This is a genomic window from Acholeplasma oculi (assembly GCF_900166985.1).
GTDB lineage: Bacteria > Bacillota_I > Bacilli_A > Acholeplasmatales > Acholeplasmataceae > Acholeplasma > Acholeplasma oculi.
In genome coordinates this window covers 1-355998 of the sequence record NZ_FUZK01000002.1, presented here as the reverse complement: position 1 = coordinate 355998, position 355998 = coordinate 1, and the positions used below count along the sequence as shown (strand labels likewise).

Here is a 355998-nt window from a genome sequence, read left to right as displayed (position 1 = left end):
ATGGTATAATATATTAAATAAACCATTCAGTATAAAAGTTAAGGGGCGCTCTAATATGAAGAATTTCGATAACAATAACCATTCAGTATTCAAATTAAACTTTCACCTTATTTTGGTTATAAATTATCGAAGAGAAGTCCTTGATGAGAAGATATCGAATCGACTTAAAGAAATTTATATAAATATAGCAAAGACATATAACATCTCCTTACAAACTTGGAATCATGATGTGGACCATGTTCACATACTTTTTACGGCACACCCTAATAGTGAGATTTCAAAATTTATTAATGCCTATAAATCAGCATCTTCAAGGTTAATTAAAAAGGAATTTCCAAGTATTAAGAAATTTTTATGGAAAGAAGCTTTTTGGAGTAAAAGTTTTTTATTACTAACAACTGGTGGTGCACCTACTGAAGTTTTAAAACAGTACATTGAAACGCAGGGGGAAGACTGTGAAAAAAATGCATATAGCATATAAATTTAGGATATATCCAAACCCTGAACAACAAATCTTAATAACTAAAACACTAGGTGCTTGTCGTTTTATTTGGAATCAGATGTTATCAGATAAAATCGCTCACTATGAATCAACTAAAGAGATGTTATATAATACGCCAGCTCGTTATAAAGAGGCTTTTAGTTTCTTAAATGAAGTGGACTCATTGGCACTAGCTAATCGTCAACTTCATCTAGAACGTGCATTCAAGTCCTTCTTTTCAAAACAAACCAGTTTTCCTAACTTTCAAGCAAGAAAGAAAGATTATGGTTATACTACAAATATAGTGAATGGAAATATCAAAGTTTTAGATGGATTTATAAAATTACCTAAACTAGGCTTAGTTAAGTTAAAGAAACATCGACACATACCAGAAGACTATAAACTACGATCAGTGACGGTATCTAAAAGTAAAACAGGTAAATATTACATTTCAATCTTATTGGATTATGAAACAGTCATATCACCATGTGAAGTAAAAACTACTATAGGTCTTGATTTTGATATGACAAACTTTTATGTAGACAGTGAAGGTAATCGATATGCTTATCCGGAAAGTATCTTGTTGGACCAACAAAAACTTAGAAGGCTTCAGTCAAGCCTATCTAGAAGATACCAACCGAATAAGAAACAAAAAGATCAAAGTAAGAACTATTTTAAACAACAACATAAAGTAGCAATACTTCATGAGCGTATAACAAACAAACGTCTAGATTTTTTACATAAACTATCAGATTCGATAGCCAAGACATCAGATAGTGTAAGTATAGAAACGCTAGACCTTAAGCAGATGGCAACCAGTAACAAACATTACGCTAAACAGATTTCAAGATTTGGTTGGTATAAATTTATCACCTTACTTGAATACAAGTTAAACAGATTAGGTAAAACACTAGTTAAAATAGATAAGTGGTATCCATCGAGTAAAATGTGTAGTAGATGTGGTCACTTAAAAACAGAGTTAAAACTAAGTGAACGTATATATAGTTGTGAGCATTGTAGACAAAATATGGACCGAGACTATAATGCAGCAGTCAATATAAGAAATAAGGGTTTAGAACTACTTAAAGTTGAAAACTTAGCATAAGTTATTAGAACCGTAGGAACTACGGGGATAGCCTACTGAGACACTAAAGAATACTTTAGTTTGGGTAGGAAGCCCCCACTTCAACATAAAATGTTAAGTGGTGGGTAGTTCACTTTTATATAATGACATCGAAAGGTAGTTTGAAAATGACAACAGAAAGACAACAACAATTAAATATTTTAAAAGATAGATTTTTAATCCATATGTATAGACACCCATCGAGTAGTTGGGAAGAAATTGAAGAAAAACTTGTTAAGAATGAACAATTAATCGATACATTAATCTTAATGGAACAAACAGGTGGAGAACCCGATTTAGTTAAAACTCCAGATGGATCTTATATATACGTTGATCTTTCTAAAGAATCCCCTAAAGGTAGAAGAAGTCTTTGTTACGACAGAGAAGCACTCAACAGTAGAAAAGAACATAAACCCGTATCAAGTGTTATGGATATGGCATCTGAAATGGGTGTATGGGTTGTCGATGAGAAACTTTATTATTTTCTACAATCAATAGAATCACTAGATCTTAAAACATCTTCATGGTTATTAACACCTAAAGAATTTAGAGCATTAGGTGGAGCTTTAAATGCAGAAAAAAGATATGATAGAGTCTTCACGTTCCATAATGGAGCAGATAGTTATTATGCATCTAGAGGATTTAGAGCATATATTAAACTATAAATAAAAAGCTTTAAGCAAAGTTATTATGTACTTTCTGCTTAAAGCTTTTTTGTTTGATTATTTAGTTTTTTGACGAGCGTGTGGGAATAAAATCACATCTCTGATGTTTGGTGTATTGGTTAATAACATAACGATTCTATCAATACCAATTCCTATACCACCTGTTGGAGGCATACCATATTCAAGTGCTTCAACAAAATCTGTATCCATCTCATTGGCTTCATCATCACCCTTAGATTTTTGGTCTAATTGTGCTAAGAAACGAGATTTTTGATCAACAGGATCATTTAATTCTGTAAATGCGTTAGCATATTCAGAACCCATGATAAATAATTCAAAACGGTCTGTGAATCTAGGGTCATTTGGGTTTGCTTTCGCAAGCGGTGAGATTTCAACAGGATGACCAAATACAATGGTTGGTTGAATAATTGTTTTTTCAACAAATTCTTCAAAGAATGCCTCAATGATATGTCCAAGTGTGAAGTGTTTTTCTAGTTCCACATGATGTTTTTTAGCAAGCATTACTGCATCATCTAAACTCATAGGTTCAAAGAAATCAACACCTGTTTGTTCTTTAATTAAGTCAACCATGTGTGCACGTTTAAAGTTTTTAAGATGTACGGTGACATCCCCAAAAACAACATCATGAGTTCCCAGTACTTCAAAAGCAACAGAAGATAAACAGTCCTCAACCAAATCCATCATATCTGTTACATCGCCATAAGCCATATAAGCTTCAACTGTTGTAAATTCAGGATTATGTTTCGCATCAATACCTTCATTTCTAAAGAGTCTACCAATTTCATAAACACGTTCTAAACCACCAACGATTAATCGTTTTAATGGTAATTCGGTTGCAATTCTAAGATAGAAATCCATATCTAAGGCATTATGATGTGTAACAAAAGGTTTAGCAGCAGCACCACCTAAAATAGGATGTAGCACAGGTGTTTCAACTTCAATAAAATCATTGGAATCAAAATAGTGTTGGAAAGCACGAATGATTCTTGGTCTTAGTCTTGCTACACGACGAGCATCTTCATTTACAATTAAATCCACATAACGACGACGTCTAGATTCTTCCTTATCTTGAAGACCATGGAATTTATCCGGAAGTGGTGTAATTGCTTTAGTTAAATGGATGAATGCATCGGCTTTAACCGTTAATTCATCAGTTTTTGTTCTAAAGAGAACACCTTTAATACCAACGATATCACCTAAGTCTGAGTGTTTGAATAAATCAAACTGTTCCTCACCTACATGATCTAATCTAATATAAACTTGTATTCTACCGTCTCTGTCTTGTAGTTGAATAAAACCTGCTTTACCTTGTTGTCTTTTTAATACAATACGACCAGCAATACTTACAAATTGATTTAAGGATTCTAATTCATTATGTGTTTTATCACCAAACAAATTAAATATTTCTAGTGACTGATGGCTACGTTCATATCTAGAACCAAATGGGTCAATACCCTTTTCTTTTAATTCAAGGGCTTTTTGTAATCTAATTTTTTGTTGTTCATTTAAATCTTCAGGAAACATCTTTATTTCCTCCTTCGGTTTATGTTTATTATAATATATTTTCCATTAAAAAACGATCTTTATGATCGTTTTTCTTCTGATATGAATTCATACATTTCTTGATCTTTTATAGGTGTTAAGGATGTAATTTTAAAGGTAAGTATCTTAAGTCCTAGATGTAGTGTGATGGTATCACCGATTTTAACTGTTTTACCAGGCTTGGCGAGTAAGCCATTTATGAAGATGCGATCAGCATCTGCAACATCTTTAGCAACACTACGTCTTTTGATAATTCTAGATACTTTTAAGTATTTATCAATTCTCAAAAGTGTTATTCCTTTGGATTTAAGCTCTCTTCTTGGTTATCCCACCAAGAAAGCTTACCTGTGGATGTAATTTCTTCAATATCAGTTTTGGTTAATGTTTCAACTAAGATTAAGTATTTAGCGATATTATCTAGTAATTCTTTATTTTCAAGAATCACTTTCTTAGCAGTTTCATAACATTCTGTAATGATGTGTCTAACGGCCTTATCAATTTCAAGAGCAACTTGATCAGAGAAGTTCTTATCCTTTAAGTAATCTCTTCCTAAGAAAACATTCCCACGGTCAGACTCATATTGAATCGGACCTAATTCAGACATACCATATTCAGTAACCATACTACGTGCAAGTTGCGTTGCACGTTTGAAGTCATCATATGCACCGGTTGTAACGTCATCAAACATGATTTCTTCAGCAACACGACCGCCTAAAGCAGAAGTGATAATTGCCAATAATTCTTTTTTAGAATAGTTGAATTTTTCATCAACAGGTGTATATAAAGCATAACCACCTGCACGTCCTCTTGGAACGATTGTAACTTTTTGTACAACAGAAGCATTTCTTACTTTAATTCCAATAACTGCATGTCCAGCTTCATGGTATGCAACCATTTCTTTTTCTTTGGGTGAATATTTTCTTGATTTTTTAGCAGGTCCCATAGTGACACGGTCTGCTGCTTCATCAATATCTTGCATCGTAATGACTGTTCTATTTTCTCTTGCTGCTAATAATGCTGCTTCATTGAGTAAGTTTTCAATATCAGCTCCTGTAAACCCTGGGATACGCATTGAAATTTCACTAAATTTAATAGATGGGTCTAATTTTTTTGTACGTGCATGAACTTTAAGGATTGCTTCACGAGATTTTTGATCAGGAACTTGCATGGTGATTTGACGGTCAAATCTACCAGGTCTTAATAAAGCAGGGTCTAAAACGTCAGGACGGTTTGTAGCAGCAATAATGATAATACCTAAATTCGCTGCGAATCCATCCATTTCAACAAGTAATTGGTTTAATGTTTGTTCACGTTCATCGTTTCCACCACCTAAACCAGCACCACGTTGACGACCTACTGCATCGATTTCATCAATAAAGATAATACAAGGTGCATTTTCTTTAGCGACTCTAAATAAATCTCTTACACGAGAAGCACCAACCCCTACATAGAGTTCGACAAAGTCAGAACCACTAATTGAGAAGAAAGGAACTTCAGCCTCACCTGCAACAGCTTTTGCAAGCAGAGTTTTACCAGTACCAGGCTGCCCAACAAGCAAGACACCTTTTGGTACTCTAGCACCCATATCATTATATTTTCTAGGATTTTTTAAGAAGTCGATGAGTTCAGCCATTTCAACTTTTTCTTCATCAGCTCCAGCAACATCGCTAAATTTAACTTGTTTACCACGAGAGATTTTTGCTCTATTCTTTGTAAAGTCTTGAGCTCTATTGTTTTGAGAACTCATGGATCTAAACATAATAACTACAAATACAATAGGTAATGCAATAAATAAAATATTGATAAAGATTCCCCAGAAATCAAAGGTTACATGTGGTACAAAAGCCATCACTACAGGAGTTGTTGGATTTGCTGTATTATATGTTTCAACCACATTGTATAAATTATCTAAACGATCACCGTAAATAATAATTCTATAACTTCCGACTTTATCGGGTTGATTACCTTCTGTAAAGGTACCTGTTATTTGCCATAAATTAAAGTTGTCTCCACCGACATACTCGCCTCTAATTGTTGCAATATGTCCTTGTTCAATCGCTTGAATAAATCCAGGTTCATCAAATTCTTTCACACCAGGTTTTGTCATTTCAGTAAATAAGAAATACATACCAATAGCTAATAAGATGATAATAATGATGACCAGAAAATCAGGACGTATGGGTGATTTTTTAGGATTTTGTTGTTTGTTCATAATGTTTCCTTCCTATGTTATTTAATGTATACGCTAGGTTTTAAAACACCAACGTAAGGTAAGTTTCTATAAAACTCGTTATAATCTAGTCCGAATCCAACAACGAATCTCTTTGGAATAGTTATACCGATATAATCTGGAATGAGTTCAACTTTTCGTCCAGAAGGCTTATCAAGTAATGTAACAACTTTTACTGATCTTGCACCACGGTGTAATAATAAACTAGTAATGGTTTTAACGGTAGCACCTGTATCAACAATATCTTCAACAATAACACAGTCTCTATTCATGACACTACGTTCTAAATCATATTTAATCTTTACATCTCCAGAGGATTCAATACCACCATGATAACTGGATACTGCCATGAACTGAATCTCAATTGGAATCTCTACACGTTTTATTAATGCGGACATAAATGGTACACAACCATTGAGTAGTCCGATAAATAAAGGATTTTTATCTTTATAATCTTCGGATAATTGTTTCCCTAGTTTTAAACAAATTGCTTCAATTTGTGCTTCACTTACTAATACTTCATCGATATCTTGATGCATATATTAAGACTCCTTTATCGCTAAATATATTTTGTTATCATGACCCAGTGTTTGATTTTTATAGAGTCCAGGAATCCAAAGAATGGTTCCAGATTGGTCAACAACTAAAATGAGTTTATCTCTTTGTTGACGTGGGACTTTTAAATCAATCAAGAAACTTTTTAATTTTTTTCTACCATAATCAAAACTTAAGATATCTCCATCTTTTCTTGTTCTAATCAATAGTGGAAAATCTAATTTATTATAACATATTTCAATATGTTCCATAGGAATATCGGCTTTATTGTGGGAAATCGTGAGAGTTTTAGAATTTGTTGAACCAAGATTATTTTCTCTGTGTTTAATAAATACATCGTTATACGTTTTAAGTAGGTCATATTCTTTATCTAGTTTGATTTCTATATGTGGTTTTTTAGAAGATATTTGTTTGATAATATTATCAATTTTCTCAGTACTTTTATAGATGGAATAGGTCTCTAATAAATAGGAAATTACATCTTTCTTAACTGCTTCATGAAGCGAAATAAAGCAATCTAATTTAAAATTATTTTTACCATCTAGAAATGATAATGAGGATTTTCTAACATAATCGAAGGTTGTATATAATTGATCTGAGTATTTCTTAATTTGAGTTAAGAAATTTCTCTCCTCTTTGAGTTTCGGAATGATATGATGCCTAATTCGATTTCTTAAGTAATCATCCCCTTGATTACTAGAGTCCTCTAGAAAATCTACTTGATTGTCTGCTGCATAATTATAAATTTCTTCTTTGGAAACATGAAGAAGTGGTTTATAATAGTAAAAGCCATCCATCAAAAATACATCTCTCATACCAGAATATCCGAGTAGGTTTGATCCTCTCATTAATTTCATTAAAACAGTTTCCGCTAAATCATCTAAATGATGCGCAGTAACGATATGGTTTGTATGATGGTTTTTGGCAACCTCTTGTAAATGCTGATATCGGATCTGTCTTGCTTGTTCTTGAAAATTTCCATTTTTAATATTTAATTTGATATAATGATAAGAAACATCATGTAATTTACAAATTGATTGAATAAGTTCATGATCTAAATTTGAATCCATTCTCTTTTGATGATTGAAGTGAACAACAACAAAGTTGTAACCTCCCTTCATAAACAAATCTAAAAGAACCATGGAATCTATACCACCAGATATTGCAAGTATATATAATTTTTTTGGATCAAGTTTGATTTTTAAATTCATAAAATCCACACATTCATTCATAATAATGATATTATATCATGTAAAGGAAGAGATAATTATGCTAATATTAGGTTCACAATCCCCCAGAAGAAAAGAATTATTAGAAAGTGCTGGTCTTATTTTTAATACCGTTAAGCCTTTATTTGATGAGGATAGTCTTCCATATGAAGGTGACCCTTCTGAATATGTCAAAGAACTGGCTAAAGCGAAAGCTCATTCGCTTGTAAGTACATATCCAAAAGATGTTATTTTAACAGCAGACACAATTGTAGTTGTTGACCATGAAATATTAGGTAAACCTAAGGATGAAGAAGATGCATTCCGTATGTTAAGTCTTTTAAATGACAAGATGCATACTGTTTATACTGCTGTTTGTATTAAATATATGGATAAAGAAGAAGTGTTTTTAGAAGAAGCAGATGTTGAGTTTAATAAAATGAGTGAACTAGACATTAGAAGTTATATTCAAACAGGTGAGTCTTTAGATAAAGCAGGAGCATATGCGATTCAAGGAATAGGCTCTAAATTTATTAAGCATTACGAGGGAGATTTCCATACCATTATGGGGTTACCTTTAAAAGCATTATTAACGAGACTTAAAAACTATCCAATATAATAAAAGAGAAGAAAAAAACGAGTAATAAATCAACTCGTTTTTTTCTTCTTTTCAATCATTTCTTTTAACTCATCTTCTAAGAAAAGATGTTTCTTACCACAGTAATGACATACAATTTCAACTTGTTTATCTTCAATAAGGAGTTCTTCAAGTATTTCCACATTTAAATTAAATAAAGAGGATTTATATTTACTACGTCTACATCCACAGTAGTATTTAATCTCATGTTTTTCAAGTATCTTTTCAGTACCATCTGAAAGGATATTTATCATATCTTCTGGTAAATGATGATTTCTTAGAAGATCTGTAATAGATGGAATTTTAGATAATATGTTTTCCAACTTAGAAATAGTTGCATCACTTGCATGAGGTAATATTTGAATAATAAAACCACCCGATGCAATTACTTTTTTCCCATTAGAAACTAAAACGCCTAATCCAACAGAGGATGGGGTTTGTTCACTGGTTGCATAATAATACGTAAAATCTTCAGCGATTTCTCCGGATACTAAAGGAGCAGATGAGGTGAAGTAATGACCCTTCCAATCTTTAGTAACAAATAAATTTCCGTTACCAACTGCACCACCCACATTGAGTTTTCCTTTTTTAGGTCCTTCTTCATAAACCATATATACATTTGGATTTTCAATGGTTGATTTAACTTTACCTTGAAATGCCTCAACAGTCATTGGACCAATAGGACCATCACCATCGATTTTAAGTGTTAACCTTTCTCCATCTTTATACATTAAAGACATCATCGCAGATTGTGTTAAAAAACGACCCATTGCTGCAGACGCTGTTGGTAATGTTTGATGCAGTTTTCTTGATTTTTCTACTAATTTTGTAGATATGGATGCATAAATTCTAGCCTCGCCATCATAGCTAAGCGCAATAACTGTATAATCTTTCATAATAAACCTCAAAACATATTATAACCTATAAAGTATGATAAAATATCAAACGGTGATTAAAATGAGTTTTAAATTGGGAAATTATGAGATAACAAACAAATTAATATTAGCACCTATGGCTGGTGTATCCAATAGTCCATTTAGATTAATGGCAAGAGAATATGGTGCAGGTGTGGTTTATGCAGAAATGGTTTCTGATAAAGCCGTTTTTTTTCAGAATCCAAAAACACTTGAACTTTTATATATGACGGTTGAAGAAAAACCTGCTGCTCAGCAGATTTTTGGTAGTGATCTAAAAACGATGGTTGAAGCAGCAATGTTTATTGATAAAAACTCTAATTGTGATTTTATTGATATCAATATGGGATGTCCTGTACCAAAGGTTGCTATTGGTGCTCAAGCGGGTGCATCTTTAATGAAAGACCCACAAAAAATATATGATATTGTAAAAGCAATAAGAGAAAATATAACCAAACCAGTCACAGTAAAAATTAGAAGTGGTTGGGATAGCGATTCAGTCAATGCTGTTGAAGTCGCTAAAATGATTGAAAAAGCCGGGGCTTCTGCAATAACTGTGCATGCAAGAACAAGAGCACAAGGTTATTCTGGAGAACCAGATTTAGATGTCATTAAGGCAGTTAAAGAAGCAGTATCGATTCCTGTCATTGGAAATGGAAATATTATAGATGGAAAATCTGCAAAACATATGTTAGATTATACAGGTTGTGATGCAGTTATGATTGGCCGTGGTGCATTAGGTAACCCTTGGATTTTTAGAGAAATTAACGCATTTTTAAATGAAGAAGAAGCACCTAAAAGAACTTATGAAGAAGTTAAGGTTTTAATGATCAGACATTTTAAAGAATTATCAAGATTAAAAGGGGAACATACAGCTTGTTTAGAGATGCGTTCTCATGGACCATGGTATTTAAAGGGTTTTGAAGGAGCTAGCCAAGTTAGAGCTAAACTCTCTAAGGTTTTAACAGAAAAAGAATACTTAGATATATTAGATGAATATTTTGCAGATTTAAAAGGTGAAATTAATTTCTAAAATTAACTATGTTTCCATATGAATAGACAATTATAAAATTTCTAAAATATTTTACATTAATTTACTTGCAATCGTATAATTCATTTGGTATACTTGGAAGAAATGTAAGTCCTAAAGAAAACACTTTACGGTCTAAAATGGAAACACACCTTCTTTAATAGGACACGAGTAAGTGTCTTTTTTTTAGGAAAAATTACATTTAGGAGGAGAAATACAGATGAATAAGCATGGTGTTGTAGGCTACTTACCAGATGAGAAGCCAAGTTTAGGTAAAGCAATTGTATTTGCTTTACAGCAGTTTCTAGTTATGCTTCCTGCTACAGTCTTAGCAGCAATCATAATGAACGGATTCGGAATGGAAATATATTCTATTCCAGCAGCAATTCTAGCAAGTGGTGTCGCTACGATTAGTTTCTTACTAATCACGGGTTTTAAAATCCCATTATATTATGGTTCTTCATTTTCATATATTGGTGCAGTCGCTATTGTTGTTACATATGGCGTTAACAATCTTCATCAATCCAGTTCAGTTTTAGGGTCTGTTTTAATTGCCTCCGTCATCAGCGGATTCATGTCAATTGGAGCAGGCCTTTTAATTAGGTATTTTGGTAAAGATAAAATAGATAAGGTTTTACCTGGTCATATTACAGGAATGATCGCAATGATTATTGGGTTATCACTTGCAGGTAATGTGATGGGTGGTATCTTAAATGTTAATAATAATCAGGTTGATTGGTTAAGCGTCTTGGTTGCCTTAGTAACATTCTTAACAATATCTATTTTAACTGTTGTTTTAAAGAAAGGATTCATTTCTCAAATACCTATTTTGATTGGATTAGTTGTTGGTGTGACACTATCTTATCTACTATGGGTACCATCATTAGGTGCAACTTGGAGTTTTGAGAATTTAGGTACATATCTACAAGGTATAAATGATGCTCCAACAATTGGTATGTTAGATGTCATGCCTTGGGTTACAATACCTGCAGCACTTAATACACCTAATTTAATAGGTATCGCAATTATTGCAATCTTCCCGATTGCATTTGCAACCATTCCAGAATCTGCAGCGCATGTGAATCAAATTGATTTATATGTCAATAACCTTTCTAAAGATAAAGAAGGTAAAGACTATATGATAAGAGAGATGCTGGATGATAATTTAATTGGTGATGGTGTGGGTGATATTGTTGCAGTATTATTAGGTGGACCTGCAGGAACAAATTATGGTGAAAACGTGAGTGCATCTGCAGTAACTAAGAACTTCTCAAGTTATGTATTCTTTATTACAGGGATACTTGCAATACTCGTTGGATTATTACTAGAGATTTTAAAATTAGGAGATTTGAGTTTAATACTTACAAATCCAGTTGTTCAAGGTGTATCGTTATATCTCTTTGGTGCAATTGCTGTTCAAGGGATTGCATTAATGATTGAGAAAAAAGTTGATATATTTGATCCTAAAATTATAGCAGTCATGGCATTTATTGGTATTGTTGGATTAGGGGTTGCTTCAATTCCTGTTACAGAGAACTTTGTATTACCTGGAATTGGTGTTGCAGCTATTGGTGGTATCTTATTAAATCTCTTACTAAACGCATTTTCAAACATTAAAAAAGATTAAAATTTAACAAGTAAACGAATATAAAATAAAAACCCAACTTCCAAATGGTTTGAGCTCTAACCAATGGAAGTTGGGTTTATTTTATAAGTTTTAAGTTATAGAAGGTTAGCCATTAAAGCAAAATAGATAATGAATAAGATAGATGAACCATAAATGATTGGATGAACAGATTTAATTTCACCACGAATCAATTTAATTAATGAATACATGATAAATCCAAATGCAATACCATCTGCGATACTTGATGTAAATAACATACCTGCAATTGTAACAAAACAAGTGATTGCAGAAGTCATATCAGACCAATTAATTTCTTTTAATTGTTGTGCCATTAAAACCCCAACAAGTACAAGTGCACCTAGTGTAACTGCACTGTGTGTAAATAGATTAAATATAGGGAATAGTGCAAGAGATATTAAGAAGAGGATAGCAACAACAACAGAAGATAAACCTGTTTTAGCACCAGCTTCTACACCTGTTGTTGATTCAACATAAGATGTAATTTCAGGAGTACCTAATGTGGAAGATAATAATGTTCCAATAGAATCAGCAAGTAAAGCTTTATCTAAATTAGGAATGTTACCTTCACTGTCTTCTAATTTAGCACCACGACCTACTGCAACTAATGTACCTGCAGTATCGAAGATATCAACAAATAATAAAGCAAAGATTAAGAACACGCTGGAATAAAGTGGTTGATTGAATACGGTTTTAAATCCTTCAATTACACCGACAAAAGCAACATCTTTAATATCAGCAAATTGATCATAATTAAATGCTTCAAAATTAGGCATTCCAGCAACACCCATCACTTCACCTAAGAAAAGACCAATAAGTGCTGTAAAGACAATCGAGATAATAAATGAGAATTTAGAAATACCGTGTTTAAGTGAGTGTACAATAAATATGGATATTACTGAGAATAAACCTAGAAGAACAGTAGGACTTGTTAAATCACCTAAGGATAGTTGACCATTCCAAACAAATACGCCAGATAAGCGAAGACCTACAAAAGCAATAAAGAATCCAATGCCCACACTAATTGCAGCTTTTAAATCATTAGGGATTGCTTTAATAAGTGTACGTCTTAGTGGTGTTAAGGAAATCAGTAAGAATAACAATCCACCCATAAAACTTAATGCAAGTGCTTCTTGCCAAGTATAACCGTATTGTCCAATGATGACACCGACGAAGAATGCATTAACACCCATTCCTGGAGCTAAAGCAACTGGAAGATTGGCTAGTAAAGCCATAATTAATGTTGCTAAGAATGCTCCAACAACTGTAGCGAAGAAGACTCCACCATATGGAATACCTGCCTCACCTGACCATAACCCAGATGCAATTCCTGGATTAACTACTAAAATATAACTCATTGCCAAGAAGGTAACAATACCTCCAATAACTTCTCCACGCATCGTAGCGTTACGTTCTTCAAACTTGAAGAACTTCTTGATAAAATTCATGTATTTTCTCCTTTTTCTTTTTGTTTGAAAGGATGTCTGAAAAAATAAAAAAACCATTTGATCTTGCTCAAGGAACAAAGGGTTTCTATCTACACGACAACTTAAAAAAAGAAAAGTTGGTCATCGTAGTCACACAATTTACGGTGGTGTGGTAGAAACTCTGGCTACCATATTTAGCCAATTATACGACAAAACTATCAAACATCTATGAGTATATCATGCCTATTTTTTTTGTGCAACTGATTTTATAATTAATTTACATTCTTAGAGGTTAGAATGTATTTTTCAAATAAGTGTAAATCTTTAGGATTTAAAACAACACGGGTATAAATACCTTCGGATTGATAAGATGTTTCTAAAACAGTATGATTAGATTTTAATATTTGATATAGATTTCCTGAGTCAAATGGAAGTAGAAGCTTATAAATTCTCGCATCCTTATAAAGCATAGAATCGATCATTCGATATAAATCATCAATACCTTCACCTGTCTTACTAGAAATTTGGATGTAATCATCTTGTATCATAGGAGCAGGTAAACCTAAATCTTTTTTAGTAACAACCAATATTCTTGGAGTATCTTTACAACCTAAACCTTCTAATACTTGTTTGGTTAAAGATAACTGAAGAAGAGAAAATTGTTTACCATCAACCATATGAAGAATAAGATCCGCACTTGTAATATCAGATAAAGTAGATTCAAAAGATTTCACTAATTCAGGTGGAAGTTTTGAAATAAACCCAACAGTATCCGTTAAGATGAATGCTTGATGGTTATCTTTTTGAATACGTTTAGACTTTGTATCTAGAGTTGCAAAAAGCATATCTTTTTCAAAAACATCTGTTTTATCTTTACCATAGTGAGAAGCTAAATAATTCATCAAAGAAGATTTACCAGCATTGGTATAACCTACTAAAGCAACAATAGGGATATTATTTTTAACACGCTTTTGTCTACTAATCATACGTTCTTTTTTAATCACTTCTAATTCTTTAGTAAGTTGAATAATCTCATCATTTAATTTTCTTCTATCAAGTTCTAATTTGGTTTCACCAGGACCTTTTGCATTAAAAGAACCCCCACCTTGCCTAGATAAAGATTTACCCATACCAACAAGTCTAGGTAATAAATAAAGCTTTTGAGCAAGCGATACTTCAAGTATGGCTTGTCTGGTTTGAGCTCTTAAAGCAAATATTTGTAAAATAAGAAATGAACGGTCCAGTATCTGAACTTGCAATATTTCTTCTAAGTTTCTAATTTGACTGCTTGATAAGGTATCATCAAAAATAACCATATCTGCATTTAAAACATCAACCATACCTTTGATTTCTTGTACTTTACCACTACCAATATAGTATCTTGGATCAATACTTGATAAGGTTTGTATCACCTTATCAACAGTTTTAATTTCTAGTGCTTTTGCAAGTTCTTCTAATTCATCGATGGATGCTTTAGTAACATCATAAGGTGTTTGGTGATTCAAAGCGACCAAAATTGCACGGTCAATTTTTTGCATATAATTCACCCCAAGTTCGAATTGCATCAATCACTGGTTTCAAACTATAACCCAGTTCGGTTAAAGCATATTCCACTTTAGGTGGTACTTCAGGGTATACGGTTCTAGTTAATAATCCATTAGCTTCTAATTGTCTTAAATTTTGAGTCAGTACTTTTTGTGAGATGGTTTCAATATTTCTTTTTAATTCGGAAAAACGCATTTTACCATGCATTAAATCTCTTAAAATTAAAAACTTCCATTTTTCTCCAAATAAATTCACAGCTTTTTCTACAGAACAATTTTGCATCATAATTCCTCCCATAATAAGTATACATTGTATGCTTAGTTACAAATAGATACTAGAAAATTATAACATAATTGTGTGAGATTTCGCATTTAATATAAGTATATTATGTTATAATTTAAATAAACGAATGGTCTAAAGAAAGAGGGTAGATGAATAATGCCTGATTGGACAGCAAATCTCACGTGGTGGACCCTACTTGATTTTTATTTAATATTTATTGTATCGGTATTTGTACTTAAGTTTATACTCCATAATAAACGTATTTTATCTATGTTTATGTTTTATTTTGTTATCTTAGGCATTTTGTGGATAAGTACATTTCTTGATTTAAAATTAAGTTCATATATTTATCAACAAGCACCGATTGTTTTCTTAGTCTTTATATTTGTTGTTGGTGCACCTGATTTTAGATTGACATTAGAATCCCTTTGGAAAGAAACTGTTAAAAGCGGTATTGTCAACATGGGTAGTGAACGCACGAAAGCAGAAATTATTAAAGCAGCGATGTTTCTTTCTAAACAAAATATTGGTGGGTTAATCACCATTGAAAAACATAACAATTTAGATCAATATGCTCAAAGAGCGATTACGTTAAATTCAGAAGTATCACACGAACTCTTAATCAATGTGTTTACACCAAACACACCGATGCACGATGGTGCAGTTATTGTTAGAGGAGATAGGGTTGTTTGTGCGGGTGCATACTTTGTTTTATCAAGCAATGATAATTTTGAAAAGACAACAGGTTCTAGACACCGTGCAGCATTAGGTATTTCTGAAATCACAGATTCATTAACGATTGTAATTTCAGAAGAGACGGGTTCAATATCACTGGCAATTAACGGTGTCATGACAAAAATGAAAGATGAAAATACTTTAAATGAGTATTTATCACTCTTCATGAAGTAAGAGAGGCTAGTTATGAAAAATATTATGAAATTTTTTCTAGAACCCATTAGATTTTTAGGATCTAGAGGTGTATCTGATCGTATTGTTAAATTTTTTGACAGACATCCATGGTTAATCTATGTAGTTGCATTATTTATTTCACTAGGAGCAATCTTTATAATGTATGTTGCTCCAGTTTTAGGATTATAAGATGATAGAAGCTTTACTACAACATCCAATTTTTGGAGTTATTATTTCCATATTTATTATGATTTTAATCATTACAGAATCGATTCTTAAGGAAAGATTACTGAAGAATCGATTAACATTTTCCTTTGTGAATGTGGCTTTTTTTGTTTTATTAACATTCACATATGAAACTTTTATTTTGGCACATCAAGATTTTAAAGTTGCTTATGTGGTTTATACATATTTTAATTACTTTATATTTTTAGTTGCACTCTATCAAACATTTAGAAACGCAATTTTGAATGCGAGTCAGTATCAACTTTTTATTAAAGGTGTTAAAAATACAAAATGGAATGTTTATTATGTAGTTGACCATAAAGAACGTATTAAAGATATATCAATTTCATTACTAAGAGAACTGAACTTAGATAAACAAGAAGTTGTTGGTAAAAAGTTATTCCAAGTATTTAATTCTAAAATTAGATTTACTAAAATGAATGGTGAAGATATCAACGACAGAACCTTAGAAAAATATTATAATGATTACCGTAAAACAGTAAAACCAAGTGATACCGAAGATCAAGAACTTCATTTTCAAAATTTTAATGGGGAAACGGTTATTCTACATCTGAATATGCAACCACTCTATGTATTAGGTAAATATAGAGGAAGAATGTGTGTGGGTGAGAAAAAAACAGATGAGGCATTGATGCAAGTTGAAAGAGAACTTAAAAAAACCGATCATGAACTTGAATCCATACGTCATAAGTTTATAGCAACGCTTGAATTATCTGAAGATGGATTATTTTATATCGATTTAGACGAAAAAACAATTTGGTTAAATGACACCGTTAAAGATCAGTTGAAACTTCCAACAAATCTATTAGAAATGAATGAATACAGAAAACAAATTGAACCTAATGATTTAAAGAAATATTTATCAGTTGTTTCAGACTTAACACCGAATAAACCAAGTTATTCATTAAGTTACCGTTTAATGATTGATGGACAATATGTTTGGGTTAAAGAAAAGGGTAAACGCCTTTTTGAAGATCAAAAAACTTCTGTAATCATGGGTATTATGACACCATTACATAGTGCACACTTTAGAAAAACACATATTGAAGTCTTAGATGCATTAAAAGATGAAAACTACTTATTACCAGACTTAAAACAACTCATTAAAAATGGTAGACCGTTCCAACTGGCAATTATCAACCTAAAAAATATTCCCAAAGTTAATGAGTTACATGGTAGAGAAGTTGGAAATATGTTGATGGCTCAATATATAACGCGTTTAAAAACAAGTTTTCTAACTGAAAGCTCGGATATTTACCGATTATCCGGTCTAGAGTTTGCTATAACCATTACCGATGCAAGAAAGATGGCATCCTTAAGTCAAGGTATCAGAGCTCAAGAAAATTACTTAAATATGAGCATTGAATACGGAGCGATTACTGCTGAACTTGAAGTATTCATTGGAATTGCACAAATGTATGATGATGCGATTAATGCACAGGATTTATACCAAAATGCAGTCACAGCTTTAAAAACTGCACAATTACCACAGTATAGGGGGCAAGGGTGTTATTTTAAAGACATCAAATAATTATGAATAAAAGTGAACTAAGAAAACTAATAGTTGAGAAAAGAACAGGGATAAGTTCGAAACAAAAACTAGAATCAAAACAAAGAATCATTGAGCAAATAAAAGAAGATGAGCATTTTTTAAAAGCTGATTTTGTAGGGTTGTATTATCCTGCACATCAGGAGATGGATATCACAGAACTCATCATGCTATATCCAAATAAAGTCTTTGCTTACCCAAAAATTGTCAATGATAAAATAATGTACTTACAAATTGATAAAAACACAGAACTTAAATCCAGTTCATTTGGAGTTAAAGAACCCATCTATGGATTTGATATTACATCTAAACTGGAAGTTATTTTAGTACCTGCCCTTGGCATGACTCAAAATAACTACCGTCTAGGTTATGGAAAAGGTTATTTTGATAAATTTTTTAAAGTTTATCCAAATGCCTATAAAATTGGTATAATTTATGAAGGAGAAGAAGTGACATTTGAACCGACAAGTTTCGATGTGCCACTGGATAGCTACTTCAAAGGATAGGAGTCATGAATCATGATTATAGAAACAGAAGTTGGAAGTTTTGAAATTGTTAAAAACTACCGTGATGCATTTGATATAACGAAGTTTGTTGAAAGATATGTAGATGTTGCATTTGATCGCTATACCTATATCGTAGGGGATATGGCATCAGATATTTTAAGATTAAGAGGATTTAGTCAAGATCCTAAAGGTGTCAATGGATATAAAAAAATCCCTGATTATATCAATGAATCTTGTAACCATAATTGCCCATTTTATGTGTTAAAACGCATAAAAAAAGAACAAGTTAAAGTATAATAAATGTATCAATTTAAGGAGAACCTTGTAGAATGAGTATAGAAAATATGAAAGAACAAGTCAATCAAATCATTAAACGTGTTCGTCCATACATCCAAAGAGATGGTGGAGACATTGAACTCGTTGATATTGAAGATGGCATTGTATATGTAAAGATGGGTGGCGCTTGTGATGGATGTGCTGCAATTGATATTACCTTAAAACAAGGTATTGAAACAATGTTATTAGAAAATGTACCTGGTGTGATTGCTGTGGTGACTACGTAATATGTTAGGAATTCCAGAAGCCGTTATCGTGATTTCAATCGCTTCCATGATGATTGCTCAAGTGAGTAAGTTTTTTATTGATGCTTTAATTAATAAACGTGTAGATGAAAGTATCTTAATATCCACAGGTGGCATGCCTTCAAGTCATAGTGCACTTGTGACATCACTTTTTGTATCTATTGGATTATTTGATTATGAAACGACAGGTTCATTAAGTATTGGGTTTGCAATATCCCTTGTAGTAGCACTTGTTGTCATCCATGATTCTATGGGGATTAGGTACGAGGCAAGTAAACATGCAAGAGAGTTAAATCAAATTAAATTGAGATTAAACTTAATTGAAAATATTGATATTGAAGAAAAGAAATTAAAGGAAGCTTTAGGACATAAACCTAGAGAAGTACTTGTAGGTATCATCTTAGGTGCAATTTTAGGTATTATAGGATTTTATTTATTTAAATAAGGGATAAAGCATCTATAGGTGCTTTATTTTTATGAAAGGATTGAAACATATGCTTACAAAAAGACAATGGACAATATTTATATTTTTTATTATTGAACTTATATTTACCCTTTTTATGGTTGCATACTCAGGAGATTTAAGTTTCTTAACAGGAAATCTGGCAACCCTTTTATTTCTAGCTGCTCTTTATTTAGAAAAAAATGAGAGAAGTCGTACCATACTCTTGTTATCGGCAGTATGGATTATAGTTTATGGTGCAATTGGTGCTGCCAATATACTTGCAAGTATGTTTGCAGCAGGAGATAGTGCATTCTTAATTGATTTAGTGATATCTTTATCCATGCTTGCAGCAGTATTTATGTTTTCAACAAACTATTATCAATCTAATTTTAGATCTAAAGAAAGAAATTTAGGTATTTATGTATTGCTATTACCTTCGATTGCTATTGGGATATTTAATCTTGTAACATACTTTAATTTCATTTTTAGTCCCAATATATTAGTAGTGATCATGTTTATATTTGAAATGTTATCAGCATTAACATTACCACTTGCTATGCTTATATATACATGGATGCGCGAAAGAAGAATTGAATAATAAAAGAATTAACTTAATCTAAATCAAGAGATTAAGTTTTTGTTATGTATACGTTTACAGAAATGATATATTCTTTATATCATCAAGATTTAGTGATATAATGAAGTGAAAATTATTAGGGGTTCATAATATGGAAAAAATGGAACGCATTTTGTGCAAAGTGACCGGTATCCAACCCTATGGTGTCTTTGTGGAATACAACAATTATCAAGGATTAATTCACATTTCAGAAGTATCAGATCGATATGTGGCAGACTTAGACAAGCTCTTTAATATTGGAGACTTGGTTTATGCTGTCATTTTAGAGAAGGATGACAACTTAATGAAGTTACAACTTTCTTATAAAAAGGCATTAAAAATTCATGCCAATGTATTAAAAAGAGTCGATATTAAAATAGGATTTAGAACATTAGAAAATAAATTAGAAAATTGGATAAAGGAAAAATTGGAGGACTTAAATCATGATAAAAGTTCAAATTAAAGATGCAGAAAGATTTTTAGATCAAAAAGTTTCAACCCTACAAGGTAGAGTAGAAGATGTTCATGACATGATTAGAAATAAATCAGGTCTTGGTAATGATTTTTTAGGTTGGTTAGATTTACCGGTCTCTATAAATCAAGAAGAATTAGCTAGAATTAAAAAATTAAAAGAACAATATAAAGATTTAGATTGTTTAGTCGTCATTGGTATTGGCGGCTCCTATTTAGGAGCTAAAGCTGGACTTGAGTTCTTAAAGACACCGTTTAAGAAATCTAAACCAGAAATCATTTTTGCAGGACATCATTTATCTGCAAACTATTTAAAACATTTACTTAAATATTTAAATAAGAAAAATTATGCAATTAATGTTATTTCTAAATCAGGAACAACAACTGAACCGGCTGTTGCATTTAGATTGTTAAAACAACACATCGAAGAAAAATACGGAATAGATGAAGCGAGACGTCGTATTTTTGCAACTACAGATAAAGCACGCGGTTCTTTATATCAACTTGCAAAAAATGAAGGTTATGAAAGATTTGTAATTGAAGATACAGTAGGTGGAAGATTCTCTGTGTTAACTTCGGTTGGTTTATTACCGTTTGTTTTTGCAGGTATTGATGTCGATGGATTGCTAAATGGTGCAAAAGATGCCTATATGGATGCTCAAACACCGGATTTAAAGAAGAATCAAGCGTATTTATATGCAGCAACAAGATATTTATTAAGTCAATCTGGTAAAGATGTTGAATATTTGGTGAACTATGAACCAAGATTAACCTTCTTTGCTGAATGGTGGAAACAATTATTTGGTGAATCTGAAGGGAAGAATCACTTAGGATTATTGGTTGCATCTGCATCCTTTACAACGGATCTACATTCCTTAGGTCAACAAATACAAGATGGTAAACGTATCATTTTTGAAACTGTATTAAATGTTAAGAAAACAGATAAGTTAACAATTCCTTGGGACCAAAATAACTTAGATCAATTAAACTATATTGCAGATAAAGAAATTAGTTATGTTAATGAACAAGCAATGCTTGGAACTAAAGAAGCACACGTTGATGGACTTGTACCTAATATTGTCATTACAATCGGTAAACTCGATAGTTATCACTTTGGATATTTAGTATATTTCTTTGAAATTGCATGTGCAATGTCAGCATACCTATTAGGCGTCAACCCATTTGATCAACCAGGTGTTGAAGCTTATAAGAAAAACATGTTTAGATTATTAGGGAAAAAATGAAAACCTTTATTACAAATTCAAAAGAAGAAACAATTGAATTAGGCTACAGACTTATGGAAAAAATGCCAAAGGATATGAAAGTTATTTTATTAAATGGCGACTTATCCAGTGGAAAAACAACGTTTACAAAAGGTATAGCTAAAGCTTTAGGTATTAAACAAATTGTTAATAGTCCAACCTTTACAATCTTAAAAATCTATCAAGGAGATAAAACACTCTATCATTTAGATTTATACCGTATGCATGATGTGGGTACTGACTTTGATTTAGAAGAATATATCAACGATAGATCTGGAGTGGCAGTTATTGAATGGCCACACCAAGTAGATGAATTATTACCCCTTCGTTATGTAGAAGTCGATCTTACCTGGCTAGATGAAAATCAAAGAAAAATTGAGATTAAATCCATCGGTGATGATGGAAAGTGGGTATTAAGTTTATGAAATACTTATTAATGGATACATCCACCAATCAAATGGTGTTAATGTTACAAACTCCAAATGAAACCCTAGATAAAGAAACAAGAATTGGTAAATCTGACCATCAAGCATATATCATTCCTTTAATAGATACACTTTTAAAAAGAAATCAATTAGAGTTAAAAGATTTAGATGGTATTGTTGTTGGAATAGGGCCGGGTTCTTATACGGGTCTTAGAGTCGGTTTAATGACTGCAAAAATGCTATCTTATGCAACGGGCATTAAATTATATCAAATCAGTAGTTTAGCATTCTTATCTTCTGGATATGATGATGAGCGTCTTGTTTGGCATGATGCTAAAAACAATCAAGGTTTTTCTGGCTACTTTAAAGAAGCTAAGTTAACAAAGGAAGAACGTGTACGTGATTTAGATAAATTATCAACAGATGATTTAAACATATTACTTACAATTACACCTGAGACCATCCAAATTGATGGAACAAGAGTTATCCAACATATGAAAGAAGTTTTAGATGTTTATAATATCGTACCGAATTATTTAAGAAAAACCGAGGCGGAGCATAAACTTGATCAGACAAGCACAAGTAAGTGATCTAGAGCGTATTGTTGAACTAGAAACTAAAATCTTTAAAACTTCATTAGGGTATGCTTTTTTAAAACAAGAATTACTTGAAAATGAGTTTTCAAGAATTTTTGTTTATGAAAATCAACTGGGCATTCTTGGATACATTAGTTATAGAGTCATTGATCAAAATGCAGATATTCTAAACTTTTTAGTTGATGAAGAACATCAACATCAAGGTATTGGTAAAGAATTATTCTCATATATTCTTTTAGAACTTAAAGAAAACAATGTCAAATCTTTAGTACTTGAGGTACGTAAATCCAATATCATTGCACAAGACTTCTATAAGAAGTTTGGTGCTAAACATGTACATACATTAGAAAACTATTATTTAAACGAGGATGCATATATCATGCTACTGGAGGATTTTTAAAATGATTATATTATCTGTTGAAACATCTTGTGATGAAACAAGTGTTGCAATCACAAGAGACGGCAAAGATGTTTTATCCAATGCTGTCTTATCACAAATTAAGATACATGAACGATTTGGTGGTGTGGTTCCAGAAGTTGCATCCAGAGCTCATATCGAAAGCATACTTTATATGTTTGATGAGGCTATCCAACAAGCAAACATTCAAGTGAGTGATATTGATTTGGTTGCAGTGACGAAGGGACCCGGATTAATTGGTTCACTTCTTGTAGGTATTAATGCAGCAACAAGTTTTGCTTATGCAAATAAAATACCTATTATTGGTGTGAATCATTTGCTTGGACATATATATGCTGCACAAATTGAAGGCGATATGAAGTTTCCATTATTAACACTTTTAGTTAGTGGTGGACATACTGAACTTTTATTAGTAAAAGATCATTTGGAAATCGAATTATTAGGAACAACACTTGATGATGCAGTTGGTGAGGCATATGATAAAGTTGCTAGAATTTTAGGACTTCCTTATCCAGGAGGACCACTCGTGGATAAACTTGCACATACAGGTAAAGCAATATATAATTTACCTAAACCATTCTTAAAAAATGAACCGTATAACTTTTCATTTTCTGGATTAAAAAGCGCTGTACTCAATTTAGTCCACAATATGAAGCAAAAAGAAGTTCCTTTCTTAGTAGAAGATGTCTGTGCATCATTCCAAGAAGTTGTAACAGAAGTTTTAGTTGAAAAAACAAAGAATGCAGCAAATCTACTAGGTGTTAAGCAAATCATTGTTGCAGGTGGTGTTGCAGCAAATAAGGGTTTAAGATTTAAAATGTTTGAAAGACTACCTGATTTTGAAATCTTAATTCCGCATATTAGATATTGTACAGACCAAGCAGCAATGATTGGTATTGCTGCATATTATCAATATCAAAAAGATAAAGGTACAGGAGATTACTTTATTAAAGGTGATTCTAGTTTGAACTTTTATCGTTCATAATGTAAATTTATAACAAATCCTCCAATGAACACATATAATATGTGATATAGGAGGATTTTTATTATGTTTAAATTAATTAAAAGAATTATTAAAATTGTATCGCTTATTATCTTTTTAACACCGTTTATCCTGCTGGCAATTATGTATAAAGGATATAGTGCACCGGTAGAAGATTTTGAAAACAACGAAAACTTATCTTTTACAAGTATTGCTAATCAACAATTTGATGCCTTTTTGTCAGACCCAAATGCCGATAATTTTGAATTCACATTAACAAGTGAGGAAGCCAATGCAGCGCTTAAAGCCATTTATGCAGAAGGTAACCCTAATTTTGGTAAAACAGATGAAAATATTCCAATAAGCCAACGAAAATATGCTATTTTAATTGGTGAAAATAATGGTGGATTTAAAGGAGTTACATTAGATTTTAGCGAAAAAGGATTAACATTAGAAGCTGGAATTGAAGTGGGTTTTTCTAATATTTATTACCAAACAACTTTATTTTTAGATTTAGAAGTTTCAATTGAACAAGTAACTGTTGGTCAAACAGTTGAAAATCAGTACAAGTTAGTTATCAAGAATATTTCATTTGGTAACTTACCAATTCTTTGGATGTATGATTTTGCTAACTGGACAGTTGGACTCTTTTCCCAACAAGATTTAAATGATTTAATTAATACGGCTGTATCTGATTTTGGTAATTATGATTTAACAACCAAATCTATTTGGGTTACAACAACCGATCTTAAAGGATTACTTGCATCAAATGGTGAAAGTCAACCAATGTTAGATGCACTTTTAGGTTTTATTGATGAAGAGAATTTACTTCTATCAGGATTTGGTGATAATCAAGGTGGATTATCACTCGCATTAGGACAAATGCGTTCAACAAAAACTGCGTATCAAACTAGTTCAACAATTATGAATGAAAATGATTTAAATGCACTATTCCAAGGACAATTAACTTCATTATTAATTAGCTCTTTAAATGGGGATACTAATCTATATTATGATATGCATGAAGATGCATTTAACCAATTATTAGAGTATTATATTGGGGACTCCATGGATATGAATCAGTCCTTTGAGTTAGAAGATCAAGTTTATTTATTGGAAACAGAACCACTTTATGCAAGATATGTAGGCAATAAAGTTCATTTTACAATCATTATGAAACTTTTTAATGCAAATCAACCTGCAAACTTCTTTAAAACCGACTTTACGTTGATTGCAACACCTTCTATATCAGAGGATAAAAAAGATTTAATCTTTACCATCGATTCAATTGGTATTGGTGATGATATTGGATTATCGAATGATAAAGTTTTAATGATTCTAGCACTTGTTGGTGAAAATGAGATGATTGTTGGAAATCAAATCATACTAGAAGACTTTATGAATGAATTTGCAAGTCAAGGTGTTACAGTAAATGATGTTTATGTTCATAATCAATACTTAAGATTTGAAATCACACCGAGTGCTTCAAATCTAGCTATCTTAACGGATCTACAAAACCAAATTAATGGTGCTTTAGGAACAGTACTTGCAGACCCAGATTATGCGGATGTATTAGATGTATATAATGATTTCTTATTAGGAAATAGTGAACCAGATGATTTATTGGATGCAATTAATGGTTTATCTGTTGAAGAACAAGCAGATTTATATGATGCACTCTTCCAGTCATTAAATGGTGTAACAGGATTAGAAGGATTACTTCCATAAATATAGTTAAAGGGTGAAGCGATAAAGACTTCACCCTTTTTTATTGAATAGAATGCAATTTGTTGAGTAATCATATACAATATAAGATGTAAACAAGGAGGTTTTTATCTATGTTAGAATACAAATCCATCGTCATTGTCAAATACACAAGAAAATCAATTGAAGAAGCGATTGATCAAACCATTACAGACATGTTGAAACTAGGTTGGTCATTTGTACAAATGTCTACTTTAAATGCTGGTATTATATTACTTTTTTCAAGAGACAAGTTTAATTTATAATACATCAAATCAAGATCAACAAAAAATTTAAATCCATGAATTTTATAGTGTATGGATAACCATGTGAATTATTATTTTAGTATATCGTATGGTATAATTAATATAGTTTTTTAGTATGGTTAAATATGTATTAGGAAACCTATGGATAAATATAATTTACCCAAATCAAGATAAGAAAATTAGAAAACTTTTTAGATTAGAATGTGAGGCATATGATGGAAAACCAATCAAATTTTATTAAAACGATTATGGAAGAGGATCTTAAAAATGGTAAACATGATACCATAATTACAAGATTCCCGCCAGAACCCAATGGATATTTACATATTGGACATGCAAGAGCGATTATTACAAATTTTGAGCTTGCAAAAGCATTTGGAGGATATACCAATTTAAGGTATGATGATACCAATCCTTCTAAAGAAGATGAGGAATATGTAAGAAGTATTGAAAACGATGTGAGATGGTTAGGTTATAATCCTAAAGCCATCTATTTTGCATCTGATTATTTTGAAGAAATGTTTAATAGAGCCATTCTATTGATTAAAAAAGGATTGGCTTATGTAGATGATCAAACTGCAGAAGAAATATCAAAAACTAGAGGAGACGTTGTAACTCCTGGAATAGAATCACCTTATAGAAATCGTAGTGTAGAAGAAAACTTAGAACTCTTTTTAAATATGCAAAAAGGAGTATATGCTGAAGGTGAAAAAGTATTAAGAGCAAAAATTGATATGGCAAGTACAAACATGAATATGAGAGACCCAGTTTTATACAGAATCAGTTTTGCTTATCACCATAACACTCAAGATCGTTGGAAAGTTTACCCTATGTATGACTATGCACATCCTTTAGAGGATGCAATAGAAGGTATTACACATAGTTTATGTTCTTTAGAGTTTGAAGATCATAGACCTCTATATGATTGGGTTGTTAGAGAAACTGAAATGCCTTTAGTTCCTAGACAAATAGAGTTTGGACGCTTAGGTATTTCAAATACAGTAATGTCTAAAAGATTTTTAAAATATTTAGTAGACGAAGGATTAGTGGATGGTTGGGATGACCCTAGAATGCCAACTCTATCCGGACTTAGACGTAAAGGATATACTAAGGAAGCAATACGTGCATTTATCTTAGGTACAGGTCTTTCTAAGGTGAATAGCGAAGTAGACCCTGACATGTTAGAATCCTTTGTAAGAGACGATTTAAATAATCGTGCAAAACGCGCATTTGCTGTTATAGAGCCATTAAAGGTAACAATTACAAATTATCCTGAAGGAAAAATTGAATATTTTGAAGTTCCTTATCATCAAGATTTACCAGAATTAGGAAGTAGAAAAATTGCTTTTTCTAAACACATTTATATTGAAAACGAGGATTTTTTAGAAGAAAAACCCGATAAAAAATATAAGCGTTTGTCATTAGGAAATGAAGTTAGATTATTCCATACATATTTCATTAAAGCAAACGAAGTCGTTAAAGATTCAACAGGTAAAGTCATTGAGGTTCTAGCAACTTATGATGTAGCAACATTATCAGGAAGTGGATTTAATGAAAGAAAACCTGATGGTACAATTCATTTTGTTGAAGCATCAACTGCAATTCCTGCAACATTTAATTTCTTTGGTCCAATGCTAAAAGATGATACATCATTAGAACTTAAAGAACGTTTTAATAAAGATTCTATGACAATTAAAAAAGGATATATCGAACAAACACTTTTAAACACACCAAACGAAGAGAAGTATCAATTTATTAGAAATGGATTCTTCAATTGTTTCTATGACAAAAAAACTAATAACCACTATATATTTAATGAAATCGTTCCATTAAAACGTAGTTATAAATAAGGTTTATATGATGAATAAATGGTTGGAAAAATTAAATCCAAAACAATATCAAGCGGCCACGCATATTGATGGCCCGCTTTTTGTCATAGCCGGTGCAGGAACTGGAAAAACTAGAACACTCACAACAAGAGTTGCATACTTAATAGAAAATGCAGGGATTTCTCCTGAGAGTATTCTAGCGGTAACATTTACCAATAAGGCAGCTAAAGAAATGAGAGAGCGTATCATTGATATGGCTGGACCTTATGCATCAGGTTGTTGGATTTATACATTCCACTCCTTTGGTGTTCAAGTACTTAGAAAAGATATCGAAAGACTTGGGATGGGTTACACAAGAAACTTTAATATCATTGATGAAGATGATGTAAAGTCCTTTATAAGAGAAATTATTAAAAAATTAAATATGGATTCAAAACATTATAAAATCAATGATTTAAGAAATAAGATATCTAGATTCAAACATTTTAATGAAGATAGTTTTGATGATTATAACGAAAAAATGGTTTTTCAGTCTTATCAACAAGAACTATCTTTAAATAATTTATTAGATTTTGATGATTTACAACTCCTGACCTTTAAATTATTCAGTGAAGACCATGAAGTACTAGAAAGATACCAAGAAAGGTTTCAATATATCTTAGTAGATGAATTTCAAGATACGGACCACATCCAATATCAAATGATGAAGATGCTTGCAGGTAAGCATAAAAATTTATTTGTTGTAGGAGACCCGGATCAATCTATTTATGCATTTAGAGGTGCTAACTATGAGAATGCTAACCACTTTAATAAAGATTTTGGTGGTGAGTGTGTTCTGGATTTAAATTACAGGTCAACTGTTGAGATTCTTAAATTTGCCAATAGGTTGATTGCACAAAATCAACACAGACCGTTTAAGAAAAATCTAGAATCCAATTTAGGAAACGGTAAAGAGCCATTTATTTGGACTGCACCTACAGATTTTGCTGAAGCAACCATGATAGCAAACGAAATTATTAGATTGGTTAAAGAAGAAGGTATTCCTTATCAGGACATAGCTATTCTTTATAGAAATAATGCATTAAGTCGTCAATTTGAAGATACACTTATGAAATATAATATTCCATATGTGATGTATGGTGGTATATCTTTTTATCAACGTAGAGAAATTAAGGATATACTTGCATACATAAGACTCATCGTTAATCCAACGCTTGATTTTTATTTAAAAAGAATCATTAATGTTCCAAGAAGAAGTATTGGACCGACAACAATTAATAAGATTGAACTCATTTCTAAAGAAAAAAATATATCCATGATGGAAGCCATCGATTATCTTGATATAAATGGTAAAACCATGGAAAGTCTAAAGAACTTTAAGAGTCTTATCTTTGAAATGAAAGAAAGATTAGAATCGATGGAGACTTTAGAAGAAGTTGTTATGTATGTTGCCTATCAAACAGGTTACATCATGATGCTTGAAGAAGAAAAGGATGATATATCCGAAGAAAGAATCGATAATATTAAAGAATTAAAATCCGTATTTGTTATGGGAAATGAATTCTATGAAGGAACATTTATTGAGAAACTTCAACAACTGCTTGATCAAATTGCACTTTATACAGACTTAGATAAAGCGCAACAAAAAGATGCTGTTGTCTTATCAACATATCATCAAGTAAAGGGTTTAGAATTTGATTGTGTCTTTATGGCAGTAATGGAAGATCAAATATTTCCTTCTCCACAAGCATCCATGGACCCAAGAGATATGGAAGAAGAACGACGCATTGCCTATGTGGGTGTTACAAGAGCTAAGAGAAGATTATACTTAACACGAAGTGAAAAACGATTATTGTATGGTTCATTCATCTATCCTAGAGCCTCTCGATTCTTAAGAGAGATGCAACCAACAAAAGAAATATTAACTAAATTTAATAAAGAACAAACAGGAACACCCAATACGTCATTCTTAAAACCTGGAGATAAAGTCATGCACCAAATCTTTGGTAGCGGTATTGTTGTTTCTATTGAAGGTGAGATTGCAACAATTGCATTCTCATTACCTCACGGTATTAAGAAAATTTTAGAGAATCATCCAAGTATTAAAAAAGTATAAAACAAGAAACCTCCTATTATGATATGGGAGGTTTTTATATCAATGATATTAAATGACGAACAAAAAAATGCTGTATATACAGAAGAACCCTATGTGTTTTTGTTGGCAGGAGCCGGTAGTGGAAAAACCAGAGTAATTGTTGAGAGAATAAAATACTTGATTTCAAAAGGCGTAAGAAAAGAAGACATTTTATGCATTACATTTACTAAAAAGGCAGCCCTTGAAATGGAAGAAAGACTCATAGATACAAGTGTTTCTGTATATACATTTCATGGGTATTGTTATGAATTATTGGCTAAAAATAAGTCAATTAAACTCTTTGAATATAACAATGAATTTTTAGAAAATGACATACTCAAAATAGCAAACTATAAAAATAGTTTAGGAAAAGTTAAGAAGCCATCCATCTATGATAGATACCAAACATATTTAAAATCACGTGGATTAGTTGATTTTGATGACTTACTGATTGAGGCTTTAGATGAGGTAAAATATCATACATATCAGTATATATTTGTAGATGAATTTCAAGATACAAATCTCTTACAATTCAAACTCTTAGAAACTATGTTGCATCCTAATGTTAACTTTTTTGCAGTAGGAGACCCCGATCAATCTATCTATGGATTTAGAGGTGCAAGATATGAACTCATCACCTATTTATTAGAAAAGTATCAAGCTAAACTCTTAAATCTTGAAAAGAACTACCGCTCAACAAATGCCATATTAGATGTATCAAATCGACTGATTAAAAAGAATATAAATCGCATTAAAAAGACATTAAAAGGTGAAAAGACAATTGATGTTAAACCGATTATTTGGATAGGTTCAGTTGAATCTATTGAAGTTAAAATTGTTCAAACGATTAAAAAACACAAGTATTTTGATGCAGTTATTTTATATAGAAATCATTATCAAGCAGTTAGACTCAAACAAATTCTTAAAAGAAATTATCTATTCAATGTCAGATTGATGAGTTTTCATGAATCTAAAGGATTGGAGTTCGAAACAGTTTTTATAATTGGGATGGAATCACTTCCCTTTGATAAAGACCCGATGTATAAAAACGAAGAAGAGGAAAGAAGATTATTATTTGTAGGATTAACCAGGGCAAAAACAAATCTATTTATTGTTACAACAAGTAAAACACAGTGGATTAAAGATTTAAGGTTAGATGTATTATACATCTAAGAAAAACATTTTATGAGCTTAAAATCACCTATGAAACATGCGGTTGCGTGGTATAATTAAGGGTAGGTGAAAGTTATGAACGTATTAGATAAAATTTTAGAACTAAGAAAATTAATTAATGATGCTAATTATCAGTATCATACACTGGATAAACCGACAATGTCGGATTTTAAGTATGATCAATTGATGCATGAACTCATCGAGTTAGAAACCCAATATCCTGAATATGATGATGAAGGTTCACCAAGTAAAAAAGTTGGTGGTGTTGTACTGGATGGATTCAATAAATTTAAACACACAGTACCGATGATGAGTCTAGGAAATGTATTTAATTTTGATGAGTTAGCAAGTTTCGTTGACCGCATTGAAAAAGTTACAGATGAGGCAACTTTTTTAACTGAACTTAAAATTGATGGATTAGCAGTAACTTTAATTTATGAACAAGGGAAATTTAAAAAAGCTGCAACAAGAGGTAATGGACAGATTGGTGAAGATATTACCTTAAATGCAAAAACAATTAAATCACTACCTTTAGAACTAAAAGAACCCATCGATATTGAAGTTCGTGGTGAAATATATATGTCTCACCAAGCATTTAAAAAGAGTAATGAAGAGCGACTTGAAAAAGGTTTAGAGTTATTTGCAAATCCTAGAAATGCTGCTGCAGGAACGATTAGACAATTAGATACTAAAGTAACAGCTAAAAGAGATTTGAGTTTGTTTACATATGCAATTGTTAATGCACCATCCTACGTATCAACACAAAAAGAAGTATTAGAATTATTAAAAAAATTAGGGTTTCCAGTCAATCCAAATGACAAACAAGCAAGAGATATTCATGAACTTAAACAAAACATTGAAATCTATGATGATTTAAGAAAAACATTACCATATGATACAGATGGTGTTGTTATAAAGGTCAATGAACTACGTTTATACGACTTCATTGGTACAACAGCAAAAGCACCAAAATATGCAACTGCTTATAAATTTGAAGCAGAAAAACAACAAACAACAATTAATGATATTGTGTTTCAAGTTGGAAGAACGGGTGTCATCACACCTGTTGCAGAATTAGAACCTGTTTTTATATCAGGTTCTTTAGTCTCGAGAGCAACACTTCATAATGAGGATTATATAAAATCTAAAGATATCCGTGTTGGAGATACGGTTTGGGTACATAAAGCAGGAGAAATTATTCCAGAAGTTATTTCTGTTGATTTAGATAAAAGAACACATCAACAACCCTTTGAGATGATAAGTTTATGTCCAGTATGTGGTTCATTATTAGTAAGAAAAGAAGGGGAGGCAGATTATTACTGTCAAAACCCTGAATGTAGTGGAAAAAATATTTTTGCGCTTATACATTTTGCGAGTCGAGTAGCTATGGATATCGATACACTTGGGGAAAAAGTTGTTGAAACACTACATGATCAAACATTCCTACAAACCATACCTGATATTTATAAACTGAATCAATATAAATCATCCATTATGGAACTTCCTGGTTTTGGTGATAAAAAGGTTCAAAAGATATTAGACGCGATTGAAAAATCTAAACAACAACCACTCGACCGTTTATTATTTGGTCTAGGGATTAAACATGTTGGGGCTAAGGTTGCTAAAACATTACTCAAAGCATATCCTTCAATCGATCAACTCAAACAAGCAACATATGAAGATTTGATTCAAATACCAGATATTGGTCCTGAAATTGCACAGTCTGTTGAAAATTATTTTAGTCAACATAAACAACTTGAGATGCTTGATGAATTAAAATCCTTAGGACTTAATTTAACGTATCATCAAGATGAGGTTAAACCTCATGAGTTTAATGGTAAGATTTTTGTTATTACAGGTACGCTTCAAGGTTATTCAAGAGATCAAGCAAGTGCTTTAATAGAAAAATTAGGTGGTAAAGTTACAAGTTCTGTTTCTGCTAAAACCAATATTCTATTAGCAGGAAGTGATGCAGGTTCTAAGCTCAAAAAAGCCATAGAACTGGGTGTATATGTGATGAATGAAGAAGAATTCAAGGTGAAGACAGATGAATAATGACTGGATAAGAGTTAAAGGTGCAAGAGAAAACAATTTAAAAAATATCGATTTAGATATACCTAAAAATAAACTTGTTGTTATGACAGGTGTTTCTGGTAGCGGTAAATCGAGTTTAGCATTTGAAACAATATATCAAGAAGGTCAACGAAGATATATGGAGTCCCTTTCAAGTTATGCAAGACAGTTCTTAGGTAACTATGAAAAACCAGATGTAGATTCTATTGATGGGTTATCACCAAGTATTTCTATTGATCAAAGAACAACTTCTAATAATCCAAGATCAACCGTTGGAACAGTTACAGAAATTTATGATTATTTTAGATTACTTTATGCACGTGTAGGAACTCCTTATTGTCCAGGTTCTGATACTCCTGTAACCAAACAAACGATTGAAGAAATGACTGAACGTGTCATGCAAATCAAGGAAGGCTCTAAAGTCATTATCGTTGCACCTACAGTTGAAAGACAAAAGGGAACACACAAAGATAAACTACAACAATGGTTAAAAGATGGATTTACTAGAATTTGGGTAGATGGTAAAGTTGTTTTAATTGAAGAAATGGAAGAACTTGATAAAAACAAATTCCATGATATTGCTGTTGTTATTGACCGTGTGGTTATTAAAGATGACATTCGTTCAAGAGTATTTGATGCAATGGAATTAGCATCAAAATACGGTGAAGGAAAAACAAGAATTATTATTAATGACCATGAAGTTATTAATTTTAGTGAAAACTATTACTGTGAAGGTATTGATTTTACAATTCCTGAATTAGAGCCTAGATTATTTTCATTTAATACACCTATTGGTGCATGTAGTTATTGTAATGGTTTAGGATTAAAATTAGAAGTTGCTAAAGCTTTAGTCATTAATCCTGAAAAAGCAATTTTAGATGGTGGTATTTTACCTTACAAATATGCAGATGAAAATAATTTAAACGTTCAAGAAATCGAAACGGTTTGTGCACATTATGGTATTGACCCTTATCAACCAATCAGAGAAATTCCTGATGATAAGCTAGATATTATTTTATACGGTACAAAAGAAGAAATTCGCTTTAAATTGACATCTACCGGTGGTAGACACTATGATAAGACTCAAAAGTTTGAAGGTATTATTCCAAACTTAAATAGAAGATACTTAGAAACAACATCCGATTGGATAAGAAAATGGATTGAGACATTTATGTCTGAATCTACGTGTCCTAAATGTAAGGGACATCGTTTAAATGAGGCTGCATTATCTGTTAAAGTAAACAGCTTAAATATTAGCCAAATGATGGAAAAATCTATTGAGGATTTAGAAGTATTTATTACAAAACTAGAACTCAATACGGAGCAACAAAAAATAGCCAAACTCTTACTAGAAGAAATTGGACACAGACTTAATTTCTTAAACGATGTAGGATTAGGATATTTAAATCTTGCAAGAAGTGCAGGAACGCTTTCAGGTGGGGAAGCACAGCGTATCCGTTTAGCCACACAAATAGGTTCTAAGTTATCCGGTGTTTTATATGTTTTAGATGAACCAAGTATTGGTTTACATCAAAAGGATAATGAAAGACTGATTAACTCATTAAAGAAAATGAGAGACTTAGGAAATACCTTAATTGTTGTTGAACATGACCATGATACGATGTTAGAATCCGATTATTTAGTTGATATCGGACCAGGTGCTGGTATCCATGGTGGTTATGTGGTTGCAAGTGGTACACCTCAAGAGGTCATGGATAATAAGAAAAGTTTAACTGGTAAATATTTAACTGGAGAACTCGAAGTTCCAATTCCTAAAGAAAGAAGAGCAGGTGTCCAAAAAGACATCATGATCATTGGCGCTAGAGAAAACAATTTAAAAAATGTAACGGTTGCGATACCGTTAAATAAACTGACCCTAGTTACAGGTGTTTCAGGTAGTGGTAAATCTACATTAGTTAATGAAATTCTAATGAAAGGTTTACGTCAAAAACTCTATAGAACAAAAGAACTTGCAGGTACACATGATTTAATTCAAGACTATGGATATATTGATAAGATTATTGAAATATCTCAGTCACCAATCGGATATAATCCAAGAAGTAATCCCGCAACCTATACTGGAGTCTTTGATGATATAAGAGATGTATTTTCTATGACAAATGAAGCAAAGATGAGAGGATATAAAAAAGGTAGATTCTCATTTAACGTTCGAGGCGGACGTTGTGAACATTGTAATGGTGATGGTGTTAAAAAAATTAGTATGCACTTCTTACCAGATGTTTATGTTCCATGTGAAGTTTGTGGAGGTACAAGGTATAATCACGAAACACTTCAAATTAAATACAGAGGAAAAAATATTGCAGAAGTTCTTGATTTAACAATTGATGATGCTGTGGAATTTTTTGAGAACCATCCAAAGATTCATAAACAATTAAGTACCATTCAAGATGTAGGTCTTGGTTATATTAAGCTAGGACAATCCGCACCAACCCTTTCAGGTGGTGAGGCACAAAGAGTAAAACTTGCAAGTGAATTATACAAACGTATTACACCTAAAACATTATATATATTAGATGAACCAACAACAGGACTTCATACAGATGATGTTAAAAAGTTAGTTTCTGTTTTACATCAAATTGTAGACCAAGGTGCTACAATGGTTGTCATAGAACACAATCTTGATGTGATTAAGAATGCAGATTTCATTATTGACTTAGGTCCTGAAGGTGGAGAAAAAGGTGGATATATTGTTGGAAGTGGAACACCTGAAGAACTTGCAATGAATACGAAGAGTTATACAGGAAGATACTTAAAAGATATTCTTTTTAAGGAGAAGTCGTCATGAAACAAGATAATGATGATCAAAACTCAAATCAACCAAATGAAGAAAAAATAAAACAAATCATAAAGAAAGGTCCCTTTCTTTATGCATATATGTTAGGTGTTGTATTACACCGTGAATTTTCAAAACATATTTTAATTTTAACGATTACAAATTTTGCTGTAGCAACCATTTTGGTTGGACTTACTTCTAGGTTTTATCCGATTATAGGATTTCAAGATGTTGTATCCTTTATCATATTTTTCATATTATCAACGCTTGTAGAAATATTTATAAAACTTTCATTATTTCTACTGATTCATAGAATTCAACCTTATTTATTAATTGTTGTATTCTTTTTAGTCAATGTATCGGTATTCTTATTGGTTGACCTCATGATGCCTCAAGTATCGTTTCTGTTTGAGGCAACCAATATCTTATCCTTTACGGTATTATTTATGTTAATAAGATTATTATTTACAATGTATATTAGACGAGCACATTGGATACAAGGGGGTATTTAAAGATGGCTTATACAAGAACAATTTCTGTTAAGAAAATTGCTAAAGATATGGAACTGAATTTAATTGCTGGAGGTAAAGGAGAAGATAGAAGAGTCTCTGTTGAAATGCTAGCAAGACCAGGTGTAGAGTTCGCTGGATTCCTTGATTTTTATGATCCAGAGCGTATCTTATTAATTGGGTCTAAAGAAGCACACTTTTTAATGTTACTCGATGAAGATACACAAATCAAACGTGTCGATGCAGTTTTAAAATTATTACCACCCGCAGTTATATTTAGTGTGAATGTTGAAATACCTGAATATTTTAAAACACTATCCAATAAGTACGATGTGCCAATCTATCATTCTAATGAACGTACAACACCTATTAACTCCAAACTTTATGCGTATTTAAGAAGTGCACTTGCACCAAGAGAAACAATCCATGGAACACTATTAGATATTTATGGACTAGGAACTTTAATTATTGGTAAGTCTGGTGTAGGTAAATCAGAAACTGCATTAGAACTAATTAAAAGAAATCATATTTTAGTTGCGGATGACCGAGTCGATGTTTATGAAACAGCTCCAGGGATATTAATTGGTCAAGCACCTAAAATTATTGAGCGCTATTTAGAGATTAGAGGTATTGGTATTGTGGATGTTGTTCAAATGCTAGGTGCAGGCGCATTTAGAGAAAATAAAAAAATTAGACTTGTTATTGAACTTGAACATTGGGATCAATCTAAAAACTATGACCGACTTGGTCTTGAAACTGAAACATATGCAATCTTTGGCTCTAAGATTCCAAAGATGACAATTCCTGTATTACCTGGTAGAAATAATGCAACATTAGTAGAGTCTGCAGCCATGAATCAAAAGTTGAAATACTTAGGATATAATGCAGCAGAAGAATTGATTAAGAATGTTGCAACTAAAGCTGCATCTAAAGGAGATGACGACGATGAAAACTTTTAAGAAATATCAAAATTATTTTGTATACGGTGGAATGTTACTTACATTCTTAGTATTAGTATTAATTGCAACACGTGGTGCTGCACCTTATAGTAGTACAGCATTTAGATTGGGGTCCTTTGGTGTACAGTGGTATGCAGTCTTCATCTTAACTGGTATCGTATTTGGTGGTATCTTAGCATTTATTGAACTGAAACGATTTAATATGGATCCAAATATTATTTGGGATGGATTATTAATTTTTATTCCATCTGCACTTGCAGGTGCCAGACTTTGGTACGTGATCTTTAATTTAGACAGATACACAAATGATCCTTTACAAGCATTTGATTTAACAAGAGGTGGTTTAGGTATTCATGGAGCGATTATAGCTGTATTTTTAGGGTTAATTTTATATACGAAATATAAGAAAGTCAATTATTTTTTAATTCTTGATTTGGTAGCTCCGGGATTTTTAATCGGACAAACATTAGGTCGATGGGGTAATTTCATGAACCGTGAATTATATGGTCCTGAAGTTGCAAGTTTAGATTGGTTACCAGCATTCATTAAAGATAACATGGTCTTTGGAAATAAACTACATCACCCAACATTCTTATATGAAAGCATTTGGAATTTAATCGGTCTTATTTTAATTCTTGCATTTAGAAAACAAAAGTTTGTTAAAATTGGTGATATTGTTTCCTTTTACTTAGTTTGGTATGGTATTGGTAGAATTCCTAATGAGATTTTAAGAATGTCAAGCGGTGTTCCAGAACCATTAATGCTCTTTAATATTCCAGTAAGTATTGCAACATCCGTTGGATTAATCCTTGCAGGTCTTGCTATATTTATAGGTAAGCGTATATATGCTAAAGAGATGGGACCTTATAATCAAGCAAGTCTAAAAGCAGTCTTATTTGATTTAGATGGTACAGTAATTGATACCATTCAAATCATTTATAAAACACTTAGACAAACCTTTGCAGTCTATTTCCCGGAATTAAAATTAACAGAAAAAGAATTAAAACCATTTGTAGGACCTACATTAAACGAAAGCTTTGGTTGGTATGAAAAAGACCCAACCCGTATTTTAGAAATGATTGAAACATACCGAAACTTTAACCGTGAAAATCATGAAAAAGATGGTGTGAAGGCATTTCCACATGCTAAAGAATTATTCCAAATTTTAAAATCACACAACTACAAAATTGGAATTGTTTCAAGCAAACAAAATTACTTTGTAAAACTAGGTTTAAGTCAAAATGATTTATTAGAATATGTGGACTGTATTATTGGTAGTGATGACACACCTAAACATAAACCAGATCCACTTCCATTAAAACTCGCACTAGAAAAACTAGAAGTAAGTAAAGATAGAGCGTTTTATGTAGGAGATCACCCATTTGATATAGAAGCAGCAAAAGCACTTGGAATTCCATCCATTGGTGTTTCATATACAACGCATTTAGAAGCTTTACTTGCATCTAAACCAGATTATTTAGTGGATGATTTAGAAAAAATATTATATATACTTTGAGGTGATTTCATGATTTATGATGTATTAATTATTGGTTCAGGTCCAGCAGGCATGACAGCAGCAATCTATGCGAAACGTGCAAACTTAAATGTGATGATGTTTGAAAAAGGTGCTCCAGGCGGGCAAATTGTTAATACATTTGAAGTTGAAAACTATCCAGGATTTAAAAAACTTTCTGGATATGAACTGGCAACCAACATGTTTGAACATGTTCTTGAGTTAGGTGTACCTGTAACATTTGAAGAAGTTAAAAATGTTATTGATTTAGGAAAAATAAAAGAAGTACATACAGAAAATGGAATATATCAAACAAAAACAGTTTTAATAGCAACAGGTGTAGTTCCAAGAAGTTTAGGTGTACCGAATGAAGATAAATTTCAAGCTAATGGTATTTCATGGTGTGCAATATGTGATGGTCCTTTATATAAAGATAAAAAGGTTATTGTTGTGGGTGGCGGAAACAGTGCAGTTGAAGAATCCTTATTCTTAACCAATATTGCAACCCATATTACCGTTGTCCAAAATCTAGATCATTTAACAGCAGACCCAAAAGCTGTTGAACTCTTAAAGCAAGCAAAAAATGTGGATATTATTTATAATGCAGAAGTAAAAGAGTTTTTAGGAGACGCACAATTAGAAGGCGCTCGTATACAAACCAAAGAAGGATTTAAAGATATCCAAGCGGATGGTGTTTTTGAATATATCGGACTTGTACCTATTACAACGTTTGTTAGTGATTTAAACATTACCAATTCAATGGGTTATGTCGAAGTATCTGATACATTTGAAACTAAAGTTCCAGGAATCTTTTCTGCTGGAGACTGTAATGTAAAAAAGATTCGACAAATAGTAACTGCAGTTAGTGACGGTGCAATTGCAACACAAAACATTATTAAGTATTTAGAAAACCAACATGAATAAGAAGGGATTTGAAAAAATTTGAGTTTTGCTAAAATTGTTAAAGAAGAACTCTCACAACTTAATACAACCAATGAAGAACAATTAGCAGAGTTATCTGCTATGTTTGACCTTGCTTCTGAGTTAAGTATTTCAAACCATGAACAAACACTTTGGTTTAAATCAAATAATCCAACCGTTTCAAGACGTTTTTTAACAATGCTTAAAAGACAGTATAAAATTGAGAATACATTACTCACTAAAAAACAAGGTAACTTTAAAAAAGGATATCAAATTGCATTAGGCGTTAAAGAGTCTCTTGAACAGATTAAGTTTGAACATGGTATTTTTAATGAGGATGATCAATCGGATTTACTCACACAGAGTCCTGAAACTAAACTAGGTTATTTAAGAGGTGCATTCTTGACGTCTGGCTCAGTAAATGATCCAAAAACAGCAGAATATCACCTAGAAATATACGGAGATAATTCGGATGTTATTTTGAAAATACAACAGTTAATGAATCTGTTTGATTTAAACGCTAAAATAACAAAAAGAAGAAAAGGATTTATTGTATATTTAAAAGATGCATCCAATATAGAGGATTTCTTAAGACTTATAGGTGCAAGTGATACTGTATTTGAATATGAGGATATTCGTATTAAAAGAGATTTTAACAATTCGATTAATCGAATACTGAACTGTGAGATAGCTAACGAGAAAAAAACAATCGTTGCAGCCAATCAACAAATTAAAGATATTGAACTCATCTTAAAATATAGAGTACCACTTAATGAGAAACTTCAACAAGTTGTTGACTTAAGACTACAAAACCCAGATGCCTCCTTAAATGAGTTGATTGAAAACTTTGAGGCAACCTATCAAGAAACTATTACAAAATCTGGCTTAAATCATCGCTTTAAAAAATTAAGTGAAATTGCTTTAGGCTTAAAGGAAGGTAATGAATCATGATTAAATCTATTGGTAGTGATTTAGTTGAAGTTAATCGTATTAAGGATATTGGAATTGACCGTTTTAAAGATAGAGTTTTAAGTGAGGAAGAACTTAAAGAATATCTTTTAATTACACATGATAAAAGAAAATTATCTTATTTAGCAGGAAGGTTTGCTGCTAAAGAAGCATTATTCAAATGTTTTAAAAAAGGCAATAAAACTGCTAATTATAAGGATTTCTCGGTACTCAATGATAAGGACGGAGCACCCTATATTGTATCTAAATATACCGAACAATATGTGACACATATTACAATCACACATGAAGAACATTATGCAATTGCATTTGTTATATTAGAAACACTCGAATAGGTTGTAAAATTCATAGTTTTTCGCTATAATAAGAATGCTTAAAAAATTTACAAGGATGTGGAAAAAATGGCTCGTGTTAAAAAAGAAGTAGTAAAAAAGAAAGTTGAAGTTAAACCTGAGGTAGATACCAGAGGGATTAAAGAAGAATCTGAAAAAGGAGAATTATTTTTCAAGATTGTATTAATCGTTATGGCGGTTGCACTCTTTGGTGTAATTACATATTTCGTTGTGGATGCAATTATTGGAAACAATCAAACAGCACCATCTAAGCGTTATGAAGATAGTAACTATGTAACAGTTGCTGATGTCAATCGTATTAAAAATGGTGAGAACTTTGAAAACATTTCTCATAAGGGTTTAAGACATGCACTCGATAATTATGCATATGTTTATGTATTATATTATGCAGATGCTACAGAGGCATTAACAGATTCTCAAAAAGATCGTCAAAACTTAGCATTAGAAGTTGCAGATGATTTAGTAGGATTAGATACAGTTGAAACAAAAACATTTGATGGATTTGAATATTTTGTAATTACAGATGATATTGCAATATTCTTCTTAGATACATCAGATGCAGCAAATGCTGACTGGCAAGCATCTATCGATACATCAGCTGGACAAGCAGCAAATGCAAATGTTCCTTCATTATTAGAAGTGTTCAATGGTGAGGACTTAAACTTCTTTGGACCATGGAATGCAGCTGGTAAAAACAAGGCTACAATCGATAAACTAACTGAAGTACTTGAAGGATTAAATTAACAAATAAAAGGGAAAGTACTTTTTCCCTTTATTTATTCATGGAGGAGGAATTTTTATATGAATGAGCAATTAATACAAGATGTATCCAAAGATTTAAAACTACCGATATCTAAAGTAAAAGTTGTTTTAGAACTTTTAGCAGATGGAGCAACCATTCCCTTTATTGCAAGATACCGTAAAGAAATGACCGGTGGAATGGATGAAGAACAAATCTTTCAAATCAATCAAGCTTTTGAATATGCAAAGAATTTACAAAAACGTAAAGATGATGTGATTCGATTAATCGATGAAAAAGGATTATTAACGGATGAACTCAAAGAAGAAATTACAAAGGCAACCAAATTAGTTGAAGTTGAGGATTTATACCGTCCATTTAAAGAAAAGAAAAAAACAAAAGCAACAGATGCAATTGCAAAGGGTTTAGAGCCTCTTGCAAAATTCTTATTATCTTTCCCAAATAAAGATGTTGAAGAAGAAGCAAAGCTTTATGTAAAAGATGATGTTAAAGATGTAAAAGAAGCACTTGAAGGGGCAAAATATATTGTTGCAGAATGGATTAGTGATGATGCAACATACCGTAAATATTTAAGAGATTATCTCTTTAAGTATGGACTTATAATCACATCAGTTAAAAAAGATGGAAAAACTTTAGATGAAAAATCTGTATATGAAATCTATTATGATTATCAACAACCTATTTCAAAAATTAAACCACATCAAGTTTTAGCAATCAACCGTGCTGAATCTGAAAAGATCATTACAGTAAAACTTGATGGGACTAAAGAACAAATGGAAAACTACTTGAAAAAAGAAGTGATTAAAAAATCATCTCTTGCAGACAAGTATTTAGAAGATGCCATCATAGATTCCTTAAAGCGTCTTATTTTTCCTTCTATTGAACGTGAAATCCGTAGCGAATTATCAGATAAAGCAGAAGATCAAGCAATTGATGTCTTTGCAGATAATTTAAGTAAACTCCTATTACAACCCCCATTAAAAGGTAAAGTTATTTTAGGGGTAGACCCAGCATTTAGAACAGGTTGTAAATGGTGTGTTGTCGATTCAACCGGTATGGTATTAGAAAAAGGTGTTATTTATCCACACGAAAAACAATTAGGTTCTAAAGCAGATAAAGATTTAGTCTTTGAAGCTGAACTTAAAATTAAAGTTTTATATGTAAAATATAAATTTGAACTTGTAGCAATTGGAAATGGAACAGCATCAAGAGAAACTGAGAAGTTCATTGCAAACGTCATTAAAGAAAAGAATTTAGATGCTAAATACATCATCGTCAATGAAGCAGGTGCATCAGTTTATAGTGCAAGTGATGTCGCAAGAGAAGAATTCCCAGATTATAGTGTTGAAGAACGAAGTGCAGCATCCATTGCAAGACGTCTACAAGACCCACTTGCTGAACTTGTAAAAATTGATCCTAAATCGATTGGTGTGGGTCAATATCAACATGATGTAACACCTAAAAAATTAGATGATTCATTAAACTTTGTTGTTACACAAGTTGTTAACCAAGTTGGAGTGAATGCGAATACCGCATCTAAATCTTTATTAATGTATGTTTCAGGGTTGAGTAAGCAAGTTGCTGAAAACTTTGTTAATTATAGAAATGAAACAGGTGGATTTAAATCTAGAGAAGATATCTTAAAAGTTCCTAAATTAGGACCTAAAGCATATGAACAAGCTGTTGGATTCTTAAGAATTCCAGAGTCTGATGAAATACTAGACCATACATCCATTCACCCTGAGAGCTATGAACTCGCTAAAAAGGTCATGAAAAAACTATCCATTAATCCAGATGATATTGGTAAAGCTTCCATGAGATTATGGACAGATAATATCAATAGAGAAGAAACAGCTAAAGAACTAGGAACTGACAAATATACATTAGATTTAATTCTAGATGCATTTGTTGCACCGATGAGAGACCCAAGAGATGATTACCAACAACCGATATTAAAATCGGATGTATTATCAATTGAAGATCTGAAAATTGGAATGGAATTAGAAGGTACCGTACGAAATGTTACTGATTTTGGAGCGTTTGTTGATATTGGATTAAAGAACGATGGACTTGTTCATATTTCAAAATTATCAGATAAATTCATTAAACATCCTAAAGATGTTGTATCCGTAGGACAAATTGTGAAGGTATGGGTTTTAAACATCGATATACCTAAACAAAAAGTTGGATTAAGTATGATCAATACACTGAACTAAACGCATTTAAATGAGCAGTTCTAAATATTAAAAATATAATTGACTTTATGACTAAAATAAGTTAATATAATAAGGCATGAATAAATTCATGTCTTAAACGGAGTGATACTCAAGAGGTCGAAGAGGGCGCACTGCTAACGCGTTAGACGGGTAATACCGTGCGAGGGTTCAAATCCCTCTCGCTCCGCCATAATGGCCCGTTGGAGAAACGGTTAACTCACATGCCTTTCACGCATGCATTCATGGGTTCAAATCCCATACGGGTCACCAACTTTAAACAAAATGCTCTTCTCATATATGAGAAGAGTTTTTTATTTTTGTTAGGCTGAGAAGTTGATAGAACATCATGCTAAAATCGTTGTCTTTATTAGTTTATATTTATACCACTTATTTTGGCATTTCTGATATCTTTTTTGCCGTTTATATCTACACTCCTGTTTCATAAAACTTATGTGTAGATAAATTTTGGATGACTCTTGTTTTTGCGTGGTACACATGGTAAACGTGGTAAATTTTGTAATCTTAAAAAATAGGATTCTAATATTCATGGTGTAAATAAAGAGCAGTAGATGCAAAAAATAAGAATTCAAACTGTGTTAGAATATAAAGAAGGAGGATGACATCATCCATCATCTCATATAGAGAAATGTTTAATATTAAAAAAGAGATGTTATATAAAATATAATCATCGAAATAGAGGAGATTATAAAATGAAAAAGTTATTAGATCATCAAAAATTGACCTTGATTTATCAACCTGGATTTGGATCATGGACATATCATTTGGTTATACCAAAGACAGCAAGCATCAAAGGCACTTGGGGTTCTCTTAGAGTCATCGGAAAAATCGATGACTATATTCTACATGAGCATAATCTCGCACCAAGAAAAGATGAAGATAAAATTATCTCAATCAATAAAAAAATTAGATCAACAATCAATAAATCTGGTGGAGATTTGGTTACAGTCACGCTCTATTTGCTTGAATGGTTTGACACGGAAGAGGAAATCAGTAAAGTATTTGAAACCATCATGTTATGATGCATTTGGGTTAAGATAAAAAGTTAAAAGATAAGGGAAATTTAATCATATCCTCGGGAAAGTCTTCAGTTACGGGTTACAACTTTAAACAAAATGCTCTTCTCATTTATGAGAAGAGCATTTTATTTTAGTTTCTAGACTAATAGTTTTTTAAACTAACTAATTTAGGTCTCTATAAAAAGTAGTGTTATTATTTATGATGTTTGCTTGTTAAATCTCTAATATCAATATCAAATCGTTCTTTAAATAAATCTTTATATTTTGCAATCTTATTCTGATTATCTTCCATTGATAATAAAGAAATACATTTGAAAAGATATTCATTTCTTTTTTCTATATGGTTTAATTCATGAGAGGCTGCAGCTGCGAAATAATAAAGTGTGTCTAGTAAATAGAATGATCTCATTGCCATAGAATACTTGATACCTTCATTTGAGTAATAAAGCATCTTTTCATAGTTTTCTGTGATACTAAAATATCTAGCCAATTCTTTTAAAACTAATACAAGCACTCTGATATTATGACCACTTACAACTGTGACGTTATTATCGATATATGATGCTAATTTTTCTGCAATAACATGGATATCCTTAAAGGTATCAAAATGAAAGAAAGATATTAAAATCAAGAGCTCTGATGTAGTAAGGGCTCTTTTCTTCAACAAATTATCTAAATCAACTAACTTTTTTGTTTTATTAATCGTCACAAATTCACTATTAATCTTTGTGAAATAGTCAAACATGTTTTTTGAATGTTTAAATAATAAAAGATCATTATCAGAGATTAAATGACGTTCATCAATAGACATAAATAAATCGTTTGATTTATCACTATTATTACTAATGACCGCATTATATAAATCGTTAACAGCTTGTGTTTGCTTAACTTTCTCAGTTTCCAACTCCATAATGACGAATTCGGCATTAAATCCTAAGCGCTTTGCAAGTTTATCTAATATTAAATAAGAGAGTGTTGAATCTCCATTCATATAACGTCTATACTGGCGCATTGAAATAATATCAAATAAAAAATCCTCTTGCGAAATATTACGATATGATCTTAATTTATCTATAAAAAGTGCAATTTCTCTTGATTGGTCAAATTTTCTCATCCTAACACCTCAAAAAGTGACACATGTGCGCTACTCTTCTTTCTAATTTAACACGAAAATAGAAGAAAAACAAGGGAAGGAGAGTCAATACATGAAAAAACTGTTTATACTTTTATTTGTGTTATTGATTGGTGTGGCAACATTGAATAGCAAAAACGATCCATTAATTACCGAAAGATTTACAGAATTAATCAGTGATGTAGAATTTGATACTGAATTTAATGAAGAAGAGTTTGATTATACTGTTATTGTATCAAAAAAATATTCAGATGATGTTGGAATGTCTGAGTGGGTAGGTTAACGACTATCTACTAGTTTATAGATAATAGTTTAATAACCATTTTAAGTATAGTAGGTTTTAAGCTAAATCTTTCAGGATAAAAATCAACATTATTAATAAAAAGACATATATTATTATATACTTTGACAAATAAGTGACATTATAATAAAATGAATGTGTATTATAAAATAAAAAAGGAGAAAAAAATGAGAACAATCTTCGTAAGACTGACTTTAATTATGTTGATGATTAGTTTAGGAGTATTCATGGCACCTAAGAGTTTTGCAATCAATGATTTTGAAAGTGGGGTCCATGGTTTCACAGTGGATGCAGATGCTTATAATGTCAATTGGGAATCTAGACGTACCCAAAATACATATTATCAAGGTAATGTAACCACTACGGTTAATACCTACATAGGGATTGCTAGATCTAAATATGTAATATCAGATGGTAGAACTGTAGCAACAGTTATGGTAAAATCTATTGTCAATCCTAGAGCATTTTCTTATACAACAACTTTCTTATGGATTACAAATCATCATACAGGTTATGCAATTATGGATGAGCTTAGTTACACAGCTCAGCTGACTGGATTTGAGATGGTGGATGTTGATCCGAAAAATACTCCATCTACAAATACATACAATATTGGTGTAAATGCAGGATTAACGGCATCAACAGCAAATGGAGGAACATTTGGCGGTAGTCTTGGAATTTCTGCATCAACCACATTTACTGTAAGTGCATTAAAAATTACCAATCAATCTATTTCAGCAGATGGTCTAGGTAAAACGGTATTTGAATATGTAGATCCATTATGGAGATGGGAGTGGGAAAGATTAAGTTATGCCCACTATGAATCTACTCAAAGATCTGCGTATACTGTTTTCAAATCCTCGACAAGACAGTATAAAACATTTATCATCAATGTTAAAACAGATGCCATAAGTCAATCACCAAACTACTGGTCTGATTTTTTAGGATTTAAATCTTCCTCATCATATCACGCATCAATTCTCATATAAAGGAGATATAAAAATAAGAAAGCTACTTATCATTGCTATATTTAACTTAATATTAGTTTTAGGCGCCTGCACCACCACTATCAACAATAATGTTCAATCTTTAGTGGACAGTTTTAACTCTGCAGATCTTGATTTCCAACTATACTACATTGGAAAAAAAGAAGAAATGTTAGATTTAAAAGTTGAGTATTTAGATACTATAGAGGATATCCCCGAAATGAAAGAAAATAAGAATACATTTATTATCATAAATAATATAGACGGGAAAATAAGTGTTACGTTCAATCAATTATTAAATTTAAAAGAAAAAATAGAGAATAATTCATACCAATTTTATTATGTTGGTTTAGAGCAACTCGAACTTTTTCATAATGCGGGCTTATTTCAAAATGAGATCATGGATCCAAGTTCACTTTCCTTTGGCTATGTTAAAGAAGGTGAAAACTATATCAATGTTATGGGGACATGGGATACTACAGCAAATGAAATTAAGAATCAAAATGAACTATTGTTCTTAGAATTGTTTTTATATGAATTCAAATATACAATTAATCGAAATCAATGATAAAGATAAATAATCTTACTAAAGTATATAGAAGAGACCAAAAAGATACACTTGCATTAAATAATTTAACATATACTTTTGAAAAGAAAGGTATGACTTTTATTATTGGAAAAAGTGGAAGTGGTAAATCTACTCTACTTCATTTACTAGGTAATCTGTTAAAGCCAACATCGGGTTCAATCGAATATGATTTTGAATCAAAAGACATTATTCATAATGTTGGCTTTATTTTCCAAGATTACAACTTAATTAATGATTTAACAGTAAAAGAAAATTTAAAGATTGCATATGAACTAAAGAATATTCAATATTATGAAGATGAGATTATCAGGATTTTGAAGAAATTCGATATGCTTGATTTAATTGATAAAAATACTGGGTTACTTTCAGGTGGAGAAGCCCAAAGAGTCTCTATTATAAGAGCAATTCTAACAAAGCCAAAAATTATCTTGGCGGATGAACCAACGGGTAATCTCGATACAATAAACTCAAAACTTGTTAACGACCTCCTACAAGAAATCTCAAAGGATACGCTTGTTGCTTATGTCACACATGATTTGGAAGTTGCTAACATCTATGCAAATACAATTATTGAATTAAAGGACGGTAACATCCAGTCAATTAAACACCCTAATAAACTACAAAATATAGATGGGGAAAGTGAAGCACATATAATTCGTAAAAATGCATCACTTTTTCCACGCCTTTTTAAACTATCTAATAGGTTCACATTTAAGAAACCAGTTAGATTTGGTTTAAGTATTATGTCATTTGTTTTAAGTTCATTGTTATTACTTCTGACTATTTCATTGAATGATTACCATGAAAATAGTGTAATTAGCAACTACTTTAGTCAGTATAACATCAATGAATATGTCCTTTATGAGGTGAATTCATATCAGGATTTATTCAATCAAAAAAATGAAAGAAAAGCTTATAAGGGAAGTTATTTGAAATCTTATCTAGAAGACAAGTTCGAGGATGACTTACTTAATGGAATTAAGTTCAATCAATTAAATAGCACAATTCTTACGACTTTCAATACGACCTTTGTTGAATCTCGATATTTTGAATTGGTTAACTTAACAATTGAAGGTGAAGTTATATCTTTACCAAATGAAGTATTAGTCTCTGATTATTTAGCGTTATCTAACAATCTTTCAATTGGAGATACTCTAATGATTGCTGGTATCAATTATCTGATATCAGGTATTTATAAAACTGATTTTGTAGAAAATGATTACATCATCAAAAAAACAACTGGAAATTTAAATCCAATTGATCGTTATTCAGAAACATATCGTTACTTGAATGTGTTTGTGCTTCAAGATAATTTAACAGAAATTAAAAACAATGATCAATTTAGAGTGGATCATTTTCAATTAATGAGAGAACCAACTTTAAATCAATCATTGAATTCAAATATCACATTTAGCGCTAATATAGTAGAAGAAGATTTAATTTTTGGTAGACTACCAGAAACGAATAATGAAATTGTACTTGATTTACAATACGCGCAGTTTTTAAATATGTTTGATGGTGTAACAATTAGTAATCAGAATCTATATTTATATGACTACCATAAGACATCTTTTAACCACACTTATGCAGATATACTTGATTTAAACGGTTATTTCGAGTCTGGTTTAACGGTTGTTGGTATTAGAGATAACCCAGGTCAATCCGTCTATTTAAATCAAGAAATGTATCAAACAATCAAATCAGTATATTATGATCATTATTATTTTGATCAGATAATGCTGATTAAAGATAATTACTTATATGAGTCTAGTTTAAATGATTTAAGAACAACAATCAAAATAGAAGAACCAGTCGTTCAAACAATTTATATGTTCAAAGAAATGCTTAAAACAATAGAATTATTATTAATAAGTGTTGTAGTTGTATTAATGATCATATCAGTATCTCTATTGGTATCAACGCTACTTACAATATTCTATGAAGCAAAAAATGATTTAGCAATACTAAAGAGCTTAGGACTTACCAACGCTGGTGTTAAAACAATCTTTAGTATTCAAAGTATTACATTTTGGATTATTAAGTTATTCTTGCTAATTGTAGTTTACTATATATCAATCTATCTGATCAACATTTACTACAATAGTTTATTTGTCTTAAAATATTTTGAAATCTATTTATTTGATTTGAAATCCTTAAGTATAACATCATTGATTGTGTTTGCAGTTATTCTATTAAGTAATCAATATTTGATACATAAAATTACTAAATTTGAAGTTTTAGATATCCTTAAGTCTGATTACTAAACAGTAAAGAAGAACCCAAGAGTTATCGTCTGGTTCAACCGGATTTTTTAGATAACTCTTTATTAATATTATGATTTTTTAAATAGTATGTTTTTTTGGTTATGATAAAATTTTACAAAATAATCTCAAGTAGAAGTCTAAATAATTGTGAATAAGCAACTTTTTCTATATAATAACCACATATTTGTAGAAATTCAACTTAGGATGTGAACTTATGCAAAACTGGAAAAAACAAACCGCTCAATTCATGATTAGTCAAACTGTATCTTTACTTGGATCCATGTTGGTTATGTATGCCATACTATGGCATATCACTTTAAGTACGGATTCAGGACTGATGATGACACTTTATGTACTAGCAACATTTATACCTGCATTATTAGTTGCACCTTTTGCTGGTGTTTGGGCAGATAGACTCAATCGAAAGAACTTAATGATTTTTGCTGATCTTTTAATAGCGGTTGTTACATTAATAATAGCTATACTCTTTATATTGAATATAAGAGATTTGTGGATTGTATTTATCATATCGATTGTCAGATCGATTGGACAAACCATACACCAACCAGCAGTATCTGCTGTTTACCCAAGTATAGTTCCTAAAGACTATCTTTTAAAGGTTCAAGGGATCAATCAAGGTATTCAATCATCCTCAATGATTCTTATGCCGTTACTAGCAGGCTTATTACTGGTTATTCTACCTTTAGAATATATTTTATTTATTGATGTATTCACTGCAGGTATTGCTGTTTTAATGTTAATTTATTTTATCGAAATACCTGCACCTAAACAAGAATCAAGTGCATCTGCGATTAACTATTTTTTGGATATTAAGGCAGGATTTAATTATGCAAGAAAACATACATTCATTATAAGTATACTGATATTTAGTTTTATCTTTATGTTCTTAGTGGCTGCACCGTCATTTTTATCATATCTTCAAGTAGCTAGAGTTTTTGGTGCAGAAGCGTGGAGATTATCTTTATTAGAGGCTTTATTTGGAATTGGTATGTTATTAGGTTCTTTAGTCATCACTGCATGGGGTGGATTTAAAAATCGATTACATACATATTTTATATCCTTTATCTTTATAGGTATTGGAACAATGGGGTTAGGCATTCCATTTAACTTCTGGGTATATATTGGCTTTTGGGCATTTGTAGGTTTCTTTATATCTTTAGGTAGTCCTGTAATGGTTGCTTTAATACAGGAAAAAGTAGAACCTGATTTTATAGGCCGAATATTTTCTGTATTTGGATTAATTCAAACAGCGAGTCTACCTCTTGGTATGTTACTATTTGGTCCACTATCAGATGTATTTGATATTTCAAATATCATCTTAATGAGTGGTATCGGTATGGTCTTGATATCAGGTGTTGTACTCTTTAGAAAAAAACTCATGGTAAATGGATTAAAAGAAGTAACCGATAAAAATGATGAGTTAGAAGAAAATAATTTATAATTATTTATGGTTTCTATATGGGATTATGATATACTTTTATTGATATAAAATTGATATACAAGGGAATGATTTGAATGGTTATAAAATTTATAACAACAATTTATACAATCTTTTTATTAGTTTCGCCTATATTTTTATATAGTAAGCCGATTGATGACCTACCGATAGTTTTTAACGTCATAGAAGAATCAGTCAATTATAGTGGAACACTCAATCAAACAGTGATTGAATTAGAGTATGTTATAGATAACCAACATCATCACGGGATAAAAGCAGTTAAAATTTATTTTGATGCAACATATAATGATGTTCCTGTAGGGTCTTTCAATTTCGAATATAATGTAGATGTGATGCAGTTTGAGGTTGTAAATGGAGATATTAGATATGCAATCGGTCAAGCTAATTTTGATAGTATTGAAATTACTAAAATAGAAGTTGTTCAAAGAACATTTTTCGAATCCTATTTATCTGCCATACTCATGGGCTTCTTTTATATGGTTATCCTTCTGATTATGTGGATGTTTGTAGACCGTCATCAAGAACATTATATGTCAGATGTGATTGAGATATTTAAAACCTATTGGTGGGCTGCTTCCCTTATTCTCATTGGTATTCCACTTGTATTAAACGTTTTATCATATCTTGGACGATATCATGTGTTAGCAACACCTTATGGTTGGGTATTCTTTATATCCTGCATGATTAGTATGGTTTTTGTAATATTTATATTATGGCTTTATCATTACATAATGGGTAAGCGTATCATAAAATAGTATCTATCTTTATATAAAGGAAATAACTAAATGGAATTTAACGAACTCATAGGTAAAGGCAGAGTTTCAAAAATTTATAGAAAAGATGATAGAGCATTTAAAGTTTATCCAATGGATTATCCAATAGATTGGATAGAAAAAGAATATCATATTCTAAAAGCACTTCATGAAAAAACTAACCTATTCAAAGGTAATATAATTTTCCATAAAAATGATCATGTATTAGAAATACCTTATATTCAGGGACAAACACTCGCATCTAGAATGATCAAGGACCGTTATGTATTGGGTATTGAAGATATGATTGATGTTCAATCATCCATATATGATTTTCAACACATAGATTTAGATGATGCATTTGAAGTATTTAAAAATCAAATACATGCTTCAAGTCTCTCAAATGAATTAAAAGAAAAAGCAGAAAACTCACTTCAAAAAATAGCATATGAACAAGTACTGTGTCATTTCGATTTTCATTTAGAAAATATGATGTATGATGGAAAAACTTATCATATCATTGATTGGGTGAATGCAAAACTAGGGAATAAGGTGATGGATATAGCAAGAAGCTATATCATACTTAAAGAATATTTACCTAGAAAAGCAAATATTTACCTTAAAGGTATTTGCAAAAAAAATCAAATAGATATGAATCTTGTCAAAGAAGCAATACCCCTCATGGCGTTTCTAAGATTGATGGAAATCAATCATTCACCATTTGAGGATAAACTCATTGAAATGATTATGAATTAAGAAAAAAAGAGCTATATTTTTAGCTCTTTTCGTTTAATGGGATTCATTCATTATGGTTGGAAGGCACCGAATAATACTAACCAAGTCAATATGGTTTGTGCACCTGTACCGTCCAGATTTGGATAAATGAAAAAAGCAAACAGCATCATTAAGATGCCTTGAAACAAATGAACTGAACCCACAATCTTGTTGAAACGGATTAAACTTGGGAATGATAATTTATCATTCTTTACAACGGATGTATCCATGAATATATACTTAATTAATAATGCATATTGGAATATATATGTTGATGAAACATAAAATAAAAATTCAAGAATATGCAAAAAATACACAGAGAAATTATAATCTGTCACCATGCATAGATTAGATTATGATATGATAGTCTAAAGGATGGATAGTTGATGAAAGAAACAGATCTTTTTATACCATGTAAAAACTTATTAGAATCCATGGGGTTTAAAGTTAAAGGAGAGATTAATCATTTAGATCTTTTAGCGATTAAAGATGATTATTTAGTTGCAGTAGAACTTAAGACATCTATTTCATTGAAACTGATTTATCAAGCACTGGAAAGACAAAAGTTAGTACATAAAGTATATGTTGCACTCCCTTTTAAAAAGCTTAATTTAAGGAGTTCTAGTGTAAAGTCTTTTATGATGTTACTTAAGAGATTAGATATTGGACTTATCCGAGTTACATCATATGATGCAACTGTTTTAGTAGAGAGTGAAGGATTTGATTTAAATCAAAGCATCAAAAGAAATAAACCTAAAAGAGAAAAACTATTAAAAGAATTTAGTTTAAGAAAAGATGATACAACTTTAGGTGGAACAAAAGAAAAAAGAATGACACATTACAGAGAAAAAGTCATTCAAATTGCCAAGTATCTTTATGAATTTGGAGAAAAGAGTCCAAGAGAAATCATAATGTATACAGGAATAAAAGATGCGCCCTTGATACTTAGAAAAAATTATTATTTATGGTTTATCAATGTTAGAAGAGGTGTTTATGCAATTTCTTTGATAGGAATTAAAGAAATTGAACCTTACATGAAAAAGGAAATTGTTTATGAGGACTTATAAATTATGAAGAATCCATTCGTATTTGCCATTTTACGATTTTTAAAACATATTGGATATATAACGATTATTTATCTTATGATTTTTTCTTTGATTCGATTTGCTGATTTATACAATCATAATGAACTAAGTATTGATCAAATCATCCAATTCAGTGATTTATTCAATATCAACCGACCTATTCCGTTACTCGTGATGACCATCATACCGGTCGTTTTAATCACTCAAGTTGAGTCGTATGTATTGTTAAGAAATGAAGCAAATGAAAAGAAGTGATAGACACTTCTTTTTTTATGGCTTGATTACTGTTTTTAGATAGATAGAGTAATTGATGCTTGCATACCCACAACCATACTCAATTAACTCATTACCTTGATAGGTATGTGCCTTGACACAGATGGTTGCTGAATCTAGAGGGTTGGATAATATCTTTTGAATATCTTTAGGTGGTGTAATGACTTCTATAAGTCTTTTTGAGTTATCCATTTTAATATGATGTGTATCTTCTAAATATTTAAAAATGGCATTATGTTCAAAATCAAATTTAAGTGGTTGATCAAAGTATTTTGCATCATAATAAGCATCAAGTAAAATTATAGGCATTTCATTGGCTAAGTAGAGTTTTCTGACAAACAATACTTGTTTAAACATATTTAAATTCAGTTTGTTTTGTTGACTTTTAGATAGTATTTTATAGTCCATCACCTTCATTGAAACATCATAACCTGTATGTTTAATTGCATCATATAAGGATACAATGCCTCCGTAAAAGTCATGATACAAATGAATTCTATTGATGAAATATGTTTGATTCGTATAAATCAAATAGCCTTCTTGAATTAAGTCATTAAATGCTTGTTTAATTTCTTTAGAATCAATATGATTTTGTTTAGAAATGGATTCTATAGATTCTAGTTCAAGAACTTGGTTAAAGGATTGATGAGAAATAATTTCTTTCATTTGATCAATGATTTGTTTATGAATAGAATCCTTTTTTCTATGGTCAATATTGAGGTTTAAGTTAAAGAGTTTTTTGTTCATAATAGGACCTCAAACGAAATATATTTAGCTGGCATCAATGTTTCGACTTCAGCAATTTGTTCATGGTTTTTATTATAGACTTTCGTAACAATTTTATGTACAGGATCTTTTACTTTGATTTGAAGTAAAGATACATCCAGTAAATCAGCTGATTTAGGTGAAAATAGATTATCCATTACAATCTCCTCACTGTGATTTAAACGTATAAAAAAATCTCTAATATGGATATGCTCAGTTAATAAACTTTTAACTTGATCTAAATTGCTTTTATAAAACTTTATTTTTTGATGATAGATTGGAAATCCATTAAGTGTTGCATGTAGTTTAATCAATAAATGAGCATCTTTTTCTTTATTGGTATATAGCCAACGTCTAAAAAAAGAATCCGTAGAATCTAATAAATAATGTTTTTGATCATAAAAGGTTTTTAAAGGTATTGTTCGATAAGGTCTTAGACTTACAAATGTTCCTTTACCCTTTATAGAATGTATTAAATTTTTCTTTTGTAGGTCTTGATAGGCCATCCTAACAGCAATATCACTGATTTCAAAAAAAGAAGAGATTTCACTGACAGTGGGTAATTGATCCTGGTCTTTTAAGATTTTGTTATAAATTGCTTGTTCAATGCTGGTAACAATCTGTTGGACATAGGATTTACGTATGGATTTGTCTATTTGAATATAATACATGACACATCGCCTCAAATCTTTATATACTTATTATATGATAAAAATCTAATATTTTTAATAAGAAAATGGAACCTCTCTTTAAGAGGCTCCACTTTTTAGTGATTTTAATCTAGATTTACCAACAACACTATAAGGACCTGCAAATAAATCTATGATAAAATCATCTGTTTCTATATTAGGATATGTCATAGACATCAGTGTATATAAAAAGTAATTGGAGTTCGTCGTCACTAAATCTCCACCAAATGTAGCATAACTATTTTTTTCGGGTTAGTAGTTGTTTAATTTGGTCATGAATGGATGTATTTTCTAATCCTAGTGTTTGAATTAAGTGGTTTAATTTTTGAGTGTATTGGTTTAGGATTATTCTAGATTTATCTAAACCTAATAAAGAAACATAAGTCGGTTTATCTCTTAATTCATCCGATTTTGATTTACCGATTTCATCAGGTGTTAAGGTGTATTCTAAAATGTCATCTTGAATTTGAAAGATAAGACCAATATAGTAACCTAAGGACTCATATAGTGCAATATCTTTCTTAGCACCGATAACAGCAGCAGTCATTAAAGAAGCTTGAATTAAATTTGCTGTTTTGAGTTCATACATAAGATTTAGATCTTCGATAGAGATTTGTTTCTGCTCAGATTCAATATCTTTAATTTGTCCTAAAACCATACCTAAACTACCTGCTTTTTTTGCAAGTATTGAAATGATTTGAGTTTTCTCATCTCCGGTTAGGGCTTTAGTTTCTGTAACTAAATAGAAACTATCTGTAAGTAGTGCATCTCCTGCAAGAATAGCAGTACCTTCATCAAATGCGATATGTACAGTTGGTTTTCCACGGCGCATGGTGTCATTATCCATAGAAGGTAAGTCATCATGAATGAGTGAATAGGTATGAATAAGTTCTACAGCAACCAACGCATTTAAATAAGGTAGAGGGTTTATTCCAAGGGATTCAAGTAGTGTAATACCCAACATTGGTCTTACACGTTTTCCATTACCTAATAATGCATAAGATATGGCTTGTTTTAAGTTTCCATCTGGAATAGTCGATAAATAAGTTTTTAGCGTTTCTTCAATCATGGGCATATGTATGTTATTGAACAAAGAAATTTGTTCTGCTCCTTCATTTAGTGTCCTTATATGAATATTCTATCATAAAGAAAAAATATAGAGTTTAAAAAGAAATAAAGGATAGATGACCTATCCTTTAGCAATTGATGCGTTCATAAACATCTTTATATTTTTGTACAAATTGACTCAAATTATGAAGTCCTAAGTTTTTGATATCTTCTGTATCATAATGACGGTAACTATCTTCAATAATCATAATGAGTGCTAAGTATGCATCATATAAGTCTAATCGAATCTTTTCAGAGTCACTAAATGTTGTCTTTCCGTAACCTTCTAGTTCAAAAGGGTTTTTCATTCTAAATAGAGCTTCTTGAAGTGGGTCTCCATAAAAGGCTCTTTCAAAATCAATAAAACCAACTAATTTGTTACCTTCAACCATTATATTGGTATACCAACAATCAAAATGTATAAATGAAGGTGTTTTAACTTCATCTAAGACATCGCTTAAGTATTCAAATAGATTTCTAATTTTACAATAAGAAAAACCTAGATCACATTGATTCTTTTTACCATCTAATAATAAATGATCGAGCATTTTAAAGAATAACTCTTTCATGGTTGATGCTTGTAAATCCCTATGAAAAGGATATCCAAAGACATCACTTTTCAGAGAAGTATTCCATAGTTTTGTGTAATGTCCTGTAGCATTTAGTATATCTTTTAAGGTACTAGGATCCAAAGATGAATAGATTTTTTCTAAAGAAGTACCAACTAATTTTTCCATGATGTAATAAGGTGCACTGCAAAGAGTTAAGGAATCATCATATCCATAAATGGTAGGACAAGGAATACCTATAGATTTGGCTTTTTGCATAAAGAAAACTTCACTTTCCATCATGTTTTTTTCATAATGCATAACGGGTATGAGTGGATCAGGAGCAATCTTTATGATGACAAATTGATTGTTATCTAATTTGACTTCATAGATCGCATTAAACCAACCATCACTTAATTCTTTGATAGCATCTGAATCATTAGATATGTCTTGATGCATGATTTTTTGAATCATGTTTTGAATTGTTTTCTGATCTTGTTTATTTTTAGTTATGGATTCCATTTCATCACCTAACTCTATTATAGTTATTAATGGATGGATATACAACTCAAATCATAAAGTAATATCCATTGAATTGATCATAAAGATGGTATCATTTATGATAAGGATAGGTGATAGATTAAAATGAAATGGTTGATGTTTATCAAACTCTTTAAAGAAATATTTTCTAAAAAGAGATTACCTAATTTAGAATATATAGAAAAACAGGGATTACTGGCTGTAAAGATTGCTCAAACCTTCGCACTTAGGATTGATTTTTTGAGTGAGTCAACATGTACCCATTTAGCAAAACTTTACTCTAGAACAGAACCGGTTGAAGGGTTGGCATATCAAAATCTTTTAAAATCTTATGTCGATAAGGTATGGTTTGATCATTTTGAGTATATAGAAGAAAAACCTATAGGTAGTGCATCGGTTGGACAAGTTCATAGAGCCAAATTAAAAACAGGTGAAGAAGTTGTTATTAAATTTTTAAAGAAAGATTTTAAAAAGAAATTTATAAAAGATGTAAAATCACTGAGAAGATTTATAAAGTTCATTATATTCTTTTACCCAAAACTTCAAAAAGTTGCTGACCCTGTTGGTATTTTAGAACATATAGAAAACTATACGCTAGCAGAACTTGATTTAAGAAATGAAATAAAACATGGATATATTTTAAAAGATATACATGATAAGAATCAACATATTTTTGATTTAAGTCGATTGAAATTTCCAAAAATTTATGAAGATCTATCCAGTGAAAATGTGTTGGTTTCTGAGTATATAAAAGGAGATACTATTGATGATTTATTAAGTGAGAAGAAGATGATTCTTGCTGATATATTAGAAATATTTCATATACACGGGTTCTTCGTATTTTTAGTTGGAACATTCCACGGGGATTTACATCCTGGAAATATCATTAAGAAGGATAATGATTTTTACTTTATAGACACAGGAGCAATTTCTAAAGTTGGAGAAAAGATTCAAAAAGGATTATTTCAATTTATGGATAGGCTTGCATATTATGATTATGATGGATGTGCGCATGCCTTAAATCAAATGGCACTTACCGAGATATCGGGTAATAAGTTTGAAGCATTCCATCAAAAAATGTTGGAACTATACAAGGATTTTGATGATAAAACAGTTTCTGAAATTTCTCTTACCAAACGGATGATGGAAACTATTAAATTAGGCGTACACTCGGGTATGGTGTTTGAAAAAGGAATGTTTCCTATTATTAAGAGTATGATGTATCTGGATGGTATAGTATTAAAGGGAGCTCCCGATACAATACTTATGCAAGAAATGAGAAGATACTTAAATGAATTTCATGAAGCAAAAAAAGAGGTTATTCGATAAGAAAAAGTGGTATACCTAAAAAGGTACGCCACTTTTTCATATAGAGAGGGATGATTCATAACCGTTTAATCTACAATATTTAAACCACGGTATCTTGCAATATGCTTCACATCTTTATCACCACGTCCAGAAAGGTTTACAACAATCACCTGATCTTTTGGTAATGTTTTTGCAAGTTTAATAGCATGAGCAACAGCATGTGAGGATTCAATAGCTGGGATGATTCCTTCCATTAAAGTTAAGTACTCAAAAGCCTCTACAGCTTCCTCATCGGTTGCTGCAACATAAGTTACACGTTTGATTTCATCAAGGTATGCATGTTCAGGACCTACACCAGGATAATCCAGTCCTGCAGATATAGAATATACAGGAGAGATATCACCATTGTCTTCTAATAAAACTTTAGTCATCATACCATGGATAATACCCTTTTTACCAAGTGTCATGGTTGCCGCATGTTCTTTAGTGTGTAGTCCTTTTCCAGATGCTTCAACACCAATGAGTTTAACGGACTTATCAGGTATGAAATCATAGAATGCACCAATCGCATTAGACCCACCGCCCACACAGGCAATAACATAGTCTGGTAGTTTTCCTTCAGCAAGTTGCATTTGCTCTTTGATTTCTATTCCAATGACTTTTTGGAAATCTCTAACCATCATCGGATAAGGACTAGGTCCTACTGCAGAACCAATTAAATAGAATGTATCTTCTAATTCATTACTCCATGTAATGAGTGCACTATCAACCGCTTCTTTAAGCGTTTTTAAGCCATCTTGAACAGATATAACTTTAGCACCTAAAAGTTGCATCTTATAAACATTTAAAGCTTGTTTTTCAACATCAATAGCACCCATATGAATTTCACACTCCATATTAAGAAGTGCTGCTGCTGTTGCTGTTGCAACACCATGTTGGCCAGCACCTGTTTCTGCAATCAGTTTTTTCTTACCCATACGCTTGGCAAGAAGTGCTTGTCCTAACACATTATTAATCTTATGAGACCCTGTATGATTCAAGTCTTCACGTTTTAAATAAATCTTTGCCCCACCTAAATCTTCGGTTAAGTGTGATGCAAAATATAGATTGGAAGGTCTACCTGCATAATGATTTAAATAATACTTAAATTCTTCAATAAATAAAGGATCGTCCTTATATTTATTGTAGGCATCTTCAACCTCCTTGACTGCTTTTAAAATATGTGGTGGAAGAAATTGTCCTCCAAAATTACCAAACTCCATAATCTATTTCTCCTTTTTTTGTTTGAATTTTTAATATAAAAAAGCCCCTCACATAGAAAAATCTATGTAAGGGACGAGTTATCGTGGTGCCACCCTATGTTTAGAAATAAAAAAATTATTTCTCTTCATTTATTCAACATACGCTATCATTTAAGATATTAATATGTCTGCTCTTTAACGAAAGCTATCGTCTTTAACTACTTACCGTAGGTGTTTGCTAAAGCTTCTCCACAAGCCCATTCGTTCAACCTCATTATACTTACCTTTCACCATTTGTAAGTTCGCTTATCATAATGATTGGATGAATTATTATCCTTGTATCATTGAATTTATCCTATTATATACTATTAAAAATTAATTTACAACGATTTTAATTATTTTTTTGAATCGAGTATTTTTTTATAGCCACCCGTACCATATCGAATACATGTGGAGATACGACTTAAGGTCGTTGAACTAATACCTGTTTCTTCAATGATTTGTTCATAGGTTTTACCGTCTAATAAAAGTTTGGCTGATTTTATTCGTTGAGCCATAGCCTCAATTTCTTTGATTGTACACAAATCTTCAAAAAATGCATAAGCATCTTCCAAATTTTCTAATTTCAATATACTTTCAAATAGTTCATCATTTAAAGCGCTCTTTAACTTAGACATATCTACTACCTCACCATTTACAATGTATCAAATATTAAATCAATATCTATTATATCATTGATATCCTTATTAAGAATAATACTTGAATTTTTCATAAATAGCAATCTATCTGAAACGAGTTTAGCAAATCGAAGATCATGGGTTACAATTAAGATACCAATCCCTTCAGCTTTTAATTTTTTAATAATAGATACTAAATCATCAATAGATTTAACATCGAGTGCTGAAGTAGGTTCATCAAATAGAAGTATTTTAGGTTTTGTTGCTAGTGCTCTTGCGATTGCAATTCTTTGTTTTTGTCCACCAGATAAAGTGATTGGATAACTGTCTAATTTATCAGGTAATCCAACGAGTTCTAAAAGAGACTGGGTTTGAATCTTTAATTCATTTCTATCTTTTTTGTGGACAATACGTGGGGATAGTTCTAAGTTTTCTTTTACTGTTAAATGTTCAAACAATGCGAAATCTTGAAAGATAAAGCCAATGGATTGAAAGTATTGGTTTCTAATTTGTTTACTTGATTTTTGTAAGGAAACACCATCGATGAAAACCTCTCCCTTATCCGGTGTTTCCAACTGATTAATCAATTTTAATAAAGTACTTTTACCAGAACCTGAAGGACCTATGATACTTAAAACCTCTCCTTGGCTAAGTTCAATCGATACATCATTAACAGCTAAGTTATTTAGAAATGATTTTGTTAGACCTTTCGTTTTTAGTAACATAGTTTAAACCCCATAAAACGATAAACGTTTCTTTTCTATTTTTCTAAAGATAAAAACAATAATATAAGTAAAGAATAAATAAATAAGTGCTGCAACAAAATATGACTCCACTCTAAAATCTCTATTCACTAATTCTCTAGTATTTCTTAAAATATCAGAAATTGCTACTGCACTCACAAGTGCAGTATCCTTTACAAGTGTGATTAATTCGTTGACAACACTTGGCATTGTTTTGTGAAGCGTTTGAGGGATTATGATATGTCGGTATGTTTGATATGGATTTAAAGATAATGATTTTGAAGCATCATATTGAGATTTTTGAATTGAATTCATACCACCTCTAAATATTTCAATAAAATAAGCTGTGTAGTTGATGATGAATGTAAATATTGCTCCGTATATTTCATCAAATAAAAAGAAACTTCCAAAAAGTATCGGTATACCATATACAACAAAGAAGAGTTGAAGTAGTAAAGGAGTTCCTCTAATAACCCAAGTATATAGATCAATGAGTTTTTGGATTGGTTTAAAACTTAACTTTCTAAAAACAGCTAGTAGTAAACCTAGTGGAATGGATAAGAGTGTGAAAGAAAAGACTAGAAGGGTTGTCTTAGACCCTTCTAGTAGATAGTTTAATACATCTAAATAATAACTCATTATCCTCTAATAAATAGATTCACACCAAAGTATTTAATCGAAATAGGTTGAATCAATCCTTCCTCATATAACTCATCTAAAATAGCATCCACTCGGTCACGTAAAGATTCATCTCCCAATCTAAAACCAATTCCATACTGTTCACTACCAATAATCTCAGTACTGATTTGATATGTGTTACTTGTATCTTTCATCACAACATATCTTGCATAAATTTCATCTACAATCACAGCATCAACTAAACCAGCGTTTAATGCAAGTATAGCCTCTGATGATGTATTATATTTTTTAATTTCATTTGAAATATCTAAAATAGTTTCATTACCAGATACAGATATATCTGCAGAAGAACTGAGTTCAACACCAATATTTTTACCTTCTAAATCACTGATTTGATCAATTTCTGAACCGTCTTTTGAAATAATGATTAAGTTATTATCAAAATAAGGTTTAGAAAAAGTCATTTCTTGTTTTCTGCTATCTGTAATGGTTAAACCATTCCAAATAGCATCAATTCTTTTAGAGTCTAATTCCACATTTTTAGCATCCCAATCGATATATCTAAATTGAAGTTCAACACCCATACGTTCAAATACAAGTCTTGCAATTTCAATATCAAATCCAGCCGGGACTCCATCTTCTAAAAATCCCATTGGAGGAAAATCTGTATAACCTAAGATAAATGTACCTTTATCTTCAATATACTCTAAATCTGTTAAGGTGTTTCCACAAGCAGTCAGTGCGATGGAACTTAGTAAAACCGTGATGAATAAAAATATTTTTTTCATTTATAAAACCTCACTTTTAAATTAATTTTATGTCCATTATACTTTATTGCTTTAGTGTAGTAAAGTATAAAGTGAATAAAAACGTTTTCATAAAATTAAAAATAAAAATGTTTCAGCGATATCGTGTGCTCATTATTATGATATATTGAAGATATCATTAATAAATAAAGAGCTAAACGATTGAAAACTGTATTACTTTTTATAGATTTAAAAAGAGAGAACGTAAGATTTTATAAAGGAAGTGATCAATCAAATACAATATGAATATGTATAAATCACATAAAAAATAACAGTTTATAAAACAATAAGGAGAATATCATATGTTAAAAGCATCAAAAATATTAGGAACAATTAGTTTGTTGATTGCGTTATTCATGGTTTGGTTTACATCAGATTTAATCATTGCAGCTCAAACTGCAAATGATGGGTGGTTGTTTTTTGGATTTTTAATTATTGCAATCATGATTTCTATAGCAACTGCCATACTTTCTATACCATTTATTATTTTCTTGATTAAACTTAAATATCAACAAATGAAGTATTATTTTTATACACACATCGGATTAGTTTTAGTTTTAATCATAAGTATTACATTTGCTGTTTTAATGTTAAGATAAAATTTACTTAGATGAATACTTAAAAACCTTCTTAAACATGCCTTATTTATATAGATAAAGGCATTTAGAAGGTTTTTTATTTTTTATGGATTGTCTTTTAGTGTTTTAGTTTACAATCTATGTGAATTTATGATATCATGGCTGTTATATCAATTTTTGATGACAGGAAAGTGAGAACAGATGAAGAAACTAGGGGCTATATTTAATATACTTATATTAACACTATTATTAGTTGCTTGTGTAGGCACTATAGATAGTTACACCATTACGTTTGAAACAAATGGTGGTACACCAATTGAGGCAATTGAGGCAGATGCAAATTTCAATTTAGCATCTCTTGAAGCACTCACAACAACAAAAGAAGGATATGAATTTGATGGATGGTTCACAGACATCAGTTTAGATCCTGAATCTATTGTAGATGAAGCAATTACGGGTTCTATTACACTCTATGCAAAATGGAACATTATTAACTATACAATTACATATCATTTAGATGGTGGTTCAAACCACTTGGATAATCCAAGTAGTTATACTATTTTAGATGAGGTTGTTTTAAAAACACCTACTAAAGAAGGTTATACATTTAACGGGTGGTTAATTGATAATGATTCAAACAAAGCCATTACTCAAATTAACGTAGGTTCTAAAGGGAATCTATCTTTACATGCTACATGGGAAGCAACAACTGAAACAAGTTATGTGATTACATGGAAACAAGCAGATGGTACAACCATCAAAACAACACAAGTATTAGAAGGTGCATTACCTGTTTTTGACGGGGCTACACCAACTAAGGCATCCGATGATGCATTTGATTATGCATTTGCAGGATGGACTCCAGCAGTTGTTGCTGCAACTAAAGATCAAACCTATACAGCGACATTTACTGCAACTGCTAAGGGTAAAGCAGATTATAACCCTGCAGCTTTAAATGCAATCTTCGGTTTTGATATTTACGCTTTAATGCCTGGATTTAAAACAAATGACTCCTTATTAACCGATGTATCTGAAGATGGATACTTTATGGTATATGTTGATATCTTTGACTGGTCAGTAGAAGATTCTGATGCATACATGCTTTTATTAGATGAAGCATTAACTTATGATGATGCTGAAATGTCATGGATTATAGGGGATTACTTCCTATATGTATTTGAAGATGATGAAACTTATCCAGGAGAAGTCGTATATGGTATTGGTATTTATGGTTCTACAGAGGACCCTGTGGATCCAACCGATCCAACGGATCCAAAAGATCCATTTAATCCAGCAGAGTTAAATACTATCTTTGGATTTGACATTTATGCTTTAATGCCTAATTTTACAACGAACGATTCACTCATTTCAAATTTATCTGAAGGTGGATTATTTGAAGTTTATATCGATATTTTCGACTGGACAGAAGCAGATGCGAATGCATATATGGATCTTTTAGATGCTGCACTTTCATATGATGATGTAGAACAATCCTGGGTGATTGGAAACTATTATTTATATGTATTTGAAGATGCAGAAACTTATCCAGGCGAAGTGGTATATGGTATTGGTATCTACAATTTAGAAAATGGACCTGTAGACCCTGAAGAACCAGTTAATGGAATTTATTATAGTTTTAATGTTCAAAATACAACAACTTCATTACCAAGTAGTTATAAAGATACAATAGATACTGCTTTATTATTTACTAACAGTGCATCTAAAGCAATCATTACTGTAAGTCATGCAGCGAATGTTGCAACAGGACCAAGTGGTTTATCAGCAGGTATTGTGTTTGCAGCAAACGTTAGTGGTAATGCAAATCCAACGGTATATTTAGAAGTAGACACACTTGGAAATATAATTACTAACTTCTCATTCCAAATTGAGGCAAGAGATAGTTATACAAATACTTTAAAAGGTGCGAAGGTTCAAGTATATCAATCAGGTACTTGGGTAGATTTAGCAGGTGGAGATTTCTATACACAACTTTCAACTGATGTTGTAACCATTCAAATTCAAAATCTGAATGCAAGTCGTTTCAGATTATTATTCACAGGAACTGGGGCAACATCGAATAGTGGACAGTTTAAAATATCTGAAGTTACACTTTATCAAACAGCTTCTGTACCAACCTATGAACTATGGGAAGACATGGTTGCTGTATTAGAAACTAATTTAAATGATTTAGACTTAAATACGTATTTCCCATCATTTACAGGTCTATCACAAATGGTTCTGTCTAAAGTATCCAATAAAGAATATAAAATCACAGGTGTTTTAGAATCCAGTGATGCAAACCTACTTTCAAATTATTACCAAGCATTAGAAGCTGCAGGTTATGCAATCGATGCTGAACTATCTACATTACGTGGACAAACTGTTTATACATATGCTGTATCTGAAAGTTTAGCATATGGTGTTTATGCAGTGATGGATGGAAACTCTGTTACAATTCGAGTATTCCAATTTGACCCATCTGTAGAACCAGGTGCATTAGAAACACTAGATTTTCAACAATCCGTTAATGAATATGAAAAACAAAAATTTGGAATTTCAGGTTTACCTTCAGTTGGAACGTTTGATGTATTAGTTGTTCCAGTAGAAATTAGTGGTTCACCATTTGATTTAGGTTATGAACAAAAGCTAGATGCTGTATTTAATGGAACAGCTCAATCTACAGGATGGCAAAGTGTAAGTAGTTATTATACATTAAGCAGTTTTGGACGTTTAAATTTAAGCTTTGATATTGCACCTAAATTTGTTACATCTAATACTAGAAGCTACTATGAAAACTTAGGTCAAGGTGGCGATCAGCATGCAATTGTTGAGGCTTTAAACGGTTTAGACAGTCAAATTGATTATAGTAAATACGATTCTAACAATGATGGATATATTGATTCCGTGGTATTTATTTATTCTGTAGATTATGATTATGATCAAGACCCATGGTGGGCTTGGGTCTATTCAGCAAAATATGGAGAAGCTGACAGTATTGGTCAACTGGATGGTAAAAACTTTGAGTATTATTTCTGGGCAAGTTATTCATTCTTAGAAGATCCAATTCAAGGAAATTCTGGTCTTATTTATAATGCAGAAACATATATTCACGAATTAGGACACTTAATGGGGATGGTTGATTTCTATCCTTATGAAGGTAACAACGACTATGGTCCAATGGGTGGATTTGATATGATGGACTATAATGTAGGCGATCATGGACCATTTACAAAATTAGTCTTTGGCTGGTTAAAACCATTACTGGCTACAGCAGGTACATATGATGTAACTTTAGACAGTTATGCTCTAGATACAGATGGTGAACAAAGCGTATTACTGATCCCTTATAGTGGATCTAACTTAGAAGATGGTAATGCATTTGATGAGTATTTACTCATTATGTTCTATACACCAAAGGGTTTATATCAAGGACATTTAGGAACAAGTACTGTACCTACACTTCCAGGGGTTGTTATCTACCATGTAGATGGTAGAACAAGAAGTAATGCAACATTCTGGGGAGATTACTTCATCAATGATAATGAAGGCAGTTCAAACTTTATTAATCAAATTTTAGAAGCAGATAAAAACCAATCTATACCAGGAAGTGTGACATTTAGAGTATCAGATATGTTAACATCAGGAACAATTGATTTAAGTACTTATCAATGGAACCAAGGTGGAAACATCAATGTAAGTATTTCAATTCAATCTACATTTGATGCAAACAGTCAAAACGTAACACTATCAGTCACAGTTCAATAAAAGATTTTGAAAGACCTTTTATAAATGATAGATATCATTTAGGAAGGTCTTTTTTCTTTTAAGATAGGCTCATGCTATAATGAAAGTATATAACTAGTCTAAGAGGATAATTCATGTATATACCCAAATTGATTCGGCAATTGATTGACTTAAAAGAAGGTATTAAAGATGAAATTGGCATGTCAGGTTCAACTGTTTTTCTATACCCACATCATGTGTTAAAGATTAGAGAACATCATGATGGTACGTTAAAGAAAGAATATGATGTATTAAATTATCTTCAAGGTAAACTCAAAGTCCCTAAAGTCATAGCGTATCAGTGTTTAAAAAAATATGATTACTTACTTATATCCAGATTAGAAGGTGAAATACTGAGTCAATCTAAGTGGATGAATGAACCATTTCAATTCATTGATTTAATGGTTCAATCACTAAAAAAATTATGGGCGGTAGACATTTCTAATTTGAATATCTATAAAGGTATTCCGTATAAGTTAAAACTTGCCAGACACAATATTGATACCGATGATGTTGATACGACCCAAGCAGAAGAGGATACATATGGACCCAATGGATTTATAGATCCAGAGGATTTATACAAGTACTTAGAAAGAGAAAAACCTGATGAAGATAAAGTTTTTTCACATGGTGACTTAACGTTAGAAAACATGTTGGTCAATCATCAAGGAGAGATATCCTGGATAGATTTTGACAGAGGTGGTGTTGCCTGCAGGTATGTAGATATTGCACTATCAGTTCGAAATATATATCATCATTTGGGTTACGATACGAAGTATACGGATTATCTATTTGATCAATTAGGTATCGATCCAGATTGGCATAAAATTAAATATTACATCTTATTAGATGAATTAATGTAGAGGGATTATTTTGATAAAAGCAATTGTTTTTGATATGGACGGTACACTCATTGATAGTGATTCACTCGTCTTAGAAATATATAAAAGATTAACAGCATATGAAAAGCCACAAACACCTTTAGAAAGCATGGATATAGAATCTGTGTTTGCTTTATCATATCCTGAGGTTTTATTAAAACTTTATGGAAAAGTTGATCCAACACACTTAGATTTTATTCATGAAACACACAAGAATTTAAAACACAAACTATTAAGAAAATATCCTAGAGTAGACGAAGTCATGATCGCTTTAAAGAAAAGAGGATATTTTATAGGTGTCTTTACATCAGAATTAAGATCCATTGCAATCGATGAATTAACCATACTTGGGTTATATGATTTGATTGATCATTTAGTTGCATATGATGATGTCAAAAACCCTAAACCCAATCCAGACGGACTCTATGATATGATGAACTTTTTTAAGTGTAAAGCACATGAAATCATGATGGTCGGAGATCAATTAACAGATGTTTTTGCAGCAAAGAATTCTGATGTTGAAGTGATATTGATGGATCACTACAATAAAAAACCAATGCATATTAAAAAACATTTTGATCTAGTCATCAATGATCCAATGGAGTTACTTGACAAGATAGATAATTTAAATAAGTTATACTTAGAAATGCCTTTAAATAGAGATTTGAAGATGATACAGTTTACAGATCTTCACTTAATGAATGATGATAAAGATTTAAAAACGTTTCAACTTATTCATGATTTCGTTTTGGATGAAAAACCTGATTTTATTGTTTTTACAGGCGACCAAACCATGTCTAAAGATGCACCTTTTTTGTATCAAAAATTAGGTCAGTTTATGGATACTTTAAAAACACCTTTTACATTTGTTTTTGGGAACCATGATTTAGATGGTGGTAACACCTACGAGACATTGATTGAAGCTATTAAAGATGCTAAGTATTTAAAATTTGATCAAGGACCTAAGCATTTAGGATATTCTAACTTTTCGATTAAACTCATGGATAAAAATGAGGTTATAGGTAAACTTATTTTTATGGATAGTCATATAGAGGATACATATGTTATTAAAGATGTTAAAGCTTGGGGATATGGTTCTATTACTAAAGATCAAGTGGATTGGTATCGTTTAAAAACAAACCTGAAAAAACCACATTTGATTTTCTTTCATATTCCATTAAGAGATGTTTTAGAAGTGGATAAAAATGCATTAAATTATAAAGGTGTATATGAAGAAAACCCATGCGTACAAGGCATGGATTTTGGATTTTTTGAAGCTGTTATAAAACATGGTTTAGCAAAAGGTATTTTTGTGGGTCATGACCACTACAATGACTTTGAATTTACAAAAAATGGTGTGTTACTGGCATATGGTAGAGTCAGTGGTCATTATGAATATGGAGCAAAAGGTTTTAAAAAGGGTGCTAGATTTTTTTATTTAAATAAAGAAGGTCAAATGAAAACTGAAGTTAAGTTATGGTCAGAGGATATCTAATCGCATGATGTCATCCAGTGGATAACTAGACTTATCCATAAAACATAATGTTCGAGTGATCATATCCACATGTTTAACAACACCAAGTGTTTCTTTTAAATAACCATCATGATAATATGTAATCGATATTTCTAATGAGGATTCTAAAGCAATCCTTAATGTTTCATTCATGGATTCTAATTGATCTTCTGAAAGTGTGGGCTTATCTTTTTTACCCAAACGATATTTTAAATCTTGAATTAAGTCATGAAAACCTAGAAGACCATCAAATGGTAACCATTTAATGATACCTCTATCTATATAGGTATCTTTATCCATTGTGTCCACCTACCATTTGATTTCTTTTAACAATTGTCGAACCTTTCTCAAGAGAGGTTCCTCGGTTAATCGCATTCTTTCCGAATTTAGATTTAAGTGAATCGACAGTTTCTAAGAGATCCGTTTCTTTATCTAAATACTCTGCATCTTCAAATAAAGAATATTGATACATGTTGTATTCACTGAGTTGACTGATAGAGATTGAGCAACTTCTAATTGGAGATGTACCATCATAACATTGATTAAATATATTTAAGATTGTGTCTAAAACAATTTTATAAGCCTGAGTGGGTTGGTCTAAGGTGATTTGTTTAGAAAATCCTCCTCCTGTTTTTTTATCATACCCACAAGCTAAATGGATTGTTTTACCCATTTTTCTAGTGAGTCTAAGACGTCTTAATACTTCATCGGTCATCTCATATAAAATCGTATAGATATCAGGTGTATAGTAGTCACTAAATAGAATTTGAGACTGACCAACTGATTTATTAGATTTTCTTATTTGTTTCTTATCTTGTACTAAAGACATATCAATACCATGTGTGTGATACCATAGTTCCTCACCTAAAACACCAAACATTTTCTTAAGGCGAATTCTAGATGATTGTGCAATATCTCCAATTGTGTATAAACCCATTTGGTTGAGATGTTCTTGCATACGGCTACCGATACCCCACATTTTAGAAAGTGGGGTTACAGGCCAAAGATTTTTTTCAACATCAGGATATCGCCATTCAGCAATACCTTCCTTAGTTTTTTTAGCATCAATATCCATAGCCAGTTTAGCAAGTAGCATATTAGAACCAATTCCAGCAGAACTGTAAATATGTAGTGTTTCTCTGATGTCATCTGTGATTTTTTTAGCCAGTTCATAGGCGGTCATTTGATAAAGTTTTAAATAAGAAGTCACATCTAAAAATGCCTCATCAATTGAGTAAACATATAAGTCATCATCAGAAATGTACTTTAAATAAATTTCAATGATTTTAACGGAGTAATTCATATAGGTTTTTAATCTTGGTTTGGCGTAGATAATTTCTTTATCTGGATACTTTGGTAAGTCAAATATGCGTGTTCTAGAAGGAACACCCATATTTTTTAAATAAGGAGACACAGATAAACAAAGTGCGCCGTCACCACGGGACCTGTCTGCGACTACTAAAGCAGATGAAAAAGGATCCAGTCCACGGATGGCACACTCAACAGATGCATAGAATGCTTTTAAGTCGATGCAAATAATATCTTTATGTAGTTTATATTCATCCATCATGATGTCCCTCCTGGTTCTTATATTTTAATCATTTTTTATAAAAAATAAAGGAAAATAAATATGAAAATAACGGTGAAAATAAACGCATCATTGAAACGGCTTTAATAAGGGGAAATTCAAAAGCATTATCATTGGAGGTATTTAGATTTTTATAAATAGACTTATAAATTATTTGAATTATTAAACTATTTGACAACTCTATTAAAAATGAATATAATAAAAATAGTTTAACACGTCACTTTTAGACCTTATTGTTAAACATATCGACTTTATATGAGGGAGACGTATAAAGTAGCTTAAATTCTTTTTAAGTTGCCTCACCTCATAGAATCTATATGTTTTTCGGGTCTTTTTTATTTGTAGTACCTTTAAGAATCGATAGGATTATCTGGCTGTTTTTGTTGATATAGAATATTATTTGGAGGGTTTTAAAGTATGAAAAAAATGACATTGTTTTTGATAGCAGGTGTACTCATAACATTCTTGTTTGGATGTGGACAAAAGGATGAGATGATTTATGACATCTATTTTTATCGTATGCAAGATGGTTATGCAGAAATTTATGCATTAACTGATGAAGGGCAACAATTAAGTTTTATCGAGATTCCAACAGAGATTTATGGTTACCCAGTGAAAGTTGGCTCTTATTATGGATTTGGTATAGATCAAAATGCTGCCAGAATAAAAAGTGACAAGCTTGAGGTTGTCATTATTAAAAAAGGAATAAGCATATTAACTCACGCACTTGAGCAATGCAATAATTTAAAATATGTTGTTTTTTTAGATGATGAAATCATTAGTATGGAAGGTGGATTTATAGGTAATGGACAGATGATCGTCATTGATACGTTATATGATTGGTATCAAAGTCATCGTGGAGGTAATTTTAAAGCTGCTAAAGCGGCATTTTACATAGACGATCATCTTTATCATTTAAGTTATGACGATGATGAATATATAAGTGAACCACAACAACCAAGTAAGGAAGGCTTTGAATTTGTTGGGTGGTCAAAGACAGCTTTAGAAGATAATTTATTTGATTTCAGTAGATCATCAAGTAATATTAATTCTATAATACTTTATCCTGTATGGAGAGGAAAATAATGAAAAAATAATTCTTGGCTTTTTGATATTCCTGTCAGTATTTGTAGTAAGCATTACATATGCTTCAACTATTAATTCTTTTATTGGAACCTCCTTGTGTAGTTATTACTAACTTTTATTATAAGGTAAGTCTACTTTTTATTTAAAGTGTTATAAATGCCTATAAAAAAGATAGTGTTCTACCATCACCTAATTGATAGGCATATAGATTACACCATCTATTATATACATCTAAAATTAAAATGTAAAACTTAAGCAAACACTTCTATAATCAAATTATGGAGGTGTTTTTTGATAGAAAACACGTAAGATATCTATCAAAAACGGATAGAGGTAGGTACTTTAAGTGAAAGGATAGAAAGTATTTAAAGATATTAAGTACACGAGCAAACCAAGGATTTAATCTAAACATTCTATGTAATCAAATCAATATGTCGAGACTAAATGAAAGTATGCAGATATCAAATCCACCATGTAAAAACAATTTAAATATCACGTAAATAATTGAATTCATGATGAAATTAACTGAAGGATTTAGAGGTGCTTCTTTGTCTAGTCTAGTCCAAACATTCTCTTATTATTAAGATACATAATCTCAATTTTACTTAATTTTTCTATGTAAACAAAGTAATATATAGAATATGATATAATTTATCGTATGGAATACAAAAAAATTATACTTTTTTAAATCATTAAAAACATATATTTATATTGCTTTATGGTATTATGATATGGTAACAAAAATAGAACATAAAAGGAGCATGGTAAGTGGCTAAACTCGATCAAACAAAAACCCCATTTTTTGATAAAATTAGAGCATATGGAGTCTCAGGAACGACGGCTTTAGATGTTCCTGGTCATAAACTGGGTTCGATTGATAATGAATTTACAAGATATTTAGGACATAACGTTTTTTCTATGGATGCAAATGCACCAAGAGGGCTTGATAACTTATCAAAACCTAAAGGTGTCATTAAGGAAGCACAAGCACTAGCTGCAGATGCTTTTGGTGCGGATCATGCATACTTTTTAATTAATGGAACATCACAAGGTATTATAGCAATGATTATGACTGCAGTACGTGCAAAAGAAAAAATAATCATTCCAAGAAACGTACATAAATCAGCAATTAATGGATTAATTTTATCTGGAGCAATGCCTATTTTTATGAAGCCACATATGGATAGTGAATTAGGGATTGCTAATGGGATCATATTATCCGAACTTAGAGAAACAATTGAAGAACACCCAGATGCAAAAGCGGTTTTTGTTATTAACCCAACATATTTTGGTGTAACTTCTAATTTAAAAGAAATTGTTAAGTTAGCACATGAATATAATATGCTTGTTTTATGTGATGAAGCACATGGATCTCATTTTGGATTCCACGATAGTTTACCACTATCTGCAATGGAAGCTGGTGCAGATATGGCTGCATGTAGTATCCATAAAACAATTGGTTCGTTGACACAATCCTCTATGCTTATTACTAAAGGAAACAGAGTGGACCCTAATAGAGTTCAGTCTACCTTAAATGTACTTCAATCCACATCACCATCCTCATTATTAATGGCATCACTCGATACTGCCAGAAGTTATATGGCAGTCAATGGAAAAGAAAAACTTGATGAGTTAATAAAAATGGCAGATGAAACTAGAAAGAAAATTAATAAAATTAAAGGATTCAAAGCAATCACGAAAGAATATATTTGGAATCATAAAGGTTATGATTATGATGAAACAAAGATCATGGTTAAGGTATCTGACTTAGGATTAACTGGATTTGATGCTTACAATATATTAAGTCAAGAATCTAATATCCAAATGGAACTTGCAGAAACACATTTAATTCTTGCTGTACTATCTATTGGTACCACACAACAAGATTTAGATAAATTTGTTGAAGGATTAAAGAATTTAAAGAAACATAAAACAGATAAAGAAATTAGACATAAAATTAGATTTACATATCCAGATAGTTATACAAGACCTCGTGAGGCATATCATGCACCTAAAAAGTATGTTAAATTAGAAGATGCATTAAATGAGGTAGCTGCAGAAAATATTATGGTATATCCACCAGGTATACCACTGGTTATTCCTGGTGAAATTATTAATGCAGAAATTTTAGAGGATTTAGAGTTTTATACAGCGCAAGGTTCAACCATTCTTTCAGATACGGAAGATGGGTATATTAAAGTAGTAGATAAAGATAAATGGTATAAATACGAGGGTGACTTATGAAATTAAATAAAGTAGATTTATCGTTTCAATCATGTACAGCATCTTATGATGAGGCAGATGTTGTAATATTTTCAGTTCCTATGGATGCAACCACATCCTTTAGACCGGGTACACGTTTTGCAGGTAATGCAATCCGTGTAGACTCATTTGGTGTAGAGTGGTACTCACCTTATCAAGATGCAGATTTAAAAGATTTTAAAACTGTAGATACAGGAGATTTAGATTTACCAATTGGTGCAGTTGAAGATGCGCTTGATATTGTATATGAAGCAACAAAAACAATTATCAATGATGATAAACTACCAATGATGATTGGTGGAGAACATTTAGTAACATATCCAGTATTAAAAGCTTTAAAAGAAAAGTATGATAACTTACATGTAATTCATTTAGATGCACATACTGATCTTAGAGAATCATTTTTTGGACGTGAATTATCTCATGCAACATTTATGAGACAAGCGCATAAATTTTTAGGAGACCACCATATCTATCAATTCGGAATTCGAAGTGGTGATAAACATGAGTTTATGTGGGCTAAAGAACACATCTATCAAAGAAAATTTGACTTTGAAGGATTGGACCAAGCAGTCTTAGATTTAAAAGATAAACCAGTTTATATTACAATTGACTTAGATGTATTAGACCCATCAGTCTTTCCTGGTACAGGAACACCTGAGGCGGGTGGTATGCAATATAAAGATTTATTATGGGCATTTGAACAATTTGGAAAACTGAACCATATCGTAGGTGCTGATATTGTAGAGTTATCACCTTATTTGGATCCAAGTGGTGCATCCAATGCTGTAGCGGCTAAATCACTAAGAGAGTTAATTTTAATTCTACAAAAGAATCTGTTAAAGAGAAAATAATTATATATAAGATGAAAACAGTACGAGAATTCGTGCTGTTTTTTTTATAGATTAAAGGTTGATTAGAATATAAGAAGTGTTCTATAAACAATTATTTAAACAAATGTGTTACAATATAAATAGGTGATCATATGAAAAAAACTGATTTTATTAATGTCCGAATCGATACGGACACAAAACAACAAGCAGAAGAAATTTTAAAAAACTTTAACCTTAGAATTTCTGATGCAATCAATTTATTTTTAAGACAAGTCGTTTTAGAAGAAGGTATTCCATTTGATGTTAAGCTACCTCAATATGAAAAGGCATATAAAGAGTTAGAAAAAGCAGTAGCATACAATGCATTTGGTGGAGGAATCCCTAGTGATTATGCCAACCAAATATTAAAACTTTATGCAAAAAACTTAATTGATTTTGAAACTGCAGTTTTTGCTTTAAATAGGAAAATACGATGAAAGATCCATATTTTTATCCAAATACCAATGTCCATGTAAATATTCCTGGAATTCAAGATAAGCAATTATTAAAAACTTATACAGCAAATCAGTTCGGTTTGGCAATGCTAAACCTACAAAAAGATAAGTTTTTAATCAAAAGTGCATTTGATTTCTTAAAATTACACAAAATATTGTTTTCAAATGTCTTTTTTTGGGCAGGAGAAATAAGAACAGTTAACATGACAACATCTGAGTTTATGATTGCAGAGGGTATGGTTGAGTTTGCTGATCATAAAAGTATACATAAAGAACTAGAACAAGTAGATATAAAATATAAAAATCTAGCTTGGTCAACAATGTCTAAAAGAGAATTTATTGATAATCTAAGTAAATACATGGTAGATTTATGGGTCATCCATCCACTAAGAGAAGGAAATACCAGAACCTTAATTGTATTTATGGATTTGTTTGCAAGTCAATATGGATATGATGTGGATATCAATCGATTTAATACATCCAGTCATGATATGCGTAACACATTTGTGTGGGGAGCGATAGGGGAGTTCTTTAATTTGAAGGATATTCTAAATAAGATTTTAAATAAGAAGCCTCAAAATTAACTCAAATATCTTAAAAATACCAAATTTATGTGCATTTTATACATAAATGATTAACACCGTAAGTTTTAGAATGCCTTTTCCAACATGGGAAGGCTTTTTTATTATATAATGACAATATGTTTAAAACATATTTATAGGAGGAAATTATGATCGCAAAGAAATATGATGCTTCAAAAGACAAGCAATTTCAGATTTTAGATCAAAACGGTAAAGTGGTTAATGAAAAACTTGACCCAAATTTACCAAAGGAAACGTTATTAAAGATGTATAAGACTGCTGTTTTAGGTCGTAATGCAGATATCAAAGCATTACAATACCAAAGACAAGGTCGTATGTTGACTTATGCTCCAAACATGGGTCAAGAAGCAGCACAAATCGGTATGGCTGCAGCAATGGAACCACAAGATTGGAATTCTCCAATGTACCGTGAGTTAAATGCTCAATTATATCGTGGTGTGACATTAGAATCCGTATTCTTATATTGGTATGGTAATGAAAGAGGATCAATCCGCCCTGATGGAGTGAAAATCTTACCAACAAATATCATTATTGGTTCTCAATCTAATATTGCTGCTGGTTTAGCAATGGCTGCAAAGATTAAGAAAACAAACGAAGTTGCCGTATTTACAATCGGTGATGGTGGTACAGCGCACGGTGAATTCTATGAAGGATTAAACTTTGCTGCATCATTTAAAGCACCTATGGTTGCTGTCATTCAAAACAACCAATGGGCTATTTCTACACCTGTAAGAAAAGCATCTAACTCTGAATCACTTGCACAAAAAGGTGTTGCATTTGGTATTCCTTTTGTTCAAGTGGATGGTAACGATATGTTAGCAATGTATGTTGCAACTAAAGAAGCTATGGACAGAGCTAGAAAAGGTGATGGTCCTACTTTAATTGAGGCATATACTTATCGTATGGGACCTCATACAACTTCAGATGACCCATCTATTTATCGTACAAAAGAAGAAGAAAATGAATGGGCATTAAAAGATCCGATTGCTAGATTTAAGACATATTTATTAAATAAAGGCTATTGGACTGAAGAAGAAGATCAAAAATTAGTTGAAGATGTTTTAACAGAAATTAACGATACATTTAAAAAAGTTGAAAGTTATGGAGCAAATGTAGATTTAATTGAAATCTTTGAACATACATTCGCAGAAATGACACCTCAATTAAAAGAACAATACGAAGAACATAAGAAGTTCTTGGAAGGAGCTAAATAATATGGCAATCATTACTTTATTAGAAGCTATTAACCAAGCCCTAGACCAAGCAATGGAAAAAGATCAATCCATCGTCGTATTTGGTGAAGATGCTGGTTTTGAAGGTGGCGTTTTCCGTGTGACTGCAGGTTTACAAAAGAAATATGGAGAAACACGCGTATTTGACACTCCGATTGCAGAATCTGCAATCGTAGGTAGTGCAATTGGTATGGCAATGAATGGTTTAAAACCAGTTGCTGAAATTCAATTCGATGGTTTCATTTTCCCTGGATATACAGATTTAGTTACGCATGCTGCTCGTATGAGAAATAGATCCCGTGGACAATTTACTGTTCCTATGGTTTTACGTTTACCACATGGTGGTGGTATTCGTGCACTTGAACACCACTCTGAAGCATTAGAAGTATTATTCGCATCTATCCCAGGATTAAAAGTAGTAACACCTTCAACACCATATGATGCTAAAGGATTATTACTTGCTGCAATCAATGATCCAGATCCAGTAGTTTTCTTAGAACCTAAGAGAATTTATAGAGCTGGTAAACAAGAAGTTCCTGCAGAAATGTATGAAATTCCAATTGGTAAAGCAAAAGTTGTTAAACAAGGTACAGATATTACTGTTGTCGCTTGGGGTTCTATCGTTCGTGAAGTTGAAAAAGCTGTTAAATTAGTTGAAGCAGAAGGTATTTCTGTTGAAATTATTGACCTTAGAACAATTGCACCAGTCGATGAAGAAACGATTTTAAACTCTGTTAAAAAGACAGGTAGATTCATGGTTGTTACTGAAGCTGTTAAATCATACGGTCCAGCTGCTGAGTTAATCACTATGGTTAACGAAAAAGCATTCTTCTCATTAGAAGCTGCTCCTGTAAGATTTACAGGATTTGATATTACAGTTCCTCTTGCAAGAGGCGAACACTATCACTTCCCACAACCTGAGAAAATTGCAGCTTATTTAAGAAAATTAGCTAAAGCAAGACCGTAAGGAGGCCAATCATGTTTGAATTTAAATTTGCAGATATCGGTGAAGGTATTCACGAAGGGACCATTTTAAAATGGAACTTCAAAGTAGGGGATAAAGTTAAAGAAGGTGAAACTTTAGTTGTTGTTGAAACAGATAAAGTCAACGCTGAATTACCATCTCCAGTTGATGGAATTATTACATCTTTAGGTGCTAAAGAAGGTGAAGAAATTCATGTTGGACAAATCATTGTTACTATCGATGATGGTTCAGCACCTGCTAAAGTAGAAGCTCCTAAAGTTGAAGAAGTTAAAGCACCTGTTGCAAAAGAAGTGCCAAGCCAAGCACAAGCTTCAGGAAATGTATATGACTTTAAGTTTGCAGATATCGGTGAAGGTATTCATGAAGGAACTATTTTAAAATGGAACTTCAAAGAAGGCGATAAGGTCAATGAAGGTGAAACTTTAGTTGTTGTTGAAACAGATAAAGTCAATGCTGAATTACCTGCTCCTGAAACTGGTGTAATTTTAAAGATTGGTAAAAAAGAAGGAGAAGTTATTCATGTTGGTGAAACGGTTGTCCTAATCGGATTAAACGGCGCAACATTAACTGAGGCTCCTAAAGTAACTAAAGAACCACAATCAGAACCTAAAAAAGGTGCTGGTGTTGTTGGTGAAATTGAAGTATCTGATGAAATCATCGGTGGTTCTACAGAAGAAACATTAGTTGTTAAAACAGGTAAAGTATTAGCATCTCCAGTTGCAAGAAAACTTGCAAGTGATTTAGGTGTGGATATTGCAACTGTTAAAGGAACTGGTGAACAAGGTAGAGTCTTAAAAGATGATCTTGCAAACCTTGGACAAGCTAAACAAGAAGTTAAGGCTGAAGTTAAACAAGAAGTTAAAGTTGAAGCAAGTAAAGAAACAACAATGCCTGCAGCAGCTAAACCACAAGGTGATGTTGAAGTTGTTAAGATTTCAAGATTACGTAAAGCAGTTTCAAATGCAATGACACGTTCTAAATCTATTATTCCTGAAACAGTATTAATGGATGAAATCAATGTCAATGAACTTGTTAAATTTAGAAATGAAGCTAAAACATTAGCTGAATCTAAAGGTATTAAGTTAACTTACATGGCATTTATTGCTAAAGCAGTATTAATTGCATTAAAAGAATTCCCAACATTCAATGCATCATTTAATCATGATACAGATGAATTATATATTAAGAAATATATTAACTTAGGTATGGCTGTTGATACACCAGATGGATTAATTGTTCCAAACCTTAAAAATGCAGATAAATTATCCGTATTTGAATTAGCATCTGGTATTAGAAAACTTGCGGATGATACAATTGCAAGAAAAATTACATTAGATCAACAAACCAATGGTACATTTACAATCACAAACTTCGGTTCAGCTGGTATTGCATTTGGAACACCAGTTATCAATTACCCAGAATTAGCAATTCTTGGTATTGGTAAGATTGAAAAGAAACCATGGGTAATCGATGATGAAATCAAGATTGCTTACACATTACCATTATCACTTGCAGTAGACCATAGAATTATTGATGGCGCTGATGGTGGTAGATTCTTAATGAGAGTTAAAGAATTATTAAGTAACCCTACATTATTACTATTAAGCTAGGAAGGATGTTAACATGGCTAAAACGTATGATATAGTTGTTGTTGGTGGTGGACCGGGTGGCTATGTGGCTGCTATTAAAGGTGCACAACTAGGAGCAAAAGTTGCTTTAGTAGAAAAAGAAGTTGTAGGAGGAATCTGTTTAAACCACGGATGTATTCCTACAAAGACATTCTTAAAATCTGCTAAAGTATATAAAACATTACAACACGCAAATGATTATGGTGTGACAAATAGTGGCACAGTAGGATTTGATTGGGATAAAATATTATCTCGCAAAAACGGCGTTGTAAAGCAATTAACGAATGGTGTTGCATTCTTACTTAAGAAAAATGGTGTGGATGTTTATAATGGTTTTGGTGAAGTTAAATCTGCATCTGAAGTTGTTGTAAATGGTGAAACACTACAAACCAAAAACGTTATTATTGCAACAGGAGCAACAGCTGTTGTTCCACCAATTCCTGGTGTTAAAGAAGCATATGAAAAAGGAATTGTTGTAACATCTAGAGAATTATTAAATGTTAAAGACTACCCTAAATCTATTGTGATTGTTGGTGGTGGTGTTATTGGTGTTGAGTTTGCTACCGTATTTAATTCATTTGGTTCTAAAGTTACAATCATTGAAATGATGGATGGAATTTTACCAACAATGGATGATGATGTGCGTCAAGCTTATGCTAAAACATTAAAAAGAGATGGTATTGAAATACTTACCAAAGCTGAAGTTAAAAAGGTTAATGACCATAAGATTACGTATAGCTTTGAAGGTGTTGAAACAACCATTGAAAGTGATTTAATCTTAATGGCAGTTGGTACAAGAGCGAATTCTAAAGGTTTAGAACACTTAAACCTTGAAATGGACCGTGCAAACATTAAGACAAACGAATACCTACAAACCAATGTAAAAGGCATTTATGCAATTGGTGATGTGAATGGTAAATATATGCTCGCACACGTTGCAGAACACGAAGGTGTGGTTGCTGTTGAACACATTTTAGGTAAAGGTCATCAAAAAATGAATTATGATCAAATTCCTTCATGTATTTACGGTTCCCCTGAGATTGCTGCAATCGGATTAACTGAAAAAGAAGCTAAAGCTCGCGGTATTGATTATAAAGTTTCTAAAGTTCCTCTTGCTGCAATCGGTAAAGCACTTGCTGATGGTGAAAAAGAAGGATTTGCTAAATTAATTGTTGATAAGAAGTACTTAGAAGTTATTGGTGCACATATCTATGCATATAATGCAACAGAACTGATTTCTGAGTATAGTGTTGCAATGAAGGCGGAAGCAACTGCATATGAAATGGCACATGCAGTACATCCACATCCAACATTATCAGAATTAACATTAGAAGCTGCTCTTGGAGCAATCGATAAACCAATTCACGTTTAATTTTATAAGTTGAATGATTAGACACATATCTTAAAAGGGTATGTGTCTTTTTTAATATTTAAGATTAAAACGATGTGTAAATGTTGTTAGACAACATAATAGAAATTTCTAAGTAGACTTTTATTTAATTTCTAGTATAATGATTTGTGGAGGTTATTTTATATGAAATTATTTAGAAGAATATTATTACATATGTTTGGATTCTTATTGATGACGTTATCCGTTTCAATCATCATTAAAACCAAACAAGGGGCATTCCCTTATGATGCAATTAGTTATTATTTATCCATATTAATCGAGCATGATTTTTTTACAATTGGTGTATCCTCTATTATCTTTGGACTTATTTGGGTTATCTTAAACTTTATAGTCATTAAAGATGTTAAAGTATTTTGGTCTCTTATTATTGTTTTTGGATTCGGATATTTAATGGATCTATGGTTTGCATTTGTATTGGTACATTATAATGTAACCGAAATGTGGTTAAACGGGTTGGTTGCATTAGGAGCGTTATTCTTATTAGGCTTTAGTTTATCCATCATTATATCCAATAAGAGCTTACCACTTGCTCCATCTGAGGTATTTATGGTACATATCATAAAGTATACAAAAAAATCTTGGATTGCCAAGATTTATATTGAAATGACTTTAATTGTGATTGCATTGATACTGGCTACAATGGCTGGTAACTATGAACAAATTAGTTGGTTTACATTTGTATCTGTTGTTCTTGTTGGACCATTTATTACAATAAATCAAAAATTTGTTGGTAAATTTATTAAAGATTATTAATATGTAGTTAAGTAAAGAGCATCTGATAAACCTCAGGTGCTTTTTTTTGTAAGATAATAAGGTCTTTAGGAAAACATCTTTCTCCAACTAAGCTTGAAGATAGATTAAGTTCTAAACTGTTATGCTTAACAATAAAAGCTTCCTCTACATGACCATATGAAACAACAACTTTAATCTTGTAATCTCCTAAACTTTTTTCAATCACTGACCTTGGAGATTCACCATAATTCCAGTTATAAGATAAATACTTTTCATCTCTTAGTTTTTCTATTTGACGTAGATCTTTATCAGTCAGTTTTAAAGGTTCATCAGTTTGTCTTAAAGAATCTATTAAAAAGTCTTCGAAAGCTTCGATGGTCATTGGAACATAAGATGAAAGATTGGTTACTTGACTTCGATTGGATTTCACTGAAATACTGGATGTATGATTCTCTTTATCTTTTAAAGCATTTTTTAAATGCTCTAAATTTGCATTAAAAAGAAGTGTTCCATGATGAAGTAGCTTATCTTTAAAGACATACTGTGCGTTTCCACTAATTTTAAATGTATCCATCTTAATATCGGATTTTCCACTAAACTCTGCAGGAATAGATAAACTATGAAGTGCCAAAATAATCTTTTCAGTCATTAAAGCATAGTTATTAATCGCTCCTTTTTGTTTCGTAATAAACGTAAAATTAATATTACCTAAATCATGATAAACCGTACCACCACCGGAATTTCTTCTAATTAATGGAATTTGGTTTTTAACGATATAATCCAAATTTACTTCTTCAAATACATTTTGATTTCTTCCGATAATGATGGAAGGTTCATTTCTCCATATTAAAAAGATATCCTCATCTTGATGTATGTTTTTTAAGATATATTCTTCCCAAGCCAAATTAAAATAGGGGTTTGTAGAAATTGATTGTAAAGTTTTCATAAAATAATCTGCACCTCAAGTATATCTTAACACATTATTTAGATAAAAAATGATAGAATGAAAAAAGGGAAGGTCATATGAAAATACTATTAATCTATAATACTGCATCCGGTAAAGGTCATATTTTAAGAGACTTAGATAAAATACAATCATATATAGAACATAACGGTTGGAATCTAGATTTATACGAGGTTAAAGAGAAAAAAGAAATCGTATCAGATATTCAATCTAAAGAAGGAAAATATGATGTTTTTTTAATTGCTGGTGGTGATGGTACGATTCACTCTGTGGTAAATGGTATGATGAAAATGGATAGAAGTAAACGACCCAGATTATTATTTTTACCGTATGGTACAACGAACGATGTAGCAAGTATGATTAGCTTAGGAAAAAATGTATTTTATAATTTAGCACTTTTAAAAAGTAATCATATAGAAAAGATGGACATCTATAAGATTAATGAAGAATATTTTTTATATGCAGCTGCAATCGGTAAATTTTCTAATGTAAGTTATGAAATCAATCGTAAAAGATTAAAAGAAGTGGGTTCTTTAGGTTATTTAATGAATGCTAGACATGATTTATTTAATCATTATCATATGAAAATTAAAGTAACATCTAAAGATTTAACCATCGAAAGAAAATCGTTTTTAATGATTTTAGCAGCAGGTTCTAGAGTCGGTGGATTTAAACTAGATAAGTTTACAAAATCACCTAAACTCAATGATGGAATGATAGACCTTAGAATATTTACCAGAAACCATATGTTTTCTTGGACGAAGATGATTTGGTTCTATCTATTTAAAGGCAGACATTTCCATAATGATATTCATTTACACGCAAATGCATTTAAAATTGAGGTGACGCCAGATTACCCATGGAATGTAGATGGTGAAAAAGGACCACTTGGTAGTGTCAATGTATCTGTACATCGTCAAGAACTTGATGTTTATGTCAATCCAAAGAGTCAACATAAATTATTTTAAGAAAGGAAGTATTCAATGGAAAAGTTATTAGAAGTTAAAGATCTTTATAAAAGATTTGGAGATATTATTGCAGTCGATCATATATCTTTTTATGTTAAAAAGGGTGAACTATATGCCTTTTTAGGACAAAATGGTGCAGGTAAATCAACAACCATTAAAATGATTATTACACTACTTGAAAAGGGTATGGGTGAGGTTTTATTAAATGGAGAGAAGGATGAGGCTTATATTCGAAGTAAAATAGGTGTTGTCTTTCAAGAAAATGTATTAGATGATTTACTAACGGTTAAAGAAAATCTTTTATCGAGAGGTGCTTTATATATACCCAATAAAGATAAGGTAAATAAGAGATATCAAGAACTTGTAGATTACTTACAACTAGAACCGATTGAACATCAGTTATTTAAAACATTATCCGGTGGACAAAAAAGAAGAGTTGAAATTGCTAGAGCGTTATTCGCTAGTCCCGTTCTCTTAATTCTAGATGAACCTACAACAGGATTAGACCCTGAGACCAGACAAATGGTTTGGAAAGTGATTGAAAGATTAAGAGTTGAGGAAAATATTACTGTTTTTCTAACAACACATTATATGGAAGAAGCGAAAAACGCAGATCATATCGTTGTCATTCATAAAGGTAAAATTGTTGTTCATGGTTCCCCTTCTATTTTAAAAGAAAAATATTCTAAGGATTACTTTAAAGTGGTACCTAAAGATATCCATCAACTGGATACATATTTAAACAATTTTAATAGAACGTTTAAAAAAGTATCTGATCAATATTTAATTGAGATTTTGGATACAAAAGATACACTAGACTTGATTACAGATATTAAAGAAAACATCCAAACATTTGAAGTGGTTAAAGGCACACTGGATGATGTTTTCTTAAATGTTATAGGTGAACAACATGTATGAAACATTTGAATTAACTAAAAGAAATATTAAAGTATATTTAAGAGATAAAGCAGCAGTATTCTTTTCATTTCTATCAGTGATTATCTTATTGGGTTTATATATTCTTTTCTTAGGAAATAACTTTAAACCTAATCAGTTAGTAGGTATACTTACCGAACAAGAATTGAATTTCTTAGTATATTCTCAGTTACTTCCAGGTATTATGATTATTAATGCTGTATCTATTCCACTTGGAAATTTAGGGAATATCATTAATGACTTTGAATATAGAAAGTTAGATGGATTTTTAGTCGCACCCGTTAAGAGAGGTAAGGTGATTTTAAGTTATTATCTATCTTCTTTCTTAATTACAGTTGTTATTAGTATCTTTATGATTATTGTTGCCTATGTGGCTATTGGATTATATACAGGAATTTTCTTTGATATCGATGTGATATTACTTTCAATCCTTTATGTAACCTTGTTTGCATTTGTGTCCACTGCAATAATGATTTTTGTAACTTCATTTATAAAGTCAGTGAATGCATTTGGTGCATTCAGTGGTGTCTTTGGTACAGTGGTTGGATTTATATCAGGAATTTATATGCCACTTTTTATACTTCCTTCCTTTATTAAGGGGATTGCTAGTTTAGTGCCTTTTACACATATGACAATCATGTTAAAACAGGTCATGATGAAACAAGCATTTTTAATGCTTGATGTTAAGTTACAACCTTTAATGACAGAAGCTGAGTATCAATCATTCTTAACGAATTATCAAGAAGCGGTTGGGTATAGTTCCTTAGATATATTTGGACTGGATGTTCCATTTTGGTTAATTGCTATCGTTATGGGAATCATATCTGTGGTTTGCTTAGTGCTTTCTACTTATAGATTAAGTAATCGTATAGCTAAAAAATAATTGAAGATAACCTAGATAAATTAGAGATTTATTTTGAAATAAGTCTCTTTTTTTATCACTTTACATTAAATTTACATACACCTTACTTTAAATGGTTATTTTAAAGATTTTAAATCGTTATAATAGCGGTGAAGAAAATAAATAGACCCTAAGGAGATATCATGAAAAGAATAGTTGTTGTAACACTCTTATTATTTACTACACTCTTATTAGTTGCGTGTGGTCCAACACAAAGTGGATTTAATCAAGGTTCTAATATTACAGTCTATACAAGAGATACCACATCCGGTACACGTGCAGGATTTATGGAAGGTATTGGATTTAAAGATGCAACTGCAAATGATTCATTATTAGTACAAGGATTTGTTATCCAAGATAATACTCAAATATTTACTTCAATGCAAACCGATGTGTATGGAATTGGATATGTATCCTTATCCACACTGAATTCACAAGTTAAAGGATTAGACTTCGAAGGTGTTGCACCTACGGTTGCGAACGTATTAAATGATACTTACGGACTTAAAAGACCATTTATGTATATGACAAGAGCAGAAGGGGATTATCCATCTGAAACTGTTGAGGCATTAGTTAATGCATTTGTTGCATACTTAGGAACTACAGATGCATCAGATATAATTAATAATAGTGGTGCAATTGCCTTACCATCTACAGCAACCTGGGACGATATTAAAGCTGATCACCCGATTACCAATCAAGATAATTCAAGCGTAACTGTTAGATTTGGTGGATCGGATTCTATTCAAAAAGTAGCTGAGGCGTTAACCAATGCATTTAAACCTAAAGCCGGTAACTTTATTGCAGAACATGACCACACAGGATCAGGGGATGCATTTAAAAGAACCTGGGACCCAGCGATTAAAGATACATCTGTTGGTAAAGATGTAGGGTTCTCATCCAGATATTTTACAACGAGTGAAATCGCAGGTTCAAATGAAGACAATATTGGACAACTTGCATGGGATGCGATTGTTGCGATTGTACACAAAAACAATCCAGTTTCAAATGTGACAGCACAACATTTAAAAAATGTTTATAATGGAACATTTAAAACTTGGAATGACTTAATCACCGCACAAGCATAATCATTAATAAGAATTAAATAGGTGATTAAAATCTGAATAAAGGATGGGCATCATGGTTCTATTAGAGAACAATAAAGGTAAAAATAAAAACAAATTAATCGATAAATTAACTAGAGGCGTATTGTATGGATTTACAATCGCCTCCGCATCATTTATATTTATCATTGTAGGGGTTATTATCGTCAAAGGTATTAACCCTTTTATCAGTGATAATCAAGGCTTAGGAAATGTAGATATTTTCAGATTTATTACAGGAGATACATGGTTAACAGGGACTGCTTTTCAGTCTAATTTATATAGTGTAGGGTTTATTATTGTATCTACTTTATTGATTGCATTTCTATCACTTTCAATCTCACTTCCGATCGGTTTAATGACCGCTCTTTTTATTGCAAAGGTAGCACCTAAAAAAGTTAGTGAATTATTTAGAACGGTCATTGAGATGCTTGCATCCATACCATCCATTATTTTTGGATTGTTTGGAGCGAGCATCATTAGACCGTTTGTTTATAATTTATCTGAAATGCTTGGATATCAGTCAAAGGGTGGTAACTCGATGTTATCAACCATTTTAGTTTTAGCAATCATGACAATTCCTACAATTGCATCCATATCAGAGGTTGCAATTCGAAGTGTGGATAAAAGTATTATTGATGTATCCTTAGCACTAGGTGCAACAAAGAGTCAAACGAATTTTAAAGTTGTTTTAACCGCTGCTAAATCAGGAATTTTTGCATCTGCAATACTTGGTATTGGACGTGCATTAGGCGAAGCTACTGCTGTATCTTTAGTTGCGGGGGGTAGAAGAAGTGGATTTTCTTTTGATATTTTAGATACCACATCCACATTAACCTCTATTATGCTAGAAGGCATGAAAGAAACCACAGGGCTTGATTATGATATTAGGTTTTCTGTAGGTATTATTTTAATGATTATTATCTTAATAACCAATGCTATCTTAAACTTTATTAAAAGAAAGGTAGGTAATATGGATGTTAAGTAAAAAAGGTTTTCACTTTAAAGACTTTATAAGAACATTATTAACCTATGGTGGTGCATTCATTAGTTTTTCTGTATTAATGATTATTGTTGTTAATATCTTGATTCAAGGCATACCTTTATTAAACTTAGATTTAATTATGAATAATTATGAATCGGTAAGTTATGTAACTGAAGTTAAATCTGGTTTAACTCCTGGAAGTTATGTATTAGATCAAACACTTGGAAATGACGTATATTATTCAGAAAAATGGGGTATTGGATTTAGAGATGACAAGGACCTTTTAGGGAAAAATGTCATCTATATTGATTATATTCATGAAGACTCACCGCTAAGAACGATGATTAATAAAGGTGTAGGTCCAAGTGAGATTAATCTATCAGAAAAATATGTAGTGGTAAGAATTGCATTTCATGGATTACCAAGTGCATTATCAATTCATGGTTCAGAAAATATGGTTACCTTACTTGAACAAGCAGATACCATTAGAGAGTTTGAATTTCAAACACCTGGTGGTGGTATTAGAGGAAGTATTATTACAACACTTATTTTAATCGGTTTAACACTTGTTATTGCACTCCCTATTGGAATAGGCGCATCCATTTATTTAAATGAGTATGCAAAAAACAACTGGATTCAAAAACAGTTAAGAAGCTTCATTGAAACATTAACTGGTGTACCCTCTATTATTTATGGATTAATGGGATTGGCATTATTTGTTCCAATGACCATCTCATTAACAGGTGCTACAGGTGGTAACTTAATATCTGGTGCCTTAACACTTGCAGTTATTGTACTACCAGTCATTATTAGAACTACAGAAGAATCACTTAAAGTGGTTCCTATGGATTACAGAAATGCTTCCCTTGCACTCGGTGCTAATGAGACTCAAACCACATTTAAAGTGGTTTTACCGAATGCATTTCCTGGAATCCTAACCGCTACATTACTGGCAATTGGTAGAATCATAGGTGAGTCTGCAGCATTGGTATTTGCAATCGGTACAGCAATTAAAGATGAGGTGCATTTAACTGATAAGTCGACATCTCTTGCCGTTCATATTTGGACGATGATGACGGATGAACCTGCAAATATTGAATTATCTAATACGATTGCATTAATAATCTTAGGGATCGTCTTAATCTTAAATTTAACTGTGAAATTTATCTCAAAACGCTTTATTAAAAGATATGGAGTGAAACATTAATGAATACAGATAAAAAATTATTTGAAGTAGAACATTTAAATCTCTTATACGGAGAAACAAAGGCATTAAAAGATATTAATATAACAATCGGTGAAAAAGAGATTGTTGCATTAATAGGACCATCTGGATGTGGGAAATCTACATTTTTAAGAACGTTAAATCGCATGAATGATTTAATTGAAAATTGTAGAATTGAAGGTCAAGTGAAATATCACCATGAAAATATTTATCATAAAGATATTGATATTTATAAACTTAGAAAAAATGTAGGTATGGTTTTCCAAAAACCCAATCCATTTCCAATGAGCATCTATGACAATATTGCATATGGTCCTAGATGTCAAGGGATTAAAAAGCGTGAGGAATTAGATAGAATCGTTGAAGATTCTCTAAAAAAGGCAGCCTTATATGAGGAAGTGATGGATAGAATTCATGACTCTGCACTTGCATTATCTGGTGGCCAACAACAACGTCTTTGTATCGCAAGAGCACTTGCGATGAAGCCAGACGTTATATTGATGGATGAACCAACTTCTGCATTAGACCCGATTGCAACCTTAAAAATAGAAGAACTGATTTTAGAACTTAAAAAAGAATACACCATCGTGATTGTGACACATAACATGCAACAAGCAGCAAGAATTTCAGATAAAACAGCTTTTTTCTACTTAGGTGAATTAATCGAGTATAATGAAACTGAGAAGATATTTACAAACCCATCAAAACAACAAACAGAGGATTATGTAACTGGTAAATTCAGTTAACAAGGGAGGATATGTATATGTCAGCATTAAGAGCATCTTTATTAAAAGCAATCGAATCGTTAAAAGCTGAAGTTGTAACGATGGCGGATATGGTTTTAAATAATATTAATGAAGCTTTTCTAGCTTTTAAAACAAATAATGTTAAAAAGGCAGCAAGTTTGATAAAATTAGATGAGGAAGTAGATAAACTAGAAGAAGATATTTCTAAAAGTGCACTACGTTTAATTTGGAAAGAACAACCTTATGCACATGATCTTCGCATGGTTACAGGTATTTTAAAACTAATTACAGATTTAGAACGCATCGGAGACCATGCAGCAGATATTGCAGAACAAACATTGCATATTGGAGAATTAAAGAATCAAAGATTATTACCTAAAACAACCATGATGAGTGAGAGTGCTTATCAAATGGTGTTAAACGCGATTAATGCATTTGTTAAACAAGACTTAGCACTTGCTCAACAAGTGATTAAGGATGATGATATAGTAGACAATCAATTTGATGATGTTATGAAATCTGTGACAGAACAAATTAAAGGAGAAACAATTGTATCAGAATATGCGGTATCCGTTATTATGGTTGCTAAATATATGGAACGTATCGCTGACCATGCTGTAAACTTAGCAGAATGGACAATCTTTATTATTACTGGAGAACATAAATCAACACCATTATTTTAGGAGAAAAGACATGATTGTATATTTTTTAGAAGATGATCCACAGATTGGATATATCATAGAAAAAACGATTCAAAATGCTGGATATCAATATAAAGGTTTTGAAAGAGCAGAAGCATTGTTAAAGGCGATTGAACGCTTGACGCCTGATTTAATCATTATGGACATTATGTTACCCGATATGTCTGGTTTTGATTGTCTAGCGAAAATTAGAACCTTTTATAAAGAAACACCCATCATCATGTTATCTGCCTTAGGTAGTGAGATGGATAAGGTTAAAGCACTCGATATGGGTGCAGACGATTATATGACCAAACCTTTTGGAATTCTTGAGTTAACTTCAAGAATCCATGCACATTTAAGAAAATCAAGTGCTAAACGTATTATCCATAAAGGTAATCTATCGATACATAGAGATGAATTTAAATGTTATATTAATGATGAACTCATTAATTTAACATCCAAAGAATTTGAAATACTTTATTTACTCATGAAAAATGATGAGAAAATTGTCACCAAAGAACTCTTATTTAACGAAGTATGGCAAATGGATTTAAGCATAGAAACCAGAACACTTGATATGCATATTAAATCGCTTCGTCAAAAGATTTCTAATGCAGAACCTAAAATTAAAACCGTTCGTGGTGTAGGATATATTTTAAGTAGTGCATAAAAATCAAGGAGGATCATATGCCAAACCAAAAAAGAATGTTTATCAGATTCGCCTTATATATGGGACTGGATGTTACATTGTTTTTTTTGGTTTATCAGATGATGAGTCCTCGAATTGAAAATATATGGATATACTTTATATTCTTAACAGTAACATTGCTCTTAATTTATGCACTTTATTTAGAATACCAAAAACAACTCATAGATTTGATACAACCTCAAAGATTATTAAAAGAAAGAGATTATCAAATCCATATTTTAAAAAATGAATTGATTCAAAAGGATAAACAGATTCATTTAATAACCAGTTTCACAGGCCAAGGTATGTTGTTACTGAATGATAAAAAAGAAATACTTTTTATGAATGCTGTATTTAAAAAGATACTACAAGTCACAGATAGTGATTCTAAAAATTATGCCATATGGATTAGAAATCAACAAGTCAAAGATCAAATAGAAGAAACCTTTAAGACAAAAGAAAAAAGTATTTTAAATCATATACTATATAATAAAAATATTCAAGTTTCTGCTATACCCACAACGGATCATCAACAAATATATGTATTAGTTGTTTTAGACGATTTAACAGAAAAAATTCAGCTACAAAACATTAAAAGAGATTTCTTTAGTTATGCAGGTCATGAATTAAAAACACCAATTACGATATTAAAAGGATATGCAGAACTCATTAAGGAACAAGTCATTACTGGCAATGAAACAAAAGAAGTATCTGCTAAAATGGTTGATTTAGCAGATGATATGTCTTCCTTTGTGGATGATATGTTAATGCTTAGCAGGTTAGAAACATTTACAGAAACACCGCTTGAAAGTATTAGTTTTAAAGAAGTGATACTAGATACGATTCAAACACTAGAAGAACCCATTAAGAAAAAAGATATAAAAGTATATTTAGATTTAGAAGATGCATCCATAGAAGCAGATAAAAGAGATATTGAAAAGCTATTTAAAAATATTATTGAAAATGCAATTAAGTATAATAAAGAACAAGGTTCTATTTGGATTCAATTAAAGAAAAAGATGAATCAAACAGAAATAATCATTAAAGATAGTGGACTAGGGATTCCGAAAGATGAAATGGACCGAATATTTGAAAGATTTTATCGAGTAAATCAATTTAGAAGAATTCCAGGTACAGGACTAGGATTATCGATTGTAAAGCATATTGTCAATAAGTATCACGGAAATATATCGGTTGAGTCTGTTGAAAATGAGTTTACAAAATTTATAATCTTGTTGTAATGCATAGAAAATACCTTTATCTTATGATAAGATAATCATAAGGAAGGTATTTTTTTTATGGACATTACATCAAGCGTTTATGGGTTTATACAAGATATTGAGAAAAACCCGAGTCAAAGTTTAATTAGTTTAACCGTAGCAAACAAAGATAACATCTTATTTAATTTCAAAAAAGAACCTTATATTAAAAATGGTAAGCAATTAGTATTTTCTGTAACAAAGTCGTTTGTCTCACTAGCTATTGGAATGATCTATGATAAAGGACTCATCCAACTGGATGACTCCATTATGAAGTATTTGGGTGCTTATGCACCTAAAGATTTAGACTCTAAAATGAAGGATATAACCATTAGACACCTATTAACCATGACTTCAGGTGTGGTAGATGAAAACATTTATAAGATGATTGAATCGAATGATTTTAGAACGTATTATTTAAGTCAAACCGTCAAATATACACCTGGCACACATTATCATTATCACTCACTTTCAACACACATGTTAAGTGCAATATTCACAGAAGCAACAGGCGTTTTAGTTGAAGATTATTTAGAAGAGAATTTATTAAAACCAATAGGTATATATAATTTTAAGTTTGCAAGAGCAAACGAAGGTATAACATTTGGTGGGTATGGGTTAAGTATAGATGAAATTGGTTTAACAAAACTCGGACAACTCTTATTAAATCATGGAAATGTTAAAGGAGTTCAATATATCTCTAAAGCGTATTTAGATTTAGCAACCAGTCCACAAGCCATTAAACAAGATTATGTAGGAAACCCTGGAACAAAATCCATTGGGTTTCAATATGGATTTCAGTTCCATGTTTCCCCAAATCTAAGCTACCGTGCAGATGGTGCATTTGGACAGGTTGTTGTAATATATAAAGGATTAGCAATCATCACGACAATGCGTTATACAGATTATGAATATTTATATGAAATGATTTATAAGCATTTTAATGAAGAACCAGTTGTAAAAGCTAGCCCAGATGCGTTAGATCAGTATTTAAAAACTTTAACATTTAAAATTGATATGAAGGACTTTAAAGTACCTCTGAATCAGTCCTATACATTAAAGGACAATCCATTAAAGATTAAGGAAGTAGAGTTTAACCATCACGGTGTGATATTAACGTATCAGGATTTAAGAAAAAACGAATTTAATTATAACCAGAAACAAGATACATTTGGAAAGAGCTATGCACCTAAAGATTTTTATTTTACAGAACAACCTCATTTTGTAAATGCGAGTTGGGTGGAAAAGGATTTACTTAAACTGCAAGTACTTTATGTAGAAACGCCAATTATCTCAGATTATTACTTTAGGTTTATCGGTAACACCTTAGAACTTGAATATAAAACAAGCGGTAATTTCTTAGTTGGTGGATTTAAGGTTACAAGTATTTAAAATTAAATCTATAATGATGAGTCAGGAGAACATCTTGACTCTTAAATTTATGTTAAGGAGGTGAAATATATATGAATATTTGGAATGAACTATATAACCGTAAACACATCAAATTTTTAGGGTTATCCATATTGGTTTATGGAATAAATGTTTACATATCCATTCAAATGTATCAAAATAGATTTGAGGAAAGTATCAATGTTGTTTCATCTTTAATGGCGGCACTCGTATTATCGTCTATATTTTTAGGATACCAATCGATTAAACACTATATAAGAAAACCAGACAGCTTAAATTTAGCTGTTATGGCGATCGCATCAGTTATACCTACAGGTTTAGTATTTAGTATATACATGATCTTTAAATTTATGATTGAAGCGAGAATCATTATACCTTTATAGAGATTAGTATTTCTATATAAGAAAAGCAACCTAATAGGTGTAATAAAATATAACCTCATTAACTATGAACCATTAAAATCAGGTAGATAGCTAAGTAAGATAGAATAGAATTGATTTTATAAATAAAGAAGTTATTTTATAAAGAACAATCTATTTATAATAAATTTATAATTAACAAAAATTTATTATTTTAGATTAATATCCGATTTGTATGAAAACATCAAGCGGATGTTTGTAGAATATATGTATAAAAACACAGTTCAATGGCTTCAAACAAGTCGAAATTTAACGATGCATAAAAAGATGAAAGTTACCTAAAAACTTTCATCTTTTTCTTTCATTTAGGATGCACAAAGAATCAACAAAAACAAGTAAATTTTTTATGAAAATAACTGTAAGCATTTACATATTTATATGAGTTGCAAAACACTTGTACTTCGTATAGAATACAAATACTTCGAACATCAGGTATAGGATTTCATCAAATTTGGTTTTAATTTTTTTTGATGGATCACTATGCCCTAACATCGATTAGTAGTTCTAAACAATATGTGAAAGGGGTAAGAACCATGGTAGAAAAAATTAAAAAAAGAGATGGTAGAATCGTAAGATTTAATCCAGAAAAGATAAGTGAGGCGGTTGTTAAAGCATTTATTGCTTTAAATAAAGACTCTAAAAAAGCAGATGAGGTGACAAGCGAAGCATTAAGAGGAATTGATAAGCGTTTTAAAAATGAAATTCCTACCGTTGAAGATATTCAAGATGAGGTAGAACGTTCATTAATAAGACTGAATTATAGTGATGTAGCTAAAGCTTATATTTTATACCGTGAGGATAGAAATAAGGTTAGAGACCGCAATACCAGATTAATGAAAACTTTTCATGATATTGCCTTCTCGAAGTCTACAGAAAGCGATTTAAAGCGTGAAAATGCCAATATTAATGGGGATACTCCAATGGGAGCTATGCTTAAATATGGTAGTGAAGGTGCTAAAGAATTTAATAAAATGTTTGTCTTAAACCCAAGACATGCCAAAGCACACGATGAGGGTTTAATCCACATTCATGATTTAGATTTCTTAACACTTACAATGACTTGTTGTCAAATCGATTTAACAAAATTATTTACAGGTGGATTTCAAACAGGTCATGGTTCATTAAGAGAACCACAAGACATTAAAACCTATGCAGCACTTGCATGTATTGCAATACAGTCGAATCAAAATGATCAACATGGTGGACAATCCATTCCTAAGTTTGATTATGATATGGCCATCGGTGTTAGAAAAACATATGTTAGACACTTTAGAAATAACCTTCAAAAAGCTTTGGATATGTTTGATTTAAATGTATCAGCAGCAGACGTTTTAGATACAATCAAAAATGAAAATGGTTTTGTTCCTAAGTATTTAGATGATTCCTATAACACCTATCTTAAACCTTTTATAGAAGATGAAAATACTTTTAATAAAGTGTTAAGTTTTACAACAAAGGAAGCAACTAAAGAAACAGAACGTGATACCTATCAAGCAATGGAAAGCTTAATACATAACTTAAACACCATGCACTCAAGAGCTGGAGCTCAAGTACCATTTTCATCCATTAATTATGGAACGGATACGAGTGAAGAAGGTCGATTAGTTGTTAAATCTATTTTAGAAGCTACAAAGAAGGGATTAGGAAGTGGTGAAACACCGATATTCCCAATACAAATCTTTAAAGTTAAAAAAGGTGTTAACTTTAATCCAGGTGAGATTAACTATGATTTATTTAAACTTTCTATGGAAACATCCGCTAAAAGATTATTTCCAAACTTCTCATTCTTAGATGCTCCATTTAATTTACAGTATTATAAAGACGGACAAGTCGATACTGAAATAGCTTATATGGGATGTCGTACAAGAGTGATTGGTAATGTCTATGACCCAACAAGAGAAATTGTTACAGGTCGTGGTAATTTAAGTTTTACTAGTATCAATCTTCCAAGACTTGCGATACAGTCTAAGTCTAAGGAAGTATTCTTTAAATCATTAAGTGATACCATTGACTTAGTCTGTGAGCAATTACTTGAAAGATTTGATATCCAAAAGAAACAACATGTGTATAACTTTCCATTCTTAATGGGTCAAGGTGTTTGGATTGATAGTGATACATTAGATACACAAGATGAAATAGAAAAAGTGATCCAACATGGTTCACTTGCTATTGGATTTATCGGTCTTGCTGAAACACTTAAAACACTTATTGGTAAACACCATGGTGAAAGTGATGAGGCACAACAATTAGGTTTAGAAATTATTGGATTTATGAGAAAAAGAATTGATGATCTTGCAAACCAATATAAATTAAACTTCTCACTCATTGCAACCCCAGCAGAAGGATTATCAGGTCGATTTGTTGCAATGGATAGAAAACGATTTGGTGTAATTGAAGGTGTAACAGATCATGAGTTTTATACAAATTCATTCCATGTACCGGTATATTACCCAACACTTGCATTCCATAAGATTGATATAGAGGCTCCGTATCATGCATTAACCAATGGTGGTCATATATCCTATATTGAATTAGATGGAGACCCATCTAAGAATATTGATGCATTTGAAACCATTATTAAACATATGGCGGAAAAAGGTATTGGTTATGGTTCAATTAATCACTCCGTTGATTTTGATCCTAAATGTAAATATGTTGGAATTATTAATGATGAATGTCCAAAATGTGGACGTAAAGAAACAGCTGATGAACCATTTGACAGAATCAGAAGAATTACCGGCTACTTAGTGGGTACCTTAGATCGATTCAATAACGCTAAGAAGAAGGAAGTTGAAGAACGTGTTAAACACTTCCACTCCTAAACTTAGAGTGAATGATTTTATCCAAGATTCTATTGTCGATGGTTATGGTTTAAGATTTGTAGTTTTTACTCAAGGTTGTCCACTAAGATGTGTAGGGTGTCATAACCCAGGTACACATGATTTAGAAGGTGGACACTTAATAGAGTTATCAGAAATCCGTAAAGAGTGGAAAAAAAATCCACTCCTTACAGGAATTACAATTAGTGGTGGAGAACCATTTATTCAAAAAGATGCAGTATATGAACTTATAAAGCTTGCAAAAGCGGATGGGTTAGATGTTAATATCTATAGTGGGTTTACATATGATGCACTAAAGAAAAAAGAAGATACTACCATTGATTTAATATTAGAATCTGCAGACATATTAATTGATGGACCCTTCGTCATAGGTTTAAAAAATTTAAACCTATTATGGAGAGGCAGTGAAAATCAACGCGTTATTGATTTAAAAGAAACAAAACGTTTAGGTAGAGTTGTAGAGATTAAAGATTAGAAAGAGGGTTTAGGGATGCTTATTGTATATGATAGTTTAACAGGTCAAACAAAAAGGTTTGCATCCAACTTAGGATTTCCATCCGTTCACATTAAGTTATATGAATATACACATGATAAACCCATTCTTTTAGTTACAAGATCCATCAACTTTGGTGACATACCACAAACAACAAAAACGTTTCTAGATCAATATCACAATTTAGTCGTTGGTGTTGCTGTATCGGGTAATAAAAACTGGGGAGAAAATTTTGGTAAAGCAGGAGAGAAAATTGAAGCTCTTTACCAAATACCCTTAATACTTAAGTTTGAAGGGTCAGGATTTATCAGTGACCGTTTACTGGTTAAAGACTGGTTAATAAAAAAGATTGGAAAAGAGGAGTAAGAAATGGATCAAAAGAGAGATATCATCCCTGAGTGGATTGTTCTAAATAATCAAATTACAGATGAAAATGGTGATTTGAAAGACATTGATAAAGATAAACAAGCAGCAAAGAGTTATTTTCTAAATGAGGTGAACAGAAGAACTCAGTTCTTTCATTCACTCGAAGAAAAGTTAGAGTTTTTAGTAGAAAATAACTACTATGAAAAAGAGTTTTTAGATAAATACACCATGGAAGAAATTCAAACCATCTATGATATTGCATATGCTGCAAAATTTAGATTCCCTACCTATATGGGCGCATTTAAGTTTTATAATGACTATGCATTAAAATCCAGAGATGGTAAAAACTTTTTAGAACGCTATGAAGACAGATTAGCAATTAATGCCTTATACCATGCAAATGGTGATTTTGAGAAAGCTAGAACATTGATTCGTTCATTAATCTCTCAAGACTTTACACCCGCAACACCTACCTTATTAAATACAGGTAAGAAGATGCGTGGTGAGTTTGTTTCTTGTTTCTTATTGGAAGCAGGAGATTCTTTAAATGATATTTCAAGAATCTCAGAGTTTAGTATGCAACTTTCTAAAGTTGGTGGTGGGGTGAGTATTAACCTTTCAAACCTTCGTGCGAAGGGGGAAGCAATTAAAGGAATTCCTAACGTTTCTAAAGGGGTTGTAGGTGTTGCTAAACTTTTAGATAATAACTTTAGATATGCAGACCAAATGGGTCAAAGAACCGGTGCTGGAGCAGTTTATTTAAACGTATTCCATGCAGATATCGAAGATTTCTTATCCACTAAAAAATTAAATGCGGATGATGATATCCGTGTAAAAACTTTATCCATGGGTGTTGTTATACCGGATAAATTTATGGAACTAGCAAGAGAAAACAAAGATATGTGGTTATTCTATCCACATACCGTTTATCAAGAATATGGTATTGATTTTGCAGATGTATCTATTGACATGGATAAATGGTACGATGTATTATCAGATAATCCAAACGTACGTAAGAAAAAAGTGAATCCAAGAAAGATATTAGATATGATTGCTTCCTTACAAGGTGAATCTGGATATCCATATATTATGTTTAGTGATAATGTCAATAAAGCAAACCCACTAGACCGTCCTGTTAAGTTTTCAAATCTTTGTACAGAAATATTACAACCAACAATTACTTCTCATTATGGTGATTATGGTGCTAATAATGATGATGTTGGTATGGATATTTCTTGTAACTTAGCAAGTGGTCATATGGGAAATATGATGAAACATAATTCGATTAAAGAAACTGTATTTGCAGCTATGGATGTGATGAACTCTGTTTCAAATCAAACAGATATTAAACATGTTCCAGCGGTTGCAAAAGCGAACCGATTAAACCGAAGTGTTGGATTTGGTATTATGGGTCATCATGGATATATTGCTGAAAACTATATTTTATTCGGAAGCGAAGAAAATATAGAATTAGTGGATGTATTCTTTAATATCGTTAATTATTACTCCTTAGTACATTCCATGAATAAAGCGAAGGAAACAGGTGAGAAATTCTACCGTTTTGAACACTCTAAATATGCAGACGGCTCTTATTTTGATGGTAGAGGTCAAATTCTTCCTAAATCAGATAAGGTTAAAGAATTATTCAAAAATATTTATATACCAACCGATGATGATTGGTTACAATTAAAAGAAGATGTCATGACGTATGGTTTATATAACTCACACCGCTTAGCTGTTGCACCAAATGGTTCCATTGGTTATGTGATGTCAGCAACACCATCACTGACACCGATTAAGCAACTTGTTGAAGAAAGAACATACGGTAACTCTAAAACATATTATCCAATGCCTGCAGTCGATAAAGCAGCATTCATGTATGAAACTGCGTATCGTATGGATACTTATAAAGTCATTGATGTGATTGCAACCGCTCAAAAACATGTGGATCAAGGTATTTCATTTGAACTTTGTATTACATCAGATATTACAACCAGAGAACTTCAAAAATATTATTTATATGCACATTACCAAGGTATTAAGACACTTTATTACACACGTACTCAAAAGTTAAAAATTGAAGAATGTGAATCATGTGCGGTATAAGGTGGAAAAATGAAAAAAACAACAGATAAAAAAATAAAATTAGAACCCGTTTTAGATGTTTTATATAATGGGGCAAACTGGAATCAAAAAGAAGATGATTATACACAACACTTCTATGAACAAAACTTATCACAGTTTTGGAGACCAGAAGATATTAGTTTACAACCCGACTTAAACGTATGGCATGTGTTACCTGAGAAGGTACAACTAGCATACGCTAGAAATCTTTTAGTGTTAACATTCCTAGATACCCACCAAGGAGATATTGGGATGCCTGTGGTATCTAGATCATTAGATGATCATTTCCATCAAAGAAAAGCTGTGATTAACTTTATGGCAGCAATGGAAAATGCGGTTCATGCGAAAAGTTATTCTAATATCTTTATGACGTATATGTCTACACCAGATATTGATGATTTATTCTTATGGGGTGAGAAACACCCAAATCTTCAAAATATTATGAAATCCATTGTTGGATATTATAAAGAATTAGACCGATATAATTATTTAAAGAAGTTTATGGAAGATTCCAAAGAATTTAATGAAGTTGATTTTAATGTTGCACAGTGGAAAGCAATGGTTGCATCTGTTTTCTTAGAAACATGGTTATTCTATTCAGGGTTTTATTATCCACTCTTCTTCTATGGTCAAGGAAAACTGATGCAAGCAGGAGAAATCATTAACCTTATTTTAAGAGATGAATCGATTCATGGATTATATATTGGAAGACTCGCACAAGAAATCTATGAAACATTTGATAATGCACGTCAAGAAGCACTTCAAACATGGTTATATGAGTTTTTACTAGAGTTATACCATGAACAAAATGAATTAGTAGAAAGTATTTATGACGAAGTTGAGTTATCACATGATGTGAAAGTGTTTGTGAGATATAACGCGAATAAGGCATTAATGAATTTAGGGTTTGATCCATACTTTGAACAAGAAGAAGTGAATCCTGTTGTCTTAAATGGTTTAAATACAGAAACCAAAACAATGGATAACTTCTCTATGAAGGGCAATGGTTATCAAAAGATGAAAAGTGAAATGCTTAAAGATTCTGACTTTGAATTCAAACAAGAAAAGATTATTAAATTTGGAGGTAAAAAATGAGTGTCAAACTTTTAACTAAAAACGACTGTCCACAATGTGCACAGTTAAAAATGTTTTTAAAATTTGGATTAAGTAATAAATATGAATCCGATATTGAAATTGTTAATAAAGAAGACAATAAAGATTTATTTGAAAAGTTAACTGCAGAGTATGGTATTCTAACCCTTCCAGCATTCATTGGTGCAGATGAGGTTCTAACCAGAACTCAACCAACACCCGTTGTTGCCTTCCTTGAAAAACACGTCGGTAAAAAGTAAACCAATAAAAACTAAAGAAAGCATCTGTGCTTTCTTTTTTTATGGAGAAAAAGTTGTATATAAAAAGCACGTCATCTGTAATAAACCTTAGATGACGTGCAGATATATTTATTTATTTAAACCACTTCGCATGGCAGATAGTAATTCACCAGAGGTATCTGTTCCGTATTCCCAAAACATCATACCACCTAAGTTATTATCTAAGATATATTGAGCTTTTTCCTCAATGGATCTTAGATTATCAAAACTGACAAAGAGTGTACCGTCTTTACTAATCACATAAGGAACACCTGCTACTGTATCATAGACGACATCATATAATGGATTATTATAATATGATGAAACAATTTCAGGATAGAAGACACTTCCACCATTTGCCCAAGAAGAATACGTATTGGTTGTTGAGTTATAGGTTCTAATATGTTTAATACCGTAAAAGGCTACACCAATAATTAATTTAGAATTAGGAACACCGTATCCGTTAAATATATCAATCGATGCATCGATTGATACAGTTGCAGGTGTACGACCTGCATTAAATGTAGTATTATGAGCGCCAGTTCTTTGATATAAGGCGTTTTGATAACTAGCACCTGTGTTTGCCATACCATACGTCATGACATTGATAAAATCTAAATATTGATGGGATTGAGTTAAGTTATACATTGGAGGTTGCCACTGTCCACCAGTGATTGCTGTTGTAACTAAATGACGTGGGTTATTTGCTTTTACTTTTTCATAAACAACTTTCATTAAATTGGTATATCGAACTTGCTCACCAGATCTTGGTGTTTCCCAGTCGACATCAACACCATCAAAGCCGTAAGTGTTAATCACTTCAACAATATTTTCTGCTAAATTGTTGATTGCAGTTGCACTTTGTGCAATTGCACTCCAGGAAGATTCCGGAGCCAGAGAGAAGATAACCCAGTTTCCATATTCTTTAGATTTTGGGAAGATATAGGTTTCTATATTGGCAAGAGCTGCACTTCCTGTAATCGTTCCAAATGCATCTGCTTTTAAGAATGCTGTATTGATGATGTCAAGTGTTTCAAAGAATGCATCATTGACCATGTGGTAGTCTCTATAAATATAACTAGAGGCAATACCTAAACCTAAAACTTTTTTATGAGGAACAGTTACTTCAAATGTTCTTTGGAAAGGTGAACCTTTATCGGGTGTAATTTGTGCAGTTAATGTAACGGTTGTAGGTTCATAAGCGGTTTTAAACTCTCCTGTAGAACTAATCACATCAGGATGTGTTGTTGTCCAAGTGATATGGTATCCACTATATGCGAGTGGAAGTGTGATCGATTGATCCACAAAACTTGGAATTTTTTCTGTTAAGAATAAATCCAGTGCTTCTAGTGAATAACTTTCCCATCTCGCTTCTAGGATAATTGAGTCTGCTTCACTATGAATTTCTAAATCAGATAGTTTTTCGATCATATTTTCTCCTTGGAACCATCCTTTGAAATCAAAGTCCGTTTTTGTTGGAAGTGGTAATAGAGTAGAATCATTGGATTTATATCCTAAATCAATATCACTATATGTTTTTAAATAGGTTTTAAAGCTTAGGTTATCTGTATCTAAGATGTTTTCAGTATTAAATAGTATCGGTGTACCAACACCTTCTGTAAATAGGTTTTCTAAATAAGCATTACCTTCACTTAAAGTACTTTGATGGTGTAAGGCAATGATATAATCATAAGAAGGTAAGTCTAGGTGTTCAATCGATGCTCTATAGTTATCTGCATAAACAACAACATATGTATTTAGAGTCTCATTAAATTCTAAGAAGAGCTTATTGTACCATCTAAGACCTGTTGTAAGATTTGAAAATAATTGAAAATCTCTAATATCAGGGTCTGTATCATTAATATGTGGAATAGATGCTTCGTATTCAGGCTCTATTAAATCTAGAACATCTTTTTTAAATGTACCGCCATTTAAATTAAAGGATACATTTAAAACAGGTTTTGTCTCACTAGGTGTGCAAGCAAACAAAACAAGTGAAATGAGTAATGTAAATAGTATAAGGGAAATTTTTTTCATGTAAAAATCCTTTCAAGATTGAATTTCATTCATAGTTTATAACAGATTAAGCGTTTTCATACGAAATAAGTATTAAATTTTCACTAATGTAGGATTTTTTACATATATTAAAATAAAAAATCACTTGAATACCATAATTGATGAGGTATTCAAGTGATTCATGTTTATATTAAGGTTAATAAACTTTCTTTATGGAGTTGATAAACTATTTTAGAAAATTCAGTCCAAGGAATAGGAAGGAAATCAAATAACATTTTAAATTGCTCTTCAATATCAAGTTCAGTAACAGTTTCTTTTTTATAGATTGTCATTAAGATGTTATCGAGTGCATGTCTATAGGAATCTTTATCTGTACCACCTTTGATGAAGTCACATGGATCATAAGCTTCAAAGGCTTTTATAACCTCTTTTAAGAGGTTTTGATAGTGCGCACTATCAAATCCTAATAGAGGTACTAAAATGTCTCTTAAAGGTTCAATGGATGCCTTGGTGTGTATGGTAAAACTATTTAGGTTGTTGTTGGAAAATACATGCATAAATTCTTCTTGTTCGTTACCGAATTTATAATATTGGAATTTATCAACATCATGATAGGATAGTTTTTCTACTTGAATATGAAATCCTATTTTAAAGAGAAGAATAAGTTCTGTTTCATCCAGTAAGATAGTGAGTGGAACAGATTTGATTTTATGTCTAACTTTGATATTAGAATAACTTTCTAGTTTGTATAGATTTGGATAATTCTTATCAATAAAGGATTTAAAGAATCTTTTTTCTTTAGGAGAAAACTCAAGTTTTTTAGGTTTGATGTTACTTACTTTAGCGGTGAAGAATAAAACAATAAATAAGATAAGTCCAAAGAGTATGCCACCTAATAACCATAAACCAAAATCAAAAAGTGAGTAACCAAAATCCAAACCCATCGCTCCAAACATGATAAGACCCCAAGCTAAACCACCAATCATAGAACCGATAAATAATGATTTATTGGTTTGTTCTTTTGGTTTTAAGACATAACTTTTAAATAATGATAATTCGTTATCTGTATGGGAGTAAGTCATCGATAATACAACATTATTTTCCCATAGGATAACAGTAAGTGGTTGTTGGTGTTTAGTTGAGTCAACAGAGGGAATAGATAATTTATCTTCTACATTCTCTTTTATAGTATTAAAGAATGATGTAGCAGTATACGCTGATACATCTTTTTGATCGATGGTGATGTGCAATACATTTTTTAATACGATAAAGAATTTAATTTCTAGAGGTTGTTCTTTATAGTATTGGGTAATTGAAAGCATTCCTTGATGTATTTTTTTAGGTTTGATTTGTTTAGAAGATAAAATACTTAAGAGTTCTTTTTTAGTTAGGCTCGTTCGTTTGAATAAATCATATATAAATTGCATAGGGTTCTCCTTTATTATTTTTTAACAGGGATTCTAACATAATAGGTTTCTGTATCTTCATGGTGGATGTATCCACCATTAGCAAGCATTGTTTTAAAGGATGGGATATTAGATTTCAAACAAGAAAGATAGATTTCATCTCCTTCAAATGAAGGTATATTCTTTAATTTTTCTATCGCTAAACGTAATCCTTCTTTTGCATAACCTTTAGAACGGTGTGTTTTTAGTATAGCATAACCAATATGTCCTGCACCAATTCTTAAAATATCATTTAAATGATGTCTAACTTTAAATAAACCAATAATAGTCTCATCTTTCCATAAGAAGAAGTAAGTATCAGGAACATGAGTAGATTCTTTAACAATACCTTTGGATGCATCCATACGTTCAGGTATGACCGTATGGATGAAATGATTATAATTTATGGATTCATAAGCATTATAAAAGCCATTTTCAGTTTTAATGGTCGTTAGAAATTCATATTCTTTTAGACTGTCTTCTATGTTGAGTTCTTTTAAGTAGAGCATGGACTTGTATCCTTTAATTTGTTTGGTAAACTTATTGTATCAAAACTTATGTATATAAGGGATTAAATATATAAAAAAAGTTTGATATATGGATATCAAACTTAAGTAATGTTAATAAATGGCGGGGGCAGCAGGATTTGAACCCACACAAACGGTTTTGGAGACCTGTGGTACAAAATATAACAGTCGTAAGGCTGTTTTTATTTTTAAGGGGGATTTCAATGTCTGTTGATGTGGTGCTTAAGAAACTCAATACAGAAAGTAGCTATAAACGTATGGGGGATCATCGCAAGTTCAAATTTGTATTAGATCATTTAAACTCTACAGATGCAGTTATAAGCTTCTTCATTGAAGTATTAAAGTATAAACGTTATCAAGCAAACAAAATTGCTTATAACGTTGTGTATCACAAGAAGTATTATCAAAATCAAGTAAATAAACCTGGTCAAGTTAATTAATGATAGAAAGAGTCTATTTAGCATTTGACCAGGTGCCAAATAGACTCTTTGTGTTATTAAAGGTTTATCAGAGTGTTCCTCTCCTTCTATCTGATAAATACCATGAATTTACTGTATTATCCCTTATACAGTGGATTCAGGAAGTATTAGATCGATACGTCCATGTAATCTTATCTAATACTTCCTGAATCTAATAAAAAGATTACATGGAGGATTTAAAATGAAATATGAATTTAAAATCAATGGTGTTGCTGTAAGCTTACAAGATTTTTATATAGCAATACATGAAGAAATCGATGGCGATATCGGTTGGCATGAGTTACTAGATACTACTAGTATCGAAGTAAATGGTAACACTTATTCTATCGAAGTATCTAATGATAACAAAAGTGAAATAATCATAAACCTTGTTAGAAAGATTTGTTATGATGCGATGTCAAGTGATTATGGTTGGAGTCTTAACAGAATTAAAGAATCATTATCTAAGATTGGTTTTAAAACAATCGATTTGGAATGGATTAAGGATGATTATCCTCATGAGTTTTTGGTTACAACCACTTTAGAAAATGAGGGGTTTATTATAGAAATTAATTCTGATGAATACCTTAAAGAGTTAAATGATGCATCATGAAGAAATATCTTATAGAACGTAACAACAAATACTTTACTGCTTTCGGTAATGAATTCGATAAAAAAGGCAAATCTAGAATTAAACCTATTTATGGAACTATAGAAAATGCAGTTTACTTCAGTTCACTCACAGATGCACAAAATACAGCTATCAGAGTGAATGGGAAAGTAGTCGAATCATGAAAGAAATCATTTTTATGACATGGATGTTAAATATTGTTATAACTCTGATATCAATCGTATCACTCATCACTGTATCATTTACCATTACAAAACTCCTGGATGAACTCAACTTATGAACTATGATGTTGAAATGTTGATGCCAATCGTTGTTCAAATTGTTAAGCGTACATTTACAAATGATTTTATAATAGGAAAATTGAAGTATTGCAGACAAACAGTATCAGCAATACAAAATAATAAATACAGCATCAAACAAGCAAAATACTACATCGATGTCTTTCTTCCAATCTTAATCAAGCTTGAATTGATAAAGTTATAAAAGACAACGTTGTCGCCTGAAGGAGGGAAATAATATGACAATTTACGAACTATTTATTGGAGTTATTAAACTTGGTAAATCTAATGATCCGAATTTGATTATTCAAAAAAACAAGAAAATAATGAGCATCGATGTAACATCTGATGATAATGTTATATTTAATTTAAGTGATAATTCCACTGTCAAAATGAAAGTCAAAAAACTTGAACAAATCATTAAAGAACAAGAAAAAGGTAACTAGAAATGAGATGCCTGGTAAAGAATGATTTAGCACTTCATAAGATATTCGGAGTCGTTAAAGTCCTAGAAAATCAATCGATTGATAAATACTTTATAGCTTGTGAATTCATGATCGGAAATAGAGAAATAAAATGGTGTAAATTAGCAGTATCTGGATTAAAGAAGTTAGACAATTATTCAGAAGAAAGAGGGTTGCATCCATGAAAACTACAAGACCTGAAGCACTAGAGAAATTGTCATGGAAAGAAATATTAAAACTCCTGGTATCTAAAGAAGAATATGCACTCATGGAGAATGATGTAAAAAAGTTCATGTCATATAATCATAAGGTATCTCCTGGTATATTGAATGCAGTCATGATGAAAGCAATTATTACGGCCAAAAGAGTCCATGGAGAACATACAACCATTAATATCGAGTATTTAAGAATTACATTTGAATCGTTTGTTTTTAATAAACATAAATCAACTTATACGCATAAGAAAAAACAATTATCGAATGAGGATTATGATAGAAAGTACATGGTTAAAAATGTACATCAAGCTATAGCCAAATTAGATAAAGAAATGAACGATTTAAGACAAAAAGGAATTGTTACTTCAGTTAAACAAAATCCGGATTTTGTAGATACATATATCGAGGAATTAAAAGCACTCGAGGAAAAACATTACCAACAATCAAATAACAACTAAGGGGTTTAAAATTGAGCAATAAATATCTACTTAAGAAAATTGAATATGTTCATAAGCAAGATGAGGATGCCAACTCTATTTTTATTGCTATCAGATTAGCTCTATTGTTCTTTCAAAAAATGATTGGCAATCAAACAATTCAAGATTCGAATGAAAGACTGTGTGAGGTCTTAAAATGTAGTCTATCTGGATTGCATTATGCATTTAGAATTTTAGAGGCCAATGATATTCTTACAAGAACTTATGCCGATGAAAATAAGTTTACTCGTACACAATTTATATTTAACTTAGAGAAGTTTGTATCCTGGTTAAAACTCACTAAATATGATGATGAGTATATTAATGCACCTAAGCGTAGTTTAAAACGTGCTGTTATCAATCAAACATCCATATTCATAAAAGATGTTAGATCCAAAGTTGAACATGCTATTGCAGAGATTAAACGTAAAGAAAAGATTACAGATAGAAAAGTATTAGAGGATAAAGTCAAAAAGATTACATCTAAAGTTGAACGTGATTATGCACGTTATTTAAAGCATCTACAAACTCGTGCAACTAAACTTGCTAAGACTGAAGAAAGACGTCAAGAAAAGTCATATAAAGAGTCATTAATGAAGACTATTATTGAGATGTCGATGTCCTATGGCCACAAACCACCTGATAGCTTAAAAACTGCATAAAATGGAAATGAGAACTTAACCGTTCTCGTTTAGCGTTATTAGAAAATCGAAAAATAAGAACTAAGCCATGTAAAGAACTGTAGAAGTTCTTTTTTTTACGTTAAAAAGTCAATTAATTTATACCCACTTTTTTATCTATTGTTAATTTGTATCCCTCTATTTTTATTCCTTCGCACCATAGTATTGGCCTAGTATTAATCATAATAAGTAACTCTATTTAATATTGAGCAATCTATCGGTGGTGGCTCTCAGTGAAAAAATGTTTTCTATGCATCTGTAGATGAAGATAAAAGACATGGTCTAAAACATTTTTGGCCGCTTTATAAAAAAAGTCATTGTTAGTAACTACAAAAATAAAAATTGGTTAGACTTTTTTTTCGCCACCTGGCCATTTAAAAAACACGCTTAAAATACATGCTTACGCATGTTGACCATTGGTTTAGAAATAAACGATAAGTGGAGGATCTAAACATTGATTTGTTAGATTTTTAAAGAAAATACATTTTTTTACAGACAAAAGTTTACTAGCCAATTTGATTATTGTTGATTTTAACGATAGATTGTGATTGATAAGCATTGCTTATTAAATAAAATGGCTATATGCCAGGAAGGTTGTTTTTTATGAAAAAGATTTTTAGTTTTCTTTTAATGGTGTTTACTGCATCTGTTGGTTTATTTGCAGTTACTACACAAAATGTTTATGCGAATCCGGTCTATCCACTTTCAATCACTGGCCATGACCAATCGATCACGGATATTTACTTACAAGCTAATGGATCCACATATGATACATATAAAATCATGATTGATTCACAAGTCTATGATTTTAATGTTTATTTGGATGATTGGGCAACGAATTTTACGAATCCCAATGTTGGTTATGCGATTGAAATCAAAGCCAATACATCCAGTTTATCTCTACAAAGTCATCCAGGTACTAAATCTGTAATTATTAATCATACAGGGTCATCCTTTGAGATTTACTTTGACGGAGTTCGTTATCCTGGTGCAACAAATCAGATGCAATCATACATGGCCGATTGGGCGCAAGATTACTCTAGTGTCAACCCAATCTTAGATAATGCAATTCATTTTGCAATCGATGCACGACCAACCATTTCCGGGGAAGAGAATTTCGCAACTTCTGTGAACGATTTAAGACCACTCTCATTCTTCCAAGGGTTTTTATATGCATTTGATGAAACGGACGGCGATTTAACGGATTCTATCGTTGTGGTTACGGATAACTATACGGCCAACATGTCAGTTTTGGGAAGATATGAAGTTACATTTGCTGTGGAGGATTCTGCAGGTAATTTAACAGAACTTGTTGCATATATCAATGTCGTGGATATCACTGCACCGGTTATATCTGGTAATACGAATGTTGCTGAAGTAAGCTATACACAAACTTATAACATATCAACATTTAGATCGACTTTGACAATTACCGATAATTATCATAATCTTACAAACTCAAACATCGTTGTTGAAACTGATAACTACACATCAAATAAAACTGTACCAGGAACTTATAGTATTGTCTTTTCTGCAACTGATCCTTCAGGCAATAAAACAACATTTACAAAACAAGTAAAAGTTATTGATGATATTGCACCGGTCTTCTCAGGTACAACATTAATCACAAAACCAAGTAACTCGATTTTGACTGTAGCAAACATTCAATCTCAATTATCTGCAGTCGATGCAATCGAAGGAAATAAGACTGCTCAAATCACTGTTCAGTCGGACGGATTTACCGGAAATGGTAATCGTGTAGGGTCTTACGATATTGTGTTCCAGGTTCAGGACTCCAAGGGTAATAAATCTACACATACAGTTAGAGTGAATGTTGTTGATAATATCGCTCCAATTATCTACATCAAGGATAATGTATCAATCGTTTTAAAAGCAAACGAAGTTCTTACAAGAGAACAAATCATCCAAATCTTACAAGTAACTGAACAAATCCAAAGCGTCAATCAAACTACAGTATTCTCATTTGACATCGATGAGTATTCTGGTAATGAAAACACAGTTGGCTTATATATGATGAGTGTTCGTGTTAGTAATGTATCAGGGAACGAAAGTGTACATAACATGATGATTAACGTTGTTGAGGGAGATTCAGAAGATGATATCACAGTTGAAGAACCTCACTACGAGTGGTATGAACACGTTTGGAATTTCTTTGTTGCAACATTCAATTTCATTGTAAATATTTTCGTTTCAATTTGGAATTTCTTTGTTGGTATTTGGAATTGGGTTGTTGGTTTGTTTCAAGCTTCTGAAGAGGTAGCATTTGCTTACTTTGTCAGAAGATATTAGAAAATAGGAGGATTCTCCAATGCTTAAAAAAATATTTATTATGATGAGTTTAATAGTCAGTGCGTTTGCACTGACTATCAACTCTTCTTATGCAGTTTTGGTCGAAAAATCAGTTACATTTGATGTAATCAGCATTCATGAAGTTGGCGAAGAGCTTAGAAAGGTTGTTACTGTTGAGGAAAACATGTATGAGAAGTTAAGTGCTTATACCGGCTGGGATCAATCATTTAATAATCAAAATAATCCTTATCCATTAACTATCAAAAAAGGATCTCTTTCATATGAAGGAAGATTGTCACATAGATATCATTTAACATGGAATACATACATTTATACACTAGGAATTAAGTTTGATGAAGCTTGGTCTAGCATTGCTTTTTATCCAAATGATTTTACGATAGCTTCTACTAATCCTATTCATATTACGATTGGCCAGGGTCTTTTTTCTACGTCGAATCGTGGTATGAATTTTAACAATGTCATAGGGTCATACAGTCTTCATGGTTTGTTTGAATCGGAAATCATCGATGAAAATGGAACGAATGTTGATGATGTTTCGGAAATACCACTGACTTCAGGAACTTTGGCCAATGCATTTGATATATCCAAAGTTGGCTATGTTTACTTTGAATATGATGCAAATGATTTGTTTGATACATACATTGTTTTAAACGGAAATCAATATAATCTAGGGCAATTGAAATTACCAGGTGTTAAGGAATTAAATAGAGAACCAATCAGCCCAGGCATTTATTACTCGGAAAACGGTAAACAATATTTGTATTATGAGTTTGTGGATTCTACTTCTCAAGTACCAATTAATGACCAGGCATTATCATTCATTGATGATATAGATAATGTAAAAGGATTTAGACCTTTCGTGTCTATGAACTTAACCGACGGTACATATGTTTTTACGGATAAGCTTAAGCTATATGCAGCCTATCATGACGGTGGAAATGGTAAGGCATTTGCTGATGTTTTATTTCCAATGCAGCTTGATGATTTACTAGCTATTGAAATGGAGTACTCTTATCGATATCAGTACTATTGGGGATTAAACTACTCTCCATGGGCAACTAGGAAAATTGCACGTGTTAAAGATGAAGTTGTCGATATGGTCAATACATGGCAACATGTTACAAATTGGATGTTAAGTCCAGCACTTGGCATATATGATGCTATTTCTACATTATCAGGTTGGACATCAGGCGAAACAATAACCCCTGTTACTGACCTAAATAATACCTATAAAAACAAGTATCTGGAAACAATCAATCTAGCTCAATCCAGGAGGAATCATGATGCACTTACAATGGATCAGGTATTTACTCCAAACGTAAGCATGTATAGAGTGTATTTAGATACATTGGCCGAGTTTGGTTCTACAGGTTACCAGGTACATGATGACATCATCATTTTATCCGCAACATACAAGTATGAAGGAGATATCTATCATGTAGGTTATGAAGACATCGATGTCGTTACCGGTGGAGGATCTAGTGATGTCGTTACTGAACTCGAAAGACTTTTACAGATGTTTACCGACTTCCAAACATTCATTGCTTCGGTGGATTGGAATAATGCATTTACAATCATTATTGCTGTTGTTGTAGGTATTGTTGGTCTGATGTTATTAAACCCTCTCATATTGATTATTAAGCTTATATTTGGAGGAATTAGACTTGCCTTTCTGGGTGTGATAAACCTGATTAAGATTATCTTTAAAATACCAGGACAATTATTCAATTTATTAAAACTTTTATTCATACCTAAAAAGAAAAATAAATATAAAAGGAGTTATAGAAAATGATTACCGCACTTATTATTTATCTATTCACATTACCGGTTAGAATCCTCAAAGGATTACATAAAGCATTTAAAGCCTTATTTATCCCAGCGAAGAAACCAATTAAAAGAATTAAGAAATGATTATGAGTAGTCTAAAACATGATGATTTGCGTAAGAAACTAGCGCATCTTCCTGATAAGTTTTATATAAAGTTGGCGAAAATTCAAAAGTCAACTTTATTGTTTTGTAACAATGTATTAAGAGCCTGGCAAAATCTATTTTCAATTGAAAAAGGTAACCCAGGCTTTAAACGTGCTAGGTTTTTAGCTTATCCATGGAGTCGTATTATCTGGGTATGGATTTATAAAAAATCAAAGCAAAAAAACGTCGAACGTATCTTAACGGATTATGACGGTTTCCATGTTATAGGTGGAAATACTGGAGCAGGTAAATCAAGTTTAGCGTTTGAACTAGCTGAACGTGATCGAGTGTTATTAGGAAAACCCTGGTACTTTAATACAGAGATTGAAAAGAAACGTTTTAATGAGGATTTAAAAGCATATATCAAGTATCACAAGTTCATTCCATTTCACAAGGTTTGGAGTGGATTTAAGATGCATATGCAATTAAATAAGAAATATTATTCAGCATATTTGATTGATGAATTACATCGTATCTTTGATTATAGACAAAATATGACAATAGAGTATTTAGCATCTTTTGAACCCTTTAGAGATTATGCAGTAGTATCAAGGAAGCATATTGGCCGCATCATTGGTATAACGCAAATGGATAGATTAGATATTCAATTAATGTACCTGGTTAAATATTGGCATAAACCAAGAATCAACGTTGGCTTTGATGTACCTGATTGGATGTTTAAAACGGGACTATTTAGATTTAAACCACTGGGGTGGGATATTATTTCATACACAGTAGACACATCAGATCCATACAACATGTTAAAAGAATATTCAAAATGGTATCTACCAAATGAGTATGCTGATTTTGATTATTTTGACACCTATGCATTTTCAGATGCATATAATTATTTACCTATGGATCAACCAAAACTTTTGAAAGGAAATTAGTACATGACATACTTAGAAATATTCGATATAGTTTATAACATTGTTAAGTTCATCATTATTGTTTTAGGAGGATTGAGTTTTGCTTTTTTTATACTCATGACATGTTTGTATATTCCAAGTTTTTTCCAAAAAATAGTCAACTTAAAAAAAGCTGAAGATATTTTGGCACATAACATTGAGATTGTTGAAAAAGCAACATTCTTTGAAACATCTACAGAGTTTAACAAAATCATTGAAGAGCAAATGGATAAGATTAGATCTAATGCAGCTAAGATTAAATCACAAGATGCACAAATCGAGGCTCAAAAGAAAGAGATTGTTAAAAATGCACCCAAAAAATGAGATGTATAAAATATATACTTTAGTATATATATTTATATGACATCAAATGTGTGCAATATTAACATTTTTATTAAGATAATCATGCAATATAATGTAACGTGCATGGTTGGCCAACCTTTCATAAAATAAACTGAAAGGTATAAGAAAATGACAATAATCGAACTAACAAACAAACACTTAAATAAAATATCCTTGGAGTTATCAAAGGGGACATATGAACACTACAAATCACATTATCAGCATTTTATAAATTACTGTAAGGCAAATGATATTATAAAAGCTGAGGATATCACTGAAGAAAACTTATCCAGATATATCCGTGAAATGAAGAACAAATGTAGTAATAGAACGATTAATATGAGGATAGGGAATCTACAAAGATGTTTTAAGACTTTTGGGATAAGATTTGAGTACTTAGAAAGTTTACCTAAATTAAAACAACGATTGATTACATATGACTTTATAGATTTACCAGATATACGAAGAATGCGAAGTTATTTTTATGCTCTACCGGAGACCGAAGAAAACTTATTTCAAGTTGCAACATTTCTCATTTTAATGGAAACTGGATGTAGAAGAAGTGAGTTATTAAATATTCAAAAGAACAACATCGATTTCAAAAATAACATGATTATATTTACTACTACTAAAACGGATGAAGATAGAATGGTTCCATTTAAAGAAAAAACAGCTACCATACTTTGGAAGCTGTACAATCAAAAACATGATCATAAATTTTTACTACACAACCCATTAAAAAATAGGCCAATCAACAAAGATGATTTGGAATACATGATGAGGAAGTATAAGTCTATATTTGGTCTTAACAAATTACATGCACACATGTTTAGGCATTCATTTGCAACTCATTTCATTGAAGCCGGTGCAGATAGAAAAACGGTGCAATCTATGACCGGACATAGAGATGCAAAATCCTTAGATAGATATGTACACGTTAGAAGAGATTTTGTATTAAAAACATATCATGATAAGTTTATTCTTGACTAATATCGTAAAGCATTTTGTTTACTACGTCTTGGTCTACATGCTTACCAATTTCCTTGAATGCTCTATGAAATGCTTCTGGTTTTAAAGGTACATTTAGTGTAATTGCTGTAAGAATAGAACCCTGAATTTGTGAAATTAAAAATGAAATATCTCTTTTAGCACGTGGACTCAAACCAAGGAGAAGAATCAGATAGTTTAGTGATGCTTTAGGGATAGATTTGAATGTAGATACTAATATTTCTAAATCTAATTTATCTTGCTTTGTAGGTATTCTGTTAATTACTAAAGAGTAAATCTCTAAGTGTCTGAATGATTTTAGCATTGCACTATTGGGATTATCAAGTAAATCGTTATATAATTCACTAGCATATTTATATTTTTTAACTTTCATAATCTAATCATCCCATGTCATAGTTACAACTTCATAAACACCTCGAATGCCATAAAGATCATTAGGGGTACATTTGAAAATTTTACAAAGCTGAAGAATTTGCTTTGCGTTGGGTACTGATTTACCTGTTTCGAGTTTCCAATAGTTAGCCTGTGTTGTATTCATTAGTTTTGCAATATCTCTTTGGCTCATTTTAAGTGATTCACGGAAGACTTTGAGTCTTAATCCATTCATTAAATAAAACCTCCTTATTTGCTTCTGACAACCTACAATTATCAAAACTGTTGACAACTTAAGGTTATTGGACTATAATTCAATTATTATGACTACTCAAAGTCGTCTTAATTGATCAAAATTTAGCTGTTATATTTCAAACAGCTCTCGTTAATTAAATGGCGGGGGCAGCAGGATTTGAACCCACACAAACGGTTTTGGAGACCGGTGTGCTACCGTTGACACCATGCCCCCGTTTCGCCTTATTAGTATAACATATCTTTTAAGGCATTTCAATAAGAAAAAAAGCGATTATTCATCGCTTTTTGGTTCTACATCACTAAATATTTGAGGTTGTTTCGATTTAGGGTCAACTTTAGTATCTGGTGTATTGTTATTTGGTGTGTTTTTCTTGAAACTCTTCATGACTTTCTTATGGAAGAACCAGAAGTAAGGAATGACAATGATTAAGACAAAGTATAGACCATATACGATAAAGTAAAAGTATGTATAAGGACTAAAGTCTGCTGGATGATACGTTAAACTTAAGTTGAATGGATTGTTATCCTCTGTAGGATGTACACCATTTAATGTTTTAGATATATTATATGTATCTGGTGTTAAGTTTAATGTATTATGTGTGACTAAAGGACTTCCTGTATATGTTTCTGTACCATCAGTCATTCTGTAAATAAATGTAGGTTGTTCAACTTCAGCTTCATGTGCATAAACATCAATGGATAAGATATGATATTCATATAATCCACCCAGTGTGTTTTGTTCCTCTTTATAGAAGTATGGATTATATAAATATGTTGTAAGTGGAACACGTTGGTTCACAACAAACCCATCGGTTGTAGGATAAATATTTAAGAAGTTACCTTCAGTTAATGTAATTTTCTTTTTTTCTGGGTCATTTACATGATATGCAGTAATATCTAAACTGTAAAATGTAATATCATCAGAGAAAGATTCAAAGACAATATAGAAACCATCATAGTAAATATTGACGTTTGTATCCTTTAGTAAGCTTACAAAAGGATAGAAACCAATTTTTACTTGATACTTTTCTAATATATCTTCAGATGTTGTATCATAGTGCGTTAAATCAGTTGATGTTTTAATAGAGTCTTTTGAGTAATACGTGCCAATTGCTGCATTGAATCTATCTAAACCTTCAAAGACATCATAAGATTCATCGTTTCTTGCTGCTTCTAGGATGTATTGGCTTGCATATTCACTACGCATAATGCCTTCAACTCCCATTAATGTGAATTCAATAAAACCAAATATTAGTAAAACAAATACAAAGTATAGGATTCTTCCAAACCATTTCATAGACAAATACTTCCTTTCTTAATATATAATATCAAATATTATAAAAATATTTATACAATTGAATAAAAAACTTATTTTTCCGTTATTTTGAACTTTACAAAATAGAAATTGTTGGTATAATAATACTTGCGCAAAGTATGGCGGTCGTGGCGAAGTGGTTAACGCATCGGCTTGTGGCGCCGACACTCGGGGGTTCGATCCCCCTCGGCCGCCCCAATTTTGTGAAATAAATATTATGTAGGCCCATAGCCAAGCGGTAAGGCAAGGGACTTTGACTCCCTCATGCGCACGTTCAAATCGTGCTGGGCCTGCCATTTTTATTTAATAAGTAAATATATAAACACATGCGGGTGTGGCGAAATTGGCAGACGCACTAGACTTAGGATCTAGCGCTTTACGGCATGCAGGTTCAAGTCCTGTCACCCGCACCAAACTTATCTTTAATTGCTAATGGGCTATAGTTTCCCACGGTGTCCTATAAAGGGTATGTTACCGTTGGCGTTCACAATAGTTATCGGCAATAAAATATTGAAAGTTCAAGACTCATTATCGAAAGATGATGGGTCTTTTTCTTTAGTTTTGATGTGATTCCGAACTTCAAAAACACTTCAATTAGTTGAAGGTGATGTGATTCCGAATTAAACTTATTTATCAAAGAACAATATATAGTCAATATAATTTAAACTTCAATAGAAAATTCTATCAAATTATGGTATCATTTTAGTAAGTTTAAAACTTAGTGTAAGTGGGTGAAATGATGAATGAGCAATTACTTCATAATCTTATTATTCAAAATAGAGATATACAACAAACTCTACTTAATGTTTTAAATATAGACTCTAATTATGAGTTTGTAAGTGAAGATCAATATCCTAACGGTTTATATGCAGATTTTACTATAAAATCTGGTAACAAAGTTCGTGCAATATTAGAATTAAAAGGTTCAGATATTGGTGTCAATGATTTCGTTCGTGGGATAGGGCAGGTACTTCAATATCAACATTTTGCGAATCAAAAACTTTCGCTTAAATCTTATGAATATGAAGACACATCAGCAGTTTTAATGTTCCCATCATCAATCATAAGAAATCGGAATTTTAATATTGGTGTTTTTGAATATCCGAAAGGTAGCAAAGTCTTAGAGTTTAATGATATTAATTACAATATTAGAGAGATCACCAAAGAAGAATTATCAACATTAGCTAATGCTATAAACAATGATTTGGTTGCAATATCACAATATTACGTGAGAGATACGAGGTTATTTGAGCTTTATTTGTGTCTGAAATATTTGCAGATTAAGAAGATACAAGGATACACCAGTATAGATAGAAGAGAAACAGAAGAACAGTTCTTAAGAAGATTGAATACACCAAATAATAGAAATTGGCGTAATGTATTTATTTCGCTTTCCTCAATTAATCTAATCGATAGAAATAATCTTCCTACGACGACAGGTGCTAAATATGCCGATATGCCGTTTGAAGAGTTTGCATATGAAATGTATAGTTCGTACCTAAATCCATATCTTAATCTTATGCTGGATGTCTTAAAAGAATTTAATGACCTTGGAAGATGGATTGTTGCCACATATCCTCAAATCTCTGGTATCATATCTAGTAAATTTAGAGGAAAAAAGGTATTGTTTTTAACAGATTCAGATAATAGATATTTATCAAGCTGGCTAAATATTATGAGAGATGATTTTGGGTGTGTTCAATTTGAACCAAGAAGTAATAATAGAAAAATTATTTACGATCTTAGTGAGCTCTCTAAAACTGCTGTTACGAAGTATATCTCGCAAAATAGTATTGCCTATGAATACATAGAAAAATTTAATTTGTTGTTTTAGAAAGAGAAGGTTAATTAATGAAATATACAGTTTTGGAAACATTTGTTGGTGCGGGAGGAAGTCATTTAGGCTTTAAAAATAATGGATTTAAATCAGTTTTTGTTAATGATATTGATGATAATGCATTGAAAACATTATTGCATAATAATCATGATATTGAACGAACTGCTGTTGTCAGTAATGAAGATATTATGTTGTTAGATGGGGACAAAATTTTAAAAGAAACAGGATTGAAGCAAAAAGAAGCGGATGTTATGTTTGGTGGTATAGTTTGCAAAGGATTTTCTCTAGCTGGAGAAAGATCGCCAAATGACCCTAGGAATGTCTACTACCATTTTCAACTCCAGTTAGTTAACAAGATAAAGCCCAAAATTAGCGTTATTGAGAATGTGCCAGGGATTATCAATGCAAAAATACTCAAAGATGACACTCCACTTGATGTTAAAGAGAAGGTTGACATATTATGGAAAAAACTAGAAAATTTTAAAGGTTACAAAGCCAATGCTAGAAAAATTGGAGGTGTAACAGCTGAAATTGAAGAATTAGGTAGTTCACTAAGGAAAGATAAAGACAACCTTCTTAAGTTTCTCCATCAAAACAATTATCTAATTTCTGTTAAACAGGATATTTTGGATATTTATGAAAAAATGGGTTACAAGGTTTTCATGAAAGTATTAAACAGCGCATGGTACGGAGCTTCAACAAAGCGTGACAGAATTATCATAGTGGCTGTGAGAGGTGATGTTGGAATTGATTATATCTTTCCAGAACCACTATATAAAGAGGACAAGTATTTTAAAACTGTTGCTGATGCATTGAATTTAATCGATTACACAATTAAGGATATTGACAATCAACCAATGAAACACTCACCGAAAACAATTGAACGATTTAAATACGTATCCGAGGGTGAGAATCTCGCTAAAAAGATTGACCAACTTCCTGAAGAATTAAAAATTAGCAAGTTTTATTCTAGAGGTAGTACAATGCGCCTTGATTCAAAAAAATGTAGTCCTACATTGGTTCCTGGTCATAGTAATTTCCCAATTCATCCTTACTATGATAGAGTCATTACTGTAAGGGAAGCGGCAACGATAACTGGATTTCCAATTGATTATAAATTCTTTGGCAGTCATACAAAAAGATGTGAACAAGTTGGTAATGCTGTTCCACCCAGTTTATCTACTGCAATAGCAAAAGAATGTAAAAATTTATTAGATCGCTATTATGATTCAATTAAGTAAATAGGGCTACACTTTCCTACGGTGTCCTATAAAAGGTATGTTAAAGGACAACGGAACACTTTTAAGTGTTTTCAAAAAAAAGTGCATGTTTATTTGTTCTCTTATGGCACCACAAAATTTGATGTTGTCTAGACATCTTTTTTTTACATTTTAAGGTGAGTCATTGCTTAGATATGTGTTATAAGTAATATATAACTAATAACCAAGAAAATATCATGGTAAATAAAAACACCACCTAGATATAATCTAAGTGGTTAGTTGTATGTGATAGTAGCTAGGACTATCAACCCGTCGTTATGACTCAAATATATTTTACTTTATTAACTGAAAGATGTCAAATATAGAAAATTCAATACCGGATTTATCAATGTTTATTTATAATATTAAATCCGATATAATTAAATTACAGTTTGATTTATTTGAATAAAATAAGCGATTATATAAACAATCTTTGGGAGAATAAAAAATGAAAAAAGACAACTTATTATCAAAATCCGATATAAAATTCCTAGTGGAAAATAAGGATATAGTGATTGGCTCTTTTGGTATTGCTGCAATTATACTTGCAACTATGGACTACGGAATATTGTATTTAATATTAGGGGTATTGCTAACAATGATTTCCTTGGTGATGAGAGGGTATACGTTATACAAAACATACAAAAGAAATAAAAGAATTGAGCATACCAGAATGAAGTATAATTTTAAAAAAATAAATACTATGGATGGGTATCAATTTGAAAAATTTGTTGCAGATAGTTTAAAATTGATTGGTTATAGTACTGAATTAACAAAGAAATCTGGTGATTTCGGTATTGATGTAATCGCAAAAACCAAGAATAAAGTTATTGGGATTCAGGTTAAACACTATAAGAGTAAAGTTGGCTATGACGCTATAAAAGAAGTACATGCTGGTGGTAAGATTTTTAAGTGTAATGAGTATTGGGTTGTGATATCAAATAATCATGGTTTCACAAGGCAAGCAAAAATTGGTGCGGAAAAATTGAATATAAAACTCTTAGATATTGATGAATTTGCGTTAATGCTTGATATAAAATAATATTATTTAGTGATTGGTTAGACCCTCGATCATAAGTATATAAAAAAATATTGCATAAAAAATCATAAAATGGGGCAATGCATACAATTATATTGTTGAAGAGCTGAATCAAACTAGAATATAGAAGATATTTATGATGATTTTTTTAGAAGTGGACCGAAAGAAATTATTCGAATAGTTTGTTTTGTTATATGTTTCATACAAAAAAACTTATACTTTGACAGTTACACACAGTGTAAAATATTTTGTGTAAATGAAATCTAAATAGAAATAAAAAGGAATCTCACTTCTAGTATAATTGAGTTTGACTAGAACTAATAACTATAAGGAGATTCCCTATGAATGATTTTACCTCAAAACTCATAAATACGTTAATTCAAAATGGTAATATTACTGAACTTTTTAGAACTCATGTTGAGGAAGCTGTGAATAAGTTGCTGCTCATCGAGTTAACTGAATTCTTAGATTACGAGAAATACGATCGAACCGGATTTAATTCAGGTAACAGCCATAATGGCTATTATGAACGTCATATTAAGACAGAATATGGCGATTTAAACATTAAGGTACCAAGAGATAGAAATGGTGAATTTACGAGTCAAACGATATCTAACATCACTCAAGCGGTAGTTGAAGACTTAGGATTATTTAATCAAAGAAGATTAAACGAACGATATGCGGTTGTTTATCTAGATGCGACCTACTTAGCTGTAAGACGTGACACAGTCACCAAAGAAACTTTATATTTCGCGATTGGTATCACACCGGAAGGTTATAAAGAAATCCTTACCTAACGCCTTTTTCCTAATGAATCTGCTCATAACTGGGAAATTATTCTAAATGATTTGAAGGTTCAAGGAATGGATGCTTCATTACTCTTTGTTACCGACGGTTTATCTGGTATGAAAGATGCTATTAGTCGTGTGTTCCCAGATTCTCGACATCAGTCTTGTTGGGTGCACTTAGCTAGAAATGTGAGTCAAAGTGTACGTGTGAAAGATCGCCATGATGAAGGCATCACAGGGACTAACACCAAAAGAAGAGTTGAATTCAATAAGATGATTTTGGATGCGCTTGCTGGGCAGATTAATCTAAGTATTACCAAGTCCATCTCACGCTTTGCTCGTAATACCCTAGATACGATTTCCTATCTTAGAAAACTCAAAGATAAAGGTATTGAAGTCTATTTTAAAAAAGAGAACCTGTGGACATTAGATCCCAAAAGCGAACTCATCTTAACCATCATGGCATCCATTGCACAAGAAGAATCAAGATCGATTAGCCAAAATGTCACATAGGGTAAAAGAGTAAGTTTTCAAAAAGGAAAGGTATCCTTTTATAAATGGTTAAATAAGAGTACGCAATTCAGTGCAAATAAGAATCCCCAATTCTTAGCATAAAAAGCGTACTCTTTTTTGATACAATTGTCCTCATGAGAGGATGAATATACATGACAAAAATACTACTTGAACAAATAACTAACATAGAAGATATCACAATATTTAGTAAAGCATATCAGGAAGGATTGATTCAAATTAATATAACAAAAGTATCAAAACATTTAAATAAGGATAGAAAGACAGTGGAAAAATATCTGAAATTAAGATTTTATATGATGATACTTATCTGTTGATTTATGATGCTCATAGTAGTAGTATACAGATTTTGGAAAACCAGCTATTTCAAGTAGATCTTTTAATGCATATTTTCGCCTTAATTCTTTGACTGCTTGGTATTTTTGTTTATTCGTTCCTGTTTTTGAACTAAGGCGATAAGTTTTTTGTATATTCAAGTTCCATTTCTAGATGTTTGACTTTGAGTTCTAAATCCTGTTCTACCTCTTTAGATGGTGTATAGAACTTTCTAACTGGATTCCTACGATAATCTTTTGGTGTCTGATAAAACCGTTCCTTCCCATAAAGTCTATATTGATAAACCCATCTGGCCGGTAGTGTATCATTTAAACTACCCGATCTAAATATAGATTATATTTACGTGCAGCTTGGCTATAGGATAGTTCGTTTTCAATGATGTCTAAAACGACCTTTTATTTGAATGCTCCAATCCATATTCTATTATTTTTATTTTTATCATTCATCTGATACCTCCTGTAAATACTTGTATTATAACAAAGTACAACTTTTTGGTATCAGTTCAATCTAGCATAATTCGAACCATCTGCTTGTACTAGGATTCCGTAATCTAATCCTTTAACTGTTACTAAAATTGGTAACGTTGTCACATTTTTTATCAAAACGCTTGACATCTTAAAACATTACATATATTATATGTGTGAATGATAGCGTTTACTTTGATAAAAAAATAACAAAACGCTTAATATTTTATAATAATATGGCAACGTTGCCATATCGAATCATAAATACAAAAATAAGGGAAATCATAAATGGTTATACCTTAATTATTAAAGCAATAGTGGCAACGTTGCCACTAAAAATAAGAAAAGAAGAGGAAAATATGGCAAAACAGAAAATTTTTTATCAACCTGACGAAGGCTTTGTTGCAGATATCATCCCGTTTTATGAAGATGGGGAATTTAAACTATTCTATTTACATGATTATCGTGATAGAGAAAAACATGGTGAAGGTACACCGTGGTATTTAGTAACTACAAAAAACTTTACTTCATATAAAGAATTAGGTGAAGTTATACCTCGTGGAAGCATTGATGAACAAGATTTATATATCTTTACTGGTTCTGTATTTAAAAAAGATGATACTTATAATATTTTCTATACTGGTCATAATCCACACTTTGATGTTGAAGGCAAAAAAGTTCAAGCAATTATGCATGCAGTGAGTCATGATTTAGTACACTGGACAAAAATTAAAGAAGATACATTTTATTCTGAAGGTATTGATTTTGAATTACATGATTGGCGTGATCCATTCGTTTTTGAATTTAAAGGCGAATATAAAATGGCAATTACTGCAAGAACTAAAAATACCCATAAAACAAGATCAGGTGTAACTATTCTCTATAAATCAGATGACTTAGTTAAATGGACATTTGATGAAGTCATTTGGATGCCATCTGCATACTATGCGCATGAATGTCCTGATATTTTCAAAATTAATGGTAAATGGTATTTAATCTACTCTGAATTTACCGATCAATGCTTAACAAGATATGTCGTTTCAGATTCATTACATGGCCCATGGAAAGCTCTAAAGAATGATGCTTTTGATGGTCGTGCCTTCTATGCAGCTAAAAGTATAACAAATGATAAGAATGAACGATTCTTATTTGGGTGGAACCCTACCAAGCATGAAGAAAATGATAAAAACTTCTGGCATTGGGGAGGTAGCTTAGAAGTACATAAGATTGATGCCGATAAAGATGGTTCACTTAATGTAAGTTTACCTACATCAATTGAAAACATGTTTAAAACTGAACTTGAATACGATAAAGTTATTATTCAATCAAAAGATAAACTTAAATCATTTTTAGTTAAAGACGAAGTTGATGAATCATACATGCTTACCTTTAAATTTAAAACTGATGATGCATATCAAATTGGTGTAATGTTACGACACAGTCTTAAAGAAGATTTCGCATACGCATATTTCATGGATTATGCGAAAGATAAATTATCCTTTGATAACTTACCAGTTGAGGCTTGGAGTTTCAATAACTTTAGAAACGTATATAGAAATTATCGATTTAAAACAAATCACGAACATGAAGTGAAAATCATTGTAGAAAAAGATATTTGTATTTGTTATGTCGATAACAAAATTGCTTTATCTTCAAGAATGTATCAAAAAGGTGGAAGTGGTTTATCACTATTCATCAAACATGGTGATGTCGAATTTAAAAATGTTCAATATAAAAAATTGAAAAAGGAGAATGAAGTATGAAATTAATGAAAAGATTTTATCTGCTCACTATGCTTTTAACACTATCAACAATCTTACTTGCTTGTGGTGAAAATAGTTTATTCAATAGTGAGAAAACTTTTAAAATTATCTCTTCTTGGGAGAGAAACGGAATTGTTAATCACTTTAATGGAGGAACTAACATTGGTCCATTAAACTGGTTCTCAGTCGAAGGTCTTTATACTTACGTTAGATCAACAGATGAAATTGTTCCACAATTAGCATATGGTCCAATGGATCACATTAGTGACACAGAAACCATCATTAAGATTAAAGAAAATGCTAAATGGCACAATGGTGATGATTTTGTCGCTCAAGACGTTATTGCATACTATTATTTAAATCACACAATAGCTACTAACTATATGATGTCTATTGATAAGATTGACGATAAAACTGTAAAAATTGTTTGGAATCCAAACAGATTACCAGTTAATAGCGTTAAGGAATTATTAATTGCTCAAGATAGAAATGGCACAGTTCAATATAACGAATTTAAAACCTATGCAGACATAGCAATTAGAATCGTTAATGAAAGTCCATCAATTCCTGATGACTCAACAACTTGGGGAGCATTCAATAAATTCTCAACAGGATCTCAAATTGCTGAATTACAAGCAAACACAGCAGCATATAGAGCACATAATCCATCATGGTTTGTAGCAACAGGCCCATTCAAACTTCAAAAAGTTACACCTACTCAAATGATTATGGTTAAGAATAAACAACACTGGGCAGCTGACTTAGTTGAGTTTGATACAGTAGAAGTTTATTCATCGAGTGATTTAAATCAAACATACAACATGCTAGCAAACGGAACAATCCACTATCAAGATGGATTAGCACCAATTGATACTTTAAATGCAATCTTAAATCAAAATCAAAACTTAGTTCACTTAAAGATGTTTGACCCAGGTGCGATTGGTATTATCTTCAACTTAGAAAAAGATTATTGGACAGATAAAGTTAGAGAAGCTTTCCAATACATCTTTAATAGAGAAGAGATTAAAAATGCTGGTAACCCGTATGCGATTACATCATATAAATCAATTCTAGGTATGGCACCATCAGAAGCAGAAAGATGGACTGGAGATTATTACCAAGATGTTACTAACTATTCATTTAATCAACAAAAAGCGACACAATTATTAGAAGAAGCTGGTTGGACAAAAGTTAACAACAAGTGGCATAGAAATGGTGAGCCAATCAAACTTTATATGGGGGTTGACCAAAACCATCCAGGACAATCAGCATCAGCTGAGGCTGCACAAGCAGCACTTAATGGCTTTGGTATCGATACTGTATTAATTAAAACAGATGGTTCAAACCTTTATGCAAATGGTACTGCTGAAGATAGTTCTTATGATTTAGTTGTTCACTGGACTGACTTAAATATGAGTTTCTCATACCCAACCGGTTCATTAAAACAATTTGCTGATGTCTATAGTAGATATGCGCATATTCCAAGATTCCCAGCTGACATGATTGGTGATGATGGTCAAATTTCACCATTATCAAATCGTATTAACTTAGTCGTTGATGATCTTAAAAACCCTGGTGGTAAAATTCAATTCTCAGATGTTGTAGATATTTTATATTCACTTCCTGAAGATCGATTAGAAGATACTATTGGGTCACTTATTGTAGGTATTTCTAAGATGAACATTGGTGTTCAATTCTATCAAAACGTTACAGGTAGTTTCATTGATGTCAGTATGATTGACGGTGTTCCACTAGAGTCTTACTGGAGTGTTGACCGTAACGTAACTTATGTACCAGGTGTAAATACTGAGGAATTCTTCTTAGTTGCTAAAACAAATTTACACTATGCTAACTCAACAGTATTTGTTACAGGTATTTATAAACCAACAAAAGAAAAATAGGATGGAGTGAATTATGAATAATAATTCTAATCAGGCTAAAAAACCAATTCAAATAATGAATAAAATAGCCAACTTTTTATACAAATATCGATTTTTATTCGTTAAAGTAGGCGTTGCATTAATTACTGTATTTCTTGCAACCATACTGATTTTCTTTGTCTTGAGGTTAATTCCTGGGGATATTGTTCACAACTATGCACTCAATTTAGCTAGTCAGCGAAATATTCCTTATGAAGAAGCTAGAAGACTAGCAGTTATGATGTTAAATTATGATCCAAACGAAAATATCTTCCTACAATTTGCAAGATATTTCGGTGGAATCATGAGAGGCGAACTTGGACGAAGTTTGTATACTGAAGCAATAACTGCCAACCTTATTATTAAAAACCTACTCCCGTGGACATTATTTATTGCTTCAGTTTCACTCTTAATTAGTTTCTTAATCGGAACTAAGATGGGGGCTTCAATGGCAAGAAAAAGAGATGGTAAGAAACATAAAGTGTATTTCTCATTCATTGTTGTTTCGACATCTATACCAGATTATTTAATCGGGTTATTACTTGTTTCAATCTTTGCATATCGTTTTGGATTATTCCCACCTTCTGGGAACTACGATATTAAGTTTGATCCAGGCTTAAATATTGGCTTCATCTTAAGTGTCTTACATCATGCATTCTTACCCGTACTAGCATATGTCATATCTCAAATAGGTTCATGGGCAATGCTGATGAGAGGTAGTGCAATTGGTGTGTTAGGTGAAGACTATATCATGGCAGCCAGAGCCCGTGGGGTTTCTGAAAAAGTTATTGCTAAAAAATATTTACATAAAAATGCATTACTTCCTTTAATTACATCAATGGCAGTATCCTTTGGTATCTTATTCGGTGGTGCACCATTGATGGAAAGTATCTTTAACTATCCAGGGATTGGTTCAGAATTATCAGCAAGAATTGGTTCTAGAGATTTCTTTGTTGTACAAGGGATTCTCTTCTTCACCAGTGTCATGGTAATTATTGTTAATTTAATCGCTGATTCAATTTACTCATTTATTGACCCAAGAATTAGGAGGGATTCAGAATGACAAATCAAAATACACAAACTCCTAAATTCCCTGAATTTATGTCAAACCTCAAAAAGTTTTTATTAAGCATTTGGTCAAAAATCAAACAAATGCTCCAAAGTATTTATAGTAATAAACAAACAGCCATAGGCTTTACCATTCTTGCAGTATTTGTCTTACTGGCCATCTTTGGACCAATGATTTTCCCTTATGATCAAGCAACCAATTGGGAAAACAGATATGCACCAATATCATTTGAACATTGGTTAGGAACCGATGAACTTGGAAGAGATATATTTAGACAATTAATCTTTGGTGCAGGTAATGTATTATCAATTGCCTTACTCACAGCCATCTTTACAGTGTGTATTGGTGTGACACTGGGAATTATTTCCGGTTTTGCTGGTGGTACGGTAGATAAAATCATTCAAGGTATTACGAATTTATTCTTAACCATTCCAAGTTTCCCAATTCTCTTATTATTAGCACAGCTTATTACAATTGAAGATGCATTAACATTTGCTTTAGTATTAAGTATTTGGAATTGGGCTGGATTATGTCGTGCCATCAGAGCTCAAATCATGAGTTTAAAAGAACGTGATTTTATTCAAATATGTAAAGTCATGAATATGAGTCAAACCCATATTATTTTTAAAGAGTTACTACCTAATATTTATTCATATGTCATCGTTAACTTTGTTATGATTATGAAATCAGCAATTACAGGTAGTGTTGGGATTATGATGTTAGGTTTAGCAGCATTTGAACCTTCAAACTGGGGTGCAATGATTCATAGAGCCCGTGTACAAGGGTTAATTAATCCAGATGCTCTAGCATTCTTATTAAAACCATTAGTAGCAGTTGTTTTATTCCAAGTTGGTGCATTATTATTTGCCAATGGATTAGATGAACTCTTAAATCCTAGATTGAAGGTGAACTAACTATGAATGAAAACATCATTGAAATGAGAAATATTACAATTGAATATTTCATGAAGAAATATACACTTTGTGCAGTTGATAATGTTGACTTTGATATTAAAAGAGGAACAATCACTGCTCTAGTCGGAGAATCAGGCAGTGGTAAAACAACACTAGCTAATGCTATTCTTCAAAATATTAGTAGTCCTGGTAAACTTTCAAACGGTTCAGTTACAATGCACACTAAGGATGAAAGTATAAGAATCGATGAACTGGATTATCACGGTATTAAAGATTTTAGATGGTCAAAAGTATCGATGGTGTTCCAAGCATCTCAAAACACATTAAATCCAGTTATGACAATCTTTGATCAGTTCTATGAAACAGCAATCGAACATCAACCACACTTATCAAAAAGTGATGTCGAAAAAAGAACAATCGAAGTATTAAAATATGTCAAACTTGACTATGAAAGAGTATTAAATTCATATCCACATGAATTATCAGGTGGCATGAAACAAAGAGTAATGATCGCATTTAGTTTACTGTTAGAACCAGAACTCATCATTTTAGATGAACCAACAACAGCACTTGACGTTATTACTCAAGACTATATTTTCAAAATCTTAAGAAGAATTAATAAAGAATTAGGTATCACCATGTTACTAATGACCCATGATATTGCTATTGTCGCTAAATATGCAAATTATGTTGGTGTCATGTATAACGGTAAACTGGTGGAATACGGAACAACGTTTGATGTCTTTAAAAAGAGTCAACATGCATATACAAGAAGACTTATTGAGTCTACACCATCACTTATCGGTGATGTTAAAGACTTTAAAATTTATGATGAATTACCAATTGATTTAAGTAGACTAAAACCAAAAACTAAGTAGGTGCCAACAATGGAAGAATTAATGAGACTTGATGATATAAACATGATATTCACTAAAAAGATTGGTTTTATGAGTAAAAATAAAACCTTTCAAGCATTGAAAAATGTCAATTTAACAATTAACAAAGGTGAAATCATAGCTGTTGTTGGCGAGTCTGGCAGTGGTAAAACAACGATTGGACGTATTATTACAGGTTTAATTAAACCAACCAGTGGTGAACTTTATTATGAAGGTAAGAAATTTACCGGCATGATTAATAAAAAAGTTCACAACAGTAATATCCAGTTTATTCAACAAGATTCATATGCGGCCTTAAACCCAGTTAAAACAATTTATCAAAGTTTATACGCACCAATTAAAACATATAATAAACGAATGACAAAAGCTGAAATTGATGAAAAGATTGTAGATTTAATGGGACTAATAGGATTAATCCCAGTCGATCGATTCTTAGATAAATTTCCTCACCAATTATCAGGTGGGCAAAGACAACGTGTGTTAATGGCAAGAGCAATTTCACTAAATCCTAAAATCATTGTGGCAGATGAACCGGTAAGTATGATTGACGTTTCATTAAGATTATCAATTTTAAACTTAATGAATACTTTAAATAAAAAAATGGGTGTCACATTTATTTATATAACCCATGACTTAGCAACCGCCAGATTCATCGCTCAAGAAGGTAGAATCGTTGTTATGTATAAGGGTGAAGTTGTTGAAACTGGTAATATTGAAAGTATTTTAAAAAATCCGCAACATAATTACACAAAAGCATTAATTCGTGCAGTACCAATACCTGATCCAACACTCAATACATTTGATGATATTGAAATTGAAGGGGAATCTTATTGATGAACAGTTTAGTTCTTAGATTATCAATTGCATTTGGTTTACTATCTTTATTCTTTATTCTGTGGGTAGATATGTTTTCTGCTGAATGGTACATTTCAGTTTTTTCACTTCTTATTAATTTAACTTTATTAATCGTTTCATTTAAAAGAATCAAAGGAGAAATAAAAAAATGAGTCCATTTCAAATTGATTTAAAGAAATTAGTGAAGATAAATGATCTGCACCATGTACTAGAAACACCTATCGGTGATGTACATCCATATTATTATGATCAAAAACTTTATATGTTCTATCTGAAAACAAATGGAAAGTATTCATCAGCATTACTAAGAAGTAATGATTTATCAACATTTGAAAAAGTAGAGATTATAAATAATCCTAATAACCCATCAAATACTGAATATTTCGTACTAGCTATTACTAATTACAACGAGTTATTTTATACATTTTATGGTGCTGGTACATATATTGGTAGTTCTAAGAGTAAAGACTTAATTCATTGGGAAAAAGGTGATATTAATATTCCTATTAATGGATATCAATCATCTAGAGACCCATTTGTGTTCTTTAATAAGGATATAAATAAATATCAAATGATAGCAACCACTTATGTAAAACATGATGATGCTGTCATGGACTGTTTAATCTCTATAACAACATCCAAAACTGAACAGTTAGATGTTTGGGAAAAAACTAGTAAAGAACTCATTCGATATAAGGATGGTTATCATGGTGAACCAGAAGTTGCTCAGTTTATCAAATTTGATAACCGTTGGTACTTATTCGTAAGTTTGGCTAGAAGAACAGATCATCACGTCGGTGGCTTAACTTATTATATTGGTGAAGAAAATAAAGGTATTCTTGAACAAGACTGGCAAACAAAGACTGAGCATATGTTAGATGGAGAAGACTTATGCGCAGCTCAAGTTGAAGTCTTTAACAATCATAATTTAGTTTATGGTTGGATTCCACTACAACACAGTGGAAATCATTGGGGTGGTGCCTTAAGTATACCTAGAGAAATCTATGTTGGAACAGAAGGTAAGTTATATATTAAGAAATCACCACTGCTTAACAAATTTTCAGAAGTTAAAGTATTTGAAAAGAATAATTTTAATGAACCAACAAAAATCAATTTAAAAACGGATAAAACACACATCAACATCAAAAATCAATTAAGTGAATTAACAGTAAGATTCGAAAAATCAAAAGTTAAGTTAACAATTGATCAAAATGAACTAAAAATCATGCATGATGAAAAAGTGTTTTCTAAAACAAGGGTAGAAGACTTAACTGAAATCAACTTAGAAGTCATTATTCATGAAGATATCATTGAGTGTTTTCTAAATGACAAATACAGTTTGGCAGCAAGAATTGATTCACGATTAAAAGATGATCATTTAATCCTTAATGAATATCGTCAGATGTTTAAATTTATAGAATTATTGGAGTTAGAGTAAATGATAAAACTACAAAAAAGAGTTTACTTAGTATTTCTAATAGCTTTATATTCAATTTTATTGATTAGCTGTCAAGAAGAAGAATTTGAGGAATATATTCCGGAGGAAAAAGAATTGATTGATGTCGATTTTTCAAAAACTCAAAACTTTATGTATAGAAGAGATTCAAAAGGTGCAATCGCTGATATCATTCCGTACTATTACAATAATCAATTTTATTTGTTTTATCTATATGATCATCGCGGTGTATTACCTGGTGAAGGTGTACCTTGGAATTTATTAACAACAACAAACTTTGTAAACTATGAAGATTATGGTGAAGTATTATCACGTGGATCTTCAACAGATCCTGATCTTTATGTTTTTACAGGATCAGTCATTACTAAAGATGAAACACATCATATTTTCTATACTGGTCACAATCCTCACATTGGTAAACAAGCTATTATGCATGCAACAAGTACGGATTTAATCAATTGGGAAAAAGATCCAGAATTTACTTTCTATGCAGATACTAGATATTATCAAGATGTTGACTTTAGAGATCCATTTGTATTTTATAATCCAGATGATCAAATGTATTGGATGATTATCTCAGCCAAATACAAACAAGCATTAGGTTCAGCATCACTGGCATTATATAAATCTAGTGATTTAATGAATTGGACCATTGAACCTGAACCATTCTTTCAAACCAATCAAATTCATTTTATGGAATGCGCTGACTTGTTCAAAATCGGTGATTGGTGGTATTTAATTTATTCAGATTTTGCTGCAACTAGATATGTTAAATCAAAAAGTTTAAATGGCCCATGGATTACACCAGTCAATACTCAATTAGATGGTAGAGGGTACTATGCTGCCAAAAGTTTTGCGGATGATAAAAATAGATATTTATTTGGTTGGATTCCAACTAAATCAAATGGTGTTGATAATGGACAAGTTAACTGGGGTGGAAACTTAATGGTTCACAAGTTAACTCAAGATGAAAATGGGGATTTAAATGTCAGTATGACAGAAGGTGGATATTCTGCCTTCCAAGACTTAATTTATACCGGTGATGTCATCTCATTATCAAATAAAGACAATCGAAATGAAATTGAAATTATAGATCAAAGTTTACCTAGTAGTTATAGATTATCTGCCACGTTAGAAGTTAGTGGAAATAATGCTTCATTTGGTGTCTTACCTAAAGCAATTGATGAAACAGTTGATGCTTATGGTTATATTTTTGACCACCAAACAAATGGACTAAACTTTGGCTATGTCAATAAGTTCCAAACCAACTTTAGTTTCTTTAATGGCTTATTTAACACATTAGAACGTATAAGAGTAAAGAAGTATTACATTGATATATTGGTTGAAAACGAAACCTTAACACTATATGTTAACGACAAAATAGCACTGTCTGCTAGAATGTATGATTTAACGGGAGATAAAATTGGTTTCTTTGTAAGCAACGGCAACCTAACTGTTAGAGATTTTAAAGTTTATAGTTACGGTGCATCAAAATAAAACAAATTAAAAAGGAGGTGTGATATGAAAAAGTTTTTATCCTTAATCATTCTATTTATCTTAGGCATTATCGTTGTTGGTTGTGATGTTAAAGAAGATGAAGATAAAGAACCTGATCCAGGTGAAGTGCTTGATGATTACAGTGAATTATATGAAGAAGAGAAAACTGAAAAATATCCATTATTATCAGGTAAACAAACTTATAAAGCACATCATGGATATACATTAAATGAAGAACAAGGTTATAATCACTGGTTCTATCAAGTGCTAGTTGATGATGAATTTATTGATATGACTTATGATGCGACGAATGCATACTTTAGTTATGATGAAGCAGTTCTTGATCAAAACATTATGATGCCATATGTTGATCATAAAGTTGTTCGTAAGTTTGTCGCACCAATTCAAGGCAGAGTAACTGTATCAGGCAAATATTCAATGGCAGAAGTATCGGAGTTTGACGTTACAGTCTCACTTAAATTAAATGGTGAAACAATTGATATAACTAGTCTTTCTAGTGATTTAAAGGGGTCTGATCTTGAGGGATACTATCATCAAGATGTACTTGATTTAAATCAAGGAGATAGTCTATATTTTATTGTTGAAACAAAAGATGGCTCTGGTCAAATGGTTTCTTGGAACCCTACAGTCGATTATCTACAGCAAGCAGAAACCAGTCTTCATTTTAACCTTTACGGAGAAAATGTAGGGGATGTTCATCCATTTTATGAAAATGGTCAGATGTATATGTATTACTTAAAAACAGGTGGTTCATTTAAGACTCAGTTGTTATTAAGTAAAAATATGATTACATACGAACCAACACCAATTTATTTAGATGATTCAAATCCACCTGAGATTTCAAATTACTATGCTTTAGGTGTTTATAAAGATTATCATACTGGTTTTTATCGTTCATACTTTGGAATGCATAATGCTATGGGAAGTTCTAAGAGTACAGACTTAATTAACTGGTCAGGTGGTTACTCTAGAACAAGTGATTTCTTAACTGGATATAAAGCATACCATCCATATGAAACGTTCCCAGCGGGTGGAAGAGACCCATATGTATTCTATGACCCAGATATTGATAGATACCGATTACTAGCACTTTATTATCACACCAACAATGCATCACTCAAAGATAGTGCAATCGGTATGCTAACATCTAAAACAAATACGGGTGAAACTTGGGAATCAACAGCTTTTGAATTAAGACGTTATCCTAATGCACAAGCAGGTGAACCTGAAGTTCCACAAATGATGAAGATCGGTAGAAGATGGTATTTACTTGCAAGTGAATCAGGAATTACAACCCATCACGTAGGTGGACCAAGTTATTGGATAGGGGATTTAGATACGCCAATTGATCAACAAGATTGGAGTACTAAAGAAAAACACGTCTTAGATGGTGAAGATTTAGCTGCAGCTCAGTTTGTACAAATCAAAGACAAGTATTATTTATATGGCTGGTTACCACAAACATATAATCAAGGCAACTGGGGTGGATACATTAATATTGCCCATGAAGTATTCCAAAGAGCAGATGGTACTTTAGGCGTTAGACTTGATACCCATATGCAAAAGATTTTAAATAGAGGAAAGATTTACCAATATGAACCAGGGGCAGTTGGTATTCTTCAAGGAAGTTTTAATCAAAATGAAAACTCAATCGTATCAACAGGTTCTAACGTTAATGAACTACTATTTAGCGGTACATACCAAAGATCGCTTGTTGATGCGAAAATCAAGTTTGAATTAGGTGCTTCATATGCTGGAGTAGTTATCAAACAAAACAGTAAAACATACGAAGTTATTGTATCTAGAGAGAATGGTAGCACTTATATTTCGATTCAGAATTTAATGGATTTATATCATCCAATTAGCAGTAAGATTAGAATTGGGGACGATCAAATGGTCGATATAAATCTAAAACTTGTTATTGATAGATCAAATTTAGAATTATTTATTAATAATGAGGTTTCCTTAGTAGGAAGAACCTCATTAATTGGACCTAGTGTTGAATTAGGGTTAATCGCAAAAGGCTCAGGGGTAGAATTTAGTCAAGTTTATGTTTCAAAATTAGCTTCAACAGAAAATATATTTGATAAATAAAATAGGAGAAAGTAAGATATGAAAAAAATATTTAGTACACTTTTATCAGGGTTATTACTATTTGTCTTTGTAGTATTTAACATAAATAGTGTATATGCTGCGCCAGGTGATATTATTTTTGAAGAAAACTTCGATGATATTGCTGATGGTGTAGCCTTTGGCAACCCAGGTGTTGGCGGTGGGATGAAAGTCCAAAACGGAATTCTAAAAGGTGCATCAGCCGGTGGTTATGAAACCAACGATTTCCCAACTTTAACGTGGAATGAAAACTTTGAGTTCACAGTGGACTATAAATTCCCGAATGAAAGTACTGGTGGATTCATTGGTATTCAGTTTGTTGGTTTATTTGATAGTGGTAATACTGAATTTAACTTACAAAAAGCTGTTGGTGATTCAGGTTATGCAATCATTAAAAACGGTGATATGGGCATTAACATTTACAATAATACAGCAGATACAGGTGGTTTAGTACCTGGTGCTCTAGTGATGGAATACAATGTAACATATAGAGTTAGAGTGATTAAGCATCAAAACCAATTCGAGTTTTATATTAATGATGAACTAATCATTAAGACCGCTTTAGAAGGCGCTAAAACACCAACTAGTGCATTTTTCTTCCACTATGACACAGATGGATTTACACAAGTTGAAATTGACAACTTAGTCGTAAAAGAATCAGCACCAATTGAGGAAATTTATTACTTACCAGGTGAAACACTATTTGAAGCAGAGTTTACTGGCGCAGATGGTTTATATGGTGAAAAGGTAGGCGATGAAGGTTTAGTCGTTGAAAATAATGTATTAGTATCTAAATCAGCTAACTTGCAAATGAGTAAAGTAACTGATGAATCATTAAATATTAACAAACGTAGTTCATATAACTTTGATGTTGAATTTAAAGCTACATCGGTTGGAAGTTTTGGATTCGATCTTAAATTACCAGTTACAGAAGGTAGTTTAGATGGCATTTTATCATTTGAATTAGTAAGAGAAGCAGATGGTAAAGGCAAATTCTTAATTAAAGATGATGGTGCAATCATTTCAGACAGTTCAAATGTACAAAAAGGTGGAATTATTGCTAACCCAATTACATTAGATGCAGATGTTATTTATCAAGTTAAAGTCGTTCGTGACAATGAACAATTTGAAGTTTATGTTGATGATGTATTAAGAATTAAATTTGCTGCAAGAGTTTATCAAAACTATGAAGAATTGAGATTATTCGCAACTGCCGATGCAGTAGAAGTATCTGCATTTGATATTACATACGCAGCTAAAATTACAAATCGTATCATATTAGATGATGTCGTACTTCCTGATGGCATCTTAGTAGCAGAATCATTTAATACAGCAAAATTAGGAAATGAATTATATGAATTAAAAGATCCAAATGGTCCAAGATTAATGGTCGATACAGACACTACTTGGAAAGAACCATTTATCAAACGTTTATACCCACAAAATTATGTATCAGCTGAATTTGAATTAATCCCTCAAGACGGTTTATCAAGAGTCGGTTTCTACATGAACTTTACAACAAGAATTTATGTTGATGTTGTTTTAAGTGCAGACAAGACTTCATTTGTAACTAGAATTTCTAGAGATGGCGATGTGTTAGTTCACAACAATGAACCATTAAAAGGTGGAAAAGTAAATACACTTCCAATTCCAACTGAAACATTCAACTTAGGTTATTCTATTGATTTTGCAGATGGCCAAGCAGTTATTAAAGTTTATTTAAATGGATTACTAACAATTGAACATACATTAGCAGTTGAAATGACTGGAACTGATGTTGAATATCGTTTATTTACTGCGAATACTAAAGCTTATGTAGATAACTTATTAATTACAACCATTGAAAAGCGTGCGAATGTAGTAAGTGATTATCAATCAAATTACGATGCAATTGAAAATGAATCATTATACTTAGATTTCTCTGGTACACCAGGTCAACAACTTCCAAACTTTGCACATGAAGGTGATGGATTCGTGTTTGATGCATATGGTAAATCAATAAGATCAGCATCTACGAATAAATATAACGCATCATATACTGGTGCAGATGATCTTGCACAATTCACATACATCATTCAAATGCAAGATATGGGTACTTATAAAGATGGTACTGAACATATTGGTGGACTATCATTTAGAGTAACTAATGGCCAAGGTAGAAACGACTTAGAAATTAAAACAGATGCTGGTACTGGTGGCACAGTTGTAAACGTGTTCCACAGTAGTGGTGTTAAATTAATGGATTCAAAGAGTGCTGAATTAGGTGGTGGATTCAACCCTGATTTAGTAATTCTTCCAGGTACTAAATTCCAAGTAGCGATTTATGTTCAAACTGGTGGCTATATTACTGTTTATATTAACGAACATAAGATGATCCAAGGTTACTTAGGAAGTGATGTTGTTGGTGGATTCGGCTTTAGAAGCTGGAACTCAAATATGGAGTATGACAACCTGTTAATCGCTCCATTACAACAAAAATTCCCAGATGGTTCAGAAGTTACAGCACCTCCTGTAATTGAAATTCCATTAGAATCAATCAACTTAACTTCTAATACAAGTGAGATCACAACTGAAGAATCAGCAATTATTTCAGTTAACAGAAACCCATATAACGCGACATTTGAAACAGTTAAATGGTATGTTAACGATGTTATAGTTTCTGGTCAAAGTAACACTTCATTTACATTCTCATCAACCGAAGTAGGTACATACCAAATCAAAGCTGAAATGGATGGCATAATGAGTCCAGTTAGAACAATTACTGTTGTTGCAGTAGAGGTTGAACAACCAGAAACAGAAGACTCAAATAACTTAGTATTGATTATCTCAATCGTTTTAGGGGCGGTTGCTGTTGTTGGTTTAGGTGCATTTGTAACATTCAAATTTATTAAGTTTAAAAAGAAATAAAACATATTAACCATTAAGGGAAGGTCAAACTTCCCTTAATGTCCATCAGGAGAATTAGCTATGTATATTGGGATTGATTTAGGTACAAGCAGTTTAAAAGCGGTCTTAGTTAATGAAGGTAAAATCATCAGAACTGAATCGAATACTTATGAACCAGATATTCCAAAACCAACTTGGAGTGAGCAAGACCCTGAAGTCTGGTATCATGCAATGGTTGATGTTTTAACACGTCTAGTAAAGGGTTATGAAAAAGATATTGAATCTATTGGTATCTCTGGTCAAATGCACGGTTTAGTCATACTTGATGAAAATGACCAAGTCATTAGAAAAGCAATGCTTTGGAATGATCAAAGAACATTTGGTGAAGTGGATTTTTTAAATAGTATTGTAACTAAAGAAAAATTACTTAAAGAAACAGGTAATATTGCAGTTACTGGCTTAACACTACCAAAATTGTTATGGTTAAAGGAAAATGAAACACAAAATTTTAATCGAATCAACAAAATCATGTTACCTAAAGACTATTTAGTTTATAAACTTACAGGTAAATTTGTATCTGAGATGAGTGATCTAAGTGGTTCATTATTCTATGATTTAAAGAAACACAGTTATAGTAAAGATTTATTAACTATCGCCCATATAAATGAGGATCAATTACCAACTATATTAAAATCATATGAAGTAGCAGGTACTATCTTAAACAATATAAAAGAAACCATTGGCTTTATAAAAGATGTTAAAGTAATTGCTGGTGGTGGAGATCAAGCAATGGCTGCAGTTGGTGCTAATGTTATTAAAAATGGCGACTTAAATATCTCACTTGGAACAAGTGGGGTTGTACTTGCAGTAACTGATGAACCAAAAATTGACTACCAAACGTATCTACATGCCTTTTCTCATGTGAATGATAAATATATCCTAATGGGTGTAACATTATCAGCGGCTGGAGCTTTAGGTTGGTGGAAAAAGAATTTTTATCAAGATATGTCTTACGATGATATATTTAATGATATAATACATGCACCAATTGAAGATACAGTATATTTCTTACCATATTTAAGTGGTGAACGTAACCCAATTAATGATCCTTTTGCAAAAGCTACATTTGTGGGAATGTCACTCAATCATAAGAAGATGCATTTAAGTCGTGCATTAATTGAAGGTGTTACCTTTTCATTAAAATCTTGTTATGATAGAATTAAAGATTTAGAAATTGATATTAAACGAATTAGAGTCACCGGTGGTGGTTCTAAGAATGAAATTTGGTGTCAAATGATTGCAGATATTTTCAATGCTGAAGTGGAAATCCCAGACAATCCAGAAAGTGGAGCATTTGGAGCTGCCATTACAGCAATGATAGGTCTTAATGTGTACAAGAGTTTTGATGAGGCATGTGAAAAACTCATACCAACCCATAAAAAATACACACCAAATAAAGATAATGTTGAGTTGTATCATAAAAAATACATAAATTATCTAGAACTTTATCCAGCTTTAAAAGAATATTTTCAAATAATTTAGTTATCATTCGTAGGAGTATTAAAATGATAAATATAAAAGAAATTGCGAAAATCTGTAATGTCTCCCCATCTACAGTGAGCAGAGTAATTAGAAAGAAAGGTTATGTTTCTGAAAAGAATAGAACCCTAATCGAAGAAACAATTAAACAACACGGTTATGTTGCAGATGAAAGTGCAAGAATTTTAAGATATGAAAATAGTAATACCATTGGTATCATCATTTCTGACATCAATAACTTTTTCTATAGCTTAATTTTAGAAAAACTAGTTAAAGATTTTAGGGAACAAAATTATAAAGTTATTATTACTTATAGTTTTGAAAATCTAGATATTGAAAGAGAAAACTTTCTATCTTTAATGTCGTATCGTACTAAGGCAATCATTTTTATTCCAACCTCTGATCAAAACAGAGATATTGTTGATATTGCCTTAAAAAGAAATATCTTAGTTCTACAACTATTTAGAAAGCCATATGATGATATTGGTAGTTTAACTGTAGATGATGCCCATGGTGCTTTTTTAGCAACCAATCATTTAATTAATCAAGGGTGTCATAACATCTTCCTATTATCGGTTAATGTTAGACATACACCACACCGTTCAATCGGTTACATCAAAGCACACGAAGAACATAAAATTCGTTACAATGAACAAAATATTTATAGGTTCTCACCAAATGATTCAATTAAAGATGTCATTAAAGAAGAAATCATTAAGAAAAAACCAGATGGTATCATAGCAGGTACTAATACATTCGGTTTAAACACAATTAGTGCAATTTCTGAATTAGATGACTCATATAAACATATTAAAATCATTAGCTTCGATGATATTGATTGGTTTAAACTACTTAAGATTTCAACAGTTGCACAACCAATTGATGAGATCTATCATGCAATTTATGACTACATTGCAAAGAGACTTGATCATCATCAATTACCAAAAGAACATATAAAGATTATTCCAGAACTAATTATTCGATAACTACTTAAAAAATTCATAAGGTTGATAACCTCTTTTGGGGTTATCCAAGGTAAAAGCATGCAAAAAATCTTATTTTTTGATGATAATAGTTTAAGTATTAAAAAGAATTTTAAAAGAAAAGTAAAAAAGTTTAAGTTAATATCTAAAACACCTTATATTGATCCATCTAGTGAAGTTGTCAGCTTATCTTGGGCTTATCCTTCTGTTTTTTATATTAAAAAATTAAAAAAATATGTCGTATATTACCAAGGTTGGAGTGTTAATTATCAAAAGATGAATCATAACCTCCCTTTAATGGCAATGAGTGATGATGGCATCAATTTTTATGCGGTAGCAAGCGAATCATATTTCTCTTATCCTAACAAAATACTATTTAATCAAACATTACCTCAAGATTTAGATGACTTAAAATACAGTGAAAGTCAGTTTTTTGAACTAAAAAACGCATTCAAAGATTTTAAGTACATCTGTTTAGCTTTATATAAAAATAAGCACAATGAGCATATTGCTAAAACTTTTATTTCAGATGATGGACTAATTTTTAGATTAGATCCCAATTTAGTTTGGCATGAAGGGGTTGATGCACCAGATTATGCAATGTCTATTATCTATCATAAAAAATATAAGAAATATGCGATCTATAAAAGACCAGCACATACCGATAGAAGGATTGGTCTATCTTTTACAAAAGATTTTAAAAATTATACAAAACCATTGGTTGTTTTATCTACTGATGGATTAGACCAAGGACTTTCTGACATGTATAGTACTTACATGATGGAAAGTGAAGGTTTTGGCTATATTGGGTTTATTTCGGTTTATAACACACCGAACTCACTCGGTACATCAAGTTTACCTGGACATAAATTTAAAGGTGGTAATGTCGTACTACAACTTGCCTACAGTGAAGATGGTATCATTTTTAAAAGATCTTTAAGAGATGATTTATTGCCTAAAGAATCAAACATGATGTGTGGCTATTTATCCTATAAGATATCCTTAAAAGATGAAGACAGATACTATATCTCAGGAACTGATGAACCTCATGGTTATACGACACCTGGACATGGTAAAATTAGTGTCTTTTCGATGAGAAAAGACGGATTTATGAGTCTTGATACGAATAAGAATGGCTTGATCATCACTAAGCCTTTACTATATGAAGGTGGAGATCTTAAAGTTAATCTAAAAGCGGATTATGCATTCTTTAGTATTAAAGATGCATATGGTAAATTAATTCAAGGCTATAACTTTAAAGATTCAGTAAGGTTTAGTGGGGATGATGCATCACATGTTATTAAATTTAAGAGTAAAAAAATAAATGAGTTAAAAGGGCAAGTCTTAACACTTGCAGTTAGGTTAAGTAAGGGTAGTCTTTATAGTATTCAAGGAAACTTTAAAGTATTAACACCTCATGAAGCCGTTGATCAATTAAAAAAAGGTGATTTATGACAACTAAACAAAGAATTTTAGCATTTGAAGAACAAAAGAATATTTTATTAAATGATCCTTATCGTCCACTATATCATTTAGCTTTATTAAATCAGTATGGTTTACCAGGAGACCCTAATGGTGGGTTTTATGCAAATGGTAGATATCATATGATGTTTTTATATGAAGACATTGAGGTTGGATATAAATGGGCACATCTAAGTACAACTGATTTACTTCATTGGCGTCATCATAAAGATGCTATTGGACCAACAAAACATACCGGTGGCTGTTTTTCAGGTGGTGGCTTTGTTGAAAATGATAAAGCATATTTAACTTACTGGCAGTTACCAATAGGTTATAGTAACCACACTTCATTAAAAGGCACAGGTATTGGTATTGCTGAAGCATCCGGCCCAGTATTTGAAGACTTTGTTAAAAGAGATGATTTAATCATTGAAAGTGATGAATTTGGGTATATTGATTTTAAAAATGATCAAGGTGATTTGACAGAATCGATTGGTGCATCTGACCCAAGTAATATTTGGAAGCATAATGGTAAATACTATATTTTAACAGGTAATCTTCAAGTACTTGATAAGCATGGAAGAAACCCTGATTCCAAAGAAGAATATAAAGGGGATTTTGCTAGTTTATTTGAATCACACGATTTAATTCATTGGACATATAAACATAGATTTTACCAACGGGATCAAACAAATCAGTTTACCGAAGTATCAGAAGATAGTATGTGTGCATCTTTCTTACCACTGCCTAGTACTAGACTAGGTGGTAAACTATCTGATAAACATCTTTTACTATTCATTTCTCATAATTTTGGTTGTCAGTACTATGTTGGAACATATAAAGATGATCATTTTTATCCTGAACTTCATGGTAGACTCTCATCATATAATAGAGAGTTCTTTGCACCAGAGGCAATAATGGATCAAAATAATCGACAAATCTTCATGGCTTGGCTTGGTCTTAATTTAGAAACTGAAATAGAAAAAGGTTGGTCTGGTGTTTACAGTATTCCAAGAACTGTTTGGTACGAAAACGATGAATTTAAAATGGCACCGATTGATGAAATAAAGAGATTAAGATACCAGGCAACATCATTTAATAATGTATTAATTGATAAAGAAGGATTTAGACCAAAGATTAATTTAGATGCTGTTGAAATAGAATTTAACTTAATGAAAAACCTAAAAGTTATCTTATATAACAAAAAAGATGAAACTCAATATACATCTTTATATATAGATTACGATAAAGAAGAACTCATTATTGATTCTACTCATAGTAATTCTAAAGGTATCAAAAAAATAGATTTTATTCAGATTAAGACGGTTTCAATTTTTAAATCAAGATTATTTATCGATAAAGGCATTCTTGAATTATTTATTGGTGATAAATATGCAATAATGAAGAGACTTTATCTTGATTACGAGTCAGCAATAAAGTTTGAAAGCACTAGAGAAATCAAAATGAATAAGATAGTTGTTCATGATTTAATGCCAACTAATCCATTTTAATCATCACCTATCTATACCTCCTAAAAGTAAACACTGTATAGTATTGAAATGCAGCTTTATAAATAGGAGGTATTTTTTATGTTATTTTATGGAAGTTTACACATAATTTTCAATTGTCTTGCATTCTAAATGATCCAGTTGTATCTGATTCTTTAATCCACTTATAAATCGTAGGTGTTGCTACATCGTATTCCCTTGATAACTTTGAAACTTGTTTCCCGCTTTTATAAAGAGCTACAATTTGCTTCTTAAAATCATCGGTATACCTTGTTCCTTTAGACATTTAAAACCACTCGCTTTCTTGTTAGTTTGATTTTAACATGTCTATTCTAATTCTGTCTAACCTATTGTATCCTATCCAAATTATATACTGAAATATCATATGATATATTAAAAGATATGTTTATTGATCTTAATAAAGTATATGAATCAATAAAATATTATATAAAACACAGACGTAACAAAAATACCGCACATAATTCGATTGAGTACTACGTGAATTTTGATAATAACAAAGGTTATACAGCACAATTTAATGATAGAAATATAACACTTGAAAAAATTAGATTATTTACTATAGATTTGATAAATCTCATTAATCAAATAGGTGCATATGTGAGAGAAATCTTAAAAGATATTAAATATATTAAGGTGGACTCCACTATTAATCAAGACACACTAAAGTATACAAGACTATATCCATGATGTAATGTAAGAGACTATTTGAATATCATAAAAGATGACGATAAAGTATTTGAAGTATTTTTTTATGATTCTATACTTGAAGGAAAAAAGATTCATAAAGAAAATGTTAACGACGATGAAATTATTGAATTAGTTCATCAAGTACAATATTATGATCCTAAACTATCAATAAATAAGTACTTAATTAAGATTATACTAAGGGATAAAGATAAATATGATTAACTATTCTAATTATATAAATGCTTCACTGTACAAAAAAAGAAGGACGAAATATTGAAAAAGTAAGATGTTAGTAGACACTAAAAAAACTACTAACATCTTTTTTTGTATAGAATAATAAATAAAGGAGTGATTTAAATGGGAAGACCTAAAGGAGTTTTAAATAAAGCGCCATCAAGATATTGGAGCAAAGAAGCAAAATATGAGTACGTCCAACTCATTCTTACAGGACAATATAGCACCGAAGAATTAGGGAAGATAAATAATGTATCATCCGGTATGATAAGTACGTGGGTCAAGAGATTCAAAGAAGGCGGAATTGAAGCATTAGAAAATAAGCGTAAACCAGGCAATCCACTTTCTAAGTATATGAATAAAAAGGAGTTAACACCTCTTGAAGCCTTACAGTATGAAAATATGAAACTAAGAATTGAAAATGAACGCCTAAAAAAAGGATATACTACAGAGGAGGTGAAGGCTTATCAGGCAAAAAGAAAATCCAAGCAGAATACCAAATCATCAAAGACTTAAGTTTTGAACATAATATTGAATCATTATGTAGTTATATGGAAGTATCAAGATCTGGCTACTATAAATGGTTAAAAAGAAAAGATAGTTTAAACCAATATGAAGAAAAAAGAATATGGTTAAAGGATCAAATTCTTGATACTTATGTAAAACATAAAGTATGGGGATATAAAAATAGAGCCCAAGTCATTCGAAATGCAACAGGCGTGTACTTCTCAGACCTTTTATGTCACTTAATGTGTAAAGAGTTAGGTATTAAATCAAAAGCGAGACGTAAGCAATTAAGTGCCGGTAGTGAACACGAAGAATACCCGAATCAATTAGATACATTTAAAACAAAAAGACCCTTTGAAAAGGTCTGTACAGATACAACAATTCTTACACATAAAACAGGAAAATACGATTGGAATATCTATATTGATTTATATGATCACGCCATGATATCTTACGATTTAACCAAGTCACGCCATGGAGCAGATCCAGGAAATCATCATAGAGTAGCTAAAAGATTTTTAGAAGAAAAAGAAAAAAGAGGATATACAAACCTTGAGACGATTGTCCATTCTGATCAAGGAGTTATATATACCTCTAGAGCCTTCAACTCTATCTTCAATGATACCATAATTAGATCCATGTCGCGTATAGCAACTCCTACAGATAATCCAATTATAGAAGCACTTAATGGATGGATTAAGGATGAATTAAAATATGATTATGACTTTTTTCACTGTGAGAATCCAAAGAAAGTGATAAAACAATTTGTTGATTATTTTAACAATCACCGATTAGCTTATTCACTTAAATATAAAACCCCAACTCAGTTTAGAACTGAATCAGGGTTTAATTAATTTAATCTATCTACTAACTCTTGACTATTACAAAATTTTCTTCTTTTTTTGTAATATACACTTACATATCTATCAATTAAATAAAAGACATTTTAAAAACAATTGAATTCAAATCTAATAAAGAGTAATAACTACTCAAATCAAAATCCGACGTCTGATTAATTATAGGGGTATATATAGAATAATCTTTATTAATTAAAAGCATATCAATATCTAAATAAATCATAGTCATCTTAATATCTGAATGACCTAACATCTATAGGAACAAAGAACGAATTAAGAACCAAGAATTGATTAATGAACCAATTAAAAACTAGTATGGGTACTTTATAACTGCGATGGAAAGTGCTAGAAAAGAATTTTCCGAGAGAATAACAAGGGATAACTTTTAGTAATAGGTTTAATTTAAGAGTAAAAAATGATAAAATAGTTAAATGATAGCAAATGTGGTTGATACATAATTTGAAGAGGGGTATAGAATGAATAATTTATTAACTATTTTAGAAACAATATTATTTTCTGATGTGAAATATTTGGATGATAACGGAAGATTGTTGAAGGGGAAGCTTCAAGAAGATGCAATTAATCTTAATCCGGATTTGATTAGATTACTATTGTCAAATGATATTATCGTCAAGACTTTTTTCGTGAAAGTTGACAATGCTCTAATTTTTAATAGTTTGAAATTCTCGTGGGTAATTTCTAATCGTGAATTTCTTCCAGATAGTTATACTAGATTTAAAAACAGAATTGGATTAACTGATAAAAATAATAACTACTTATCTAATATCAACGATGTTGTATTGACGTTTCCATACAAAGATAATTTACTCGTAGGTGGTCAATCTAGTGAAGATGAGAAACGTAATGAGGTTTTTATCAACGAAACATTAATGCAGAATGATATTGATGTTCTTCTTGAACCAAAGGTTTTTACTAATGTCAACGAATATTATTCAAAGAAATCTAGTATTTTCGAAAAAAATATAATGCTAAAAGGGAATAATCTAATTGCTGTTTCAAGTTTATTAAAAACACATAAAAATTCCATTAAGTTCATTTACTTAGATCCACCATACAATACTGAAGGAGCAGCTAATACATTCTCATATAATAATAGTTTTAACCACTCAACATGGTTAGTCTTCATGAAAAATAGACTTGAAATTGCATATAAGTTACTAACTGATGATGGTGTCATTGCAATCGCAATAGATGATTTTGAATATGCACATCTAAAGGTTTTGTGTGATGAATTATTTACTCGTGAAAATTATGTAGGTACGATTATTGTCCAAAGTAATCCTCGAGGTAGAACAATAAATTCCAATTTTGCTACTTGCCATGAATATTGCCTTTATTATGCTAAAGATATAACTAAAGTTAATATCAACAACCTTGATTTAACAACAGAACAAGAAAATCTTTTTAACAATTCGGATCAATCTGGTAACTATCGATATTTACCATTTAGAAGAAGTGGCGGTACATCAACTCCTGAAGAAAGACCTAATTCTGAATTTACACTTTACTACTCAAAATCCGAAAATAACATTATTGCAATTGGAGGAAATAGAAAAGGTGGAATCGAATATGTCTATGAGCCGATGGAAATATTACAGTTGAACGAGGATGGTGAAATAGTAGAATTAAATCCAGAGTCATTCAATAATAATCCTGATATAGTCCCAATTTTACCAATTGATGTTAATGGAAGAAGAAGGGTTTGGAGATGGTCTGACAGGCTCAAAATATTAACAGCTGCACGTAATGGAGATTTCAAAGTACAAGCTGATGGACGTGGATATTATGTGCAATTGAAAGATAGAATTAAATCAGGGCGTAAACCAAAAACTATCTGGGATGATTCTAGATATGATGCTTCATCAAGTGGAACAATACTTTTAAAAAAAATGTTCGATGGGGAAAAACCATTTAGTTATCCTAAATCAATTTACACCATGATAGACACTTTAAAAATAATAACAAATGATGATGATATTATTTTGGATTTTTTTGGTGGATCAGGCACAACTGCTCATGCAGTATTAGAACTTAATAAGCTTGATGGTGGAAATAGAAGATTCATAATTGTTGAGCAAATGAACTATTTTGACACAGTTACTGTTCCTCGTGTGAGAAAAGTTTATGAACAACTGATTTCAGAAAAAGCTGAAGTAAATCCACTTTTAGTGATGGAACTAAAAAAATTGAATGGTTTTTATCTTGATAAAATTAATGAAAGCGATGATTCATCACTTGAACTTTTATTTAATGATATCATAAAGAATCCGTTTATTATTTCTAAACCTAATTCATCAGATGTTTCTATTAAAGACGACTTTACTAAAATGTCATTTTCAGACCAAAGGAAGTTACTCGTAGAAATACTCGATAAAAATATGCTATATGTTAATTATTCTGACATTGATGATGAAGAAATGAAAGTATCTAGTGTAGAAAAAAAATATACACGCAACTTTTATGGGGAAAAGTAAATATGAGTCAATATTTATTTGAAAAAATTAATTCAGCAATTGAAGTACTAGGTGAAGCAAAAACAGTACCAAATTACATATTAAATGGTATTTCTAGTAATATTAAATTACGAGATTATCAAAAACAGGCCTTGATTAACTACTTGACATTTGCAGAAAGCGGACTTTCAAAAAATAAGCAAAAATGGGCGTTGTTTCATATGGCAACAGGATCCGGTAAAACAGTCATTATGGCTTCCCTGATTCTTTATTACTTCGAGAAAGGATATCGTAACTTTCTGTTTTTCGTTAGAAATATTAATATTATAGATAAAACAATTGAAAATCTTACAAATACATTATCAAACAAATATTTATTTAATTCACCATTGGAAATAAATGGTATTATCGTCAATATTAAAAAAGTAGATAATTTTCAACATTCACATCCTGATTCAATAAACATTTGTTTTACATCAAATGCCGGTCTTCAGAATTCATTGTCTTTATTACCACAAGAAAATTCACTTTCAATTAATGACTTTGAAGATAACAAAGTGGTTTTAATTGCTGATGAATCTCACCATTTAAATGCCAGCACCAAAAATGGTCAGTTTCTATTTGAGGATGAGGAAGATAGATCTTGGGAATTTACCGTAATGAAAGCCTTTAGAGCCAACAAGGATAATGTGCTATTAGAGTTTACTGCAACCTGTGATTTAAGAAATCCTTTTGTTGAGAGTAAGTACAAAGATGTTGTGGTATTTGATTATCCACTTTCTAAATTTAGAGAAGACAAGTATTCTAAAGATATAATGTCGCTCCCATCTACTGATGATTTAATCACAAGAACCCTGATAGCGTTAATTATTAGTCAATATAGATACAAGTTATTTCAAGAAAATAAACATAATATAAAACCTGTTGTAATGCTAAAATCAAAAAGCATAAAGGAAAGTATTCAATTCTACGAAGAATATATCAAATTTATAACAAATGAGATATCAGTTTCGAGTTTAGAACTGGTTCGAGACTCAAATACAGATGTTGATATCATAAGACAAGCATTCGAATATTTTGCTTTGAAAAAAATCTCTTTAACCACCTTAGTCAATGAAATAAAACTAGATTTTTCTGAAGAGCACTGCATAACACTTAATTCAGCAAAAAATAAGATTTCAAAAGATGATGCTATTCTTTTAAATTCTTTAGAAGATGTAAACAATCCATACAGACTCATATTTGTCGTTGACATGCTAAATGAAGGATGGGACGTATTGAACTTATTTGATATTGTCAGATTATATAATGAACGACAAGGTGCTCATGGAAAAAGTGAGAAGGTATCCAAATATACGATAAGTGAAGCTCAACTGATTGGAAGAGGCGCACGTTATTTTCCGTTTAAAACAGAAGAATGGCAAGTTAAAGAAAAGAGAAAATTTGACAACAAGATAGATAATCCATTGAGAGTTTGTGAATTACTCATATATCATTGTATGACAGATAGTAAATATATTAATGAAATTAGAACAGCATTAAAGGAAATTGGATTAATTGCACCAACAGAACCCACGAAAATTGATTTAAAACTTAAGGAATCTTTTAAAAATGATAATTACTATAGAAGGGGTTTTGTTTTCTCTAACAAGAGAATTGAAAAATCACGAGAAGCAATACGTGAATTACCAAATAAATTAAGATTTTTACCAATTGAGTATAATGTTAATCATCATGCGAGTGGTTGGATTAACCTTTTTGGTAATGAATCAATAAAAACCATACAGTCTACTTCGAAAACATATCTTGTGAATGAAATTGATGAAAATATACTTTTTAAAGGTATTAGACAGTTTCCCCTCCTTAGATTTAGCTACTTAACAAGCAAATTCCCAAATGTCAAATCAACTAGAGAATTTTTACTTAACAAGAACTATTTGGGATTAATGAAAGTAAAATTTAACTTCCCATTAGGATATGAACTTACAAGTAAAGATTTATATTTAGGAATTACCAAGTTACTAGAGCATGTTTCAGATTTTATTTCAAAGATTGAAATTCAGTATGAGGGGTCTTTAGAATTCCATGCAGAACCTTTGCAAAAAATTATTAAGGACACAACTATATACAAGGAATTACCAAATGTTCCTAATGGCGGTGAAGGCTTTTCACAAAATCATATGTCTGTTCCGGATAAATATCGACTTGATTTATCAAAGTCTGATTGGTTTGTTTTTAATGATAATTTTGGAACAAGTGAAGAGAAGAGTTTTGTTAAGTATATGAGTAATATTATTAATGACTTCCATAAAAAATACGAAAAAGTATTCTTAATAAGAAATGAGCAACAACTTGCAATATATTCTTTTAATACAGGTGAAAGATTTGAGCCAGATTATCTTTTAGTACTTGGTGAGAACACTAATAGTGGTATGGTTTTCTACCAAATATTCGTTGAACCAAAAGGAGATCATTTATTACTGCAAGATGAATGGAAAGAAAATTTTCTTAGAGAAATATACAGCAAAAATATAGAACACTATGTTTTTTTAGATAATAGTAGATACAAAATCTGGGGATTACCTTTTTATAACGAGAATAATACACTTCAGCAATTTGAAGAAGCCTTAAAAAGTATTACAAACTAGATTGATAGAAAGAAGGATAACTATGGCAAAGGTTATTGATTTTAATAAAATTGAAGCAGTTGACTTATTCTGTGGAGTTGGTGGATTAACCCACGGTATTGAGAAAACGGGTATTAATGTATTGGCTGGAATCGATATAGATCCGACGTGTAAATATGCGTACGAAACAAACAATAATGCCAAATTTATTCTTTCGGATATTGCTGAATATAATAGTTCTGATTTATTAAAGTTATATACGAATGAATCTGTTCGATTGCTGATGGGATGTGCTCCATGTCAACCTTTTTCTAAACTGCAGAAAAACAATATAGACAAAAATATCGACTCAAAATGGGGTCTACTTTATTCGTTTTTAAACCATATTAAATCAACAAATCCGCACATTATATCAATGGAAAATGTTCCAGAACTAGAAAAAGAACAAGTCTTTTTAGATTTTAAGAATCAAATAATAGCGTTAGGCTATAAAGTCGACTATAAGGTTGTAGATTCATCAGAATATGGCGTCCCACAGCGAAGAAAAAGACTCTTATTTTTGGCGTCAATATTTGGGAGTATAGAATTACTTGAACCAAAACGCAAGGATAATAAGATTACCTTGCGAGATGCCATATCTAATCTCCCACCGATTAAAGCTGGCGAATCATGTGAGATAGACCCATTACACAAAGCTTCTTCACTAAGTAGTATTAATCTTAGAAGAATCCAAAATTCTGTACCTGGTGGTACTTGGAAAGACTGGCCAGAAGATTTACTCTTAGAGTGTTATAAGAAGAAAAGTGGACAATCTTTTACCTCAGTATATGGAAGAATGACATGGGATGATGTTAGTCCAACACTAACAACTCAATTTAATAGATATGGTACTGGAAGATATGGGCATCCTGAGCAAGATAGAGCCTTATCCCTTAGAGAAGGAGCTATACTTCAATCCTTTCCAAGAGATTATCAATTTGTTCAAAACAGCGATTATGTTATAGGTGATATTGCTAGACAAATTGGAAATGCGGTTCCAGTAAAACTGGGAGAAGTAATCGGATTGAGTGTTTTGCGACATATTCGATCATTGGAGGTAGTATGATGGATAAAGTTAAATTTCAAATTGCTCTAGGAGCAGTGAAACATTTTGGTAAAAATCTATATACATCAAATCCTCCAGCAATATCTGAACTTATAGCTAATTCATGGGATGCATATGCAAAAAAGTGTCAAATATTAATTAATGATAACACCATGTATCTGATGGATGATGGAATAGGGATGACAGATGAAGAATTAACAGAAAGATATGCAAAATCTGGATTTGAAAAAAATGAAAATGTGCGAAGACCGAAAGATATGAAGTTAAGACCTTTTATGGGGAAAAAAGGTATTGGTAAATTTTCTGCTTTTAGTTTAACAGATGAATATACAATTATAACTAAAAGCGAGTTTGATAAACAATGGAAAAAAATTACTCTGGCTTATGATATTTTGTATTCTGATAGAGTTGAGTATGAGGCGGATGTTGAGTTAATTGATGATCCTTCTTTGTGTTTATTTCAAACCATTCCGCCATTGGATGTACCAAAAACAAGCGGTACGATTATTATATTACCCAATTTGAAAAGACACATTAACAAAAATACTCAAAAATCACTTCAAGATTTACTCGCAAAAAGATTCTCATCAAGCTACTTTGATGGGCAATATGATTTTAAACTTTTCTTCAACTATGGTGAAATAACTGAGATTAAACTTAGAGAACATTTTTTTTACTCCAAAGTAGAGTATGTTTATTATTTTAATAAATCAAAAACTGATATAAAAGCTATGTTTCCATCAATCAAAGATGAGAATATAGTAGATAAGAGCAACGATTATTTTAAAAAACATGCAAGTGGTTGGATGGGTACTGTAGAAAAACCCACAGACTTAAAAACTGAAGATGAGACCACCGTTGCAGGAGTCTCAGTATATATTAATGGTAAAATTGCTGATGAAAACATTTTCAAACACCATGTTGATGGAAGAATTCCTAACGCATATTTAGTTGGAGAAATTGACCTAATATCTATCGATACTAAAGATGATCCTGTACTAAGTAGTAGAGAAGGATTGAACCATGAGCTTGAAGGAGTGAAAATACTTAAAGAAAATCTATCGAAAATTAGAAACGAAATTCTTGATAAGTGGAATACAATGAGATCAAGTCGAGATATAAGCAAACAAGACTATTTATCAAGAATGATGACCAATCCAATTTATAAAAATGCTTATGACAACTATAATGATAAAGAAAAATCTGCTTTTAAAAGATTAGCTCAAAAAGTATTTGATAAGCCTTCTGAAAAAGATGAAGATGATATTAAAGTTTTAACTCCAGCAATAATGCAAATAATCAACGATAAAGCCTTGAATAATGCTGCCATAGATTTGGGTATTTCTGAACAAGAAATTTTGGAATTGTTTGCGAAATTGTTCAATGTTGCTGAATTGAATCATGCTTTAAGAATAAGATCAAATGTAATGAATCGTTTAAATATCATACGTGAACTAGAGAAACACATCGCTAACGAAGAAGTAGAGAAAGTGTTTGAAATGCACTTAGCTAGTAATCCTTGGTTGATAAATCCATCATGGGAAATTAAAGGAACAAAAGTCTCTTCACAAGACAAATGGAAATATCTAGGTATAGATAACAGTGAAACGACAATATACACTGATTTAGTTGTGGAGACAGCACAAGATAGATTTCCAATTATAGTTGAGATAAAACGGTCAAAGAAAACTGCATATTCATGTCCAAATGTGAATGAAATTCGTGAACAATTAAATAAATATCGTGTGTATTTAAGTGATGAAATCAATAAAGTTGAAGGGTTGAATACTGACTTGTACACTTATCGTGCAATATTTATCTGTGGTAAATCTGAAAAAGCGAAACTTAAAACTTCTGATTTTAAGCAACTTCAAAGCGACAAAATCGAATTATTTACTTATGATGATTTACTCGTTCAAGCCAAAACAACGTATAGCATATTTGATGCAGAAGATTATTTATAGTAAAATTGCTATATTAAAAAAATCTTAGTTTGATAATAGGTGTGAATGGCAACGTTAATATGCCCTTTGTAGGACACCATATCCCCTTTATATACCTTTTGTAGGACAAAATAGGATTATGCCAATCACACGATAAAAAGCACAATGAACGGCAATAGAAAATACAATAGATTTGGTGAATAGATGAAAGAAAAATTAGCAAGGTTCGGTGTTGATTATGCATCGAAAATACTAGGATTATCAGAAATTGAAGTACACTTTAAACCGCAAAAATTCTTTAAATGTAATCAAACAAATGCTTCATTTCTATCTGATGGTTATTACATTGTAATTAGTACTGACTGGCTAGAAACCGCTAACGAGCTCGATATTTTGAAGTGTAGTTTTCACGAAACACGACACGCATATCAAAGAGCTTGTATAGATTATCCTGAAATTATTTATCATGACCCCAAGGTTGTTGAAATATGGCATAAAGATTTTGAAGACTATAAAAGACCGGGACATGATCATTATCTTAATCAAGAAATTGAAAAAGATGCAATTGCTTTTAGCGACAGACTAATAGAAGATATTATTGATAGGGCTAATAAGAAGGGTGACAATAATGGCAAATCCATCAATGGGTTTTGATTATGTCAAAAAGTGTTTTCAATATTCGATTCTTGAAAACTATAATCAAGAGATTAGTGATGAATTTATACTTCAGAGAGAATGGTATCGGAAAGAAGTTTTAAAGAGTGTTGAGTTTGGATACAATAGAAACAGATAATATACAGATGGTGCTTACTATCACTTCTCGGAGTGTGGGTGTGAGTTAAATGAGCTTATTCGCTACAGCCATCTGTTTTTTTTATTTATTCCCCCCCTATAAATGTGACAGTAGCTAGGGCAATCAACTTATCTTTACGACTCATATAAATCTTATGAAATAAATGATAAAATTGCAAATAAAAACCAAAATCAACTATTTGAATTTATTCTGATAGTATTTTGATAACATTAATAGGTATTGTTTCCTACCCAGGTAGAGTATGGATTCATTTAATAAGTTAGGTCATCAATTGATATTCTATTTTAAGATTTTATTAAAATAAGTATTATTTAATTAACACGGCCAATTTATACATAAATAAGACATGAAGGATTAAAAATCTGCAAGATGAAATAAAATAGGTATTAAGTTTGCACTTAAGAAGTTGAAATTTCCTTCAAAATTTATATAAATAAATTACAAAATGCTATAATAAGTTAGTGTTGCTTTTCATTTTTATAAGGGGGATCATAAAATTGATAGTATATTCTAATACAATATCCGGATTTAATCATGATGTAGATCAAGGAATAATTGCTGAAAAAGTACATAATGAACTAAACCAAAAAGGTTTTTATAATAGTATTAATGAAATACGATCTTGGGAAAATTCATTATTTTATATGAAAAATGTTTTATATAGCCCAAGTATAAATCAAGATTTGAATATAGCCATAGAATATAATATTCCTAACACTTCTAAAAGAGTGGACTTTTTGATTAGTGGATATACATATACTGAAAACCCTATTGTATTAATTATAGAATTAAAACAATGGGAGAAAGCTGAAAGAACAAGTAGAGAAGATATAGTAACTACATATTTAGGTGGGTCCAATAGAGCAGTTACACACCCTTCATACCAAGCATACTCTTATGCTAAAACGATAAGTAATTTTAATTCATATATTGGTGACAACAACATAGAAATTAAACCTTCAGCTTATTTACATAACTACAAAGAAGAGTATAGAAGCGAGTTAGAAAATGATTTATACACGCCTATTATAAAAAAAGCTCCAATTTTCTTAAAAAAGGATACGATAAAATTAAGAGAATTCATTTCATCAAATGTTAAAAAAAGTGATCAAGGAAAGTTACTTTATGAAATTGATCATGGTAAAATTAGACCTTCAAAAGCCCTACAAGATGCAATTTCATCAATGCTTTCAGGTAATGATGAATTCTATATGATAGATGAGCAAAAAGTGGTTTTTTCTACTGTAAAAACACTTGTAGAAAAAGCTATTATAAATGAAGAAAAATACACAATTTTGGTTGAAGGTGGACCTGGTACAGGTAAAAGTGTTGTAGCTATCAATCTACTTGCTGAATTTAGACATAAAATTGTGAACTATGTAACCAAGAATTCAGCGCCTAGGAGTGTATATTTTGATATATTAAGAAAAGATAAGTATAGTTTGAATTATATTAAGAATCTCTTTAAAGGTTCAGGCTCTTACTTTAACTCATCAAAAAATGAATATGATCTTTTGATTGTAGATGAGGCACATAGATTAAATGAAAAATCTGGGCTATTTGCTAATATGGGTGAAAACCAAATTAAAGAGATAATTAATGCTTCTAAAGTAAGTGTATTTTTTATTGATGAAGATCAAATTGTTACAACAAAAGATTTTGGATCAATTAATGAAATTAAAAAACAAGCTAAAGAATTAGGAAGTATGATTTTTTATGGTGAAGATTATAATTTAACTTCACAATTTAGATGTAATGGTAGTGATGGTTATTTAGCTTTTCTAGATGACCTTTTACAAATCAGAGATACAGCAAACTATGATGGATTCGACGGGGACTATGATATTAAATTGTATACAAGCCCTACTGAAATGAAAGAAGACCTTAAAAAACTTAATGAAATTAATAACAAATCAAGAATAGTCTCTGGATATACATTTGATTGGGTAAGTAAAAGTAATAACGATATAGATGTGTTTGATATTGAATTAAAAGATGATTTTAAAGCAAAATGGAATTTTAGTAATACTCAAACGTGGGCTATAGATAAAGATTCCTTCGATCAGGTAGGTTGTATCCACACCTCCCAAGGATTAGAGTTTGATTATGTAGGTGTAATTATTGGAAAAGATTTAGTATATCGTGATAATAAAGTGATTACGGATTATACTAAAAGAGCAAAAACGGATCAAAGTTTAAAGGGCATAAAGAAAAATAATAACTTTGTTTTAGCGGATAAGATAATAAGAAATACGTATAGAACATTAATGACTAGAGGACAAAAAGGTTGTTATATTTATTGTGAAGATGAGAATCTAAGTAAGTATATAGAGTTTCGACTAAATAAAGTACTCAAAAAAAATAATTGAATTTATGTGTTGTAGTATAACACCATAGTACAAACAAAAAATGATATAAAATTCTAGTAGAAATTTAGGCCCTTTAAAATAGTTGGTGTAAAATCCAAATAGGCCTTTAAAAAAGATGGTGTACTACCACCACCTAATTGAAAGGTGTTTTTTTACACCAACTATTTTAAATACCTATAATAAGATGCTGGAAAGCATCTTTTTTATCATGTGTGTATTAGAAGTAGATGAAAATACTGTTGATTTTGCAAAAGAATGCTTAATCAGAACTGAACTGATACCAAAAACCTGTACTTTGATACAATATAAGTGTATGCAGGAGGGATCACATGAAAGATAAAAAGAAAACAAATAGACTATAGAACGGAGAACTCAAATTAAAGGTCGTTTTAAACATCATTGAAAATGAACTCTCATACAGTCAAGCAGTTCGTAAATATGATATGTATTTATCTTCAGGGAGTCTAATATAAATGGTCAAATGGTTGAACACAGGATGGACAAAGTAATGTTTCAAGAATTTAATGCCCATCCAAAAGGAATCAAAACAACCGACTGTGTGGTTAGAGCAATCAGCACCGCATTTAACAAAGATTACATGGAGTGCAGACGAGAACTGAATCAAAAGAAGCGTGAATAGAATTTCACAAGTTACAAAGACACCGAGTTCTTATACGAGTATTTCGAAGGCAAGCCAAGATTGATATTCAAGGCAATCAAAGGTCAACCAAGAATCAAAGGTTCGGATTTCACTCTGCTTCACCCAACAGGAACATACACTCTTAAGATGTCAGGTCATGTGGCAGTATGTAAAGATTCATTCTTTACAATGATGGTTGAGAGCGGCACTGTTTATAGAGATGAAACGATATCATTCAAATTGAAAAATGGAAAAGAGATTAAAAGCTAAAAATAGTTATACTGTGATAAAAATAAAAAACCAATAGTGAAGCGCATGTTGTGAATATTAGTTAATAATGCTATAATTTTATAAAAGGAATAAAGTTCATCAAGATAATTAAAATATTAAGAAGAGGGGATACTTTTATGGTTTTTAAAAAAATATTTATTTTTATTGCATTTATTACACTGCCGGTATTGCTTACTGCCTGTACTGATGACAACAAAGATGGTATTACAATCACAGACATGGCTGGAATAGAAGTTGTTGTTCCTAAAAATGTAGAAAAAGTTGCTGCTGTTTCACCATCAACAGCAGATTTAATGATTGCCTTTGGTCTTGGAGACAAGATTGATGGAGTATACAAAACAGTAACAGATAATGAATGGGCAACTTTAATTTATCCGGACTCAGTGAATTTTTATAAATATGAGTATGATGAAAGTGCTGAATCATATTTTTCAAGGGGTGTAGATTTAATATTACTTCCTGACCCAACAACAGTTGAATCTCTAAGGAATAGTGGGTTAACAGTTCTAAATATAAGACAGTTTGCATCAGGTACATTTGATGACTATCTGTTTACATTTTCAGAAATATTAAGACAAATATTTCCAGAAGCATCAGATAAAATTGATGAATGGCAAAATAGAATGAATACTGCCATGGATGACATAGCAAGTGTATTAGAAGCACAGTCTAATCAACCTAGTTTATATTATATCTATGGTGATAAGTTAAACGGAAGAGGATCTCATCTTGCATATACAGATATGCCAAACTCTTTTGTGGCATCTCTTTTAAGAAAATTAAATGTTAAATTTGTCTCAGATAATTTTACAAGTAATCGTCCCTCTGAAGAAGAAGTATTAGATACAAATCCAGACATTATTTTAATCGGTGGTATATATCAAAAGTATTTATATAATACCTTAATCAATAATGATACATGGAATAAATTAGATGCTGTTGTCGATGGGAGAGTTTATAACATTCCTGTTGGATTTGCACCGTTTGAACAAAACTCAGTAGAGTCACCTATATTTATCTATGACCTTGCAAATAAAATTTATCCTGAACTATTTGATTATGATATAGCAGCAATTACTAAAGAAACTTTCGAGTATTGGTTCGATATAACACTGACAGATCAACAAATTGAATATTTATTAGACGGATTAAGCCCAATAGGACAATCGTTAGTAACAGTTGGTTAAAATGACAGTTAAAAATAAGACACATATTTACTTCATTGTTAGTTTTATGTTGTTGCTTGTACTCTTTTTATCAGCTGTAATGATTGGAAGATACAGTGTATCTGTTAGTAATTTTTTAAAGATTATTACAGGAAATGATAGTGTACCTGTTATAGATAAAAACATTATTATTAATTTAAGAATTCCAAGAACAATTGTCGCACTTTTAACAGGTATCGCACTTTCTATTTCGGGCTTAGTATATCAAGAGATTTTTAACAATAAGCTGGTCTCTCCAGATTTATTAGGTGTCTCCTCTGGGGCTAGTGTAGGTGCAGCATTTGCTATTGTTTTAGGATATACAGGATTAGTTATTAGTTTATTTTCATTTACATTAGGATTAATTACGATGTTTTTAACACTCATAGTAACAAAAATATTTAAGAGTTCATCCTCTGTGTACTTATTGTTGGCTGGTGTAATTATCGGTGGCTTTATGAGCTCTGCCACAGGACTTTTTAAGTATCTGGCATCATCAGATAGACAACTTTCAGAGATAACATTTTGGTTACTAGGATCTTTTTCCTCAGTTACATATGATAGTGTACTCATACTATTGCCTATAGTATTATTTGGCGTTATTACGCTATTCTTACTAAGATGGAAAATAAATATACTAGCACTTGGTCAAGAAGAAGCAACAAGTGTAGGGATTAACTATAAGGCTTTAAGGTTGGTAGTAATTATCTGTGCTACGCTATTAACTGCCGGAACGGTTGCTATTGCAGGTGTTATTGGATGGATCGGTTTAGTTATTCCTCATATTTCAAGAATTTTGGTAGGTAGAAATACAAAGAGAACCATACCACTAACAATTGTAATTGGTGCTTGTTTCATGATTATAGTAGATGTGATTTCAAGAAGTTTTACGAGTACTGAAATTCCACTAAGTGTTGTAACGGGGTTTTTGGGCACACCTTTGTTTCTAATAATACTTTATACAAAGCGAGGTATTATTAATGAGCGTGATTAAATTTGAAAACGTAACTTTTCAATATTCAAATTCCAGAGAAGTCTTAAAAGACATTAATTTTGAAGTAGAATCAAATTCCACTACCATTTTACTTGGGAAAAATGGTAGTGGTAAATCAACTTTATTAAAATTATTGATGTATTTTGAAAAACCGCAAGAAGGTACAATATTCTTAAACAATAAGTGTGTCAATGAATATTCTATATTGGAACGATCAAAAGAGATTGCTTATGTTAGTCAAGATGTATTTAATCAATTTGATTTTTCAGTAAAAGATTATTTACTTTTTGGTGTAACAAACACCTTATCTATGTTTCAATCACCAAATAAATCGCATGAAAAATTAGTTCAACAATTTGTTGAAAAGTTTGAAATACCCCATTTAATGAATAAGAGCATGGATAAAATTAGTGGTGGTGAAAAACAAATTGTAATGATCTGTAAAGCATTTATTCAAGGATCTAATGTTATTGTATTAGATGAACCATTAAGTGCACTAGATTTTATTAATCAAAATAAAGTCTTGAGATTATTGAAAGATATAAAGAACGAAAATAAGACCATTATTTTTACAACTCATAATCCAAATCACGCACTATATTTAGATGCCAATATATTGATGCTAGATGAACAAAAATTGGTTATCAACGGCAAAGCTAGGGAAGTATTAACAATAGAAAATTTGATAAATATTTATGGAGATATTATTGGTTTTAGTTCAGATCATCCCTATGAAGAGTTTAGTATAAAGCAATGAAGTATAAATTAATCATATCGGATTATGGTGAAACACTGGTACACAGTGGTGATAAAGTAAGTACTCAAAACGTCGAAGCAATTAGAATGTTCCAACAGCATGGTGGGTTATTTTCAATAGCTACAGGTAGAGAATGGCAATCAATAAAAAGAAAAATTCAAAAATCAGATCTAAATTCACTTCAAGAAATACTAATAACGTGTTGTTATGGATCAATGATTATATCTAGCATAAGTGAAAAGATTATATTCGATGCACCTTTAAACCTTGATTTAGTTAAGGATTTGGGGAACTTTTTATTAAAAAACAAGATTGAATACTCACTTGTAACTAAGGATAAAACGCTAATAGAAAAATCTATTGATATCTCAGAATATAAATGGAAAAAACCAAAAGACATATTGTTATTTGATAATTTAGAAGATTTAATTCAACACGTATTGAAAAATAATGAGAGAATATATAAGATTGACATATACTCCTTAAGTATGTCGGAAAAGGTTGCTAAATATATTAATGATAAATACATTGAGATATTTAAATACTACATAAATAAGCAGGGTTTTATGGAAATTGTGAGTTCGGATGCAGGAAAAGAGAAGGCCTACAATTTTATTAGAGATTATTATGAGTTAAAGGACAAAGAGGTCATCGTTGTAGGTGATGCACCAAATGATCTAGGATTGTTTAAATACGCTTTAAATAGGGTTGCAGTTAGTAATGCTATCGGTGTACTATCAGACCAGAGTACATATATAGTCGATAATGAAGGTTATATCGGAATAAGCAGACTGATCAGCAAGATATTGAATGATGTAGTAATCTGAACATATTGTGCGATTCAAAAGATAGTAGAAAAAGTGTAATAGTAATTAAAAAGGTGCTAAAAATCATACAGGGGTGCTAAAAAGTATCCCTGTAAGCTCTTTACCACACATAACACTAAATGGTTTGATACAAAAGCGATTCACTAATCGCCCTATGTATCAGGCTTTTTTTCGTGCAGATAGGGAGTTTTCCTATATTCCAAATCAATTGAATGAAATTAATAACCACTAAAGTGTAAGCGTAAATATAAGCACCTATAGTCCAAAAAACAAAAAATCACCTACATTCATGTGATTATTACTTAAGGGTCGATATCCGCCAGTGGTGGAGTTAGGCGGATTTAAAGCTTAGATAATATCTCTTTAGGTAGTTTATCAGAATAGGGTAACAAGTCAATTAAGTCAATTTCACCTAAATTGTCCAGTAAATACATCAAATACTTTTGAATATCCAAATGATTAATAAGCGCTGTTCTTATAACAGAAAAGATAGTTGTGGTGTATCTGGCACCTACATAAGAACCTGCCTTCATAAATACTTTTCTGTTGATGACAAAAGGTTTTATCGCATGTTCTGCAATATTATTAGATATTTCTAAATAAAGGTGATTAAAATATTCTAAGAGATCACTCCAAATACTACGTACATATTTGATTGCAGATTCAATTAAAGAAATAAGACTTAAGAATGTATCAATAATATAAAGCTTTAAAGCATTTATGATTGGGGTTTGGTCAATAAATCTACGGTTTAAAATATCAGATACTGGTACATCCGTTTCTTTATAAAGCGCTTCAAACTTAAATAATTGACAGATGAGTTCAACAATTTTAAAGGAAGTGGTATCTTTAATTTGGTCCTTGGGTATAGATTTTAAGATATATGTAAATTTACGTCTAGCATGAGCCCAGCACCTTTGAAGTTTAATATTGAGGATATCTTTTTTGTGAACTGATACCAAAAACCTGTACTTAATGTAAACTAGGATATATGGAAGTCAACGAAAAAGTAGACATAAAGTTAAGATGATTTGGAAATTATGTAAATCAAATATAAATAGTTAAATCATTAGCTGTCTTGATTAGAACTATTGATGAATATATCTACTGGGATAATCATGAAAGAATCAAACTTACTTTTGGTGGTTATTTGCCTGTCCAATATAGACTGATGAATCGATAAATGATACAATAACTACAAAGAACATAAAGTACAAGAAATGGTATCCATTCAGAAATGAGGTAAAAAAGTGGCTAATCATCATTATGTTCCAAGATTTATTTTAAGAAATTTTAATGAAAAAATTTCAATTTTCAATCTTAAAACAAAAGAACTTATATTTAATAAGAATCTCAGAAATGTATTTCAAGAAAATGATTTATATTCAGAGGATATTGAAAATATGTTTAATAGGGTTATTGAAAATGATGTTGCTATTGTTCTAAGAAACAAAATACTTGTAGACTCAAAGCATATTGAAATTACTCGCAAGGAACTTATTTTATTACGTAAATTTTTATTGCTTCAAATGTTTAGAACTAATATAGGATTATCTGGATTCACCAAAGATATGATAAATAAATATCGCCTAATAGCAAAAGAACCACCCATTCATTTTAACGAAATAATGGAAATATCAAACTTGAATGATAGAGATTATTGGCTAGCTACATTGAAGTGCATTATTGAGTGTGATAACTTAACAAATCTAAAAACTGTTAAAACTGCAACTGCAATTGCTGTATGTTTTGCAGAAGGATATAATTCTGGATATATGGGTATTTGGGATAGTTCAGAATGCGGAGAAGAATTTATCGTTATGGATCAAGGTATGACATCTGAACATGAAAAGTCAACACCTGATTATATGTATAAAGATGCGATGAAACGTGGTTATTTACTTGAAAAGTTAGAAAACAATCACCCCAATAAACATATCTATGCAAAAATGTTTATAGAAAACAACTTGTTTCATGAGAATTTTTATTTTCATTCAATTTCAAAAAATAGAATAATCGTATTAATTAACCCATTTTTCAGATTATATAACCCAAAAGATGCCGAAGTAAATAAATATAAATTTGAACCCCCTAATATTCGTCCAACAAATATATATGATTTAAGTATTACTGAAAACAATTCGGCAAGTTATAAAAATCAAGGGAATTATAGCCTTGATGATGTATTCAAATATAAAATCAAACAACTTTCTCTTAGAGATGCTATTTATGTTAACGCCTTAACTTTGGATCGAATACATAACATTGTAGGATTTTCCGAACTTAAAAATATTAGAAGATCTTTGATAACATACAACCACATTGGACAATATCGTCTTAAAAATTATGATGCACTAGTTGAAAACATTGAACAATTGGGATATAACAGTCACTTAACAAATGAATTAAAACTATATGCAAAAAGTTTCACAACACAAATTATTACGAGTGATGAGATATCTTACATTAAAAAATTTATAGAATTGATGGAAGGAAAGTAAGATTAATGTTATAATCATTTTGTAATCATAAACACCTATAACTGAGGTTGGAGGTGTAGATATGACGACAGATAAAAGATTCAAACATAATTTGCTTAAATTAATGGGAGTATATTCTCTAACCCAACAGCAACTCGCTGATGAATTAGAAATTGATATTCGAACCATTGGTTATTGGTTAGGTAAACGCTCTAGTATTCCAATGGTTACTACATTAATTAAGATAGCTAGTAGATTTGATACAACGATAGAAGCATTGCTCAATTAGTGCAATGCTTTTATATTTTATGAACAATTGTTCCTACAATCTTCAAGTGATTTAATATAAAATATAGGTAATACTGAATAATAATAGAAAGGAGAAAAAAATGGCTAAGGGCGGAAATAGTGCAAATAATGCTCGTTCAAATTCTATGAATCCAAACAACTCTGCTTATAGGAGTTCAGCGAACAATCATTCCAATCAACATAACCCAAACAATTCTTCACATCAAGCTAGAGTTGACAATAGAGCAAACCAAATGAATCCGAATAATTCAAAGACCAAAGGTAAATAATTATTTGGAATACTAGGCAGGTACGTAAACGTTTCTGCCTTTTATTATGGAGCAATACCGATGTTTTAATCGATTCAATAATTTACTATTTATGAAGCCATCATTAAGTAAACGGTATATTTTAAAGAGTAACCACTATACCTTACTCGGTAAACCTGAGTAAAAAGAAAAACCACCCAAAATGGATGGCTAGTCTTAAGTTAATGAACACATTCGGTAATTAGTTTTACGTTTTACAAATTCACGAGCATTAGCAATCGCTAGTGCTTTTTCATTTACTGTAAACGAATCAGTCAATGAATCGATTTCATAAAACTTAACTTGATATAAAGTTTCATTCCATCTACCATAAGTAGTACTACTTTCAATGAATGCTCTTTTTGATAGGTACCTGTTATGATAGTTTTTCATAAGTTTAAAGTTTGGATAAAATTCAGACATTTATAAGTTTCTCCTTGGCTTGTTTGTATTTAAACTTAATAACTTTGAATATGCAAGTCTTTCATAATCTTTAATTGGTAAGAATATAGAACTGATCTTAGGATTGGTTCTTTTTGTTTTTGTATGCTCTGAGCCAATCCATAGAAATTATTATAAATGTGATCTGGTAATGAACCTACTGCGTTAAGCAGTGCGAGAAATGGTCGTAGTTCCTCTATAGTCTTTAGAAACAAGGACTGATGATGAGAAAGGATAATTATCAAAAATGGGGGCTGCATGGTTTGTTTCTTATAAATACCATCAAGTAATTGATAAGAATCATAGGAATTGGAATAATGAAAAATACAGTGAACTATCAATAACATCAAGAATCAATAATTTTGATAGAACTAGCGAATATCATTATTTTTGGCTTACAAAAGTACTTGATATGCAACAATTAGATAAACATAAAAACTTTTGTGGCTTAGAATCATCAAAATAATTAAAATGGCAGCCACAATAATTGTTAAATTATTAGATAAAAAGTAACTATAAAGATGAACACAAAGAAAACTGAAATACCATTTGTAAAATAAATATAAATAAATATCTTGACATTGACGCAGCGTAAAGGTTTATAATAAAGCTGGTGGTGGTTAAATGGCATATAAAATAAGTGAACTAGCCAAGCTAGCAGGCATTAGTTCAAGAACATTAAGATATTATGATGAAATAGGTTTACTAAAGGCTATACGTATTAAGGATTCTAATTACCGTGTTTATACAGAAAAAGAAGTCAATAAGCTGCAGCATATCTTAATCCTTAAAACAATGGGGTTTGATTTAGAAAGCATAGAAATCATGTTAAAAGATATCAATGAATCTAAACGTTTGAAAATGTTAGAAAATCATTTAAACTCATTACATAGTAAAAAGAATCAAATAGAGACTATTATTCATAATGTAGAGACAACCATCCGATCAATGAAAGGAGAAGTCGCAATGAATGACAATGATAAGTTTGAAGGTTTAAAGGATCAAATGATTACTGAAAATGAAACGAACTATAAAGATGAAGTTATAAATCGCTGGGGTATTGATGCTTATGAAGCATCAAAGAAAGCATTTAAGAACTTTTCTAAGGGTGATTTTGATGAATTTAATAAATTAGCATCCAATCTTATAGAAATACTTATTGTATTAAAGAATGATTCATCTCATAAAGAACTAAGAAAAAAAGCTTTTGTTACCCACAAAGAATGGCTTACAATGGCATGGAATGGTAAATATGATAGTGAAGCACATTTTAATTTAGTAGATATGTATGTAAATGATCCACGCTTTAAAAAGTATTATGATCAACATGGAGTAGGACTTGCTGAATTACTTAAAGAAGTCGTACAAGAAGAAATCATTCTAAACATCAAACAAAAATAATGATACTGTTAACTAAATTTGAATAGATATTTAAATTAAAGGTTTATGCAGATACTATAAGAAGAACCGTCTTTTTGAAAGACGGTTCTTCTGTTATAACAATCTTGGACTAATTAAAAAGCTGTTCAAATACCTTTTCCACCTATTGTTTCTAATGTGCTAATTCTTTCCATACTTGTAATGATGGGTTTGGCACGTTTTATTAATGTTTGAGTAGACTCAAGTGTTAAAGATTCCTGATGTGCATTTTTATTACTCCATACTTCATAAACATAGACTGTATTGGGTTCATCTTTAGAAGTATTTACAAGATATATTTCACATTCTAAGAGATTCTTCATTGATGAAGCTGCCTCTAACAATATTTCAACCATAGTGTCACGTTTGCCTTCTTGTACTGTAAACTTGCCAAATAAACTGAACTTACTCATTTTAGTCTCCTTAATTTTTGAACTGTTGATTTCTTGTGCATCAGGTTCTTTTTAGTTATTGTACCATATATAGATACATGGGTTTTTAATCATGACTTACATACCAGTTTCTAAGGATCATTAAATAGTATATTTATAGTATATACTTAGGATAAAAGTAGTTTAAAAATAACCAGAAACTAATTATTTTGATTGATATTTCTCACATTATATACATTAATATAATAACTTTGGTTGACAAAAAAACATATTATATTATAATGTTGTTGCAATTAAATATAAATAGAGGTGCGATTTTTGAAGATTAGAGTGGGGAGCCGGTAGGCAATGAACCACTTGAAAGGCATAAGTCGCCGAATAAATAATTAAGACATTAATTATTTATGGGGTTATTGAGAATACCAATAACACTCCTACGAGAGTAGAGGAGCTATTATAATCTATATAATAATAAAACGCTCTTCTTGGCGTTTTTTTTTGTAAAAAAAATAGAAAGTGGTATGACATGAAAAAAATATTAACACTAATTATTATATTGATAATGAGTATCACATTATTTGCTTGTACGGAACAAACAAATAATGACTTAAGAGAGGACCTAGTTGTAGGTTTAGAGGCTGCTTATGCGCCATTTAACTGGACAGTAACAAACATTAGTGATTACTCATATCCAATTAGTAATCAACCAGGTTCACATGTGGATGGATATGATGTTCAGATGTCTAAAGCATTAGCAGACATTATGAACCGTAATCTTGTTATTAAAGCAATCGAATGGGACGGACTCATTCCTGCTTTAAATAGTGGAGAAATTGATGTGATTATCGCTGGAATGAGTCCAACGAGTGAACGTCAACTTCAAATCAATTTTAGTGATGAATATTATCGTTCTGAGATAGTGATGGTTGTTAAACAATCATCTATTTATGCGAATGCAACAAAATTATCTGATTTTAATGGATCGAGTGTGGTTGCTCAAAGAGGAACACTCTATGATGATTTAATCCCACAAATAGAAAATGTTGTGCATCAAATACCACTGGATGCATATAGCAATTTAGTGGCATCCGTGATAACCAATGTATCGGATGCATTTGTTGCTGAACTTCCAGTTGCTGAGTCTGTAGTCAAATCAAATCCTTCTTTAGCAATTGTTAAATTTGATGAGGGATTTGGATTTACATCTGCAGAAGAAGATATTACAGTATCTGTTGGTATGAGAAAAACAGATACGGATTTATTAAATGAAATTAATAGTGCACTGAGTCAAATTAGTGTAGAAACAAGAAATGAAATGATGTTACAAGCAGTCGATAGAAATAACGAATCAGATTTAAACCTTTTTGGTCTAATAATGAAGTATCTTTCTTTATTTGTACAAGGTGTTGGTATTACCTTATTATTAGCAATTGCAGGTACATTTGGTGGGTTTATGTTATCGTTAGTATTTGTTGCTGCAAGAACTCAAGTAGTAGATATAAAAAGAGATTCATTTATCAAAGTAATGATTAAACGTATCACTAATGGTTTAGCAACTGTTTATATTGTTTTATTTAGAGGAACACCAATGATTGTTCAAGCAATGATTTTTTACTATGGTGTAAAACTTATAACGAATCTGACTTGGTGGACGCCATTATCTGCTGGATTGATCATTGTCATATTAAATACATCCGCATATATTGCTGAAATACTACGTGGTAGTATGAATGCAATCGATAAAGGTCAAATGGAGGCAGCAAGATCACTCGGGTTTTCAAGAATAAAATCATTAATCTATATTGTTTATCCTCAAGCAATTAAAAATGCATTACCAGCTATAGGAAATGAGTTTATTGTTAATTTAAAAGATACAGCAGTATTAAGTGTTATTGGTGTACTGGACTTATTTAATGCAACCCGTCAAGTGGTAGGTGCAACTTATGATACTGTCACACCGTTTATCATTACAGCAATCATTTATTTAGTATTAACTGGAATAACTTCTATTGCTGTAAATCATTTAGAAAATCGTCAACGTGGAAAGGACATGAAACATGCGTAAAATATTAGAAGTTAAGAATTTATCCAAACACTTTGGCAATCATCATGTTTTAAAGGATATTAATCTAAAAATTAATGAAGGTGATGTTGTAACTATCATTGGTTCATCAGGTAGTGGTAAAACAACGCTACTTAGATGTTTAAATTTATTAAATGAACCGGATAGTGGTCAAATCATATTTAATGAAAATGACTTAATGGATCCTACAACCAATCTAGATGCTTTAAGAATGAAGATAGGTATGGTTTTCCAATCCTTTAATTTATTTAACAATAAAAATGTCATTGAAAACTGTACACTTGCACCCATCAAATTACTCAACATGACAAAAGAAGATGCCAATCTTTTAGCATTAAAATTCCTAGATAAAGTGGGCTTAAAAGATTTTGCATATAAGCGTATTGATACATTATCAGGTGGCCAAAAACAAAGGGTAGCAATTGCTAGAGCTTTATGTATGAATCCTTCGATTATGTTGTTTGATGAACCAACTTCTGCACTGGATCCTGAATTAACCGGTGAAGTATTACAAGTCATGAAGGATTTAGTCCATGAGGGTATGACAATGATTATTGTCACACACGAAATGCAGTTTGCTAAAGAAGTATCCAATCGAATCATTTTTATGGACCAAGGCTATATTGTAGAAGAAGGATCTCCTAAACAAATCTTTAATCAACCTAAAGAAGAACGTACAAAGAGCTTTTTAAAAAGATTTTAAAGGATTTATAATAGTTAGATAGTTATCTGATAAATGAATCCATTTTATTAGAATAACTGTTATAATTAAGTAAGATAAATGGAGGTTTCTTGTCATGATTAAATTGAATATGAATGATTTTAAACAACTTGCGGAAGAAGTATTTAAATGTGATTCACCTACAGGCTATACAGAAAACATTATTAGCTTAGTTAAAGGTTATGTGGATTCATATGGTTATACAACAAGAATTTTAAATAGTGGTGCCTTAGAGGTATCGATTAAAGGAATCGATTCATCTAAGGTTGTTGCAACTTCAGCACACTGTGATACATTAGGATTAATGGTAAGATCCATTAAACCTAATGGTAAATTAGCACTTACAACTTTAGGAGGACCTATTACCCCTACTTTAGATAGTGAGTATTGCACGATCTATACAAGAGATGGTAGGAAGTATACGGGTACGATCCTATCGACTTCTGCAGCTGTCCATGTCTATAAAGATGCAAATACAAAATCTAGAGAGATTGATGAATTAGAAGTTAGGCTAGATTTAGAAGTTCATTCTAAAGACGATGTATTAAAACTAGGAATTCAAAATGGTGATATTGTTGCTTATGATACAAAATATACTGTAACAGATACAGGCTTTTTAAAAACTAGATTTGTGGATGATAAAGCATCGGTTGTTATTTTATTGATGTTACTTAAATATGCATCTGAACACCAATTAAAATTCAAACATGATACATTAATTTATTTTGTAACCTATGAAGAAGTAGGACACGGTGCATCTATTGTAGATTCAAGAATTAGTGAATTTGTAACACTTGATATGGGATGTATTGGACTGGATTTAGCAGGTAGTGAATATGCAGTATCAATATGTGCAAAAGATTCTGGTGGACCTTATGATTATGAATTAACAACAAGACTCATCAATTTAGCAAAAGACAATAAACTAGATTATACTGTCGATATATTTCCATTTTACGGAAGTGACGTAGGTGCTGCAAGAAGAGCTGGTGTTGATATGAAAGGTGCATTAATTGGTAGTGGAGTCAGTGCATCTCACGGTATGGAAAGAACACATATCAAAGGTATTGAAAATACGTTGAAATTAATTTATTTATACTTAATGAAATAAAGTATTAAAAATACAAAAAAAAGATTACGCTCATCATTTAAGATGAGCGTATTTATATATTTAAGGCTATGATGTGCTTATCCATGTATAATAAAATTATAAAAAAATTGGAGTCGATGATAAATGATTAATCAAGAACTTAAAAAGTACATAGAAACAACAATTTTACCAAAATATCAAACACTAGATTTAGCACACAGTGGGAATCATGTGTATGATGTGATTGAAATTTCATTAGAAATTGCAAGAGATTATGATCTAAATTTAGACATGGTTTATACCATTGCAGCATTTCATGATGTCGGGTTAGTTGTTGAAAGAGAAAAACATCATATTATTGGAGGAGAGATGTTATTTCATGATGCATTTATTAACAAGTATTTTAATAATGAACAAATCATCATCATGAAAGAAGCAGTAGAAGATCACCGTGCAAGTTCTAAACATCCACCAAGATCCATTTATGGAAAGATTATTGCTGAAGCAGACCGTTCGGATTCGATGGATACAATTATTGAACGAACGATTCTGTTTAGATATAAAGAAAATGAGTCATTTGAGGCGATGTATCCAGATATATATAATCATATCGTAGAAAAATACGGTGAGCATGGATATCTTCAAGTTTGGCTAGAAACAAAACGTACAAAAAAGATGTTAGAAGATATTAGAAAATTATTATTAGATCCAAAAGAATTTAAATCCTATGTAAAAAGAAAGTATGACCTTATCTATAAGAATAAATAACTAAGATTCATATTGAACTCATTCGTATTGATAAGTTTCTTTAAACGATATGTTATAATACAAAAAGAAGAGGTGAAACCATGTACAAAAATAACTAATAACCTACTAAAAATACTTTTAGTGGGTAATAAACTCAATCATACACTAAAAGGAGAATAAGATGCTAAGCGTAAAGGAATTAGTTATTAGAAACCATCAACAAGACTTAGTCTTGATTGAAGGTTTATCTTTCACCGTAAACGATGAGGACAAGATTGCAATAATAGGCAGTGAAGGGAGTGGAAAATCCACTCTTTTAAGCACGATTTATGGTGAAGTATTAGATTATATTACAGTTACAGGTGAAATCATTCGACCAAAAGTGATTTCATATTTAAATCAAAACATTTTAAATCAATATGAATCACTTTCAGTTACAGTATTTTTGGAATTAAATATCCCAGAAGACTTATATCATTATCTAGATGTTATTTATAAACTATTTGTACAGTTTAATTTGAGCTATGATGCATTTAAAGATAGAAGTCTAAAGTCATTATCTGGTGGTGAAAGGGTTAAAATAGGACTCATTAAATGTTTAATGATTCGTCCGGATTTGTTATTACTTGATGAACCATCGAATGATTTGGATTTTGAGACAATTGAGTTTTTAGAATCCTTCATGAAGGATACAACAATCCCTTTATTATTTATATCTCATGATCAAAGATTATTAGAAAATGTTGCAACAGGGATCATTCATCTACAACAAGTTCATAAGAAAACAAAACCTAAAACTTATTTTATAAATGTTGATTATAAAACATATAAAGAAAAGTATTTAAGAAAGTTTGAAACTGACCTCATGGTAGCTAGAAAACAGAGAGCTGATTATAATAAGAAGATGGATAAGTTTAGACAGATTTATCAAAAGGTAGAACATCAACAAGACCAGGCAGTTAGAGACCCGGTATTAGGTAGATTACTAAAGAAAAAGATTAAGAGTTTAAAGAGTCAAGAAAAAAGATATCTTAAAGAAAAAGATTCATTTATAGATATACCTGAAAAAGAAGAGCCTATGTCAATTTATTTTGAGGATTTAGGTAAGTTTAATCCTAATAAATTAATCATGGATTTAGATATCATAGATTTTAGCTTACCCAATGGTGTACTGATACCGCATGTTAAACTAAAACTATCGGCAACAGATAAAGTAGTCATTACCGGTCATAACGGCGTAGGTAAAACAACTCTAATTAAACATATTTATGAAAAATTGATAAAAAGATCTGTTAAGGTTGGATATATCAGTCAAGACTATTTAGATTTCATGGATAAAGATAGAACAGTTTTAGACTATGTACTTAGTCATCAAAGTAAATATCAAGAATCTAAGATTAGACAAATACTTAGTACATTAGGGCTCAAAAGAGATGAGATGCTTTATAAGATTAAAGATATTAGCGAAGGAACAAAACTTAAAATTTTATTATTAGTTTTAGTATCTAATACATACGATGTATTGATACTGGATGAACCCACAAGAAATATATCACCTATAAATCAAGATGAAATCTATGAATTATTCCTAAACTTTCAAGGTGCTATACTTGCTGTATCTCATGACCGAGCATTTATAGAATCTGTCTTTGATGAAATCTATGTATTATCAAAAGATGGTTTATATTTAGCATCATAAAATATTTATGAAGAAATCGGTATAAAATAATCATGATAAGAAAGAAGGTATATCTATGTTAAGTTATAAAGTAATATTTCACATTGATGAAATGACTCCATGGAAATTACTATTAGGAAATGTTAGAAACTTATTAAATGGATTTATAGAAGAAACTATTGATGTGATTGTTTTAGCAAACAGTCAAGCTGTACATGGTTATTTGAATCAAGAAACAAACGATACATACATTATAGAAATGAAGGAGTTATCTTCAAATGGTGTATCTTTTGTTGCATGTAATAATTCATTAAAAGCAAATCAAATCAATAATGAGGATTTATTAGAGTTTGTAAAAATTGTACCTTCTGGTGTTGTATTTCTTGTTAAGAAACAAAGTGAAGGATATGCGTATATCAAACCTTAGGGTTATATTCTTATCTATTATAAAATTTACCACTTAAATTTTATAGATATGCTAGAATATATCTATAAAAGGATGTGTGGTTAATGAGAGTAGTAGCAACCAGATCAAGTGGCGTGGGTGTATTATATGTCATTACAGGTATTATAGGTTTATTATTTTTATTCTTTGGTAGCCATGAGATATATTATCTAATTATTGGGTTAGTCCTAACATTGATCAGTTTTTTTATAGTTATTGACTATTTTAGAACGCCAGGTATACCCATCATGATCAATGAGCAAAATGAACTCATTTTACATGATGGAATCATTATAAAACCTGATGAGATATTAGATGTTTCTTATAGAAAAGCAACTGCAAGAGGTTTACAATATCATTGGGGTAAGGTAACAATTAAAACTAAAAAAGAAACATATATTTATGGATATATCAATGATTGTGAAGATGTTTGTATGGATATAACCAAAATCATGTATCAACATAAAGATGTAAGTAAATTAGACTAATGAGCTAGATACAATTTGTATCTAGTTCTTTTATTAAAATGGATTAACAAATTAACACATAAAATCAAGATTATTTTATATAATCATTTATATGAACTAAGTTTTAAAGAAAGTCTTACAATTATGGGAAATAGGAGTCGATCAAATGAATCAAAATCTTAAGCCCAATAGTCCTTTAGTAAGATTAAAACATTCACTCTTTTTCATTTGGTTACAAGATTTAAACTGGTCTGGTAGTAAAAGGTTTATGAATACTTACTGTCTATTCCTTTAAATAGATATAAGGAATATCTCTTGTTTATAGCAGATGTACTTATAAAATATAACATTCATGATATAGAATGGTTATATTTTATGGTTCAGCATATTAAAAATAGAAAAGATATTTCTATAACTACTTTAGAGTTTGATCAGCTTATGCAAAGTATTGATAATGATTCAATAGAAACCGCTAAACATGTATATGATTTGGTTAAAAGATTTTAAATACTCAAAACAATTTAGAGTTTGTTAAGAATTAAGAAGTATTTGTATATATTAGAATAAAAAGATGTACTAACTATAAATCCAAATCACATTAACAAAGCATATTATATAAATCAATCATTTATCAATAGATAATAAAAATTAAATCAAGTTTATGATACAATTAAGAGAGATTAATAGAAACTATGAATATAGTTAAAACATAAACTGGCACATGGGGATATGCTATATTTATATTATCATTAAAATGTCTGGGGATAGATATAGTGGATAATATAGACTTAATTAATAGATTGATTAATATAACTGTCACACATAGGGAATATGGTGAAGGAACAATCATAGAGATTATAGATAATTTAGTAATTGTAAAATTTATGGACGATCAGTCTATACCTTTTTTATTTCCAGGAGCATTCTTAACAAAACATCTTACGTTTAAAAACCCCTCATACTTTTCTGAATTAAAACAAACAGAGGATAAAAATGTAATGAATCGGAGTGATAAAGGTTATATAAAATTTAAAGATTCATTAATATCTGACATGAAAAATAAAAAACTCGCCTTAAATACTTTTCTTTACGAATTGGACAATGAAGAATATTATAACCATTTACGACGAGATGCGATATCAATTATTTACAGTACTAAAGGAAATCCTAGGTATATCACACTAGATAAAAAATTAGTTGTGATTGCTTTTTTAGCAATGGTAGCATTTAAGTTTTATAACGGTAACTTTTGGGATCACGTAAGAGATGAACTAAAATCATTATATATTCAATATAATAATCAACAACAGTTAGAGAATGTTATTAGATTAATTATAAGCGATGAGTTTGATAACTATAGTAATCTTAAAATAACTAATGCGTTAGTTCATGCAGCAGTACCTTACAATTCTATCAAAAAATTCTTTTATTTTGTTTATGATATATACAGACTTAACTTTGGGTACAGATTGGATGGGTTGCCGCTAGATGAGATGGTTGAGATTACATTAAATGGAGTATCAAAATTATTAAAAAACACTCTAGATAATGACAATATTGATTTCAATATTTCTGAAAATGACAATGATCCCCAAAAAATCACTAAAAAAACATACACACTTATCAAATCAACAAAAATTGCCATTATAAACTATTCTAAGGAAATGGTCAATATTATTAGAATGATGCTCGAAATGATTAATGACTGGTATTATAATAATTTAACTGCAAATGAATATCCAGCACCATTTAAGATATCATTTGATGAATGGATTTTAGAGAACAAAGAAAGACTCGAACAACAAAGAAAATACACTACAAAAACTGAATATGTAACGAGACCGTTGTTTAAAATCAGAAAAGAAGACAAGATAGTACTTTTAGTATTACCAGTTATTATTCTTAAGAATATTGACAAAGAAAATCTCTTTAAAGTAGAAGTCATGATCAGTGATTCCGATGAAATTACTAAATTAGTATTCAATAAAGATTATAGAATATTAGAAAGAATAGGTTACTATAGCCTAGACATATTTAAAATAAAGATTAAAAAGCCCCTAAATGGAGTTAAATTGGAAATAAAAGTTGAAGATGAGATCATTTATACTTCGGGAGACAGTCTCAATAGAGATATAATGATTTTTGATCAAGAGGGTAATGAAAGATTTAATTATAAGGAATACCAAGGACTAACTTATATTATTTATAATAAAGCAACAAACTATAGTGGTAATATCACTAGAATGGAATTTTATAATGTTGCTGTACTAATGAGTCAAAAAGACGAATCATATCTAATTGGTAATCAGATAATTTGTCTTTCAAGTGTAATGAAGCCAGGTATTTATGGAGAAATCATAAACCAAGTTTTAGTTCATAGGAATGATCACGAGATAAAGTTATTTAAAAAAGTAACGTATTTTGTATTTGAGAGTGAACATCAATTAGATGAATTGGATTTTACTATAAATGACAGAAAAGTTTTAATCTCTAGCGACGATAAAATTATTCTAAAAAGAGGAATATATTTTAACTATAGAATAGCACTTAATTGGGATGAAAATGATAAAGGTGTAAAAACTATAAAGATTTATAATAACAATCGACAAGAGTTGAAAAGTGAAACATTTATTTTAGACCCATATTTTGATTTTCAAGTAATAAAATTTAATATGGAAGATATGTTATTAGAGTATAGAATGGATTCCTCATTAGTGTTAAACATTCAAAATAGAGAAAAATTGGATGTTTCAACTCATGATATGATACGAAAATGTTTTAGTTTGGGATTTGATAATATTATCTACAATATTGACCCTAAAATTGACAGATTTAAATTTGATACCTCCAGCGACTGGATATTATTTGATAGTACAGATTTTAAAAGCAATAAATTGATAATCTCATCTAATGTTAAGAAATGTGAAATACTCAACGCTAATAACAATATATTGTTTGAATCCTTACCATTGGTGAATAAAAATGGTAGTACAGAAATTGATATCTCATATTTTAGTCAATTAAGAAAAGGTAATGATTTTGTTAAGATTAAAGTCATATTTATGGACGATAGATTCAATGAGATGAAAGTATACTTAAGACCAACGGTTATTAGTTGTAACACGATGTCTTTAAACAGTCATGTATCAATTGATTTTAACATCATGGAATTCAAAAAAGACGCGCTTAAATTGATAATTAAAAAGCAAAATGAAATCATATATGATAAAACACTTACAGATACTTTAGTTAATATCAATCAAATTGAACCTTTTGAAAAACACTATATGTATGTAATTCAAAAAGAAAATTTATTTTTAGGTACTAATCATAGAGAACTATATAAACAAACTCTTGTCTACTATAACTATAATCATTTAGAATCTCATAGTTTTAATCTAAATGATATTATATTATGGAATCAGGATGTAGAGCAAAAAATTAATATCAGAAATCAATCTGTTAAATTCAATAAGAAAATTGAAAATATTAATATTGATGGAAATGATAATAATCTATATGAAATAACATGTTCATGGAAAAATGAACCTATAATTGCAAAAGTAGATTATGATGAAAACCTATATATATCATTTAAAATAGGTTTTAGTGAATTACAATCAATTGGAGCTTATATTCAAGATGAAACATCAGTTTACAATAATAAAAACTATTCAGACATTGATTATTATGATGATTTGGATATTGATTTAAACTTGGACAAATTCGTAAGGTTTCAAAAATTTCAAGAAATGAAAGTGAATTGTGATAAATCAGAAAAGTTGATGAAGATTCTTTATATGCTTGGCAAAGCATATATGCTGGGAGAAGGAGTAGAGAAAAGTCGTTCTATTGCATACTCACTCTGGGAGGAGTCCGCATCATTAGGAAATATTGAAGCTATGGTTTCACTTGCAAATAGCTATTACTCCGGATCAGGTATCAGTCAAAATGAAGAACTTAAGTATAAAAACATTGCATTAAAATTTTATGAATCTGCAGCAAAAATGGGACATCCAATAGCAAAGGAAAAAATGGAGTTGCTCCAAATAAAAATACCTGTGATTCTAGAGATAGATCCAAGAAAGGACTTCATAAAATGAGAAAAAACCCATTAGAACAATCGAAATATATCAAAGAAGAGTTTTCAAAATATGTAAAATCTACATTTATTCTCAATAATGAAAAATATAGTAACGATTTTAGTGAAGAGTTGGAAAATTCCGTTTTAACGAAGGGTCCATTTTTAAAGTTAGAATTACCGTTTCAAAAATCTTTTTCTCTTGAACAATTAATAAAGAACGGCACTATATCCTCACTATTCAAAAATATCATGGATATAAATCTTAACCAACAATTATACGAACACCAATATGAGTCCATCTTAAGAATAATTGAGAAAGATAATATTGTTGTAACTACAGGTACGGGTAGTGGGAAAACTGAATCCTTTCTCTACCCTATCTTAAATGAATTGTTTAAAAAAATACAAAAAGAAGGTAAACTACAAGGAATACAAGCAATTTTGTTATATCCTATGAATGCTTTAGTAAATGATCAGTTAGAAAGATTAAGAAAAATATTAAACAACATACCTCAGATAACTTTTGGATATTTTACAGGTGACACACCACCAACATATCGACGTGAAACATCAAAGGGGAATTACGTGGGTATTAATAGAGAACAATTTATAATTGAGAATTTTGATACAGATGAAATTAAACCACCAATTAACGAACTTCTAACTCGTGATGAAATTAGAAATAATCCACCTAATATTTTGATTACAAACTACTCAATGTTGGAATATTTGTTGGTTAGACCAAAAGATAGTGCAGTATTAAATCAAGACTCTTTGATGGATTGGTCATTTATGGTTTTAGATGAAGCACATACATATAGAGGAATTCTAGCAACAGAGGTTTCACACTTATTAAAGAGACTGCAAGTTTTTGCAATGAAAACACCTCAGTTTATTTTAACTAGTGCTACTTTAGGAAGCACTTTAAACGATAAGAAGAACATTGTAGATTTTGCTGAAAAACTGACTAGTTCAAAATTTTATGAGAAAGATATTATTTATTCCAAAAGAGTCTTTCCAACAATTTATGCTACAAAGTATCAAATTGATCCAAAACATTATTCTGATCTTTTGAACAGAATAAACGATAAAAAAAGTTATGATGATATTCTATCTCTATATAATGCTAATGATTTATTTGAATTATTATCAGCCGATAAAAATGTTCATTTCTTAAGTGGAATTCTAAAAAACACCAAAAGTTTTGAAGATGCTTTATTTGAACTTAAGGGATTTTCAAATTCACTAAACATAGAGAATTTCATTTCACTTATTACATTGATTACCCAAGCTAGAAGCAAGTCTGGATTGGGAATCTATGATATTAAGTATCATTTTTTTGTTCGAACATTGGAAGGGGCATTTGTATCATTAAATCCTGATGCTAAACTTAGAATAACTAATAGACAAAAAATTGATGATATGTGGGCATTTGAAATTGCAGTATGTAAAAATTGTAACGAGATGTATATAGTAGGTAAAGAACATGAGGGAAAACTATTTAGAAGTGAACTTGATCTATATGAAAATTATGAACATTTTGAAGATTTAAGGATTGAGTTTTATTTAATAAAGGCTGATGTTCTAGAAAAAATTGATGACCCGACAGATAACTTAATAGAATATCTAGTTTGTTCAAAATGCGGAAAAATTCACGAAGAAAGTCAACATTTACCATCTGAATGTAACTGTGGACAAGAATACAAAGTAAGACTATTAAAAATAAATAAAGATCAAAAAGAAGGGAAAACTAATTTAACAGAGTGTGTTATATGTGGAAAAACCTCTCACAAAACAGGAATTTTAAACTCATTTAGATTAGGTAAAGATCAGTCAACAGCATTATTATCTCAAATACTATTAAAGTCAATGGAAAATAGCGAAGAATCTGGATTAGATGAGAAACAAAAAGATAAGGTTAATATTTTTGAAAAACCCAAGTATAATTTGCCACATAATCATCACAATAAGCAATTTTTGGCATTTTCTGATAGTCGCCAACAAGCTAGCTTTTATGCATTATTTTTTCAAGAAACACAAAACAAATTCACGAGAAAAGCACTACTTCTCAAACATAGTATAACCGGTCCTATTAATCAAGTTATTTCAAAAATTGAACGCACCATTCATGATTATAATCTGTTTAAAGACAATGAAAAAATAAAAACAACAGAGACACAACAAGCTTACATAACAGTACTACTTGAACTATTTAAATCTGATGGGGTAAATAGTCTAGAAGGGTTGGGTCTATTAAGTTTTGAACCAATATTGGATAGTATTTTAGAACAAGTTTCAGAAGATAATTTGAAAGAATATCTTCCCAAGGTTAACATAAATCAGCTAAAAGATCTCTTATGCATATTCACAGATATCTTTAGGTCAACACCCGCAATTAAATATGATGAGTCGGGATTGACTCAAGAAGATAAAAAGGAATATCTAGAATACCGTAGATTCGATAATTATGTAAAGCTTAAACTTCCGAGAAAATATGAGGATTTGTCAGTAAAGAGTCTATTACCTAAAATAGAGAGTAACCCCAACAATTTAACTAGATATCTAAAAAAAGCATATAGCTTAAGTACGGATGAAGTGAATGACTATTCAGAAAAATTATGGAATTTATTATCACACGGACTTTTAATACAACAAGAAAACTCAGATGGTCGAAGCCAAATTGAACTATCGTCCTACAAAATCATTAATGGAAAAGATTCAACTTGGTATCAATGTAATAAATGTAAGACTTTAACCACTCATAATATAAACAATGTCTGCATAAAAGGTGACTGTTCAGGTACATTAAATGTATGCGATCCTGATGTTATATTAAAAGATAATTTTTACCGAAATGAATATCTTAGTAGAAAGATTAACAGTATTGTTGTTCAAGAACATACTGGTCAAATTACTCGTGAACAAGGGAGAAAATATCAAAAAGAATTTAAATCAAAACAAATAAATGTATTAAGTAGTTCAACAACTTTCGAGATGGGAGTTAATATTGGATCTCTTGATACAGTTCTAATGAGAAATGTTCCTCCAACAAACGCAAATTATGCACAGAGAGCAGGACGAGCTGGTAGAAGTGATGAATCTGTAGCGTTTGTATTAACATATGCAAACCATAATTCACATGACCAAATATATTTTAATGATCCTATTCCAATGATTGAAGGTAAAATAAACCCACCACATTTCAAACTTGATAACAAGAAGATAGTTATAAGACACATCATGGCGTATTGTATAGGTACTTTTTACAGAAGTGATAATTTCGAACAAAATTTAAGCACATTTATATCCGATTTGAATTTAATTTTTAAAGATTATCTAGATAAAAACAAAGAATATATAGAAGGTAAAATTAAAAACATATTAAATAATGAGATGTATGAATATTTCAAAAATTTTAGATGGTTTGAAGAAATATTCCAAGAAGATTCACTCATGAATAAATTTATTATAAAGGTAAAATCGGAGATAAGTATTTTAGAGGATGCCGAGGAAAGATCTAGAGCTGAAAAAAGGTATCTAGATGCAGGAGCATTTAAAAAACAACGAGAAGAACTGCTTGCTATGGGTATAGTTGATGCATTAGCTAAATATAATGTTATTCCTGGGTATGGATTTCCAATTAACGTTGTCCCACTAAAGGTTTTTGATAGAGCTAAGGAACAGTTTAACAAGAGTTTAGATTTAACAAGAGATTTATCGGTAGCCATATCAGAATATGCTCCTGATTCTGAGGTCGTTGTTGATAAGATTAAGTACACATCAAGATATATCATATTACCTAAAGAAGGAAGGCTCACAAAATATCATTATTATCGTTGTGAAAATAAAGATTGTGGAAAAACCCATGTTAGTTTACTAGTAACAGATGATTATCATTGTGAATTATGTGAATCCGAAACAAAGCATTTAAGTTTTATAGAACCTAATCTAGGGTTTATAAATGATGATAAAAATAAGGAAAGTTCCATGATAAAGCCTAAAAAAACATATTCATCTGAAATAACCTATCTTGGAACTATCGAACCCTATAATGCTGATTTAAACATTAACGATTTAGTATTAATTCAGCAAACTACTGATGATAGGCTTTTGATTATCAATGAGAATCCGTTTTTTTATTGTACTACATGCGGATATGCAAAGTTAGACAAAGAAAAAAGAGATTTATTCAGCTATGATTTAAGCCATAAAACATTTAAAGGTAAAGTGTGTCATAACACTAAGATTGAACAAACAAAACTTGGACATATCGTTAGTACTGATGTTATAAAGGTAAGGATTAATATGAATATGGACTTTGATACTGCCCTTTCTACATTAACAGCAATTACAAATGGTATTACCGCACATCTTCAAATTGATTTTAATGACATAAATGGAGTTTTAGTTAGAGATGGACTCGAAAAATATGCATTCGTTTTTTATGATACAACATATGGTGGGGCTGGAAACGTAAAACAACTACTTAATAAAGATGGACTAATAAGTATATTAGAAAGATCATTATTTTCGGTAAGCAATAATTGCTGTAATGAAGAGGTTTCTTGTACAAATTGTCTACGAAACTATAGAAATAGTAGATCTCATAAATTCTTAATCAGAAAGAAAGCCAAAGACGCACTTAGTTATATATTGAGTAATATTTAATAGATTTAATATTTAAAAGAGATGAAGGAAATACATTGTTATTTCCTTTTTTCTTAGATTAATGTTAAAATAGCCTTATGAATATCATTAAACACATGAAGGGGATCATAGTTTAAGTTTAATAAACAGATTTTTATTTCTATGATTAAGATATATAATGACATTTTATATAGACACAGAAGTCAGTCAAAACTTTAAGATTAAAGATATAGGCTGTCTTAATGATAAAGGTGAGTATATACATACAGCTAATCCAGATGAACTTTACCAGTTCATCAAAAAAGCTGATTTTTTTGTTGGACATAATATAGTTCAACATGACTTAGTGTATTTAAGAAGATTAAAATATGGAAAAATATTTCATGAAGATATGTCTATAGATACACTATTTCTATCTACATTACTGTTTCCTGAAAAACCGTATCATAAATTAGTTAAAGATGATAAATTAGAAACAGACACACTAAATAACCCACTCAATGATGCAATGAATTCAAAAAAATTATTTTTAGAAATCATTGAGGCATTTAACAATCTTGATGAGGATATGAAAGATATATTCTTTAATCTACTATCAGATAAAGAAGGATTTAAAGGCTTTTTCAAATACATCAAATTTAAGAGAAAAATTAGAAATCTTTATGATTTAATCATGTATAAATTTGAAGGTTTAATTTGTAAAAACTCAAACCTTCATCAATATATTAAAAAACATCCAATTGAACTTTCCTACGCATTAACACTTATAAAAACTAATAATGTTGAATCTTTGTTACCTGCTTGGGTATTAAAAAACTATGCATATGTCGAAGTTATATTAACAGAACTTAGAGGAACTCTTTGTTATCAAGGTTGCTCATACTGTGAACAAAAGATTAATCCAGTCATTGCACTTAATAAAATTTATGGGTATGAAAAATTTAGAACCTTTGATGGAGATAATTTGCAAGAAAATGCGGTAAGATCTGCATTAAAAGGTGAATCATTAATTGCTGTATTCCCAACGGGTGGAGGAAAATCATTAACCTTTCAATTACCAGCATTAATAAGTCGTGAAGCAACTAGAGGGTTAACTGTTGTTATATCACCTTTGCAATCACTTATGAAAGACCAAGTAGATAATCTAGAAGAAAAGAGTGTCACAGCTGCTGTGACAATTAATGGATTACTTGATCCAATACAGCGAGCAAACGCGATTAAAAGAGTAAGTGATGGATCGGCTGGTATTTTATATATTGCTCCAGAATCACTTCGTTCAAAAACTATTGAAAGCTTATTAATCAACCGACATGTTGTTAGAATAGTTATTGATGAAGCACACTGTTTTTCAACTTGGGGTCATGACTTTAGAGTGGACTATTTATATATAGGTGATTTTATAAAGAAAATCCAAGAAATAAAGAAACAGGAATATCCGATTCCGGTTTCTTGTTTTACTGCAACAGCTAAACAAAATGTCATCGAAGACATTGCTGAATATTTTAGAAAAAAACTGAATTTAGAAATGAAAATTTTTAAAACAGATAGTTCAAGAAAAAACCTTAAGTATAAAGTTATGGATGTTAAAGAAGAAGCACTTAGATATCCATTGATGCGTAGTATTGTAGAACAAGAAGACCGACCAACAATCATTTACGCATCTAGAAGAAAAACAGTTGAAACTTTATATCATAAGATGACTTCTGATAATTTTAATGTTTCTTATTTCCATGGTGGTATGGAAATCGATCAAAAGGTTAAAGAACAAGATAAATTTATGACAGGTCAAACAAAAATTATGATTGCTACATCTGCATTTGGTATGGGCGTAGATAAGTCTGATGTTGGTTGTGTAATCCACTATGAAATATCGGATTCACTTGAAAATTATGTACAAGAATCTGGTAGAGCAGGTCGTAATGAAAATATAAATGCCAATTGTTATGTTTTATACAATGAAGATGATTTGAATAAACATTTTGATATGCTGAACTCAAGTAAATTAAACATTAAAGAAATTCAGTCTATTTGGAAGGCTATTAAGGATTTAACTAAGTTAAGAGATAATGTTTCTCAGTCCGCATTAGAGATTGCTAAAATGGCTGGATGGGATGATAGCATTATGGATTTACAAACAAGAGTAACTACAGCAATTGCTGCTTTAGAAGATGCAGGATATCTAAAGAGAGGACAAAACTCTCCAAGATTATATGCAAACAGTATTATCGTAAATAGTGTTATAGAAGCAAATCAATTGATTGAACAATCCGGTCTATTCATTAATCAGGATTTAATTCATGCTAAACGTATTATGCAAATGCTAATTTCTAGTAAATATAGAAGTAAGGCTGGTAATGCAGAATCGGAAAGTAGAGTAGATTATATTTCTGATATTTTAGGAATAGATAAAAAGGATGTAATAAAAACCATAGGTTTATTAAGAGAAGCTAAAATACTTTCTGATGATAAAGATTTAAATTCACATATCAAATCAAATACAAAACCTACTCAAGCAGTAAAAACATTAGAAGATAATGTTAAACTCATGCGCTTTATTTTAAATCATGTGAGTCATGATGCAAAGATTTATAATATAAAAAATTTAAATGAACTCGCACATGATGCTGAACTCAATTGTACAACTAAAAGCCTTAGAGCCGCACTCAATTATTTAGAAATCTCAAAACTGATTATGGTATCAAAAGAAGGAAAAGATAGTTTAAAGATTTTACTTGAAGGCGATAGAGAAACGATTATAGAACACATAGATAGACTTTACCAAATATCTTCAGTCATTGTTTCTTATTTATTTAACAAATCATTTACGCCGAAAACTGATCAAAGTGAAAATCTTGTTTCGTTTTCTATTTTGGAACTTAAATATCACTATGAAAAAATACAAGGATTTTTAGATCAATCGATTGAACAAAAAGATATTGAACAAGCCATATTCTTCCTTCAAAAGATACATGCACTACATATTGAAGGTGGATTTATGGTTATTTACTCTCCGATTAATGTAGAAAGAGTAATTAAAGATAATTATAAGCAGTTTACAAAAACAGATTACAAGAAACTTGAAGATTTTTATAAGGGTAAGATGCATCAAATTCATATTGTAGGTGAATACGCATCCAAAATGCTTAAGGATTATGAAAGCGCATTGACATTTGTTAATGACTATTTCAAATTTGATTTTGAATATTTTTTAAATAAGTATTTTTCTGGTTCAAGAAGAAAAGAACTAGATCGTAATCTATCACCTAAAAAGTTTAAAGAACTATTTGGCACTCTCACGACTGAACAGTTAAGTGTTATTACAGAGAAACACCATAAGCGAATCGCTGTCGCTGCAGGACCTGGAAGTGGCAAGACAAAATTACTAGTTCACAAACTAGCATCGATTATCCATATGGAAGATGTCAGACAAGAACAATTATTAATGCTAACATTTTCTAGAGCTGCAGTGGTTGAGTTTAAGTCTAGATTATTAGATTTAATAGGACCACCTGCATATTATATAGATATAACTACCTTCCATTCGTTTGCTTTTGATTTGTTAGGCAAAGTTGGAGACTTAGAGAAAACAGATACTATCATAAAAGATGCAACCCAGTTAATTATTAATAATGAAGTTGATGCTTATAAAGTTACAAGAGCAGTTTTAGTCATAGATGAAGCACAAGATATGAATGAAGATGAGTTTAATCTCATTCAAGCATTGATTAACTACAATGAAAATCTAACAGTCATCGCAGTAGGAGATGATGATCAAAATATTTTTGAATTTAGAGGTTCTTCATCAGAATATTTTAGACAAATAGCCAAAGAAGAAAATGCATTTTATGAACTGACTGTGAATTTTAGAAGTAAGAATAATTTAGTTGAATTTGCAAATCAATTTGCTATGAAAATCCCAAATCGATTAAAATCAACTCCAATAAGATCCTTTACCGATAAAGATGGAACGATTAAGATTACTAGACAATTGAATCGTAATTATGTATCTTCAATAGTTAATGAGGTTATTCATTCTTCTTATCAAGGCACAACGTGTATATTAACAAAAACTAATGAACAAGCACTTGAAATTACAGGATTATTAAAAAAGCATAAGGTACAAGCATCACTTATTCAAAATAATGAAGATTTTAAATTGTTCCATTTATATGAACTTAATCATTTTTACCAGACATTAGTTAAGATGGATTCTGTAAATATTACAGATGTAAACTGGGAATCAGCGATGAATAAATTTAAGAATCAATTTACTCATAGTAAAAATTATGACTTATTGATAAGAATTCTAGAATCATTTAAAAAGACAAGTTCGAAAATTATCTATATTTCTGACTTTAAAGAATTTTTATATGAAGCCTCATTAAGTGACTATTATTTAGAGTCAAAAGTTATGGTATCAACATATCATAAAGCTAAAGGTAAAGAGTTTGATCATGTGATACTGCTTTATGATAATGAATATAGAAATATTCAAGATGGCGAATTAAAGGCACTCTATGTAGGTATCACTAGAGCTAAAACATCACTTTCTATCCATACTAACCATGCTGTATTTGATCAAATATCTACAAATAATATTCATAGAGTAATTGATGAAAGTCCTCATATAAGATCAGATAGGTTAGTTGTACAATCAGGACACAAAGGAATTAATTTAGGGTATTCTAAGTTTGTTCAAAAAAATATAGCGAATGCATTACCGGGAAATAAATTAGAACTTATTGATGAGAATATATTAACATTTAATGGTAGAAAAGTATTAAAGTTTTCTAACGCCACTCAAAATCAGATTAGTGATTTACTTGAAAAAGGATATAAGCTTACTGATGGTAGTATTGATCACATGGTGTACTGGTTTGATAGAACAGATGAATCATATAATTTAATTGTATTACCAGAACTCATATTTGATGATGTAGGTACATTGGAGAATGATGTCTATAAAAAAGTAGAAAATTCATGATATGTACTGCAGTACAAGTTGTTACTGGTTATTTTTAAGTAAATTATTGATAATGAATTACTTGACTTAATATCAGTAAATTGAATATATTGAAGGAGAAGTATATTATGCTTGTTAAAAATCTTTACAAAAAAATAGGTGAAGCTAAAAATTGGAATTATGATAAGTTTATTACCTATGGATATGAAAATGAATATTATATTCAAGTCAGACAAGAAGGGATGTTCAGAGTCATAGATATATTTTTTCAGCTCGAAGATGATACGCAAAAACTTCTACAATTAGATAAAGAAATACTAAAAAACAAAAAAGTGATTAAGATTTCGAACTTTCAAGTTAACAAGAATGGTATCATAATTTTTCCAAATGAGTTTTTTATTGTTCTTAACCTAAACAGACTCCAAAATATTTTAGATTTTGTAACTGTTAGATTAAAAGAATTAGATTTTAAACCATCTCTTGAATTTATTAATGATAACTAATCAATTGTAATTCAAATACTTACACCCATACATCTGATACTGTATGGGTGTTTTTCATCCATAAGCGAAAAAACGAAACACTTTTTTGAATTCATTATATAATATAGGTGTATCAGGGAGAGTAATTAAATCAAATTTAGTCAATATACTTACATTTTAATTAAATGTGCGTTTTTACATCTAGATATAAAATGGAAGTATAGAAAGCGAGAGCCTATGGATAAAATCCTAGAGTTTATAAGTACGTTTAGAGATCTTTTATTTAATACAATCATGGTTTTCAGTTTAGGGTTCATCTATTCTGCAACCAATCTAGGTTTTAATATATCTACTAAAATTGGTAAGATTTTAGTAGGTTTATTTATAGGTTTTATAACATTTATTATTATGTTATTTCCTTGGACTTTAGGTCAAGGATTAGTCTTTGATACCAGAACGATTGTAATGGCTGTAACAGGCTTATTCTTTGGTCCTTTAACGACATTTGTCTCTATGATTATTCCAACAATTTATAGAATATTTGTGGGTGGTTCAGGTGTGTATTCAGGTGTTGCTAATATACTATTTGCAGCAATGATGGGTTTATTATGGAATAAATATAGAAAATATCTACCTAAAATGAGTCATTATTTAGAATATTATATTTTTGGTATTTTAGTAAATATCATGTCTTTACTAGCATTTATCTTATTTATTGAATCTCCAAGTGGGTTACAAATTGCTACTCAAATGTGGATGCCATATTTATTAGTATTTCCATTTGCTATTATGTTACTTGCAAAAGTTATTGAAAACCAGAAACAAAGAATCATATCTAATGAAACTATACAACGTCAACAAATACTCATACAAGCATCCATTGATGCTACAAAGAAAATGGAAATATTTGCCTTAGATAAAGATTTAAACTATATTGCCTATAATAAGTTCCATGAACATAACATGAACAAATTCAATAATACTCAAATTGAAATGCATAAACCATTTTTAGATTATATTAAAAATCAGGAGACTAGAATCAGAATATCTAAAAGCCTAAATAGAGCAATAAATGGTGAAGCTTTTGATGTTGAGGTATTAGTCGAAGATCATGAAGAAAAATACTTATCAGAAAAATATGCACCTATATTTAATGAGATGAATGATATTATAGGTGTCACTGCATTCATACAAGATATAACAGATAGAAAAAAATATGAAGCATCGATTCTTTATTTAAGTTATAGAGACTCACTTACTACTTTATATAACAGAAGATATTTTATGGAAGAATTACCAAAACTGGATCATCCGGATTATCTACCATTATCTGTAATTGTTGCAGATATTAATGGATTAAAAATTATGAATGATGCCTTTGGGCATCAATCAGGAGATTTACTCCTTAAAAAAGCATCCATTCATTTCATTGATGTATTTAAAGATGAAAAGAAGATTATACGTATGGGTGGAGATGAGTTTACGATCCTTTTACCTAATACCTCTAATGAAGAAGCTAATTATCTATTAGAAAAAGTTAAATCTCAAATAGAACATGATACTGTTCAAGGTATGCATATATCTGTGTCCTTTGGTGTTGCTACTAAAGTCAAAGATGAAAATATGAATGATATCATTTCTAATGCAGAAAATAATATGTATGCTCAAAAACTATTTGAAGTATCCTCTCATAGAAATAAAACCATTAAAACAATTTTAAGTACACTACATGAGAAAAATCCTAGAGAGGAACAACACTCTAAACGTGTTTCCTTGATTTGTCAAAAAATAGGTATGGAACTTAAAATGTCTAAAGAACAATTAAGGCTCTTAGAAGCAATTAGTGAACTACATGATATCGGTAAGATTGCTATTGATGATGCCATCATCAATAAGCAAGGAAAACTCAATGAAGCTGAATGGGAAATAATTAAAAAACATCCAGAAATCGGATACCGTATATTATCAACTTCACCTGAATATTCAGAAATTGCACAAGATATCCTGTCTCATCATGAAAGATATGATGGATTAGGTTATCCTAGAGGATTAAAAGGAACTGAAATTCCTGTAAGAGCTAGAATCATTAGTATTGCAGATGCTTATGATGCCATGACTTCTCCAAGACCATACCGTGCACCTTTATCCAAAGCGGAAGCTGTAAATGAGATTAAGAAGTATTTAGGTAAACAATTTGACCCAGAACTAGGCGAACTTTTTATCAAGTTATTAGAATCAGAGGATTTCAACATCACGCAATAATCATAAGGTGATATCTGATGTTTATTCAGATATCACCTTTTTTCATATGCATTATAACTTTACACTATTTTTTTTATGAAATATAGTATAGTTAAATTAAGGGGTGAACTTATTATGAAATTTATGATTTATCTATTATCAGGATTATTAACCATTTCACTTATTATCGCATTACCAGTATCATTGATAGGTTCAATGAGTATTGGAGATTATCTTTATGTAGAGGACAAAAGTAATTATAAGGAAGTAGAAATACAAATTATTGAAATAGATGCATACAACTCTATTATTTCTGGTGAAGATGCATCTAATTATTATTATGAATACTTTTTATATGAAGATTTGAAAGATATTCTTACTGAAAAAGGTTTTTTCAATGAGGTATTTTATGGAGATTATATCACCGTTAAAAGTGTTCGAGTTGGACATGATATGATATCTGGTTGGATAGTTTCAGTTCGTAAAGGGTCTACGGTATATATAGAATTTGATGAGGGGTATAGACTCTTATTACGAAGATATGAAGATAATTACAATACTGCTTATCAAAGTATTTTAATTACTGGTTTTTCTATAGTCACTGAAATTAGTTTACTTATATATTTTATACTGGAAAATAAAAGGTTAGTAGTCTCATAAAATCAAGTATAATTGAAGTTAATACAATTAAAATGAGGGTTTTTCATGATGAATCTTTATAAAGAATATATTTATATGCTTGGACAAGCAATCATACATTTTCAATCGATTGAAAGAGATATCAAATATATGATTGCTGGTATGAAAAAAGGTAATATGAAAGATAATTTTAAAGAAGTTGATGAAACAATTAAGGGTTTAGGAATTGCAGTTAGAGAACTACAAGCAATTGACCATGAAAATAGTAATCACTATCTTTCATTAACTCAGTATAAATTATTAAGTCAATTAGCACGTAAAAGAAATTATTACTCACATGAGTCTGCACTTAACTTCTTATATATTAAGGATTCATTAGCATCTCTTGAATTTAAAAAAGAATATGAAAAACTTAAAAACGATTTAGAGTCTTTAAGTAGACTACAAAGAGAAATAGAAAATACTAGAATTACATTACTGATTCAAAAAAACAAAGTATAAAAAAATATAAAAAACACAGTAGGTAGCTTATGAAGATGAATCAACAAACCGTACTTGCATATAAAAATTTTGAGAAATTATCCAAAAATGTAATGGATTTAGCAAAAGAGATTATGCCAGATAAAATCATATACATTAATTTCTTAAACGATGAAGTACAAGTTACCATGCGTGTTTCAAAACATGATACGAAAATTAAACTCATCGAAGGAAAAACAATACCCGTTCATGAAGCAATTTGTAACTTAATTGACTATGAATCCGGAAAACCCTTAATCTATGAGGATATAAAATCCGTTGATTTTGATCCTTTAGTCCAAAAAACAGTTGATGATTTAAATATAGGTTCATATGTTGGAATACCGATTTCCTTTAAGGATGGTTTAAGATTTGGTACACTTTGTGCAGCACATCATGACCGTCAAACCTTTTCTAAAAAGGAAGTTAAGTTATTAAGCCAAATTGCGGAACTTTTTTCATATTACTTAGAATTAGAGAATTTGGCATTCAAAGATACACTCACCAATTTATATAATTCAAACTTTTTAAGAAATCATCATGATAAAATTGTTGCTAACGGAGGATTGGCAATTCTTTTAGATTTAGATGGATTCAAAAATGTTAATGATTCTCTAGGACATCTTAAAGGTAATGAAATACTAAAAGAAGTGGGTAACAAAATATTAAAAGAAATAGATTATTTTAAGGATAGTTATGCTGCAAGAATTGGTGGTGATGAATTTTTCATTTTCATTAAAGAAAAGTTAAGTGAAAATCAAATTCGTTTATTTTTGAATGATTTAATTCATTCACTCAATCATTATGATACAAATATTAATGAAACGATAGTAACAGTAAGTATCGGTGCATACTACTATGAGGTTGAACAATTCATAAATTATAAGAACTTAATTGAAAAGATTGATACACTCATGTATCAAGCAAAAAGATTAGGTAAGAACAAGTTTGTCTTAAACATAGAAAAATGAGGTTGATATAAATGAAAAAGAAATATTATGATTTACCAGCAGATAACTTAATCCTAGATATTCTACTGATTGTAAGTAAATACGAAACAAAGGAATTATCCTCACCACATTTAATCAAAAAACTAGAACTTAATGAAAAACAAATTGATTTCATTTTTAATCAAGATGAAGATGAAGCTTTTGAGGATGCACTTGCTATTAAAGATCAATTACTTAAACTGGAAGGTAAAAGTGTTCCAGCTAAAATAGATAAAGATTTAAAATTCATTAAGAAATCTGCAAATACACAATTTGCATCATCACTTATAATGATATTTTTACTTATTGTAGTTATCTTACTTTCAATCTTTGATACAGAAGGAAGAACTGAAGGGAACATCCAGATGTTTAGATTTCTAGGTATTCCTTTAATGGTTTTAGTTGCCTTATTTATTATGTCTAGAGATTTTCTATTTCAAATCATGTATCAAAGACTAAAAACGGATCTTAAAGAGCAAAGTCTTAAAGAAAGAACATTAAAAAATATTATAAAAATAAAACCACTCAAACAAAATCTGAATAGAGGCAGTGAGGTTGGGTTAATCATTTACCATAGGGAAGATGATGGTAAAGTGATTAAGTACTATTTGATTGAATCCGATCAAATATTATTTGGTACATTTCAAAAAGATGCTTATAAAGATAGAAATCTACAAATTCAGTATTATGAGAAATCAAAAATTATCACAAACACTAAATATAAAGAGATTATTAAAAGAGTTTGGAAATAAAATTAAGAGAGATCATATGAAAAGAGACTATAGAAAAGCACTACCAACCATATTTTTATTTTAGGCATTTGGATTTCTAATATTTTCATTGATATGATGGCATCCGCCATCATATTTTATTTATAAATATAAAAGCGTTTTCATGTATCACATGAATTGGTTATTCATCTATAATATAAGTAGATAAAGCGAGGATGAGTGTATGTCTATTATAGAAGTTAAAGGTGTAAGAAAAGTATTTAAAAAACCAGTCAGAGAACCTGGTTTAATTGGCATGTTTAAAACACTTTTTAGTTTTAAATATACCAAAGTTGAAGCAGTTAGAGATATTTCTTTTAGTTTAAATAAAGGGGAAATCGTAGGATACATTGGGGCTAACGGTGCAGGTAAGTCAACAACCATTAAAATGATGTGTGGTATTTTAACGCCTACAGAAGGTAAGATTACCATAGATGGTTTTGAACCTTATAACCCAAAAGAAAGAAAACATGTTTTAAATAAATTAGGTGTTGTCTTTGGTCAAAGAACTCAGCTTTGGTGGGATTTACCTTTAATTGAATCTTTAGTGATCTTAAAAGAGATTTACGATGTTACAGATAAAGATTATCAAGAACGCTATCAATTTCTAACTAAGGTTTTAGAACTTGATTCATTTATTAATCAACCTGTTCGAACACTTTCCTTAGGACAACGTATGAGAGCAGACCTAGCAGCAAGTCTCATCCATAATCCAAAAATTCTTTTTTTGGATGAACCAACCATTGGACTCGATGTTTTAGTAAAAGATAGAATGATTGAAGCGATTAAAGAAATCAATCAACGTTATGAAACAACGATTGTACTTACAACACATAATATGGAAGATATAACAGATCTTTGTAAGAGAGTGATCATTTTGGATGAAGGTGCTATCCTTTATGATGGTCCAATTAAATCGATTAAAACCAAGTTTGGTGATATGAGAAATATTAGTTTTTTAAGTAAAGATCAAGTGAACCTAGAGCATTTAAGAAATGTGCTAGGTACTTACGCTAAGATTGATGAAGTCGATGGTTATATTCATTTAACATTTGATTTATCCATGATTAGTGTCAATGAGGTATTGAAAACAATCTTAGATTTATACCGAATTGAAGATATTAAGATTGAAGAAAATTCATTAGAAAGTATTGTGAAAAAAATCTATGAGACTAAGCAAGTTTAAGAAGTATTTCGCATTTTCAAAGGCTGGTATCTTAGATGGGTTTGCATATAAGTTTAGTGCGTTAGGTTGGTTACAAGGAGATTTTGTATCCATCATTATATTATTTTACTTGTGGCAAGCAATCTTTCAAAACTCACCAACGGATACCATTAATGGTATGTCTTTTAAGGATATGATTACATACCTTATTTTTGCAAGAGTAGCATCTACCTTAATATTTTCCTCATCTTCGTTTTGGAATATAGGTTTTGATATCTATGAGGGAAATATTGCAATTAGTTTAATCAGACCCATTAACTATAGATACCGATTATTAGCATCTAGTTTTGGTAATTTCTTATCCACTTCGATATTGATGTTTATACCACTGTTTTTAATATCCTTGGTGATATTAAACCAAGGATTAGGTATAGAAATACCTGCATGGTATCATTTACTATTTTTCTTGGTGAGTGCTGTATTATCATTTATCATTGTGGATTCACTTAATTTCTTAATCGGTGAAATATCCATTTTCACCAATGCACTTTTTGGATTAATGATTATTAAAAACATAATATTAGCATTTTTTTCAGGTAGTTTACTTCCAAGTTCATTTTTCCCAGATTGGTTAAATAGTATCTTAAGATTTCTACCATTTCAAAGTATGGTAGAAAAACCTATTATGATATTAATGGGTAGAATGTCTTTAGAAGAAATAGGTTTTAGTTTACTTATTCAAGTGATGTGGGTATTTATATTAAGTGTATTATGTAATGCTTCTTTTAATGTCTTAAAGAAGCATGTAGTGAGTGTAGGTGGTTAAGATGCGTAAATATCTAAAACTATATCCATACTATGTATCTAGAAGTATTAAAGCAAGACTGGCATACCGTTTTGATGCCTTTATCGGTATCCTTGGATTCTTACTTGAAAATGCATTAACGTTTGCTACACTTTATCTAACCATATCAGCAATCCCGTCCCTAAATGGCTGGAATATTGATATGATGGGATTCCTATATGGATTTTACTTAATCCCTAAAGCATTAGATCATATTTTATCCGATCAGGTATGGCAACTGGCTAATGGTGGAATTACCAGAGGCATTCTAGATAAATATTTAATTCGACCAATTAATCCATTATTTCAACTTGTTGCTGAAATGATACAACTAGAAGGAATTGGAGAATTAATATTAGGAATTATTTTCTTATTTATATTTACACCTTCTTTAGGTGTAAATTGGAATATAGAAAATATATCTGCATTAGTTATTGTATCTGGATTTGCAATGATGTTCTTTTTCTCAATTAAACTTATATTTGGTTCATTATCTTTTTGGACAAAAAGAAGTATTGAAGTGATGACTATGATTTATGATTTTTCTAACTTTGCAAAATATCCTATTGATATATTTAATAAAGCAATCCGTTTTACATTAACATTTATATTACCTTTCTCAGTAGTTATCTATATGCCAATTGAGGCACTGTTACTAGATGGTGATATATGGCTTTCAACCTTATATGTTGTGATTGCTAGTTTAGGTATGTTTATACTTTCTTTATTTATTTGGACGAAGGGGTTAAAACGTTATGAAAGTGCTGGAAGTTGATAAAAAGTAAGCGTTTTTATCATTTTAATTGACAATTTCAAAAAAATTAAATACAATGTAAACAGTTTAATAATTTAAGCTAAATGCCCCCAAATTATTAAACATAGCTTATTTTATATGTGGGAGACATATAATATAGCGCCTTTTTTAAGGTTCTGTATGTGTCATCCATAGTATAGATAGTTATGTTTAGTGATTTGGGGGTTTTATTTATAGTAATTTGTAAAGCACAATTTATATTTAAAATTATCTTGATGCAGTTATGATATAAATAATAGACAGATTTTCGGTTAAAACTACCCAGCTAGATTTAAAGTGTTTTAAATAAGTTATTATGAGTATCCAGTACTATCTTAATGTAAACTTATGTAACGTGAATAAGATTTGGTGGCTATGAACACATTACATTATTTTCTAAATTAATATCAAAGATGTAATGTTATAAATATCAAAATATCCTTTGACTTAAGTAACAAATGATTAATATTTGCATATATATATATTTAAAGTTAAATAATCAATCTTAAAATGTCTGAACTAAGGGGTAATCAACAAATGAGAATCAATAATGTAGAGATTTCAAATTTTAGAATATTAAAGAGCATATCAACTAAAATGACCGAGATGATGTTATTAGTTGGAAAAAATAGTAGTGGAAAAACATCGTATTTCGAGATTTTTGATATCTTTTATGGCAATAAAAAATTTATATTATCTGATTTTTCAAAGGGGTTAATTTCTAAAACTATAATTAATTCAATATACAAGGATTTCAAAGACCTAAAAAACATGGATGAGGAGTCAATTAACAAGTTAATTCAGCGATTTCCAGTGATTGAACTTAAGTTAACTTTGGACTTATCGGATATAAAAGACTATTCAAAAATCAAGCCCTTGATATATGAGTTTCAGAATAATGAATCATTAATTTTGGTTTCAAGATACAAAATAAGTAACATAGTGAATTTTATTAAAAATTACGAAGAATATAAGCAAAAAATAGAGGAAAAATATAAAGGAGTTATTGATTTTTTCGACTATTTCATAGATGAATATGAAAATTATTATAAGGTCGAACATTATACTACTAAACTTGGAAAACACAGTAAATCTCCGTTAATTGATAATAAAATTATTGAAGATATTTTTAGGATTAATATCATTAAAGCAAGAAGGGATGTTGATGATGCAACTGATCAAAACAAACAAACCATTTCAGCATCTTTGTGGAAGTACTTCCAACTCACTAATAAATCAGAGGTGAAACATAAGCATCTTTTTGCGAATCAAACGAGTTAAATTAAATCAACGTTGGAATCAAAATATGAAGAAATATTTGATGACATAATTGAGACAATCCATAGTGATTTGTTTTTAAATGATCCCAGTTCAACATTAAAAGTTCAATCTGATATTGACATAGAAACTATGCTAAGGTCTAATGCAAAACTTAGATATATTATGGATGATATAGAATTATCAGAAGCGTATAACGGATTGGGTTTCAGTAATTTAATATTTATCTTTATTGAAATTTATTATTTCAACTCTTTAGTGTTGAAAGATAATAACCCACTAAATATTTTATTTATTGAAGAGCCAGAATCTCATCTACATCCACAAATGCAGCTTACATTTTATAAAAAGTTACAAAAGGTCTTAGATGATAGTAAAAATACTTACATAATATTTTCAACGCACTCATCGCACTTGTTAAGCATAAGTGATTTCAGTAACATTAATTACTTTTATAGAATAAAAGACAATGTATCGATTAAATCACTAGAAACATTTATTACAGAAAATCAAAATTTTGAAATATTCTTAAGAAAATATTTTAAACTTAATACAGCTGATTTATTCTTTGCTGATAAAGCTGTATTATATGAAGGAAGTGCTGAACGAATTTTATTTCCAGCTTTTATTGAAAAATATGATATGAAAAATAAATCAAATATTAGTAATCAACACATAGCATTATTTGAAGTTGGTGGTAGATATGCTCATGTATTCTATAAACTTTTAGAATACCTAAATCTTAAAACCTTAGTGATAGCGGATATTGATAGTATTAACGATAAAACAAGAGTAACTTGTAATATTATAGATGACATTAGCACATCCAAAAAGAGAATAAAGACATCAAATGGTGTTATCAAAAGCTGGTTTGAAATGATAGGTAAAGACTTGTATGTTCTAGATTTAATAACCAAATCCAAAGAGTCATTTATTTCGACTAATGGAGAAAAAAGTATGAAATTGACAACACAATTACCAAAAGAACCGAATTATCACTGTGGTAGAACACTTGAAGAAGAAATGATTATCAAAAATGCGATAAAAATAGTTGAGGATATCAATAAAAAAATAACTGATGAAAAATTTGATAATAAGTTTAAAATTATTAAAAACATTATTGATAAAAGTGAAAAAATTGATTCTAAATTTCTTATTGATAATGCCTTCAATATAGTTGAAAAAATTGATAAAATGGGATTTGCCTTAGAACTCATAGAGAACTTAGACATTTGGGATCTACCTGAGTATATTGAGGAGGGGCTAAAATGGTTGGAGAACTAGGTATTATAGGCCAAATCAAATCTTGTATCAACAATAAAAACAATTTTATAATTGATGCTGGTGCTGGATCAGGAAAAACATTTAGCCTAATTCAGACAATAGAAGCCATATTACAAGAACAGATTAACAATCATCAGAAAGTACTATGTGTCACATTCACAAATGTCGCGAAGAACGAAATAAACGATAGATTATCATTGAATACTGATAAAATTATTGTTAGTACTCTTCATGATTTCATATGGGACTTTATCAAACAATTTCAAATTAATCTTCAATTAGAAGTGGAAAATCTCGCTACAAAAAAAGTTCAAAGGATTAAAGATGAAATTCAAGAGGCACAAAGGAAAATTGATAATCCCACAAGAAATACAAATATAGATAAGCAAATGAGGATTATTGAGAATAATGAAAAAAGACTTCTTAAATATAAAGATATAGACTATAAGAATCTAGAAATTACTTACGACGTATACTCGGGTTATCACAAGGGCAAAATCTCTCATGATGATATTATATCGATAATGAGTAATTTTCTTGAAGATGAGTTTTTTTCAAAGCTTCTATTAAGTACTTACCCATATATATTAATCGATGAATATCAGGATACCGATTGGGATGTCATAAAAAAACTGTTATTAGCCACTAGTAAATTTAAAAAAGAATTTCCAACAATTGTTGGTATGTTTGGAGATAAAATGCAGATGATTTATGAAGATGTTGAATTTAATTTTGACTCACTCGACTTGGTCCAAATAAAAAAAGAGGATAACTATAGAACAGCTATTGAAATTGTTGAAGCTAACAATAAATTTCGAAATGATGGTTTGGTTCAAAATTGCAACAATCAGTACCCTAAAGTGATATTTGGAAACTTATTATTTGTTTATAATAGGAGTCAAGATTATAACCTCAACAAATTTATTAACGATGATGTTGCTTTTTCAACGTATAAAAGATTATATTTAGCAAATAAAAACATCGCTTATGAAATAGGATTCACAGAAATAAGTGATGTTTTTAACTCGGTATTCAATAAAGATGCGAATGATAAGTTATTTAAACTAAAAGATCAATTTATTTCATATGTAATCAATGGTATTGTTGACAAAATAGTTATGTTTGAAAATAAAAATTACTATGATTTAATTCAAAACATTAATTTTGTCAGCGTTGAATCTCTAAATGATCTATTGTCAAAATTGACGAATCTAATCACCATGAAGGATCAATCACTAATCAAATATATTGATTTTTTCATTAATAACAAGTTAATAGATTATAAAAGGTATGAGGAAATTATTTCAAGCTATGATGGTTTTGATAATGGTTTTATTTCTCGAATGAAAGATATAGATATAAATCAATACAAAAAACTATCATTACAAATAAACAATCAAACAACTCTAGATACTTTACACGGTGTTAAAGGAAATGAGTTTGATAATGTTATTGTTAATATTTTCGAAAATCAATCATGGAATAAATACGATTTTGATAATTTATTTTTATTTAAAAATATGACCGACAAACGAGTTATGAGAGCACGCAAATTATTATATGTTGCTTGTACGCGCGCAAAAAGTAACTTAATTGTTAACTATATTGCAGACGCAAATTCTAAAATAGATTTACCAAACCTTGAGATTTGTGTTAAAAAGCATTTTGGTCATAACATGATTTTTAAAACTATGGATTAAGAGTAAATTATGATAAGTATTTTTAGTTTGTGAAGAATTTATATTAAAAAATTTAGCAAGTTTTAATGATTAAGAATCCTAAGATAGAATAAATAGTTGGAGATTGATCTCAAGTTTCCAACAGTAAACATTTTTTAAAAAATTTGATTGATGAATCCGTTAGCAGTAAGTATCTCTATAGAAGTGATTGCGTAGGAAGTATTTATAATTTTATGAGGTGTAAATTGAAAAGTTATCAAGCATTAATAAATGTTAGTAATGCAATAGATGAGAATTTATCATCAGGGTTAGAGAGGGATAAACTTTCTACAAATATTCTAGCACAATTAAGAAATCTTATAGATGCTCTTTTCTTTATGCTTTATGAAAAAGAGCAAAATGTTTCATTAGAATATAATTGGAGTAATATCCCTAAAACTAGAGATTATTGTTATAGCAAATCTAAATACAAATTACTATATAAGTTTTATGACATGTTGCAAGTCTCTACTTCACACTATACATTAGATAACAATAACTCAGAACGTGTTATGCTTAAATATTTTGAGTATCTAGTTGAGATTAAGAATTTTACTAATACAAATTTAAATGTTGAGATTTTAAAAAATATTCAACTTTTTCCTATAAATCAAGATAAAACATTTGATGAATACTATCTAAATATATCAAGTAAAATATTAAGTTTGACAAAATCCAATTATTTCACGGATTTCAAAGATAGATTTTATGTTGAGAAAATTAAACCATTTTACGTTGATGGAAAAATTTTTTATGAAATTACACTTTCACCATGTAATGACAAAAGAAGTAAATTTGATCGAATGATTGTTTTTTCAAAATTCAAAATAGTAGACAATTATGCTGTCAAAATAGGATTAATTGACACAGATGTTTCGATATTAGGATTAAATATACCAATCAAGATTATTTCAAATTGGATGATATCTATTAGACCATGTGAAGTAAATAATCTTGCAAAAATCTTTAAGATGGATACAGCATTTAAATCTGAAACCAAAGAGTTTTATGAAACAATGAAATACCTAACAATGAATAATCTTAACTTATTTGATATTGTTACATTTTCTGACATAGAATACAAGAGGATTTTTGACGAACTACATGAAAATAAACGCGTAAGTGAAACTTTTTTCAGTTTATTGAATGAATGTAGAAAAATTGTTAAGAAAAATAAACCAGGTAGTAATATTATTAGATATTTTCTATATAGTTTGAAAAATAAAGTAATTAAAACACAATATCAAAGAAATGATAATACATACTTATCAAACTTGAAACTAGAGTATGGATGTATTCCTTTTGACAAAATGCCTTATTGCACTTCGTTGATTAACCATAATCCAAGATTATTTGATTTATTTGAGTGTATTCCAATTCAAGGTAGAGAGCATGAACTCATGGCTCGTAAGATTAAAAACAACACAGAACATGATGCAATGTTATACACTCCAATCGCTGATCTTGTAGATTTTGAAGATTTAAATACACTTATAGATAAATATAATAAGAGTCTATATTATAAGCACTTAGGTAGAAGACTTGAAATTGATAAAAAACAGATTTATATATCTGAATATGAAAAAAATACTATGATTATTTTAGATTTGATTTTTAATCTTACAAAAAAAGGAATAGATCAATATAAGAATACTGTAGATTTTTGGTTAAATGAGTATAATGAAATTGATGATAAGAATAAGATAGATATAATAAGAAAGATGTTCTCTACTTCTGAAGTTGCAGCAATATATGGGTCTGCAGGAACAGGTAAAACCACACTCCTAAATCATGTGGCAAACTTTTTCAAAGATAACAAAAAGCTATTTCTAGCAAATACAAATACAGCAGTAGATAATCTCAGAAAAAAAGTTAATGCATTAAATTGTTCATTTAGTACAATTGCTAAACATATATATAAACCACTCAATACGGATATACTGATTATTGATGAGTCTAGTACGGTTAGTAACTCCGATATGGTAAATATCTTGAAAAATACTAAATATAAACTCTTAATAGTTGTTGGTGATGTTTATCAGATTGAATCGATATCGTTTGGAAATTGGTTTGGATTGCTAAGAAAATTTATAAAAAACTCGAGTTATGAACTTAATCATCCATATAGAACTGAAGATAAAAATCTACGTATTCTCTGGGATTTAGTACGTAAGAATGAATATAATATAGTTGAACATTTATCCAAAAATCAGTATTGTAAGGATCTTGATACAAGTATATTTGATTATGACTCGAACGATGAAATTATTTTATGCTTAAATTATGATGGATTGTATGGAGTTAATAACATCAATAGACTTTTACAACTTAAAAACCCTAATAGTGCATATCAATGGGGGATTTGGACGTACAAAGTGAATGATCCAGTTATTTTTAACGAATCAGAAAGGTTCCCAAACGTCATATATAATAATCTAAAAGGAATAATAAGAAAGATCATTTTAAATAAAGATAATATTGACTTTGAGGTAGAAATTGATAGACCTCTAAATTCATTTAACCTCGATGAAGGTTTAGAACTCATTAGTTCGAAAGATGGGAAGTCAGTTATAAAGTTTAATGTTACAAAAGATACTGATTCAGATAATGATGACTCATTACTTGAGTCAATTATTCCTTTTCAAATTTCCTATGCAGTTTCTATACATAAAGCTCAGGGTCTTGATTACGATTCAGTCAAGTTGATTATTACTTCTGAAATTGAAGAAAACATTACTCATAATATATTTTATACTGCAATAACAAGAGCAAGAAAAAAATTAACTATTTATTGGTCGCCAGAAACACAAAATAATATTATTAATTCATTTAAACTTAAGAACATTGATAAAGAGTATGGTATTATATCTGAAAAGATGAATCTAAAAGATGGTATTATATAATTTCTTATCATTAAAATTGTAATTTTACACTTTTTATACTCATAGTATATAACTAGAACTTATGCAAAATTGTAACCTTATATTCACTTGCACATCATATACTTACTATTTCAGTATAGTGTCATTGAATTATAACCATTTATAATCAAGTATGACTATAAAGTGTAAAGATGAATAAAGCTTATTGAAAGAGGTGGGCGAATGTCTTCTAAAAATGAAAGTGATAAATTAATAAAAGTCATGTTAGAAAAAAGCCAGGAGGCGTTTTTACTTGCCATAGAAATTTATAATAAGCCTACAATCAAATATAAAGTTGAGGGTTTTACTTTCTTTATTTGTAATGCTTGGGAACTGATGTTAAAATCCTACATGCTTAAAAAAGGAATGCCAATAAACTATAATAAAAAGAGTATCAATAGAACTATTTCATTAACCGATGCGATAAAAAAGATAATGACTAACTCAAAAGATCCTATTAGAATAAATTTAGAAGCAGTTGTTGGTCTAAGGAATATGGCAAATCATTTGATTATTCCAGAATATGCTATAATGTTTAACGATATTTTCATGGCATGTGTATTGAACTATAATAACAAATTGTATCAGTACTTTGAGATAAGTATTAATGAAAAATTACCAACCAATTACATAACTATGTTTTTACCTTCTTCACAGGACACTATTCAAGTCATCAATAGGTATAGCAAAGAAGTCAAGGCTAAATATGAAGCAACTAAAAAATACATAAATCATATTTTGACTGAAACTAGTAGTAACAATATTGTGCCTAAAACTATGGCTATTTCATATCAATTAACGTTTAAGCAAGTTAAGAATATAGAAGAAGCAGATTTTAAAATATCCAAAACATCACCAAAAGAGGCCGAACTTAAAGTCGTTCACAAGGCTGTTGATTCAAGTATTACACATCCTTTATCTAATAAGCAAGTACTATTCCATGTCAATCAAGAACTTACAAAGTTGAATATTCAAATTACTCCTGTTAGTAATGGAGCAAAAACTCATTTTACAACCTTTACTTTTAATCTATATAATAAATATTATAAAATTAAAGACATACCTGAGTTTGCTTACAAACACAAATTAGGGGAAAATTGTTCATATACATACTCTTTAGAGTTGATTCAAAAAATAATATCTGACATTTGTAGTGACCCTGATATATTTAAGAAGATAAAAGAATCCATAAAATAAAAAAAGAACCAACCCTAGGAGCAAAGGAATTCTTGGCTTTCGCCTACTACCATTTGGTAACCCAGCTTTAACCCTTCACAAGTTAGTTCCATAATATTATACTACATAAATTACATTAAACAAGAATTTTTGATTTTTAAATTTTAAAACCAGTAAAGCCAATATTTCAAAAAGTGATATTTGACATAAGAATAAGGGGATAAATATGAAAGTAGCTGTATTGATTGATCTAGACAATATTAAAAATGAAAACTCATTAAGTAGAATTATCGTTGAACTTTCAAATAAAGGAGAATTACTATTTAAATATGGTTTTTATTCCAATTTTAACGATAAGAATATTAAAAGAATTCTTCAGCAGTATGGAATTATACCAGTAATGTTTCCTTCTTTTGTAGATAGTAAAAGTTGTTCAGATATTAGTTTAACTATTAAAGCGTTGGATTTACTATCAAATATAGAAGTTGATTGTTTTGCTATTGTTTCTAATGATTCAGACTTTATATCTTTGTCGAACAGATTGAGAGAAAGTAATAAAAAAACAATACTTGTAACTGATAAACAGTCTATAAATAAGGAAAAATATAATTATTTTGATGAAGGTATTGACATATTTGATTTACTAAATCCCAAGTCAAATATCGAAGAAATTCTAGTATCGAGCAAGGAATTATCTGTAGATGTAGGTGAAAAGAACGAGATAAACACAAATCAATCGGAAAAAATTGATATCGATAATTCAATAGTAGTTGATAATATAAAATATGTTGATTATAGTAGTGAATCTCCATTAATCAGAGATTTGTTGACCAAAATCCAAACTGCTTTTAATAATATTGCAATTGAGAATAACTTTGCACGTTTAAGTATGTTAGTTGAATATCTTAGTAAAAAAGGAAAAAAATTTGATCCTAGAGATTATGGACATACTTCTAAAAGAATCAAGGAGTTTTTCGAAAGAAAATTGAATCAATACTTTGACATAGAAACAAAGAATTCTACCACTTTCATCAAATTTAAAACGGAGGTGATGAGATAATGAAAGTAAGCAAGGAATTAGCCATGCAATTATGGAGAGATGTTTTCGGGTCGGATTTATGGGCAGTAGATTGCTTTGGTACATGGATATATAGAGATGATTATGGAGATATCCAATCCACTAGAATTAGACCAAATGGAAACGGACAAAGGTATAATTATGGATGGGATGTTGATCATATTTTTCCTATTGCAAGAAATGGTAAGGATGCAATGAATAATTATGAGCCTATGCATCATTATAATAATAAGCAAAAATCAGATAATTTAAACTTTAAGATTGGCGACATTCCATATCAAGTTGTTAAGTGTAATATTTGTGGTGGTCATGGTTTATATGGAAAAGGTATCATTAATCAACATACTGGGATTAGAGTTGACTGGAAGGGCGTTCAAAAACGTTATTATACATCTAATTGATTAACGATTATATACATCAACGAAGCCACATTCATTATTTGATTCTGATTCACTTGTAATATGAAAACTATTAGTTTTTGTATTGTATAGTATTTAGTGTAATTAATCCAAGTAAATTAAAAAAAATCAAAATTTAGAATCCTATAGTGTATAAAAAGGTAAAATAGACATACTTGAGATAATATATTGGGGAGATAATCATGAGTAGACCATATAATGAAAAAGATTTAAATAGACAGAGAATTCAAACATTACTTATAGTAGGACCGATACCTATTTTATCATTTATCATAGGTGCAATCTTTTTTAGAGAATCCGTTTTAGGATTAACACTATCCATAGTTGGTGCAATCTTCTTTTCATTACTCTATACCGCAATGTTAATTATCTATAAAAACAGATTAATCATCTTTAAAAAAGAGTCATCAGAGAATAAAAAGTAACGGTTTCTTGACAAAACAATTTATTCCCTCTAAAATATACACACCATAAAGAGAAGGCGAGAGACAAGCTCTATGACCCTTCAGCAACCTGCATAATGTAAGGTGCTAATGCTTGATAGATGGCTCTATATGAAATGCACGTATATATAACGCCATCGATTCGATGGCGTTTTCCTTTTTGGTAGAAAGAGGATATATGAAAAGTAATATCAAACTTGAAGAAGAAACATCATTCAAGAACTTAGTCTTAAGAGCTCAAACAGTTTTCAATACAAAGATTGATCTCTTTGAGTATTTAAAATCATTTAGTCTTTGGCTTAATAATCAAATAAACGATATAGATTCATCAACAATTCTAGTGGATAAATCTATATTAAAAACCCATTCAAAAGAGATTAATGAATCCATGACTCTAATTCTTCTAGATATAAATGAAGCACAAAAAACAGATGAACTTTCAATAAAATTGGGATATTTATCCAGTGCAAAATTTCACTTTTATCATATGAATAAGAGTTATTTAATGTATTTATCGTGTGATCGATTTCCAATAAGATTGTTTAGAGAGATTGATTTATACATAGAAAAAATCCTTAAAGATTGATTTAAATACTAAGAAAGACAGATTCGTGCATCTGTCTTTCTTATAAATAATTTTTATTATTTATGAAACATCAGGAAGAATCAAGTATTCATGAGGTATAATGAATATAAGTAACAAATCAACATACTTGTCAGATGAAAGGGGTAAACATATGGCAAAACTAAAGGTAAGTATCTTAAATCCAACAACACTTAGATTAGAAGAAAAAGGTGATGTTGGAGATACAATTGATTTACAAGAACTACAAAAGGTAGATAGTTCTTTTATTATGGATGCTATTAATTCAGGTAGAGATGAAGCTTATAATGCAAAACTACAATCTATCCTTAAAGAACAAGAACTATCCAAAAAAGTTGCTTTAGAAGAAAAAGAAAAGAACCTAAAAGAAGAAAACTACAAGTTATCACTTGAAAGAGAAAAACTAATAGCTGAAATTAGTAAATTTGAAGAAAAGTTAAAATCAGAAAAGAACTTAACTCAAACAACGTTAAAGTCTGATTTTGCTTTAGAAAAAGAAAGATTAGAATCTAAAGTTAAAGAACTAGAACAATCACTCTTGAAACAAAAAGAACTTATTGTCTTACAAACAGAACAAAAGAAAGATGCTGAATTATCTAAAAGAATTGATGAATATAAAGAAATGGTTCTTCAAAAAGAAAAACAAATTCAGCAACTAGAATCTAAACTGAGTGGTGAAGAAGATAGAAAGAAAGCATTAGTCTATGAGATAGAAGGAAAAACAACTCAAAGCATTAATGAGAAAGAACAAGCCATTTTAAAACTTAAAATGGAACTGGATCAAGCAAAACATCAAAAAGAAATCATTGAAAAAACAATTAAAGAAGATTATGAACGTCAACTTAAACAAAAACAAGAACTTGTTGACTATTATAGAGATTTTAAAGCCAAAGCATCTACTAAGATGTTAGGTGAAACACTTGAACAACACTGTGAGATAGAATTTAACAAACTTAGAGCAACCGCTTTTAAAAATGCATACTTTGAAAAAGATAATGATGCAAAAAGCGGTAGTAAAGGAGACTTTATTTTTAGAGATTACGAAGAAGATGGAACAGAAATTGTATCCATCATGTTTGAAATGAAAAATGAAGCCGATACAACTGCCACTAAAAAGAAGAATGAAGATTTCTTAAAAGAACTCCATAAAGATAGAGAAGAAAAGAATTGTGATTATGCAGTATTGGTTTCTTTACTTGAAGCTGATAATGAACTTTATAATCAAGGTATTGTGGATATGTCTCATAGATATCCTAAGATGTATGTCATTAGACCACAGTTCTTTATACCTTTAATTACATTATTAAGAGATGCTGCAAGAAGTGCATCCAGTGTAAAAAGAGAGTTAATTGAGTTTAAAAATCAAAATCTGGATGTATCTGATTTTGAGAAGAACTTAAATGACTTTAAAACAGCATTCTCTAAAAACTACGATTTAGCAAGTAGAAAATTTGGCGATGCAATTGCATCCATTGATAAATCAATTGAACAGTTAATGAAAACGAAGGAAGCTTTATTATCATCTGAGAATAACTTAAGACTGGCAAATAATAAAGCAGATGATTTAACGATAAAGAAACTTACTAAAAACAATCCGACGATGCAAAAAGCATTTGAGGATGTTAAGAAATAAAATTATGAATAGTGCTATAATAAATAAAAACATATTGAATAAGATTTATTTAAGAAATTCTTAAATAAATCTTTTCTTTAAATCATTATATCTTGAGGTATTCTATGAAAAAGATTGCAGTACTTGGACCTAAAAATACATATTCAGATTTATGTCACCTAGCATTTAATCAATTAACACATCAAAACATATCACCTATATATTATCAAAATGTTAAGGATGTTTTATTGGGTGGAAAATCTTTAGGATATGCCATATTACCAATAGAAAATACATTAGAGGGTTATGTGCAACCACATATGGATTTACTATTTTCAAGTGGGTTAAGTATTGATGCAGAGATTAAATTACCTATTGAATTTGATTATGTTTATAAGAAAGATGCTAAACATATTTATGTTCAATATGTAACTAAAAATCAGTGTATTTTATTTTTAGATAAAAATACAGATAAAAAGATTATCCTAACCGATAGTAACGTTGAATCCTATGATGCATATTTAAGTGATCCTGAGGGTGCTGCGATTGTTCCCAAGCATTTAGTTAAAGAAAGTGATTTATCAATACCTAATGTATCTGATGAGTTAGATAACTATACAAGGTTTTTAATGCTTAAAGGTACACCACATGAATTAAAGATATATAAAGGAAATGAACCTTATAAGGTATCTTTAGTTGTAACACCTAAGGAAGATAGACCAGGCTTGTTATATGGCATTTTAGAGGCATTTAAAGAAGCAAATATCAACTTAATTTCAATTATGTCTAGACCTACTAAAAAGAAGATGGGCACCTACCATTTCTTTTTAGAGTTTATGGTGAACTTAGATAAGAATCATGTAGTTAATGAAGTTCTTAGTTATTTAAAATCTAGTTTTGAGATTAAAGTTCTAGGAATATATCAAATACTTTAATGAAGTTTATAAGATGGGTAATTCCTTCAAGAATTCCCTAACAAATACCTAGAGTTGATTTGTCTATATATAAAGACTTATGACTATTAATAAACACACAAAAGACGCCATTATAGACAAAGTTCCATATGGGTCTTTTTTTGATTCAAAAGCATTGACTTTACTATTTTTTCATGTATATTTATGAATTGTGAAGCGTTTACATTTATAAAAAAGGGGAAATTGAATCCATGTTAAAAAAAGTATTCGTTGTAGTATCTATTTTACTTACAGCTTTCATCTTAGTTGCTTGTGATGGTGTTTCTATAAACTATGGTGAGCTTATTGATGAGGAAGTTTTTAATATACCAAGTGAGGTAAGTTCTAATATCACTTTACCAACAGAAGTTACTGTTGAAGGGATTACTTTTGAAGTGAGTTGGTCTAGTGATAAACCAGAATATCTTACATCAAATGGTGTGGTTAATCGACCTAGTTTTGAAACAGGGGATGTAACAGTCTTGTTAACGGCAACAGTTAGTTATTTAGACTTTAGTGAAGATGTAACAATATCTCTAACAGTCGTAAAACTTGCTCAAGAATCGTATACAGTTACATTCGAATCAAGTGGTGGTTCAACGGTTCCAAATCAAACCGTTTTAAAGAATGGACTTATCGTTAAACCTACAGATCCTACAAAAGCAGACCATACATTTGATGGATGGTATAAAGAAGCAAGTTTTATAACACTTTGGAACTTTGATTTAGATAAAGTTACAAACAATACAACGCTATATGCAAAATTTACACCAGTTGTTGTTGTCACCGAATTTGACGTAATCTTTAAAGATGCGGAAGGTAATGAGTTTAGTAAAGTAGTTGTTGAAAATAACCAAAAGGTAAACCAACCTTTAACAGAACCAACCAAGATTGGATTTGAGTTTAAAGGATGGTCTTTAGATGGAACAAACCTATTTAATTTTGAAGTAACACTTGTAACGGGCGATTTAATATTATTACCTGTATTTGAAATCATGGTATTTGATATTGTATATGAAATACCTGAAGGTGCTACATTATCTACTGAAGGGGATTTAACCTTTACAGTAGAAACAACACCTCTATTAAAAACTGCTAGTTTAGAAGGTATGACATTTATCGGTTGGTTCTTGGATTTAGAAGATGAAACACCTGTAACAACAATTGAATTAGATACTCTAGAAGATGTAGTCTTATATGCTAAGTTTGAAGAAACAGTTGTATTACCTGAAGGAACATTAATTTATACATCAGAAGATTTGTTAGACTTGATTGTTAATGGTGGTGAAGGATTATACCAACTCATGAATGATATTGATATGAGTGGCGTTACATTAACAGGAAGTAGTAAAACATTTGGTGGTACATTTGATGGTAATGGATTTACCATCAGTAATGCCGTTATTAATGGTTCTGGTAATAAAATGGGATTCTTATTTAAAGAAGTCTTAAATGGTGGTATTGTTAAAAACGTTAAATTTAGCAACTCTATCCACAACGGTGGTGGTTCTAGTGAATCAAGCGCTTTTATAAGTGCTTATGCTCAAGGTGGAGCAACCTTCCAAGATATTGAATTCTATAATGTATCCGTTATTCATGCAGGTTCTTATGCAGCGCTTCTTTTTGGAGATGTTGTAAATGATTCAGCAGCAACAGAAATAACAGTTAAGAATATTACAGTTATAAATGATGAAAACCACTGGGTTGAAGGTAACTCTTATGTAGGTGGTTTAATTGGTGCAGCTAGAAAAGCAGTCACCATTAATGTAGAAAATGTTTATTTTGAATCTTGGGTCAAAGCTCCAAACCAAGCTGCAGGTATCATTATGGGCAGATTAAATGCATCTGGTGTGGTATTAAATGTATCTCAAGTGGTTGCTAAAGGCGGAGTAGTAAGTGCTAAGAATGTTGGTACAGTTTTAGGTACGAATGTATCTGGTTCTACAATGAATGCTAACTTTATCTTCATTAGCCATATCACTCAAACATCTGGGACTAATACAGTTAAGATTGGCTCAGGAAATGGCCCAAGTGGATCAACAAATACCTTAACCAATGCATTCTATCAAACAGAATCCACAGTCTTTGTTGTAGGAACAAACCCTATAACAATGCCAGAAGGTACTGGATTATTAAGTAGTGAAATTACAGATGAGTGGTTTGAAACAAGTGGATTTAATCAAACATTCTTTAAAGCGTTAAATGGAACATTAGTCAGAGAAACAGGTGCTACAGGACCTGTAGAAGAAACAGGGTTCTCTGTTTCTTCAAATCAAGTTAAAAAATATTATTTAGTAGGTGAAGCACTCGATCTAACGAACCTACAAGTATATGCAACATTCTCAGATGGTTCAAGTCAGTTACTCGAACCATCCAGTTATACAGTAGAAACAGATGATTTTGATACCAATACATCAGGAAGTTATGAAGTACGTATCATTTATAAGGGTGAGGTGAAATTCTTTATGGTAGATGTTGTTGAAGTTACGCATATTGAAGTTGATACGCTCCTCTTTAAAGAAACCTATATGGTAAACCAAACACTGAATATGGATAGTTTTGTAGTGAAGTCTATGGTGGATGATGGTTCATTTATCATCTTAAAAGATACAGAGTATACACTTAATACAGAGGCACTTAATTTATCTTTAAAAGGTGTATATCCAGTTGTTGTAACATATAAAACATTTGAACCTGTTACAATTTATATTAAAGTACATGAAAAGGATGAATCCAATCCAACAACTGTCAATTTAACAGTTGATGGAAGCTATGAAGGATTAGATGGTGATATAGTTTCAGATAACTTTACATTTAAAACTGTAAAATCTGCACACCAATTCTTAGTCAATCAAAATTATGCATCCACTGTTAAAAAAATTATGTATATTAAAAATGGAATATACAGAGAAAAATTAACAATTACAGTACCTAATCTTACACTTGTTGGAGAAGATAGAGACTTAACCGTATTAACATACGGAGCAGCTTCTAGTATGCTACAACCAACTGGTATTGAATGGGGTACACAAGGTTCTGCATCCATTTCTATTAAGAGTTCTGCAACGAATTTTAATGCAACAAACCTTACCATTCAAAATGACTTTGATTATAATAAATCTAATCTTGCAAATAAACAAGGTGTTGCCTTAGTGAATGAGGCAGATCAAGTCGTATTCTACCGTGTTAATTTTAAAGGGTATCAAGATACCTTATATGCAAAACAAGGACGTCAATATTATTATGATGTTTATATTGAAGGTGTTGTAGACTTTATCTTCGGTAATGGTGGTCCTGCATTCTTTGAATCTTCAGAGATTAAGAGTTTAGCAAGATCAACAGGAGTTATTGCAACTAACAAAGGATATAATACAAGCTCTTCACAACTCTTAACATACGGTTATGTATTCTATCAAAATACATTTACATTTGAAGAAGGTGTACCAACGGGTTCTGTTGACTTAGGAAGACCTTGGGATAAAGATGCAGCCATAGCATATATTGATAATACATTGGATGTACATATCAATCCTAGAGGATGGACAGAAATGTCTGGTAACAATCCTTTAAATGCAAGGTTCTTCGAGTATCAAAATAAAGACATTTTAGGTAATATATTATCTAAGACAACCAATGGTAAACTATTAACAGAAAATGAAGCATCCCTCTATATGGATAAAGATGTATTCTTTGGAACAACCAATGGTCAAGTGACGTTTACAAATACATTTGATTATCAAGGGCAACTCGATGACTTAATAGGTTTACTACCTAGCAACAAGTAAATAATAGTAAAAAACATAACCACCACTTCCTATAATTGAGAAGTGGTGGTTATTGATTTAAAATGGCCAGTATCGTTATATAATAAGTATATAGATAAACAAAGAGGTTATACTGTGGTTGAAATCAATAAAGATAAATTAATTGAATCTATTAAACAAGTGGAATCTATTTTAAATAAGATTCATGCGATTGATTTAAATAAATTAAATAAGTCCCAACAAACACTAATCATCAGGAGAGTTGAAGCATTAGAGATTTCGGTACTACTGATGAAAGAGAAGTTACGCACCTATGAAAAATGATAAACCCTTTACAAAACGTGAATATAATATTTTTTTAAGTTTAAACGGTTTAGTAATTTTAGTCGGATTTATACTCTTAGGTATTGGTGATATTATTGGAAATAATCCTTTAAAGATTTCAGGTATTCTACTGATGATTTCATTGATCATACCTCTAAAGATTTATTTTAAACGATATCAAGGATATGAAAACTTAAATAAAATTAAACGTATTAAAGAGAATACAAATCTATTAACTTTTGAGTTCAAACACACATATGAAGATTTATTAAATCTCATCCATTTAAGTCCTTATTTTAAGACAAATGAACTTGCTATAAAACATGCTTCGATGTATAGAAGAAAAGATATCTATGTTGTTGTAGAAGATTTAAGTACACATGATTCTGAAATTGATAAAATTATTACTTATATCGACGGATTAAAAAATAGGGACCGAGGAATTACTTTGTATTATATTGCATATATGGAAACTGAAGATATAGAACTTCAAGACAAACTAAAATCTTATTACCAAAAATTCTTAATAGATAATCTCAATCAAGTGAGATTTAGTGACTTAATCAATGAAGATTATCATCCTTCTAATAGTTATTTTTATCCAGGCATAGTAAGTGATCTGAAACTCAAAACATATTCAAAACATCTATTTAAGTTTATTCATAAAAAACTCAAAGGAGAGAAAGCATGATTACGTATAAACGATATGAAGTATCTGATATAGAAAAGATGTATCATGCCTTTAACAAGGGATTTTCTGATTATATCATTAAGTTTGATTTAACCCTTGATCGATTTAAAGAACTCTTTTTAAAGATTGAAGGAAATCAACTTGAAAACTCAGTAATGGCTTTAGATGGTTTAATCCCGGTGGGTTTGATGCTTGGAGGTATTAAGGTGTATGAAGGGGTTAAAACCTTAAGATGTGGCACACTCGCTGTAGATCAATCTTATAGAAACAAAGGTGTTGCTCAAAATTTATTTAAGTTACATCATGAAATCGCAGTTGAACACAAGTGCAAACAATTATTTTTAGAAGTCATTAAAGGCAATGAAAAAGCAATTTCATTTTATTTGAAACAAGGATATGAAATTAGTTATGATTTAAATTTTTATCAGCATTTATCACCTAAAGATATTTATGCAGTAAAACCCAATGGTATCGAAATTAAAATGATTGATCTTGAGACTACAAAATCATTTTATTTAGAACATGACAGAATGCATATCAACTGGCAAAATGATTTTGATTATCAAAGACATTTAAAAGATATTCTTTATTACGGTGCATTTGAAGGTGAAAAACTTATTGGTGTCATTGCTATACAAAATACAGGTAAAATCTATTATATTTCCATGATTCCCAACAACCGTTTGATGGGAATCAGTAAGTACTTAATTTATGAGATGGTAAAGCTCATGGATCTAAAAAAACTATCCATTAGTTTCACCAACAATGATAAACTTAAGAACTTTTTATTAAGATTAGATTTCTTTAAACAACCCCTTGCTCAGTATGAGATGTATTTACCTATTTGAAAATAATTATTTTTAGATAGGCTGTTTATATTAGTTAATATATAGATTGTTAATTCAATTAGTTTCATGTAAAATAATTCTATAAAAGCAATTCATCAAACAAAAGTTATGATTTATGTATCATCGTTTATTTTTATATATAAGGAGTGTCTCATATGAAAATTGTAGGGCATCAAGCAAGAGGTTTTGTAGCATTCTACGGGTTTATGATATTCATCATGTTTATGGTAGAAATATTCTTTATTTCGTCATTACTAGAAAGTTCAAATCCAAATATAGACTCTGATGTTTACTATATACTACTATTACCATTAGGTTTTATTGTAACATTAATTTTGGCTATCATTTATGACTTAAGAAAACCATATGAATCGATTGGTTATGATGATCAATATTTCTATATATTTCATCGAAAAAAAACCATCACCATCCCAATTAAAGATGTAGAAACTATACTTTCTAGAAGAGACAAATCCAGAGGTATGACATTCACATCTGGAGCTGTTATTTTTAAGACAGATAACAAAAATTATAAGATTAGAAATATTAGTCAATGTGAAGATGTCGTAAGTACATTACACAAGATCATGAAAGAATCGGTAAAGGAAAGATTTGATGTTTGAAATTAGACTTGTTCAAAAAGAAGATGCGAAAGATATGCTTGAGTATTTAAAAAAAGTGGGTGGTGAAACCGACTTTTTACTCTTTGGTAACGAAGGTATTCCACTTTCACTTAAGGAAGAAGAAACTCTTTTGGAACGAATGAATCAAAGTCCTTATGCAAAAATGTATATTGTAAAAGATAAAGATTTGATTATTGGTAATGCATAGATTCATACATCAACTAAACCTAGAATTCAACATAAAGCAGAACTTGCAATATCTGTTTTAAAGTCATATTGGGGTAAAGGTGTATCCAAACTCTTAATGAATCAAGTTATAGATTATGCAAAAAATTCTGGATTCATTGAAATGATTTTATTAGAGGTTGCAACAACAAATCTAAGAGCCATTAAACTCTATGAATCATTTGGATTTAAATCCTATGGTGTTGCAAAAAATGCGGTAAAATTAGAAAATCGTTATATCGATTGGGAACTCATGAGATTGGATTTATGAATATATTAGAAACCGTTTTGGTTTATATCATAAAGTCAGATCAAGTTTTACTCATTCATAAGACAAAAAAAGATATGAATGAGGGAAAATATTTAGGTATTGGTGGAAAAATTAAGATTGGTGAATCGATTGAGGATGCGCTCATTAGAGAAACCAAAGAAGAAACCAATCTGGATCTATTAAACTACCAACATGTAGGTAATGTTTATTTTAAGAATATTGATTACGAAGAAAAAATATATTTATTTAAATCAGATGCTTATAAAGGAAATTTAAAAGCATCTAATGAAGGAACACTTCACTGGGTTGATATAAAAGATATCTACAAACTTCCTATGTGGGAAGGGGATAAATACTTTTTAAGTAAACTGTTTTCAAAAGTTTCGTTTTTCGAAATAGTTTTAGTCTATGAAAATGATGTACTCGTTGATACAATAGAATTATAATTTGTTGAAGTTAGGGGATAACGATGAAATACAATTATACTGAAGACCAGCTTAAAGCAATTGAAACATCTGAATCCTGCTTTTTAGTTTTAGGGAGTGCAGGAACTGGTAAAACACACGTTTTAGTCGAACGTGTTTTACATTTAGTTTCAAAACAACACCTCCAAATTGAAAAGTTATTAATTCTAACATCCAATATGAATGATATGTATCAAATCAAAGAAAAGTTGAATCATGAAGTAGATGTATCCAAACTATCCATTTATACAATGGATATGTTTGCTTTAAAGATTATTTTAGATTTTGAAGGTTATCAAAAAAAGTTTGTAAGTCAATCATATTTAGAAACGGTTAAAAGTGAATGTATCAAGCAGTTTTGTAAAACAGATAAAATCTATTTGGATTACATGAGAAACCCTAGAATCTATCCCAACATTACAATTGAAGCAGAAAATCTTTATTTTGAACGTATAGAAAAGGAAAAACTTACACTGAGGTTTATTCCAATATCCTATGCGATAAGCCTTCTTAAGAAAAATGAATCTTTAAGACAACAAATTATAAGCACATATCATACAGCTATGATTGATAATGCACAAGATTACAAAGATGAATATATTGAATTCATTCAAACTTTTACGAATAATACTCAAGATTTGTATGTTCTTGGAAATGATGATCAAAATTTATCTTTAACATCTTTAAAAGAAACCTATCTTTATCAAGTATATCATTCTAAGAAGTTCAGCAAGATTTTGTTAGTTGATAATTATAAAACAGATAAATCTATTATGAAACTTGTAACACTAATCTATCATAATCAAGATAGAATAGATAAGGTTTCAAAATATATGATTGATCAACATTATAGACCATCGCTTTCATTCCATGAATTTAGAAAAGACATAGTTGAGGAGCTTATAAAAGATTTAGAGAAATTACATCAAGAGGGAATAGAATACTCAGATATCGTTTTAATCGTTGGAAACGAAGAAGATAAACTTTATTATGAAGCGGTTTTAAATAGAGCAAAAATTGGAATGAATATCCATGTACCTCATATAGATATTGAAAGTGATGCTTTCTTAGCACTCATGAAATATGTAGACCAATATGAGAAAAATGATTACAATAAGAGCCTATTTGAACTGGTTTTATCCATACTCAATCAAGCGCTTATTGCAAGTATGGATCAAAATATAATACTTGATTTGGTGGCTCATTTTGAGCGATTAACTAGATCAAATGATTTAAAAGAATTTATACTTTATATTTTAAGTGAGGGGTATCAACAAGTTTTTGAATCCATCGATAACACCGTTCAGGTATTATATGTTGAAGCATGTAGAGGACTAGATTTTAAATACGTTTTTGTTCCAGATGTTGCATCATGTCTAAAGAATGATTTAGAACATTCAAGAAGAGTGATGTATAACATACTTTATACAGCTAGAAACTTCATATATTTATATGGATTAAAGAATAACCACCATGTCGTTATGGATGAGTTAAAAGAAATTATTTCAAATTGGAATGCTGTAAAAGTTCCATCATCACTTTATAAAAATATTATAAAGAGTGAACATACTTATTTAACAAGGGATTATCAAATTACTTTTGAACACGTCTTAGAAAAATACAAGAATTATCCAAAGCTTTCAAACGAACTAACATACTTAATAGAACTGATTAAAAATTTTGATGTATTACTGAATAAAGGTGACAAAACCACTAATGTAGATATCTACATGCAAGCATTTAGATACTTCATACAACATACCTTAAAAGTCACAATGGATACATTACACGACGAAAAAAGAACTGTGATTGCATCTTATTTATCAGGAGGTTCTAGTGGTGTATTGGATTTAGAGGCGGATTATAAAAAGTTAATCTTAAATGATTGTTTAAGCGAGAAGTTTAGTACAACAGAATTAAAAGGAATACATGATATTTATAGATACCTATCTGCAAGCCACCACAAAAATGATGATAGAAAACTACCAAACCAAGATTTAAAACAAGCCAGTGAAAACATCTCAATTTATAGAAGATTTTCAAATAAAGAAAAGATAAATTATTATGTATCTGTGATTAAGTTCTTCGACCATATTAAATTAAGTGACAAGAAGTTACAAGTGATTGAAAGTTCTATCGAATAATGAAAATAGGGTAAGACGAAATGTCTTACCCAATTTATTTTAAAAATTCATTGAATTGATATTAGTTTTTAGGATATTGGCTGATTTTTTTAAATTGGTTGTTTCTTCACTGTCTAGATTTAATCTAACAACATGATCTACCCCATTTTTATTTAAAACAGCAGGTAATCCAATATATAAATCTTTTTCTATATCATAAACCCCGTCATTATAAACAGAGATTGGAAGGATTCGGTTCTCATTATTAAAGATAGCGGAAGTAATTCTTACAAGTGCCATACCGATACCATAATAAGTCGCTCTTTTTCTAGAGATGATATCATATGCTGCATTTTTAACATCCTTATAGATAGCATCTAAGTCTGAAAACTTAATATGGTTGGGCATGGATTCAATCACATCTTTAAATGGTTTACCACCGACATTGGCATTAGACCAACAAACAAATTCTGAATCTCCATGTTCACCTAAGATATATGCATGGATGTTTCTAACATCAATATGGATGTACTGAGAGATTTCATAACGAAGTCTTGCTGTATCTAGTGATGTTCCACTACCAATAACACGACTTGATGGAAGACCAGATGCTTTCCAAACGACGTAGGTTAAGATATCTACGGGGTTGGTTGCTACCAAAATGATACCGTCAAAACCACTTTTCATAACTTCTCCTACAACAGATTGCATAATTTTAGCATTTCGGTTTAGTAAATCAATTCTAGTTTCTCCGTCTTTTTGATTTACACCTGCAGTAATCACCACTAAGCCTGCATCTTTACAGTCTTCATATGTACCGCTTTTTATACTCATTTTTCTAGGTGCGAATGCAAGACCATGGTTTAAATCCATTGCCTCACCTTCAGCTTTTCTCTGGTCAATGTCAATTAAGACAATTTCCTCAACCGTTCCTTGATTGAGTAATGCATAGGCATAACTCATTCCAACAAATCCTGTTCCTATGATAACGACTTTACTTTGTGACATATGTAAACCTCCTTAAGTTATTTATTGTTTTTCTAGTATGGATAGATCAAGCATATTTATAAACTTATCTGGTATATCGTAATAGATAGAACCAATCATGCCAAGGATTAACCCTCTATCAGCGGTTGCACCACCTAGTTTAGCATTCAAATGAAGCATATCTTCAAAAGAGTTCGAGTGACTTAAGATATAAAAGATCAGTGGAATGGATTGGTTTATTTGACAAGCAATACCTGAGTGTTCGTTGATGAATAAATCTAAATCTTGGGTGATGAGTGCTTGTTCTAAGGCTAATTTATAATGAGGTGGTGCTTGATGTATAGATTTTTTGAGTGATTCTATTAGATTTAAACCACTTGGACTTAAAAGAATATCGAACACATTAAAAAAATCTTGATATTCATTAAGATTTGAAAAGAGTTGGGTGAGTTTAAGTGCATGAGTTAAATCAAGTTGGTGCGCTTTGTATGCAATATAAGGAATAAACCCAACTAAGTGATCATCTGTTTTAGGTAACACGGGTAGTTCTAAGGATAGATCTTTTGAAAGTTCCTCGATAATCATTTTTTTAGCATAACTTTCAATATAACCTGAGTAGGAACCACCTGGTTTTATTTTATTAAATAATAAATTTTTATAATCTGTTTGAGTTAAATTTGGGTTTGTTGTTAAGGCATTTGAAAGCCAGTATAAAAACATTCCTTGTGTAGAGACAGAACCGAGGGGTTTATTGGGATAAACATAAAAAGATTTTTTAGCCTTTTCATATATTTCTTTATCTTGAACCCTAAAGATAAGTGATTGATGTTGACTTAAGGTCTCTAAAAAAGGTCGATCATATATCCAGTGAACACCAAGACCAGATATATTTCCAATGAGCGCTGCTTTTAATAATCTTTGCATTATCTCACCTTCTCCATAAAAAGTTTTAATTCTTCAGTTTGAGGTGTATTCAATATAGAAGGTGTTCCCATTTCTTTAATTTCACCTTGATGCATAAAAATGACATAATCCGCAAAGTCTTTAACAAAACTCATTTCATGTGTAACAAAGATAAAATCTTTTCCAATTGTTTTTAATTCTTTAACAGCATTTAATACTTCATGAGTCAGTATAGGGTCTAAAGAAGAGGTCGGTTCATCCATAAATATCACATTCGGATTAACACTTAATGCTCTAGCAATGGATGCTCTTTGAGCTTGTCCACCGGATACATTTTTAGGAAGTTTATCTTCTTGATCTTCTAGGTGTAGAAGGGATAAGTATTTACTTGCAGTAATGGACGCATCCTCTTTAGAAAAACCTCTTGTTTTTTCTAAGACAAGCGTGATGTTTTTCTTTAATGTCAAATGAGGAAACAAATTATGGTTTTGGAATACAAAACCAATACTTTTTTTATAGTCCTCATTCATAACGTTATAGCTATTTAAGTAAAGTTCACCTTGACTAGGTTTTTCTAATCCTGAAAGCAGACGAATGAGTGTGGATTTTCCACTTCCGGATACACCTATGATTGCAATCGATTGGTATCCTTCTAAATCCAGATTTAATTCTTTTAAGACCTCAACGTCGTAACGATGTGTAACATTTTTGATGTTTATTTTCATAATGACCACTTTCTTTCAATATATTTTGCTGCCTGTGAGAGTGGAATGGTAATCATTAAGTAAAGTATCCATAGTAGAATATAACCTTCAACAAATCTAAATGTTTGAGACTGTGCAACTCGGATTGCATAATATAGTTCATTATAAGATAACACATTAAGTAAGGCACTACCTTTAATAATCATCGATAGATTATTCATCATCGGAGGCATTAGAATTCTTGTCACTTGAGGGATGATGATGAATCTAAAGCGTTGATAAGGAGTGAAACCAAATAAATCCATGGTTAAGTATTGATCTTTTGAAATACTTGAAAATGCGGATTTATACACATTTTTCATATAAGGTGTCATATAGATGATGAGTGCAATATAACCCATCAAGTTTCTGTTGTATGTACCAAATGCAGGACCAATTAAAAATGCAGTAACAACAACTAAGACTAAGAGTGGTGTTCCGTAAATAATTTCAGTAAATACATCGGTTAGTGCATTTAAGTATTTTACTTTAGAAACAGAAAACAGGTAAAAAACAAACCCTAAAACAAGGCTTCCTAATAATGAAACAAAGGATACCAATAATGTATTTCCAATCCCTTCAGTCAATATATCTTGATATGGACTAAATGCATCCAATGAGAAGTCTTCTACTTGTCTTGTTACAACAAAAAAGACAAGTAGTAAAACAGTTAGGACTGCAAGTACGTAGGATAAGACCTTACTCATTTAAATAGAAACTCAAGCCATATCGGCCAAGTCTTTCAAGTAGAAGTGCATCCCACTTTGTAGCAAGCACTTCATATAAGCCACCCTCATCATCAAATGTTTCTATAAAAGCATTGGCTTTAGCTAAAAGTTCAGTATTACCTTTTTTAACAGCCATTCCAATAGGACTTGCAACAAAAGGATCCCAAACAATGATGGTTTCATCAGGGTTTGCTTTATAGCCATCAACCACTGGGTTTGCACTCATTAATAAAATATCACTGGTTCCTTGAGCAATGGATTCAACTGCTGTACCTAAATCAGTTGCTTCTAAAACTTCTTTACCATAACTTTTTGGAATAGATGAAGATACTTGAGATGCAATACCTACGAATCTTGCAGATTCAATTGCAAGTAGTTCTTCAACCGTTGAATCTTCATCTAAATTATTAGCATCAGCAAAATCTTTATTGAGTAGTGAAATAATTTTAAAGTAAAAATAAGGATCTGTAAAATCAACGACTTCAAGTCTTTGAGATGTAATACTCATCGATGCGATTGCAATATCAATTTCACCACTTTGGATTGCAGGAATGATTGAACCAAAATCAGTATTAACAATTTCAACACGCATCCCTAAGTATTCACCTAGTGCATAAGCAATGTCAACAGAAATACCTTCTGCATTGTTATTGTTGTCTACTGTTTCAAATGGAGGGTATTTTAAGTCCATACCAACCCTTAAAACAGATTCATCTCTACCACAAGCAACTAATGTGAGAAGGGATAATAATAAAGTTGATAATAAAAATAGTTTTTTCATATGATTAAAAACCTCTTTTCTAGTATTTATATCTTTATTATAGTAGATAATAAAGTTTTTCATGGCTTGGATGCCTTTTATGGCACCATATAATTAAATAATAGTGACTTATTATAAGGTTTTATAGTAAATCTTTTGTAGTTTAGGTAAAAATATTCGAAAGATATGGGTATATGGTATAATTAAATTAAGTTAAGAATGAATTATTATTCTGGGGAGAATGGTGTTTCATATGATATGTAAAATATTGGTTGTTGATGATTCGGCTACCGATCTCTTTATTATCAAGAACATGTTAAAAGATTTTTTATGTTTATCAGCACGAGACGGGGAAGAAGCTTTAGAGATGCTAAGATATGATCCAGATATTCATTTGGTTATTTTAGATTTAAATATGCCTAAAATGAACGGTTTTGAAGTCTTGGAAATATTAAATAGTGATAGCTATTTTAAACATATTCGAGTGATCATACTTACAAATGCAGAAGATGTTGAAGATGAAATTAAGGGTTTACAAATGGGAGCTGTGGACTTCATTAGAAAACCCATTAATTTAAATGCATTAAAAACTAGAATTGATGTACATAAAAAATTATTAGAACTTCAACATGATACAGAAGATGCTAATAAAATATTAGATAGAAAAATTGCAGAAGCAACCAAAGCATTAGTGATTACAAGAGATATCACAATTCAAGCACTTGTTGGTTTAATTGAGGTTAGAAACTTAGAAAGTTATAATCATATTATGCGTACGCAAGAAATGATGTCTTTACTGTGTAACCATTTAAAGGGAAAAAAGAAATTTAAAAATGTCTTAACGGATGAATATATACAAGAATTAGTTAAAACCTCAGCACTACATGATATCGGCAAGGTTGCTATATCAGATAGTATATTACTTAAACCTGGAAAACTTACAGATGATGAATTTAATCAAATGAAAAAACATGTGGATTACGGCGTCATCGCACTTAAAAAAGAATTACCTGAAGGTGAAGAAGTTCCAAGTTTTATTAAAAGAGCACTAGAAATTATAGAGTTCCATCATGAAAAATATGATGGAACAGGATATCCTAAAGGGTTAAAGGGAGAAAATATTCCATTACCCGGACGATTGATGGCAATTATTGATGTCTTTGATGCACTGATTAATGAAAGAGTCTATAAAAAAGCATATACAGTAGAAGAATCTGTAAAAATAATTAAAGAGAACATAGGGAAACATTTTGATCCGGATGTTGCAACCGGATTCTTAGAAATCGTTCCACAAATTTGTACAATCAACACGTTATATACTCAGCGCTAAAAAATTAAAGGGGATTGCGCAATGAGAAAATTATGGATAATTGTCTTAATGTTATGTCTTTTAGTGTCTATAGGAAGTATAGACACTTTTTCGCTTGAACCTATTAACTTTACTTTAGAAGAACAAAATTATATGGATTCTAATCCGGTATTAACACTCGCCGTAGACCCTGAGTTTATCCCATTTGAATTTATTGAAAATGGAGTATACCAAGGAATTGCATCCGACTACATCAAAAAGTTTGAAGAACGTATACCTATTGATTTTCAGGTGGTACCTAACTTAACTTGGGTTCAAGCTTATGGATTAGCACTTGATGGTCAAATTGATGTTTTACCTGCAATATCAAAAACTGCTGCAAGAGAAGATTTTTTAGCATTCTCTGAAATGTATTATGAAATTAGACGTGTAATTGTAACCCGTAATGACCGTACAGAAATTAAAACAATGAATGATTTAGAAGGATTAACTGTAGCAGTTCAAACAAGTAGTTCACATCATACATTTTTAAGTGATTATCCCAATATTAATTTAAGTTTATATAACGATGTAGGTGATGCTTTAACTGCAGTTTCTGATGGTAGAGAGGTTGCTTTTATAGGAAACCTTGCAACTACAGATTATTTAATTAAATCTAATGGTTTATCCAACTTAAGATTTACAGCACTTCCTAATGACGTGCCTATTGGATTACACTTTGCTGTATTAAAAGAAAATACAGTTTTATTATCTATTATTAATAAAACATTAAGTAGTATTACATTAGAAGAACGTATTGAAATACATTCTAAGTGGGTTACACTCTACCAAGACCCTGCAACAGATTATACGCTCTTACTACAAGCAGTGATTATTATATTTGTTATTATTTTATTAACGGTCTCTACATCCTTATACTGGATTCATAAGCTAAGAAAAGAAATAGAAGAAAGAAAAGTGATTGCTAAAGAGCTAGAACAAGCAAAATCTGTTTTAGAAGATACGAATCAAATGAAATCTACCTTTATGGCAAGAATGTCTCATGAGATAAGAACACCTTTAAATGCCATAACAGGTATGACATATCTATTAAAGAAAACAGATGTCTCCATGACACAAAGAGTATACATTGACCGAATCAATCAAGCATCGATTAATATGTTATCACTCATTAATGACATACTTGATTTCTCAAAAATCGAAGCATCAAAGATAGAAATTGAAACAACAGAATTTAATCTAGACCAAGTGATTCATAATATGATGAGTATTTTAGCCGTAAAGTTAGATGATAAGGGTTTAGGTTTTAGACTGATTAAAGATCCTAAAGTTCCCACATATTTTTATGGAGACCCTAAACGTATTGAACAAATTTTTATTAATTTATTAAACAACGCTATTAAATTTACAACGAGTGGGGAAGTATTATTTGAAGTGGATTTAAAAGCATTAGAAGAAGATTTAGCACATATCATCTTTACCGTTAAAGATACTGGAATCGGTATGAGTAAAGAAACGATTAAAAACCTCTTTAAACCTTTCCAACAAGCCGATTCTAGTATTAATAGAAGATTTGGTGGTTCAGGGTTAGGATTATCCATTGTTAAACATTTAGTAGAGTTAATGGGTGGAGATATTCAAGTCTATTCAACACTGGATAAGGGTTCTACATTTGTTGTCAATTTAAGTTTAAAAGTAGATACCGATAAAGAAGGTGAACTATCTAAAGATAATCATCAAAAGTTCTTTAAAGACATTAAAGTACTCGTTGTAGATAAAAACACTGCAAATTTAAACATTATGAAAACATATCTCAATTCATTTGGTGTTTTAGCAGAATTAACCACTTCAGGTTATGGTGCGAAAACACTACTTGAACATCATAATGGTTTACTTAAAGAACCATTTGATTTGGTAATTGTTGACTATGAAACAACAGAGCCTGATGGTATACATTATTTAGATCAATTAAACCAAAATGAACTGATTACAAGAAAACCTAAAATGATGGTGATGATTCCAATGCAAAGAACTGATCTATTTGATGTGATTGAATCCTATAAGATTGATGCAGGTATTGGAAAACCTATTATTTCTAGTATTTTACATAATACAATTCTAGAGTTATTTATCCATAAAACAATGAATAAGACGAAAGAACAAACCTCTGATACTTCTAAAACAATGGTTAAAAAGAATAAACTCATACTTGTTGTCGATGATAATCAAACCAATCAACTGATTGCTAAACTTATTTTAGAACAAGCGGGATATGATATTTTAACTGCCAATAATGGTTATGAGGCTGTCTTAATGTATAAAGAAAAAATGCATCAAATCCATTTAATTTTAATGGATATCCATATGCCTATATTAAATGGATATGATGCAGCAAAAGAGATCCATCAGTTAAACCCAAATGCATTAATGGTTGCTATGACGGCTGAGGTTACAGAAGATGTTAAACTACGAACAAAAGAAGCATTTATGGAACACTATATATCTAAGCCATTTGACCCAGATGAAGTTATTTTATTTATCAATGATATACTTTCTAAAACGGGGGAAGTAATCACCAATGAAGTATCTCCAATTGACCTCGTTAAGGGGTTAAATAATTTAGGTAATCAAAAAGATTTATATCATTTAGTAATCAAAGAGTATGTCTTAGAACATCAAGAAACGAATTTAAATTTAAAAACTTATTTAGATAGTAACAATTATCAAGAAGCTAGAGCTTTACTGCATAAATTTGTTGGAAGTACATCAAGCATTGGGGCAACAAAACTATCCAAAGTTACTCAAGAATTATCTAAAGTACTTTATGAAAAACGATATGAGGACATTCCTAATCTGTTCGTCTCATGGGAAGCATCCTTTATTGAGTTGATGAATTATTTAAGAAAAACATATCACATAGGGGATGAATCCTCATGAAAAAGATAATTTCTCTGATCTCACTTTGTTCTATATTATTTCTTGTGTCTTGTGCAAAACATGTAGAGGAACCTACACTTAGACTGCTTATTGGTGGTATGCAACAACCCAGTGAAAAAACATTTTTTAGACTGTTTGTTAGAGTGTTTGAAGCAGAATATGATATTAATGTAGAAGTTATTTATGATAATCCTGATAACTTATATAATGTGATTTCAGGTGAACTCATAAGTGGTGAATTCGAAACAGATTTAATCATGGTAGACACTGCACATATCAAACCTTTCATAGAAAGTGATATCATGCAGGATCTATCTTGGATTGATACATATCCTGATCGTACCATAACCGATATATTTAATGACTATACACATCAAGCAGGAAATAGGTATTTCGTACCCATTTCATATGATGTATATATGAGTATATATCATAAAGATATCTTACCTTTTTTACCTTCTACAGTTGAAGTTGAAAGAAACGATTTAAATGAAATTACTGAAATAAAATCAATTACTTGGGAAGATTTCTTTGAAACTGCAAGAAATGCAAAATCATCCCTTAACGAAAGTGTGTTTGGATTTCCTTATGCACAAGTTTCATCACAACTCATATACCCCATATCTGGCATGATATTATCGATGGGAGATTATCAATTACCTAGTTTTTATAATACAGAATCCTTTAAAGTATGGCAAATGATTGAGTCACTCTATGATGATGGTGCACTTATGACTGGAAATCAATTAAATCAAATGAATCAACCAACAGATAGTTTAAATAACAATATCCTTAAAATGAGTTTTGGACATATGGGTCCAATTGGTACCGCATATCAAGCAAACCCTAATCGATATGTATTAGGTCCAGCTCCAAAATCAGCTGAAACAGGTTATATGGGAACAACTGCAGGTGCTTGGACGTATGGTATGATTAAATATTCTAAACAATTAGCACTTGCAGAAAAATGGATTGAGTTTATAACAGACCCTGAAATTAATTATATGTACACCAGTGGTTTAGGTGGTGTTATGTCTCCAATTCAAGAAGTGATTCACAAACTAGATGAAACACCAACAGATCAAATCATGAAGATTGGTTTATCAATGGTTCAATCACCGATTCGAATATCAATTGTTGTAACAGATGATTTTACTTCATGGGACCAAGTAAAAAGGCTCTATGTAAGTCTTTACCAAGATATGATTGATGGTGAAACCATAACGATGAGAGAATTATCCAGTTATCAAAATCAATTAGAATCACTAAAGAAGTAAATATACAATATTTTTATAAATATCGCATATAATAAGTATTGGGAGAGAAAATAATATATGAGACCTATAAAACCTTATTTTTTGTTGATGACTGTACTCATAGTGGTTTTATGTTTGTTTTTTATAGAAAGAGATAAGCATTTATTAACACCAACGAGTCCAACCTATTTAGAAACAGGATGGTTCCATGAAGGAAATTCCATTAGTCTACCAACAAAAGTTGCAGCCAATTCAAATGAAACATTTACAATTAATTATGAAATGGATGAAAGATTCCATGATCAACAAACATTATTAATCAGAACATCCCTACAAGATATTAGGGTTTTTGTGGATGATGAATTAATATATGAAAGAAATTTTGGTTCTGAACCCCTTGATCCATATGCAAGCTTATGGCATATGGTGGATGTTCATAATCTTTCCGAAGGAAGTATTTTAAGTATCGAGTATATGTCACCTTATCAAGATATGGCAGGACAATTAAACCCTATTATGATTGGACAAAGAGACTCACTTTATGTCTATTTATTTACAACATATGGGTTTAGATTCTTTGTTGCATTATTAGTTTTAATTACAGGATTCTTTGTTGTCTTAATGAATACATTTCTTGCTAAAAATAAGGATAAGGGATTTGTTTATACAGGAATATTTTCTGTATTACTGTCTCTTTGGATGATAGCTGAATCTAGATTGCTACAATTTTTTACTGGAAGTCAAATTTTACTAGGTTCCCTAGCTTATATTATGATTCCTTTATTACCACTACCACTTATTAGATACTTAAGAGAAGATTTATTAACGAAGTTTAAAACCACATTAAAGATTATGTATTATGCATACTTTAGTATATTTATTTCAATCATACTCTTAAATATATTTGGTATCTATGATTTTTTTGAAACTGTAGCATTCACCCAAATTTCAGTACTTATTGGAATGTTTGTAGGTGTTGGACTTGTATTTTTTGAAATTAAGCAATTCAATAATAAAAGAGCATCCAATTTTGTAAAAGTATTATTATTAGTCGTATTCTTCGCACTCATAGAAATGATTAGTTTTGTAAATAATGATTTTAGAAATACATCCAGTTATATATCTATTGGTGTAGGAATCTTGTTGATAGTCTTTATGAGTTACTATATTAAATACATACTGACCAAAATTAAATCAGCTTATAAAGAAGAGTTTTACAAAAAGTTAGCATTTATGGATCATATCACTCAAGGATATAATCGTCTAGCGTATGAAAGAGATATCGAAGAGATATTTAAGAGTGTGGACAAAAAGAAGAATTTACGACTGGTTGTATTTGATTTAGATGAACTTAAACATATTAATGATAATTTTGGACATAATAAAGGTGATGAAGCACTACAAAAAGCATTTGATATTATGACAGAGGTTTTTGGAGACCAAGGAACGTGTTACCGAATTGGAGGAGATGAGTTTGCTTGTCTATGTTTAAATAATGATGAGGCAATTTATCAAATCAAGAAACAGTTAATTCAAGAACGTATCAAAGAAGAACAACAAAATCTTCCATATCACTTTGGATTTTCAATAGGTTCATCCGTTGTTCATGATTTATCCATTTCAGATGATCGTTTAATGGAGATTGCAGATAATGAAATGTATGAACACAAAAAGAAATTTAAAATGATTTACAGATAAATACAATACGAACAATAGACTTTACATGGTCTATTGTTTTTTTTTATAGTTTTAGTTGACAAGTTTAAGTATACACATTACAATATAGATACTCATCTATATAGATGGTTATCGATACAGGAGATGATTCTATGGATTATAAAAAATTAAGTCAATTATTTAAAGTTTTTTCTGATGAAACAAGATTACAAGTGATTGATCTAGTAAAAAATGGAGACCGCTGTGCATGTACGATTATTAATCAATTACCAATCACACAGCCAACACTTTCTCACCATTTAAAAGTCTTATCCGAATCAAATATCACTAAGACTTCAAAAAAAGGTAACTGGAAACATCACCATATAGATAATGATCATATCAAAGAGATGATTCTTTATCTACAATCTATTTTGGAGTCATAATATGAACTTTTTTCAAATCATCAATGATATTTTTTTAAAAATGAAGTGGCTGGAAGAGTTTATTTATTGGCTGTTTAAAGATGTCTTTGGAATGAATGAACATGATTTAATGTTTGATGCAATAACTTTCTTCTTTTATGATGTGATAAAGATATTTATCTTATTATCTGTCCTTATTTTTATCACATCCTATATTCAATCCTATTTTACACCCGAAAGAACAAGGAAAATACTAGGTTCTATGAAAGGTATTCAAGGAAATATTGTTGGTGCTTTATTAGGAACGGTTACACCTTTTTGTTCATGTTCATCGATTCCTATATTTATCGCATTTACCAGATCGGGTTTACCTTTAGGTGTAACCTTCTCATTTTTAATCTCATCACCTCTAGTTGATATTGCAAGTATCATTCTACTTACGAGTATATTTGGTTATGAAGTTGCACTCTTATATGTTGTTGTAGGTTTATTAATTGCTGTGATTGGTGGGTTTATTATTGGTTTATTGAAGATGGATGATCAAATAGAAGAATTTGCTAGATTTGATATCAATGAACATTATGAACTACAAGAAGATGAAAAAATGAGTCAAAAAGAAAGAAGTCGATATGCGCTTAATGAAGTCAAGAATATTATCAAAAAGGTTTATTTATATGTCTTTATAGGTGTTGGTATTGGTGCCTTGATTCATGGTTATATACCTACTTCTTGGATACTTGCTGTATTAGGAGATAATAATCCATTTTCAGTCATTATTGCAACACTGATTTCAATTCCAATTTATGCTGATATCTTTGGTACATTACCTATAGCTGAGGCATTACTACTTAAAGGTGTTGGTCTTGGAACTGTTCTAAGTTTTATGATGGCGGTTACTGCTTTATCTCTACCATCTATCCTGATGTTAAAAAGGGTTGTTAAACCTAAACTATTAGTTACATTTATTAGTATCGTAACAATATCCATCATTATTATGGGATATATATTTAATTTCTATCAGTTCATATTCTAAATTATAAAAGGAGATATACTATATGAATATAAAAGTATTAGGAACAGGATGTAATAACTGTAAAATGTTATTAGAACATACAAAGAAAGCTGTAGAAGAGCTCAATATAGAAGCAGATATTGAATATATAACAGAGTTAAAGACAATTGTACAACTTGGAGTTGTTAAAACACCAGCGTTAATGGTTGATCAAAAAATTGTTTCTAGCGGAAAAGTATTAGATGTTCATTCGTTAAAATCTATACTTTTAAAATAGGTAAACATTTTCAATCATTATCTTGTGTAAATAGACTGACATTTCACCTTAAAATATGTTAAGATAGACAAGATAAAATTTTACTATCTTGAAAATGAGGGTTTAACATGTTAGATATTGGGTTGGTTCTATTAGGTTTTTTAATTATGGTGAAGGGTGCAGACTTTTTTGTTGAAGGTTCAGCAGGAATCGCAAAAAAATTAAAAGTACCTACATTAATTATTGGTTTGACGATTGTTGCATTTGGAACCAGTATGCCAGAGGCTGCAATTAGTATTACAGCTTCTATTCAACAAAATCATTCCATGTCTTTAGGTAATATCGTTGGATCGAATTTGTTTAATACTTTATTGATTTTAGGATTATCCGCAATGATTAGTCCTGTTATTGTTAAAAATAGTTTAATTAAAAGAGAAATACCCATATCCTTGATTGCGAGTTTATTGTTACTTGGATTCTTTTTTATCAATGGTGACTTGATTGACCGTCTTGAGGGGTTTATATTCTTATTATTCTTTGGATATTTTGTTTATAAGATGATTAAAGATTCCAAAGACCAAGATATCGAAGAAATACCCACAAAATTTTCACTTAAAATCAATATTCTATTAACAATCGTTGGTTTAGCGATGATTGTCCTAGGTGGTGTTATTACCACGGATAGTGCTGTTAAAGTTGCATTAAGTTTTGGTATGAGTCCACTTTTAGTTGGATTAACCATTCTCGCAGTAGGTACATCACTTCCTGAACTTGTTACAAGCGTTGTTGCTGCGTATAAGAAAGAAAGTGATATTGCGATTGGAAATATTGTAGGATCTAATATCTTTAATATTTTATTTGTTTATGGTGCATCTCAAAGTATATCACCTGCTCCAAATCCAAGTAACTCTTGGATTGACCTAAGTATACTTGCAGGTGTAACTATCTTAACTTGGATATTTTCAAAAACAGGTAAAAAGATTGGAAGATTTGAAGGATTTATATTATTTGCCATCTATATTGGGTATATGGTATACATCATTATTAGAAACTAATATAAATAGGTTAAACGTAAAAATCTTGATTTAGGTCAAGGTTTTTTTTACTTATTAGGGATATACTAAAGATACCAATAAGAAAGGAAGTATTGAAAATGGAAAAAATATTTAAAGTAGAAACACTCACATGTCCTTCATGTGTTAAAAGAATCGAAAATGGTTTAAAAAAAGAAAAAGGTGTGATTGATGTAACTGTTAAGTTTAATGCATCTAAAGTATCTGTCGTATTTGATGAAACAGTTCAAAATGAAACAGAACTTAAAAATGCTTTAAATAACTTAGGTTATCCAGTGTTAGAGTAAGTAATGATGAGGCACTTAAGGAAGCATTTGTATTTATATGTAATCAGTACTTTATTTATTCTATCTATCATTTTAAATGAGTGGAAAGTGAATATCGCATTAAGTATCGTTACTATGACGCTACTTACAATTGTTTCTGGTTTCCATATCTTTAAAAAAGCGATCATAGATTTAAAGTATTTATATATAGGAATTGACTTACTCGTAACTGTTGCAGTAATTGCAGCATACATTATAGGGGATTATTTTGAGGCTGCCGCTGTTACATATCTTTTTACATTAGGGCATCATCTTGAAAAACTATCCTTAGAAAAAACAAGAAGTGCATTAACCAAAATGATGGATTTAAAGCCAAAGTTTGCTAGAAAAATAATAGATGATCAAGAAGTGTTCATTCCGTTTAAAGATTTAGTAGTAGGTGATACATATTTGGTTAAGAGTGGAGAAGTGATTCCAACAGATGGAATTTTACTGGATGGTGAAGGATTTGTCGATGAACAAATGATGACTGGAGAATCCATTCCTTTATTGAAGCAAATTGGTGATATCTTAATTGGGTCTACGATTCTACATTCAGGATATATCTATATGAAGTCAACTAAAGTTGGAGAAGATACAACACTTTCAAAAATGATCAGTATGGTTGAAGATGCGCAAGATAGAAAATCAACATCTGAAAAATTTATTGAAAAATTTGCAAGATATTACACACCACTAATGTTGTTACTTTCTGTTTTGGTTTATTTTGTAAGTTTAGATATTAGGCTAGCTATTACCATATTAGTCATTTCTTGTCCTGGAGCACTCGTCATATCAACACCAGTTTCTTATGTTGCAGGTATAGGAAATGCTGCTAGAAAAGGAATTCTTTTTAAAGGTGGTGAATCCATTGAAAGATTATCAAAGGGTCAAATGGTTAGTTTTGATAAAACAGGCACATTGACTAAAGGTAATTTAGAAATCGGTTCAATAAAGACGTATGATATCGATGAAAATGAACTCATTCGGATTGCTGCTATTGGTGAGAAGTTAAGTGAACACCCCATTGCAAAAGCAATCACAAAAGCTGCTGAATTAAAAAATATAGCTTATCAAGAACCACTAGATAACTTCAAGATTGATATTGGAGAAGGTATTTCTTATATGTATAAAGGTATAACGTATCATATTGGAAAATCTCCTAAAGCTAAACATTTAGAAAGTAGTCTATATTTAAACGATTTAGATTTTATTAAGAATCAAGGTGAAACAACACTAACGCTTTCAACAAATGAAAAAATACTAGGTATTATCGGTGTAAAAGATCAACTAAGAACACATAGTCAAGAACTGATTCATGAACTTAAAAAAATGAATTTAAATCCTTTAGTTATGCTAACTGGAGATCATGAAGTAGTTGCTAAAAATGTATCTTTAAGTATTGGTTTAGATACATATCATCATTCATTATCTCCAGTAGATAAATCAGAGATATTAAAGACTTATCAAGAAACATACCAAACCATCTTTGTTGGTGATGGATTAAATGATAGTATTGCTTTAAGTTATGCAGATGCATCGATTGCAATATCAGGTTTAGGTAAGGACCTTGCCATGGAAACAGCAGATGTTGTTATATTAAGTGATGATATTAGAAATGTCAAAGATGCAATACTAATCAGTAGAAAAGTAAAAACTACGATGTATCAAAACATAGGGTTTGCACTTTCAACAGTTGCAATTTTAATGATTGGTGTTATATTTAAAGTAGTCAACATGTCGATGGGGATGCTCATTCATGAGTTATCTGTCATTGTTGTTGTATTAAATGCAATCAGACTGTTAAGATATGATTTAAAAAAGAGGTAAATTATGAGCGATAATCAACCCAATCAGTGCGTCAAACATGTCCCACTCTTTAAAAACTTGAATTCAAGTGAGCTAGATGAAATTGTCAATATTGCACATCATAAAAAAATGATGCGTGGTGAATTCATTTATCATTTAGGTGATTCGATTGAAAGTTTATATGTGATTCATAGAGGTAAGGTTAAAATTTCAAGAATGAATCAGGATGGAAAAGAACAAGTCATAAGAATCTTAAAAAATGGAGATTTTTTAGGAGAGTTGGCATTATTTAATACACTGAATACACCACATTATGCAGAGGTTATTGAACCATCCATTATTTGTATGGTTGAACAAAAAGAATTAAAAAAGCTCATGGCTAAGAGTCCAGAGCTTTCCATTAAAATGTTAGAAGAAGTTACCAATCGATTAGATCATGCAGAAAAATTAATCGAACATAACAATTTATATGATGCATTAACCAAAGTGGTTAAAATCTTACTAGATTTAGAAAAGAACTTACTTGTTAAATTTCCTACATCTAAAACCAACTTAGCTTCGAATTTAGGTATGACACCTGAAACGTTTAGTAGAAAATTAGCTGTATTAACAAAAAAAGGATATATTCATTCTATTGAAAATAAATTAATTATGATTGATCAAAAAGAAGCATTAAAAAAACTCCTTGAGTAAATGAATGATATAGAAAGTCTATATGACTTTCTATATATTTTTTTACGATTTTTCAAGTTATTTTGATTGGGTTTTGTTATGATATATAGTATAAGTTAAAAAACACGTTTTAGAAAGGTTTCTTATGGCAAACAGTAACTACCTCAAGAAGATAAGAGAATCCAAAAATTTAAGTATTAAAGATGTATCTAGTGATACAAAGATTCAAGTTCAAACCCTTAAATCATACGAGGATGGATCGAAAATATCTATAGAGCATCTTGAAAAGTTATCAATGTTTTTTAAGGTGTCTCCATCATTTATATTAGGTGGAAAAGATAGAAAATATCAATTTCCAAACTATGAAGTAGACAAGAAATTTAGAAGATATTATCATTTTAGTGTATTAATTTATATTTTAATGTCTACCATCAATTTAATTTGGGTCGCGATGAATGGTTATGATAGTTTAAATGGAAATATTCAAATCTTATTAACAATTATCGTATTTAGTTTCATACAATTATGGTTATTTATTTTTAAAGGAGTATCAACGATTATAAGGGTTAAGTATCGAATGAGAGTGATTAAAGTAATTACTGTATCCTTAGTTTATCTGAGTTTCATACACTATGCTCAAAATTCGAGTGATTCACTCAATTTAATAGGATTTACATTACCATCCTTAATTATTGGATATACATTCATTGATTTTATATCTGCAATCTTATCATTTAAATATCCAGTCTATCTATATATTCTTAAATCAGGTCGATTAAGTTTAATTTTGATGGGTGTCTATGTATGCTTTATGGGTGTATTTCTAACTTTTGTAAGACTAACCACGCTACCCCCTGATTTAGACCGTGTACTGATGTTTAATTTACTGATTAGTGGAATCTATGTTGTAGTACTTAACTTTAGATGGATCAACTTTAGAATCAAAAACAATCTATACATGCGTACTTACCGATAATTCATAAAAAATTTATACGTTTAATTATTTTAATGATAAAATAGATAAAGGGAATGAAGTGCTCCCTTCGTACATACGTAAACCGCTTATTGCTGATGACTTCTACAGATTTTTTATCTGTAGGCCATCAGCTTTTATTATAAATTAGGGATTTAAAGAAAGGAATTTGTTTATGTTACTCACACTATCACTCATCATCTTAGTAGGTTTTTCATTATCAGAAATATTTTATAGACTGAAACTCCCAAGAATCATTGGAATGATTCTTGCAGGTATTTTACTTGGACCTTATGTTTTTAACTTGATTGCTCCAGAGGTTTTAGCTATTTCTGTTGATTTAAGACAAATTGCACTCATTATTATTTTGCTTCGTGCAGGTCTATCATTAAGTTTTAATGATTTAAAAAAGGTAGGAAGACCAGCAATACTGATGTCTTTTATCCCTGCTAGTTTGGAAATTATAGGTGTTTTAATACTGGGTCCTATCTTTTTAGGATTAACAGTTATTGAGTCTTTAGTTTTAGGAAGTATACTGGCTGCGGTTTCTCCTGCGATTGTTGTACCTAGAATGTTAAAGTTAATGGAAGATAAGCAAGGAACTAAAAAGTCTATTCCACAAATTGTATTAGCAGGCGCATCCGTAGACGATATATTTGTTATCGTTCTTTTCACATCGTTTGTACAAGTTGCACAAACTGGATCCTATTCTTTATTAAGTATTCTCTTTTTACCAATTTCTATTGTATTAGGAATTTTAGTGGGTATTATCTTTGGTTATTTATTTGTAATATTCTTCAAGAAGTTTCATATTAGAGATACAACAAAAATATTATTGATCTTAAGTTTTTCATTATTCTTTTTAACAATAGAACATGAGTTTTCAAATATAGTTCCATATTCTGGTTTACTATCCGCTTTATCCATGGGAATTACCATACTCACACGTTATCAAGTAGTAGCAGAAAGATTGGTTAAAAAGTATGAAAAGATTTGGGTTTTTACAGAGATGTTACTTTTTGTATTAGTAGGTGCTGCAGTTGATATTACCCAAATACCTAATATTGGACTCATGGCGATATTACTCATTATAGGTGCATTGGTGTTTAGAAGTATTGGAGTATTCATTTCACTTTATAAAACCAATCTAGAAATAAAAGAAAGAACATTTGTTGCTTATGCATATATTCCAAAAGCAACCGTTCAAGCATCTATTGGTTCAATACCGCTAGCACTTGGAATTTCTAATGGAAATACCATGTTAACAATTGCTGTATTAGCAATATTGTTGACTGCACCACTTGGAGCATTTCTAATCGATCTATCTAAAAATAAATTTCTTGGACCTAAAGATATAGAAGATATTCAACCAATTAATCTATAAATTTGATTTATAAATGCAAGATTGAATTAAAAAACCTCCTTTTTAAGTATACTTAAAGTACAAGTAAGGGAGGTTTATATGCTATTTAAACTAAAAACTACTGAAACATATGCATTAAGAAACATACCAGATAACTATAAAGACCAATTTAAAGATTTAAATATTGTGGATAAAAATCCAGATTTAATTTATGGTTTTGTAGATACACTTGAAGACATGAAGAGAGAAATTAAAAATGCTTTAAATGAATTAAAACCAGGCGGATTACTTTGTCTAATGTATCCTAAATTAAAAAACACTTTAGGAAAACCTGGAATTCATAGAGATGATATTTTTCCATTTTTAAAAGTAAATGATGAAACAGGTTATATAGATCAAACACTGATGCGTTTTAATCGTATGCAAGCATTTGATGATCAATATACACTCATTGGTATCAAAAAAGATACATCACTAAAATTAAGAAAAGAAGTACTTACATCAAAGTCTGATATAGAAAACTTTATAAAGGAATTTATAGAACTGATTCAAAAAGAAACAGACGCTTTAGCATTTTTTAATACACTACCCAATGGTTATCAAAAACAATGGGTTCGATATGTATTTGATGTCAAAACAGATGAGACAAAACAAAAAAGATTAAAGGAAACAATATATTATTTAAATAAAAAAGTAAAAGCTAAAACACTTGTAAAGAAGGAAGACCTATGGAAAGAACAAACTTAAGTATCGAATCATTCTTAGAAACCGTAGAAGCTGAACGTTTAGAAGATATCCAAACACTTCTAAAACTAGGAACGGAACTCACCTTAAAAGAACCTAAAATGTGGGGAACCATAGTTGGTTATGGAAGCCTACACTATAAATATAAAACTGGTCATGAAGGAGATATGCCATTATTTGGATTTGCAAATAGAAAAAATGCAATCACCTTATATCTATCTTATGATTTAGAACAATACGAAATACTCATGGACTTAGGTAAATATAAAATTGGAAAGAGTTGTTTATATATTAAAAAACTTAGTGACATTGATATGGATGTTCTAAAAGAATTAATTCAATTAGGAATTAAAGAAACACTAGAATTAGACTTTATAACAGATAATGAGGAAAGAATATGAAATTAGGTGCATTTTCTTTAAGTTTAAAAGTCAATGATCTAAAAACTTCACTTCATTTTTATGAAAAATTAGGATTTAAAATCATCGGAGGGAATCCTGATGATTTATGGGTTATTCTTAAAAATGAAGATAGTGTCATTGGGTTATTTGAAGGAATGTTTGAACATAATATGATGACATTTAATCCTGGATTTGACTCCAGTGGAAACGTCACTAAAGATTTTATAGATATTAGAGAAATTAATCAAAAATTAAAAAATGAAGGTATATTTTCAATGGAAACCATTCAAGGTGAAAAAGGACCTGGATATATGATGATTGAAGACCCGGATGGTAATCTCATATTAATTGATCAACATGTATAATTCTTAATTTTTATGTTATAATGAAATCAATCAATTATTGAAAATAATTTTCAAAAACATGATAAAAAATGACATGGGGATGTTGTATACATATGGAAACCACGATATTATTAGGTTTTTTATTTATCGTTTTGGGACTAGTGCTTCATTATAAATATAATGAATATAAAAACATATATACTAAAGTCTTTTCAGTTGGGTTATTTTTAATCTATCTGACAAGACTTTTTTCTTTTGACACAATAAATCAAACATTTAATCTGTTATTATTTGATGTGGTAACACCCATTAACTCAGAATCCACTTGGATTTTTAGTCCGGAATTATCGTTAATCATTTTATTTCAAAGATGGATTGGTGTGGTACTGATTGCTTGGATATTTACTTCCATTTTATATCCATTAAAGCGTCTTCAAACACTGATTGGTTATTTTGGATTGATTCTCTCGGTTTTATATATCATATTTTTCAATGAACATGTGATTGCATTTCAAAACTCATTAGACTTTTCATCTAGAGTTGTTGAATTTATGTTTGAAATATGTTTTTTATTAATTGTTTCCCTTAGTTATTTATTAAATAGTTTCAAGTTTAAAATATCTTTAAAAGAAACATGGATTACAGTTTTAGTCATCATAGGTAGCATGTTTGCATTAATGCCTCAAACCTTATTAATTAATCTGTTTGGTAATTTAGGTGAAATACCTAAGGAATTTAATGTAGAACACTTGATACTTATTTTAATACCTATCATAGCTATGTTTGTTATTTATAAACTGATGAAACTAAAAAGTGTGGATGCTAAGGAAGCACTCATACTGTTTTTAGCTGTAGCATCGATATTCCAATACTTTTATATGAGAAGAGAAGATTTAGCAGCTCTTCCTTTCCATTTATGTAATATGGCGGTTATCTTAATATTTTTTGCAGTGGTATTTAAAATAAAAAGTTTCTTCTATTTTGCATATTTTGCAAATGTCATCGGTGCAATCGGTGGTATTTTATTACCAAACTATGAGGTGGATTTCTTTACCCTACAAGTTATACACTTTGCATATAACCACATCTATGCACTGATTATTCCAATACTTGGAGTTGCATTAGGGGTGTTTCATAAGCCTACTTTAAAATCGATGTATCAAGCATTGATTGTATTTACGGTTTATTATTTAGTGATCTTATTCCTAAATGCTTGGTTTAACAACTATACACTGGTGGATTATTTCTTCGCATACAGTGACTTTCTAACAGATATGCTAGATTTAAGACAACTTCAATATAATTATGTAATCGAGTTTACATATCAAGACTTAACATTTAAATTTTTCTGGCTTTATCAATTACTATATTATCTATCTTTCATGGGTCTGATGTTTGCAAGTTGGTATGTCTATGATTGGTCATATGCATCCATTGAAAGAAATAGACAATTAAGAAATAAACAACAACAAATGCGTTATGATAAAAACTTATTAATCCAAATGTTGGGTGATAAGAAAATTGATGAAAGAATGTATGAGGCATATAAAGGTATGATAAAAATTTCAAACTTCTCAAAAAGATATGGAAAATCAAATCGTTTTGCAGTTAAGAATTTCTCTCTTGAAGTAGGACCAGGTGAGATTTTTGGATTTCTTGGTCATAACGGAGCAGGTAAATCAACAACCATTAAAAGTATGGTTGGCATTCAGTCCATTACAGAAGGTGAAATTATGATTGATGGATATTCCATTAAAACTCAACCAATCGAAGCGAAACTTCGAATGGGCTATGTATCCGACAATCATGCGGTTTATGAAAAATTAACTGGTAGAGAGTATATTTATTATGTTTCAGAACTCTACAAAGTTGATAAAAATATTAGAGATGAACGTTTCAATAAATTAGTTAAAGAACTCAATTTAGAACATGCTATTGATCAAGAAGTAAAATCGTATTCCCATGGTATGAAACAAAAATTAGTAGTTATTGCATCCTTAATTCATGAACCACCTGTATGGATTTTAGATGAACCCCTAACAGGACTTGATCCAACCAGTGCATATCAAATCAAAGAATCCATGAAAGAACATGCTAGAAAAGGTAACATCGTATTTTTCTCATCACACGTCATTGAGGTTGTTGAAAAGATTTGTACAAAGATTGCAGTGATTAATCAAGGTGAACTCATCGGAGTTTATGAAGTAGAAGATTTAAAGAAAAAAGGAATATCGTTAGAAACACTTTATATGCAAGGAAAATAAGTTATGGTCAAACGTATATGGTTATTACTTTTACTACAACTTTATAATAAATTTAAACGAAAAGAAAAAGGTTCTTTAAGAATATACAGAGTAATTGCTATACAAGCTGTTATTCTTGTTTTAGTGAGTATTGTTGCATCTTTTGCAATCTATGCGATTAAAAATATATTCTATATACCTGTAAATGAATATTTTGCAATATTTATATTTGTTCTAACCCAAGGAATTGGTATCGTTTCATCCTTGTTACATGTAACAAATGATTTATACCATAGTAGAGATAATCAAATTTTATTCCCATTACCTGTGAAGAATGATGAAATCTTTATAAGTAAGTTTATTCTTTATTATATTCAAGAATTTTTAAGAAACCTTTATGTTTTAGTACCTATCTTAATTGCACTTGGATTTAATCAAAATGCACATGTACTTTACTACTTGAATATATTACCTATTGCACTACTTTTACCTTTACTTTCAGTGTTTATATCGACGTTATTATCCATTCCATTTGTATATATAAAAAATTATTTAAGAGAACACCAGCTCATGAGTGCTTTATTAACGTTAGTGGTTTTAGTTACTTTAGGGTATTTTATATACATACTGATACAAGGGATTCCAATACCGATTCGACTTGTACAACTTTATAACAGTTTCATTATAGGGTTAACACTATTTATGCAACAAATAGCAGACTTTGGATTTGTATATACATATATTGGATTTATATTATATAACGTGAATCCGTTCATCCATTATGTCTATGTATTAGGCATCACAATCCTTCTAGGATTAAGCAACTACTTAATTGCAAAACCGATGTATTTTAGATTAACATCACGTTCTAACGAACACTCTGTTAAGAAGAATAAATCGCATAAGACTAAAGAATCTAAATCACTGTTTATGACGTTCTTTAGAAAAGAAATGATTATTGCAAGAAGAAGTCCTAATGAATTAATTAACAATTACGCTTTACTAATATCCCTTCCGATGATTATGTATATCCTAAATTATATTTACATGGGTATGAACCGTTCAACATTTGGAAATAGTTTAGTACTGATTTTAAATATATTAATTTGTTTATTAGTTGTTACGGGTTCAAATACACAGTCAGCTTCAGCAATCACTAAAGAAGGTTATGAATTTATCTTATTAAAAACAGCACCTTATGATACTTCTAAAATTGCATGGGCAAAACTACTATTTAATTTACTCATTACATTATTTGTTATTGGTATAAGTTTTATTGTCTTTAGTTATGCACTTCCAGTATTTCCTAAAATGGATATCGTCTATTTGGCAATATTTGTAAGTGTTGTAAACATTGGACATATCTTTTATAGTTTGGAATTAGATGTTTTAAATCCAAACCTATCAGAATATGCCCAAACAGGTAGTTTAGTGAATCATCCAAACATTCAAAAATCTCTATCTTTTGGACTGATATTATCATTACTATTTACCTTGGTTGCTGTTATTTCATTTATTATTGTAGAAGATTTAGGATGGGGTTTAATGATTGGTTCTGCAATCGTTTTTGCCCTCTACCGATTTGTATCGTTTAGAGCATATTTAAAAGCATATTTTATAGAGATAGAATATTAAGGAGGGAATATATGACGAAAAAATCAATTATATTTATTATTTTTATATCTAGTATTCTATCCATCATGATGATTGCTGTATGGGGAACATTACCTGAAAACACCAATTTAGGGCCTATTGAAACGATTGAATTTACCGAGTTTGACACATTAAATGAAGATTCGGAAAAGGTTAGAGATGTCAAACCATTTGTTACAACAACAAACCCAGTTTACCGATTAAATTATGATTTAGGACCTGATGAAAGTTATAGTGAACTTTCAGTTACTTTAAGTCTTAGTCATATTAATTATCAATTAGATATTTATGACAAAATCATATATATCTACTATGGACTTGAAGATATAGAAAATGAAATTGTTTTAACAGTTACGATTAAAGATTCAAGGACTCAAAAATCAGATATGATCATTTTATGGTTTAAACCACCCGGAGTGATCATTGTTCCAGATCTATAAAACATATAAGGGGGAAAATTTATGTTTAAAAAAATATTTGGACTCATTTCGGTTATCTTTATCATGTTCGTTTTGGTATCATGTACCAATCGAACCGTTGAACTAACCTTTAATACAAACGAAGGAACTTCTGTTGAAACGATCGTTATTGATCAAGGTAGTTTAGTAGAAATACCTACAACATCCAAAGAAGGATATACGTTCCAAGGTTGGTATGAAAATAGTAACTTTGATGAATCATCAAAATTCTTATTTGATGTACCAGTTGTTAGAAATATGACTTTTTATGCAAAATGGAGTATTAATTTCTATCAAATGGTATTCTTTCCTGATAACGATACATCTATTCCATCTAGAGAATATGTCTATCAAGGGGATGTTATACTGCCTACACCTACAAAAGAAGGATATGAGTTTGTAGGTTGGTTTGAAGGAAGCATAGATGGGACACGTTTTGATTTAGACAAAATGCCTGCAAGGAATGTAAACCTTTATGCAAAATGGTCTATATATTCTTATACAATTACTTTTTTAATTGATGATGTCGTCTTTGAAACTAAAACTGTAACACATGGTGGTACATTAACCGATATACCCGTTCCACCAAGTATAACAGGTAAGGTTAGATATTGGGATCATACGGATTTTACAAATATAACCTCTGATATGGAAGTCAACTTGATTGAAGATGATGCGTATTATCAAGTGGTTGTGAAAGATTCATTTGGAACAGTTTATGAAACTTTAACCATTAAACATGGTGATCCATTCATACCGACTGTTACACCTTCAAAAGAAGGATATCTATTTGTTGGTTACAATCCAGGCATTAATCATATCATTACATCCAATTTAGATGTCATGGTGATCTATGAACAAATAACTTTCTTGGTTATCTTTAGAAATGAACAAGGAACTCCAATTAAAGAAGTAAATATTGCCTTAGGTGAAGATGCAGTGCCCCCAACGTATTTAGCACCTAATGGATATGATTTTAGTGGATGGTCTAAGTCATTTGAAAATGTCACAGAAAATCTGACGATTGATCCGATCTTAACACCAAAAACATATGAAGTTAAATTAAATGCCAATGGTGGATTTTTTGAGGGTCAACAAAATGAGTTTGTCATATCTGCTGCGTATCTAAGCATTATCGGATTACCTCCAACACCTACAAAAGAAGGATATCAATTTGTTGGATGGTTTGATAATATTGAAGGTACAGGAACAGTTTATACATTTAGTCCAAGTACGGTAATGCCTTTAGAGGGCTTAGAGTTATTTGCAAAATGGAGTGTTAGAAATTATAGTTTAACTTATTCCAATTTAAATGGAACGACACATTCTAACCCTACCAGCTATACTATTTTATCAAACACGATTACTTTAAATGCACCTACAAATAGTACGGGTTATCAATTTATAGGATGGTTTGATGCATTAACTGGTGGGAATCAAGTTACAGAAATCACTTTAGGCTCAACAGGAAATAAAACACTTTATGCAAGATTCAGTCCAATTACCTATAGTATTACTTACAACAATTTAGAAGGAACCACACATACAAATCCAGAAAACTATAACATTGAAACACTGACAATCAATTTAGCAAATCCAACGAGTCGAACTGGTTATAACTTTGTTGGATGGTTTACTGCACTTAGTGGTGGTAACGAAGTTACAGAAATTACGCTGAGTTCAACAGGTAATAAGACACTTTATGCGAGATTTACTGCAAAGACTTATACGATTACTTATAACTTAAACGGTGGCACAGGACCATCTACTTTAAGTGTAACCTATAATCAAAGCTTTACACTAGGTGTAGCAAGTAAGATAGGTTATGAATTTACAGGGTGGATGTATCTTGGTAATTCGTTTGCATCAGGTACATGGTTAATCGATGGTGATGTCACCGTCGATGCAGTATTTAGTCCAATAACTTACACAATCACATACAGTAATTTAGAAGGAACTACACATACAAATCCAGAAAACTATACCATTGAAACTACATCCATTACGTTATTAGATCCAACAAATAGAACGGGTTATAACTTTATAGGATGGTTTGATACACTTAATGGTGGCAATCAAGTCACAGAAATTACACTTGGCTCAACTGGAATTAAAACACTTTATGCTAGATTTACTGCAAAAACATATACCATCACTTATAACTTAAATGGCGGCACAGGACCATCTACTTTAAGTGTGACCTATAACCAAAGCTTTACTTTGGGTACAGCAAGTAAAACAGGATATCAATTTACAGGATGGACATATCTTGGTAATCCATTTATCTCTGGTACATGGTTAATCGATGGAGATATCACAATTGATGCAGTATATAGTCCGGTCAATTATACAATTACATATAACAACCTAGAAGGAACTACACACGAAAACCCTAATACTTACACGATTGAAACAGAAAATATCTTCTTAGAAGAACCTACAAATCGTACGGGTTATCAATTTATGGGATGGTTTAATCAGTCTACTTCTGGAGAAGAGATTAGCACTATTTCCTTAGGAAGTACTGGAAACATTGATTTATATGCTCGATTTGAACCAATCACATATGATATAACCTATAGTGATCTACAAGGTACAACACATTCAAATCCTTCTACATATCATATAGAAACCAATTCATTTAGTTTAACAAATCCTACATCAAGATTAGGATATCAATTTATAGGTTGGTTTGATGCATTAACAGATGGTAATCAGATCGTATCGATTCCAAAAGGTTCATTTGGAGATTTAGAAATATTTGCAAGATTCAGTTCAATTACTTATAGTATTACTTACAACAATTTAGAAGGAACCACACATACAAATCCAGTAAACTACACCATTGAAAGAGCAACCATCACTTTACTAGAACCAACAGATAAAACAGGTTATGATTTCGTTGGATGGTTCACACATCAAATCGGTGGAAATGAAGTTGTTTCAATACCTCAAGGTTCAACTGGAAATAAGACACTTTATGCAAGATTCACACCAACGACTTATAACATCACTTATAACAATCTACAAGGAACAACACATTCAAATCCAGAAAGCTATAACATTGAAACAGCAACCATAACGTTACTAGATCCAACGGATAGAGCAGGTTATAATTTTGTTGGATGGTTTGACGCACTTACTGGTGGAGTTGAAGTCACAGAAATTGAATCAGGTTCAACAGAAGACTTAGAACTTTATGCGAGATTTATCCCAATTACCTATATCGTTACTTATGGTAATCTACAAGGTACAACACATTCCAATCCAGATAACTACAACATTGAAACAAACACAATAAATCTAGTAGATCCAACAGAGAGAACTGGATATACCTTTATTGGATGGTTTGATGCACTTTCAGGTGGTAATGAAGTTATAGAGATTACGCTGGGTACAACAGGAGACTTAGAACTTTATGCAAGATTTACTGCAAAAAGTTACACTTTAACATATAACTTGAATGGTGGTACAGGACCATCTACTTTAAGTGTGACCTATAACCAAAGCTTTACACTAGGTGTTGCAAACAAAACTGGTTATGAATTTACTGGATGGACTTATCTTGGTAATCCGTTTATCTCAGGTACATGGATGATTGATAGTGATGTTACAATCGATGCAGTTTATACGCCTATCACTTATAACATTACGTATAACAACTTAAATGGAACAACACATACAAACCCTCTAACTTACACCATTGAAACAGCAACAATTACATTACTTGATCCAACAAATAGAACAGGTTATAACTTTGTTGGATGGTTTGATTCGTCTTTAGGTGGCACAGAAATTACTGAAATTACTTTAGGTTCAACCGGACATAAAACTATTTATGCAAGATTTACTGCTAAAACATATACACTAACCTATAACTTAAATGGTGGAACTGGTCCATCTACTTTAAGTGTGACTTATAACGAAAGCTTTACATTAGGGGTAGCAACTAAAGATGAATACACATTTGCAGGATGGTTATATCAAGGGCTACCATTTACATCTGGTATATGGACAATAGATAATGATATTACGATTGATGCACAGTGGACTGAATGGCCAGTCATTACATTTGAAGTCTTTGGTGGTAGTGGTGTTTCTCAAATATTTGAAGCACCAGGTACTGTCATTACAGCACCTTATAATCCAGTTAAGAATGGTTATATATTTGAATACTGGTATGAATCAGATGACTCTATACCTTATGTATTTGATACGATGCCAGCAACAAATCTTACACTGTATGCAAAATATAGTATCGAAACCTATGATGTGACTTTTGAAAATCTTCAAGGAACAACACACGGAAACCCAGCAACTTACACCATTGAAACAGCAACAATCACACTCCAAGATCCAACAAATAGATTAGGGTACAACTTCGATGGATGGTTTGATTCGTCTTTAGGTGGCACAGAAATTACTGAAATTACTTTAGGTTCAACAGGTAATTTAACACTTTATGCAAGATTTAGCCCGGTTACTTATAACATAACTTATAGCAACCTAAATGGAACAACACACTCCAACCCAGCTACTTACACCATTGAAACAGCAACAATCACACTTACAAATCCAACAAATAGAACAGGTTATAACTTTGTTGGTTGGTTTGATGCGTTAACTGATGGCAACGAAGTATTAACAATTGATCTAGGAAGTACTGGAAACGTAGAAGTATTTGCAAGATTTGAAGCAATTACTTATAACATTACCTATAGTAATTTATTAGGAACAACACACTCCAACCCAGCTACTTACACGATTGAAACTCCAAATATAACACTACTTGAAACAACATATCGAACAGGTTATAACTTTGTTGGTTGGTATACAGCTTTAAGTGGTGGTACAAAGGTTGAAACAATCAACCTAGGTTCAACAGGAGATCTTGAATTATTCGCAAGATTTACAGCTAAAACGTATACCTTAACGTATAACTTAAATGGTGGAACAGGGGCATCTTCACTCACTGTGACATATAACCAAGCATATACTTTAGGAACAGTTATGAAAGTAGGTTACTCATTTGCAGGATGGGTCTATGAAGGTAGTCCATTTACATCAGGTACATGGTTGATTGATAGTAATATCTCAATAGATGCAACCTATACAGCAATCAACTATAACCTTGTTTATAATGACTTAGAAGGTACAACACATACCAATCCTTCAAGCTATACCATAGAAACTCCAACATTTGAACTCTTAGCACCAACAAGTCGATTAGGTTATGATTTTGTTGGATGGTTTAATCAATCCAGTGGAGGCACCTTAGTTAATGAGATTCCATCAGGTTCTACAGGAACAATCGTTTTATATGCAAGATTTAGTCCAGTTACTTATAACATTACTTATAGCAACTTAAATGGAACAACACACTCCAACCCAGCAACTTACACCATTGAAACAGCAACAATCACACTCCAAGATCCAACAAATAGATTAGGATACAACTTCGATGGATGGTTTGATTCGTCTTTAGGTGGCACAGAAGTTACTGAGATTACTTTAGGTTCAACAGGTAATTTAACACTTTATGCAAGATTTAGCCCGGTTACTTATAACATAACTTATAGCAACCTAAATGGAACCACACATTCAAATCCAGAAAACTACAACATAGAAACATCAACCATTTCGTTACTAGATCCAAGTGAACGAACAGGCTATAACTTTGTTGGATGGTTTGATGCACTTAATGGTGGTAATGAAGTCACAGAAATTACGCTAGGTACAACTGGAAATAAGATACTTTATGCAAGATTTACTGCTAAGACTTATACCTTAACGTATAACTTAAATGGTGGTACAGGACCAACTACCTTAAATGTCACTTATAATGAAAGCTTTACTTTAAGTACTGCAAGTAAAACAGGATATCAATTTACAGGATGGACATATCTTGGTAATCCATTTATCTCTGGTACATGGTCAATCGATGGAGATATCACGATTGATGCTGTATATAGTCCAATCACTTACACAATCACTTATAACAACCTTGAAGGAACCACACACACAAATCCAGAAAACTATACCATCGAAACTTCAACCATTACATTATTAGATCCAACATATAGAACTGGTTATAACTTCGTTGGATGGTTTGACGCACTTAATGGTGGTAATGAAGTTATAGCAATCACATTAGGAAGTACAGGAGATTTAGAATTATTTGCAAGATTTACTGCAAAATCTTATACAGTAACCTATAACTTAAATGGTGGCACAGGACCATCTACTTTAAATGTCACTTATAATGAAAGCTTCACACTAGGTGTAGCAAGTAAAACTGGTTATGAATTTACTGGATGGACATATTTAGGTGATGAATTTGTATCTGGAACATGGTCAATAGATAGTAATATCACAATTGAAGCAACTTATGAAGCATTAATTTATGAAATAAACTATCAAAACCTATTGGGTACAACACATAGTAATCCAGAAAACTATACCATAGAAACAGCAACCATTACCTTGTTAGACCCAACCAACAAAGCTGGTTACAACTTCGTTGGATGGTTTGATGCACTTAACGGTGGAAACGAAGTTACAGAAATTACTCTAGGTTCAATCGGTAACTTAACACTTTATGCAAGATTTGAAGCAATCACTTATACAGTTACTTACTTAAATCTATTTGATATGATTCATGATAATGACTTAACAATCACAACCGAGTCTGAGTTTATATTAACAGATCCAAGTATCCGTACGGGTTACCGTTTCTTAGGATGGTTTACAGAACTTGAAAGTGGAATCCGAGTATTAGAAGTGAATGCTGGAAATCTATCAGATATAACACTTTATGCAAGATGGGAAATAGCTTACTATGATGTTGCAGGTACTTACGTGTTTGAAAGACTGGATATTTCAGAGAATCAAACTGAAATTTTAGAAACAGTTACCAATGAAGGTAGTCAATCCTTCTTTATACCAAGCTTACTACATGGTACTGAGATTTTACCTGTTACTGAAATTGAAGGATATATGTTTAATAGACTGGTCTATAATGGAGTCACTTATGATGATATCGAACACTTAATCACTGTCGTAGATCATATTGATTTAGAAAACTTAACGATTTATTACAGAAGACTGATTTTAGAAGTTGTCTTTATCCAAAACAATGGAGCATCCGTTCCAGGAACAAGTCCTATTACATATGAGACAAGTATCAGATATACACATTACAACTTAGGAATTGATACTTTAAATATTCCAGTGTTATATACGTATACAAATATTACATCATTGTGGGAACGTTCAACAATTTCTCAAGTTCAATCTACAATGACAGTATCAGCACTATACTTTAACACAACAACTAAGACCATCAGATTTAAAGATGGATCAAGTATTATCTTTATTGCATCAGAATTAGGACTTACCCCACAAACAGAATTTATTACAACGGATGCATTAATTTGGAACTTAACAAAACCTGGATTTAGATTCTTAGGTTGGTTCTATATGAACGGTGAAACGGAAATAGAACTTACCCCAGGTAATTATGCTTTTGAAGATTTTACAGCGAATCAAACTGAAATCTATACGAAGTGGCAACAACTAACTGCATTTAATCAAGTCACGAATGTTTTAGTAACGATTAATGGAACAGACGATATTACAATCACTTGGAACTTAGATTTAAATGGCTTAACAAATCCATCCTTTGATATTTATATCGATCAAGAAAAAGTTGTTGGATATCAATCAATCATCCAACAATCAGGAAACTTATTTACACTCAATATTCCAACATCAGCAATCGATTATGATCTGTTTGAAAAATTAATAGAAGTTGGTATGCACCGTGTAACTGTTCAAGCCGTTGGTGATAACGTCAACCATATGACCGGTTTAATGTCTGAAGCTTACATTTATGAAGTGAAGTCTATATATGATGAAAACCCTAGCAATGTAGACACCTATGATTACTTTATTGTAGAAGATTATCAAGGTACATTAAGATATATTTTCTATACAAATATGACGTATCAATTTAATTCAGGTTACCAATTTGAGATTATTACAGGTTCTGACTTGGTGACACTAAATAATCCATATACAATGAAGATGAATCAAATTAGTGGACAGTTCAGATTTAAAATGACAAGACCGGATCAATCATTTAATATATATGATGGATTAGTGGTTAAAGATATTAAAGGGTTCTCATTTGGAACGAACTATCAACAATACTTAGATGAAACTGGAGTTCAGTCATCTTATGTAGATCAAAGTGACCCATATATTGTGGGTACAAAAAATTCATTCTATTTAGATTTAAGAATGACAAGTAGTACAGGAAATCGAATCAGATTAGATGATGCTTTATTATCCTATGAATTCTATTTATATAATGGTTCAACCTATAACTTAATTGCAGCAAATGATTTATCAAACCATGTGGACTTGTTACCGAATAACCGCTTGCAGTTTAAAACAGGCACTGAAGGAAATATGTATCAAGTTAAAGTTTCACCTAAGTATCAATCCACACGTATGACGGTCAGTGAACTTACATTTGAGTTTGTTGTAAATGCTGGGTATAACGCATTTACACATCAAGATTTAAAAGAATTCTTTAGTGATGATTCTGTTGATTTAATTAATCTACATGCGAATATTCAACCAGTACTTTCACCTAATCAATTAAACAGTGATGGTTCACCTAAGAATATTAAGAATGGTTTAGGTAATGTATATAACAGAAACCTTACTTCAACCAACAATAATGAGGTTCGAATTGAAGGTAACTTCATGGTAATTAATGGTAGTAACTTACCTTATAGTAATGCAAGAAGTGGATCTGGACTTGTTGGATTTGCTGAAGCATTTGAAATTGTTAACGTTCAAATAGCAATCTTTAATTACAATGTGACAGGAACAGAACCAGATACCAATAAGTTTACAATGAACAACCTAACCATTATTGGAAATACGACTGTACCATCTGTTAACTTTGGTGGTACATCAGAAGAAATCTTACTACAAGAAAGACTCATGAGTAGAAACTCAGGAGGATATATTGGAGTAATGGTTAATAATGGAAGTTCAGAATTTAACAATATTCAAATTAGATTTGCAGTTATAGGTATCAGTCACTATGCATATGGTGAAGATGTAGAAATGATTGTGAATCAATCCATCATTAAAGACAGTTGGGCAAATAGTATGTATATGCAAGGTGCAACGAAGCTCACTGTTACAAACTCAATATATGGACAATCTGGTGGTTCAGCATTCCATCTATCCGACAGTAGAGCAGGTGGAGGTATTAATAACCCAACACTTATTATCAATAATACAGTGATAGAAAACTTTATCTCAGGTGAAGAAGCTTGGTTTAAAGCATATGGTATGACAAGTGTTGCATTACAACTCAAATCAGGTATTTCTCAAGGAATAGCATCTACAGGAAGAACAATCATTGATATGGTAACTCATCCAGTAACAGGTGTTCAAACAGAAATGATTAATTTCATCTTGTTAACAGAACCACATACGGGTGCAGAGGTCAGAGATGTTAATAGTAATATCATTGGTGGTTCTGAGGTTTCAGTAACAATTGATGGTAAGACAACAAATAGACCTTATGATTATCTATCAGATTCTGGTGACCCTAGAATTCAAGGTGGACAGTTTGCTTATCCGATGAGTTTATATAGTGATCAAGCAGCATTTATGGCATTAATAACAGATATAATAACAATTGGGGCACAAAACAATCAAACAATTTCTCTACAAGATGCATCCAATCTTGCATTCCTTGGAGGATTCTATAACTTAACTGCAAATGAATTATTAGCTATTGCAACAAATCAACAAACAGTTGAACAAATACTTACAAGTAGCCCAAGAGCAATTCCAAACTATCTAGAAGTACTCGCACCAATACCGGTATTCCCTACAGGATATGCGGTCGTCATTATTGAACTACAATAAATATGATAGAAGAATTTTTAAAATATTTTTGGTCTCAAGAGGGTTATCAATATGACCCTCTTGAAGGTCAAATATTTCAAACGTACCATTTAAATATGTTACTAATTTCCTTGGTATTTTTAATACTCTTTTTAGTGATAGGTATACTCGTTAACAATAAAAAAAGATACATACAAGGATTAAGTATCGTATTACTGATATTAGAAGCGTTAAGAGTTTATAACATCATGGTTATTTTTGATAGGACAGTTATTGCTGCATTGTCATTTCATTTGTGTTCTATAGGAATTTACTTCATGATTATTGCTGGACTATTTAATAAAAAAATCATATATGAAATGACATTTTTACATGCAATGATTGGAGCACCACTCGCACTATTAATACCAAGTGGTATCTTACCTTGGTATCATGTTTATAGCTTTTTACCTGTTCAAAGTTTCATCTCACATTTACTTTTATCCTTTATTTTTATCTATGCTTATCACTATAAAGTATTTGAATTAAAATTACACAGATTCTATATACCATTGATTGGATTATTTATATCGATTGGATTAGCATATGGTATGAGCTTATACAATCTTCATTTTCAAACAGGAGGTTCTACAAACTTCTTTTGGACTAGAGATAAAGACCCTATGTTTGATCAGGTTATGAATCTACCTTATCCTTATTATTTTTATGTGTTAATTAGATTACTCATTGCAGTAGGGTCTGTTGTATATGTTACTATGATTGGGATAAGACATTTTATAGAACATAAAAAAAGCATCCAATAACTTAACTTTCATTTGAAAGTCAAGCATCTATGGATGCATATTTTTTATAATTTGTTTTGATTACCTTTCCCAGGATTTTGATTACCTCTAGAGTCACTCTTTCCACGATCTTTATTTTCATGGAATTCACTATTTCCTATAGATATCAAAATGTCATAGTAAGGCGATTCATCATCGTTATATCGAATTGAAATACGCATCATTCCAACTTCCTTACGATTAGATTCAATCGTCTCAAATTCGAACTTTATTCGAATGATAGGTTCATCGTCAAAATCATATTCTAGTGTATATTTTTTTGCATATGTTTCGGTAATTATTTCAAATTTTAATTCTTTTTCATCATCTTCAATTTCAATTTCTAGTATGGACTCTATTATTAATTCATCTTGATCGAACCTTCTAAATTGATAACTTGATTCATCTAATTCTTTTTCATAAGTGGTCTCAATACGTTCAGAGGCATTTAAGTAAACGGTTAGTTTAAGTTCAGATGATTCATCATCTTGCTCGTATGCGCCTATGAAGTTATAAAACACTTCATCAATTTCATATAAACCATTTAGACTATAAGTTATTTCATCATCACTTTCCTCATATGCTGATAGATTATATAAGATATCATAATTTGTTATGACACCTAATAAATCCAGGGTTTCAATTTGAATATGATTATCATATAAAGCAGATTCATCGGGTACTAAAACAGTTACTTTAGGTTGAGAATTTTCAGATAGTAAGATTTCTATCATTCCAAGGAATGGAACAAGCTCATCAGAATAGTTTGTTGTAACCATTGTAGAAAGTGAAACTGGGGCAAAAGATAAATTACTGGATTGGTATGTTGTAAGTAAACTTGCTTGTGAAACTAAACTCAATGCTAAAGGTTCACTGTTGTTCTTAAAAATGATATCACCATCTGGTTTTTCAATCGGACCAGTTGTATTGGGTAAATTTAAAATAATGATTGTTGCAGTCACGATTATCATAAGTAGTGATGCAAATGTTAATCTTAAACTTCTCATAAGAATTAAGAGAGAAGGTTTAGAAGATTTTTGACGCAGGGAAGAAACTTGTTTAAAATCTATAACCGGGGGAGTCATAGTGATGTGTTTATCCATCTCATTTTTAATAACTTTTTTTAGGGAATGCTCATTCATGTTCTAAACCTCCTCTCCTAATTTTTTAATTGCTTTTTGGTAAATCCAAAGTACAGTGCCTAATTTCATTTGAAGCATATCTGCAATCTCTTGATGTGTTTTTTCATCTACGACTTTAAGTAAAACAATCATACGTTCTTTTTGATTGAGCTTATTCATCAGACTCATGAAATACTCAGACTGATCAGGTGTTTCACCTGCTGATCTGTTGAATAAATCAATATCACTGATATCAACAAGAAGTGTTCTTTTATTTTTTCTGTAATAGTCGATTGCAATATGCTTGGCGATTTGTAATAACCAATTATAGAAGTTTGAGTTCAATCTGTATTGATCTATTTTGACTAACATACGCATATAGATATCTTGAACTAAATCTTCGGTCACAGTATGATTCCTTATAATGGAAAAAACCATTGAATAGACACCACGTACTGTTTCCTGATAAATCTTTTCAAAGGTTTTATTGTTGCTAGTTTTAAGTTCTTGAATGGTTACTTCATCTAGAATCATTCAAATACTCCTTTATGAAATCAAGTTAGTAGGTAAGAAATTCCTACCTACTAACTTATTATACGCTTTTAAAACCTTTAATAGAATTTATGGCTTAACTATTTCTACGATTTCCATCTTGACGTTTGCCATCCCCTTGTCTTGGGATGTCTTGATGTTCTTCATTTTTTCCTTCATCTTTAGAATAAATCTCGTAATAAGTTTCTCCGGTAACATCATCAGTTAATACATAAACTCTAGCTATACCCATGGTGATGATGTTTTCTTCAGTAATTCTATAATGAATTTTTAAAATAGTTTCATCATCTTCAGTTTCTAACTTGAACTTATAAAATGAACGGGTATTACCTTTTTTATAATCCATATGAATGACTGTTTCATCATCTTCAATTTCTACACGAATACGATGAGATTCTACTATACCTGTTGAATCAAAACGTTTAATATCAAGTTTTTTCTCATCATCTTCAGTTACTTGTTTTAAGAGTATACGATCTTGATTTTCATTTCTTGCCATGAAGATAACTTTTGTTTCATCATTTTCTTCAATGATTTTACCTACAAAATCATAAGTGTTTTCATTGAATAACAAGATTCCTTCGATTTGAATGACAGTTTCATCGTCATCATCATCTTCAACGACTGCGTCATCATCTTCAGTGACTGCGTCATCGTCATCATCTTCAACGACTGCGTCATCGTCATCATCTTCAACGACTGCATCATCGTCATCATCTTCAACGACTGCATCATCGTCATCATCTTCAACGACTGCGTCATCGTCATCATCTAAATCGTCTGTTTCACCATCTAGATTCAAGTTGAAGTTAAAACCAACTGAAAGTGTTTCTGTGGTTTCATCTTCAACAACAATTGGTTCATCTATTAATTCCTCATCCTCAATTGGAGTTGGATTAACGATATTATAATAAATAGTTAATGTTGTAGTTTCATTCAGAAGTGTTTGCATATGATAAGTAATCATATAGGAATAATCTTCTAAATCAGACTCAGCAACAACTATTTCTAAACCTTGATTTGTTGCAAGCATTTGTTCAAATAATTCAATATATGGTTTGATATCATCAATGGATGTTTTTTGTGGATTTGAGGAATTAAATCCAAATCTAACATCACTTCCTACATTCATATTGGATAAAATTTGAGCAGAGGTTAATGCTTCCATACCGATGGTTGTTTGTAGAGATGTTGTTTGCATATAGGAATCATGTAAAGATTCTGGTTTCTCTGTTTTACAACCCACTAATAAAATGGATGATGCGAGTAAAGATAGAATTAATAATAATTTTTTCATATAATTTCCTTCCTTTCACTATATAAACGAAAAGTTATAGGATTTTATTGGTGGAAAATAAAAAAACCTGTAAAAAATAAATTTACAAGTTTTTAAATAGATACTAAGTTGGATGATTATGCTTGTTTCATCATAATTTCAATACCGGCATCAGTTCCTAAATCTTCAAAGACGAGTTGATTTTTCTTATAGAGTTTAACAGTTATTTCTCCGGATAACCCTTCTTTAATGGTATGAATCATCATACCCATTGAAGGAGAAACAAGTTCAATATCATCAGATTTGGTTGCTGATACTTCTAAGGTGAGTGAGCCCTTTTTAATTATAAATAAAACTTTATTGTTTTCTATTACCATTTTCTTTACTTTGGAATTGTTATAGGTTGCAAATCGGTATTCAATACCTTCATGAATTAGATTAATAATGAGACCTTTGAAAGTGAAAAAAACAAAGGGTATATAGGCATATGAAAACATAAAGGATGTATTTTTGTTCTTGAAGTGATTGGACTGTAACCAAACATAACCTTTAGGAAAACTTTTTCCCCAATCTTTTTCTATATAAGCCTTTTCTTGATCGATGTTATAAGTGGTTTTGTTAATTTGAATGGAACCAGTCACTTTAGAATCCATCGATAAAATACCATGATAACATTCCATAAAATGTAAGTATCCAAAGAATCCCATGATATTTGGACTGAGAATGCTTTGTCTAATCTTTGTATGATGACTAAGGCTAAAGTCACCTTGGAAAGAGACGTCTGTATTTATAAGTTCAACATGGACTTGATCATATGAAAAGAAGTTATTTTTAATTTTTATTTTAAACTCATTTTGATCATAAGTAAAATCTGCAATATCAAATCTAAAATAGTGTGTAATGAGTTCATCTTTCTTAGATAAAAAAACTTGAATGAATGCGTGTGGATCGACTTTATTTAAACTAACACCAGGTATAAAAGCAATACTAAAACCATTTACTTTAGAAACTATTTTAAAGTACCAACCTTCAAAATAGTTTTTCTTTTTTAAATGTCCTTGAAATATTTCAGGATGAAATGTTTTTTTAAATAGCATAGATACTCCTTTAGATTAAACTCTAATTAAATTGTAACAGTATTTGACTCGAATGGATGCATAAATACTATACGATTTATTAGTAGAATATGTATAAGATTTAAATAGTAAACACTTAAATGATATAATAAACTATCAAGTGGGAGAGACAGTTGATATCTTTAATGTGAATTTTTTGCTTCAACAAAGGGAGATTTTATGAAAATTAAACAGGATTCTAATAATGAAAATTTAAGAGATGAATCTATGGAAGAAATGATTATCGAAAATGATCAATTTTTAATACAGTTTCCTTGGGCAGGGAATCTTGGACAATGGAAATGGTATTATAAAGAAAATAGAGTCATATTTAATGAAAAGAAATCTAAACAATTAGGTTATGATCCAAAACAAATCGGACCAATAGGGTTTGAGTTTTTTACATCTAAATTACACCCAGATGATTTTAATAAAGTCATGGATAATATGAGAAATCACTTAATAGGTGAGACAAATGCTTATGAAGTTGAATACCGTATTCAACATAAGGACGGTCACTATTTGTGGTACTATGACCGAGGTACTGTAACAAAAAGAGATTCAGTTGGTAAACCTTTAATCATTGAAGGTATCGTATTTGATATTACAGAATCCAAATTGGTCGAAAACAGATTAAGAGAGTTAAGTGAAAAAGATGAACTCACGAATGTATACAATCGACGTGTCTTTTATGAAAGAATGGAAAAATATATGGATATGGCATCCAGCAATCCAGAAGATACATTTTCACTCATCATGTTTGATATTGATTATTTCAAGAAAATCAACGATACATATGGTCACTTAGCAGGAGATGAGTGTTTAAGACAATTGGCTAATCTATTGAAGGCTGATAAAAGACTTCATGATCAAATTTTTAGATATGGTGGTGAGGAATTCTTCTTATTACTACCACGTACGAATTTAAGTGAATCGATTCTTGTAGCAAAAAGAATTCATCAGTTGATTTATGAGATGGAAATACCTAAGGTAGGTCATATAACAGTTTCAATGGGTGTTGTAGAATATATGGCAAATGAAACGTTAGATCAATTAATAACAAGAGTTGATGATCTGATGTATGATGCTAAAAAAGCCGGAAGAAACACTATAAAATACTAAACTTTAACCCTACAAATCACATAAATTTGTAGGGTTTTTATATAACCAGGTGGGTGAAGTTGATTATAAATATAAAAAATGATACAATAGGTCTACGAAATTATAAATTACAAGGAGTATCTCTAATTACATATGGACACGGACGGTAGTATATATATATTGATTGTTATAAGCATTATATTCTCTGCTTTTTTTTCTGCAACAGAAACAGCTTTTTCGACATTTAATCGAATTAGAATGAAGAATTTACATGAAAGAGGCAATAAAACAGCTGGTGTTGTCTTAAAACTATCTGAAGAATACGATATCTTTTTATCAACCATATTAATTGGTAATAATATTGCCAATATACTAGGAGCGTCTCTTACTACGGTATTATTTATTAATTTACTAGGTGCAGATTTAGGTGCAACAGCATCAACTCTAGTCTATACGGTTATTATTTTAATTTTAGGTGAAGTAACTCCTAAAACAATTGCCAAAGAATATCCTGAGGCTTTTGCTTTATTTGCAGCACCATTTGTTGTTACATTAAAAATCATATTAACACCATTCAATTATTTCTTTAAAATTTGGAAAAAAGTATTATCATTTGTTTTCAAACCAGGTAAAGGAAACACTATTTCTGAGGATGAATTGCTGATTATGGTGGATGAGGCACAAGTTGGTGGTGGAATTGACGAGAGTCAAGGAACACTCATTAAAAGTGCGATTGAATTCTCTGATTTAGAGGCTGTAGATATCTATACACCTAGAGTTGATATATATGCAATTTCAAAAGATATGCCACATGATGAAATCTATCAACTATTTAAAGAAACAGGATATTCAAGATTACCTGTTTATGATGGAAATATTGATCATATTGTGGGTGTCATGAATTATAAAGATTTCTTCTCAGTGATGATGGAAAAATTACCAATTGAAGAAATGATTAAAGAAGTCATGTATGTGACGAAGACAAAAAAAGTTAAAGATTTATTGGTTGAACTACAAAAAAGTAAAACCCATATGGCAATCGTCTTAGATGATTACGGCGGAACAGCAGGGTTATTAACGCTTGAAGACATTTTAGAAGAACTTGTTGGTGACATTTGGGACGAACATGATGATATTGTTGAGGCAATAAAACCTGTTAATGATCATCAGTACATTGTTTTAGGTAATAGCTCGATTGAAGATTTTCTACATCATATTCATTCGGATGAAACACCTAAAGTGTTAACAGTAAATGGTTGGGTAGTTGAAAAAATAGGAACACTTCCAATTGAAGGTGAAATCTACGAAAAAGAAGGATATATCTTTGAAATTCTTAAAGTAGAAGGTCGACGTATTGATCAAGTATTAATCACCATTAAACCTAAAGAAAACCAAATAGAAGAGAACTAAAAAGTTAAAACCGGATATTTTGATCCGGTTTTTTTAAAGCAATGCATCTGTATTGTCATACACTTTCGTGTAAGATAAATATACAAGGAGGATTTAAGGATGAGAAAAACAATTACGATAGGGTATATGATTTTAATTATCTATACAATCGTGCATTTAACATTTAATTTTTCAAATGGTAATATCTTGATAAATATTTTCATGTTACAAGTTGACCCACTGATTCTTGCAGTTTTTAATATGTTAGGACTCTTTCCACTAGCTTTTATTTTGTTTGCTTTTACAACAAATAAACTGAACAAACTCGATTTTGTACCTTTATTATTTGGTTTTGTTTTGGGTGGATTTGCAAGCACACCGTATTTCATATATAAAGAAAAACCACTATTTAGAAAAATAAAGTGGTTTAAAGAGATTGCTTTAGTTGGAATGATTATGACTTTCTTTACAATCTTGGGTGGCTTATTGATGGGAAACATCCATGCTTATATCGATGCATTTTTAAATGATTCATTTGTTCATATTATGACGATTGATTTCATTTTTATGGTATTCATCAGTCCACTCATATTAAAACCTATCTCTAAGTATTATCTACTGGGATTGATTCCAATCATTGGTATATTTCTAGTGATATTTATTGAAAGTTATAAAGAAAATAAAGAAAACTAATTTATTTTTCTTCTGATTTATAAGGGTTACCTTCTGAATCATAAGTTATCCATGTACCAACAGGGACACCTGCTTTAAAAAAACCAGATCTTTTGAGGGTACCATCGGTTCTATACCATTCAAAATATCCTTCTGGTATGCCATCGATCATTTGACCTTTACTCCAAATACTTCGACCATTTTTATGATACTTATAAGTGATGCCATCAATAACACGCATCACTTTTTCTTTAACGTGTTTACGTGGTTTGTCCATACATTCATGATCAGTCAAATTAAATACCTCCATAGATAAGATAACTTATTATACAAGAAAGAATTTAATTTAGCGCTTGAAATATATCAAAATAGGTCTTTAAATTAGACATAATTTAGTCAAATAAAGTATAATAGAAATATACTTAAAAATGAGGATATCTATGCATAATGACCGTATAAAACTAATATATGAAGGTAATGACCCAAGTGGTTCATATGTTTTATACTGGATGCAACAGTCCCAAAGAGTACTATATAACCATGCACTTTACTACGCTATAGAAAAATCAAATCAAGAACATTTACCTTTAGTTGTAGTTTTTAACATTCTACCCAATTATAAAGATGCTAATTTAAGACATTACATGTTTATGCTTGAAGGATTAAAAGAAGTTAGTGATACTTTAAATCATTTAAATATTACATTTATATTAACTTACGGTGATCCGACTTTTAGTTTAGAAAGAGTTTTTCGTGATGCATCTTTGATAATTATGGATAAAGCCTATTTAAAACCAGGTAGAAAGATGAGAAATGATGTCTATCTGATGATGAGAGATAAATTCATTGATAAAACGATTTATCAAATTGAGTCTGATGTCATCGTTCCAGTTAGAAGTGTTTATTTAAAACCAGCATATGGTGCTTACACCATCAGACCTACATTAATGAAGCATATCGATACATATTTAGATATTAATGACATACCCATCTATCAAATGAATCAAAGTTATCCGATCAAAGGTGACTTAGAGATTACTCAATATCAAGAATGGGTTAAAACCTTACCAATTGATATGAGTGTAAAACCATATCCTAAATTTAAAGGTGGATATTTGGAAGCTAAAAAACATTTAAATGAATTTTTAAATGATAAATTTATGAATTATATGGACCGATCAGACCCAAGTTTAGTGGTTCAATCCTATATGTCTTTATATCTTCATTTTGGACAAATATCACCCATGGACATATATAAGTTTGTAACATCCAATCAACAAATAGTTGACTTAAAAGAAGAATTGGATGCATTCATTGAACAACTCATTGTTAGACGAGAACTAGCATTTAACTTTGTAAGTTACCATACAGATTATGATAAATTTTCGGGTATGACAGAAGACTGGGCATATATGACAATCGATCAACATAAACAAGACATTAGACCTGTTTTATATGAACTTGGTGAACTTGAATTATCCAAGACACAGGATCCCTACTTTAATGCAGCAATGACAGAAATGCGCCTAACTGGTTTTATGGCAAACTACATGAGAATGTATTGGGCTAAAAAGATTATGGAGTGGTCAAAAGATATGAAAACTGCATATGAAAGAATTGTATTTCTTAATAATAAGTATTTTATTGATGGTAGAGACCCCAATTCTTACAGTAACATTGCATGGTGTTTTGGAAAACACGATCGACCATGGCAAGAACGACCTATCTTTGGTAAATTAAGATATATGAATGACCAAGGATTAAAAAGAAAGTTTAATATGGATGCATATTTAGAATTTGTAGAAAATATAGATCAATCAAAATGAAGAAAAAGAGAAAAAAATATGAAGAATGAAATAAAACCATTTGATATGCAAAAAAAGCCTATCAAGGAGAGATGGTTTTTAACACCCATTAAGTGGGCACTTGCATTACCTGTTACATTTATGCGTGGTTTAAAAGTGAATAGAGTACAAATGGAAGGATTAAAACCTCCGTACTTATTACTTTGTACACACCATGGATTTATTGATTTTAAAGTACAAACACGTGCAATCTTTCCACATACAGCAACTTATGTGGTTGCAATTGATGGATTTATAGGGAGAGAATGGTTACTTAGAAATGTCGGTGGAATTGGTAAAAGAAAGTTCACACCACAAGATAGGGTGTTATTTAAGAATATTAAATACAGTTTAGATGAGTTGAAAGTAATTACAACCATTTACGCAGAAAGTGCATATTCTATTGCAGGAACGACATCAAGACTTCCAGATTCATTATTTAAAGTGATTAAGGTTTTAAATTATCCTGTAGTTGTCTTAAACATGCATGGAAATTTTTTAACACAACCGAATTACTCTATGCCAAAACCAAGAAAGATTAAGTTAGAAGCTGATTTAACTCAAGTCATTACGAAAAAGGATTTAGAAACGATTACTTTTGATGAGATTAAAGAAAGAGTTACGAAAGCATTTCATTATGATGAATGGCAATATCAACTCGACCATCAAATACAAATTAAAGATCCAAATCGTGCAAAATCATTAAACAAGATTTTATATACATGTGAAACATGTTTAAAAGAACATGAGATGATGGGTGAAGGAAAAAAAATAACCTGTCAATCCTGTGGAATCACACATGAATTAGACCATTTTGGACAACTGCATAAAATAAATGGTGAAACAAAGTATAATCATGTTCCAAATTGGTATGAGATGCAAAGAAATATCGTTCATCAAAATTTATTAAATGGTAATTATTTTTTTGAATCCGATGTTTATATTGATTCATTAAGAAATGCAAAAGGATTTAGACATGTTGGAATCGGTAAGTTAACCCATGATATCAATGGTATTCATCTGACGTTCAATTCTATGGATGAAACGATTGATATCACTCGTGAAACAAAGTCACTTTATACAATACATATTGAATTTGATTATAAGAAGACAGATAAAATTAAAAGTGATGGCATTGTTATCTCCACAGAATCCGATACATTCTACTGTTATCCAATCGATAAAAAAGATGTAGTTGTTAAATTTAGATTTGCTGTTGAAGAAGCATATCAAATAACAATGTCTAAAGCGTAATAAAATTATAGTTTTGTAAGTTTATAAAGTGTTTAAATACTATAATCAAATTAAGATATAAGGAGAGTCATATATGCTAATTTCATTATATTTATTCATATCGTATGGTTTTATCGCTTTGGTGATGTTTATCGCCTCAATGCTTAAGAAACAAGAGTATGTAAGCGAAGAAACCAGCCGTAAAATCATTCATATTGGTGTTTCAAACTGGTATTTTATTGCCCTATATTTTGCATCTAGTATAGATATAGGTTTATTAATAATCCCGCCTATTACATTTATATTTTTTAATTATCTATCCTACCGTTTAAATCTTGTTAAAGGTATGGAAAGAGCGGATAAAAAAGATCTGGGTACGGTATATTATCCAATTGCCTTACTCGCGTTATTATTGTTTTCAAACCAAATAGGAAAAGTTGATGTAGGGTTTTTAGGATTTATGGTTTTAGGGTATGGAGATGGACTTGCTGCAGTTATTGGGAAAAAATTCGGAAGGACTCGTTCTAAATCAGGTAAATCATTTATTGGAAGTTTAACGATGTTTATTGTATCTTTAGTCGTATCTATTGTTACTATTCTATATTTTCAACAACCTAATTACGTTATTCTAGCTTTATTTATCGCAGTATTTGCAACATTTGTAGAATATTTTACTCCAAAGGGGTTGGATAACTTAACTGTTCCAATCTTTACATCTTTACTTTACTACGTACTATTACTTTTATAAAAAAAGGAGAATTATTTTATGAAGAAAATTGCAGTTATTGGAGCAGGGACCGCGGGCCTTGCGAGTGCCATACGCTTAAAAGCGTTAGGGTATGATGTCACAATTTTTGAGAAGAACGAAAAAATTGGTGGCAGAATGTATCAAATTAAAGAACAAGGTTTTACCTTTGATGTGGGTCCAACGATTGTGATGATGCCCTCTCTTTATGAGGAAGTCTTTAAAATCAGTGGTGTAGATCCAAAAGATTATATAGATATGCAAAGAGTGGACCCTATGTTTGAGGTATTTTTTAGAGATCAAACAAAACTCACAGCAACCAATGACTTGGTTCAAATGACACTTGACAATGAAAAGATAAGTGAAGAAGATGCACAAGGATATATGGCTTATTTAGCAGATGTCTACAAACGCTATTTAGTTGCTAAAAAGTATTTTATTGACAGAACATTTAGAAAACCAATCGATTTTTATAATCCTAAAATGCTTTATAAAGCACTTCAACTTAAAACTTTATCAAGTGCTTACCGTTCTATATCAAAATTTGTTAAAAACGAAAAATTAAGACAATCTCTAGCATTTCAAACATTGTATATTGGTGTTTCCCCTTATAATGGACCATCTATTTATACAATCATTCCAATGATTGAACTTTTATATGGCGTTTGGTATATCAAAGGTGGCATGTATTCTATGGCAAAAGCTATGGAAAGACGTTTTATTGAAATGGGTGGAAAGATTTTATTAAATCAAAATGTAGAATCCTTTGAGATTAAGCATAAAGAAATTCAAGGCATAAAAGTAAATGGCCGCCATGTTGATGGGTTTGATGCATATTTATCAAATGCAGACTTCCCATGGGCAATGAATAACTTAATCCATGATAAAAAATCAAAAGGTAAATATACACCTAAAAAGATTAATAAGATGCTTTATTCATCATCATCATTCTTACTTTATATTGGAACGGATAAAAAATATAAAACAAACCTACACTCCATTTTCTTTGCTCAAGACTTTAATGGAAACATTGATGACTTATTTGAAGGAAATATTCCAAAAGACCCATCCTTTTATGTATATTCTCCAAGTCAAGTAGATGATACGATGGCACCAGAGAGTAAAGAAGTATTATATGTTTTAGTGCCTGTACCTAACCTTAATGATAGTGGAGAAGTTTGGACGGATGAACAAATAGAAAGTTATAAACAAAAAGTACTTGATTTACTTTCAACAAAAGAACAATTTAAGGATATTAAAGAACACATTGAAGTGTTAAAAATGTATACACCAAATGACTTTAAGACAAACTTTAATCTACAATTTGGTGCAACTTTTGGACTTAGACCAACACTTTTACAAAGTAACTATTTTAGACCACAAAATAAATTCAAATATTTAAAAAATCTATACTTTGCAGGAAGTAGTAACCATCCAGGTGCTGGGGTACCGATTGTATTAAATAGTGCGAAACTTGCAGTATCAGAAATCGATAAGGACTTAAAATAAATGATTTTTAAATATATCCAAAGAGAAAAAGATTTTAATCAATGTAAAAAACTTATTATGGAAAACTCTAAAACATTCTATAAAGCTTTTGGCATGTTAAAAAACTCTTTAGATAGAAAATCAATCTATGCAGTTTATGCATATTGTAGAGTGGTTGATGATTCAATTGATGAATATAAAGATTTAAATCTGTTAAAGTCCTATGAAGATAAACTTAAAAAATACCAAACGAGTGGTATAACGGACGATTTTATATTTAGAAGTTTAGATGTAGTCTTTAAAAACTATTATCCTAAAGATTATCAATTTGAACCTTACTATGACTTAATAGAAGGACAAAGACAAGACTATCAATTTAAGCAACCTGAAACGATGGATGATCTACTCAAATATTGTTACTTAGTCGCCGGTGTAGTTGGTGAAATGTTAAGTTATATACTATCACCTAAAGAGAACCACCATGAGGTAAAAGTGGTTGCTAAAGAATTAGGTGAGGCGATGCAAATTACAAATATTTTAAGAGATATTGGTGAAGATTTAAAAAGAGGTAGAATTTATATACCTAAAGATTTAATGAAAAAACATGGTGTTTTGGAAAGTGATTTAAAAGCAGGCGTAGTCAGTACAAATTTTAAAAATCTTTTTGAAGAACTTGCAGTTTATGCAACGAACCAATATGATAAATCTTTAAGCAAAATCAATTTATTTAAAGAAGATGCTAGAATACCGCTTGCTGCAGCATCGTATCTTTACCGTGAAATTATCGAAACAATTAGAAAAAATGATTATCAGGTATTCTTAAAACGACAAGTCGTATCTAAGGAACGAAAAGAAGAAATTGTAAAAAACATTTACTTTAGATCATAAAAGGAGTTTATCTCGTGCTTCAACGATTCATCATTGGTGGTTTATTAAGTTTATTCATAGGTTTTGTTTCTTATAAGAAAAAATCTTTAACATTAAGTGGTTTCATCGCTGCTTTTTTCACAGGAACATTACTTTATATGTTTGGTGATTATGTAGTCTATATACCACTCATTAGTTTCTTTTTAAGTTCGAGTATCTTATCTAAGTTTAAACCAAAAAAGGAAGAACCTAATGGAAGAAATTTTATACAAGTGTTTGCAAATTCTGGTGTGGCATTAGTATTTACTGTTATTTATTATTTGACAACAAATTCTATATTCTTAGTGGTTGCAATCACGTCTATTGCAGCATCAACTGCAGATACTTGGGGTTCTGAGATTGGTTTATTAACCAATGGTCAAACATACTCAATTTTAACCCTTAAAAAAATGAGTAAGGGTCTAAGTGGTGCAGTCAGTGTAGGTGGTACTTTAGCATCATTTATGGGTGCTTTATATATCGCTATAATATTTAGTTTACTTTACTTTATGATGAGTGCACAACCTATATGGATTTTATTAGAAATGGGTATGGTTATTACGCTCTCTGGATTTTTAGGTAGTGTATTAGATAGTTACTTAGGTATATTTCTACAAGCCAAATATAAAGATATTAAAACAGGTATTTTAAGAGATTATAAAATTTATACAACAGACATCTTAGTTTCAGGTTTAAAATACATCACGAACGATATGGTTAATCTATTGATGGTAATCATTATTTCGGTTGGAACCTATCTTATTTTACTCATAACTTAAAACATAAATTGACCCCTAAAACATATGCGTTCATGCATCTAATGTTTTAGGGGTAATTCTATTTTTAAAGCTAGTATTTTTAAATCATATGCTTATGAATGAGAAAAATCCGCAAATGATAGTATAATGAGTATATAAACCAATAGGAGTTTATTATGTATCAAAATCCAATCTTTAGACGCACACTATTCATCTTAATGATTATAGCATTTAGTGCATCTTACACTTTGATGCATTTTTTCCCTATCACACACAACCAACATTTTATTCTCTTAGCACTTGGAGCCTTAGTCGTTATAGGTATTTTTTCATTTAGAGGATTGGGTAAAAATAAACTCATATTTACAATATCAAATCTTGGATTAATGGGTTCTTTAGTTATTGAAATTATCTATCATATTTTTGAAGATTTTTATGATCTTTCAGACCTATATATCTATAAAGTGATATTCCATGGAATTTTTTCTATTACATATGTTATTGTTGCATTGGGTTTATATGATGAGTTTTCATCATATGGTAAAAATCAGCGTATCAAAAAGGTTTCATTTGATAAGAATAATGCAATACTTCTGGATTATGATCATAAACGTAAAGAAGTTACCGTTGATATATCTGAACAATTGGTTAGAAGATATAAACTCAGTCACCCACAATTTAAACTATCCTTATATGATTTTTATGTACAAATTAAAAAAGATCCTAGTAATCAAATATTAAAACTTGATGTAAAGGATATTATTGAACTCAATCTTGAAGGTAGATTGGTGACCTTTAGAGTCTCTGGACATTTCAATGTAGAAGGTCACACGACGTATCTTGCTTTTGATTATAGAGAGATTGCATATCTTCAAAAGAATCTAGAGAGCAAGGGTAAGGAAAAATTAGATTTACTAAAAAATTTAAAAGTAGGGGTTGTAGAAATAGAACTTATTTTTAATGAGTCCAATAAAATTATAGACTATGAAATTGTCTATATGAATGAAGCATTTGAAAAAATATCTAAACTTACATTAACGGATGTTATCCATAAGAAAATGTCTATCATTAATCCAAACATTTTTAAACAAAGACTCAATATCTACCAAGAGGCTTATGAAAATAGGAAACAAATTTCATTTGAATCCAAAGCATCATTTGACCAAAAATGGTATAACATTTCAGTTTATCCAAGTGACCATGAACGTATGGTAATTATTTATTCGGATGTTCATGAAATTAAGCTTGTTAATGAAGAGTTAGAATATTTAGCAACACATAACCGTACCAATGGATTACTCAATTACTATGGTATGGAAAAACAAATCCAAACCATTAATCATTATAGTCATGCCATATGTTTTTATATAACGATTAATAAGTTTGAAGAATTTGAAACCTTTTATGATCAAAGAACAGCATCCATGGCTATTGATTTAATCGCATATGAGCTAAATCAGTTCATAGATAAAAGAGATATTTTAGTAAATACTAAGTTTTTCCATTACATCATGATTTTAATTGACCCTAGTGAGGAGAAAGTTGAAAAGGTTAAACGATTCTTAAAAGAATCTACCTATAAAAAATATCCGATACTCGATCATGAAGTTATTATTAAGAAAAATATTGGTTATACTCGTAAAGATGATTCAACTATAGATTTTATTGAACTCATCCGTCAAGCACAGCTAGCAAGTAATGCGGCATCCAAGAGTGAACATAATGATATTGTTGAATATATGGAAACATTCCAAGAAGAAACAAAAACAAATATCGTAATGGCTCAAAGACTGAATAAAGCGATAGAAGAAAAATCTATTGATGTATATTTCCAAAAAATTATTAATGTAGAAGATAATGAAGTAGAATACGTTGAAGCACTCGCTAGATGGATTGACCCGGTATATGGATTTGTCTCACCAGAGTTTTTCTTTAATCTAGCAACTGAGGCGCATTTAATTGATCAGTTAGAACAATATATAGTCTACAAAACATTTATGAAATTTAAAGAAATTAAAAAAATACACCCTAAGATTAAACTCAGTATGAATATATCACCTACATCGATTTTTAATGAAGGATTTGATGCATATATTTTATATCAAGCGAAACAAGCATCTTTAAATCCAAATGACATATGCATCGAAATATCAGAAAATACATTTGTAAGAGATACAAATCAATGTGTTAACATGATAGAAAAACTCAAAAAATATGGATTTATGATTGCAATCGATGATTTTGGTAGTAAATATTCATCCTTTGGTATATTAGATTTAATACCTTTTGATATGATTAAATTAGATGGAATGTTTGCAAATAAGATTAATCAAACATCCATCCAAATGATGGTTAAAACATTAGCAGAAATATGTAAACACACAGATAAGATGATTTTAATAGAGCGTGTAGAAGATGCGGTGATTGCTCAAACATTTAAAGAATTAAATGTTTTACTTCAACAAGGGTATCACCACCATCGACCCGAACCTTATATTGGAAATATTATTAAAGAAGAGGTGTTATAAAATGAAGAAGATATGGTTGTTACTCATCATTTTAAGTTTAGTAGCTTTAGTAGGTTGTAGTGTACCTACCAATGACTTACCACCACTAGATGATGGCAATAAAGTGGAAATGTCTTTAGAAGAAAAAGTAGTCTTTCTTCAAAGCGTTTCAATGGATGAGATGGACGCATCCAATTTCAAATTTCAACAATTTGCTAAAGTGGATTTTGCATATAGTGCAGAATTAGAACAATCTGTAGCAGGTGTTGATGCGCATTATGAAATGGATGGATTGGTCAATTTGGATATAGATCAGGTGAGTTTTATTTCCCTAGGTTCTAGTCATGAAGATTCTTTCATCTATATTGGACTGGATAAAGCGTACTTCCATATGGATATCAACAATCATGAAACATTTGCTGGAGAAACTTCAAGTGAAAATGTTGATGATATAGATGCAACGATTAATTTTAATGGTTCATATGCATATCTAAATAGTGATGGTATGTATTTTAATTTGGACGGTTCTGCAGTCATGAATCAACTCACACAAGAAGGTGAGTTGGTCATTGATTCTAAATCCGTTAATGAAACATATGATGCTATTCAAGAAAGAGTCATATCTCAAACTTTTGATGAAGCACTTTATCTTGAAATTGAATCCATGTTAAATGAAATGAGAACAATGCTTCAAACTGATTTATCATTAGATGAAATGACTGAAATGGATGAAGAAATGGTGGATTTCATTGATGAAATGGTATCTGTTTATAGTGGAGGAACGACACACACAATCCGCATTCATTTAACAAAAGAGATGATCAATGAAATGATTGATCTTGTATTTGAAAGTTATACAGACATAGGTTCAATGGATTTACAACAATTATTAGAAATCAAAGATACAGTTAAAAACGCACTTCAAAGTTTCGACTTAGATTTTAGAATTGAAGTTGTTGGAGAAGCTTTAGGGACTAAGACATTGTCTAAGATCTTATTTAACATATCAGGTAAATTCCAAGGATTTTCACTGGATATGAGCGAAATGGGCGAAGATGTGATGCCTGTTGTACTACAATTTGGTATTGATATTCAACGTTTTGGATTCATTATAGACTTAGATGCAGACTTAATTGAATTACCAACCAACGATGAATTAGAAACCTTTGAAGTTGTAGAAGTTCCATCATTTGCTGAAATATTTGAAAATATGAATATGTAAATAAAGAAACTGCCATCTACGTTTGTAGGTGGCAGTTTTCTAATTGGAATCATGAGATTTCAAAGTAATTCATGAAGAAGTCAATGTGTGATTTAAAGAGTTCCTCATAAGTTAATAAAAAGTTATTCGGTTCATTGGTTAAGAACTTTTCATGAAAATGATAGATAAAGAATGAATGATAAATTTTAGCAGCAAGCATAGCGTCTGTTTTTTTCATTTTACCTTGTTGCATGAGTTGATTAAAATAATAACTATACGCTGTTCTTGGTTTATAAATAAATTCATTTAAAATAATTTCTTTTAATCTCGGTATTTCATATTGCAGTGGAATTAATAATTTTGTTAATTGCTGCATTTTTGGTGTTTCAAAGAATTTATTGGTTTCAAGAGATATGGTTGTAAAGAATAATCTAGGATTTAAACTTTGGTTTTTATAAAGTGGGTAGATATGTTTTTTCATACCATCTAATAACTCATTACAAATATCTAATAAAATATCTTCTTTAGATTTATAGTGATTATAAATAGAGGATGCCTTAATTCCGACACTTTTAGCTAAATCTCTCATTCCTAACTGGTGATAACCATGTTTAGAAAAGAGTTCTATTGCATGATGGTATATACTTTCTTTTGTAGTCATATGTTAATTTATCCTCCCGATACACGAACAATGTTATACCTTCATTTTAGCGAGCAAACGTTGTTTTGTCAATTCAATAACTGAATATTTTATATTTTAGAGATATATTCATTGAACTATCGATATAGATTGTGATATGATAAGAATAATTTTTACAAGGAGAAAGCGAATGAAGAAGATATTATCTATATTTTTTCTAACAATGGTTCTTTTTTTAGTGGCATGCGTCGAACCACCCACTGAAGAACCCATTGTAGAAGATACTTATTATACAGTTACTTTTAATTCACAAGGCGGATCAGAAGTTACAAGCCAAAGTGTTAAAGAAGGTAGTTTAGCAAATTTACCAGATGAACCAACTAAAGATGGTTTTTTATTCCTATATTGGTATTTAACGGATGAAAGTGAAGCGTTTGATTTTGACACAGCTATTACTGCAAATATTACATTAAATGCATTATGGGAAGAGGAAGCTGACCCTGTGGTTGTTCCTACTGTAGAAGAAAAGATTCAAGAGGATATTGATGCCGTACTAGCAAACCTTTATTTAAATCAAAGAGAATTGAATACAGTTGCAAGAGGACCTGTACATAATTCGATTATTACATGGACATCTAATAATCCATATGTAACAACAAGTGGAATTATTTTACCATTACTTCCAGGGGATGAAATGGTTGATGATGTTGTCATTAATGCACGCTTTAGATTAGAAGGTGTGAATGTGAATACAACATTTGATGTCGATCTTTACTATACAGATGAAGTTGTATTAAAAGATAAGCGTGTCGTACCTTTTGAGAATTTAACAGAAGAGTATGATGTTGCTGATGCTGAAGTTGAGTTATTATTTGAAGAAGGTGGATCTGTTCCTTATATCCGTGTTGTAGACTTCTTTGATTTATTAGAAGGATTTATTGATCCTGCTTATGAGATTACTTATGATACAAGAGAAACATCAATTTATATTCAATATGATTATTACGATGAAGAAGAAGATCATACCTATGACCTTAATTTAACAATTGATAGTGTTGAAGATACATTTACTGCACCAGATCCTGGGTTTTACTGGGCATATGTATATTCTACAGCAACTAATTTTGGAAGACATATTGAATATGATAGAGAAAACCCACTCTCAAGTTACACACCGGGTATTGATGTTGTTTATGATTTAAAACAATATAATATGGATGTTGTCATGTATGAAGGTGATGTTGTTGTACCTTATTATATAGCGAACCAATTATTTGCTGGTTCTAGTTATTATAATGTTTATTATAATTATGATGGTTTATATGGAATTTATGCACTTCCAAGTGAAGGTGAAGATGCATATGAAACAATTAGAAATGCATCAGTGAATAAAGGTTCTATACCTGCGGATTTAGCAATTCATACATTTAATTTCCTAGCATTTTCTATGGATAACTTTTACGGATTACAAGATATTATGGAAGTTGAAACTTATTATGATCAGTTACTTGAAATATCCAGTTCCATCGTTACAAAGAGTCCAAGTAGAATGGATGCAGCCATTGCTGACTTCTTAGTTAAAGGAATCGATGAACCACATACATCTTACGGATATCCAGGATACTTTAATGATCCTGCATATCATGGCCCATCCTTAAGTAGTTTATCCATGTATGGTCCAAGATTTAGAAATTGGTATAATGCAGGTTTAATCGCAACAGATGCTGCAATCAAAGCTAAATGGGATATTCAACAAAGTGGATTTGCATCCAACCACCCAAATAGACAACTATTCTGGTTCTTAGATGAAGCCAAGAAGAGTGTTGTTTTATCACTGGATAGTTTTTCAACAAGTGATATTACAGAAGATGTTGCATGGAGTCAAGAACAAGTAGATGCTGTCTTAAAAGCAGATGGTTCTAAATTCCCAGTACCAAATCAAGGAACAAAATATTTCTATTATAATGAATCAACAACTAAAGAAAACAAATTAGAGGTATTAATTAAAGGTCTTACACTTACAGATGCTACAAATTATGAGCAAGCTTTAGTGGGATTAGGATTTGCAAAAGTCGGATTAATTTATGAACTTGTTGATGGGGCTAATACATATTATGCTCAAGTGAAGTTTAGTTCAGATTATGATGCACTAGTATTATCTTATGCAGTTAAACCAACTACGGATGAAAAACCAGTGTTTGTTGCGACAGTATTTGACTTAATTGAATCCGATAGTGCAGTCTATATGGAATTCCAAATGGATAGAATTCTAAAAGAATCTCCATTACTTGAAAACATTATTTTAGATATCACTTGGAATACAGGTGGTAATGTAGGTGCTTTATACCGTGTAGTTGGTTTTATTACAAGTGATAGTTTTGCAGTATCTAGTATGAATGGTGCAACTAAATCCGAATCTACATCGTTTGTATATATTGATGGTGTACCTACGTATGATCATTTAAATTGGGGATTATTAATTACACCAACATCATTTTCTGCAGCAAATAGTTTAGCAACTATTTTCCAAGATAATAATTTAGGTCCAATCATTGGTATTCAATCTGGTGGTGGTGCATCATCAATTACACCAATTCTACTTCCAAATGGTACTGCATTTACGATGTCATCTAATAATATAAATGCATATCGTACAGGTAGTGGTACAGAAGAAGATCCATACGTTTATACTTCAAATGAGTTTGGAATTAATCCAACACATCCAGTATCGATGGAAAATATTTATGACAACGAAACACTTTTAGGTATTTTAGAGTCCGTTTACGCATAATTTTATAGAAAGAAGTTGAAGTTTAAAAAACTTTGCTTCTTTTTTTTGTGCAAAAAACACGATTTTTGTCCTTTTTATTGAATTTTAAGGGTTAAAATCATTTTTTTTGCTAGAAAACGTTTTCAAATGAAACTAAAGTGTTGCAATATTTTTAAAAAGCATGATATAATTACAAACAATTATTTAAGAGAGAGGAAAGAAATATGCTTAAAAAATTATTTGCATTAGGTTTAGTAGCATTATTAGGATTGCTAGCAGCATGTGCGGCACCTAAAGTTACTGTAACCTTTGATTCACAAGGCGGAAGCCCTGTTGACCCTCAAACGGTTGATAGCGGATCCACATTAGTAGAGCCTGAAGATCCAACTAAAGAGGGCGATGCTACAACTGCATATACATTCACAGGGTGGTATACAACTGCTGCTGCAACTGGTGAAGAATTTACATTCGACACTCCAGTAACTGCTGATATGACATTATATGCGGGATGGACAACTCAAGTAGTTGTAAGATTTAATACGAAAACTAGTGCTTCAGTACCAACACAATACTTACCATCTGAAGGTGGTAGCGTATCTGCTCCGACTCCTCCAACAAGAGAAGGATACAGATTCGGTGGTTGGTTCAGAGGTAAAGCTGGTTTAACTTGGTTAGAACCACAAGCAGTATCATTCCCATTAGAAGTAACTGCTGGTCTAACATTGTTTGCATACTGGGAACCACTAAATTCTAAAGCGGTTAACTACGCAGATGCTGAAACATATACAACATCAGTAACAGAAGGTACATCACTGATCTTAAACCCATTAACATACCAATGGTCACATGAAGATGCATTCATCGATATGTTATCAACTTCGCTTTATACAACTGAAGTGGACTGGGCTAAAGCAATCGCTGATGGCGCTGCTGATTATATTGGTGACTTTACAAAAGTTGTAGATAGAGAATTCTCTATTGAAGCGTTTGATTACCGTCAAATTAAAGTGGGAGCAACAAATTTCCCAATTGATGCTGATGGAAATGAACACTTAACTCCAGATGGTGGTTATGACAGATTAAATGCTCCAACAATCAACTCAACTTCATGGACTTATAACATTAGACAAGATATGAAGTTTGAAGACGGATTAGCAATTACTGCGGATACTTATGAGTATACTTTAAAACAATACTTAGATCCTCAACAAAATAACTACCGTTCTACAATCTTCTACCAAGATGGTTCAGAAACTAATGGTGCTCCAATCGTTAATGCTGCTGAATACCGTAAACAAGTTGTTAACGAAACAACTGTAGCATGGTCTTCTGTTGGTTTTGAAAAACTTGGAACATACTCATTTAAATTAACATTCTGGAAACCAGTATCACAATCAGCTGCTGTTGGTTATGGAAATAACTTCAGATTAGTTCACCCAACTGCTTATGCTGCATCATTAACAAATGGTATTAACTCAACTTATGGTACTCCAGATTCTCCTTATGTATCATATGGTTCTTATGTAATTAAGAGCTGGGATGAAAACCAAATGTTAGTATTCAACAAGAACTATGATTATGTAGCTAAAGAAACAATTAACTATAAATCACAAGTTGTACAAATCGTTGAAGACATTGCAACTCAAACTCAATTATTTGAACAAGGCGTATTAAGCGTATTAGGTTTATCAAACTCTAACTATGCTGCTTATGCTGAAGCTGACAACTTATTCAGAAGTTGGAGTGGATACCCTCAATATATTACTATGAACCTTGCTGGTTCTAGAAAAGTTGAAAACGGACACGAACAACCTGAAATTATGTTTGATAAGAGATTCCGTCAAGCTATGTTATTTGGATTTGACAGAAACTACTATGCATCAAGTGTTTACGCACCAAACGTGCCATCACTATTACCTATTCCATCTGATGCTAAAGCTTACTTACAAGATCCATTATTATTTGGTGAATCACCTCAACATTTAGCTGTATTAGAAAAACACAACATTGACCCATCTACAAACGGTTATATTCCAGAACGTGCTGTTCAATTATTTGATGCAGCATATGCTGACTGGTTAACTGCTGGTAACACAGGTCCAGTTGTTCTTAAATATGTTGCATCTAATTCTACAGAATTAAACGTTGCTCTTGCAAACTATTTAGAATCTAGTTATGAATTACTATTCAATGGTGCTGGGTTCAACCCTCTAGCTCCGGCTAAATTTGACATTCAAATTCAATGGGGTAACCAAGCAACAACTTCAGCTGCTCAAAGAGACTGGGAATTTGATATCGCGTTATTAAACGTTGGTTTCGGATCATCCGTAGGTTCACAATGGCAATATCCATTCATCGCATTTATTGGTGCTGACTTAGGTGGAGCAAACCTTGGTTTATCTCAACCGTATGACTTATCACAACCATTATATGAAGATGATTGGGTCGAAGGAAACATGGCTGAATACTATACTTCTGAAATTACTGTTGACTTAACAAATACTTATAACTACTTATTAGAAATTAAAGATGATGAAGATGTCTTACCTGAATATCTATTATTACTTGAGAAGTTAGAAGAAACAGAAGATAAAGAAGCTGGTATCTATAAAGGTACAAACGGTTGGTTAGCATTCTTCAACGTGGGTAATACTCCATGGGATGCAACAGCTGCTGAACCATTTGTAGGTGCTACTCAAGATATTTGGAATATGTTAGCTGCATTCGAAGATATTTTCTTAGAACACGTATCTATGATTCCTACAGTTACACGTGCTGACGCTGTCGTTTATAAATCAAACGTAGTAGTTACATGGCCACAATACTCATTAGCATTTGGATGGGGTTCTAACAGATACCGTTATCTAAATACTGATGCTGATTTTGAAAATGGTATATATAACACTTACAAAGCTGCATTTGAAGCACAAGCTTAATTGAATCTAACTTAATTAGCTAAAAACATATAACATAATACACCTGAGATGTTCACATGTCTCAGGTGTATCTATGCTATATAATCGTTTTGTGTGTTTTTTTACAAAAAATGAATATGCAAAAATTAAATTAAGTGATGATCCATGCATACTTATTTTTTATAAAAAAAATTGCTTAAAAAAAACAAATTAGTGTATAATATCATATACATTAAATGTATATAGCATAAAAACATCTAATTTTTAACACAAGGGAGACAATAAAATGCTTAAATACCTATTAAAAAGAATGGGCCTTATGGTTTTAACTTTTATCATAACGGTTTTTATATTCTTCGTTTTTATTAAATTAATGCCAGATAACCATGTAGCGCCTATTGGTGGAGATGATATTTGGTACCAACAAATGGTTATAAAGGAAGGATGGGATAAACCAATCATCGTTCAATTTTTCTATTGGATTAGAAATATTGTACAAGACGGTAGTTTTGGTTATTCTCAAACGTTAAGAAGAGACGTTGGTAGTTATTATTTCTCTAAGATTCCTGCATCCATTCAAATTAACATTATTCCTTATGTTGTATCCATTCCACTTGCAATTGCACTTGGTGTATTTGCTGCACTTTACAAAAATAAATGGATTGACCATATCATTTCAGTAGGTATTATGGTATTTATTTCTGTACCTTATTTCGTAGTTGTTGTTATTGCTCAGTATTTCTTTTATTTCCAATGGAGAATCGTTCCAGACTATAAAGTTGCAACTGCAACTGAATTTGGTTCACTAGGATTCTGGTATGGTATATCAACATTTATTATGCCTGTAATTCTATTAACAATTACTGCAATACCTGGAACAGCAAGAAGTGTTCGTGCAGAATTAACAGAACAATTAACACAAGATTATATGTTACTAGCAAGATCTAAGGGTTTAACAAAACGTCAAGCAACGTATCGCCATGCACTTAAAAACGCATTGGTACCATTTTTACCAGGATTCTTTATTGGAATCATTGGTGTCATGAATGGTGGTATTATTACAGAAAGTTTATTTAGAGTCGATGGAACTGGTAGAATTTACTTAGATGCATTCAATAGTGTTCCACCAGATTATCCTATGTTGATGTTAATCACGACATTTGGACAGTTCTTAACATTACTAAGTGGTATTGTTGGAGACGTTTCATATACATTATTTGATCCAAGAGTTCGTGTAGGAAGTGGGAAATTATCATGATGAATAATATAGATAAATCCAAACTTGTTTTGGTACATAAACAATCCGATACAATCAATGATATTCCATTAGAAACTAAAGAAATCGGATACTATCAAGACTCATGGAATAGATTTAAGAAAAACAAAGCTTCTTTTGTTGCATTTATTATTATTTGTTTCATCTTACTATTTGTTATAGTTGGTCCTCACTTAAAAAATTACAATTTATTTGAAAGATCAACAGTTAATGCTGCTCGTTTAGCAAACTTAACACCTAGAATTCCTTTCTTAGAAGATTTTGGTGTTTTCGATGGAACAAAAACTATTACAGTAGGTAGAAGATATCTACTTCACATGGCAGATCCTGAAAATGAATTTGGTCATGGTATTATCTTAGAAGGTTTACCACAAGAACTCCTTGATGATCCAAATCATCCGGATTTTGTGGGAATCCGTTCATTTACAGTTAAAGTAGACTATTATAAATATGTTAATTACCGTGCATCTTATATGCCTGAAGATTATTACAGTATACTTGATGAAGTAAATAATGGTAATTCTAATTTAAATCCATTAGCACCAGTTATTCGTACGTTAAGACAAGAACAATTCGATGAATATATGGCTAAAAACTATATTATTGATGTAAGACGTATTGTTCAACAACAAAACCCAGATGCGCCTGGTACATTCTATTATCAATATGAAGTTCGATTAGATCAGTTCAAAGTATCACTGGATCAATTACCAGAAGATACATATTTCTGGTTTGGAACAACAGGAGAAGGTAAAGATTTATTTACTGAAATATGGAAGGGTGCAGCAGTATCCTTAACCATGGCATTTTGGGTAACCTTAATTAATGCTGTTATTGGTTTAACGATTGGTTCAATCGTTGGTTACTATGGTGGCGTCTTAGACTTATTATTTGATAGATTCGTAGAAATTGTTTCATCGGTTCCATTCCTTGCAGTATTAACATTACTAGTCCTACGATTTGGTTCTGCTGAATGGGTCATTATTATTGCATTTACAGCAACAGGATGGATTGGTTCTTATGGTACAGGTCGTTTACAATTCTATAGATTTAAAAACAGAGAATATGTATTAGCAGCTAGAACATTAGGTGCAAGTGATGGCCGTATCATGTTCAAGCACATTTTCCCAAATACATTAGGATTAATTGTTACAGGTTATGCACTAGCAATCCCATCCTTCGTATTTACAGAAGCAAGTTTCTCATTCTTAGGTATTATTAATTATCAAACATCCACATCTGTTGGTATGTTAATTCAAAGAGGACAAGCTGTGATGCAAAACCATCCACACTTACTCCTATTTCCAGCAACATATATCGCAATACTGATGATTGCATTCAACCTATTTGGTAATGGGTTAAGAGATGCATTCAATCCATCATTGAGAGGGGTGGAATAATGGCTGAAAAAATATTAGAAGTCAAAGACTTAGCTATTTCATTTAAAACTCAATATGGTATCTTAAAAGCGATTCGTGGTGTATCTTTTGATTTATACAAAGGAGAAACATTAGCAATCGTTGGTGAATCAGGTAGCGGTAAATCCGTTACATCACGTGCAATTATGGGTTTACTAGCAGGTAACTCCATTTATGAAGGTGGTTCTATTAACTATAATGGACGTGACCTTATGCAATTACCTGAGGAATTATTCCATGAAATTCGTGGATCTAAGATCTCAATGATTTTCCAAGATCCTATGAGTTCATTAAACCCTATCGTTAAAGTAGGTAAACAAATTACAGAAGCATTAGTATTTAAAATGGGTATGCCTCAAGAAATGGCTAAGAAAAAAGCGATTGAATTGATGCAACAAGTTGGTATACCAAATGCTGAAAAACGTTATAATCAATATCCATTCCAGTTTTCTGGTGGTATGAGACAACGTATTGTTATTTCCATCGCACTTGCAAACAATGCTGAAATCTTAATATGTGATGAACCAACAACTGCACTTGACGTTACAATTCAAGGACAAATTCTTGAATTAATCGAAAAGTTAAAGGTAGAAAGAAACTTATCTGTTATCTTTATTACCCATGACCTAGGTGTTGTTGCTAACGTTGCAAATAGAATTGCTGTTATGTATGCAGGTAAAATTGTTGAAGTAGGTAAAGCTGATGAAGTTTTCTATGATCCAAAGCACCCATATACATGGGCATTACTATCATCCATGCCAAACCTTGCTACATCCAAACATTTAGATGCAATTTCAGGTACACCTCCAAACATGATTTACCCACCAGTAGGTGATGCGTTTGCACCTAGAAATAAATATGCACTTGAAATTGATTTTGAAGAACAACCACCATTCTTTAAAGTGACTGACACACATTATGCAGCAACTTGGTTATTGCATCCAGATGCTCCTAAAGTTGAATTACCTAAAGCTGTAATTACTTTAAGAGAGAAGAGAGGTAAATTGAAAAATGACAGATAATTTAAAAGAAAACAATGTACCTCAATCTGAGTTAAAAAAAGTTGACTATAATGAAAAGGTACTTGAAGTTAAAAATCTTAAAAAGCATTTCTTTATTGGATCCGGCAAAGGTAAAATTACAGTTCCTGCTGTAGATGATGTTTCTTTTGATGTCTATAAGAGAGAAGTTTTTGGTTTAGTCGGTGAATCTGGTTGTGGTAAAACTACAACAGGTAGAACGATTATCAAATTATATAATGCAACTGAAGGAACTGTTGATTTAAATGGTGTTCGTATTGGTGCAGGGTATCATAATCACTTAGCTGAAATTAAACGTATTAAACAACAAGCTAAAGAAGATATCTTATCACTCGATGAAAACAAATTTAAAGCTATCCAACTTAAAAAAGAAGCAGATCAAAAAATTGAATTCTTACATGAAGATATTAAGAAGTTAAAAAAAGTTTATGCTGATGATTTAAAAGTTGCTAGAAAACCGATTGAAGATTATAAAGATGCAACATATTTAGTACGTAATCAGTACCAAATTGATATCAGTAATCTTAAGTTTAATCATAGTTTAAAAGCATTAGAAGTAAAATCTAAAGCAGATAATAAATATGTAATTGAGCTTAACAATGAATTAATGATTGCTAAAAAGACTTACCTCAATAAATTAGATGGGTTAAATGACTCAGCTGCTTTAACTAAGGAAACAATTGATGCAAGAATTAAAGATTTAAAAGCAGATTTTGAATTTCAAACTAGAGACTTAGAAAATAAATATCGTCCTTTAATAGAAGCTGAAACACCAAATATTCTTCCAAAGGCTGAAGCAAAAGCAGAACTTAAGAAGATGAAAGCAGAATTAAATAAAGCTATTCAAGAAAGAAAAGAAAAGTTTAATTCAGAAAAATCAAAGATCAGCTTACCAAACACAGAATTAGTTAAAGAAAATGTATTAAAAGTGACTAATGACTTTAAGGCTAAATTAGAGACTATTAAATCTAAAATTGCTGATGTTAAGGCTGAACTTAAGGCAAATGTTGATCGTTTACCTAAATCTGTTGCATTTAATGCAGATCAAAGAGCTAAAGCTCAAGAAATCAGATTAAAAGCTAAACAAGATGTTAGAGAACAAAAGCAAATCATTAGAGATATTAAGACTGTCAATGAAGCACAAGATACATTAAAGGCATCTCAAAAAATGCAAATGATTTTCCAAGATCCAATTTCTTCATTAAACCCTCGTATGACGGTTAAGGAAATTATTGGTGAAGGATTAGTCATTCAAGGTGGCTATGATTCTGAAACAATTAGTAAAATGGTTGCTGAAGTTCTAGAAATCGTAGGTTTAAGTCCTGAATATGCAACTCGTTACCCACATGAATTCAGTGGTGGACAACGTCAAAGAATCGGTATCGCACGTGCACTCATTATGAATCCAAACTTTATTATTGCAGATGAACCTATTTCTGCTTTAGACGTATCGATTCGTGCACAGGTTATTAACTTACTCACAAACTTAAAAGAAAAATTAGGATTAACTATTCTATTTATTGCCCATGATTTATCAGTTGTTCGTTTCTTCTGTGATCGAATTGCTGTTATGTACTATGGTAAGATTGTTGAACTTGCTTCCTCTGAAGAATTATTCAATAATCCTCAACATCCATATACAATCTCATTATTATCTGCAATCCCTCAACCGGATCCAGATTCTGAAAAAGGTCGTAAGAGAATTCACTATAATCCAAGTCAACATGATTACCGTTTAGATAAACCTTCCTTAAGAGAAATTTCTAAAGGTCATATGGTTTATGCAAATGACAAAGAATTTAATGAAATGAAAGCAAATTATGGTAAGAAAAAAACATCTCAAAATGAGATAAAGGCATAGGAGGAAAAACTATGAAAAAAATATTTTTACTCATCATGGTATTGACCCTAGGACTTGTCATTGTAGGGTGTTCAGATGCGAAATACTCTGACGATACAGTCAATATTGTCTTTTTTACAGATGCCAATGAAGGTGGATCAACGATTCAACCCTACTTAAATCTTGAACCGGGTGATTTGGTTGAAGAACCAGAAGATCCAACAAGAACAGGATTTGAATTTGTTGGATGGTTCCAAGATTTACAAAGAACAATCCCTTGGGATTTTGATGTAAATGTCGTTCCAGAAGCTTCCATCTTACTTTATGCAAAATGGGCTCCAATTGTTTCTATTATTATTTATGATACAAATGGCGGTACAATGCCTAATACGAATTATCCTACTGAATATAATCCAGGAGATCGATCTGTATTACCAAATCCAACAAGAACTGGTTATCAATTTATCGCGTGGTATTTATATGATTGGGATGAAGAGTTATTAAACACTAAACCTGGTGATAGAGGATATCAAACGATTCCTGCAAATAGTTTTGGTGAGTTATATTTATATGCTCACTGGAGACCAATTGAAGTTGTTGTAACATTCTCAGTAAACTTCCCTGGTACAGTTGATAAACCTAATGCACCTGCTAACCAATATTATAAATATGGTCAAGAAATTGATTTCCCAGTATTAGCAAATGCTGGTGGATATCGTTTCCTTGGTTGGAATTCTTCATCTAATGGAACAGGTACTTGGTATGTTAATGGTGATTTATTCACAAGAACAACAAGAACGACTGCGTATGCGATATGGGAACCAATAGTTTAGACATTCAAAAACAATATCAGTACTATTTAAAGAAGAGAAATCACTTTCTCTTTTTTATCATAGGATCGGTATTTGTTTTAGCACTAATCTACATCATATTACTCCAATTTCAAATAGATGATTCCATCATACTTACAATCCAGTTACCACTCGCAGTGATATTATCAGTCTATATTTTAATCAAGAAACAAAAGTTTAATTATTATGTCATGCAGCTTGAATATTACACCATGCTCAAAGACGATTTAGGACCAATTCATGCACCAGTCTCATTTTTCTCTAAAAGTTTTGTAGAGAAAATTCAAGAGGATGGTTATCATGAAGGTTATCAAAATAAAGACTTTATATTATATTATCAATTTATACCAAAATTAAAAAACATCGTTAAATCTGGACATGTTTTAATTGTTTTGCTTTTTGCAAAACACCCAAAGTTTGATTTTTATAGTGATGAAGTAGATAAGATTATTCAAAACTTATACATGAATTACAAAGATGAGAAAAAGGTTAGAAAACAATTGGTCTTACAGTTTAAAAAGTATGAATCCTTTGATTTGGATGTTAAAATGGATTTAGATGGTATTATCAATTTTAAAGCTGCAGACAACTATCTCATACATTTGAATGTTGGTTACTTTACCAAAACAAATGAAATCTATTATCTAAGACCTAAAACAAGATTCCCTAATAAATATTATTATGTTCTTTCTGAACTGATTCAACATTATGCAGGGATAAAAAATGAGGAAACACATGAAAAAAAATAAATTTGAATTTGTAAACAACAATGAAGAAGAGGTTTTTGAATCCAAAGATTCAGATGTTGTTACAAAAAATGAATTAACAGAAGAAGAAAAAGAAAGAAGACGTAAACGTGAATTTCAGATTAAAGTGGTTAAAGCAACAATATTTTTAACCTTATTATCGACATTAATCACGCTATTTGGACTCTTTTGGCAAGATGATTATTCATTAATGGCGATAGGTGATGCATTATGGCTCACATTTGCCATTTTACTGGGTACAGGCTGGATTATGTTTGTTTATAACGAAAACATCTTCTCGCCCCTATTACATGGCTTAAAAACATTAGGACTCATGGTCGTTGGTAAAAGACCTAAGGAAGATTACTATCATTACATGAAAAACATACAAGAAAATCCAATTCCTAAGTTTTACTATGTGATTGTATTTATATTTGCACTTATTACATTAATCCCTGCACTCATCATTATGTTTATGTTTTTATAAGGAGTATTTCCATGGAATTTTTCGATAAAATTAAATCAATACAGGATAACCTTTATTACAAAGAAGGTCTTAAATATGAATTTGGGACAGATGTAAAAAAAGATTATCAAAAAGCATATCAGTTATATCAAAAAGCAGCAAGTGAAGGACATCATATTTCAAAAGATAAACTAAAATATGCCAATTTCAGCCTAAATTCAGTGTGGATTTTTGCAATTGGTTTAATTCTATCTTTAACTATAAGTATTTTAGAAAACCAAATTTGGTTTGGTTTTTTATCGTTTGGTTTGGTATTAGTCATTGTAACTATTAAAGATTTTAAGAAGTACTGGATCAAAACAGGTTATGCAAATATTCTAAATTTATCCATCTTCTTTGTATCTGCACTCATTTTATTACCAATGACTGCAATCATACCGTATTTATTTGGTATTACAACACTGCCACTCACACTCTTAACAGTCATTGGATTCTTTGTTTTAATTGCGGGTATCATCATGATGATTTCCGATAAAAAAAGGATGAATTTATCGGTTATTTTATCAGGTGTAGTGGTTTTATTCTTATCGATTATAACTTACATGATTCCAACACCTGATAAAACATTTACATTTAAAGAAGTTGAGGGTGGGGTTGAAATTACAGGTGTGAGAATTCCAACAACAATTCATGAGATTCCTTTAAAGTTAAATAACCGTCCAGTTGTTGGTATTGGTTCACAAGCATTTAGAGGTTACCCACTGGATCACTTATATGTACATCCAGGCGTTCAATATATTAAATCCTATGCTTTTTATAATAGTTCTTTAAAATCCATTGATTTACCGGATTCCATTTTATTATCCGAAGGGGTATTTGCATATACGGATATTGAGGACTTTGTTGTGCCTCATACGTTTACGCATATTCCAGAGGGATTATTTGCAGGATCTAGAATTAAAAACATTACATTACCGAGTGGATTAACACACATTGAAAGAAATGCTTTTTCAGGTACTGTCAACTTAGAACAAATTGAACTCCCATTAGGACTTTTATCCATTGGGGATCATGCATTTGCAAATTCAACAATTGAATCACTTGAGATGCCTGATTCAGTCGTTTACTTGGGTCGTGGTGTATTTGTTAATACATTTAGCTTAACTGAAGTTCAATTTTCAAACCAAATACATAAAATTCCAGATGAAACCTTCCGAGGTAATTATGCCATCCAACACTATGAAGTTCCAAGTTTTATCACTGAAATTGGGAATGAAGCTTTTAGTGGAATGCATGCCTTAACATCCATTGATTTACACGATCAAATTGGATGGATTGGAGAAGGTGCATTATCAAACAATTTAGGGTTAACTGAAATTGTATTTCCAAGTAATATACTTGATTTATCGGATGAAATGTTAAGAGATTCAAGTAACATTACATCGGTAGAATTACCTGAAGGATTAATAAGAATTGGTAATCAAGCTTTTATGGGTTTAACCAAAATAGAAAATATTTCAATTCCTTCAACTGTTGTAACAATTGGCTCTCAAGCATTTGAAGAAGCTAGAAGTCTTGAAGAAATCAATATTCCTGAAGGTGTTACTTTTTTAGGTGGACGTGCATTTTATAATAATGATGCATTAAAAGAAATCATTCTACCAAACTCACTAACAGTTATTAGCGATAATTTATTTGCTGAGGCTAATTTACTGGATACAATTACACTTCCTAACCAACTTACACGTATTGGTAAAAATGCTTTTAGAGAGAATAAAGGTCTTAAACATCTGATACTACCAGACACAGTTACGGTTGTAGATGAGTTTGCTTTCTTTAATGCAACAAACCTTGAATCCATTGATTTGGGTACAGGTATAGAAACGATTGGTTCAAGTGCATTTTTAAATAATTACAAATTACAAACAATCAGTGATTTAAGTCAAGTCACCTCTATTGGAGATTTTGCTTTTGCCCATAACAGGGCATTAGAATATGTCAAATTATCATCTGATATTACATTTGTGGGATATCAAACATTTGTAGGATGTACGGTACTAAATATAGAAATTGTGGGAAATGATATACCAAGTTCATGGAGTTCTCAGTGGAATTCAAGCAATAGACCCTACATCTTTATTACATAAAGCCATTTACTTATAAAGAACGTCATTATTTGTTATAATGACTTTGATAAAAATATAAAAGGAGCAACTATGTCAACATTATCTATTAATAATTTACATGTATCAATTGAGGATAAAGAAATCCTAAAGGGTGTGAATCTTGTTGTTAAAACAGGTGAAGTGCATGCAATTATGGGACCTAATGGAACAGGTAAATCTACATTAGCATCTGCACTCATGGGACATCCTAAATATGAAGTAACTGAAGGGACAGCATTTCTAGATGAATCAAACCTTTTAGAACTTGAAGTTGATGAGCGTGCCAAAGCAGGTCTATTTTTAGCGATGCAATACCCACAAGAGGTATCTGGTGTTACAAACTCAGATTTTATGAGAAGTGCATTAAAAGCTGTTTCTGGTAAAGATGTACCACTAATTAAGTTCATTATGGAATATGAAAAAAATGCAGAAGATTTAAAAATGCGTGAAGACTTACCACACAGATATTTAAATGAAGGTTTTTCTGGTGGTGAAAGAAAAAGAAATGAGATTTTACAGTTAAAGACTTTAAAACCAAAAATTGCTATTCTTGATGAAATTGATTCAGGACTTGATATTGATGCATTAAGAATTGTTGGTGAAAATGTAAATCAAATGATCTCAAAAGATTTTGGATGTATTTTAATTACACACTATCAACGTATATTAGATTACATTAAACCAACACACGTACATATCATGATTGATGGAAAAATCGTATTAACAGGTAACCATGAATTGATTGAAAAGATTGATCAATCTGGTTATGAATGGATTAAAGAAGAATTAGGCATTGACTTTGAAGTTGGTAAAGAAAACTTATGAGCATGATCCATTTCTCCAAAAATAAAGAAATCCATCAACCATTACCAAATGGTGTCACCATCAGTGGTGACACATTAACGATTACTAAAAACACAAAATTAGAAGATACTTTAACAATTAAAGTACATAACGAACGTGTGGAATCACTCCATATCGTATTTGATAATTTTTCTGAAGCTAAGGTTATCCTTGAAATCATAGATAGCTTAGAATCACCTGCAAATTATCAAGTATCACTTGAAAATAAAACAGGTAGTCATGTTAAGTTTCTACTAATTACTGAGATAAAATCTAAATCATCTACACTGGATTTTAAATCATCCAGTTTAAATGATTCAGAAATGGAATTTATCGGTGGCTTTATTAATGATGATTTAAATGCTAAACTCTTTTTAGATTTAAATGGTCAAGGTGCATCCCTAAGGGTAAGAACAATTGCTGTATCTTCAAAAGATCATCAACAAAGTTTAGATGTTCATATGACGCATTATGCTAAAAATACAAGCGCTGAAATGACAAATATCGGGATTGCAGGTTCCAATGGAATCGTTAAAATCAATGGTGTAGGTCAAATTGAGGCAGGTATGAAAGGCTCTAGTGCTTTCCAAACACTCAAAGGTGTTATTACCAATGATTTAGCACAAATTGATGTCAATCCAATATTGATTATTGATGAATTTGATGTTAAAGCAGGTCATGCGGCAACTGTTGGTAAAATTGAAGAGGATGTATTATATTATTTAATGAGTCGTGGTTTATCACTAGATGAGGCACAAAGACTCGTTATTAACGGATATTTAAGACCTGTTATTGATGAAATTGATGATGAGTTAATTAAAGAAAATGTTATTAAACTAGTAAACGAGAGAATATAAACATGATAAACGTTGAAGCAATTAGAAAACAATTTTTAGTATATAAGAAGTATCCTAATCTTAGGTTTTTTGATTCTGCAGCTTCATCGTTAAAACATAAAAATGTTGTTAAGGCTATGACTGATTATTTATCTTATAATGGTACAAATGTCCATAGAGGTGTATATAGCTTAGCTCAGGAAGCAACAGATTTATATGAAAAAGGAAGAACGGATGTTGCTAGATTTATCGGTTCAAATCTAGAAGAAGTTATCTTTACAAAATCAACAACACATGCATTAAATATGCTTGCTAGAGGTTTAAAAGATTTACTTCAAAAAGGTGATGAGATTGTTTTATCTGGTTTAGAACATCATTCCAATTTACTACCATGGTTAGAACTTGCAACTGAACAAGGTTTAATTGTTAAATGGATTACACCAGAAGATGGAAAAATTACAATTCCCAACTTCAAAAAAGTATTGTCCAGTCGAACAAGATTAGTCATTACCCATCATATATCCAATGTTATGGGGTATATAACACCTATAGAAAAGATGATTGAACTCTCGCATAAAGTAGGTGCTTATGTCGTTTTAGATGCTGCACAAAGTATTGCATATAAAAAGCTTAATGTAGCAAATTTAGATGTAGATTTTGTTGCTTTTAGCGGGCATAAAATGTATGGGCCAAATGGAGTAGGTGTTTTATATGGAAAATATAAACTACTTGAACTTATTAAACCTGCAGAATTTGGTGGTGAAATGGTGGATAAAGTAATTTTACCTAAATCCACATTTAAAGCACCTCCGTATAAATTTGAATCTGGAACACCACCGATTGCTGAAGTGATTGGTTTAAGTGAAGCCATCAAATTTATTGAAAAAGTGGGACAAAAGAAGTTATATCAACATGCACTTTATTTAAGAAACTATTGTTTAGATAAACTTAAAAATGAACCATTTATTGAAATTTATAATCAAGCTGAAAATAGCACTTTACTTACATTTAATATTGAAGGTGTTCATCCACATGATACAGCAAGCTTCTTAGACCAATATGAAGTTGCTGTTAGGGCAGGACATCATTGTAATCAATTAACAATGAAGTATTTAAATCAAGATGCAACAAACCGTGCATCATTTAGTTGTTATAACTCAATAGAGGATTGCAACATCTTAATTGATGCAATACTAGAAACAAGAAATTTTTTCAAAAACATTTAAAGGAAAATCATATGGACTTAAAGACGCTTTATAGAGAAGTGATTATGGATCACTATAAATACCCAAAACATAAGGGTTTACTTAATGATGAGACATATTTAACTGTACAATTGAATAACCCAACGTGTGGAGATGATTTAATCGTACAACTACTCGTTGAAAATGGCGTCATTAAAGATTTAAGACAACAAGGAAAAGGATGTAGTATTTGCTGTGCATCAGCAAGTGTTGCAGCATCCACATTAATTGGCTTAACCATTGATAAAGCATTAGAAACGATTCTTGAATTTTATGAAATGATTAAAGGTGAACCCTTTGATCAACAATTAATGGATGGGGATGTACTTGCATTCCAATCTGTTCACCAGTTTCCAGCAAGAATAAAATGTGCAACACTTGCATGGAAAGCTTATGAAAAAGGGTTACTCCCTTTGAAAGGAGATACACATCATGGATGATAATAAAAAGAAAATTGATGAAATCGTAGGCGATTATCAATTTGGATTTAAAACCGAATCAAAACCTGTATTTGATATGGGTAAAGGTATTAATGAAGATATCGTAAGAGAAATCTCTAAAATTAAAAATGAACCAGCTTGGATGACAGAGTATAGAGTTAAGGCATATCAAAACTTTATGAACTTGAAAAATCCTACATGGGGACCCGATTTAAGTTTTATTGATTTTGATTCATTTACATACTATATTCGTGCAACAGACCGTGCAATGAACTCATGGGATGATGTTCCTAAAGAAATTAAAGATACGTTTGAACGTTTAGGAATTCCACAAGCAGAAAGAAATTACTTAGCAGGTGTCACAACACAGTTTGAATCAGAAGTTGTATATCATAGTACACAAAAAGAATTAGAAAACTTAGGTGTAATTTATGTGGACACAGACACTGCATTAAGAGAGTATCCTGAACTTGTAAAAGAATATTTTGGAACGGTTGTACCAAGTAATGATAATAAATATGCGGCACTAAATAGTGCTGTTTGGAGTGGAGGTTCATTTATTTATGTACCTAAAGGTGTCAAAGTAACGAAACCGCTTCAATCATATTTTAGAATCAATTCCGATCAAATGGGTCAATTTGAAAGAACATTAATTGTTGTGGATGAAGGTGCATATGTCAACTATGTTGAAGGATGTACCGCTCCAATCTATCAAAAGGATTCACTACATGTTGCAAACGTTGAAATTATTGTTAAAAAAGATGCAACATGTCGTTATACAACCATTCAAAACTGGAGTAATAATGTAATTAACCTAGTTACCAAACGTGCACATGTCTATGAAAATGGACATATGGAGTGGATTGATGGAAATATTGGATCGAACGTGAATATGAAATATCCATCTTGTATTCTTTTAGGAGAATATGCAAAGGGTACAACGATATCAATTGCTTTTGCTGGTAAAAACCAGTGGCAAGATGCAGGTGCTAGAATGATTCACGTAGCACCTAATACAACATCCAATATTATTTCTAAGTCTATATCTCGTGGTGGTGGAAAAGTAAATTACCGTGGAAAAGTTTCTTTTGGTAAACGTGCTAAAGGTAGTAAATCCAATATTGAATGTGACACAATTATTTTAGATGATATATCTACATCCGATACAATTCCAATTAATGTGATTAAAAACTCAGATGTTTTCTTACAACATGAGGCGACTGTATCTAAGATTTCAGAAGAACAATTATTTTATCTAATGAGTCGTGGATTAAGTGAAGCAGAAGCAACAGAAATGATTGTTATGGGCTTTATTGAGCCTTTCGCAAAAGAACTTCCAATGGAATATGCAGTTGAGTTAAATCAATTGATTAAACTTGAAATGGAAGGTTCCATCGGTTAATTTATACAAATAGATGAAAAAGAAGAATTCAATGATGTGAACCCCAAAAAAGTAGACATTAATAAAGGTCTACTTTTTTTGTTTGCTGTACCGGAGTATTTGTTCATATAGTTTTGTTTTAAATTTTTTATCATTAACAATGTAATCAACAAAGAATAACTTCATGGAATTCCAAAATACTTATTGAACTTCTAAGAATTACGAATTAATGTCCTTGAAATTTCTTTTAATGAATAGAAGATTTACGCAATTTATTTAAATATTGAACTCAATGTGAAAACGTTTATATGAGAGAAAAACATATTGTTGGAGGTATTGGTTAATCTATTAGGAGGATAAATTGCAAGAATAATATATAAAAATCAAGGATTTTTTACCAATATTGAAGAATGAAAATGTACAGATACTTGAAATAGTTTCATTATACTATGAATTGTATGATGTTGATAATGGTACAATACATCATAAAATATTTTGTATTCTATACATTGATAAAACATATGATTGCTTTGATGAGATCAGTCAAAGATATGGACTGGATATAAAAACACTATACAACTATAGAAAAAAATATGAAAAATTCATGAAAAAAATAAGTGATATATCACAAAAAAAAGAAATTTAATCGGTAATAAATTTACCGATAAGATGTATTAATACAATGTTAAAATCCAGTTAAGTCGTACTTGATGGGGATTTTATGATAATCAACGCAATTAATGCAATATTTATAGTAAGCGTATTAAATATTAGTAATACCATTACTTCCTTCAATGAAGTTATAAGGTTCAATTTAAATGAAGATATAGAAATAACGCTAAAACAGTTCTTGTAGGTAGAACTTTTTAGTGTTTTTGTCGTATAAAAGGTAGAGTGTATAAACTTCGTTGTTTGTAAACAAAATTATTATTAAAAATATAGTACTTGGGAGGATTAAGGGTTGAAAGTTATTGTTATCACAGGATCATATGGAAAAAAATCTGTAACAAAAATATTGTTTGATTATTTTAAAAAAATAAGACATAGGACTAAGCTGTATAAACTTGAAGAAATAATTGAGGTGGACAATCCAAAAAATATTCAAGACATTATAGATAAGGATAAATTAGAAGGGATACAGGTAGTAATATTAGAGACATCATTTAAACATCTAAACTTGCTTGAAATGATTGAATGTGAGGTATTACTGATAACAAATTATTATAAAAATAAAGCAGTTGATAATGTAACTATAGGTCAATTGAATATCCTTTTAAAGAAGTTTATAAATAATTGTAGTCAAATTATAGTGAACTCAAATTGTATGAATCAAACACACTTAGTTGCGGAAAATATAAAAACTTTTGGTATAGATAATACCTCTGACTATAAACTAAAGATTTCTTCAGATACAATAGATGGTCTCAAAATAGAATACGGTAATCAAATTCTAAGAACAAGTTTGATCACCAGTCTACATGCGGAAAACATTCTTTGTGCTATAGCTGTATTAGAGTCAATGGAACTATTGAATGTAAGAAAAATTCAAATAGTAATTAGAAATATTCAAGTGGATGGCCATATACAAAGTATTAACTTTAGAAATAGAAGAACGATGATTGTGGATAAGAGATCAAATAATTTTAGAGATTTGATAGATGCCATAGTTCGAACAACAAAAAGCTATAACTATAAACTGATGATTATGATGAATGAACCAATGCATCACAGCTTAAAGACTTGGTCGGAAAGTCAGGATATGTTAGAGTTAAAAAAGAGTAAATACACTTATATTATGAACGATAGTAAGCGTTTAGAAGAGAATGGACAACTTCTATCTAGAACTTTAGTTCAACAAGGTGTTTATTTATTTGAGTGTTTTGACAACTCGAGTCACTATAATAAAAAAATTTACAAAAGTATTAAGAAAAATGAGATTCTAATAATTTTGACACAAGAAAAAATATCAAAAATATTAAGAGATATGGAGAATTAAGATGAACCAAATTGAAATGATTTTAAGTTATGCTTCAACGATTATCATCTTTCTAGTATCGAGTATAACGTATGTTGTGAAATATATTAAGAGAGTTAAGGAATTAAAAATCATGAATGACTCAAAATTATTAGAATCAGAATTAGAACGATTAATGATATTAGCTGAGCAGTTTATGGTAGATGGAAATACTAAAGAATCATTTGTACTAGATAGACTAAAACACTTTGCTCAAGAGTTAAAAATTGATTTTAAGTATGATGAGATACATGGGAAAATATTGAATTTAATTCAATTAACAAAAAACATAAATTATTTTAAAACTGAGGATCAAACAATAAAAACATCTAGTTTGGAAGCTGAAAAAAACGACTTAGAATCAGGTGTAAAGAGTCCGTTTAGAACATATATTAATGATCATAAATGAATAGAAAAAACAGAATGGAGAATGGAAATGGGATTTTTCTTTAATGAACCAAATAAAAAATATGCAGTTATAAACTTTATAGACAGTGAGGGTTTGATTTACAAAGCAGTAAGATGCAGAATAAATGAAAGAATATTTGTACCTACGCTCAATGGTGAAGAACACTATAAAATAGATCCAATTACTAATGATGTATCGTACCTATTCATAAGTGATTGGTTAGATTCAAATAATCAAGTGGTAACTGAGGTTATTGCTTCAGGACCATATGATTACTATGCGGATATATATGAATTAGACTTTTATCAAACGGCAGTTATGGAAACAGGAGTTGATCATAGTCAACATATGATGGCGAATCGCCCATTTTATATATATTCCAATAAAGAAATTTACCTAAAAACTACTAACTATCAAGGTTATACAATTGAACCAAGTATCACACATGTTAGAGATTCTTCAGGGAAGATAATTAATAAGGTAAGCTTTCATGTGGTTGGTTTAGTGAACAGTCCTGGTCAAACTACAATTTTTGAACCTGAATTTAAAATATATAAAGAACAAGCACTCATTCATCAAATAGGAATAATTAAATTTGGAATACTAATTGTTCACTCAAGTTCACAACCAACAGGAGATTAATAATGAAATTAGATAATTTAAGAAGCAAATTGAGACAATTTAACACAGTTCATCCAACAAAAAGTTTTGAACATACGTTTGGCGAAAAGAAAATTGGAGACATAAGAAAATTAAATTCGATATTTAAAGATGTTTTTTTGAATGATAATATCGAAATAAAAACATTAGAAGACAATGGTAAAGAGATTAAATTGATTGGTGTAACAGGTAGCCATGGAAAATCAAGTGTCGCATATATTATCCATAATTTTTTGAAATTTAAAGGTTTTAAATCAGTGTTATACTCTAGTGTATCTATTGATTCACCCTCATCCTTTAAAAAGCCAGATGAAGCAGTAGAAAATCCATTAATTGATGAGCAAATGCTTTTAAATGCTATTGAGGAAGCATATGCATATAATGCAGATTATTTAGTGTTAGAAGTAAATGAGCGTGCGATTGAAAAAGGTTTGACTAAAGAAATACCATTTGATTTAAGAATCATCACAAACATTAATCCAACACACAATAAGTTTTTTTATTCTAATTATGTTGAAATTAAGAAGAAATTTTTTCAAGAAATCAATAATGAGGATAATACTATATGTATATTTGGAGTAGATGACAAGGTACTTTTTGATGATTTGTACGATATTAACGCAAATAAAAAAGTTACATTCATGTCAAATTATGTGATGAACAAGCGAGGTATTAACCCATCAAAGATTGATTATTTGTTAACAGCAGGACAAACTTTTGACACGATTAACGGTTTGAAATTTACAATTAAAACCAGCAACAAAGCATACGAAATAGAAACAAATTTATTATTTCCACATAATGGATTGAATTTAACATGTGTAGTGGCAGCATTAGAAACACTGGGTGTATTTGACTATGAACAGTTTAATAATTTTATAAAATTATTTAATGTTCCTGGCGTAGATGAAGTTTATAAGTTCAATAATAAAACCATTATAGTAACTAGATCACTTTCTCCAAATCTTGAGCAGCTTTCTAAATATAGAAACAATAATGAGATTAATCATATTCATGTTGTGATGGGTGCTTCTGGATTGGGATATAAATCTTGGGTACAAGAGTTTTCTAATCAAGCCTATATCAGTGAGAAGGAATACGCTGTTGAGTTTGCGTATAACTACGCACAAAATCATGCAGATCATATTTATATAACTTCAAATGATAATGGTGCAATGGATGTTAATGATTTATTAGAATATCAGGCATCATTTATCAAAGATGCCTCTAAAGTCAAAAAAATTGCTGATAGAACCACTGCTATAAGAGAAGCTGTACTAAATGCTAAAGAAAATGATGTAATTTTGATTACTGGTAGGGGAAACCGTAGAGTTATGTGTATCAACCGTGTAGATAGAGTACTTCATTTAGATTCAGATATTGTTAAGCAATTAATCAAATATAAGGGAGAAAAATAATGAGTAAATTTATTATAAGTAAATATTCAGAACTACCAATTTCATCAACTAGTGTTTTATATCATCATAACGTCATTAGTGGAGATCAAATAAATTCAATTGGTTCCATTAATCCACTACCTTCAACAGACAAAAATAATCACCTATTTTTAAAGATAAGTATTGGTACCTTCAAAAATGAAAAAAACATATTGAGTACAAAGTATAGATTGTTAATCTTATCAGACACTCAGTTTAATAATGATGTTGAGTTTTCTCTAATATATGAGGACCCCTTTGATATTAATATAAGTACATCACAAGCACATCAAAGAGTAAATCAGTCAAATCAATACTTGATAGGTAAAAGTCATGTTAATTATTTTAATGAATCTAATACTGGATATATTGAATTTGAATTGACAAATCATGTTATAAGCAAACTAAAAACTAGCGATAACCACATTCACATGAGAATATCAAACAATTCATCCGAAAAGTTTTATTTGATTAATCCCGATATAGTTCACAGCGATTTGTCTGCATATGGTGGTGAACTTAACACTTCTAGTCATTTTGATGGTTTGGTTGTAACAGTTAGTGATCCAATAAAAGATACTAGAGAAGTTCTAGGTATAAATGAAGGAGGAAATTGTTTGATAGATTACGTGAGTGGCGACTTTTTACATATGCTACCTGAGATAGGAAATACTTCTCATGCACTTTCAAACACTATAAATCAAAACAAATCAAATCTACTCTCAAGTTTATTTTACACAATAAAAACTAATATTACACAAAGTATTTTAGTTGATTATTTAGGTAATGAAAATGTTTATCGAACATTACACCCGAATGATTTAAAAGGTTTATATGGAATAGAGGTCGATCCATCTGTATATTTAGCTGATTTCAATATAAAAGATTTTAGTTATGCAGTCAATATGGCCAATGATAATAATGTCGTAATTAAATTTCCCAACGGTTTTAGTTTGAAATTATTTCATGCTGGTCAGATCGATATGTTTGGACATAAAATATTCAGATTAGAATGGATTAAAAACAAGAACATTCCAATCATTGAAGTTGACTGGAGTCATACAAATCAAGCAATTATTCATAAAGAAGATGAAGTCACAATCATTAGTTTTTTTGATACAAAAATAGACAGCATCGAAATACCCAAGTGGCATCGAAAATACCAAATGGTATATGAACAAATCCAAAACAAATACTATCTTAAAGAAATTAGACACTATAATCAAGATGAATTGGGAGATGTCTTAGTTGATAAGCAAACAATTACATATGATGGAAATAAATACCTGTCAACTGTTAATTTAGCTGATTATTTAGTTTTATACACCTATACAAACAATAAATTAACACGCATTCAGATGGGGAGTTTAGAAGAAGAAAATAACAGTTATGACTTTGAATATTATCCACTAGATAAATATACTAAAATCAGTAATGAACAGGGTAAATCAAATCAAGTTTACTACAGTCAATTAGGGCAAAAAACTTTAGTAACTGATGGTGAAAATCATAGAATTTTTGAATCATATAAGGCTTCAAATGGTGATGAAACACTTACAAGAAAAGAGATAATTGATTTAAATAAAAACGATATAGAAAAATCGGAATATCAACTGATACAAGGAAATTTAATAGATGGATGGGAAGGTTTTGGTGAAAATCAGTTAAGTGATTTCTTAGTAAATAACACTTTCTTCCCTGATATTATAGGTCATACGGTAGTTAACTTTAAAGGACGACAAAATGAAGTAAGAGAGTTCAAAACAAAAGTTTTTCCATCTGATAGACAGATCGGTGATGAGTGGTTTTTTAGTGCTTGGGTTAAAGCGGATATGATTGATCTAGATACTGCTCAACTTAAAATCACAATACATAATGCAAGTGGTAGCGAAGAGGTGAAATATTTTGATTTTGATAAAAAAATCAAAGATTGGCAAATAATCACTGGATATTTTAAGTGTGAAAATAGATATCAATCAATTACATGTGCATTTTCTTACAAAGGAAAAAATAATTTAAAACTTGGTAAAGTAAAATTATATAAACAAAAAATTAATGAATTATACGAATTCAATGAACGTAATCAAATTGAAAAAATCAATGTGGATGGTGAATTTGTTGAATATGTATATGATAAAGAAAAAATTATTAAGGCGATTACGGCATCTGGAAGAGTATTTGACTATACCTATGATGATAATAGTAATATTCTATCAATAAGAGATCTAACCACACAATTTAAGGTTGAAAGTACTTACGAGGACAATCTTCTTATAAAGGAAACCACAACATCAGATGAAGGTTTTGTAAGTACATCATCATATGAATACGATGAAAAGGGACTTGTTATAAAGACTATAGATGGTGATGGATTTACTCAAAATTTTCTATATGATAAATATGGACGTTTAATTCAAACTCAAGATGCAAGTGGTATTGTTCATCAAAAAAAGTATAATATGAAAAATCAAATCACCAATTATAGATATCAGCTTAACGAGAATAATGATGGTGGTATCTTTGAGTATGGGGTTAATGGAAACCTTTATAAATTGAATACCAAAAACGAGATGCATTATGAATTTGATAGTAGTTTAAACGGTAATAGACTAAATGAAGTTAGTATTGGTGGAATAACCTTAGAAAGCAGGAACTATGGGACTGGTAATTTAAAAAATACTTTATTAAGCAATCAATATGGTAGTTCCAATAATCAATTCAAATATGAATATAACGAAAAAGGTCAAATCATAAAGAAAAAGTATAATGAAAATGATTTGGTGAATATTTCATATGCAGACGATCAATTAATTATTGTAACGGATGTACCAAACAATCAATCAAAAGAGCTTTGTTTCGATGATTCCCAAAAAATAATAAAAGAAATCAACAAAGTTAATGGTGTGGAAAAGGGAGTATTTTCATATGCATATGATGATAAAGATTCAATAATCAAAAAAGCATTTTCATCAGAAAATCAAACAATATCCTACGACTACAATCATTCCTATGATTTTAAGAAAAACAATTTAAATAGTTATTTAGAAAAAATCTCAATTCAGTATTTAAATGACTACTTAAGAGTAAATAATTCACATAAAACAATTTATTCTGATAACAACCTTTTAGCTTTGAGTGCGATTGAATATATATCGGATATAAATCAAAATGTTATGCGACTAAATGATAAATCTAGTTGTATTGTGATGGATGCAAATCAAATTAATAAGAATAGAGTTGACCAAACAAAGTATAGTGATTTAACGTTTAGTAAAAATGATTGGATAAGTGGTTTTGTCAATAATAAAATCATTTATGGTTGGATAAGGGTTAGTGGTGAGAATCTTGAAGACAAAGAAATTTTACGTATGGGTCAATTGGCTTTATATTTAGATACCAATTTAAGAGTTAAATTAAAGCACAATTCAAATGAAATGTTAACACAAATTGTTGTTAATAAAGACGTGTGGTTTATGATTAGCTTAAGACTTACACAAACAGAGGCTATTGTTACTGTAAACAATCATGACGAGAGATTTGCTGTGAATTATAAATCAAGTCAAGCGGATTTTATATCCATTGGAAACTATCCAGCATCTAACCCAACACAAATATATTTAGACAATAAATATTTTGAGTTATCAGATTTAGTAATAGACGTACTCTATATGGGGTATGGAACAAGCAATGTGACAACCAATTGCTTGAGGCTGATGTATTTCGAAGGGGAAAGATATTTAAATCAACCACAAAATATACTTGCTACTCAAACTAGTTATTTCAATGCTTCATTATATGAAGGATCAGAAGTATTTTCTTTAAATGGCTCTACACTAAGTTCAAAAGGTAGAAAGCCTTCAAAATACCAATATAGCAACCCAAATCAAAATGGTTACAAACTCAAACAATTTAAGTATGACGATGATTTATTAAGATATGTATATACTAGTTTTAGTAAAGAAAACAACGAAGGACCAGAATTGGTATATACTTTAGATTTAAAGCAACAAGGAACAATGAACGTATTCATTAAACCAGAAGAAACAACACTTACTACAACGCGAACAATACTTAGTTTAATCAGTCCAGAAAACAATGTTGTATTTAATCTTTTCATGGATTATACATCAAGATTGCGTTTTAGTTTACTAGGAACAACCTATGGCACAACTTATATAGTTAATCCTGGTGAATGGCATATGGTAACTTTCGTTTGGCAACAAAACCAGATTAAGATATATGTAAATCACCAATTAGTGCACCAACAAACAGTTAATGCATTTGATTTTTCAAATACGGCTCTTTATATTGGATCAAGAGGTGGTGCTGACTATCCATTTAGACATCTTGAAGGTTATATAGAAATGTTTAGTGTTTGGGATATTACACTTACTACTGAACACCTTGAAAAACTTTATACAGAGGGTCTACCTATAATGTTTGAATCAAAAGTTGATTCAAAAGGTAGACCAGTAGAAAATATTATATATAGTTTAGAAAACACATTCACTAAGACCTATGGTTATCATGATGAGATATATACCGAAAACAACGAGAATAAAATAAAACTGGGTAAAGTACCTGTTTCTGAAACTTCTTCAGTTGGTACAAAGGTTAATTATAAATATGATGAGTACTTCAATGTTGTAGAAAAAGAGTATTTAGATATATCAAATAAAGCAATTAAAGTTGTTTATTATGTTTATGATGGACTGAAAAGATTATCTAAGGAGATCGTTAATCATGTAACGATAGATATGACAAATCCAAATGAACCAATTCGAAATGAGACATGTGATTATGCGTATGAATATCTGTATGATCAAAATGGTAATATTCTAAAAAAGACTCAAATAAATGGTATAGCAGTAACTTATGAAGATACCTATATTTATGATGAAACAATTAAAGATAGATTAAATCGTATAACTAGACGTAAAAACAATCAAACAACTACGTACTATGAACTCACCTATGATCCAAACAATCAGTTTTGGCCAAGTCAAATATTTAAAGATAACACCAACCATCAACTCTTGTGGCAAGGTCCACAATTAATGAGTTTAGGTCATTATCAGTATCAATATAATGAAAATGGTATAAGAGTTAAGAAAACTGGTGGTGGAGTAAATATTAAATATGATGTAGATGGTACACAGGTCATACGATCAACTGATTTAAATAACAATAAGACAATGCTTTATCATTTTGATCAAAATGGCCAGCTTATCGGTTTAAATTATAGTGGAAAAGACTATGTATATCAACGAAACATACTAGGAGAGATTTATGGTATAATGGACCTAAACGGTAAGCAAATTATACAGTACTCCTATAATGCATATGGTGTACCAAGTATCACCTTTGGAACATACCTAAACTCAAGTGAAACGACAATAGCATCCGATATAGCTGAATTCAATATATATCTATATAAAGGATATATCTACGATCAAGAAACAAATCTATACTATTGTCAAACAAGATATTATGACCCTGAAGTAGGTAGATGGTTAAGTATCGATCATATAGCATATTTAGATAGTGAGTCTATTGGTGGACTGAATCTATATGCTTATTGTGGGAATAATCCGGTGATGTACTCCGACCCTAGCGGTAATTTCCCGATTTTAGCTATTTTATCTTTGGTTACAATAGTTGGAATGGTGTTAACTGTAGGAGGAGTTGTTACTAAGAATAATACCGTGACTGCAATAGGACTAACAATGATTGCTATACCAGCCTTGATTACCGGTGGACTGGCACTAGTTAGTGGAATAGCGACTGGAGCAACTTTAACTGGTGTAATTGGAGGTGGCACATTATTAGCAGGTTTAGGAACAGGGGCATTTGCAACTGCTGAGTTTCAAGAAGCAAGTGGTAATGGAAACTGGATAATAGATTCTACTGGTATGAGTGAAGGTTTATATAATGGACTAATGCTAAGTATAGCAGCAATTGCAACTATGGGTACAATTGCTTCATCTATCTCTTATAGCTTTAATATTAAATCTATTTCAAAGTTTGGAAAATATGGTGATTATTACGGTATGAAATTTCAAACAGGTGCAGGAAAAACTCATGTCCTATCATTTCATACGCATGGACACAAAGTCGCAAAAGGTATTAAGAGTATTCCTGAATGGCACTGGCAATTACAAAAATGGAACCCTTATGTAGGTAAAACAAGCGGAACAATTGCTAGATGGATATGGTGGAGCTTGGCGCGTTAAATTAAGAAAGGTATAACTAATATGAATGAAAACATATTTGAAACTATCAATTTTTATTGTCAAAATGAAATGAATAGATTAAAGCAAAATGATTTATATGTTTCTTTAAGCAAAAAAGTTGAAACACTAGGGTTTAAACTTTTTTGTGACTTTGGAAAAGAAAAGGATAGTACTAAATCCAATAATTTGTATATTAGTATTTCGATACTCAATAAGAAAAATGAACTCATAGAAATATGGGATGAGGGGTTTTTAACCATTGCAACAATTTTGGTTTTTATAGACAGAAAAGAAAGAATCAAGTTTTTTTCTTGGAAAGATAAAGAGTTTTTAGAGGATATATATTGGATTATCAATCAATTAGATAATTATCAAAAAAAAGTTTAGTTTTACTGTTACGCGGAACGTGTACTTAACTGTTCTGGTGTTTCGTGTGACTAAAAAATTCTATGTCTCAAAGGGGGTGCGATAAGCATTCCTTTTTTCTTCTGTTTTTCTAAGAATTCAAATTCTTCTGTTTTATTAGGATTTTATTTTTGAAAGGTATTTATCTCTAAGTTGTGTGAGTGTATGAACGAGTTGTGTTAGATAATTAGTGAATATTTCTTTTAAATCAGGATATATTAATTCAAGATAAATATTGAGTTTTTCGATATCTTGTTTAATTTTAAAAAATAAATACTCATACATTTGAATATATGCTGTATTTTTTAAAAAGTAACCATTTAAATCTAACGAGATACCATAATCATCTATGAATTGTTTTGGGAAGTGAATAAGTCCTTTTTGAAGATAAAGGTCAGCATTCAATAAAAGATCACTACAAACATCAATTCTAGATAATGTCATAATCGATTCATAATGTTCTTTAGGTTGGTTATTCAGGATATATAAGGTAAATCCTATAATGGATTGTTCGTGAGCATACTTATAGTAATTATCAAGAGAACGAATCATTGGATTGCTTAGATAATTTACTTTATATTGTATAAAACTGTAAAGCAGTTTTAAATGTATCAAAGGATATTCTTTAAAACTTTTTCTTAATTGTTTATAGGATTTGTGTTCGTTGGTATATCCATTTAAAAAAGCTAGAACATCTTTTTCAGTTTGTTTAAGCAGATCCATTGTCTCAATATTCTTTATGAATGAGAGATGTTCGATTAAAATTTGATATAAAGCTCTCAATTTTTTGTCTTTAATTGGCTTTATGAATTCATTTATAAGCATAATTGGAAACCTTATTCTTTCTTGGATACAGATTTATTATAACATCTTATAATGACTAGAGAAAGGTGATATCATGATCTATTATATTAAAAATGAAGCCGATGGTGGTTATGTTTATCCAAACAGAAGAAAAATTGCTCAATCTGCAAAAGGTGCATTAAATAAAATTTGTATGAAATATTTAACAACAATTGAAGGTTATTTAAAATCAGTTGAAAAAATCGTTTCAATGAAGTACAAAATTCCTATTGTTTTGAGTGATACAGTGTCATTTTTTCCAACATGTTGCATGAAATCTTATGATGTCATTTTCATAAATTTTTTCGCGATAGAAGAAATCATATATTTGGAAAATGAAATCATATTTATTTTTGATGAGACGCATCAATTAAAAGTGAATTTTAAGACTAAAAACTATCAAAGATTAGTCCAAACTATATTTATGATCTTGAATTATAAAAAAAGTTTAGAGTGAATACACTTTCACTTCAATAGTTATTGGAAACGTTTATAAAAACATGGTATAATATCATTTGGAAAAACGATAATATAAAAGGAGTTTTAAAATGGCTAAAAAGACATTAAGAGATATAGACTTAAAAGGCAAAAAAGTATTAGTACGTGTTGACTTCAACGTTCCTTTAAACGATGATGGATCAATTTCTGATGATACAAGAATTGTTGCTGCATTACCAACAATTAAGTATGTCGTTGAACAAGGTGGAAAAGCAATTCTTTTCTCACATTTAGGACGTATTAAGACTGAAGCGGATAAAGCAACAAACTCAATGAGACCTGTTGCACAAAGATTGGCAGAATTACTCGATAAAGACGTTATGTTTGTTGATCAAACAAGAGGCGAACGTTTAGAATCTGCTATTTCATCATTAGAACCATCTGATATTTTAATGTTTGAAAACACACGTTTTGAAGATTTAGATGGAAACAAAGAATCTAAAAACAATCCAGAGTTAGGTAAATACTGGGCATCATTAGGGGATGTATTTGTAAATGATGCATTTGGTACTGCTCACCGTGCGCATGCTTCCAACGTAGGTATTTCATCCAACATGAAAGAATCTGTTGCAGGATTATTATTAGAAAAAGAAATCAATTTTATCGGTGGAGCTTTAGAAAATCCTAAACGTCCATTTGTTGCAATCCTTGGTGGTGCAAAAGTATCTGATAAAATTGAAGTAATTAAAAACTTACTTAAAGTTGCTGATAAAGTGTTAATCGGTGGCGGTATGGCATTTACATTCTTAAAAGCACAAGGTTTTGAAATTGGGAAATCTTTAGTTGAAGTAGACAAAGTAGATTTAGCAAAAGAATTATTAGTATTAGGTGCTGGTAAAATTGAACTTGGTAGTGATGTTGTTACAGGTAAAGCATTTGATGCAAATACTGAAACAAACGTTAGAGACTTTGAAGCGATTCCAGCAGATGAAATGGGTTTAGATATTGGACCTAAGACAGTCGCTAGATTTAAAGAGATTATTAAAACTGCTAAAACTGTTGTATGGAATGGACCTCAAGGTGTGTTTGAAATGGATAAATTTGCAAATGGTACAAAATCCGTTGCAGAAGCATTAGCAGCACTTGATGGACAAGCAATTACAATTGTTGGTGGTGGAGATTCTGCTGCTGCGGTTGCTAAATTCGGATTAGAAGAAAAATTCTCACACATTTCAACTGGTGGTGGAGCATCACTAGAGTACCTAGAAGGTAAATTATTACCAGGTATTGAATTGGTTGATGAAAAATAATGATTGACATCGGCAAGAAAATTAGGGCACTCAGATTAGGTAATAATCTCACTCAAGAAGAACTTGCTAATCGTTTAGAATTAACTAAAGGCTACATTTCACAATTAGAAAACAATCTGACCTCTCCATCTATCCAGACATTATTTGCTATACTTGAAGTATTAGGAGTTGAAACACATGAATTCTTCTCCAAACCAGAGGATGAGGATGCAAAAATCGTCTTTACAAAAGAAGATTTTTACGAAAAAGAGAATCAAGAACTCTTATCAACCATTTCATGGATTGTTCCAAATGCTCAAAAATACGAGATGGAACCGATCATTATTGAGATTAAACCTGGTGGTCAATCAACAATTGATGACTCACATCCTGGTGAGGAGTTTGGTTATGTGCTTGAAGGTCAAGTCACATTGGTCTTAAATAAAAAAAGATTTATAGTTAAAAAAGGTGAGACATTCTATTATATGGCGAACAAAGAACACTATCTGCAAAATGCATCCAATAGTGTCGCTAGAATATTATGGATTTCTACACCACCGATGTTTTAATAAAGGAGAAGATAAATATGGAAAAAGAAATTATCATTGGTTCAACTGCTGGACTACATGCAACTTTAGCTGCTAAAGTTGTACAAACAGCTTCTAAGTATGCTGTGGATATTAAATTATATTACAAAGATAAGGTTGTTGACTTAAAATCTATTTTAGGATTAATGAGTTTAGCTGTACCTAAAGGTGAAAACGTTAAAATTGTTGCTTCAGGACCTCATGCTGATGAAGCAATTAAAGATATTTCATCCATCTTAGGTTAATTGATTATGAACAAAAGAATACCAGTCATTGCTGCAAACTGGAAAATGTATAAAACTAAAGATGAGGCTTTAGAGTTTATCTTTGCAGTTAATGGGAATGTGCCTGAAAGAAGTCAAGTAGAGTCTATTATTTGCGCACCAGCAATTCTATTAAACCTACTTGTTAAAAGAGAAGGCGAACATTTAAGAATTGGTGCACAAAATATGCACTATGCTGATGAAGGTGCTTTTACAGGTGAAAACTCACCTGCTCAAGTTAAAACAGCTGGAGCGGATTATATTTTAATCGGTCACTCTGAAAGAAGAAGTTATTTTGGAGAAACTGATAAAGATGTGAATCTTAAAATGCAAGCTGCATTTAAATATGACTTAACACCAATCTTATGTGTTGGTGAACAATTAGCAGATAGAGAATCACACCAAACAAAACATGTATTAGATGCTCAACTAGAAAAAGCATTTGATAAGATTGATGCTTCAAAAGCTGTAAAAACAATTATCGCTTATGAACCAGTTTGGGCTATTGGAACAGGTAAAACTGCTACTCCAGAAATGGCTAATGACACGATTAAAGAAGTAAGAGCTAAAGTTGCAGACTTATACGGAAGCGAAATCGCTCAAAGTGTACGTATTTTATATGGTGGTTCTGTAAAACCTAATAATATTCATGAACTCTTAAAAGAGTCTGATATTGATGGTGCTTTAATTGGTGGAGCTGCACTTGAGTCTAATAATTTCTTAGTATTCACTGACGCCGCATCTAAAAAATAATTATTTTCTAAAATCTCTTCTTTCTGAAGAGATTTTTTCATGATATGATAATATTATGAAAAAAATACTAACTATATTAAGTTTTATGTTTATAACAATCCTTATAGGGTGTCAAGAAGATGTAAGGTTTGCAGAAGTACTGGAATTAATTCCAGATACATATGAAGAAAATCTTGAGTTACCAACACAGCATAAGGATCAAGATTTAACTTATAAAATTCATGACCAAGTAATAGAAGATAGCATATTAGTCTATCAGTTTTCTTATGATGATTTAAATCTTGAATTAACCATTATCATTGATGGTGTTCATGAAGTTAAAAAATCAATTATCAATAAAGCCTCAAGAGCTGTAAGTAATCTTTATATAGAAACGAATGATGGGTCTATTATTGATTCTAAAAAAGACTATAAAACATCAACAATCAGTATCAGCTCAGATCATGGATTTAGTCAAGATGATTTAACCGCTAGAGTCAGAGGTCGAGGAAATTCTACTTGGTTTGTATATCCTAAAAAGCCTTATCGAATCAAGTTTGATGAAAGAACATCACTTTTAGGAATGGCATCTGCCAAAGATTATGTCTTACTTGCAGAGTTTGGTGACAAATCTTTATTAAGAAACTTTGTAGGACATAAACTAAGTGATTTAACAGGTGTTTCTTATACACTGGATTACCGCTATGTCAATCTATATATCAATCATCAGTATGAAGGACTATACATGTTAACCGAACAAGTTGAGATTGATAAAAACAGGTTAAACATCGATGAATCAGAGACTTCTAATGCATTTTTCTTAGAATTAGAGGATTGGACTCGAATTGAATCAGGTGATGAAGAAAATTATGAGTATATTGTATTTAGAAATCGAGCATTATTGGTGGAGTCTCCCGCTTTAAGAGATATAGAAGATGATCACACGAGATTATTTAGAGCCAATCAAATAAAGAGTTATTTAACAGGGATGTATCAATCCTTTAAGACGAATCAATATACCAACTACATTGATGAAGAAAGTTTTATCAATTACTTTATCGTCCAAGAAATTACAAAGAATGTCGATATTAATTTTAGTAGTGTCTTTATGTATAAAGATCATAATGAACCTTTAAAAATGGGGCCTTTATGGGATTTTGATATTTCGTTGGGTAATGGTGATTACTATGATTATTTACCTGAAAGATTTTATGCAACCCAAAATTTTATTTTTAATGAACTGATTAAAAATCAAGTGTTTAAACAAAAGTATATCGCTAGATTTAAAGAAGTCATTGAGGCATATCAAGAACCCATTCAACAAGAAATTGATCTGATGTATGAACGATTACGCGTAGAAGCTTTAAAGAATTTTAGAAAATGGGATATCATGGATACGTATTGGTGGCCAAATACTCGTCCAATGATGGATGCAACTACACATGAAGAACAAGTCAATTACTTAAAAACCTGGTTGAATGAACGTATGCAATGGATTTATGAAAATTTAGATGCACTTTAAATAAAAAAAAGACTCTTTCTTATATGAAGGAGTCTTTTTCATTATTATCTATTGTAGAATTCAACGATTAATTGTTCGTTAATATCTGTTAAGAATTCGTTTCTTTCTGGTAGTCTTGAGAATGTACCAACACCGTTGTCATCTAATGAAACAAAATCTACTTTCGCATATTGTGCTTCTAATGCAGCTTTAACAACAACAAGATTTTTACTTTTCTCTTTAAGAGAAACTTTTTGTCCTGGTTGTAGACGGTATGATGGAATATCTACTTTAGCACCATCGACTAAGATGTGTCCATGATTTACCAATTGTCTAGCTTGAGCACGTGTAGCTGCAAAACCTAGTCTGTAAACAACGTTATCTAATCTTGATTCTAAAAGTTTCAAGAAGTTTTCACCTTGCTTACCTGGTAATTTACTTGATTCCACAAAAGTCTTCTTAAATTGTTTTTCGGAAACTCCGTAAACAAAACGTACTTTTTGTTTCTCTTGTAATTGAACTCCATAGTCAGATAATTTACTACGGCGTTGACCGTGTTGTCCTGGAGCGTAAGGTCTTTTCTTTAATTCTTTTCCACTTTCTGAAATAGAATAACCTAAACGTCTAGACACTTTCCATGTTGAACCTGTAAAACGTGACATATTGAATTTACCTCCTTTTTATTTTCTGGTAAACACACCTCAATATTATTATATAATCCGCATAAATCCTTTTCGCTTTCAAGCAGAAGAAAGTTACTTAGTTCATCCTGACGATGAAGGGATATTTACAACAACAAATTGGCCTGCTTTTGACCGCTTATTTATTTTATATTAAACCCTTGTTAAAGTCAATGTTTTTCTCTATTAATCGTGCAAAATGTTGTAAAAAGTCGACCAATGCAGTATCAAATCTTTTTTCAATAGGTGCATCTAAATCAAATATAGCAAAACAAGCATCTTGATTCATAATAGGAATCACAACTTCTGACATTGAATTTGCATCACATGCAATATGATTGTCTATTAAATGCACGTTATCTACAACAATTGTTTCTTTTTTTAGAAAGCCTGTACCTACAACACCTTTACCAGGTAAAATTAAGTTACAAGCCACTTTTCCTTGGAAAGGTCCAAGTGTTAGTTTTCCATCTTGATAAAGATAAAAACCTACCCAATTAAGATCCACTATGTGGTCGTTAATAAATGCTGCTGCATTACTTAATAAACTTAATGTATTGGGTTCATCTTTCATGAGTGCTTCTGCACTATTTAATAATAATTTATAATCCATTTTCATCACCTAAAAAGAGTATATCATGAATCTTTTCATTAGAAGTGATGATATACATAATATTTATAAATTATGGAAAAAAGTATCAATGAAATCATGGCTTATTCATTAGATGGTATAATACATACTAGGTGATGAAAAATGAATCGAGCGATTCTTGTCAGATTTGGTGATTTAGTATTAAAAGGCAAAAACAAACCTGCCTTTATTAAACAAATCAAAGAAATTTTAAAACAAAAATTACGTAAATTAAATGTTAAATTCGAATATCAACATGATCGAATTTTTGTGCATTTTGATGAAATAGAAGAACAACAAGTATTAAAACAATTAACTTATGTATCGGGAGTGCATTCCTATTCTTTTATTTATAAGACAGAAAAAGATTTAGATAAAATTGCAGCACTTTCTTTAGAGGTTATTCAAATAGAAATGAAATTTCCTTCGACTTTTAAAGTTGAAACAAAACGTATCGATAAAACTTTTTTATCAGGATCCCTTGAGGTTTCGCAACGAATCTCTGGTATGATACTTCCTAAATTAGAAGGTGTAACTGTAGATGTTAAAAACCCAGAGCAGATACTTAATATTGAAATCAGGTTAGATGCGGCTTATATTTATATGGGTAAGATTATGGGCCTAGGAGGATTTCCAATTGGATTAGGACCTAAGTCATTAGTGATGTTATCGGGTGGTATTGATAGTCCTGTTGCAGCATATTTGATGATGAAAAAAGGAATTGAAGTTGAATTGTTCCATTTTGAATCAACACCTTTAACTCCACTTGAATCCGTTCAAAAAGTGATTGATATATCTAAAAAGCTATCTAAATATATGCCAAATGATAAAATAAAACTTCACTTGGTACCATTTACTAAAATACATGAAGATATTTTAAAATTTGTAGAGGATTCCTATATTATTACAATTATGAGACGTATCTTTTACCGTATGGGTGAAAGATTCGCTATAAAAAATAAGTTAGATGCACTCATTAATGGAGAAAGTATTGGTCAGGTTGCGAGTCAAACACTAGGGAGTCTTAAAGTGGTTGAAAGTGTAACGACACTTCCAATCTTAAGGCCACTGATTACTTATGATAAAAACCCAATTATTGATATTTCAAAAGTAATCGAAACTTATGATATTTCTGTAAGACCTTTTAACGATTGTTGTAGTATTTATGTACCACAAAGACCAGTTACCAATCCAACCATTGAGTTTTCCTTAAAACAAGAAGAAAAGTTAGTGGATTTAGAGGCACTGATGATGGACGCTTTAAATCATATTAAGACATTAGAAATTACGCCAGAAACAGATTTAGAAATTGCATTACATGGGTTTGATGTGAGAGAAGCTTTAAATAATCTATAAGGAGTGTTTGAAATGATTCCTATGATTCAATCTAAAGATAATCAAAAATATAAATTATGGTTGAAGTTAAAAACTAAAAAATATAGAGACCAAACTGGTCTATTTTTAGTGTATGGAAAAACATTAGTAGAACTTGCTAAAAGCCACTTAATTGTTGAGGAAATTATAACTTCCGATGAGACTTATGAAGGTACTTTAATAGATTCTAAATTGATAAAGACATTAAGTGTGACTGAAACAGTTTATGACACATTGGCAGTATGTAAAAAAATAACAAAACCAATTAAAAGTGATAAAATCCTTATTCTGGATGATATTCAAAATCCAGATAATTTAGGTGCACTTTTAAGAAGTGCACGTGCATTTGGATTTAGACATGTTGTTATATCATTAGATTCAGCAGATTATTATAACGATAAAACGATCAGGGCTTCAGCAGGTAGTTTATTTGATCTTTATCTTGAAAGAAAAGATATTCAATTGTTCATTCAAACATATCAAAAGAAAGGGTATTTAGCATTTGGTGCAGATGCCCATGATTCCAAATCAAAACCTATAAAAGGTCAACCGTTTATGCTTGTTTTAGGAAATGAAGGACATGGTTTAAATCCGTCTACAAAATCAATTCTAGATGGTTTTATACGCATAGAAACCGAAGGTGTTGAAAGTTTGAATGTAGCTGTTGCAGGTTCAATTTTAATGTATGAATGGAGTCGCCTATGATTGATCATTTAACATCCTTTACAGATTATAATAAAGCATCCGTAGATACTCAAATAGAATGGATTCAAACACTTGAGTTAGAGTCAATTGCTTTAAGAGCTTTTAATGGTGAATCTATTCTAAATTTAAATGAAGATGATTTAAATAAACTTGAACTATTCTTAAAAAAGAAAACAGTTGTTGTTTTAGATCCTTTATTAAAAACATATTCTATTCATGATAAGGATAGTGTAGATGCGTACTCAAAGTCATTAGAAGGAATTTTAAGTATTTCCAAACGACTTGGTGTTAAAAATATACTCTATAAGATTCCAAAGCATGAAGATATTATAAAAGATGCTCAAATGATGGTTGATCAGATGAGAGAACATATCAAACTGATTAGAAAACTAAAAATTGGTGTTTGGGTACAAATGAGTGATCATCATCAGCCCAATGTTTATAAGTATATCTTTGAGTTATTAGATGATGTTAAAGTTAAAATGATGTATGACCCAACGTATATCTTTTTAGAAAAAGAAGCAGAGGTTACTGCTTATAGACTTTTAAGAGATTATATTGGTGTATTAAGAATTGATGACTGTGACCCAACAGGTGCTGGTAGATTGGTTGGTAAAGGTGGGTTTGTACGTATCAATGAAATTTCTAAAAGATTGATTAAAAAAGATTATAGAGGAACTGTTATTCTAGATTCTAGTTTAATTGAATTAATCCTTCAAGCAAAGTCATTTAATTGGTTTGATAGAAATCTAAGTAAAACCAAGAAACATCATTATAAAATATATCAAGATTTTATAGAGCTTAAGTTAAAACCTGAAGTGTTAGATATGATTCATATTCAATTATCTGTTTTATCCATTATGTTTTTAAATAAACCAAGAGTTTATAAAGGAGAAACCATAAAATGATCAAAATAAATAATCTAGATTCACATGTAGAAACTGCGGTAGAACATATATTAAATCATTTAAATATAAAGGTTTCAAATGAAGGATTTCCACTGATACTCAAAGAAGGAACTGCTTTAAATGTATCGTTTGATTTATCAAAAATTATATTAACTTACCAAACACTGAATGAAGTCTTTGTAGGTCTTCGATTGATCAAAGAACAAGGCTTAGATAAAGCATTTCAAATAGATTATCCCAAACGTCTCAAAGAATTAACCTTTATGTTAGATGCATCTAGAAATGCAGTTTTAAAAACAGAAGAAGTTAAACATTTATTAAATATTTTAGCATTATCTGGATATGACGGATTAATGCTTTATACAGAAGATACATTTGAAATGGAAGATGAACCTTACTTTGGATATTTAAGAGGACGATATACAGAAAAAGAAATCAAAGATATTGAAGCTTATGCAAACCAATTAGGTATTGAACTCATTCCTTGTATACAAACACTGGCTCATTTAAATGGCATAACAAGATATCAACCCTATAGAGATATATTTGATACATTAGATATCTTACTCGTAGGAGAAGAAAAAACATATCAATTTATCGAAAAGATGATTCAAACAATGAGTCAAATGTTTACATCTAAAAAGATTAATATTGGTATGGATGAAGCCTATATGCTAGGTCGTGGGAAATACTTAGATAAGTTTGGTTATGAGAAACGTTTTGATATTATGGTAAAACATTTAAAACGTGTCATGGAAATATGTAAGAAGTATGGATTTGAACCGATGATGTGGAGCGATATGTTTTTTGCAAGCGGATGGGGAGATTATTATGCGAAGGATAAAAAACTACCTCAAGCGTTATTAGATGCTGTACCTAAAGAAGTTGGACTTATCTACTGGGATTATTATCATACAGAAGCTTCTCACTATATAAATATGATTGAAAAGCATCAACAATTTGGTAATAAAGTTGTTTTTGCAGGTGGTGCATGGAAATGGATTGGTTTCACACCCGATAACCGTTTCAGTTTAAAAGCAAACCAAGCAAGTATGAAAGCTTGTATAGAAAAACAAGTTGATGAAGTCATTATTACAGCGTGGGGTGATAATGGTGCTGAAGCATCAGTTTATTCAATTCTTCCAAGTATTATTTATAATGGGTTACTTAAATATGGAAGTGATGAAGTCGATAGTTCTGTAAAGGTGAGCTTTAAAGCAATTACAAATGTTGATTTTGATCATTTTATGTTGATTGATTCAGCAAATCAATTAACTAAAAATTATAAACATAAATCAACAGCGAATAAACATTTCTTATATAATGATCCACTGTTAGGATTACTCGATACTTCAACAGAAGAAAATTATCCAAAGATTTATCAAAAACATATAAATAAAATGAAAAAAGCAATGCCTTATTATGGTCGATATCAATATATCTTTGAAACACAGCTTGCTTTATTAAAAGTCATTCAAAAAAAGGTAAATTTAGGTGTATATATTAGAAAATCTTATCAAGAAAAAGATTTAGAAGCACTTAAAAAACATGTAAAAACATTAAAAACTGTTCATAAAGATATTAAGCTTTTTAAAACTATTTTCTCAAATCAGTGGCATCAAGATAACAAAGCATTTGGTTATGAGATACAAGACTTAAGAATAGGTGGTATTTTATCTCGAATAGAAACATCGATTCAAAAGATTGAAGATTATATTTTAGGTAAAACATTAAGCATTGAAGAATTAGAAGTTGAGTTACTTGATTACTATGGTGGCTATAAAAACTTCCAAAAATCACATACCATTGCAGAGTTTAGATATAAACCAGTTGTCTCTGTAGGTGTTACCGTATAACGATATAAAAAGAAATGATTTGAATATAGAAATCATTTCTTTTTAAATTCTTATTCAGTTTTTGTGGAATCACTTTCCAAATCGGTTTCATCCGATTCAGATTCTGTTTCATATAACGGGAATGCCTTGGGTAAAGTAGGGTATAATTTAGTTGTAAACATGATACCGTTTAAATGGTCATACTCATGTTGGAATACAATTGCAGGGTAACCTTCTAATGTTAATTTAATAGGTTTTGCAGTTAAGGATTCTAAATCCAGATGATACCCCTCAACTAAAATGGCATAATGTCTAGGTGTTAGACCTTCTGTTGGTCGATCAACAGATAAACAGCCCTCTCCACCAGGTAGGTAGGTTTCTTCCTTAGAAGTACCTACAATGACTGGGTTAATCATGATGTATGAGTGTAATGTACCGTCGAAGTCTTCAACGTGCATAGCAAACATACGTTTTAATTGATTGATTTGCACTGCAGCTAATCCAACGGATGGTCTTAATTTATATTTCTTGACCATTTCCTCATCTTGACTCATTTGGACATACGTTAATAAGCTTTTACCTAATTCAATATTCTCTTTGGAAAGTGGTAATAAAACAGGTTCTGAAACCTTAGTCAGTGAAGGATGTCCTTCTCTAATAATATGTTGCATCTTAATCATGAATATTCACCTCTATTAAAAATATTATATCATAGGAGTAAAAGAGTGCCCAGACTAGACAAGATTTTATCGAATTTAAAATATGGAAGTAGAAAAGATGTTAGAAATCTCATAAAAAAGGGTTCTGTTTTAGTCAATAATGACATCGTTAAGGTTTTTGATATGCAAGTAGACCCGACTTATGATAAAATATCGGTTAATGGTAAACCACTCTTTTTAAAAGAAAACGTGATTTTATCATTTTATAAACCCAAAGGTTTTTTATCAAGTCATAAAGATTCATTGCATCTTACATTATTTGAATGGATCAAAGAACCTTATCAAAGACTGGATTTAAAGATTGCAGGTAGACTGGATTTAGATAGTGAAGGTTTAATGATTTTAACCACCGATGGTGATTTAATTCATCGAATTACACATCCTAAAAAGCATTTAGATAAAATATATGAAGTTATACTGGATAAAGATGTGGAAGAAGCTTCACTTGAACCTCTAAAAATAGGTGTTTTATTAAAAGATCCTCATGGTGAGACCTACAATGCAGTAGCAAAAGATTTAGTTTGCAGAAATGAAAAATGTAGAATCGTTATTGATGAGGGTAAGTTTCACCAAGTAAAACTCATGTTTAAAAAGATTGGATATGAAGTCTTAAATTTAAAAAGGATACAAATTGGTAATCTAAAACTTAATTTAGAACCAGGACAGTATCAAGAAATCAATATAGAAGATATATTTGGAGACAAAGACGATGGAAATTAAAAGATGTGCATATATAGTTGATTTTAAAGGAAAAGAAGTTCCTAAGAAATTAAGTAAGCTTGATGTAAATTTAGCATACGTATCTAAAAAATCAAATTATGCAGTTGTTTATTTAGATGAAAATAAAGGTGAAAAGATGTTATTAAGCCAACTTCATAACGTGAAGGGGTTTGTTGCATTATATCCTTCCTTATTTTTTCACATAGAATCCAATATTGAAGTTCAAACAGATTGATGTCAAGAAAAAATACTTGACAGCATAATAATTTATGATACAATAGATTAGGATAAAATTTAGTAAGGAGAAATCAATATGGCAGTTAAATTACGTTTACAACGTTTTGGTAATCATAAAAGACCATTCTATAGAATCGTAGCAGCTGATTCAAAAGCACCAAGAGATGGTAAATTCTTAGAAATCGTAGGAACTTATGAACCAATTCAAGGTACTGTTTTAGTCAATGGTGAAAAAGTTCAATCATGGATGGCTAAAGGTGCACAACCAACAGATACAGTCAAGAGCTTATTCAAAAAGTTCAATGTATTAAATAAATAATTTATTAAGGGGGTAAAAAAGCATATGGCAGTCGATTTTGCAAAGTTAATCAAACAAATAGTTATGCCATTAGTGGTTTCCCCAGATGATGTTTCTGTCAAAGTTCTATCAGAGTATGATCAACTGATTCACGTGCAATTGCTCGTGAATAGTCAAGACTTAGGTAGAGTGATTGGCAAAGGTGGAAAAATTGCAAGTGCGATTCGCACGATCGTTTACGCTGGAGCATCAAAAGTTGGTAAACGTGTGCATCTAGATATTGATGCATATTAAGATAAAATGATACTTTATTCGATAGGTAAGATTGTTAACACCCATGGAATCAAAGGTGAAGTCAAAATTAAGAAGGATACAGATTTCGATCGATTTAAAAAAGGTTCAACCGTTTATATCGATGGGAAATTACTAAAAATTCGCTCTGTAAGAACACAAGGTGAATTGTATCTGGTTGCTTTTGAAAATCTTTTATCATTAACCGACGTGGAACACTTGAAACATCAAGAAGTATTCACATCTGATGAACCCACTGATTTAAAGGAAAATGAATATCATTTACCTAAACTCATTGGATTAAGTGTGTTAACCCAAAATAATTATTTAGTCGGACATGTGGATTCGCTCATCGAAGTACCACAAGGTCATTTACTCAAAGTCATCAAATCGGATGGTAAATATGTATTAATACCGTTTGTATCTGAATTTATTAAGTCTGTAACAGACGAAGAGATTATGATTGATACAATTGAGGGATTGATATGAAAATAGATATAATAACAATTTTTCCTAATTTCTTTGACCAATTCTTAACAACATCTAAGATTAAGCATGCAATTGAAGATGGTCAAGCAGAAATTAAAATTTATGATCTAAGAGATTATACGGATTTAAAAGGTGGAAAAATTGATGATACACCTTATGGTGGTGGTGCTGGGATGTTAATGATCTATCCACCGTTTCATAAGTTATTAAAACAAATACAAACCGATGAAAGTTATACTGTATTTCTTTCACCTCAAGGAACTGTATTTAACCAGTCTATTGCAACAAAAATGAGTAGAGAAATCAAACATCTCATTTTAATTTGTGGACATTACGAAGGTATTGATGAACGCGTCTTATCGTTAGTTGATGAAGAAATGAGTATTGGTGATTATGTTTTAACGGGTGGAGAAATTCCTGCAATGGTTATTGCAGATAGCATTATTCGTTTGTTACCTGGTGTGATTAATGAAGCATCATATATTGATGATTCACATCAACAAGGTTTACTTAAATATCCACAATATACAAAGCCTAGTTCATATGAAGGTCTAGAAGTACCTGAGGTATTAAGATCAGGTCATCATGAACAAATAAGACTTTGGAGATTAAGGGAAAGTTTAAGAAAAACATTCACTAAAAGACCGGATTTATTAGTAAAAAGGGATTTTAGTAAAGAAGAAAAGAAGATTTTAGATAATCTTAAAAAAGAGATTGAATCTAAATAAAGATTCATGTATAATAAAAAACGCACGCTGGTCCGCTAAGTTATACTTATGAACAGACGTAGAATAAGGAGAATCGTTTATGGCAAAATTAAAAGGTCAAGCCTTACTAGCTGAAATCACTAAGAAATATCTTTTTGAAAGACCAGACTTTAAAGCAGGAGACACTGTTAAAGTCTACGTTAAAATTAAAGAAGGTAACAAAGAAAGAATTCAGTTATTTGAAGGTTTAGTTATTAAGCGTCAAGGATCTGGTATCTCAGAAACTTTCACAGTTCGTAAGGTTTCAAATGGGGTAGGTGTTGAAAGAACATTCCCAGTCCATACACCGGCTATTGATCGTTTAGAAGTTGCTCGTGTGGGTATCGTTCGTCGTGCTAAATTGCACTACATCCGTACACTCAGCAAGAAAGCATCAAGAATCAGAGAAAAGAAAGCAGCTTAAGTATAAACCAGCATATAAAATGCTGGTTTTTATTTATTTGATTTGACTATGTTTTTCTTTTTATGAAAATTTTTCATTTTGTTTCATAACATATTGTAAGCACTTCCATTTTATGATATAATCGAATTTAATAAAGAGGTGATGATTATGAGTAACGCAACAATTTATGACGTTGCTGGAGCTGCGGGTGTTTCACTTGCTACAGTTTCTAGAGTGTTAAACTCGCCAGAAAAAGTAAAGGAAGAAACTCGTGTTCGTGTATTAAAAGTTATTAAAGAACTAGGGTATCGTCCCAACGTAATCGCAAGAGGTCTTGCAAGTAGAAAAACAACTACAGTAGGTGTTGTTATTTCAGATATTACAAGAGCTTCGGTTGCACAAATGTTAGGTGGGATTGCAGATATTGCTGAAAAGTATAACTATTCCATTAAACTTTTTACGATTCATGAGGAAGCAGATGTTTTAGATACTTTACAAAATATCGTTGCAGAACAAGTTGATGGCATTCTTTATTTAAACGATGAATTAAATGATCGTGATGTTGAGCTGATTAAACGTATGTTTAATGACAATAACATTCCATATGTTTTCGCAAACGTTGTTACAAGTGATCCAATTGTACCAACCGTATCCATTGACTATGTTAAAGCAGGTTATGAAATCACTAAGAAGTTAATTGATAAAAAATGTAAAGACATTTATTTATTAAGTACAGCTAGACGTTATAGCGTCAATGATAAAAAAGAAGAAGGCTATACAAAAGCAATGCTTGAGGCTGGCTTAGAACCTAAGATATTTAGAACAAGTGGTGATACACTGATTAATCGTCCACACTTTGAGACATTCTTCGCGGATATCCATGTGGATGGTGCAATTGCAGTTAGAGATTCAATTGCAGTATCGTTTTTAAATACAGCAATTGAAAATGGTAAATCCGTTCCAAGTAATTTAAAAATTGCTGGATTCCAAAATACCAAGTATGCTGCATTATCTAGGCCAGCACTTACATCCATTGATATTCCAGTATATGATATTGGTGCAGTATCCATGAGATTATTAACCAAATTGATGCAATCTAAAGGTGTCGAAAATACACGTATTGTATTACCACACCGTATTATTGAAAGACAATCAATTTAATCGTCTGTGAATTTGACAATAAGTAGATATTTAAAACTAAAATAAGAGATCTGGTGTTTGGTGTGAACCAGAAGTTAAATTAAATGATCGAAATACAACAAATGAGACACATAAATTTTTAAGTGCACGATGTTTTGTCGTGAACTAAGGTGGTACCACGGAATTTTTATTTCGTCCTTAGATTGTTTTTTCAATCTAAGGACATTTTTATTTAAGGAGAGGATGATTTGAATGATGAACTTATATGATGAATTAGTTATGAGAGGTATGGTAAAAGATGTTTCTCATTTGGAACAAGCAAAAGTATTAATTAATGGAAAAGGTGTTAAGTTTTATGTAGGATATGACCCAACAGGTGAATCGTTAACCGTTGGACATTTAGTTCAAATTGTACGTATGAAATATCTTCAAAAACATGGACATATTCCAGTCGTTTTAATTGGAGGAGCAACAGGTTTAATAGGCGATCCTAAAGAAACCTCAGAAAGAAAACTTTTAACACTAGAACAATCACTATTAAATGCTAAAAAAATTGAAACTCAAATTAAAGGGTTATTAGATGGAAATGCAATCTTTGTGAATAACTATGATTGGATTTCAAAAATAGATCTTATTTCGTTTTTAAGAGATTATGGAAAATATTTTAATGTCAGTTATATGTTGAACAAAGAAACCGTTCAAAAAAGATTGGATATAGGTATTTCATACACTGAATTTTCATATATGATTTTACAATCTATCGATTGGTTGAACCTATATCAAACAATTGATTGTAAAATACAGTTTGGTGGTTCAGATCAATGGGGAAACATTACTGCAGGTCTAGAACTTATTAGAAAAGTTGTTGGTGAAAATGATGCTGTTGGTTTAAGTAGTCCATTACTCTTAAAAGCAGATGGTACAAAATTTGGTAAATCTGAATCCGGTGCACTTTGGTTGGATAAAACATTAACAAGTCCTTATGAAATGTATCAATATTTTTTAAATAGTAGTGATCATGATATTAAAAACTTCTTAAATTTATTAACAACACTTGAAAGAACTGAAATTGATGCATTAATAGATGCATCCTTAAAAGAACCAGAATTAAGAATTGCTCAAAAGAGATTAGCAGAAGAGGTTGTCTTATTTGTTCATGGTAAAGATGAGTTAAACCGTGCTAAAAAAGTAACAGAAGCATTATTTAGTGGAGACTTTAATCAATTAGATGAGGCATCCTTTGAAGTACTTGGAAAAGTATTAGATCGTGTTGAAGTTACAAATGATGGTATTATTGAAGTATTAGTTCGTTCAAGGCTTGCAAAATCCAATCGTGAAGCTAGAGAATTTATTCAAAGTGGTGCAGTATATCTTCAAGGTGAAAAAATATCTGACTTAGAGTATAAAGTTCTTCAAACAGAAAAAGCTTTTGGACAATATGCAATCTTAAGAAGAGGAAAGAAAAAATACGTATTAGTCGTATTTAAATAATAAATTATGGACATTATTTTATATAATCCACTATCCAATAAGGGTAAAAATAAGCATATTGCAGAAAAATTATCTAAAAAACATCAAAAAAAAGGATTCAATGTAGATATTAAGAATCTTTTAGATATTCATGATGTAAAGTCTTTTTTAAGTGCATGTAAAGAAGAAGATAGAATCATTATCATCGGTGGAGATGGTACTTTAAACCGTATCGTTAATCAAATTCAAGGTATCGACTTAAAACCATCTGTCTTTATGTATAAAGCAGGTACAGGTAATGACTTTATCCGAAGCGTTCCAGTGAAACATAAACTTGCAGATATTAAACCTTATATTATGAATTTACCAACTGTTTCTGTAAATGATAAGCATTCCTTATTTTTAAATGGTACAGGAGTTGGTTTAGATGGATTGGTTTGTTATAAGGTAAACAGATCTAAACAAATAAAAAATAAATCCAACTATTTTAAAAACTCAATTCAATCATTCTTTCAATATAAACCTGTTACTGCGTATATTACAGTGGACGGGGAATCGTTTGAGGCGAATAAAGTTTGGTTTGCAACTTGTATGCACTCTAAATATTTTGGTGGTGGTATGATGCTTGCCCCTAAAATCAAAAGAACAGATAAAGTCATTGAATTGGTAGTTGTCAAAGATGTTCCTAGATGGTTACTCTTACTGATATTTCCAACCATTTATTTTGGTTGGCATAGAATATTTAAGAGTTTTGTTAAGTTTTATAGAGGGAAAGATATTAAAGTTCAATTACTCGTGGATACCTACATGCAAATTGATGGAGATGAAATATACCCTGTGAGAGAATATCAAGTTAAAGCACACGAATAAAAATAAAACGATTGTTCAGCTTATCATTTGAACAATCGTTTTTTTATGTTATTTTTTACGTTCTAAACCCATTCTTGCCATTACTTTAGCCATTTTTCTTTTGGCAATCATACTCGCATAATCACGACCCTTATCCAGTATTTGATCAAGTTCACTGGATTGAATCAGTGATTTATATTTGGTTTGTATGGACTCAATATGATTTGCGAGTAACTCACCTAATTCTTCTTTAAATCCCTGATAAGACGTTTCATGTTCATATTTCTTTTCAATTTTTTTTATAGGCATATCTGTAATTGCAGAATAGATTGTTAATAAATTAGAAATACCCGGTTTAAGTTTTTCATCAAATCGAATGGATTGATCAGAGTCTGTAACTGCAGAACGAATCTTATTTCTAATTTGATTTGGAGTATCTTGTAGTAAAATATAGGATTTCTCACTTAAACCTTCGGATTTACTCATCTTTTTAGTAGGTTCTTGTAGGTCTTTAATTTTCGCACCGACTTTGGTTATATGACCAACTGGAACAACAAATGTTTGACCATATTGTATATTAAATCTTTCTGCAAGAAGTCTTGTTAATTCAAGATGTTGATTTTGATCCTCACCTACTGGAACAATGGATGCATCATAAAGTAATATATCTGCAGCCATTAATGCAGGATAAGTTAGAAGTGAGGTACGAACACCCTCTGTTTGGGTACGTTTTTTCTCTTTGAACTGAATCATACGTTCCATTTCACCGATATATGCAGTAGATTCCATAATATAACCTAATAATGCATGTTCGATGACCTCAGATTGAATAAATAGATGTACTCTTTCTGGGTCTAATCCACATGCAACATAAAATGCTGCAATATCTTTAATACGAGCTCTTAATTTTTGTTTCTCCTGTGGTGTTGTAATAGCATGTAAGTCAGCAACAAAAATAAAGAATTCTGTATCTACTAATTCATTTTGTAGTTTGACAAATTGCTTTATCGCACCAATATAGTTACCTAATGTTAATTCTCCAGTAGGTTTAATCCCTGAGACAAGTCGTTTCATATGTTTTTTCTCCTTAAAAAATAAAATTCGTCCTTAAAAAGTATAATCTTTTTAAAGGACGAATGATTAAATCCGTGGTACCACCTTGATTCTAGATAAAAATCTAGCACTTTGATGAAATTGTTGACTCATAGGCCCATTCATACAACCATACTTCCTATATTTCACCAAACTATAGGTCTCTTTATAAGTCATGGAGGATTACTTGTTCTAATCAACGTCAATAATATTTTAATGTATTTTTATAAATAGTCAACCCTTAAGAGTCAAGTAGTGCTTCTAATTGATCTAATAAAGATTCCATACGTTTAATTACAGATAAGAATGTTTCTTTTACAGTTAAGTCTGCACCTGCGATTTTAGCCTCATCAACAGGATACATTGAACCACCTGTTTTTAACATAGCAATATAGTTTTCAAATGCTTTAGGTTCATTAGATTTTACATTATCATAGATTTTTAGAGAAGCACTAAAAGCTGTTGCATATTGATAGACATAGAAAGGTGTATAGAATAAGTGTGGGATATATGCCCAAACATATTGTTTACCTGGTTCTTTAGTAATATCTAAATCATAATAATGTTTATATAAATTAATCATGATTTGAGATAAGTTTTGTTCATTAATTGGTTGACCTTCTTGAACTAATTTGTTGGCTTCATATTCATAGGTTGCAAATAATGTTTGACGGTAGAATGTTGAACAAATATTATCAATAGCCATAGTTAATAACTCAATTTTTTCTTCTTTTGAATTTGATTTTTTCAAGAGATGATCGAGTAATGCATGCTCGTTAAATGTTGATGCAATTTCTGCTACAAAGATTGTATAATCACTGATTGGCATAGGTTGTGCTTTATCAGAGAATATTGTATGTGCAGAGTGTCCTGCTTCATGAGCAAGTGTAAAGACAGAATCTAATGTATCATTGTGGTTAAGTAAGATAAATGGATGATGTCCATAAAAACCTGATGAATATGCACCTGTACGTTTTCCATCTTGTGGATAAGCATCCACAAATCCATCTTTTAATGCATCGAGTTGATTATCGACAAATTCTTTAGGGAATCCATTTAATGCATCAATAAATAATTGTTTAGCTTCTTCATATGGATATTTTTTATCAGATTTAGCAAGTGCTAAGAATCTATCATAAGTGAAGTATTCATCCATTTTTAAAGCTTTCTTACGGATTGCAATATAACGTTTTAATGGATGTGTGTTTTCGTAAGCTGCATCTTTTAAGTTATGGAATACTGAAGTTGGAATGTTGTTACCAAATAATGCTGCATCTAAACTTGATTCGTATTGTCTGTTTTTAACGTTTGCACTTAATTGTTGTAAGACTAAGTTATAAGTTGCTGCAAATGCTGATTTATTATCAACATATTTACGGTATAAAGATTCAAAAATCTTTTTACGATCTTCTGGTGTTTTTGCATCCTCAATTAATGCACGGAATTGTGCTTGAGATACAGTTACTTCAGAGTCATCAGATAATTTAATTGTTTCATCTTTTCTGTCTATTACAGATAATGCTTGATATAAAGAAGTAGGGATATTTCTGATTGCTGAGAAGTTAGAGAGTAAACCTTCACTCTTAGCATCTAAGATATGTTCTTGACTTCTAAATAACTTTTGATAAGGGAACTTAAATGGTTTTAAGTAATCATCCTTTTCAACAAAACTTAATACTTTTTCTTCACCTAAAGCAATAATCTCTGGTGAAATAAATGAGGTAAGTTGAGATAATTGTGAAAGTGTTAACCCAACTTGTTGATTCATATTCATCTTTTTAGTATCTTTTAAATTTAGATCACTTCCAAGATGTGCATATGCATAGACTTTATAGAGTAAGTGTGTAACTTCCTCATCAAATAAATGATATGCTTTAAAGGATTCGAAATCACCAAGTTTTCCTTTGAAATCTTGGAACTTTGATAGTTTTCCTTTTAATAATTCAAAATCTTTTTCCCAAGCTTGATCATCGGAATAAAAGACGGATAAATCCCATTTAGACATATAATATACCTACCTTTAATAAATTGTATTTATTATAACAAGAAAGTCATAAAAAACCATGATAAATGTATATAAAGTATTCAAATATTTGAATGAATACGTTTTCACTTATTCCATAAAATACATTTTTCCCTTGTCCTATTGTAAATCATTTGACAAACCTATATAATAAACATAGACACTTATCTCTAATGGTAAGGGCATGGGAGGAGACTTATTTATGATCACAATTTATACGACTCCAAGTTGTTCGTCTTGCAGAAAAGCTAAGAAGTGGTTAGACGAACATAAGGTACCATATGAAGAAAAAAACTTGTTTAATCATCGAATTGATGACACCGATATAGAAATGATGCTCAATCATGCGGAAAACGGATTTGATGATATTATTTCAACACGCTCTAAAGTGTTTAAAGAACAAGAATTAGAAGTTGAAGATATGTCAGTTTCTGAATTAAAATCATTTATTATTAATCATCCTTCAGTCTTAAAAAGACCGATTATTGTTGATGCAAAGCGTATGCAAGTTGGATATAATGATGAAGAGATTAGAGTATTTATTCCTAAACGTTTAAGAGAAATGATTATGCGTGAAAATTCAGAAGAAGATTTCACACACTATGATGAAACACTGAGTCGTTATTTTGCTACAATGACTGATGAAATAGATGATGAAGAATAGTCCTTAAGGGCTATTTTTTTTATGATGACTCAAAAGATAAAAAAAACATACCAGTTTGGTATGTTATGGACGAATGATGCACATAAGTGCACGTTCGCTTTTTCTTTTTGTTTGTTGGAATGTAATTTGGAATTTAGATAATATTTTATTCCAAGTTTGAAGACCTGTTTCAAAGTGGTCTGCTTCAAATTCTATTTCATAATCTGTTAATCCACAATATTCATTGTAATCTAAGAAGAGTGTACCACTTTCATAAGGTGTAGATGCTCTAAAGTTATCTAACGATGTTTGGAATTTAACAAAGAAGTCAATTTGTTCAAAGTAATCTTTTGTCTTAAAACCGTTTTTAATCATATCATTTGCTTGATCTTGATCTAGTAAAATATGATATTCATAAGCACCATGTTCACTTTGAGATTTAAGCGTTAACTTATATGTCTCTCTCTTCTGACGAATACGTAAAACCATAGATTGTTGATTTAACTCTAATTGGTCTGTATCAAAATAGTAATTTGTTTGCTTAAACACGTTGCCTTCTAAAGAAAAGGCTTCAATTAAAGTCTCATATTTTGATTGATCTATTTTTGTTTTAAATTCAATTTCGACATTCATATGTACCATATTAACTTACCTCGATAATATGATTATATCATATAATGCACGAAAATTGAATCTTAAGAGATTATGTAATTGAAGCACTAAGTAAACGTTTACAATCATATTAACACTTGATTTAAAAAATATTATGATAAAATAGTATTGAATAAAAACCAAAAATCTTAGGAGGAACTCAATATGGCTATTAAAGTAGCAATTAATGGATTTGGTCGTATCGGTAGACTAGCATTTCGTTTGATGTTTGACAACCCAACATTTGATGTTGTGGCAATCAATGACTTAACGGATGCAGAAACATTGGCATACTTATTAAAGTATGACACAGCACAAGGTCCATTCAAAGGACACGAAGTATCAACAAATGGAGACAAATTAGTAGTTGATGGAAAAGAAATTACTATTTATGCTCAAAAAGACCCATCACAATTACCTTGGGGTGATTTAAAGGTTGATGTTGTATTAGAATCAACAGGTTTATTTACATCTGCTGACAAAGCTGGATTACATATCCAAGCAGGTGCTAAGAAAGTTGTTATTTCTGCTCCAGCAACTGGTGAAGGCGTTAAAACTATCGTTTACAACGTAAATGATAACATCTTAGATGGTTCTGAAACAATTATTTCAGGTGCATCTTGTACAACAAACGCTTTAGCTCCTTTAGCTAAAGTATTAGACGATAACTTCGGTATCGTTAAAGGATTCATGACTACAGTTCATGCGTATACTAATGACCAATCTTTAATGGATCAACCACATAAGAAAGGCTTTATGTCAAGACGTGGACGTGCTGCTGCTGCAAGTATTATCCCATCATCAACAGGAGCTGCTGCTGCAATCAGTTTAGTTATTCCTTCATTAAAAGGTAAATTAGATGGAACTGCATTACGTGTTCCAACAATTACTGGTTCAATCGTTGACTTAACTGTTGAATTAAAGAAAGAAGTAACATTAGAAGAAATCGATGCTGCATTCAAGAAAGCTGCTAATGAAACATTACAATATCAACCAGATCCAATCGTATCTGCGGACGTTATTGGTTCTCATTACGGATCAGTTTATGATGCAAACACAACTCAAATCTTAAAATCAGATGCTAAATTTGTTAAGGTTATGGCTTGGTATGACAATGAAATGTCCTACACTGCACAATTAATCAGAACAATGAATAAGATTGCAACATTAACTAAGTAAGTCGTATAAACCAAACCCCGTAACCTAACTGTTACGGGGTTTATCTATGGTATTTACAACAAAATATATTTTATCCTTGTAAAATGAAAGTGATAGGACTATAATAACAAAAGTAAATGTCTATATACTCATACGTTTTTATTTTTGTATGATAAACTATATGTAATATAACATGTGTTTTTAGGAAGAAGGCGCACATAAAATGAAAAAATTAATTCACGAGGTTATAAAACTCGATCAACAAGCTCAAGAACAAATTCTTAAACTTAAAAAGGAAAAAGAGGAGCTCTTTTTATCATTTAAACAAATGAAACAAGAACTCACTGAAAAAAACCGATTAGAAATCTTAGAACAAACAAAAGTCTTGGAAGCTGATGCAAAAATTTTATTTGAAGAGCGTATTTTAGCATATCAAGAAAAGACTCATATTAAAGAAAAAAATATTTTAGATCAATATGAAAAAAATAAAGAAGTTTGGATTAATGATTTAATGAAATATATATTAGGTGAACTAAATTGATGTTCGTTGGTAATGCTTTAATAACAAAAATAAAGACGGTTCATGCCAATAATCTAAAACCTGCAGATTATAAAGAACTTTTAAAGAAACGTAATATCAATGACGTTACGGTCTTTTTAAAAAAGCATCCTGCATATCAAGAAGTTTTAGATAAAATTCCTGAACATACAATCAACAGAAGCCGATTGGAAGGATTGATTCGTCGTCAAAAATTTAATCAGATGATGCGTATCATTAAATTTTTAACCATGAAAGATCAATCTTTTTATTTGTTAAGTTTATTGCACCAAGAACATGAAGTCTTACTTTCAATGATTCGTAGTTTCATATCCAATGAAACCTATGATGTTGTTGCTGATCTACCGGTTTATTTTAATAGATACTCCAAAATTGATTTTGAAGAAATCTCTAAAACAACGAACCTTCAAGAATTAGTTCCTAAACTTAAAGGTACAAAGTATCAAAAAATGCTCAAACCCTTTGAACGCGTCAAGAACGATGATTTGAAATACTATGAGTTTGAATCTTTATTTGAATCAGATTATTATGACTATGCATTTACGCATATTCAAAAGAATTATAAAGGTCGATTAAGAGATGAATTAGAAAAAGTTTTCCGTTCTCGAATTGAAATGGAAAACATGATTAAGATTTATCGTTTGAAAAAGTTTTATAAAGCAGATAGTTTAGAAATTAAATCCATGTTAATTCCAAGTAACAGAATGAGTGAACAAAAAATGGATTTAATTATCAAGATTGAAGATCCTAATCAAATTTTCCAAATGATTATCGATATGGGATATGGTCAGTTCTTAGGTGATAAAGATGAAATTTATCTAGAATACTATGCAGACCATTTAAAGTTTCATATTGCAAATAAATTAATGTATTATGCAACACATCCTTCCAAAGTATTTATTGGATATATGATTTTATCAGAATTAGAAGTAACAAATTTAACCCATTTAATTGAAGGTATAAGATATCAAGTACCAGAAGAAGAAATTCGTTCGATGATGGTATTTTAAGAGGTATATATGATAGCAAAAATGCAATTAATAACATTAACGGCTGATAAAGAGAAAGTTGATGAATTATTATCCAAGTTTATAGACTACAAGGGATTCCACCCTGTAGACCCACAAAAAATACTGACAACCGTTCATGGTTCAAGTGCTTATGATGGTGGTAATCCAACGACTGAGTTGATTGAGGAAATTAAGGAAATTGAATCTGAATTAGGTTTAACACTTTTACCTGTAAAAACAAGAGACTTAAAAGATAACTTAGATGATATGCATCAATATATAGTTGATTCTCATCATGCATTTAGTGTAGAATTTAACGATATTAAACGATTAGAATCAGAAAACTCTAAAATGTTGGTTGCTTTACAACAATTAGAATACTTAGAGTCACTAGATTTATCATTTGATGATTTATTTGGAACAAAATTCTTAAGTGTTCGTTTTGGTAAACTACCATTTGATAGTATTGAAAGAGTTTCATATTATCAACATAAACCATTTATATTCATTCCGTTTAGTGAAGATAAAGAAACAAAAGAACTATGGTGTTTATATATTACGAGTAATGAATTTAAAAGAGAAATTGATAACTTATTCACATCCATGTATTTTGAAAGAGTTTATATTCCTGAATTCGTACATGGAACGCCGGGTGATGCAAGAGAAGTATTAAAATCAACGATTGAAAAAAATAAATTAGAAATTGATGAACTTAGAAAATTGCTAATTGAACTCGGTTTAAAATACCAAGAAAAATTAGGTATTATTAAAGGTGAATTAGAATTTTTAAATCTCATGTATGAAGCTAAAAAGTATGTTGTTGGATTTGGAGATAGAATTTCATTAACAGGGTTCATTGAAAAAAATTGTTTAAAAGATTTTGAAAAAACGTTTGAGAGTATTGATACTGTTCAAATTGATATTGATGAAGCAACCAGTGATCAAAGATTCCAACCACCAACAAAACTAAAGAATAATTGGTTTACAAGACCTTTCCAAGTGTTTGTTGAGATGTATGGTATCCCGTCCTATGGAGATGTAGATCCTACAACCTTTATGGCAATTAGTTATACGTTACTCTTTGGAATTATGTTTGGAGATTTCGGTCAAGGGTTATTACTCGCACTCATAGGATTCTTACTTGGTAAATTTAAGGGTTGGAGTTTAGGACCTATTGTTACAAGAATTGGTATGAGTGGTGCATTCTTCGGACTCATCTATGGTGAATTCTTCGGTAATGCACATGTGTTAACGCCACTTTATGACTTCTTAGGTCAGTTTGGTATTACATTCTTACCGTTCCACCCAATGGATTCTCACAACACCATGACACTTTTATTAACCGCAGTTGGTTTAGGTGCTGCATTAATACTCGTATCGATTATTGTGAATACATACTTCAAATTTAAACATAAAGATTATGCACAAGCAATCTGTTCACCTAATGGTGTTTCAGGGCTCCTATTCTATGGATATATATTAGTGGGTATTCTCTTTGAAATGTTGTTAGGAATTCAAGGATTCTTCTCAATCATTCCAATCATTTTATTAATCATCGTACCAATTCTCTTAATATTCTTAAAAGAACCTATTGAGCGTAAGATGCATGGTGAAAAAATGTTTCCTGATGGTTTAGGAGGCTTCTTCATGGAAGGGTTCTTCGAATTGTTTGAAGTACTCTTAAGTTATGTAACAAACACATTATCATTCTTACGTGTAGGTGGATTCGTCTTATCACATGCTGGGTTAATGATGGTTGTTAATGTCCTTGCACAAAACGGAGAAATCTGGTGGGCAATGGCACTTGGTAACTTATTTGTCATGGCACTTGAAGGATTGATTGTCGGTATTCAAGTATTAAGATTAGAGTTTTATGAAATGTTTTCACGTTACTATGATGGTGACGGTATATTATTTAATCCAATAGCCTAGGAGGAAAAGAAAATGGAATGGATTTTATTAGGAATTATAGTTTTAGGTGTAGTGCTTATTGCATTACCATTAGTTAAAGTATTTAAAGGTACAGTGAATGCATTAAGCGCAAAACGCCGTTTAATGGTACATATTGGATTATTTGCGACATTCTTTGTTGCGCTTGCAGTGGTATCACCATTTGCATTCGGTGCTGAGTTTGGAGACCCAGGTGTTGCTGATTCTGGATTCTTTTATCAAGCAGCAGCGTTTGGTTATTTAGGTGCAGCAATCTCAACAGGATGTAGCGCATTAGGTGCAGGTATTGCCGTTGCAGCAGCAGCTCCAGCTGCGATTGGTGCGATTTCAGAAAACCCTAAAAACTTAGGTAAATCTTTAATCTTCGTTGCACTTGGTGAAGGTGTTGCGATTTATGGTTTATTAATCTCTATCTTAATCTTAAATACAATTCCTTCAATTAGTTAAGGAAAAGCATATGAGATTTTATCTTTTAAGTGATAATGTAGATACACTCGTAGGTATGAGATTAGTGGGTATCGAAGGTGATGTTTTACATACAAAAGATGAGCTCTTAAAAGCTCTTGATTTTGTCATGCAAGACGAGTCAATCGCTATTTGTTTGTTAACAACTAAAGTCGTCTTAATTGCGCCCGATGTGATATCAGAGTTAAAACTTAGAAATGTAAGTCCATTATTTGTAGAAATTCCAGATCGCCACGGCAATTCCAATATTGGAGATGCAATTGATGCTTATGTATCTAAGGCGATAGGTGTGAAATTATAGAGGTGTATAATGAAATTTAATAATCCAGAAGAACTCAGTTTATACTTTAAAAAATCAATTGAGCGTGAATCTAAAGCAGAAATTGATGAATTAACTAAAGAAATTAGTGGTATGACTGAAGAAGCAAGAAAACTATTTCAAAAAGAATTAGAAGAAGAAAAATTAGATATACTCGCTGCAAAAGCAAGAGATATCTTTAAACAATATCAAGAAGACTTATCCGTGAAACAACGCACACTGGATCTTTTAGTCATGGAAAAAAGAATGCATTTAATTGATGAACTTTTCCTTGAATTAAGAAAAAGAATTGAAGCCTTTAGATTGACTAAAGACTATCATAAGTGGTTTCAAAAGAAACTAAGTCGATATAACATTAAAGATTTTGAAACAATTGAAATCAATGAAATGGATAAATTCTTAGTTCCTAGTGGATTAGATATCATTATGAACCCTCAAATTAAGGCAGGATTTATATTACATAGTAAAAATCTAAGTGCGGTTGTTGTAGAAACAATCTCATCAAATTTAGAAGAAGCCAGAAAGCATTTCTATCAAGAAGCTAACTGGTTTAGCGAGTAGTCCATATGAAAAATACAATTTATTCAATTAATGGTCCAGTGGTTAAACTGGTAAAAACAAACGATTTTAAAATGTTAGAAAAGGTTTTTGTTGGACCTAAAAAATTAATGGGTGAAGTTATTTCAATCTCTGATGAAGAAACAGTCATTCAAGTTTATGAAACAACTGAAGGTTTAAAACTTGGAGACCCAGTTTACCCTACAGATGAATTAGTTTCAGTTATGCTAGGACCTGGTTTAATGGGTGAAATTTTTGATGGTATTTTAAGACCACTTTCAAAAATTAAAGCAGAAACTGGAGATTTTATTGAAGCAGGTTCAGATATCCCATCTCTAGATTTAGAACGTTTATTTGATGTAGACATTAAAGTTAAAATAGGGGACTACTTAGGACCTGGAATGGTTTATGCAACTACACAAGAATCTAAGAGTATTACCCACAGAATCATGGTACCTCCTTTAATAGAAGGTATTGTTAAAGAAGTAAAAACGAGTGGTTCTTATAAAGTTTCAGATGTTATTTTAACACTTGAAACAAAACAAGGATTAAAGGACTTAAATCTTTATCAAACATGGGCAATTAAAACACCACGCCCAGTTTTAGAAAGATTAGAAATGAATACACCGTTACTTACAGGACAACGTATTATTGATACGTTATTTCCAATCGCTAAAGGTGGTACAGCTGCTATTCCTGGAGGATTTGGTACAGGAAAAACCATGATGCAACACCAATTTGCTAAATGGTGTGATGCCGATATTATTGTTTATATTGGTTGTGGGGAACGTGGAAACGAAATGACACAAGTTCTTGAAGAATTTAGTGAACTCGTAGACCCTAGAACAAAAGAAACATTAATGGAAAGAACGATTTTAATTGCCAATACATCCAATATGCCTGTAGCTGCAAGAGAAGCAAGTATTTATACAGGTCTTACCATTGCAGAGTACTATAGAGATATGGGTTATGATGTTGCAGTTATGGCAGATTCTACCAGTCGTTGGGCTGAGGCATTAAGAGAAATTTCAGCTCGATTAGAAGAAATGCCTGCTGAAGAAGGATTTCCATCTTATCTTCCATCTAGAATTTCTAAATTCTATGAACGTGCTGGTATGATGATTAACTTAAACCGTTCAACAGGATCAGTTTCTATTATTGGTGCAGTTTCACCACAAGGATCAGATTTTAGTGAGCCTGTGACTCAAAATACAAAGCGATTCGTTCGTGCATTTTGGGCACTGGATAAGCAACTTGCTTATCAAAGACACTTTGCCGCAGTCAACTGGAATTTAAGTTATTCTGAATACATGATGGATTTAAGCAGTTGGTATGACAATCAAGTCGATCCTAAATTCTTAAAATATAGAATGCGTATCTTAAGTTTACTTGCAGAAGAAAATAAGTTAATGGAAGTTGTTAAGTTAATAGGTAATGATGTATTACCTGATGATCAGAAAGTCATCATTGAAATCGGACGTGTCATTCGTTTAGGTTTCTTACAACAAAATGCGTTCCATGCAGTTGATACCTATGTACCACTTTCTAAACAATTAAAGATGATGGAAGTTATCCTTCATTTATTTGATGAATCCATTAAATTTATTGAACGTGGTAAAGCAATTTCACTTATATTAAAAACGCATATTTATGAAAAAGTGATTCAAATGAAATACGATATTTCAAACGATGATTTAGAGTCATTTGATAAACTTAAAGAAGCAATTACTGAAACGATTGAAAACATTTACTAGAAAGGGTGACTAAAAAATGAGTTTAGAATATATTGGTTTAAAAAGCATTCAAGGTCCACTGATCTTTCTAGAAGGTGCTAAAAATGTAGGATTTGAAGAAGTTGTTGAAATAAGATTAGAAAACAATGAAGTACGACACGGACGTGTTGTCGCGATCGAAGGTGAATTAGTAGCCATCGAAGTTTTTGAAGGCACTGATGGGATGAGATTAAAAAATGTATATACGAAATTCTTAGGACATCCATTAACTATGGGATTATCTAAAGAAGTATTAGGTCGTACATTTAATGGAGCAGGTAAACCTATTGATGGTTTAGGACCAATTTTCTCTAAAATAACCCTGGATTTAAACGGATTACCAATTAATCCAGTATCTAGAGTTTATCCTAGAAACTTCATACAAACAGGTGTTAGTTCAATTGATACCTTAACCACTTTAATTAGAGGTCAAAAATTACCTATTTTTACTTCCACTGGGTTAACACACAATGAATTAGCAGTTGAAATTGTGAAACATGCAAAAATTGCAGATCAAGAATCAGAAAAATTTTGTATTGTATTTGCTGCAATGGGTGTAAAGCACGATGTTGCTAAATACTTTAAAAAAGAATTTGAACAAGCACACGTAATGGATAGAGTCGTCATGTTTGAAAATGTCGCATCCGATCCGATTATTGAAAGAATTATTACACCAAGAGCTGCACTAACAACCGCAGAATATCTTGCGTATTATGAAGACTATCATGTACTGGTTATCTTAACGGATATGACAGCATATTGTGAAGCTTTAAGAGAGTTTTCATCTTCTAAAAATGAAATTCCTGGACGTAAAGGTTATCCTGGTTATTTATATTCTGATCTATCCAATCTTTATGAAAGAGCTGGAATGATTAAGGGTAAAAAAGGATCTGTGACACAAATTCCAATTTTAACAATGCCAAACGATGACATTACGCATCCGGTACCTGATTTAACTGGATATATTACGGAAGGACAAATTGTTTTAGATAGAAATTTAAAACAACAAGGGGTATTCCCTCCTATTAGTGTTTTACCATCGTTATCCCGTTTGATGAAAGATGGTATTGGTGATAAATACACCAGAAAAGACCACAAAATTCTTGCCGATCAACTTTTTGCAAGCTATGCAAAAGTTCAAGAAGTACGCGCTTTATCACAAGTTATTGGAGAAGATGAATTAAGTGGTGTCGATAAGACATACATGACATTCGGTCGTTTATTTGAGGCACACTTCTTAAATCAAGGTGAAGAAACCAGACGTATTGGTGAATCCTTAGATTTAGGATGGGATTTATTATCCATGTTACCTAAGTTTGAACTCAATAGACTTCAAGAACAAGATATTGAAACATATATTCATAAAGATCGTGCAGAACAAAGATTTAATATCAAAAAAGAAAATAAAATAGAAAAGATTTTAGGAAAGTCAGTATAATATGAACCAAGTCGTACCTACAAAAGGAAACTTACTCAACTTAAAAAAATCATTAGGGCTTGCTAGAAATGGTGAGGTTTTAATGGATCGAAAGAAAAACATTTTGATTAAAGAAATGTTACTTTTGTTGCAGGAAGTTTCAGACTTAAGAGGTACGATTCAATCCACTTATCAAAAAGCATATCAAGCATTACAAGATGCCAATATCACATTGGGTATTGTAGGTGAGATTGCAAAAGCGATTCCTGTGGATGAAAATATCCAAATGACATATCGATCTGTCATGGGTGTTGATTTACCAGTACTTAATTATGAAAGACCGAATATTCGATTATCCTACGGGTTAAGATCAACCAATTCTAAATTTGACTATGCATATAAAATGTTTCAAGATGCTAGAGATTTAACCATTAAACTCGCTCAAATTGATAGTAGTGCATATCGATTAGCAAACGCCATCAGAAAAACTCAAAAAAGACATAATGCATTAAAGAATGTTGTGATTCCGAATATGGAACATGACATTAAAATGATTACAGAAGTCTTAGAAGAACACGAACGTGAAGAGTTTATTCGTTTAAAAGTTATTAAGAAAAATAAATAATAGAGGTTCCTATGAAGAAAAATGTTGTAAGAATAGTCCAATCAACTTTATATTACATATCCATCATTTTTCTTCTTTTTTTACTTATAGTAAGTGTCATGATTCCTAATGGATTAGTCAAAACCATTGGTGTGGGGTGGTACCGAGTAGTTTCAAACTCTATGGAACCCATTATTATGACAGGGGATTATATATTGGTTCTAAGAGACCAAAATGTAGATGCTTTTGAGGATGGCGATATTATTGTTTTTGAAACATATTTTTTAGTACCTGGAATCAATATGTATCAAAAAGAAGTTGTAACTCACCACTTTTATAGAGTCGATGAGGACGGATTTATCATTACATATCCGCATTCACAGTATGGCTTAAGTCCTAGTGAAAGACAATATGATTCATGGAGAAAGGGACCTGGTACACCTTATGATGTAACGGTAGATGATGTCTTAGGTAGACATCTTACAACCATTCCATCATCAGGCATCTTTGGATTTATCTTATCACCTTATGGATTACTGGTGATTGTTGTTAATGTTGGTTTGATTTATGGTTTAATTTATTTCTTTAAGAAAGATGGAAAGAAAAAAGAACTTGAAGTTTGCGAAGAAGAAGTAACTGATGCAGTTGATGAGGATAAAGATCATGACGTGGAATGAACTCATAGATATTGAAAAAGATCAACCTTACTTTATTCAATTGATGAACTTTTTAGATACGGAGCTTCAATCCAAAACCATATATCCTAAAAAAGAAGATTGGTTTCAGGCGTTTCATTTAACCCCACTAGAATCTGTTAAAGTAGTTATTATTGGTCAAGACCCATATCATGGTAAAGACCAAGCCCATGGACTGAGTTTTTCAGTTAAGACATCAAAACTTCCACCATCATTAAAAAATATCTATAAGGAATTACAAATTGACTTACAGATAACACCCCCCATTACAGGGGATTTAACACCATGGGCGAAGCAAGGTGTGTTGTTAATGAATACAGTTTTAACGGTTGAGGAATCTAAACCCTATTCGCATCAACAAAAAGGATGGGAAATATTTACAACAAAAGTCATTGAGGTTTTAAGTCAAAGAAAAAACCCAATCGTCTTTATTTTGTGGGGAAATCATGCGAGAAGTTATAAAAAATGGGTGAATAACTCTAATCATTTAGTCATAGAAGGACCTCATCCTTCACCGCTTTCTGCTTATCATGGATTTTTTGGATCAAACCCTTTTTCTAAAACCAATGATTTTTTGGAAAAACATAATGTTTCTCCAATCGATTGGCGTATTAAATAACGTATAATATAAATAAATAGGAAATATGCGTGAAGTGTCAATTCTAAAACGGATTACGGAATTGAACGAACAAATTATATGATTTGGCGGTATATTTTCTAGATCCCTATTTTTTAGTGGATCTCGACTTTAAGGAGGTCTTTTTTCATGGTTCAAAAAACATTAAGAAAACTAACGCTTGCTGCGATTTTAACAGCAATCTCAATTGTTTTAGATATCGTATTTAAAACAATTGTTCCACAAGGGATTTCTTTTGGATTTCCATTCTATAGCATACCATTAGTAATAGGTTCCATTGTATTAGGACCCATCTACGGTGGAATGATGGGATTTTTATCGGATGCAATTGGATTTTATGCAAGTGCAAGCACATACCCTTTTGATATCTTATTTTCACTACAGGCAATGAGTTGGGGAGTGATACCTTTTTTTATTGCAAAAAGACATTCCAAATGGTGGGTTATATTGATAGCAATTACAATCACACATATAACTGCAACCTCTTTATCAACTTTTGCAAACTTCATGAGTAGTTATGCATTTAATGGAGGGGATATCAATGCTGCTTTGATATATGCTTTTAAAAATGTACCATTAAGACTCTTGATGATGCCTGTCAATATTATTGTGATCACATATGTAACAACGATTATGAATCGTAGATTAGAACCCTTGTATGTAGAGTTTTTCCAAGACAAAAAAATACTTAATACATAATAAAAAAGCACTTCCTCTAGATATATGACTTACAGATATCTGATAGAAGTGCTTTTTAATTAAGTGTGTTATAGGTTATGATTTGAGTGAATCAAAATAACTTACAAAAACAGATGCTAAGAATCCACCGACGAGTGGACCTACAATAAAGATCCATAATTGTTCTAAAGCTACGCCACCTTCAAATAAAGCAGGCATGATAGAACGTACAGGATTTAAACCAGCATTGGTTAATGGACCTGCAAAATAAATGAGTGCTGCTAATGTGAGTCCGATGATTAATCCAGCGAGTTTACTCAGTTCTTTTTGACTTGTTACACGTAAAATCACAAAGACAAAGATAAATGTTGCAACAAGTTCAACTAATAATCCAAGTAGTAATACCATAGTTGCTTCACTTCCACCAAAATCAACTAATACTTTTGTAGATGCTAAATCATTCATACCACCCATAAAAGGTACTAAGCATAAAATAGCGAATAATCCACCTAATAACTGAAATAAGACATAAAATCCAAAATCTTTCCAAGATAATCTTTTAGAAAATGCCATACCCAAGGATACTGCAGGATTAAAATGTCCTCCTGATACACTACCAACGGCGTAAATCATAAACATGAGTGTTAAACCAAATGCAAGTGCAACACTTGTTAACTCAAGGTTGGTTACACCAGCGCTTAATCCAACAAGTAGTAAAGCGAAAGTTCCTAAAAACTCTGCTAAATAAGCTTTTAATTTCATATAATCATTCCTCCAAATGACATTATAAACTATTTATAGTATAAACTCTAATAAAGTGAACTTAAGAACTAATTCATGTTATAATTTATTTGGTGAAAATATGATAAAAATAATTGGAGCTGGATTAGCAGGCAGTGAAGCTGCTTACTATTTAGCAAATAAAGGTTACAAAGTAAAACTATATGAAATGAGACCCATTGTTCAAACGCCTGCACATCAAACAGCAAATTTTGCTGAACTTGTATGTTCAAACTCATTTCGTTCAAATGACCCACATAATGCTGTAGGTCTTTTAAAAGAAGAAATGCGTTTTTTTAATTCGCTTATCTTGGAAGCATCCGATCATACATTCGTCCCTGCAGGTTCAAGTTTAGCAGTTGACAGAGTTATGTTTTCAGAATATGTCACACAAAAAATTAAGAATCACCCAAATATTGAAGTGATTCATGAAGAAGTTACATCCTTAAACCCAGATGAATATACAATTGTTGCAGCAGGTCCGCTTGCAAGTGATGGGTTAAGTCAGTTTATAAAAGAAACATTTCATCAAGAAAGTCTTCATTTTTTTGATGCAGTCGCACCGATTATTGCTGCGGATAGTATTAATATGGATATTGCTTATTTAAAGAGTCGTTATGATAAAGGTGAAGCCGCATATTTAAATTGTCCACTGAGTAAAGAAGAATATGAAAACTTTTATCATGAACTGATGCATGCAGAACGTGTTGTTCCAAAAGATTTTGAAAATAACGTATTTGAAGGTTGCATGCCTGTAGAAGATATGGGTGAAAGAGGTATTGAAACATTATTATACGGACCCCTAAAACCCGTAGGTTTAAGAAAACCTAATGGTGAAAGACCTTATGCAGTGGTTCAACTGAGACAGGATGATTTAAATAAAACGATGTATAACATGGTAGGTTTTCAAACACATTTAAAATGGCCTGAACAAAAAAGAATTATTCAAATGATTCCAGGGTTAGAAAAAGCCGAAATTTTAAGATATGGTGTCATACATAAAAATACGTATTTAGAATCCCCTAAACATTTAAACAATGGATATCAAGTCATCACACATCTTAAATGGTTCTTTGCAGGACAAATTAGTGGTGTTGAAGGGTATGTAGAGTCTGCTGCATCCGGTATAAGTGCAGCGATTCATATGGCTAACTACATCGAAAAACAAGAAATTAATCCACTGCCTCAAGATACTATGATGGGTGCAATGGCTAGATATATTTCCAATCATCACGAGACATTTGTCCCAATGAATGCGAATTTTGGATTAGTAGAACCTGTAGAAGCTAAGAAATTTGACCGTAAAAAAGTGTATCATGATCGTGCAATTCAAGCACTTAAAAATTATTTAGGAATGGAAGATTAATGGATATTATTTCAATTTATAAAGATTATTTATCAATTGAAAAAAAGTATAGTTCTTTTACTGTGGAAAGTTATATTCATGATATCACATCCTTTGAATCCTTCTTAAAAACAGAAGGACTTGCAAGAGATTTATTAGATGCAAAAAGAGAAAGACTTGCAAGAAATTACATATCTTATTTGGATAATCAAAACTATGAAAAAAAATCAATTGCTAGAAAAATCTCAGCATTAAAGAACTTTTATACATTTTTAGTGGATAAGTCTTATATTGAAATGAATATTTTTGATACAGTGAAGGCACCAAAGATTCCTAAAAACTTGCCTCATATCATTGATGATGAGGCAATTTCATATTTATTTAAATCAATTGATACAAATACCCCTTTGGGCTATAGAAATTATTTAATTTTAGATATGTTATATAGTTTAGGATTACGTGCATCTGAAATTGTTGAAATCAAGATAGGAGATATCTATTTATCCAATCAGCAAATTTTGATTCATGGTAAAGGCTCTAAAGATCGATATGTTGTCTTACATGAAAAACTAATTACAGAGTTAAAGCATTATTTAACATTTGTTAGAATTCATTTATTATCAAAAGGTCATGAAACATTAAATGATTATTTACTTATCAATTATAAGGGTAGTCAACTTTCAAGTCGAGGTCTTAGAGTTATTTTAAATCAGATCATTAAAAATAGTGGTGAAACCTATAAAATTCACCCACATATGCTTAGACACGCATTTGCAACCACGATGATTAATCATGGTGCAGATTTAAGAGTCGTTCAGGAATTACTTGGACATGAAAACTTAAAGTCTACTCAAATCTATACACATGTCTCACATGAAAAAATAAAAGAAACCTATACAAAAACACATCCAAGGATGGTTAAGCATGATAAACTTAGCAAATAGAATTATTGAAGAAGGTTTAGAAAACCAAACACATCAAAAAACACGTACAACCATTCGTGCAATTATATATAAACATAAAAAACTATTCATGGTTTATTCAAAAGCGTTTGCTGACTATACGTTTCCTGGTGGTGGATTAAAAAGGTCAGAATCACATCTGGATGGTTTAAAAAGAGAGCTTAAAGAAGAACTTGGAGCAAATCAAGTTTTTAATGAAAAACCACTGGGTTATATGGAAGAACTACGTTATGGATTAAGTAGTCAAGAAACTGTTTATTTACAAACTTCTTATTATTATTTTGTTGAAGTTGATGATCTGGGTGAACAGTCTTTAATGGAAAGAGAAGCATCTCATGGTGTTGAACCCGTTTGGATTTCAATTGATGAGGCGATCCATACGAATCGATTGGCGATGCAAACAAATCATCACCATAAAGGTATGAAAACAGTACTACCTAGAGAAATTGAAGTATTAAAAGTATTAAAAAAACTAGAAGATGAGGGTAAATTATGAGAAAATTTGAAGTTATTAAAGCATATTTAGATCAAAACATTCAAAAACCTAAAAGAAGTTCTAAATTCAGTGCAGGTTATGATATTGAAAGTGCAGAAGATTTAAGCATCGCACCAGGTGAGATTAAAAAAGTTCCAACAGGCTTAAAAGTTTTAATGCCTAATGATGAAGTTTTAATGATCTATCCTAGAAGTTCTTTAGGAATTAAAAAAGGATTAATTACATCGAATGCTGTTGGAGTTGTGGATAGTGATTATTATAACAACTTAGATAATGAAGGACATTTAATGATTCCTTTATATAATTTTTCTAAAGAAGTTGTAGAAATCAAAAAAGGTGAACGTGTTGCTCAAGGCATCTTTCAAAAATACTTTTTAACAGAAGATGATGAGGCAACAGAAAAACGTTTAGGTGGATTTGGTAGTACAGGTCAATAAAATAAGAATTCAAGTGGTTTTATGTAAAAAAAACGGAATTAACGTCTATTTTACATAAAAATCTATGAACTTATCTTGCAAAACATATATGAATATGGTATATTTAAAAGGCTGTTAAATACGCATGTAACATGTTTCCTTAGTCGGTGCTAAATAATTAGTGGCTAAGCTATAAGTGTTACAGAGGAAAAAAACAAAAAAACGAAAGGAAGTATATATAATGGCAGTAGTTTCAATGAAACAATTATTAGAGTCTGGCGTTCATTTCGGACACCAAACTAGAAGATGGAATCCTAAAATGGCTCCATACATCTTTACAGCTCTTAAAGATATCCACATCATCGATTTAAAGAAAACTGCAGAAGAGATTGAAAAAGCTTATTCTGCATTATTCGATATCGTAAAAGATGGTGGACAAGTACTATTTGTTGGTACTAAAAAACAAGCTCAAGAAGCAGTAAAAGAAGAGGCTATCCGCTCAGGTCAATTCTATGTTGACCACAGATGGTTAGGTGGAACTTTAACAAACTTCAAGACAATCAGAAAACGTATTAAGTTATTACAAGACTTATATGTTGCTGAAGAAAGCGGTAATTGGGAAAAATTACCTAAGAAAGAAGTTTTAGGACTTGTTAAATTAAGAACAAGACTTGAAAGATTCTTAGGTGGTATTAAAGATATGCAAAGATTACCACAAGCATTATATGTTGTTGACCCAAGAACTGAAGAAATCGCAGTACTTGAAGCACGTAAATTAGGTATTCCTGTTTTCGGTATCGTTGATACAAACTGTGACCCTGATTTAGTAGACTATGTAATTCCTGCTAACGACGATGCAATTCGTGCAGTTAAATTAATTACATGGGTTATGGGTAATGCAGTTATCGAAGCTCAAGGTGGCGTTGTTGAAAAATATGATGACGAAGAAACAGCACCTTTTGAACATGATAGAGATTCTAAAAAATCATCTACAGACAAAGAAGCTAAAAAACCTTCTAAAGAGTCAATTGACTTATCCACTTTGAAAGTCTCTGAACTTAAAGACTTAGCTAAAGCAAAGGGAATTGAAAATTACGCTGATTTAAAAAAAGCTGACTTAATAGCAGCTTTAAGTAAGTAATTGATGACTAAGGGGATGAGATAATCATCCCCTTATTTTTAAAAAAATAAATAAAAATATAGTATAATAAATATGATAATATGTGAAGGAGAAATATAATTATGGCAATTACTGCAGCTATGGTTAAAGAATTAAGAGATAAAACTGGTGCAGGTATGTTAGACTGCAAAAAGGCTTTAGAAGAAACAAATGGTGATGTTAATTTAGCAATTGATTACCTTAGAGAAAAAGGTATTGCAAAAGCTGCTAAAAAAGCAGATAGAATTGCTGCTGAAGGTTTAACTTCAGTATTAATCAAAGGTAATGATGCATTATTGTTTGAATTAAATTCAGAAACAGATTTCGTTGCTAAAAACGATCAATTCTTAGCATTACTTGAAAAATTAGGTGCTTTATTGATTGACTCTAACGTTCAAACAGCAGAAGAAGCATTAAAATTAGTGAACGCTGAAGGTTTATCTGTTGAACAATTATTACTTGGTGCAACAGCAACTATTGGAGAAAAAATTTCTCTTAGACGTTTAGTAAGAAAAACTAAGAAAGATTCTGAAGGTTTCGGATCTTATGCTCACATGGGTGGTAAGATTTCTGTATTAACTATTTTAGAAAAAGAAGATGCAACAGTTGCTAAAGATTTAGCAATGCACATCACAGTATTTAAGCCAAGATTCTTAAAGAGAGAAGATGTGGATCAAGAAACAGTTGCACATGAAACAAAAATCATTACTGAAATGATGGCTAATGATGAGTCATTAGCAAACAAACCAGAAAAGGTATTACAAGGTATCTTACAAGGTAAATTAAGCAAAGTTTTACAAGAGTTTGTTTTAGTCGAACAAGCATATGTGAAAGACCCTGCAATTAAAGTTAAGGATTATTTAAAATCAAATAATAACCAAATCGTTGACTATGTACGTTTAGAAGTTGGCGAAGGTATTGAAAAGGTAGAATCAGACTTCGCAGCTGAAGTTATGGCTCAAGTTAAAAAATAAACCACTTAAAGGAGTTGAGTAACGATGTACCAACGTGTCATATTAAAACTCTCCGGAGAGGCTTTGAAAGGCGAAGGTCACTACGGTATTGATCCTAAAACAGTCAAATCAATTGCTTTAGAGATAAAAAAATTAAGAGCACTCAATATTGAAGTGGCTGTTGTAGTTGGAGCAGGTAACCTTTTCCGTGGTAAAACAGGAGAAGAACTTGGAATGGATAGAGCTCAAGCAGATTATATGGGCATGTTAGGCACCATTATGAATGCACTTGCTTTACAAGACGCTTTAGAAGGTATTTCAGTTCCAACACGCGTCATGACTGCATTACAAATTGCAGCAGTTGCGGAGCCTTATATTAGAAGACGAGCACTAAGACACTTCGAAAAAGGTCGTGTCGTTGTCTTAGCTGGTGGTACAGGTTCACCGTATTTCTCAACCGATACAACAGCAGCACTAAGAGCTGCCGAACTCGATTGTCAAGTGATTTTAATGGCTAAAAATGGAGTCGATGGTGTTTATGATAAAGACCCTAGAAAACATAGTGATGCCGTTTTATTAAAAAAAGTATCGCACCAAGAAGTATTAGAAAAAAACTTACAGATTATGGATTCTACTGCAGCAAGTCTTTGTAAAGAAAATCATATTGAAATACTCGTATTTGATATGAATCAAGAAGGCAATATATTAAAAGCTGCAATGCAAGAAGACATAGGAACAATTGTAAAGAATGGAGTCTAATGATGAATGAACAAGCAGATATGCTCTTACTAGAAATCGAAGAGAAAATGGAAAAAAGTGTGCACGCACTCGACCGTGAATATGCAGCGGTACGTACAGGTCGTGCAAACCCTAATTTACTTGATCGTATTTTTGTAAGTTACTATGGTGTGGAAACACCATTAAAACAAGTTGCATCTGTCTCAGTTCCTGAGGCACAACAACTCTATATTAAACCGTTTGATAAATCTGTATTAAAAGATATCGAACATGCAATTAACCAATCTAATTTAGGATTACCTCCTAGAAATGATGGAACAGGTATTCGTTTAATGTTACCAGCACTTACTGAAGATAGACGTCGTCAACTCGTTAAAGATGTTGAAAAAATGTCTGAAAGTGGTAAGGTAGCTGTTAGAAATGTACGCCGTGAAGGTAATGAACATCTTAAAAAACTTGGTTTAACTGAAGATGATGAAAAAGGATATTTAGAAGATATTCAAACATTAACAGATAAATATGTTAAAATAATAGATGACAAGACAAAAGTTAAGTCAGAAGAGCTTCTCGTAATTTAAAGTATTAAAAATATTTTGAAGAAAGGAGGTCATATCATGGCAGCAAAAGCTAAGGTTTATTTAGGTTTAGATTTTATCGTTTCATTGATTCTAGCAATCATACTTCCTACAAATGTTATACTAGGAATCGTTACTAGAGTACAAAGAGGCAATATTTTAGGTGCGGTTTTAAATTTCTTCTTATGGCCAGTCTTTTATATTGTTGATTTAATCACCTTCATTCTTCACAAAGATTTAATTTTCTTAGCATAAAGATTACAAGAAACCATTCAATAATCGGATGGTTTTTTATTGGTTTTCTTGAAATCGTATTTCAAGAGGTATATAATAGATATATATAAAGAAAAGGGTGATAGTATGGAATTTGTAAAATGGATGGATGAACTACCTTTTATAGGTAAGTTATTGTTGTCATTGCCGATTGTTGATTTAACATGGGCAATTTACCGTATTATCAAAGGCGTAAACAACAAAAATAACGGTTTATTAATTGTTGGAATTCTTTGGGTTGTCTTTGGTAGTTATGCACTATGGTTAGTAGACTTTATCACGACCATTATTTTAGGTAAACCTGTTCTTACAGATAATCTAGAGTAAATGAAACGTCAGTCGAACTGACGTTTTTTTATATGGTATAATAATAAAAAAATGGAGGATGACTTATGAAAATAGAAGGATTCAAATATCATGGAACCAATCAGGCGTTCTATGCAACTTATAAAGATGGTGCTTGGGACGAAGGGGTCATGTCGGATTCGATTTTTTTTGAGATATCTTCTGTCGCTGTGGCACTTCAATATGGACAATCCGTTTTTGAAGGTTTAAAGGCCTATCGTACAAAAAACAATGACGTTTTATTATTTAGACCAGATGCCAATGCGAAAAGATTAAAAGGTTCATGTGAAAGATTATTAATACCACCTGTTCCAGAGGAATTATTCATAAAGGCAATTAAACAAGTAGTCGATGCAAATAGAGATTTAGTACCAAGTTATGAATCTAAAGGTTCTTTATATATTCGTCCATTTGTTATTGGAACAGAAACAGTGATGGGTGTTCGTTCTGCTAATGAGTTTTTATTTGGTGTCATTGCAACACCGGTTGGAAGTTATTTTAAGGATGGATTTAATCCAATATCGTTAACAACCACACCTTATGACCGTGCTGCACCCAATGGTTTAGGACATGTTAAAACTGGAGCAAATTATGCAGCGAGTCTCTATCCGAAGCATCTTGCAAAACAAAAAGGTTTTGATGATTGTTTATACCTAGATCCTAAGACACATACCAAAGTAGATGAGACAGGTGCAACAAATATTATCGCAATAACCAAAGACAATCAATTTGTCACACCACAATCCAAATCGATTTTGCCAAGTATTACCAATCAAAGTTTACAAATGATCGCGAAAAAATATTTAGGTATGGATGTTATACATCGCGATATCCCACTTCATGAATTAAAAGATTTTGAAGAAATTGGTGCATGTGGAACAGCCGCAGTCATTACACCAATTTCAAGAATTCATCATGAAGGTGAAGAATTTACCTTTGAATCCTATGAAAAATTACATAAATTATACGATTTACTTCAAGGAATACAGTATGGTGATGTAAAAGATGAGTTTGGGTGGGTAATTAAAGTATAGTTTTGTTATAATTGATTTAGGTTATGCGAGGATGATTTGATGAAGAAAAATATAAATTTGCCCAAACATATAGCAATTATATTAGATGGTAATGGTAGATATGCAAAAAGACGTGGACTTCCAAGGTCATTTGGTCATTACCGTGGTGGCATGAATTTAGTAGATATAGCAAGCTATACAAATAAAATAGGTATACAGATGCTTACTGTATATGCCTTTTCAACTGAAAACTGGAAAAGACCAGAAGATGAAGTGAAATTTTTAATGTCTAAACCCATTGAAATGATTCATGATAATTTAGAGAAATTTAAATCATCAACCATTAAAGTACTTTTTAAAGGTAGAAGAGATAGAATTCCTAAATCATTACTTGAAACCATTGAAATGTTAGAAGATCTTACCAAAGATCATGAAGGTATGATATTAAATATTTGTTTTGACTATGGCAGTTATGATGAACTTTTAAGAGCCGTTCAATTATCAAAAGAAATAACATGTGATGAAATTACATCCAACTTAATGATACCGACACCTGTGGATTTATTGATACGTACTGGTGGAGAATATCGTTTATCGAATTTTATGTTGTGGCAAATCTCTTATGCAGAACTCTATTTTACAAAAGTATTATGGCCAGCATTTAATCAGAGACACTTAAATAAAGCATTGAAAGTATACTCAAAACGTCATAGACGCTTTGGAGGATTATAATATGAGAAAAAGAATTATCACAGGATTAATACTGGCAGCACTTCTTATACCGATTACAGTTTTAAACCATCCCTTATGGATGTTTAATATCTTTCAATTTGTGATGATTCTATTTGTCATTATGGGTTCGATTGAAATGCTTAACATGTATGAGAAGGAAAAACCAATTAAAATTGCAGTAAAGATCATTATTATTATTTTAGCTTTACTGACCTATATGAATATCGGTGGATTGATTGAACCGCTCAATCCCATCACATTACCTGGTTTAAACCTTATCACATTAACTTTAAATCCAATCGTCATTATTGCACTTGTAACTATCATTTTATTGAGTTTATTAGTATTTATTGATGATTTTAGTGGTGCGGATGTTGGTAAAGCATTAACCATTATAAATTATGTGGGTTTAGGTGCAGCATCTGTAACAATTCTTCGTTTCTTAGGTGTTCGATTTATTGTCTATGTTGCAATCATCAGCGTATTTACAGACGTATTTGCATATTTCTTTGGAATGAAATTTGGCAAACATAAGATGGCACCAAGAATTTCACCTAAAAAATCATGGGAAGGTGCAATAGCAGGAACATTCTTTGGAACACTCTCAGCTTCTTTATTTGCCTTATTCTATGGAGTCATTTTCCAATCTAACGGATTCTTAGGAGATGTATTTAATCCACTGGACTATAGAACTATTTTTGATAACTTTACAACACTGAGTAATCAACCACTTCACATACAAGCACTGATCATTGTTCCAATTACACTCATTGGTTCAGTTGGTGCTCAAGTTGGTGACTTAGTAGCTTCTAAATTCAAACGTACCTATCATATTAAAGACTTTGGAAATATATTTCCAGGTCATGGTGGCGTTTTAGACAGATTTGACTCTATTTTATTTATTGGATTAATTTTCTTAAGTATATTTATTGTCATCACTCAGTTTTATCCGCTCGTATAAAGGAGTATTACATGCAACCATTTGAACTTATATTTAATATATTATTATTCTTAATTGTCTTAACGCTGATTATTTCAATACATGAACTTGGACACTTTTTACTTGCTAAAAGAGCAGGTATATTAATTCATGAGTTTTCAATCGGTATGGGACCAACCATTGTAACAAAGAAAAAAGGAGATACGAGTTACTCCATTCGTGCGATTCCACTGGGTGGATATGTTGCAATGTCTGGAGAAAATGGAGATCAAGCTTTAATTTCTAAGGGTTCTATGATTGGAATCAACTTAAATGAAATTGGTTTAGTTAAAGAAATTGTCTTGGATCAAACGATTGAGAAACGTTTAATTGAAGGAGAAGTCATCGACTTTGATTTATATGGTAAGAATTTAAGTGAATTATTTATTGATTTAAAACTTAAAGATGATACAATCCAAAGATTCCAAGTAACTAGAGATGCAAAATACGTGTATCAAAAACAAAAATCACTTCAAATCACACCTGAGGAATCTAGTTTCTCATCTAAAACGATTTGGGAGAGATTCTTAGTATTATTCTTTGGTCCATTAATGAATTTCTTACTTGCTTTAGTGATTTTATTTATTGTAGCAATCGTACAAGGAAAACCACTTGAAGATAACGTTATTTATGAAACAAGTAATCCAATGTTAATGAAGGGTGATGTCATTACTGAAATTAATGGCACGCCAACTGAAAATATTTATGATATTCGCTCATCTTTAAGTACGATTGATTCTAATGAAGTTACGATACAAGTATTTAGAAATGGTACATCTGAAACCATGACGATTCCTGTTACACTTGTTATGCAAAATATAGGTATTGTGAACTCAATGTCTGGAGATAACCGAGATCAACTCTATATTGCTGGTTTAGGTGGCAAGGCAAGTGCAGCTGGTTTAAATGTGGGAGATTTAATAACACATATCAATGGCAATGCTGTAACTACGTGGTCAGAAGTACTTTCCATATCAAAAAATTATCAAGATTTAAATATTGAGGTCTCAGTATTAAGAGATGGTGAGCAATTAACTTACTCATATGCAGTACTTTCACATGATGCTTTAACAAGTTTAGGTGTTGAAAGTGTGCAAGTGATCTTAGGATTCCAATTAGGTTATGAGTTTGATTTACTTTATACACTTTATTATCCATTCCAAAAATTTGGAAGTTCTGTAACTGAAATGGTAGCAACCATTAGACTCTTATTTACACCAACCAGTGGAGTTGGAGTAGGAGACTTAGCAGGACCTGTAGGAATCTTTAGCTTAGTATCGAATGCAGCTAAAGGTGGATTTGTAAGTCTAATGGTATTTACTGCATTTTTATCAGTGAATATTGGTCTTATGAATTTATTACCAATCCCAGCTTTAGATGGTGGTAGACTTGTATTCTTAGGATATGAAGCAATTACGAAAAAGAAGATTCCAGCAAAATTCGAAGGTTTGGTAAATAATGGCTTCTTTATCTTATTGTTATTACTCTTTGTCTATGTGACATGGAACGACATTTTAAGATTATTTACATAATTCAAAAGTAGAAGATCAATCAATAGATTGGTCTTTTTCATTAAAAAAGTGGCTTTATAGAGGGTTTTATTATACTTAAATGAATTAAAATACTTTTTTAAGTTTTTTTTCTCTTTAAAGGTTGACTTTATTTTAGAGTGTGTTAAAATATTACAGGTCGCTCCTTTAGAAGGCAAAAATTCAACAGCTTATCTATAGATAAACCAGAAAACAACAAAAGTTAAAAAAAGTTGTTGACAAGGTTATTTTATAATGATAGAATGAATAAGCGCTTCAAAAGAAGTGAGCAAAAAAGTCTTTGAAAACTGAATGATGATGAACAAGAGATAACAAAAAGCAAAGAGCTAAAATCAAACAAAAACATTAAATGGAGAGTTTGATCCTGGCTCAGGATGAACGCTGGCGGCGTGCCTAATACATGCAAGTCGAACGAACCACTTCGGTGGTTAGTGGCGAACGGGTGAGTAACACGTAGATAACCTGCCTAAAACTCGAGGATAACACCGGGAAACTGGTGCTAATACTGGATAGGATGTAAGGATGATTTTCTTACATTTAAAGATTAATCGGTTTTAGAGGG

322 protein-coding genes, 6 tRNA genes, 1 rRNA gene, 3 pseudogenes, 5 riboswitches and 2 other annotated features are annotated in these 355998 nt (G+C 31.0%); of the genes and pseudogenes, 279 read left to right on the top strand and 53 right to left on the bottom strand.

Going from position 1 to position 355998, the window contains the following annotated elements; genetic code table 11:
• Nucleotides 1-55 precede the first annotated feature (55 nt).
• The 3 genes from tnpA to B5X49_RS05795 all read left to right on the top strand — a co-directional run bounded on the left by tnpA (nucleotide 56) and on the right by B5X49_RS05795 (nucleotide 2269).
• A complete protein-coding gene (tnpA, locus tag B5X49_RS05805; RefSeq protein WP_045748692.1) occupies nucleotides 56-481 on the top strand; it encodes an IS200/IS605 family transposase in 426 nt (141 codons plus the stop codon).
• Nucleotides 465-1586: an RNA-guided endonuclease TnpB family protein gene (locus B5X49_RS05800; RefSeq protein ID WP_045749946.1), complete on the top strand. Its 1122-nt coding sequence runs from the start codon at nucleotides 465-467 to the stop codon at nucleotides 1584-1586. The genes tnpA and B5X49_RS05800 overlap by 17 nt, the downstream gene beginning before the upstream one ends.
• 146 nt (nucleotides 1587-1732) lie before the next feature.
• Entirely contained in the window at nucleotides 1733-2269 is a 537-nt protein-coding gene (locus B5X49_RS05795; protein ID WP_211026753.1) for a DUF4256 domain-containing protein, read from the top strand.
• Nucleotides 2270-2326: 57 nt separating this feature from the next.
• On the opposite strand, the gene lysS is transcribed toward B5X49_RS05795, so the two are convergent.
• From lysS to tilS, 5 genes are read right to left on the bottom strand one after another with little or no spacing between them, the layout of a single operon-like run.
• Nucleotides 2327-3814 (bottom strand): lysine--tRNA ligase, encoded by a 1488-nt coding sequence (lysS, locus tag B5X49_RS05790; RefSeq protein ID WP_045748694.1) that lies wholly within the window; start codon nucleotides 3812-3814, stop codon nucleotides 2327-2329.
• Nucleotides 3815-3873: 59 nt separating this feature from the next.
• Nucleotides 3874-4119, bottom strand: a complete 246-nt coding sequence (locus B5X49_RS05785; RefSeq protein WP_045748695.1) for an RNA-binding S4 domain-containing protein — start codon at nucleotides 4117-4119, stop codon at nucleotides 3874-3876.
• 5 nt (nucleotides 4120-4124) lie between these two features.
• The gene (gene ftsH, locus B5X49_RS05780; RefSeq protein ID WP_045748696.1) at nucleotides 4125-6044 is read right to left on the bottom strand and encodes an ATP-dependent zinc metalloprotease FtsH; all 1920 of its coding nucleotides are present in this window, start codon (nucleotides 6042-6044) and stop codon (nucleotides 4125-4127) included.
• A gap of 17 nt (nucleotides 6045-6061) precedes the next feature.
• The gene (gene hpt / locus B5X49_RS05775; RefSeq protein WP_045748697.1) at nucleotides 6062-6601 is read right to left on the bottom strand and encodes a hypoxanthine phosphoribosyltransferase; all 540 of its coding nucleotides are present in this window, start codon (nucleotides 6599-6601) and stop codon (nucleotides 6062-6064) included.
• Nucleotides 6602-6604: 3 nt separating this feature from the next.
• Entirely contained in the window at nucleotides 6605-7828 is a 1224-nt protein-coding gene (tilS, locus tag B5X49_RS05770; RefSeq protein WP_045748698.1) for a tRNA lysidine(34) synthetase TilS, read from the bottom strand.
• A gap of 58 nt (nucleotides 7829-7886) precedes the next feature.
• Between tilS and B5X49_RS05765 the strand changes: the two genes are divergently transcribed.
• On the top strand, nucleotides 7887-8444 hold the full coding sequence (locus B5X49_RS05765) for a Maf family protein (protein WP_045749947.1): 558 nt from the start codon (nucleotides 7887-7889) through the stop codon (nucleotides 8442-8444).
• A gap of 29 nt (nucleotides 8445-8473) precedes the next feature.
• On the opposite strand, the gene hslO is transcribed toward B5X49_RS05765, so the two are convergent.
• Nucleotides 8474-9358 (bottom strand): Hsp33 family molecular chaperone HslO, encoded by an 885-nt coding sequence (gene hslO / locus B5X49_RS05760; protein WP_045748699.1) that lies wholly within the window; start codon nucleotides 9356-9358, stop codon nucleotides 8474-8476.
• 61 nt (nucleotides 9359-9419) lie between these two features.
• Between hslO and dusB the strand changes: the two genes are divergently transcribed.
• Nucleotides 9420-10409, top strand: coding sequence for a tRNA dihydrouridine synthase DusB (dusB, locus tag B5X49_RS05755; RefSeq protein WP_045748700.1), 990 nt, complete (start codon nucleotides 9420-9422; stop codon nucleotides 10407-10409).
• A 217-nt stretch (nucleotides 10410-10626) separates the two neighbouring features.
• Nucleotides 10627-12033 (top strand): uracil-xanthine permease family protein, encoded by a 1407-nt coding sequence (locus B5X49_RS05750; RefSeq protein ID WP_045748701.1) that lies wholly within the window; start codon nucleotides 10627-10629, stop codon nucleotides 12031-12033.
• A gap of 95 nt (nucleotides 12034-12128) precedes the next feature.
• Here B5X49_RS05750 and B5X49_RS05745 read toward each other — a convergent pair whose 3' ends face one another.
• The 3 genes from B5X49_RS05745 to B5X49_RS05735 all read right to left on the bottom strand — a co-directional run bounded on the left by B5X49_RS05745 (nucleotide 12129) and on the right by B5X49_RS05735 (nucleotide 15305).
• Nucleotides 12129-13499, bottom strand: a complete 1371-nt coding sequence (locus B5X49_RS05745) for an NCS2 family permease (protein ID WP_045748702.1) — start codon at nucleotides 13497-13499, stop codon at nucleotides 12129-12131.
• A gap of 106 nt (nucleotides 13500-13605) precedes the next feature.
• A riboswitch (purine riboswitch) is annotated at nucleotides 13606-13708 on the bottom strand.
• A gap of 42 nt (nucleotides 13709-13750) precedes the next feature.
• Entirely contained in the window at nucleotides 13751-15016 is a 1266-nt protein-coding gene (gene hflX / locus B5X49_RS05740) for a GTPase HflX (RefSeq protein WP_045748703.1), read from the bottom strand.
• Nucleotides 15003-15305, bottom strand: coding sequence for a winged helix-turn-helix transcriptional regulator (locus B5X49_RS05735; RefSeq protein WP_211026752.1), 303 nt, complete (start codon nucleotides 15303-15305; stop codon nucleotides 15003-15005). Before B5X49_RS05735 ends, hflX begins: the two co-directional genes overlap by 14 nt.
• Nucleotides 15306-15461: 156 nt before the next feature.
• On the opposite strand from B5X49_RS05735, the gene B5X49_RS05730 reads away from it, so the two are divergent.
• From B5X49_RS05730 to B5X49_RS05585, 32 genes are all read left to right on the top strand, one after another.
• The gene (locus tag B5X49_RS05730) at nucleotides 15462-16214 is read left to right on the top strand and encodes a diadenylate cyclase (protein WP_045748705.1); all 753 of its coding nucleotides are present in this window, start codon (nucleotides 15462-15464) and stop codon (nucleotides 16212-16214) included.
• A 12-nt stretch (nucleotides 16215-16226) separates the two neighbouring features.
• Nucleotides 16227-16403 carry a hypothetical protein gene (locus tag B5X49_RS07675; protein ID WP_159444496.1) on the top strand — a complete coding sequence of 59 codons (177 nt, stop codon included), beginning with the start codon at nucleotides 16227-16229 and terminating at the stop codon, nucleotides 16401-16403.
• Between the two features lies 1 nt (nucleotide 16404).
• The gene (locus B5X49_RS05725; RefSeq protein WP_045748706.1) at nucleotides 16405-17991 is read left to right on the top strand and encodes a PAS domain-containing protein; all 1587 of its coding nucleotides are present in this window, start codon (nucleotides 16405-16407) and stop codon (nucleotides 17989-17991) included.
• Between the two features lie 2 nt (nucleotides 17992-17993).
• Nucleotides 17994-18515, top strand: coding sequence for a 5-formyltetrahydrofolate cyclo-ligase (locus B5X49_RS05720; RefSeq protein WP_045748707.1), 522 nt, complete (start codon nucleotides 17994-17996; stop codon nucleotides 18513-18515).
• Nucleotides 18516-18527: 12 nt separating this feature from the next.
• Nucleotides 18528-18812 carry a YutD-like domain-containing protein gene (locus tag B5X49_RS05715; RefSeq protein WP_052669844.1) on the top strand — a complete coding sequence of 95 codons (285 nt, stop codon included), beginning with the start codon at nucleotides 18528-18530 and terminating at the stop codon, nucleotides 18810-18812.
• A gap of 32 nt (nucleotides 18813-18844) precedes the next feature.
• Nucleotides 18845-19078, top strand: coding sequence for a NifU family protein (locus tag B5X49_RS05710; protein ID WP_174688549.1), 234 nt, complete (start codon nucleotides 18845-18847; stop codon nucleotides 19076-19078).
• 1 nt (nucleotide 19079) lies between these two features.
• On the top strand, nucleotides 19080-19541 hold the full coding sequence (locus B5X49_RS05705; protein ID WP_045748708.1) for a divergent PAP2 family protein: 462 nt from the start codon (nucleotides 19080-19082) through the stop codon (nucleotides 19539-19541).
• 31 nt (nucleotides 19542-19572) lie between these two features.
• Nucleotides 19573-20139 (top strand): hypothetical protein, encoded by a 567-nt coding sequence (locus B5X49_RS05700; protein ID WP_079560735.1) that lies wholly within the window; start codon nucleotides 19573-19575, stop codon nucleotides 20137-20139.
• 130 nt (nucleotides 20140-20269) lie between these two features.
• The gene (locus B5X49_RS05695) at nucleotides 20270-20620 is read left to right on the top strand and encodes a S1 RNA-binding domain-containing protein (RefSeq protein WP_045748710.1); all 351 of its coding nucleotides are present in this window, start codon (nucleotides 20270-20272) and stop codon (nucleotides 20618-20620) included.
• Complete coding sequence (locus tag B5X49_RS05690; RefSeq protein WP_115734949.1) at nucleotides 20601-21872, top strand: glucose-6-phosphate isomerase; 1272 nt, start codon at nucleotides 20601-20603, stop codon at nucleotides 21870-21872. Before B5X49_RS05695 ends, B5X49_RS05690 begins: the two co-directional genes overlap by 20 nt.
• Nucleotides 21869-22315 carry a tRNA (adenosine(37)-N6)-threonylcarbamoyltransferase complex ATPase subunit type 1 TsaE gene (gene tsaE, locus B5X49_RS05685; protein ID WP_045748712.1) on the top strand — a complete coding sequence of 149 codons (447 nt, stop codon included), beginning with the start codon at nucleotides 21869-21871 and terminating at the stop codon, nucleotides 22313-22315. Before B5X49_RS05690 ends, tsaE begins: the two co-directional genes overlap by 4 nt.
• Nucleotides 22312-22905 (top strand): tRNA (adenosine(37)-N6)-threonylcarbamoyltransferase complex dimerization subunit type 1 TsaB, encoded by a 594-nt coding sequence (gene tsaB, locus B5X49_RS05680; protein ID WP_045748713.1) that lies wholly within the window; start codon nucleotides 22312-22314, stop codon nucleotides 22903-22905. Before tsaE ends, tsaB begins: the two co-directional genes overlap by 4 nt.
• Nucleotides 22880-23311, top strand: coding sequence for a ribosomal protein S18-alanine N-acetyltransferase (rimI, locus tag B5X49_RS05675; RefSeq protein ID WP_045748714.1), 432 nt, complete (start codon nucleotides 22880-22882; stop codon nucleotides 23309-23311). The genes tsaB and rimI overlap by 26 nt, the downstream gene beginning before the upstream one ends.
• A gap of 1 nt (nucleotide 23312) precedes the next feature.
• Nucleotides 23313-24314, top strand: coding sequence for a tRNA (adenosine(37)-N6)-threonylcarbamoyltransferase complex transferase subunit TsaD (gene tsaD / locus B5X49_RS05670; protein WP_045748715.1), 1002 nt, complete (start codon nucleotides 23313-23315; stop codon nucleotides 24312-24314).
• 63 nt (nucleotides 24315-24377) lie between these two features.
• Nucleotides 24378-26039 (top strand): hypothetical protein, encoded by a 1662-nt coding sequence (locus tag B5X49_RS05665; RefSeq protein ID WP_045748716.1) that lies wholly within the window; start codon nucleotides 24378-24380, stop codon nucleotides 26037-26039.
• A 110-nt stretch (nucleotides 26040-26149) separates the two neighbouring features.
• Nucleotides 26150-26320 carry a hypothetical protein gene (locus B5X49_RS07670; protein WP_159444495.1) on the top strand — a complete coding sequence of 57 codons (171 nt, stop codon included), beginning with the start codon at nucleotides 26150-26152 and terminating at the stop codon, nucleotides 26318-26320.
• 215 nt (nucleotides 26321-26535) lie between these two features.
• Entirely contained in the window at nucleotides 26536-28170 is a 1635-nt protein-coding gene (locus B5X49_RS05660) for a glutamine--tRNA ligase/YqeY domain fusion protein (RefSeq protein WP_045748717.1), read from the top strand.
• A gap of 10 nt (nucleotides 28171-28180) precedes the next feature.
• Complete coding sequence (locus B5X49_RS05655; RefSeq protein ID WP_045748718.1) at nucleotides 28181-30265, top strand: ATP-dependent helicase; 2085 nt, start codon at nucleotides 28181-28183, stop codon at nucleotides 30263-30265.
• Nucleotides 30266-30307: 42 nt separating this feature from the next.
• The gene (locus tag B5X49_RS05650; protein ID WP_052669846.1) at nucleotides 30308-31456 is read left to right on the top strand and encodes an ATP-dependent helicase; all 1149 of its coding nucleotides are present in this window, start codon (nucleotides 30308-30310) and stop codon (nucleotides 31454-31456) included.
• 75 nt (nucleotides 31457-31531) lie between these two features.
• The gene (gene ligA / locus B5X49_RS05645; RefSeq protein ID WP_045748719.1) at nucleotides 31532-33511 is read left to right on the top strand and encodes an NAD-dependent DNA ligase LigA; all 1980 of its coding nucleotides are present in this window, start codon (nucleotides 31532-31534) and stop codon (nucleotides 33509-33511) included.
• Nucleotides 33504-36335, top strand: a complete 2832-nt coding sequence (gene uvrA / locus B5X49_RS05640; protein ID WP_045748720.1) for an excinuclease ABC subunit UvrA — start codon at nucleotides 33504-33506, stop codon at nucleotides 36333-36335. Before ligA ends, uvrA begins: the two co-directional genes overlap by 8 nt.
• On the top strand, nucleotides 36332-36835 hold the full coding sequence (locus B5X49_RS05635) for a hypothetical protein (RefSeq protein WP_045748721.1): 504 nt from the start codon (nucleotides 36332-36334) through the stop codon (nucleotides 36833-36835). The genes uvrA and B5X49_RS05635 overlap by 4 nt, the downstream gene beginning before the upstream one ends.
• A gap of 2 nt (nucleotides 36836-36837) precedes the next feature.
• The gene (hprK, locus tag B5X49_RS05630; RefSeq protein WP_045748722.1) at nucleotides 36838-37791 is read left to right on the top strand and encodes an HPr(Ser) kinase/phosphatase; all 954 of its coding nucleotides are present in this window, start codon (nucleotides 36838-36840) and stop codon (nucleotides 37789-37791) included.
• Nucleotides 37778-39307, top strand: a complete 1530-nt coding sequence (gene lgt, locus B5X49_RS05625) for a prolipoprotein diacylglyceryl transferase (RefSeq protein ID WP_052669849.1) — start codon at nucleotides 37778-37780, stop codon at nucleotides 39305-39307. The genes hprK and lgt overlap by 14 nt, the downstream gene beginning before the upstream one ends.
• Nucleotides 39308-39316: 9 nt before the next feature.
• A complete protein-coding gene (locus B5X49_RS05620) occupies nucleotides 39317-40228 on the top strand; it encodes an NAD(P)/FAD-dependent oxidoreductase (RefSeq protein WP_045748723.1) in 912 nt (303 codons plus the stop codon).
• 18 nt (nucleotides 40229-40246) lie between these two features.
• A complete protein-coding gene (gene whiA, locus B5X49_RS05615) occupies nucleotides 40247-41176 on the top strand; it encodes a DNA-binding protein WhiA (RefSeq protein WP_045748724.1) in 930 nt (309 codons plus the stop codon).
• Complete coding sequence (acpS, locus tag B5X49_RS05610; protein ID WP_045748725.1) at nucleotides 41173-41529, top strand: holo-ACP synthase; 357 nt, start codon at nucleotides 41173-41175, stop codon at nucleotides 41527-41529. The genes whiA and acpS overlap by 4 nt, the downstream gene beginning before the upstream one ends.
• 66 nt (nucleotides 41530-41595) lie before the next feature.
• Nucleotides 41596-42291, top strand: a complete 696-nt coding sequence (locus tag B5X49_RS05605) for a hypothetical protein (RefSeq protein ID WP_045748726.1) — start codon at nucleotides 41596-41598, stop codon at nucleotides 42289-42291.
• Between the two features lie 57 nt (nucleotides 42292-42348).
• The gene (locus tag B5X49_RS05600) at nucleotides 42349-44523 is read left to right on the top strand and encodes a Tex family protein (RefSeq protein WP_045748727.1); all 2175 of its coding nucleotides are present in this window, start codon (nucleotides 42349-42351) and stop codon (nucleotides 44521-44523) included.
• Between the two features lie 99 nt (nucleotides 44524-44622).
• Nucleotides 44623-44713, top strand: a tRNA-Ser gene (locus B5X49_RS05595).
• 4 nt (nucleotides 44714-44717) lie between these two features.
• Nucleotides 44718-44793 (top strand) — tRNA-Glu (locus tag B5X49_RS05590).
• Between the two features lie 440 nt (nucleotides 44794-45233).
• Nucleotides 45234-45563: a DUF1905 domain-containing protein gene (locus B5X49_RS05585; protein ID WP_045748728.1), complete on the top strand. Its 330-nt coding sequence runs from the start codon at nucleotides 45234-45236 to the stop codon at nucleotides 45561-45563.
• Between the two features lie 190 nt (nucleotides 45564-45753).
• On the opposite strand, the gene B5X49_RS05580 is transcribed toward B5X49_RS05585, so the two are convergent.
• The gene (locus B5X49_RS05580; RefSeq protein ID WP_045748729.1) at nucleotides 45754-46674 is read right to left on the bottom strand and encodes a helix-turn-helix domain-containing protein; all 921 of its coding nucleotides are present in this window, start codon (nucleotides 46672-46674) and stop codon (nucleotides 45754-45756) included.
• A gap of 91 nt (nucleotides 46675-46765) precedes the next feature.
• On the opposite strand from B5X49_RS05580, the gene B5X49_RS05575 reads away from it, so the two are divergent.
• From B5X49_RS05575 to B5X49_RS05545, 7 genes are all read left to right on the top strand, one after another.
• Nucleotides 46766-46975: a hypothetical protein gene (locus tag B5X49_RS05575; RefSeq protein ID WP_045748730.1), complete on the top strand. Its 210-nt coding sequence runs from the start codon at nucleotides 46766-46768 to the stop codon at nucleotides 46973-46975.
• Between the two features lie 185 nt (nucleotides 46976-47160).
• Nucleotides 47161-47982, top strand: a complete 822-nt coding sequence (locus B5X49_RS05570; protein ID WP_045748731.1) for a hypothetical protein — start codon at nucleotides 47161-47163, stop codon at nucleotides 47980-47982.
• 103 nt (nucleotides 47983-48085) lie between these two features.
• Nucleotides 48086-48547, top strand: coding sequence for a hypothetical protein (locus B5X49_RS05565; protein WP_045748732.1), 462 nt, complete (start codon nucleotides 48086-48088; stop codon nucleotides 48545-48547).
• The gene (locus tag B5X49_RS05560; protein ID WP_052669852.1) at nucleotides 48544-50832 is read left to right on the top strand and encodes an ABC transporter ATP-binding protein/permease; all 2289 of its coding nucleotides are present in this window, start codon (nucleotides 48544-48546) and stop codon (nucleotides 50830-50832) included. Before B5X49_RS05565 ends, B5X49_RS05560 begins: the two co-directional genes overlap by 4 nt.
• A gap of 214 nt (nucleotides 50833-51046) precedes the next feature.
• Nucleotides 51047-52294 (top strand): MFS transporter, encoded by a 1248-nt coding sequence (locus B5X49_RS05555; protein WP_045748733.1) that lies wholly within the window; start codon nucleotides 51047-51049, stop codon nucleotides 52292-52294.
• Between the two features lie 74 nt (nucleotides 52295-52368).
• On the top strand, nucleotides 52369-53067 hold the full coding sequence (locus B5X49_RS05550) for a hypothetical protein (protein ID WP_045748734.1): 699 nt from the start codon (nucleotides 52369-52371) through the stop codon (nucleotides 53065-53067).
• A 30-nt stretch (nucleotides 53068-53097) separates the two neighbouring features.
• On the top strand, nucleotides 53098-53820 hold the full coding sequence (locus B5X49_RS05545) for a phosphotransferase (RefSeq protein ID WP_045748735.1): 723 nt from the start codon (nucleotides 53098-53100) through the stop codon (nucleotides 53818-53820).
• Between the two features lie 50 nt (nucleotides 53821-53870).
• Here the strand turns inward: B5X49_RS05545 and B5X49_RS05540 are convergent, their stop codons facing one another.
• Nucleotides 53871-54179 carry a hypothetical protein gene (locus tag B5X49_RS05540; protein ID WP_143228545.1) on the bottom strand — a complete coding sequence of 103 codons (309 nt, stop codon included), beginning with the start codon at nucleotides 54177-54179 and terminating at the stop codon, nucleotides 53871-53873.
• A gap of 45 nt (nucleotides 54180-54224) precedes the next feature.
• On the opposite strand from B5X49_RS05540, the gene B5X49_RS05535 reads away from it, so the two are divergent.
• Entirely contained in the window at nucleotides 54225-54905 is a 681-nt protein-coding gene (locus B5X49_RS05535; RefSeq protein WP_045748737.1) for a DUF2161 family putative PD-(D/E)XK-type phosphodiesterase, read from the top strand.
• Nucleotides 54906-54908: 3 nt separating this feature from the next.
• Entirely contained in the window at nucleotides 54909-55178 is a 270-nt protein-coding gene (locus B5X49_RS05530) for a hypothetical protein (RefSeq protein ID WP_045748738.1), read from the top strand.
• Nucleotides 55179-55193: 15 nt separating this feature from the next.
• Here the strand turns inward: B5X49_RS05530 and B5X49_RS05525 are convergent, their stop codons facing one another.
• From B5X49_RS05525 to B5X49_RS05510, 4 genes are all read right to left on the bottom strand, one after another.
• The gene (locus tag B5X49_RS05525) at nucleotides 55194-55943 is read right to left on the bottom strand and encodes a GntR family transcriptional regulator (protein WP_045748739.1); all 750 of its coding nucleotides are present in this window, start codon (nucleotides 55941-55943) and stop codon (nucleotides 55194-55196) included.
• Nucleotides 55940-56632 carry a GntR family transcriptional regulator gene (locus B5X49_RS05520; RefSeq protein WP_052669854.1) on the bottom strand — a complete coding sequence of 231 codons (693 nt, stop codon included), beginning with the start codon at nucleotides 56630-56632 and terminating at the stop codon, nucleotides 55940-55942. The genes B5X49_RS05525 and B5X49_RS05520 overlap by 4 nt, the downstream gene beginning before the upstream one ends.
• Nucleotides 56633-56888: 256 nt before the next feature.
• Complete coding sequence (locus B5X49_RS05515; protein WP_045748740.1) at nucleotides 56889-57725, bottom strand: polyprenyl synthetase family protein; 837 nt, start codon at nucleotides 57723-57725, stop codon at nucleotides 56889-56891.
• A gap of 121 nt (nucleotides 57726-57846) precedes the next feature.
• Nucleotides 57847-58827: a phosphotransferase family protein gene (locus tag B5X49_RS05510; protein WP_052669856.1), complete on the bottom strand. Its 981-nt coding sequence runs from the start codon at nucleotides 58825-58827 to the stop codon at nucleotides 57847-57849.
• A 123-nt stretch (nucleotides 58828-58950) separates the two neighbouring features.
• Between B5X49_RS05510 and B5X49_RS05505 the strand changes: the two genes are divergently transcribed.
• Nucleotides 58951-60174, top strand: coding sequence for an AarF/UbiB family protein (locus tag B5X49_RS05505; protein ID WP_045748741.1), 1224 nt, complete (start codon nucleotides 58951-58953; stop codon nucleotides 60172-60174).
• Nucleotides 60175-60239: 65 nt separating this feature from the next.
• On the opposite strand, the gene trpB is transcribed toward B5X49_RS05505, so the two are convergent.
• The 5 genes from trpB to B5X49_RS05480 all read right to left on the bottom strand — a co-directional run bounded on the left by trpB (nucleotide 60240) and on the right by B5X49_RS05480 (nucleotide 64241).
• Nucleotides 60240-61415, bottom strand: coding sequence for a tryptophan synthase subunit beta (gene trpB, locus B5X49_RS05500; RefSeq protein ID WP_045748742.1), 1176 nt, complete (start codon nucleotides 61413-61415; stop codon nucleotides 60240-60242).
• A gap of 66 nt (nucleotides 61416-61481) precedes the next feature.
• Nucleotides 61482-61748, bottom strand: a binding site (T-box leader).
• A gap of 41 nt (nucleotides 61749-61789) precedes the next feature.
• The gene (locus B5X49_RS05495) at nucleotides 61790-62071 is read right to left on the bottom strand and encodes a YerC/YecD family TrpR-related protein (protein ID WP_045748743.1); all 282 of its coding nucleotides are present in this window, start codon (nucleotides 62069-62071) and stop codon (nucleotides 61790-61792) included.
• A 17-nt stretch (nucleotides 62072-62088) separates the two neighbouring features.
• A complete protein-coding gene (locus tag B5X49_RS05490) occupies nucleotides 62089-62796 on the bottom strand; it encodes an amino acid ABC transporter ATP-binding protein (protein ID WP_045748744.1) in 708 nt (235 codons plus the stop codon).
• 3 nt (nucleotides 62797-62799) lie between these two features.
• Entirely contained in the window at nucleotides 62800-63453 is a 654-nt protein-coding gene (locus tag B5X49_RS05485; RefSeq protein ID WP_045748745.1) for an amino acid ABC transporter permease, read from the bottom strand.
• The gene (locus tag B5X49_RS05480) at nucleotides 63453-64241 is read right to left on the bottom strand and encodes an amino acid ABC transporter substrate-binding protein (protein WP_045748746.1); all 789 of its coding nucleotides are present in this window, start codon (nucleotides 64239-64241) and stop codon (nucleotides 63453-63455) included. Before B5X49_RS05480 ends, B5X49_RS05485 begins: the two co-directional genes overlap by 1 nt.
• 320 nt (nucleotides 64242-64561) lie before the next feature.
• Between B5X49_RS05480 and B5X49_RS05475 the strand changes: the two genes are divergently transcribed.
• The 4 genes from B5X49_RS05475 (at nucleotide 64562) to B5X49_RS05460 (ending at nucleotide 70996) form a co-directional block, all read left to right on the top strand.
• On the top strand, nucleotides 64562-64858 hold the full coding sequence (locus B5X49_RS05475) for a hypothetical protein (protein WP_045748747.1): 297 nt from the start codon (nucleotides 64562-64564) through the stop codon (nucleotides 64856-64858).
• A 180-nt stretch (nucleotides 64859-65038) separates the two neighbouring features.
• On the top strand, nucleotides 65039-68602 hold the full coding sequence (locus B5X49_RS05470) for an InlB B-repeat-containing protein (RefSeq protein ID WP_045748748.1): 3564 nt from the start codon (nucleotides 65039-65041) through the stop codon (nucleotides 68600-68602).
• Nucleotides 68603-68715: 113 nt separating this feature from the next.
• Entirely contained in the window at nucleotides 68716-69483 is a 768-nt protein-coding gene (locus B5X49_RS05465) for an aminoglycoside 3'-phosphotransferase (RefSeq protein ID WP_052669858.1), read from the top strand.
• A gap of 10 nt (nucleotides 69484-69493) precedes the next feature.
• Entirely contained in the window at nucleotides 69494-70996 is a 1503-nt protein-coding gene (locus B5X49_RS05460) for an HAD hydrolase-like protein (protein ID WP_045748749.1), read from the top strand.
• On the opposite strand, the gene B5X49_RS05455 is transcribed toward B5X49_RS05460, so the two are convergent.
• Both B5X49_RS05455 and B5X49_RS05450 read right to left on the bottom strand, forming a co-directional pair.
• Nucleotides 70982-71314: a YolD-like family protein gene (locus tag B5X49_RS05455; RefSeq protein ID WP_045748750.1), complete on the bottom strand. Its 333-nt coding sequence runs from the start codon at nucleotides 71312-71314 to the stop codon at nucleotides 70982-70984. The genes B5X49_RS05460 and B5X49_RS05455 overlap by 15 nt on opposite strands.
• A complete protein-coding gene (locus B5X49_RS05450; RefSeq protein WP_052669859.1) occupies nucleotides 71307-72584 on the bottom strand; it encodes a Y-family DNA polymerase in 1278 nt (425 codons plus the stop codon). Before B5X49_RS05450 ends, B5X49_RS05455 begins: the two co-directional genes overlap by 8 nt.
• Nucleotides 72585-73019: 435 nt before the next feature.
• Between B5X49_RS05450 and B5X49_RS05445 the strand changes: the two genes are divergently transcribed.
• The 10 genes from B5X49_RS05445 (at nucleotide 73020) to B5X49_RS05400 (ending at nucleotide 83888) form a co-directional block, all read left to right on the top strand.
• Complete coding sequence (locus B5X49_RS05445) at nucleotides 73020-73688, top strand: InlB B-repeat-containing protein (protein ID WP_045748751.1); 669 nt, start codon at nucleotides 73020-73022, stop codon at nucleotides 73686-73688.
• Nucleotides 73689-74456: 768 nt separating this feature from the next.
• Nucleotides 74457-75932 (top strand): aminotransferase class I/II-fold pyridoxal phosphate-dependent enzyme, encoded by a 1476-nt coding sequence (locus B5X49_RS05440; protein WP_045748752.1) that lies wholly within the window; start codon nucleotides 74457-74459, stop codon nucleotides 75930-75932.
• Nucleotides 75929-76804 carry an agmatinase gene (speB, locus tag B5X49_RS05435; protein WP_045748753.1) on the top strand — a complete coding sequence of 292 codons (876 nt, stop codon included), beginning with the start codon at nucleotides 75929-75931 and terminating at the stop codon, nucleotides 76802-76804. The genes B5X49_RS05440 and speB overlap by 4 nt, the downstream gene beginning before the upstream one ends.
• Nucleotides 76805-76935: 131 nt before the next feature.
• A complete protein-coding gene (locus B5X49_RS05430) occupies nucleotides 76936-77259 on the top strand; it encodes a type II toxin-antitoxin system RelB/DinJ family antitoxin (protein ID WP_052669860.1) in 324 nt (107 codons plus the stop codon).
• Nucleotides 77256-77861 (top strand): Fic/DOC family protein, encoded by a 606-nt coding sequence (locus B5X49_RS05425; protein ID WP_045748754.1) that lies wholly within the window; start codon nucleotides 77256-77258, stop codon nucleotides 77859-77861. The genes B5X49_RS05430 and B5X49_RS05425 overlap by 4 nt, the downstream gene beginning before the upstream one ends.
• A gap of 146 nt (nucleotides 77862-78007) precedes the next feature.
• Nucleotides 78008-79093: a pyruvate dehydrogenase (acetyl-transferring) E1 component subunit alpha gene (gene pdhA, locus B5X49_RS05420; RefSeq protein ID WP_045748755.1), complete on the top strand. Its 1086-nt coding sequence runs from the start codon at nucleotides 78008-78010 to the stop codon at nucleotides 79091-79093.
• A 1-nt stretch (nucleotide 79094) separates the two neighbouring features.
• Nucleotides 79095-80078 carry an alpha-ketoacid dehydrogenase subunit beta gene (locus B5X49_RS05415; protein ID WP_045748756.1) on the top strand — a complete coding sequence of 328 codons (984 nt, stop codon included), beginning with the start codon at nucleotides 79095-79097 and terminating at the stop codon, nucleotides 80076-80078.
• Nucleotides 80079-80089: 11 nt separating this feature from the next.
• Nucleotides 80090-81706 carry a 2-oxo acid dehydrogenase subunit E2 gene (locus B5X49_RS05410; RefSeq protein ID WP_079560726.1) on the top strand — a complete coding sequence of 539 codons (1617 nt, stop codon included), beginning with the start codon at nucleotides 80090-80092 and terminating at the stop codon, nucleotides 81704-81706.
• A 13-nt stretch (nucleotides 81707-81719) separates the two neighbouring features.
• Complete coding sequence (lpdA, locus tag B5X49_RS05405; protein ID WP_045748757.1) at nucleotides 81720-83096, top strand: dihydrolipoyl dehydrogenase; 1377 nt, start codon at nucleotides 81720-81722, stop codon at nucleotides 83094-83096.
• 162 nt (nucleotides 83097-83258) lie between these two features.
• Nucleotides 83259-83888 (top strand): DUF6198 family protein, encoded by a 630-nt coding sequence (locus tag B5X49_RS05400; RefSeq protein ID WP_045748758.1) that lies wholly within the window; start codon nucleotides 83259-83261, stop codon nucleotides 83886-83888.
• Between the two features lie 7 nt (nucleotides 83889-83895).
• Here B5X49_RS05400 and lplA read toward each other — a convergent pair whose 3' ends face one another.
• Entirely contained in the window at nucleotides 83896-84813 is a 918-nt protein-coding gene (gene lplA, locus B5X49_RS05395; protein WP_045748759.1) for a lipoate--protein ligase, read from the bottom strand.
• A gap of 77 nt (nucleotides 84814-84890) precedes the next feature.
• Here lplA and B5X49_RS05390 point away from each other — a divergent pair, with 77 nt between their 5' ends.
• From B5X49_RS05390 to B5X49_RS05310, 18 genes are all read left to right on the top strand, one after another.
• Nucleotides 84891-85799 carry a diacylglycerol/lipid kinase family protein gene (locus B5X49_RS05390; RefSeq protein ID WP_045748760.1) on the top strand — a complete coding sequence of 303 codons (909 nt, stop codon included), beginning with the start codon at nucleotides 84891-84893 and terminating at the stop codon, nucleotides 85797-85799.
• Nucleotides 85800-85814: 15 nt separating this feature from the next.
• The gene (locus B5X49_RS05385) at nucleotides 85815-86717 is read left to right on the top strand and encodes an ABC transporter ATP-binding protein (RefSeq protein ID WP_045748761.1); all 903 of its coding nucleotides are present in this window, start codon (nucleotides 85815-85817) and stop codon (nucleotides 86715-86717) included.
• Nucleotides 86710-87618 carry an ABC transporter permease gene (locus B5X49_RS05380; protein WP_045748762.1) on the top strand — a complete coding sequence of 303 codons (909 nt, stop codon included), beginning with the start codon at nucleotides 86710-86712 and terminating at the stop codon, nucleotides 87616-87618. Before B5X49_RS05385 ends, B5X49_RS05380 begins: the two co-directional genes overlap by 8 nt.
• A gap of 161 nt (nucleotides 87619-87779) precedes the next feature.
• Complete coding sequence (locus B5X49_RS05375) at nucleotides 87780-88724, top strand: substrate-binding domain-containing protein (protein WP_045748763.1); 945 nt, start codon at nucleotides 87780-87782, stop codon at nucleotides 88722-88724.
• A 52-nt stretch (nucleotides 88725-88776) separates the two neighbouring features.
• A complete protein-coding gene (pstC, locus tag B5X49_RS05370) occupies nucleotides 88777-89727 on the top strand; it encodes a phosphate ABC transporter permease subunit PstC (protein WP_245943157.1) in 951 nt (316 codons plus the stop codon).
• Nucleotides 89717-90931: a phosphate ABC transporter permease PstA gene (gene pstA, locus B5X49_RS05365; RefSeq protein ID WP_045748764.1), complete on the top strand. Its 1215-nt coding sequence runs from the start codon at nucleotides 89717-89719 to the stop codon at nucleotides 90929-90931. Before pstC ends, pstA begins: the two co-directional genes overlap by 11 nt.
• Entirely contained in the window at nucleotides 90931-91695 is a 765-nt protein-coding gene (gene pstB, locus B5X49_RS05360; RefSeq protein WP_045748765.1) for a phosphate ABC transporter ATP-binding protein PstB, read from the top strand. Before pstA ends, pstB begins: the two co-directional genes overlap by 1 nt.
• 17 nt (nucleotides 91696-91712) lie before the next feature.
• Nucleotides 91713-92378, top strand: coding sequence for a phosphate signaling complex protein PhoU (gene phoU, locus B5X49_RS05355; RefSeq protein WP_045748766.1), 666 nt, complete (start codon nucleotides 91713-91715; stop codon nucleotides 92376-92378).
• Nucleotides 92379-92388: 10 nt separating this feature from the next.
• A complete protein-coding gene (locus tag B5X49_RS05350; RefSeq protein WP_045748767.1) occupies nucleotides 92389-93048 on the top strand; it encodes a response regulator transcription factor in 660 nt (219 codons plus the stop codon).
• A gap of 17 nt (nucleotides 93049-93065) precedes the next feature.
• The gene (locus tag B5X49_RS05345) at nucleotides 93066-94307 is read left to right on the top strand and encodes a sensor histidine kinase (protein WP_045748768.1); all 1242 of its coding nucleotides are present in this window, start codon (nucleotides 93066-93068) and stop codon (nucleotides 94305-94307) included.
• Between the two features lie 57 nt (nucleotides 94308-94364).
• Nucleotides 94365-95717, top strand: coding sequence for a serine hydrolase domain-containing protein (locus B5X49_RS05340; RefSeq protein ID WP_045748769.1), 1353 nt, complete (start codon nucleotides 94365-94367; stop codon nucleotides 95715-95717).
• A 71-nt stretch (nucleotides 95718-95788) separates the two neighbouring features.
• Entirely contained in the window at nucleotides 95789-96118 is a 330-nt protein-coding gene (locus B5X49_RS05335) for a hypothetical protein (protein ID WP_045748770.1), read from the top strand.
• 569 nt (nucleotides 96119-96687) lie between these two features.
• On the top strand, nucleotides 96688-98976 hold the full coding sequence (locus B5X49_RS05330; protein WP_045748771.1) for an anaerobic ribonucleoside triphosphate reductase: 2289 nt from the start codon (nucleotides 96688-96690) through the stop codon (nucleotides 98974-98976).
• Nucleotides 98954-99469 carry an anaerobic ribonucleoside-triphosphate reductase activating protein gene (nrdG, locus tag B5X49_RS05325; protein WP_045748772.1) on the top strand — a complete coding sequence of 172 codons (516 nt, stop codon included), beginning with the start codon at nucleotides 98954-98956 and terminating at the stop codon, nucleotides 99467-99469. The genes B5X49_RS05330 and nrdG overlap by 23 nt, the downstream gene beginning before the upstream one ends.
• A gap of 15 nt (nucleotides 99470-99484) precedes the next feature.
• A complete protein-coding gene (gene nrdI / locus B5X49_RS07845) occupies nucleotides 99485-99853 on the top strand; it encodes a class Ib ribonucleoside-diphosphate reductase assembly flavoprotein NrdI (protein WP_045748773.1) in 369 nt (122 codons plus the stop codon).
• A gap of 3 nt (nucleotides 99854-99856) precedes the next feature.
• Nucleotides 99857-101959 carry a class 1b ribonucleoside-diphosphate reductase subunit alpha gene (nrdE, locus tag B5X49_RS05320; RefSeq protein WP_045748774.1) on the top strand — a complete coding sequence of 701 codons (2103 nt, stop codon included), beginning with the start codon at nucleotides 99857-99859 and terminating at the stop codon, nucleotides 101957-101959.
• Nucleotides 101960-101968: 9 nt separating this feature from the next.
• Nucleotides 101969-103072, top strand: coding sequence for a class 1b ribonucleoside-diphosphate reductase subunit beta (nrdF, locus tag B5X49_RS05315; RefSeq protein ID WP_045748775.1), 1104 nt, complete (start codon nucleotides 101969-101971; stop codon nucleotides 103070-103072).
• Nucleotides 103069-103329, top strand: a complete 261-nt coding sequence (locus tag B5X49_RS05310; RefSeq protein WP_045748776.1) for a glutaredoxin family protein — start codon at nucleotides 103069-103071, stop codon at nucleotides 103327-103329. Before nrdF ends, B5X49_RS05310 begins: the two co-directional genes overlap by 4 nt.
• A 108-nt stretch (nucleotides 103330-103437) precedes the next feature.
• Here B5X49_RS05310 and B5X49_RS05305 read toward each other — a convergent pair whose 3' ends face one another.
• From B5X49_RS05305 to B5X49_RS05295, 3 genes are all read right to left on the bottom strand, one after another.
• Nucleotides 103438-105384, bottom strand: a complete 1947-nt coding sequence (locus tag B5X49_RS05305) for a glycoside hydrolase family 18 protein (protein WP_045748777.1) — start codon at nucleotides 105382-105384, stop codon at nucleotides 103438-103440.
• Between the two features lie 164 nt (nucleotides 105385-105548).
• Nucleotides 105549-106790, bottom strand: coding sequence for a hypothetical protein (locus B5X49_RS05300; protein WP_045748778.1), 1242 nt, complete (start codon nucleotides 106788-106790; stop codon nucleotides 105549-105551).
• 14 nt (nucleotides 106791-106804) lie between these two features.
• Nucleotides 106805-107317, bottom strand: coding sequence for a GNAT family N-acetyltransferase (locus tag B5X49_RS05295; RefSeq protein WP_045748779.1), 513 nt, complete (start codon nucleotides 107315-107317; stop codon nucleotides 106805-106807).
• Between the two features lie 221 nt (nucleotides 107318-107538).
• On the opposite strand from B5X49_RS05295, the gene B5X49_RS05290 reads away from it, so the two are divergent.
• From B5X49_RS05290 to B5X49_RS05235, 14 genes are all read left to right on the top strand, one after another.
• Nucleotides 107539-107775, top strand: coding sequence for a hypothetical protein (locus B5X49_RS05290; RefSeq protein ID WP_045748780.1), 237 nt, complete (start codon nucleotides 107539-107541; stop codon nucleotides 107773-107775).
• A 220-nt stretch (nucleotides 107776-107995) separates the two neighbouring features.
• Nucleotides 107996-108406, top strand: a complete 411-nt coding sequence (locus B5X49_RS05285; RefSeq protein ID WP_045748781.1) for a hypothetical protein — start codon at nucleotides 107996-107998, stop codon at nucleotides 108404-108406.
• Nucleotides 108403-108588: a hypothetical protein gene (locus tag B5X49_RS05280; RefSeq protein ID WP_211026742.1), complete on the top strand. Its 186-nt coding sequence runs from the start codon at nucleotides 108403-108405 to the stop codon at nucleotides 108586-108588. The genes B5X49_RS05285 and B5X49_RS05280 overlap by 4 nt, the downstream gene beginning before the upstream one ends.
• 112 nt (nucleotides 108589-108700) lie before the next feature.
• Complete coding sequence (locus B5X49_RS07605) at nucleotides 108701-108907, top strand: hypothetical protein (RefSeq protein ID WP_045748783.1); 207 nt, start codon at nucleotides 108701-108703, stop codon at nucleotides 108905-108907.
• A 34-nt stretch (nucleotides 108908-108941) separates the two neighbouring features.
• Entirely contained in the window at nucleotides 108942-109148 is a 207-nt protein-coding gene (locus B5X49_RS05275; protein ID WP_045748784.1) for a hypothetical protein, read from the top strand.
• A gap of 2 nt (nucleotides 109149-109150) precedes the next feature.
• A complete protein-coding gene (locus B5X49_RS05270) occupies nucleotides 109151-109351 on the top strand; it encodes a hypothetical protein (RefSeq protein ID WP_045748785.1) in 201 nt (66 codons plus the stop codon).
• The gene (locus B5X49_RS05265) at nucleotides 109348-109839 is read left to right on the top strand and encodes a hypothetical protein (protein ID WP_045748786.1); all 492 of its coding nucleotides are present in this window, start codon (nucleotides 109348-109350) and stop codon (nucleotides 109837-109839) included. The genes B5X49_RS05270 and B5X49_RS05265 overlap by 4 nt, the downstream gene beginning before the upstream one ends.
• An 11-nt stretch (nucleotides 109840-109850) precedes the next feature.
• Nucleotides 109851-110519: a hypothetical protein gene (locus B5X49_RS05260; RefSeq protein WP_052669863.1), complete on the top strand. Its 669-nt coding sequence runs from the start codon at nucleotides 109851-109853 to the stop codon at nucleotides 110517-110519.
• Between the two features lie 621 nt (nucleotides 110520-111140).
• Nucleotides 111141-112847 (top strand): hypothetical protein, encoded by a 1707-nt coding sequence (locus B5X49_RS05255; RefSeq protein WP_079560722.1) that lies wholly within the window; start codon nucleotides 111141-111143, stop codon nucleotides 112845-112847.
• A 19-nt stretch (nucleotides 112848-112866) separates the two neighbouring features.
• Nucleotides 112867-114660, top strand: coding sequence for a hypothetical protein (locus B5X49_RS05250; RefSeq protein ID WP_045748787.1), 1794 nt, complete (start codon nucleotides 112867-112869; stop codon nucleotides 114658-114660).
• Nucleotides 114657-114779, top strand: coding sequence for a hypothetical protein (locus tag B5X49_RS07785; protein ID WP_281268228.1), 123 nt, complete (start codon nucleotides 114657-114659; stop codon nucleotides 114777-114779). The genes B5X49_RS05250 and B5X49_RS07785 overlap by 4 nt, the downstream gene beginning before the upstream one ends.
• Nucleotides 114776-115729, top strand: coding sequence for a hypothetical protein (locus B5X49_RS05245; protein WP_045748788.1), 954 nt, complete (start codon nucleotides 114776-114778; stop codon nucleotides 115727-115729). The genes B5X49_RS07785 and B5X49_RS05245 overlap by 4 nt, the downstream gene beginning before the upstream one ends.
• 3 nt (nucleotides 115730-115732) lie before the next feature.
• A complete protein-coding gene (locus tag B5X49_RS05240) occupies nucleotides 115733-116071 on the top strand; it encodes a hypothetical protein (RefSeq protein ID WP_045748789.1) in 339 nt (112 codons plus the stop codon).
• 147 nt (nucleotides 116072-116218) lie between these two features.
• The gene (locus tag B5X49_RS05235; protein WP_045748790.1) at nucleotides 116219-117079 is read left to right on the top strand and encodes a tyrosine-type recombinase/integrase; all 861 of its coding nucleotides are present in this window, start codon (nucleotides 116219-116221) and stop codon (nucleotides 117077-117079) included.
• Here the strand turns inward: B5X49_RS05235 and B5X49_RS05230 are convergent.
• From B5X49_RS05230 to B5X49_RS05215, 4 genes are all read right to left on the bottom strand, one after another.
• On the bottom strand, nucleotides 117066-117401 hold the full coding sequence (locus B5X49_RS05230) for a hypothetical protein (protein ID WP_159444494.1): 336 nt from the start codon (nucleotides 117399-117401) through the stop codon (nucleotides 117066-117068). The genes B5X49_RS05235 and B5X49_RS05230 overlap by 14 nt on opposite strands.
• A 72-nt stretch (nucleotides 117402-117473) precedes the next feature.
• Nucleotides 117474-117704: a helix-turn-helix domain-containing protein gene (locus tag B5X49_RS05225; protein WP_045748792.1), complete on the bottom strand. Its 231-nt coding sequence runs from the start codon at nucleotides 117702-117704 to the stop codon at nucleotides 117474-117476.
• 159 nt (nucleotides 117705-117863) lie between these two features.
• Nucleotides 117864-117938 (bottom strand) — tRNA-Trp (locus B5X49_RS05220).
• A 57-nt stretch (nucleotides 117939-117995) separates the two neighbouring features.
• A complete protein-coding gene (locus B5X49_RS05215; RefSeq protein ID WP_045748793.1) occupies nucleotides 117996-119021 on the bottom strand; it encodes a hypothetical protein in 1026 nt (341 codons plus the stop codon).
• A gap of 140 nt (nucleotides 119022-119161) precedes the next feature.
• Between B5X49_RS05215 and B5X49_RS05210 the strand changes: the two genes are divergently transcribed.
• From B5X49_RS05210 to B5X49_RS05100, 22 genes and pseudogenes are all read left to right on the top strand, one after another.
• A tRNA-His gene (locus B5X49_RS05210) sits at nucleotides 119162-119237 on the top strand.
• 23 nt (nucleotides 119238-119260) lie between these two features.
• Nucleotides 119261-119335 (top strand) — tRNA-Gln (locus B5X49_RS05205).
• A gap of 32 nt (nucleotides 119336-119367) precedes the next feature.
• A tRNA-Leu gene (locus tag B5X49_RS05200) sits at nucleotides 119368-119452 on the top strand.
• 326 nt (nucleotides 119453-119778) lie between these two features.
• Complete coding sequence (locus tag B5X49_RS05195) at nucleotides 119779-120873, top strand: hypothetical protein (RefSeq protein WP_079560720.1); 1095 nt, start codon at nucleotides 119779-119781, stop codon at nucleotides 120871-120873.
• 17 nt (nucleotides 120874-120890) lie between these two features.
• The gene (locus tag B5X49_RS05190; protein ID WP_045748795.1) at nucleotides 120891-122117 is read left to right on the top strand and encodes a DNA cytosine methyltransferase; all 1227 of its coding nucleotides are present in this window, start codon (nucleotides 120891-120893) and stop codon (nucleotides 122115-122117) included.
• A gap of 466 nt (nucleotides 122118-122583) precedes the next feature.
• A complete protein-coding gene (locus tag B5X49_RS05185; RefSeq protein ID WP_052669868.1) occupies nucleotides 122584-123177 on the top strand; it encodes a restriction endonuclease in 594 nt (197 codons plus the stop codon).
• A gap of 338 nt (nucleotides 123178-123515) precedes the next feature.
• Nucleotides 123516-124475: pseudogene (locus B5X49_RS05180) on the top strand (IS256 family transposase).
• A gap of 1177 nt (nucleotides 124476-125652) precedes the next feature.
• Nucleotides 125653-127056, top strand: coding sequence for a family 43 glycosylhydrolase (locus B5X49_RS05165; protein WP_045748797.1), 1404 nt, complete (start codon nucleotides 125653-125655; stop codon nucleotides 127054-127056).
• Complete coding sequence (locus B5X49_RS05160; RefSeq protein ID WP_045748798.1) at nucleotides 127053-128957, top strand: ABC transporter substrate-binding protein; 1905 nt, start codon at nucleotides 127053-127055, stop codon at nucleotides 128955-128957. Before B5X49_RS05165 ends, B5X49_RS05160 begins: the two co-directional genes overlap by 4 nt.
• 13 nt (nucleotides 128958-128970) lie before the next feature.
• Nucleotides 128971-130038, top strand: a complete 1068-nt coding sequence (locus B5X49_RS05155; RefSeq protein WP_052669872.1) for an ABC transporter permease — start codon at nucleotides 128971-128973, stop codon at nucleotides 130036-130038.
• Nucleotides 130035-130958, top strand: coding sequence for an ABC transporter permease (locus B5X49_RS05150; protein ID WP_211026751.1), 924 nt, complete (start codon nucleotides 130035-130037; stop codon nucleotides 130956-130958). The genes B5X49_RS05155 and B5X49_RS05150 overlap by 4 nt, the downstream gene beginning before the upstream one ends.
• Before the next feature lie 2 nt (nucleotides 130959-130960).
• The gene (locus B5X49_RS05145) at nucleotides 130961-131836 is read left to right on the top strand and encodes an ABC transporter ATP-binding protein (RefSeq protein WP_079560715.1); all 876 of its coding nucleotides are present in this window, start codon (nucleotides 130961-130963) and stop codon (nucleotides 131834-131836) included.
• A 9-nt stretch (nucleotides 131837-131845) separates the two neighbouring features.
• Nucleotides 131846-132688, top strand: coding sequence for an ABC transporter ATP-binding protein (locus B5X49_RS05140; RefSeq protein WP_045748799.1), 843 nt, complete (start codon nucleotides 131846-131848; stop codon nucleotides 132686-132688).
• Nucleotides 132688-132861, top strand: a complete 174-nt coding sequence (locus B5X49_RS07665) for a hypothetical protein (RefSeq protein ID WP_159444493.1) — start codon at nucleotides 132688-132690, stop codon at nucleotides 132859-132861. The genes B5X49_RS05140 and B5X49_RS07665 overlap by 1 nt, the downstream gene beginning before the upstream one ends.
• Nucleotides 132858-134147 carry a glycoside hydrolase family protein gene (locus tag B5X49_RS05135; protein ID WP_045748800.1) on the top strand — a complete coding sequence of 430 codons (1290 nt, stop codon included), beginning with the start codon at nucleotides 132858-132860 and terminating at the stop codon, nucleotides 134145-134147. Before B5X49_RS07665 ends, B5X49_RS05135 begins: the two co-directional genes overlap by 4 nt.
• The gene (locus B5X49_RS05130; RefSeq protein ID WP_045748801.1) at nucleotides 134148-135662 is read left to right on the top strand and encodes a family 43 glycosylhydrolase; all 1515 of its coding nucleotides are present in this window, start codon (nucleotides 134148-134150) and stop codon (nucleotides 135660-135662) included. It abuts the gene before it with no gap.
• A gap of 24 nt (nucleotides 135663-135686) precedes the next feature.
• Complete coding sequence (locus tag B5X49_RS05125) at nucleotides 135687-137777, top strand: hypothetical protein (protein WP_045748802.1); 2091 nt, start codon at nucleotides 135687-135689, stop codon at nucleotides 137775-137777.
• A gap of 18 nt (nucleotides 137778-137795) precedes the next feature.
• The gene (locus B5X49_RS05120) at nucleotides 137796-140702 is read left to right on the top strand and encodes a hypothetical protein (protein WP_045748803.1); all 2907 of its coding nucleotides are present in this window, start codon (nucleotides 137796-137798) and stop codon (nucleotides 140700-140702) included.
• Between the two features lie 60 nt (nucleotides 140703-140762).
• A complete protein-coding gene (xylB, locus tag B5X49_RS05115) occupies nucleotides 140763-142223 on the top strand; it encodes a xylulokinase (protein ID WP_045748804.1) in 1461 nt (486 codons plus the stop codon).
• Nucleotides 142224-142246: 23 nt separating this feature from the next.
• Nucleotides 142247-143206, top strand: coding sequence for a LacI family DNA-binding transcriptional regulator (locus B5X49_RS05110; protein ID WP_052669873.1), 960 nt, complete (start codon nucleotides 142247-142249; stop codon nucleotides 143204-143206).
• A gap of 57 nt (nucleotides 143207-143263) precedes the next feature.
• Nucleotides 143264-144658, top strand: a complete 1395-nt coding sequence (locus B5X49_RS05105; RefSeq protein ID WP_045748805.1) for a hypothetical protein — start codon at nucleotides 143264-143266, stop codon at nucleotides 144656-144658.
• Entirely contained in the window at nucleotides 144655-146175 is a 1521-nt protein-coding gene (locus B5X49_RS05100) for a glycoside hydrolase family 32 protein (protein ID WP_045748806.1), read from the top strand. Before B5X49_RS05105 ends, B5X49_RS05100 begins: the two co-directional genes overlap by 4 nt.
• 109 nt (nucleotides 146176-146284) lie before the next feature.
• Here B5X49_RS05100 and B5X49_RS05095 read toward each other — a convergent pair whose 3' ends face one another.
• The gene (locus B5X49_RS05095; protein ID WP_045749967.1) at nucleotides 146285-146458 is read right to left on the bottom strand and encodes an IS3 family transposase; all 174 of its coding nucleotides are present in this window, start codon (nucleotides 146456-146458) and stop codon (nucleotides 146285-146287) included.
• 116 nt (nucleotides 146459-146574) lie between these two features.
• Here B5X49_RS05095 and B5X49_RS05090 point away from each other — a divergent pair, with 116 nt between their 5' ends.
• The 14 genes from B5X49_RS05090 (at nucleotide 146575) to B5X49_RS05020 (ending at nucleotide 164524) form a co-directional block, all read left to right on the top strand.
• Complete coding sequence (locus tag B5X49_RS05090) at nucleotides 146575-146880, top strand: hypothetical protein (protein ID WP_079560713.1); 306 nt, start codon at nucleotides 146575-146577, stop codon at nucleotides 146878-146880.
• Between the two features lie 18 nt (nucleotides 146881-146898).
• A complete protein-coding gene (locus tag B5X49_RS05085; protein ID WP_045748808.1) occupies nucleotides 146899-147102 on the top strand; it encodes a hypothetical protein in 204 nt (67 codons plus the stop codon).
• A 135-nt stretch (nucleotides 147103-147237) separates the two neighbouring features.
• On the top strand, nucleotides 147238-147630 hold the full coding sequence (locus B5X49_RS05080; protein ID WP_045748809.1) for a helix-turn-helix domain-containing protein: 393 nt from the start codon (nucleotides 147238-147240) through the stop codon (nucleotides 147628-147630).
• Complete coding sequence (locus B5X49_RS05075; RefSeq protein WP_115734951.1) at nucleotides 147555-148475, top strand: IS3 family transposase; 921 nt, start codon at nucleotides 147555-147557, stop codon at nucleotides 148473-148475. Before B5X49_RS05080 ends, B5X49_RS05075 begins: the two co-directional genes overlap by 76 nt.
• 479 nt (nucleotides 148476-148954) lie before the next feature.
• Nucleotides 148955-150973 carry a DNA methyltransferase gene (locus tag B5X49_RS05070; RefSeq protein ID WP_052669875.1) on the top strand — a complete coding sequence of 673 codons (2019 nt, stop codon included), beginning with the start codon at nucleotides 148955-148957 and terminating at the stop codon, nucleotides 150971-150973.
• A gap of 2 nt (nucleotides 150974-150975) precedes the next feature.
• Nucleotides 150976-153600: a DEAD/DEAH box helicase family protein gene (locus B5X49_RS05065; protein WP_045748811.1), complete on the top strand. Its 2625-nt coding sequence runs from the start codon at nucleotides 150976-150978 to the stop codon at nucleotides 153598-153600.
• Between the two features lie 22 nt (nucleotides 153601-153622).
• Nucleotides 153623-154684 carry a DNA cytosine methyltransferase gene (locus B5X49_RS05060; protein ID WP_045748812.1) on the top strand — a complete coding sequence of 354 codons (1062 nt, stop codon included), beginning with the start codon at nucleotides 153623-153625 and terminating at the stop codon, nucleotides 154682-154684.
• A complete protein-coding gene (locus B5X49_RS05055) occupies nucleotides 154684-156648 on the top strand; it encodes a Shedu anti-phage system protein SduA domain-containing protein (RefSeq protein ID WP_052669877.1) in 1965 nt (654 codons plus the stop codon). Before B5X49_RS05060 ends, B5X49_RS05055 begins: the two co-directional genes overlap by 1 nt.
• Before the next feature lie 183 nt (nucleotides 156649-156831).
• Entirely contained in the window at nucleotides 156832-157281 is a 450-nt protein-coding gene (locus tag B5X49_RS05050; RefSeq protein WP_045748814.1) for a hypothetical protein, read from the top strand.
• Nucleotides 157282-157938: 657 nt separating this feature from the next.
• Entirely contained in the window at nucleotides 157939-159810 is a 1872-nt protein-coding gene (locus tag B5X49_RS05045; RefSeq protein ID WP_045748815.1) for a DUF2075 domain-containing protein, read from the top strand.
• A gap of 1047 nt (nucleotides 159811-160857) precedes the next feature.
• Nucleotides 160858-161928, top strand: coding sequence for an ABC transporter substrate-binding protein (locus tag B5X49_RS05035; RefSeq protein ID WP_045748817.1), 1071 nt, complete (start codon nucleotides 160858-160860; stop codon nucleotides 161926-161928).
• A gap of 52 nt (nucleotides 161929-161980) precedes the next feature.
• Nucleotides 161981-162940 carry a FecCD family ABC transporter permease gene (locus B5X49_RS05030; protein ID WP_159444492.1) on the top strand — a complete coding sequence of 320 codons (960 nt, stop codon included), beginning with the start codon at nucleotides 161981-161983 and terminating at the stop codon, nucleotides 162938-162940.
• Nucleotides 162927-163697 carry an ABC transporter ATP-binding protein gene (locus B5X49_RS05025; RefSeq protein ID WP_045748819.1) on the top strand — a complete coding sequence of 257 codons (771 nt, stop codon included), beginning with the start codon at nucleotides 162927-162929 and terminating at the stop codon, nucleotides 163695-163697. The genes B5X49_RS05030 and B5X49_RS05025 overlap by 14 nt, the downstream gene beginning before the upstream one ends.
• Nucleotides 163694-164524: an HAD-IIB family hydrolase gene (locus tag B5X49_RS05020; protein ID WP_045748820.1), complete on the top strand. Its 831-nt coding sequence runs from the start codon at nucleotides 163694-163696 to the stop codon at nucleotides 164522-164524. The genes B5X49_RS05025 and B5X49_RS05020 overlap by 4 nt, the downstream gene beginning before the upstream one ends.
• 341 nt (nucleotides 164525-164865) lie before the next feature.
• On the opposite strand, the gene B5X49_RS05015 is transcribed toward B5X49_RS05020, so the two are convergent.
• Nucleotides 164866-165486 (bottom strand): IS66 family transposase, encoded by a 621-nt coding sequence (locus B5X49_RS05015; protein ID WP_045748821.1) that lies wholly within the window; start codon nucleotides 165484-165486, stop codon nucleotides 164866-164868.
• Nucleotides 165487-165581: 95 nt separating this feature from the next.
• Here B5X49_RS05015 and B5X49_RS07840 point away from each other — a divergent pair, with 95 nt between their 5' ends.
• The 4 genes from B5X49_RS07840 to B5X49_RS04995 all read left to right on the top strand — a co-directional run bounded on the left by B5X49_RS07840 (nucleotide 165582) and on the right by B5X49_RS04995 (nucleotide 167582).
• Nucleotides 165582-165707 carry an IS3 family transposase gene (locus B5X49_RS07840; protein WP_079560709.1) on the top strand — a complete coding sequence of 42 codons (126 nt, stop codon included), beginning with the start codon at nucleotides 165582-165584 and terminating at the stop codon, nucleotides 165705-165707.
• Between the two features lie 67 nt (nucleotides 165708-165774).
• The gene (locus B5X49_RS05005) at nucleotides 165775-167025 is read left to right on the top strand and encodes a DUF4238 domain-containing protein (protein ID WP_045748822.1); all 1251 of its coding nucleotides are present in this window, start codon (nucleotides 165775-165777) and stop codon (nucleotides 167023-167025) included.
• A gap of 61 nt (nucleotides 167026-167086) precedes the next feature.
• The gene (locus B5X49_RS05000; RefSeq protein ID WP_045748823.1) at nucleotides 167087-167293 is read left to right on the top strand and encodes a helix-turn-helix transcriptional regulator; all 207 of its coding nucleotides are present in this window, start codon (nucleotides 167087-167089) and stop codon (nucleotides 167291-167293) included.
• Nucleotides 167294-167393: 100 nt separating this feature from the next.
• Nucleotides 167394-167582, top strand: coding sequence for a hypothetical protein (locus B5X49_RS04995; RefSeq protein WP_045748824.1), 189 nt, complete (start codon nucleotides 167394-167396; stop codon nucleotides 167580-167582).
• 195 nt (nucleotides 167583-167777) lie between these two features.
• Here the strand turns inward: B5X49_RS04995 and B5X49_RS04990 are convergent, their stop codons facing one another.
• On the bottom strand, nucleotides 167778-168023 hold the full coding sequence (locus tag B5X49_RS04990) for a hypothetical protein (protein WP_045748825.1): 246 nt from the start codon (nucleotides 168021-168023) through the stop codon (nucleotides 167778-167780).
• Nucleotides 168024-168288: 265 nt separating this feature from the next.
• Here B5X49_RS04990 and B5X49_RS04985 point away from each other — a divergent pair, with 265 nt between their 5' ends.
• Together B5X49_RS04985 and B5X49_RS04980 are read left to right on the top strand one after the other, a co-directional pair.
• Nucleotides 168289-168507 (top strand): hypothetical protein, encoded by a 219-nt coding sequence (locus B5X49_RS04985; protein WP_045748826.1) that lies wholly within the window; start codon nucleotides 168289-168291, stop codon nucleotides 168505-168507.
• A 158-nt stretch (nucleotides 168508-168665) separates the two neighbouring features.
• Nucleotides 168666-169442, top strand: a complete 777-nt coding sequence (locus B5X49_RS04980) for a MerR family transcriptional regulator (protein WP_045748827.1) — start codon at nucleotides 168666-168668, stop codon at nucleotides 169440-169442.
• 125 nt (nucleotides 169443-169567) lie between these two features.
• Here the strand turns inward: B5X49_RS04980 and B5X49_RS04975 are convergent, their stop codons facing one another.
• Entirely contained in the window at nucleotides 169568-169873 is a 306-nt protein-coding gene (locus B5X49_RS04975; RefSeq protein ID WP_045748828.1) for a putative quinol monooxygenase, read from the bottom strand.
• Nucleotides 169874-170148: 275 nt separating this feature from the next.
• Nucleotides 170149-170314: riboswitch (Lysine riboswitch) on the top strand.
• A 64-nt stretch (nucleotides 170315-170378) separates the two neighbouring features.
• Here B5X49_RS04975 and B5X49_RS04970 point away from each other — a divergent pair.
• The 40 genes and pseudogenes from B5X49_RS04970 to B5X49_RS04775 all read left to right on the top strand — a co-directional run bounded on the left by B5X49_RS04970 (nucleotide 170379) and on the right by B5X49_RS04775 (nucleotide 222059).
• Complete coding sequence (locus B5X49_RS04970) at nucleotides 170379-171917, top strand: transporter substrate-binding domain-containing protein (protein ID WP_045748829.1); 1539 nt, start codon at nucleotides 170379-170381, stop codon at nucleotides 171915-171917.
• Nucleotides 171910-172638 (top strand): amino acid ABC transporter ATP-binding protein, encoded by a 729-nt coding sequence (locus tag B5X49_RS04965; RefSeq protein ID WP_045748830.1) that lies wholly within the window; start codon nucleotides 171910-171912, stop codon nucleotides 172636-172638. The genes B5X49_RS04970 and B5X49_RS04965 overlap by 8 nt, the downstream gene beginning before the upstream one ends.
• Before the next feature lie 94 nt (nucleotides 172639-172732).
• Nucleotides 172733-173767, top strand: coding sequence for a M42 family metallopeptidase (locus B5X49_RS04960; protein ID WP_079560708.1), 1035 nt, complete (start codon nucleotides 172733-172735; stop codon nucleotides 173765-173767).
• A 123-nt stretch (nucleotides 173768-173890) separates the two neighbouring features.
• A complete protein-coding gene (locus B5X49_RS04955; RefSeq protein ID WP_052669879.1) occupies nucleotides 173891-174514 on the top strand; it encodes an HD domain-containing protein in 624 nt (207 codons plus the stop codon).
• Between the two features lie 160 nt (nucleotides 174515-174674).
• On the top strand, nucleotides 174675-176192 hold the full coding sequence (locus tag B5X49_RS04950) for an ATP-binding cassette domain-containing protein (RefSeq protein WP_045748831.1): 1518 nt from the start codon (nucleotides 174675-174677) through the stop codon (nucleotides 176190-176192).
• A 55-nt stretch (nucleotides 176193-176247) separates the two neighbouring features.
• On the top strand, nucleotides 176248-176598 hold the full coding sequence (locus B5X49_RS04945) for a DsrE family protein (protein ID WP_045748832.1): 351 nt from the start codon (nucleotides 176248-176250) through the stop codon (nucleotides 176596-176598).
• Nucleotides 176599-176681: 83 nt separating this feature from the next.
• The gene (locus B5X49_RS04940) at nucleotides 176682-177104 is read left to right on the top strand and encodes a hypothetical protein (RefSeq protein WP_045748833.1); all 423 of its coding nucleotides are present in this window, start codon (nucleotides 176682-176684) and stop codon (nucleotides 177102-177104) included.
• A gap of 294 nt (nucleotides 177105-177398) precedes the next feature.
• A complete protein-coding gene (locus tag B5X49_RS04935) occupies nucleotides 177399-177590 on the top strand; it encodes a hypothetical protein (protein WP_045748834.1) in 192 nt (63 codons plus the stop codon).
• A gap of 266 nt (nucleotides 177591-177856) precedes the next feature.
• A complete protein-coding gene (locus B5X49_RS04930; RefSeq protein ID WP_045748835.1) occupies nucleotides 177857-181186 on the top strand; it encodes a tetratricopeptide repeat protein in 3330 nt (1109 codons plus the stop codon).
• Nucleotides 181183-185835 (top strand): DEAD/DEAH box helicase, encoded by a 4653-nt coding sequence (locus B5X49_RS04925; protein WP_045748836.1) that lies wholly within the window; start codon nucleotides 181183-181185, stop codon nucleotides 185833-185835. The genes B5X49_RS04930 and B5X49_RS04925 overlap by 4 nt, the downstream gene beginning before the upstream one ends.
• Nucleotides 185836-185992: 157 nt before the next feature.
• A complete protein-coding gene (locus B5X49_RS04920) occupies nucleotides 185993-190798 on the top strand; it encodes a RecQ family ATP-dependent DNA helicase (protein WP_045748837.1) in 4806 nt (1601 codons plus the stop codon).
• Nucleotides 190799-190905: 107 nt separating this feature from the next.
• Nucleotides 190906-191280, top strand: coding sequence for a hypothetical protein (locus B5X49_RS04915; protein ID WP_045748838.1), 375 nt, complete (start codon nucleotides 190906-190908; stop codon nucleotides 191278-191280).
• 216 nt (nucleotides 191281-191496) lie between these two features.
• Nucleotides 191497-193521, top strand: coding sequence for an HD domain-containing phosphohydrolase (locus B5X49_RS04910; RefSeq protein WP_052669882.1), 2025 nt, complete (start codon nucleotides 191497-191499; stop codon nucleotides 193519-193521).
• Nucleotides 193522-193635: 114 nt separating this feature from the next.
• On the top strand, nucleotides 193636-194160 hold the full coding sequence (locus B5X49_RS04905; RefSeq protein WP_045748839.1) for a hypothetical protein: 525 nt from the start codon (nucleotides 193636-193638) through the stop codon (nucleotides 194158-194160).
• 45 nt (nucleotides 194161-194205) lie between these two features.
• Nucleotides 194206-194640 carry a hypothetical protein gene (locus B5X49_RS04900; RefSeq protein WP_045748840.1) on the top strand — a complete coding sequence of 145 codons (435 nt, stop codon included), beginning with the start codon at nucleotides 194206-194208 and terminating at the stop codon, nucleotides 194638-194640.
• Nucleotides 194641-194669: 29 nt separating this feature from the next.
• On the top strand, nucleotides 194670-195629 hold the full coding sequence (locus B5X49_RS04895; protein ID WP_045748841.1) for a sensor domain-containing diguanylate cyclase: 960 nt from the start codon (nucleotides 194670-194672) through the stop codon (nucleotides 195627-195629).
• Nucleotides 195630-195640: 11 nt separating this feature from the next.
• Nucleotides 195641-196399 (top strand): hypothetical protein, encoded by a 759-nt coding sequence (locus B5X49_RS04890; protein WP_045748842.1) that lies wholly within the window; start codon nucleotides 195641-195643, stop codon nucleotides 196397-196399.
• 208 nt (nucleotides 196400-196607) lie between these two features.
• Entirely contained in the window at nucleotides 196608-197603 is a 996-nt protein-coding gene (locus B5X49_RS04885; RefSeq protein ID WP_045749972.1) for an ATP-binding cassette domain-containing protein, read from the top strand.
• On the top strand, nucleotides 197584-198408 hold the full coding sequence (locus B5X49_RS04880) for an ABC transporter permease (RefSeq protein ID WP_045748843.1): 825 nt from the start codon (nucleotides 197584-197586) through the stop codon (nucleotides 198406-198408). Before B5X49_RS04885 ends, B5X49_RS04880 begins: the two co-directional genes overlap by 20 nt.
• A gap of 1 nt (nucleotide 198409) precedes the next feature.
• Complete coding sequence (locus tag B5X49_RS04875; RefSeq protein WP_045748844.1) at nucleotides 198410-199201, top strand: ABC transporter permease; 792 nt, start codon at nucleotides 198410-198412, stop codon at nucleotides 199199-199201.
• A 528-nt stretch (nucleotides 199202-199729) separates the two neighbouring features.
• A pseudogene (locus tag B5X49_RS07815) lies at nucleotides 199730-200977 on the top strand (AAA family ATPase); the annotation flags it as partial.
• Nucleotides 200957-201781: a TOPRIM nucleotidyl transferase/hydrolase domain-containing protein gene (locus tag B5X49_RS07810; protein ID WP_343285820.1), complete on the top strand. Its 825-nt coding sequence runs from the start codon at nucleotides 200957-200959 to the stop codon at nucleotides 201779-201781. The pseudogene B5X49_RS07815 and the gene B5X49_RS07810, both read left to right, overlap by 21 nt.
• The gene (locus tag B5X49_RS04860; protein WP_045748847.1) at nucleotides 201766-203481 is read left to right on the top strand and encodes a UvrD-helicase domain-containing protein; all 1716 of its coding nucleotides are present in this window, start codon (nucleotides 201766-201768) and stop codon (nucleotides 203479-203481) included. Before B5X49_RS07810 ends, B5X49_RS04860 begins: the two co-directional genes overlap by 16 nt.
• 224 nt (nucleotides 203482-203705) lie before the next feature.
• The gene (locus B5X49_RS04855) at nucleotides 203706-206402 is read left to right on the top strand and encodes an ATP-dependent DNA helicase (protein WP_052669884.1); all 2697 of its coding nucleotides are present in this window, start codon (nucleotides 203706-203708) and stop codon (nucleotides 206400-206402) included.
• 201 nt (nucleotides 206403-206603) lie between these two features.
• Nucleotides 206604-207617, top strand: coding sequence for a DUF3644 domain-containing protein (locus B5X49_RS04850; protein ID WP_045748849.1), 1014 nt, complete (start codon nucleotides 206604-206606; stop codon nucleotides 207615-207617).
• A gap of 205 nt (nucleotides 207618-207822) precedes the next feature.
• Nucleotides 207823-208656 (top strand): NYN domain-containing protein, encoded by an 834-nt coding sequence (locus B5X49_RS04845; RefSeq protein WP_045748850.1) that lies wholly within the window; start codon nucleotides 207823-207825, stop codon nucleotides 208654-208656.
• On the top strand, nucleotides 208656-209075 hold the full coding sequence (locus B5X49_RS04840) for an HNH endonuclease domain-containing protein (protein WP_045748851.1): 420 nt from the start codon (nucleotides 208656-208658) through the stop codon (nucleotides 209073-209075). The genes B5X49_RS04845 and B5X49_RS04840 overlap by 1 nt, the downstream gene beginning before the upstream one ends.
• Nucleotides 209076-209275: 200 nt before the next feature.
• A complete protein-coding gene (locus B5X49_RS04835) occupies nucleotides 209276-209518 on the top strand; it encodes a hypothetical protein (protein WP_045748852.1) in 243 nt (80 codons plus the stop codon).
• Nucleotides 209519-209558: 40 nt separating this feature from the next.
• A riboswitch (SAM riboswitch) is annotated at nucleotides 209559-209654 on the top strand.
• A gap of 60 nt (nucleotides 209655-209714) precedes the next feature.
• Nucleotides 209715-210122: a hypothetical protein gene (locus B5X49_RS04830; protein ID WP_045748853.1), complete on the top strand. Its 408-nt coding sequence runs from the start codon at nucleotides 209715-209717 to the stop codon at nucleotides 210120-210122.
• 151 nt (nucleotides 210123-210273) lie between these two features.
• Nucleotides 210274-211773, top strand: coding sequence for a DUF2130 domain-containing protein (locus B5X49_RS04825; RefSeq protein WP_168711916.1), 1500 nt, complete (start codon nucleotides 210274-210276; stop codon nucleotides 211771-211773).
• 104 nt (nucleotides 211774-211877) lie between these two features.
• Nucleotides 211878-212687, top strand: a complete 810-nt coding sequence (locus B5X49_RS04820; RefSeq protein WP_045748854.1) for a prephenate dehydratase — start codon at nucleotides 211878-211880, stop codon at nucleotides 212685-212687.
• 230 nt (nucleotides 212688-212917) lie between these two features.
• Complete coding sequence (locus B5X49_RS04815) at nucleotides 212918-216490, top strand: pectinesterase family protein (RefSeq protein WP_045748855.1); 3573 nt, start codon at nucleotides 212918-212920, stop codon at nucleotides 216488-216490.
• A gap of 114 nt (nucleotides 216491-216604) precedes the next feature.
• On the top strand, nucleotides 216605-216793 hold the full coding sequence (locus B5X49_RS04810; RefSeq protein WP_045748856.1) for a hypothetical protein: 189 nt from the start codon (nucleotides 216605-216607) through the stop codon (nucleotides 216791-216793).
• Complete coding sequence (locus B5X49_RS04805; protein WP_045748857.1) at nucleotides 216783-217484, top strand: hypothetical protein; 702 nt, start codon at nucleotides 216783-216785, stop codon at nucleotides 217482-217484. The genes B5X49_RS04810 and B5X49_RS04805 overlap by 11 nt, the downstream gene beginning before the upstream one ends.
• Entirely contained in the window at nucleotides 217481-218332 is an 852-nt protein-coding gene (locus B5X49_RS04800; protein WP_045748858.1) for a GNAT family N-acetyltransferase, read from the top strand. The genes B5X49_RS04805 and B5X49_RS04800 overlap by 4 nt, the downstream gene beginning before the upstream one ends.
• Nucleotides 218333-218487: 155 nt before the next feature.
• Nucleotides 218488-218955, top strand: a complete 468-nt coding sequence (locus B5X49_RS04795) for a hypothetical protein (protein WP_045748859.1) — start codon at nucleotides 218488-218490, stop codon at nucleotides 218953-218955.
• Nucleotides 218948-219163, top strand: a complete 216-nt coding sequence (locus B5X49_RS04790) for a hypothetical protein (RefSeq protein ID WP_052669887.1) — start codon at nucleotides 218948-218950, stop codon at nucleotides 219161-219163. Before B5X49_RS04795 ends, B5X49_RS04790 begins: the two co-directional genes overlap by 8 nt.
• On the top strand, nucleotides 219164-219451 hold the full coding sequence (locus B5X49_RS04785) for a GNAT family N-acetyltransferase (protein ID WP_079560703.1): 288 nt from the start codon (nucleotides 219164-219166) through the stop codon (nucleotides 219449-219451).
• A complete protein-coding gene (locus B5X49_RS04780; RefSeq protein ID WP_045748860.1) occupies nucleotides 219448-219897 on the top strand; it encodes an NUDIX hydrolase in 450 nt (149 codons plus the stop codon). The genes B5X49_RS04785 and B5X49_RS04780 overlap by 4 nt, the downstream gene beginning before the upstream one ends.
• A 23-nt stretch (nucleotides 219898-219920) precedes the next feature.
• Nucleotides 219921-222059 carry a UvrD-helicase domain-containing protein gene (locus tag B5X49_RS04775; RefSeq protein WP_045748861.1) on the top strand — a complete coding sequence of 713 codons (2139 nt, stop codon included), beginning with the start codon at nucleotides 219921-219923 and terminating at the stop codon, nucleotides 222057-222059.
• Between the two features lie 39 nt (nucleotides 222060-222098).
• On the opposite strand, the gene B5X49_RS04770 is transcribed toward B5X49_RS04775, so the two are convergent.
• Genes B5X49_RS04770 through B5X49_RS04750 form a run of 5 tightly spaced genes read right to left on the bottom strand, consistent with a single transcriptional unit; the run spans nucleotide 222099 to nucleotide 226180 of the window.
• Complete coding sequence (locus B5X49_RS04770; protein ID WP_045748862.1) at nucleotides 222099-223046, bottom strand: L-lactate dehydrogenase; 948 nt, start codon at nucleotides 223044-223046, stop codon at nucleotides 222099-222101.
• A gap of 21 nt (nucleotides 223047-223067) precedes the next feature.
• Nucleotides 223068-223949: an ADP-ribosylglycohydrolase family protein gene (locus tag B5X49_RS04765; protein ID WP_045748863.1), complete on the bottom strand. Its 882-nt coding sequence runs from the start codon at nucleotides 223947-223949 to the stop codon at nucleotides 223068-223070.
• On the bottom strand, nucleotides 223949-224653 hold the full coding sequence (locus tag B5X49_RS04760) for an amino acid ABC transporter ATP-binding protein (RefSeq protein WP_045748864.1): 705 nt from the start codon (nucleotides 224651-224653) through the stop codon (nucleotides 223949-223951). Before B5X49_RS04760 ends, B5X49_RS04765 begins: the two co-directional genes overlap by 1 nt.
• Nucleotides 224650-225378 (bottom strand): amino acid ABC transporter permease, encoded by a 729-nt coding sequence (locus tag B5X49_RS04755; RefSeq protein ID WP_045748865.1) that lies wholly within the window; start codon nucleotides 225376-225378, stop codon nucleotides 224650-224652. Before B5X49_RS04755 ends, B5X49_RS04760 begins: the two co-directional genes overlap by 4 nt.
• Entirely contained in the window at nucleotides 225371-226180 is an 810-nt protein-coding gene (locus tag B5X49_RS04750) for a transporter substrate-binding domain-containing protein (RefSeq protein WP_159444490.1), read from the bottom strand. The genes B5X49_RS04755 and B5X49_RS04750 overlap by 8 nt, the downstream gene beginning before the upstream one ends.
• 232 nt (nucleotides 226181-226412) lie before the next feature.
• On the opposite strand from B5X49_RS04750, the gene B5X49_RS04745 reads away from it, so the two are divergent.
• From B5X49_RS04745 to B5X49_RS04575, 22 genes and pseudogenes are all read left to right on the top strand, one after another.
• A complete protein-coding gene (locus tag B5X49_RS04745; protein WP_045748867.1) occupies nucleotides 226413-227489 on the top strand; it encodes an HD-GYP domain-containing protein in 1077 nt (358 codons plus the stop codon).
• 21 nt (nucleotides 227490-227510) lie between these two features.
• Nucleotides 227511-230405: a response regulator gene (locus B5X49_RS04740; protein WP_045748868.1), complete on the top strand. Its 2895-nt coding sequence runs from the start codon at nucleotides 227511-227513 to the stop codon at nucleotides 230403-230405.
• Nucleotides 230402-231682: an ABC transporter substrate-binding protein gene (locus B5X49_RS04735; RefSeq protein ID WP_045748869.1), complete on the top strand. Its 1281-nt coding sequence runs from the start codon at nucleotides 230402-230404 to the stop codon at nucleotides 231680-231682. The genes B5X49_RS04740 and B5X49_RS04735 overlap by 4 nt, the downstream gene beginning before the upstream one ends.
• A 114-nt stretch (nucleotides 231683-231796) precedes the next feature.
• Nucleotides 231797-233359: a GGDEF domain-containing protein gene (locus B5X49_RS04730; protein ID WP_159444489.1), complete on the top strand. Its 1563-nt coding sequence runs from the start codon at nucleotides 231797-231799 to the stop codon at nucleotides 233357-233359.
• Nucleotides 233360-233490: 131 nt separating this feature from the next.
• Nucleotides 233491-233763, top strand: coding sequence for an ArsR/SmtB family transcription factor (locus B5X49_RS04725; RefSeq protein ID WP_045748871.1), 273 nt, complete (start codon nucleotides 233491-233493; stop codon nucleotides 233761-233763).
• A 40-nt stretch (nucleotides 233764-233803) separates the two neighbouring features.
• Nucleotides 233804-234775, top strand: coding sequence for a permease (locus tag B5X49_RS04720; RefSeq protein WP_246777877.1), 972 nt, complete (start codon nucleotides 233804-233806; stop codon nucleotides 234773-234775).
• Between the two features lie 22 nt (nucleotides 234776-234797).
• Nucleotides 234798-235031: a thioredoxin family protein gene (locus B5X49_RS04715; protein ID WP_045748873.1), complete on the top strand. Its 234-nt coding sequence runs from the start codon at nucleotides 234798-234800 to the stop codon at nucleotides 235029-235031.
• A gap of 107 nt (nucleotides 235032-235138) precedes the next feature.
• Nucleotides 235139-236065 carry a calcium/sodium antiporter gene (locus B5X49_RS04710; protein WP_045748874.1) on the top strand — a complete coding sequence of 309 codons (927 nt, stop codon included), beginning with the start codon at nucleotides 235139-235141 and terminating at the stop codon, nucleotides 236063-236065.
• 98 nt (nucleotides 236066-236163) lie between these two features.
• Nucleotides 236164-236370, top strand: a complete 207-nt coding sequence (locus B5X49_RS04705) for a heavy-metal-associated domain-containing protein (protein ID WP_045748875.1) — start codon at nucleotides 236164-236166, stop codon at nucleotides 236368-236370.
• Between the two features lie 27 nt (nucleotides 236371-236397).
• Nucleotides 236398-238218, top strand: coding sequence for a heavy metal translocating P-type ATPase (locus B5X49_RS04700; RefSeq protein WP_159444488.1), 1821 nt, complete (start codon nucleotides 236398-236400; stop codon nucleotides 238216-238218).
• A 3-nt stretch (nucleotides 238219-238221) separates the two neighbouring features.
• Nucleotides 238222-238890, top strand: coding sequence for a Crp/Fnr family transcriptional regulator (locus tag B5X49_RS04695; RefSeq protein ID WP_045748877.1), 669 nt, complete (start codon nucleotides 238222-238224; stop codon nucleotides 238888-238890).
• 124 nt (nucleotides 238891-239014) lie between these two features.
• Nucleotides 239015-239845, top strand: a complete 831-nt coding sequence (locus B5X49_RS04690) for a helix-turn-helix domain-containing protein (RefSeq protein ID WP_045748878.1) — start codon at nucleotides 239015-239017, stop codon at nucleotides 239843-239845.
• Between the two features lie 40 nt (nucleotides 239846-239885).
• A riboswitch (Fluoride riboswitch) is annotated at nucleotides 239886-239957 on the top strand.
• A gap of 60 nt (nucleotides 239958-240017) precedes the next feature.
• Nucleotides 240018-241226: a cation:proton antiporter gene (locus tag B5X49_RS04685; RefSeq protein WP_045748879.1), complete on the top strand. Its 1209-nt coding sequence runs from the start codon at nucleotides 240018-240020 to the stop codon at nucleotides 241224-241226.
• 78 nt (nucleotides 241227-241304) lie between these two features.
• Complete coding sequence (locus B5X49_RS04680; protein ID WP_052669891.1) at nucleotides 241305-241952, top strand: YdeI/OmpD-associated family protein; 648 nt, start codon at nucleotides 241305-241307, stop codon at nucleotides 241950-241952.
• On the top strand, nucleotides 241934-242350 hold the full coding sequence (locus B5X49_RS04675) for a DUF1801 domain-containing protein (protein WP_045748880.1): 417 nt from the start codon (nucleotides 241934-241936) through the stop codon (nucleotides 242348-242350). Before B5X49_RS04680 ends, B5X49_RS04675 begins: the two co-directional genes overlap by 19 nt.
• Nucleotides 242347-242715 (top strand): VOC family protein, encoded by a 369-nt coding sequence (locus B5X49_RS04670; protein ID WP_045748881.1) that lies wholly within the window; start codon nucleotides 242347-242349, stop codon nucleotides 242713-242715. Before B5X49_RS04675 ends, B5X49_RS04670 begins: the two co-directional genes overlap by 4 nt.
• A gap of 68 nt (nucleotides 242716-242783) precedes the next feature.
• Nucleotides 242784-243977 (top strand): annotated as a pseudogene (locus B5X49_RS07875) (TMEM164 family acyltransferase); the annotation flags it as partial.
• A gap of 270 nt (nucleotides 243978-244247) precedes the next feature.
• Nucleotides 244248-244958, top strand: a complete 711-nt coding sequence (locus tag B5X49_RS07835; protein WP_045749975.1) for an ABC transporter ATP-binding protein — start codon at nucleotides 244248-244250, stop codon at nucleotides 244956-244958.
• 3 nt (nucleotides 244959-244961) lie between these two features.
• The gene (locus tag B5X49_RS04660; protein ID WP_045748882.1) at nucleotides 244962-246572 is read left to right on the top strand and encodes a hypothetical protein; all 1611 of its coding nucleotides are present in this window, start codon (nucleotides 244962-244964) and stop codon (nucleotides 246570-246572) included.
• An 11-nt stretch (nucleotides 246573-246583) separates the two neighbouring features.
• The gene (locus B5X49_RS04655) at nucleotides 246584-247030 is read left to right on the top strand and encodes a hypothetical protein (RefSeq protein ID WP_045748883.1); all 447 of its coding nucleotides are present in this window, start codon (nucleotides 246584-246586) and stop codon (nucleotides 247028-247030) included.
• A 21-nt stretch (nucleotides 247031-247051) separates the two neighbouring features.
• The gene (locus B5X49_RS07600) at nucleotides 247052-257005 is read left to right on the top strand and encodes an InlB B-repeat-containing protein (RefSeq protein WP_045748884.1); all 9954 of its coding nucleotides are present in this window, start codon (nucleotides 247052-247054) and stop codon (nucleotides 257003-257005) included.
• A gap of 2 nt (nucleotides 257006-257007) precedes the next feature.
• On the top strand, nucleotides 257008-257787 hold the full coding sequence (locus B5X49_RS04575; protein WP_045748885.1) for a TMEM164 family acyltransferase: 780 nt from the start codon (nucleotides 257008-257010) through the stop codon (nucleotides 257785-257787).
• 44 nt (nucleotides 257788-257831) lie between these two features.
• Here B5X49_RS04575 and B5X49_RS04570 read toward each other — a convergent pair whose 3' ends face one another.
• The 4 genes from B5X49_RS04570 to B5X49_RS04555 all read right to left on the bottom strand — a co-directional run bounded on the left by B5X49_RS04570 (nucleotide 257832) and on the right by B5X49_RS04555 (nucleotide 261851).
• On the bottom strand, nucleotides 257832-258947 hold the full coding sequence (locus B5X49_RS04570; RefSeq protein ID WP_045748886.1) for a hypothetical protein: 1116 nt from the start codon (nucleotides 258945-258947) through the stop codon (nucleotides 257832-257834).
• 3 nt (nucleotides 258948-258950) lie between these two features.
• A complete protein-coding gene (locus tag B5X49_RS04565; RefSeq protein ID WP_045748887.1) occupies nucleotides 258951-259460 on the bottom strand; it encodes an RNA polymerase sigma factor in 510 nt (169 codons plus the stop codon).
• A gap of 94 nt (nucleotides 259461-259554) precedes the next feature.
• Nucleotides 259555-260775, bottom strand: coding sequence for a hypothetical protein (locus tag B5X49_RS07660; protein WP_052669893.1), 1221 nt, complete (start codon nucleotides 260773-260775; stop codon nucleotides 259555-259557).
• A gap of 116 nt (nucleotides 260776-260891) precedes the next feature.
• A complete protein-coding gene (locus B5X49_RS04555) occupies nucleotides 260892-261851 on the bottom strand; it encodes a tocopherol cyclase family protein (protein WP_045748888.1) in 960 nt (319 codons plus the stop codon).
• A gap of 198 nt (nucleotides 261852-262049) precedes the next feature.
• Here B5X49_RS04555 and B5X49_RS04550 point away from each other — a divergent pair, with 198 nt between their 5' ends.
• From B5X49_RS04550 to B5X49_RS04540, 3 genes are all read left to right on the top strand, one after another.
• Complete coding sequence (locus tag B5X49_RS04550; RefSeq protein ID WP_045748889.1) at nucleotides 262050-262991, top strand: GGDEF domain-containing protein; 942 nt, start codon at nucleotides 262050-262052, stop codon at nucleotides 262989-262991.
• A 132-nt stretch (nucleotides 262992-263123) separates the two neighbouring features.
• The gene (locus B5X49_RS04545; protein WP_045748890.1) at nucleotides 263124-264380 is read left to right on the top strand and encodes an HlyC/CorC family transporter; all 1257 of its coding nucleotides are present in this window, start codon (nucleotides 263124-263126) and stop codon (nucleotides 264378-264380) included.
• A 99-nt stretch (nucleotides 264381-264479) separates the two neighbouring features.
• Nucleotides 264480-265052 carry a hypothetical protein gene (locus B5X49_RS04540; protein WP_045748891.1) on the top strand — a complete coding sequence of 191 codons (573 nt, stop codon included), beginning with the start codon at nucleotides 264480-264482 and terminating at the stop codon, nucleotides 265050-265052.
• A gap of 1 nt (nucleotide 265053) precedes the next feature.
• Here B5X49_RS04540 and B5X49_RS04535 read toward each other — a convergent pair whose 3' ends face one another.
• Nucleotides 265054-265308, bottom strand: a complete 255-nt coding sequence (locus tag B5X49_RS04535; RefSeq protein WP_045749977.1) for a toxin-antitoxin system YwqK family antitoxin — start codon at nucleotides 265306-265308, stop codon at nucleotides 265054-265056.
• 163 nt (nucleotides 265309-265471) lie between these two features.
• Between B5X49_RS04535 and B5X49_RS04530 the strand changes: the two genes are divergently transcribed.
• The 8 genes from B5X49_RS04530 to B5X49_RS04495 all read left to right on the top strand — a co-directional run bounded on the left by B5X49_RS04530 (nucleotide 265472) and on the right by B5X49_RS04495 (nucleotide 275734).
• Nucleotides 265472-266857: a deoxyribodipyrimidine photo-lyase gene (locus tag B5X49_RS04530; RefSeq protein WP_159444486.1), complete on the top strand. Its 1386-nt coding sequence runs from the start codon at nucleotides 265472-265474 to the stop codon at nucleotides 266855-266857.
• Nucleotides 266858-266875: 18 nt separating this feature from the next.
• Nucleotides 266876-268129 carry a lysophospholipid acyltransferase family protein gene (locus B5X49_RS04525; RefSeq protein ID WP_045748893.1) on the top strand — a complete coding sequence of 418 codons (1254 nt, stop codon included), beginning with the start codon at nucleotides 266876-266878 and terminating at the stop codon, nucleotides 268127-268129.
• 73 nt (nucleotides 268130-268202) lie between these two features.
• Nucleotides 268203-268856: a diacylglycerol/polyprenol kinase family protein gene (locus B5X49_RS04520; RefSeq protein ID WP_045748894.1), complete on the top strand. Its 654-nt coding sequence runs from the start codon at nucleotides 268203-268205 to the stop codon at nucleotides 268854-268856.
• 18 nt (nucleotides 268857-268874) lie between these two features.
• Complete coding sequence (locus B5X49_RS04515; RefSeq protein WP_045748895.1) at nucleotides 268875-270362, top strand: phytoene desaturase family protein; 1488 nt, start codon at nucleotides 268875-268877, stop codon at nucleotides 270360-270362.
• Nucleotides 270363-271229 carry a phytoene/squalene synthase family protein gene (locus B5X49_RS04510; protein ID WP_045748896.1) on the top strand — a complete coding sequence of 289 codons (867 nt, stop codon included), beginning with the start codon at nucleotides 270363-270365 and terminating at the stop codon, nucleotides 271227-271229.
• Nucleotides 271230-271243: 14 nt separating this feature from the next.
• On the top strand, nucleotides 271244-272026 hold the full coding sequence (locus B5X49_RS04505; RefSeq protein WP_045748897.1) for a DUF92 domain-containing protein: 783 nt from the start codon (nucleotides 271244-271246) through the stop codon (nucleotides 272024-272026).
• A 155-nt stretch (nucleotides 272027-272181) separates the two neighbouring features.
• Nucleotides 272182-274533, top strand: coding sequence for an EAL domain-containing protein (locus tag B5X49_RS04500; RefSeq protein ID WP_045748898.1), 2352 nt, complete (start codon nucleotides 272182-272184; stop codon nucleotides 274531-274533).
• A 1-nt stretch (nucleotide 274534) separates the two neighbouring features.
• The gene (locus B5X49_RS04495) at nucleotides 274535-275734 is read left to right on the top strand and encodes a hypothetical protein (RefSeq protein WP_045748899.1); all 1200 of its coding nucleotides are present in this window, start codon (nucleotides 274535-274537) and stop codon (nucleotides 275732-275734) included.
• A gap of 49 nt (nucleotides 275735-275783) precedes the next feature.
• Here B5X49_RS04495 and B5X49_RS04490 read toward each other — a convergent pair whose 3' ends face one another.
• Nucleotides 275784-276374, bottom strand: a complete 591-nt coding sequence (locus B5X49_RS04490; RefSeq protein WP_045748900.1) for a TetR/AcrR family transcriptional regulator — start codon at nucleotides 276372-276374, stop codon at nucleotides 275784-275786.
• 169 nt (nucleotides 276375-276543) lie between these two features.
• On the opposite strand from B5X49_RS04490, the gene B5X49_RS04485 reads away from it, so the two are divergent.
• The 21 genes from B5X49_RS04485 to B5X49_RS04380 all read left to right on the top strand — a co-directional run bounded on the left by B5X49_RS04485 (nucleotide 276544) and on the right by B5X49_RS04380 (nucleotide 307723).
• Nucleotides 276544-279144 (top strand): InlB B-repeat-containing protein, encoded by a 2601-nt coding sequence (locus B5X49_RS04485; RefSeq protein WP_045748901.1) that lies wholly within the window; start codon nucleotides 276544-276546, stop codon nucleotides 279142-279144.
• Between the two features lie 203 nt (nucleotides 279145-279347).
• Nucleotides 279348-282059, top strand: coding sequence for an ABC transporter substrate-binding protein (locus B5X49_RS04480; RefSeq protein ID WP_045748902.1), 2712 nt, complete (start codon nucleotides 279348-279350; stop codon nucleotides 282057-282059).
• A 265-nt stretch (nucleotides 282060-282324) separates the two neighbouring features.
• The gene (locus tag B5X49_RS04475) at nucleotides 282325-283296 is read left to right on the top strand and encodes an ABC transporter permease (protein ID WP_045748903.1); all 972 of its coding nucleotides are present in this window, start codon (nucleotides 282325-282327) and stop codon (nucleotides 283294-283296) included.
• Nucleotides 283293-284714: an ABC transporter permease gene (locus tag B5X49_RS04470; protein ID WP_052669894.1), complete on the top strand. Its 1422-nt coding sequence runs from the start codon at nucleotides 283293-283295 to the stop codon at nucleotides 284712-284714. Before B5X49_RS04475 ends, B5X49_RS04470 begins: the two co-directional genes overlap by 4 nt.
• Complete coding sequence (locus B5X49_RS04465) at nucleotides 284714-285754, top strand: ABC transporter ATP-binding protein (RefSeq protein ID WP_045748904.1); 1041 nt, start codon at nucleotides 284714-284716, stop codon at nucleotides 285752-285754. The genes B5X49_RS04470 and B5X49_RS04465 overlap by 1 nt, the downstream gene beginning before the upstream one ends.
• Complete coding sequence (locus B5X49_RS07780; RefSeq protein ID WP_052669895.1) at nucleotides 285744-287633, top strand: ATP-binding cassette domain-containing protein; 1890 nt, start codon at nucleotides 285744-285746, stop codon at nucleotides 287631-287633. The genes B5X49_RS04465 and B5X49_RS07780 overlap by 11 nt, the downstream gene beginning before the upstream one ends.
• Before the next feature lie 11 nt (nucleotides 287634-287644).
• Nucleotides 287645-288445: an InlB B-repeat-containing protein gene (locus B5X49_RS04455; protein WP_045748905.1), complete on the top strand. Its 801-nt coding sequence runs from the start codon at nucleotides 287645-287647 to the stop codon at nucleotides 288443-288445.
• Complete coding sequence (locus B5X49_RS04450; RefSeq protein ID WP_079560693.1) at nucleotides 288427-289212, top strand: hypothetical protein; 786 nt, start codon at nucleotides 288427-288429, stop codon at nucleotides 289210-289212. Before B5X49_RS04455 ends, B5X49_RS04450 begins: the two co-directional genes overlap by 19 nt.
• A complete protein-coding gene (locus B5X49_RS04445; protein WP_045748907.1) occupies nucleotides 289199-289696 on the top strand; it encodes a hypothetical protein in 498 nt (165 codons plus the stop codon). Before B5X49_RS04450 ends, B5X49_RS04445 begins: the two co-directional genes overlap by 14 nt.
• Nucleotides 289697-289707: 11 nt before the next feature.
• Nucleotides 289708-291822 (top strand): leucine-rich repeat protein, encoded by a 2115-nt coding sequence (locus B5X49_RS04440; RefSeq protein ID WP_045748908.1) that lies wholly within the window; start codon nucleotides 289708-289710, stop codon nucleotides 291820-291822.
• A gap of 69 nt (nucleotides 291823-291891) precedes the next feature.
• Nucleotides 291892-292665: a Fe-S cluster assembly ATPase SufC gene (sufC, locus tag B5X49_RS04435; protein ID WP_045748909.1), complete on the top strand. Its 774-nt coding sequence runs from the start codon at nucleotides 291892-291894 to the stop codon at nucleotides 292663-292665.
• 2 nt (nucleotides 292666-292667) lie between these two features.
• A complete protein-coding gene (locus B5X49_RS04430) occupies nucleotides 292668-293540 on the top strand; it encodes a SufD family Fe-S cluster assembly protein (RefSeq protein ID WP_159444485.1) in 873 nt (290 codons plus the stop codon).
• 2 nt (nucleotides 293541-293542) lie between these two features.
• On the top strand, nucleotides 293543-294745 hold the full coding sequence (locus tag B5X49_RS04425; RefSeq protein WP_052669897.1) for an aminotransferase class V-fold PLP-dependent enzyme: 1203 nt from the start codon (nucleotides 293543-293545) through the stop codon (nucleotides 294743-294745).
• 11 nt (nucleotides 294746-294756) lie between these two features.
• On the top strand, nucleotides 294757-295203 hold the full coding sequence (gene sufU, locus B5X49_RS04420; protein WP_045748911.1) for a Fe-S cluster assembly sulfur transfer protein SufU: 447 nt from the start codon (nucleotides 294757-294759) through the stop codon (nucleotides 295201-295203).
• Nucleotides 295196-296605 (top strand): Fe-S cluster assembly protein SufB, encoded by a 1410-nt coding sequence (gene sufB, locus B5X49_RS04415; protein WP_045748912.1) that lies wholly within the window; start codon nucleotides 295196-295198, stop codon nucleotides 296603-296605. The genes sufU and sufB overlap by 8 nt, the downstream gene beginning before the upstream one ends.
• 940 nt (nucleotides 296606-297545) lie before the next feature.
• The gene (locus B5X49_RS04405; protein WP_045748914.1) at nucleotides 297546-298580 is read left to right on the top strand and encodes a Mur ligase family protein; all 1035 of its coding nucleotides are present in this window, start codon (nucleotides 297546-297548) and stop codon (nucleotides 298578-298580) included.
• Nucleotide 298581: 1 nt separating this feature from the next.
• Nucleotides 298582-299007 carry a hypothetical protein gene (locus B5X49_RS04400; protein ID WP_045748915.1) on the top strand — a complete coding sequence of 142 codons (426 nt, stop codon included), beginning with the start codon at nucleotides 298582-298584 and terminating at the stop codon, nucleotides 299005-299007.
• Nucleotides 299008-299034: 27 nt separating this feature from the next.
• Nucleotides 299035-299649: a hypothetical protein gene (locus tag B5X49_RS04395; RefSeq protein WP_045748916.1), complete on the top strand. Its 615-nt coding sequence runs from the start codon at nucleotides 299035-299037 to the stop codon at nucleotides 299647-299649.
• 2 nt (nucleotides 299650-299651) lie between these two features.
• Entirely contained in the window at nucleotides 299652-301085 is a 1434-nt protein-coding gene (locus tag B5X49_RS04390) for a Mur ligase family protein (protein WP_045748917.1), read from the top strand.
• On the top strand, nucleotides 301085-307336 hold the full coding sequence (locus B5X49_RS04385) for an RHS repeat-associated core domain-containing protein (RefSeq protein ID WP_045748918.1): 6252 nt from the start codon (nucleotides 301085-301087) through the stop codon (nucleotides 307334-307336). The genes B5X49_RS04390 and B5X49_RS04385 overlap by 1 nt, the downstream gene beginning before the upstream one ends.
• A 69-nt stretch (nucleotides 307337-307405) precedes the next feature.
• Nucleotides 307406-307723: a hypothetical protein gene (locus tag B5X49_RS04380; RefSeq protein WP_143228542.1), complete on the top strand. Its 318-nt coding sequence runs from the start codon at nucleotides 307406-307408 to the stop codon at nucleotides 307721-307723.
• 135 nt (nucleotides 307724-307858) lie between these two features.
• Here the strand turns inward: B5X49_RS04380 and B5X49_RS04375 are convergent, their stop codons facing one another.
• Nucleotides 307859-308566, bottom strand: a complete 708-nt coding sequence (locus B5X49_RS04375; protein ID WP_045748920.1) for a hypothetical protein — start codon at nucleotides 308564-308566, stop codon at nucleotides 307859-307861.
• Nucleotides 308567-308639: 73 nt separating this feature from the next.
• Between B5X49_RS04375 and B5X49_RS04370 the strand changes: the two genes are divergently transcribed.
• The 6 genes from B5X49_RS04370 (at nucleotide 308640) to B5X49_RS04345 (ending at nucleotide 313415) form a co-directional block, all read left to right on the top strand.
• Complete coding sequence (locus B5X49_RS04370; RefSeq protein WP_045748921.1) at nucleotides 308640-309041, top strand: competence protein ComK; 402 nt, start codon at nucleotides 308640-308642, stop codon at nucleotides 309039-309041.
• A 91-nt stretch (nucleotides 309042-309132) separates the two neighbouring features.
• Entirely contained in the window at nucleotides 309133-310332 is a 1200-nt protein-coding gene (locus B5X49_RS04365; protein WP_045748922.1) for a phosphoglycerate kinase, read from the top strand.
• 2 nt (nucleotides 310333-310334) lie between these two features.
• Entirely contained in the window at nucleotides 310335-310880 is a 546-nt protein-coding gene (locus tag B5X49_RS04360) for a cupin domain-containing protein (RefSeq protein WP_045749981.1), read from the top strand.
• 17 nt (nucleotides 310881-310897) lie between these two features.
• Complete coding sequence (locus tag B5X49_RS04355; protein ID WP_045748923.1) at nucleotides 310898-311143, top strand: HPr family phosphocarrier protein; 246 nt, start codon at nucleotides 310898-310900, stop codon at nucleotides 311141-311143.
• Between the two features lie 6 nt (nucleotides 311144-311149).
• Complete coding sequence (tpiA, locus tag B5X49_RS04350; protein ID WP_045748924.1) at nucleotides 311150-311914, top strand: triose-phosphate isomerase; 765 nt, start codon at nucleotides 311150-311152, stop codon at nucleotides 311912-311914.
• Between the two features lie 55 nt (nucleotides 311915-311969).
• Nucleotides 311970-313415 (top strand): CotH kinase family protein, encoded by a 1446-nt coding sequence (locus tag B5X49_RS04345; RefSeq protein ID WP_045748925.1) that lies wholly within the window; start codon nucleotides 311970-311972, stop codon nucleotides 313413-313415.
• Between the two features lie 44 nt (nucleotides 313416-313459).
• Here B5X49_RS04345 and rpsD read toward each other — a convergent pair whose 3' ends face one another.
• Nucleotides 313460-314056: a 30S ribosomal protein S4 gene (rpsD, locus tag B5X49_RS04340; protein ID WP_045748926.1), complete on the bottom strand. Its 597-nt coding sequence runs from the start codon at nucleotides 314054-314056 to the stop codon at nucleotides 313460-313462.
• Between the two features lie 166 nt (nucleotides 314057-314222).
• Nucleotides 314223-314687 carry a GAF domain-containing protein gene (locus B5X49_RS04335; RefSeq protein WP_052669900.1) on the bottom strand — a complete coding sequence of 155 codons (465 nt, stop codon included), beginning with the start codon at nucleotides 314685-314687 and terminating at the stop codon, nucleotides 314223-314225.
• 141 nt (nucleotides 314688-314828) lie between these two features.
• On the opposite strand from B5X49_RS04335, the gene thiI reads away from it, so the two are divergent.
• The 4 genes from thiI to B5X49_RS04315 are packed head-to-tail and all read left to right on the top strand — an operon-like array spanning nucleotide 314829 to nucleotide 319548.
• A complete protein-coding gene (thiI, locus tag B5X49_RS04330) occupies nucleotides 314829-316061 on the top strand; it encodes a tRNA uracil 4-sulfurtransferase ThiI (RefSeq protein WP_045748928.1) in 1233 nt (410 codons plus the stop codon).
• A gap of 12 nt (nucleotides 316062-316073) precedes the next feature.
• A complete protein-coding gene (locus tag B5X49_RS04325; RefSeq protein WP_245943159.1) occupies nucleotides 316074-316784 on the top strand; it encodes a TrmH family RNA methyltransferase in 711 nt (236 codons plus the stop codon).
• Nucleotides 316781-317692, top strand: coding sequence for a sugar phosphate isomerase/epimerase (locus tag B5X49_RS04320; protein ID WP_045748929.1), 912 nt, complete (start codon nucleotides 316781-316783; stop codon nucleotides 317690-317692). The genes B5X49_RS04325 and B5X49_RS04320 overlap by 4 nt, the downstream gene beginning before the upstream one ends.
• Entirely contained in the window at nucleotides 317689-319548 is a 1860-nt protein-coding gene (locus B5X49_RS04315; RefSeq protein ID WP_045748930.1) for a beta-N-acetylhexosaminidase, read from the top strand. The genes B5X49_RS04320 and B5X49_RS04315 overlap by 4 nt, the downstream gene beginning before the upstream one ends.
• A gap of 50 nt (nucleotides 319549-319598) precedes the next feature.
• Here B5X49_RS04315 and def read toward each other — a convergent pair whose 3' ends face one another.
• The gene (def, locus tag B5X49_RS04310) at nucleotides 319599-320207 is read right to left on the bottom strand and encodes a peptide deformylase (protein WP_045748931.1); all 609 of its coding nucleotides are present in this window, start codon (nucleotides 320205-320207) and stop codon (nucleotides 319599-319601) included.
• Nucleotides 320208-320252: 45 nt separating this feature from the next.
• Here def and B5X49_RS04305 point away from each other — a divergent pair, with 45 nt between their 5' ends.
• From B5X49_RS04305 to B5X49_RS04260, 10 genes are all read left to right on the top strand, one after another.
• Nucleotides 320253-320966 carry a pseudouridine synthase gene (locus B5X49_RS04305; RefSeq protein ID WP_045748932.1) on the top strand — a complete coding sequence of 238 codons (714 nt, stop codon included), beginning with the start codon at nucleotides 320253-320255 and terminating at the stop codon, nucleotides 320964-320966.
• Complete coding sequence (locus tag B5X49_RS04300) at nucleotides 320956-321201, top strand: DUF2129 domain-containing protein (protein WP_045748933.1); 246 nt, start codon at nucleotides 320956-320958, stop codon at nucleotides 321199-321201. The genes B5X49_RS04305 and B5X49_RS04300 overlap by 11 nt, the downstream gene beginning before the upstream one ends.
• A 78-nt stretch (nucleotides 321202-321279) precedes the next feature.
• Entirely contained in the window at nucleotides 321280-321522 is a 243-nt protein-coding gene (gene rpsP / locus B5X49_RS04295) for a 30S ribosomal protein S16 (protein ID WP_045748934.1), read from the top strand.
• 24 nt (nucleotides 321523-321546) lie between these two features.
• Nucleotides 321547-321795, top strand: coding sequence for a KH domain-containing protein (locus B5X49_RS04290; RefSeq protein ID WP_045748935.1), 249 nt, complete (start codon nucleotides 321547-321549; stop codon nucleotides 321793-321795).
• A 6-nt stretch (nucleotides 321796-321801) separates the two neighbouring features.
• A complete protein-coding gene (gene rimM, locus B5X49_RS04285) occupies nucleotides 321802-322281 on the top strand; it encodes a ribosome maturation factor RimM (protein ID WP_045748936.1) in 480 nt (159 codons plus the stop codon).
• Entirely contained in the window at nucleotides 322278-323009 is a 732-nt protein-coding gene (gene trmD, locus B5X49_RS04280) for a tRNA (guanosine(37)-N1)-methyltransferase TrmD (RefSeq protein WP_045748937.1), read from the top strand. The genes rimM and trmD overlap by 4 nt, the downstream gene beginning before the upstream one ends.
• A gap of 79 nt (nucleotides 323010-323088) precedes the next feature.
• Complete coding sequence (gene rplS / locus B5X49_RS04275; protein WP_045748938.1) at nucleotides 323089-323451, top strand: 50S ribosomal protein L19; 363 nt, start codon at nucleotides 323089-323091, stop codon at nucleotides 323449-323451.
• Nucleotides 323452-323598: 147 nt separating this feature from the next.
• Nucleotides 323599-324591 carry a LacI family DNA-binding transcriptional regulator gene (locus tag B5X49_RS04270; protein WP_045748939.1) on the top strand — a complete coding sequence of 331 codons (993 nt, stop codon included), beginning with the start codon at nucleotides 323599-323601 and terminating at the stop codon, nucleotides 324589-324591.
• A 231-nt stretch (nucleotides 324592-324822) separates the two neighbouring features.
• Nucleotides 324823-326061, top strand: a complete 1239-nt coding sequence (gene tyrS, locus B5X49_RS04265) for a tyrosine--tRNA ligase (RefSeq protein ID WP_245943161.1) — start codon at nucleotides 324823-324825, stop codon at nucleotides 326059-326061.
• Between the two features lie 6 nt (nucleotides 326062-326067).
• Nucleotides 326068-326910, top strand: coding sequence for a diacylglycerol/lipid kinase family protein (locus B5X49_RS04260; RefSeq protein ID WP_045748940.1), 843 nt, complete (start codon nucleotides 326068-326070; stop codon nucleotides 326908-326910).
• Nucleotides 326911-326958: 48 nt separating this feature from the next.
• Here the strand turns inward: B5X49_RS04260 and trpS are convergent, their stop codons facing one another.
• Nucleotides 326959-327963, bottom strand: a complete 1005-nt coding sequence (gene trpS, locus B5X49_RS04255) for a tryptophan--tRNA ligase (protein ID WP_045748941.1) — start codon at nucleotides 327961-327963, stop codon at nucleotides 326959-326961.
• A gap of 51 nt (nucleotides 327964-328014) precedes the next feature.
• Nucleotides 328015-328190 (bottom strand) — a binding site (T-box leader).
• A gap of 32 nt (nucleotides 328191-328222) precedes the next feature.
• Nucleotides 328223-329986, bottom strand: coding sequence for an oligoendopeptidase F (gene pepF, locus B5X49_RS04250; protein ID WP_045748942.1), 1764 nt, complete (start codon nucleotides 329984-329986; stop codon nucleotides 328223-328225).
• 220 nt (nucleotides 329987-330206) lie between these two features.
• Between pepF and spx the strand changes: the two genes are divergently transcribed.
• Nucleotides 330207-330668: a transcriptional regulator Spx gene (gene spx, locus B5X49_RS04245; RefSeq protein WP_045748943.1), complete on the top strand. Its 462-nt coding sequence runs from the start codon at nucleotides 330207-330209 to the stop codon at nucleotides 330666-330668.
• Between the two features lie 63 nt (nucleotides 330669-330731).
• On the opposite strand, the gene B5X49_RS04240 is transcribed toward spx, so the two are convergent.
• Nucleotides 330732-331280 (bottom strand): CYTH domain-containing protein, encoded by a 549-nt coding sequence (locus B5X49_RS04240; RefSeq protein WP_159444484.1) that lies wholly within the window; start codon nucleotides 331278-331280, stop codon nucleotides 330732-330734.
• Between the two features lie 183 nt (nucleotides 331281-331463).
• On the opposite strand from B5X49_RS04240, the gene gap reads away from it, so the two are divergent.
• The 13 genes from gap (at nucleotide 331464) to B5X49_RS04175 (ending at nucleotide 343141) form a co-directional block, all read left to right on the top strand.
• The gene (gene gap / locus B5X49_RS04235) at nucleotides 331464-332477 is read left to right on the top strand and encodes a type I glyceraldehyde-3-phosphate dehydrogenase (RefSeq protein WP_045748945.1); all 1014 of its coding nucleotides are present in this window, start codon (nucleotides 331464-331466) and stop codon (nucleotides 332475-332477) included.
• 202 nt (nucleotides 332478-332679) lie between these two features.
• On the top strand, nucleotides 332680-332997 hold the full coding sequence (locus tag B5X49_RS04230; RefSeq protein WP_045748946.1) for a hypothetical protein: 318 nt from the start codon (nucleotides 332680-332682) through the stop codon (nucleotides 332995-332997).
• Nucleotides 332997-334025, top strand: coding sequence for a V-type ATPase subunit (locus B5X49_RS04225; RefSeq protein ID WP_045748947.1), 1029 nt, complete (start codon nucleotides 332997-332999; stop codon nucleotides 334023-334025). The genes B5X49_RS04230 and B5X49_RS04225 overlap by 1 nt, the downstream gene beginning before the upstream one ends.
• Before the next feature lie 9 nt (nucleotides 334026-334034).
• Nucleotides 334035-335957: a V-type ATP synthase subunit I gene (locus B5X49_RS04220; protein WP_045748948.1), complete on the top strand. Its 1923-nt coding sequence runs from the start codon at nucleotides 334035-334037 to the stop codon at nucleotides 335955-335957.
• Nucleotides 335958-335969: 12 nt separating this feature from the next.
• Nucleotides 335970-336422, top strand: a complete 453-nt coding sequence (locus B5X49_RS04215; RefSeq protein WP_045748949.1) for an ATP synthase subunit C — start codon at nucleotides 335970-335972, stop codon at nucleotides 336420-336422.
• Nucleotides 336423-336432: 10 nt separating this feature from the next.
• Entirely contained in the window at nucleotides 336433-336741 is a 309-nt protein-coding gene (locus tag B5X49_RS04210; protein ID WP_045748950.1) for a V-type ATP synthase subunit F, read from the top strand.
• Nucleotides 336742-336750: 9 nt separating this feature from the next.
• Complete coding sequence (locus B5X49_RS04205; protein WP_045748951.1) at nucleotides 336751-337320, top strand: hypothetical protein; 570 nt, start codon at nucleotides 336751-336753, stop codon at nucleotides 337318-337320.
• A 5-nt stretch (nucleotides 337321-337325) separates the two neighbouring features.
• Nucleotides 337326-339071: a V-type ATP synthase subunit A gene (locus B5X49_RS04200; RefSeq protein ID WP_045748952.1), complete on the top strand. Its 1746-nt coding sequence runs from the start codon at nucleotides 337326-337328 to the stop codon at nucleotides 339069-339071.
• Nucleotides 339072-339087: 16 nt separating this feature from the next.
• Nucleotides 339088-340527, top strand: coding sequence for a V-type ATP synthase subunit B (locus tag B5X49_RS04195; protein ID WP_045748953.1), 1440 nt, complete (start codon nucleotides 339088-339090; stop codon nucleotides 340525-340527).
• A gap of 1 nt (nucleotide 340528) precedes the next feature.
• Nucleotides 340529-341131 (top strand): V-type ATP synthase subunit D, encoded by a 603-nt coding sequence (locus B5X49_RS04190; RefSeq protein WP_045748954.1) that lies wholly within the window; start codon nucleotides 340529-340531, stop codon nucleotides 341129-341131.
• Between the two features lie 11 nt (nucleotides 341132-341142).
• Nucleotides 341143-341787: a S24/S26 family peptidase gene (locus B5X49_RS04185; protein ID WP_045748955.1), complete on the top strand. Its 645-nt coding sequence runs from the start codon at nucleotides 341143-341145 to the stop codon at nucleotides 341785-341787.
• A complete protein-coding gene (locus B5X49_RS04180) occupies nucleotides 341756-342424 on the top strand; it encodes a uracil-DNA glycosylase (protein ID WP_373422620.1) in 669 nt (222 codons plus the stop codon). Before B5X49_RS04185 ends, B5X49_RS04180 begins: the two co-directional genes overlap by 32 nt.
• A 10-nt stretch (nucleotides 342425-342434) precedes the next feature.
• Nucleotides 342435-342536: riboswitch (THF riboswitch) on the top strand.
• Between the two features lie 35 nt (nucleotides 342537-342571).
• On the top strand, nucleotides 342572-343141 hold the full coding sequence (locus tag B5X49_RS04175) for a folate family ECF transporter S component (RefSeq protein ID WP_045748956.1): 570 nt from the start codon (nucleotides 342572-342574) through the stop codon (nucleotides 343139-343141).
• A gap of 75 nt (nucleotides 343142-343216) precedes the next feature.
• On the opposite strand, the gene B5X49_RS04170 is transcribed toward B5X49_RS04175, so the two are convergent.
• Nucleotides 343217-343882 carry an MIP/aquaporin family protein gene (locus tag B5X49_RS04170; protein WP_045748957.1) on the bottom strand — a complete coding sequence of 222 codons (666 nt, stop codon included), beginning with the start codon at nucleotides 343880-343882 and terminating at the stop codon, nucleotides 343217-343219.
• A 100-nt stretch (nucleotides 343883-343982) separates the two neighbouring features.
• Between B5X49_RS04170 and trmFO the strand changes: the two genes are divergently transcribed.
• The 15 genes from trmFO to B5X49_RS04095 all read left to right on the top strand — a co-directional run.
• Nucleotides 343983-345266, top strand: coding sequence for a methylenetetrahydrofolate--tRNA-(uracil(54)-C(5))-methyltransferase (FADH(2)-oxidizing) TrmFO (gene trmFO / locus B5X49_RS04165; protein ID WP_045748958.1), 1284 nt, complete (start codon nucleotides 343983-343985; stop codon nucleotides 345264-345266).
• On the top strand, nucleotides 345266-346189 hold the full coding sequence (locus B5X49_RS04160) for a tyrosine-type recombinase/integrase (RefSeq protein ID WP_079560688.1): 924 nt from the start codon (nucleotides 345266-345268) through the stop codon (nucleotides 346187-346189). Before trmFO ends, B5X49_RS04160 begins: the two co-directional genes overlap by 1 nt.
• Complete coding sequence (locus B5X49_RS04155; protein ID WP_045748959.1) at nucleotides 346170-346703, top strand: NUDIX domain-containing protein; 534 nt, start codon at nucleotides 346170-346172, stop codon at nucleotides 346701-346703. The genes B5X49_RS04160 and B5X49_RS04155 overlap by 20 nt, the downstream gene beginning before the upstream one ends.
• On the top strand, nucleotides 346700-347140 hold the full coding sequence (gene dut, locus B5X49_RS04150; protein WP_045748960.1) for a dUTP diphosphatase: 441 nt from the start codon (nucleotides 346700-346702) through the stop codon (nucleotides 347138-347140). The genes B5X49_RS04155 and dut overlap by 4 nt, the downstream gene beginning before the upstream one ends.
• 220 nt (nucleotides 347141-347360) lie before the next feature.
• A complete protein-coding gene (rpsB, locus tag B5X49_RS04145; protein WP_045748961.1) occupies nucleotides 347361-348260 on the top strand; it encodes a 30S ribosomal protein S2 in 900 nt (299 codons plus the stop codon).
• A 101-nt stretch (nucleotides 348261-348361) separates the two neighbouring features.
• A complete protein-coding gene (tsf, locus tag B5X49_RS04140; RefSeq protein ID WP_045748962.1) occupies nucleotides 348362-349252 on the top strand; it encodes a translation elongation factor Ts in 891 nt (296 codons plus the stop codon).
• A gap of 24 nt (nucleotides 349253-349276) precedes the next feature.
• Nucleotides 349277-349990, top strand: a complete 714-nt coding sequence (gene pyrH / locus B5X49_RS04135) for a UMP kinase (RefSeq protein ID WP_045748963.1) — start codon at nucleotides 349277-349279, stop codon at nucleotides 349988-349990.
• Nucleotides 349991-349992: 2 nt separating this feature from the next.
• The gene (gene frr / locus B5X49_RS04130; RefSeq protein WP_045748964.1) at nucleotides 349993-350547 is read left to right on the top strand and encodes a ribosome recycling factor; all 555 of its coding nucleotides are present in this window, start codon (nucleotides 349993-349995) and stop codon (nucleotides 350545-350547) included.
• 36 nt (nucleotides 350548-350583) lie between these two features.
• On the top strand, nucleotides 350584-350799 hold the full coding sequence (locus tag B5X49_RS04125; RefSeq protein WP_045748965.1) for a hypothetical protein: 216 nt from the start codon (nucleotides 350584-350586) through the stop codon (nucleotides 350797-350799).
• A 105-nt stretch (nucleotides 350800-350904) separates the two neighbouring features.
• Nucleotides 350905-351144: a hypothetical protein gene (locus B5X49_RS04120; protein WP_045748966.1), complete on the top strand. Its 240-nt coding sequence runs from the start codon at nucleotides 350905-350907 to the stop codon at nucleotides 351142-351144.
• A 65-nt stretch (nucleotides 351145-351209) separates the two neighbouring features.
• Complete coding sequence (locus B5X49_RS04115; protein WP_045748967.1) at nucleotides 351210-352196, top strand: branched-chain amino acid aminotransferase; 987 nt, start codon at nucleotides 351210-351212, stop codon at nucleotides 352194-352196.
• Nucleotides 352197-352235: 39 nt separating this feature from the next.
• Nucleotides 352236-352907 carry a polyprenyl diphosphate synthase gene (uppS, locus tag B5X49_RS04110; protein ID WP_045748968.1) on the top strand — a complete coding sequence of 224 codons (672 nt, stop codon included), beginning with the start codon at nucleotides 352236-352238 and terminating at the stop codon, nucleotides 352905-352907.
• Nucleotide 352908: 1 nt separating this feature from the next.
• A complete protein-coding gene (locus B5X49_RS04105; RefSeq protein WP_045748969.1) occupies nucleotides 352909-353868 on the top strand; it encodes a phosphatidate cytidylyltransferase in 960 nt (319 codons plus the stop codon).
• An 11-nt stretch (nucleotides 353869-353879) separates the two neighbouring features.
• Nucleotides 353880-355418 carry an RIP metalloprotease RseP gene (gene rseP, locus B5X49_RS04100; RefSeq protein WP_052669902.1) on the top strand — a complete coding sequence of 513 codons (1539 nt, stop codon included), beginning with the start codon at nucleotides 353880-353882 and terminating at the stop codon, nucleotides 355416-355418.
• Between the two features lie 364 nt (nucleotides 355419-355782).
• A 16S ribosomal RNA gene (locus B5X49_RS04095) occupies nucleotides 355783-355998 on the top strand; the annotation flags it as partial.

What these genes read in the sequence shown, in the direction of transcription:
- tnpA (WP_045748692.1), top strand. Translation starts at nt 56, where the DNA reads ATGAAGAATTTCGATAACAATAACCATTCAGTATTCAAATTAAACTTT.
- B5X49_RS05800 (WP_045749946.1), top strand. Translation starts at nt 465, where the DNA reads ATGCATATAGCATATAAATTTAGGATATATCCAAACCCTGAACAACAA.
- B5X49_RS05795 (WP_211026753.1), top strand. Translation starts at nt 1,733, where the DNA reads ATGACAACAGAAAGACAACAACAATTAAATATTTTAAAAGATAGATTT.
- lysS (WP_045748694.1), bottom strand. Translation starts at nt 3,814, where the DNA reads ATGTTTCCTGAAGATTTAAATGAACAACAAAAAATTAGATTACAAAAA.
- ftsH (WP_045748696.1), bottom strand. Translation starts at nt 6,044, where the DNA reads ATGAACAAACAACAAAATCCTAAAAAATCACCCATACGTCCTGATTTT.
- hpt (WP_045748697.1), bottom strand. Translation starts at nt 6,601, where the DNA reads ATGCATCAAGATATCGATGAAGTATTAGTAAGTGAAGCACAAATTGAA.
- tilS (WP_045748698.1), bottom strand. Translation starts at nt 7,828, where the DNA reads ATGAATTTAAAAATCAAACTTGATCCAAAAAAATTATATATACTTGCA.
- B5X49_RS05765 (WP_045749947.1), top strand. Translation starts at nt 7,887, where the DNA reads ATGCTAATATTAGGTTCACAATCCCCCAGAAGAAAAGAATTATTAGAA.
- hslO (WP_045748699.1), bottom strand. Translation starts at nt 9,358, where the DNA reads ATGAAAGATTATACAGTTATTGCGCTTAGCTATGATGGCGAGGCTAGA.
- dusB (WP_045748700.1), top strand. Translation starts at nt 9,420, where the DNA reads ATGAGTTTTAAATTGGGAAATTATGAGATAACAAACAAATTAATATTA.
- B5X49_RS05750 (WP_045748701.1), top strand. Translation starts at nt 10,627, where the DNA reads ATGAATAAGCATGGTGTTGTAGGCTACTTACCAGATGAGAAGCCAAGT.
- B5X49_RS05745 (WP_045748702.1), bottom strand. Translation starts at nt 13,499, where the DNA reads ATGAATTTTATCAAGAAGTTCTTCAAGTTTGAAGAACGTAACGCTACG.
- hflX (WP_045748703.1), bottom strand. Translation starts at nt 15,016, where the DNA reads ATGCAAAAAATTGACCGTGCAATTTTGGTCGCTTTGAATCACCAAACA.
- B5X49_RS05735 (WP_211026752.1), bottom strand. Translation starts at nt 15,305, where the DNA reads ATGCAAAATTGTTCTGTAGAAAAAGCTGTGAATTTATTTGGAGAAAAA.
- B5X49_RS05730 (WP_045748705.1), top strand. Translation starts at nt 15,462, where the DNA reads ATGCCTGATTGGACAGCAAATCTCACGTGGTGGACCCTACTTGATTTT.
- B5X49_RS07675 (WP_159444496.1), top strand. Translation starts at nt 16,227, where the DNA reads ATGAAAAATATTATGAAATTTTTTCTAGAACCCATTAGATTTTTAGGA.
- B5X49_RS05725 (WP_045748706.1), top strand. Translation starts at nt 16,405, where the DNA reads ATGATAGAAGCTTTACTACAACATCCAATTTTTGGAGTTATTATTTCC.
- B5X49_RS05720 (WP_045748707.1), top strand. Translation starts at nt 17,994, where the DNA reads ATGAATAAAAGTGAACTAAGAAAACTAATAGTTGAGAAAAGAACAGGG.
- B5X49_RS05715 (WP_052669844.1), top strand. Translation starts at nt 18,528, where the DNA reads ATGATTATAGAAACAGAAGTTGGAAGTTTTGAAATTGTTAAAAACTAC.
- B5X49_RS05710 (WP_174688549.1), top strand. Translation starts at nt 18,845, where the DNA reads ATGAGTATAGAAAATATGAAAGAACAAGTCAATCAAATCATTAAACGT.
- B5X49_RS05705 (WP_045748708.1), top strand. Translation starts at nt 19,080, where the DNA reads ATGTTAGGAATTCCAGAAGCCGTTATCGTGATTTCAATCGCTTCCATG.
- B5X49_RS05700 (WP_079560735.1), top strand. Translation starts at nt 19,573, where the DNA reads ATGAAAGGATTGAAACATATGCTTACAAAAAGACAATGGACAATATTT.
- B5X49_RS05695 (WP_045748710.1), top strand. Translation starts at nt 20,270, where the DNA reads ATGGAAAAAATGGAACGCATTTTGTGCAAAGTGACCGGTATCCAACCC.
- B5X49_RS05690 (WP_115734949.1), top strand. Translation starts at nt 20,601, where the DNA reads ATGATAAAAGTTCAAATTAAAGATGCAGAAAGATTTTTAGATCAAAAA.
- tsaE (WP_045748712.1), top strand. Translation starts at nt 21,869, where the DNA reads ATGAAAACCTTTATTACAAATTCAAAAGAAGAAACAATTGAATTAGGC.
- tsaB (WP_045748713.1), top strand. Translation starts at nt 22,312, where the DNA reads ATGAAATACTTATTAATGGATACATCCACCAATCAAATGGTGTTAATG.
- tsaD (WP_045748715.1), top strand. Translation starts at nt 23,313, where the DNA reads ATGATTATATTATCTGTTGAAACATCTTGTGATGAAACAAGTGTTGCA.
- B5X49_RS05665 (WP_045748716.1), top strand. Translation starts at nt 24,378, where the DNA reads ATGTTTAAATTAATTAAAAGAATTATTAAAATTGTATCGCTTATTATC.
- B5X49_RS07670 (WP_159444495.1), top strand. Translation starts at nt 26,150, where the DNA reads ATGTTAGAATACAAATCCATCGTCATTGTCAAATACACAAGAAAATCA.
- B5X49_RS05660 (WP_045748717.1), top strand. Translation starts at nt 26,536, where the DNA reads ATGGAAAACCAATCAAATTTTATTAAAACGATTATGGAAGAGGATCTT.
- B5X49_RS05655 (WP_045748718.1), top strand. Translation starts at nt 28,181, where the DNA reads ATGAATAAATGGTTGGAAAAATTAAATCCAAAACAATATCAAGCGGCC.
- B5X49_RS05650 (WP_052669846.1), top strand. Translation starts at nt 30,308, where the DNA reads ATGATATTAAATGACGAACAAAAAAATGCTGTATATACAGAAGAACCC.
- ligA (WP_045748719.1), top strand. Translation starts at nt 31,532, where the DNA reads ATGAACGTATTAGATAAAATTTTAGAACTAAGAAAATTAATTAATGAT.
- uvrA (WP_045748720.1), top strand. Translation starts at nt 33,504, where the DNA reads ATGAATAATGACTGGATAAGAGTTAAAGGTGCAAGAGAAAACAATTTA.
- B5X49_RS05635 (WP_045748721.1), top strand. Translation starts at nt 36,332, where the DNA reads ATGAAACAAGATAATGATGATCAAAACTCAAATCAACCAAATGAAGAA.
- hprK (WP_045748722.1), top strand. Translation starts at nt 36,838, where the DNA reads ATGGCTTATACAAGAACAATTTCTGTTAAGAAAATTGCTAAAGATATG.
- lgt (WP_052669849.1), top strand. Translation starts at nt 37,778, where the DNA reads ATGAAAACTTTTAAGAAATATCAAAATTATTTTGTATACGGTGGAATG.
- B5X49_RS05620 (WP_045748723.1), top strand. Translation starts at nt 39,317, where the DNA reads ATGATTTATGATGTATTAATTATTGGTTCAGGTCCAGCAGGCATGACA.
- acpS (WP_045748725.1), top strand. Translation starts at nt 41,173, where the DNA reads ATGATTAAATCTATTGGTAGTGATTTAGTTGAAGTTAATCGTATTAAG.
- B5X49_RS05605 (WP_045748726.1), top strand. Translation starts at nt 41,596, where the DNA reads ATGGCTCGTGTTAAAAAAGAAGTAGTAAAAAAGAAAGTTGAAGTTAAA.
- B5X49_RS05600 (WP_045748727.1), top strand. Translation starts at nt 42,349, where the DNA reads ATGAATGAGCAATTAATACAAGATGTATCCAAAGATTTAAAACTACCG.
- B5X49_RS05585 (WP_045748728.1), top strand. Translation starts at nt 45,234, where the DNA reads ATGAAAAAGTTATTAGATCATCAAAAATTGACCTTGATTTATCAACCT.
- B5X49_RS05580 (WP_045748729.1), bottom strand. Translation starts at nt 46,674, where the DNA reads ATGAGAAAATTTGACCAATCAAGAGAAATTGCACTTTTTATAGATAAA.
- B5X49_RS05575 (WP_045748730.1), top strand. Translation starts at nt 46,766, where the DNA reads ATGAAAAAACTGTTTATACTTTTATTTGTGTTATTGATTGGTGTGGCA.
- B5X49_RS05570 (WP_045748731.1), top strand. Translation starts at nt 47,161, where the DNA reads ATGAGAACAATCTTCGTAAGACTGACTTTAATTATGTTGATGATTAGT.
- B5X49_RS05560 (WP_052669852.1), top strand. Translation starts at nt 48,544, where the DNA reads ATGATAAAGATAAATAATCTTACTAAAGTATATAGAAGAGACCAAAAA.
- B5X49_RS05555 (WP_045748733.1), top strand. Translation starts at nt 51,047, where the DNA reads ATGCAAAACTGGAAAAAACAAACCGCTCAATTCATGATTAGTCAAACT.
- B5X49_RS05550 (WP_045748734.1), top strand. Translation starts at nt 52,369, where the DNA reads ATGGTTATAAAATTTATAACAACAATTTATACAATCTTTTTATTAGTT.
- B5X49_RS05545 (WP_045748735.1), top strand. Translation starts at nt 53,098, where the DNA reads ATGGAATTTAACGAACTCATAGGTAAAGGCAGAGTTTCAAAAATTTAT.
- B5X49_RS05540 (WP_143228545.1), bottom strand. Translation starts at nt 54,179, where the DNA reads ATGGTGACAGATTATAATTTCTCTGTGTATTTTTTGCATATTCTTGAA.
- B5X49_RS05535 (WP_045748737.1), top strand. Translation starts at nt 54,225, where the DNA reads ATGAAAGAAACAGATCTTTTTATACCATGTAAAAACTTATTAGAATCC.
- B5X49_RS05530 (WP_045748738.1), top strand. Translation starts at nt 54,909, where the DNA reads ATGAAGAATCCATTCGTATTTGCCATTTTACGATTTTTAAAACATATT.
- B5X49_RS05525 (WP_045748739.1), bottom strand. Translation starts at nt 55,943, where the DNA reads ATGAACAAAAAACTCTTTAACTTAAACCTCAATATTGACCATAGAAAA.
- B5X49_RS05520 (WP_052669854.1), bottom strand. Translation starts at nt 56,632, where the DNA reads ATGTATTATATTCAAATAGACAAATCCATACGTAAATCCTATGTCCAA.
- B5X49_RS05515 (WP_045748740.1), bottom strand. Translation starts at nt 57,725, where the DNA reads ATGCCCATGATTGAAGAAACGCTAAAAACTTATTTATCGACTATTCCA.
- B5X49_RS05510 (WP_052669856.1), bottom strand. Translation starts at nt 58,827, where the DNA reads ATGGAATCCATAACTAAAAATAAACAAGATCAGAAAACAATTCAAAAC.
- B5X49_RS05505 (WP_045748741.1), top strand. Translation starts at nt 58,951, where the DNA reads ATGAAATGGTTGATGTTTATCAAACTCTTTAAAGAAATATTTTCTAAA.
- trpB (WP_045748742.1), bottom strand. Translation starts at nt 61,415, where the DNA reads ATGGAGTTTGGTAATTTTGGAGGACAATTTCTTCCACCACATATTTTA.
- B5X49_RS05495 (WP_045748743.1), bottom strand. Translation starts at nt 62,071, where the DNA reads ATGTCTAAGTTAAAGAGCGCTTTAAATGATGAACTATTTGAAAGTATA.
- B5X49_RS05490 (WP_045748744.1), bottom strand. Translation starts at nt 62,796, where the DNA reads ATGTTACTAAAAACGAAAGGTCTAACAAAATCATTTCTAAATAACTTA.
- B5X49_RS05485 (WP_045748745.1), bottom strand. Translation starts at nt 63,453, where the DNA reads ATGAGTTATTATTTAGATGTATTAAACTATCTACTAGAAGGGTCTAAG.
- B5X49_RS05480 (WP_045748746.1), bottom strand. Translation starts at nt 64,241, where the DNA reads ATGAAAAAAATATTTTTATTCATCACGGTTTTACTAAGTTCCATCGCA.
- B5X49_RS05475 (WP_045748747.1), top strand. Translation starts at nt 64,562, where the DNA reads ATGTTAAAAGCATCAAAAATATTAGGAACAATTAGTTTGTTGATTGCG.
- B5X49_RS05470 (WP_045748748.1), top strand. Translation starts at nt 65,039, where the DNA reads ATGAAGAAACTAGGGGCTATATTTAATATACTTATATTAACACTATTA.
- B5X49_RS05465 (WP_052669858.1), top strand. Translation starts at nt 68,716, where the DNA reads ATGTATATACCCAAATTGATTCGGCAATTGATTGACTTAAAAGAAGGT.
- B5X49_RS05455 (WP_045748750.1), bottom strand. Translation starts at nt 71,314, where the DNA reads ATGGATAAAGATACCTATATAGATAGAGGTATCATTAAATGGTTACCA.
- B5X49_RS05450 (WP_052669859.1), bottom strand. Translation starts at nt 72,584, where the DNA reads ATGATGGATGAATATAAACTACATAAAGATATTATTTGCATCGACTTA.
- B5X49_RS05445 (WP_045748751.1), top strand. Translation starts at nt 73,020, where the DNA reads ATGAAAAAAATGACATTGTTTTTGATAGCAGGTGTACTCATAACATTC.
- speB (WP_045748753.1), top strand. Translation starts at nt 75,929, where the DNA reads ATGAAATTAAATAAAGTAGATTTATCGTTTCAATCATGTACAGCATCT.
- B5X49_RS05430 (WP_052669860.1), top strand. Translation starts at nt 76,936, where the DNA reads ATGAAAAAAACTGATTTTATTAATGTCCGAATCGATACGGACACAAAA.
- B5X49_RS05425 (WP_045748754.1), top strand. Translation starts at nt 77,256, where the DNA reads ATGAAAGATCCATATTTTTATCCAAATACCAATGTCCATGTAAATATT.
- pdhA (WP_045748755.1), top strand. Translation starts at nt 78,008, where the DNA reads ATGATCGCAAAGAAATATGATGCTTCAAAAGACAAGCAATTTCAGATT.
- B5X49_RS05415 (WP_045748756.1), top strand. Translation starts at nt 79,095, where the DNA reads ATGGCAATCATTACTTTATTAGAAGCTATTAACCAAGCCCTAGACCAA.
- B5X49_RS05410 (WP_079560726.1), top strand. Translation starts at nt 80,090, where the DNA reads ATGTTTGAATTTAAATTTGCAGATATCGGTGAAGGTATTCACGAAGGG.
- lpdA (WP_045748757.1), top strand. Translation starts at nt 81,720, where the DNA reads ATGGCTAAAACGTATGATATAGTTGTTGTTGGTGGTGGACCGGGTGGC.
- B5X49_RS05400 (WP_045748758.1), top strand. Translation starts at nt 83,259, where the DNA reads ATGAAATTATTTAGAAGAATATTATTACATATGTTTGGATTCTTATTG.
- lplA (WP_045748759.1), bottom strand. Translation starts at nt 84,813, where the DNA reads ATGAAAACTTTACAATCAATTTCTACAAACCCCTATTTTAATTTGGCT.
- B5X49_RS05390 (WP_045748760.1), top strand. Translation starts at nt 84,891, where the DNA reads ATGAAAATACTATTAATCTATAATACTGCATCCGGTAAAGGTCATATT.
- B5X49_RS05385 (WP_045748761.1), top strand. Translation starts at nt 85,815, where the DNA reads ATGGAAAAGTTATTAGAAGTTAAAGATCTTTATAAAAGATTTGGAGAT.
- B5X49_RS05380 (WP_045748762.1), top strand. Translation starts at nt 86,710, where the DNA reads ATGTATGAAACATTTGAATTAACTAAAAGAAATATTAAAGTATATTTA.
- B5X49_RS05375 (WP_045748763.1), top strand. Translation starts at nt 87,780, where the DNA reads ATGAAAAGAATAGTTGTTGTAACACTCTTATTATTTACTACACTCTTA.
- pstC (WP_245943157.1), top strand. Translation starts at nt 88,777, where the DNA reads ATGGTTCTATTAGAGAACAATAAAGGTAAAAATAAAAACAAATTAATC.
- pstA (WP_045748764.1), top strand. Translation starts at nt 89,717, where the DNA reads ATGTTAAGTAAAAAAGGTTTTCACTTTAAAGACTTTATAAGAACATTA.
- pstB (WP_045748765.1), top strand. Translation starts at nt 90,931, where the DNA reads ATGAATACAGATAAAAAATTATTTGAAGTAGAACATTTAAATCTCTTA.
- phoU (WP_045748766.1), top strand. Translation starts at nt 91,713, where the DNA reads ATGTCAGCATTAAGAGCATCTTTATTAAAAGCAATCGAATCGTTAAAA.
- B5X49_RS05350 (WP_045748767.1), top strand. Translation starts at nt 92,389, where the DNA reads ATGATTGTATATTTTTTAGAAGATGATCCACAGATTGGATATATCATA.
- B5X49_RS05345 (WP_045748768.1), top strand. Translation starts at nt 93,066, where the DNA reads ATGCCAAACCAAAAAAGAATGTTTATCAGATTCGCCTTATATATGGGA.
- B5X49_RS05340 (WP_045748769.1), top strand. Translation starts at nt 94,365, where the DNA reads ATGGACATTACATCAAGCGTTTATGGGTTTATACAAGATATTGAGAAA.
- B5X49_RS05335 (WP_045748770.1), top strand. Translation starts at nt 95,789, where the DNA reads ATGAATATTTGGAATGAACTATATAACCGTAAACACATCAAATTTTTA.
- B5X49_RS05330 (WP_045748771.1), top strand. Translation starts at nt 96,688, where the DNA reads ATGGTAGAAAAAATTAAAAAAAGAGATGGTAGAATCGTAAGATTTAAT.
- nrdI (WP_045748773.1), top strand. Translation starts at nt 99,485, where the DNA reads ATGCTTATTGTATATGATAGTTTAACAGGTCAAACAAAAAGGTTTGCA.
- nrdE (WP_045748774.1), top strand. Translation starts at nt 99,857, where the DNA reads ATGGATCAAAAGAGAGATATCATCCCTGAGTGGATTGTTCTAAATAAT.
- nrdF (WP_045748775.1), top strand. Translation starts at nt 101,969, where the DNA reads ATGAAAAAAACAACAGATAAAAAAATAAAATTAGAACCCGTTTTAGAT.
- B5X49_RS05310 (WP_045748776.1), top strand. Translation starts at nt 103,069, where the DNA reads ATGAGTGTCAAACTTTTAACTAAAAACGACTGTCCACAATGTGCACAG.
- B5X49_RS05305 (WP_045748777.1), bottom strand. Translation starts at nt 105,384, where the DNA reads ATGAAAAAAATTTCCCTTATACTATTTACATTACTCATTTCACTTGTT.
- B5X49_RS05300 (WP_045748778.1), bottom strand. Translation starts at nt 106,790, where the DNA reads ATGCAATTTATATATGATTTATTCAAACGAACGAGCCTAACTAAAAAA.
- B5X49_RS05295 (WP_045748779.1), bottom strand. Translation starts at nt 107,317, where the DNA reads ATGCTCTACTTAAAAGAACTCAACATAGAAGACAGTCTAAAAGAATAT.
- B5X49_RS05290 (WP_045748780.1), top strand. Translation starts at nt 107,539, where the DNA reads ATGTCTGTTGATGTGGTGCTTAAGAAACTCAATACAGAAAGTAGCTAT.
- B5X49_RS05285 (WP_045748781.1), top strand. Translation starts at nt 107,996, where the DNA reads ATGAAATATGAATTTAAAATCAATGGTGTTGCTGTAAGCTTACAAGAT.
- B5X49_RS05280 (WP_211026742.1), top strand. Translation starts at nt 108,403, where the DNA reads ATGAAGAAATATCTTATAGAACGTAACAACAAATACTTTACTGCTTTC.
- B5X49_RS07605 (WP_045748783.1), top strand. Translation starts at nt 108,701, where the DNA reads ATGAACTATGATGTTGAAATGTTGATGCCAATCGTTGTTCAAATTGTT.
- B5X49_RS05275 (WP_045748784.1), top strand. Translation starts at nt 108,942, where the DNA reads ATGACAATTTACGAACTATTTATTGGAGTTATTAAACTTGGTAAATCT.
- B5X49_RS05270 (WP_045748785.1), top strand. Translation starts at nt 109,151, where the DNA reads ATGAGATGCCTGGTAAAGAATGATTTAGCACTTCATAAGATATTCGGA.
- B5X49_RS05265 (WP_045748786.1), top strand. Translation starts at nt 109,348, where the DNA reads ATGAAAACTACAAGACCTGAAGCACTAGAGAAATTGTCATGGAAAGAA.
- B5X49_RS05255 (WP_079560722.1), top strand. Translation starts at nt 111,141, where the DNA reads ATGAAAAAGATTTTTAGTTTTCTTTTAATGGTGTTTACTGCATCTGTT.
- B5X49_RS05250 (WP_045748787.1), top strand. Translation starts at nt 112,867, where the DNA reads ATGCTTAAAAAAATATTTATTATGATGAGTTTAATAGTCAGTGCGTTT.
- B5X49_RS07785 (WP_281268228.1), top strand. Translation starts at nt 114,657, where the DNA reads ATGATTACCGCACTTATTATTTATCTATTCACATTACCGGTTAGAATC.
- B5X49_RS05245 (WP_045748788.1), top strand. Translation starts at nt 114,776, where the DNA reads ATGATTATGAGTAGTCTAAAACATGATGATTTGCGTAAGAAACTAGCG.
- B5X49_RS05240 (WP_045748789.1), top strand. Translation starts at nt 115,733, where the DNA reads ATGACATACTTAGAAATATTCGATATAGTTTATAACATTGTTAAGTTC.
- B5X49_RS05235 (WP_045748790.1), top strand. Translation starts at nt 116,219, where the DNA reads ATGACAATAATCGAACTAACAAACAAACACTTAAATAAAATATCCTTG.
- B5X49_RS05230 (WP_159444494.1), bottom strand. Translation starts at nt 117,401, where the DNA reads ATGCTAAAATCATTCAGACACTTAGAGATTTACTCTTTAGTAATTAAC.
- B5X49_RS05225 (WP_045748792.1), bottom strand. Translation starts at nt 117,704, where the DNA reads ATGAATGGATTAAGACTCAAAGTCTTCCGTGAATCACTTAAAATGAGC.
- B5X49_RS05215 (WP_045748793.1), bottom strand. Translation starts at nt 119,021, where the DNA reads ATGAAATGGTTTGGAAGAATCCTATACTTTGTATTTGTTTTACTAATA.
- B5X49_RS05195 (WP_079560720.1), top strand. Translation starts at nt 119,779, where the DNA reads ATGAATGAGCAATTACTTCATAATCTTATTATTCAAAATAGAGATATA.
- B5X49_RS05190 (WP_045748795.1), top strand. Translation starts at nt 120,891, where the DNA reads ATGAAATATACAGTTTTGGAAACATTTGTTGGTGCGGGAGGAAGTCAT.
- B5X49_RS05185 (WP_052669868.1), top strand. Translation starts at nt 122,584, where the DNA reads ATGAAAAAAGACAACTTATTATCAAAATCCGATATAAAATTCCTAGTG.
- B5X49_RS05165 (WP_045748797.1), top strand. Translation starts at nt 125,653, where the DNA reads ATGGCAAAACAGAAAATTTTTTATCAACCTGACGAAGGCTTTGTTGCA.
- B5X49_RS05160 (WP_045748798.1), top strand. Translation starts at nt 127,053, where the DNA reads ATGAAATTAATGAAAAGATTTTATCTGCTCACTATGCTTTTAACACTA.
- B5X49_RS05155 (WP_052669872.1), top strand. Translation starts at nt 128,971, where the DNA reads ATGAATAATAATTCTAATCAGGCTAAAAAACCAATTCAAATAATGAAT.
- B5X49_RS05150 (WP_211026751.1), top strand. Translation starts at nt 130,035, where the DNA reads ATGACAAATCAAAATACACAAACTCCTAAATTCCCTGAATTTATGTCA.
- B5X49_RS05145 (WP_079560715.1), top strand. Translation starts at nt 130,961, where the DNA reads ATGAATGAAAACATCATTGAAATGAGAAATATTACAATTGAATATTTC.
- B5X49_RS05140 (WP_045748799.1), top strand. Translation starts at nt 131,846, where the DNA reads ATGGAAGAATTAATGAGACTTGATGATATAAACATGATATTCACTAAA.
- B5X49_RS07665 (WP_159444493.1), top strand. Translation starts at nt 132,688, where the DNA reads ATGAACAGTTTAGTTCTTAGATTATCAATTGCATTTGGTTTACTATCT.
- B5X49_RS05135 (WP_045748800.1), top strand. Translation starts at nt 132,858, where the DNA reads ATGAGTCCATTTCAAATTGATTTAAAGAAATTAGTGAAGATAAATGAT.
- B5X49_RS05130 (WP_045748801.1), top strand. Translation starts at nt 134,148, where the DNA reads ATGATAAAACTACAAAAAAGAGTTTACTTAGTATTTCTAATAGCTTTA.
- B5X49_RS05125 (WP_045748802.1), top strand. Translation starts at nt 135,687, where the DNA reads ATGAAAAAGTTTTTATCCTTAATCATTCTATTTATCTTAGGCATTATC.
- B5X49_RS05120 (WP_045748803.1), top strand. Translation starts at nt 137,796, where the DNA reads ATGAAAAAAATATTTAGTACACTTTTATCAGGGTTATTACTATTTGTC.
- xylB (WP_045748804.1), top strand. Translation starts at nt 140,763, where the DNA reads ATGTATATTGGGATTGATTTAGGTACAAGCAGTTTAAAAGCGGTCTTA.
- B5X49_RS05110 (WP_052669873.1), top strand. Translation starts at nt 142,247, where the DNA reads ATGATAAATATAAAAGAAATTGCGAAAATCTGTAATGTCTCCCCATCT.
- B5X49_RS05105 (WP_045748805.1), top strand. Translation starts at nt 143,264, where the DNA reads ATGCAAAAAATCTTATTTTTTGATGATAATAGTTTAAGTATTAAAAAG.
- B5X49_RS05100 (WP_045748806.1), top strand. Translation starts at nt 144,655, where the DNA reads ATGACAACTAAACAAAGAATTTTAGCATTTGAAGAACAAAAGAATATT.
- B5X49_RS05095 (WP_045749967.1), bottom strand. Translation starts at nt 146,458, where the DNA reads ATGTCTAAAGGAACAAGGTATACCGATGATTTTAAGAAGCAAATTGTA.
- B5X49_RS05090 (WP_079560713.1), top strand. Translation starts at nt 146,575, where the DNA reads ATGTTTATTGATCTTAATAAAGTATATGAATCAATAAAATATTATATA.
- B5X49_RS05080 (WP_045748809.1), top strand. Translation starts at nt 147,238, where the DNA reads ATGGGAAGACCTAAAGGAGTTTTAAATAAAGCGCCATCAAGATATTGG.
- B5X49_RS05070 (WP_052669875.1), top strand. Translation starts at nt 148,955, where the DNA reads ATGAATAATTTATTAACTATTTTAGAAACAATATTATTTTCTGATGTG.
- B5X49_RS05065 (WP_045748811.1), top strand. Translation starts at nt 150,976, where the DNA reads ATGAGTCAATATTTATTTGAAAAAATTAATTCAGCAATTGAAGTACTA.
- B5X49_RS05060 (WP_045748812.1), top strand. Translation starts at nt 153,623, where the DNA reads ATGGCAAAGGTTATTGATTTTAATAAAATTGAAGCAGTTGACTTATTC.
- B5X49_RS05055 (WP_052669877.1), top strand. Translation starts at nt 154,684, where the DNA reads ATGGATAAAGTTAAATTTCAAATTGCTCTAGGAGCAGTGAAACATTTT.
- B5X49_RS05050 (WP_045748814.1), top strand. Translation starts at nt 156,832, where the DNA reads ATGAAAGAAAAATTAGCAAGGTTCGGTGTTGATTATGCATCGAAAATA.
- B5X49_RS05035 (WP_045748817.1), top strand. Translation starts at nt 160,858, where the DNA reads ATGGTTTTTAAAAAAATATTTATTTTTATTGCATTTATTACACTGCCG.
- B5X49_RS05025 (WP_045748819.1), top strand. Translation starts at nt 162,927, where the DNA reads ATGAGCGTGATTAAATTTGAAAACGTAACTTTTCAATATTCAAATTCC.
- B5X49_RS05020 (WP_045748820.1), top strand. Translation starts at nt 163,694, where the DNA reads ATGAAGTATAAATTAATCATATCGGATTATGGTGAAACACTGGTACAC.
- B5X49_RS05000 (WP_045748823.1), top strand. Translation starts at nt 167,087, where the DNA reads ATGACGACAGATAAAAGATTCAAACATAATTTGCTTAAATTAATGGGA.
- B5X49_RS04995 (WP_045748824.1), top strand. Translation starts at nt 167,394, where the DNA reads ATGGCTAAGGGCGGAAATAGTGCAAATAATGCTCGTTCAAATTCTATG.
- B5X49_RS04990 (WP_045748825.1), bottom strand. Translation starts at nt 168,023, where the DNA reads ATGTCTGAATTTTATCCAAACTTTAAACTTATGAAAAACTATCATAAC.
- B5X49_RS04985 (WP_045748826.1), top strand. Translation starts at nt 168,289, where the DNA reads ATGGGGGCTGCATGGTTTGTTTCTTATAAATACCATCAAGTAATTGAT.
- B5X49_RS04980 (WP_045748827.1), top strand. Translation starts at nt 168,666, where the DNA reads ATGGCATATAAAATAAGTGAACTAGCCAAGCTAGCAGGCATTAGTTCA.
- B5X49_RS04975 (WP_045748828.1), bottom strand. Translation starts at nt 169,873, where the DNA reads ATGAGTAAGTTCAGTTTATTTGGCAAGTTTACAGTACAAGAAGGCAAA.
- B5X49_RS04970 (WP_045748829.1), top strand. Translation starts at nt 170,379, where the DNA reads ATGAAAAAAATATTAACACTAATTATTATATTGATAATGAGTATCACA.
- B5X49_RS04965 (WP_045748830.1), top strand. Translation starts at nt 171,910, where the DNA reads ATGCGTAAAATATTAGAAGTTAAGAATTTATCCAAACACTTTGGCAAT.
- B5X49_RS04960 (WP_079560708.1), top strand. Translation starts at nt 172,733, where the DNA reads ATGATTAAATTGAATATGAATGATTTTAAACAACTTGCGGAAGAAGTA.
- B5X49_RS04955 (WP_052669879.1), top strand. Translation starts at nt 173,891, where the DNA reads ATGATTAATCAAGAACTTAAAAAGTACATAGAAACAACAATTTTACCA.
- B5X49_RS04950 (WP_045748831.1), top strand. Translation starts at nt 174,675, where the DNA reads ATGCTAAGCGTAAAGGAATTAGTTATTAGAAACCATCAACAAGACTTA.
- B5X49_RS04945 (WP_045748832.1), top strand. Translation starts at nt 176,248, where the DNA reads ATGTTAAGTTATAAAGTAATATTTCACATTGATGAAATGACTCCATGG.
- B5X49_RS04940 (WP_045748833.1), top strand. Translation starts at nt 176,682, where the DNA reads ATGAGAGTAGTAGCAACCAGATCAAGTGGCGTGGGTGTATTATATGTC.
- B5X49_RS04925 (WP_045748836.1), top strand. Translation starts at nt 181,183, where the DNA reads ATGAGAAAAAACCCATTAGAACAATCGAAATATATCAAAGAAGAGTTT.
- B5X49_RS04920 (WP_045748837.1), top strand. Translation starts at nt 185,993, where the DNA reads ATGACATTTTATATAGACACAGAAGTCAGTCAAAACTTTAAGATTAAA.
- B5X49_RS04915 (WP_045748838.1), top strand. Translation starts at nt 190,906, where the DNA reads ATGCTTGTTAAAAATCTTTACAAAAAAATAGGTGAAGCTAAAAATTGG.
- B5X49_RS04910 (WP_052669882.1), top strand. Translation starts at nt 191,497, where the DNA reads ATGGATAAAATCCTAGAGTTTATAAGTACGTTTAGAGATCTTTTATTT.
- B5X49_RS04905 (WP_045748839.1), top strand. Translation starts at nt 193,636, where the DNA reads ATGAAATTTATGATTTATCTATTATCAGGATTATTAACCATTTCACTT.
- B5X49_RS04900 (WP_045748840.1), top strand. Translation starts at nt 194,206, where the DNA reads ATGATGAATCTTTATAAAGAATATATTTATATGCTTGGACAAGCAATC.
- B5X49_RS04895 (WP_045748841.1), top strand. Translation starts at nt 194,670, where the DNA reads ATGAAGATGAATCAACAAACCGTACTTGCATATAAAAATTTTGAGAAA.
- B5X49_RS04890 (WP_045748842.1), top strand. Translation starts at nt 195,641, where the DNA reads ATGAAAAAGAAATATTATGATTTACCAGCAGATAACTTAATCCTAGAT.
- B5X49_RS04880 (WP_045748843.1), top strand. Translation starts at nt 197,584, where the DNA reads ATGAGACTAAGCAAGTTTAAGAAGTATTTCGCATTTTCAAAGGCTGGT.
- B5X49_RS04875 (WP_045748844.1), top strand. Translation starts at nt 198,410, where the DNA reads ATGCGTAAATATCTAAAACTATATCCATACTATGTATCTAGAAGTATT.
- B5X49_RS04860 (WP_045748847.1), top strand. Translation starts at nt 201,766, where the DNA reads ATGGTTGGAGAACTAGGTATTATAGGCCAAATCAAATCTTGTATCAAC.
- B5X49_RS04850 (WP_045748849.1), top strand. Translation starts at nt 206,604, where the DNA reads ATGTCTTCTAAAAATGAAAGTGATAAATTAATAAAAGTCATGTTAGAA.
- B5X49_RS04845 (WP_045748850.1), top strand. Translation starts at nt 207,823, where the DNA reads ATGAAAGTAGCTGTATTGATTGATCTAGACAATATTAAAAATGAAAAC.
- B5X49_RS04840 (WP_045748851.1), top strand. Translation starts at nt 208,656, where the DNA reads ATGAAAGTAAGCAAGGAATTAGCCATGCAATTATGGAGAGATGTTTTC.
- B5X49_RS04835 (WP_045748852.1), top strand. Translation starts at nt 209,276, where the DNA reads ATGAGTAGACCATATAATGAAAAAGATTTAAATAGACAGAGAATTCAA.
- B5X49_RS04830 (WP_045748853.1), top strand. Translation starts at nt 209,715, where the DNA reads ATGAAAAGTAATATCAAACTTGAAGAAGAAACATCATTCAAGAACTTA.
- B5X49_RS04825 (WP_168711916.1), top strand. Translation starts at nt 210,274, where the DNA reads ATGGCAAAACTAAAGGTAAGTATCTTAAATCCAACAACACTTAGATTA.
- B5X49_RS04820 (WP_045748854.1), top strand. Translation starts at nt 211,878, where the DNA reads ATGAAAAAGATTGCAGTACTTGGACCTAAAAATACATATTCAGATTTA.
- B5X49_RS04815 (WP_045748855.1), top strand. Translation starts at nt 212,918, where the DNA reads ATGTTAAAAAAAGTATTCGTTGTAGTATCTATTTTACTTACAGCTTTC.
- B5X49_RS04805 (WP_045748857.1), top strand. Translation starts at nt 216,783, where the DNA reads ATGAAAAATGATAAACCCTTTACAAAACGTGAATATAATATTTTTTTA.
- B5X49_RS04800 (WP_045748858.1), top strand. Translation starts at nt 217,481, where the DNA reads ATGATTACGTATAAACGATATGAAGTATCTGATATAGAAAAGATGTAT.
- B5X49_RS04795 (WP_045748859.1), top strand. Translation starts at nt 218,488, where the DNA reads ATGAAAATTGTAGGGCATCAAGCAAGAGGTTTTGTAGCATTCTACGGG.
- B5X49_RS04790 (WP_052669887.1), top strand. Translation starts at nt 218,948, where the DNA reads ATGTTTGAAATTAGACTTGTTCAAAAAGAAGATGCGAAAGATATGCTT.
- B5X49_RS04780 (WP_045748860.1), top strand. Translation starts at nt 219,448, where the DNA reads ATGAATATATTAGAAACCGTTTTGGTTTATATCATAAAGTCAGATCAA.
- B5X49_RS04775 (WP_045748861.1), top strand. Translation starts at nt 219,921, where the DNA reads ATGAAATACAATTATACTGAAGACCAGCTTAAAGCAATTGAAACATCT.
- B5X49_RS04770 (WP_045748862.1), bottom strand. Translation starts at nt 223,046, where the DNA reads ATGTCACAAAGTAAAGTCGTTATCATAGGAACAGGATTTGTTGGAATG.
- B5X49_RS04765 (WP_045748863.1), bottom strand. Translation starts at nt 223,949, where the DNA reads ATGCAAAGATTATTAAAAGCAGCGCTCATTGGAAATATATCTGGTCTT.
- B5X49_RS04760 (WP_045748864.1), bottom strand. Translation starts at nt 224,653, where the DNA reads ATGAAAATAAACATCAAAAATGTTACACATCGTTACGACGTTGAGGTC.
- B5X49_RS04755 (WP_045748865.1), bottom strand. Translation starts at nt 225,378, where the DNA reads ATGAGTAAGGTCTTATCCTACGTACTTGCAGTCCTAACTGTTTTACTA.
- B5X49_RS04750 (WP_159444490.1), bottom strand. Translation starts at nt 226,180, where the DNA reads ATGAAAAAACTATTTTTATTATCAACTTTATTATTATCCCTTCTCACA.
- B5X49_RS04745 (WP_045748867.1), top strand. Translation starts at nt 226,413, where the DNA reads ATGATATGTAAAATATTGGTTGTTGATGATTCGGCTACCGATCTCTTT.
- B5X49_RS04740 (WP_045748868.1), top strand. Translation starts at nt 227,511, where the DNA reads ATGAGAAAATTATGGATAATTGTCTTAATGTTATGTCTTTTAGTGTCT.
- B5X49_RS04735 (WP_045748869.1), top strand. Translation starts at nt 230,402, where the DNA reads ATGAAAAAGATAATTTCTCTGATCTCACTTTGTTCTATATTATTTCTT.
- B5X49_RS04725 (WP_045748871.1), top strand. Translation starts at nt 233,491, where the DNA reads ATGGATTATAAAAAATTAAGTCAATTATTTAAAGTTTTTTCTGATGAA.
- B5X49_RS04720 (WP_246777877.1), top strand. Translation starts at nt 233,804, where the DNA reads ATGAAGTGGCTGGAAGAGTTTATTTATTGGCTGTTTAAAGATGTCTTT.
- B5X49_RS04715 (WP_045748873.1), top strand. Translation starts at nt 234,798, where the DNA reads ATGAATATAAAAGTATTAGGAACAGGATGTAATAACTGTAAAATGTTA.
- B5X49_RS04710 (WP_045748874.1), top strand. Translation starts at nt 235,139, where the DNA reads ATGTTAGATATTGGGTTGGTTCTATTAGGTTTTTTAATTATGGTGAAG.
- B5X49_RS04705 (WP_045748875.1), top strand. Translation starts at nt 236,164, where the DNA reads ATGGAAAAAATATTTAAAGTAGAAACACTCACATGTCCTTCATGTGTT.
- B5X49_RS04695 (WP_045748877.1), top strand. Translation starts at nt 238,222, where the DNA reads ATGAGCGATAATCAACCCAATCAGTGCGTCAAACATGTCCCACTCTTT.
- B5X49_RS04690 (WP_045748878.1), top strand. Translation starts at nt 239,015, where the DNA reads ATGGCAAACAGTAACTACCTCAAGAAGATAAGAGAATCCAAAAATTTA.
- B5X49_RS04685 (WP_045748879.1), top strand. Translation starts at nt 240,018, where the DNA reads ATGTTACTCACACTATCACTCATCATCTTAGTAGGTTTTTCATTATCA.
- B5X49_RS04680 (WP_052669891.1), top strand. Translation starts at nt 241,305, where the DNA reads ATGCTATTTAAACTAAAAACTACTGAAACATATGCATTAAGAAACATA.
- B5X49_RS04675 (WP_045748880.1), top strand. Translation starts at nt 241,934, where the DNA reads ATGGAAAGAACAAACTTAAGTATCGAATCATTCTTAGAAACCGTAGAA.
- B5X49_RS04670 (WP_045748881.1), top strand. Translation starts at nt 242,347, where the DNA reads ATGAAATTAGGTGCATTTTCTTTAAGTTTAAAAGTCAATGATCTAAAA.
- B5X49_RS07835 (WP_045749975.1), top strand. Translation starts at nt 244,248, where the DNA reads ATGATAAAAATTTCAAACTTCTCAAAAAGATATGGAAAATCAAATCGT.
- B5X49_RS04660 (WP_045748882.1), top strand. Translation starts at nt 244,962, where the DNA reads ATGGTCAAACGTATATGGTTATTACTTTTACTACAACTTTATAATAAA.
- B5X49_RS04655 (WP_045748883.1), top strand. Translation starts at nt 246,584, where the DNA reads ATGACGAAAAAATCAATTATATTTATTATTTTTATATCTAGTATTCTA.
- B5X49_RS07600 (WP_045748884.1), top strand. Translation starts at nt 247,052, where the DNA reads ATGTTTAAAAAAATATTTGGACTCATTTCGGTTATCTTTATCATGTTC.
- B5X49_RS04575 (WP_045748885.1), top strand. Translation starts at nt 257,008, where the DNA reads ATGATAGAAGAATTTTTAAAATATTTTTGGTCTCAAGAGGGTTATCAA.
- B5X49_RS04570 (WP_045748886.1), bottom strand. Translation starts at nt 258,947, where the DNA reads ATGAATGAGCATTCCCTAAAAAAAGTTATTAAAAATGAGATGGATAAA.
- B5X49_RS04565 (WP_045748887.1), bottom strand. Translation starts at nt 259,460, where the DNA reads ATGATTCTAGATGAAGTAACCATTCAAGAACTTAAAACTAGCAACAAT.
- B5X49_RS07660 (WP_052669893.1), bottom strand. Translation starts at nt 260,775, where the DNA reads ATGAAAAAATTATTATTAATTCTATCTTTACTCGCATCATCCATTTTA.
- B5X49_RS04555 (WP_045748888.1), bottom strand. Translation starts at nt 261,851, where the DNA reads ATGCTATTTAAAAAAACATTTCATCCTGAAATATTTCAAGGACATTTA.
- B5X49_RS04550 (WP_045748889.1), top strand. Translation starts at nt 262,050, where the DNA reads ATGAAAATTAAACAGGATTCTAATAATGAAAATTTAAGAGATGAATCT.
- B5X49_RS04545 (WP_045748890.1), top strand. Translation starts at nt 263,124, where the DNA reads ATGGACACGGACGGTAGTATATATATATTGATTGTTATAAGCATTATA.
- B5X49_RS04540 (WP_045748891.1), top strand. Translation starts at nt 264,480, where the DNA reads ATGAGAAAAACAATTACGATAGGGTATATGATTTTAATTATCTATACA.
- B5X49_RS04535 (WP_045749977.1), bottom strand. Translation starts at nt 265,308, where the DNA reads ATGGACAAACCACGTAAACACGTTAAAGAAAAAGTGATGCGTGTTATT.
- B5X49_RS04530 (WP_159444486.1), top strand. Translation starts at nt 265,472, where the DNA reads ATGCATAATGACCGTATAAAACTAATATATGAAGGTAATGACCCAAGT.
- B5X49_RS04525 (WP_045748893.1), top strand. Translation starts at nt 266,876, where the DNA reads ATGAAGAATGAAATAAAACCATTTGATATGCAAAAAAAGCCTATCAAG.
- B5X49_RS04520 (WP_045748894.1), top strand. Translation starts at nt 268,203, where the DNA reads ATGCTAATTTCATTATATTTATTCATATCGTATGGTTTTATCGCTTTG.
- B5X49_RS04515 (WP_045748895.1), top strand. Translation starts at nt 268,875, where the DNA reads ATGAAGAAAATTGCAGTTATTGGAGCAGGGACCGCGGGCCTTGCGAGT.
- B5X49_RS04510 (WP_045748896.1), top strand. Translation starts at nt 270,363, where the DNA reads ATGATTTTTAAATATATCCAAAGAGAAAAAGATTTTAATCAATGTAAA.
- B5X49_RS04500 (WP_045748898.1), top strand. Translation starts at nt 272,182, where the DNA reads ATGTATCAAAATCCAATCTTTAGACGCACACTATTCATCTTAATGATT.
- B5X49_RS04495 (WP_045748899.1), top strand. Translation starts at nt 274,535, where the DNA reads ATGAAGAAGATATGGTTGTTACTCATCATTTTAAGTTTAGTAGCTTTA.
- B5X49_RS04490 (WP_045748900.1), bottom strand. Translation starts at nt 276,374, where the DNA reads ATGACTACAAAAGAAAGTATATACCATCATGCAATAGAACTCTTTTCT.
- B5X49_RS04485 (WP_045748901.1), top strand. Translation starts at nt 276,544, where the DNA reads ATGAAGAAGATATTATCTATATTTTTTCTAACAATGGTTCTTTTTTTA.
- B5X49_RS04480 (WP_045748902.1), top strand. Translation starts at nt 279,348, where the DNA reads ATGCTTAAAAAATTATTTGCATTAGGTTTAGTAGCATTATTAGGATTG.
- B5X49_RS04475 (WP_045748903.1), top strand. Translation starts at nt 282,325, where the DNA reads ATGCTTAAATACCTATTAAAAAGAATGGGCCTTATGGTTTTAACTTTT.
- B5X49_RS04470 (WP_052669894.1), top strand. Translation starts at nt 283,293, where the DNA reads ATGATGAATAATATAGATAAATCCAAACTTGTTTTGGTACATAAACAA.
- B5X49_RS04465 (WP_045748904.1), top strand. Translation starts at nt 284,714, where the DNA reads ATGGCTGAAAAAATATTAGAAGTCAAAGACTTAGCTATTTCATTTAAA.
- B5X49_RS07780 (WP_052669895.1), top strand. Translation starts at nt 285,744, where the DNA reads ATGACAGATAATTTAAAAGAAAACAATGTACCTCAATCTGAGTTAAAA.
- B5X49_RS04455 (WP_045748905.1), top strand. Translation starts at nt 287,645, where the DNA reads ATGAAAAAAATATTTTTACTCATCATGGTATTGACCCTAGGACTTGTC.
- B5X49_RS04450 (WP_079560693.1), top strand. Translation starts at nt 288,427, where the DNA reads ATGGGAACCAATAGTTTAGACATTCAAAAACAATATCAGTACTATTTA.
- B5X49_RS04445 (WP_045748907.1), top strand. Translation starts at nt 289,199, where the DNA reads ATGAAAAAAAATAAATTTGAATTTGTAAACAACAATGAAGAAGAGGTT.
- B5X49_RS04440 (WP_045748908.1), top strand. Translation starts at nt 289,708, where the DNA reads ATGGAATTTTTCGATAAAATTAAATCAATACAGGATAACCTTTATTAC.
- sufC (WP_045748909.1), top strand. Translation starts at nt 291,892, where the DNA reads ATGTCAACATTATCTATTAATAATTTACATGTATCAATTGAGGATAAA.
- B5X49_RS04430 (WP_159444485.1), top strand. Translation starts at nt 292,668, where the DNA reads ATGATCCATTTCTCCAAAAATAAAGAAATCCATCAACCATTACCAAAT.
- B5X49_RS04425 (WP_052669897.1), top strand. Translation starts at nt 293,543, where the DNA reads ATGATAAACGTTGAAGCAATTAGAAAACAATTTTTAGTATATAAGAAG.
- sufU (WP_045748911.1), top strand. Translation starts at nt 294,757, where the DNA reads ATGGACTTAAAGACGCTTTATAGAGAAGTGATTATGGATCACTATAAA.
- sufB (WP_045748912.1), top strand. Translation starts at nt 295,196, where the DNA reads ATGGATGATAATAAAAAGAAAATTGATGAAATCGTAGGCGATTATCAA.
- B5X49_RS04400 (WP_045748915.1), top strand. Translation starts at nt 298,582, where the DNA reads ATGAACCAAATTGAAATGATTTTAAGTTATGCTTCAACGATTATCATC.
- B5X49_RS04395 (WP_045748916.1), top strand. Translation starts at nt 299,035, where the DNA reads ATGGGATTTTTCTTTAATGAACCAAATAAAAAATATGCAGTTATAAAC.
- B5X49_RS04390 (WP_045748917.1), top strand. Translation starts at nt 299,652, where the DNA reads ATGAAATTAGATAATTTAAGAAGCAAATTGAGACAATTTAACACAGTT.
- B5X49_RS04385 (WP_045748918.1), top strand. Translation starts at nt 301,085, where the DNA reads ATGAGTAAATTTATTATAAGTAAATATTCAGAACTACCAATTTCATCA.
- B5X49_RS04380 (WP_143228542.1), top strand. Translation starts at nt 307,406, where the DNA reads ATGAATAGATTAAAGCAAAATGATTTATATGTTTCTTTAAGCAAAAAA.
- B5X49_RS04375 (WP_045748920.1), bottom strand. Translation starts at nt 308,566, where the DNA reads ATGCTTATAAATGAATTCATAAAGCCAATTAAAGACAAAAAATTGAGA.
- B5X49_RS04370 (WP_045748921.1), top strand. Translation starts at nt 308,640, where the DNA reads ATGATCTATTATATTAAAAATGAAGCCGATGGTGGTTATGTTTATCCA.
- B5X49_RS04365 (WP_045748922.1), top strand. Translation starts at nt 309,133, where the DNA reads ATGGCTAAAAAGACATTAAGAGATATAGACTTAAAAGGCAAAAAAGTA.
- B5X49_RS04355 (WP_045748923.1), top strand. Translation starts at nt 310,898, where the DNA reads ATGGAAAAAGAAATTATCATTGGTTCAACTGCTGGACTACATGCAACT.
- tpiA (WP_045748924.1), top strand. Translation starts at nt 311,150, where the DNA reads ATGAACAAAAGAATACCAGTCATTGCTGCAAACTGGAAAATGTATAAA.
- B5X49_RS04345 (WP_045748925.1), top strand. Translation starts at nt 311,970, where the DNA reads ATGAAAAAAATACTAACTATATTAAGTTTTATGTTTATAACAATCCTT.
- rpsD (WP_045748926.1), bottom strand. Translation starts at nt 314,056, where the DNA reads ATGTCACGTTTTACAGGTTCAACATGGAAAGTGTCTAGACGTTTAGGT.
- B5X49_RS04335 (WP_052669900.1), bottom strand. Translation starts at nt 314,687, where the DNA reads ATGGATTATAAATTATTATTAAATAGTGCAGAAGCACTCATGAAAGAT.
- thiI (WP_045748928.1), top strand. Translation starts at nt 314,829, where the DNA reads ATGAATCGAGCGATTCTTGTCAGATTTGGTGATTTAGTATTAAAAGGC.
- B5X49_RS04325 (WP_245943159.1), top strand. Translation starts at nt 316,074, where the DNA reads ATGATTCCTATGATTCAATCTAAAGATAATCAAAAATATAAATTATGG.
- B5X49_RS04320 (WP_045748929.1), top strand. Translation starts at nt 316,781, where the DNA reads ATGATTGATCATTTAACATCCTTTACAGATTATAATAAAGCATCCGTA.
- B5X49_RS04315 (WP_045748930.1), top strand. Translation starts at nt 317,689, where the DNA reads ATGATCAAAATAAATAATCTAGATTCACATGTAGAAACTGCGGTAGAA.
- def (WP_045748931.1), bottom strand. Translation starts at nt 320,207, where the DNA reads ATGATTAAGATGCAACATATTATTAGAGAAGGACATCCTTCACTGACT.
- B5X49_RS04300 (WP_045748933.1), top strand. Translation starts at nt 320,956, where the DNA reads ATGGAAATTAAAAGATGTGCATATATAGTTGATTTTAAAGGAAAAGAA.
- rpsP (WP_045748934.1), top strand. Translation starts at nt 321,280, where the DNA reads ATGGCAGTTAAATTACGTTTACAACGTTTTGGTAATCATAAAAGACCA.
- B5X49_RS04290 (WP_045748935.1), top strand. Translation starts at nt 321,547, where the DNA reads ATGGCAGTCGATTTTGCAAAGTTAATCAAACAAATAGTTATGCCATTA.
- rimM (WP_045748936.1), top strand. Translation starts at nt 321,802, where the DNA reads ATGATACTTTATTCGATAGGTAAGATTGTTAACACCCATGGAATCAAA.
- trmD (WP_045748937.1), top strand. Translation starts at nt 322,278, where the DNA reads ATGAAAATAGATATAATAACAATTTTTCCTAATTTCTTTGACCAATTC.
- rplS (WP_045748938.1), top strand. Translation starts at nt 323,089, where the DNA reads ATGGCAAAATTAAAAGGTCAAGCCTTACTAGCTGAAATCACTAAGAAA.
- B5X49_RS04270 (WP_045748939.1), top strand. Translation starts at nt 323,599, where the DNA reads ATGAGTAACGCAACAATTTATGACGTTGCTGGAGCTGCGGGTGTTTCA.
- tyrS (WP_245943161.1), top strand. Translation starts at nt 324,823, where the DNA reads ATGATGAACTTATATGATGAATTAGTTATGAGAGGTATGGTAAAAGAT.
- B5X49_RS04260 (WP_045748940.1), top strand. Translation starts at nt 326,068, where the DNA reads ATGGACATTATTTTATATAATCCACTATCCAATAAGGGTAAAAATAAG.
- trpS (WP_045748941.1), bottom strand. Translation starts at nt 327,963, where the DNA reads ATGAAACGACTTGTCTCAGGGATTAAACCTACTGGAGAATTAACATTA.
- pepF (WP_045748942.1), bottom strand. Translation starts at nt 329,986, where the DNA reads ATGTCTAAATGGGATTTATCCGTCTTTTATTCCGATGATCAAGCTTGG.
- spx (WP_045748943.1), top strand. Translation starts at nt 330,207, where the DNA reads ATGATCACAATTTATACGACTCCAAGTTGTTCGTCTTGCAGAAAAGCT.
- B5X49_RS04240 (WP_159444484.1), bottom strand. Translation starts at nt 331,280, where the DNA reads ATGAATGTCGAAATTGAATTTAAAACAAAAATAGATCAATCAAAATAT.
- gap (WP_045748945.1), top strand. Translation starts at nt 331,464, where the DNA reads ATGGCTATTAAAGTAGCAATTAATGGATTTGGTCGTATCGGTAGACTA.
- B5X49_RS04230 (WP_045748946.1), top strand. Translation starts at nt 332,680, where the DNA reads ATGAAAAAATTAATTCACGAGGTTATAAAACTCGATCAACAAGCTCAA.
- B5X49_RS04225 (WP_045748947.1), top strand. Translation starts at nt 332,997, where the DNA reads ATGTTCGTTGGTAATGCTTTAATAACAAAAATAAAGACGGTTCATGCC.
- B5X49_RS04220 (WP_045748948.1), top strand. Translation starts at nt 334,035, where the DNA reads ATGATAGCAAAAATGCAATTAATAACATTAACGGCTGATAAAGAGAAA.
- B5X49_RS04215 (WP_045748949.1), top strand. Translation starts at nt 335,970, where the DNA reads ATGGAATGGATTTTATTAGGAATTATAGTTTTAGGTGTAGTGCTTATT.
- B5X49_RS04210 (WP_045748950.1), top strand. Translation starts at nt 336,433, where the DNA reads ATGAGATTTTATCTTTTAAGTGATAATGTAGATACACTCGTAGGTATG.
- B5X49_RS04205 (WP_045748951.1), top strand. Translation starts at nt 336,751, where the DNA reads ATGAAATTTAATAATCCAGAAGAACTCAGTTTATACTTTAAAAAATCA.
- B5X49_RS04200 (WP_045748952.1), top strand. Translation starts at nt 337,326, where the DNA reads ATGAAAAATACAATTTATTCAATTAATGGTCCAGTGGTTAAACTGGTA.
- B5X49_RS04195 (WP_045748953.1), top strand. Translation starts at nt 339,088, where the DNA reads ATGAGTTTAGAATATATTGGTTTAAAAAGCATTCAAGGTCCACTGATC.
- B5X49_RS04190 (WP_045748954.1), top strand. Translation starts at nt 340,529, where the DNA reads ATGAACCAAGTCGTACCTACAAAAGGAAACTTACTCAACTTAAAAAAA.
- B5X49_RS04185 (WP_045748955.1), top strand. Translation starts at nt 341,143, where the DNA reads ATGAAGAAAAATGTTGTAAGAATAGTCCAATCAACTTTATATTACATA.
- B5X49_RS04175 (WP_045748956.1), top strand. Translation starts at nt 342,572, where the DNA reads ATGGTTCAAAAAACATTAAGAAAACTAACGCTTGCTGCGATTTTAACA.
- B5X49_RS04170 (WP_045748957.1), bottom strand. Translation starts at nt 343,882, where the DNA reads ATGAAATTAAAAGCTTATTTAGCAGAGTTTTTAGGAACTTTCGCTTTA.
- trmFO (WP_045748958.1), top strand. Translation starts at nt 343,983, where the DNA reads ATGATAAAAATAATTGGAGCTGGATTAGCAGGCAGTGAAGCTGCTTAC.
- B5X49_RS04160 (WP_079560688.1), top strand. Translation starts at nt 345,266, where the DNA reads ATGGATATTATTTCAATTTATAAAGATTATTTATCAATTGAAAAAAAG.
- B5X49_RS04155 (WP_045748959.1), top strand. Translation starts at nt 346,170, where the DNA reads ATGATAAACTTAGCAAATAGAATTATTGAAGAAGGTTTAGAAAACCAA.
- dut (WP_045748960.1), top strand. Translation starts at nt 346,700, where the DNA reads ATGAGAAAATTTGAAGTTATTAAAGCATATTTAGATCAAAACATTCAA.
- rpsB (WP_045748961.1), top strand. Translation starts at nt 347,361, where the DNA reads ATGGCAGTAGTTTCAATGAAACAATTATTAGAGTCTGGCGTTCATTTC.
- tsf (WP_045748962.1), top strand. Translation starts at nt 348,362, where the DNA reads ATGGCAATTACTGCAGCTATGGTTAAAGAATTAAGAGATAAAACTGGT.
- pyrH (WP_045748963.1), top strand. Translation starts at nt 349,277, where the DNA reads ATGTACCAACGTGTCATATTAAAACTCTCCGGAGAGGCTTTGAAAGGC.
- frr (WP_045748964.1), top strand. Translation starts at nt 349,993, where the DNA reads ATGAATGAACAAGCAGATATGCTCTTACTAGAAATCGAAGAGAAAATG.
- B5X49_RS04125 (WP_045748965.1), top strand. Translation starts at nt 350,584, where the DNA reads ATGGCAGCAAAAGCTAAGGTTTATTTAGGTTTAGATTTTATCGTTTCA.
- B5X49_RS04120 (WP_045748966.1), top strand. Translation starts at nt 350,905, where the DNA reads ATGGAATTTGTAAAATGGATGGATGAACTACCTTTTATAGGTAAGTTA.
- B5X49_RS04115 (WP_045748967.1), top strand. Translation starts at nt 351,210, where the DNA reads ATGAAAATAGAAGGATTCAAATATCATGGAACCAATCAGGCGTTCTAT.
- uppS (WP_045748968.1), top strand. Translation starts at nt 352,236, where the DNA reads ATGAAGAAAAATATAAATTTGCCCAAACATATAGCAATTATATTAGAT.
- B5X49_RS04105 (WP_045748969.1), top strand. Translation starts at nt 352,909, where the DNA reads ATGAGAAAAAGAATTATCACAGGATTAATACTGGCAGCACTTCTTATA.
- rseP (WP_052669902.1), top strand. Translation starts at nt 353,880, where the DNA reads ATGCAACCATTTGAACTTATATTTAATATATTATTATTCTTAATTGTC.